At 72.7% G+C, this 445000-nt stretch carries 400 protein-coding genes, 8 tRNA genes, 3 rRNA genes, 2 pseudogenes and 1 riboswitch (2 of these 414 only partly in view); of the genes and pseudogenes, 286 read left to right on the forward strand and 127 right to left on the reverse strand.

Annotation, left to right across the window (positions count from 1 at the left end; all coding sequences use genetic code 11):
• From ACQZOG_RS09765 to ACQZOG_RS09775, 3 genes are all read left to right on the forward strand, one after another.
• A 23S ribosomal RNA gene (locus ACQZOG_RS09765) occupies window positions 1-1830 on the forward strand; it begins 1297 nt to the left of the window's first position.
• A gap of 104 nt (window positions 1831-1934) precedes the next feature.
• A 5S ribosomal RNA gene (rrf, locus tag ACQZOG_RS09770) occupies window positions 1935-2051 on the forward strand.
• Window positions 2052-3110: 1059 nt separating this feature from the next.
• Window positions 3111-3878 carry a tetratricopeptide repeat protein gene (locus ACQZOG_RS09775; RefSeq protein ID WP_033276824.1) on the forward strand — a complete coding sequence of 256 codons (768 nt, stop codon included), beginning with the start codon at window positions 3111-3113 and terminating at the stop codon, window positions 3876-3878.
• Window positions 3879-3975: 97 nt separating this feature from the next.
• Here ACQZOG_RS09775 and ACQZOG_RS09780 read toward each other — a convergent pair whose 3' ends face one another.
• Window positions 3976-5268: a DUF1015 domain-containing protein gene (locus ACQZOG_RS09780; RefSeq protein WP_033276811.1), complete on the reverse strand. Its 1293-nt coding sequence runs from the start codon at window positions 5266-5268 to the stop codon at window positions 3976-3978.
• 72 nt (window positions 5269-5340) lie between these two features.
• Here ACQZOG_RS09780 and ACQZOG_RS09785 point away from each other — a divergent pair, with 72 nt between their 5' ends.
• The 4 genes from ACQZOG_RS09785 to ACQZOG_RS09800 are packed head-to-tail and all read left to right on the forward strand — an operon-like array spanning window position 5341 to window position 9350.
• Entirely contained in the window at window positions 5341-6369 is a 1029-nt protein-coding gene (locus ACQZOG_RS09785; RefSeq protein ID WP_033276810.1) for an HAD hydrolase-like protein, read from the forward strand.
• Window positions 6370-6424: 55 nt separating this feature from the next.
• Complete coding sequence (locus ACQZOG_RS09790) at window positions 6425-7468, forward strand: FecCD family ABC transporter permease (protein WP_033276809.1); 1044 nt, start codon at window positions 6425-6427, stop codon at window positions 7466-7468.
• Window positions 7465-8502, forward strand: coding sequence for a FecCD family ABC transporter permease (locus ACQZOG_RS09795; RefSeq protein WP_033276808.1), 1038 nt, complete (start codon window positions 7465-7467; stop codon window positions 8500-8502). The genes ACQZOG_RS09790 and ACQZOG_RS09795 overlap by 4 nt, the downstream gene beginning before the upstream one ends.
• The gene (locus ACQZOG_RS09800; protein WP_078492774.1) at window positions 8499-9350 is read left to right on the forward strand and encodes an ABC transporter ATP-binding protein; all 852 of its coding nucleotides are present in this window, start codon (window positions 8499-8501) and stop codon (window positions 9348-9350) included. The genes ACQZOG_RS09795 and ACQZOG_RS09800 overlap by 4 nt, the downstream gene beginning before the upstream one ends.
• Before the next feature lie 4 nt (window positions 9351-9354).
• On the opposite strand, the gene ACQZOG_RS09805 is transcribed toward ACQZOG_RS09800, so the two are convergent.
• The gene (locus ACQZOG_RS09805) at window positions 9355-9702 is read right to left on the reverse strand and encodes a sterol-binding protein (RefSeq protein WP_033276806.1); all 348 of its coding nucleotides are present in this window, start codon (window positions 9700-9702) and stop codon (window positions 9355-9357) included.
• Window positions 9703-9744: 42 nt separating this feature from the next.
• Between ACQZOG_RS09805 and ACQZOG_RS09810 the strand changes: the two genes are divergently transcribed.
• From ACQZOG_RS09810 to ACQZOG_RS09835, 6 genes and pseudogenes are all read left to right on the forward strand, one after another.
• The gene (locus ACQZOG_RS09810) at window positions 9745-10101 is read left to right on the forward strand and encodes a hypothetical protein (protein ID WP_033276805.1); all 357 of its coding nucleotides are present in this window, start codon (window positions 9745-9747) and stop codon (window positions 10099-10101) included.
• Window positions 10102-10108: 7 nt separating this feature from the next.
• The gene (locus ACQZOG_RS09815) at window positions 10109-10924 is read left to right on the forward strand and encodes a TlyA family RNA methyltransferase (RefSeq protein WP_261674835.1); all 816 of its coding nucleotides are present in this window, start codon (window positions 10109-10111) and stop codon (window positions 10922-10924) included.
• On the forward strand, window positions 10921-11826 hold the full coding sequence (locus ACQZOG_RS09820) for an NAD kinase (protein WP_033276803.1): 906 nt from the start codon (window positions 10921-10923) through the stop codon (window positions 11824-11826). Before ACQZOG_RS09815 ends, ACQZOG_RS09820 begins: the two co-directional genes overlap by 4 nt.
• A 142-nt stretch (window positions 11827-11968) precedes the next feature.
• Window positions 11969-13711, forward strand: a complete 1743-nt coding sequence (recN, locus tag ACQZOG_RS09825) for a DNA repair protein RecN (protein WP_037638852.1) — start codon at window positions 11969-11971, stop codon at window positions 13709-13711.
• Window positions 13712-13918: 207 nt separating this feature from the next.
• Window positions 13919-15058, forward strand: coding sequence for a glycosyltransferase family 4 protein (locus tag ACQZOG_RS09830; RefSeq protein WP_037638850.1), 1140 nt, complete (start codon window positions 13919-13921; stop codon window positions 15056-15058).
• A gap of 75 nt (window positions 15059-15133) precedes the next feature.
• Window positions 15134-15253 (forward strand): annotated as a pseudogene (locus ACQZOG_RS09835) (glycosyltransferase family 1 protein); the annotation flags it as partial.
• A 112-nt stretch (window positions 15254-15365) separates the two neighbouring features.
• On the opposite strand, the gene ACQZOG_RS09840 reads toward ACQZOG_RS09835, so the two are convergent.
• Together ACQZOG_RS09840 and ACQZOG_RS09845 are read right to left on the reverse strand one after the other, a co-directional pair.
• Entirely contained in the window at window positions 15366-16997 is a 1632-nt protein-coding gene (locus ACQZOG_RS09840) for a PucR family transcriptional regulator (protein ID WP_430741443.1), read from the reverse strand.
• A gap of 109 nt (window positions 16998-17106) precedes the next feature.
• Complete coding sequence (locus ACQZOG_RS09845; protein WP_033276823.1) at window positions 17107-18909, reverse strand: glycoside hydrolase family 15 protein; 1803 nt, start codon at window positions 18907-18909, stop codon at window positions 17107-17109.
• 462 nt (window positions 18910-19371) lie between these two features.
• On the opposite strand from ACQZOG_RS09845, the gene ACQZOG_RS09850 reads away from it, so the two are divergent.
• From ACQZOG_RS09850 to ACQZOG_RS09900, 11 genes are all read left to right on the forward strand, one after another.
• A complete protein-coding gene (locus ACQZOG_RS09850; RefSeq protein ID WP_033276799.1) occupies window positions 19372-21021 on the forward strand; it encodes a CTP synthase in 1650 nt (549 codons plus the stop codon).
• 107 nt (window positions 21022-21128) lie between these two features.
• Window positions 21129-21755 carry an NUDIX domain-containing protein gene (locus tag ACQZOG_RS09855; protein WP_033276798.1) on the forward strand — a complete coding sequence of 209 codons (627 nt, stop codon included), beginning with the start codon at window positions 21129-21131 and terminating at the stop codon, window positions 21753-21755.
• A 214-nt stretch (window positions 21756-21969) separates the two neighbouring features.
• A complete protein-coding gene (locus ACQZOG_RS09860; RefSeq protein ID WP_193456500.1) occupies window positions 21970-24027 on the forward strand; it encodes a tetratricopeptide repeat protein in 2058 nt (685 codons plus the stop codon).
• A gap of 136 nt (window positions 24028-24163) precedes the next feature.
• Window positions 24164-25288 carry an alanine dehydrogenase gene (gene ald, locus ACQZOG_RS09865; protein ID WP_033276797.1) on the forward strand — a complete coding sequence of 375 codons (1125 nt, stop codon included), beginning with the start codon at window positions 24164-24166 and terminating at the stop codon, window positions 25286-25288.
• 413 nt (window positions 25289-25701) lie between these two features.
• The gene (locus ACQZOG_RS09870; RefSeq protein WP_078492773.1) at window positions 25702-26838 is read left to right on the forward strand and encodes a ParA family protein; all 1137 of its coding nucleotides are present in this window, start codon (window positions 25702-25704) and stop codon (window positions 26836-26838) included.
• A gap of 41 nt (window positions 26839-26879) precedes the next feature.
• Entirely contained in the window at window positions 26880-27383 is a 504-nt protein-coding gene (locus ACQZOG_RS09875) for a hypothetical protein (RefSeq protein ID WP_203551086.1), read from the forward strand.
• A gap of 699 nt (window positions 27384-28082) precedes the next feature.
• Complete coding sequence (locus ACQZOG_RS09880; protein ID WP_430741869.1) at window positions 28083-29180, forward strand: segregation and condensation protein A; 1098 nt, start codon at window positions 28083-28085, stop codon at window positions 29178-29180.
• A 59-nt stretch (window positions 29181-29239) separates the two neighbouring features.
• Complete coding sequence (scpB, locus tag ACQZOG_RS09885) at window positions 29240-29809, forward strand: SMC-Scp complex subunit ScpB (protein WP_230229846.1); 570 nt, start codon at window positions 29240-29242, stop codon at window positions 29807-29809.
• On the forward strand, window positions 29809-30924 hold the full coding sequence (locus tag ACQZOG_RS09890; RefSeq protein WP_033276794.1) for a pseudouridine synthase: 1116 nt from the start codon (window positions 29809-29811) through the stop codon (window positions 30922-30924). Before scpB ends, ACQZOG_RS09890 begins: the two co-directional genes overlap by 1 nt.
• A 57-nt stretch (window positions 30925-30981) precedes the next feature.
• Window positions 30982-31713, forward strand: coding sequence for an NUDIX hydrolase (locus ACQZOG_RS09895; protein ID WP_430741444.1), 732 nt, complete (start codon window positions 30982-30984; stop codon window positions 31711-31713).
• On the forward strand, window positions 31710-32738 hold the full coding sequence (locus ACQZOG_RS09900) for an ADP-ribosylglycohydrolase family protein (protein ID WP_430741445.1): 1029 nt from the start codon (window positions 31710-31712) through the stop codon (window positions 32736-32738). The genes ACQZOG_RS09895 and ACQZOG_RS09900 overlap by 4 nt, the downstream gene beginning before the upstream one ends.
• Window positions 32739-32742: 4 nt before the next feature.
• On the opposite strand, the gene ACQZOG_RS09905 is transcribed toward ACQZOG_RS09900, so the two are convergent.
• Together ACQZOG_RS09905 and ACQZOG_RS09910 are read right to left on the reverse strand one after the other, a co-directional pair.
• Window positions 32743-33432 (reverse strand): nucleotidyltransferase domain-containing protein, encoded by a 690-nt coding sequence (locus ACQZOG_RS09905; protein ID WP_033276791.1) that lies wholly within the window; start codon window positions 33430-33432, stop codon window positions 32743-32745.
• A 22-nt stretch (window positions 33433-33454) separates the two neighbouring features.
• A complete protein-coding gene (locus ACQZOG_RS09910) occupies window positions 33455-33871 on the reverse strand; it encodes a Rieske (2Fe-2S) protein (protein WP_430741446.1) in 417 nt (138 codons plus the stop codon).
• A gap of 192 nt (window positions 33872-34063) precedes the next feature.
• On the opposite strand from ACQZOG_RS09910, the gene aroH reads away from it, so the two are divergent.
• The 5 genes from aroH (at window position 34064) to der (ending at window position 38543) form a co-directional block, all read left to right on the forward strand.
• On the forward strand, window positions 34064-34426 hold the full coding sequence (gene aroH / locus ACQZOG_RS09915) for a chorismate mutase (RefSeq protein ID WP_033276789.1): 363 nt from the start codon (window positions 34064-34066) through the stop codon (window positions 34424-34426).
• A complete protein-coding gene (locus ACQZOG_RS09920; protein WP_033276788.1) occupies window positions 34423-35508 on the forward strand; it encodes a prephenate dehydrogenase in 1086 nt (361 codons plus the stop codon). The genes aroH and ACQZOG_RS09920 overlap by 4 nt, the downstream gene beginning before the upstream one ends.
• Before the next feature lie 138 nt (window positions 35509-35646).
• A complete protein-coding gene (cmk, locus tag ACQZOG_RS09925; protein ID WP_033276787.1) occupies window positions 35647-36333 on the forward strand; it encodes a (d)CMP kinase in 687 nt (228 codons plus the stop codon).
• Entirely contained in the window at window positions 36330-36977 is a 648-nt protein-coding gene (locus ACQZOG_RS09930; RefSeq protein ID WP_033276786.1) for a lysophospholipid acyltransferase family protein, read from the forward strand. Before cmk ends, ACQZOG_RS09930 begins: the two co-directional genes overlap by 4 nt.
• 75 nt (window positions 36978-37052) lie before the next feature.
• A complete protein-coding gene (gene der, locus ACQZOG_RS09935) occupies window positions 37053-38543 on the forward strand; it encodes a ribosome biogenesis GTPase Der (protein ID WP_058915835.1) in 1491 nt (496 codons plus the stop codon).
• Window positions 38544-38598: 55 nt separating this feature from the next.
• On the opposite strand, the gene ACQZOG_RS09940 is transcribed toward der, so the two are convergent.
• The gene (locus tag ACQZOG_RS09940) at window positions 38599-38973 is read right to left on the reverse strand and encodes a hypothetical protein (RefSeq protein WP_033276784.1); all 375 of its coding nucleotides are present in this window, start codon (window positions 38971-38973) and stop codon (window positions 38599-38601) included.
• A 201-nt stretch (window positions 38974-39174) separates the two neighbouring features.
• The gene (locus tag ACQZOG_RS09945) at window positions 39175-40014 is read right to left on the reverse strand and encodes a hypothetical protein (RefSeq protein ID WP_058915834.1); all 840 of its coding nucleotides are present in this window, start codon (window positions 40012-40014) and stop codon (window positions 39175-39177) included.
• Window positions 40015-40558: 544 nt separating this feature from the next.
• Here ACQZOG_RS09945 and ACQZOG_RS09950 point away from each other — a divergent pair.
• Both ACQZOG_RS09950 and ACQZOG_RS09955 read left to right on the forward strand, forming a co-directional pair.
• Window positions 40559-41206: a transglycosylase family protein gene (locus ACQZOG_RS09950; RefSeq protein WP_365165811.1), complete on the forward strand. Its 648-nt coding sequence runs from the start codon at window positions 40559-40561 to the stop codon at window positions 41204-41206.
• Window positions 41207-41612: 406 nt separating this feature from the next.
• On the forward strand, window positions 41613-41828 hold the full coding sequence (locus ACQZOG_RS09955) for an I78 family peptidase inhibitor (RefSeq protein WP_006131512.1): 216 nt from the start codon (window positions 41613-41615) through the stop codon (window positions 41826-41828).
• Between the two features lie 63 nt (window positions 41829-41891).
• On the opposite strand, the gene ACQZOG_RS09960 is transcribed toward ACQZOG_RS09955, so the two are convergent.
• Window positions 41892-42896 (reverse strand): phosphatase PAP2 family protein, encoded by a 1005-nt coding sequence (locus ACQZOG_RS09960; RefSeq protein WP_058915829.1) that lies wholly within the window; start codon window positions 42894-42896, stop codon window positions 41892-41894.
• Window positions 42897-43130: 234 nt separating this feature from the next.
• A complete protein-coding gene (locus ACQZOG_RS09965; protein ID WP_359493547.1) occupies window positions 43131-44411 on the reverse strand; it encodes a mannosyltransferase family protein in 1281 nt (426 codons plus the stop codon).
• Window positions 44412-44686: 275 nt separating this feature from the next.
• Here ACQZOG_RS09965 and ACQZOG_RS09970 point away from each other — a divergent pair, with 275 nt between their 5' ends.
• Together ACQZOG_RS09970 and ACQZOG_RS09975 are read left to right on the forward strand one after the other, a co-directional pair.
• Window positions 44687-46438, forward strand: coding sequence for an MFS transporter (locus tag ACQZOG_RS09970; RefSeq protein WP_033276779.1), 1752 nt, complete (start codon window positions 44687-44689; stop codon window positions 46436-46438).
• Between the two features lie 230 nt (window positions 46439-46668).
• Complete coding sequence (locus ACQZOG_RS09975; RefSeq protein WP_033276778.1) at window positions 46669-47859, forward strand: acyl-CoA dehydrogenase family protein; 1191 nt, start codon at window positions 46669-46671, stop codon at window positions 47857-47859.
• Between the two features lie 39 nt (window positions 47860-47898).
• Here the strand turns inward: ACQZOG_RS09975 and ACQZOG_RS09980 are convergent, their stop codons facing one another.
• Entirely contained in the window at window positions 47899-48336 is a 438-nt protein-coding gene (locus ACQZOG_RS09980) for a cell division protein SepF (protein ID WP_033276777.1), read from the reverse strand.
• 291 nt (window positions 48337-48627) lie between these two features.
• Here ACQZOG_RS09980 and ACQZOG_RS09985 point away from each other — a divergent pair, with 291 nt between their 5' ends.
• From ACQZOG_RS09985 to ACQZOG_RS09995, 3 genes are all read left to right on the forward strand, one after another.
• Window positions 48628-49797 (forward strand): DUF5685 family protein, encoded by a 1170-nt coding sequence (locus tag ACQZOG_RS09985; RefSeq protein ID WP_033276776.1) that lies wholly within the window; start codon window positions 48628-48630, stop codon window positions 49795-49797.
• Window positions 49798-50126: 329 nt separating this feature from the next.
• The gene (locus ACQZOG_RS09990; protein WP_033276775.1) at window positions 50127-51032 is read left to right on the forward strand and encodes a S1 family peptidase; all 906 of its coding nucleotides are present in this window, start codon (window positions 50127-50129) and stop codon (window positions 51030-51032) included.
• A 508-nt stretch (window positions 51033-51540) separates the two neighbouring features.
• Window positions 51541-52587, forward strand: coding sequence for a S1 family peptidase (locus ACQZOG_RS09995; protein WP_033276774.1), 1047 nt, complete (start codon window positions 51541-51543; stop codon window positions 52585-52587).
• 60 nt (window positions 52588-52647) lie between these two features.
• On the opposite strand, the gene ACQZOG_RS10000 is transcribed toward ACQZOG_RS09995, so the two are convergent.
• Complete coding sequence (locus tag ACQZOG_RS10000) at window positions 52648-53715, reverse strand: hypothetical protein (protein ID WP_058915825.1); 1068 nt, start codon at window positions 53713-53715, stop codon at window positions 52648-52650.
• 154 nt (window positions 53716-53869) lie between these two features.
• Here ACQZOG_RS10000 and ACQZOG_RS10005 point away from each other — a divergent pair, with 154 nt between their 5' ends.
• Window positions 53870-57433 carry a DNA polymerase III subunit alpha gene (locus tag ACQZOG_RS10005; RefSeq protein ID WP_193456492.1) on the forward strand — a complete coding sequence of 1188 codons (3564 nt, stop codon included), beginning with the start codon at window positions 53870-53872 and terminating at the stop codon, window positions 57431-57433.
• On the forward strand, window positions 57430-58398 hold the full coding sequence (locus tag ACQZOG_RS10010; protein WP_033276772.1) for a DNA polymerase Y family protein: 969 nt from the start codon (window positions 57430-57432) through the stop codon (window positions 58396-58398). The genes ACQZOG_RS10005 and ACQZOG_RS10010 overlap by 4 nt, the downstream gene beginning before the upstream one ends.
• A gap of 10 nt (window positions 58399-58408) precedes the next feature.
• Here ACQZOG_RS10010 and ACQZOG_RS10015 read toward each other — a convergent pair whose 3' ends face one another.
• On the reverse strand, window positions 58409-58783 hold the full coding sequence (locus ACQZOG_RS10015; protein WP_033276771.1) for a cupin domain-containing protein: 375 nt from the start codon (window positions 58781-58783) through the stop codon (window positions 58409-58411).
• A gap of 68 nt (window positions 58784-58851) precedes the next feature.
• Between ACQZOG_RS10015 and ACQZOG_RS10020 the strand changes: the two genes are divergently transcribed.
• Window positions 58852-59298: a MarR family winged helix-turn-helix transcriptional regulator gene (locus tag ACQZOG_RS10020; protein ID WP_033276770.1), complete on the forward strand. Its 447-nt coding sequence runs from the start codon at window positions 58852-58854 to the stop codon at window positions 59296-59298.
• Between the two features lie 174 nt (window positions 59299-59472).
• Window positions 59473-60336 carry a lipase family alpha/beta hydrolase gene (locus tag ACQZOG_RS10025; RefSeq protein ID WP_033276769.1) on the forward strand — a complete coding sequence of 288 codons (864 nt, stop codon included), beginning with the start codon at window positions 59473-59475 and terminating at the stop codon, window positions 60334-60336.
• A gap of 74 nt (window positions 60337-60410) precedes the next feature.
• Here ACQZOG_RS10025 and ACQZOG_RS10030 read toward each other — a convergent pair whose 3' ends face one another.
• Window positions 60411-61448: a lytic polysaccharide monooxygenase auxiliary activity family 9 protein gene (locus ACQZOG_RS10030; protein ID WP_430741447.1), complete on the reverse strand. Its 1038-nt coding sequence runs from the start codon at window positions 61446-61448 to the stop codon at window positions 60411-60413.
• Window positions 61449-61630: 182 nt separating this feature from the next.
• Between ACQZOG_RS10030 and ACQZOG_RS10035 the strand changes: the two genes are divergently transcribed.
• Complete coding sequence (locus ACQZOG_RS10035) at window positions 61631-62101, forward strand: GNAT family N-acetyltransferase (RefSeq protein ID WP_430741448.1); 471 nt, start codon at window positions 61631-61633, stop codon at window positions 62099-62101.
• A gap of 13 nt (window positions 62102-62114) precedes the next feature.
• Here ACQZOG_RS10035 and ACQZOG_RS10040 read toward each other — a convergent pair whose 3' ends face one another.
• Window positions 62115-62249: a hypothetical protein gene (locus ACQZOG_RS10040; RefSeq protein WP_106963396.1), complete on the reverse strand. Its 135-nt coding sequence runs from the start codon at window positions 62247-62249 to the stop codon at window positions 62115-62117.
• Between the two features lie 138 nt (window positions 62250-62387).
• Here ACQZOG_RS10040 and ACQZOG_RS10045 point away from each other — a divergent pair, with 138 nt between their 5' ends.
• On the forward strand, window positions 62388-63008 hold the full coding sequence (locus ACQZOG_RS10045; protein ID WP_033276766.1) for a class I SAM-dependent methyltransferase: 621 nt from the start codon (window positions 62388-62390) through the stop codon (window positions 63006-63008).
• A gap of 21 nt (window positions 63009-63029) precedes the next feature.
• Here the strand turns inward: ACQZOG_RS10045 and ACQZOG_RS10050 are convergent, their stop codons facing one another.
• Together ACQZOG_RS10050 and ACQZOG_RS10055 are read right to left on the reverse strand one after the other, a co-directional pair.
• Window positions 63030-63530: a DUF402 domain-containing protein gene (locus tag ACQZOG_RS10050; RefSeq protein WP_193468929.1), complete on the reverse strand. Its 501-nt coding sequence runs from the start codon at window positions 63528-63530 to the stop codon at window positions 63030-63032.
• On the reverse strand, window positions 63511-64443 hold the full coding sequence (locus ACQZOG_RS10055) for an N-acetyltransferase family protein (protein WP_430741449.1): 933 nt from the start codon (window positions 64441-64443) through the stop codon (window positions 63511-63513). Before ACQZOG_RS10055 ends, ACQZOG_RS10050 begins: the two co-directional genes overlap by 20 nt.
• Before the next feature lie 95 nt (window positions 64444-64538).
• Here ACQZOG_RS10055 and ACQZOG_RS10060 point away from each other — a divergent pair, with 95 nt between their 5' ends.
• On the forward strand, window positions 64539-64904 hold the full coding sequence (locus ACQZOG_RS10060; RefSeq protein WP_391607129.1) for a GntR family transcriptional regulator: 366 nt from the start codon (window positions 64539-64541) through the stop codon (window positions 64902-64904).
• 69 nt (window positions 64905-64973) lie between these two features.
• Here ACQZOG_RS10060 and ACQZOG_RS10065 read toward each other — a convergent pair whose 3' ends face one another.
• Complete coding sequence (locus tag ACQZOG_RS10065; protein ID WP_430741450.1) at window positions 64974-65783, reverse strand: DUF72 domain-containing protein; 810 nt, start codon at window positions 65781-65783, stop codon at window positions 64974-64976.
• A gap of 16 nt (window positions 65784-65799) precedes the next feature.
• Window positions 65800-66894 (reverse strand): DUF5925 domain-containing protein, encoded by a 1095-nt coding sequence (locus ACQZOG_RS10070; protein WP_033276761.1) that lies wholly within the window; start codon window positions 66892-66894, stop codon window positions 65800-65802.
• A 169-nt stretch (window positions 66895-67063) separates the two neighbouring features.
• Between ACQZOG_RS10070 and ACQZOG_RS10075 the strand changes: the two genes are divergently transcribed.
• Window positions 67064-67870 carry an SGNH/GDSL hydrolase family protein gene (locus tag ACQZOG_RS10075; protein WP_399608660.1) on the forward strand — a complete coding sequence of 269 codons (807 nt, stop codon included), beginning with the start codon at window positions 67064-67066 and terminating at the stop codon, window positions 67868-67870.
• A gap of 10 nt (window positions 67871-67880) precedes the next feature.
• Here the strand turns inward: ACQZOG_RS10075 and ACQZOG_RS10080 are convergent, their stop codons facing one another.
• From ACQZOG_RS10080 to ACQZOG_RS10090, 3 genes are read right to left on the reverse strand one after another with little or no spacing between them, the layout of a single operon-like run.
• The gene (locus ACQZOG_RS10080) at window positions 67881-69569 is read right to left on the reverse strand and encodes a serine/threonine-protein kinase (protein ID WP_430741451.1); all 1689 of its coding nucleotides are present in this window, start codon (window positions 69567-69569) and stop codon (window positions 67881-67883) included.
• A gap of 9 nt (window positions 69570-69578) precedes the next feature.
• The gene (locus ACQZOG_RS10085) at window positions 69579-71117 is read right to left on the reverse strand and encodes a nickel transporter (protein ID WP_359596457.1); all 1539 of its coding nucleotides are present in this window, start codon (window positions 71115-71117) and stop codon (window positions 69579-69581) included.
• Window positions 71114-72403: a tetratricopeptide repeat protein gene (locus ACQZOG_RS10090; protein ID WP_430741452.1), complete on the reverse strand. Its 1290-nt coding sequence runs from the start codon at window positions 72401-72403 to the stop codon at window positions 71114-71116. The genes ACQZOG_RS10085 and ACQZOG_RS10090 overlap by 4 nt, the downstream gene beginning before the upstream one ends.
• A gap of 193 nt (window positions 72404-72596) precedes the next feature.
• Here ACQZOG_RS10090 and ACQZOG_RS10095 point away from each other — a divergent pair, with 193 nt between their 5' ends.
• Window positions 72597-73133, forward strand: coding sequence for a hypothetical protein (locus ACQZOG_RS10095; protein ID WP_430741453.1), 537 nt, complete (start codon window positions 72597-72599; stop codon window positions 73131-73133).
• On the opposite strand, the gene ACQZOG_RS10100 is transcribed toward ACQZOG_RS10095, so the two are convergent.
• Window positions 73127-74659: a DUF4331 domain-containing protein gene (locus tag ACQZOG_RS10100; protein ID WP_193456485.1), complete on the reverse strand. Its 1533-nt coding sequence runs from the start codon at window positions 74657-74659 to the stop codon at window positions 73127-73129. The two genes, ACQZOG_RS10095 and ACQZOG_RS10100, sit on opposite strands and share 7 nt — an antisense overlap.
• Before the next feature lie 245 nt (window positions 74660-74904).
• On the opposite strand from ACQZOG_RS10100, the gene ACQZOG_RS10105 reads away from it, so the two are divergent.
• The 3 genes from ACQZOG_RS10105 (at window position 74905) to ACQZOG_RS10115 (ending at window position 76661) form a co-directional block, all read left to right on the forward strand.
• On the forward strand, window positions 74905-75447 hold the full coding sequence (locus tag ACQZOG_RS10105; protein WP_359519675.1) for a sigma-70 family RNA polymerase sigma factor: 543 nt from the start codon (window positions 74905-74907) through the stop codon (window positions 75445-75447).
• Window positions 75444-76262, forward strand: a complete 819-nt coding sequence (locus ACQZOG_RS10110) for an anti-sigma factor (RefSeq protein ID WP_033276756.1) — start codon at window positions 75444-75446, stop codon at window positions 76260-76262. The genes ACQZOG_RS10105 and ACQZOG_RS10110 overlap by 4 nt, the downstream gene beginning before the upstream one ends.
• Window positions 76263-76388: 126 nt before the next feature.
• A complete protein-coding gene (locus tag ACQZOG_RS10115) occupies window positions 76389-76661 on the forward strand; it encodes a hypothetical protein (protein WP_031021765.1) in 273 nt (90 codons plus the stop codon).
• A gap of 173 nt (window positions 76662-76834) precedes the next feature.
• On the opposite strand, the gene ACQZOG_RS10120 is transcribed toward ACQZOG_RS10115, so the two are convergent.
• Both ACQZOG_RS10120 and ACQZOG_RS10125 read right to left on the reverse strand, forming a co-directional pair.
• Window positions 76835-77617 carry an ABC transporter permease gene (locus ACQZOG_RS10120; protein WP_037643705.1) on the reverse strand — a complete coding sequence of 261 codons (783 nt, stop codon included), beginning with the start codon at window positions 77615-77617 and terminating at the stop codon, window positions 76835-76837.
• Window positions 77614-78594 carry a daunorubicin resistance protein DrrA family ABC transporter ATP-binding protein gene (locus ACQZOG_RS10125; RefSeq protein ID WP_033276754.1) on the reverse strand — a complete coding sequence of 327 codons (981 nt, stop codon included), beginning with the start codon at window positions 78592-78594 and terminating at the stop codon, window positions 77614-77616. Before ACQZOG_RS10125 ends, ACQZOG_RS10120 begins: the two co-directional genes overlap by 4 nt.
• Window positions 78595-78657: 63 nt before the next feature.
• Between ACQZOG_RS10125 and ACQZOG_RS10130 the strand changes: the two genes are divergently transcribed.
• A complete protein-coding gene (locus ACQZOG_RS10130) occupies window positions 78658-79371 on the forward strand; it encodes a TetR/AcrR family transcriptional regulator (protein ID WP_261674816.1) in 714 nt (237 codons plus the stop codon).
• 734 nt (window positions 79372-80105) lie between these two features.
• On the opposite strand, the gene ACQZOG_RS10135 is transcribed toward ACQZOG_RS10130, so the two are convergent.
• The 3 genes from ACQZOG_RS10135 to hmgA are packed head-to-tail and all read right to left on the reverse strand — an operon-like array spanning window position 80106 to window position 83439.
• The gene (locus tag ACQZOG_RS10135) at window positions 80106-81275 is read right to left on the reverse strand and encodes a type ISP restriction/modification enzyme (RefSeq protein ID WP_193456483.1); all 1170 of its coding nucleotides are present in this window, start codon (window positions 81273-81275) and stop codon (window positions 80106-80108) included.
• A gap of 25 nt (window positions 81276-81300) precedes the next feature.
• Window positions 81301-82050, reverse strand: coding sequence for a GntR family transcriptional regulator (locus ACQZOG_RS10140; RefSeq protein ID WP_037638804.1), 750 nt, complete (start codon window positions 82048-82050; stop codon window positions 81301-81303).
• A gap of 27 nt (window positions 82051-82077) precedes the next feature.
• Complete coding sequence (hmgA, locus tag ACQZOG_RS10145) at window positions 82078-83439, reverse strand: homogentisate 1,2-dioxygenase (protein ID WP_193468957.1); 1362 nt, start codon at window positions 83437-83439, stop codon at window positions 82078-82080.
• Between the two features lie 182 nt (window positions 83440-83621).
• Here hmgA and ACQZOG_RS10150 point away from each other — a divergent pair, with 182 nt between their 5' ends.
• From ACQZOG_RS10150 to ACQZOG_RS10190, 9 genes are all read left to right on the forward strand, one after another.
• Window positions 83622-84194, forward strand: a complete 573-nt coding sequence (locus ACQZOG_RS10150; RefSeq protein ID WP_037638803.1) for a hypothetical protein — start codon at window positions 83622-83624, stop codon at window positions 84192-84194.
• Window positions 84194-84811: a TetR/AcrR family transcriptional regulator gene (locus tag ACQZOG_RS10155; RefSeq protein WP_033276816.1), complete on the forward strand. Its 618-nt coding sequence runs from the start codon at window positions 84194-84196 to the stop codon at window positions 84809-84811. Before ACQZOG_RS10150 ends, ACQZOG_RS10155 begins: the two co-directional genes overlap by 1 nt.
• Window positions 84812-84911: 100 nt before the next feature.
• Window positions 84912-87176: a molybdopterin oxidoreductase family protein gene (locus ACQZOG_RS10160; RefSeq protein WP_193468959.1), complete on the forward strand. Its 2265-nt coding sequence runs from the start codon at window positions 84912-84914 to the stop codon at window positions 87174-87176.
• 135 nt (window positions 87177-87311) lie between these two features.
• The gene (locus tag ACQZOG_RS10165) at window positions 87312-88715 is read left to right on the forward strand and encodes a CitMHS family transporter (protein ID WP_033276748.1); all 1404 of its coding nucleotides are present in this window, start codon (window positions 87312-87314) and stop codon (window positions 88713-88715) included.
• Window positions 88716-88757: 42 nt separating this feature from the next.
• Window positions 88758-90041 (forward strand): MFS transporter, encoded by a 1284-nt coding sequence (locus ACQZOG_RS10170; RefSeq protein WP_430741454.1) that lies wholly within the window; start codon window positions 88758-88760, stop codon window positions 90039-90041.
• 114 nt (window positions 90042-90155) lie between these two features.
• Window positions 90156-90362: a hypothetical protein gene (locus ACQZOG_RS10175; protein WP_193456480.1), complete on the forward strand. Its 207-nt coding sequence runs from the start codon at window positions 90156-90158 to the stop codon at window positions 90360-90362.
• Window positions 90363-90584: 222 nt separating this feature from the next.
• Window positions 90585-91955 carry an ABC transporter ATP-binding protein gene (locus ACQZOG_RS10180; RefSeq protein ID WP_058915813.1) on the forward strand — a complete coding sequence of 457 codons (1371 nt, stop codon included), beginning with the start codon at window positions 90585-90587 and terminating at the stop codon, window positions 91953-91955.
• Between the two features lie 92 nt (window positions 91956-92047).
• The gene (locus ACQZOG_RS10185; RefSeq protein ID WP_230227434.1) at window positions 92048-93436 is read left to right on the forward strand and encodes an aldehyde dehydrogenase family protein; all 1389 of its coding nucleotides are present in this window, start codon (window positions 92048-92050) and stop codon (window positions 93434-93436) included.
• Between the two features lie 16 nt (window positions 93437-93452).
• Window positions 93453-94538, forward strand: coding sequence for a Zn-dependent alcohol dehydrogenase (locus ACQZOG_RS10190; RefSeq protein ID WP_033276745.1), 1086 nt, complete (start codon window positions 93453-93455; stop codon window positions 94536-94538).
• A 476-nt stretch (window positions 94539-95014) separates the two neighbouring features.
• Here the strand turns inward: ACQZOG_RS10190 and ACQZOG_RS10195 are convergent, their stop codons facing one another.
• The gene (locus ACQZOG_RS10195) at window positions 95015-95725 is read right to left on the reverse strand and encodes an ArsR/SmtB family transcription factor (RefSeq protein ID WP_351083957.1); all 711 of its coding nucleotides are present in this window, start codon (window positions 95723-95725) and stop codon (window positions 95015-95017) included.
• 590 nt (window positions 95726-96315) lie between these two features.
• Window positions 96316-96957, reverse strand: a complete 642-nt coding sequence (locus ACQZOG_RS10200; protein ID WP_203551109.1) for a TetR/AcrR family transcriptional regulator — start codon at window positions 96955-96957, stop codon at window positions 96316-96318.
• A gap of 93 nt (window positions 96958-97050) precedes the next feature.
• On the opposite strand from ACQZOG_RS10200, the gene ACQZOG_RS10205 reads away from it, so the two are divergent.
• The 3 genes from ACQZOG_RS10205 (at window position 97051) to ACQZOG_RS10215 (ending at window position 99546) form a co-directional block, all read left to right on the forward strand.
• Complete coding sequence (locus tag ACQZOG_RS10205) at window positions 97051-98202, forward strand: acyl-CoA dehydrogenase family protein (protein WP_033276743.1); 1152 nt, start codon at window positions 97051-97053, stop codon at window positions 98200-98202.
• Between the two features lie 90 nt (window positions 98203-98292).
• Window positions 98293-98580, forward strand: coding sequence for a YiaA/YiaB family inner membrane protein (locus ACQZOG_RS10210; RefSeq protein WP_033276742.1), 288 nt, complete (start codon window positions 98293-98295; stop codon window positions 98578-98580).
• Window positions 98581-98907: 327 nt separating this feature from the next.
• Window positions 98908-99546 carry a TetR/AcrR family transcriptional regulator gene (locus tag ACQZOG_RS10215; protein ID WP_033276741.1) on the forward strand — a complete coding sequence of 213 codons (639 nt, stop codon included), beginning with the start codon at window positions 98908-98910 and terminating at the stop codon, window positions 99544-99546.
• On the opposite strand, the gene ACQZOG_RS10220 is transcribed toward ACQZOG_RS10215, so the two are convergent.
• Entirely contained in the window at window positions 99543-100004 is a 462-nt protein-coding gene (locus ACQZOG_RS10220; RefSeq protein WP_028961860.1) for a MaoC family dehydratase, read from the reverse strand. The genes ACQZOG_RS10215 and ACQZOG_RS10220 overlap by 4 nt on opposite strands.
• Before the next feature lie 131 nt (window positions 100005-100135).
• On the opposite strand from ACQZOG_RS10220, the gene soxR reads away from it, so the two are divergent.
• Window positions 100136-100612, forward strand: a complete 477-nt coding sequence (gene soxR / locus ACQZOG_RS10225; protein WP_033276740.1) for a redox-sensitive transcriptional activator SoxR — start codon at window positions 100136-100138, stop codon at window positions 100610-100612.
• A gap of 34 nt (window positions 100613-100646) precedes the next feature.
• Here soxR and ACQZOG_RS10230 read toward each other — a convergent pair whose 3' ends face one another.
• The 3 genes from ACQZOG_RS10230 to ACQZOG_RS10240 form a co-directional block, all read right to left on the reverse strand.
• Window positions 100647-101714: an RNA ligase (ATP) gene (locus ACQZOG_RS10230; RefSeq protein WP_203551110.1), complete on the reverse strand. Its 1068-nt coding sequence runs from the start codon at window positions 101712-101714 to the stop codon at window positions 100647-100649.
• A gap of 243 nt (window positions 101715-101957) precedes the next feature.
• Complete coding sequence (locus tag ACQZOG_RS10235; protein WP_037638782.1) at window positions 101958-102560, reverse strand: hypothetical protein; 603 nt, start codon at window positions 102558-102560, stop codon at window positions 101958-101960.
• A 461-nt stretch (window positions 102561-103021) separates the two neighbouring features.
• Window positions 103022-104278: an exo-beta-N-acetylmuramidase NamZ family protein gene (locus ACQZOG_RS10240; protein WP_261674811.1), complete on the reverse strand. Its 1257-nt coding sequence runs from the start codon at window positions 104276-104278 to the stop codon at window positions 103022-103024.
• A gap of 169 nt (window positions 104279-104447) precedes the next feature.
• Here ACQZOG_RS10240 and ACQZOG_RS10245 point away from each other — a divergent pair, with 169 nt between their 5' ends.
• Window positions 104448-105221, forward strand: a complete 774-nt coding sequence (locus ACQZOG_RS10245; protein ID WP_033276736.1) for an SDR family oxidoreductase — start codon at window positions 104448-104450, stop codon at window positions 105219-105221.
• A 203-nt stretch (window positions 105222-105424) separates the two neighbouring features.
• Window positions 105425-106018, forward strand: coding sequence for a TetR/AcrR family transcriptional regulator (locus tag ACQZOG_RS10250; protein ID WP_033276735.1), 594 nt, complete (start codon window positions 105425-105427; stop codon window positions 106016-106018).
• A gap of 83 nt (window positions 106019-106101) precedes the next feature.
• On the opposite strand, the gene ACQZOG_RS10255 is transcribed toward ACQZOG_RS10250, so the two are convergent.
• Window positions 106102-107316 (reverse strand): acyl-CoA dehydrogenase family protein, encoded by a 1215-nt coding sequence (locus ACQZOG_RS10255; RefSeq protein ID WP_033276734.1) that lies wholly within the window; start codon window positions 107314-107316, stop codon window positions 106102-106104.
• A gap of 6 nt (window positions 107317-107322) precedes the next feature.
• Complete coding sequence (locus ACQZOG_RS10260; RefSeq protein ID WP_359519701.1) at window positions 107323-108345, reverse strand: phosphotransferase family protein; 1023 nt, start codon at window positions 108343-108345, stop codon at window positions 107323-107325.
• Between the two features lie 198 nt (window positions 108346-108543).
• On the opposite strand from ACQZOG_RS10260, the gene ACQZOG_RS10265 reads away from it, so the two are divergent.
• On the forward strand, window positions 108544-109491 hold the full coding sequence (locus ACQZOG_RS10265; RefSeq protein WP_033276732.1) for an NADP-dependent oxidoreductase: 948 nt from the start codon (window positions 108544-108546) through the stop codon (window positions 109489-109491).
• A gap of 62 nt (window positions 109492-109553) precedes the next feature.
• On the opposite strand, the gene ACQZOG_RS10270 is transcribed toward ACQZOG_RS10265, so the two are convergent.
• From ACQZOG_RS10270 to ACQZOG_RS10280, 3 genes are read right to left on the reverse strand one after another with little or no spacing between them, the layout of a single operon-like run.
• Window positions 109554-109883, reverse strand: a complete 330-nt coding sequence (locus ACQZOG_RS10270) for a DUF202 domain-containing protein (protein ID WP_033276731.1) — start codon at window positions 109881-109883, stop codon at window positions 109554-109556.
• Window positions 109880-110272, reverse strand: a complete 393-nt coding sequence (locus ACQZOG_RS10275) for a YidH family protein (RefSeq protein ID WP_033276730.1) — start codon at window positions 110270-110272, stop codon at window positions 109880-109882. The genes ACQZOG_RS10270 and ACQZOG_RS10275 overlap by 4 nt, the downstream gene beginning before the upstream one ends.
• A 31-nt stretch (window positions 110273-110303) precedes the next feature.
• Window positions 110304-110843: an NUDIX hydrolase gene (locus ACQZOG_RS10280; RefSeq protein ID WP_286159833.1), complete on the reverse strand. Its 540-nt coding sequence runs from the start codon at window positions 110841-110843 to the stop codon at window positions 110304-110306.
• Between the two features lie 258 nt (window positions 110844-111101).
• Here ACQZOG_RS10280 and ACQZOG_RS10285 point away from each other — a divergent pair, with 258 nt between their 5' ends.
• From ACQZOG_RS10285 to ACQZOG_RS10300, 4 genes are all read left to right on the forward strand, one after another.
• A complete protein-coding gene (locus tag ACQZOG_RS10285) occupies window positions 111102-112052 on the forward strand; it encodes a hypothetical protein (protein ID WP_033276728.1) in 951 nt (316 codons plus the stop codon).
• A gap of 52 nt (window positions 112053-112104) precedes the next feature.
• Window positions 112105-113646 (forward strand): APC family permease, encoded by a 1542-nt coding sequence (locus tag ACQZOG_RS10290; RefSeq protein WP_033276727.1) that lies wholly within the window; start codon window positions 112105-112107, stop codon window positions 113644-113646.
• An 82-nt stretch (window positions 113647-113728) separates the two neighbouring features.
• Entirely contained in the window at window positions 113729-114484 is a 756-nt protein-coding gene (locus tag ACQZOG_RS10295) for a molybdopterin-dependent oxidoreductase (RefSeq protein WP_033276726.1), read from the forward strand.
• Entirely contained in the window at window positions 114468-115091 is a 624-nt protein-coding gene (locus tag ACQZOG_RS10300) for a cytochrome b/b6 domain-containing protein (RefSeq protein WP_033276725.1), read from the forward strand. The genes ACQZOG_RS10295 and ACQZOG_RS10300 overlap by 17 nt, the downstream gene beginning before the upstream one ends.
• A gap of 65 nt (window positions 115092-115156) precedes the next feature.
• On the opposite strand, the gene ACQZOG_RS10305 is transcribed toward ACQZOG_RS10300, so the two are convergent.
• The gene (locus ACQZOG_RS10305; protein ID WP_033276724.1) at window positions 115157-116554 is read right to left on the reverse strand and encodes a gluconate:H+ symporter; all 1398 of its coding nucleotides are present in this window, start codon (window positions 116552-116554) and stop codon (window positions 115157-115159) included.
• A 70-nt stretch (window positions 116555-116624) separates the two neighbouring features.
• The gene (locus ACQZOG_RS10310) at window positions 116625-117143 is read right to left on the reverse strand and encodes a gluconokinase (protein WP_033276723.1); all 519 of its coding nucleotides are present in this window, start codon (window positions 117141-117143) and stop codon (window positions 116625-116627) included.
• Window positions 117144-117287: 144 nt separating this feature from the next.
• Between ACQZOG_RS10310 and ACQZOG_RS10315 the strand changes: the two genes are divergently transcribed.
• Window positions 117288-117989 (forward strand): FadR/GntR family transcriptional regulator, encoded by a 702-nt coding sequence (locus tag ACQZOG_RS10315; protein ID WP_033276722.1) that lies wholly within the window; start codon window positions 117288-117290, stop codon window positions 117987-117989.
• 26 nt (window positions 117990-118015) lie between these two features.
• Here the strand turns inward: ACQZOG_RS10315 and ACQZOG_RS10320 are convergent, their stop codons facing one another.
• Window positions 118016-118402 carry a winged helix-turn-helix transcriptional regulator gene (locus tag ACQZOG_RS10320; protein ID WP_033276721.1) on the reverse strand — a complete coding sequence of 129 codons (387 nt, stop codon included), beginning with the start codon at window positions 118400-118402 and terminating at the stop codon, window positions 118016-118018.
• Between the two features lie 105 nt (window positions 118403-118507).
• On the opposite strand from ACQZOG_RS10320, the gene ACQZOG_RS10325 reads away from it, so the two are divergent.
• The gene (locus ACQZOG_RS10325) at window positions 118508-118909 is read left to right on the forward strand and encodes a RidA family protein (protein ID WP_033276720.1); all 402 of its coding nucleotides are present in this window, start codon (window positions 118508-118510) and stop codon (window positions 118907-118909) included.
• Window positions 118910-118930: 21 nt separating this feature from the next.
• Here ACQZOG_RS10325 and ACQZOG_RS10330 read toward each other — a convergent pair whose 3' ends face one another.
• Window positions 118931-119311, reverse strand: coding sequence for a YchJ family protein (locus ACQZOG_RS10330; RefSeq protein ID WP_193456470.1), 381 nt, complete (start codon window positions 119309-119311; stop codon window positions 118931-118933).
• Between the two features lie 64 nt (window positions 119312-119375).
• Window positions 119376-119460: transfer RNA gene (locus ACQZOG_RS10335), tRNA-Leu, on the reverse strand.
• 197 nt (window positions 119461-119657) lie between these two features.
• On the opposite strand from ACQZOG_RS10335, the gene ACQZOG_RS10340 reads away from it, so the two are divergent.
• The 3 genes from ACQZOG_RS10340 (at window position 119658) to ACQZOG_RS10350 (ending at window position 122360) form a co-directional block, all read left to right on the forward strand.
• A complete protein-coding gene (locus ACQZOG_RS10340) occupies window positions 119658-120983 on the forward strand; it encodes a M20/M25/M40 family metallo-hydrolase (RefSeq protein ID WP_033276718.1) in 1326 nt (441 codons plus the stop codon).
• Between the two features lie 156 nt (window positions 120984-121139).
• The gene (gene chpH / locus ACQZOG_RS10345; RefSeq protein ID WP_006135972.1) at window positions 121140-121373 is read left to right on the forward strand and encodes a chaplin ChpH; all 234 of its coding nucleotides are present in this window, start codon (window positions 121140-121142) and stop codon (window positions 121371-121373) included.
• Window positions 121374-121538: 165 nt separating this feature from the next.
• Window positions 121539-122360, forward strand: a complete 822-nt coding sequence (locus ACQZOG_RS10350) for a chaplin (protein ID WP_359672598.1) — start codon at window positions 121539-121541, stop codon at window positions 122358-122360.
• A gap of 77 nt (window positions 122361-122437) precedes the next feature.
• Here the strand turns inward: ACQZOG_RS10350 and ACQZOG_RS10355 are convergent, their stop codons facing one another.
• On the reverse strand, window positions 122438-122626 hold the full coding sequence (locus ACQZOG_RS10355; protein WP_004933366.1) for a DUF5703 family protein: 189 nt from the start codon (window positions 122624-122626) through the stop codon (window positions 122438-122440).
• 47 nt (window positions 122627-122673) lie between these two features.
• Between ACQZOG_RS10355 and ACQZOG_RS10360 the strand changes: the two genes are divergently transcribed.
• Window positions 122674-123360 carry a hypothetical protein gene (locus ACQZOG_RS10360; protein WP_193456468.1) on the forward strand — a complete coding sequence of 229 codons (687 nt, stop codon included), beginning with the start codon at window positions 122674-122676 and terminating at the stop codon, window positions 123358-123360.
• Between the two features lie 873 nt (window positions 123361-124233).
• On the opposite strand, the gene ACQZOG_RS10365 is transcribed toward ACQZOG_RS10360, so the two are convergent.
• Both ACQZOG_RS10365 and ACQZOG_RS10370 read right to left on the reverse strand, forming a co-directional pair.
• Complete coding sequence (locus ACQZOG_RS10365; protein WP_399608708.1) at window positions 124234-126291, reverse strand: helix-hairpin-helix domain-containing protein; 2058 nt, start codon at window positions 126289-126291, stop codon at window positions 124234-124236.
• Window positions 126288-127274: an aldo/keto reductase gene (locus tag ACQZOG_RS10370; RefSeq protein WP_033276714.1), complete on the reverse strand. Its 987-nt coding sequence runs from the start codon at window positions 127272-127274 to the stop codon at window positions 126288-126290. The genes ACQZOG_RS10365 and ACQZOG_RS10370 overlap by 4 nt, the downstream gene beginning before the upstream one ends.
• 188 nt (window positions 127275-127462) lie before the next feature.
• Between ACQZOG_RS10370 and ACQZOG_RS10375 the strand changes: the two genes are divergently transcribed.
• Both ACQZOG_RS10375 and ACQZOG_RS10380 read left to right on the forward strand, forming a co-directional pair.
• On the forward strand, window positions 127463-128518 hold the full coding sequence (locus ACQZOG_RS10375) for an LLM class F420-dependent oxidoreductase (RefSeq protein ID WP_033276713.1): 1056 nt from the start codon (window positions 127463-127465) through the stop codon (window positions 128516-128518).
• Between the two features lie 331 nt (window positions 128519-128849).
• Entirely contained in the window at window positions 128850-129638 is a 789-nt protein-coding gene (locus ACQZOG_RS10380; RefSeq protein ID WP_430741455.1) for a ferritin-like domain-containing protein, read from the forward strand.
• A gap of 18 nt (window positions 129639-129656) precedes the next feature.
• On the opposite strand, the gene corA is transcribed toward ACQZOG_RS10380, so the two are convergent.
• On the reverse strand, window positions 129657-130652 hold the full coding sequence (gene corA, locus ACQZOG_RS10385; protein WP_033276711.1) for a magnesium/cobalt transporter CorA: 996 nt from the start codon (window positions 130650-130652) through the stop codon (window positions 129657-129659).
• Window positions 130653-130759: 107 nt separating this feature from the next.
• Between corA and ACQZOG_RS10390 the strand changes: the two genes are divergently transcribed.
• From ACQZOG_RS10390 to mshC, 4 genes are all read left to right on the forward strand, one after another.
• Window positions 130760-131446 carry a histidine phosphatase family protein gene (locus tag ACQZOG_RS10390; RefSeq protein WP_033276710.1) on the forward strand — a complete coding sequence of 229 codons (687 nt, stop codon included), beginning with the start codon at window positions 130760-130762 and terminating at the stop codon, window positions 131444-131446.
• Window positions 131447-131533: 87 nt separating this feature from the next.
• Window positions 131534-132124, forward strand: a complete 591-nt coding sequence (locus ACQZOG_RS10395; RefSeq protein ID WP_033276709.1) for a DUF3090 domain-containing protein — start codon at window positions 131534-131536, stop codon at window positions 132122-132124.
• Complete coding sequence (locus tag ACQZOG_RS10400) at window positions 132088-132921, forward strand: SCO1664 family protein (RefSeq protein ID WP_359519716.1); 834 nt, start codon at window positions 132088-132090, stop codon at window positions 132919-132921. Before ACQZOG_RS10395 ends, ACQZOG_RS10400 begins: the two co-directional genes overlap by 37 nt.
• Before the next feature lie 112 nt (window positions 132922-133033).
• Complete coding sequence (gene mshC, locus ACQZOG_RS10405; RefSeq protein WP_033276707.1) at window positions 133034-134263, forward strand: cysteine--1-D-myo-inosityl 2-amino-2-deoxy-alpha-D-glucopyranoside ligase; 1230 nt, start codon at window positions 133034-133036, stop codon at window positions 134261-134263.
• A gap of 118 nt (window positions 134264-134381) precedes the next feature.
• Here the strand turns inward: mshC and ACQZOG_RS10410 are convergent, their stop codons facing one another.
• From ACQZOG_RS10410 to ACQZOG_RS10430, 5 genes are all read right to left on the reverse strand, one after another.
• Entirely contained in the window at window positions 134382-135377 is a 996-nt protein-coding gene (locus ACQZOG_RS10410; RefSeq protein ID WP_033276706.1) for a PAC2 family protein, read from the reverse strand.
• A gap of 224 nt (window positions 135378-135601) precedes the next feature.
• A complete protein-coding gene (locus ACQZOG_RS10415; RefSeq protein WP_058915799.1) occupies window positions 135602-137218 on the reverse strand; it encodes a glycerol-3-phosphate dehydrogenase/oxidase in 1617 nt (538 codons plus the stop codon).
• A 7-nt stretch (window positions 137219-137225) separates the two neighbouring features.
• On the reverse strand, window positions 137226-138764 hold the full coding sequence (gene glpK / locus ACQZOG_RS10420) for a glycerol kinase GlpK (RefSeq protein ID WP_033276704.1): 1539 nt from the start codon (window positions 138762-138764) through the stop codon (window positions 137226-137228).
• Window positions 138765-138847: 83 nt separating this feature from the next.
• Window positions 138848-139642 carry an MIP/aquaporin family protein gene (locus ACQZOG_RS10425; protein WP_033276703.1) on the reverse strand — a complete coding sequence of 265 codons (795 nt, stop codon included), beginning with the start codon at window positions 139640-139642 and terminating at the stop codon, window positions 138848-138850.
• A gap of 344 nt (window positions 139643-139986) precedes the next feature.
• Window positions 139987-140751 (reverse strand): IclR family transcriptional regulator, encoded by a 765-nt coding sequence (locus tag ACQZOG_RS10430; RefSeq protein ID WP_163084892.1) that lies wholly within the window; start codon window positions 140749-140751, stop codon window positions 139987-139989.
• Between the two features lie 299 nt (window positions 140752-141050).
• Between ACQZOG_RS10430 and metH the strand changes: the two genes are divergently transcribed.
• From metH to ACQZOG_RS10450, 4 genes are all read left to right on the forward strand, one after another.
• Complete coding sequence (gene metH / locus ACQZOG_RS10435) at window positions 141051-144563, forward strand: methionine synthase (protein ID WP_359519720.1); 3513 nt, start codon at window positions 141051-141053, stop codon at window positions 144561-144563.
• 176 nt (window positions 144564-144739) lie between these two features.
• On the forward strand, window positions 144740-145441 hold the full coding sequence (locus ACQZOG_RS10440; protein WP_033276700.1) for an HAD family hydrolase: 702 nt from the start codon (window positions 144740-144742) through the stop codon (window positions 145439-145441).
• 448 nt (window positions 145442-145889) lie between these two features.
• Window positions 145890-147497 (forward strand): ABC transporter substrate-binding protein, encoded by a 1608-nt coding sequence (locus ACQZOG_RS10445; RefSeq protein ID WP_033276699.1) that lies wholly within the window; start codon window positions 145890-145892, stop codon window positions 147495-147497.
• A 61-nt stretch (window positions 147498-147558) separates the two neighbouring features.
• The gene (locus ACQZOG_RS10450) at window positions 147559-149145 is read left to right on the forward strand and encodes an ABC transporter substrate-binding protein (RefSeq protein WP_033276698.1); all 1587 of its coding nucleotides are present in this window, start codon (window positions 147559-147561) and stop codon (window positions 149143-149145) included.
• 85 nt (window positions 149146-149230) lie between these two features.
• Here ACQZOG_RS10450 and ACQZOG_RS10455 read toward each other — a convergent pair whose 3' ends face one another.
• Both ACQZOG_RS10455 and ACQZOG_RS10460 read right to left on the reverse strand, forming a co-directional pair.
• A complete protein-coding gene (locus tag ACQZOG_RS10455; RefSeq protein WP_024885186.1) occupies window positions 149231-149902 on the reverse strand; it encodes a response regulator in 672 nt (223 codons plus the stop codon).
• A 14-nt stretch (window positions 149903-149916) separates the two neighbouring features.
• Window positions 149917-150861 carry a RecB family exonuclease gene (locus ACQZOG_RS10460; protein WP_203551120.1) on the reverse strand — a complete coding sequence of 315 codons (945 nt, stop codon included), beginning with the start codon at window positions 150859-150861 and terminating at the stop codon, window positions 149917-149919.
• Between the two features lie 221 nt (window positions 150862-151082).
• Between ACQZOG_RS10460 and ACQZOG_RS10465 the strand changes: the two genes are divergently transcribed.
• The 3 genes from ACQZOG_RS10465 to ACQZOG_RS10475 all read left to right on the forward strand — a co-directional run bounded on the left by ACQZOG_RS10465 (window position 151083) and on the right by ACQZOG_RS10475 (window position 154386).
• The gene (locus tag ACQZOG_RS10465) at window positions 151083-152627 is read left to right on the forward strand and encodes a site-2 protease family protein (RefSeq protein ID WP_193469149.1); all 1545 of its coding nucleotides are present in this window, start codon (window positions 151083-151085) and stop codon (window positions 152625-152627) included.
• A 61-nt stretch (window positions 152628-152688) separates the two neighbouring features.
• Window positions 152689-153591, forward strand: coding sequence for a tRNA (adenine-N1)-methyltransferase (locus ACQZOG_RS10470; protein WP_019522703.1), 903 nt, complete (start codon window positions 152689-152691; stop codon window positions 153589-153591).
• A gap of 219 nt (window positions 153592-153810) precedes the next feature.
• The gene (locus ACQZOG_RS10475; RefSeq protein WP_193469146.1) at window positions 153811-154386 is read left to right on the forward strand and encodes a hypothetical protein; all 576 of its coding nucleotides are present in this window, start codon (window positions 153811-153813) and stop codon (window positions 154384-154386) included.
• A gap of 81 nt (window positions 154387-154467) precedes the next feature.
• Here the strand turns inward: ACQZOG_RS10475 and ACQZOG_RS10480 are convergent, their stop codons facing one another.
• Window positions 154468-154767, reverse strand: a complete 300-nt coding sequence (locus tag ACQZOG_RS10480) for a ferredoxin (protein WP_033276694.1) — start codon at window positions 154765-154767, stop codon at window positions 154468-154470.
• 252 nt (window positions 154768-155019) lie between these two features.
• Between ACQZOG_RS10480 and arc the strand changes: the two genes are divergently transcribed.
• The 6 genes and pseudogenes from arc to prcA all read left to right on the forward strand — a co-directional run bounded on the left by arc (window position 155020) and on the right by prcA (window position 160910).
• Complete coding sequence (arc, locus tag ACQZOG_RS10485) at window positions 155020-156786, forward strand: proteasome ATPase (protein ID WP_033276693.1); 1767 nt, start codon at window positions 155020-155022, stop codon at window positions 156784-156786.
• A gap of 232 nt (window positions 156787-157018) precedes the next feature.
• A complete protein-coding gene (gene dop, locus ACQZOG_RS10490; RefSeq protein ID WP_203587680.1) occupies window positions 157019-158530 on the forward strand; it encodes a depupylase/deamidase Dop in 1512 nt (503 codons plus the stop codon).
• Window positions 158531-158729: 199 nt separating this feature from the next.
• Window positions 158730-158948, forward strand: a complete 219-nt coding sequence (locus ACQZOG_RS10495) for a ubiquitin-like protein Pup (RefSeq protein WP_033276691.1) — start codon at window positions 158730-158732, stop codon at window positions 158946-158948.
• A 165-nt stretch (window positions 158949-159113) separates the two neighbouring features.
• Window positions 159114-159305: pseudogene (locus ACQZOG_RS10500) on the forward strand (endonuclease domain-containing protein); the annotation flags it as partial.
• The gene (prcB, locus tag ACQZOG_RS10505; protein WP_033276690.1) at window positions 159257-160102 is read left to right on the forward strand and encodes a proteasome subunit beta; all 846 of its coding nucleotides are present in this window, start codon (window positions 159257-159259) and stop codon (window positions 160100-160102) included. The pseudogene ACQZOG_RS10500 and the gene prcB, both read left to right, overlap by 49 nt.
• A gap of 64 nt (window positions 160103-160166) precedes the next feature.
• Window positions 160167-160910 (forward strand): proteasome subunit alpha, encoded by a 744-nt coding sequence (gene prcA, locus ACQZOG_RS10510; protein WP_026243492.1) that lies wholly within the window; start codon window positions 160167-160169, stop codon window positions 160908-160910.
• 538 nt (window positions 160911-161448) lie between these two features.
• Here prcA and ACQZOG_RS10515 read toward each other — a convergent pair.
• Window positions 161449-162450: a LacI family DNA-binding transcriptional regulator gene (locus ACQZOG_RS10515; protein WP_058915794.1), complete on the reverse strand. Its 1002-nt coding sequence runs from the start codon at window positions 162448-162450 to the stop codon at window positions 161449-161451.
• Window positions 162451-162538: 88 nt separating this feature from the next.
• On the opposite strand from ACQZOG_RS10515, the gene ACQZOG_RS10520 reads away from it, so the two are divergent.
• From ACQZOG_RS10520 to ACQZOG_RS10600, 17 genes are all read left to right on the forward strand, one after another.
• On the forward strand, window positions 162539-163798 hold the full coding sequence (locus ACQZOG_RS10520) for an MFS transporter (RefSeq protein WP_033274969.1): 1260 nt from the start codon (window positions 162539-162541) through the stop codon (window positions 163796-163798).
• A gap of 9 nt (window positions 163799-163807) precedes the next feature.
• The gene (pafA, locus tag ACQZOG_RS10525) at window positions 163808-165169 is read left to right on the forward strand and encodes a Pup--protein ligase (protein ID WP_033274970.1); all 1362 of its coding nucleotides are present in this window, start codon (window positions 163808-163810) and stop codon (window positions 165167-165169) included.
• A gap of 138 nt (window positions 165170-165307) precedes the next feature.
• On the forward strand, window positions 165308-166309 hold the full coding sequence (locus tag ACQZOG_RS10530) for an FKBP-type peptidyl-prolyl cis-trans isomerase (RefSeq protein WP_058915793.1): 1002 nt from the start codon (window positions 165308-165310) through the stop codon (window positions 166307-166309).
• Between the two features lie 63 nt (window positions 166310-166372).
• Window positions 166373-166744: an FKBP-type peptidyl-prolyl cis-trans isomerase gene (locus tag ACQZOG_RS10535; RefSeq protein ID WP_006132299.1), complete on the forward strand. Its 372-nt coding sequence runs from the start codon at window positions 166373-166375 to the stop codon at window positions 166742-166744.
• Between the two features lie 123 nt (window positions 166745-166867).
• On the forward strand, window positions 166868-167821 hold the full coding sequence (locus ACQZOG_RS10540) for a helix-turn-helix transcriptional regulator (RefSeq protein ID WP_193456732.1): 954 nt from the start codon (window positions 166868-166870) through the stop codon (window positions 167819-167821).
• An 18-nt stretch (window positions 167822-167839) separates the two neighbouring features.
• Entirely contained in the window at window positions 167840-168835 is a 996-nt protein-coding gene (locus tag ACQZOG_RS10545; protein WP_106963246.1) for a helix-turn-helix transcriptional regulator, read from the forward strand.
• Window positions 168836-168899: 64 nt separating this feature from the next.
• Complete coding sequence (locus tag ACQZOG_RS10550) at window positions 168900-169160, forward strand: hypothetical protein (protein ID WP_033274974.1); 261 nt, start codon at window positions 168900-168902, stop codon at window positions 169158-169160.
• A 9-nt stretch (window positions 169161-169169) separates the two neighbouring features.
• Window positions 169170-169364, forward strand: coding sequence for a hypothetical protein (locus ACQZOG_RS10555; protein WP_033274975.1), 195 nt, complete (start codon window positions 169170-169172; stop codon window positions 169362-169364).
• Window positions 169365-169620: 256 nt separating this feature from the next.
• The gene (gene tatA / locus ACQZOG_RS10560; RefSeq protein WP_033274976.1) at window positions 169621-169902 is read left to right on the forward strand and encodes a Sec-independent protein translocase subunit TatA; all 282 of its coding nucleotides are present in this window, start codon (window positions 169621-169623) and stop codon (window positions 169900-169902) included.
• Between the two features lie 92 nt (window positions 169903-169994).
• Window positions 169995-170864 (forward strand): twin-arginine translocase subunit TatC, encoded by an 870-nt coding sequence (tatC, locus tag ACQZOG_RS10565; protein ID WP_051724512.1) that lies wholly within the window; start codon window positions 169995-169997, stop codon window positions 170862-170864.
• A gap of 30 nt (window positions 170865-170894) precedes the next feature.
• A complete protein-coding gene (locus ACQZOG_RS10570; protein WP_033274978.1) occupies window positions 170895-171785 on the forward strand; it encodes a diacylglycerol kinase in 891 nt (296 codons plus the stop codon).
• Window positions 171786-171822: 37 nt separating this feature from the next.
• Window positions 171823-174681, forward strand: coding sequence for a DEAD/DEAH box helicase (locus ACQZOG_RS10575; protein WP_033274979.1), 2859 nt, complete (start codon window positions 171823-171825; stop codon window positions 174679-174681).
• Between the two features lie 409 nt (window positions 174682-175090).
• The gene (locus ACQZOG_RS10580) at window positions 175091-176704 is read left to right on the forward strand and encodes a sensor histidine kinase (RefSeq protein WP_193456727.1); all 1614 of its coding nucleotides are present in this window, start codon (window positions 175091-175093) and stop codon (window positions 176702-176704) included.
• Window positions 176701-177108 (forward strand): roadblock/LC7 domain-containing protein, encoded by a 408-nt coding sequence (locus ACQZOG_RS10585; RefSeq protein WP_006132309.1) that lies wholly within the window; start codon window positions 176701-176703, stop codon window positions 177106-177108. Before ACQZOG_RS10580 ends, ACQZOG_RS10585 begins: the two co-directional genes overlap by 4 nt.
• The gene (locus ACQZOG_RS10590; RefSeq protein ID WP_033274980.1) at window positions 177105-177515 is read left to right on the forward strand and encodes a DUF742 domain-containing protein; all 411 of its coding nucleotides are present in this window, start codon (window positions 177105-177107) and stop codon (window positions 177513-177515) included. The genes ACQZOG_RS10585 and ACQZOG_RS10590 overlap by 4 nt, the downstream gene beginning before the upstream one ends.
• Window positions 177496-178116 (forward strand): GTP-binding protein, encoded by a 621-nt coding sequence (locus ACQZOG_RS10595; RefSeq protein ID WP_033274981.1) that lies wholly within the window; start codon window positions 177496-177498, stop codon window positions 178114-178116. Before ACQZOG_RS10590 ends, ACQZOG_RS10595 begins: the two co-directional genes overlap by 20 nt.
• A 63-nt stretch (window positions 178117-178179) precedes the next feature.
• The gene (locus ACQZOG_RS10600; RefSeq protein ID WP_406717466.1) at window positions 178180-179841 is read left to right on the forward strand and encodes a cytochrome P450; all 1662 of its coding nucleotides are present in this window, start codon (window positions 178180-178182) and stop codon (window positions 179839-179841) included.
• On the opposite strand, the gene ACQZOG_RS10605 is transcribed toward ACQZOG_RS10600, so the two are convergent.
• From ACQZOG_RS10605 to ACQZOG_RS10615, 3 genes are all read right to left on the reverse strand, one after another.
• Window positions 179835-180788 carry an RluA family pseudouridine synthase gene (locus ACQZOG_RS10605; protein ID WP_354792765.1) on the reverse strand — a complete coding sequence of 318 codons (954 nt, stop codon included), beginning with the start codon at window positions 180786-180788 and terminating at the stop codon, window positions 179835-179837. The two genes, ACQZOG_RS10600 and ACQZOG_RS10605, sit on opposite strands and share 7 nt — an antisense overlap.
• A gap of 326 nt (window positions 180789-181114) precedes the next feature.
• The gene (locus tag ACQZOG_RS10610) at window positions 181115-181954 is read right to left on the reverse strand and encodes a siderophore-interacting protein (RefSeq protein WP_193456945.1); all 840 of its coding nucleotides are present in this window, start codon (window positions 181952-181954) and stop codon (window positions 181115-181117) included.
• 41 nt (window positions 181955-181995) lie between these two features.
• The gene (locus tag ACQZOG_RS10615; protein WP_230229845.1) at window positions 181996-182925 is read right to left on the reverse strand and encodes a 5'-3' exonuclease; all 930 of its coding nucleotides are present in this window, start codon (window positions 182923-182925) and stop codon (window positions 181996-181998) included.
• Between the two features lie 226 nt (window positions 182926-183151).
• Here ACQZOG_RS10615 and ACQZOG_RS10620 point away from each other — a divergent pair, with 226 nt between their 5' ends.
• The 5 genes from ACQZOG_RS10620 to ACQZOG_RS10640 all read left to right on the forward strand — a co-directional run bounded on the left by ACQZOG_RS10620 (window position 183152) and on the right by ACQZOG_RS10640 (window position 189545).
• Window positions 183152-184237 (forward strand): quaternary amine ABC transporter ATP-binding protein, encoded by a 1086-nt coding sequence (locus tag ACQZOG_RS10620; RefSeq protein ID WP_193469135.1) that lies wholly within the window; start codon window positions 183152-183154, stop codon window positions 184235-184237.
• A complete protein-coding gene (locus ACQZOG_RS10625) occupies window positions 184230-186851 on the forward strand; it encodes an ABC transporter permease/substrate binding protein (RefSeq protein WP_037638727.1) in 2622 nt (873 codons plus the stop codon). The genes ACQZOG_RS10620 and ACQZOG_RS10625 overlap by 8 nt, the downstream gene beginning before the upstream one ends.
• 407 nt (window positions 186852-187258) lie before the next feature.
• Window positions 187259-187831: a helix-turn-helix domain-containing protein gene (locus ACQZOG_RS10630; protein ID WP_033274986.1), complete on the forward strand. Its 573-nt coding sequence runs from the start codon at window positions 187259-187261 to the stop codon at window positions 187829-187831.
• Window positions 187828-188556, forward strand: coding sequence for a helical backbone metal receptor (locus ACQZOG_RS10635; protein ID WP_430741456.1), 729 nt, complete (start codon window positions 187828-187830; stop codon window positions 188554-188556). Before ACQZOG_RS10630 ends, ACQZOG_RS10635 begins: the two co-directional genes overlap by 4 nt.
• A 53-nt stretch (window positions 188557-188609) precedes the next feature.
• On the forward strand, window positions 188610-189545 hold the full coding sequence (locus tag ACQZOG_RS10640; protein ID WP_033274988.1) for a LysR family transcriptional regulator: 936 nt from the start codon (window positions 188610-188612) through the stop codon (window positions 189543-189545).
• Between the two features lie 715 nt (window positions 189546-190260).
• On the opposite strand, the gene ACQZOG_RS10645 is transcribed toward ACQZOG_RS10640, so the two are convergent.
• The 3 genes from ACQZOG_RS10645 to ACQZOG_RS10655 all read right to left on the reverse strand — a co-directional run bounded on the left by ACQZOG_RS10645 (window position 190261) and on the right by ACQZOG_RS10655 (window position 193298).
• Window positions 190261-190941: a gamma-glutamyl-gamma-aminobutyrate hydrolase family protein gene (locus tag ACQZOG_RS10645; RefSeq protein ID WP_193469128.1), complete on the reverse strand. Its 681-nt coding sequence runs from the start codon at window positions 190939-190941 to the stop codon at window positions 190261-190263.
• A gap of 19 nt (window positions 190942-190960) precedes the next feature.
• The gene (eat, locus tag ACQZOG_RS10650; protein WP_401457355.1) at window positions 190961-192478 is read right to left on the reverse strand and encodes an ethanolamine permease; all 1518 of its coding nucleotides are present in this window, start codon (window positions 192476-192478) and stop codon (window positions 190961-190963) included.
• A gap of 85 nt (window positions 192479-192563) precedes the next feature.
• Window positions 192564-193298: a FadR/GntR family transcriptional regulator gene (locus tag ACQZOG_RS10655; RefSeq protein ID WP_037638724.1), complete on the reverse strand. Its 735-nt coding sequence runs from the start codon at window positions 193296-193298 to the stop codon at window positions 192564-192566.
• 85 nt (window positions 193299-193383) lie between these two features.
• On the opposite strand from ACQZOG_RS10655, the gene ACQZOG_RS10660 reads away from it, so the two are divergent.
• From ACQZOG_RS10660 to ACQZOG_RS10675, 4 genes are read left to right on the forward strand one after another with little or no spacing between them, the layout of a single operon-like run.
• Window positions 193384-194754 carry a glutamine synthetase family protein gene (locus tag ACQZOG_RS10660; protein ID WP_430741457.1) on the forward strand — a complete coding sequence of 457 codons (1371 nt, stop codon included), beginning with the start codon at window positions 193384-193386 and terminating at the stop codon, window positions 194752-194754.
• A gap of 8 nt (window positions 194755-194762) precedes the next feature.
• A complete protein-coding gene (locus ACQZOG_RS10665; protein ID WP_430741458.1) occupies window positions 194763-196139 on the forward strand; it encodes an aldehyde dehydrogenase family protein in 1377 nt (458 codons plus the stop codon).
• 6 nt (window positions 196140-196145) lie between these two features.
• On the forward strand, window positions 196146-196928 hold the full coding sequence (locus ACQZOG_RS10670) for a 3-oxoacyl-ACP reductase (RefSeq protein ID WP_033274994.1): 783 nt from the start codon (window positions 196146-196148) through the stop codon (window positions 196926-196928).
• A gap of 48 nt (window positions 196929-196976) precedes the next feature.
• The gene (locus ACQZOG_RS10675; RefSeq protein WP_430741870.1) at window positions 196977-198041 is read left to right on the forward strand and encodes a DUF2510 domain-containing protein; all 1065 of its coding nucleotides are present in this window, start codon (window positions 196977-196979) and stop codon (window positions 198039-198041) included.
• Window positions 198042-198054: 13 nt separating this feature from the next.
• Here ACQZOG_RS10675 and ACQZOG_RS10680 read toward each other — a convergent pair whose 3' ends face one another.
• Window positions 198055-199257 carry an amino acid deaminase/aldolase gene (locus ACQZOG_RS10680; protein WP_203551132.1) on the reverse strand — a complete coding sequence of 401 codons (1203 nt, stop codon included), beginning with the start codon at window positions 199255-199257 and terminating at the stop codon, window positions 198055-198057.
• 272 nt (window positions 199258-199529) lie between these two features.
• Here ACQZOG_RS10680 and ACQZOG_RS10685 point away from each other — a divergent pair, with 272 nt between their 5' ends.
• The 3 genes from ACQZOG_RS10685 to ACQZOG_RS10695 all read left to right on the forward strand — a co-directional run bounded on the left by ACQZOG_RS10685 (window position 199530) and on the right by ACQZOG_RS10695 (window position 204108).
• Window positions 199530-201818: a hypothetical protein gene (locus ACQZOG_RS10685; RefSeq protein WP_430741459.1), complete on the forward strand. Its 2289-nt coding sequence runs from the start codon at window positions 199530-199532 to the stop codon at window positions 201816-201818.
• Window positions 201815-202978, forward strand: a complete 1164-nt coding sequence (gene mycP, locus ACQZOG_RS10690; RefSeq protein ID WP_058915782.1) for a type VII secretion-associated serine protease mycosin — start codon at window positions 201815-201817, stop codon at window positions 202976-202978. The genes ACQZOG_RS10685 and mycP overlap by 4 nt, the downstream gene beginning before the upstream one ends.
• 398 nt (window positions 202979-203376) lie before the next feature.
• On the forward strand, window positions 203377-204108 hold the full coding sequence (locus tag ACQZOG_RS10695) for an SseB family protein (RefSeq protein ID WP_230227395.1): 732 nt from the start codon (window positions 203377-203379) through the stop codon (window positions 204106-204108).
• 13 nt (window positions 204109-204121) lie between these two features.
• On the opposite strand, the gene ACQZOG_RS10700 is transcribed toward ACQZOG_RS10695, so the two are convergent.
• Complete coding sequence (locus tag ACQZOG_RS10700) at window positions 204122-204499, reverse strand: DUF1844 domain-containing protein (RefSeq protein ID WP_019526178.1); 378 nt, start codon at window positions 204497-204499, stop codon at window positions 204122-204124.
• Window positions 204500-204897: 398 nt separating this feature from the next.
• Here ACQZOG_RS10700 and infC point away from each other — a divergent pair, with 398 nt between their 5' ends.
• The 10 genes from infC (at window position 204898) to ACQZOG_RS10750 (ending at window position 216980) form a co-directional block, all read left to right on the forward strand.
• Entirely contained in the window at window positions 204898-205542 is a 645-nt protein-coding gene (gene infC, locus ACQZOG_RS10705; protein WP_078493136.1) for a translation initiation factor IF-3, read from the forward strand.
• A 110-nt stretch (window positions 205543-205652) separates the two neighbouring features.
• Complete coding sequence (gene rpmI / locus ACQZOG_RS10710) at window positions 205653-205847, forward strand: 50S ribosomal protein L35 (RefSeq protein WP_003977225.1); 195 nt, start codon at window positions 205653-205655, stop codon at window positions 205845-205847.
• A gap of 98 nt (window positions 205848-205945) precedes the next feature.
• Window positions 205946-206329: a 50S ribosomal protein L20 gene (gene rplT / locus ACQZOG_RS10715; RefSeq protein ID WP_004933571.1), complete on the forward strand. Its 384-nt coding sequence runs from the start codon at window positions 205946-205948 to the stop codon at window positions 206327-206329.
• A 164-nt stretch (window positions 206330-206493) separates the two neighbouring features.
• Window positions 206494-207354, forward strand: a complete 861-nt coding sequence (locus tag ACQZOG_RS10720; protein WP_193456935.1) for a TrmH family RNA methyltransferase — start codon at window positions 206494-206496, stop codon at window positions 207352-207354.
• 91 nt (window positions 207355-207445) lie between these two features.
• Window positions 207446-208591 (forward strand): sensor histidine kinase, encoded by a 1146-nt coding sequence (locus ACQZOG_RS10725; protein WP_033275001.1) that lies wholly within the window; start codon window positions 207446-207448, stop codon window positions 208589-208591.
• 175 nt (window positions 208592-208766) lie between these two features.
• Complete coding sequence (pheS, locus tag ACQZOG_RS10730; RefSeq protein WP_058915779.1) at window positions 208767-209885, forward strand: phenylalanine--tRNA ligase subunit alpha; 1119 nt, start codon at window positions 208767-208769, stop codon at window positions 209883-209885.
• Complete coding sequence (pheT, locus tag ACQZOG_RS10735) at window positions 209885-212398, forward strand: phenylalanine--tRNA ligase subunit beta (protein ID WP_033275003.1); 2514 nt, start codon at window positions 209885-209887, stop codon at window positions 212396-212398. The genes pheS and pheT overlap by 1 nt, the downstream gene beginning before the upstream one ends.
• 1171 nt (window positions 212399-213569) lie before the next feature.
• A complete protein-coding gene (locus ACQZOG_RS10740) occupies window positions 213570-214634 on the forward strand; it encodes a PP2C family protein-serine/threonine phosphatase (RefSeq protein WP_261674781.1) in 1065 nt (354 codons plus the stop codon).
• A gap of 290 nt (window positions 214635-214924) precedes the next feature.
• Entirely contained in the window at window positions 214925-216265 is a 1341-nt protein-coding gene (locus tag ACQZOG_RS10745) for a hypothetical protein (RefSeq protein WP_058915778.1), read from the forward strand.
• 163 nt (window positions 216266-216428) lie between these two features.
• Window positions 216429-216980 carry an NUDIX hydrolase gene (locus ACQZOG_RS10750; protein ID WP_078492767.1) on the forward strand — a complete coding sequence of 184 codons (552 nt, stop codon included), beginning with the start codon at window positions 216429-216431 and terminating at the stop codon, window positions 216978-216980.
• On the opposite strand, the gene ACQZOG_RS10755 is transcribed toward ACQZOG_RS10750, so the two are convergent.
• Window positions 216977-217342 (reverse strand): YybH family protein, encoded by a 366-nt coding sequence (locus ACQZOG_RS10755; protein WP_037638699.1) that lies wholly within the window; start codon window positions 217340-217342, stop codon window positions 216977-216979. The genes ACQZOG_RS10750 and ACQZOG_RS10755 overlap by 4 nt on opposite strands.
• A 96-nt stretch (window positions 217343-217438) precedes the next feature.
• Here ACQZOG_RS10755 and ACQZOG_RS10760 point away from each other — a divergent pair, with 96 nt between their 5' ends.
• Complete coding sequence (locus ACQZOG_RS10760; RefSeq protein WP_058915777.1) at window positions 217439-218362, forward strand: LysR family transcriptional regulator; 924 nt, start codon at window positions 217439-217441, stop codon at window positions 218360-218362.
• Window positions 218363-218378: 16 nt separating this feature from the next.
• Here the strand turns inward: ACQZOG_RS10760 and ACQZOG_RS10765 are convergent, their stop codons facing one another.
• Window positions 218379-219239 carry a 3-hydroxybutyryl-CoA dehydrogenase gene (locus ACQZOG_RS10765; RefSeq protein WP_033275008.1) on the reverse strand — a complete coding sequence of 287 codons (861 nt, stop codon included), beginning with the start codon at window positions 219237-219239 and terminating at the stop codon, window positions 218379-218381.
• A gap of 200 nt (window positions 219240-219439) precedes the next feature.
• On the opposite strand from ACQZOG_RS10765, the gene ACQZOG_RS10770 reads away from it, so the two are divergent.
• On the forward strand, window positions 219440-220693 hold the full coding sequence (locus tag ACQZOG_RS10770) for a glycoside hydrolase family 10 protein (protein ID WP_430741460.1): 1254 nt from the start codon (window positions 219440-219442) through the stop codon (window positions 220691-220693).
• Here the strand turns inward: ACQZOG_RS10770 and ACQZOG_RS10775 are convergent, their stop codons facing one another.
• Entirely contained in the window at window positions 220694-220894 is a 201-nt protein-coding gene (locus tag ACQZOG_RS10775; RefSeq protein WP_033275010.1) for a DUF1918 domain-containing protein, read from the reverse strand.
• 556 nt (window positions 220895-221450) lie between these two features.
• Window positions 221451-222368 (reverse strand): DMT family transporter, encoded by a 918-nt coding sequence (locus ACQZOG_RS10780; RefSeq protein WP_106963245.1) that lies wholly within the window; start codon window positions 222366-222368, stop codon window positions 221451-221453.
• Here ACQZOG_RS10780 and ACQZOG_RS10785 point away from each other — a divergent pair.
• From ACQZOG_RS10785 to ACQZOG_RS10795, 3 genes are all read left to right on the forward strand, one after another.
• Window positions 222367-223803: a PLP-dependent aminotransferase family protein gene (locus ACQZOG_RS10785; protein ID WP_058915776.1), complete on the forward strand. Its 1437-nt coding sequence runs from the start codon at window positions 222367-222369 to the stop codon at window positions 223801-223803. The genes ACQZOG_RS10780 and ACQZOG_RS10785 overlap by 2 nt on opposite strands.
• A gap of 40 nt (window positions 223804-223843) precedes the next feature.
• Window positions 223844-224287: a GNAT family N-acetyltransferase gene (locus ACQZOG_RS10790; RefSeq protein ID WP_058915775.1), complete on the forward strand. Its 444-nt coding sequence runs from the start codon at window positions 223844-223846 to the stop codon at window positions 224285-224287.
• Window positions 224288-224419: 132 nt separating this feature from the next.
• Window positions 224420-225013, forward strand: coding sequence for a histidine phosphatase family protein (locus ACQZOG_RS10795; protein ID WP_359493414.1), 594 nt, complete (start codon window positions 224420-224422; stop codon window positions 225011-225013).
• 618 nt (window positions 225014-225631) lie between these two features.
• Here the strand turns inward: ACQZOG_RS10795 and ACQZOG_RS10800 are convergent.
• The 4 genes from ACQZOG_RS10800 to ACQZOG_RS10815 all read right to left on the reverse strand — a co-directional run bounded on the left by ACQZOG_RS10800 (window position 225632) and on the right by ACQZOG_RS10815 (window position 230460).
• Window positions 225632-227464 carry a beta-galactosidase gene (locus tag ACQZOG_RS10800; protein WP_430741461.1) on the reverse strand — a complete coding sequence of 611 codons (1833 nt, stop codon included), beginning with the start codon at window positions 227462-227464 and terminating at the stop codon, window positions 225632-225634.
• A complete protein-coding gene (locus ACQZOG_RS10805; protein WP_430741462.1) occupies window positions 227461-228336 on the reverse strand; it encodes a carbohydrate ABC transporter permease in 876 nt (291 codons plus the stop codon). Before ACQZOG_RS10805 ends, ACQZOG_RS10800 begins: the two co-directional genes overlap by 4 nt.
• Window positions 228333-229319 (reverse strand): carbohydrate ABC transporter permease, encoded by a 987-nt coding sequence (locus ACQZOG_RS10810; protein ID WP_261674776.1) that lies wholly within the window; start codon window positions 229317-229319, stop codon window positions 228333-228335. Before ACQZOG_RS10810 ends, ACQZOG_RS10805 begins: the two co-directional genes overlap by 4 nt.
• A gap of 67 nt (window positions 229320-229386) precedes the next feature.
• On the reverse strand, window positions 229387-230460 hold the full coding sequence (locus ACQZOG_RS10815; protein WP_430741463.1) for an extracellular solute-binding protein: 1074 nt from the start codon (window positions 230458-230460) through the stop codon (window positions 229387-229389).
• Here ACQZOG_RS10815 and ACQZOG_RS10820 point away from each other — a divergent pair.
• Entirely contained in the window at window positions 230455-232002 is a 1548-nt protein-coding gene (locus tag ACQZOG_RS10820; RefSeq protein ID WP_058915771.1) for an RICIN domain-containing protein, read from the forward strand. The genes ACQZOG_RS10815 and ACQZOG_RS10820 overlap by 6 nt on opposite strands.
• A 454-nt stretch (window positions 232003-232456) precedes the next feature.
• Here the strand turns inward: ACQZOG_RS10820 and ACQZOG_RS10825 are convergent, their stop codons facing one another.
• Entirely contained in the window at window positions 232457-232906 is a 450-nt protein-coding gene (locus ACQZOG_RS10825) for a DUF6314 family protein (protein WP_037638679.1), read from the reverse strand.
• A 140-nt stretch (window positions 232907-233046) separates the two neighbouring features.
• Here ACQZOG_RS10825 and ACQZOG_RS10830 point away from each other — a divergent pair, with 140 nt between their 5' ends.
• From ACQZOG_RS10830 to ACQZOG_RS10860, 7 genes are all read left to right on the forward strand, one after another.
• Window positions 233047-233271 (forward strand): hypothetical protein, encoded by a 225-nt coding sequence (locus tag ACQZOG_RS10830; RefSeq protein ID WP_193456960.1) that lies wholly within the window; start codon window positions 233047-233049, stop codon window positions 233269-233271.
• 57 nt (window positions 233272-233328) lie between these two features.
• Window positions 233329-233643, forward strand: a complete 315-nt coding sequence (locus tag ACQZOG_RS10835) for a hypothetical protein (protein ID WP_037638674.1) — start codon at window positions 233329-233331, stop codon at window positions 233641-233643.
• Between the two features lie 91 nt (window positions 233644-233734).
• Window positions 233735-234763 carry an N-acetyl-gamma-glutamyl-phosphate reductase gene (gene argC, locus ACQZOG_RS10840; protein ID WP_037638672.1) on the forward strand — a complete coding sequence of 343 codons (1029 nt, stop codon included), beginning with the start codon at window positions 233735-233737 and terminating at the stop codon, window positions 234761-234763.
• Entirely contained in the window at window positions 234760-235911 is a 1152-nt protein-coding gene (gene argJ, locus ACQZOG_RS10845) for a bifunctional glutamate N-acetyltransferase/amino-acid acetyltransferase ArgJ (protein ID WP_430741464.1), read from the forward strand. The genes argC and argJ overlap by 4 nt, the downstream gene beginning before the upstream one ends.
• Window positions 235908-236810, forward strand: coding sequence for an acetylglutamate kinase (argB, locus tag ACQZOG_RS10850; RefSeq protein WP_033275020.1), 903 nt, complete (start codon window positions 235908-235910; stop codon window positions 236808-236810). The genes argJ and argB overlap by 4 nt, the downstream gene beginning before the upstream one ends.
• Window positions 236807-238012, forward strand: a complete 1206-nt coding sequence (locus ACQZOG_RS10855) for an acetylornithine transaminase (RefSeq protein WP_430741465.1) — start codon at window positions 236807-236809, stop codon at window positions 238010-238012. Before argB ends, ACQZOG_RS10855 begins: the two co-directional genes overlap by 4 nt.
• Before the next feature lie 7 nt (window positions 238013-238019).
• Complete coding sequence (locus tag ACQZOG_RS10860) at window positions 238020-238577, forward strand: arginine repressor (RefSeq protein WP_037638667.1); 558 nt, start codon at window positions 238020-238022, stop codon at window positions 238575-238577.
• 437 nt (window positions 238578-239014) lie between these two features.
• On the opposite strand, the gene ACQZOG_RS10865 is transcribed toward ACQZOG_RS10860, so the two are convergent.
• From ACQZOG_RS10865 to ACQZOG_RS10890, 6 genes are all read right to left on the reverse strand, one after another.
• Window positions 239015-239752: an FAD:protein FMN transferase gene (locus ACQZOG_RS10865; RefSeq protein ID WP_397830004.1), complete on the reverse strand. Its 738-nt coding sequence runs from the start codon at window positions 239750-239752 to the stop codon at window positions 239015-239017.
• Between the two features lie 55 nt (window positions 239753-239807).
• On the reverse strand, window positions 239808-240560 hold the full coding sequence (locus ACQZOG_RS10870) for an FMN-binding protein (protein ID WP_261674773.1): 753 nt from the start codon (window positions 240558-240560) through the stop codon (window positions 239808-239810).
• A gap of 53 nt (window positions 240561-240613) precedes the next feature.
• Window positions 240614-241996 carry a ferredoxin reductase family protein gene (locus ACQZOG_RS10875; RefSeq protein WP_430741466.1) on the reverse strand — a complete coding sequence of 461 codons (1383 nt, stop codon included), beginning with the start codon at window positions 241994-241996 and terminating at the stop codon, window positions 240614-240616.
• 88 nt (window positions 241997-242084) lie between these two features.
• A complete protein-coding gene (locus ACQZOG_RS10880) occupies window positions 242085-242789 on the reverse strand; it encodes a L,D-transpeptidase family protein (RefSeq protein WP_191881240.1) in 705 nt (234 codons plus the stop codon).
• A 3-nt stretch (window positions 242790-242792) separates the two neighbouring features.
• Window positions 242793-243380 carry a pyridoxamine 5'-phosphate oxidase family protein gene (locus ACQZOG_RS10885; protein ID WP_193469088.1) on the reverse strand — a complete coding sequence of 196 codons (588 nt, stop codon included), beginning with the start codon at window positions 243378-243380 and terminating at the stop codon, window positions 242793-242795.
• A 120-nt stretch (window positions 243381-243500) separates the two neighbouring features.
• Window positions 243501-244379, reverse strand: coding sequence for a hypothetical protein (locus ACQZOG_RS10890; RefSeq protein WP_430741467.1), 879 nt, complete (start codon window positions 244377-244379; stop codon window positions 243501-243503).
• Between the two features lie 216 nt (window positions 244380-244595).
• Between ACQZOG_RS10890 and ACQZOG_RS10895 the strand changes: the two genes are divergently transcribed.
• The 5 genes from ACQZOG_RS10895 (at window position 244596) to ACQZOG_RS10915 (ending at window position 250877) form a co-directional block, all read left to right on the forward strand.
• Window positions 244596-245789 carry an argininosuccinate synthase gene (locus tag ACQZOG_RS10895; protein ID WP_430741468.1) on the forward strand — a complete coding sequence of 398 codons (1194 nt, stop codon included), beginning with the start codon at window positions 244596-244598 and terminating at the stop codon, window positions 245787-245789.
• 103 nt (window positions 245790-245892) lie between these two features.
• Entirely contained in the window at window positions 245893-247323 is a 1431-nt protein-coding gene (gene argH, locus ACQZOG_RS10900) for an argininosuccinate lyase (protein ID WP_037638654.1), read from the forward strand.
• A 382-nt stretch (window positions 247324-247705) separates the two neighbouring features.
• Window positions 247706-248683 carry an aldo/keto reductase gene (locus ACQZOG_RS10905; protein WP_058915765.1) on the forward strand — a complete coding sequence of 326 codons (978 nt, stop codon included), beginning with the start codon at window positions 247706-247708 and terminating at the stop codon, window positions 248681-248683.
• A gap of 83 nt (window positions 248684-248766) precedes the next feature.
• Window positions 248767-249354: a TetR/AcrR family transcriptional regulator gene (locus ACQZOG_RS10910; protein ID WP_359597302.1), complete on the forward strand. Its 588-nt coding sequence runs from the start codon at window positions 248767-248769 to the stop codon at window positions 249352-249354.
• A complete protein-coding gene (locus ACQZOG_RS10915; protein ID WP_430741469.1) occupies window positions 249351-250877 on the forward strand; it encodes an MFS transporter in 1527 nt (508 codons plus the stop codon). The genes ACQZOG_RS10910 and ACQZOG_RS10915 overlap by 4 nt, the downstream gene beginning before the upstream one ends.
• A gap of 261 nt (window positions 250878-251138) precedes the next feature.
• On the opposite strand, the gene ACQZOG_RS10920 is transcribed toward ACQZOG_RS10915, so the two are convergent.
• A complete protein-coding gene (locus ACQZOG_RS10920; RefSeq protein WP_033275030.1) occupies window positions 251139-251813 on the reverse strand; it encodes a lysophospholipid acyltransferase family protein in 675 nt (224 codons plus the stop codon).
• A gap of 413 nt (window positions 251814-252226) precedes the next feature.
• On the opposite strand from ACQZOG_RS10920, the gene ACQZOG_RS10925 reads away from it, so the two are divergent.
• From ACQZOG_RS10925 to ACQZOG_RS10935, 3 genes are all read left to right on the forward strand, one after another.
• Window positions 252227-253405, forward strand: coding sequence for a glycerophosphodiester phosphodiesterase (locus ACQZOG_RS10925; protein WP_359597072.1), 1179 nt, complete (start codon window positions 252227-252229; stop codon window positions 253403-253405).
• A gap of 75 nt (window positions 253406-253480) precedes the next feature.
• Window positions 253481-253993 (forward strand): sigma-70 family RNA polymerase sigma factor, encoded by a 513-nt coding sequence (locus tag ACQZOG_RS10930; protein ID WP_033275032.1) that lies wholly within the window; start codon window positions 253481-253483, stop codon window positions 253991-253993.
• Between the two features lie 57 nt (window positions 253994-254050).
• On the forward strand, window positions 254051-254548 hold the full coding sequence (locus ACQZOG_RS10935; protein WP_033275033.1) for a GNAT family N-acetyltransferase: 498 nt from the start codon (window positions 254051-254053) through the stop codon (window positions 254546-254548).
• A gap of 48 nt (window positions 254549-254596) precedes the next feature.
• Here ACQZOG_RS10935 and ACQZOG_RS10940 read toward each other — a convergent pair whose 3' ends face one another.
• Both ACQZOG_RS10940 and ACQZOG_RS10945 read right to left on the reverse strand, forming a co-directional pair.
• Window positions 254597-255025, reverse strand: a complete 429-nt coding sequence (locus tag ACQZOG_RS10940; RefSeq protein WP_430741470.1) for a hypothetical protein — start codon at window positions 255023-255025, stop codon at window positions 254597-254599.
• A gap of 1 nt (window position 255026) precedes the next feature.
• On the reverse strand, window positions 255027-255386 hold the full coding sequence (locus tag ACQZOG_RS10945) for a hypothetical protein (protein WP_037638649.1): 360 nt from the start codon (window positions 255384-255386) through the stop codon (window positions 255027-255029).
• Window positions 255387-255480: 94 nt separating this feature from the next.
• On the opposite strand from ACQZOG_RS10945, the gene ACQZOG_RS10950 reads away from it, so the two are divergent.
• The 9 genes from ACQZOG_RS10950 (at window position 255481) to ACQZOG_RS10990 (ending at window position 267670) form a co-directional block, all read left to right on the forward strand.
• On the forward strand, window positions 255481-256131 hold the full coding sequence (locus tag ACQZOG_RS10950; protein ID WP_033275036.1) for an HAD family hydrolase: 651 nt from the start codon (window positions 255481-255483) through the stop codon (window positions 256129-256131).
• A gap of 388 nt (window positions 256132-256519) precedes the next feature.
• Window positions 256520-257557, forward strand: coding sequence for a methionine ABC transporter ATP-binding protein (locus ACQZOG_RS10955; RefSeq protein ID WP_430741471.1), 1038 nt, complete (start codon window positions 256520-256522; stop codon window positions 257555-257557).
• The gene (locus ACQZOG_RS10960) at window positions 257554-258291 is read left to right on the forward strand and encodes a methionine ABC transporter permease (protein ID WP_033275038.1); all 738 of its coding nucleotides are present in this window, start codon (window positions 257554-257556) and stop codon (window positions 258289-258291) included. Before ACQZOG_RS10955 ends, ACQZOG_RS10960 begins: the two co-directional genes overlap by 4 nt.
• Window positions 258292-258377: 86 nt before the next feature.
• Entirely contained in the window at window positions 258378-259205 is an 828-nt protein-coding gene (locus ACQZOG_RS10965; protein ID WP_230227355.1) for a MetQ/NlpA family ABC transporter substrate-binding protein, read from the forward strand.
• A gap of 130 nt (window positions 259206-259335) precedes the next feature.
• A complete protein-coding gene (locus tag ACQZOG_RS10970; protein ID WP_033275040.1) occupies window positions 259336-259974 on the forward strand; it encodes a GNAT family N-acetyltransferase in 639 nt (212 codons plus the stop codon).
• 128 nt (window positions 259975-260102) lie between these two features.
• Window positions 260103-261314 (forward strand): precorrin-6y C5,15-methyltransferase (decarboxylating) subunit CbiE, encoded by a 1212-nt coding sequence (gene cbiE, locus ACQZOG_RS10975; RefSeq protein WP_193456097.1) that lies wholly within the window; start codon window positions 260103-260105, stop codon window positions 261312-261314.
• Window positions 261315-261683: 369 nt separating this feature from the next.
• The gene (gene cobT, locus ACQZOG_RS10980; RefSeq protein WP_430741472.1) at window positions 261684-265397 is read left to right on the forward strand and encodes a nicotinate-nucleotide--dimethylbenzimidazole phosphoribosyltransferase; all 3714 of its coding nucleotides are present in this window, start codon (window positions 261684-261686) and stop codon (window positions 265395-265397) included.
• A gap of 217 nt (window positions 265398-265614) precedes the next feature.
• The gene (cobA, locus tag ACQZOG_RS10985; protein WP_351035226.1) at window positions 265615-266850 is read left to right on the forward strand and encodes a uroporphyrinogen-III C-methyltransferase; all 1236 of its coding nucleotides are present in this window, start codon (window positions 265615-265617) and stop codon (window positions 266848-266850) included.
• Between the two features lies 1 nt (window position 266851).
• Window positions 266852-267670 carry a TrmH family RNA methyltransferase gene (locus ACQZOG_RS10990; RefSeq protein WP_430741473.1) on the forward strand — a complete coding sequence of 273 codons (819 nt, stop codon included), beginning with the start codon at window positions 266852-266854 and terminating at the stop codon, window positions 267668-267670.
• A 124-nt stretch (window positions 267671-267794) separates the two neighbouring features.
• On the opposite strand, the gene ACQZOG_RS10995 is transcribed toward ACQZOG_RS10990, so the two are convergent.
• Window positions 267795-269069, reverse strand: a complete 1275-nt coding sequence (locus tag ACQZOG_RS10995) for a serine/threonine-protein kinase (RefSeq protein ID WP_058915755.1) — start codon at window positions 269067-269069, stop codon at window positions 267795-267797.
• Window positions 269070-269273: 204 nt separating this feature from the next.
• Here ACQZOG_RS10995 and ACQZOG_RS11000 point away from each other — a divergent pair, with 204 nt between their 5' ends.
• From ACQZOG_RS11000 to ACQZOG_RS11015, 4 genes are all read left to right on the forward strand, one after another.
• Window positions 269274-269549 (forward strand): hypothetical protein, encoded by a 276-nt coding sequence (locus ACQZOG_RS11000; RefSeq protein WP_033275046.1) that lies wholly within the window; start codon window positions 269274-269276, stop codon window positions 269547-269549.
• A 198-nt stretch (window positions 269550-269747) separates the two neighbouring features.
• Window positions 269748-269927 (forward strand): hypothetical protein, encoded by a 180-nt coding sequence (locus ACQZOG_RS11005; RefSeq protein ID WP_019527115.1) that lies wholly within the window; start codon window positions 269748-269750, stop codon window positions 269925-269927.
• A 176-nt stretch (window positions 269928-270103) separates the two neighbouring features.
• Entirely contained in the window at window positions 270104-271030 is a 927-nt protein-coding gene (locus ACQZOG_RS11010) for a phosphotransferase family protein (protein ID WP_430741474.1), read from the forward strand.
• Between the two features lie 101 nt (window positions 271031-271131).
• Entirely contained in the window at window positions 271132-271416 is a 285-nt protein-coding gene (locus tag ACQZOG_RS11015; protein ID WP_078492763.1) for a zf-TFIIB domain-containing protein, read from the forward strand.
• Window positions 271417-271466: 50 nt separating this feature from the next.
• Here ACQZOG_RS11015 and ACQZOG_RS11020 read toward each other — a convergent pair.
• From ACQZOG_RS11020 to ACQZOG_RS11040, 5 genes are all read right to left on the reverse strand, one after another.
• Window positions 271467-271538: transfer RNA gene (locus ACQZOG_RS11020), tRNA-Val, on the reverse strand.
• Window positions 271539-271581: 43 nt separating this feature from the next.
• A tRNA-Val gene (locus ACQZOG_RS11025) sits at window positions 271582-271653 on the reverse strand.
• 40 nt (window positions 271654-271693) lie between these two features.
• Window positions 271694-271765, reverse strand: a tRNA-Val gene (locus ACQZOG_RS11030).
• 1 nt (window position 271766) lies between these two features.
• A tRNA-Cys gene (locus ACQZOG_RS11035) sits at window positions 271767-271840 on the reverse strand.
• A 37-nt stretch (window positions 271841-271877) separates the two neighbouring features.
• A tRNA-Gly gene (locus ACQZOG_RS11040) sits at window positions 271878-271950 on the reverse strand.
• Window positions 271951-272103: 153 nt separating this feature from the next.
• On the opposite strand from ACQZOG_RS11040, the gene ACQZOG_RS11045 reads away from it, so the two are divergent.
• From ACQZOG_RS11045 to ACQZOG_RS11055, 3 genes are read left to right on the forward strand one after another with little or no spacing between them, the layout of a single operon-like run.
• On the forward strand, window positions 272104-273156 hold the full coding sequence (locus ACQZOG_RS11045) for a chorismate-binding protein (RefSeq protein ID WP_163089441.1): 1053 nt from the start codon (window positions 272104-272106) through the stop codon (window positions 273154-273156).
• A complete protein-coding gene (locus ACQZOG_RS11050; RefSeq protein WP_163089440.1) occupies window positions 273153-273974 on the forward strand; it encodes an aminotransferase class IV in 822 nt (273 codons plus the stop codon). Before ACQZOG_RS11045 ends, ACQZOG_RS11050 begins: the two co-directional genes overlap by 4 nt.
• A 52-nt stretch (window positions 273975-274026) precedes the next feature.
• Window positions 274027-274851, forward strand: coding sequence for a GNAT family N-acetyltransferase (locus ACQZOG_RS11055; RefSeq protein ID WP_430741475.1), 825 nt, complete (start codon window positions 274027-274029; stop codon window positions 274849-274851).
• 31 nt (window positions 274852-274882) lie between these two features.
• Here the strand turns inward: ACQZOG_RS11055 and ACQZOG_RS11060 are convergent, their stop codons facing one another.
• Complete coding sequence (locus ACQZOG_RS11060; protein ID WP_193468249.1) at window positions 274883-275407, reverse strand: DsbA family protein; 525 nt, start codon at window positions 275405-275407, stop codon at window positions 274883-274885.
• A gap of 227 nt (window positions 275408-275634) precedes the next feature.
• Between ACQZOG_RS11060 and ACQZOG_RS11065 the strand changes: the two genes are divergently transcribed.
• Entirely contained in the window at window positions 275635-276087 is a 453-nt protein-coding gene (locus tag ACQZOG_RS11065) for a hypothetical protein (protein ID WP_033275054.1), read from the forward strand.
• A 149-nt stretch (window positions 276088-276236) separates the two neighbouring features.
• Window positions 276237-276389, forward strand: a complete 153-nt coding sequence (locus ACQZOG_RS11070) for a hypothetical protein (protein WP_019523797.1) — start codon at window positions 276237-276239, stop codon at window positions 276387-276389.
• Between the two features lie 82 nt (window positions 276390-276471).
• Here ACQZOG_RS11070 and ACQZOG_RS11075 read toward each other — a convergent pair whose 3' ends face one another.
• Both ACQZOG_RS11075 and ACQZOG_RS11080 read right to left on the reverse strand, forming a co-directional pair.
• Window positions 276472-277032: a CGNR zinc finger domain-containing protein gene (locus tag ACQZOG_RS11075; protein ID WP_037638633.1), complete on the reverse strand. Its 561-nt coding sequence runs from the start codon at window positions 277030-277032 to the stop codon at window positions 276472-276474.
• 910 nt (window positions 277033-277942) lie between these two features.
• Window positions 277943-278356: an SsgA family sporulation/cell division regulator gene (locus ACQZOG_RS11080; protein WP_004002642.1), complete on the reverse strand. Its 414-nt coding sequence runs from the start codon at window positions 278354-278356 to the stop codon at window positions 277943-277945.
• Window positions 278357-278547: 191 nt separating this feature from the next.
• On the opposite strand from ACQZOG_RS11080, the gene ACQZOG_RS11085 reads away from it, so the two are divergent.
• The 9 genes from ACQZOG_RS11085 to ACQZOG_RS11125 all read left to right on the forward strand — a co-directional run bounded on the left by ACQZOG_RS11085 (window position 278548) and on the right by ACQZOG_RS11125 (window position 286766).
• On the forward strand, window positions 278548-279006 hold the full coding sequence (locus tag ACQZOG_RS11085) for a TIGR02611 family protein (protein WP_033275056.1): 459 nt from the start codon (window positions 278548-278550) through the stop codon (window positions 279004-279006).
• Window positions 279007-279127: 121 nt separating this feature from the next.
• Window positions 279128-279199, forward strand: a tRNA-Val gene (locus tag ACQZOG_RS11090).
• A 367-nt stretch (window positions 279200-279566) separates the two neighbouring features.
• Window positions 279567-280856 carry an ABC transporter substrate-binding protein gene (locus ACQZOG_RS11095; protein ID WP_359519780.1) on the forward strand — a complete coding sequence of 430 codons (1290 nt, stop codon included), beginning with the start codon at window positions 279567-279569 and terminating at the stop codon, window positions 280854-280856.
• Window positions 280856-281857, forward strand: coding sequence for a carbohydrate ABC transporter permease (locus ACQZOG_RS11100; RefSeq protein WP_430741476.1), 1002 nt, complete (start codon window positions 280856-280858; stop codon window positions 281855-281857). Before ACQZOG_RS11095 ends, ACQZOG_RS11100 begins: the two co-directional genes overlap by 1 nt.
• Window positions 281854-282744 (forward strand): carbohydrate ABC transporter permease, encoded by an 891-nt coding sequence (locus tag ACQZOG_RS11105; RefSeq protein WP_230227342.1) that lies wholly within the window; start codon window positions 281854-281856, stop codon window positions 282742-282744. Before ACQZOG_RS11100 ends, ACQZOG_RS11105 begins: the two co-directional genes overlap by 4 nt.
• A gap of 11 nt (window positions 282745-282755) precedes the next feature.
• Window positions 282756-283334: a hypothetical protein gene (locus ACQZOG_RS11110; protein WP_354792745.1), complete on the forward strand. Its 579-nt coding sequence runs from the start codon at window positions 282756-282758 to the stop codon at window positions 283332-283334.
• Between the two features lie 100 nt (window positions 283335-283434).
• Window positions 283435-286170 (forward strand): Tat pathway signal sequence domain protein, encoded by a 2736-nt coding sequence (locus ACQZOG_RS11115; protein WP_359519786.1) that lies wholly within the window; start codon window positions 283435-283437, stop codon window positions 286168-286170.
• Between the two features lie 35 nt (window positions 286171-286205).
• Window positions 286206-286655: an SRPBCC family protein gene (locus ACQZOG_RS11120; protein ID WP_033275188.1), complete on the forward strand. Its 450-nt coding sequence runs from the start codon at window positions 286206-286208 to the stop codon at window positions 286653-286655.
• A 39-nt stretch (window positions 286656-286694) separates the two neighbouring features.
• Window positions 286695-286766: transfer RNA gene (locus ACQZOG_RS11125), tRNA-Val, on the forward strand.
• Window positions 286767-286854: 88 nt separating this feature from the next.
• On the opposite strand, the gene ACQZOG_RS11130 is transcribed toward ACQZOG_RS11125, so the two are convergent.
• The gene (locus ACQZOG_RS11130; RefSeq protein ID WP_359519876.1) at window positions 286855-287580 is read right to left on the reverse strand and encodes a 3'-5' exonuclease; all 726 of its coding nucleotides are present in this window, start codon (window positions 287578-287580) and stop codon (window positions 286855-286857) included.
• A 168-nt stretch (window positions 287581-287748) separates the two neighbouring features.
• Between ACQZOG_RS11130 and ACQZOG_RS11135 the strand changes: the two genes are divergently transcribed.
• The 4 genes from ACQZOG_RS11135 (at window position 287749) to ACQZOG_RS11150 (ending at window position 292233) form a co-directional block, all read left to right on the forward strand.
• Entirely contained in the window at window positions 287749-288315 is a 567-nt protein-coding gene (locus tag ACQZOG_RS11135; RefSeq protein WP_037638619.1) for a DUF4365 domain-containing protein, read from the forward strand.
• Window positions 288312-289535 carry a hypothetical protein gene (locus ACQZOG_RS11140; RefSeq protein ID WP_430741477.1) on the forward strand — a complete coding sequence of 408 codons (1224 nt, stop codon included), beginning with the start codon at window positions 288312-288314 and terminating at the stop codon, window positions 289533-289535. Before ACQZOG_RS11135 ends, ACQZOG_RS11140 begins: the two co-directional genes overlap by 4 nt.
• Window positions 289536-289628: 93 nt before the next feature.
• Complete coding sequence (gene thrS / locus ACQZOG_RS11145) at window positions 289629-291605, forward strand: threonine--tRNA ligase (RefSeq protein ID WP_163091102.1); 1977 nt, start codon at window positions 289629-289631, stop codon at window positions 291603-291605.
• Between the two features lie 79 nt (window positions 291606-291684).
• The gene (locus ACQZOG_RS11150) at window positions 291685-292233 is read left to right on the forward strand and encodes an HIT family protein (protein ID WP_163091103.1); all 549 of its coding nucleotides are present in this window, start codon (window positions 291685-291687) and stop codon (window positions 292231-292233) included.
• A gap of 47 nt (window positions 292234-292280) precedes the next feature.
• Here ACQZOG_RS11150 and ACQZOG_RS11155 read toward each other — a convergent pair whose 3' ends face one another.
• Together ACQZOG_RS11155 and ACQZOG_RS11160 are read right to left on the reverse strand one after the other, a co-directional pair.
• A complete protein-coding gene (locus tag ACQZOG_RS11155; RefSeq protein ID WP_033275067.1) occupies window positions 292281-293936 on the reverse strand; it encodes a hypothetical protein in 1656 nt (551 codons plus the stop codon).
• Window positions 293937-294153: 217 nt separating this feature from the next.
• Window positions 294154-296352: an elongation factor G-like protein EF-G2 gene (locus ACQZOG_RS11160; protein ID WP_430741478.1), complete on the reverse strand. Its 2199-nt coding sequence runs from the start codon at window positions 296350-296352 to the stop codon at window positions 294154-294156.
• Window positions 296353-296607: 255 nt separating this feature from the next.
• On the opposite strand from ACQZOG_RS11160, the gene pgsA reads away from it, so the two are divergent.
• The 15 genes from pgsA (at window position 296608) to relA (ending at window position 312510) form a co-directional block, all read left to right on the forward strand.
• A complete protein-coding gene (gene pgsA, locus ACQZOG_RS11165; RefSeq protein ID WP_033275189.1) occupies window positions 296608-297333 on the forward strand; it encodes a phosphatidylinositol phosphate synthase in 726 nt (241 codons plus the stop codon).
• Window positions 297330-298259: a phosphatidylinositol mannoside acyltransferase gene (locus ACQZOG_RS11170; RefSeq protein ID WP_351034640.1), complete on the forward strand. Its 930-nt coding sequence runs from the start codon at window positions 297330-297332 to the stop codon at window positions 298257-298259. Before pgsA ends, ACQZOG_RS11170 begins: the two co-directional genes overlap by 4 nt.
• On the forward strand, window positions 298256-299419 hold the full coding sequence (locus ACQZOG_RS11175) for a glycosyltransferase family 4 protein (RefSeq protein WP_191882543.1): 1164 nt from the start codon (window positions 298256-298258) through the stop codon (window positions 299417-299419). Before ACQZOG_RS11170 ends, ACQZOG_RS11175 begins: the two co-directional genes overlap by 4 nt.
• A gap of 713 nt (window positions 299420-300132) precedes the next feature.
• Window positions 300133-300675 carry a membrane protein gene (locus tag ACQZOG_RS11180; RefSeq protein WP_037638604.1) on the forward strand — a complete coding sequence of 181 codons (543 nt, stop codon included), beginning with the start codon at window positions 300133-300135 and terminating at the stop codon, window positions 300673-300675.
• Between the two features lie 136 nt (window positions 300676-300811).
• Entirely contained in the window at window positions 300812-301723 is a 912-nt protein-coding gene (gene pdxS / locus ACQZOG_RS11185; protein WP_033275072.1) for a pyridoxal 5'-phosphate synthase lyase subunit PdxS, read from the forward strand.
• Complete coding sequence (gene pdxT / locus ACQZOG_RS11190) at window positions 301723-302328, forward strand: pyridoxal 5'-phosphate synthase glutaminase subunit PdxT (RefSeq protein WP_230227330.1); 606 nt, start codon at window positions 301723-301725, stop codon at window positions 302326-302328. The genes pdxS and pdxT overlap by 1 nt, the downstream gene beginning before the upstream one ends.
• Window positions 302329-302376: 48 nt before the next feature.
• Window positions 302377-303129: a YebC/PmpR family DNA-binding transcriptional regulator gene (locus ACQZOG_RS11195; protein WP_033275074.1), complete on the forward strand. Its 753-nt coding sequence runs from the start codon at window positions 302377-302379 to the stop codon at window positions 303127-303129.
• Between the two features lie 108 nt (window positions 303130-303237).
• Complete coding sequence (gene ruvC, locus ACQZOG_RS11200) at window positions 303238-303816, forward strand: crossover junction endodeoxyribonuclease RuvC (RefSeq protein WP_391605494.1); 579 nt, start codon at window positions 303238-303240, stop codon at window positions 303814-303816.
• A complete protein-coding gene (gene ruvA, locus ACQZOG_RS11205) occupies window positions 303813-304418 on the forward strand; it encodes a Holliday junction branch migration protein RuvA (protein WP_033275075.1) in 606 nt (201 codons plus the stop codon). The genes ruvC and ruvA overlap by 4 nt, the downstream gene beginning before the upstream one ends.
• Window positions 304419-304491: 73 nt before the next feature.
• Window positions 304492-305562: a Holliday junction branch migration DNA helicase RuvB gene (ruvB, locus tag ACQZOG_RS11210; RefSeq protein ID WP_033275076.1), complete on the forward strand. Its 1071-nt coding sequence runs from the start codon at window positions 304492-304494 to the stop codon at window positions 305560-305562.
• A 165-nt stretch (window positions 305563-305727) separates the two neighbouring features.
• Window positions 305728-306222 carry a preprotein translocase subunit YajC gene (yajC, locus tag ACQZOG_RS11215; RefSeq protein WP_033275077.1) on the forward strand — a complete coding sequence of 165 codons (495 nt, stop codon included), beginning with the start codon at window positions 305728-305730 and terminating at the stop codon, window positions 306220-306222.
• Window positions 306223-306355: 133 nt separating this feature from the next.
• Window positions 306356-308128 carry a protein translocase subunit SecD gene (gene secD / locus ACQZOG_RS11220; protein WP_033275078.1) on the forward strand — a complete coding sequence of 591 codons (1773 nt, stop codon included), beginning with the start codon at window positions 306356-306358 and terminating at the stop codon, window positions 308126-308128.
• Window positions 308129-308131: 3 nt separating this feature from the next.
• Window positions 308132-309247, forward strand: a complete 1116-nt coding sequence (gene secF, locus ACQZOG_RS11225; protein ID WP_033275079.1) for a protein translocase subunit SecF — start codon at window positions 308132-308134, stop codon at window positions 309245-309247.
• Window positions 309244-309792 (forward strand): adenine phosphoribosyltransferase, encoded by a 549-nt coding sequence (locus ACQZOG_RS11230; protein WP_033275080.1) that lies wholly within the window; start codon window positions 309244-309246, stop codon window positions 309790-309792. Before secF ends, ACQZOG_RS11230 begins: the two co-directional genes overlap by 4 nt.
• Window positions 309793-309984: 192 nt before the next feature.
• Entirely contained in the window at window positions 309985-312510 is a 2526-nt protein-coding gene (gene relA / locus ACQZOG_RS11235; RefSeq protein WP_033275081.1) for a GTP pyrophosphokinase, read from the forward strand.
• A 78-nt stretch (window positions 312511-312588) separates the two neighbouring features.
• On the opposite strand, the gene ACQZOG_RS11240 is transcribed toward relA, so the two are convergent.
• On the reverse strand, window positions 312589-313818 hold the full coding sequence (locus ACQZOG_RS11240) for a DUF349 domain-containing protein (protein WP_033275082.1): 1230 nt from the start codon (window positions 313816-313818) through the stop codon (window positions 312589-312591).
• A 137-nt stretch (window positions 313819-313955) separates the two neighbouring features.
• The gene (locus ACQZOG_RS11245) at window positions 313956-314777 is read right to left on the reverse strand and encodes a peptidylprolyl isomerase (RefSeq protein ID WP_033275083.1); all 822 of its coding nucleotides are present in this window, start codon (window positions 314775-314777) and stop codon (window positions 313956-313958) included.
• A gap of 183 nt (window positions 314778-314960) precedes the next feature.
• On the opposite strand from ACQZOG_RS11245, the gene ACQZOG_RS11250 reads away from it, so the two are divergent.
• The 19 genes from ACQZOG_RS11250 (at window position 314961) to nusB (ending at window position 333683) form a co-directional block, all read left to right on the forward strand.
• Window positions 314961-315671, forward strand: a complete 711-nt coding sequence (locus tag ACQZOG_RS11250; RefSeq protein WP_086698850.1) for an MBL fold metallo-hydrolase — start codon at window positions 314961-314963, stop codon at window positions 315669-315671.
• A gap of 11 nt (window positions 315672-315682) precedes the next feature.
• Window positions 315683-316945 (forward strand): histidine--tRNA ligase, encoded by a 1263-nt coding sequence (gene hisS / locus ACQZOG_RS11255; protein WP_037638591.1) that lies wholly within the window; start codon window positions 315683-315685, stop codon window positions 316943-316945.
• Between the two features lie 263 nt (window positions 316946-317208).
• Window positions 317209-317877: a vitamin K epoxide reductase family protein gene (locus tag ACQZOG_RS11260; RefSeq protein ID WP_430741479.1), complete on the forward strand. Its 669-nt coding sequence runs from the start codon at window positions 317209-317211 to the stop codon at window positions 317875-317877.
• A gap of 43 nt (window positions 317878-317920) precedes the next feature.
• Window positions 317921-319276: a replication-associated recombination protein A gene (locus ACQZOG_RS11265; protein WP_351034625.1), complete on the forward strand. Its 1356-nt coding sequence runs from the start codon at window positions 317921-317923 to the stop codon at window positions 319274-319276.
• Window positions 319277-319576: 300 nt separating this feature from the next.
• A complete protein-coding gene (gene rpsD / locus ACQZOG_RS11270) occupies window positions 319577-320191 on the forward strand; it encodes a 30S ribosomal protein S4 (RefSeq protein WP_019523761.1) in 615 nt (204 codons plus the stop codon).
• A gap of 209 nt (window positions 320192-320400) precedes the next feature.
• On the forward strand, window positions 320401-320850 hold the full coding sequence (locus ACQZOG_RS11275; RefSeq protein WP_106963240.1) for a DUF948 domain-containing protein: 450 nt from the start codon (window positions 320401-320403) through the stop codon (window positions 320848-320850).
• 7 nt (window positions 320851-320857) lie between these two features.
• Window positions 320858-321226, forward strand: a complete 369-nt coding sequence (locus ACQZOG_RS11280) for a hypothetical protein (RefSeq protein WP_006136175.1) — start codon at window positions 320858-320860, stop codon at window positions 321224-321226.
• On the forward strand, window positions 321226-323898 hold the full coding sequence (gene alaS, locus ACQZOG_RS11285; protein ID WP_037638582.1) for an alanine--tRNA ligase: 2673 nt from the start codon (window positions 321226-321228) through the stop codon (window positions 323896-323898). Before ACQZOG_RS11280 ends, alaS begins: the two co-directional genes overlap by 1 nt.
• Window positions 323899-323909: 11 nt before the next feature.
• Window positions 323910-324401, forward strand: coding sequence for a Holliday junction resolvase RuvX (gene ruvX, locus ACQZOG_RS11290; RefSeq protein ID WP_351034619.1), 492 nt, complete (start codon window positions 323910-323912; stop codon window positions 324399-324401).
• A gap of 126 nt (window positions 324402-324527) precedes the next feature.
• Entirely contained in the window at window positions 324528-326243 is a 1716-nt protein-coding gene (gene mltG, locus ACQZOG_RS11295; RefSeq protein WP_203551165.1) for an endolytic transglycosylase MltG, read from the forward strand.
• Window positions 326243-327070: a shikimate dehydrogenase gene (locus ACQZOG_RS11300; protein ID WP_430741480.1), complete on the forward strand. Its 828-nt coding sequence runs from the start codon at window positions 326243-326245 to the stop codon at window positions 327068-327070. The genes mltG and ACQZOG_RS11300 overlap by 1 nt, the downstream gene beginning before the upstream one ends.
• Window positions 327071-327122: 52 nt before the next feature.
• Window positions 327123-327458, forward strand: a complete 336-nt coding sequence (locus ACQZOG_RS11305) for a hypothetical protein (RefSeq protein WP_430741481.1) — start codon at window positions 327123-327125, stop codon at window positions 327456-327458.
• A 181-nt stretch (window positions 327459-327639) separates the two neighbouring features.
• Window positions 327640-328824, forward strand: coding sequence for a chorismate synthase (gene aroC, locus ACQZOG_RS11310; RefSeq protein WP_033275094.1), 1185 nt, complete (start codon window positions 327640-327642; stop codon window positions 328822-328824).
• Window positions 328821-329333 (forward strand): shikimate kinase, encoded by a 513-nt coding sequence (locus ACQZOG_RS11315; protein WP_351034611.1) that lies wholly within the window; start codon window positions 328821-328823, stop codon window positions 329331-329333. Before aroC ends, ACQZOG_RS11315 begins: the two co-directional genes overlap by 4 nt.
• The gene (gene aroB, locus ACQZOG_RS11320) at window positions 329330-330424 is read left to right on the forward strand and encodes a 3-dehydroquinate synthase (protein WP_033275096.1); all 1095 of its coding nucleotides are present in this window, start codon (window positions 329330-329332) and stop codon (window positions 330422-330424) included. The genes ACQZOG_RS11315 and aroB overlap by 4 nt, the downstream gene beginning before the upstream one ends.
• A gap of 131 nt (window positions 330425-330555) precedes the next feature.
• Window positions 330556-331401, forward strand: coding sequence for a Pro-rich N-terminal domain-containing protein (locus tag ACQZOG_RS11325; RefSeq protein WP_033275097.1), 846 nt, complete (start codon window positions 330556-330558; stop codon window positions 331399-331401).
• A 104-nt stretch (window positions 331402-331505) separates the two neighbouring features.
• The gene (locus ACQZOG_RS11330; protein WP_163090777.1) at window positions 331506-332612 is read left to right on the forward strand and encodes an aminopeptidase P family protein; all 1107 of its coding nucleotides are present in this window, start codon (window positions 331506-331508) and stop codon (window positions 332610-332612) included.
• A gap of 70 nt (window positions 332613-332682) precedes the next feature.
• Window positions 332683-333249, forward strand: a complete 567-nt coding sequence (gene efp / locus ACQZOG_RS11335) for an elongation factor P (protein WP_006131211.1) — start codon at window positions 332683-332685, stop codon at window positions 333247-333249.
• Between the two features lie 2 nt (window positions 333250-333251).
• Window positions 333252-333683, forward strand: a complete 432-nt coding sequence (nusB, locus tag ACQZOG_RS11340; protein ID WP_033275099.1) for a transcription antitermination factor NusB — start codon at window positions 333252-333254, stop codon at window positions 333681-333683.
• A 168-nt stretch (window positions 333684-333851) separates the two neighbouring features.
• Here the strand turns inward: nusB and ACQZOG_RS11345 are convergent, their stop codons facing one another.
• Complete coding sequence (locus ACQZOG_RS11345; RefSeq protein WP_006131213.1) at window positions 333852-334355, reverse strand: transcriptional regulator BldD; 504 nt, start codon at window positions 334353-334355, stop codon at window positions 333852-333854.
• 262 nt (window positions 334356-334617) lie between these two features.
• On the opposite strand from ACQZOG_RS11345, the gene pyrR reads away from it, so the two are divergent.
• The 14 genes from pyrR to ACQZOG_RS11415 all read left to right on the forward strand — a co-directional run bounded on the left by pyrR (window position 334618) and on the right by ACQZOG_RS11415 (window position 351386).
• Window positions 334618-335202 carry a bifunctional pyr operon transcriptional regulator/uracil phosphoribosyltransferase PyrR gene (gene pyrR, locus ACQZOG_RS11350; protein ID WP_203551166.1) on the forward strand — a complete coding sequence of 195 codons (585 nt, stop codon included), beginning with the start codon at window positions 334618-334620 and terminating at the stop codon, window positions 335200-335202.
• A gap of 106 nt (window positions 335203-335308) precedes the next feature.
• Complete coding sequence (locus ACQZOG_RS11355; protein WP_033275101.1) at window positions 335309-336304, forward strand: aspartate carbamoyltransferase catalytic subunit; 996 nt, start codon at window positions 335309-335311, stop codon at window positions 336302-336304.
• Window positions 336305-336309: 5 nt separating this feature from the next.
• A complete protein-coding gene (locus ACQZOG_RS11360; RefSeq protein ID WP_033275102.1) occupies window positions 336310-337596 on the forward strand; it encodes a dihydroorotase in 1287 nt (428 codons plus the stop codon).
• Complete coding sequence (locus tag ACQZOG_RS11365; RefSeq protein ID WP_033275103.1) at window positions 337593-338153, forward strand: hypothetical protein; 561 nt, start codon at window positions 337593-337595, stop codon at window positions 338151-338153. The genes ACQZOG_RS11360 and ACQZOG_RS11365 overlap by 4 nt, the downstream gene beginning before the upstream one ends.
• The gene (carA, locus tag ACQZOG_RS11370; protein ID WP_058915735.1) at window positions 338150-339292 is read left to right on the forward strand and encodes a glutamine-hydrolyzing carbamoyl-phosphate synthase small subunit; all 1143 of its coding nucleotides are present in this window, start codon (window positions 338150-338152) and stop codon (window positions 339290-339292) included. The genes ACQZOG_RS11365 and carA overlap by 4 nt, the downstream gene beginning before the upstream one ends.
• The gene (gene carB / locus ACQZOG_RS11375; RefSeq protein WP_033275105.1) at window positions 339285-342599 is read left to right on the forward strand and encodes a carbamoyl-phosphate synthase large subunit; all 3315 of its coding nucleotides are present in this window, start codon (window positions 339285-339287) and stop codon (window positions 342597-342599) included. Before carA ends, carB begins: the two co-directional genes overlap by 8 nt.
• Before the next feature lie 48 nt (window positions 342600-342647).
• Window positions 342648-343754 carry a quinone-dependent dihydroorotate dehydrogenase gene (locus ACQZOG_RS11380; RefSeq protein ID WP_033275106.1) on the forward strand — a complete coding sequence of 369 codons (1107 nt, stop codon included), beginning with the start codon at window positions 342648-342650 and terminating at the stop codon, window positions 343752-343754.
• Window positions 343751-344596 (forward strand): orotidine-5'-phosphate decarboxylase, encoded by an 846-nt coding sequence (gene pyrF / locus ACQZOG_RS11385; protein WP_033275107.1) that lies wholly within the window; start codon window positions 343751-343753, stop codon window positions 344594-344596. The genes ACQZOG_RS11380 and pyrF overlap by 4 nt, the downstream gene beginning before the upstream one ends.
• A 255-nt stretch (window positions 344597-344851) precedes the next feature.
• Window positions 344852-345175, forward strand: coding sequence for an integration host factor (locus tag ACQZOG_RS11390; RefSeq protein WP_003977346.1), 324 nt, complete (start codon window positions 344852-344854; stop codon window positions 345173-345175).
• A gap of 60 nt (window positions 345176-345235) precedes the next feature.
• Window positions 345236-345829 carry a guanylate kinase gene (gene gmk, locus ACQZOG_RS11395; protein WP_051724516.1) on the forward strand — a complete coding sequence of 198 codons (594 nt, stop codon included), beginning with the start codon at window positions 345236-345238 and terminating at the stop codon, window positions 345827-345829.
• Between the two features lie 62 nt (window positions 345830-345891).
• A complete protein-coding gene (gene rpoZ / locus ACQZOG_RS11400) occupies window positions 345892-346164 on the forward strand; it encodes a DNA-directed RNA polymerase subunit omega (RefSeq protein WP_006131222.1) in 273 nt (90 codons plus the stop codon).
• A 122-nt stretch (window positions 346165-346286) separates the two neighbouring features.
• Complete coding sequence (gene coaBC / locus ACQZOG_RS11405) at window positions 346287-347489, forward strand: bifunctional phosphopantothenoylcysteine decarboxylase/phosphopantothenate--cysteine ligase CoaBC (RefSeq protein ID WP_033275191.1); 1203 nt, start codon at window positions 346287-346289, stop codon at window positions 347487-347489.
• 237 nt (window positions 347490-347726) lie between these two features.
• A complete protein-coding gene (gene metK / locus ACQZOG_RS11410; protein WP_033275109.1) occupies window positions 347727-348935 on the forward strand; it encodes a methionine adenosyltransferase in 1209 nt (402 codons plus the stop codon).
• Between the two features lie 303 nt (window positions 348936-349238).
• Entirely contained in the window at window positions 349239-351386 is a 2148-nt protein-coding gene (locus ACQZOG_RS11415) for a primosomal protein N' (protein WP_230227312.1), read from the forward strand.
• 249 nt (window positions 351387-351635) lie between these two features.
• Here ACQZOG_RS11415 and ACQZOG_RS11420 read toward each other — a convergent pair whose 3' ends face one another.
• A complete protein-coding gene (locus tag ACQZOG_RS11420) occupies window positions 351636-352187 on the reverse strand; it encodes a hypothetical protein (RefSeq protein ID WP_033275111.1) in 552 nt (183 codons plus the stop codon).
• A gap of 293 nt (window positions 352188-352480) precedes the next feature.
• Between ACQZOG_RS11420 and fmt the strand changes: the two genes are divergently transcribed.
• The 12 genes from fmt (at window position 352481) to ACQZOG_RS11480 (ending at window position 366011) form a co-directional block, all read left to right on the forward strand.
• Complete coding sequence (fmt, locus tag ACQZOG_RS11425; RefSeq protein ID WP_033275112.1) at window positions 352481-353413, forward strand: methionyl-tRNA formyltransferase; 933 nt, start codon at window positions 352481-352483, stop codon at window positions 353411-353413.
• Between the two features lie 73 nt (window positions 353414-353486).
• The gene (locus tag ACQZOG_RS11430; protein WP_033275113.1) at window positions 353487-354914 is read left to right on the forward strand and encodes an RsmB/NOP family class I SAM-dependent RNA methyltransferase; all 1428 of its coding nucleotides are present in this window, start codon (window positions 353487-353489) and stop codon (window positions 354912-354914) included.
• Between the two features lie 464 nt (window positions 354915-355378).
• Complete coding sequence (gene rpe / locus ACQZOG_RS11435; RefSeq protein WP_033275114.1) at window positions 355379-356065, forward strand: ribulose-phosphate 3-epimerase; 687 nt, start codon at window positions 355379-355381, stop codon at window positions 356063-356065.
• Window positions 356066-356143: 78 nt separating this feature from the next.
• A complete protein-coding gene (locus ACQZOG_RS11440; RefSeq protein ID WP_031022355.1) occupies window positions 356144-357187 on the forward strand; it encodes a sugar-binding transcriptional regulator in 1044 nt (347 codons plus the stop codon).
• A 40-nt stretch (window positions 357188-357227) separates the two neighbouring features.
• The gene (locus ACQZOG_RS11445) at window positions 357228-357629 is read left to right on the forward strand and encodes a ribonuclease domain-containing protein (RefSeq protein WP_033275115.1); all 402 of its coding nucleotides are present in this window, start codon (window positions 357228-357230) and stop codon (window positions 357627-357629) included.
• Entirely contained in the window at window positions 357626-357994 is a 369-nt protein-coding gene (locus tag ACQZOG_RS11450; RefSeq protein ID WP_058915731.1) for a barstar family protein, read from the forward strand. Before ACQZOG_RS11445 ends, ACQZOG_RS11450 begins: the two co-directional genes overlap by 4 nt.
• Window positions 357995-358086: 92 nt before the next feature.
• On the forward strand, window positions 358087-359529 hold the full coding sequence (locus ACQZOG_RS11455; RefSeq protein WP_430741871.1) for a GuaB1 family IMP dehydrogenase-related protein: 1443 nt from the start codon (window positions 358087-358089) through the stop codon (window positions 359527-359529).
• Window positions 359530-359774: 245 nt separating this feature from the next.
• Entirely contained in the window at window positions 359775-361253 is a 1479-nt protein-coding gene (locus ACQZOG_RS11460; protein WP_033275117.1) for an amino acid permease, read from the forward strand.
• Between the two features lie 10 nt (window positions 361254-361263).
• The gene (locus tag ACQZOG_RS11465) at window positions 361264-361716 is read left to right on the forward strand and encodes an Lrp/AsnC family transcriptional regulator (RefSeq protein WP_033275118.1); all 453 of its coding nucleotides are present in this window, start codon (window positions 361264-361266) and stop codon (window positions 361714-361716) included.
• A gap of 113 nt (window positions 361717-361829) precedes the next feature.
• On the forward strand, window positions 361830-362522 hold the full coding sequence (locus ACQZOG_RS11470) for a hypothetical protein (protein WP_033275119.1): 693 nt from the start codon (window positions 361830-361832) through the stop codon (window positions 362520-362522).
• On the forward strand, window positions 362522-364702 hold the full coding sequence (locus tag ACQZOG_RS11475; protein ID WP_401457301.1) for a bifunctional polysaccharide deacetylase/glycosyltransferase family 2 protein: 2181 nt from the start codon (window positions 362522-362524) through the stop codon (window positions 364700-364702). The genes ACQZOG_RS11470 and ACQZOG_RS11475 overlap by 1 nt, the downstream gene beginning before the upstream one ends.
• A 100-nt stretch (window positions 364703-364802) precedes the next feature.
• On the forward strand, window positions 364803-366011 hold the full coding sequence (locus ACQZOG_RS11480; RefSeq protein WP_033275120.1) for an MFS transporter: 1209 nt from the start codon (window positions 364803-364805) through the stop codon (window positions 366009-366011).
• Between the two features lie 100 nt (window positions 366012-366111).
• Here the strand turns inward: ACQZOG_RS11480 and ACQZOG_RS11485 are convergent, their stop codons facing one another.
• Window positions 366112-366477: a winged helix-turn-helix transcriptional regulator gene (locus ACQZOG_RS11485; protein ID WP_033275121.1), complete on the reverse strand. Its 366-nt coding sequence runs from the start codon at window positions 366475-366477 to the stop codon at window positions 366112-366114.
• Between the two features lie 84 nt (window positions 366478-366561).
• Between ACQZOG_RS11485 and ACQZOG_RS11490 the strand changes: the two genes are divergently transcribed.
• The 3 genes from ACQZOG_RS11490 to ACQZOG_RS11500 all read left to right on the forward strand — a co-directional run bounded on the left by ACQZOG_RS11490 (window position 366562) and on the right by ACQZOG_RS11500 (window position 370133).
• On the forward strand, window positions 366562-367464 hold the full coding sequence (locus tag ACQZOG_RS11490) for an NAD(P)-dependent oxidoreductase (RefSeq protein ID WP_033275122.1): 903 nt from the start codon (window positions 366562-366564) through the stop codon (window positions 367462-367464).
• Window positions 367465-367608: 144 nt separating this feature from the next.
• Complete coding sequence (locus ACQZOG_RS11495; RefSeq protein ID WP_033275123.1) at window positions 367609-368397, forward strand: carbon-nitrogen hydrolase family protein; 789 nt, start codon at window positions 367609-367611, stop codon at window positions 368395-368397.
• Window positions 368398-368435: 38 nt separating this feature from the next.
• Window positions 368436-370133, forward strand: coding sequence for a flavin monoamine oxidase family protein (locus ACQZOG_RS11500; RefSeq protein ID WP_033275124.1), 1698 nt, complete (start codon window positions 368436-368438; stop codon window positions 370131-370133).
• Between the two features lie 2 nt (window positions 370134-370135).
• On the opposite strand, the gene ACQZOG_RS11505 is transcribed toward ACQZOG_RS11500, so the two are convergent.
• Window positions 370136-370822, reverse strand: a complete 687-nt coding sequence (locus tag ACQZOG_RS11505; RefSeq protein WP_033275125.1) for a DUF5995 family protein — start codon at window positions 370820-370822, stop codon at window positions 370136-370138.
• 173 nt (window positions 370823-370995) lie between these two features.
• On the opposite strand from ACQZOG_RS11505, the gene ACQZOG_RS11510 reads away from it, so the two are divergent.
• Window positions 370996-372102: a glycoside hydrolase family 6 protein gene (locus ACQZOG_RS11510; protein WP_033275126.1), complete on the forward strand. Its 1107-nt coding sequence runs from the start codon at window positions 370996-370998 to the stop codon at window positions 372100-372102.
• Here the strand turns inward: ACQZOG_RS11510 and ACQZOG_RS11515 are convergent.
• The gene (locus ACQZOG_RS11515) at window positions 372084-373487 is read right to left on the reverse strand and encodes a uracil-xanthine permease family protein (protein WP_033275127.1); all 1404 of its coding nucleotides are present in this window, start codon (window positions 373485-373487) and stop codon (window positions 372084-372086) included. The two genes, ACQZOG_RS11510 and ACQZOG_RS11515, sit on opposite strands and share 19 nt — an antisense overlap.
• A gap of 175 nt (window positions 373488-373662) precedes the next feature.
• Here ACQZOG_RS11515 and ACQZOG_RS11520 point away from each other — a divergent pair, with 175 nt between their 5' ends.
• Window positions 373663-374121, forward strand: coding sequence for an acyl-CoA thioesterase (locus tag ACQZOG_RS11520; RefSeq protein ID WP_033275128.1), 459 nt, complete (start codon window positions 373663-373665; stop codon window positions 374119-374121).
• Here the strand turns inward: ACQZOG_RS11520 and ACQZOG_RS11525 are convergent.
• Entirely contained in the window at window positions 374081-375286 is a 1206-nt protein-coding gene (locus ACQZOG_RS11525; RefSeq protein ID WP_033275129.1) for an MFS transporter, read from the reverse strand. The two genes, ACQZOG_RS11520 and ACQZOG_RS11525, sit on opposite strands and share 41 nt — an antisense overlap.
• Window positions 375287-375439: 153 nt before the next feature.
• Between ACQZOG_RS11525 and ACQZOG_RS11530 the strand changes: the two genes are divergently transcribed.
• Window positions 375440-376627, forward strand: a complete 1188-nt coding sequence (locus ACQZOG_RS11530) for an ROK family transcriptional regulator (protein WP_037638548.1) — start codon at window positions 375440-375442, stop codon at window positions 376625-376627.
• A 216-nt stretch (window positions 376628-376843) separates the two neighbouring features.
• Here ACQZOG_RS11530 and ACQZOG_RS11535 read toward each other — a convergent pair whose 3' ends face one another.
• On the reverse strand, window positions 376844-377602 hold the full coding sequence (locus ACQZOG_RS11535; protein WP_037638546.1) for an SDR family oxidoreductase: 759 nt from the start codon (window positions 377600-377602) through the stop codon (window positions 376844-376846).
• A 413-nt stretch (window positions 377603-378015) separates the two neighbouring features.
• Window positions 378016-378146, forward strand: a riboswitch (FMN riboswitch).
• Between the two features lie 144 nt (window positions 378147-378290).
• On the opposite strand from ACQZOG_RS11535, the gene ACQZOG_RS11540 reads away from it, so the two are divergent.
• From ACQZOG_RS11540 to ACQZOG_RS11580, 9 genes are all read left to right on the forward strand, one after another.
• Window positions 378291-378905 carry a riboflavin synthase gene (locus tag ACQZOG_RS11540; RefSeq protein WP_033275132.1) on the forward strand — a complete coding sequence of 205 codons (615 nt, stop codon included), beginning with the start codon at window positions 378291-378293 and terminating at the stop codon, window positions 378903-378905.
• A complete protein-coding gene (locus ACQZOG_RS11545; protein ID WP_033275133.1) occupies window positions 378902-379543 on the forward strand; it encodes a nicotinamide mononucleotide transporter family protein in 642 nt (213 codons plus the stop codon). The genes ACQZOG_RS11540 and ACQZOG_RS11545 overlap by 4 nt, the downstream gene beginning before the upstream one ends.
• Complete coding sequence (locus ACQZOG_RS11550; RefSeq protein WP_033275134.1) at window positions 379540-380826, forward strand: bifunctional 3,4-dihydroxy-2-butanone-4-phosphate synthase/GTP cyclohydrolase II; 1287 nt, start codon at window positions 379540-379542, stop codon at window positions 380824-380826. The genes ACQZOG_RS11545 and ACQZOG_RS11550 overlap by 4 nt, the downstream gene beginning before the upstream one ends.
• A 20-nt stretch (window positions 380827-380846) precedes the next feature.
• The gene (gene ribH, locus ACQZOG_RS11555; protein ID WP_033275135.1) at window positions 380847-381332 is read left to right on the forward strand and encodes a 6,7-dimethyl-8-ribityllumazine synthase; all 486 of its coding nucleotides are present in this window, start codon (window positions 380847-380849) and stop codon (window positions 381330-381332) included.
• A gap of 34 nt (window positions 381333-381366) precedes the next feature.
• Window positions 381367-381639: a phosphoribosyl-ATP diphosphatase gene (locus tag ACQZOG_RS11560; RefSeq protein WP_033275136.1), complete on the forward strand. Its 273-nt coding sequence runs from the start codon at window positions 381367-381369 to the stop codon at window positions 381637-381639.
• A 47-nt stretch (window positions 381640-381686) separates the two neighbouring features.
• Window positions 381687-382535, forward strand: coding sequence for an ATP phosphoribosyltransferase (hisG, locus tag ACQZOG_RS11565; RefSeq protein WP_033275137.1), 849 nt, complete (start codon window positions 381687-381689; stop codon window positions 382533-382535).
• 19 nt (window positions 382536-382554) lie between these two features.
• A complete protein-coding gene (locus ACQZOG_RS11570) occupies window positions 382555-383016 on the forward strand; it encodes a PH domain-containing protein (RefSeq protein WP_058915719.1) in 462 nt (153 codons plus the stop codon).
• A 255-nt stretch (window positions 383017-383271) separates the two neighbouring features.
• Window positions 383272-384603 carry a hemolysin family protein gene (locus ACQZOG_RS11575; protein ID WP_193468307.1) on the forward strand — a complete coding sequence of 444 codons (1332 nt, stop codon included), beginning with the start codon at window positions 383272-383274 and terminating at the stop codon, window positions 384601-384603.
• Window positions 384600-385676, forward strand: a complete 1077-nt coding sequence (locus ACQZOG_RS11580) for a hemolysin family protein (protein WP_033275140.1) — start codon at window positions 384600-384602, stop codon at window positions 385674-385676. The genes ACQZOG_RS11575 and ACQZOG_RS11580 overlap by 4 nt, the downstream gene beginning before the upstream one ends.
• A gap of 37 nt (window positions 385677-385713) precedes the next feature.
• Here the strand turns inward: ACQZOG_RS11580 and ACQZOG_RS11585 are convergent, their stop codons facing one another.
• Both ACQZOG_RS11585 and ACQZOG_RS11590 read right to left on the reverse strand, forming a co-directional pair.
• On the reverse strand, window positions 385714-387576 hold the full coding sequence (locus tag ACQZOG_RS11585) for an AAA family ATPase (RefSeq protein WP_359672110.1): 1863 nt from the start codon (window positions 387574-387576) through the stop codon (window positions 385714-385716).
• Window positions 387577-388027: 451 nt separating this feature from the next.
• Window positions 388028-388585 carry a uridine kinase family protein gene (locus ACQZOG_RS11590; RefSeq protein WP_033275142.1) on the reverse strand — a complete coding sequence of 186 codons (558 nt, stop codon included), beginning with the start codon at window positions 388583-388585 and terminating at the stop codon, window positions 388028-388030.
• Window positions 388586-388880: 295 nt separating this feature from the next.
• Between ACQZOG_RS11590 and ACQZOG_RS11595 the strand changes: the two genes are divergently transcribed.
• The 3 genes from ACQZOG_RS11595 (at window position 388881) to ACQZOG_RS11605 (ending at window position 391285) form a co-directional block, all read left to right on the forward strand.
• Window positions 388881-390254: a peptidase C39 family protein gene (locus ACQZOG_RS11595; RefSeq protein WP_033275143.1), complete on the forward strand. Its 1374-nt coding sequence runs from the start codon at window positions 388881-388883 to the stop codon at window positions 390252-390254.
• A gap of 142 nt (window positions 390255-390396) precedes the next feature.
• Complete coding sequence (locus tag ACQZOG_RS11600) at window positions 390397-390537, forward strand: SCO1431 family membrane protein (protein WP_107115315.1); 141 nt, start codon at window positions 390397-390399, stop codon at window positions 390535-390537.
• Window positions 390538-390628: 91 nt separating this feature from the next.
• Window positions 390629-391285, forward strand: coding sequence for a TetR/AcrR family transcriptional regulator (locus ACQZOG_RS11605; RefSeq protein ID WP_033275144.1), 657 nt, complete (start codon window positions 390629-390631; stop codon window positions 391283-391285).
• Between the two features lie 97 nt (window positions 391286-391382).
• On the opposite strand, the gene ACQZOG_RS11610 is transcribed toward ACQZOG_RS11605, so the two are convergent.
• On the reverse strand, window positions 391383-392621 hold the full coding sequence (locus ACQZOG_RS11610; protein ID WP_430741482.1) for a glycoside hydrolase family 18 protein: 1239 nt from the start codon (window positions 392619-392621) through the stop codon (window positions 391383-391385).
• A 337-nt stretch (window positions 392622-392958) separates the two neighbouring features.
• Here ACQZOG_RS11610 and ACQZOG_RS11615 point away from each other — a divergent pair, with 337 nt between their 5' ends.
• Complete coding sequence (locus tag ACQZOG_RS11615; RefSeq protein WP_037638538.1) at window positions 392959-394131, forward strand: acyl-CoA dehydrogenase family protein; 1173 nt, start codon at window positions 392959-392961, stop codon at window positions 394129-394131.
• Here ACQZOG_RS11615 and ACQZOG_RS11620 read toward each other — a convergent pair.
• Together ACQZOG_RS11620 and ACQZOG_RS11625 are read right to left on the reverse strand one after the other, a co-directional pair.
• The gene (locus ACQZOG_RS11620; RefSeq protein ID WP_037638537.1) at window positions 394094-394348 is read right to left on the reverse strand and encodes a hypothetical protein; all 255 of its coding nucleotides are present in this window, start codon (window positions 394346-394348) and stop codon (window positions 394094-394096) included. The genes ACQZOG_RS11615 and ACQZOG_RS11620 overlap by 38 nt on opposite strands.
• 164 nt (window positions 394349-394512) lie before the next feature.
• Window positions 394513-394947, reverse strand: coding sequence for a hypothetical protein (locus ACQZOG_RS11625; RefSeq protein WP_033275147.1), 435 nt, complete (start codon window positions 394945-394947; stop codon window positions 394513-394515).
• A 214-nt stretch (window positions 394948-395161) separates the two neighbouring features.
• Between ACQZOG_RS11625 and ACQZOG_RS11630 the strand changes: the two genes are divergently transcribed.
• The 4 genes from ACQZOG_RS11630 (at window position 395162) to fxsA (ending at window position 399983) form a co-directional block, all read left to right on the forward strand.
• Window positions 395162-395602, forward strand: a complete 441-nt coding sequence (locus ACQZOG_RS11630) for an Lrp/AsnC family transcriptional regulator (RefSeq protein ID WP_004002750.1) — start codon at window positions 395162-395164, stop codon at window positions 395600-395602.
• 696 nt (window positions 395603-396298) lie between these two features.
• Window positions 396299-397912: an amidohydrolase gene (locus ACQZOG_RS11635; RefSeq protein WP_033275148.1), complete on the forward strand. Its 1614-nt coding sequence runs from the start codon at window positions 396299-396301 to the stop codon at window positions 397910-397912.
• A gap of 539 nt (window positions 397913-398451) precedes the next feature.
• Window positions 398452-399333: a polyprenol monophosphomannose synthase gene (locus ACQZOG_RS11640; RefSeq protein ID WP_033275149.1), complete on the forward strand. Its 882-nt coding sequence runs from the start codon at window positions 398452-398454 to the stop codon at window positions 399331-399333.
• Between the two features lie 68 nt (window positions 399334-399401).
• Window positions 399402-399983 (forward strand): FxsA family membrane protein, encoded by a 582-nt coding sequence (gene fxsA / locus ACQZOG_RS11645; RefSeq protein ID WP_033275150.1) that lies wholly within the window; start codon window positions 399402-399404, stop codon window positions 399981-399983.
• A 105-nt stretch (window positions 399984-400088) separates the two neighbouring features.
• Here fxsA and ACQZOG_RS11650 read toward each other — a convergent pair whose 3' ends face one another.
• From ACQZOG_RS11650 to ACQZOG_RS11665, 4 genes are all read right to left on the reverse strand, one after another.
• On the reverse strand, window positions 400089-400463 hold the full coding sequence (locus ACQZOG_RS11650) for an RNA polymerase-binding protein RbpA (protein WP_003977404.1): 375 nt from the start codon (window positions 400461-400463) through the stop codon (window positions 400089-400091).
• A 281-nt stretch (window positions 400464-400744) separates the two neighbouring features.
• Window positions 400745-402091 carry an MFS transporter gene (locus ACQZOG_RS11655; protein ID WP_033275151.1) on the reverse strand — a complete coding sequence of 449 codons (1347 nt, stop codon included), beginning with the start codon at window positions 402089-402091 and terminating at the stop codon, window positions 400745-400747.
• Between the two features lie 53 nt (window positions 402092-402144).
• Window positions 402145-402912, reverse strand: a complete 768-nt coding sequence (locus ACQZOG_RS11660) for a glycerophosphodiester phosphodiesterase (RefSeq protein ID WP_033275152.1) — start codon at window positions 402910-402912, stop codon at window positions 402145-402147.
• Entirely contained in the window at window positions 402909-403574 is a 666-nt protein-coding gene (locus tag ACQZOG_RS11665; protein ID WP_033275153.1) for a YczE/YyaS/YitT family protein, read from the reverse strand. Before ACQZOG_RS11665 ends, ACQZOG_RS11660 begins: the two co-directional genes overlap by 4 nt.
• A 99-nt stretch (window positions 403575-403673) precedes the next feature.
• Here ACQZOG_RS11665 and ACQZOG_RS11670 point away from each other — a divergent pair, with 99 nt between their 5' ends.
• On the forward strand, window positions 403674-405173 hold the full coding sequence (locus ACQZOG_RS11670) for a PLP-dependent aminotransferase family protein (protein WP_037638534.1): 1500 nt from the start codon (window positions 403674-403676) through the stop codon (window positions 405171-405173).
• A gap of 321 nt (window positions 405174-405494) precedes the next feature.
• Here the strand turns inward: ACQZOG_RS11670 and ACQZOG_RS11675 are convergent, their stop codons facing one another.
• The gene (locus ACQZOG_RS11675; protein ID WP_033275155.1) at window positions 405495-407171 is read right to left on the reverse strand and encodes a membrane protein; all 1677 of its coding nucleotides are present in this window, start codon (window positions 407169-407171) and stop codon (window positions 405495-405497) included.
• A 49-nt stretch (window positions 407172-407220) separates the two neighbouring features.
• Complete coding sequence (locus ACQZOG_RS11680; protein ID WP_024887312.1) at window positions 407221-407415, reverse strand: hypothetical protein; 195 nt, start codon at window positions 407413-407415, stop codon at window positions 407221-407223.
• Window positions 407416-407673: 258 nt separating this feature from the next.
• Here ACQZOG_RS11680 and ACQZOG_RS11685 point away from each other — a divergent pair, with 258 nt between their 5' ends.
• Together ACQZOG_RS11685 and ACQZOG_RS11690 are read left to right on the forward strand one after the other, a co-directional pair.
• Window positions 407674-408066 carry an ankyrin repeat domain-containing protein gene (locus tag ACQZOG_RS11685; protein WP_033275156.1) on the forward strand — a complete coding sequence of 131 codons (393 nt, stop codon included), beginning with the start codon at window positions 407674-407676 and terminating at the stop codon, window positions 408064-408066.
• A 302-nt stretch (window positions 408067-408368) separates the two neighbouring features.
• Complete coding sequence (locus tag ACQZOG_RS11690) at window positions 408369-409787, forward strand: HEAT repeat domain-containing protein (protein WP_033275157.1); 1419 nt, start codon at window positions 408369-408371, stop codon at window positions 409785-409787.
• 156 nt (window positions 409788-409943) lie between these two features.
• Here the strand turns inward: ACQZOG_RS11690 and ACQZOG_RS11695 are convergent, their stop codons facing one another.
• From ACQZOG_RS11695 to ACQZOG_RS11715, 5 genes are read right to left on the reverse strand one after another with little or no spacing between them, the layout of a single operon-like run.
• Window positions 409944-410822: a biotin-dependent carboxyltransferase family protein gene (locus ACQZOG_RS11695; protein WP_033275158.1), complete on the reverse strand. Its 879-nt coding sequence runs from the start codon at window positions 410820-410822 to the stop codon at window positions 409944-409946.
• A complete protein-coding gene (gene pxpB, locus ACQZOG_RS11700) occupies window positions 410819-411448 on the reverse strand; it encodes a 5-oxoprolinase subunit PxpB (RefSeq protein ID WP_193456118.1) in 630 nt (209 codons plus the stop codon). The genes ACQZOG_RS11695 and pxpB overlap by 4 nt, the downstream gene beginning before the upstream one ends.
• Window positions 411445-412203: a LamB/YcsF family protein gene (locus ACQZOG_RS11705; RefSeq protein WP_193456119.1), complete on the reverse strand. Its 759-nt coding sequence runs from the start codon at window positions 412201-412203 to the stop codon at window positions 411445-411447. The genes pxpB and ACQZOG_RS11705 overlap by 4 nt, the downstream gene beginning before the upstream one ends.
• A 36-nt stretch (window positions 412204-412239) precedes the next feature.
• Window positions 412240-413088 carry a putative hydro-lyase gene (locus tag ACQZOG_RS11710; protein ID WP_430741483.1) on the reverse strand — a complete coding sequence of 283 codons (849 nt, stop codon included), beginning with the start codon at window positions 413086-413088 and terminating at the stop codon, window positions 412240-412242.
• Window positions 413085-414407 (reverse strand): MFS transporter, encoded by a 1323-nt coding sequence (locus tag ACQZOG_RS11715; protein ID WP_033275161.1) that lies wholly within the window; start codon window positions 414405-414407, stop codon window positions 413085-413087. Before ACQZOG_RS11715 ends, ACQZOG_RS11710 begins: the two co-directional genes overlap by 4 nt.
• A 136-nt stretch (window positions 414408-414543) precedes the next feature.
• On the opposite strand from ACQZOG_RS11715, the gene ACQZOG_RS11720 reads away from it, so the two are divergent.
• The 5 genes from ACQZOG_RS11720 (at window position 414544) to ACQZOG_RS11740 (ending at window position 422568) form a co-directional block, all read left to right on the forward strand.
• Complete coding sequence (locus ACQZOG_RS11720; RefSeq protein WP_365163898.1) at window positions 414544-415239, forward strand: GntR family transcriptional regulator; 696 nt, start codon at window positions 414544-414546, stop codon at window positions 415237-415239.
• A 104-nt stretch (window positions 415240-415343) separates the two neighbouring features.
• Entirely contained in the window at window positions 415344-416870 is a 1527-nt protein-coding gene (locus tag ACQZOG_RS11725; RefSeq protein ID WP_261674734.1) for a hypothetical protein, read from the forward strand.
• Window positions 416867-417031 carry a hypothetical protein gene (locus ACQZOG_RS11730; protein ID WP_158698195.1) on the forward strand — a complete coding sequence of 55 codons (165 nt, stop codon included), beginning with the start codon at window positions 416867-416869 and terminating at the stop codon, window positions 417029-417031. The genes ACQZOG_RS11725 and ACQZOG_RS11730 overlap by 4 nt, the downstream gene beginning before the upstream one ends.
• Complete coding sequence (locus ACQZOG_RS11735) at window positions 417028-417909, forward strand: hypothetical protein (RefSeq protein ID WP_261674733.1); 882 nt, start codon at window positions 417028-417030, stop codon at window positions 417907-417909. Before ACQZOG_RS11730 ends, ACQZOG_RS11735 begins: the two co-directional genes overlap by 4 nt.
• Window positions 417910-417942: 33 nt before the next feature.
• On the forward strand, window positions 417943-422568 hold the full coding sequence (locus ACQZOG_RS11740) for a hypothetical protein (RefSeq protein ID WP_430741484.1): 4626 nt from the start codon (window positions 417943-417945) through the stop codon (window positions 422566-422568).
• A gap of 93 nt (window positions 422569-422661) precedes the next feature.
• Here ACQZOG_RS11740 and ACQZOG_RS11745 read toward each other — a convergent pair whose 3' ends face one another.
• Together ACQZOG_RS11745 and ACQZOG_RS11750 are read right to left on the reverse strand one after the other, a co-directional pair.
• Window positions 422662-423456, reverse strand: a complete 795-nt coding sequence (locus ACQZOG_RS11745; RefSeq protein ID WP_193456123.1) for an IclR family transcriptional regulator — start codon at window positions 423454-423456, stop codon at window positions 422662-422664.
• A gap of 87 nt (window positions 423457-423543) precedes the next feature.
• On the reverse strand, window positions 423544-424089 hold the full coding sequence (locus tag ACQZOG_RS11750; RefSeq protein WP_033275167.1) for a hypothetical protein: 546 nt from the start codon (window positions 424087-424089) through the stop codon (window positions 423544-423546).
• Window positions 424090-424508: 419 nt separating this feature from the next.
• Between ACQZOG_RS11750 and ACQZOG_RS11755 the strand changes: the two genes are divergently transcribed.
• Genes ACQZOG_RS11755 through ACQZOG_RS11775 form a run of 5 tightly spaced genes read left to right on the forward strand, consistent with a single transcriptional unit; the run spans window position 424509 to window position 432512 of the window.
• Window positions 424509-427424, forward strand: coding sequence for a nitrate- and nitrite sensing domain-containing protein (locus ACQZOG_RS11755; protein WP_382005993.1), 2916 nt, complete (start codon window positions 424509-424511; stop codon window positions 427422-427424).
• Window positions 427421-427852 carry a roadblock/LC7 domain-containing protein gene (locus tag ACQZOG_RS11760; RefSeq protein ID WP_033275168.1) on the forward strand — a complete coding sequence of 144 codons (432 nt, stop codon included), beginning with the start codon at window positions 427421-427423 and terminating at the stop codon, window positions 427850-427852. The genes ACQZOG_RS11755 and ACQZOG_RS11760 overlap by 4 nt, the downstream gene beginning before the upstream one ends.
• Before the next feature lie 9 nt (window positions 427853-427861).
• Complete coding sequence (locus ACQZOG_RS11765; protein ID WP_033275169.1) at window positions 427862-428257, forward strand: DUF742 domain-containing protein; 396 nt, start codon at window positions 427862-427864, stop codon at window positions 428255-428257.
• Between the two features lie 24 nt (window positions 428258-428281).
• Complete coding sequence (locus ACQZOG_RS11770; protein WP_430741485.1) at window positions 428282-431926, forward strand: hydantoinase B/oxoprolinase family protein; 3645 nt, start codon at window positions 428282-428284, stop codon at window positions 431924-431926.
• Window positions 431907-432512 carry a GTP-binding protein gene (locus tag ACQZOG_RS11775; RefSeq protein ID WP_033275171.1) on the forward strand — a complete coding sequence of 202 codons (606 nt, stop codon included), beginning with the start codon at window positions 431907-431909 and terminating at the stop codon, window positions 432510-432512. The genes ACQZOG_RS11770 and ACQZOG_RS11775 overlap by 20 nt, the downstream gene beginning before the upstream one ends.
• An 84-nt stretch (window positions 432513-432596) precedes the next feature.
• Here ACQZOG_RS11775 and glpK (ACQZOG_RS11780) read toward each other — a convergent pair whose 3' ends face one another.
• Window positions 432597-434108, reverse strand: coding sequence for a glycerol kinase GlpK (gene glpK / locus ACQZOG_RS11780; protein ID WP_033275172.1), 1512 nt, complete (start codon window positions 434106-434108; stop codon window positions 432597-432599).
• A 27-nt stretch (window positions 434109-434135) separates the two neighbouring features.
• The gene (locus tag ACQZOG_RS11785) at window positions 434136-434861 is read right to left on the reverse strand and encodes an MIP/aquaporin family protein (protein WP_430741486.1); all 726 of its coding nucleotides are present in this window, start codon (window positions 434859-434861) and stop codon (window positions 434136-434138) included.
• 328 nt (window positions 434862-435189) lie between these two features.
• Between ACQZOG_RS11785 and ACQZOG_RS11790 the strand changes: the two genes are divergently transcribed.
• Window positions 435190-435999: a M15 family metallopeptidase gene (locus ACQZOG_RS11790; RefSeq protein WP_359671965.1), complete on the forward strand. Its 810-nt coding sequence runs from the start codon at window positions 435190-435192 to the stop codon at window positions 435997-435999.
• Between the two features lie 48 nt (window positions 436000-436047).
• A complete protein-coding gene (locus ACQZOG_RS11795; protein WP_037638510.1) occupies window positions 436048-436578 on the forward strand; it encodes an NUDIX domain-containing protein in 531 nt (176 codons plus the stop codon).
• On the opposite strand, the gene ACQZOG_RS11800 is transcribed toward ACQZOG_RS11795, so the two are convergent.
• Complete coding sequence (locus ACQZOG_RS11800; protein ID WP_430741487.1) at window positions 436569-438749, reverse strand: glycoside hydrolase family 31 protein; 2181 nt, start codon at window positions 438747-438749, stop codon at window positions 436569-436571. The genes ACQZOG_RS11795 and ACQZOG_RS11800 overlap by 10 nt on opposite strands.
• A gap of 213 nt (window positions 438750-438962) precedes the next feature.
• Between ACQZOG_RS11800 and ACQZOG_RS11805 the strand changes: the two genes are divergently transcribed.
• Window positions 438963-440930, forward strand: a complete 1968-nt coding sequence (locus ACQZOG_RS11805) for an acetoacetate--CoA ligase (protein WP_430741488.1) — start codon at window positions 438963-438965, stop codon at window positions 440928-440930.
• Between the two features lie 89 nt (window positions 440931-441019).
• Window positions 441020-441910, forward strand: a complete 891-nt coding sequence (locus ACQZOG_RS11810; protein WP_037638506.1) for a hypothetical protein — start codon at window positions 441020-441022, stop codon at window positions 441908-441910.
• Window positions 441911-441999: 89 nt separating this feature from the next.
• Here the strand turns inward: ACQZOG_RS11810 and ptsP are convergent, their stop codons facing one another.
• Window positions 442000-443670: a phosphoenolpyruvate--protein phosphotransferase gene (gene ptsP / locus ACQZOG_RS11815; RefSeq protein WP_163085899.1), complete on the reverse strand. Its 1671-nt coding sequence runs from the start codon at window positions 443668-443670 to the stop codon at window positions 442000-442002.
• A 98-nt stretch (window positions 443671-443768) separates the two neighbouring features.
• Window positions 443769-444218 (reverse strand): PTS sugar transporter subunit IIA, encoded by a 450-nt coding sequence (locus ACQZOG_RS11820; protein ID WP_203551188.1) that lies wholly within the window; start codon window positions 444216-444218, stop codon window positions 443769-443771.
• 570 nt (window positions 444219-444788) lie between these two features.
• Here ACQZOG_RS11820 and ACQZOG_RS11825 point away from each other — a divergent pair.
• A 16S ribosomal RNA gene (locus ACQZOG_RS11825) occupies window positions 444789-445000 on the forward strand (it continues 1314 nt past the right edge of the window).

Raw genomic sequence — 445000 nt, forward strand, 5'->3', positions numbered from 1 at the left:
TGGGATGGGTAGGGGAGCGTCGTCTGCCGGGTGAAGCAGCCGCGGAAGCGAGTTGTGGACGGTTGACGAGTGAGAATGCAGGCATGAGTAGCGATTCACACGTGAGAAACGTGTGCGCCGATTGACTAAGGGTTCCTGGGTCAAGCTGATCTGCCCAGGGTAAGTCGGGACCTAAGGCGAGGCCGACAGGCGTAGTCGATGGATAACCGGTTGATATTCCGGTACCCGCTGTGAAGCGTCAAACATCGAATCCAGTGATGCTAAGCCCGTGAAGCCGCCGGCTGAGTCTTCGGACGAGGTCGGAGTGGTGGAGCCGGTGACCCGAGCTGGTAGTAGGTGAGTGATGGGGTGACGCAGGAAGGTAGTCCATCCCGGGCGGTGGTTGTCCCGGGGTAAGGGTGTAGGCCGGACGGTAGGCAAATCCGCCGTTCATTAAGGCTGAGACCTGATGCCGAGCCGATTGTGGTGAAGTGGATGATCCTATGCTGTCGAGAAAAGCCTCTAGCGAGTTTCATGGCGGCCCGTACCCTAAACCGACTCAGGTGGTCAGGTAGAGAATACCGAGGCGTTCGGGTGAACTATGGTTAAGGAACTCGGCAAAATGCCCCCGTAACTTCGGGAGAAGGGGGGCCACAACCGGTGATCGGATTTACTCCGTGAGCTGGGGGTGGCCGCAGAGACCAGCGAGAAGCGACTGTTTACTAAAAACACAGGTCCGTGCGAAGCCGTAAGGCGATGTATACGGACTGACGCCTGCCCGGTGCTGGAACGTTAAGGGGACCGGTTAGCTCACTTTCGGGTGGGCGAAGCTGAGAACTTAAGCGCCAGTAAACGGCGGTGGTAACTATAACCATCCTAAGGTAGCGAAATTCCTTGTCGGGTAAGTTCCGACCTGCACGAATGGCGTAACGACTTCTCGACTGTCTCAACCATAGGCCCGGTGAAATTGCACTACGAGTAAAGATGCTCGTTTCGCGCAGCAGGACGGAAAGACCCCGGGACCTTTACTACAGTTTGATATTGGTGTTCGGTTCGGCTTGTGTAGGATAGCTGGGAGACTGTGAACTCTGGACGCCAGTTCAGGGGGAGTCGTCGTTGAAATACCAGTCTGGTCGTGCTGGATGTCTAACCTGGGTCCGTGATCCGGATCAGGGACAGTGTCTGATGGGTAGTTTAACTGGGGCGGTTGCCTCCTAAAGAGTAACGGAGGCGCCCAAAGGTTCCCTCAGCCTGGTTGGCAATCAGGTGTTGAGTGTAAGTGCACAAGGGAGCTTGACTGTGAGACCGACGGGTCGAGCAGGGACGAAAGTCGGGACTAGTGATCCGGCGGTGGCTTGTGGAAGCGCCGTCGCTCAACGGATAAAAGGTACCCCGGGGATAACAGGCTGATCTTCCCCAAGAGTCCATATCGACGGGATGGTTTGGCACCTCGATGTCGGCTCGTCGCATCCTGGGGCTGGAGTCGGTCCCAAGGGTTGGGCTGTTCGCCCATTAAAGCGGTACGCGAGCTGGGTTTAGAACGTCGTGAGACAGTTCGGTCCCTATCCGCTGTGCGCGTAGGAGTCTTGAGAAGGGCTGTCCCTAGTACGAGAGGACCGGGACGGACGAACCTCTGGTGTGCCAGTTGTTCTGCCAAGGGCATGGCTGGTTGGCTACGTTCGGGAGGGATAACCGCTGAAAGCATCTAAGCGGGAAGCCTGCTTCGAGATGAGGACTCCCACCTCCTAGAGAGGGTAAGGCTCCCAGTAGACGACTGGGTTGATAGGCCGGATATGGAAGCACGGTAACGTGTGGAGTTGACCGGTACTAATAGGCCGAGGGCTTGTCCTCAGTTGCTCGCGTCCACTGTGTTAGTTCTGAGACAACGACCGTTGTCGGCTTTGAGCAGAACGCATAACAGAAGAGTGTGCTTGTTCGCTCGAAACCATTAGGGTTTCGGTGGTCATAGCGTAGGGGAAACGCCCGGTTACATTCCGAACCCGGAAGCTAAGCCTTACAGCGCCGATGGTACTGCAGGGGGGACCCTGTGGGAGAGTAGGACGCCGCCGAACAATCTTTGGAAGGACCCCTGGTCACCAGCGTTCAGCTGGGGCCAGGGGTCCTTTTTGTATTTATGCTTGCAGTACCCGAGACAGGAGTCACCGATGTCCACCAACTCTCCCGACGACCGACCGGAGCGCGACCAGCGCCGACGGGACAGTGGTGACCGCTCGGACCGCGGGGACCGTGGCGGTCAGCGCGGCGGCCCCCGTCGCGGCAACGACCGCGACCGCGGCTTCCGCAGGGACGGCGACCGTCCGCCCTTCGGTCGCGACGACCGTGACCGTGACCGCAGCGGCGACCGTGACCGCAGCGGCGGCCGGCCCGAGCGGGGCGGCTTCCGTGGACGCGACGACAACCGCGACAACCGCGGCGGCGATCGCGGCGGGTACCGCGGCCGTGACGACCGCAGGGACGACCGGCGCGACGACCGCCGTGACGATCGGGACCGTGGTGGCTACCGCGGCCGTTCCGACGACCGCGGCGAGCGTGGCGGTTTCCGTCGCGACGACAACCGCGGTGACCGCGGTGGCTTCCGCCGTGACGACAACCGTGGCGAGCGTGGTGGTTTCCGTCGTGATGACAACCGCGGTGACCGTGGTGGTTTCCGTCGTGATGACAACCGCGGTGACCGTGGCGGCTTCCGTCGTGACGACGACCGTGGGTACGGCCGGCGCGACGACCGCAGGGACGACCGGCGTGATGACCGCCGTGATGACCGCCGTGACGATCGGGACCGTGGCGGCTACCGCGGCCGATCCGACGACCGTGGTGACCGCGGTGGCTTCCGCCGCGACGACCGTGACCGCGGTGGATTCCGGCGCGGTGGCGACAGCCGTACGGACACCCGTGGTGGCGACCGCGACTCCCGCGGTGGCACCTTCCGGCGTGACGACCGTGACCGCGGCGACCGTGGCGGCTTCCGTGGCCGTGACGACCGCGACCGTGGGCGCGGCCCGCGTCGGGACGACCGGGGCGGCCGGCCTGGTGGATACCGTGGGCGTGACGACCGCCAGGGCGGCGGCCGGTTCCGTGACGAGCGGGACCGTGACCGCGAGCCCATCAAGCGGCTGCCGATCCCCGAGGACGTCACCGGCGAGGAGATCGACAAGGACGTCCGGCAGGAGCTGCAGAGCCTGCCCAAGACGCTCGCCGAGGACGTCGCCAAGAACCTGGTGATGGTCGCCCGGCTCATCGACGAGGACCCCGAGCGCGCCTACGCGTACTCCCGTATCGCACTGCGGCTCGCCTCGCGTGTGGCCGCCGTGCGGGAGGCCGCAGGGTTCGCCGCGTACGCGACGCAGAAGTACGGTGAGGCCCTCGCCGAGTTCCGTGCCGCGCGGCGGATGACCGGGACTGTGGAGCTGTGGCCGCTGATGGCGGACTGCGAGCGCGGTCTCGGCCGGCCGGAGAAGGCACTGGACATGGCCGGCGCCCCCGAGGTGCAGAAGCTGGACAAGGCCGGACAGGTCGAGATGCGGCTCGTCGCGGCCGGCGCCCGGCGTGACATGGGCCAGCTGGACGCGGCCATCGTCACCCTCCAGAGCTCCGAGCTGGCGTCGAACTCCGTGCAGCCGTGGACCGCGCGCCTGCGGTACGCGTACGCCGACGCGCTGCTCGCCGCCGGCCGTGAGGGCGAGGCGCGTGAGTGGTTCGCCAAGGCCGTCGAGGCCGACCGGGACGGCAGCACCGACGCCTCCGACCGGCTGGCCGAGCTGGACGGCGTCGAGTTCACGGACGCCTTCGTCGAGGACGAGGAGCAGGACCAGGTCCAGGACCCGGCTCAGGACGGCGTCGACCGTGACGAGCAGGGTGCGCAGGACGAGGACAAGGACTGAGGTCCTCACGTCACCGCGCACCCAAGGAAGAACCTAGGGAAAGGGGCGGGCCCCGGCATTCAGCCGGAGCCCGCCCCTTTCCGTATGTCCGGACGCCTCAGAGGTCCAGCGCGCGCAGCACCAGGCCCGATGCCGGTTTCGGGCCGAACGACGTCGACTTGCGGGGCATCGTCACCCCCTGTTGGGCGAGCTCCCGCACCACGTCCTCGTGCACGGGGTGCATCAGTACCGCCGTACCGCCGTCGCGGCGGGCCTTGTCCACCGTGGCCGCCGTGTCGTGGATGTACGCGATGTGGGCGGGGTCGTCGGGGACGCGCCAGACGTGGTCGAGGAGCGTGGCGTGCAGGACCGTCGCGTCCAGGGTGCGCCAGGCCTCCGGGCGGTCCGCGGGCACCGTGCGGTCCAGCAGCGCCGGGTCCGGCCGGTCGACGAGGTGGAAGACGCCGTCGTCGCCGGTGAGGAGGAACGCGTTGCTCTCCTGCGCCGCCTCGGCCAGCGCGTCCATCGCCTGCGGCAGTGGCAGGTCGAGGCGGCGCACGCGGAAGATGCCGCCCAGCGCCTTCAGGGCCTCGGCGACCGGCAGGCCGTGCAGCAGGCGGTGGATGGCGCGGACCCGCAGCGGATAGCGGGCCGTGTCGACCAGGAGCACCAGGCCGTGGTCCCACGGGCTGGGGGAGGGGTGTTCCGCGCGCAGCCTGCGGTAGGTCGCCCAGCGGTGGTGGCCGTCGGCGATCAGTGCCTGGTGGGCGGACAGTTCCTGGCGGATCACCGCCAGGTCGGCCGGGTCGGTGACCGGCCACAGGCGGTGGTGGACGCCGTCCTCCGTCGTGGTCGCCAGGAGCGGCCGCCGCCCGGCCGTGCGCTCGATCAGGCCGGCCGTGCTCGCCGCGGTGTCGTCGCCCCGGTAGGTGAGGAGCAGCGGTTCCAGGTTGGCGCTGGTGGCGCGCATCAGGTCGGCGCGGTCCGCGACGATGTGCGGCATGACGTCCTCGTGCGGCAGCACCAGCCGCTCGTCCGGTTCGGAGACGCGCAGGGCGCCGATCACGCCGCGCTGCACCAGGCCGTCGCCGTCGCGCTGCTCGTAGACGTACAGGCCGGGCTCCGGGTCGGGGGTGAGGACGCCTTCGGCGCGCCAGCGGCGGAGCGTCTCGGCGGCCTGGGCGTTGCGCTCCTCGGGTGTGGCGGCCTCGGGCAGGATCAGCCGGACGATGTTGTGCGGATCGGCGGACTGGAGGTGGTGCAGGCCGTCGGGGCGGACCACGACGTCGTAGGGCGGGGATGTCACGGCGGCCAGGCTGCCGACCCGGTCGGGGTCGTAACGAAGGCCTCGGAACGGGGTGAGTTCCAGGCCTCGGGGCGCCGTTGCCTTCGAGTGACCTGCAGTGTTCATCCCGGCATCGTACGGGTGCCGGTGCGATGGGGGATGATCGGGGGAAAGCCGTCGAACGAGGAGCGATGCGGAATGAGCCGGAGCGTCAGGACGAGGCCCGAGGGCAGTGGCCAGGCCCTGAGCGAGGCGTACGACACGGCGCTGCTCGACCTCGACGGAGTGGTGTACGCGGGCGGCAACGCCATCGAGCACGCGGTGCCGTCCCTCGCCGCGGCGCGTGACGGCGGCATGCGTCTCGCCTACGTCACCAACAACGCGCTGCGCACGCCCGACGCCGTCGCGGCGCACCTGACCGAGCTGGGTATCCCGGCCGAGGCCGGAGACGTCATCACCTCCGCGCAGGCGGTGGCGCGGCTCATCGCCGATCAGGTGCCGCAGGGCTCCCGGGTGCTGGTGGTCGGCGGTGAGGGCCTGCGGGTGGCGCTGCGTGAGCGTGGTCTCGAGCCGGTGGAGTCGGCGGACGACGAGCCGGTGGCGGTCGTGCAGGGGTACGGCGGTCCGGAGCTGGCGTGGGGGCGTTTCGCCGAGGCGAGCTACGCCGTCGCGCGCGGGCTGCCGTGGTTCGCGTCCAACACCGACCTGACGATCCCCAGCGGCCGGGGCATCGCCCCCGGCAACGGCGCGGCGGTGGAGGTCGTACGGATCGCCACGGGCGCGGAGCCGCAGGTGGCGGGCAAGCCGCTGCCGCCGATGCACCGGGAGACGATCCTGCGTACCGGTGCCGAGCGGCCGCTGGTGGTGGGGGACCGTCTGGACACGGACATCGAGGGCGCGTTCAACGGCGGGGTGGACTCGCTGCTGGTGCTCACCGGGGTGACGGACGGCGCGCAGCTCCTGGCGGCGCCGCCGCAGCACCGGCCGACGTACGTGGACGCCGACCTGCGGGGGTTGCTGACCGGGCAGCCCGAGGTCGTCGGGGACGGCGGCGCCTTCCGGTGCGGCGGATGGACGGCGGCGGCCGGCGCCGGGCGGCTTGAGCTGGACGGGGACGGCGCCGTGGTGGACGGACTGCGGGCGCTGTGCGCGGCGGCCTGGACGGCGGCGGGCGAGGAGGCGTGCGGCCTGGACGCGGGGAAGGCGCTGGCGCGGCTGGGGCTCTGACGGTCCGCCGGTCACCGGATCGTGATCCAATTGGAGGATAGGCTAACCTAACCGGGTGTTGGTCGAGAGTCCCCCCGAACAGCGCGCGGAGACCGCCTCCGCGCCCACCGGCCGCCGGGCGATACGCGCGGCCGGTCTGCTCGTGTCCCTCGCGGTCCTGGTGCTCGTCGCGCTGGCGAGCATCGCGGTCGGCGCGAAGGAGCTGTCCCTGGGGCAGGTGTGGCACGGGCTGTTCCACGCGTCGGGCACCTACGCCGACACCGTGGTGTCCGACCGGCTCTCCCGCACCCTGCTGGGCCTGCTCGCCGGGGCCGCCCTCGGCCTCGCCGGGGCCGTGCTGCAGGCGCTGACCCGTAACCCGCTGGCCGACCCGGGACTCCTCGGCCTGAACGCGGGCGCCTCCGCCGCGGTCGTCACCGCCATCACCTTCTTCGGCGTCACCTCGCTGTCCGGGTATGTGTGGTTCGCGTTCTGCGGGGCGGCCGCCGTCGGCGCGATCGTGTGGTTCCTCGGCGGACGCCGGGGCGCCACCCCCGTGCGGCTGGTGCTCGCCGGCACCGCCATCAGCGCCGCGCTCTACGGCTATCTCCAGGCCGTGATGATCCTCGACGACGCGGCCCTCGGCCGGATGCGCTTCTGGACGGTCGGCTCGCTCGGCTCCGGCAGCGACGAGGCCGTCATGCAGGTCGTGCCGTTCCTGGTCGTCGGCAGTGGGCTGGCGCTGCTGCTCGCCCGGCCGCTGAACGCCATGGCCATGGGCGACGACACCGCCAAGGCGCTCGGCGCCGACCTCAACCGCACCCGCGCGCTGTCCATGCTCGTCGCGACGATGCTGAGCGGCGCCGCCACCGCCGCGTGCGGTCCGATCGTCTTCGTCGGCCTGATGGTGCCGCACGTGGTGCGTTCCTTCACCGGGCCCGACCAGCGCTGGATCCTGCCGTACGCGGCGGTCCTGTCGCCGGTGCTGCTGCTCGGCGCGGACGTGCTCGGCCGGATCGTGGCCCGGCCCGCCGAACTCCAGGTGGGCATCGTCACCGCGATCATCGGCGGCCCGGTGTTCATTCTTCTCGTACGACGACGGAGGACGGCCCAGCTGTGAAGACCAACCGTGCGGTGCGCGTCCCCGGCGGCCTCTCGGTCCGGCTGGACGCGCGTGCCCTCACCGTCGTCGTCCTGCTGATGCTGCTGGCGCTCGGCGCGAGCGTGCTGCTCATCGGCACCGGCGACTTCCCGATGACCGCCTCCGACGTGCTGACCACGCTCGTCGGCCAGGGCAACGAGGGGCAGGAGTTCATCGTCACCGAGCTGCGGCTGCCGCGGGTGCTGGTGGGGCTGCTGGTCGGCGCCTCCCTCGGCATCGGCGGCGCCCTGTTCCAGACCATCTCCCGCAACCCGCTGGGCAGCCCCGACATCCTCGGCCTCGGCCAGGGCGCCACGGCCGGCGCGCTCACCGTCATCGTGCTGTTCTCCGGCACCGCCAACCAGGTGGCCCTCGGCGCGCTCGCCGGCGGCCTGATCACCGGCACCGCCATCTACGTCCTCGCCTGGAAGCGGGGCGTGCACGGTTACCGGCTGGTGCTGGTCGGCATCGGCGTCTCCGCCGTCGTCACCGCCGTCAACGGCTATCTGCTCACCAAGTCCGACATCGTCGACGCCGCCCGCGCGGTCGTCTGGATGACCGGGTCCCTCGACGGACGCGACTGGGACCAGGTGTGGCCGCTGCTCGCGCTGTGCGCCGTCCTCGTCCCGGTCGTCCTCGCCAACTCCCGCGCCCTGCGCATGACGGAAATGGGCGACGACGTCTCGAACGCCCTCGGTGTGCGCGTCGAGCGGCTGCGGCTGGTGCTGATGCTGTCCGCCGTGCTGCTCACCGCGTCCGCCACCGCCGCCGCGGGACCCGTCAGCTTCGTCGCGCTCACCGCGCCGCAGCTCGCCCGGCGCCTCACCCGGTCGCCCGGACCGAACCTGATCGCCTCGATGTGGATGGGGGCCGCCCTGCTGGTCCTCGCCGACTTCGTCTCGCAGCGGGCGTTCGGCGCCGAACAGCTGCCCGTCGGCGTGGTCACCGGCGTCCTCGGCGGCGTCTACCTGCTGTGGCTGCTGGTCACCGAGCGCAAGGCCGGCCGGATATGAGCGGGGCCGAGAAGAAGCACACCCGAAGGAGCACCGTGAACCGTCTCTCCGCCGAGAACGTCACCCTGGCCTACGACCAGCGGGTCATCGCCGAGCAGCTGTCGGTGGAGATCCCGGACCACTCCTTCACCGTCGTCGTCGGCCCGAACGCCTGCGGGAAGTCCACCCTGCTGCGCGCCCTGTCGCGCATGCTGAAGCCCGCCGAGGGCCGGGTGCTGCTCGACGGGCAGGCCATCCACTCCCTGCCCGCCAAGAAGGTCGCCCGCACCCTCGGCCTGCTGCCCCAGTCGTCCATCGCGCCCGACGGCATCACCGTCGGCGACCTCGTCGCGCGCGGCCGCTACCCGCACCAGAGCCTGCTGCGCCAGTGGTCCTCCGAGGACGAGCGGGTCGTCGGGGAGTCGATGGCCCGCACCGGCGTCGCCGACCTCGCCGAGCGGTACGTCGACGAGCTGAGCGGAGGGCAGCGGCAGCGCGTCTGGATCGCCATGGCCCTGGCCCAGGAGACCCCGCTGCTGCTGCTCGACGAGCCGACCACCTACCTGGACATCCAGCACCAGATCGACGTCCTGGACCTCTGCGCCGACCTGCACGAGGAGCAGGGCCGCACCCTCGTCGCCGTGCTGCACGACCTCAACCACGCCGCCCGCTACGCCACCCACCTGATCGCCCTGCGCGAGGGCCGGGTCATCGCCCAGGGCGCGCCGAAGGACATCGTCACCGCCGAGCTGGTGGAGGAGGTGTTCGGGCTGCGCTGCCAGGTCATCGACGACCCCGAGACGGGCACCCCGCTGGTCGTGCCGGCGGCACGGGCGTCCCGCGCCAGGCGTGAGACCGCGAAGGTCTGAGGGGCTAGAGGAGCTTCCGCAGCTGGAACAGGTCCCGCAGACCCGCCTCCAGCCGCACCCGCCCCGAGGCCCACGCCCGAGCGAAGTGCAGCTCCCCGTCGACCAGGGCCAGCAGGTCGTCGCCCGTCATGGCGAGCCGTATCTGCGCCCTTTCGCGCGGCGGGCCGGGGTGCGTCTCGCGCACCTCGATCCGGCCTCCGGTGAGGCGGCCCGCGAAGGTCACGTCCAGGTCCGTGACGTGGCAGCTGACCGACCGCTCCATCGACGCCGCCGCGCGGACGTCGCCCTCGGCCCTGCCCATGCTGTCCGAAAGCTTGCCGAGTGCCGCACGGCACTCCTCGATCGTGGCCATCGCGCTCGACGGTACCCCAGCCGTTCGCGGTAGCGTCGGGGCATGAACGACGCAGTGCCGCAGGCGGCGGACACGGAGCCGGACACCGCGGCCCCGCAGGACGGGCCGCCGGAGCAGGGCGCGCCGCGGCCGCCGTACGACGACGGGCCCGCCGGACCCGCACCGCTGGGCGTGCCGCGCACCCCGACCGGGAACGCCGAGGTCGACGCCCAGGTGGAGCGGCTGGCCGACGCCGACCACCTCACCACCGACGGCCACCTCGAGGTGTACGAGGATGTACACCGGGGGCTGCGCGACGCGCTCACCGCGCTCGACGCCCGCCCGGGTCCCTCGCCCGCCGCCCCGCACCGGGGTCCGTCGGGGCACTCGTCCCAGCCGTCACATGGACACAGGAGCTGAACCGAACGTGGCAGGAGTCGCACGCCGCCGTCTCGACGCGGAGCTGGTCCGCCGCAAGCTGGCGCGCTCGCGCGAGCACGCCAGCCAGCTGATCGCCGCCGGGCGGGTCAGCGTGGGCAGGACGGTGGCGACCAAGCCCGCCACCCAGGTGGAGACCGCGGCCGCGATCGTGGTCGCGGAGGACGTCGGCGACCCCGACTACGTCTCGCGCGGGGGTCACAAACTGGCCGGGGCGCTGGACGCCTTCGTGCCGCGGGGGCTCGTCGTGAAGGGCCGCCGGGCGCTCGACGCGGGGGCCTCCACCGGCGGGTTCACCGACGTGCTGCTGCGGGCGGGCGCCGCGCACGTGGTCGCGGTGGACGTCGGATACGGCCAACTCGCGTGGGCGCTGCGACAGGATGAACGCGTGACCGTCAAGGACCGTACGAACGTACGGGAGTTGACGCTCGAGGTCATCGATGGGGAGCCAGTGGATCTTGTCGTGGGGGATCTGTCGTTCATCCCGCTCGGACTGGTGCTGCCCGCTCTGAAGCGGTGCGTGACACCGGACGCCGATCTGGTGATGATGGTCAAACCGCAGTTCGAGGTGGGCAAGGAGCGGCTGGGCAGCGGCGGTGTCGTGCGCAGCCCGGAGCTGCGCGCCGAGGCCGTCCGGGGGGTGGCCGCCAAGGCCTGGGAGCTGGGGCTCGGGGCGAAGGGCGTGACGGCCAGTCCGCTGCCCGGACCCTCCGGGAACGTCGAATACTTCCTGTGGCTGCGGGCCGGGGCACCGGAACTGGACCCGGCCGATGTTGACCGTGCTGTGGCGGAGGGGCCGCGTTGACACAGAACCGTGCTCGTACTGTTTTCCTGCTGGCCCACACCGGGCGCGCCGCGGCCATCCGCAGCGCCGAGCTCGTGGTCAAGGGTCTGCTGCGCTCCGGGCTCGGGGTGCGGGTGCTGGAGGAGGAGGCCCGCGACCTGCCGCTCCCGGACGACGTGGAGACGGTCAAGGAGGCGACCCCGCAGTGCCTGGACGACTGCGAGCTGCTGATCGTCCTCGGCGGTGACGGCACGCTGCTGCGCGGCGCCGAGTTCGCCCGCGCCTCCGGGGTGCCGATGCTCGGCGTCAACCTCGGCAGCGTCGGCTTCCTCGCCGAGGCCGAGCGGGACGACCTGGAGAAGGTCGTCGACCGGGTGGTGAGCCGCGCGTACGAGGTCGAGGAGCGGATGACCGTCGACGTCGTGGTGCACCGCAACGGCGACATCGTGCACACCGACTGGGCGCTGAACGAGGCGGCCGTGCAGAAGGTGTCCGCGGAGCGGATGCTGGAGGTCGTCCTGGAGATCGACGGGCGGCCGGTCACCGGGTTCGGCTGTGACGGCATCGTGTGCGCGACTCCGACCGGGTCCACCGCGTACGCGTTCTCCGCCGGCGGGCCCGTGGTGTGGCCGGAGGTCGAGGCGCTGCTGATGGTGCCGATCAGCGCGCACGCGCTGTTCGCCAAGCCGTTGGTGACGTCGCCGAACTCGGTGCTGGCGGTGGAGGTGCTGCCGCACGTGCCGCCGGGGGTGCTGTGGTGTGACGGGCGGCGGACCGTCGAGCTGCCCCCGGGGGCGCGGGTGGAGGTGCGGAGGGGGGCGGTGCCGGTCAGGCTGGCTCGCCTGCATCACGCTTCGTTCACGGACCGGCTGGTCGCGAAGTTCGCCTTGCCCGTGTCGGGGTGGCGGGGGGCGCCGCAGTAGCCGTCACCGAAGGGGTGGTTTCCCGACGTGGGCGGCTGCGGGCGGATCGTGGCTTGTCGCGCAGTTCCCCGCGCCCCTGAAGGGGGTGCACTCACGTGGGTGACACGGGTGGGGCGGTCGCACTTCGCCGTGTCGACCTCGTATGGTCGTGTCCGTGCTAGAGGAGATGCGGATACGGTCGCTCGGTGTCATCGACGACGCTGTGGTGGAGCTGTCGCCCGGCTTCACCGCCGTCACCGGTGAGACGGGTGCGGGCAAGACCATGGTGGTCACCAGCCTGGGCCTGCTGCTGGGCGGACGGGCGGATGCGGCCCTGGTGCGGATCGGCGCGCGCAACGCCGTGGTCGAGGGGCGGATCGCCGTGCCCGAGGGCTCGCCGGCCGTCGTACGCGCGGAGGAGGCCGGGGCCGAGCTCGACGAGGGGGCGCTGCTGGTCAGCCGTACCGTGTCGGCCGAGGGCCGGTCGCGGGCGCACCTGGGCGGGCGCGGCGTGCCCGTGGGGCTGCTCGCGGAGCTCGCCGACGACCTGGTGGCCGTGCACGGGCAGAGCGACCAGCAGGGCCTGCTGAAGCTGTCCCGGCAGCGCCAGGCGCTCGACCGGTACGCCGGGTACGCGGTCGCCGTGCCGCTCGGCAAGTACGCGGAGGCGTACAAGCGGCTGCGGGCGGTCACCGTGGAGCTGGAGGAGATCACCACCCGGGCGCGGGAGCGGGCCCAGGAAGCCGACCTGCTGCGCTTCGGGCTGGAGGAGATCGCCGCCGTCGAGCCGCGCGCCGGGGAGGACACGGAGCTGGCCGAGGAGGCCGAGCGGCTCGGGCACGCCGAGGCGCTCGCGTCGGCCGCCGCCGTCGCGCACGCCGCGCTGGCGGGCAACCCGGAGGACCCGGAGGGCGTGGACGCCGGGACGCTCGTCGCGGGCGCCCAGCGGGCGCTGGAGGCCGTACGGGCGCACGACCCGGCGCTGGCCGCGCTGACCGACCGGATCGGCGAGATCGGCATCCTGCTGCGTGACGTCGCGGGCGAGCTGGCCGGTTACGCCGACGACCTGGACGCGGACCCGCTGCGGCTCGCGGCGGTCGAGGAGCGCAGGGCCGCGCTGACGGCGCTGACCCGCAAGTACGGGGAGGACGTCGCCGAGGTGCTGGCCTGGGCGGAGAGCAGCGCCGCGCGCCTCACCGAACTGGAGGGCGACGACGAGCGGATCGGAGAGCTGACCGCCGAGCGTGACGCGCTCCGCTCCGAACTGGGCGCGCTCGCCAGGGAGCTGTCGGAGGCGCGGACGGAGGCGGCGGAGCGGTTCGCGGCGGCCGTGACGGAGGAGCTGGCGTCGCTCGCCATGCCGCACGCGCGTGTGTCGTTCGACATCCGGCAGACCGAGGACCCCGACGGCGTCGAGGTGAACGGGCGCACGGTGGCGTACGGGCCCTCGGGCGTGGACGAGGTCGAGCTGCTGCTCGCGCCGCACCCCGGGGCGCCGCCCAGGCCGATCGCCAAGGGCGCCTCGGGTGGTGAGCTGTCGCGCGTGATGCTCGCCGTGGAGGTCGTCTTCGCCGGGACCGACCCGGTGCCGACGTACCTCTTCGACGAGGTGGACGCCGGCGTCGGCGGCAAGGCGGCGGTGGAGATCGGCCGGCGTCTCGCGCGGCTGGCGAAGAAGGCGCAGGTCGTCGTCGTCACGCACCTCCCGCAGGTGGCCGCGTTCGCCGACCGGCAGCTCCTGGTGGAGAAGACGAACGACGGCTCGGTCACCCGGTCCGGCGTGAAGGTGCTCGAAGGCGAGGACCGCGTGCGGGAGTTGTCGCGGATGCTGGCCGGCCAGGAGGACTCCGAGACGGCGCGGGCGCACGCGGAGGAGTTGCTGGCGGCGGCGCGGGCGGACGCCTGACCCTGCCGGACGGTGACCTTCCGTCATCCTTACGGGTGATGTGCCGTCCGGTGTGGACCCCGGCGTACGCCCGCGCGTTTCACGCAACCGCCGTGCGTGCTGGCATGCTTGACGGTGTACGCGGAGGACGCCGCGCGGACCACCCCTCCGCGGGATCCTTCGGTACGTTCGTCGCGACCGTCCGACCCGAACCAGGAGCCCGGCCACGTGACCCCCGTGAGCAGCCACGCACCGCACGGCCAGTCGCCGCTGCGCACCGTGCAGGTGCTGGGCGGCGGCAACGCCGCCAGCGGCGCGCACGTCCGCTCGCTGGCCGCCGGGCTCGTGGCACGGGGCGTGCGGGTCACGGTGTGCGCCCCCGAAGAGGCGGAGCGCGCCTACGGCTTCACCACCGTCGGCGCGGAGCACGTCCATGTGCCCCGCAGCAGCGACCCGGCGTCGGTGGCCGCACTGCGCGCCGCCTGCTCGGGCGCCGGCCTGGTGCACGCGCACGGTCTGCACGCCTCGTTCCGCACCTCCCTGGCGCTCGGCGGACGCGGCACGCCCTTCGTCGTCACCTGGCACGACCGCGCGTACGCCGAAGGCCCCCGCGCCCACTTCCTGCGCGTGCTGGAGCGGCGGGTCGTCCGCGCGGCCGGCGTGGTGCTGGGCACGACCTCCGCGCTGGTGGACCGGGCCCGCCGCAGCGGGGCGCGGGACGCCCGGCTCGCCGCGGTCTCCCTCCCCGGGCCCCGCAGCGCGCCGGCGTCCGAGGAGTCCGAGCGGCGCACCCCCAAGGTGCGGGCCGAACTCGGCGCCGTGGACCGTCCGTTGATCGTCGCCGTCGGCTCCTTGGAGCGGCATCGCGGCCTCGACGTCCTGGTGGACGCCGCGCACGCCTGGCAGCGCCTCGACCCGGTACCGCTCGTGGTGATCGCGGGGGAGGGGCCGCTCCACGGCGAACTGCGGCGCGCCGCCGAGGCGAGGGACCTGCCGGTACGGCTGCTGGGCCGCCGGGAGGACGCCTCCGACCTGATCGCCGCGGCCGACGTGGCCGTCCTGCCCAGCCGCAGGGAGGAGGCGCGGTCGACGTTCGCGCAGGAAGCGCTGCACGCGCGCGTGCCGCTCGTCGCGACCCGGGTGGGCTCCGTCCCCGAACTCGTCGGCGACGCGGCCGAACTCGTGCCGCAGGGCAACGCGCGGGCGCTCGCCGACGCCGTGACCCGGCTCCTGGCGGACCCGGAGCACCGGGAGCGGCTCGTGCGGCGGGGTGTGCGGCAGGCGGGGACGTGGCCGACCGAGGACCAGACGGTCGCCCAGGTGCTCAGCGTCTACGACGAGCTGACCCAGCCCCGCCCGCTGGCCTGACCCCTCCTGGTCGCGGGCGCTGTCCGCGGGTGTTCCGCACGGACGCGCGGACGGCAGCCTGCAGGGCGCGGGTGCCGGGAGTCGCTCGTGCGGCGGGGTGTGCGGCAGGCGGGGACGTGGCCGACCGAGGACCAGACGGTCGCCCAGGTGCTCAGCGTCTACGACGAGCTGACCCAGCCCCGGCCGCTGGCCTGACCCCTCCTGGTCGCAGGCGCTGTCCGCGGGTGTTCCGCACGGGCGCGCGGGCGGCAGCCCGGGGTGCTGAGGACCAGACGCCCGCCGGCCTGACCCCTGTCCGCGGGCGCGCTCAGGGCACGTGCCGCCGCGCCCGCAGCGCCAGGCTCAACGTCAGCACCGTCTGCGGGTCGTCGAGGTCGACGCCCAGCAGTTCCCCGATGCGGGCGAGCCGGTTGTACAGCGTCTGCCGGTTCAGATGCAGCTCCCGCGCGGTCTCCGCCTTGCGTCCGGCGTGCGCCAGATACGTCTCCAGGGTCGGCAGCAGCGCGGGCCGCGAGCGCCGGTCGTGGTCCAGCACCGGGCCGATCGCCCGCCGCACGAAGTCCGCCAGGTCCGGATGGTCACGCAGCCGCCACAGCAGCAGGTCGATGTCCAGCCGCCGGGCGTCGTACCAGGGCCGCTCCGGGAGCCCCTGCGCCGCCGTCGCCGTCTCCACCGCGTGCCGCAGCCCCGTCGGCACCGCCGCCCAGTCGCCGGCCGGCCCGACCACCACCACGGGCGGCCGCCCGCCGGGACGCAGCATGCCCGCGCGCTCCACCCCGGCGCGCAGCGCGGCCGCCACCCGGTCGGCGACGGACGGCCGCTCCGACTCCGCGCGCAGCGCGAGCAGCAGCGGCACCCGCCCCTCGACCGGCCGCACCCCCAGCAGCACCGGCACCCCGAGCGACGACAGCTCCTCGCCCACCGCCCGGGCCAGCACCGCCCAGCCGCCGCCCTGCGGCGACAGCGTGTCGCCGAGCCGCATGACCACCGGCAGCAGCGGCCCCCGGCCCGGCTTGAAGCCCAGCACGCGGGCCTGCGCGGGCGCGTCGTCGGCGCCGGTCCGGCCCTCGGCGAGGTCCGTGAGGAAGTCGCCGCGCCCGCGCGCCGCCAGCTCCTCCTCCTGGCGGGCCTGCATCAGCACCAGGGCGAGGATGCCCGCCGCCCGCTCGGCCGCCATCCTGTGCACCGGCTCCGGCGCGCTGCGCACCGGCAGCAGCACCAGCCGCGCCCGGACACCGCCGCTGCCGGGGCCCCCGCCGGGCACGTCCACGAGGACCGTGCCGGCCGGCGGGTCGTCGCGCTGCCGGTCCCGCAGCCCCTCCCACACCTGGAGCGGGTCCGCGCGCTCGGGGCCCTCACCGGCCGCGTACAGCAACTGGCCGTCGGTGGTCTCCAGGAACACGGGGTTGCCGGTGAACCCGGCGAGGATCTCCAGCACCTGCGGCACGCCCCCGCCGCCGAGCAGCGCCTCGGTGCAGCGCCGGTGCACCTCCTCCGCGCGCTGGAGCAGCGCGTAGTGCCCGTTGACGATCTCCGTGTGGATCTCCTCGGTGACCGTGACGAACGGCACCTCACGGTGCAGCTGCACCAGCGGCAGCCCGGCGGAGCGGGCGGCGTCCACCAGGGCGGCGGGCAGTCGGCTGAAGCGCGGGCCGAGCTCGACCACCAGGGCCGCGATGCCCCGGTCGGCCAGCGTGCGCACGAACGCCCGCTGGTCGGCCGGGCGCGTACCCAGCCCGTAGCCGGTGGTCAGCAGCAGTTCGCCGCCCTTGAGCAGGGAGGCGATGTTGGGCACCTCACCCGCGTGCACCCAGCGCACCGTGCGCCCCAGCCGGTCGGCGCAGGCGACGACCTCGGGGAGGCCGCCGCGCAGCCCGGGCAGCTCCAGGGCGCGCTGCACGGTGATGCCTGTGGGCGGGGGAGTGCCGGCGGTGCTCATGCAGCGGACGGTACCCGGGGCCGTGGCCCCGTCACACGTCCGGCCTGCGTGAACACGCCCACGCCCCGCCTCCCCGGGCCGGCCGGGAAGGCGGGGCGCGACGGTCGCGTCAGCCCCCGTACGCCCCCGACGCCGTCAGGCGCAGGGCCGTGTCGATGAGCGGCACGTGGCTGAACGCCTGCGGGAAGTTGCCCACCTGGCGCTGGTTCAGCGGGTCCCACTCCTCCGCCAGCAGGCCGAGGTCGTTGCGCAGCGACAGCAGCTTCTCGAACAGCTTCCGCGCCTCGTCCACGCGGCCGATCATGGCCAGGTCGTCGGCCATCCAGAACGAGCACGCGAGGAACGCGCCCTCGTCGCCGGGCAGGCCGTCGACGCCCTCGTCCACGCCCTCGGTCGGGTAGCGCAGGATGAACCCGTCGGAGGTGGACAGCTCGCGCTGGATCGCCTCGACGGTGCCGATCACCCGCTTGTCGTCCGGCGGCAGGAAGCCCACCTGGGGGATCAGCAGCAGGGCCGCGTCCAGCTCCTTGGAGCCGTAGGACTGGGTGAAGGTGTTGCGCTCCTTGTCGTAGCCCTTCTCGCACACGTCGCGGTGGATGTCGTCGCGGAGCTGCTTCCACTCCTCGAGCGGGCCGTCGGCGTCGCCGGACTCGATCAGCTTGATCGTGCGGTCCACGGCCACCCACGCCATCACCTTGGAGTGCACGAAGTGGCGGCGCGGCCCGCGCACCTCCCAGATGCCCTCGTCCGGCTCCTGCCAGTGCTTCTCCAGGTAGCGGATCAGCTTCAGCTGGAGCAGCGAGGCGTAGTCGTTGCGGGCGAGGCCGGTCATGTGGGCCAGGTGCAGGGCCTCGGTGACCTCGCCGTACACGTCGAGCTGGAGCTGGTGCGCGGCGCCGTTGCCGACCCGCACCGGGGCGGAGTTCTCGTAGCCGGGCAGCCAGTCCAGCTCCGCCTCGCCGAGCTCGCGCTCGCCGGCGATGCCGTACATGATCTGGAGGTTCTCCGGGTCGCCGGCGACCGCGCGCAGCAGCCACTCGCGCCAGGCGCGGGCCTCCTCGCGGTAACCGGTGCGCAGCAGCGAGGACAGGGTGATCGCCGCGTCACGGAGCCACGTGTACCGGTAGTCCCAGTTGCGGACGCCGCCGATGTCCTCCGGCAGGGAGGTGGTCGGCGCGGCGACGATGCCGCCGGTCGGGGCGTACGTGAGGGCCTTCAGCGTGATCAGGGAGCGGATCACGGCCTCGCGGTACGGACCGTGGTACGTACAGTGCTCGACCCACTCGCGCCAGAAGTCCTCGGTGGCCTCCAGGGACTGCTCGGGCTCGGGCAGCGCCGGGGGCTGCTTGTGCGAGGGCTCCCAGGAGATGGTGAACGCCACCCGCTCGCCGGGCGCCACGGTGAAGTCCGAGTAGGTGGTCAGTTCCTCGCCGTAGGTGTCGGCGGTCGTGTCGAACCACACGGAGTCCGGTCCCGCCACGGCGACGGTACGGCCCTCGTGCCGGTGCACCCACGGCACCACCCGGCCGTAGGAGAAGCGCATGCGCAGCGTCGAGCGCATGGGGACCCGGCCCGACACGCCCTCCACGATGCGGATCAGCTGGGGGGCGCCGTCGCGCGGGGGCATGAAATCCGTCACGCGGACCGTGCCGCGGTTGGTGTCCCACTCGGATTCCAGGATCAGCGAGTCGCCCCGGTAGCGCCGCCGGGTCGCCGCGGGCGGCTCCGCGTCCTCGGCGTGCGCGGGACCCAGCCGCCAGAAGCCGTGTTCCTCGGTTCCCAGCAGCCCGGCGAAGATGGAGTGCGAGTCGAAGCGCGGCAGGCACAGCCAGTCGACCGTGCCGTCCCGGCAGACCAGCGCTGCGGTCTGCATGTCTCCGATGAGTGCGTAGTCTTCGATGCGCCCGGCCACGTGCATCTCCAGTCGAACGGCCACGTCACCCCGCGAGGGGCTGTCGCTAGTGCGGTCAAGGGGGGTATTGCAATGCGTCGTTGAGCTGTGAAGCAAAGCAGTCGCTCGGCCCTACGTGCAAAACGCCAATCTTTGCTCAACGAACTGACGAGCTCACGTTGTTCCGGAACTTACGGGCGGGGGTGGTGCCGTTCGGCCGGCCGGGCTCGGCAGCGAGTGTCCGAGCAGGATACGTCGCACGTAGATGATCTGTGTGCCGCTCGCGGCAACCCGGCTCCGCCGAACGAGTGAGCCCCGGGTGAGGGTCCCGTGTGTGCTACATGCTCCGTGGTCCCGCGTGAGCGGAGCGTGGCCGTCAGCCGTTCCCCCGCGGCGCTGATACGCTGGTAGCCCGTGGACCGGTGGGCGAGAAACCCCGGAACCGCACCCACAGACCGCGACCACGGGAGCCCCCTCTTGGCCATGCCGCCCAAATCAACGACGACCAAGCACATCTTCGTCACCGGGGGTGTCGCCTCCTCTCTCGGCAAGGGCCTGACCGCCTCCAGCCTCGGCATGCTGCTCAAGGCCCGCGGTCTGCGCGTCGTGATGCAGAAGCTCGACCCGTACCTCAACGTCGACCCGGGCACGATGAACCCCTTCCAGCACGGTGAGGTGTTCGTCACCAACGACGGCGCCGAGACCGACCTGGACATCGGCCACTACGAGCGATTCCTCGACCGCGACCTCGACGGCTCCGCGAACGTCACCACGGGCCAGGTCTACTCCACGGTGATCGCCAAGGAGCGGCGCGGCGAGTACCTGGGCGACACCGTCCAGGTCATCCCGCACATCACCAACGAGATCAAGCACCGCATCCGGCGCATGGCGACCGACGAGGTCGACGTCGTGATCACGGAGGTCGGCGGCACGGTCGGCGACATCGAGTCGCTGCCGTTCCTGGAGACCGTCCGCCAGGTGCGGCACGAGGTCGGCCGCGACAACGTGTTCGTGGTCCACATCTCCCTTCTTCCCTACATCGGCCCCTCCGGTGAGCTGAAGACCAAGCCGACCCAGCACTCCGTGGCGGCGCTGCGCAACATCGGCATCCAGCCCGACGCGATCGTGCTGCGCTGCGACCGCGAGGTCCCCACCGCCATCAAGCGGAAGATCTCGCTGATGTGCGACGTGGACGAGGCCGCCGTGGTGGCCTGCCCCGACGCCCGCTCGATCTACGACATCCCGAAGACCGTGCACGGCGAGGGCCTGGACGCCTACGTGGTCCGCAAGCTGGACCTGCCGTTCCGCGACGTCGACTGGACCACCTGGGACGACCTGCTGGACCGGGTGCACAACCCCGACCACGAGATCACCCTGGCCCTGGTCGGCAAGTACATCGACCTGCCGGACGCCTACCTCTCGGTGACCGAGGCGCTGCGCGCCGGCGGCTTCGCCAACAAGGCCCGCGTCAAGATCAAGTGGGTCACCTCCGACGACTGCAAGACCCCGGCGGGCGCCCAGGCGCAGCTCGGCGACGTCGACGGCATCTGCATCCCCGGCGGCTTCGGCGACCGCGGTGTGCTCGGCAAGGTCGGCGCGATCAAGTACGCCCGCGAGAACAGGATCCCGCTGCTGGGCCTCTGCCTCGGCCTGCAGTGCATCGTGATCGAGGCCGCGCGGAACCTGGCGGACATCTCCGACGCCAACTCCACCGAGTTCGACCCGGCCACCTCCCACCCGGTGATCTCCACCATGGCGGAGCAGCTCGACATCGTCGCCGGCGAGGGCGACATGGGCGGCACCATGCGGCTCGGCATGTACCCGGCCAAGCTGGCCGAGGGCTCCATCGTCCGCGAGGTCTACGACGGCAAGGAGTACGTCGAGGAGCGCCACCGGCACCGCTACGAGGTGAACAACACCTACCGCGCGGAGCTGGAGAAGAAGGCCGGCCTGGTGTTCTCCGGCACCTCGCCCGACGGCAAGCTCGTCGAGTACGTCGAGTACCCGCGCGACGTGCACCCCTACCTGGTCGCCACCCAGGCGCACCCGGAGCTCCGGTCGCGTCCGACCCGCCCGCACCCGCTCTTCGCCGGGCTGGTGAAGGCCTCGGTCGAGCGGAAGATCTCGCAGTAGCACACCCAGTTGTACGGTTGCCGGGGTGCGAACCTTCAACGGTTCGCACCCCGGCCGCCTTTTCGCAGGCGGGCCGGGTACCACCGCTTCGGTTCGGAAGGACAGGCATGACGATCAAGGACACCCCGGAGGAGTGGGAGATCCGCGGGACGCAGACCCCCTTCGTCGGCAAGAAGACCTCCATGCGCACCGACGAGGTCGTCATGCCCGGGGGCGCCGTGGTCCACCGCGACTACCAGGTCCACCCGGGCTCCGTGGCCGTCCTCGCCCTCGACGACGCGGACCGGGTCGTGGTGCTGCGCCAGTACCGGCACCCGGTGCGCCAGAAGCTGTGGGAGATCCCGGCCGGCCTGCTCGACGTGCCCGGCGAGAACCCGCTGCACGCCGCCCGGCGCGAGCTGTACGAGGAGGCGCACGTCAAGGCGGAGGACTGGCGGGTGCTGGCCGACGTCTACACCACGCCCGGCGGCTGCGACGAGGCCGTGCGGATCTTCCTGGCCCGGGGTCTGTCCGAGGCCGAGGGCGACCGGTTCGCGGTGGAGGACGAGGAGGCCGACATGGAGCTGGCCCGGGTCCCCGTCGACGAGCTGGTGCGCGGCGTGCTCGCCGGTGACCTGCACAACAACTGCCTGGTGGTGGGCGTGCTCTCGCTGGTCGCCGCCCGCTCGGGCGACGGCCTGGACGCGCTGCGCCCGGCGGAGGCGCCGTGGCCGGCCCGCCCGTTCGAGGCGTGAGGCCCTCCGCCCGCTGACGCCGGCACGTGGGACTCTCCGTCCTCCGACGCCGGCATCGGGGCGGGAATCCTACGATCTGTTGATCCGATCGAGGGAGTCTCGCCCACCGCGCCGCGCTCCTCACAGAACGTCGCAGAGCGTGAACTAGGCTCTGGAAAACGCCCGTACGGAGACCCGGCGGGCTTGCGCGTGCGGTGGGACGGGAGTGTGGCCCGTGACGGATCAGGCGGTGGACCCGAACGGTGTGCGGCTCCCCCAAGGGGCTCACCCGGAAGGTCGATTCCTGGGCCGTACCAGGGAGTTGAAGGAACTGCGCGCCGACATCGAGCGCGCCGGACTCGACACCCTCTCCGGCCGCAAGGCCCCCCGCGCCCGCGTCCTGCTCATCGCGGGACGGCCCGGATCCGGCCGCTCCGCGCTCGCCGAGGAACTCGTCCGCCAGGTCGCCGCCGACTACCCCGACGGCGTCCTGCGCACCCGGCTGAGCGAGCCCGGCGGCACTCCCGTGCCCGTCGGGCGCGCCGCCCGGGACCTGCTCGACGCGCTCGGCGAGCCGGCCCCCGCCGGCGCCCCCGAGGACCAGCTCGGCGAGGCGCTGCGCACCGCCCTCGCCGAGCGCCGCGCGGTGCTCCTGCTCGACGACGCCGCCGATGCCGGGCAGGTCGACGCCCTGCTCCCGGACAACCCCGACTGCCTGGCCGTCGCCGTCTCCTCCGGCCCGCTCACCGGCATCGCCGACGTCCGCCCCTGCACCCTCGGCGGCCTCGACACCAAGTCCGGCGTGGAACTGCTGTCCCGGTTCACCGGCTCCGTGCGCATCACCGTCGACCCCCGGGCCGCCGAACGCCTCGCCGAGCAGTGCCAGGGCCAGCCCGCCGCGCTGGTGCTGGCCGGCGGCTGGCTCGCCGCGCGCCCCAAGGCCGCCGTCGCCGACCTGGCCAAACAGCTCCACACGGACCCCGGCGCCGAACCCGTGACCGCCCGGCTGCTGCGGCTGGTGCACGACGCGCTGCCGCAGACCGCCGCCCGCACCCTGCGCCTGCTCGCCCTCGCGCCCGCGGGCCTCGTCGACCCGCACACCGCCGCCGCGCTCACCGGCTGCTCGGTGGAGGCCGCGCACACCACCCTCGACGACTTCGCCGCCCACGGCCTGCTGCACTCGGTCGGCTCCTCCGTGCCCCAGTACCGGGTGCCCGGCTGCCTCCACCGCGAGCTGCTCCGGCTCGCCGACGACCACGAGCGGCCCGCCGAGCTCCAGCTCGCCCGCGCCCGCATGCTGGAGCGCACCGTACGGCTGCTCCAGTCCTGCCGCGCCATCACCGAGACGGACAGCCCCGAGGCCCGTCAGAAGGTCCTCGCCCTGCCGCGCCCCCTGCGCTTCCCCACCCCCCGCGCCGCCGCCGACTGGCTGCGCCTGCGCCGCCCCGCCCTGCTGGCCGCCGCCCGGCTCGCGGTCGCCGACGGGGAGCTGGACACCCTGGCCCGGCGGCTGATGTCCCAGCTGGTGCGGGCGATGGTCGCCCACTTCGGCACCCGCGCCGCCGCGAGCGACCTCTACGACATCCACAACCTCGTCCTCGACGTCGCCGAGCGCCGCGAGCTGCCCCGCGAGCGGGCCGCCGCCCTGCTCAACCTCGGCGACCTCGACGCCCGTACCGGCCGCACCACGGAGGCGCTGGCCCGCTACCGGGCCGCGCTGGACGCCGGACGCGAGGCGAACGACCCCTACGCCACCGGGCGCGCGATGGAATCCGTAGGCGCCGCGCACCTGGAGCTGGGGGACTACGACCGGGCGGCGGACTGGTTCGGCCGCGCCCTAGCCGAGCGCCTCGCCCGCGACGAGCGCCCCGAGGCCGCCCGGCTCTACGGCCGCATCGGCGCCGCCCACACCTACGCGGGCCGCTACGGCGAGGCGATGCGCAACTGGCGGGCGGCCGTCGCCGGGCACCGCAGGGACGGGGACGTGGCCGCGCAGGCGCGGGCGCTGAGCGAACTGGGCCGGGTGCAGGAGTACGCGGGGCGGCTGGAGGAGTCGCTGCGCACCTGCCGTGAGGCCGTGGAGTGGGCGCGGCGGGCCGAGGACACCCGGCTGCAGGCCGCGCTGCACCTGCGGCTGGCCGACTCGTACGAGCGTCTGGGCGACCCCGCGTCGGCCGCGCTGCACCGGAGCACGGCCGGGCGCATGCTGGCCGAGGAGGCCCCCGAGGGCGACTCCGAGCCGGAACATGGAGCTAACGCCTGCGAAATCCGTACCGCTTCCGCTGAAGATTGATGCAATGGAAGGCTAGACAGCGGGAACACCTTCATTAGACTGGCTCTGCCGCACCATCTCCTGCGGTCTCTCCCGGTGTGCCCGTGCGTGCCCGGGTATGTGTAGTGATATCCCCGTACCGTCTGAGCCAAGGACCGTGATCGACGTGAAGGTCGGCATCCCCCGCGAGGTCAAGAACAACGAGTTCCGGGTGGCCATCACCCCCGCCGGCGTGCACGAGCTGGTGCGCCACGGCCACCAGGTCGTCATCGAGCGCGGCGCCGGTGTCGGCTCCTCGATCCCGGACGGCGAGTACATCGCCGCGGGCGGTCAGATCCTGGACACCGCCGACGAGGTCTGGGCCGCCGCCGACCTGCTGCTCAAGGTCAAGGAGCCGGTCGCGGAGGAGTACCACCGCCTGCGCAAGGACCAGACGCTCTTCACCTACCTGCACCTGGCCGCGTCCAAGGAGTGCACGGACGCGCTGCTGGAGTCCGGCACCACCGCCATCGCCTACGAGACCGTCGAGCTGCCCAGCCGCGCGCTGCCGCTGCTCGCCCCCATGTCCGAGGTCGCCGGCCGGCTCTCCACCCAGGTCGGCGCCTACCACCTGATGCGCGCCCACGGCGGCCGCGGCGTGCTGCCTGGCGGCGTCCCCGGCGTGCTGGCCGGCCGCGCGGTCGTCATCGGCGCCGGCGTCTCCGGCTGGAACGCCGCGCAGATCGCCATCGGCATGGGCTTCCACGTGACCCTGCTCGACAAGGACATCAACAAGCTCAAGGAGGCCGACAAGGTCTTCGGCACCCGCATCCAGACCGTCGTCTCCAACGCCTTCGAGCTGGAGAAGGCCTGCCTGGAGGCCGACCTCGTGATCGGCGCCGTGCTGGTCCCCGGCGCCAAGGCGCCGAAGCTGGTCACCAACGAACTGGTCTCCCGGATGAAGGCCGGAAGTGTCCTTGTCGACATCGCGATCGACCAGGGCGGCTGCTTCGAGGACTCCCGTCCGACCACGCACGCCGAGCCGACCTTCAAGGTCCACGAGTCGGTCTTCTACTGCGTCGCCAACATGCCCGGTGCGGTGCCCAACACCTCGACCTACGCGCTGACCAACGCGACGCTGCCGTACATCGTCGAACTCGCCAACCGCGGCTGGGTGGAGGCGCTGCGCCGCGACCCGGCGCTCGCCAAGGGTCTCAACACCCATGACGGCAAGGTCGTTTACCGCGAGGTCGCCGAGGCGCACGGTCTCGAGCACGTGGAGCTCGCCTCGCTGCTCGGCTGACCCGCGCACGGCGTTAAGTCGACCAAGTCACGGACCCGCAAAGGCGATACGTCAACACCGGACGTCAACGCCTCGCACCAGGCCGGACCTTGCGTGCCAAGGTCCGGCCGGATGTGTGTATGGTCACGTCCTGGTTCGGGGACAACTCGCCTCGAACGTAACCGTTCTACCGATTCGTACACCCGTGAATCCTGCCGTGCGACGGCTGTACGCCCTTGACAGCGGGGTGTTTCATTACCGACACATCGTGCCGGGTCCGGCGGATTGTGTTGCTGCGGACGGCCGACACGCCATAGAGTCGCCAACCGTCGGCATGGTGCCACGCTGACCTGTCTAGAAGTTTCCTGGTCACCAAGGAGGTAAGACGACTTGTGAATGAGTCGACATTTACTCCCGGGGGTGGTCAACCAGGAATGCCTGCGCCGGGCCAGGGGTCCGCGGGATTCGCTGCTGTCGGCTCCGTCGCTGTGCGCACCTTCGCAGCCCACCAGAGTCACGCAACTCCAGGAGTGACTCACCCAGCACACCAGAGCATGGATGGCCATCACGTGAACGCCATGGCCGGCGACGGAAGTGGCGCGCCCCACAACCATTTCGCCGACTACGACGAACTGCCCGAGGGGCACTTCTACGACCCCGACGCCGAGTACGAGCCCGATCCGGAGTACGCGGCCACGCTCGCGCCCGACGCGGCACGCCAGCGCCGTGAGCGCATCGGCCCGACCGGGCGCCCGCTGCCGTACTTCCCGATCCCGGGCCCGCTGACCGACCACGGACCCGCGAAGATCATCGCGATGTGCAACCAGAAGGGCGGCGTCGGCAAGACCACGTCGACCATCAACCTGGGTGCCGCGCTCGCGGAGTACGGACGCCGGGTGCTGCTCGTCGACTTCGACCCGCAGGGCGCGCTGTCGGTCGGACTTGGCGTCAACCCGATGGAGCTCGACCTCACCGTCTACAACCTGCTCATGGAGCGGGGCATGGCGGCCGACGAGGTCCTCCTGAAGACCGCGGTCCCCAACATGGACCTGCTGCCCAGCAACATCGACCTGTCGGCGGCCGAGGTCCAGCTGGTGAGCGAGGTCGCGCGCGAGTCGACGCTGCAGCGGGCGCTGAAGCCGCTGATGGACGACTACGACTACATCGTGATCGACTGTCAGCCCTCGCTCGGCCTGCTCACGGTCAACGCGCTCACCGCGGCGCACAAGGTGATCGTGCCGCTGGAGTGCGAGTTCTTCGCGCTGCGCGGTGTCGCCCTGCTGACCGAGACCATCGAGAAGGTCCAGGAGCGGCTCAACCCGGAGCTGGAGCTCGACGGGATCCTCGCCACCATGTACGACTCGCGCACGGTGCACAGCCGTGAGGTGCTCGCGCGGGTGGTCGAGGCGTTCGACGACCACGTCTACCACACGGTCATCGGACGCACGGTCCGCTTCCCGGAGACCACGGTCGCCGGTGAGCCGATCACCACGTACGCGTCCAACTCCGTCGGTGCCGCCGCCTATCGCCAGCTCGCCAGGGAGGTGCTCGCCCGGTGTCACGCCGAGTGAGTCTGCCGGGGGCCGACGAACTCTTCCGTACGACAGGGGGGATGGCGCTCCAGGCGTCCACCCCCAGGCGTGGCGGCGACGCCCGGGTCCCCGCTCCCGCGGGGGAGGGCGACGCGGCCGCCGCCACGAACGAGGACGCGCCGCAGTCGGTGCCCGTGCAGGGCGGCGACGGCGAGGGCGCGGAGCACGCCGCGGCGGACGTGGAGCCCGCCGAGACCGGCGAGTCCCGCATCCGGGGCGCCGCGGGCGCCGGACGGCGCACGGCGGCGGCAGGCGACGGCACGGCCGCCGCGGCACCGCGCAAGCGGGGACGGCCCGCGGCACGGCGGCCCAGCGGCCGCGAGCGGCACGACGAGAAGATCACCGTGTACGTCTCCGCCGAGGAGCTGATGGACCTCGAGCACGCGCGTCTGGTCCTGCGCGGTGAGCACGGCCTCGCCGTCGACCGCGGGCGCATCGTCCGCGAGGCGGTCGCCGTGGTCCTCGCGGACCTGGAGAGCCGGGGGGACGCCAGCATCCTCGTACGACGCCTGCGGGGACGGTAGCGGTAGCCTGCGGGGGCCATGACCTCGAACGACCCGGCCGCCCCCGCACCGCGCCGCCGCCCCCTGGGCCGCGGCCCGGCCACCTCTGCGGACGCGGCACCCGTCGCCGTGGAGAGGGCCGCGTCCGCGGACGCGTCGCCGACGGTCCCGCCGACGGACGACCGGCGGCGGACGCCGGGCGAGCCGGCTGAACACGCCGAGGACGCGCCCGCGCCTGCCGACGGGGCTGTGCGTGTCTCGCCTGCGGCCGCTGACGCGCTTTCCGCGGGCGAGGGTGCCTCGAACCCGACCGGGGTGGCTGAGCGCCCTGAGGGTGGGGCTGTGTCTGCCGGCGGGGCTGCGTCGGACCAGCCTGCGGGCGCTGGCGGGCCTTCCGGCGGTGACGGTGCCGCGAGCGGAGAGGCTGAGCGTCGCGGTGGCGTATCTGGCGACGGGGGTGCGTCGCGCTCGCCGGCGGCTGCCGTCGTCCCTCCTGTCGGCGAGGGGCCCCGGAGCGGGGTGGCTGAGCGTCCCGCAGGCGTGACTGTGTCTGTCGGCGAGGGGGCGCCGCACCCGCCTGCGGGCGCTGACGGGCCTTCCGTCGGCCAGGGTGTCCCTGGCGGAGCGGAAGGCGTGGCCACGGCGTCGGCGGCATCGTCCGGTGTGCTGCGGGAGTCCGCCGAGGGCACCGGCACGGCGGGTGTGCCCGTCGGTGAGGGCGTGGGAACGCGGCCCGAGGGTGCCGGCCCGCACGGCGCTTCCGCGCACGGGCGGAAGGCGCTTCAGGACGCCGGGCCGACATCCGGACCGGCCTCACTTCCCGGCGTGCCCGCAGGGCCCCGCCCGCTGTCGCTGCCGGAAGCGGCGGCCACCGCCCAGTCGGCAGTCGTGCCGCCCGAGCCGGCCGGCGGGCGGCGGGCGGCCGGTGAGACGGAGGCTCCGGTCGGCGTCGTGCCGGTGTCGGCGGGCGCCTCGGGCGGGGCGGCCGGTCCCGAGGGTGAGGCAGACGACGGGCGGTTCAAGGTTCGGCTGGCCAACTTCGAGGGGCCGTTCGATCTGCTCCTCCAGTTGATCGCCAAGCACAAGCTCGACGTCACCGAGGTCGCCCTGTCCAAGGTGACCGACGAGTTCATGGCGTACATCCGGGCGCTGGGGCCCGACTGGGACCTGGACGAGACGACCGAGTTCCTCGTGGTCGCCGCCACCCTGCTCGACCTCAAGGCGGCCCGGCTGCTGCCCGCCGCCGAGGTGGAGGACGAGGCCGACCTCGCCCTGCTGGAGGCGCGCGACCTGCTGTTCGCGCGGCTGCTGCAGTACCGCGCGTACAAGCAGATCGCCGACATCTTCAGCCGCAGGCTGGACGACGAGGCGCGCCGGTTCCCCCGTACCGTCGGTCTCGAGCCGCACCACGCCGAGCTGCTGCCGGACGTGGTCATCAGCATCGGGCCCGAGGGGTTCGCCAGGCTCGCGGTCAAGGCGATGCAGCCCAGGCCCAAGCCGCAGGTGTACGTCGACCACATCCACGCGCCGCTGGTCAGCGTGCAGGAGCAGGCCGGGATCGTCGTCGCGCGGCTCAAGGAGCTGGGCGTGGCCGGCTTCCGTGCGCTGGTCGAGGACACCGACGACACCCTGACCGTCGTGGCCCGCTTCCTCGCCCTGCTGGAGCTGTACCGGGAGAAGGCGGTCGCCCTCGACCAGGAGACCGCGCTGGGCGAGCTGACCGTGCGCTGGACGGGCGGCGACGAGGACATGGCGGCGGCGGTGACGGACGAGTTCGACCGGCCGCCCGAGCTGCCCCAGGAGGAGAAGACACCGTGAGCGAGGACACCGGCGGAGTCGCGGAGCTCGACCTGAAGCCGGCCCTGGAGGCCGTGCTGATGGTCGTGGACGAGCCCGCGACCGAGGAGCACCTGGCGAAAATACTGGAACGGCCGAAGCGGCAGGTCGCCGACGCCCTGCGGGAGCTGGCCGATGAGTACACCGTGCAGGGCCGCGGCTTCGAGCTGCGCCGGGTCGCCGGCGGCTGGCGTTTCTACACCCGCCCCGAGTACGCCGCGGCGGTCGAGGGCTTCGTGCTGGACGGTCAGCAGGCCCGCCTCACCCAGGCCGCCCTGGAGACCCTCGCGGTCGTCGCCTACCGGCAGCCGGTCAGCCGCAGCAGGGTCTCCGCGGTGCGCGGGGTCAACTGCGACGGCGTGATGCGCACCCTCCTCCAGCGGGGTCTGATCGAGGAGGCGGGCACGGAACCCGAAACAGGTGCGATCCTGTACACGACGACGAACTACTTCCTGGAGCGGATGGGCCTGCGCGGCCTGGACGAGCTCCCGGAGCTCGCGCCCTTCCTCCCGGAGGCGGAGGCGATCGAGGCCGAGACACTGGAAGGGGTCCCGTCGTTCGATCCGGACGCCCCGGATTCCGAGGACGCAGACGACAAGACGGACTTTTGATGCGAAGCAGCAGCGGCAGGAACAGCAGCGGAAACAACGGCGGGAGCCGTGGTGGCAACAGCGGCGGCCGCGGCGGGAGCGGCGGTGGCCGCGGTAACCACCGCGGCGCCGGCAACAACCGTGACGACCGGCAGGGCGGCCGTCCGAAGAAGCCGCGCCCGGAGGAGCGGCGCTACGACGTGGGCCCCGGCGCCTCCCAGGAGGGACCCAAGTCGGGCCGTGGCCCGGGGGCGCGCGGCGGCGCCAAGGGCGGGCCGAAGAAGCCCCTGCAGCGGGGCCGCTCGGTCCCGGCGACGTCCCGCGAGTACGAGGCGCGGGCCGAGGAGCGCAACCGGGAGCGGTACGCGGGCAGGAAGGACGTGAAGCTGCCCAAGACCTTCCCCGGCGCCGAGCAGGAGGGCGAGCGGCTCCAGAAGGTGCTCGCCCGGGCCGGCTACGGCTCCCGGCGGGCCTGCGAGGAGCTGATCGAGCAGGCGCGCGTCGAGGTCAACGGCGAGATCGTGCTGGAGCAGGGCAAGCGGGTCGACCCGGAGAAGGACGAGGTCAAGGTCGACGGCCTGACCGTGGCGACGCAGTCGTACCAGTTCTTCTCGCTGAACAAGCCCGCCGGTGTCGTCTCCACGATGGAGGACCCGGACGGCCGCCAGTGCCTCGGTGACTACGTCACCAACCGGGAGACCCGGCTCTTCCACGTCGGCCGGCTCGACACCGAGACCGAGGGCGTCATCCTGCTCACCAACCACGGTGAGCTGGCGCACCGCCTGACCCACCCGCGGTACGGCGTGAAGAAGACCTACCTCGCGCACATCGTCGGGCCCATCCCGCGCGACCTGGGCAAGCGGCTCAAGGACGGCATCCAGCTCGAGGACGGGTACGCCCGCGCCGACCACTTCCGGGTGGTGGAGCAGACCGGCAAGAACTACCTCGTCGAGGTGACCCTGCACGAGGGCCGCAAGCACATCGTGCGCCGCATGCTCGCGGAGGCCGGCTTCCCGGTCGACAAGCTGGTGCGCACCGCCTTCGGTCCGATCACCCTGGGCGACCAGAAGTCGGGCTGGCTGCGGCGGCTGTCGAACACCGAGGTCGGGATGCTGATGCAGGAGGTCGACCTCTAGGGGCTTGTGCTCCCGTACGCCCACCCCCTTTAATAGTCGCACTGACTATTAAAGGGGGTGGGCGTCGTGCAGGCCGGCTACGACAAGCACGCCTTCGAGCCCTTCGCCGTGACCGTCGACCTCGCCGTGTTCACGATCCGCGAGGCCGCGCTGCACGTCCTGCTCGTCGAACGCGGCCAGGAGCCGTACGCGGGCCGCTGGGCGCTGCCCGGGGGCTTCCTGCGGCCCGAGGAGTCCGCGGAGCGCGCCGCCCGGCGCGAACTGGGCGAGGAGACCGGCCTGACCGACGTCACCGGCCTGCACCTCGAGCAGCTGCGCACCTACAGCGAGCCCGACCGGGACCCGCGCATGCGCGTGGTGTCCGTCGCCTTCGCCGCGCTGCTGCCCGACGCCCCCGAGGCGCACGGCGGCGGCGATGCGGCCCAGGCCCGCTGGACCCCGTACGAGGCGGCGCGGGACCTCGCCTTCGACCACGACCGGATCCTCGCCGACGCGCGGGACCGGATCGGCGCCAAGCTCGAGTACACCGGCCTCGCCACCGCCTTCTGCCCGCCGGAGTTCACCCTCGGCGAGCTCCAGCAGGTCTACGAGACCGTCTGGGGCACGACCCTGGACCGCCCCAACTTCCGGCGCAAGGTCCTCGCCACCCCCGGCTTCGTCGAAGCCGTCCCCGGCGCCGCGCGCCTCACCGGCGGCCGGGGCAAGCCCGCCGCGCTGTACCGCGCGGGCACCGCCGCCGCCCTCCACCCGCCGCTGCTCCGGCCCACCCCGGAAGGACGTCCCGCATGACCACGACCGCCGTCACCAAGCGCGCCGCGACCGGAGCGCTCACCGGACTCGCCCTCGGGGACGCCCTCGGCTTCCCCACCGAGTTCAAGGACGTCCCCTCGATCCTCGCCACCCACGGCGACTGGCGGCACCTGGAGCTGCCGAAGCCGGCGATCGTCACCGACGACACGCAGATGACCCTCGCCCTCGGGCGCGGCCTGCGCACCGCCATGGACCGCGGGACGCTCGGCCCGAAGCGCCTGGAGCGGCCCCTGCGCGAGGAGTTCGTGGAGTGGTGGCGGTCCCCGGAGAACAACCGCGCCCCCGGCAACACCTGCCTGAAAGCCTGCCACCTGCTGTCCCGCGACGAACGGCCCTGGCAGGACGCCAGCCAGATCCACTCCAAGGGCTGCGGCGCCAACATGCGCGTCGCCCCCCTCGGCCTGGCCCCCGGCCTCACCGACGAACAGCGCGCCGGCGCCGCCCAGTTCCAGTCCGCCCTCACCCACGGACACCCCACCGCGCTGGCCGCCTCCGACCTCACCGCACACGCCGTGCGGCTGCTCGCCGAGGGCGCCGAACCGACGGGCCTGATCGGCCTGCTGCGCTCCTACGCCTACGAGAACCGCACCCGCTACCACGCGTTCTGGCTCGGCGACCTGTGGACCCGCGCCGGGGACGCCTCCCCGGAGCAGTTCATCGCGCGCGGCTGGGACGAGTGCCTGGACGTCCTGGGCCGCCTCCAGGAGGCCGTGCGGACCGCCTCCCCGGAGACCGACCCGTGCAGGGCCACCGGCGAGGGCTGGATCGCCGAGGAAGCCCTGGCGACCGGCCTGCTCTGCTTCCTCCTCTTCGTCGACGAGCCGGTGACGGCCCTGCGCCGCGCCGCCTGCACCTCCGGCGACTCCGACTCCATCGCCTGCCTCGCGGGGGCCTTCGCGGGCGCCCACCTGGGCGCGGACGCCTGGCCCGCCGACTGGGCGGACCGCATCGAGTACCGCGACGAACTGCTGGCCCTCGGCACGCTCTGGGACACCCGCGCCTGATCGGTCACGCCGCCCGGAGGGCCGAGGCGCGGCGGGTGCGGACGAGGAAGTCCTCCACCCGCCGCCGGTCCGGCTCCTCGGGGAGCGGGCTGTGCGCCGCCGCCTCCTCGGCCTCGGCGGTCAGGCGGTTCATGCGGGTCTCCACCTCGGTCCACGGCACCTCGCCGCGCTTCACCTCCAGCAGCTGCTCGCGGCGGTCGCCCACGTCGATCGTGAGGACACCCGTGCGCAGCAGGTCGCGGGCGCTCGTCAGCAGACGGAGCAGGTGCATGGCGTGCTTCCAGCGCGGGGCGCCGTGGGTGCGGACGTCGGCGTCCAGCTTCCGGCGCTGCCCGTGGGCGTACCTGACGAAGGTCACGTGGACCTTGCGGGAGAGGAACGCGTCGCGCAGCGCCAGCAGCTCGCGGCCGGTGGCGTCGGCGTACTCGACCAGCGGGGAGTGCAGGCACTCCAGGATGTTCGGGTTCCCGCGCAGCGCCAGCTCGCAGAAGCGCTCCAGCTCCCAGCTGAACTGCTCCTCCGCCGGCCCCTCCACATGCGTCGGCGGCTTCTCGAAACGCCAGAACAGGGGAGTGGGCGCCAGGAACACGCCCCGGCGGTCGGTGTCGCTGCCCTCCGTGGCCAGGCCGAAGGCGCGCGAGCCCATGACACAGGCGTAGACGGTGTGGTCCGTCACCAGGCTCTCGGGGCGCATGCCCGGGAGCGTACGCGGCGGATCACGCCCGGCGAACCGTATTTCCGTCCACCGTGATCCGCTCCTCGGGCAGTGGCCGGGTCGCCGGACCCCGCTCCACCGAGCCGTCGGCGATACGGAAGCGGCTGCCGTGGCAGGGACAGTTGATCGTGCCGTCCGCGACCTCGGAGACCAGGCACCTCTGATGCGTGCAGATCGCCGAGAACGCCTTGAACTCGCCCTGCTCGGGCTGGGTGACCACGATCTCCTCCGCCCCGAGGATCCTGCCCCCGCCCACCGGCACGTCCGCGACCGACAGCAGCTCCTGCCCGGGCGACCCGGCCCCTTCCGCGGTGTCCGAGGGCGTGCCGGTCCCGCCGTCCTCCCCGCCGCAGCCCACGGTCAGCGCCACCGCTCCCGACACGAACAGGACCGTGCGTCGCGTCGCCCCTGTGGTCATCTCGTCACTCCCTGGATCGCCGTCGCCGCATCCTGACACCGATAACGGCACAGAGGAAGCAATACCGACGAAACGTCACCCTGGGCGCATAGCGGCCGTCTCAGCGGGCGGGCGCCCCGCACCGGTCCGGTCCGCGGCTGACTACGCTGGACGACCGAACAGCCTTTACGCACGTGAGCGAGGAGCATCGTCGTGGCGGTACGCGCGGTCCGGGGGGCCGTCCAGTTGGAGCGGGACGAGGCCGGACACATGGAGGAGCAGGTGGGAGCCCTGCTCACCGCGGTGCTGGAGCGCAACGACCTGCACACCGACGACCTGATCAGCATCTGGTTCACGGCCACGCCCGACCTGCACTGCGACTTCCCGGCCGCCGCCGCCCGCAAGCTGGGCATCGTCGACGTGCCCCTCATCTGCGCGCAGGAACTCGACATCGAGGGCGCCATGCCCCGCGTCGTCCGCCTCCTCGCCCACATCGAGTCCGACCGGCCCCGCGCCGACATCAATCACGTCTACCTCGGCGCCGCGGCCGCCCTCCGCAAGGACATCGCCCAGTGAGAACCGCCCTCGTCATCGGCACCGGACTGATCGGCACGTCCGCCGCCCTCGCCCTGTCCCGGCGGGGCGTCGCCGTCCACCTCGCCGACCACGACCCCGAGCAGGCCCGCACCGCCGCCGCCCTCGGCGCCGGCACCGACGAGGCACCGGACGGGCCGGTGGACCTGGCGATCGTCGCCGCCCCGCCCGCGCACGTCGCCGACGTGCTCGCCGACGCGATGCGGCGCGGCGTCGCCCGCGGCTACATCGACGTCGCCAGCGTCAAGGGCGGCCCCCGCCGCGAGCTCCAGGCGCGCGGACTCGACCTCACCCCCTACATCGGCACCCACCCCATGTCCGGGCGGGAGAAGTCCGGCCCGCTGGCCGCCACCGGCGACCTCTTCGAGGGCCGCCCCTGGGTGCTCACCCCCACCCGCGACACCGACACCGAGGTCCTCAACCTCGCCCTGGAGCTCGTGTCGCACTGCCGCGCCGTACCGGTCGTCATGGACGCCGACGCCCACGACCGCGCCGTGGCCCTCGTCTCCCACATGCCGCATCTGGTGTCCAGCATGGTCGCCGCCCGTCTGGAGAACGCCGACGAGGCCGCCGTACGGCTGTGCGGGCAGGGCATCCGCGACGTGACCCGGATCGCCGCCTCCGACCCGAGGATGTGGATCGACATCCTCTCCGCGAACCCCGGACCCGTCGCCGACCTGCTCACCGACGTCGCCGCCGACCTGGAGGAGACCGTCCGCGCCCTGCGCGCCCTGGAGTCCTCCGACGAGCACAAGCGCCGCGAGGGCGTCACCGGCATCGAGGACGTGCTGCGCCGCGGCAACGCCGGCCAGGTCCGCGTCCCCGGCAAGCACGGCTCCGCCCCGCGCGTCTACGACACCGTCGCCGTGCTCATCGACGACCAGCCGGGCCAGCTCGCCCGCATCTTCGCCGACGCCGAGCGCGCCGGGGTCAACATCGAGGACGTCCGCATCGAGCACGCCACCGGACAGCAGGCCGGCCTCATCCAGCTCATGGTCGAGCCCAAGGCCGCACCCGTCCTCACGGCCGCGCTGCGGGACCGGGGCTGGGCGATCCGGCAGTGAGCCCCGTCTCCCCGCCCGCCTCCCGCGGGCGGGGAGGGCGTCCGCATGTCGGAGGGGTTCCCGGGAGCCAGTAATCTGGTGCGGGGCGTGTCCACGTCCCGCACACCCCACCCCAGCGCACCAGGAAGGTGTTCCTCCGTGGAAAACGGCGCCGCCAAGCCCGTGATCGTCGCCATCGACGGTCCCTCCGGCACGGGCAAGTCGAGCACGTCGAAGGCCGTGGCGGCGCAGCTCGGCCTGAGCTACCTGGACACCGGCGCCCAGTACCGGGCGATCACCTGGTGGATGGTGACCAACAGCATCGACATAGCGGACCCGTCCGCGATCGCCGCGGCGGCCGCCAAGCCCGAGATCCTCTCCGGCACCGACCCCACGGGGCCGACGATCACCGTCGACGGCGTGGACGTCTCCGGCCCGATCCGCGAGCAGGACGTCACCTCCAAGGTCAGCGCGGTCAGCGCGGTGCCCGAGGTGCGCGCCCGGATCACGGAGCTGCAGCGCGCCATCGCCGCCTCCGCCGTCACCGGCATCGTCGTCGAGGGCCGCGACATCGGCACCACGGTGCTGCCCGACGCCGACCTCAAGATCTTCCTCACCGCCTCCCCGGAGGCCCGCGCCGCCCGCCGCAGCGGCGAGCTCAAGGGCGCCGACCTGCACACCACCCGCGAGGCCCTGATCAAGCGGGACGCGGCCGACTCCAGCCGCAAGACCTCCCCGCTGGCCAAGGCCGACGACGCGGTCGAGGTGGACACCACCGACCTGACCCTTCAGCAGGTCATCGAGTGCGTGGTCACCCTCGTCGAGGAGAAGCGGGCGGGGAAGTGACCGACGTTCCCTCGATGCGGGGCGCCGAGGTCGGACGGCGCATCGGCGTCGGCCTGATGTACGGGCTGTGGAAGCCGCGGGTGCTGGGCTCCTGGCGGGTCCCCGCGTCCGGCCCGGTGATCCTCGCGGTGAACCACTCGCACAACATAGACGGCCCGATGGTCATGGGCGTGGCGCCCCGGCCGACGCACTTCCTGATCAAGAAGGAGGCGTTCGTCGGCCCCCTCGACCCGTTCCTGACCGGCATCGGCCAGGTGAAGGTCGACCGGCACTCCACCGACCGCACGGCGATCGCGCGGGCGCTGGGCGTGCTGGAACAGGGCGGCGTCCTCGGCATCTTCCCCGAGGGCACCCGCGGCGAGGGCGACTTCGCCTCGATCCGCGCCGGGCTCGCGTACTTCGCGGTGCGCAGCGGTGCGCCGATCGTGCCGGTCGCCGTCCTGGGAAGTTCCGGCCGACCCGGCCGGTTGATAAAGGCACTGCCCCCGCTGCGCTCCCGCGTCGACGTCGTCTTCGGCGACCCGTTCGACGCGGGCGACGGCAGCGGGAGACGTACGCGCAAGGCGCTCGACGAGGCCACGGCACGCATCCAGAAGCAGCTCACCGCGCACCTGGAGAACGCCAGGCGTCTCACCGGCCGCTGAGCGACACTTGAGTAGTGGATCTCCGCCCCGCGGGGCTCCACCGATCACCACGATGAACGACGAGGTACGGACTTCATGAACGACCACATCGAGCCCGGCGGCTCGGACGCGCACGACGCTGCGCACGAGCACGATCACGGGGCGCTGGGTGATGCCGAGTTCGCGGAGTTCATGGAGCTCGCCGCGGAGGAGGGCTTCGACCTCGAGGACGTCGAGGGCGCCATCGAGGAGGCGGGCCACGGCCCGCTCCCGGTGCTCGCCGTCGTCGGCCGCCCCAATGTCGGCAAGTCGACCCTGGTGAACCGGATCATCGGCCGCCGTGAGGCGGTCGTCGAGGACAAGCCGGGCGTCACCCGTGACCGCGTCACCTACGAGGCCGAGTGGGCGGGCCGCCGCTTCAAGGTCGTCGACACCGGCGGCTGGGAGCAGGACGTCCTCGGCATCGACGCCTCCGTCGCCGCCCAGGCCGAGTACGCCATCGAGGCGGCCGACGCGGTCGTCTTCGTGGTGGACGCCAAGGTCGGCGCCACCGACACCGACGAGGCCGTCGTCCGTCTGCTGCGCAAGGCGGGCAAGCCGGTCGTGCTGTGCGCCAACAAGGTGGACGGCCCGAGCGGCGAGGCCGACGCGTCCTACCTGTGGTCCCTGGGCCTCGGCGAGCCGCACCCCGTGTCCGCCCTGCACGGCCGCGGCACCGGCGACATGCTGGACAAGGTCCTGGAGGCGCTGCCGGAGGCCCCGGCGCAGAGGTTCGGCACCGCCCTCGGCGGTCCGCGCCGGATCGCCCTGATCGGCCGGCCCAACGTCGGCAAGTCCTCCCTGCTCAACAAGGTCGCGGGCGAGGAGCGGGTCGTCGTCAACGAACTCGCCGGCACCACCCGTGACCCGGTCGACGAGATCATCGAACTCGGCGGCAAGACCTGGAAGTTCGTCGACACGGCGGGCATCCGCAAGCGGGTCCACCTCCAGCAGGGCGCCGACTACTACGCCTCGCTGCGCACCGCCGCGGCCGTCGAGAAGGCCGAGGTGGCGGTCGTCCTGATCGACGGCTCCGAACCCATCTCGGTGCAGGACCAGCGCATCGTCACCATGGCCGTCGAGGCGGGCCGCGCGCTCGTCCTGGCGTACAACAAGTGGGACACCCTGGACGAGGAGCGCCGCTACTACCTGGAGCGGGAGATCGAGACCGAGCTCGGCCAGGTCGCCTGGGCGCCCCGGGTGAACGTCTCGGCCCTCACCGGCCGCCACATGGAGAAGCTCGTCCCGGCGATCGAGACGGCGCTGGCGGGCTGGGAGACCCGGGTCCCGACGGGCCGCCTGAACGCCTTCCTGGGCGAGCTGGTCGCCGCCCACCCGCACCCGGTGCGGGGCGGCAAGCAGCCGCGCATCCTGTTCGGCACCCAGGCGGGCACCAAGCCGCCGCGGTTCGTGCTGTTCGCCTCCGGCTTCATCGAGGCGGGGTACCGGCGCTTCATCGAGCGCCGGCTGCGTGAGGAGTTCGGCTTCGAGGGCACGCCGATCCACATCTCGGTGCGGGTGCGGGAGAAGCGCGGGCGCAAGAAGTAGTCGCGCATGACGAAGGGGCGGTCCCGATCGCGGGACCGCCCCTTCGCCGTGTCCGTCAGACGCCGCTGCGGGGGGCCGGGGGCAGTCCGGCCGGCACATGGTGCATCTCGTTGGTCCCGCGTCCCACCGGGCCCACGCGCTGCCACTGCGGCGGCTCCACGGCGGGCCGGACGAGGGACGCGCCGAACGACCCGGGACCGTGGTCACGGTACGCGCCCGTACTGTGCGGGATGTTCCCGAAGGCGGTGAAGCCCCAGTCCTCCTCGCCGCTGCGGTCGCCCGGCAGCGTACGGAAGGACTTGACGTACTCGGCGTAGAGAGCGTCGTAGATCGGCGTGGCCGAGTGGCCGCTCCGGGAGTCCTGCGCCGGGCGCACGGGTGCGGGGACCGAGGCGAGGGACTGGCGGCGGGGAGCGTCATATGCGTGCACGTATCTCCAAACGACCCCGTGCCACAAGGGATGCGGCCCACCTCGAGTTTTCGCGCGCCGGCACCCCCTCAGGGGCGCGGGGAACTGCGCGCCGAGCCGATAGCGCCCCTCAGGGGCGCGGGGAACTGCGCGACCAGCCCCCACGCACCGTCAGCCGACGCCCGACGCCCGACGCCCGACGCCCGACGCCCGACGCCCGCGTCAGATCCCGGCGAGCGGCAACGCCGCAGACACCAGCTTCCCGTTGGCCGCGGCCTTGTCCAGCGCGTCCCGCATCAGATCCTCCCGGGGCTGACGCCCCACGGACCCCACCGGCGCGGCGAACATCAGCACCTGCTGGTGCTTGTTCGCCGCCGCCCGCCACCCGTCGGTGACCTGCAGCGGCTGGTGCGCCTGCCACCAGGCCACCGGACGGCCGCCGTTCGGGTTCGGCTGGAGCACGGCGTGCAGCTGCCCCGCCGCCAGCAGCACCGACCACCCGTGCAGCACGGGCGGCACGGCGGCCAGTTCGGTCATCGGCATGAAGCCCTGCTCGATCAGCAGCGGCAGGAAGTCGTCGCCGGACCCGAGGGTGCCGGGCCGGGCGACGGGGGCGGTCGGCTCGACCACGAGCGCCGGGTGCAGCTCGTTCTGGATCAGCACCAGCCCGCTGGTCACCCCCAGCACGGCCTGCTCGGGCACGAGGTTCGGAGGCTGCTGCGCCTGCTGCTGGGGCTGGTACGGCTGCGGGACGGGCTGCTGAACCTGCTGCGGGGGCTCCCCGCCCACGGCGCCGATCGACCGCACGGCGCCCTGGAGCTGTTCCTCGGTGACCTGGACGACCTGCGAGGGCAGGCAGGTGGCGTGGGCGAAGGCGAGCACGGCGGTCTCGTCCCCGATGAACAGGACGGTGCTGGTGCGCTCCTGCTCCGAGTCGCCCGGGGTCCGGCAGGAGGTGCAGTCGTAACTGCCCGGGGCGGACTCTCCGGCGAGCAGGCGGGCTGCTTCTTCGTCGCCGATCTCGGCGCGTACCTCGTCGCTGACGTCGAGCATGCGCGGCACGGGTGGCTCCCTCGGGATGCGGTGCGTGGCGAGGCCGGGTGGCTCCCGGCCCGTGGTCCGGGTGGGTCCCCGGCTCATGAAGAAGACAACGGGCGATCTGTGGCGGGAGTCACGCCTTACGGCGAACGGAATCGAACCATCCAGCGCGCAGGGTCACAGCAGGTGCGGAATCCGGCACTCAACGTCAACTCGCCCCTGGGGCAAGGGGTTTGATGGGGTGAGGTGCCTCACAGCTCACTCCGCTCTCTGGTCGACAAATCCGGAAATCGCGCAATGAAATGGGTGGCCGAAAATCGCCGATACCCCGGGTAAGTCCCAACTGGCCAGGCACGTCGGGCCGTTGGTTGATCCGGGCAAGGGCGGCTCCTTACATTCCTCCGCCGTGTGCAACGAGCACCGCTCGGGCACGTCCGCCGACCGCACCACCGACGCACCATCCTCGTACGACCCCGACGGCGGACGGGGCGGCCGCGGCCCGCGCGTCCCGTGACGCGCCGGGCGGCGTCCCGCCTGGGGAGGCCCGGGTCCTCGGGGAAGGACGTCCATGTCCGCATGTGCCGAGAACACCCGTCGTCACGCCCGCAGGGCGCGTCCCGCGGCCTTCCTGGCCGGTGCGGCCCTGCTCGCACCGCTCGGACTGCTCGCCGCCGCAGGCGGCGCGGCGGCCGCGGACGACGGGGTGTGGGACCGCATCGCCCGGTGCGAGAGCGGCGGCGACTGGCACATCAACACCGGCAACGGCTACTACGGCGGGCTCCAGTTCTCCGCCTCCACCTGGCGCGCCTTCGGCGGCACCGCGTACGCCCCGACGGCCGACCGCGCGAGCAAGGTCCAGCAGATCGAGATCGCCGCCAAGGTCCAGCGCGCCCAGGGCTGGAACGCCTGGCCCGTCTGCGGCGCCCGCGCCGGGGCGTCGGGGCCCGCCCCGGCCGCGGACGCGGCACCCGCGCAAGGGGCCGGGCAGAAGTCGGCCGCGACGGAGCGGAAGACGGGGGAGGCGGCCCCTGGGCGCACCGCCGACCGCCCGGACCGGGGTGCGTCCCACCGCGACTGCATCGTGCGTCCCGGTGACACGCTGAGCGGGATCGCCGCCCGGCACGGGACGGACTGGCAGCGGCTGTACGCGGCCAACCGGGACGTCATCGGCGACGATCCCGACGTGATCGTGCCCGGGCAGCGGCTCGACATCTGAGGCGCCCCCTCCACCCGGGCACCAGGGTCCCTCCGGCCGTCCGGAGGGGCCCTCGCCCGTCGCGCTCGTCCCGTCCGCCTGGGCATGCCGACCCATGTGACGAAAATGCGCACTTCTTGTGCACATCCCTTTCACGGGTCGACCGGGCCCGCCCGGATATGCGCTGCGGAGGCCTTCCCGAATACCTCACGCGACGCAATTCTTTCGAGGTTTGTCGGGGCCACGGCGAGGTACTCGAGGCCTTTTTCGAATGCCGCCGGGCGAAGCGCGGAACCGCTCTTTCGGGTGACCGCCGCCCGTACGCCCCCGTCGTGATCCTGTGACACAAGTGTGACCACGGACGGGCCGGCGCACCGGCTTCCGGCGCGGACTTCCCCGTTTCCGGGCGAGGGCATAGCGTGGCCGCATGGCACCCATTCCGACACCCCCCACGGAACCCAGCGACAGTCCGGACGCCTATGTCGGCCTCGCCGCCGACCGGGCCGAGCACCTCGCGCGCGAGCGCGGCTGGTCCTCGGTACGGGCCCTGGCGCCGGGGACGATCGTCACCATGGAGTACCGCGTGGGCCGGCTGAACTTCGAAGTGAGGGACGGCCGGGTGGCGCGGGCCTGGAAGGGCTGAGACACCCCGACGGCCCCGGTCCTCCACTCGAGGACCGGGGCCGTCGGGGTGTGTGGCAGTCCCTCAGGGGCGCGGCGCCGGTGTCGTCCCGCGCGGGTGGCGGTCGGTGTGCTGCGGGCGCCGGCTGCCCGCGGGCGTCACCGGGGAGCGCTCGGCGCGGCTGGTGTGCGGGCCGGGCGCGAGATAGACCGGCGACCGTGCCGCGCGCCCGGCGGCAACCGGCTCGTGCACCGCGCCGACGGGGCGCTCGGTGAGCGGACGGACCACGACGGGCCGGCCCGCCGGGGCGGGCACCGGCGCCTTGGACCCGCGGCGGTCGCGCAGCCGGTCCCGCACGGCGAGGATCCGCGCCTCGGCCCGCGCGATCAGCGGCTCGAACCAGGGCAGCGCGAGCAGGATGAGCAGGCCCGCGGCCCAGCCCAGCAGGACGTCGCTGAGCCAGTGGGTGCCGATGTAGACGGTGGACAGCCCGACGCCCAGGGACGTCACGGCCGACAGTGCTGAAAGCCAGCGGCGGGCCCGCGGGGTGGAGGCCAGATAGGCCAGGATTCCCCAGGTCACCACGGCGTTCGCGGTGTGACCGCTCGGAAATATATCGCCGCCGAGCCACATCTCGTTCGAGCCGATCTCGGTCGCGTAGTGCGGTCCGAGCCGCCCCATGCCGTACTTCGCGGCGCCCACCGTGATGTTGAGCAGCAGCAGGGAGACGCCGAGGGCGAGCAGCGGACGCAGGGTGTGCTGCCGCCAGGAGCGCCAGCCGAGCCAGGCGGCGACCATCACTGCGGTGGGGCCGCGCTGGCCCAGCACCACGTAGTAGTCGACGAAGGCGTGCAGCTCCGGCCACTGCTGGTAGGGGCGGAAGAACATGACCTGCCAGTCCAGGCGGACCAGCCAGGAGGTGACCACCACGGCCCACACGATCGCCGCGTAGAAGGCCAGGGTCGCGCCGAGGAGCACGATCCGGTGCCGGCTCATTCGCGGCATGCCGACGTGGGCCGGTCGCTCCGGCTCACGGTCCAGCCTCGCGAACACCCGGTCCAGACGGGTGTGACTCCGTTCGGTACGCACCCAATCGACGTTACAGCGAGTGAGTGTGCCGACCCGACGATTCAGCGTCTTTGTGATGACGATGTGATGTGGCATTCCTCTCAGACGGCGCCTTTATTTCCGGCGAATCCGAGCCCCCGCCCGCAATTGTTTTGGGCATGCCGAGCGCTTCCGGTTTATGGGCTGTCGGAATTGGTTCACCTGTTGACGGCGTGGAATTCCCCTGCCGCTCACCGGCCGGCCGGGCCGGCGGGATCAGGGCGGTCCCGACCCGTTCAGCCAGAAGGCGCCGTACGCCGCCGAGGCCGCAGCGACCGTCCCCAGCCACGCCGCGAGCAGGTGTGTCCGCGCCCGGGCCAGGGCCACGGCGAGCGGCAGGAGCAGCGGGAAGGCCGGCATCAGCAGCCGCGGTTTCGACCCGAAGTAGCTCGACGCGCACAGGGCGAGCGCGGTGACCGTGCCGGCGTAGACCAGCAGTGGCAGCGGCTGCCCCCGGCGTACGCACAGGACGTAGAGCCACACCACCAGAGCCACGCCGACGACCAGGGCGGCCCCGGCGAGGGCCGACGGGAAGGACGTGAACCGTCCGGCGACGAACCGGGCGAAGGCGTAGCCGCCGTCGAAGCCGTTGCGCCAGCCGGCCTGCACGTCGAGGTAGCCCAGCGGGCCGCCCCCGGTGCGGTCGCCGACCCACAGGACGTACCCGGCGGCCCCCAGGGGCGCGAGCAGCATCCCGGCCACCCGGCGCAGGCGCACACCGGGGGCGTGCGACGACGGTGGAGCGCCGTCCGGTGCGCTCGTACGCGGGGCGCCGGACGGGGGACCGGCGTGGCCGTCGCCGCGCGCGCCGCCCGCCGGTACCGCACTGCCGTCCCCCACGAAGGAGGAGCCGGAGCGCTCCCGCAGGAAGGCCGCCACCCCGGCCGCCCACACCGCCGCGACCACCGCGAGCCCCACCGGCCGGGTCAGCCCCGCCAGCCCCGCCAGCAGGCCCGCCGTCACCCAGCGCCCCGTGAGCACCGCGTACAGCGCCCAGGCCGCCAGCGCCGTGAACAGCGACTCGCTGTACGCCATCGACTGCACGATCCCGACCGGCAGCACCGCCCACAGCAGCACCGCGCACACCCCGGCCCGCCGCCCGTGGAGATGGTCGGCCACCGCGAAGATCCCCCAGGCCGCGGCGAGCGAGGCGAGCAGGCTCACCACGAACCCGCCGTCCGCGTACGACAGCGGGGACACCGCCGCGGCCAGCCGCTCCAGCCACGGCAGCAGAGGGAAGAACGCCAGGTTGGAGTGCACGTCCCCGTTCGGGAGCCGCACCTCGTAGCCGTACCCCAGCTCGGCGACCCTTGTGTACCAGAGGGAGTCCCAGCGGGCGGTCAGCAAGGTGTACGCGCCCTTGCCGCGCGCCTCGCTCCACAGGGCCAGGACGACCAGGCCCAGGGCACGCACGGCGGCGTACCCGAGGAGCGCCGGGGCGGCCCGGCGAAGAGCTCCGGGGCGGGCCACGGCGGCACGCGTCTCGAGATCGTTCACGCGCCGATTATCGACCGGGCCCGGAACCGGCCCGCCCGCGTCGGCGGGGAAGCGGTACGGAGGGGCGGGCCGGAGAGTGGTGTACGCCACACGGATCAGCCGCGAGGTTGAGAGGCCCGCCACTCGACCTCGGCGTTCCCTCGCGTACTCTGACGTGTCACTCGCCGTTCGCCGCGCGGGCCGGGGGAGACCGCTCCTCTCCGGCCGAGGCACGGGGGAGTCCCCCACCCCGTGAGCCCGCGGCATCCGCGAGGGAACTTCTGGGAGGTACGTACATGTCCGGGACGACCACGGCCGCCGCGCTGCGCCGTCGGGCGGCCGGGGCCGGTGCCAACCGGTGGGTGGTGCTCGTCGTCCTCTGCGTCAGCCTGCTGCTGGTCGCCGTCGACGCCACCGTGCTGCACGTGGCCGTCCCCGCCGTCACCGAGGACCTCAAGCCCGGCGCGGTGGAACTGCTCTGGATCGTCGACGCCTATCCGCTGGTCTGCGCCTCGCTGCTGATCCTGTTCGGCACGCTCGGCGACCGCGTCGGCCGCAGACGCGTCCTCCTCCTCGGCTACACCCTGTTCGGCGTCGCCTCGGCCATGGCGGCCTTCGCTGACGACGCGCACCTGCTGATCGTGGCGCGGGCGCTGCTCGGCGTCGGCGGCGCGATGATCATGCCGGCCACGCTGTCGATCCTGCGCCAGGTCTTCCCCGACCGCCGTGAGCGGGCGCTCGCCATCGGCGTCTGGAGCGCCGTCGCCGCCGTGGGCGCCGCGGTCGGACCGCTGCTCGGCGGGTTCCTGCTGGAGCACTTCTGGTGGGGCTCGGTCTTCCTGGTCAACATCCCGCTGATGCTGGTCAGCCTGCCCGTCGGGCGGATTCTGCTGCCCGAGTCGAAGGGCGACGGCGAGGGCCCCTGGGACGTCGTCGGCGCGCTCACGGCCGCCGCCGGGCTGTTCGCGGTGGTCCTCGGGGTGAAGCGGCTCGGCGCGGGCGAGCTCGGCGCGGCCACGCTGCTGCCGCTGGCCGCGGGGGTCGTCCTGCTGGTGCTGTTCGTCCGCCGGCAGCGCAGGCGGACGCATCCGCTGCTCGACCTGCGGATGTTCTCCCGGCCCGCGTTCAGCACCTCGGTCGGCTGCATCGTGCTGGCCATGCTCGCCCTGGTGGGCCTCGAGCTGATCGCCGCGCAGTACCTCCAGCTGGTGCTGGGACTGTCCCCGCTGGAGACCGGGCTGCGGCTGGTGCCGCTCACCTTCGCGGCGATGGCCGCGGGCCTGGCGGGCGCCCGGATGCTGCGCCGGTTCGGCCCGCGCCGCATGGTCTCCCTCGGCTTCTGCCTCACGGCCGGGGCGGTGGTGCTGCTGACCGCCATGGGCGGCGAGGACAACGCCCCGCTGCTGCTCGGCGGGTTCGTGCTGCTCGGCTTCGGCCTCGAGACCACTCTCTTCGGCGCGTACGAGTCGATGCTCAGCGAGGCCCCGCAGGACCAGGCCGGCGGGGCGGCGGCCATCGGCGAGACGTCCTACCAGCTCGGCGCGGGCATCGGCATCGCGCTGCTCGGCAGCGTCATGAACGCGGCCTACGCGCCCGGCCTCTCCCAGGTCCCCGGGGTGCCGGCCTCCGCGTCCGCCGCGGCGGCGCACTCGCTGGGCGAGGCGTACGAGGTCGCGGCCCGCCTCGGCGGTCCCGCGGGCGAGGCGCTGCGCCTGGCCGCCCGCCACTCCTTCGTCCACGGCCTGCACGTCACGCTCCTGGTCAGCGCGGGCCTGCTGCTCGCCGGCGCGGCGATGGCCCTGCGCCTGCCGCGCCTGATGCACTGCGACCCGGAGGAGACACCCTCCGGACCCGCGTCCGGTGCGTCTCCGGCCCGGGCCGGCTCAACAGCACTCTCCGGGCCCGAGTCCGCGACATCTCCGGGCCAGGCCCCCTCCGCCCCCGCTTCCGGGACCACCGCCGAGGCGTCTCCCGCCCCGGATCTCGGCGACATCCCCAACCGGATGCCCGCGCAGCGGGAGTCGCGCGGCTCGGGCGTGAAGGTCTGACCCGGCAGACCGGAGGAGACGGGACGGTCCGGCACCGGCCTCACGAGAACTGTCGGTGGCGCTGCGGATCCCCGCGCGGCGGGGAATCACACGGGTCAGGGATCAAGGTGTGACGCGTCCGGCGTGGGCCGGGGTGGACGGGGCGAGGGCCGCGTCGTAACGTCGGGCCGAGCCTCTGACTAGCAGTGCTAGTCGACGTACCGGATGACCAGCCCCCGGAGGGTGCACCCATGGCCGCGTCCGCGAAGCCGCCCGCCTTCGACCCCGCCGACCCCCTCGGCCTCGACGACCTGCTGGAGCCGGAGGACCTGGCGATCCGGGACACCGTGCGCGGCTGGGCGGCGGACCGCGTGCTGCCGTACGTCGCGGACTGGTACGAGAAGGGCGAGCTGCCCGACGTCCGCGGGCTGGCCCGGGAGCTCGGCGGGATCGGCGCGCTCGGCATGTCCCTCGACGGGTACGGCTGCGCGGGCGCGAGCGCCGTGCAGTACGGGCTGGCCTGCCTGGAACTGGAGGCGGCCGACTCCGGCATCCGCTCCCTGGTCTCCGTGCAGGGCTCCCTCGCCATGTACGCGATCCACCGCTTCGGCAGCGAGGAGCAGAAGCAGCAGTGGCTGCCCCGGATGGCGGCCGGCGAGGTCATCGGCTGCTTCGGGCTGACCGAGCCCGACCACGGCTCCGACCCCGGCTCCATGCGCACCTACGCCAAGCGCGACGGCTCCGACTGGGTGCTCAACGGCCGCAAGATGTGGATCACCAACGGGTCCGTGGCCGGGGTCGCGGTCGTCTGGGCGCAGACCGACGACGGCATCCGCGGCTTCGCCGTCCCCACCGACGCGCCCGGCTTCTCGGCCCCGGAGATCAAGCACAAGTGGTCCCTGCGCGCCTCCGTCACCAGCGAGCTGGTCATGGACGACGTACGGCTGCCCGCCGACGCGGTGCTGCCGGAGGTGACCGGGCTGAAGGGTCCGCTGAGCTGTCTGTCGCACGCCCGGTACGGGATCGTGTGGGGCTCGATGGGCGCCGCGCGCGCCTGCTTCGAGGCGGCCGTCGACTACGCCAGGTCACGGGAGCAGTTCGGGCGGCCCATCGGCGGCTTCCAGCTCACCCAGGCCAAACTCGCCGACATGGCGGTGGAACTGCACAAGGGCATCCTGCTCGCCCACCATCTGGGGCGGCGGATGGACGCCGGCCGCCTGCGTCCCGAGCAGGTCAGCTTCGGCAAACTCAACAACGTGCGCGAGGCGATCGAGATCTGCCGCACGGCCCGGACGATCCTCGGGGCCAACGGGATCTCGCTGGAGTACCCGGTGATGCGGCACGCGACGAACCTGGAGTCGGTGCTCACCTACGAGGGCACCGTGGAGATGCACCAGCTCGTGCTGGGCAAGGCGCTCACCGGAATCGACGCCTTCCGGTAGGCCTGCCTGCGGGGGCGGGGCCGGCTCGGCGGCCCCGCCTCAGCTCTGGTTGAAGAAACCGTCGGTGCGGTGCGCGGCCGGCTCGCCGCTGACCACCTCGGTGTCGGCGGGGCTGAGCAGGAACACGCGGTTGGACACCCGCTCGATGGAGCCGCGCAGACCGAAGATCAGGCCCGCCGCGAAGTCGACGACGCGCTTGGCGTCGGCGGCGTCCATGGCCGTGAGGTTCATGATGACCGGCACGCCCTCGCGGAACAGCTCACCGATGGCGCGGGCGTCCCGGAAGCTGTCCGGGGTGACCGTGCCGATCCGGCGGCCCCGCTCCTCGGCGGCGTCCGCGGCCACCTTGACCCGAGGGTCGGTGACCCAGGCCTCGCCGGGCTCGGTCCCGTCGGAGTAGTCGTCGTCGTAGTAACGCTCGTCTTCGTTGTCGTCGACGAGGCCAAGCCAGGCACTCGCCTTGCGTACCGATCCCATGGACGCCTCCTCTCACAGCGGTCTTTCGTGCTTTCCGCATCCCTATGGTCGTCCATGATGCGGAGGGTGCGCCAAGTGGATAGACGCCGCGCGGGGGGTTTGTGACGGTACTGGTGCACAGCGAATCCGTCGAGAGTCCTGGTTTCCCAAGGGCCGTGACACAAACGGATGCTGACTGAGAGTGAAATATGATTCTACGCGGCGTACGGGTGAAGAGGGGTGCGTCCGGGTGAACGCGGCGACCGGTACGATGCCGCAGCCGAACGTCGTACACATGCACGGGGGGACGTCGTGTTCGGGATCGTCAGGCCCTGCCGTCACCGGCTGGGCGAGAAGCTTACCGCCCAGTGGACGGCCCATCTCTGCGGGCTCTGCCTGGCCCTGCGCGGCGACCACGGGCAGCTCGCGCGCATCGTCACCAACTACGACGGGCTGCTCATCTCCGTCCTGACGGAGGCTCAGGCGGACCCGGCCGGTCCCAGGGGACGCCGGACCGCGGGACCCTGCCCGCTGCGCGGGATGCGCACCGCGTCCGTCGCCCACGGCGAGGGCGCGCGGCTGGCGGCGGCCGTCTCCCTCGTCCTCGCCTCGGCCAAGGTGCGCGACCATGTCGCCGACGGCGACGGCCTGCTGGCCCGCCGTCCGGTGGCGCTCGCCGCGCGCAGGGTGGCGGCGGGCTGGGACCGGGCGGGCGCCCGGACCGGCTCCGACGTCGGGTTCGACACGGCGGTCCTGGTCGACGCGGTGGACCGGCAGACCGGCATCGAGGCCCTGGCCGGACCCGGCACCCCCATCCTCACCGTCACCGAGCCGACCGAGACGGCGACCGCCGCCGCCTTCGCGCACACCGCGGTGCTCGCAGGGCGGCCCGGCAACGCCGCACCTCTCGCGGAGGCCGGGCGCCTCTTCGGGCGGCTCGCGCATCTGCTGGACGCGGTGGAGGACCGGGAGGCGGACGCCGCCTCCGGCGCCTGGAACCCGCTCACCGCCACCGGCACCTCGCTCGACGAGGCCCGCCGGCTCGCGGACGACGCCGTGCACGGCATCCGGCTGGCGCTGCGCGAGGCCGAGTTCACGGACGGCGGTCTCGCCCACCGGCTTCTGGTGCATGAGCTCCCCAACTCGGTCCGACGCGCCTTCGGTACGCCCTCCTGTGCCCACGGTTCGCATCCGTACGCCCCTCCGGGTGCTCCCGGTGCGCCGGGTGGGCCCACCCCGCCCGAACCGCCGCGCCGGGACCGGCGCGGGCTGCTGGCGGGATGCGCGGTGTGGCTGGGACTCGCCTGTACGTGCCAGATGTGCTGCGGGGAGTACGAGGACCCGTGGACGCGTGAGCGCAAGGAAGGCTGTCTCCACAACTGCGACTGCGACTGCTGCGAATGCTGTGAGTGCTGCAACTGTTGCAGTTGTGGCGGCGAGGACGGCTGTTGCAGCGGGTGCGACTGCGGCTGCGACTGCTGAGGCGGCCTCGGACGTGACAGAAGCGCCGGCGGTTCCCTCCGGGGGCTGACCGGGGGCGAGATCCGGCCACCCCGACCCTTGTTCGACCGGTCGTCACCCCGGTGTGACGACCGGTAACGCCGGGTCGGGAGGGGAGCAAGTCGACCAGTCGTGCCTAATCCTCAGGCCAAAAGGCACCCTTGCGCCGAACGGTCGGTCGGCCGAATACTCGCCGCAGCGCTTGTCAGGGGCACGACGGGTCCGGAATCCGGTCCGCCGTCCGCTGACTGCGCCTCACCGGGCCCACAACCCCACGAGGGCCCCCAACTTCCTTTGTGGAGGAACGAAACGTGAGGATCAAGCGCACCACCCCCCAGAGCGGCATCTCGAGACGGACTCGGCTGATCGCCGTCTCCACCGGCCTCGTGGCCGCCGCCGCGATCGCGATCCCCAGCGCGACCGCGGCCGAAACCCCCACCACCTTCAGCGCCTCCGCGCTCAAGAGCGCGAGCAGCTCGGTGCTGAAGGCCGACGTCCCGGGCACCGCCTGGGCCGTCGACAGCAAGACCAACCGGGTCGTCGTGACCGTCGACAGCACCGTCTCCCAGGCCGAGATCAACAAGATCAAGCAGCAGGCCGGCGAGAACGCCGAGGCGATCACCGTCAAGCGCACCCCGGGCAAGTTCACCAAGCTCATCCAGGGCGGCGACGCCATCTACGCGAGCAGCTGGCGCTGCTCCCTCGGCTTCAACGTCCGCAGCAGCAGCGGTGTCGAGTACTTCCTGACCGCCGGTCACTGCACCGACGGCGCGGGCACCTGGTACTCCAACTCCGCGCGCACCACGGCCATCGGCACGACGGCCGGATCCAGCTTCCCGGGCAACGACTACGGCATCGTCCGTTACACCGGCTCCGTCAGCCGGCCCGGCACCGCGAACGGCGTGGACATCACCCGCGCGGCCACCCCGAGCGTGGGCACCACCGTCATCCGTGACGGCTCCACCACCGGTACGCACAGCGGCCGGGTCACCGCGCTCAACGCGACCGTCAACTACGGCGGCGGCGACATCGTCTCCGGTCTGATCCAGACCAACGTGTGCGCCGAGCCCGGCGACTCCGGTGGCTCGCTCTACGGCAGCAACGGCACCGCGTACGGTCTGACCTCCGGCGGCAGCGGCAACTGCTCCTCCGGCGGCACGACCTTCTTCCAGCCGGTGACCGAGGCCCTGAGCGCCTACGGGGTCAGCGTCTACTAGGGCGCCCCGCCGGCCCGGCCGGTTCTGTACGGCTCCCGAGGAGCCGACAGCCCTCACGAGCCCCCGCACGCGACCCGCGTGCGGGGGCTCGTCCCTGTTCCGGACCGGGTCCCGCGGCGGTGCGATCGCAACTCCCGCGCGTCGCGCACCGGACGGATCCTGCCGCGGAGGGGCGATTTTCAGCCACCGACCGAACAGGCGGTACGTGCCCCCGGTAACCCCCGCGTGACGTTTGCAGTGTGAACCGTCCCGCGTCTCCATGAACTGTCAGGACATAGGGGGCGCACGGATGTTGCCGTACGCGCGTCCGGAAGTCGACCTTGTGTGCTCCCTGTGACGTTCGGAAGAGTAGGCGGCGTTCAACCGGCGCGGGCGTGGCTTTTGCTGTGCTCCACCCCCGTGGCCGTACGCCTTCCGGTCCGGCGAGGTCCCCACAACCCCTCCGGGCCGTCCCCCCACAGGAGGACGTGAGTTGAAGCACCGACGCATATCCAGGCGCCGTACCCTCATGGCGGGTGCGGGCGTCGCCGCACTGGCCGCGGGCGCGGTCACCTTCCAGACTGCGAACGCCAGCGAGGTCCCGGCCGACGCCGCGCCCCGCACCCTCTCGGTCCAGGCGGCCGGAAACCTCGCCTCGACGCTGCTCCAGGACCTGGGCACCGACGCGGCGGGAACGTACTACGACGCGAAGAGCAAGAGCCTCGTGGTGAACGTGCTCGACGAGACCGCGGCCGAAGCCGTCGAGTCGGCCGGCGCGAAGGCCAGAGTCGTGGCGAACTCGCTCGCCGAGCTGAAGAGCGCGCGCACCACGCTCCAGCAGGACGCCACCATCCCGGGCACGTCCTGGGTGACCGACCCGGTCTCCAACAAGGTCGTCGTCACGGCGGACCGCACGGTCTCCAAGGCCGAGTGGGCCAAGCTGACCGAGGTCGCCGAGGGCCTCGGCACCACGGTGGAGCTCAAGCGGACCCAGAGCGAGTTCAAGCCCTTCATCGCCGGCGGCGACGCCATCACCGGCAACGGCGGGCGCTGCTCGCTGGGCTTCAACGTGACCAAGGGCGGCGAGCCGCACTTCCTCACCGCGGGCCACTGCACCGAGGGCATCTCGACCTGGTCGGACTCCTCGGGCAACGTCATCGGCGAGAACGCCGCGTCCAGCTTCCCGGGCGACGACTACGGTCTGGTCAAGTACACGGCCGACGTGGCGCACCCGAGCGAGGTGAACCTGTACAACGGCTCCTCGCAGTCGATCTCCGGCGCCGCCGAGGCGACCGTCGGCATGCAGGTGACCCGCAGCGGCTCCACCACCCAGGTCCACTCCGGCACGGTCACCGGCCTGGACGCCACCGTGAACTACGGCAACGGCGACATCGTCAACGGTCTCATCCAGACCGACGTGTGCGCCGAGCCCGGCGACAGCGGCGGCTCGCTCTTCTCGGGCAGCAGCGCGGTCGGCCTCACCTCCGGCGGCAGCGGCGACTGCACCTCGGGCGGCACGACCTTCTTCCAGCCCGTCACCGAGGCCCTGTCGGCCACCGGTACGCAGATCGGCTGAGCCCGCTCGGGCCGTACGGCGTCCCGTCCCTCCCGCGCGGAGGGGCGGGACGTCCGCGTTTCAGGCACCGGACCCCCGTGCCGTGCGCGCCGGTTCCGGCTCGGGCCGCCGGCGCAGCGCCGACATCAGCACGGTGACGACGGTCCCCGCCACGGCCCAGGCGGACAGCACCAGCAGCGGGCCGGTCACGTCGTTGCCCCGGAAGTACACGATCGAGCGGGCCGCCCAGGTGCCCGCGCCCGGCGGCAGCGCCGGTCCGATCGCCGCCCAGAACGGCGGCAGCAGCGGTGTCGGCAGCGCCCCGCCCGAGCTGGGGTTGCCCAGGATCACCACGATGAGGATCGCCGCGCCGATCCCGAGGACCCCGAGGACGGCCTGGAGCGCGAGGGTGGCGGCGCCCACCGCGAAGATGATCAGCGCGCCCAGCCCCCACAGCCCCGCGAACCCGTCCGGCAGCGCGTCCAGGGCCGGTCCGGCGATCAGCGCGCCCCCGAGTCCCCCGAGCACCGCGACCACGGCCATGGCGCCGAGCCGGATCGCCGCGCGGCGCGGGGTGGACGCGCGGGCGCCCGAGCTGATCGCCAGGATCGACGCGCACAGATAGCCGCCCACGCACCAGCCGACCACCAGGTAGAACGACGACAGCCCGTTGGCGTCCTGGGCGGAGGCCGGGGCGACGTCCTCGACCCGCAGGGAGCGTCGCTCGTCCCGCTCCACCTCGGTGAACAGCCGCTCCAGGGCGGTGGCCAGCGCGGTGCCGCCACCGGTGGCGACCAGCAGGGTGTCGGTGGTCCCCTCGGGGTCGACCACCAGGGCCCCGTCGATGTCCCGGTCCTCGATCTGCCGGCGGGCGGTCGCCTCGTCCGCCACCGCCCGGGGGTCCAGCGGCGAGCCCGGCAGCTCCTTCAGCCGGGTCACGGTCTCCTTCGCCACGGGCGGGGGCGCGACGACCCCGACGGACGCGTCCCGCAGGGTCGGGTGGTGCAGGGCGCCCACGTACGAGGTGACGAACAGCAGCATGAGCGCGATCACGCCGAGCACCAGCAGGGTGGCCCGCGGGGTCACGGCGTCGCGCACCTCGCCGAGGAACGAGCGGGGGCGGGCCCCGGGGGCGGTGCTCTGTGTCATGTCCCCACGGTCCGGGGGAACGGGCGTTTGCGCAGGTGGGACAGGGCCGAACGGATGTCGCACACTCATTCGAAAATTGGTCTATGGTGGGGGTGAGGTGACTGGGAACAGTTGTTCGATAGACGGTCGGGACTCACGAGTGCGGGAGGTGCGTGTGCCGGGTTTCACGCATCTGCACACCGTCTCCGGGTTCTCCCTGCGCTACGGCGCATCCCACCCGGAACGGCTGGCCGAGCGCGCCTCCGAGCGCGGCATGGACGCCCTCGCCCTCACCGACCGCGACACCCTCGCCGGGTCCGTCCGCTTCGCCAAGGCCTGCGCCAAGGCCGGGGTCCGTCCGCTGTTCGGCGCGGAACTGGCGGTGGCGCCCCCGGCCGCCGCCCCCGCCCCCGGCGACAGCTCCGTACGGCGGGAACGCCTCCGCACCCCGGTGCGCGGCGGTGCCTTCATCGACGAGTCGACACCACGCGTGACCTTCCTCGCCCGGGACGGCGCCCGCGGCTGGGCCGACCTGTGCCGGCTGGTCTCCGCCGCCCACACCGCCGACGGCCTGCCCCGGCTGGCCTGGGAGGACAACCGCGCCGGCGGACTGACCGTCCTGCTCGGCCCCGACTCCGACGTCGGCCGCGCCCTCGCCGCGGGACGCCCCGACCGCGCCGCCCGGCTGCTCGCCCCCTGGCGCGAGGTGTACGGCGACGCGCTGCGCCTGGAGACCGTCTGGCACGGCCGTACCGGTACCGGACCCGGCTCGCTGCGGCTGGCCGCCCGCACCCTGGGCTTCGCCGCCGAGCAGCGCGTACGGCCCGTGCTCAGCAACGCCGTCCGGTACGCCGACCCCGGTCTCGGCCCGGTCGCCGACGTGCTGGACGCCGCCCGCCGGCTGGTCCCGGTCGACCCGGCCAAAGGGCTGGACTCCGGCGAAGCCTGGCTGAAGGACCGGGGCGCCATGCTGGAGACGGCCGAGCGGATCGTGGAGGCCGCCGGCTTCCGCCGCGACACCGCCCTGCGGCTGCTCGACCAGACGCAGGCCACGGCCGCCGAGTGCCTGGTCGACCCCGAGGACGACCTCGGCATGGGCAGCGTCCACTTCCCCGAGCCGCACCTCGTCGGCGCCGGCCGCCGCACCGCCCAGCGGGCGCTGGCCTCCCGCGCGACGGCGGGCATGGTGCTGCGCGGCTACGACCGCCGCCGGGACTACTGGGAGCGGATGCACCGCGAGCTGGACATCATCGCCCACCACGGCTTCGCCTCCTACTTCCTCACCGTCGCCCAGGTGGTCGACGACGTGCGGGACATGGGCATCCGGGTCGCCGCGCGGGGCTCCGGCGCCGGCTCCCTGGTCAACCACCTGCTGGGCATCGCGCACGCCGACCCGGTCGAGCACGGGCTGCTGATGGAGCGCTTCCTGTCCAAGGAGCGGGTGGTGCTGCCGGACATCGACGTCGACGTGGAGTCCGCCCGCCGGCTCGAGGTCTACCGTGCGATCATCGGCCGGTTCGGCGCCGAGCGGGTCGCCACGGTCGCCATGCCGGAGACCTACCGGGTGCGCCACGCCATCCGGGACGTCGGCGCCGCGCTGTCCATGGACCCGGCCGAGATCGACAGGGTCGCCAAGTCCTTCCCGCACATCCGCGCCCGCGACGCCCGCGCGGCGCTCGAGGAGCTGCCCGAACTGCGGCAACTGGCCGGGGAGAAGGAGAAGTACGGCAGGCTGTGGGAGCTGGTCGAGGCCCTCGACGCGCTGCCGCGAGGTGTCGCCATGCACCCCTGCGGGGTGCTGCTGTCCGACGCCTCCCTGCTGAACCGGACGCCGGTCATGCCGACCAGCGGCGAGGGCTTCCCGATGGCGCAGTTCGACAAGGACGACGTGGAGGACCTGGGGCTGCTCAAGCTGGACGTGCTGGGCGTGCGGATGCAGTCGGCGATGGCGCACGCGGTCGGCGAGGTGGAGCGGGCGACGGGGGAGCGGATCGACCTGGACGCGGTCCCGGACGGTGACCCGGCGACGTACGGGCTGATCCGGTCGACCGAGACGCTCGGCTGCTTCCAGATCGAGTCGCCCGGCCAGCGGGACCTGGTGGGGCGGCTCCAGCCGTCGACCTTCCACGACCTGGTCGTGGACATCTCGCTGTTCCGGCCGGGACCGGTAGCCGCCGACATGGTGCGGCCGTTCATCGAGGCCCGGCACGGGCGGGCGCCGGTGCGCTACCCGCACCCGGACCTGGAGGAGGCGCTGAAGGGGACGTACGGCGTCGTGGTCTTCCACGAGCAGGTCATCGACATCGTCTCGGTGCTGACCGGCTGCGGGCGCGGCGAGGCGGACCGGGTGCGGCGCGGGCTGTCCGACCCGGAGTCGCAGGGGCGGATCAAGGTGTGGTTCGCCCAGCACGCGGCGGCACGGGGCTACGACGCGGAAACGATTCAGCGGACCTGGGAGATCGTGGAGGCCTTCGGCTCCTACGGATTCTGCAAGGCGCACGCGGTCGCCTTCGCCGTGCCGACGTACCAGTCGGCGTGGCTGAAAGCGCACCATCCGGCCGCCTTCTACGCCGGGCTGCTCACCCACGACCCCGGGATGTACCCCAAGCGGCTGCTGCTGGCGGACGCCCGGCGGCGGGGGGTGCCGGTGCTGCCGTTGGACGTGAACAAGTCAGGGGTCGCACACAGGATCGAACTGGTGTCTGAATCAGGAGATGTGAAGGGGGTTCCGAAGGACGCCCCGAAGGACGGGAAGCCGGTGTGGGGCCTGCGCCTGGCGCTGTCCGACGTGCACGGCATCAGCGAGGCCGAGGCGGAGCGGATCGCCGAGGGCCAGCCGTACGCCTCGCTGCTCGACTTCTGGGAGCGGGCCCGGCCCAGCCGTCCGCTCGCCGGGCGGCTCGCCCAGGTCGGCGCGCTGGACGCGTTCGGCGCCAACCGCCGTGACCTCCAGCTGCACCTGACCGAGCTGCACCGCGGCGCCCGCGGCGGACGCGGCGACCAGCTCCCGCTGTCCGGCGGCCGGCGGACCGCCTCCGCCGGGCTGCCCGACCTCACCGAGCCGGAGAAGCTCAGCGCCGAACTCGGCGTGCTGTCCATGGACGCCTCCCGCCATCTGATGGACGACCACGGCACCTTCCTCGAGGAGCTGGGCGTGGTCTCCGCACGGCGGCTGCGCGAGGTGCGGCACGGGGAGACGGTGCTGGTCGCGGGCGCCAAGGCGGCCACCCAGACCCCGCCGATCCGCTCCGGGCGGCGGGTCATCTTCTCCACCCTGGACGACGGCACCGGCCTGGTCGACCTCGCGTTCTTCGACGACTCGCACGACACCTGCGCCCACACCGTCTTCCACTCCTGGCTGCTGCTGGTGCGCGGGGTGGTGCAGCGGCGCGGCCCGCGCAGCTTCAGCGTGGTCGGCTCCGCCGCCTGGAACCTCGCCGACCTGCTGGAGATCCGCCGGGAGGAGGGGCTGGAAGGGGTCGCCGCGCGGCTCGCCGCCCCGGCCGGCAACGGCTCCGGGGCCGCCGACGACGGCGACGCGGCGGCCCGCAGGCGGCTGGCCGGCTCGGACGGGCTGCCCGCGCCGGCCGGTTCGGCCGCCCGGGACCCGATGGAGGAGCGGACGATCCGCATGCCCACGGGGTACGAGATGCACCCCTGGGCCGATCTGCGCCCCGCGGGCGAAGGGCCCGCGGTGGGAAGGAAGTTGTGGCACCAGAGTCCGGGGAGTGCGGGATGACCATTCTCTGCGTACGTTTCCAGCTGCCGCCGATGTACGAGGCGGCCCTGCCGGGGCTGCTCGGCCTGCTGGAGGAGTTCACCCCCGTCGTGCAGGCCCTGCCGCCGGACGGCGCGCTGGCCGATCTGCGCGGCGCCGAACGGTACTTCGGGCGCACCGCGCTGGAACTGGCCTCGGTGATCCGGGTGCGCGCCCTCGCCCTGCACGGCGTCGACTGCGTGATCGGCGCGGGGCCCGGGCCGATGACGGCCCGTATGGCGCTGCGGGAGGCCCGGCCGGGGCTGACCCGCGCGGTGGACGGGGACGAGGTGCGGGAGTTCCTCGCCGGACAGCCCGTCGTCGCGCTGCCCGGCGTGGGCGCCAAGACCGCCCGCACCCTGTGCGAGTACGGTCTGGACACCCTCGGCCGGGTCGCCGCCGCCCCGCTGTCCACGCTCCAGCGGCTGGTGGGCGCCCGCGCCGGGCGCGAGCTGCACGAGAAGGCGAACGGCGTCGACCGGGGCCGGGTCGTCCCCAACGGCGTCTCGCGCTCCCTGGCCGCCGAACGCCCCTTCGCCCGCGACGAACTGGACCCCGGCCGGCACCGGCGCGCCCTGCTCTCGGCCGCCGAGGAGCTGGGCGCCCGGCTGCGCGCCCTGGACAAGGTCTGCCGCGGCCTCACCCTCACCGTCCGCTACGCCGACCGGTCGGCCACCACCCGCACCCGTACGCTCCCCGAGCCGACCGCGCACTCGCCCGCGCTCACCAGGGCGGCGTACGGGCTGTACGAGGCGCTCGGTCTGCAGCGCGCCCGGGTGCGTGCGGTGGTGCTGCGCGCGGAGGGCCTCGACCCCGCCGAACAGGCCGCCCACCAGCTCACCTTCGACCCGGTGGACGAGAAGGTGCGCCGCATCGAGGAGGTCGCGGACCGCGTACGGGCCAAGTTCGGTCCGCACGCGCTGATGCCGGGGACGCTGGCGGCGTAGGCCCGCGAGATCAGTTGGCCCACGGCGGCGCGATGCGCGTGCCGTCGGCGAGCGTCGCCTCCAGGCCCTGGGAGGTGGTCACCCACGAGACGGCGGGCTCGGCGGCAGGGTTCTCCACGGCGAGCGTCGCGCCGGCGTTGACGATCACGGTGTCGCCGGCGGTGATCCGGTGCGGGGCGCCGTCGAGGGTGATCAGCAGTTCGCCGGCGAGCAGGTGGAAGATCTCCTCACGGCTGACGGTGTGCGCGGGCGCCCGGGTGCCGGCGGGGATCTCGCCCCGCCAGGCGCACAGCTCCCTGCTGCCGGTCGCGGGGGTGGCGTACGAGACGAAACGGGCGCCGTGCATCTCGTGGACGACGGCGTCGGACGGGCGGACGACGGGCATGGCGGACCTCCGTGTCGGGGGTTTGGTCAAGCTGCTTGACTATTCGGGTCAAGTGCTTCAATGGCCGCGTGGAGAACTCCGAGGCCATGGCCCTGTCCGCCGCCGTGCTCGCCGTCGCCGGCGAGCTGACCCGGCGGATCCACGAGGGCGTCGTCGCCCGGGGGTTCGAGGGGCTGCGGCCCGCGCACGGCTTCGCCTTCACCCGGCTCGCCCCGGACGGCGCGACCGTCACCGACCTCGCGACTCACCTCGGGGTGACCAAGCAGGCCGCGAGCCAGCTCGTCGACGAGCTCGTGCGCAAGGGGTTCGCCGAGCGCCGCCCGCACCCCGTGGACGCGCGGGCGCGGCTGGTCGTGCTCACCGAGGCGGGGTGGGCCTGCACCCGGGCGGCCGAGGAGGCGGCGGCGGAGGCCGTGCGCGTCTGGAGCGAGACGCTCGGGGAGTCCGAAGTGCGGGCGCTGGGAGCGCAGTTGCTGCGCATCGCGCCCGACGGGGCGATTCGTCCCGCTTGGTGAGGCCTTATCAGGTCCCGGCGGGTGATCGCGGGCCGTTGACGGGATTTTTTACCGACCCGTAACTTCCCGGCTTTCCCTACTCGCCCGTAACTTGATGGGTGAACAGCATCCCGTGATCCGGATCACAGGGCGTAGGACCCCACCCTTCCCCTTGAGCCGCAAGGAGATCACACGATGCTGCCCTGGAAGCGGGTGATCAGACCGCTGGCCGCGTTCCTGCTGGCCGCGGTCGCCGTCACCGCCCCCGCCGCCTCGGGCGCGCAGGCCGCCGCCGCACCCAGCTCCGGCTGGAACGACTTCACCTGCAAGCCCTCCGCCGCCCACCCCCGCCCCGTCGTCCTGGTCCACGGCACCCTCGGCAACTCCGTCGACAACTGGCTGGGCCTCGCGCCCTACTTGAAGAACCGCGGCTACTGCGTCTTCTCCCTGGACTACGGCCGGCTCCCCGGCGTCCCCTTCTTCCACGGCCTCGGCCCCGTCGAGAAGTCCGCCGAGCAGCTCGACGCCTACATCGACCGGGTGCGCGCCGCGACCGGCGCCGCGAAGGTCGACATCGTCGGCCACTCCCAGGGCGGCATGATGCCCCGCTACTACCTCAAGTTCCTCGGCGGCGCCGCCGAGGTGAACGCCCTCGTCGGCATCGCCCCCAGCAACCACGGCACGACGCTCAGCGGTCTCACCGCGCTGCTGCCCTACTTCCCCGGTGCCGAGGACCTCCTCAGCAGCGCCACCCCCGCCCTCGCCGACCAGATCGCCGGCTCCGCCTTCCTCACCAAGCTCAACGCGGGCGGCGACACCGTCCCCGGCGTCCGCTACACCGTCATCGCCACCAAGTACGACCAGGTCGTCACCCCGTACCGCAGTGCCTTCCTGACCGGGCCGAACGTCCGCAACGTCCTCCTCCAGGACCTCTGCGCGGTCGACCTGTCCGAGCACCTGGCCATCGGGCTGCTCGACCGGATCGCCTTCCACGAGGTGGCCAACGCCCTCGACCCGGACCGCGCGAAACGCACCACCTGCGCCTCCGTGTTCAGCTGACACGAGTCACCGCGAGGTGAGAAACAGCGGGTCCCTGTCCGGCCTGAGCCGCCGGACAGGGACCCGCCGCCGGTTCAGCGGCCGTGGCGTCCGGCCGCCGTGCGCCGCCGCGCGGAGGCGAACAGCGCGGCCGAGCCGAGTGCCAGCGCCGCGGCGCCGCCGACCATCAGGTACGGCGTGTTCGCGTCGCCGCCGGTCTCCGCCAGGTCCTGCCCGCCGCCGGCCGCCTTCAGCTGGTTGCCGGTGTCCGCGGCGACCGGGTCGGCCGTGGTGGCGGGGTCGTCGTCACCGTGCCCGTGGTTCTCGACCGTCGACTTCCCGGCGCCGGCCTCGATCTGCTCCTGGGACGGGGTGGAGGCGGACGGCGCCGGGGCGGGCGCCTCCTTCGGGGCGTCGCCACCCGCGGCGTCCTCGTCCTGCTCCGCCTCGCCGCCCTGGTCCGCCGTCCCGCCGCCGGCCGCGCCGCCGCCCGCCTGGGCGCCGCCGAAGGTGACGTCCGAGCAGGAGTAGAACGCCTCCGGGCTGTCCGACCGCTGCCAGACCGCGTACAGCAGGTGCTGCCCGGAGCGCTCCGGAAGGGTGCCGGAGAAGGTGTAGAAGCCGTCGACCGCGGCCGGGTCGGTGGACGTCGCCACCGGGTTGGCCAGATCCAGGTCGTTCCAGGCCAGCGGCTGGGCCGGGTCGTAGCCGGGCTTGGTGATGTACACCGTGAAGGTGCCCTTGTGCGGGGCCGTCACCCGGTACTTGAAGGTGTGGTCGCCGCCGGACACGCTCGTCGCCGGCCAGTCGGCGCGCGCCAGGTCGAGGCCCTTGAACGCCTCGTTGCCGGCGCTGCACAGCTTGCCGTCCGGGATCAACTCCTGGTGACGTCCGCCCGCGTCACCGATGCGGACGCCGTTCCAGTCGTACAGCGCCTGGGTGCCGCCGGCCGCGACGGCCGCCTTGCACGCCTCCGACGTCGGGCTCTCCGGCCCCTCGCCGAAGCACTGGAAGACCCGGCTGACCGGGTCGCCCATCGAACCGTGGGCGGCGGCCGGCGCGGCGGCCAGTCCGGTGAGGGCGAGCGGGGCGAGACCAATGACGGCGGCAGCGGCCTTGCGGCGTGCGGACATGGGGCAGCAACTCCTCGGCGAACAGCGGATCTCAGGGGGAGACCCCGGGGGGATCCCGTGGGGGTGGCTCAGAAACTAGCCCCGGGAAACCCGGAAATCGCCCGGTGAGGGCGGTACGGGGAGATCCTTATGGTCGCTTTAAGGGAGCGTTCGGACTGGGATCAGGTAGGGAGCGTGCGCGCATGACGAACGCACGGATCAGGCCGGCCGTCGCCGCCGACGTACCGGAGGTGAGGGCGGTGGTCGACGCGGCCTTCCGGCCCTACGTCGCCCGCATCGGCGTGGTGCCGGCGCCCATGGAGGCGGACCACGCGGCGAACGTGGCCGCGGGCCGGGTGTTCGTCGCGGAACTCCCGGACAACGGCGGGACCGCGCGCGTGGCCGGCCTCGTCGTGCTGGAGCCCCGCGCGGACCACCTGTACCTGGACACCGTCGCCGTCCTCCCCGACGCGCAGGGCGCCGGACTCGGACGGCTGCTGCTGGAGTTCGCGGAAGTCCGGGCGCGGGCGCTCGGACTGCCCGAGATCCGGCTCTTCACGAACGCCATGATGTGGGAGAACCAGAAGATCTACCCGCGGCTCGGCTACGAGACCGTGGAGCGCCGTACGACCGGCCCGTACGACCGGATCCACTACCGCAAGCAGCTGGGCTGACCCCGAGGGGCGTTCAGCCGTCGGGCCACCAGGTGCGGGCGACGTCCTTGCGGACCTCGGGGCGCTCCGCGGGACGCTCGTCGGCCTCCTCACGGACCCGGCGGGCGTCCGTCCTCCTCGAGGGCTTCGGCACGGTGACGCGGCGCATGGCTGCCTCCTCGAAGGCCCACCGGGTCACCCGTTCCCACGGCGGTGAACCTTTCGGGGGAGAGTTCCTCATCCGTCCCGTCGTGTCTGTGGCCCCGGTCACCAATCGGCTGTCAGTGGCAGGTGTCACCCTGATCCCATGACCACGGATCACGGTGACGGGACGGATGCCGGCGGCACCGACTGGGACGCGCGGGCTGCCACCTTCGACGAGGAGCCGGACCACGGCCTGCGCGACCCCGAGGTGCGCGCCGCCTGGGCCGCGCGGCTGAAGGAGTGGCTGCCAGGACGGCCCGGCGACGTCCTCGACCTCGGCTGCGGCACCGGTAGCCTCTCCCTCCTCGCCGCCGAGCAGGGCCACCGGGTCACCGGAGTGGACAGCTCCCCGGCCATGGTGGAGCTGGCCCGGCAGAAGCTCGCCGGGCGGCACGCGGTGTTCCTCACCGGGGACGCCGCCCGCCCGCCCGTCGACGGCGAGCGGTACGACGCCGTCCTCGTGCGGCACGTGCTGTGGACGCTGCCCGAGCCGGACAAGGTCCTGCGGCGCTGGCGCGACCTGCTGCGTCCTGGCGGCCGGCTGGTGCTGGTCGAGGGCGTGTGGGGGACGGTGAGCCCGGCCGGCATACCCGCGGACCGGCTCTCCGCCCTCCTCGCCCCGCTCACCGCCCGGGTGCGCGTGGAGCGGCTGTCCGGGGACCCGGCGCTGTGGGGGCGGGAGGTCGACGACGAGCGGTACGCGGTGGTGGCCCTGCGGGACTGACCCCCGGGCCCGTAGGGTCCCTCAGACGAGCAGGGTGCCCAGACCCGCCCCCCGGGCCAGGGCGTCCAGTTCGTCGAGGGCGGCCACCGCGGCCGCCGCCGCGCCCGGGTCCCGGGCGGCCAGGCCGCTCTCCGCGAACTCGTCCTCGTCCAGCCGCCGTACGTCCGTGCCGTCGGCGGAGACCCACAGGTCCAGGTCGAGGTCCTCCACGACCAGGCGGCCCCCGGACAGCTCGGCCGGGCGGGTGACGTCGCAGTAGTGGCCCTTGAGCGCGCCCCCGGCGGCGCGCACCTCCTTCACGGAGTACCAGCGGTCCCGCCAGTAGTGCTCCGTGAAGACGTCCCCGGGCTCGAACCGCACGAAGCCGAAGTCGCGCACGCCCTCACCCGCCCACGGGGCGCGCACGCTCACCCGGGTGCCGTCGTCGGCGAGCAGCTCCGCCGGGTAACTGATCTTCGTGCGGCCCGCCTTGACCAGTACCACCTCGACCGTCACCGGTCCGTCAGCCGAGTTCGCGGACATACCGCACCTCCGTCCCGCACAGCTCGTAGCCGAACCACTTGTTGATCGCGATCATCGGCTCGTTCCCCGTGTCGTTGCCCGTGAAGGCCTCCGTGTACCCGGCCGCGCGGGCCCGGTGCAGCGAGTCGTTCTTCGCGAGCTTCGCCAGACCCCGCCCGCGGTGGGCGCGGGCCGTGCCGGTCATGCCCGTGGCGTACCGGGTGCCGCCGTCGGTGCGGGCCGCCGTGAACGCGGCGGGCCGGCCGTCGACCATGGCCACCGTGGTCAGCTCCGCGTCGAACAGCGGATGCCGCCAGGTCTCCCTGAGCCACGCCTCGTAGTCGGTGAACTCCATGTCCACGTCGCTCGGCTCGTCCGCCGTGGTCTCCGCGTCCAGCTCGAACAGCGGGCGCGGGTCGTCGGCGTAGGCGGACCCCGGCCGCAGCTCCACCCCGGGCGGCGGGTCCTGGAGCGGGGGCAGTTCGCGCTGCGCCAGGTCCAGGCGCAGGAAGTGCGCGGCGCGGCTCGCCCGGTAGCCGTGCAGCTCGGCGAAGGCGCGGTTGCCGGGCTCGTCCAGCACCCAGGCCAGCAGCCGGGTCGCCCCGTGCGCGGTCAGATGCGCCTCGGCGGCGCGCAGCAGCAGCGTCCCGGCGCCCCGGCGCGTGTGCCGGGGATGCACGTAGATGTTGACGTTGCCCTGGCCGGGCACGGTGCTGTCGTGCACCAGGTGCACCTGGGCCGTGCCGATCACCTCACCGTCGTCGTCCACCGCCACGAGCGGGCGGTAGTGGGCGCCGGGGTCCATGCGGGTGAGGTCGTGGGCCAGGGATGCGGGGGTGACCAGGATGAACGGCAGCGCCGCGTGGCGTACGCGGGCGAAGCCCTCCAGGTCGGCGCGGGCGTCGGGGCGCAGATCGCGGACGGTCACTGTCATGTGAGGGCACGCTACGAGGTGGTGCGGCGGGGTGCCTCCCATTTTCCGCGGCCGGCGATGCGGCCTCCGGGGCGGGGGTGCGCGAGAATCACGGCGTGACTGTACGGATCCACATCCAGGACGGAACACCGCCTTACGAGCAGGTGCGGGCACAGATCGCCGAGCAGGCGCGGTCGGGGGAACTGCCGGTGGGGTACCGGCTGCCCACCGTGCGGGGGCTGGCCGAGACGCTCGGCCTCGCGGCGAACACGGTCGCCAAGGCGTACCGGGCGCTGGAGGCGGACGGGGTGATCGAGACGCGGGGGCGGAACGGAACGGTGGTCGCTGCCGCTGGGGCGGCGGCGGAGAGGGAGGTCGCCGCGGCGGCGGCGGTTTTCGCTGAGCGGGCTCGGAGGCTGGGGGTGGGGGAGGAGGCGGCGGTGGCCGCGGTGCGGGATGCCCTGCGGGCCGCTTTTCAGTGACGTCCAGTGTCCACTGCGGGTGGGTGGGGGCTGGTCGCGCAGTTCCCCGCGCCCCTGGGGGGTGGGCGCTCAGTGTTTACTGCGGGTCCGTTCGGGTTGATCGCGCAGTTCCCCGCGCCCCTGGGGGTGTGAGGGTTTGGGTTGGTCGCGCAGTTTCCCGTGCCCCAGGCGGGTCAGTGTTCTGGCGTTGTGGACCGCTGCCGCGTTGGGGTCGTTGTTGAAGTAGGCGTAGACGTCTGCTTCCTGGGGCCATGTCGTGGTGATGCGGTGCAGCCAGGTGCGGAGGGACCGGCGGCCGTAGTGCGGCCAGGGGTGGGCCCGGCCCTGGTGGAAGCGGACGTAGCCCCAGTCGGTGGTGCGCCACAGCGGGGTGACCGGGCGGGAGAGGACGTCCGCCCAGCAGAGGGCCGCGCCGCGTGACTCCAGGACCGCGCGGACGTCCGGTGTCCACCAGGACGGGTGGCGTGGTTCGACGGCCACCCGGGTGGACTCCGGGAAGCAGCGCAGGCAGGCGTCCAAAAGCGCGGGATCGGCCTGGAGGGTCGGCGGGAGCTGGAGGAGGACCGGGCCCAGGCGGTCGCCGAGGGCGGTGGCGCGGCTCATCAGGCGCTCCACCGGCTCCCCGGGGTCCCGCAGCCGCTTGACGTGCGTCAGGTAGCGGCTCGCCTTGACCGCGACGACGAAGCCCGGCGGGGTGCGCTCCCGCCAGGACGCGAAGGTCTCCCGGGAAGGGAGCCGGTAGAACGCGTTGTTCACCTCGACGGTGGGGAAGGCGGCCGCGTACTCCTCCAGCCACAGCCGTACCGGCAGCCCGGGCGGGTACAGCACGCCGCGCCAGTCCTTGTACTGCCATCCCGAGGTCCCGACCAGCAGCGGCATGCGGCCCTCCCGGCCCCTACAGGTACAGGCCCGCGTCCGCGTCCCCGCGCGGCTCCGGCAGGGAGGTCGGGGACGTACCCCGGCGCAGGGCGTACAGCTCGGCCAGGGTCGCGCCCTCGCGTCCGACGCCCTCCTCGCGGCCCAGCCAGTTCACCGACTCGGTGCGGGTCAGCGGACCGACCTCGATGCGGGCCAGGCAGCGGCCCGGACGCACCACGGCGGGATGCAGCCGCTCCAGGTCCTCGTTGGTGGTGACGCCCACCAGGACGTTGCGCCCCTGGCCGAGCAGGCCGTCCGTGAGGTTCAGCAGCCGGGACAGCGCCTGGCCCGCCGTGTGCTTGGCCTCGCCGCGGATCAGCTCGTCGCAGTCCTCCAGGAGAAGCAGCCGCCAGCGGTTCTTGCCCGAGGCGTCCTCCTCGCCGATCGCGATGTCCATCAGGTAGCCGACGTCGGAGAAGAGCCGCTCGGGGTCCAGGACGCAGTCCACCTGGCACCAGTCGCGCCAGGAGCGGGCGAGCGTGCGCAGCGCGGACGTCTTGCCGGTGCCCGGCGGGCCGTGCAGCAGGAGCAGCCGCCCCGAGATGTCCTCGGGGGTGGTCTTCATCAGACGGTCCATCGCATCCGCCACCGCGGCGGTGTAGTTGGGCCGGATCTCCTCCCAGGTACCGGCCGTGATCTGCCGCGTGGTGCGGTGCGGGCCGCGCCGCGGGGAGACGTACCAGAACCCCATCGTGACGTTCTCCGGCTGCGGTTCGGGTTCGTCGGCCGCTCCGTCGGTGGCCTCCTCCACGATCCGCTCGGCCAGGTCGGCGCTGGTCGCGGTCACCGTGACGTCGGCGCCCCGGCTCCAGCGGGAGATCAGCAGCGTCCAGCCGTCCCCCTCGGCCAGGGTGGCGCTGCGGTCGTCGTCCTTGGCGAGCCGCAGCACCCGCGCCTGCGCGGGCAGGAGCGTCGCGCCGGACCGGACGCGTTCGATGTTGACGGCGTGCGAGTAGGGCTGCTCGCCCGTCGCGAAGCGGCCGAGGAACAGCGCGTCGACGACGTCGGCCGGGGAGTCGTTGTCGTCGACGTTGAGCCGGATCGGCAGGGCGTCGTATGGGTGCGCGGACATGCCGCCATGATCGGTCACGAGCGCCCCCTGTGCACCCGATTTGCCTCGTGCGCCGGTGCGCGCGTGTTTGTCCGGTACTCAACGGTAATACTTTTGACATGAACACTTCCGCTCAACACGCGTAGTTGGTACGACGGTTGAGGCAGAGATCCTGCTAAAGGGAGGTTCCATGAGACGTTCCCGACTTGTCCTCTTCCTGACCACCCTCTTCCTCACCGTCACCGCCGCCCTCACCGGGGCGACCGCGGCGCACGCGTCCGCACAGGCAGCCCCCGGCCCGTACGTGGCCCTCGGCGACTCCTACTCCTCGGGTGTCGGCGCCGGCAGCTACATCTCCTCCAGCGGCGACTGCAAGCGCAGCACGAAGGCCCACCCCTACCTCTGGGCGGCCGCCAACTCCCCCTCGTCCTTCTCCTTCACGGCCTGCTCGGGCGCCCGTACGGGTGATGTCCTCTCCGGGCAGCTCAGCCCGCTCTCCGCGAGCACCGCCCTGGTCTCCATCAGCATCGGCGGCAACGACGCGGGATTCGCCGACGTCATGACGACCTGTGTGCTCCAGTCCGACAGCTCCTGCCTCTCCCGCATCGCCACCGCCCGGGCCTTCGTCGACTCGACGCTGCCCGGCAGGCTCGACGGCGTCTACTCGGCGATCCGCGACCGGGCGCCCAACGCCCATGTCGTGGTGCTCGGCTACCCCCGCTTCTACCGGCTCGGCGCGACCTGCATCGGCCTCTCCGAGACCAAGCGGAAGGCCATCAACGACGCCTCCGACCACCTGAACAGCGCCATCGCCGCACGCGCCCGCGCGTACGGCTACACGTTCGGCGACGTCCGCACCACGTTCAGCGGCCACGAGATCTGCTCCGGCGACTCCTGGCTGCACAGCGTGGACTGGCTGAACATCGGCAACTCGTACCACCCGAAGGCCGCCGGACAGTCGGGCGGCTACCTCCCGGTGCTCACCTCGGCGGCCTGACCCCCACGGTTCAGTAGCCGTCGTCGTCCCCACCGGACGCCGAAGCGGAGGCCCCGCCCGACGGGGTCTCCGTGGCGCACACCACCGAGAACGGCACGGTCCCGGACGTCGCGCGCACCGGTTCCCGCACCTCCACACCGATCCGGCCGTGGAGCTCCCCGCTCTCCGAGTACGTCGTCACCACCACCGTGTCCCGCTTGGTCCGGCCGCCGTCCGCGGGGAACGACAGGGTGCGCCAGCCCCGGTCCGCCGCCGAACCGTCCTCGGTCGCCCAGCGGTAGCGCACCTCGGCCGGCAGCCGGTTCACCGTGAACGTCGCCGTGAACGACGGCGCCTCCTCGTGCGGGGGCGGGCAGGCTCCGTGGTACTCCGTACGCGTGCCGGTCACCGCGACCGACACCGTGACGGCCGGGGTCTCCTCCTCGTGCCCGCCGTCGTCGCCCTCGTCCTCGCTCGCGTCGTCCGTCGCGGAGGAGGAAGGCGACGGGCCGTCCCGCGTCTCCGTCGCTCCGGCGCCCTTGCCGCCGGTCGTGGCAGGGGAACTCGCCCCGCCCTTCCCGGCCTCCGGCTCCCCGTCGTCCTGGTCCAGCAACGCGTACGTCAGCCCGGCCAGTGCGAGCACCAGCAGCACCAGCCCCGCGATCAGCCGCGCGCCGCTTCTCCGCCCGCGTGCGGGCGGGGCCGCCGCCGTGGCGGCCGTGGGCGCTCCGCTCGACGGCTGACGGGAGGTCACGAGCGGCTGGTACGGGTCGGTCGGCGGCGGCGCGGGAAGCGCGGCCACCGTGGGCGCGTACGAGGAGGCCGTACGCGCCGGGTCCGCGCCCGGGGTGCCCCCGGCGGCGACCACGCGCAGGTCCTCGGCCGCCCGGTCCGCGGGGAGGCGTTCGGCCGGGTCCTTGCGCAGCAGCCCTGCGACGACCGGCGCGAGCGGACCCGCCCGGCGCGGCGGCGGCAGCTCCTCGTCCACGATCGCCCGCAGCGTGGACAGCGGGGTGTCCTGCCGGAACGGGGAGTGGCCCTCGACCGCCGCGTACAGCAGCACGCCCAGCGACCACAGGTCGGACTCCGGACCGGGGGTGCGCCCCAACGCCCGCTCCGGCGCCAGGAACTCGGGCGAGCCGACGACCTCCCCGGTCATCGTCAGGGCCGAGCTGCCCTCGACCATGGCGATCCCGAAGTCGGTGAGCACCACCCGGCCGTCGTTCGCGATCAGCACGTTGGCGGGCTTCACGTCCCGGTGCAGCACCCCGGCCGCGTGGGCGGCGCGCAGCGCGGCCAGCACCTCGGCGCCGATGCGCGCCGCCCGCCGCGGGGTCACCGGACCCTCCGCCTCCAGCACCTCAGCCAGCGACAGACCGCGCACCAGCTCCATCACGATCCACGAACGTCCGTCCTCCGTGGCCACGTCGTACACCGTCACCACGTTGCGGTCGGCGACGCGGGCCGCCGCCCACGCCTCCCGCTCGAGGCGCGCGTACATCCGCTCCACGTCGGACGCCGGCAGGCCCGCCGGGGCGCGGACCTCCTTCACCGCGACCTCGCGGTGCAGCACCTCGTCCCGCGCCCGCCACACGGTGCCCATGCCGCCCTCGCCCAGCGGCGACAGCAGCCGGTAGCGTCCCGCGATCACCCGCTCACTGCCCGGTTCCTCGGACACGGCGCCCCCTGTCGCGTCCGGGCGAATTCGCCCTTTCCTCATGAAAGTAGCTCAGCCGAGTGCGGATGCGGCCCCCCTGAACACCAATCCGGCGCCCAGGACCAGCACCACGCACGCCGAACCGAGGGGCGCGCTCCGGCGCACCAGCGCCGCCCACGGCGCGCTCGTCCAGCGCGGGCGCCGGGCCAGCAGCCGTGACACACCCCCGCCCGCCCGCACCACCGCGTACCCGGCGGCGGTGAGGGTGAGCGCCAGTCCGACGCCGTACGCGACGACGAGCAGCAGCCCGAACCAGGCGTGGCCCAGGGCGGCGGCGCCGACCAGCACCACGACGGCGGACGGACTGGGGACGAGACCGCCCGCGAACCCGAGCAGGATCGTGCCGCGCAGGGTGGGCGCGGCGGGGTGGGTGTGCCTACGCCCGCCGTGGGTGTGGGTGACGGCGGTGCGAGGGTGCTCGTGAGGGTCCGGGCGATCGTGAGGGTGCTCGTGAGGGTCCGGGCGATCGTGGTCGTGCGGGTGGTCGTGCTCGTGGGGGTGCGGATGCGTGTGATGGCCGCGCTGGGACAGCGCGCGGCGTACGAGCTGGGCGCCGGCAACGGTGACCAGGACGCCGCTCGCGATTCCCAGCCAGGCGACGACGGTGGGCGCGGCGGCGGAACCGGCCGTGACCAGCAGGCCCAGGGCGACCACGCCGAGGGTGTGGGTGACCGTGACGGAGGCGGCCATCGGCAGCACGTCCCGCATCCGCGCCCGCCCGCCGCGCGCCGCCGCGGTCGCGGCCATCAGGGTCTTGCCGTGCCCCGGCGCGAGCGCGTGCATCGCGCCCAGGACCACCGCCAGCAGCAGGGCGAGCGCGGCGAACCCGACGGTCAGGTCACGCCGGGCGACGAGGTCGTCCAGGGCCCGCGTCCAGCGGTCGGCGCCCCGGGGCAGGATCGCGGAGGCGGGCGCGTCCGCCTCGCCCACCGCCAGCGCCGGGCCGCCGGGGCGGACCCGCAGGGACGCGGTCCGGGTGTCGGGCGGGGACGCGAGCCGGTCCTCCGGGTAGCGGGTCAGCCGGGCGGAGACGGACTCCTCGGGCACGTCCGAGGCGGCGAGCGTCGTACGGTCTCCCCGCGCCGTGACCTCACGCCAGCCGGGGCCCGGGTCACCCCCCGCCGCGCGGAAGCCGACGGCGACCGTACGGCCGCGGGGGAGGGGCGCGGTCAGTCGGCACTCCACGCGCAGGGTGTCCAGTCCCGCCTGGCCGGGCAGCACCCGGACGTGGGCGGCGCGCACGGTGAGCGGCGCCGGACGCCCGTCGGCCCGGACCTCGCCGTCGCGGGCGGCCGCCGCGCACCGCTCACGGGCCCAGGCGTCGCGGCCCAGGCGGGCGAGGCCGGGTGCGGCCTGGGTGGCGGGGATCTCGGCGAGGTCCTCGACGTGGTGCACGCGCAGTTCGCCGGGCGCGGCCACCAGGCCGTCGTACCGGTTCACGGTGAAGTTGCCGAGCGGGTGCGCGCTCGCCTCCGCGGCCGGGATCAGGGCGAGGGTGGTGGCGGCGGCGAGGAGCGCGGCGCCGGCCGCGACGGGACGGAGGAGGTTCAACGCGCCGCCTCCAGGTCCTTCAGGGCGGCCCGTGCCGCGCGGGCGCCGAGCGGGGAGAAGCCCGGGTTCAGCTCCAGGGCGGCGGTGAGGGAGGCACGGGCGGCGCGGAGGTGCCCGGTGGCCTTCTCGATCATGCCCCGGTGGTGGAGGAAGGCGGCGTCGCGGTAGCCGGTGGCCGTGGCCCGGCGGGCGTACGGCAGGGCCTCCGCGGAGCGGCCCTCCCGGTGCAGTGCCCAGGCGAGGGCGTCCGCCGTGTGCACCGTCCGCCGGCGGTCCCACTCGGCGCGGGCCGCGCGGAGCGCCTCGGCGGTGTCCCCGTGGTCGGCCGCGGCCAGCGCGGTGTCGAGGTCCACGTCCACGCCGCCGGCCCGGGCCAGCGCGGTCCAGGCGTCGACGAGAGCGTACTGCTCCCGGGCCTTCGCGCGGTCGCCCCGGTCCTCGTACAGCTCACCGAGGGCGACCAGCGGGCCGGGCAGCGGGGAGCGGGCGACGACCTGCTCCAGCGTCGTGATCGCGCCCGCGCGGTCGCCGGCCGCGGCCTGGGCGCGCGCCCGGCCCTCCAGGGCGGGGAGGTGGGCGTCGTCCGCGGCGAGCGCGCGGGCGTAGTGGCGCAGGGCGACGCCGTACCGGCCCCGGCCGCGTTCCAGGTTGCCCAGCGCGGTCGCCACGTACGCCACGTCGGCGGGGCCGGACGCGCCGGCGAGGGCCTGGTGCAGCACCCGTCGGGCGGTGCGGACGTCACCGCGCAACTCGCGCACGTACGCGTACCGGGTGAAGACCGGAACGCCCGGACGCCTGCGGTCGGCGACGGTGGCCGCCCTCGCGGCCTCCTCGTACCGGCCGAGCTCCACCAGGGCGTCGATCCCGGAGCAGAGGGCGCGTTCGCCGTACGGGTTCCGCTCCAGGGCGCGGTCGGCGTGGTCCAGGGCGGCGGTGAAGTCGTGGCGCGCGGCGGCGAGGGCGGCCTGCCCGGCGAGCGCCCGGTCGTTGCCGGGACGCAGGGCGAGGGACCGCGCGAGGGCGCGTTCGGCACGGGCGTAGCGGGAGGGGGCCCCGTCGGTCCGCGCGCGCTCCACCTGCGCGAGCCCGAGCGTCGCCCAGGCACCGAAGTCCCGCGGCTGCTGCCGCACATGGGCCTGCAACGAACGGATCGCCGTGTCCAGGTCCCCCCGGAGCAGCACCTCCGCGTCCACCGCCCGGGACACTCCGGGCAGGGCGCGAGCCGCGTCCTGCCCGTCACCCCCCACGGCGACGGCCCCGGCGGTCATCGCCACGGCCAGCAGCACGGCGCACGACGTGAGATGCGCTCCGCGCCCACGGCGCGCTGCGACGGCGAACCGCCGCAGCGCGCCGAGGCGTTCGGGGGCGGGTGCCGCCGACGGGACCGCTGCGGCTGCCGGTGCCGCTGTGGCCGCAGGCGCCTCCGCGGCAGTCGGCAGCTTCGCGGAGGCCGGTGTTTGGGTGGGCTGCGCTGTCTCCGTGCCCGCCGCTTCGGCAGGGGGCGTCGACTTCGTGCCCGGCGGTGCTTCGGTGGCGGCCGGCATCTTCGAGGCGGCCGGCATCTTCGAGGCGGCCGGCATCTTCGAGGCGGCCGGCAGCTTGGCGGAGGCCGGTGTTTCGGTGGGCTGCGCTGTCTCCGCGCCTGCCGCTTCGGCAGAGGGCGTCGCCTTCGTGCCCGCCGGTGTCTCTGAGGCAGCGGGCCCCGTCGAGGGGGCCGGTGTTTCGGTGGGCTGCGCTGTCTCCGTGCCCGCCGCTTCGGCAGAGGGCGCCGCCTCCGTGCCCGCCGGTGCCTCGGTGGCCGTCGGCATCTCCGAGGTGGCCGGCACCTTCGCGGAGGCCCGCGTTTCGGCGGGCCGTGTCGCCTCCTGGCCGCTCCCGCGGGTGCTGGCGTTCGTGCGCGGGGACATGGGACTCCTTCGTCGGTGGGGGCGCGGCCCTGCCGTGGGGGAAGGGAGGGGAGGGCCGCGCCGGTCGGTGGGGCGGCCGGGCGCGCTCGGCCGCCGGGTGGGTCAGTAGGCGCGGCGGCGCATGCGGCGCCACCACATGAGCGCCACGCCGATCAGCAGCAGTCCGCCCGCTCCCGCGCCCGCGGACGCCGCGATGAGGGTGGTGTCGTCCGCGCCGTCCACCCCGGCGGGCCGCAGCGCGTCACCGAGCTGGCTGCGGACGTCGTTGCCGCTGTCGACGCCCTTGGCGAGCGGGCCGCGCGAGCCCTCCGTTGGGTTCGCCAGGTACGGGAAGGAGTCACCGAACTTCTTGTCGTTCTCGTCGACCGCGTCGCCCAGGTCGTTCTCCGCCCCGACCAGCTCGCCCTCGACCACCTGGAGCGCGGCGTCCACCACGTCGTCCGTCAGCCGGCGTCCGTTGGGGAAACCGGCGGTGTCGCCGTCCAGCACACCCAGCCGCTTCGGCTTCGCGGCCGGCGCGACCGAGGTGTTGAGGCGCAGCATCTCCGAAGGGCGCACGTGTGGCGGCTGGTTGAGGCCCTCCACGCCCTTGAGGAACACGTCGACCAGGTCGTCGCGCGGTTCGTCGGGCGCCGGGATCTTGTAGATCGCCTCGATCAGCTTCGGCAGCTCCGGCTCCGTGACGTTCTTCAGGAACTGGGCGTCGTCCCACGGCGCGGACGCGTTGAACGTGTCCTTGTCGCCGACCGGGTTGACGACCTCGTTCACCAGCGGGTTGCCCAGCCGTGACACCTGCACGAAGTGTCCCTCGGCGTTCTTGCGCTGCGTGGTGGACCAGATGCCGACGACCGGCTGGTCCGCGGCCTCCGTGATCAGGTGCGTCGGCACCTGGAGCGCCACGGAGTTGACGTTGTAGCCCTTGAGCGTGTCGTTGCCGACCTCCGAGAGGTTCCCGCCGTACAGCAGGTCGAAGACCCGCAGGTCGAGGAAGAACGGGTCGTCGGCCTGGCCGGCGAACGTGGTCGTGCCGCCCGCCAGTTCGTGGACGGCCTGCTTGCGCAGGGTGTCGTAGTCCGGCATGGACGCCTTGCCGACGTTCGACGGCGCCACCGGCACGTCGTCCGCGATCTTCGTACGGGACACCGCGTGCTGGTCCTTCAGCTTCAGCATCTCGATGTCGTAGGTCTGCGTGATGTTGAGGTCCGGGTCGTCCAGGCTCGTGACCGGGCCGGTGTTGTAGAGGAACGTCTTCTCGTTCTTGACGTGCGTCGTGAAGGTGTAGCGGAACAGCAGCTCGCCCTGGGCGTCGCCGTTGTTGTCGATGTGGATGTCGTACTGCGCGTCCTCGGCGAACGTGAAGAAGTTCGGTCCGCCGGCGGGCTCCTCGAACGGGATCCAGTTCGCGATGATCGTCGTCGTGTGCGGCTTGTCGGGGCTGACGAACGCGTACAGGTCCGTGTTGTCGAACTGCGGGGTGCCCGAGATCAGCGGGGCCTCCCGGTGGGAGGAGGCCGAGGCCGCCTCGGGTTCCAGCGCGGACGCGCCCGCGGCCGCGAGGCCCCCGGCGGCCAGCGCACCGCAGATCAGGGTCGCGAGGCCCCTGCGCCCCGAACCGGTCCTGGAGTCAGTTGTCATGCCGTCCGTCCTCAGTGCCGACTTGCCTTGACGCACGGGGATTCGGAGCCTCGGCGGGACCGGATTGGTCGAAGCGCGGACGACTTTTCCGGCCCCCTGTCCAACGGCCGTGTCGCGCTGAGCATTTCTCCGCGCCGACCCGCGTTTTCGGCCCCGTGATCCGTACTTCCCGTCCGGAGGCGCGCTCGCTGCGAATGCCTTGTGCGACCGGACGGTCCGGCAGGGCCGGGAGAGGGGGACGAGCGTTGGAGGCGGACCAGTTGCTGATCCGCGTGGCCGGAGGCGATCAGAAGGCCTTCGAGGACCTGTACGCACTGGTGTCCGGGCCGGTCTACGGACTGGTGCGGCGCGTGGTGCGCGACCCGGCCCAGTCCGAGGAGGTCGCCCAGGAGGTGTTGCTCGAACTGTGGCGCTCCGCCGCCCGGTTCGACCCCGGACGGGGCAGCGCCCTGTCCTGGGTGCTCACCCTCGCCCACCGCAGGGCCGTCGACCGGGTGCGCAGCGTCCGCGCGGCCGGGGAGCGGGAGCAGCGGGAGGCGCGGCGCGGCCACGGCCCCGCCTTCGACCAGGTGGCGGAGGAGGTCGAGGCGGGCCTCGAACGTGAATGGGTGCGCCGCTGCCTGGACCGCCTCACCGCGCTCCAGCGCCAGTCGGTCACCCTCGCCTACTACGACGGCTACACCTACCGCGAGGTGGCCGAGCGGCTCAGTCTGCCGCTGGGAACCGTGAAGACCCGTATGCGGGACGGGCTCACCCGCCTGCGCGACTGTCTGGGAGGCGCGGCATGAGCGTGTTCCGCCGGCTGTTCTCCCGCGACGACCCGCACTCGCTGGCCGCCCCCTACGCCCTCGACGCGCTGGATCCCGCCGAGCGGGTCCGCTTCGAGAGGCATCTGAGGTCCTGCTACCGGTGCGCCGCCGAGGTGCGCGACCTCGCCGAGGACGCCGTCCGGCTGGCCTGGTCCACCGCCGCGCCCGCCCCGCCCGCCCTGCGCGACCGGGTCCTGGCCGCCGTGCGCACCACCGCCCAGGAACCCGCCCCGCAGGAAGGGGCGCGCGCCCGCGAACCGCAGTTGCCGCCCCACGTCTGGGGAGCCGCGCCCCCGCCGCGCGCCCGGGGGCGCCGCCGGGCGGTGCTGCTCGTGCCGTTCGCCACGGCCACCGCCGCCGCGGCGCTCGTCGTCGCCTCGCTGTTCGCCGTCCAGGCCGGCCGCACGCAGGACGAACTCGCCGCCGAGCGCGACCGGGCACGTGAGATCGCCCACGTTCTGGCCGCGCCGGACGCCCGCGCGAGCAGCGGCCGGGACGCCCGCGGACGCACGATCGGAGTGATCGCTTCCGTATCGGTCCGCGGAGCGGTCGTCACTCTGGGCGGATACGACGACCCTCCGGAGGGCCGGGTGCGTCAGCTCTGGCTCATGGACCGGGAGGGCCGGCCCCGCTCCCTCGGGCTCTTCGAGGGCGACACGCCCTTGGTGGCGTCCGGTCTCGACCCCGCGTCGACGTCACTCGCCGTAACCGTCGAACCGGACGGCGGCTCTCCACAACCCACCGGCCAGCCCGTCGTCCAACTCGCCCTGAAAACGGTCGGATTCGGAGAGTAATCGTCGAGTGTTCGTCAACACCCTTACGGGGAAGGTGAATCCTGTGACCTCGATACACGGGTGCCCGTACGGGGCGATAGGGTTACCCTGCCCGGGCCGGGTGGAGTCGTACGGGTGGGGAGTGACATGGAACAGATAACAGTGCGCAGCAGGGCCAGGGTCCCTGCGATCACCTGCGGCAGCAGCGCGAGCAGTTCGCGCCTCGACCGCCACCTCTCGGTCCTCGCGGGACCCGCCGTCCCGCAGCGGGAGACGGCCGAGGCCACGTCGCTCATGCGTGAGCTGACCGCGCGTGACAGCGCGCACCACGGCACCAGGGGCGCACGGGCCCGCGCGAGCCGCGTCTCGCTCTTCGCCCCGCTGCGCCGACTGCGCCGCTCCCTGTTCGGAAGCCGGTAGCGCCCGCGCCGGACGGTCCCACCCGTCCCGGCGCGGCGCCCGCCCGCCCGTCGTCCCCACGGCACACGGCCCTGCCCCGCCGGCCCGCGACACCGGCCCTCACCCTGCCGACCCGATCCACCCGGCGTCCCCGCAGGGGCACCTTCCACCGCACGGCCCGATGCCGCGACCGCCTACCGCTCACCCTTCGCGTACTGCCGTACGGCCAGCGGCACGAACACCGCCAGGAGCACCGCGCACCAGGCCAGTGACCCCGCCACCGGGTGCGCCATCGGCCAGGCCGCGCCCTCCGGCACCGGCGCGTTGCCGAACAGGTCCCGCAGTGCCGTCGCCACCGCGCTGATCGGATTCCACTCCGCCGCCGTGCGCACCCCGTCCGGCAGCCCCGCCGTCGGGATGTACGCGCTCGACAGCAGCGGCAGCAGGAAGGTCGCCCCGCCCAGCTGGCCGGCCGCCTCCTCGTTCCGCGTGAGCAGCCCCAGGTAGATCCCGGCCCACACGCACGCGAACCGGAACAGCAGCAGCAGGGCGAACGCGCCCGCCGCGGCGAGCGCGCCGCCCTCCACCCGCCAGCCGACCGCGAGCCCGACCAGCAGGAAGGGCACCGCCCCGGCCGCCGTCACCAGCACGTCCGCGACCGCCTGCCCCGCCGGCACGGCCGCCCGGCTCATCGGCAGCGTGCGGAACCGGTCCGTCACCCCGCGGTGCACGTCCTGCGCCGACTGGAACATCCCGGTCATCACCCCGCCCGCCGCCGTGGCCACCAGCAGCCCCGGCACCAGGAACGAGCGGTACTCGGACCCCGGCACGGCGAGCGCGCTGCCGAAGACGTAGCCGAAGAACAGCAGCATGCTCACCGGCATCGACTGGGTGAGGATGAGCAGCCCGGGGTTGTTCCGCGCCCGCCGCAGCTGCCGGCCCAGCATCGCCGTGCCGTCGTACGCCAACGTGCTCATGCGGCACGCTCCTTGTCGTCGTCGTGGGAAAGGGCCGCCGGGTCCGCGGGCGGCTCGGTCAGCCGCAGGAACACGTCGTCGAGCGTCGGCGGTCTGAGGCTCGCGTCGACGAGCGGCACACCCGCCGCGTCGAGCGTGCGCACCAGGTGCGGGAGGGTCAGGGTCGGGTCCCGGGTGACCGCGCCGACCGCGAGCCGCTCCCGGTCGAGGGAGGGCCGCGACCCGGTCAGCCGGTCCAGCACCCCGGCCGCCGCCGTCAGCGTGGCTCCGTCCGCCACCACCACCTCCGCGTGCGCGCCGACCAGGGCCTTCAGTTCGGCCGGCGAGCCGGTGTGCGCGACCCGGCCCCGGTCGACCAGCGCGATGTCGTCGGCCAGCTGGTCGGCCTCCTCCAGGTACTGGGTGGTGAGCAGCACCGTCGTGCCCTCGCCGGTCAGCTCCCGGACCACCTCCCAGATCAGGCCGCGGCCCGCCGGGTCGAGACCGGTCGTCGGCTCGTCCAGGAACAGCACCTCCGGCCTGCGGACCAGGCTCACCGCCAGGTCGAGCCGGCGCCGCATGCCGCCCGACCAGGTGGACGCGGGGCGGTCGGCCGCCTCCGCCAGCCCGAACCGGTCCAGCAGCTCGTCGGCGCGCGCCGCGATGTCCCGCGCGCGGTGCAGCCGGGCGAACAGCCGCAGGTTCTCGCGGCCGGTGAGGTCCCCGTCGATCGAGGTGTCCTGTCCCGTGACACCGATCCGCCGGCGCACGGCGGCCGCGTCGCGCACCAGGTCGAGCCCCGCGACCCGCGCCGACCCGGCGTCGGGCCGCAGCAGCGTCGTCAACAGCCGCACCGCCGTCGTCTTGCCCGCCCCGTTGGGCCCGAGCAGCCCGCACACGGTGCCCCGCGCCACCGCCAAATCCAGTCCGCGCAGGGCGTGCACGGCGCCGAAGCGCTTCTCCAGACCCTCACTAAGTACAGCGTACGTAGTAGTCATGGTGTGACCATACCGCACTACGTACGGTGTACGTAACTACGATGGTGGGCGAGGTGATGACCGATGGCGGGCCGAGCGGCCGAACCCCATGTGATCTGGGCGCGCCCCGAGCGCAGCGGCCGAGGGCCCAGGCCCGCGTACAGCCGTGCCGACATCGCGGCGGCGGCGGTGCGGATCGCGGACGCGGAGGGACTGGACGCGGTCTCCATGCGCCGCGTCGCGGCCGAGCTGGGCTGCGGCACCATGTCGCTCTACAACTACGTCCCCCGCAAGGAGGACCTGCACGAGCTGATGGCGGACGCGGTCGCCGGCGAGCACGAGCTGTGGGAGCCCAGCGGGGACTGGCGCGCCGACATGCTCCGGGTGGCCCACCAGACGCGGGACCTGATGCACCGGCACCCGTGGCTGCCGCGGCTGATGTCACCGGTCTACGGCTTCAGCCCCAACGCCCTGCGCTACCTGGAGCACTGCCTGGCCTGCCTCGACCCGCTGCCAGGGCCGCAGGGCGCCAAGATGGAGCTCATCGCGATGCTCAACGGCATCGTGACGACCTACGTCAGCAACGAACTGGCCACCGCCGAACGCACCCGCTCGCTGCCCTGGTCCCAGGACCAGGAGAACGCCGTCCGCATCGCGTACCTCCAGTCCCGCATCGCGACGGGGGAGTACCCGAGGATGGCGAGGGCGTTCATGGAGGACGCGGGCCCGATCGACCTGGAGGCGGTCTTCGAACGGGCCCTCACCCGGGTACTGGACGGGTTCGACCCGGACAGGTGAGCGCTGCGCGGGCGGGCGTCTCGGGGCGTCGGCCCCGTGGGCCCACGGTCTCGGGGCGGTGTGCCTCGCGGGCGAGGGGTCGGCTTCCGCAGGGGGGCGGCGCCTCGCCGGGTGGCTGCGTTCTCCGGGTGCACGTTGCGGGGTCGCCCGTGGTTTCGGGGCGGTGTGACTCGTGGGTGCGGGTCGGCTTGCGCACGGGGGGGCCCCGCGGGGAGGCTTCGTCAGGTGAACGTCCAGGGCCGCCCGCGGTTCGGGGTGGCGTGATTCGAGGGCGCGGGGTCGGTATCCACGGGGGTGGCGCCCCCGCGGGGACGGTGGGTTGTCCGGGCGAACGCCCTGAGGTCGCCCGCGGTCTGGGGGCGGTGTGACTCGTGGGTGCGGGCCCGGCTTCCGCACGGGGGCGGCGTCCCGCCGGGAGGCTGGGTTCTCCGGGCGCACGTCCCAGGGCCTGTCCGACGGATCAAGGCAGGGGAACGCACGGTGCGATGCCGCCCAAGTGAGCGGCGTCCGGTGCGTCCAACTGCTTGGCGGAGGCGGGAGTCGACGCGATGGGGTCCTCCCGCGCGAGTGAAGCCGAGCGAGGGGAAGTCGACGACCGACGACAACGCCGCCGGCTCAGGGCAGCGGGGGCGTGCCAGGCCCGGGTCCCGGCTTGATCCGCCGGACAGGCCCTGCGCGCGGCGCCCGAGCCGGCCGCGCCGTGTCACACCCCGCGCCGGGCAGAGCCCCTGCCCTCAGATCAGCGCGAGCTGCCCCTCCGGGCCCTCCTCGTGGGCGTCCAGTACCGAGGCCGGGCGGCGGGACCAGGACGGGACCGGGAGGACGCCCGCCGCGCGCAGGTCGGCCGGGGTGACCGGCGACGGGACGTCCGCCGCCAACTCCTCGCGGTGGGACCGCGCTTCGGCGAGGAGGGTGAGGACCGTGACCAGTTCCAGCAGTTCCGACGTCCAGGGCTGTGGCCAGGCGGCCGGACGGATCGCCTCCAGGGTGCCCGGCTCGGCCGGGTCCGTGCGGGACGCGAACCACGCCTCGAGCACCCGCACGCCGCCCGCCTCGAACTCCCACGCCTCCACCGGCACCGGGGAGATCCGGCCCTCGCCCAGCAGCAGCGCCTCCTCGTCGCGGTCGTAGGACAGGGCCGGAGGACGGGACGGCAGCGGCGCGCGGACGTAGGGGCGGCGGCCGCCGGGCAGTCTGGGGCGTTCGCCGTCCCGGCGCATCAGCCACAGCATGTGGCGGCCCAGCGCGACACCCCGCTGCCAGGCGTCCGGGTCGCCGGTGAGCGGCACGGTGAGCCCCTCCGGCGCGGGACGCGCCACGGCCGTCGCCCAGGCGAGGACGTCGACGGGGGAGACCTCGAGCCCCAGCCGGGCGGCTAGGTGGTCGGACAGGCCGGGGGCCAGATTGGGTTCGGCGGCGTCCGGGCGGCGGTACAGCGGGCGGATCCGGCCCGTGCGCAGGACGGGGAAGAGGGAGGTCGCCAGCAGCGGCGGCCCTTCGCCGGCCGTCTCGACGGCGAAGACCTGGCGGTCGTCCGCCACCCGCCACAACTCCGGCCGGGGCGCGTCGATCAGCCGCTGGTCGGGGATCAGCCACTGCACGTCGAACGGCCCGGACAGCACCCTGACCGGCTCGGGGCACGGCCCCGAGGCGCGGGCCAGCCGCTCCGTGCCGCCGTCCTGCCCGGGCAGTTGGCCGACCGCCGTGTGCGGGGTGCGGGACCGCGTCGGCCGGAACAGCGCCTCGCGGTCCGGGCCCTCGGCCTTCACCAGTGCGTCCCAACGGGCCTTCAGGGACGCCGCGTCGGGGGCCGCCGGCCACCCCCGGCCGAGCCGCGGCGGTGCGACGGACCACGGCATGAGGTCCGCCAGCAGCGGAGCGTCGTCGTGCGTCACGCTGGGCATCGTACGACCTGACGGCGGGCGCGGATCAGGTGGCGTCCAGGGTCACCGTGAAGGAGAAACGGTCCCCCCGGTAGTGGATGACGGCCACGTCCAGCGCCTTTCCCGCGGAGTCGTAGGTGACGCCCGTGTAGTGCAGGATCGGGCTGAGCAGCGGGACCCGGAGCAGCCGCGCCGTCTCCGGATCCGCGAGCCGCGCCTCCACGGTGTCCGTGATGCGGCTGATGTCCGCGCCGACGACGTCCCGCAGCACCTTCGTCATCGGCCACCGCACGAGATCCTGCGGATCGATCCGCCCGGCCAGTTCCGGACGGACGTAGTTGCGGGCGTGGTTGGTCGGCTCGCCGGTCTTCTCGTCGCTGCGCAGCCGGTGGTAGGCGGCGGTCTCCGCCAGGTCCGGGAAGTGCTCGGCGAGTTCGGACGGCACCGGCGCGGGCCCGTGCTCCAGCAGCTCCGTCGTCATGCCGGACTGCTGGGCAACGATCGCGTCGACCGAGCCCAGCAGCCGCACCGGCGCGCCCCGCCTGGCGTCCGGCTCGATGAACGTGCCCCGCCGCCGGTGCCGGGTGATCAGCCCCTCGTCCTCCAGCTCCTTCAGCGCCTGCCGCATGGTCAGCACGCTCACCCCGTAGTGCCCGGCCAGCTGCTCCTCGGTGGGCAGGCGCAGCGGGTCGTGGGGCGAGCGGCCGAGGATCGAGGCGCGCAGCGACTGCGACACCTGATACCAGAGCGGCAACTTGCGGTTGAGGACGATCGAGTCCGGGGCGAAGGAGGTCACGCGCTATCCGTACCGGTCGGGGAACGGTCAGTGCAATGGCCGGAAGTGACGCTCGAGGCCCTGCCACACGTCGTCGTACCCCTGCTGGAGGTGGTCCGCGCGTGCCGCCTGGGGGGTGAGGGACACCGGCCAGCGGGTCTCGAACATGAAGGCAAGCCCGTCGTCGATCTTCTGCGGCCTCAGCTCCGCCGCGCTCGCCCGGTCGAACGTCTCCCGGTCCGGGCCGTGCGCGGACATCATGTTGTGCAGCGAGCCGCCGCCCGGCACGAAGCCCCCCTCCCCGGCCGTCTTCGCGTCGTACGCGCCCTCGATCAGGCCCATGTACTCGCTCATCACGTTCCGGTGGAAGTACGGCGGCCGGAACGTGTCCTCGCCGACCAGCCAGCGCGGCGCGAACACCACGAAGTCCACGCCCGCGAGACCCGGCGTGTCGCTCGGGGAGGTCAGCACGGTGAAGATCGACGGGTCGGGGTGGTCGTACGAGATGGTGCCCATCACGTTGAACCGGCGGAGGTCGTAGGCGTACGGGACGTGGTTGCCGTGCCAGGCGACGACGTCGAGCGGGGAGTGGTCGTAGGTGGCCGCCCACAGGTTGCCGCAGAACTTGTTCACCACCTCCACCGGGCCCTCGACGTCCTCGTAGGCGGCGACGGGGGCGCGGAAGTCCCGCGCGTTCGCCAGCCCGTTGGCGCCGATCGGGCCGAGGTCGGGCAGCCGGAACGGCGCACCGTAGTTCTCGCACACATAACCGCGGGCGGTCTCGTCCAGCAGCTCCACACGGAACCGCACCCCACGCGGGATCAGCGCGATGTGTCCCGGCTCCACATGCAGCAGGCCGAACTCCGTGCGCAGCAGCAGCCCGCCGCGCTCCGGCACGATCAGCAGCTCACCGTCCGCGTCGCTGAACACCCGCCGCATGGAGGCGTCGGCGTGGTAGAGGTGCACCGCCATGCCGCTGCGCTGGGTCACGTCGCCGTTGCCGCCCAGGGTCCACAGGCCGGCCAGGAAGTCCGTGCCCTCGGCCGGCTCCGGCAGCGGGTTCCAGCGCAGCCGGTTGGGGTCGGGCACGGTCTGGGTGAAGGGCGCCGAGCGCAGCGCGCCGTTGCCCGTGCGGGTGAACGCCGGGTGCGCGGCGGACGGGCGGATCCGGTAGAGCCACGAGCGGCGGTTCTCGGCCCGCGGCTCGGTGAAGGCCGACCCGCTGAGCTGCTCCGCGTACAGCCCGAGCGGCGCGCGCTGCGGGGAGTTGCGGCCCACGGGCAGAGCCCCCGGCACCGCCTCCGAGGTGTGCTCGTTGCCGAAGCCGGAGAGGTGCTCCAGACCCTCGGCGATCTTGCGCGCCTCCTCGCGTTCCGTCGCGCTCCCGCGGGCGGTGGCCCCGTCGCTCATGTCCGCTGCTCCCTTGCACCGAGCCGATTCCTATGGGACACCGTAGGATTGCGGTTACCCGCGCGCAAGGGTGCCGCGCGGACTCGTTCGGGGCCGGACCTCCGCCCTCCTCTTCACGGAGGACCAGGAACCAGACTCCAGGGGGATTCGCGCGTTCGGACCGCTGTTCTACGCTCCCCGGCATGACGTGGAGGCGGAGGACGGTCATGCCCGCGCTCGCGGTCTGTGTCGTCGTGCTGGCCGGATCCGCGGGCTGCGACACCTCGGAAGGCGGAGGGCCGGGCGAGGTGTCGTCCTCACCCGTGGGCCGGCTCCTCGACGAGCGCGCCGAGGACGGCAGCCCCTACCGCGAGGTGGACGAGGAGGGGGCACCCCAGGTCACCGTGGAGGTCGCCCCCGACGCCGAGGGCGGCTGGGACGTACGGCTGCGGGTGCGTAACTTCCGCTTCTCGCCCGACGGCACGGGCCGCCACGCCGAGCCCGGCCGGGGCCTGGCCCACCTGGAGGTGAACGGCCGCCGCGTCGCCGTGCTGCGCACCCCCGAGTACCACCTCGCCCCCGGCGCCTTCCCGCGCGGCACCCACCAGGTCACCGCGCGGCTGTACGCCGACGACGGGTCCGTGTGGGCCGTCGACGGCGAACCCGTGGAGAGCACCGCCGACATCACCGTCTCCGGGCTGGAGCCGACCCCGGAGTCGAGCGTGGAACCCATCCCCGAGGGGCCCGGTTCACCGGAAGGCCCCGGGCAGGCATGATGAGGGCCGTGTCCCACACGCCATCGCTCCGCCGGGCGCCGGTGCAGCGGCGCAGCGCCGAACGGCTGGCCAGGATCCTCGACGCCTGCGCCGGCCTCCTCGACGAGGTCGGCTACGACGACCTGTCCACCCGCGCGGTCGCCGAGCGTGCCGGGGTGCCCATCGGCTCCGTCTACCGCTTCTTCTCCAACAAGCGTCAGATGGCCGACGCGCTCGCCCAGCGCAACCTGGAGCGGTTCACCGACCGCGTCACCGAACGGCTGTCCGTCACAGGCGACCGCGGCTGGCGGTACGCCATGGACGTCGTCCTCGACACGTACCTGGACATGAAGCGCACCGCCCCCGGCTTCTCCCTCGTCGACTTCGGCAACCAGATTCCCGTCGGGGCGCGCCGTGCCGAGCCCAACCACCGTGTCGCCGACCGGCTCACCGCGCTCCTGGCCGGCCATCTCGGCCGCCCGGCCGACGACGACCTGCGCCGCACCTTCCTGGTGGCCGTGGAGACCGCCGACGCCCTGGTCGACCTGGCGTTCCGGGTGGCCCCGGAGGGGGACGAGAAGGTCGTCGCCGAACTGCGCGCGCTGCTCCGGGCCTATCTGGCCCGCGTCCTCGACTGACCCCCGTCCCGCCCGGTTTCCCGCACGCCCTCCCCTCCATGCCTACCGGTCGGTATGCTCGGCCCGTCCGCGCGTCACCGCCGCCGTACCGGGAGGACCCGTGTCCCGCACCGCCCTGCGTATCTGCCCCCTGTGCGAGGCCACCTGCGGCCTGGTCCTCACCGTCGACGACGGCCAGGTCACCGGCGCCCGCGGCGACCGCGACGACGTGTTCAGCAAGGGCTTCGTCTGCCCCAAGGGCGCCGCCTTCCCGGAGGTGGACTCCGACCCCGACCGGCTGCGCACCCCGCTCGTCCGCGTCGACGGGGAACTGCGCGAGGCCACCTGGGAGGAGGCCTTCGACGCCGTCGCCGCCGGACTGCGCGGCGCCGTCGACCGGTACGGCCCCCACGCCGTCGGCGTCGTCCTCGGCAACCCCAACGTCCACACCATGGCCGGCGCCCTCTACCCGCCCCTGCTCATCGGCGGCCTCGGCACCCACAGCGTGTTCACCGCCTCCACCGTCGACCAGATGCCCAAGCACGTCTCCAGCGGGCTCCTCTTCGGCGACGCCAACCGCATCCCCGTACCCGACCTGGACCGCACCGACCATTTGCTGCTCATCGGCGCCAACCCGCTCGAGTCCAACGGCAGCCTCTGCACCGCGCCCGACTTCCCCGGCCGGCTCAAGGCGCTCAAGGCGCGCGGCGGCACCCTCACCGTCGTCGACCCGCGCCGCACCCGCACCGCCCGCCTCGCCGACCGGCACCTCGCCGTCCGCCCCGGCACCGACGCGCTGCTGCTCGCCGCGATCGCCCGCACCCTCTTCGACGAGGACCTCGTCGACCTCGGAGCCACCGCCCCGCACCTCCAGGGCGTCGCCGAACTCTCCGACGCCCTCGCGGACTTCACCCCCGAGGCGGTCGCCGGCGCCTGCGACGTCGACGCCGCCACCATCCGCGTCCTCGCCCGCGAACTCGCCGCCGCTCCCACCGCCGCCGTCTACGCCCGCATCGGCAGCTGCACCGTCCCGCACGGCACCCTCGCCAGCTGGCTCGTCGACGTCCTCAACGCCCTCACCGGCAACCTGGACCGGCCCGGCGGCGCGCTCTTCCCTCAGGCCGCCACCGACAGGACCCCGCGCCCCGCCGGACCCGGCCACGGCTTCGCCCTCGGCCGCTGGCACTCCCGCGTGAGCCGCCACCCCGAGGCCAAGGGTGAACTGCCGCTGTCCTCCCTCGCCGAGGAGATCGACACCCCCACCGAGGACGGGACGCCCGTCCGCGCCGTCGTCACCGTCGGCGCCAACCCGGTGCTGTCCGCCCCCGACGGCGACCGGCTGGACCGGGCGCTCGCCTCCCTCGACTTCATGGTGAGCGTCGACCCGTACCTCAACGAGACCTCCCGGCACGCCCATGTCGTCCTGCCGCCGCCCCCGCCGGCTCAGAGCCCCCACCACGACTTCGCGTTCAACACCCTCGCCGTGCGCAACCAGGTGCGCTACACCCGCCCCGCCGTGCCCCTCGAACCCGGCCGCATGGCCGAGACCGAGATCCTCGCCCGGATCGTCCTCGCCGCCACGGGCATGCACGGCGCCGACCCGTCCGCCGTGGACGACCTGGTGATCCGGCAGACGCTCGGCAAGGCCGTCCGCGAGGAGCACTCCCCGGTGCACGGCCGCGACCCGAAGGAACTCGCCGGCCTGCTCACCGGCGACAACGGCCCCGAACGGCGCCTCGACCTGATGCTCCGCCTCGGCCCCTACGGCGACGGCTTTGGCGCCGACCCCGACGGGCTCACCCTGGAGAAGCTGCTCGCCCACCCGCACGGCATCGACCTCGGACCCCTGCGCCCGCGCCTGCCCCAGCCGCTGAAGACCCGCAGCGGCAAGGTGGAGCTGCTGCCCGGCCCGATCGCCGCCGACCTGCCCCGGCTGCGGGCCGCCCTGCGCGCACGCCCCGACGGACTCGTCCTGGTCGGCCGCCGCCATCTGCGCTCCAACAACAGCTGGCTGCACAATGTGCCCGCCCTCACCGGCGGCTCCAACCGCTGCACCCTCCACCTCCACCCCGACGACGCCGACCGCCTCGGCGTACGCGACGGGCAGCCCGTGCGGGTCAAGGGCGCCGGGGGAGAGGTGACCGTCCCCGCCGAGGTCACCGACGCCGTGCGCCGCGGAGTGGTGAGCCTCCCGCACGGCTGGGGCCACGACCGGCCCGGCACCCGGACTCGGCACGCCTCCGCGAACCCCGGGGTCAACGTCAACCAGCTCCTCGACGGCAGCCTCCTCGACCCGCTGTCGGGCAACGCGGTGCTCAACGGCTTCCCCGTCGAGGTGGCCCCCGTCCGGGCCGAGGAGCCGGAATCGGTCACCGCGCTGACCTGAGTAAACGCCTGACCTGGGGTTTCGCGCTTATTGCTCACGGCCTCACGTCTTGTTGACGCCGCTCCCACGTACCTAACGTCGTCACACCACCGGCCCCCGCCGGAAGTTCAAGGGCGAACGTTAGGTGTCCCATTCATGCTGACCATCCTCGGCTTCGCCATGATCGCGACCTTCCTGGTCCTGATCATGACGAAGAAGATGTCGCCGATCGCGGCGCTCGTGCTGATCCCCGCGCTGTTCTGTGTGGCCGTCGGCAAGGGCGCCCACCTCGGCGACTACGTCATCGACGGAGTGTCCGGCCTCGCCCCGACGGCGGCGATGCTGATGTTCGCGATCGTCTACTTCGGCGTCATGATCGACGTCGGACTCTTCGACCCGGTCGTGCGCGGGATCCTCCGCTTCTGCAAGGCCGACCCGATGCGGGTCGTCGTCGGCACCGCCGTGCTCGCCGCCGTCGTGTCGCTGGACGGCGACGGCTCCACCACCTTCATGATCACCGTCTCGGCGATGTACCCGCTGTACAAGCGGCTGGGGATGAGCCTGGTCGTGATGACCGGCGTCGCCGCCATGGCCAACGGCGTCATGAACACCGTCCCCTGGGGCGGCCCCACGGCCCGCGCGGCCACCGCCCTGAAGCTCGACGCCGCCGACATCTTCGTCCCGATGATCCCCGCGCTGCTGGTCGGCCTGCTGGGCGTCCTCGGCCTCGCTTACGTGCTGGGGCTGCGGGAGCGGCGGCGGATCGGCGCGCTGCGTCTTCCGGACGAGGAGTCCGTCGAGACGAAGGAAGCGGTGCTGGTGGGTGCGGGTGCCGACGGCGGGCGTCCGGAGAAGCGGCCCGTCGGGGGTGCCGGAGGCGTGGACGGCGCGGACGGTGCGGACGACGACGAGGACCTGCTCAAGGGGCTCGACCCGGACCGGCCCACCCTGCGGCCGCGCCTGTACTGGTTCAACGCGCTGCTCACCGGCACCCTGATCACCGCGATGATCCTGGAGCTGCTGCCCATCCCGGTGCTGTTCCTGCTGGGCGCCGCGCTCGCCCTGTCCGTCAACTACCCGCGTCTGCCCGACCAGAAGGCCCGCATCGCGGCCCACGCCGACAACGTCCTCAACGTCTCCGGTATGGTCTTCGCCGCCGCCGTCTTCACCGGCGTCCTCCAGGGCACCGGCATGGTCGACAGCATGGCGGGATGGCTGGTCGACACCGTCCCCGACGGACTGGGCCCGCACATGGCCCTCGTCACCGGCGTGCTGAGTCTGCCGCTCACCTACTTCATGTCCAACGACGGCTTCTACTTCGGCGTCCTGCCCGTGCTCGCCGAGGCCGGGGCGGCCCACGGCGTCACCCCGCTGGAGATGGCCCGCGCCTCCCTCGTCGGCCAGCCGCTGCACATGTCGAGCCCGCTCGTCCCCGCGGTGTACGTCCTCGTCGGCATGGCACGCGTCGAGTTCGGCGACCACACACGGTTCGTGGTCAAGTGGGCGGCGCTGACCTGCCTGTTGATCCTCGCGGCCGGGATCCTCTTCGGCACGATCTGACCACGCGCCGCCCCAACCCCTCGTCCCGGAGAGGACTTCGTCATGACGCCCGGCGGGAACCGCGGCTGGCTGCTCCGCCTCGTCATCGCCTTCGGCTTCGCACAGGGGGCCGTGTCGATGGCCCGGCCCGCCGTCTCCTACCGGGCGCTGGCGCTCGGCGCGGACGAGCGGGCGGTCGGCGTCGTCGCGGGTGTCTACGCGCTGCTGCCGCTGTTCGCCGCCGTCCCGCTCGGCCGGCGCACCGACCAGGGCCGGTGCGCCCCGCTGCTGCCTGCGGGCGTGGTGCTGATCTCCGCGGGCTGCGCGCTCAGCGGTGTCGCCGGATCGCTGGGGGCCATGGCGCTGTGGAGCGGGGTGATGGGCCTCGGGCACCTGTGCTTCGTCATCGGCGCGCAGTCGCTCGTCGCCCGCCAGTCGGCGCCCCACGAACAGGACCGCAACTTCGGACACTTCACCATCGGCGCCTCCCTGGGGCAGCTCGCCGGGCCCGTCGCGGCGGGCGCGCTGATCGGCGCGGACATGGCCCGCACCAGTGCGGTCGCCCTCCTCGCGGCGGGGGCGGGCGCCGCCGCCGCGCTCACGTCGCTGTGGCGCATCGAGAAACCGGCGGCGGCGAAAGCCCGTGCGCCGCGGGGCGACCGGGTGCCGGTGCGGGGCATCCTGCGGGCGCGGGGCGTGCCGGCGGGCATGCTGATCAGCGTGGCGGTGCTGTCGGCGACCGACATCCTCACGGCGTATCTCCCCGTGGTCGGCGAGCACCGGGGGATCGACCCGGCGGTGGTCGGCCTGCTGCTCAGCCTGCGCGCGGCGGCGACGATCGCCTGCCGGCTGGTCCTCACCCCGCTGCTGCGACTGCTCGGCCGTCGGGCCCTGCTCACGGTGACGTGCCTGCTGGCGGCACTGCTGTGCGCGGCGGTGGCGCTGCCGCTGCCGGTGCCTCTGCTGGCGGTCGTCCTCACCGCCCTCGGCTTCTGCCTGGGCGTGGGCCAGCCGCTCTCCATGACCACGGTCGTCCAGGCCGCCCCCGCCGCGGCCCGCTCCACCGCCCTGGCCCTCCGCCTGACAGGCAACCGCCTCGGCCAGGTCGCGGCCCCCGCGACGGCGGGCCTGATCGCCGGAGCGGCGGGCGTCGCGGCCCCGTTCGTGATGCTGGGCGCGCTGCTGCTGGCGTCGGCGGGGGTCGCGGTCCGCACGCTGGCGGGTCCGGCGCCGGACGGCCGGGCGGCCGGCACGGCACCCGCCGGCTCCCAGCCCGAGGCACGCGACACGGCCCCCGGTCGCGCTGCGCGATCCGGCGCCGATCGGACGGCGGGGGGCGGTGGGTGATCGGCCGGGTGGTGGCCTGTGCACCGTCCGCCGGGAGCTGTGCCGCGCCTCCCCTGGCAGGATGGCCCCGCAGCAGGCGGGTCCGTACGGGCCCGCGCCTACGAGGGGGCCCGCGTGATCCTGATCGTCCTGACCGCCGTCCTGATTCTCACCGCCGGCGGCTGCGCCTGCGTCTTCTGGGCCGCGCGCGGCGGCCCCCGCTGGACCCACGCCGTCGCGAGGGCGACCCTGACCGCGGGCCACGTGACGACCGCCCTCCTCCGCCCCGGCCGCTCCGGCAGCCGAACCGGCTCGACCTCCGACGACGGCGGGCCGGACTGATCGGACGGGGGGCGCGGGCGCTCCGAACCCCCGCACGAGCCACCGTCTCGAACGCTTCCCTCCGGTTTCTCACCAGGCGGACGGAACGCCCCGATCTCGTCCGCTGTCTTCCCCGGCCGCCTACTTTCCGTTAGCTTCCGTGACTCACGCGCCCCGTACGACCCGCACGAGGCGTCCGACCGCGGAGCAGCAGCGCCCTGATGAGCCCCCGGGGGCACTTTCATGACACGCGCCATCACCCTGCACGACGTGAGCAAGTCCTACACGCGAGGTGCTCGCGTGGTCGACCGGTTGTCGCTCGCCATCGCCCCCGGCGAGTTCCTCGTCCTGCTCGGCCCGTCCGGCTGCGGCAAGTCCACCGTGCTGCGCATGATCGCGGGCCTGGAGGAGATCGACGAGGGCAGCCTCTTCCTCGACGGCGAGTACGCCAACGAACTCCCCCCGTCCGAGCGGGACATGGCGATGGTGTTCCAGAACTTCGCGCTCTACCCCAGCATGACCAGCCGGGACAACATCGGCTTCCCCCTCCGCATCGAGGCCCCCGGCGACGACCCGTCGCCCAAGGTGGACGCCACCGCCCGCATGCTGGGCATCGAGGAGATCCTCGACCGTTTCCCCGCCCAGCTCAGCGGCGGAGAACGCCAGCGCGTGGCGATGGGCCGGGCCATCGCCCGCCGCCCCTCCGCATTCCTCATGGACGAGCCGCTGTCCAACCTGGACGCCAAGCTCCGCAACCACGTCCGCGCGGAGATCTCGCAGCTCACCCGGCAGTTGGGCGTCACCACCGTCTACGTCACCCACGACCAGTCGGAGGCGATGTCGCTCGGCGACCGGGTCGCCGTGCTGCGCGGCGGCGTCCTCCAGCAGGTCGGCACGCCCCGCGCGGTGTACTCGCTCCCCGAGAACGTCTTCGTGGCCGCGTTCATCGGCACCCCGCGCATCAACCTGCTGCGGGGCCTGGTCCGCGCACCGCTGGACGGCGCGATGACCGTCAGCCTCGGCAAGCAGTTCCTGCGGCTGCCCGAACCGCTGTCCCTGGACCACCAGTTGCTCCGGGTGCAGCAGGGCCGCGAGGTCATCGTCGGCCTGCGCTCCGAGGCCGTACGGATCGCCAAGCCGTCCGCCGCGCGCCCCGGGGAGGTGCCCCTCACCGGTCTGGTGGAGCACCTGGAGTTCCAGGGCCACGAGGTGCTGGTGCACTTCAACACCGGCTCCCGCCCCGCCGTCGTCCCCGAGCTGGAGGCCCCGCGCCAGGCTTCGGACCGCCAGGGCGTCCGGCGCCGCCGCCGCGAGGGCGGCACCGTGCTGGAGCGCCTGCGGGAGCGGGCCGGCGCCCTCCGTGCGGGCGCCGACCGGGAGAGCGGCGACCGTACCGGCGCCGTGGCCACCCTGGACGGCCCCGGCCGCCCGGACCCCGCCTCCGCCGAACCCCGCGTCGCCGGCGACCTCATCGTCCGCACCACGCCCGACATCCGTCTCCGGCACGGCATGCAGGTGCCGCTCCTGGTCGACCTCGCCCACCTCTTCGTCTTCGACCAGCACGGCCGGCGGATCTGCCCCCGCCCGGACCGCCTCCCCGACCTGGAGGAGTGAGCGGCGGCACGCGGACGCCCCCCTGGCGCGGGAAAACTAACATCGCTAGTTTAGGTGTCCGCACAGGACGCCCCCGCCCCGGAGGAACCGCGATGAAGGCATACGACGGCATGTACATCGACGGCGCCTGGCGCCCCGCCGCAGGCCCCGACGTGATCGAGGTCGTCGGCCCGGCGGACGAGCAGGTGATCGCCACCGTCCCCGCGGGCACCGTGGAGGACGTCGACGCCGCCGTGCGCGCCGCCCGCGCGGCCCTCCCGGCCTGGGCCGCCACGCCGCCCGCCGAGCGGGCGGCCCGTCTCGCCGCGCTGCGGGACCAGCTGCACGCCCGCAGGGACGAGATCGCCGCGACGGTCACCGCCGAACTCGGCGCGCCCGAGAAGCTCTCCCAGACCGTCCACGCCGGTGTGCCGGTAGCGGTCGCCGGCTCGTACGCCGAGCTGGCGGCGACGTACTCCTTCGAGGAGAAGATCGGCAACTCGACCGTGTACCACGAACCGGTCGGCGTGGTCGCCGCGATCACCCCGTGGAACTATCCGCTGCACCAGATCGTCGCGAAGGCGGCCCCCGCCCTCGCCGCCGGCTGCACGATCGTGGTGAAGCCCGCCGAGAACACCCCGCTGGTCGCCCGGATCTTCGCCGAGTGCGTGCACGAGGCCGGCGTACCGGCGGGCGTGTTCAACCTGGTCACCGGCCTCGGCGCGGTGGCCGGACAGGCGCTCGCCGAGCACCCGGACGTCGACCTGCTGTCCTTCACCGGCTCCACCGCCGTCGGCCGCCGGATCGGGGCGATCGCCGCCGGCATGGTGAAGCGGGTCGCGCTGGAGCTCGGCGGCAAGTCCGCCAACGTCATCCTGCCCAGCGCCGATCTCGCCCGCGCCGTCAATGTCGGCGTCGCCAACGTGATGTCCAACTCCGGCCAGACGTGCAGCGCCTGGACCCGCATGCTGGTCCACCGCGACCGGTACGACGAGGCCGTGGAGCTGGCCGCGGCCGCCGCCGCCAAGTACGGCGACCGCATCGGCCCGCTCGTCAGCGCCCGCCAGCGGGACCGCGTGCGCGGCTACATCGAGAAGGGCGTCGCCGAGGGGGCCCGCCTCGTCGCGGGCGGCCCCGAGGCCCCGCGTCCGCAGGGCTGGTACGTCAGCCCCACCGTCCTCGCCGACGTCACCCCGGACATGACCGTCGCGCAGGAGGAGATCTTCGGCCCCGTGCTGTGCGTACTGCCCTACGAGGACGAGGAGGACGCCCTCCGCATCGCCAACGGCACCGTCTACGGCCTGGCCGGCGCCGTCTGGGCCGGTGACGAGGCGGAGGCCGCCGCCTTCGCCCGCCGCATGGACACCGGCCAGGTCGACATCAACGGCGGCCGCTTCAACCCGCTGGCGCCGTTCGGCGGTTACAAGCAGTCCGGCGTGGGCCGCGAACTCGGCGTCCACGGACTGACCGAGTACCTCCAGACCAAGTCCCTCCAGTTCTAGGGGAGTCGAAACCCTCATGGCCGTACGAGCCGCCGTCCTGCCCGCCGTGGGCGCCCCGCTGGAGATCACCGGGGTCGACCTGCCCGAGCCCGGCCCCGGCGAGGTGCGCGTCCGCCTCGCCGCCGCCGGGGTGTGCCACTCCGACCTGTCCCTGTCCGACGGCACCATGCGCGTGCCCGTCCCGGCGGTCCTCGGCCACGAGGGCGCCGGCACCGTCGTCGCCGTCGGCGAGGACGTCACCCATGTCGCGCCCGGCGACGGCGTCGTCCTCAACTGGGCGCCCTCCTGCGGCGCCTGCCCCGCGTGCGGGCGCGGCGAGGTGTGGCTGTGCGCCCACGCCCTCGACGGCGCCGCCCGCGTGCACGCCCGCCGCGCCGACGACGGCACCGATCTGCACCCGGGCCTGAACGTGGCCGCGTTCGCCGAGGAGACCGTGGTGCCCGGCGCCTGCGTGCTGCCCGCCCCGGACGGCGTCCCCCTCGCCGACGCCGCCCTGCTGGGCTGCGCCGTCCTCACCGGCTACGGTGCCGTCCACCACTCCGCCCGCGTGCGTGAGGGCGAGACCGTCGCGGTGTTCGGCGTCGGGGGAGTGGGCCTCGCCGCGCTCCAGTCGGCCCGGATCGCGGGCGCCGCCACGATCGTCGCCGTGGACGTGTCCCCGGAGAAGGAGGAGCTGGCCCGCGCGGCCGGCGCCACCGAGTACGTCGTCGCCTCCGACACCACCGCCCGGCAGATCCGCGCCCTCACCGGCAAGCAGGGCGTGGACGTCGCGGTGGAGTGCGTCGGGCGGGCGAGCACCATCCGCACCGCCTGGGAGTCCACCCGGCGCGGCGGACGCACCACGGTCGTCGGCATCGGCGGCAAGGAGGAGAAGGTCTCCTTCAACGCCCTGGAGATCTTCCACTGGGGCCGCACCCTCTCCGGCTGCGTCTACGGCAACTCCGACCCCGCCCGCGACCTGCCGGTCCTCGCCGGCCACATCCGCTCCGGCGCCTTCGACCTGGGCGCCCTGGTCACCGAGCGGATCACCCTGGACGGCATCCCGGCCGCCTTCGACACCATGCTCGCAGGCAAGGGAGGCCGAGCGCTGGTGACCTTCTGACCCCGCCGCGTCCCCGCGCCCGGCTTTTACGACGCCGCACGCGCGAGGGGTCGTCACCCCACGGCCGGCGGCCGAAGCCCCACCCCTGCGGACACCCACCCAGGGGCGCGGGGAACCGCGCGACCAGCCCCCACAGCGCCGCACCCGCCCCCGCACGGGGGGTCGTCACCCCGGTCGGTAAGCGGCACCTGCGGTGAAGGGACGGCCGCGCCCTGGTCGTCTTCCGGTCCTCAGCGCTTCCGGCGCCGGTGCGGAGGTGCCCCCAGGGGCGCGGGGAACTGCGCGACCAGCCCCCGCGGCGCCGCACCTGCCCCCGCACGGGGGGGCGTCACCCCGGTCGGCGGCGGGATAGTCGGTGTACCGGCGCGATGGCGCGATGGCGCAGGCGCGCGCTGGGCGGCACGTCGAGCCGGAGCCGTCCGACAAATTCCCTCGCACCCGCCGCACGCCCCGGACTGATCGGCGTGCCGGGTGCCTCAGCGCAGCGCGGCCGCGTCGACGCTCAGCAGCCCGGTGAGGGCGCGTACGCCGTCCTCGGTCACCTTCACGGCCCGCCCGGAGCCGATCCGCACGCACCAGCCCTGGTCCAGGACGTGTCGGCACAGGGCCGCGCCCGCGGCGCCTGCGAGGTGGGGGCGCCGCTCCGTCCAGTCAAGGCAGGCGCGGGCGAGCGGGCGCCTGCCCCGCGCGTCGAGCTCGACGCCCAGCGCGCCGAACCAGTCCAGCCCCGCGTCCGTGAGCGCGAACCCCGTGTCCTGACGCAGGAGTCCGCGCGCGGTGAGGCCGTCCGTGACGGCGATCCCGAGCCGGCCGGCGAGATGGTCGTAGCAGGTGCGGCCGCGTGCCATCGCGGAGTCCGCGCCCGACTGCCGCAGCCCGCGCGGCGGTTCGGCGGCGTCCGGGGCGATGTGCGCGGTGAGGTCCTCCACGAGCTGGGCGACGCGGGCGTCCGCCAGCCGCACGTACCGGTGCCTGCCCTGCCGCTCCTCGGCCAGCAGCCCGCCGCCGACCAGCTTGCCCAGGTGCTCGCTGAGCGTGGACGCGGCGACCCCGCAGTGCCGCGCCAGCTCACCCGCGGTCCAGGCCCGCCCGTCCAGCAGCGCGAGCAGGCACGCCGCTCGCGTCTCATCAGCGACGAGCGCGGCGAGCCGCGCCAGCGCACCGGCCCTGGGATCCTTGGAGGTCATGCCCTCCAGCATGCGACAGGAACGGTTCGGCGAACGCCGAACGGTGCGCCCTCAGGGGCGCGGGGAACGGCGCGGGCAGCCCCACCGGCCCGCACGGTCGGGGTGCGTGCAGTTCCGGTGCCGGTCCGGCGTGCGGGGCGTCGAAGTCGCCCCTCAGGGGCGCGGGGAACGGCGCGAGGACCCCCACCGGCCCGCACGTGGTCGGAAGCACGGTTCCACGGTGGCGGTCATGCCCTGCATGGCATGGAGGGGGTGCGGGCGACACCCTCAGGGGCGCGGGAAACGGCGCGGGCAAGGCCCACCGGCCCGCACGGTCGTGGTGCGTGCAGTTCCGGTGCCGGTCCGGCGTGCGGGGCGTCGAAGTCGCCCCTCAGGGGCGCGGGGAACGGCGCGAGGACCCCCACCGGCCCGCACGTGGTCGGAAGCACGGTTCCACGGTGGCGGTCATGCCCTGCATGGCATGGAGGGGGTGCGGGCGACACCCCCAGGGGCGCGGGGAACTGCGCGACCAGCCCCCACCGGCCCGCACGGGCCACGGTGCCGGACCGCCCCGACGCCACGCCCGCCGCTCAAGGCCCCTCCAGGCACCCTCAGACTTCCCGCCGCACCCGCTCGTACTGCAGCGCAAGCCCGTCCAACAGCGCCGTCAACCCCGCCTCGAAGGCCCGTTCGTCGATCTTCTCCTGCTGCTCCGCAAGGAGATGCGCCTGCCCCAGGTGCGGATAGTCCGCCGGATCGTACGCGCTCGCGTCGTCCACGAAGCCCCCCGCGAACGAACCGAGCGCCGAGCCCATGATGAAGTACCGCATCAGCGCGCCGATCGACGTGGCCTGCGCGGGCGGCCAGCCCGCCTCGACCATCGCCCCGTAGGCCGCGTCGGCCAGCCGCAGCGCCGCCGGGCGGCGGCCGGGGCCCCGGGCCAGGACCGGGACGATGTTCGGGTGGTCGCGCAACGCGTTGCGGTACGACACCGCCCAGTCGTGCAGCGCCGTCCGCCAGTCCCGGCCGTCCTCGAACATCGACAGGTCGACCTGCGCGCTCACCGAGTCCGCCACCGCCTCCAGGATCTCGTCCTTGGTGCGGAAGTGGTTGTAGAGCGACGGCCCGCTCACCCCCAGCTCGGCGGCGAGCCGGCGGGTGGAGACCGCTGCCAGCCCCTCCGCGTCCACCAGCGCACGCGCCGTCTCCACGATCCGGTCGGTGCTGAGCAAGGGCTTGCGCGGTCGGGCCATGGCGCACATAGTAGGGCTGCGCTTCTAAACTAGCAGTGCTAATTTACCGGTACACGATGACGCGCGTCTCACATTCACATGGGGTGACTCGGGATGAACCTGGAGCTGACTGACGAGCAGGAGGCGGTTCGCCGGCTCGCCCGGGACTTCGTACGGCGCGAGGTCACGCCGTACGCCGCCGCCTGGGACCGCGCGGAGGAGGTCGACCGGGGCATCGTGAAGAAGCTCGGCGAGGTCGGCTTCCTCGGGCTCACGATCGACGAGGAGTACGGCGGGTCCGGCGGCGACCACCTCGCGTACTGCCTGGTCACCGAAGAACTGGGGCGCGGGGACTCCTCCGTGCGCGGCATCGTCTCCGTCTCCCTCGGGCTGGTCGCCAAGACGATCGCCGCGTGGGGGACCGAGGAGCAGAAGCGGACCTGGCTGCCGGGGCTGACCTCCGGCGCGTACGTCGGCTGCTTCGGGCTGACCGAGCCGGGCACCGGCTCCGACGCGGGGAACCTCGCCACGCGGGCGGTGCGGGACGGTGACGAGTACGTCATCGACGGCTCGAAGATGTTCATCACGAACGGGACGTGGGCGGACGTGGTGCTGCTGTTCGCGCGCTCCACGGACGCGCCCGGGCACAAGGGGGTCTCGGCCTTCCTGGTCCCGACCGACACGGCGGGGCTGACCCGCCGCGCCGTGCACGGCAAGCTGGGGCTGCGGGGGCAGGCCACGGCGGAGTTGGTGTTCGACGGGGTGCGGGTGCCCGCGTCCGCGATGCTCGGCGAGGAGGGGAAGGGGTTCTCCGTCGCCATGTCCGCCCTGGCGAAGGGGCGGATGTCGGTCGCGGCGGGCTGCGTCGGGATCGCCCAGGCGGCGCTGGACGCGGCGGTGGCCTACGCGGGGGAGCGGGAGCAGTTCGGCAAGCCGATCGCGGGGCACCAGCTGGTGCAGGAGCTGATCAGCGACATCGCCGTCGACGTGGACGCGGCGCGGCTGCTCACGTGGCGGGTCGCCGATCTGATCGACCGGGGGAAGCCGTTCGCCGTGGAGTCGTCCAAGGCGAAGCTGTTCGCGTCGGAGGCGGCCGTGCGCGCCGCGAACAACGCGCTTCAGGTGTTCGGCGGGTACGGCTACATCGACGAGTACCCGGCGGGGAAGCTGTTGCGCGACGCGCGCGTCATGACGCTGTACGAAGGCACCAGCCAGATACAGAAGCTGGTCATCGGCCGGGCGTTGACGGGGATTTCGGCGTTCTGAGGACCGGGCCGGGGCCGGGTCGGTGAACTGAGTACGGTATGAGTATCTCGGCGGATGTGGTCGCGGCCACATCCGCCGATTCTGTTCCGCATGAGCGAGACACCGGTCAAGCAGCAGAGCACGGCGGCCTTCTACGGTCAGGCCGTGGCGTCCTTCGGAGTGGCCCTGGGGGCCACCGCGGTCGGCATCTTCAACCTGGAGACCGACGCCTGGGTCCGCGCCTTCCTGGGCATCGCGGTCCTGTACCTGGTCACGTCCGCGTTCACCCTGGCCAAGGTCATCCGCGACCGCCAGGAGGCGGGCACGATCGTGAACCGGGTCGACCAGGCACGTCTGGAGAAGATGCTGGCCGAGTACGACCCGCTGCAGAAGCTGTGAGGCTGCGGCTGCGCCCACGGCTGGGGGTGGGGGGGTGTCGGGGCAGGGGTGGACGTCCTCGGTCTGGCGCGGCGGCACCCTGCTGGCGCCAGGTGCGCCGGCACCCCTGGCCCACACCGACACTGGTGCCTGCTGTCGCCGCGATGCGCACACACCCCACCCGCGCCCATGCGGAGCACCCCGCCCGCGCCGGTGTGCGCAACGCCCCCAGCCCAGCACCCCCGCAGGGTGCCGCCCACGCGCCCCCGGAAACGCCCGGCAGGCACGCTAAGCGCCCGCTCACCCTTGCCGGTAGGATGACGACCCTGCCAGCGAATGGGGTGAGTGATGAGTACGGCGGAGGAGACGGCCGGCGGTGACACGCAGCCGTGGGGTGAGGTCACGCCCGACGCGGCCCGGCGACTGCTGCTCGCCGCCGTGGAGGCCTTCGCGGAGCGCGGCTACCACGCCACGACGACCCGCGACATCGCGGGCCGCGCCGGCATGAGCCCGGCCGCGCTCTACATCCACTACAAGACCAAGGAAGAGCTGCTCCACCGCATCAGCCGCATCGGACACGAGAAGGCGCTGGACATCCTGCGCACCGCGTCCGGCGGCGACGGCACCGCGACCGAGCGGCTCGCCGACGCGGTCAGCTCCTTCGTCCGCTGGCACGCGCGGGGCCGCACGACCGCCAGGGTCGTGCAGTACGAACTCGACTCGCTCGGCCCGGACGCCCGCGCGGAGATCGTCGGCCTGCGCCGCCAGGTCGACGCCGAGGTGCGCGGGATCATCGAGGACGGTGTCCGCTCCGGCGAGTTCGACGTCCCGGACGTGCCGGGCACCACGCTCGCCGTGCTGTCCCTGTGCATCGACGTGGCCCGCTGGTTCAACGTCGACGGGCCCCGCACCCCGGAGGAGGTCGGCGCGCTCTACGCCGACCTCGTGCTCCGCATGGTGGGGGCCGGTAACGCCGGGACTTCCTAGAGGTAGTACCGGGCCACCGACTCCGCCACGCACACCGGCTTGTCGCCGCCCTCGCGCTCCACGGTGAAGGCGGTGGCGACCTGGACGCCGCCCGGGACCTCGTCGACGGCGCTGATCCGCGCCGTGGCGCGCAGGCGCGAGCCGACCGGCACGGGGGCCGGGAAGCGGACCTTGTTCGTGCCGTAGTTGACGCCCATCTTCACGCCCTCGACGGACAGCAGCTGCGGGCCGAACAGCGGCAGCAGCGACAGCGTCAGATAGCCGTGCGCGATGGTCGTGCCGAACGGGCCCGCCGCGGCCTTCTCCGGGTCCACGTGGATCCACTGGTGGTCACCGGTGGCCTCGGCGAACAGGTCGATCCGCTTCTGGTCGATCTCCAGCCAGTCGGTGTACCCCAGCTGCTCGCCCACCGCCGCCTTCAGGTCGTCGACGGACGTGAAGATCCTCGGCTCTGCCATGTCCCGGCCTCTCGCGTCACGTAGTCGCAGGCGCATCCTCGTGCGCATGCCTAAGCAACTGCTTAGCATGGTCGGCCGCAGGGCGGCTGTCAACGGACGGGCCGCCGTACGGGGTCGGTAGGCTTCGAGGAGTGCACCGGATACCAGAGAAGATCCACGAGCTCACCGTCGGCCAGCTTTCCGCCCGCAGCGGGGCCGCCGTGTCGGCCCTGCACTTCTACGAGGCCAAAGGGCTGATCCGCAGCCGGCGCACCTCCGGCAACCAGCGCCGTTACACCCGTGACACCCTGCGCCGCGTCGCCTTCATCCGCGCCGCCCAGCGCGTCGGCATCCCGCTCGCCACGATCCGCGAGGCGCTCGCCGAGCTGCCCGAGGAGCGCACGCCCACGCGCGACGACTGGGCGCGGCTCTCCGAGGCGTGGCGCTCCGAACTGGACGAGCGCATCCGGCAGCTGAACCGGCTGCGCGACCACCTGACCGACTGCATCGGCTGCGGCTGTCTCTCGCTGGAGGGATGTGTGCTGTCCAACCCGGACGACGTCTTCGGCGAGCGCCTCACCGGCTCCCGGCTCATGGCGGAGAGCGGCAGGAAGAACTCCGGCGAGTGAGGGAGGCGGGCGGCTCCTCGCCGCCCGCCCTCGTTCACTCGTACTCCGTGCCGCCCTTACGGGTCAGGTACGCCGGGCTCACCGCCTTAGCGACGGCCCGGCCGCCCGTCACCGGGCTGTGCCGCTCGGTCACCGGCCGGATCACCACGCCCTCCCGGATGTGCAGCTCCCTGCCTGACACCGTCTCCCGGCCGCCGGCCAGCTCCATCACCCGCCCGCTGTCGTACGGGCCGGTCCAGAGGCGGGGCACCAGCGGCAGGCGGCCCTCGAGGAGCTCCGCCGCGTCGAGCCAGCGCACCTGCCCGTCGATCTCCGCGGAGACGTCGAACACGGCGTACCCGAGGGTGTCGCGCCGCCCGTCCGCGCCGTACGAGAGGTCCTGCACGCCCGCGCCGTACACCTCGCCGAAGACGCCGACCCGCCGCGCGCCCAGCCGGGCCGCCAGCTCGGCGGCCGCCTCGGCGACGCCGTGGCCGCGCACCGCGCGCCAGTACAGGTTGCGCGGGTCCTCCTTCAGGGCGAGGGACTTCGCACCGAAGCCCTTGGAGGAGACGTACACGCGGTCCTCGTCCGCGGCGTAGGTCAGCAGGCAGGCCGTGCCGTGCAGCTTCTCCGTGACCACGACGGGTTCGCCCGGGGAGAAGATGCCGGGGTGGCGCTGGAGGTTCTCGATGTCGACCCAGGGCAGCAGGGCGGGCGCCGACTCGACCTCGCCGCTCATGGTCGGCGGGACCGGCGGCACCCACTTGGTGACGCCGAGCCGCTCCGCGAAGTCGGTGCCGTCGGCGGCGGCCCGTACCAGGTCGACGTCCGCGAGCGCCGTCGGCCGGCAGACGATGCCCTGCGACAGCTCGCCGCGCAGCCGGACCGCCTTGACCCGGTCGTGGTTCCCGCCCGCCAGCCGGCCGGTCAGGCCCAGCTCGTCGATCAGGGCGGGCGGCAGCACGGACTGCTCGGGGATGTACAGGGCGGCGTCGCCCGTGCGGTAGGCGCCCTTGGCGACGACGGCCCGGTACAGGCCGACCTGGGCCAGCTCCAGGGCGTCGGCGTTCGGATGCGGGTGGACGGTCAGTATCTCGGCGGTGACGCGCAGCGTCGACATCGGGAGGGCTCCCAGGGTTCTCAGGTGGGTCTCATCGGCCCCAACTGTCCTGAGAACAAAGCCGTGGAACGACCGGTTTACCGCCTGCTACCGTCCCGGGGCGGCGCGGGGGGTGCGGCATCCCTGGCGCGCACCCCCGTGCCCCCGTTGCTCCGGTCGCTCGTCACCGTTGCCTGCTGTCGCTCGTCGCGCTCGTCGTGCTGGTCGCTCTCGTCGGTCGTGTCGTCCCTGGCGTCCGCCGGGTCAGGCGGAGACCAGCAGCCTCGTGCGGCGGGACTCCGCGAGGGCCGCCGGGGTCAGCACGGGACGGGGGACCAGGATGCCGCAGTCCGTGCACACCGGGCCCGACGAGGGTTCGTGGTCCAGGTCGTGGCGCCAGACGAGCCGCGCTCCCTGGCACACGGGGCAGGACGAGCCAGGCTCACGCTCCAGCGCGGCGATCAGCCGCCGCAGCACCTCCGCCAAGGGCTCCGTCGGGTGCACCCGCGGATCGTCGCACCAGGCGACCCCGAAACCTCCCCAGGTCATCCGGTGCCAGTCGTCCACCGTGCCCGGCCTGCGCAGACCGTCGTGCTTCTCCTTCCTGCGGCGCTCGGCGAACTCCACCTCGTACGCCAGCCAGACCGCCCGGGCCTCCTCCAGCTCGTCCAGTGCGGCCACGAGCCGCGCCGGGTCGACGGAGCGGTCCTCGGGGTCGAACCCGGCCCGCGAGCACAAGTGGTCCCAGGTCGCGCGGTGCCCGTACGGGGCGAACCGCTCCAGGCACTTGCGCAGCGAGTAGCGCCGCAGCGCCAGATCGCACCGGGGATCTCGGACCTGTCTCGCCAGACTCCGGAAACCGGCCATCGTCCTGCACCTCCGTCACACCTGCACCTGTAATCCGGTCACTTCGGCGTCGTCGAAAGGACGTCGCCGAATAGACGTGTCGGCACGCGATTCGGCTCCATCCTTTTTCCGATGGCCCCCTCAGCCGGCCGCGGGGAACGCCGGGCCAACTCCCATGGCCCGCACTTCAGTTGTCGTCGGCGCGGGGATACCGGCGGTAACGGGCTCCCTGTCCCTTCCCGCGGAGGGGCGGCCCTTTCCCGACGCTCTGAGAACTCCCCGCGGCTTCCACGGGTTCCTGAACACCCCGCCGATATGCACACCGATCACCGGTCCGTCGGCCGATAAACCCCGCATCACCCGGAGTGGAGCACGGAAAGCGCAGGTCACGGCGGCGGACGGGGTGGAAAAGGGGGCGCGAACACGACGGCGGCGGATCGCCGTCCCGCGATCCGCCGCCGCCCACGTGCCCCGGCCGGGGCCTACCGGTAGAGCAGGTGCTCGCGCCGCTTCCGGCGGAACGCCGCCAGCTCGCCCTGCCAGCCCGCCACCACCTCGTCCGTGTCCGCGCCCGCGTCGATCATCGTGCGGACCTGCGTGGAGCCGGTGAGCTTGTCGATCCAGTTGTCCTCGCGCCAGGCGAAGCCGTCCCACGACCGCTTCGCCGTGACGAGCAGGCCGATGCCGGTCCGCACCGGGTCGAACCGCTCGCGGTCGTGCACATGCAGCTGCACGCCGCCGACCGTCTTCCCCGCGAACTTGGAGAACGTCGGCGCGAAGTACGCCTCACGGAACCGCACGCCCGGCAGGTCCAGCTCGTTCGCCGCGGCCGCCCAGCGCCCGTCGACGCCCTCCGCGCCCAGCAGCTCGAACGGCCGGGTCGTGCCGCGCCCCTCCGACAGGTTCGTGCCCTCGAACAGACACGTCCCCGAGTACACCAGCGCCGTCTCCGGCGTCGGCATGTTCGGGCTCGGCGGCACCCACGGCAGCCCGGAGGCGTCGTAGAAGTCCGACCGCTTCCAGCCCGACATCTTCACGGTCTCCAGGGCGACGGGCGCCGGAAGGAACTCCGCGTTGAAGAGCAGCGCCAGCTCCGCCACCGTCATCCCGTGCGCCTGCGAGATCGGCTCCCGCCCGACGAAGGTCGCGAACTCCTTGTGCAGCACCGGCCCCAGCGCCGCCCGTCCGCTCACCGGGTTCGGCCGGTCGAGGACCACGAACGACAGGCCCGCGAGCTGCGCCGCCTCCATGCAGTCGAAGAGCGTCCAGATGTACGTGTAGAAGCGGGCGCCGGCGTCCTGGATGTCGAAGACCACCGTGTCCACGCCGGACGCCGTGAAGATGTCGGCGAGGTCCTGGCCGCTCTTCAGGTAGGTGTCGTAGACGGGCAGCCCGGTCGCCGGATCGTCGTAACGGCCCTCCGAGCCTCCCGCCTGCGCGGTGCCTCTGAAGCCGTGCTCCGGCCCGAAGACCGCGGTCAGGTCCACTCGGTCGTCGGCGTGCATCACGTCGACGATGTGCCGCACGTCGCGGGTGATGCCGGTGGGGTTGGTGACCACGCCCACGCGGCGGCCGTCGAGCAGGGCGTAGCCGTCCGCCGCGAGCCGTTCGAAACCGGTGCGCAGCGTACGCCCCCCGCCGTGCCCAGGCCCCCGTCCCGGCGCGGCGGCGGCCGGCGCGGCGGAGGCCGCGACCGCGGCCGTGGTGGTGGCGAGCAGGCTCCGTCGGGACAGCCTCATGCGGTGACCTCCGTGATCGCGGTACATGTCATGGCCACGCACGCTAGCGTGCGGGGCCGCCCCGGGGAACGAGCACGACCGATGCCACGCGGAACGCCCCTTCCTCACGGCATACCGACCGGTTAGTCTGACGCGGTCAGGCGTTCGCGAGCCGCGTCGGAGGAGACCGATGGTGCAAGCCGTGCAGGGTGCGAAGGTGGTCGTCACGGGAGCCGGGGGCGGCATCGGAGCGGCACTCGCCCGCCGATTCACCGCCCAGGGCGCTCAGGTCGTGGTCAACGACCTGGACGCCGCCCGCGCCAAGGCCGTCGCCGAGGAGATCGGCGGCCAGGCGGTGGCGGGCGACGCCTCCTCGGTCGTCGACGAGGCCCGCGACGCCCTCGGCGGGACGGTCGACGTCTGGTGCGCCAACGCCGGGGTCGGCCGCGACGGCGGGGAGCCCGGCGAACCGCTGCGCGAGGAGGACTGGGCGCTGTCCTGGGACGTCAACGTGATGGCGCACGTCCGCGCGGCACACGCGCTGCTCCCCGAGTGGCTGGAGCGCGGCAGCGGCCGTTTCGTCTCCACCGTCTCCGCCGCCGGACTGCTCACCATGATCGGCACCGCCCCCTACAGCGTCACCAAGCACGGCGCCTACGCCTTCGCCGAGTGGCTGTCGCTCACCTACCGGCACCGCGGGGTGAAGGTGCACGCGATCTGCCCGCAGGGCGTGCGCACCGACATGCTCGACGCCAGCGGCAGTGCCGGGGACCTGGTGCTGAAGCCCACCGCGATCGAGCCGGAGGACGTGGCCGACGCCCTGTTCGACGGCATCGAGCAGGACCGCTTCCTCATCCTGCCGCACCCCGAGGTCGCCGAGTACTACCGGGCCCGCGCGGCCGACCCCGAGCGCTGGCTCGGCGGCATGAACCGCGTCCAGCGGCAGTGGGAGACCACCCGCTGACACCCGCACCGGCACCCGCCCGACCCCCACCGGGCGGGTGCCGGCGCGGACCCGCCCGCACTCCTCCTCGCTCCGGGGGAGAAACTGGGCGGGGAGGCGGTGCCCGAAGCGGCGATTCCGTGGAGTGGGAAGATCTTCCGGCGGGGACGGCGTTCCCTGGACGCACGACGACCGACAGCAACACGGAAAGGCGGGTGGCGGCAGTGCCCAGAACGACGGACGGTGACGGGACCCCCGTGCCGCAGCGGCTGCTGGCCGCCGCCACCCGGCTCTTCGCCGAGCAGGGCTACGACCGCACCTCGGTGCAGGAGATCGTCGAGGCGGCCGGCGTCACCAAGGGGGCGCTGTACCACTACTTCGGCTCCAAGGACGACCTGCTGCACGAGGTCTACGCGCGCGTGCTGCGCCTCCAGCAGGAGCGCCTGGACCAGTTCGCCGACGCCGACGAGCCCATCGAGAAACGGCTGCGCGGCGCGGCCGCCGACGTCGTCGTCACCACCATCGAGAACCTCGACGACGCGTCGATCTTCTTCCGCTCCATGCACCACCTGAGCCCGGAGAAGAACAAGCAGGTACGCGCCGAGCGCCGCCGCTACCACGAGCGGTTCCGCGCGCTGATCGAGGAGGGCCAGCGCGAGGGCGTCTTCTCCACGGCGACCCCGGCCGACCTCGTCGTCGACTACCACTTCGGCTCGGTGCACCACCTGTCGACCTGGTACCGCCCCGACGGCCCGCTCGGCCCCCAGGAGGTCGCCGACCACCTCGCCGACCTCCTGCTGCGCGCACTGCGCGCGTAAGCAGCCCCCGGACGCGGCCCCGGCACCCGCGTCACCGGCCCGCCGGACGCCCCACGGCACCCGACGAGCCGGTTCCACGCCCGCTACAGGTACTTCTTGATCTCGCGGCGGGCCAGCGACCGCTGGTGCACCTCGTCCGGGCCGTCCGCGAGCATCAGCGTGCGCGCGCCCGCGTACAGCTCGGCCAGCGGGAAGTCCTGGCTCACGCCGCCCGCGCCGTGCAGCTGGATCGCGCGGTCGAGGATGCCGACGACCGTGCGCGGGGTGGCGATCTTGATGGCCTGGATCTCGGTGTGCGCGCCCCGGTTGCCGACGGTGTCCATCATCCAGGCCGTCTTCAGCACCAGCAGCCGCAGCTGCTCGACCGCGACCCGCGCGTCCGCGATCCAGTTCTGCACCACGCCCTGCTGGGCGAGCGCCTTGCCGAAGGCCTCCCGGGACACCGCCCGCCGGCACATCAGCTCGATCGCCCGCTCGGCCATGCCGATCAGCCGCATGCAGTGGTGGATCCGGCCAGGACCGAGCCGCGCCTGGGCGATGGCGAACCCGCCGCCCTCCTCGCCGATCAGGTTCGACACCGGCACCCGCGCCTCGTCGAAGACCACCTCGGCGTGGCCGCCGTGGTAGTGGTCCTCGTAGCCGAAGACCTGCATGGCCCGCTTCACGGTGACGCCCGGGGTGTCGCGCGGGACCAGGACCATGGACTGCTGGCGGCGGATGTCCGGCCCGTCCGGGTCGGTCTTGCCCATCACGATGAAGATCGTGCAGTCCGGGTGCATGGCCCCGGAGATGTACCACTTGCGGCCGGTGATGACGTACTCGTCGCCCTCCCGCCGGATGTGCGTGGTGATGTTGGTGGCGTCCGAGGAGGCCACGTCCGGCTCGGTCATCGCGAACGCCGAACGGATCTCGCCCGCGAGCAGCGGCTCCAGCCACTGCTTCTTCTGCCGCTCGTCGCCGAACTGCGCCAGCACCTCCATGTTCCCGGTGTCGGGCGCGGCGCAGTTGGTGGCGGTCGGCGCGAGCTGCGGGGACCGGCCGGTGATCTCGGCGAGCGGCGCGTACTGGAGGTTGGTGAGTCCGGCGCCGTACTCGGCGTCGGGCAGGAACAGGTTCCACAGGCCCTGCCGGCGCGCCTCCTCCTTCAGTTCCTCCACCACCGGCGGGTTCTCCCACGGCGAGGACAGCCGCGCCCGCTGCTCGTGCGCGACCTGCTCGGCGGGGTACACGTGCTCGTCCATGAAGGCGAGGAGCCGGGCGCGCAGCTCCTCGGTGCGCGCGTCGAACGCGAAGTCCATGTCTCGTCAGCCTTCCTGAAGGGTGGTCAGACCGTGCTCGATGAAGACCGGGACCAGATCGCCGATGCGGTCGAACCCGGCCCCGACCGTCTGCCCCAGCGTGTACCGGTAGTGGATGCCCTCCAGGATCACGGCGAGCTTGAACCAGGCGAACGCCGTGTACCAGGAGACGGATGACACGTCCCGCCCCGACCGCGCGGCGTACCGCTCGATCAGTTCGGCCGGTGTCGGGTGGCCCGGGGCCTCGGCGGTCGTGGAGACGGGGGAGTCCGGCATGCCCAGCGGGCTGCTGTACATCACCAGCAGACCGAGGTCCGTCAGCGGGTCGCCCAGCGTGGACATCTCCCAGTCCAGGACGGCGCGGACCGACTCGTCGTCGCTGATCAGCGCGTTGTCGAGGCGGTAGTCGCCGTGCACGACGGCGGGCGCGGGGGAGACGGGCAGTGCACGGCCGAGGGTGGCGTGCAGCTCGTCGATGCCGGCCAGCTCACGGTTGCGGGAGGCGTCGAGCTGCTTGCCCCAGCGCCGCAGCTGCCGGTCCAGGAAGCCCTCGGGACGCCCGAAGTCGTCCAGCCCGACCTCGGCGGGGTCGACGGCGTGCAGGTCGACCAGCGTGTCCACCAGGTTCAGCACGGCCGCGCGCGTCCGCCCGGGACCCAGCGGGGCGAGCTGCTCGGCGGTGCGGTACGGGGTGCCCTCGACGTACTCCATGACGTAGAAGGGCGCGCCGAGCACCTCCTCGTCCTCGCACAGCAGTACCGGACGCGGCACCGGCACGCGGGTCGGATGCAGGGCGCTGATCACCCGGTGCTCGCGCTTCATGTCGTGCGCGGTGGCGAGGACGTGGCCGAGCGGCGGACGGCGCACGACCCAGGTCCCCGCGCCGTCGGTGACCGTGTAGGTGAGGTTGGACCTGCCGCCCTCGATCAGCCGGCCGGAGAGGGGGCCGCCGAGCAGACCGGGCCGCTCGCGTTCGAGCAGCTCGCGCAGCCGGTCGAGATCCAGTCCGGGCGGGTGGTCGGGGCTCATCGTCGCTCCTGTGGGCAGGCGGACAGTACCCGACCATGATGCCGACCGGTCGGTATGCCGTCCAGACCGGGAGCGGAACGTGATCGGGTCCACGATAGGGGGAGAATGCCGTCCGCACTCGGCCCGTCCGGTGACGCGAACGGCGTACATCGGGTCATTCGGCTTGCACGCCGTGGGCCGACCCCGGAGGGTCGACGCATGAAGGCGATCAGCTACGCACGGTACGGCGGTCCCGACGTCCTCGAGTACGGCGAGGCCGACGACCCCAAGCTGGGCCCCGACGACGTGCTCGTCGAGGTCCGGGCGGTGTCCGTCAACCCGGTCGACTGGAAGGCCCGCCAGGGCCACCTCGACGCGGTCCTCCCGGCCGTCTTCCCGGTGATCCCCGGCTGGGACCTGGCGGGCGTCGTCGTCCGCCCCGGACCCGCGGTCCCCGAGTTCGCCGAGGGTGACGAGGTGATCGGCTACGTCCGCGAGGACGTCCTGTCCGCCGGTACCTGCGCGGAGCTGGTGGCCGCCCCGGTCCGCACCCTCGCGCCCAAGCCGCGGCGTCTGTCCTTCGAGGAGGCGGCCGGCATCCCCCTCGCGGGGCTCACGGCGTACCAGGTGCTGCACCGGGCCCTCGGCGTGCGCCGGGGCGAGACCGTGCTGGTGCACGCGGCGGCCGGAGGGGTGGGCTCCGTCGCCGTCCAGCTGGCCGCGCACCTCGGCGCGCGGGTCATCGGCACGGCGAGCGAACGCAACCACGACTTCGTGCGGGGGCTGGGGGCGGAGCCGGTCGGCTACGGCGAGGGCATGGCTGAACGCGTCCGGGGGCTCGCCCCCGAGGGGGTGGACGCGGTCTTCGACACGGTGGGCGGCGACGCCCTCAAGGGCTCCGCGAACCTGGTGGTGCCGGAGGGGCGGCTGGCGTCGATCGTCGACGCGGGGGTGACCGGCTACGGCGGCGCCTACTGGTTCGTCCGCCCGGACCCCGCGGACCTCCGCAAGCTGTCCGAACTGGCGGACCAGGGGGTCCTGAAGATCCACGTCGAGGAGACGTTCCCCCTGGAACGGACGGCCGACGCCCACCGCCGCAGCGAGGAGGGCCACGTACGCGGCAAGATCGTGGTCACGGTGCCGACGAGTAGCCCCTCCGGCGTTTGAGGAGCGGGGTCCGGGGCGGAGCCCCGGGTCGGGAAGGGTAAGGGTGGCGGGGGCGAGAACCCCTACCGCAGCACCACCCCCACCCCACCCCCCACCGTCACCAGCACGCACACCACGACCCCCACCGCGAACCGCAGCGAGAGCCGCTCGGGCTCACCCACCCCCGCCAGCCCCCGAATCCGCCGATGGGCGACCACCAACACCCCCGCCCACCCCGCACAGCACACGACCCCCGCAGCCAGCACACCCCCCGACGCCCCGCCCGCCAGCCCCGCCTTCCCCGCCAGCACGGCCACCACCGTGGCCGCCAGCGTCGTCCGCCGCCAGGCGAGCCGAGTCCGCTCGGGCTGCAGACCCGGATCCCTGCCCCCGGCCGCGGCCGGCGTCGTCACGCCTCCCACCCCACCAGCACCACCACGACCATCACCACGGCCACCCCCGCCACCACCACCCCCAGCAGCGCCGGGAACCGCGACACCGGCAGGTCCTCGCCCCGCCGCATCGCCCGCTCGCACCGCACCCAGTGGTTGACCGCACGCAGCGCGCACAGCGCCCCCGACGCCAGCAGCGCGAGGGCCAGTCCGACCCGCCAGCCCCACCGCAGATCGGGCAGGAACTGGTCCACCGCGAACCCGCCGCCGATCAGCGCGAGCGCGGTCCGCAGCCAGGCGAGGAACGTCCGCTCGTTCGCCAGCGAGAAGCGGTAGTCGGGCGTCTCCCCGTCGTCCCGCACCTCGGCGGGGGAGAACCACAACCGGACGTTCCGTACAAAGTCGATCACGGGGGCGACCCTACCGGTCACGCCCGGTCCCTCAGCCCGCCCGATACGCCCGGAGCCGCTCGTACGCCGCGAGCCCGTCCGGTACCCACTCCCAGTCGCCGAGCCGCCGCCGCACCTCCTCCTCGGGCAGGAAGGCGTGCCAGGCCACCTCCTCGGCCTGCGGACGCACCTCCAGCTCGCACCGCACCTCGTACACCGCCGACCACCAGGTCCGCGTGGAGCCGTCGTCGTACAGGAAGGTGAACAGGTGCGAGGGCGTGGGCAGTCCGCTCACGCCCAGTTCCTCCTCGGCCTCCCGCAGGGCCGCCTCGTCGTACGACTCGCCCGCGCCGACCACCCCGCCGACGAACATGTCGTACAGCGACGGGAAGACCAGCTTCGTCGGAGTGCGGCGGTGGACGAACACCCTGTCCTCCGCGTCCCGCGCGAGGACGAAGACGCAGCGGTGGCGCAGCCCCCGTGCGTACACCTCGCCGCGCGGGGCCTGTCCGACCACCCGGTCGTGCTCGTCGACGATGTCGAGGATCTCGTCGGCGTTCATTCCGCTCTCGCTGCTGACGCTGTCGCTCATACCGTCATCAAAGCAGCGCCGTCGCCGTCCCGGGCGCTGCCGGCCTCCGTCGCGGAGGCCGCGAGGTCGTTCACCGGCGACACAAGTTGCCCGTTCGTGACCGCAGTTGACGCGTGTAACGGCCCCGGTGCCCTTGACGTGATCCGTTCGCTGACGGTTTGCTGTCCGTGATCAGCTCGTGGCGATCGGCAGCCGACCACTGCCACCGACCACCCGCCGCGAGCCGTATGACAAGAGAAGCGCGTGAGGAAGTTCGCGGTGCCCCCACCCCCGCCTCCCCTCGGCCGCGCCCGCAAACGGGCGGCACAGGCCTACGACGAGGCCCTCGACGACGCCGAACTCGTCGCCGCGCGGGCCGCACTGGCACAGGGGCGCTGGCAGAGCACCCGCTCGCTGCTGGTCGGGACGGGGGACGACTGGGACCGCCGCGGACACCGGATCACGGTGCTCGCGAAGGAGTCGTACTGCGCCGCGTGGGCCCGCGAGTGGCTGCTCGCCGAGCCCGACTCCGGCGACGCGACCGTGCTGCTGGCCCTGGCCCAGGTGCGGCGCGCCCTGCGTGGCAAGGAGAAGCCCGCCCGGGTCCGCGAGGCCTGCCACAAGGCCGCCCGGCAGCTGCCGCACGACCCGACGCCCTGGCTCGGGCTGCTGATGCTGGAGTGCTCCCTGGGCGCGGAGGGCGACGTCGTCCGGATCTTCGAGCAGGTCCGCACCCGCTACGCCGACCACCACCACGCCCACCACCTGGTCGTCGGCTGGCTCGCGGAACGCCGCGTGGAGGCGGGCCCCGACCCGCTGCACGAGGTGTACGACTTCGCCAACTGGGCCGCCGAACAGGCCCCCGCCGACTCACCGCTGGCCATCCTGCCGGTCATCGCGCACGCCGAGCGCTACCGCTCCCTCGCCGCCGCCGGGCACGAGCCCGCCGACCCGGCCGCCTCCGGCCACTGGGTCGGACGCCGCGCCCGGCAGGTGATGAAGGCGGCCTTCGACTGGTGGCTGGAGTGGGAGCACGAGGGCCACCCGCGCCGGCTGGTCGACCTCAACTTCCTCGCCCACGCCAAGGTCTGCGAGGGCCGGGGGGCCGAGGCCGCCGCACTGTTCCACCGCATCGGCGACCACGCCACCCCCGCCCCCTGGTCCTATCCCGACCGGGACGGCCTCACCGCCTTCCGGACCGCACGCGCCGCCGCCCTGGGCACGGCCTGACCCCACCCCGATCGCCCCCCGCACCCACCACCGACCCAAGGACGGTCTCGAGATGACGACGGACAGTTCGAGCACCAACAGAGCCCCGGCCGAGGGGATCAGCACCTTCAAGGGGCAGGACCGCGCCCTGCGGGCCGACCGCCTCGGCACGGGGGGCCTGCTGCTCTCCGTGCTGGCCGCGACCGCCCCGCTCATGGTCGTCGCGGGTGTCATGCCCACCACATTCGCGGTGATGGGCATCGTCGGCCAGCCCCTGCTCTTCGTGGTCCTGGGCGCGGTGCTGGTCCTGTTCAGCCTCGGCTACGCCGAGATGAGCCGGCACGTCCACAACGCGGGCGCCTTCTACGCGTACATCTCCCGCGGACTCGGCGGCACCGCCGGCGCGGGCGCCGCCCTGGTCGCCCTCGTCGCCTACAACTCCCTCCAGGTCGGCATCTACGGCATCTTCGGCTTCGAGGTCTCCGGCCTCTTCGCCACCTACGCCGACCTCGAGGTCGCCTGGTGGATACCGGCGCTCGCCGCCGCGCTCGCCGTGGGCGCGCTCGGCTGGCTGAAGATCGACGTCAACGCGAAGGTCCTCGGCGTCCTGCTGGTCATCGAGGTGCTGCTGGTCGTCGTCTTCGACGTCGCCGCCGTCGCCGACCCCGGCACGGAGGGCCTGTCGCTGCACGCCTTCAACCCGGACACCCTCACCGGCGCCGGCGTCGGCACCGCCCTGTGCTTCTGCATCGCCGCCTTCCTCGGCTTCGAGCAGGCGCCCGTCTACGCGGAGGAGACCAGCAGGCCGCACGTCCTGGTGCCGCGCGTGATGTTCCTCGCCGTCACCGGCGTCGCCGTCTTCTTCGCCATCAGCAGCTGGGCCCTCACCGTGGCCACCGGCCCCGCCTCGATCGTCTCCACCTCCCAGGAGCAGAGCGCGGGCCTGCTGTTCTTCCTCACCGAGGACCGGTTCGGCTCCACCTTCACCGACGTGCTGCACGTGCTGTTCGTGACCGGCATGTTCGCCGCCATGCTCAGCTTCCACAACGTCGTCGCCCGGTACGCCTTCGCCATGGGCCGCGAGGGCCTGCTGCCCGCCGCCTTCGGCCGCACCACGGGCTCCAGCGGCGCCCCCGGCACCGGCTCCCTGCTGCAGACCGGCATCGCCGTCGTGCTGGTGCTCATCTTCGCGCTCACCGACGACAAGCCCACCGGCGACCCCACCGCGCCTGTGCTGCACCTGTTCACCTGGGGCGGCAACATCGGCGCGCTCGGCGTCATCGTCCTCATGGCGATCGCCTCGCTGTCCGTCGTCGTCTTCTTCGTACGGCGCGGCGCCGCCCGCGCCCAGGCCTGGCGGCTGGCCACCTCGGCGCTGGCCGGCATCGCCCTCGTGGCGATCGCGGTCTACACGGTCAAGGACTTCGACGTCCTCGTCGGCGCCGGACCCGACTCCGCACTGCGCTGGATCCTGCCCGGCGTCATCGGCCTCGCCCTCGTGATCGGACTCGTCCAGGGCGCGATCCTGCGCAGCCGCGCCCCCGAGACGCACGCCCGGATCGGCCTGGGCAACGAGGCGTTCCAGCTGGAGAAGGAGGCCGGGGGCACCCCGTAGCGCCGCTTCCGCGCCTTACCGAAGTCTGACGAGCACCCGCGTTCCCTGGCCCGCCCCGGGGCGCGGGTGCTCGAATGAGGGGGTGAAACCCGAACATCCCTCGCACGGCCGGGACGTCCCGGGCGACCCGGACGCGCGCGGCGCGCCCGTCGGCCGCCGCGTCCTGCTCGGCACCCTCGGTCTCGGCGCGCTCGGCCTGGCCGCCGCGCCCTCCCTCCAGCGCGGCTTGGAGTCCCTCCTCGCCGGCGCCGCCGACCGCGACCCCACGGGCCTGACCGGACTCCTCCCGAACGGCGGCGGCTTCCGCTACTACTCGGTCGCCGCGTCCGTCCCGCGCAAGGACGCCGGCTCCTACCGGCTCACCGTCGACGGCCTCGTCGACCGCCCCGCCTCCTACACCCTCGCCGACCTCAAGGCCCTGCCGCAGACCCGCCTGGTGCGGGACGTGCAGTGCGTGACCGGCTGGCGGGTACCCGGGACGCCGTTCGAGGGCGTGCGGCTGTCCAGGCTGCTGGACGCGGCCGGGGTGCGCCCCACCGCCCGCGCGGTGCGCTTCACCTGCTTCGACGGGACGTACTCCGAGAGCCTCACCCTCGACCAGGCGCGCCGCGCGGACGTCCTGGTCGCCCTGAGGATGCGGGACGAGGACATCGGCCACGGCCACGGCGGCCCGGCGCGGCTCTACGTGGCCCCCATGTACTTCTACAAGTCGGCCAAGTGGCTCTCCGGCATCACCGTCACCGACGAGGTCGAACCGGGCTACTGGGAGCTGCGCGGCTACGACGTCGACGCCTGGGTCGGCCGCTCGAACGGACGCGACGATGCCCCCACGAGCTGACGCCCCGCCCGCCGCCACGACCGTACGGCGCTTCACCCCCGCCCAGCGGTGGGCGCACCGCGCGGTCGCCCTGCTCATGGGCGTCTGCGTGACCACCGCCGCGTGCCTCTACGTCCCGCAGCTCGCCCAGCTGGCCGGCCGCCGCGCCCTGGTCGTCACCCTCCACCAGTGGTCGGGGCTGCTCCTGCCCGTCCCCGTGCTCACCGCCCTCGTCTCCCGCGCGTTCCGCGCCGACCTGGGCCGGCTCAACCGCTTCGGCCCGCACGACCGGGTCTGGCTGCGGGCCGCCCTGCGCCGCGACCGCCGTCCCGCGTCCCGCCCGGCGGGGAAGTTCAACGCCGGCCAGAAGCTGTACGCGGCCTGGATCGCCGGGGCCGCCCTGGTGATGCTCGGCACCGGGCTGCTGATGTGGTTCACCCACCTCACCCCGCTGGTGTGGCGGACCGCCGCGACCTTCGTCCACGACTGGCTGGCGCTGACCGTCGGCATCGTCCTCGCCGGGCACGTCGGCATGGCCCTCGCCGACCCCGAGGCCCGCCGGGGCCTGCGCACCGGCGCGGTCCGCCGTGAGTGGGCCGAGCGCGAGCACCCCCTGTGGCGGCCCTGAACACGACGGCGGCCCGTCCGCCCCTCCTGCGAGGGGCGGACGGGCCGCCGTGAGCCGGAACCCGGCTAGATGATCAAAGACAGCAGGAGCACCAACGCCCCCGCGACCACGGAGATGATCGTCTCCATGATCGACCACGTCTTGATCGTCTGGCCGACGTTCAGACCGAAGTACTCCTTCACCAGCCAGAAGCCGGCGTCGTTGACATGGCTGAAGAACAGCGAACCGGCGCCGATGGCCAGCACCAGCAGCGCGGCGTGCGTCGTCGACATGTCGGCCGCGAGCGGCGCGACCAGACCCGCCGCCGAGACGGTCGCCACGGTCGCCGAGCCCGTAGCCAGCCGGATCGCCACCGCGATCAGCCAGGCCAGCAGCAGCGCCGGGATCGACCAGTCCTCGGAGATGTCCAGGATCATCTGGCCCACACCGGTGTCGATCAGCGTCTGCTTGAAGCCGCCGCCCGCGCCGACGATCAGCAGGATGCCGGCGATCGGGGCCAGGCCCTTCTCCACCAGGGAGGAGATCCGCTCCTTGCTGAAGCCGGCGGGCATGCCCAGGGTGAAGATGCCGACCAGCACGGCGGCGAGCAGCGCGATCAGCGGGGAGCCGATCACGTCGAAGACGCGCTGCACGGTGTGCTCGGGGTCGTCGATCACGATGTCGACGAGCGCCTTGGCCAGCATCAGCACGACCGGCAGCAGGATCGTGGCCAGCGTCGCGCCGAAGCCGGGGCGCCGCTCCAGGTCCTCGGAGGGACGCTGCGGGACCATCCGCTCGGGCGCCGGGACATCCACCCAGCGGGCGGCGTACTTGGAGAACACCGGACCGGCGATCACCACGGTCGGGACGGCGACGAGCACGCCGAGCGCCAGCGTCACGCCCAGGTTGGCGCCGACCGCGTCGATGGCGACCAGCGGACCGGGGTGCGGCGGAACCAGGCCGTGCATCACGGACAGACCCGCGAGGGCCGGGATGCCGATGCGCATGAGCGAGTAGTTGCCGCGCTTGGCGACCATCAGCACCACCGGGATCAGCAGCACCACGCCGACCTCGAAGAACAGCGGCAGACCGATCACCGAGGCGATCAGCACCATCGCCCACGGCATGGAGCGGCCGCTTGCCTTCGCGAGGATGGTGTCGACGATCTGGTCGGCGCCGCCCGAGTCGGCGAGCATCTTGCCGAGGATCGCGCCCAGGGCGATCAGCACGCCCACACCGGCGACGGTGGAGCCGAGCCCGGCGCTGAAGCTGGTGATGACCTTGTCCAGCGGCGCGCCGGCGAAGGCGCCGAGCGCCAGTGACCCGATGGTCAGCGACAGGAAGGCGTGCAGCTTGAACTTGGTGATGAGCAGGACGATGACGGCTATGCCCGCCAGGACGGCGATGCCCAGCTGAGCGTGGCCGGCCGAGGTGATCGGCTCGGGTACGTCCGCTGCCAGCATCTCGACGCTGAGTCTGGTCACGGTGGATCCCTAGGAAGTGCGGGTTGGGGGGAGGGGCGGCCCCCGGGGGAGGGGCCAAGGGGGTGAGGTCCTACGGGGTCGGCTCGGAGAGCGACGTCAGGGCGGTGGCCGCCCGTGCGGTGATCTCCTCGGGGCTGCCCGTCACGTTCACGGCGACCCCGGCCTCGTCCGGCTCCAGCGGCTGGAGCGTGGCGAACTGGGAGTCGAGCAGTGCCGTGGGCATGAAGTGCCCCTGCCGGTGCGACATCCGGTCCTCGATGAGGGCGCGGTCGCCGGTGAGGTGCACGAAGACCACGCCGGGCGCGGCGGCCCGCAGCCGGTCGCGGTACGACCGCTTCAGCGCCGAGCAGCTGACCACGCCTCCCAGTCCCGCGCGCCCCTGCGCCCAGTCGCCGATGGCGTCGAGCCACGGCCACCGGTCGTCGTCGGTGAGCGGGGTGCCCGCCGACATCTTGGCGATGTTGCTCTGCGGGTGGAAGTCGTCGCCCTCGGCGTACGGCACGCCGAGGCGGGCCGCGAGCAGGGGACCGATGGTGGTCTTGCCCGTTCCGGCGACGCCCATGACCACGACGACGTGGGGGGTGTTCATCGCTGCCTCACTGTCTGCTGTCCTCGTCGACACCTTGCCGATGATGCCGACCGCAACTGAAACTTATAAGTACGACAACTTCAAGAGCCTGTGACGAATAAGTCTGACTTTTTATCGGTGTGATCCGCCCCGTACGCTGAGTGCATGAGCACCACGGGCCGGGGGCTGCACGGCCGCGTACTGGACACCCTCGGCCCCGAGATCACCGCAGGCGAGTACCCGCCCGGCAGTGTGCTGCGCACCGACGAACTCGCCCAGCGTTTCGACGTGTCGCGTTCCGTGATGCGCGAGGTGGTCCGCGTCCTGGAGTCCATGCATCTGGTGGAGTCCCGCCGCCGCGTCGGCGTCACGGTCCTCCCGGCCTGCGAGTGGAACGTCTACGACCCGCAGGTCATCCGCTGGCGCCTGGCCGGCGCCGACCGCCCCCGCCAGCTGCGCTCCCTCACCGTGCTGCGCTCCGCGATCGAACCCGTCGCGGCCGGCCTCGCCGCGCGCAACGCCACGGCCGAGCAGTGCGCCGAACTCACCGAGTGCGCCCTGGGGATGGTGGCGAACTCACGCGGCCACAAGCTGGAGGGCTACCTCTTCCACGACGTGGCGTTCCACCGCGTCATCCTGACCGCCTCCGGCAACGAGATGTTCGCCCGCCTCGGCGACGTGGTCGCGGAGGTGCTGGCCGGACGCACGCACCACGACGTGATGTTCGAGGACCCCGACCCGGCCGCCGTCACCCTCCACGTCCAGCTCGCCGAGGCCGTCCGCGCCCGCGACGCCGCCCGCGCGGAGGAACTCACCCGCGAGATCACCGAGGGCGCCCTCCAGGAACTCGACATCCTGGCGCCCTGACCCGCCGGTCCGACCGCCGGTCGCGGTCACCGGTCGCCGAAGCGTTCCCGCGCCCGCTCGATGTGCCCCAGGTGCTCGTGCGTCCACCCACAGATCGCGTCCACGGCGGTGCGCAGCGCGCGGCCCGGTCCGGTGAGGGTGTACTCGACCCGCGGCGGCACGGTGGGGTGCACCGTCCGCTCGACCAGACCGTTGCGCTCCAGCATGCGCAGATTCTGCGTGAGCATCTTGTGGCTGACGCCCTCGACCTCGTCCCGCAGTTCGCCGAACCGCAAGGTTCCCTCACCGAGCGCCTCGATGATCAGCAGCGCCCACTTGTTGGCGACGTCCGAGAAGATCTCCCGCGCCAGGGAGTCCGCGCGCCGCAGATCGGCGTCCTCCGGCAGTCCCGCCAGCACACGCTTGGTCACCATCAGGTTCCCCAGTCACCGAAAAGTGCGTTCTTCCAGGTCGGCGCTCACTCTCCTACAGTTCCTGAGTAACCACAAGTGACCGACAGGACAAGGGCGGGCCCACCCATGACCACCAGTGACGTCTTCTCCTACGGAATCCCGGCCGAAAGCGACTTCGGCTACGCGCAGGCGATCCGCTCCGGCGACCTCGTCCACGTCTCGGGACAGCTCGCCTTCGACGAGGCGGGCGGATTCCCGAACCCCGGCGACTTCGCCGCCCAGGTGCGGCGCACGCACACCAACATGGACCGCGTCCTCGCCCACTACGGGGCCACCCGGAACCAGATCGCCACACAGACCCTCTACGTGGTGGACCTCGCGCGCCACGCCGCGGCCACGGCGGAGGCCAATTTCGCCTACTTCGGCGGCCACCGCCCGGCGAGCACGGTCCTCGGCGTCACCGAACTGACCCTGCCCGGCCAGCTCGTGGAGATCGCCTTCGTCGTCGACACCCGGCTGCCGGCCTGAGCCGGCTCCGCCCCCGAACCCTCAGCTCAGGAAGTCCCCGTCGACGTACACCCAGGCCCCGTCGACCCGTTCGAAGCGGCTGCGCTCGTGCAGGGAGCCGCCCCGGTAGGAGGCGCGGAAGGTCACCGTGCCGGTGGTGTGGAAGGCGGAGCCGTCCTCCGCGGCGAGGATCTCCAGCCCGGTCCACCGCATCGCCGGGTCGAGGTCGAGCCGGGCGGGCCGGGTCCGCGGGTGCCAGGTCCGCAGCAGGTACGCCCCGTCCCGCCGTACGAACGCCGCGTACCGCGACCGCATCAGGCGCTCCGCCGTCGGCGCCGAGGCCGTACCGGCGTGGAAGCGGCCGCAGCACTCCTCGTAGGTTTCGGGGAGACCGCAGGGGCAGGGCGTGCGAGACGACGTCATGGGGCACCTTCCGTACAACGCCCGAGGGCCCCGACCGTCCGGTCGAGGCCCTCGATGAAGCAAGTGTCCGAGGGGGGACTTGAACCCCCACGCCCGATAAAGGGCACTAGCACCTCAAGCTAGCGCGTCTGCCATTCCGCCACCCGGACAAGGTGTCTGTCGCGCGGGTTTCCCCCCGCGGCGACGACATAAACATTACCAGGTGTTCCGGGGTGGCCGATCACCCCCGCCGCGCCGACGCGTGAACGCCGTGTGACGGGCCGGGGCGGGTCTTGGGGCCGGCCGCCGTGAGGGGGAGGATGGGGAGGGACCGACCAGCGGGAACACCAGCAGCGGGAGGAAGCACGTGAGCGAGACGGACCCGGCCAAGGGCGTCACCGGTGAGGACGAGGTCGTGGACCTCTGCCGCGAGCTGATCCGGATCGACACCAGCAACTACGGCGACCACTCGGGCCCCGGCGAGCGCAAGGCGGCCGAGTACGTCGCCGAGAAGCTCGCCGAAGTCGGCCTGGAACCCCAGATCTTCGAGTCCCACCCGGGACGCGCTTCCACGATCGCCCGGATCGAGGGCGAGGACCCGTCGCGGCCCGCCCTGCTCATCCACGGCCACACCGACGTCGTGCCCGCCAACGCGGACGACTGGACCCACCACCCCTTCTCCGGCGAGATCGCCGACGGATGCGTGTGGGGGCGCGGGGCCGTCGACATGAAGGACATGGACGCGATGACCCTCGCGGTCGTCCGCGAGCGCATGCGCAGCGGCCGCAAGCCCCCGCGGGACGTCGTCCTCGCCTTCCTCGCCGACGAGGAGGCCGGCGGCACCTACGGCGCCAAGCACCTGGTGCGCAAGCACCCCGAGCTGTTCGACGGCGTGAGCGAGGCGATCGGCGAGGTCGGCGGCTTCTCCTTCACCGTCAACGAGAAGCTGCGCCTGTACCTCGTCGAGACCGCCGAGAAGGGCATGCACTGGATGCGGCTCACCGTCGACGGCACCGCGGGCCACGGCTCGATGACCAACGACGACAACGCCATCACCGAGCTGTGCGAGGCCGTCGCCCGCCTCGGCCGGCACAAGTGGCCGGTCAGGGTCACCAAGACCGTCCGCGCCTTCCTGGACGAGCTCTCCGACGCGCTCGGCACCGAGCTCGACCCGGAGAACATGGACGAGACCCTCGCCAAGCTCGGTGGCATCGCCCGCATGATCGGCACCACCCTGCGCAACTCCGCCGCGCCCACCCAGCTCGGCGCCGGCTACAAGGTCAACGTCATCCCGGGCCAGGCCACCGCGCACGTCGACGGCCGCTTCCTGCCCGGCTACGAGGAGGAGTTCCTCGCCGACCTCGACCGCATCCTCGGCCCGCGCGTGCGGCGCGAGGACGTGCACTCCGACAAGGCACTGGAGACGGACTTCGACGGCCGGCTCGTCGACGCCATGCAGACCGCGCTGAGCGCCGAGGACCCCATCGCGCGGGCCGTGCCCTACATGCTGTCCGGCGGCACCGACGCCAAGTCCTTCGACGACCTCGGCATCCGCTGCTTCGGCTTCGCGCCGCTGAAGCTGCCCCCGGAGCTGGACTTCGCGGGCATGTTCCACGGCGTCGACGAGCGGGTGCCGGTGGACGGCCTCAAGTTCGGCGTCCGCGTGCTCGACCGGTTCCTGGACGCGTCCTGAGGAGGCGGCTTCCGGGGATTCCCCATAATCGGGCAGACGTACGGAGTTGACCGGGAAGAGTGAATGCGACCATAAGCTCGTAGCCTCATTACTTCCTCCTCGTTACCCGTGATGTGATCCGCGACTTTGGATCACATTGCCAACTAGGAGGAATACATGCTGAAGAAGGTCGTCGCCGTCGCGGCCGCCACCGGTGGTCTGGTTCTCGCGGGCGCGGGCATGGCCGCCGCCGACTCGGGCGCGCAGGGTGCCGCCGTGCACTCCCCGGGCGTCCTGTCCGGCAACGTCGTGCAGGTGCCGGTTCACGTTCCCGTGAACGTCTGCGGCAACACGATCTCCGTGATCGGGCTGCTGAACCCCGCCTTCGGCAACACCTGCGTCAACGCGTGACGTCGTGTCTCGCCCTCTAGGCATCGCCCGCTGAGGGTTCGAGCCCGTCGGCCCCGGAGCGCGCGCCATGCGCTCCGGGGCCGACCGGTTCCTCATTCGTCGAGAATTCCGGGACACGGCACGCTCCGCGTCCCGGCAGCAGGTCCGAGGACAGGGAATTCAGCAATGCGACAGGTCACCCGCAAGGGCTTGATGACCATGGCCGCCGCCACCGGTGTGCTCGCCGCCGCGGGCGGCGCCGCCGCCCACGCCGACTCCGGCGCGACGGGCGCGGCCAAGGGCTCGCCGGGCGTGCTCTCCGGCAACGTCGTGCAGGCGCCGGTGCACGTGCCGGTGAACGTCTGCGGCAACACGGTCAACGTCGTCGGGATCCTCAACCCGGCGGTCGGCAACGCCTGCGCCAACAAGGGCGGCTCCGGCCACCACGGTGGCTCGCACGCCCACGGCAAGGCGAGCGACTCGCCCGGCGTGGCCTCCGGCAACGTCGTCCAGGTGCCGGTCCACGTGCCGGTGAACGTCTGCGGCAACAGTGTCGACGTCATCGGCGTCGGCAACGGGGCGGCCGGCAACGACTGCGCCAACACGGGGCACGGCGGGGGGCACCCGGGCGAGCCTGGAGAGCCCGGCAATCCGGGGGAGCCCGGTGAGCCCGGTGAGCCTGGCAATCCGGGGGAGCCCGGTGAGCCCGGGAACCCGGGTGAACCCGGTAACCCTGGCGAGCCGGGTAACCCCGGTGAGCCTGGCAACCCGGGTGAGCCCGGTGAGCCTGGCAACCCCGGTGAGCCGGGGAACCCGGGTGAGCCCGGTACGCCTGGCACGCCCGGCGCCCCGGACACCCCCTCCACCGGCAACCAGCCGGGCCCGCGGGGCGACGGGCAGCTCGCCGAGACCGGCAGCGAGCTGCCGCTCGGTCTCGCGCTGCCGGCCGGCGCGGGTGCGCTGCTCGTCGGCGGCATCCTGTACCGCAGGGCGCGCACCGCGGCGTGATCTCGGACACACGGAGCGGACCCCGCGACCGACGCGGGGTCCGCTCCGCCCGTTGACTCCGGTCGGGCGCGCCCAGCTCACCAGGTGGCGCGCACCTGGCGGATGATCCGCCGCCGCAGCCGCACCCTGCGGCTGCCGTCACGCATCAGCGTCAGGCGGTACAACTCCCAGTGACCGTACTCGGCATGGTCCGTCAGCAGACGCGCCGTCTCCTTGCGGGAGACCCCGCGTGGCACGTACACGTCGACAAATTCGTATTCCGGCATCGCATCTATTGTGCGGGCCGGGCCCCGGTACGGATAGCGTCTGCACTATGTCTGATGCTGCGCAGCCCACCGCTGCCGAGGTACGCGCCGCCGCCGAGGCGGTGAAGACCGCGCTCGACCGCCACCTGGCCGCGGTCGAGAGCCGGTCGGGTGACGACGACCCGGCCGTCTACGAGGCCTTCAACCAGCTGGCCGCGGCCGCGGAGACGTACGACGAACTGCTCTACGACCGCTACGACGAGGTCACGCCCTTCGAGATCCCCGGTGCCGAGGAGGCCCTGCCCCCGTACGGCGGCCCCGAGGAACCCAACGCCCTCAGCGTGCTGATCCGCCGCGACTACGCCGTCGTCGAGCCGCAGCGGCTGCTGGCGCACGCCCAGCGGATCGAGGAGGCGGACGACGAGAGTCCGGAGGCCTCCAACACCGTCCACGGCGCCCTCGGCCTGCTGTTCGGGGAGTATGAACCGGACGAGATCGCCTCCCGGCACAAGGAGTTCGGCCTGGAGGAGGGCGACTCCACGCTCTGGGTGACGGCATCGGACGAGATCCCGGACCCCGGCGAGTGGCTCGAGGCGCCGTTCGAGCAGGTGGATCCCGAGGCGGTGGTGTGCCGCTTCGACGTCAGCGCGGTCTTCGACGACGACGCGGACGACGAAGAGGACGACGACGACCTGGAGTCGGCCCTGTCCCCGGACGCGGACGAGGACCTGGAACCCCTGGACGCGGACCGCTGATCGGACACGCGCGGGCGGCGGCACCCTGAGGGGGGTGCCGCCGCCGACGCGTATGCGGCACCGGTGCCGCCGAGCCCACTGGGCGTCGGCGGGGGTGCCGTCCCGCTGCGGCGGGCCCGCTCAGCCGGTCGTGTGGGTGGCCGGGGCGCGTGCTCCGGTACCGATGCCCTGGGGCCGCCCGTGGCCCTCAGTGCGGTGCTGTCCGGCTGCGGCGGGGCCGGTCAGTTGGTCGTGTGGGTGGCCGGGCCGCGTGCTCCGGTACCGATCTGCCCTGGGTTCGCCTGTGGCCCTCAGTGCGGTGCTGTCCGGCCGCGGCGGGTCCGCTCGGCCGGTCGTGTGGGTGGCCGGGCCGCGTGGTCCGGTACCGATCTGCCCTGGGTTCGCCTGTGGCCCTCAGTGCGGTGCTGTGCGACTGCGGCGGGTCCGCTCGGCCGGTCGTGTGGGTGGCCGGGCCGCGTGGTCCGGTACCGATCTGCCCTGGGTTCGCCTGTGGCCCTCAGTGCGGTGCTGTGCGACTGCGGCGGGTCCGCTCGGCCGGTTGTGTGGGCAGCCGGGCCGCGTGGTCCGGTACCGATCTGCCCTGGGTTCGCCCGCGGCCCTCAGTGCGGTGCTGTGCGACTGCGGCGGGTCCGCTCGGCCGGTCGTGTGGGCAGCCGGGCCGCGTGCTCCGGTACCGATCTGCCCTGGGTTCGCCTGTGGCCCTCAGTGCGGTGCTGTCCGGCCGCGGCGGGCCCGCTCAGCCGGTCGTGCCGGCGGCCGAGCCGCGTGCTCCGGTAGCGACCAGCCCCGGACCGCCCGCAGCTTCCTCGCCAGCCGGGCGCGGCGAAGCTCACCGCGCACCGGTCAGGCACACGGCGGCCGGTCAGGGGCGCCCTAGTCCGCCGCCCCCGGCAGCTGCGGCGCCAGCAGTACCGGCAGACGCGTCGTGCGCGGCTTCGCCGGGACTTCGGCGACCGCTCGCTGGAGGGCCTGGTCGACGCCGTGGACCACGGACAGGTGACGGTCGGCCCGGCTGAAGGCCGTGTAGATCCAGGGTCGGCTCAGGGCGGGGACCGCGTCGCCGGGGAGGACCACGACCGCCGCGGGCCAGCGGGAGCCCACCGCCTGGTGGGCGGTCAGCGCCCACCCGTGGCGGACCGTCTGCTCCACGCGGTCCCGTGGCACGACGACCGTCTCGCCCGCGCAGTCCAGGCGCAGGCCCTCGGCGTCCGCCCCGACCACGCGGCCCGGAAGGGTGCGGCCGGGGGCGGGGGACCAGGCCACCCGGTCGCCGGGGTCGAAGCCGGCGAAACGGCCCGGGCCCGGGTTCAGCCGCTCCTTCAGCGCCGCGTTCAGCACACGCGTGCCGACCGCGCCCCCGTGGCCCGGGGTGATCACCTGCGTCTCCTCGGCCGGCACGCCGAGGGCACGCGGCACCGAGTCCGCCACCAGCTGCACGGTCCGGTGCACCGCCTCGCCCGCGTCCCGGACGGGCACGATGACGACCTCCTTCTCGGGCGCCTCCACCTGGAGCAGCTCGCCGACGCCGATGCCCGAGACCAGCTCGCCCAGCGGACCCGGGTCCGGGCGCCGGGAGGCGACCTGCGGACAGGCCCGCGCCGCCAGGAGGTCCGCGAACACCCGCCCGGGACCGACCGACCACAGCACCGCCGGATCGCCGGACAGCACCAGCCGCGCCCCGTCCGGCAAGGACTCCGTGAGCAGCGCGGCGGTCTCCACGTCGAGCTGCGGCGCGTCCAGCACCACCAGCAGGTCCACGTCCAGCGCGCCTTCCGCGTCCCGCCCGGGCCCCTCCGCGCCGGACAGCAGCCCGGCGACCGTGGCCACACCCGGGCCCTCCACGCGGGCCGCGAACCGCTCCCGCCCGACCGGGGTGTGCGCGGCGGCCCAGGCGCGCAGACCCATGCCGTGCGCCGCGTCGAGGAGCGCCGCCGGCTCGGCCAGCGCGGCCTCACCGCCGGTGTGCAGCACCAGCCCGTGCCCGGAGACCGCGCGGATCAGGTCGGCCGCGGAGCCCTCCGCGGCGGCGGCGGCCCGCTCCCACTCCTCGGCCGCACCGTCCTGCTTGGGCGCCGAGTTGACCAGCCGGGCCAGACCGTCGGCGAGGCTCTCCTCGGCGAGGGCGCAGCGCTCCAGACCGACCAACACCCGGACGGGCTGCTCCTCGTCCTCCCCGACCGGTTCACCGACGGCGTCCTGGAACACGAGGACGTCCCCCTCGGTGATGGCGTCCCGCACCGCGTCCTCCGGGGCGGGCACGCCTTGCCGGCCGAGCGCCTCGGTGAGCGCGGCCATCTCCAGCGCCGTGTGCCCGGCGGGCGCGGCCTGCTCCAGCAGCCAGACGGTCAGCGCGCGGCCCCGCCGCTCGTCACCGGGCCCTGCCTCCCCGCCGAGCAGCGCGCGGGCGAACCCGTCCGCCTGCTCGGGCCGGACGCCCGGAACCCGCAGCAGCTGCCAGGGGTCCTCGCGCAGCAGCTGGGCGGCGCCCTCGCCCAGGGCCGCGGCGGCCGGCGCGGCGAGCGCGGCGGGAGCACCGCCCCGCGTCAGCACCTCCCGCACCTCGCCCACGGTGCCCTCGGCGGGCGCGGCCGGTCCCTCGGGAACGACCGCCGAGGCCCGCCGCACCGGCTCCGGCGCGGGGCGCCTCGGAGCTGGCCGGGCCTCCTCGAACACGGTGGCCGGCGGCTTCTCGCCGCTCTCCACGGCCCGTACGGCGGCGAGCAGTTCGGCCGCCGTGCCGCTCAGCTTGGTGCCGGCCTCGACCGGGCCCCGCCGCTCCGCCTTGCGCCGCTCGATCCGCTCCCGCTCCAGACGCTGCGCGGCCAGCTCGGCCTCGGCCTCGGACACCTGCGCGCCCTCGGCGGGCGTGCCGTCGGCGGGCGTGCCGTCGTCCGCGCTCCTCGGCTCCTCAGGGGTCTCCGGCGTGCTCACAGCGTGCTCCAGTCGTGATCGGGATAGCGGTGCACCGGAGCCGACACGTCGTCGAGCGCCCGGCAGATCTCGTCAGGAAGACTAAGCGCCTCCACTGACAACGCCGCCGTGAGCTGCTGCGCCGTGCGCGCGCCCACGATGGGGGCGGTCACCCCGGGCCGGTCGCGGACCCAGGCGAGCGCGACCTGGAGCGCGGTCACCGCGAGACCGTCCGCCGCGGTCGTCACCGCGTCCACGATCCGGCTCGCCGTGTCGTCCAGGTACGGCGCGACGAACGGCGCGAGATGCTCCGAGGCGCCGCGCGAGTCGGCCGGGGTGGCGTCCCCGCGGTACTTGCCGGTGAGCACGCCCCGGCCGAGCGGGGAGGACGGCAGCATGCCGATGCCGAGGTCGAGCGCGGCGGGCAGGACCTCCCGCTCCACCCCGCGCTGGAGCAGCGAGTACTCCATCTGGGTGCTCGCCAGGCGGGTGCGCGCGCCCGGCGCGGCGAGCTGCCAGGTCGCGGCCTTGGCGAGCTGCCAGCCGCAGAAGTTGGACACGCCCGCGTACCGCACGCGCCCGCTGGCGACGGCGATGTCCAGCGCCTGGAGCGTCTCCTCCAGCGGGGTGGCCGGATCGTAGGCGTGGACGTGCCACACGTCGACGTATTCCGTGCCGAGGCGGGCGAGCGAGGCGTCGAGCGCGGACAGCAGATGACCGCGCGAGCAGTCGAACCGGCGGTCCGGGTCGGGCACGCTGCCGGCCTTCGTTGAGATCACCAGGTCGCGGCGTGGCACCAGGCCGTCCATCAGCCGTCCGAGCAGGTACTCGGCCTCCCCGTCGCCGTACACGTCCGCCGTGTCGACCAGCGTCCCGCCCGCGTCCCAGAACGTCTTCAGCAGGTCCGCCGCGTCGTGCTCGTCGGTGTCACGGCCCCAGGTGAGGGTCCCGAGCCCGATCCGGGACACACGCAGGCCGGTACGGCCGAGATGCCTCTGCTCCATGAACGCCGAGATTACTGGCCAGAGCTGTGCGTGTGGGGGCCTGTGGACAACCGTTTCCCGGGCGTCCCGCGGCCTCGCGGGACCTTGGCCGGACCCGCGCGGCCGCACCTCCCGCGCCCCTGCCCCGCGGGCGTGGGAGGTATAAGGTCTGCGCAAGTCACGTTACTGATCGGTAAGGGGAGACGGCCATGCAGCTAGGGATCAACCTCGGCTACTGGGGCGCCGGAATGGACGCGGACAACCTCGCCGTGGCCCAGGAGGCGGACCGCCTCGGCTACGCGGTCTGCTGGGCCGCCGAGGCCTACGGCTCCGACGCCGCCACCGTCCTCGCGTTCGTCGCCGCCCGCACCGAGCGCATCGACGTCGGCTCGGCCATCTTCCAGATCCCGGCCCGCCAGCCGGCCATGACCGCGATGACCGCGGCCACCCTGGACTCGCTCTCAGGAGGCCGCTTCCGCCTCGGCCTCGGCGTCTCCGGACCCCAGGTCTCCGAGGGCTGGTACGGCGTCAAGTTCGACAAGCCGCTCGCCCGCACCCGCGAGTACGTCGAGATCATCCGCAAGGCGATGACCCGCGAGCGCCTCTCCTTCGAGGGCGAGCACTGGACGCTGCCCCTCCCCGGCGGCCCGGGCAAGCCCCTCAAGCTCACCGTGCACCCGCAGCGCGAGCACATCCCGCTGTACATCGCCGCGATCGGCCCGAAGAACCTCGAGCAGACCGGTGAGATCGCCGACGGCGCCCTGCTGATCTTCCCGTCCGCCGACCACCTGGAGGACACCGCCGTCAAGCACATCCGCGCGGGCCGCGAGAAGGCAGGCAAGACCCTCGACGGCTTCGACATCTGCCCGACCGTCCCGCTCGCCGTGGGCGACGACAAGGACGTGGCCGCCCTCGCCGACACCTTCCGCCCCTACACGGCGCTGTACGTCGGCGGCATGGGCAGCCGCAAGCAGAACTTCTACAACCAGCTCGCCCAGCGCATGGGGTACGAGCGGGAGGCCGCCGAGATCCAGGACAAGTACCTGTCCGGCGACAAGCAGGGAGCGGCCGCCGCCGTCCCGCACGACCTGATCGACGGCACCACCCTGCTCGGCTCGGTCGACCGCATCGCCGACCGCATGAAGGCCTACGCGGCCGCCGGGGCCACCACCCTCACCCTCGCCCCGGCCGGCTTCACCCTCGACGAGCGGCTGGCCTCGCTGCGCGCCGGCGTCGAGGCCCTGGAGCGCGCGGGCCTGGCCTGACCCGTCCGGCCGCCGCCGCGTCCCCCGCGGCGGCGGCCAGGTCACGCGGCCGTGGTGGGGGCTCGGGGGTCGACCCCGCCACGGCCGTCACCCACAACAACGCCCTCGCCCCGAGCGGGTTACGCGCCCCGCGCGCCCCACATCTCAGGCACACGCGCGCCCCCGCACGCGCGCGTACGGGTCCCCGACCGCCGCCCGGCGCGTACGCCGATTGGCGGACTTGTCCGCCGCACCTGTTGCCGCATCACCCCAGCCGCATTTGACTCCTTCTTTGCGACAACTGTGGACATGCGGACCGCGCGACCGCGGACGCCGCGGAGAGGTGGGCCCCATGCTGTCGGCGAAGAGCCTGTTCCAGGAGATCCTCGACCACGACGAGTCCTTCGCGCTGTTCTGCTCGATCGCGGCCAGCGGCGAGTCCCAGGGCGGCTGGGAGAACGCCCGCATCGCGGCGCTCGTACCCGAGTCGCAGCGCGATCTCGCCCCCAAGATCACCCGGCACGGCGCCGACGAGGACAAGCACGGCCGGATCTTCAACGCCCTGCTGAAGAAGCGCGGTCTGGAGCCCGTCCCGGTGCCTCCGGACACCGACTACACGATGCTCCTGGAGCGGAACGGCATCGGCCTGGCCCACGACAAGCTCGAGCGCGACGAGCCGCTCACCGTCCAGGACATCGTCACCTACCTCGCCCACAGCCGGGTCACCGAGCAGCGCGCCTCCGAGCAGATGGAGCTGCTGCGCAAGCACTTCGCCGACCACCCCGACCTCGGCCGAGCGGTGCGGATGATCTCCAACGACGAGGACAACCACCTCGCCTACTGCCACGAGGAGCTGCTCCGCTTCGCCTACGCCGGACACGGCCGCGCCATCCGGCGCACCCTGCGCGAGTGCGCGCTCGCCGAGATCCGGATCTACCGCGACGTCAGCCTCGCCGTGATGGCCCACATGGGCCGGATCCTCGGCTGGCCGAAGCCCAAGGCGGCGCTGCTCGCCGCCGGCATCCACGCCGTGTACCTGTACGAACGCCTCGGCGGCCGGCGCCGGATGGTCTCGCTGCGGATGCCCGAGCGGCGCAACGCGCTGGGCGGCCCCGCCACTCCGGAGCCGGAGGCGGCCTGACCGCCCCGCGGCCGTCCGCTACAGCCACCCCCGGCGTTTGAAGGTGCGGAACAGCACCACCTCCAGCGCGGCCATCAACGCGATCACCACCGGGTACGACCACGTCCAGTGCAGCTCGGGCATGTGCTCGAAGTTCATGCCGTAGATCCCCGCGATCATCGTGGGCACCACGGCCATCGCCGCCCACGCGGAGATCTTGCGCATGTCGTCGTTCTGCTGGACGCCGACCTGCGCCAGATGCGCCGACAGCACGTCCGACACCAGCCGGTCCAGGCCCTCCACCGACTCGTTGACGCGGGTGAGGTGGTCGTGGACGTCACGGAAGTACGGCCGCGCGCCCTCCTCCACGAACGGCGCCCGCGACCCCGACCCGCCGGCCCCCGCCAGCCGGGCCATGGGCGCCGTCAGCGGCACCGTCGCCCGGCGGAACTCCAGGATCTGCCGCTTGAAGCCGTAGATCCGGGACGCCGTGTGCCGCGAGCCGCCCGCGTCGGGGGTGAAGACCTCCGTCTCCAGCTCCTCCAGGTCGGTCTGCAGCTCGGTCGCCACCTCCAGGTAGTGGTCGACCACGGCGTCGGCGACCCCGTACAGCACCGCCGTCGCCCCCTCCCGATGGAGCTCGGGCTCCCGCTCCAGCCGCTCCCGTACCGCGTCCAGCGGGGCGCCCCGACCGTGCCGCACGCTCACCGCGAACGAGTCGCCGAGAAAGATCATGATCTCGCCGGAGGACACCGTGTCGCTGTCCGGCTCGTACACCACCGGCTTCAGGACCACGAAGACCGAGTCGTCGTAGACCTCCAGCTTGGGCCGCTGATGCGCCTTGAGGGCGTCCTCCACGGCCAGCGGATGCAGCCCGAACTCCCGCGCGACCAGGTCGAACTCCTCGGCCGTCGGCTCGTGCAGCCCGATCCAGACGAAACCTCCCGCCGACCGTGCCTGCTCCAGTGCGTCGGAGAAGTCCTGGGACCCCTCCGACCTGTGCCCCTCCCGGTAGACGCCACAGTCGACGATCACGAAGCATGTCCTCCCGTCCCGGCAGTCGGTCTGCCGTCCCGTATCCGTCCCGCTGTCGTCCTCATGCCCCGGTTCCCGCACACGCCCGTACGCCTACCCTGGGCGGCATGCCCACGTTGCTCCTGGTCCGGCACGGACGATCCACCGCCAACACCGAGGGACTGCTCGCCGGCTGGACGCCCGGCGTGCACCTCGACGACCGCGGCACCGCGCAGGCCGCCGCACTGCCCGGACGGCTCGCCCCGCTGCCGCTGGCCGAGGTCGTCACCAGCCCGCTCGACCGCTGCCGGGAGACCGTCGCCCCGCTGCTCCAGGCCCGCCCCGGCCTCGCCCACCACACCGACGAACGCATCGGCGAGTGCCACTACGGCGACTGGACCGGACGCAAGCTCGCCGAGCTCAAGGACGAGCCGCTCATGGAGGTCGTGCAGGCGCACCCGTCCGCCGCGGCCTTCCCCGGCGGGGAGTCCATGCGCGCCATGCAGACGCGCGCCGCCGAAGCGGTGCGCGAGTGGAACGCGCGCGTGGAGCGCGACCACGGACCCGACGCCGTGTACCTGATGTGCTCGCACGGCGACATCATCAAGTCCCTGGTGGCGGACGCCCTCGGACTTCATCTCGACCTCTTCCAGCGGATCTCCGTCGAACCGTGTTCCATCACCGCGATCCGTTACACCCGGCTGCGCCCCTTTCTCCTCCGGCTCGGCGACACCGGCGACTTCGCGTCCCTGGCGCCGCGCGAGGAGCCGCCGGCCGGCGACGCCACCGTGGGGGGCGACGCGGGCGCACCGTGATCGTTCCCCGCAGTAGGGTGAAGCGACCGCAGAGTTGCGCTGCGATCCACCCACCGCCCGTTCCCCGACTCTCAATGGAGACAGGACGTGTCCCGTCAGGTGTTCCTCTACGACCAACCGGAACGTTTCGTGGCCGGCACGGTCGGACTGCCAGGGCGCCGTACGTTCTTCCTCCAGGCCACCGCCGGCTCCCGGGTGACCAGCGTGGCCCTGGAGAAGACCCAGGTCGCGGCGCTCGCCGAGCGGATGGACGAGCTGCTCGACGAGGTGGTGCGCCGCAGCGGCGGCAGCGCGGCGGTGCCCGCCATGGCGCCGACCGAGATCACCGACACCGCGCCGCTGGACACCCCCGTGGAGGAGGAGTTCCGCGTCGGCACCATGGCGCTCGCCTGGGACGGCGAGGAGCAGCGCATGATCGTGGAGGCGCAGGCGCTCGTCGAACTGGACGCCGACTCCGACGAGGACCTCGCCGAGGCGGAGGAGCGGCTGCTCCAGGACGAGGAGAACGGCCCGCCGATGCTCCGCGTCATGCTCACCGGCGCACAGGCACGGGCCTTCGCCAAGCGCGCCCTGGACGTCGTCAACGCGGGGCGGCCGCCGTGCCCGCTGTGCAGCCTCCCGCTCGACCCGGAAGGACACGTATGTCCGCGCCAGAACGGATACCGCCGCGGAGCGTGACCGCCACCGACCCGGCCGCGGCCGAGCTGCTCGCCCGCGGCGAGCTCACCGTGCGCGGACGCATCCGTGAGGCGTCGAACGCCGCGCTGTACTGCACCGTCACCCACGAGGACCGCGAAGCGGCCTGCGTCTACAAACCCGTCGCGGGGGAGCGGCCCCTGTGGGACTTCCCCGACGGCACCCTGGCCGGGCGCGAGGCCGCCGCGTACGAGGTGTCCCGGGCGACCGGCTGGGACCTGGTGCCGCCCACCGTGCTGCGCGACGGCCCGTACGGCGAGGGCATGTGCCAGCTGTGGATCGAGACCGCGCCCGGCGCCGAACTGCTCGCCCTGGTGGACGGCGACGAGCCGGAGCCGGGCTGGAAGGCGATCGGCCTCGCCGAGGCCGGCGAGGGCCGCACCGCGCTGCTGGTGCACGCCGACGACGACCGGCTGCGCCGCCTCTCCGTGCTCGACGCGGTGATCAACAACGCCGACCGCAAGGGCGGACACCTGCTGCCCACGGCCGACGGCCGCCTCTACGGCATCGACCACGGGGTCACCTTCAACACCGAGAACAAGCTGCGCACGCTCCTGTGGGGCTGGGCGGGGGAGCCGTTGCCCGAGGAGGCCCTGGACGTCCTCAAGGGCCTCAGGGACGCCCTCACGCCCTCCGGGCCGCTCACCACGGCCCTGACCCCGCTGATCACCCCCGCCGAGATCGACGCCACCCGCGCCCGCGTGGACGCCCTGCTCACCTCGGGCACCCACCCGGAACCGGGCACCGACTGGCCCGCCATCCCCTGGCCGCCGGTCTGACCGTGACGGAGGCCGGTGAGGCACACGGCGCGGCGACGCGCAAGAACGCCTCCCCGGCCATACGGCCCGTTCCGGTTCGTATCCGGAACCGCGGTCCGGTTAGGCTCGTGACATGCATGCCTGGCCCGCTTCCGAAGTCCCCGCCCTGCCCGGTCAGGGCCGCGACCTGAGGATCCACGACACCGCGACCGACGGTCCTGTCACCCTCGACCCCGGCCCCGTCGCCCGTCTCTACGTCTGCGGCATCACGCCCTACGACGCCACCCACATCGGACACGCGGCGACCTACAACGCGTTCGACCTGGTGCAGCGCGTGTGGCTCGACAACAAGCGGCAGGTTCACTACGTCCAGAACGTCACCGACGTCGACGACCCGCTGCTGGAGCGGGCCGAGCGCGACGGCGTCGACTGGACCGCGCTCGCCGAGCAGGAGACCGCCCTGTTCCGCGAGGACATGACGGCCCTGCGGATGCTGCCGCCCCGGCACTACATAGGCGCGGTCGAGGCCATACCCGGCATCGTCCCGATCGTCGAGCGGCTCCGTGAGCTCGGCGCCACCTACGAGATCGACGGCGACATCTACTTCTCCGTCGAGTCCGACCGGCACTTCGGCCAGGTCTCCCGCCTGGACGCGGCCGCCATGCGGATGCTGTCCGCCGAACGCGGCGGCGACCCGGACCGCCCGGGCAAGAAGAACCCCGTCGACCCGATGCTCTGGATGGCCGCCCGCGAGGGCGAGCCGAGCTGGGACGGCGGCTCGCTCGGCCGCGGCCGGCCCGGCTGGCACATCGAGTGCGTGGCCATCGCCCTCGATCACCTGGGCATGACCTTCGACATCCAGGGCGGCGGCTCCGACCTCGTCTTCCCGCACCACGAGATGGGCGCCTCGCACGCCCAGGTGCTCACCGGCGAGTACCCGATGGCCAAGGCGTACGTGCACGCCGGCATGGTCGCCCTGCACGGCGAGAAGATGTCCAAGTCCAAGGGCAACCTGGTCTTCGTCTCCCAGCTGCGGCGGGAGGGCGTCGACCCGGCGGCGATCCGCCTGGCGCTCCTCGCCCATCACTACCGCTCCGACTGGGAGTGGACCGACCAGGTCCTCCAGGACGCCGTGACCCGCCTCGACCACTGGCGCGCCGCGGTCTCCCGCCCCGACGGCCCGCCCGCCGAGGCGCTCGTCGAGGAGATCCGCGACGCCCTCGCGGACGACCTGAACGCCCCGGCCGCGCTCGCCGCGGTGGACCGCTGGACGGTCCTCCAGGAACAGCAGGGCGGCACCGACCCCGGCGCCCCGGGCATCGTCTCCCGAGCCGTGGACGCATTGCTGGGAGTCGCCCTCTAGGGAAACGCCCTGAAGGGGCGCGGGGAACTGCGCGACCAGCCACAACGGCGCCGCACCCGACGAAGAACAGTGAAAAGGGGCCCCGTTTCCCAGAAACGGGGCCCCTCTTCACGTCACGTCACTCCTCGGACGACTCGTCGCCGTCCTGATCCGCCTCCCGGCGAGGCGGCTTGGACGGCCGGGACCGTCCCGGCCCGTCCCGCCGGTACGACGGCCCGCCGTCGCCCCCCTCGGCGGTGGCATGACCGCCCGGCGGCCCGGGCGGACCCGACGCCCCGTCACGCCGCCGCAGATACCGCTCGAACTCCCGGGCGATCGCCTCACCGGACGCCTCCGGCAGCTCGGCGGTGTCCCGCGCCTCCTCCAGCGTCTGCACGTACTCGGCGACCTCGCTGTCCTCCGCGGCCAGCTGGTCCACGCCCACCTGCCAGGCGCGCGCGTCCTCGGGCAGCTCGCCCAGCGGGATGCGCACGTCGATCAGGTCCTCGAGCCGGTTCAGCAGCGCCAGCGTCGCCTTCGGGTTGGGCGGCTGCGACACGTAGTGCGGGACGGCCGCCCACAGCGACACCGCGGGCACGCCCGCGTGCGTGCACGCCTCCTGGAGGATGCCGACGATGCCCGTGGGACCCTCGTACTTGGTCTCCTCGAGATCCATGCGGCGGGCCAGGTCCGGGTCGGACGTGGTCCCGCTGATCGGGACCGGACGGGTGTGCGGGGTGTCACCGAGCAGCGCGCCCAGCACCACCACCAGCTCCACGCCCAGCTCGTGGGCGAAGCCGAGGATCTCGTTGCAGAACGAGCGCCAGCGCATGGACGGTTCGATGCCGCGCACCAGCACCAGGTCGCGCGGTTTCTCGCCGCCCACCCTGACCACCGACAGCCGCGTCGTCGGCCAGGTGATCTTCCGCACGCCGTTCTCCAGGAACACCGTGGGGCGGTTGACCTGGAAGTCGTAGTAGTCCTCGGCGTCGAGCGCCGCGAACACCTCGCCCTTCCACTCCCTGTCCAGATGCGCGACCGCGGTGGAAGCGGCGTCACCGGCGTCGTTCCAGCCCTCGAACGCGGCCACCATGACCGGGTCGATCAGCTCGGGAACCCCCTCGAGCTCGATCACCCAGCGCCTCCTTCCGACGTGCCCTCGCGTACGCACCAACCTTACGGCGTGTCCGCGGGGGCTCCCGCAGCTCCCCGCACAAGGGGAGTGCCCCATCACTGCCCCGCACGGCGGCGGGAAACACCCCGCGCGGCGGACCGCGGAACGCGGTGAGGGGCGGCCCGTCGGCGCGGGCCGCCCCTCACCGCGCCGGCTCCCGTGCGGGGGAGCCGGCGCGGGCGCCGTCACTTCTTGCCGAGCAGCTCCTGCACGTCCGCCCGGACCTCGTCCGTGGCCAGGCCGCGGATGGTCAGGGTGGTGCGGCGGCGCAGCACGTCGTCGGCCGTCTCGGCCCACTCGTGGTCCCGGGCCCACACGACCTGGGCCCAGATCTCCGGCGCGTCCGGGTGGACACGGCGGGCCAGCGCCGGGTCCTCGTTCGCTAGCCGGGCGATGTCGAACGCCAGCGACCCGTAGTGGGTGGCCAGGTGCCGGGCGGTGTCCGCGGCCATGCGCGGGCCGGGCGCCGGGCCGTCCACCAGCAGGCGGTGGGCGACGGCACGCGGGTTGGCCACACCCGGCAGCGGCAGCTTCTTCGGCAGCGCGCCGATCGGCTCGAAGTCCTCGCCCAGCGGGTGGCCGGGCAGCTCCTGGAGCTTGCGCATCACCGTGCGGCCGATGTGGCGGAACGTGGTCCACTTGCCGCCCGCGACGGACAGCATCCCGCCGCGGCCCTCGGTGACCACCGTCTCCCGCTTGGCCTTGGCCGTGTCGCCGGGACCGCCCGGCAGCACCCGCAGACCGGCGAAGGAGTACGTGATCAGGTCACGGTCGAGCTGCTGGTCGCGGATGGAGAACGCGGCCTCGTCGAGTATCTGCGCGATGTCCTTCTCGTTCACCGCGACGTCCGCCGGGTCGCCCTCGTACTCCTCGTCGGTGGTGCCGAGCAGCAGCATGTCCTCCCAGGGGAGGGCGAAGGTGATCCGGTACTTGTCGATCGGCGTGGCCAGCGCGGCCTTCCACGGGGCGGTGCGCTTCAGGACCAGGTGCGCGCCCTTCGACAGCCGGATGGACGGAGCGGCGTCCGGGTCCTCCATGCGCCGCAGGTGGTCCACCCACGGGCCGGTGGCGTTCAGCACCAGGCGGGCGTTGACGCCGAACTCGTCGCCGGAGAGACGGTCGCGCAGCTCGGCGCCGGTGACCCGGCCCTTGGTGAAGCGCAGGCCCGTCACCTCGGCGTGGTTGAGGACGACCGCGCCCGAGTCGGCGGCCGCGCGGACCGTCATCAGCGCCATGCGCGCGTCGTTCATCTGGTCGTCGCCGTACACGGCCACGGCCTTGAGGTTGTCGGTGCGCAGCTCCGGCACGTCCTGCGCGGCCTTCGCCGGCGACAGCAGGTGGCCCACACCGTCACCGAAGGCCGACAGCGCCGAGTAGGCGAAGACGCCGGCCCCGAGCTTCGCCGCGCCGTGCGGCCCGCCCTTGTACACGGGGAGGTAGAACGTGAGCGGGTTCGCCAGGTGGGGGGCCACCTGGCGGGAGACCGCACGGCGCTCGAAGTGGTTCTCCGCCACCAGCTTCACCGCGCCGGTCTGCAGGTAGCGCAGACCGCCGTGGAGCAGCTTGGAGGAGGCGGAGGAGGTGGCTCCGGCGAAGTCACCGGCGTCCACCAGAGCCACCCTGAGACCGGACTGCGCGGCGTGCCAGGCCGTGGAGATGCCCAGGATGCCGCCGCCGATGACGAGGAGGTCGTACGACGCCTTGGAGAGCTGCTCCCGGGTCTCGGCACGGCTCGGGTTCGGGCCGGACGCCGGGTGCGTCCCCAGGGCAGGTACGGACTGCAGGGTGGCTTGGGTGGTCATGGCGGTTCTACTCCTCGTCCTCGAGCCAGCCCATGGTCCGCTCGACGGCCTTGAGCCAGCTCTTGTACTCACGGTCGCGGGTGTCCGCGTCCATGCGGGGGGTCCACTCGGCGGCCCTGCGCCAGTTGGCGCGCAGGTCGTCGGTGCTGTTCCAGAAGCCGACGGCCAGGCCGGCGGCGTAGGCGGCGCCGAGGCAGGTGGTCTCGGCGACCATCGGGCGCACCACGGGGGCGTCCACGAAGTCGGCGAGGGTCTGCATCAGCAGGTTGTTGGAGGTCATGCCGCCGTCGACCTTGAGGGCGGCGAGCTCCACGCCGGAGTCCTTCGTCATGGCGTCGGCGATCTCCCGCGTCTGCCAGGCGGTGGCCTCCAGGACGGCGCGCGCGAGGTGCGCCTTGGTGACGTACCGGGTGAGGCCGGCGATCACACCGCGGGCGTCGGAGCGCCAGTACGGGGCGAACAGGCCGGAGAAGGCCGGCACGAAGTAGGCGCCGCCGTTGTCCTCGACGGACAGCGCCAGGGTCTCGATCTCGGCGGCGGTGGAGATCAGGCCCATCTGGTCGCGCATCCACTGCACCAGCGAACCGGTGACGGCGATCGAGCCCTCCAGGGCGTAGACCGTGTCCTGGTCGCCGATCTTGTAGCCGACCGTGGTCAGCAGACCGCTGTAGGAGTTGATGATCTTGTCGCCGGTGTTCATCACCATGAAGGTGCCGGTGCCGTAGGTCGACTTGGTCTCGCCCTCGGCGAAGCAGGTCTGGCCGAACAGCGCCGCCTGCTGGTCGCCGAGCGCCGAGGCGACCGGGATGCCGCCGAGCAGGTCGCCCAGCTTGCCGCCCTTGATCTCGCCGTAGACCTCGGCGGAGGACCGGATCTCCGGCAGCATCGGCGTCGGGACGCCGATCGACTCGGCGATCTTCGCGTCCCACTGCATCGTGTGCAGGTTCATCAGCATGGTGCGGGAGGCGTTGGTGACGTCGGTGACGTGCCGGCCGCCGTCCGTTCCGCCCGTAAGGTTCCAGATGACCCATGTGTCCATGGTGCCGAAAAGAATGTCGCCCGCCTCCGCACGCTCCTTCAGACCCTCGACGTTGTCGAGCAGCCAGCGCGCCTTGGGACCGGCGAAATAGGAGGCCAGGGGCAGGCCGGTCTCGCGGCGGAAGCGGTCCTGGCCGACGTTGCGGCCCAGCTCACGGCAGAGGGCGTCGGTGCGGGTGTCCTGCCAGACGATCGCGTTGTGGACCGGCTCACCGGTGTTCTTGTCCCACAGCACGGTGGTCTCGCGCTGGTTGGTGATGCCGATGGCCTTGATGTCGTCCCGGGTGATGCCGGCCTTGGCGACGGCGCCGGCGACCACCTCCTGGACGTTCGCCCAGATCTCGGTGGCGTCGTGCTCCACCCAGCCGGGCTTGGGGAAGATCTGCTCGTGCTCCTTCTGGTCGACGGAGACGATGCGCCCGTCGCGGTCGAAGACGATGCAGCGGGACGAGGTGGTGCCCTGGTCGATCGCGGCGATGAACGGGCCGGCGGTGTGGGCGTCGGTCACGGTGTGCTCCTGAACGTTCCTTGGTTACGGGGCAGTGGGTACGGCGCTTCTACAACGATCGCGGTGCGAGGCGATGCGGTCATCTATGCGAAGGCGACGTTGTAGACGCCGGCCGCGATGGCGCCGCCGATCAGCGGACCGGCCACCGGGACCCAGGCGTACGACCAGTCGGAGCCGCCCTTGTTGGGCAGCGGCAGCAGGGCGTGGACGATGCGCGGGCCGAGGTCACGGGCGGGGTTGATGGCGTAACCGGTCGGGCCGCCGAGCGACAGACCGATCGAGACGACCACGAGCGCCGTGATCAGACCGCCCAGTGCGCCGAGGCCGTTGCCCGCGTCGTTCAGGCCCTGCGTCAGGATGGCGAGCAGCAGCACGAAGGTGCCGATGATCTCCGTGGCGAGGTTCTGCACCGTGTGCCGGATCTCCGGACCCGTGGAGAAGACGCCGAGCACCGGGCCCGCGCCCTTCTCCTGCGCCTCGACGGCCTTGGCGGACGTCGTCTGGGCGCCCGGACCGCCGACGATCTCCTTGTCGGTCAGGTGGGCCTGGAACTGGCCGTAGTACGCCAGCCACACCAGCGTGGCGCCGATCATCGCGCCGAGGATCTGCGCGGCGAAGTAGGTCGGAACGTTGGCCCACCCGCCGTCCTTGATGGCGAGCGCGAGGGTCACGGCCGGGTTCAGATGGGCGCCGGAGATCGGCCCGGCTATGTAGGCGCCCGTCAGGACGGCGAAGCCCCAGCCGAAGGCGATGGCGAGCCAGCCGGCGTTACGGGCCTTGGAGGCCTTGAGCGTCACGGCGGCACACACACCGCCGCCGAGCAGGATGAGTATGGCGGTACCGATGGTCTCGCCGATGAAGATGTCGGAGCTGGACACCCGCGACTCCTTTGTCCTTCGTCCAGGGAAGCCGACCCCCGGGTCCCTCCGGGGATTGGCGCCCTCAGGGGTGAGAGCGTTGCCGGCCCTTGGCGTTGTCCCACTCTAGCGCGTATTGCCGGTAGGTGTTCGACAATGCCGACCGATGGACGGGAGTCTTGTCCGGCCCCGGAGATGCGTCAAGAGTCTCGGTTGTCGAAAAGTGCGATCGTTACTGATCGCCAGGCCTGCCGGATCGGACCGATCACTGCCCGTCTTCGTACGGGTACATGCCTGGACCCCGGCCCGCCCTCAGGCGTCCGGGTGCTGTGCCGTCCGGTGCCCGGCGTGCGGCCGGAGCCCGCTCAGAAGCGTGCGGCGCCCAGGTCCCGGGACACCGCGCGGGCGCAGTCCCGCACCGCCGCGATCAGCTCGGGCCGCAGCTCGCCGTCCTTGCGCAGCCGCTCCACCGCGCCCGTGATGCCGACCGCCCCGACCGGCATGCGCCGCCGGTCGTGGATGGGCGCGGCGAGCGAGGCCACGCCCTCCCAGGTCTCCTCCACGTCCGCCGCGTAGCCCCGCGCGCGGGTGAGGTCGAGGATCCCCTCGAAGGCCTCGACGTCGCACACCGTGCGGTCGGTGAACGCCTTGCGGTCGGCCTCCACGGCCTCGCTGTGCGCGACCGGGTCGTAGGCCGCCAGCACCTTGCCCAGGGCCGTGGAGTGCAGCGGCTGCATGGCGCCGATCTCCAGCACCTGCCGGCTGTCGTCGGGCCGGAACACGTGGTGCACGATCAGCACGCCCTGCTGGTGCAGCACCCCGAGGTGGACGCTCTCCCCGCTGGAGCGGGCCAGGTCGTCCGTCCACACCAGGGCGCGGGCCCGCAGCTCGTGCACGTCCAGGTAGGTGGTGCCCAGGCGCAGCAGCTCGGCGCCCAGCTGGTAGCGGCCGGAGGCCTCGTCCTGCTCCACGAACCCCTCCTGCTGGAGCGTGCGCAGGATGCCGTGGGCGGTGCCCTTGGCGAGGCCCAGCGAGGAGGCGATGTCCGAGAGGCCGAGCCGTCGCTCACCGCCCGCGAGCAGGCGCAGCATCGCTGCCGCCCGTTCGAGCGACTGGATGTTCCGTGCCATCGCCGTACTGCCTCCGTCCCCTTCGAGCGCCGACTCGCGACGTCGCTGCCGCTGTTCGGCAATGCCGAACACTACCGGTCGATGCCGACCCTCCGCTAATGGTCGGTGATGATCGGTCGCGTCTCCCCGCCCCCGACCGTCGCCCGTCGGCCATCTTCGTCCGGCCCGTGGACGCCCCCGACGCCAGGGGGCGGTCCCGGATACCCTGACGGCGTGCGCCCTGCCGGGGAAGCTCGAACAGGTGGTTTTTCCGGGCAGCCGCAAAGCCGACAGCCGTCGCACCTGAGGGAGCCCCTTTCATGGCCTCGTTGCCGCTGACCCCTTCCGCCGACAGCCGGACCCGTGTGTCCGCGCTCCGAGAGGCCCTGGCCACCCGTGTGGTGGTCGCCGACGGAGCGATGGGCACGATGCTCCAGGCCCAGGACCCCACCCTCGAGGACTTCCAGAACCTCGAGGGCTGCAACGAGATCCTGAACCTGACCCGACCGGACATCGTCCGTTCGGTCCATGCGGAGTACTTCGCCGCGGGCGTCGACTGCGTCGAGACGAACACGTTCGGCGCCAACCTCACCGCATTGGGCGAATACGACATCCCCGAGCGCGTGCTCGAACTGTCCGAGGCGGGCGCCCGCATCGCCCGCGAGACGGCCGACGAGTTCACCGGCCGCGACGGCCGGCCGCGCTGGGTGCTGGGCTCCATGGGCCCGGGCACCAAGCTGCCGACTCTCGGCCACACCACGTTCGGCGCCATCCGCGACGCCTACCAGCAGAACGCGGAGGGCCTGATCGCCGGCGGCGCCGACGCGCTGCTCGTGGAGACGACGCAGGACCTGCTGCAGACCAAGGCGTCCGTCATCGCCGCCCGCCGCGCCATGGAGGCCGTCGGCCTCGAGGTGCCGCTGATCGTGTCGGTGACGGTGGAGACCACCGGCACCATGCTGCTCGGCTCGGAGATCGGCGCGGCGCTGACCGCGCTGGAGCCGCTGGGCATCGACATGGTCGGCCTGAACTGTGCGACCGGTCCCGCCGAGATGAGTGAGCACCTGCGCTACCTGGCGCGCCACTCCCGCGTCCCCCTGTCGTGCATGCCGAACGCGGGCCTGCCCGAGCTGACCAAGGACGGCGCCCGCTACCCGCTGACCGCGCCGGAGCTGGCGGACGCGCAGGAGACGTTCGTCCAGGAGTACGGGCTGTCGCTGGTGGGTGGCTGCTGCGGCACCACGCCGGAGCATCTGCGGCAGCTGGTGGAGCGGGTGCGGGAGCTGGCCCCCGCGGAGCGTGATCCGCGTCCGGAGCCGGGTGCGGCGTCGCTCTACCAGAGTGTGCCGTTCCGGCAGGACACCTCGTACCTGGCGATCGGTGAGCGGACGAACGCGAACGGGTCGAAGAAGTTCCGTGAGGCCATGCTGGAGGGCCGCTGGGACGACTGTGTGGAGATGGCACGGGACCAGATCCGCGAGGGCGCGCACATGCTGGACCTGTGCGTGGACTACGTGGGCCGGGACGGTGTGGCGGACATGCGGGAGCTGGCGGGCCGGTTCGCGACCGCCTCGACGCTGCCGATCGTGCTGGACTCCACCGAGGTGGACGTGATCCGGGCCGGGCTGGAGAAGCTCGGCGGCCGCGCCGTGATCAACTCGGTGAACTACGAGGACGGCGACGGTCCCGAGTCCCGCTTCGCCCGGGTGACGGCGCTGGCGCGGGAGCACGGTGCGGCGCTGATCGCGCTGACCATCGACGAGGAGGGCCAGGCGCGGACGGCGGAGAAGAAGGTCGAGATCGCCGAACGCCTGATCGCGGACCTGACCGGGAACTGGGGCATCCACGAGTCCGACATCCTCGTGGACTGTCTGACCTTCACGATCTGCACCGGCCAGGAGGAGTCCCGGGGCGACGGCGTCGCCACGATCGAGGGCATTCGTGAGCTGAAGCGACGCCACCCGGACGTGCAGACCACCCTGGGGTTGTCGAACATCTCCTTCGGCCTGAACCCGGCCGCCCGCATCCTGCTCAACAGCGTGTTCCTGGACGAGTGCGTCAAGGCGGGCCTGGACTCGGCGATCGTGCACGCCTCGAAGATCCTCCCCATCGCCCGCTTCAGCGAGGAAGAGGTCCAAACCGCCCTCGACCTGATCTACGACCGGCGCTCGGAGGGCTACGACCCGCTGCAGAAGCTGATGCAGCTGTTCGAGGGGGCGACGGCCAAGTCGCTGAAGGCGGGCAAGGCCGAGGAGCTCGCGGCGCTGCCGCTGGACGAGCGGCTCAAGCGCCGCATCATCGACGGCGAGCGCAACGGCCTCGAGGCCGACCTGGACGAGGCGCTTCAGACGCGTCGGGCGCTGGACATCGTCAACGACACCCTGCTGGACGGCATGAAGGTGGTCGGTGAGCTGTTCGGGTCGGGGCAGATGCAGCTGCCGTTCGTGCTGCAGTCGGCCGAGGTGATGAAGACGGCGGTGGCTCATCTGGAGCCGCACATGGAGAAGACCGACGAGGCCGGCAAGGGCACGATCGTGCTGGCCACGGTGCGCGGCGACGTCCACGACATCGGCAAGAACCTCGTCGACATCATCCTGTCGAACAACGGCTACAACGTGGTCAACCTCGGCATCAAGCAGCCGGTCTCGGCGATCCTGGAGGCCGCGGACGAGCACAAGGCCGATGTGATCGGCATGTCGGGTCTGCTGGTGAAGTCCACGGTGATCATGAAGGAGAACCTGGAGGAGCTCAACCAGCGCGGCCTGGCCGCCGACTACCCGGTCATCCTGGGCGGCGCCGCCCTCACCCGCGCCTACGTCGAGCAGGACCTGCACGAGATCTACCAGGGCGAGGTCCGCTACGCCCGCGACGCGTTCGAGGGCCTGCGCCTGATGGACGCGCTGATCGGCATCAAGCGCGGCGTTCCGGGCGTGACACTGCCGGAGCTGAAGCAGCGGCGGGTGCGCGCGGCGACCGTGGAGGTCGAGGAGCGTCCCGAGGAGGGCAGCGTCCGCTCCGACGTCGCCACCGACAACCCCGTCCCCACCCCGCCGTTCCGCGGCACCCGCGTCGTCAAGGGCATCCAGCTCAAGGAGTACGCCTCCTGGCTCGACGAGGGCGCGCTGTTCAAGGGCCAGTGGGGTCTGAAGCAGGCCCGCACGGGCGACGGCCCCACCTACGAGGAACTGGTGGAGACCGAGGGCCGGCCGCGGCTGCGCGGCCTGCTGGACCGGCTCCAGACGGAGAACCTGCTGGAGGCGGCCGTGGTCTACGGCTACTTCCCCTGCGTCTCCAAGGACGACGACCTGATCGTCCTGGACGAGGAGGGCAACGAGCGCACCCGCTTCACCTTCCCGCGCCAGCGCCGCGGCCGCCGTCTGTGCCTGGCCGACTTCTTCCGCCCGGAGGAGTCCGGCGAGACCGACGTCGTCGGGTTCCAGGTCGTCACCGTGGGCTCCCGGATCGGCGAGGAGACCGCCCGGCTGTTCGAGGCCAACGCCTACCGCGAGTACCTCGAGCTGCACGGCCTGTCCGTCCAGCTCGCCGAGGCCCTCGCCGAGTACTGGCACGCCCGCGTCCGCTCCGAGCTCGGCTTCGCGGGCGAGGACCCCGACGCCATGGAGGACATGTTCGCCCTGAAGTACCGGGGCGCCCGCTTCTCCCTCGGCTACGGCGCCTGCCCCGACCTGGAGGACCGCGCCAAGATCGCGGACCTGCTGCAGCCGGAACGCATCGGCGTGCAGCTCTCCGAGGAGTTCCAGCTCCATCCCGAGCAGTCCACGGACGCCATCGTGATCCACCACCCGGAGGCGAAGTACTTCAACGCCCGCTGAGCCGGGCTGGCGACGCCCGCCGAGCCGGTCCGGCGAAGCCCGCCGGGCCCCGCGCGGCCGCCGCCCCGGAGGCCGCACCAGGCACTTCCGGCGCGCACGACGTACACTGGTCGGTCCACCGCAGGCCGGTTCCCTTCGTGGGAACCGGCCTGATCGTCCCTTCAGGAGGTATGTGGATGACCAGTACGGTCCCCGCGCTCGGAACCCTTACGGCCGAAGGCTCGGCCCTCCAGGCCGTGCTCCTCGACATGGACGGCACCCTGGTGGACACCGAGGGCTTCTGGTGGGACGTCGAGACCGAGGTCTTCGCGTCCCTCGGGCACACCCTCGACGACGCCTGGCGCCACATCGTGGTCGGCGGCCCCATGACCCGCAGCGCGGGCTTCCTGATCGAGGCGACCGGGGCCGACATCGGCCTCGACGAGCTCACGGTCCGGCTCAACGACGCCTTCGAGAGCCGCATCGACCACGCCCTGCCGCTGATGCCGGGCGCCGCGCGGCTGCTCGCCGAGCTGGCCGAGCACGAGATCCCGACGGCGCTCGTCTCCGCCTCGCACCGGCGCATCATCGACCGGGTGCTGCCCGTCCTGGGCGCCGAGTACTTCGCCCTGTCCGTCGCAGGCGACGAGGTGCCGCGCACCAAGCCGCACCCCGACCCCTACCTCGCGGCGGCCGCCGGGCTCGGCGCCGACCCGGTGCGCTGCGCGGTCGTCGAGGACACGGTCACCGGCGTCACCGCCGCCGAGGCCGCAGGCTGCCAGGTCGTCGCGGTGCCCTCCGTGGGGCCCATCACCCCGGCCGCCCGGCGCACGGTCGTCCCGTCGCTGGACGTCGTGGACCTGCCGTTCCTGCGCGGTCTGATGACAGACCTGCGCTGACCGCTCACGCGGTGTGCACCGCCGCCGGAACCGGCATGCGCGGCGCTCCGTCCAGGGGCCGTTCCGTCCGAGCCGTCCGCATGCGTTTCCGGCCGCCGGTGGCCGAATCCGCGGGGTCACCGAGCCACTTTTCACACGTGACGTTCACCACATTCACACGCATCGACAACGATGTCCGGGTGTGCATCCCGCCCGATTGGGGAGATCACCGGCGCGCCCATGTGTCCTGATTGGTGGGAAGCTGCACCAATCCTTCCCCGGTCATCCCTGTCGGTCCGTTCACACCTGGTTCCACTGCGTGATGAGGTCCCAACTCCGGGGGCTGCGAACCCTCCTGCGGACGCGGACTAATGTCGTCGCGAGAACCACACCCCTCCCTGTTCGCCGCCGTGCCGACCCCTGCACGCGCGGACGGCGCGGAGACGACGACGTCCTGGAGAAATCGAGCATGAACCGCAAGACTTTGGTGCTGGCGGCCGCGATGGGCCTGCTCGCGCCGGTGCTCGCCGCCTGTGGCGACGCCGAGAGCGGCAGCGGCAGCGGCGACGCGATCGTCGTGGGCACCACGGACCGGTTCACCGCCTCGGAGGAAGAAGGGCTCGCCCCCCTCGACCCCGCCTGGGCCTACGACGTCGGCACCTGGAACATCCTGCGCCAGACCGTCCAGACCCTGATGGTCCAGCCGCGCGGCGACGGCGAACCCGTGCCCGAGGCGGCGGAGTCCTGCGGCTTCACCGACGCCGGCAACGAGCGCTACAGCTGCACCCTGCGCGACGGCCTCCAGTTCTCCAACGGAGACCCGATCACCGCGCAGGACGTGAAGTACTCCATCGACCGCGCCCTCTCCCTCGAAGGCGACAGCGGTGTCTTCGCCCTGCTGTCCACCATCGACACCGTCGAGACCCAGGGCGACCGCGAGGTGATCTTCCACCTCAAGGCGGCCGACGCGACCTTCCCGTACAAGCTGTCCACGCCCGTCGCGGGCATCGTCAACAAGGACGACTACGCCCAGGACAAGCTGCGCGAGGGCTTCGACGTCGACGGCTCCGGCCCGTACACGATGGAGTCCGAGGTCAAGGACGGCGCCCTGGTCCGCGCCACCTTCACCAAGAACCCCTCGTACAAGGGCGTGCTGCAGACCAACAACGACAAGGTCGAGATGGTCGCCTACGACAGCGCCGAGTCCATGGGCGACGCGCTGGAGGACGGCAAGATCGACGTCATGACCCGCAGCATGTCGCCGGACCAGATCCAGAAGCTGGCCAACGCCACCGACGGCGAGATCGAGCTGGTGGAGTCCCCGGGTCTGGAGATCCGCTACCTGGCCTTCAACACCAAGGCCGCGTCGGTGAAGGACAAGGCCGTCCGCCAGGCGATGGCCCAGGTGATCAACCGCGACGAGCTCGTCGCCAAGGTCTACGGCAGCCAGGCCGAGCCGCTGTTCTCGCTGGTGCCCGCCGGCGTCACCGGCCACTCCAACGCCTTCTTCAACAAGTACGGCGACCCGAACGTGGCCAAGGCGCGCGAGGAGCTCGAGGAGGCCGGCGTCGACACGCCGGTGAAGCTCACGCTGCACTACACCACCGACCACTACGGTCCCGCGACCAAGGCCGAGTTCGAGCAGCTGAGCAAGCAGCTCAACGACAGCGGCCTGTTCGAGACGGACACCGAGGGCACTTCCTGGGACAAGTTCCGCCCGGCCGGCCAGAAGGGCAAGTACGACGTCTACGGCATGGGCTGGTTCCCGGACTACCCGGACGCCGACGCCTTCGTCGCGCCCTTCCTGGACGAGGACAACTTCCTCAACTCGCCCTACGTCAACACCGACGTCCGCAAGGACCTGATTCCCCAGTCGCGCCGCCAGGCCGACCGGCTGAACGCCTCGAAGACGTTCGAGAAGATCCAGGACATCGTGGCCGACGACGTGCCCGTGCTGCCGCTGTGGCAGGGCAAGCAGTACCTCGCCGCCCGTGACGACATCACCGGCACCGCCTACGCGCTGAACTCCTCCTCCACGCTCCAGCTGTGGGAGCTCGGACGGGGCGTCAGCGGCTGACGAACCAGTACGCCGGGATCCGGTGTCGGTCCGGACCCACGGAAACGACAAGGCATCGCACGTGAACCTGCGCACCCAGTGGCCGGCACTGCCCGTCGTGGCGGTGCTGGCCTCCGGCCTCCTGACCGGCTGCGGCTCCGAGGACGGGGACGCGGCGTCGAAGGGCTCCAAGATCGTCGTCGGCATGTCCGACGACGTCCTGGCCACCGACCCCGCGTCCGGGTACGACCCCGGTTCCTGGCTGCTGTTCAACAACGTGTTCCAGTCCCTGCTCGGGTTCCCCAAGGGAGGCACCGAGCCGCAGCCGGACGCCGCCAAGAGCTGCGAGTTCTCCGACCCGGCCACCCGGGTGTACACCTGCACGCTGCGGGACGGGCTGAAGTTCAGCAACGGTGACCCGCTCACCTCGGAGGACGTGAAGTTCTCCTTCGACCGCATGCTCAAGATCGACGATCCCGACGGTCCCGCGGTCATGTTCCCGACCCTGGAGCAGGTGGACACGCCGGACGAGAAGACGGTCGTCTTCCGGCTGAACACGGCCGACGCCACCTTCCCCAGCAAGATCGCCTCCGGCGCCGGCGCCATCGTCAACCACCGTGAGTACGACGCGAACGGACTGCGCGAGGACGGCAAGGCGGTCGGCTCCGGCCCGTACAAGCTGGACTCCTTCGACGACGGCAAGGCCGTCTTCTCCGTCAACGAGCACTACAGCGGCTCGGCCGAACCTGAGAACTCCGGCGTGACGCTCCAGTTCTTCCACGGCGACCAGGAAGGTCTGAAGAAGGCCCTGGAGAAGGGCGAGGTCGACATCGCCTACCGCGGTCTCACCGCCCAGGCCATCACCGAGATCGAGGAGGCCGACACCGGAGACGGCGGCATCGAGGTCGTCGAGGGCAGCAGCGCCGAGGTGCAGCACCTGGTCTTCAACATGAAGGACCCGGTCGCCGGCCGGCTCGGCGTCCGCAAGGCCATGGCGTACCTGATCGACCGCGACGCCCTCATGCACGACGTGTACGAGGGCACCGCCACCCCGCTGTACTCGATCATCCCGGCCGGTGTCGCCGGCCACAACACGGCCTTCTTCGACACCTACGGCGCCCGCCCCTCCAAGGCCAAGGCCAAGGCCGCACTGGAGAAGGAGGGCATCACCGAGAAGGTGGAGCTGACCCTCTGGTCCACCCCGGCCCGATACGGTCCGGCCACCGACCAGGAGCTCGAGGCGATCGCCAAGCAGCTCAACGCCAGCGGCCTGTTCGACGCCGACGTGAAGTCGGTCGAGTTCGCCCAGTACGAGAAGGACGTCGCCGCCGGCAAGTACGGCGTCTACGTGAAGGGCTGGGTGCCGGACTACCCGGACGCCGACAACTTCACCGCCCCGTTCTTCGGCGAGGGCAACGTCCTCTCCAACCACTACGAGCCGGGCGAGATCACCAAGACGCTCCTCCCGCGCACGGCCGCCGAGAGCGACCGCGGCGCCACCGACAAGGAGTTCGGCGAGATCCAGGACCAGGTCGCCGAGGACATCCCGCTGCTGCCCATCTGGCAGGGCAAGCAGTACGCGGTCGTCCAGGACGGCGTCTACGGGCTCGAGTACTGCCTCGACGCGTCCACCGTGTTCCGGTTCTGGGAGCTGAGCAAGAGCAGCTGACCCGTCGCACACACGAACGTGGGGGCGCCCTCCCGGCCGGGAGGGCGCCCCCACGGTTCGTGCCTTGCGGGGGGCGGCGTGCGCGCTACTGCGCGCCGGGGCGCACCAGCCCGCTCTCGTACGCGTACACCGCGGCCTGCACACGGTCGCGCAGGCCCAGCTTGGTCAGCACATGGCCCACGTGCGTCTTCACCGTGGTCTCGCTGACGAACAGGTCGGCGGCGATCTCCGCGTTGGACAGCCCGCGCGCCACCAGCTTCAGCACCTCTACCTCGCGGTCGGTCAGCGTGTGCAGGGTGTCCGGCACCGGCTCCTCGCCGGAGGGCAGATGTGTGGCGTACTTGTCCAGCAGACGGCGCGTGATGCTCGGCGCGAGCATCGCCTCACCGGCGGCCACCACCCGGATCGCCTGCACCAGTTCGTTGGCCGGGGCGTCCTTCAGCAGGAAGCCGCTGGCGCCCGCCTTCAACGCCTCCACCACGTACTCGTCGAGATCGAACGTCGTGAGCACCAGCACCTTCGCCGGGCCGTTCCGCTCCGGGCCGGTGATCTGGCGGGTGGCCTCCACCCCGTCCATCCGCGGCATGCGGATGTCCATGAGCACCACGTCGGGCTGCAGCGCCCGCACCTGGTCCAGGGCCTGGAGCCCGTCCCCGGCCTCGCCGACGACCGCGAGGTCCTGTTCGGCCTCCAGGATCATCCGGAATCCGGTGCGCAGCAGCGGCTGGTCGTCGACCAGTAGGACGCGGATGGCCACGTAAGTCTCCTTCGCTAGTCCGGCCCCATTCTGCCCTGCTCGCCCCCGCCGGACTCAGGCGCCCTCAAGGGCAGCGGGTAGGGCGGGGGAGTGCCGCCGAACTCCGGGCAGTGCGCCTGGTGGTCGCACCAGCCGCACAGCTTCGTCGGCCGGGGCCGCCAGTCGCCCGTCTCGGTGGCCCGCCGGATCGCCTGCCACAGCGCGAGCAGCTTGCGCTCCACCCGCTCAAGATCCGCGAGCACCGGGTCGTACGTCAGTACGTCGCCGCTGCCCAGGTACACCAGCTGGAGCCGGCGCGGGACGACCTTCTTCAGGCGCCACACCACGAGGGCGTAGAACTTCATCTGGAACAGCGCGCCCTCCGCGTACTCCGGGCGGGGCGCCTTGCCCGTCTTGTAGTCGACGATCCGCACCTCGCCCGTGGGCGCCACGTCCACCCGGTCGATGATGCCGCGCAGCCGCAGTCCGGAGTCCAGCTCCGCCTCCACGAACAGCTCCCGCTCGGCGGGCTCCAGCCGGCTCGGGTCCTCCAGCGAGAACCACCGCTCGACCAGCGCCTCCGCCTCCGTCAGCCAGCGCGCGAGGCGCTCGCCCTCCGGGTCGTCCGCGAACAGCTCCGCGACCTCCGGCCTGCTCTCACGCAGCCGGTCCCACTGGCCGGGGATCAGGGACTTGGCGCGCGGCACCGTGCGGTCGCCGGCCGGGGCGTCGAACAGCCGCTCCAGCACCGCGTGCACCAGCGTGCCCCGGGTCGCCGCCTCGCTGGGCTTCTCCGGCAGCCGGTCGATCACCCGGAACCGGTACAGCAGCGGGCACTGCATGAAGTCACTCGCACGGGACGGCGACAGCGAGGCGGGCGGTGCGGCGGGGGGACCGGCCACCACGACCGTGTCCGCTGCCTCGCCGGGCCCGGCCGGGCTGATGTCGGGCCGCGTCGCGCCCTCGGTGCTCGTCTCCATGACCACAGACCTTACGGCCCGCCGCCGACATCGCGGCGACCCTGTGGACAACCCCCGGGGCACGAGGGCGGGGAGTGCGCCACGGGGAGCGTGGGGAGGAAGGGGAACGAGGGGGTAGAGACAGGGGTGCGGGGCGGAAGAGGCGGCGGACGCCGCATACCATCGACCCAGGACCCTCCCGTCCGGCAGGCGCGGGAGACGCAGCGAGCGAGGGGACACCGGTGGACGTAAGCGGCGGGCGCGGACAGCCGCGGCCCGGCAACGACGAGTCGGCCGACCACACCGGGCCCGAGGCCCAGGCCCCCGGCGGCACCGGCGACGCCCCCACGACCCCCTCCGCCCCGACGCCCGCCGACGACACGGACGGCCGGCCCGAGGGCCCCACGCCCGGCCCCGGCGCCCCGGCCCCCGAGGGCGGGACGCCGCAGGACAGCGGCGCCGCCCCGGACCACGACGCGCACGGGCCCGGCCGCGACCGGCACCGCACCCCGGCGCACACGGAACCCCCGGTGGACCACCCCTCCCACGCGCCCGCCGGACGGCCCGAGCACCCCGACCACCCGTTCGCCCACTCCGGCAGCGGCAAGGGACAGCCCCCGGAACGCCCCGAGGAGCGCAAGCGCGGCGGACTGCTGATGGGCCGCCCGTTCGGCGTGCCCGTGTACGTCGCGCCCAGCTGGTTCCTCGTCGCCATCCTCATCACGTGGGTGTTCGGCGGCCAGATCGACCGCGTCCTGCCCGAGCTGGGCGCGGCCAGCTACCTGGTCTCCCTGTTCTTCGCCGTGGCCTTCTACGCCTCCGTGCTGGTGCACGAGCTGGCGCACACCCTCGCCGCCCTCCGCTTCAAGCTGCCGGTGCGCCGCATCCAGCTCCAGTTCTTCGGCGGCGTCTCCGAGATCGAGAAGGAGGCCGAGACACCCGGCAGGGAGTTCGTGCTGGCGTTCGTCGGCCCGCTGCTCTCCCTGGTGCTCGCCGGGCTGTTCTACCTCGGTCTGCTCGCCGTCGAGCCGAGCAGCGTCCCCGGGGTGCTGCTGGCCGGACTGATGGTGTCCAACCTCATCGTGGCCGTCTTCAACCTGCTGCCCGGCCTGCCGCTGGACGGCGGCCGGATGCTCCGCGCGGTCGTCTGGGCGATCACCGGAAAGCCCATGACCGGCACCGTCGCCGCCGCCTGGGTGGGCCGCGCCCTCGCCGTCTGCGTGCTGATCGGACTGCCGCTGCTCACCCAGTCCGGGGCGCTCGGCTCCGACGCCGTGGACAACGTCGGCATGGACACCGTCCTGGACGCCCTGCTCGCCGCCATCCTCGCCGCGATCATCTGGACCGGCGCCGGGAACAGCCTGCGCATGGCCCGGCTGCGCGAGCACCTGCCCGAGCTGCGCGCCCGCACCCTCACCCGCCGCGCGGTCCCCGTGGAGAACGACACCCCGCTCTCCGAGGCGCTGCGCCGGGCCAACGCGGCCGGCGCCCGCGCGCTGGTCGTCGTCGACGCCGAGGGCAGGCCGTTCTCCCTGGTCCGCGAGGCCGCGATCGTCGGCGTGCCCGAGCACCGGCGCCCCTGGGTGCCGGTCGGCACCCTCGCCCAGGACATCACCGAGGGCATGCGCGTCTCCGCGGAACTGGCCGGGGAGGAGCTGCTGGACGCGCTGCGCTCGGCGCCCGCCACCGAGTACCTGGTGGTCGAGGAGACCGGGGAGATCTACGGCGTGCTGTCCGCCGCCGACGTGGAGCGGGCCTTCGTGAAGGCCATGGCGCGCCCCTCCTGACCCGCCGCCCCCGCCGCCGTCCGTGGTCGGCGGGCCCTCCGGGGACCGGTAGGCTGGTCACATGTCCGAACCGACCGGTGCCGCCCGCAGGCGCGGGCCCTTCAAGGTCGGGGACCAGGTTCAGCTGACCGACCCCAAGGGCCGCCACTACACGTTCACGCTCGAGGCCGGGAAGAACTTCCACACCCACAAGGGTTCCTTCCCCCACGACGAACTGATCGGCGCTCCCGAGGGCAGCGTTGTCCGCACCACCGGGAACGTCGCCTATCTCGCGCTGCGCCCCCTGCTCCCCGACTACGTCCTGTCCATGCCCCGAGGGGCAGCCGTCGTCTACCCGAAGGACGCGGGGCAGATCCTCGCCTTCGCCGACATCTTCCCCGGCGCGCGCGTCGTCGAGGCCGGCGTGGGCTCCGGCTCGCTCAGCAGCTTCCTGCTGCGCGCCATCGGCGACCAGGGCATGCTGCACTCCTACGAGCGCCGCGAGGACTTCGCCGACATCGCCCGGCAGAACGTCGAGCGCTACTTCGGCGGCCCGCACCCCGCCTGGCAGCTCACCGTGGGCGACCTCCAGGACAACCTGTCCGACACGGACGTCGACCGCGTCATCCTCGACATGCTCGCCCCCTGGGAGTGCCTTGAGGCCGTCTCCAAGGCGCTCGTCCCCGGCGGCATCCTCTGCTGCTACGTGGCCACCACCACCCAGCTCGCCCGGACCGTCGAGTCCATCCGGGAGATCGGCTGCTTCAACGAGCCGACCGCCTGGGAGACGATGATCCGCAACTGGCACATCGAGGGCCTGGCCGTCCGCCCCGACCACCGCATGATCGGCCACACCGGCTTCCTGCTCACCGCCCGCAGGCTCGCCGACGGCGTGGAGCCGCCCATGCGCCGGCGCCGCCCGGCCAAGGGCGCCTACGGCGAGGACTACTCCGGCCCCAACGCCGACGGAGGCACCGGCCGCTGACGCGGACCGCACTCCCGCAACGCTCCGGCGCCGTGGCGCAGTTCCCCCCTCCCGACGGGAACTGCGCCACGGCGCCGACGCATTGACGCCCGGCCCCGTACCGGGCCCCCACGGCTCCTCCGCGCGACGACTGCGGACCCCGCCGTTCCCTCCGTCCTGTGACGTGTGGCACGATGCTGGCCACCCCCACCGGCACAGCCCTCACAGGAGACACTCCTCGTGCAGCCTTCCGCCGTTCCGGAGCTCGCCCACACGCACGCCCGGCCCATCCACTGGGTCGCCACCGCCACGGCCGTCGCCGGTGTCGTGGCGCTCTCCTCCGTCCTGCAGCCCGACCACGCGACCGCCGCGGCGCCGGGCGCCCCGCACACGAAGAACGCGCCGGCGCAGGCGCTGCCGCCGGACCCGGCCGACGTGGAGTTCCCGCTCGACTGCGGTCCCGTGAAGCTGGTGGTGAAGAAGCACGTGTCCGGCGACCTCGACGGTGACGGCCGCCCCGAGACGGTCGCCGCGGTCCACTGCGACGCCCCGATGGGCACCCCGCCCGACGGCGTCTACGTGCTCACGCAGGCCGCCGGCGCGGAGCCGCGCGTGGTGGCCACGCTCGTCGCCCCCGAGGACGGCAACAACGTCGAGGACTTCTCCGTGCGCGGCGGGGACGTCGTGGCCACGCTGCTCGGCTACTCGTCCACCGACGTGCCCCGTTGCTGCCCCGACGTGCGGGAGACGGTGAAGTGGCGCTGGGAGAACGGCGCGTTCGTCCGGTCCGCGCCGTCCGACGCGCGGAGCGTGTGACCCGCAGCGGGGCGCGCGGCTACCACGCGCGCCCGGGCGTGTGAGGAATTCAGACAGACGTGACCCGCCGTGCGCCGGCGGTCACCCCGCTTCGGGCCCGTACACCTCGACGCTGTCCGAAACGCGCCGCACGTGGATGCACTCGCCGGGGCACTCCTTCGCGGAGTCGACGACGTCGGTGAGGAGCGGCAGCGGGACGGGCGTTGCCGCGCCCTTGTCCTGGAGCAGCTCGTCCTGCGCGTTCTTCACGTACGCCAGACCGTCGATGTCCAGCTCGAACACCTCGGGCGCGTACTGGGCGCAGATGCCGTCGCCGGTACACAGATCCTGGTCGATCCAGACCTCCAGGGCCTCGGCGCCGGTTGCGGCCTGCTGCTGCACGATCGTCTCTCCTGCCGTCGGGTTCCGCCGAGCCGGGCGGGAATCCGGCCAGCTCTGACGGGTGTTGAACACGTCGACCCTAACGCCGACTGGGTTCCGATCATTCTCGATGGGTATTCCCCTGGCGTGAGGGAGAGCGCAAGGGTGAAGATCGGACACACCCCGACCGTCTTTGTGATCTAGGGGTTTCAATCGACACCCGCCCAGGTAGGGTCTGGAAGCGTCCAGCTCCCCTTGGAGGAGGTGAGGACCGTGGCAGCCCACGACGACGACATGAACCGCGGCATCCGCCCGGGACGCGGGTCCGACGACCCGGCCGGGCAGATCGCCTACCTTGAGCAGGAGATCGCCGTCCTGCGACGCAAGCTCGCCGACTCTCCGCGGCACACGAGAATTCTCGAAGAGCGGATCGTCGAGCTGCAGACCAACCTGGCCGGCGTGTCCGCCCAGAACGAACGGCTGGCGAGCACCCTCCGTGAGGCCCGCGACCAGATCGTGGCCCTCAAGGAGGAGGTCGACCGGCTCGCGCAGCCCCCGGCCGGCTTCGGTGTCTTCCTCACGGCGAACGAGGACGGCACGGCCGACATCTTCACCGGCGGCCGCAAGCTCCGGGTGAACGTCAGCCCGAACGTCGAGCTGGAGGAGCTCCGGCGCGGCCAGGAAGTGATGCTCAACGAAGCGCTCAACGTGGTCGAGGCCATGGAGTTCGAGCGCGTGGGCGAGATCGTCACCCTCAAGGAGATCCTCGAGGACGGCGAGCGCGCCCTGGTCCTGGGCCACACCGACGAGGAACGGGTGGTGCGGCTCGCCGAGCCGCTGCTGGACGTCACCATCCGTCCCGGCGACGCCCTGCTGCTGGAGCCCCGCTCCGGCTACGTCTACGAGGTGGTCCCGAAGAGCGAGGTCGAGGAACTCGTCCTCGAGGAAGTCCCCGACATCGGTTACGAGCAGATCGGCGGCCTCGGCGGCCAGATCGAGGCCATCCGCGACGCGGTCGAGCTGCCGTACCTCTACCCGGACCTGTTCAAGGAGCACGAGCTGCGGCCGCCGAAGGGCGTGCTGCTGTACGGACCCCCCGGCTGCGGAAAGACGCTCATCGCCAAGGCCGTGGCGAACTCGCTGGCCAAGAAGGTCGCCGAGGTCACCGGTGTCGCCGCGGGCAAGAGCTTCTTCCTGAACATCAAGGGCCCCGAGCTGCTGAACAAGTACGTCGGCGAGACCGAGCGGCAGATCCGCCTGGTCTTCCAGCGTGCGCGTGAGAAGGCCAGCGAGGGCACGCCCGTCATCGTCTTCTTCGACGAGATGGAGTCCCTCTTCCGCACCCGTGGCTCCGGTGTCAGCTCGGACGTGGAGAACACCATCGTCCCGCAGCTGCTCGCCGAGATCGACGGTGTGGAGGGCCTGCAGAACGTGGTCGTGATCGGCGCCTCCAACCGTGAGGACATGATCGACCCCGCCATCCTGCGTCCCGGCCGGCTGGACGTGAAGATCAAGATCGAGCGTCCGGACGCCGAGGCGGCCAAGGACATCTTCGGCAAGTACCTCACCGAACGCCTCCCGCTGCACGGCGACGACCTCGCCGAGCACGGCGGCGACAAGTCCATGACGGTCCAGAGCATGATCCAGACCGCCGTGGAACAGATGTACGCGGAATCGGAGGAGAACCGCTTCCTGGAAGTCACCTACGCCAACGGCGACAAGGAAGTTCTTTACTTCAAGGACTTCAATTCCGGTGCCATGATCGAGAACATCGTGGGCCGCGCCAAGAAGATGGCGATCAAGGACTTCCTGGAGAAGAACCAGAAGGGTCTCCGCGTCTCCCACCTCCTCCAGGCCTGCGTGGACGAGTTCAAGGAGAACGAGGACCTGCCCAACACCACCAACCCGGACGACTGGGCCCGGATCTCCGGAAAGAAGGGCGAGCGGATTGTTTACATCCGCACCCTCATCACCGGAAAGCAGGGCGCGGACACCGGACGCTCCATCGACACGGTGGCGAACACCGGTCAGTACCTGTAAAAGCGAGGGCGGCTGCGGGTGCCCACCACGGGTACCCGCAGCCGACTGCTTTTCGGTGCCACGGCTGGAGCACAGCAATGACGCAAATGATCTCCCCACCAGGGCGAAGGCGTTCTAGGCTCGTCCGTACCGCCGAGTCGCGCAGTGCGGGGACGGGCACCGCACACGCACCGGAGCGCCAGCGGTACTGCGGCGCCCCCGACCGGGGACGCCGCCGGGCAAGGAGGGCCGCATGACCGTACGGCGAGTAATGGGCATCGAGACGGAGTACGGGATCTCCGTCCCCGGCCACCCCAACGCCAATGCCATGCTCACCTCGTCCCAGATCGTGAACGCCTACGCGGCGGCGATGCACCGGGCCCGCCGGGCCCGCTGGGACTTCGAGGAGGAGAATCCGCTGCGCGACGCGCGAGGCTTCGACCTCGCCCGGGAGACGGCCGACGCCAGCCAGCTCACCGACGAGGACATCGGCCTGGCCAACGTCATCCTGACCAACGGCGCGCGGCTCTACGTCGACCACGCCCATCCGGAGTACAGCGCCCCCGAGGTCACCAACCCGCGGGACGCCGTGCTGTGGGACAAGGCCGGCGAGCGGATCATGGCGGAGGCGGCGGAGCGGGCCGCGCAGCTTCCGGGCGCCCAGCCGATCCACCTGTACAAGAACAACACCGACAACAAGGGCGCGTCCTACGGCACGCACGAGAACTACCTGATGAAGCGGGAGACCCCCTTCTCGGACATCGTGCGCCATCTGACGCCGTTCTTCGTCTCCCGCCAGGTCTTCACCGGGGCCGGCCGCGTCGGCATCGGCCAGGACGGTCACGAGCACGGCTTCCAGATCAGCCAGCGTGCGGACTACTTCGAGGTCGAGGTCGGCCTCGAGACCACGCTGAAGCGCCCCATCATCAACACGCGCGACGAGCCGCACGCGGACGCGGAGAAGTACCGGCGGCTGCACGTCATCATCGGTGACGCGAACCTCTCCGAGATCTCGACCTATCTCAAGCTCGGCACGACGGCGCTGGTGCTGTCCATGATCGAGGACGGGTTCATCGCGGTGGACCTGGCCGTCGACCAGCCGGTGCGGACCCTGCACCAGGTGTCGCACGACCCCTCCCTGAAGCATCTCGTCACGCTCCGCAGCGGCCGGACGCTGACCGCCGTGCAGCTCCAGATGGAGTACTACGAGCTCGGCCGCAAGTACGTCGAGGAGCGCTTCGGGGCCGACGCCGACGAACAGACCAAGGACGTCCTCGCCCGCTGGGAGGACACGCTCACGCGGCTGGAGAACGACCCGATGAGCCTCGCCGGCGAGCTGGACTGGGTCGCCAAGCGGGAGCTCATGGAGGGCTACCGGCGCCGTGACGGCCTCGACTGGGACGCGGCCCGGCTGCACCTGGTCGACCTGCAGTACGCCGACGTACGCCCCGACAAGGGCCTCTACAACCGTCTGGTGGCCCGCGGACGGATGAAGCGGCTGCTCGACGAGGCCGAGGTCGAGCGCGCGCGTACGCAGCCTCCGGAGGACACCCGCGCCTATTTCCGCGGGCGGTGCCTGGAGCAGTACGCGGACGACGTCGCGGCGGCCTCCTGGGACTCGGTGATCTTCGATCTGCCGGGCCGGGACTCGCTCCAACGGGTCCCAACCCTGGAACCGCTTCGCGGAACGCGTAATCACGTCAAGGCGCTCCTGGACCGCTGCCGGACGGCGGAAGACCTGGTCAGGGTGCTTTCCGGCGGCTGAGCGGGTGAGGCGCGCCCGTACCGGGTACCTGCGAGTACCCGGTACGGACCGGCCGGACAGGGTGGAAGTCCGCCCGTCCGGGAATCATCGAGGTGGTCCCCGTACGTTGGAGCAACTGCGGGGGCATTGTCGGACCCGGCTTGTAGGGTCTGATCTTGACCGAGCAACTGTGTCGGGCGAACCGAGCGGGGTGAGGGTGATGGCGACCAAGGACACCGGCGGCGGACAGCAGAAGGCCACGCGGTCCACCGAGGAGGTCGAGGAGCAGGCGGCGGAGACGCAGGCTTCGGAGGACCTCAAGGAGCGTCACGAGAAGCTCAACGACGACGTGGACGACGTCCTGGACGAGATCGACGACGTGCTCGAGGCCAATGCCGAGGACTTCGTGCGGTCCTTCGTGCAGAAGGGCGGAGAGTAGCCTCACCGGCTTCGCCGGTTCGGCGGTCACCGCGGCAGGCGGTCAGTCACCGCGGCAGGCGGTGAGGAGAGGGCGCTGTCCGTGGCCGGTCCTGTGGCCGGTCGCGGGCGGCGTCCGCTCGGCTCCGGGCGGTGGCTCCGGGTGGTGGCGCCGACTCTTCCAGAAGCTGTTGTCGTAAATGTGGATCATTGCTGTGGGGCGGGTAGGGTCCGTGGCGTAATGTGCTTCAACTGCAATTCGGCCATCGGCAAGTTGGGAGATGATCCCGACGCTGTTCGTCGGGCAGCTGCCTACCTGGAAGGAACTTCGTGGAAGCCAAAACTTCTGGCACCGGGCGTCTGCCGGCTGCCTTCCTGACGCCGGGCTCCTCCTCCTTCATGGACTTCCTCTCCGAGCACCAGCCGGAGCTGCTGCCGGGCAGGAGGACGTTGCCGCCCGTGCAGGGCGTGATCGAGGCCCCGCACGGCACGACCATCGTGGCCGTCACCTTCCCCGGCGGTGTGGTCCTCGCCGGTGACCGGCGGGCCACCATGGGGAACGTGATCGCGCAGCGGGACATCGAAAAGGTGTTCCCGGCCGACGAGTACTCGGCGGTCGGCATCGCCGGCACGGCGGGCCTCGCCGTGGAGATGGTCAAGCTGTTCCAGCTCGAGCTCGAGCACTTCGAGAAGGTCGAGGGCGCGCAGCTGTCGCTGGAGGGCAAGGCCAACCGGCTGTCGACGATGATCCGCTCGAACCTGGGCATGGCCATGCAGGGCCTGGCCGTGGTCCCCCTGTTCGCCGGGTACGACGTGGACCGGGAGAAGGGCCGGATCTTTTCCTACGACGTCACCGGCGGACGGTCCGAGGAGCACGGGTTCGCCGCGACCGGATCCGGGTCGATCTTCGCGCGCGGTGCGATGAAGAAGCTGTTCCGTGACGACCTGAGCGAGGCCGAGGCCACCACGCTGGTGGTGCAGGCGCTGTACGACGCGGCGGACGACGACTCGGCGACCGGTGGTCCCGATGTCGCGCGCCGGATCTATCCGATCGTCACTGTGATCACCGAGGACGGCTACCGCCGGCTCTCCGAGGACGAGTCGTCCGACATCGCCCGGTCCGTGCTGGAGCGCAGGCTGGAGCAGCCGGACGGTCCTCGGGCCTCGTTGCTCTGACAACAGGGTTCTGGTGGTGGGTTCAGGTGGTCCAGTGACTTCGACAGAAAGGGACGGGTAACCGGTGTCGACGCCGTTCTATGTCTCACCTCAGCAGGCGATGGCGGACCGGGCGGAGTACGCCCGCAAGGGCATCGCCCGAGGCCGCAGCCTGGTCGTGCTGCAGTACGCCGACGGGATCGTGTTCGTCGGTGAGAACCCGTCCCGTGCGCTGCACAAGTTCAGCGAGATCTACGACCGGATCGGGTTCGCCGCGGCCGGCAAGTACAACGAGTACGAGAATCTCCGGATCGGTGGCGTGCGGTATGCCGATCTGCGGGGTTACACCTACGACCGCGGTGACGTCACCGCGCGCGGCCTGGCGAACGTGTACGCGCAGACGCTCGGCACGATCTTCTCCAGCGTGGGGGAGAAGCCGTACGAGGTGGAACTGGTGGTGGCCGAGGTCGGGGAGACCCCGGAGCACGACCAGATCTACCGGCTGCCGCACGACGGGTCGATCGTGGACGAGCACGGTTCGGTGGCGGTGGGGGGCAACGCCGAACAGATCAGCGGGTACCTCGACCAGCGGCACCGGGACGGGATGACGCTGGCGGAGGCGCTGAAGCTGGCGGTCCAGGCGTTGTCGCGGGACACGAACGGCAGCGAGCGGGAGATTCCCGCGGAGCGGCTGGAGGTGGCTGTGCTGGACCGGACGCGGCCGCAGAAGCGGAAGTTCAAGCGGATTGAGGGGCGGCGGTTGGTTCGCCTCCTGGAGGCGGCTGGCGGGTCCTCGGAGGAGACGCTGTCGGGCGGGGACGTGGAGTAGGTCGCTGTCCGGGGGCTGCTGAGGCCTGACGCCCTGCGGGGTGGGTTCCTGTCCGGTGGGGGTGCGGTCTGATGCCCTGTGGCGCGGGTTCCTGTTCGGTGGGGGTTGTGGTCTGACGCCTGCGGCGCGGGTTTCCGTCCGGTAGGGGTTGCGGTCTGACGCCTGCGGCGCAGGGTTGCGGTCCGTGGGGGCTGACGTAGCGCCCAGGGTGGGGTGGTGGTGCGGGGCCGCGGTGGGGGTGGTCGTCCTCGGTCTGGCGCGATAGTGCGTGCTTGCACGTGAAGGGCGCGGACGCGCCAGCCGCTGCGGGCGCCCACCCCCACCCCGTCCCCTCCCCGCCGTGGGCGACTACACCGCCACCGGTGGCGGGCACACGCCGCGCAAACTGCGGGCATTCGTGCCGCTGGGGCGGCACGGGTGGGCGCGGCGGCACCCCGTAAGCGCCGGGTTGCGCGAACACCCCCCGGCCCGCATCAACGCGGGTGCCTTTCGGGGCCGGGTGCGCCGATAACCGCCCGCCCGCACCCAAACCCCGTGCTCACGGAACCCGCGTCGTGGAACCCCGTACCTCCAGGTGGACGGGGATGTCCGTGTCGGAGGGCTGTTCGCCGTTCAGGACGGCGAGCAGCGCCTGCATGCCCCGTTCGCCGAAGAGTTCCGCGTCCAGCCGGACAGTGGTCAGCTCCGGATCGATCGCCGTGGCGAGCGCCAGGTCGTCCATCCCGGTGACGGAAAGGTCCGCGGGGACGCGCAGCCCCAGGCGGCGGGCCGCCTTGTAGACGCCCGCCGCCAGCTGGTCGTCGTCGCAGACGACCGCCGTCACCCCGTTCCCCGAGGCGAGCGCGGTCTCCGCCGCCGCCTCCGCCACCTTGATGGAGATCGGCGAGCGCGCCGTGCGCAGGGACGTGCCCGGCACGCGGCGGAGCCGCGCCTCCAGCTCCCGTGCGCGGACCTCGAAGGTCCAGGACGGCACGTCCGCGCCGAGGTGCAGGAAGTGGCGGTGGCCCAGCCCGAGAAGGTGCTCGGCCACTTGGCGGACCCCGTCCGCGATGTCGAGGTTCACCGTGATCCCGGCGGCGGCAGGATCGCTGTCCAGCATCACGAGGGGAAGCTGGTCGCCCCGGATGGCGGTGAGCGCCTCCGCCGCCATCGAGGACGCGATGACGCCGTCCAGCGCGGCCTGGGCGGACGCGAACGGGTCGCGGGCCGGGCCGATGCCCTCGGGGGAGGGGTAGAGCACCACGCCGAAGCCGTGGCGGGAGGCCACGCGGGCCGCGCCCGTGTAGACGCCCGCGAAGAACTCCGTGGTCAGGGCCGGCACGACCAGCAGGACCGTACGCGTGCGGCCCAGCCGCAGGTTGCGGGCGGCCAGGTTGGGGCGGTAGCCCAGCGTGCGGGCGGCCTCGCGGACGCGTTCCGCCGTGGCCTCGGAGACCCGGCCCCGCCACTTGTCGCCCAGCACCAGCGACACCGCGGCCTGGGAGACGCCTGCTTCCCGGGCGACGTCCCGGCTCGTCGGGCGGGTGCTGGCTCTGGGCACCGGCGCTCCTTCATCTGGACTGGTGAACAGCGGTCATGGTACGTATGGAGGGCTTAGTTATACGTAACACTTCAGTGAGAGGGCCGGTATGGCGACGGGTTACCTGGACATCCTCCGGGCGCGGCACGCCACCCGGCTGCTCGTGGGCACGCTGGTGGGACGGCTGCCCAACGCGACCGCGCCGATCGCGATCGTGCTGTTCGTACGGGCGGAAGGCGGGTCGTACAGCCTCGCGGGGGTGCTCGCCGCGGTGTACGGCGTGGCCAACGCCGTGGGGCAGCCGGTGCTGGGGCGGCTCGTCGATCTGAAGGGGCAGCCCCGGGTCCAGCTGCCGGCGGCGCTGCTGTCGGCGCTGGCGATGGCCGTGTTCGCCTTCACGGGGACCGGGTCGCTGGTCGTCGCGTACGCCGCCGTCGCCCTGGCGGGGCTGTTCACGCCGCCGCTGGAGGGTGGGCTGCGGGCGCTGTGGTCCTCGGTGCTGCCCAAGGAGGAGCACGTGCACCGGGCGTACGCCCTCGACGCCGTGGCCCAGGAGGTGATGTTCGCCGTCGGGCCGCTGCTCGTGACGGTGTGCGTCTCCCTGTGGTCGGCGCAGGCGGCGCTGCTCGTGCTCAACGTCATCGGGGTGCTGGGCGCCCTGTCCGTCGTCGTCTCGCCGCCCTCGCGGGCCTGGCGGTCGGCCCCGCGCGAGGCGCACTGGCTGGGGGCGCTGCGCTCACCCGGGCTCATCGCGCTGCTCGCGGCCTTCCTGGCCGTCGGCATGGCGCTGGGGTCCATCACGGTGGCGGCGGTGACGTACTCCGACGACCACGGCGGCGACGCCGTGTACGGCTGGATGATGGCCGGGATCGGGCTCGGCGCCCTGGTCGGCGGCATCGCCTACGGGGCGCGGCAGTGGGCCGGGCAGCCCGCGCGGCGGCTCCAGGTGATCGTGGCGCTGCTGGCGGTGTTCTACCTGCCGCTCATGCTGATGCCGGGGCCGGTGGCGATGACGCTGCTCATGGTGCTCGCGGGGGTGTTCCTGGCCCCGGCGATCGCGTGCGCGTTCGTGCTGGTCGACCGGCACGCGCCCCGCGGGACGGTCACCGAGGCGTTCTCCTGGCTGGTGACCACCTTCACCGTCGGCGCGTCGTTCGGCACCGGTGTGACCGGTCCCGTGGTCGAGGCCGGCGGAGCGCTCTGGGGATTCGCCGTACCGGGTGCGGCGGGCGGCGTGTCGCTGCTGGTTTTGATCGCCACCGGAAGGGTATTGGCGGTTCCGGCCAGGACGGCGGTTGTCGCGGCCGGTTCGGAAAATGATCCGAACCGTGCCGTCGAACCCCGTTTCAGCTCGAAGGATCGGGCGTAATGTTCCCTCATGGACCGCCGCATTTTCGGGCTGGAGAACGAGTACGGCGTCACGTGCACGTTCAGGGGACAGCGCCGCCTGTCGCCTGACGAGGTGGCGCGGTACCTCTTCCGCCGTGTCGTGTCATGGGGCCGAAGCAGCAATGTCTTTCTGCGGAACGGCGCCCGCCTCTATCTCGACGTGGGGTCACATCCGGAATACGCAACGCCGGAATGTGACAACGTGACCGAACTGGTCACCCACGACAAGGCCGGCGAGCGCATTCTCGAAGGACTCCTGGTGGACGCCGAACGACGCCTGCACGAGGAGGGAATCGCGGGCGACGTCTACCTCTTCAAGAACAACACCGACTCGGCCGGCAACTCCTACGGGTGCCACGAGAACTATCTCGTCGCCCGGCACGGGGAGTTCTCCCGGCTCGCGGACATCCTCATCCCGTTCCTGGTGACGAGGCAGCTGCTGTGCGGGGCCGGCAAGGTGCTGCAGACGCCGCGCGGCGCCGTCTACTGCGTCAGCCAGCGGGCCGAGCACATCTGGGAGGGCGTCTCCTCGGCGACGACCCGCTCCCGGCCGATCATCAACACCCGGGACGAGCCGCACGCCGACGCCGAGCGCTACCGCCGGCTGCACGTCATCGTCGGCGACTCGAACATGTCCGAGACGACCATGCTGCTCAAGGTCGGCGCCACCGACCTGGTGCTGCGCATGATCGAGGCGGGCACCGTCATGCGCGACCTCACCCTGGAGAACCCGATCCGGGCGATCCGCGAGGTCAGCCACGACATCACGGGCCGGCGCAAGGTGCGCCTGGCCAGCGGCCGGGAGGCGTCCGCGCTGGAGGTGCAGCGCGAGTACTACGAGAAGGCGGTGGACTTCTGCGAGCGCCGCGGGATCCGCACCGGCACCGTCGACCAGGTGCTCGAGCTGTGGGGCCGCACGCTGGACGCGATCGAGTCCGAGGACCTCGACCGCATCGGCACCGAGATCGACTGGGTCATGAAGTACAAGCTGCTCGAGCGCTACCGCGCCAAGCACAACATGACCATGTCCCACCCGCGGGTCGCGCAGATAGACCTCGCCTACCACGACATCCACCGCCGTCGTGGCCTGTACTACCTGCTCGAGAAGAAGGGACAAGCCGCCCGGATCTGCAACGACCTGAAGATCTTCGAGGGCAAGTCCGTGCCGCCGCAGACCACTCGGGCCCGGCTGCGCGGCGACTTCATCCGGCGCGCCCAGGAGCAGCGCCGTGACTTCACGGTCGACTGGGTGCACCTCAAGCTCAACGACCAGGCCCAGCGCACCGTGTTGTGCAAGGACCCGTTCCGTTCGGTGGACGAGCGGGTGGAGAAGCTGATCGCCGGCATGTGAGAGGCCGTGTCCCCCGGGAGTTGACGAAACACCCGGAACGTCACACGGGCGCCGTACGTTACACCGTGCGGCGCCCTTCTCACGCCGTAGAGTTGCGCGGACGCCATCCACAAGATCGATGATTACGAGGCCCCCACCGTGCGCCGACGCTCACTTCTCATTGCCGTTCCCGCTGGACTGGCCACCCTCGCCGCGTGCGGCGACGACAAGTCCGACTCGGGCAAGGCCAGCGAAACGGCCGCGCCTTCCGAGTCCGAGGCGTCGGCGGCGCCGTCGCCGAAGATCGTCGAGGGTCCGCTGCCGGCGATCACGGCCGGGACCCAGTTCGGCGAGAAGCCGACCGTGGCGAAGGGCAGCGGCGACCCCTCCAAGGACCTCGCGGTCAAGACGGTCATCGCGGGCGGCGGGCGCACGATCGCCGAGAACGACTTCGTCGTCGCCCACTACCTGGGCCAGGTGTGGAGCACCGCCAAGGTGTTCGACAACTCCTACGACCGCAAGGAGCCCCTGGCCATCCAGCTCGCGCAGGGCCAGATCATCGACGGCTGGCGCTACGGGCTCGTGGGGAAGAAGGCCGGCAGCCGCGTCCAGATGGCGATCCCGCCCACCTGGGGCTACGGCGAGCAGGGCAACGCGCAGGCGGGCATCAAGGGCACCGACACGCTGGTGTTCGTGGTCGACGTGCAGGACACGTTCAACGCCAAGAGCTCCGCCAAGGGCACCGACGTCGCCCAGGACAACATCGACCTGCCGAAGGTCGGCACCAACACCGACGGCAAGGCTCCCTCCATCGAGGTGCCGGACTCCGACGCGCCGAAGAAGCTCGTGGCGAACTACGTCATCGAGGGCGACGGCGAGAAGGTCGGCGCCGAGGACAGCGTCCTGGTCCAGTACAAGGGCGTGCTGTGGGACGGGGGCAAGGAGTTCGACTCCACCTACGGCCGCGGCCAGCTGACGTCCTTCTCGCTCCAGCAGGTCGTCAAGGGCTGGGCGCAGGGCCTCACCGGCAAGAAGGTCGGCAGCCGCGTCCTCATCGTCATCCCGCCGGAGCTGGGCTACGGCGACAACCCGCCGCAGGGCAGCGGCATCCAGAAGGACTCCACGCTGGTCTTCTCCGTGGACATCCTCGCGAAGCTGTGACGCCCGCCGGGATGCAAGACTGTGCGTGTTCGCCTTTCCGCAGACAAGCAGGAGCATGAAGACGTGAGCATCGACAAGCCCGAGATCGACTTCCCGGGCGGCGAGCCCCCGGCGGACCTCGAGATCAAGGACATCTGGGAGGGCGACGGCGAGGTGGCGAAGGCCGGCCAGACCGTCACCGTCCACTACGTGGGCGTCGCCTTCAGCACCGGCGAGGAGTTCGACGCCAGCTGGAACCGCGGCACCCCCTTCCGCTTCCCGCTGGGCGGCGGCCGGGTCATCAAGGGCTGGGACCAGGGCGTGCAGGGCATGAAGGTCGGCGGCCGCCGCCAGCTGACCATCCCGGCCCACCTCGCCTACGGCAACCAGAGCCCCACCCCGGCGATCAAGCCCGGTGAGACCCTGATCTTCGTGGTCGACCTGCTCGGGGTCTGATCCGACCGGAGTCGATCGCCGAGGGTCCGTGCCTGTCCGGGCGCGGGCCCTCGGCTTTCACCACGCCACCCCGGGGCGGTACGGTCATCGGTCGTAAGCACCATAGGGAGGCGAAGCGCGTCGATGGCCATTGCCAAGGCCGAGCGGCTGATGAACCTGGCGCTGTGTCTGCTCGGGACGCGGCGGCCGCTCACCAAGCGCGAACTGCGTGAGTCCGTCGAGGCGTACCTCGAGGCGGGCTCCGACGACTCCTTCAACCGCATGTTCGAGCGCGACAAGGACGACCTGCGCGAACTCGGACTGGTCATCGAGACCGTCGAGAACCTCGAGGGCGAGACGGGCTACCTCGCCCGCCGTGACAGCAACCGGCTGCCGGCCATCACCCTGGACGCCGAGGAGGCCGCCGCCCTCGGGCTCGCCGCCAAGGTGTGGCAGCAGGCCCGGCTGGCCGGCGCGGCCTCCGGCGCCCTGCAGAAGCTGCGGGCGGCCGGGCTCCCCGAGGACGTCGACCCGTACGGCGCGCACGGCGCGCTGGAGCCGCGCATCCCGGTGCACGAGGCCGCGTTCGAGCCGCTGATGCTCGCCTGCCGCGACCGCCGGCCGGTCGTCTTCGACTACCGCAAGGCCAACGCCGCCACGCCCGAGCAGCGGCACGTCGAGCCGTGGGCGCTGGAGTGCTGGCGCGGCCACTGGTACCTGGCCGGCTGGGACCGCGACCGCGGCGCCGAGCGGGTCTTCCGGCTCTCCCGGATCACCGGCAAGGTGCGCTCGCGCGCCGGCCGGTTCACCGTGCCGGTGCCGGACGTCGTCACCGTACGGGAGACCGTGGCGAGCTGGGCCGGGGAGACCGCCGACCGCTCCGCGCGCATCCGGCTGCGCTCCGACGCCGGCTTCCCGCTCCGGGCCAAGGCCACCTCGGTCCGGGAACTCGGCGGCGGCTGGGACGAGTTGGAGATCCCGTACGGGCACGGACTGGACGCCTGGCTGGTGGAGTTCGGACCCGACGTGGTGGTGCTGGAGCCCGAGGAACTGCGGGCCGACGTGGTGGACCGGCTGCGTGCCGTGGCCAAGGGCTGAGGGGGAGCGGACGACAACGTGGCAGGCAAACCGGTCAGGCCCGTGAACGCCATCGACCAGACCCGGCGGATGCTGTCCCTGGTGACGTATCTGCGCGAGCGTCCCGGCGCCCGCATCGAGGACGTGGCGCGCGCCTTCGGCATCACCGAGGACGAACTGGTCTCCGACCTCGACGTGCTGCCCATGTGCGGCACCAGCTTCCGCGGCGGCGACCTGCTGGACATCGACACCGACGGCGAGCGCATCTGGTGGCACAACCCGGCCGCCCTCGGCGCCGACGCGGCCGAGCCGCTGCGCCTGGCCGCCGACGAGGCGACCGCGCTGCTCGTCGCCGCCCGCGCCGTGGCCACGCTGCCGGGGCTGCGCGAGAGCGACCGTCAGGCGCTGCTGCGGGCCACCGCCAAGGTGGAGACCGCGGCAGGCGAGGCGGCCGGCGCCAGCTCCCGGCTCTCGGTGACCTTCGAGTCCGAGGGCGGCGTCTTCGCGGACGTCGACCGGGCCATCGCCGAGCGCCGCCGGCTGTGGATCCGCTACTACTCGCCCGCCCGCGACGAGGTCACCGAGCGGGAGATCGACCCCATCCGCCTGGTCAGCGTCGGGCACACGTACGTCGAGGCGTGGTGCCGCCGTTCCGAGGCGCGCCGCACCTTCCGGCTCGACCGGGTCGCCGAGATCAAGATCCTCGACGAGCCGTCCGCGCCGCCCGAGGTGGAGCTGCGCGACCTGTCCGAGGGGCTGGTGCAGCCCGCGGCCGAGGACCCGGAGGTGATCGTCGAGGTCGGTCCCGGCGGGCGCTGGGTCGCCGAGTACTACCCGCACGACAGCGCCGATGAGCTTCCCGACGGCGGTCTCCGTATCACCCTGCGCACCCCCGACCCCGCGTCGCTCAAGCGGCTGGCGCTGCGGCTCGGCCGCGACGGACGCATCGTGGAGCCGCGGGAGCTGGCCGAGAGCGCCCGCCGGGCGGCGCGCGAGGCGCTGGAGGCGTACGACGGGGCCGGGGCGGCGGGATGACCGGGCGGGACGATAGTCAGGAGCGAGGGCTTTGAGCGAGTCGGCGACCACAGGGGCACGGGGCATGACGGCGGCGTCCGCGTTCGCCGGGATGAGGAACGTGGCCCCGGTGATGTTCCGGGCGGGCTGCCCGGACTGCCGGGAGCGCTTCGAGCTCTCCGCGAGCGCGCTGCGGCTGGCCATCGGCGCCAGCAGCCGCACCACGTTCTACTCCTTCACCTGCCCCGAGTGCGGCGCCGCCGTCCGCAAGCCGGCGGGGGAGCGGATCGTCGAGCTGCTCACCGGCGGCGGGGTGCGTACGCTCCGGCTGCACTCGACCGTCTAGGCTCGACCCATGTTCTGGCCGATGTTCGCCGTGGCCCTGGGATTCCTCGGGCTGCTGGTGCTCGCAGTGCTCGCCGTCCGGGTGTTCGTGGAGGCGGAGCGCCTCGGCAGGCAGGTCGCGGACTCCGCCCGGCGCATCGGCCGCGCCGCCGACGACCTGGAGCGCGCGGCGACGAGCACGGCCCGCTCGGCGGAAGCCCTGTGACCCGTGGCCGGCGCCGCCCGGGTCGCCGCCGTCAGGACGGCCGTCGTCGCCGCCCTGTCACCGGCCCGGGCCCGGCAGGTACGCTGCTGATCGCGGCCCGGGGAACGAGGCACGGGCCGCGGACGGGAGTACGCACAGGGATTGCCGGACGTTTACCTCTGGGCGTTACGATCGCTGTCTGCACCGTCCTTCGGACGCATGTCCGACCGGTCGGACAGCCCCCCACCCACCCGCCTCGGTGAGAAGGTAAAGACTTATGGGACGGCTCGGACCTACCGAGATCATTCTGATCCTCGTCGTCATCATCCTGCTGTTCGGTGCGAAGAAGCTTCCCGACATGGCGCGGTCGCTCGGCAAGTCCGCCCGCATCCTGAAGAGCGAGGCGAAGGCGATGAAGGAGGACAACAAGTCCTCCGCTCCGGCCGACCCGCCGGCGACCGACGAGCAGCCCCCGGCGCAGCGCACCATCCAGGCCGCCCCCGGCGACGTGACCAGCTCCCGCCCGGTCACCGAGCCGACGGACACGACCAAGCGCTGACGCAGGGCCGGTGACCTCCGGCCCGCCGCACGAGATGGGAACGTGGGTTGCTCAAGTCTGCCCGCACACAGCAGAGGGATCCCGAGGGGCGCATGCCTCTCGTGGAACACCTGCGTGAGCTGCGGAACCGCCTGGCCAAGGCCGTGCTCGCGATCGTCGTGGTGTCGATCGTCGGGGCCTACTACAGCGAACAGCTCATGCAGTTCCTGGCCGAGCCGGTGCCCAAGTGCGACGACCTCACGAACAGCGACGGCGGCAACTGCGCCATCGTGTCGTTCAACACGCTGACGTCGCCGTTCACCACGACGATCAAGGTGAGCCTCATGGCGGGCCTGGTCGTCTCCAGCCCGGTCTGGCTCTACCAGCTGTGGGCCTTCGTCGCCCCCGGTCTGCACCGGCACGAGAAGAAGTACACCTACGTCTTCACCGCGGCCGCGGTGCCGCTGTTCGCCGGCGGCGCCCTCCTCTCGTACGTCATCCTCCCGGTCAGCATCAAGGTGCTGCTCAGTCTCACGCCCGGGGGGTCGGCGAACATCCTGTCGCTCGACGAGGTCCTCGACTTCACCATCCGCATGGTGCTGATCTTCGGCCTGGCCTTCGAGCTCCCGCTCCTGCTGGTGATGCTGAACATGGTCGGCATCGTCACCGGCCGCCGGATGCTCGGCTGGTGGCGCGGTGTCGTCATGGGCGTCTTCGTCTTCGGCGCCGTCGCGACTCCCACCACGGACCCGGTGGGCATGCTCGCGCTGTCCGTGCCGATCATCGTCCTGTTCTTCTTCGCCGTGGGCTTCTCGCTGATGAACGACAGACGGCGCGCCCGCAAGGAGTCCGAGGGCCCCTCCGACGACGAGGCCTCCGAACTCGACCACACCCCGGAAGCGGTCGAACCGGCCGAACCGGTCACCGCGCTGCCCGAGCAGACCTCCCGGGACCGCGTCAACGGTTATGACGACGTGACCTGAGGACGGTCCCGCACCTCGTAGGGTCGCTCCGTGACCAGCGAGATCACCCTCTTCGTGAACCCCACCGCGGGCGGCGGCCGGGGCGCCCGCGCGGCGCGGACGGCCGCCGCCGCGCTGCGTGACGCCGGCTTCCACGTCGGCACCGTGACGGGCGACGGCCCCGAGGACGCGCTGTCCCGGGCGCGCACCGCCGTCGAGGAGGGCACCGGGGCCCTGATCGCCGTCGGCGGCGACGGCATGGCGAACCTCGCCCTGCAGGCCGTCGTCGGCACCGGCACCCCCTTCGGTCTGGTGGCCGCGGGTACCGGCAACGACTTCGCCCGGGCGCTCGGCATGCCGCTGCGCGAACCCGCCACGGCCGGCCGGATGATCGCCGACGCCCTCAAGAGCGGGCGCTCCCGTGACGTCGACCTCGGCCGGATCGGCGACCGCTGGTTCGGGGCCGTGCTCGCCACCGGCTTCGACTCCCGGGTCAACGACCGGGGCAACCGGATGCGCGCCCCTCTCGGCCGCTTCAAGTACGACGTGGCGATGGTCGCCGAGCTGGCCGCCCTCCGGCCGCTGCCGTACCGGATCACCCTGGACGGCGGCGAGGTCCTCGAGGTCGAGGCGACGCTGGTGGCCGTGGGGAACGGGCCGTCCTACGGCGGGGGCATGCGGATATGTCCGGGCGCCGACCTCACCGACGGGCTGTTCGACATCACCGTGGTCGGTGAGTGCAGCCGGGCCACGCTGCTGCGGGTGTTCCCGCGGGTCTACAAGGGCACGCACGTCGACCACCCCGTGGTGTCCGTGATGCGGGCGGCGAGCGTGGAGCTGGCCGCCGAGGACGTCACCGGCTACGCGGACGGCGAGTACGTCGGACCGCTGCCGCTGACCGCCACCTGCGTACCGGGAGCGGTCCGGGTCGTCGGCCCCTGAGCGGGCGTCGCCGCACCTCACGTGGCCGATCCGGATAATGATCGTCACGTTGTCGGTGCGGCCCGGTACGCTCGAAAGCACGATGACAGAGGACCTCTCACCGGCCGAGCGGTACGCGGCAGCACGCAGGCGCGCTGCCGAGCAGGCCACCTCGCTCGCCTCCTTCCGCGAGATGTACGACTTCGGCCTCGACCCCTTCCAGGTGGAGGCCTGCCGGGCCCTGGAGGCCGGGAAGGGCGTGCTGGTCGCCGCCCCCACCGGATCCGGCAAGACGATCGTCGGCGAGTTCGCCGTCCACCTCGCCCTCCAGGAGGGCAGGAAGTGCTTCTACACGACACCCATCAAGGCGCTGTCGAACCAGAAGTACGCCGACCTGTGCCGCCGCTACGGCACGGACAAGGTGGGCCTGCTCACCGGTGACAACAGCGTCAACTCCGAGGCGCCCGTGGTCGTGATGACCACCGAGGTCCTGCGGAACATGCTGTACGCCGGCTCGCAGACCCTCCTCGGCCTCGGCTACGTGGTGATGGACGAGGTGCACTACCTCTCCGACCGCTTCCGGGGCGCCGTCTGGGAGGAAGTGATCATCCACCTCCCGGAGTCGGTGACGCTGGTCTCCCTGTCGGCGACCGTGTCCAACGCCGAGGAGTTCGGCGACTGGCTGGACACCGTCCGCGGCGACACCGAGGTGATCGTCTCCGAGCACCGGCCCGTGCCGCTGTTCCAGCACGTGCTGGCCGGCCGCCGGATGTACGACCTGTTCGAGGAGGGGGAGGGCCAGAAGAAGGCCGTCAACCCCGACCTGACGCGCATGGCCCGGCTGGAGGCGAGCCGCCCGTCCTGGGGCGACCGCCGCCGGGGCCGCAACGGCATGCGGGAGGCGGACCGCGAGCGGGAGCGCAGACAGCGCTCGCGCGTGTGGACGCCGGGCCGGCCGGAGGTCATCGAGCGGCTCGACGCCGAGGGCCTGCTGCCCGCCATCACGTTCATCTTCAGCCGGGCCGCCTGCGAGGCCGCGGTGCAGCAGTGCCTGTACGCGGGCCTGCGGCTCAACGACGAGGAGGCGCGGGCACAGGTCCGCGACCTGGTCGAGGAGCGGACCGCCTCCATCCCGCCGGAGGACCTGCACGTCCTCGGCTACTACGAGTGGCTCGAGGGTCTCGAGCGGGGCATAGCAGCGCACCACGCGGGCATGCTGCCGACCTTCAAGGAGGTCGTCGAGGAGCTGTTCGTGCGCGGTCTGGTGAAGGCCGTGTTCGCGACCGAGACCCTGGCCCTGGGCATCAACATGCCCGCGCGCTCGGTGGTGCTGGAGAAGCTCGTCAAGTGGAACGGCGAGCAGCACGCCGACATCACCCCCGGCGAGTACACCCAGCTGACCGGCCGGGCGGGCCGCCGGGGCATCGACGTCGAGGGCCACGCCGTGGTGCTGTGGCAGCGCGGGATGAACCCCGAGCACCTCGCGGGACTGGCCGGCACGCGCACGTATCCGCTGCGCTCCAGCTTCAGGCCGTCGTACAACATGGCGGTCAACCTGGTCGAGCAGTTCGGGCGGCACCGCTCGCGGGAGCTGCTGGAGACGTCGTTCGCGCAGTTCCAGGCGGACAAGTCGGTCGTCGGCATCTCGCGCCAGGTGCAGCGCAACGAGGAGGGTCTGGAGGGCTACAAGGCCTCGATGACCTGCCACCTCGGCGACTTCGAGGAGTACGCGCGGCTGCGCCGTGAGCTGAAGGACCGGGAGAACGAGCTGGCCCGGCAGGGCACCGCGCAGCGGCGCGCGGAGGCGGCCGTCGCGCTGGAGAAGCTCAAGCCCGGTGACGTCATCCACGTGCCCACCGGCAAGTACGCGGGGCTGGCGCTGGTGCTCGACCCGGGGCTGCCCGCGGGCCGGACCAACGGCCACCGGGGCGTGGAGTACCACGACGGTCCGCGCCCGCTGGTGCTGACCGCCGAGCGGCAGGTGAAGCGGCTCGCGTCGATCGACTTCCCGGTGCCCGTGGAGGCGCTGGAGCGGATGCGGATCCCGAAGTCCTTCAACCCGCGCTCCCCGCAGTCCCGCCGGGACCTCGCCTCGGCGCTGCGCACCAAGGCAGGCCACATCGTGCCGGACCGGCACCGCAAGAACCGCGCCCCCGCCGCCGACGACCGGGAGATCGCGCGGCTGCGCAAGGCGCTGCGGGCGCACCCGTGCCACGGCTGCCAGGACCGGGAGGACCACGCCCGCTGGGCGGAGCGCTACCACCGGCTGCTGCGCGACACCTCGCAGCTGGAGCGGCGCATCGAGGGCCGGACGAACACCATCGCCCGCACCTTCGACCGGATCGTGGCGCTGCTGACGGAGATGGACTACCTGCGCGGCGACGAGGTCACCGAGCACGGCAAGCGGCTGGCGCGGCTGTACGGCGAACTCGACCTGCTGGCCAGCGAGTGCCTGCGCGAGCGGGTCTGGGAGGGCCTCGGCCCCGCCGAGCTCGCCGCGTGCGTCTCGGCGCTGGTGTACGAGTCGCGGGTGGCCGACGACGCGACGGCGCCCAAGCTGCCCTCGGGCAAGGCGAAGGCGGCGCTCGGCGAGATGGTCCGCATCTGGGGCCGGCTGGACGCGCTGGAGGAGGACTTCCGGATCAGCCAGACCGAGGGTGTGGGCCAGCGTGAGCCCGACCTCGGCTTCGCCTGGGCCGCCTACATGTGGGCCTCGGGCAAGGGTCTGGACGAGGTGCTGCGCGAGGCGGAGATGCCGGCCGGCGACTTCGTGCGCTGGTGCAAGCAGGTCATCGACGTGCTGGGGCAGATCTCCGCGGCGGCCCCGGTCGCCGAGGGTTCCACGGTCGCGAAGAACGCCCGTAAGGCCGTGGACGGTCTGCTGCGCGGGGTGGTGGCCTACTCGTCCGTGGGCTGACCCCGCTCGACCCTCTCTCCGGAAGCCCGGTGCGCCCCCCGCGCGCCGGGCTTCTGCACTGTGCGCGCTCTCGTGCGGCCGCATCACCCGCCGCGTACGCGGGAAGAGATGGGAAGTCTCCGGGAGACCGTGGGCCGCCGCTCCGAGGGTCCGGTTCACCCGTGACGGTGAGTGGCCGCCGCACGCCTGTGCGCCGTGACACACCGTGTTCGAATTGTTCCGGACCGTGCAAATGGCCCCGAGCGTACTCCTGCCCCGGGGGCCGTTTCCGGCAGATGCTGAATATGACATGGCGATGATCCCGTCGGACTAAGCTCGCCCGCAGCGCACCGAGTTGAGATGAATTCGTGCGCCTGTTCCCTTATGTGTACGTTCCCGACCGTCAGTCGATACGCTTCAGAGGGCTCACATGGCGAGTGTCCAACTTCCTTACGCACGCGTGCTGTTGCTGCCGGCCATAGTGATGGCCGCGGCGACCGGAGCCGCCGTCGCCCTGGTGACGGAGCCCGCCCGGATCGCCGTCGGCGTGTGCGGTGCCGTAGCGACCCTGCTGGTGGCCGCCGCCGCGACCGAGGCGGTGCGCCGCGGCCGTCTACTGCGGGAGGCGCGCGCCGAGCACGAGCGTCACCGTGCGTATCTGGAGGCGCGGATCGCCGCCCACGACACGGAGACCGAGTACTTCATCCAGCAGGTCTTCCCCGTCTGCCTGAACCATCTGCACGCCGGCAACGAACCGGACGAGGTGATGCGCGCCCTGCCGCGGCTCAACCCGTCCTGGCGGGACCTCCCCAAGTACCAGCAGGTGCTGCTGCGCACGGTCCTCAAGATCATCGACGACGAGGAGAACCTGCGTGACTCCTCGCAGCGTTCCTTCGTCTCCATCGCCCGCCGCGTCCAGGCCATCGTCCACCAGCAGGCCAAGGAACTGAGGGAGATGGAGGAGGACCACGGCCGCAACCCCGAGGTCTTCGACGACCTCCTGCGCATCGACCACGGCACCGCGCTGATCGGCCGCCTCGCCGACTCCATCTCCGTCCTCGGCGGCGGCCGCCCGGGACGCCAGTGGCCCAAGCCGGTCGCGCTCTACAGCGTGCTGCGCGGCGCCATGTCCCGCATCCTCGAGTACCGCCGCATCGACCTGAAGTCGATCGCGAAGATCAACATCAAGGGCATCTACGTCGAGCCGGTCATCCACGCCGCCGCCGAACTCCTCGACAACGCCACCCGCTACTCGCCGCCCACCAGCAAGGTCAGCGTCACCGCCACCGAGGTGCAGACCGGCGTCGCCATCGAGATCGAGGACGCCGGCGTCAGCCTCGACGAGCAGGCCCGCGCCCGCATCGAGGGCATCCTCGACCGCGCCCAGCGCGGCGTCGACCTCCAGGAGATCGGCGGCAACCCGCGCCTCGGCCTCGCCGTCGTCGGCCGCCTGTGCACCCAGTTCAACATGCAGGTGTCGTTGCGCGCCTCCGCCTACGGCGGCGTCCGCGCCGTCCTGGTCGTCCCCAGCGAGATGATCACCGACCAGCCCGGCGTCGGCCTCGCCCACGGCATCGGCGCCACCGCCGTGCCCCGCCCCGTCGACGCCCTCCCCGGCCCCCAGCGCGCCCCCAAGACCCGCCGCCCCACCAGCCCCCGCATCCCCGAGTCGGCCGCCGTGGAGGACGACGTCCCCGAGGTCACCGAGTGGACCGCGGGCGGTCTCCCGCAGCGCCGCAGCCGCGTCAGGACGCCGCTCGCCCAGCGCTACGCCGAGCAGGCCGCCGCCGAGCGCGCCGAGCGCGAGGCCAAGGAGCGCGGCGAGGAGTACCACGACATCTGGGCCGCGGCCGCGCCCGAGAAGAAGAAGCAGCAGAACGACCGCGAACCCGGGCTGTGGGTCGACGCCTTCTGGGAGGGACTGAAGAAGGACCTCGACCCCGACGTCCACCCCACCGACTTCACCCGGAACCCGACCGCCTACCTGCATCTCATCAACGAACCGGCCCGCACCGAGGCCGAGGACGAGGGGGACCTCAAGTGATTCAGCAACGAGCCAACTTCGACTGGATGCTCAAGGAGCTCGCCGACGGCGTACCCGGCGTCGAGATGATCGTGGTGCTCTCCGCCGACGGCCTGCGCATCGCCCGCTACGGCGGAGAGCCGGACGCGGCCGACCGGGTCGCCGCCGCCTGCGCCGGCGTGCAGAGCCTCGCCGCCGCCGTCGCGCAGGAACTCCCCCACGGAGACGGCGAGATGAAGATGGTGCTCATCGAGATCGACGAGGGCTACTTCTACCTGATGGCGGCCGGCGCCAACGCCTACCTCGCGGTGCTCTCCGACATGACCTGCGAACCCGGCCGCATGGGCGGCATGATGCGCGACCTCGTCGTCCGCATCGGCGCCCATCTGACCAGTCCGCCCCGACGGAACGGGCAGACCGTATGACTCCTCCCCAACGCCAGAGGCGCACTCCCGGGCAGGGCACTCCCGCACAGCCGGCCGCCCCGGCCCGGAAGGAGGGCGAGGGCGGCAACCCGGAGCGGCTGTACGTCGTCGCGGGGCCGGACGGCAAGCGCGCCGACATCGACCTCGTCACGCTGATCGTGGCGCGTTCCCCCGACCCCCCGCCCTCCGCCACCCCCGAGCAGGCGGCGCTGCTCCGGCTCTGCGTCGCCCCCCTGTCCGTGGCCGAGCTGTCGGCCTATCTCAGTCTGCCGTTCAGCGTGGTGACCGTGCTGATCACCGAACTGCTGACGGCGGAACTGGTCCAGGCGCGTTCCCCGATCGTCCGCAAGGCGCTCCCGGACCGTTCCCTTCTCGAAGCGGTGATGCATGGACTTCAACGGCTCTGACACCATCCCGGGCCCACGCGCCGAGGACCAGCTGCCCCACACGGCGCAGTCCGCGGTGAAGATCGTGATCGTCGGCGGGTTCGGGGTCGGCAAGACCACCATGGTCGGCTCGGTCAGCGAGATCAAGCCGCTGACCACCGAGGAGACCATGACGCAGGCCGGCATCGGGGTCGACGACAACTACGGCTCCGCGTCCAAGACGGCCACCACCGTCGCCATGGACTTCGGCCGCATCAAGATCACCGACGAGCTGGTGCTGTACCTGTTCGGCACGCCGGGCCAGGAACGCTTCTGGTTCCTGTGGAACGGCCTGTTCGAAGGCGCGCTCGGCGCGGTCGTGCTGGTCGACACGCGTCGCCTCGAGGTCAGCTTCGACGTCATGGGCCGCCTGGAGGAACGCGGCGTGCCGTTCGTCGTCGCCGTCAACTCCTTCCCGGACGCTCCCCGTTACCCGATCGCCGACCTGCGGGCCGCGCTCGACCTGTCCGAGATGATCCCGATCGTGGACTGTGACGTGCGGCGCCGCGCCTCCAGCCGCGACGTGCTGATGACGCTGATGCGCTTCCTGCACTCGCTCGCGATGACGGGCTCCCTCACCTGACGGGCGAGCCCTCCCCGCACTCAACGGACCTTTTAGGCTTTCCCCCTTTCCGGAGCGACCACAGTGACGCCTGAATCCCACTCCCAGACGCCGGACCTCCCGGCCGGTGACGACGCCCGGCCCGGACCGCCCCCCGGATGCCCCGCGCACGGCCTGGGCCCCGGCGGACTCGCCCGGCTCCACGAGTCGGACGACCTCAAGAGGCTCTACGAGCAGCTGCGCGAGGAGCATGGCCCGGTGGCGCCCGTGCTCATCCACGACGACGTACCGCTGTGGGTGGTGCTCGGCCATGCCGAGAGCCAGCAACTCGTGCGCAGTCCGGCTCAGTTCACCAAGGACAGCCGCATCTGGTCCGCCCTCCGCGACGGCCTGGTCAAGCCCGACCACCCGCTGATGCCGCACATCGCCTGGCAGCCGATGTGCGCCCACACCGAGGGCGAGCAGCACCGGCGCTGGCGCGGCGCCATCGACACCGCCGTCTCCGCCACCGACTTCCGCAGCCTGCGCCGCTACGTCAACCGCAGCGTCCAGCGGGTCGTCAACCGGTTCTGCGAGGCCGGCGAGGCGGATCTGGTCAGCGACTACGCCGAGCACCTCCCGATGGCGGTGATGTGCCACGTCCTCGGCATGCCCGACGAGTACGACGACCGCATGGTGCAGGCGGCCCGCGACATGATCCGCGGCACCGAGACCGCCATCGCGAGCAACGCCTACGTCATGGAGGCGCTGAACCGCCTCACCGCCCGCCGCCGGAAGGAACCCCAGGACGACTTCACCGGCCACCTCGTCGGCCACCCGGCCGGGCTGTCCGACGAGGAGGTCAGCCAGCACCTGCGGGTGGTGCTGATCGCCGCCTACGAGGCCACGGCGAACCTGCTCGCCAACGTGCTGCGCCAGGTGCTCATCGACCCGCGCTTCCGGTCGCAGCTCAACGGCGGCCAGATGACCGTGCCCCAGGCGGTGGAGCAACTCCTCTGGGACGAACCGCCGTTCAGCACCATCTTCGCCTACTACGCCAAGCAGGACACCGAGCTGGGCGGGCAGCGCATCCGCAAGGGCGACGGGCTGCTGTTCGCGCCCGCCCCGGCCAACGTCGACCCGAGGGTCCGCCCCGACCCGACCGCCGACATGCAGGGCAACCGCTCCCACCTCGCGTTCGGCGGCGGCACCCACGAGTGCCCCGGCCAGGACATCGGCCGTGTCATCGCCGAGATCGGCGTCGACGCCCTGCTGATGCGGCTGCCGGACGTGGAGCTGAGCTGCGACGAGGAGGAGCTGGCCTTCACCGAGTCGATCGCCTCGCGCCACCTGGTGTCCCTGCCGGTGCACTTCACGCCGCGGCCCCAGCAGGAGATCACGCAGGCGCCGAGCCACGAGGTCGGCGCGGGGGTGCCCGCGGCGTACGACTGGCAGATCGGCGGGGTTCCCCGGCAGGCGGAGACGCCCGCGCCCGCACGGGCTTCCGTGGGTGGCTCCGCGGGGGGTGCGGACGCGGGTGCGCGGCGTGCGGACGTGGGCGCGCCGGGTACGGAGGCGGGGCTGACGGGTGCGGACGCGGGTGTGACGGGTGCGGGTGTGGGTGCTGGTGCGCCGGGTGCGGGCGTCGGCGGAAGCCCGGAAGCCGGGCCCGTCCCGGCCGCCGTGCCCGTGCCGCCTCCGCTCGCGCCGCCCGAGCCGCCCAAGGGGGCCTGGCAGCGGTTCCTGCGGTGGTGGCGCGGCTACTGATCCGCCGCCCAGGTGCCGTACGAGGTCCACGCCTCGAGCGCCCGGCCGCTGGTGAACCGGCGTTCCGCACCCGTCACCGGGTCCGTGAACGCCAGTTCCCGCGCCAGCAGTTGCAGCGGGCGCCGGAAGTCGCCGGCCGGGACCGGGGCGGTCACCTCGGGGTAGAGGGGGTCGCCCAGGATTGGTACGCCCAGGGCGTTCATGTGCACCCGCAGCTGGTGGGTCTGGCCGGTGCCGGGCACCAGCCGGTACCGGGCCAGGCCGTCCTCCCGGTGCGCGAGCAGCGCCACCCGGGTCTCCGCGTTCGGTTCGCCCTCGACCTCGCGTGCGGTCAGCTCCCCGCGTTCCTTGACGATCCGGCTGCGGACGGTGCGGGGGAGGTCCAGGGCCGGGTCGTAGGGGGCGACGGCCTCGTACTCCTTGTGGACCCGGCGGTCGCGGAACAGCGTCTGGTACGCGCCGCGCTCCTCGGGGCGCACGGTGAACAGCACCAGTCCCGCCGTGAGGCGGTCCAGGCGGTGCGCGGCCGTCAGGTGCGGGAGGCCGAGTTCGTGGCGGAGGCGGGCGAGGGTGGTCTGGCGTACGTGGCTGCCGCGGGGGGTGGTGGCCAGGAAGTGGGGTTTGTCCGCGACGACGAGGTGGTCGTCCTGGTGCACCACGTGCAGGGGGAAGGGGACGGGGGGTTCCTCCGGCATGTCGCGGTGGAACCACACGGTGAGGCCGGGGGCGTAGGGGGTGTCCGGGGGGACGGGGCGGCCGTCGGCGCCGACGATCTCGCCTGCGGTGAACATGGCGTCGAGCTGGGCGGGGGGTGCGGAGAGGCGTCGGACCAGGTGCTCGCGGACTGTCGCGCCGGGGCCGCCTGCGGGGAGACGTACCCGGACCGGGTCCACGCCGTCGCGTTGCGGCAGGGGTGGGGGAGGGGTGGGGGTGCGTCTGCGTCTCACGTGGGGCAAGGGTACGGGGGGTGTCGGGGTGGTTGCGCAGTTCCCCGCGCCCCTGGAGGTGCCTTCGGTCGGCCTGTGGGTGCGGGTCGGTGGGGGCTTGGCGCGCAGTTCCCCGCGCCCCTGGAGGTGGCTTGGGGCGGCCTGTGGGTGCGGGCCGGCGGGGGCTTGGCGCGCCGTTCCCCGCGCCCCTGGAGGTGGCTTGGGGCGGTCTGCGGGTGCGGGCGGGTGGGGGCTTGGCGCGCAGTTCCCCGCGCCCCTGAGGGGTGGTGCTGTGCGGGGGCATGGTTCGGGCCCGGTGGGGGCTTGGCGCGCCGTTCCCCCCGCCCCTATGGGGCGGTGTTCTCCTGTTCCGCCTCGATGCGGGCGTTCCATTCCTTCTTCGAGGCCTGCCAGCCGTCCTCGTTGTGGCCCAGGCGCCAGTAGCCGGAGATGGAGAGGTCCTCGCGGGGGATCGCGCGGTCCACGCGGAGGAGACGGCGGAGTTCCTTGACGAAGTGGGCCTCGCCGTGGACGAAGGCGTGGACGCGGCCCTCCGGCCGGTCGAGGGCGCGGACGGCCTCCACCAGGGCCTCGCCGACCCTGCGGCCGCCGCGGTGCAGCCAGCGGATCTCCACGTCGGAGTCGATCTTCTGCTCCTCCTCCGGGCCCGCGATCTCCAGCAGAGCGACCGCGCGGGCGCCCTGCGGGAGCGACTCCAGGGCGCGGGCGATCGCGGGCAGCGCGCTCTCGTCGCCGGCCAGGAGGTGCCAGTCGGCGGTCGGGTCGGGGGCGTAGGCGCCGCCGGGGCCGAGGAAACGGACGACGTCGCCGGGGCGGGCGTTGATCGCCCAGGGCCCGGCCAGACCCTCGTCGCCGTGGATCACGAAGTCGAGGGTCAGCTCACGGTGTTCGGGGTCCCAGTGACGGATCGTGTACGTCCGGGTCACCGGCCACTGCTCGCGCGGGAACTCCGCGCGGATCCGCTCCAGGTCGAAGGGCTCCGGGTAGACCGCGCCCGGCGCCGGGAACAGCAGCTTGACGTAGTGGTCGGTGCAGGTGTCCGCCGAGACGCGGGCGAGGCCCTCGCCGCCCAGCACCACGCGCTGCATGTGCGGGGTCAGCCGCTCGGTGCGGACGACCACGCCGGTGTGCGGGGTGCGCGGCGCGCGTGCCGGTCGCTCTGCCATGAGGGCCTCCCAATCGCGGTTAGGTATGCCTAAGTTAACACCTACCGCTCCGCGAGAGTCGCCAACAGGCGTGTCACCGAACCGCCCAGGCCCCAGCGCGCGGCCAGGGACTCCACGGCGGCCGGGTCGCGCGGGGCGCGCGGCAGGGCCGTGTCGACGTCCGGGACGGGGACGTCGTCCGCGACCCGGACGACCTTCGGCGCCACAGCGAGATACGGCCGCGCCTCGTCCAGACGCCTGCGCTGCGTCGGTGTGAGCTTCGACCGCGGGTCGTCCACGGCCGCCAGGATCCCGGCCAGGTCCGTGAACTCGGCCAGCAGCTTGGCCGCCGTCTTCTCCCCGATGCCGGGCACGCCCGGCAGACCGTCGCTCGGGTCGCCGCGCAGCAGCGCCAGATCCGCGTACCCCTTGCCGTCCACCCCATACTTCGCGCGCAGCGCCGCCTCGTCCGTGACCTGCAGGGTGCCGACGCCCTTCACCGGGTACAGCACGCGCACCCCGCGCGCGTCGTCCACCAGCTGGTACAGGTCGCGGTCGCCGGTGACGATGTCGACCGGGCCGTCCGCCCGCGCGGTGAAGGTACCGATCACGTCGTCCGCCTCGTACCCGGCGACGCCCACCCGGGCGATGCCCAGCGCGTCGAGCACCTCCTCGATCACCGGCACCTGCGGCGACAGCGTGTCCGGCACCTCCTCCACGTCCGGCCCCGTCTCCAGCTCCTCGGCGACGCGGTGCGCCTTGTACGAGGGGATGAGGTCCACCCGCCACTGCGGCCGCCAGTCGGCGTCCATGCAGGCCACCAGCCGCTCCGGCCGGTGGTCCTTGACCAGGCGGTCGATGAAGTCGAGCAGCCCGCGCACGGCGTTCACCGGCGTGCCGTCCGGCGCCTTGACGGACTCCGGGACGCCGAAATAGGCGCGGAAGTAGAGGGAGGCGGTGTCGAGAAGCATCAGTCCGGTCACGTCCCGCATCATGCCGCACCCCACCGACAGCACCGGCGCGGCGGCGCGCCCTGTGGCCCTTCGCGCGACGTGTTGCGCTCTGCGCCACATCTGTGAGGCGGCACACGAAAAGTTTGCGCCGTTCGATTCCGGGGAGGCGCGGCGGCGGAACGATGCCGGTTGCTGTTTCAACCTGTCGTGGGCCTCCGGGCCCGCCGCATCGCTCCGGCATCTGTCGCCGAGACGAGAGGTACGTGTGTCATCAAGGCTTGAGGCCGAGCATCTGTTCAAGGTGTTCGGCAGACGACCGGACCAGGCAGTCGAAAGACTGCGCACCAACACGGCCGACCGCGAGGAGCTGCGGTCCGACGGCGTCACCGCCGCCGTCATCGACGCGTCCTTCTCCGTGGAGCCGGGCGAGATCTTCGTCGTCATGGGCCTCTCGGGCTCCGGCAAGTCGACCCTGCTGCGGATGCTGAACGGTCTGCTGGAACCGACCGCCGGACATGTCCGCTTCGACGGGCAGGACCTCACCGGCCTGTCCGACCGCGAGCTGCGGGACGTCAGGTCCCGGAAGATCAGCATGGTCTTCCAGCACTTCGCGCTCTTCCCGCACCGCAGCGTCCGCGACAACGCTGCCTACGGTCTTGAAGTGCAGGGCGTGCCCCGCGCCGAGCGCGAACGCCGCGCCGACGAGGCGCTCGCCCTGTGCGGCCTGGCCGGCTGGGAGGACTCGTGGCCCGACGAGCTGTCCGGCGGCATGCAGCAGCGCGTCGGCCTCGCCCGCGCGCTCGCCACCGACGCCGACCTGCTGCTGATGGACGAGTCCTTCAGCGCCCTCGACCCGCTGATCCGCCGCGACATGCAGGACCAGCTGATCGAGCTGCAGAAGAAGCTGAAGAAGACCATCGTCTTCATCACCCACGACCTCAACGAGGCCATGCGCCTCGGTGACCGCATCGCCGTCATGCGGGACGGTCGTATCGTCCAGATCGGCACCGCGCAGGACATCCTGATCCGGCCGGCCAACGACTACGTGGCGTCCTTCACCCAGGACGTCGACCGCTCCCGCGTGCTCACCGCCCAGGCCGTGATGGACTCCGAGGTACACGGCGACGAGGCCGACTGCGCCTGCGAGACCGCCACGCCCGGCACGTCCTTCACCGACCTGTGCGCCATCAGCGCGCGCGTGCCGCACCCGGTGGCCGTGGTGGACGACGGCGACGTCGTCGGCGTCGTGCCCCGGCAGCGCCTGGTCGGCTTCCTCGGCGACGAGGAGGCGGCCCCCGGCGTCTGCGACAGCCCCCGCGACAAGGGCGGGAAGGTGATGGCCCGTGCCTAGGATCCCGCTCGGCGACTGGGTCAACACCTCGGTGGACTGGCTGCTCGACAACCTCACCTGGCTGTTCGACTTCTTCAAGGCCGTCTTCACCGGCGCCTACGACGGTGTCAACGCCGTTCTCCAGGCCCCGGAGCCGCTGATCCTCTGCGGCATCTTCGCGGTCATCGCCTTCTGGCTGCGGGGCACCCTCGCCGGTGTCCTCACCTTCGTCGGCTTCGCCTTCCTCGACTCCATGGAGTTGTGGGAGGACTCGATGGTGACGCTGTCCCTGGTGCTCGTCGCCACCGTGATCGCCCTGGTGATCTCGGTGCCGGTGGGAATCTGGGCGGCCCGGTCGGACCGGGTCAGCGCCTTCGTGCGGCCGATCCTCGACTTCATGCAGACGCTGCCCGCGATGATCTACCTCATCCCGGCGATCCTGTTCTTCGGGACGGGTTCCGCCCCCGGCATCGTCGCCACCCTGATCTTCGCGCTCGCCCCCGGTGTCCGCATGACCGAGCTGGGCATCCGGCAGGTCGACAAGGAACTCGTCGAGGCGGCCGAGGCGTTCGGCACCACGCCCCGCAACACCCTGCTGCGCGTCCAGCTCCCGCTGGCGCTCCCGACGGTGATGGCGGGCGTCAACCAGGTCATCATGCTGGGCCTGTCCATGGCCGCGATCGCCGGCATGGTCGGCACCGGTGGGCTCGGCGGCGCCGTCATCGAGGCCATCGGGCAGCTGAACATCGGCCTCGGCGCCGAGTCCGGCCTGGCCATCGTCATCCTGGCGATCTACCTGGACCGCATGACCAGCGCCCTCGGCACCCAGGTGTCGCCGCTGGGCCGCCGCGCGGCCGCCAAGGCGCGCGCCGCGCAGGGGCTCAAGATCTGGTCCTACCGTCCCCGGCCGCAGGTCGCCGTGGTCGGCATCGTCGTCCTGGCCCTGGTGGCCGGTGGCATGGGTCTGTTCGGCGGTACCGCCGGGTCCGGCGACACCACGGCGAACGACAAGAACGTCGGCGACGGCAAGAAGGTCAGCATCGGCTACATCCCCTGGGACGAGGGGGTGGCCTCCACGTACCTGTGGAAGGAGATCCTCGAGCAGCGCGGCTTCGAGGTCGAGGCCAAGCAGCTGGACGCCGGGCCGCTGTACACCGCGCTGGCGCAGGGCGACGTCGACTTCCAGACCGACGCCTGGCTGCCCACCACGCACGCGGAGTACTGGAAGAAGTACGGCGACCGGCTCGAGGACCTCGGCACCTGGTACGAGGAGACGACCCTGGAGCTGTCCGTCCCCGCGTACATGAAGGACGTCAACTCCCTCGAGGACCTGAAGGGCAAGGCCGCCACCTTCGGCGGGAAGATCACCGGCATCGAGTCCAGTGCCGGCATGATGGGCCTGCTCAAGAGCAAGGTGCTGCCCGACTACGGCCTCGACAAGGAGTACAAGGTCGTCGACAGCTCCACCCCGGCGATGCTGGCCGAACTCAAGCGCGCCTACAGCAAGCAGGAACCGGTCGTCGTCACGCTCTGGTCGCCGCACTGGGCCTACAGCGACTACGACCTGAAGAAGCTGAAGGACCCCAAGGGCTCCTGGGGCGAGGGCGACGCGGTGCACCTGGTGTCCCGCAAGGGCTTCGCCGGTGAGAACCCGGTCGTCGGGCAGTGGCTGAAGGACTTCTCGATGAGCGAGGAAGAACTCACCAGCCTGGAGGCCGAGATCAACAAGGCCGGCAAGGGCCGTCAGCAGGACGCCGTGCGCGCCTGGCTGAAGGACAACCCGGACGTCGTCGACAAGCTGGCCCCCGTGAAGTCCGGTCCGGGCGGCGACACCCCCGCCGAGGCGAAGCGCGCCCTGGACGTGGCGTGGTTCCCGTGGGAGGAGGACGTGGCCGTCACCTACCTGTGGAAGAACGTCCTGGAGCGGCGCGGCTACAAGCTGAACCTCAAGCAGATGGAGGTCGGCCCGGTCTACACCGGCCTCGCGTCCGGGGACATCGACCTCAACTTCGACGCGTGGCTGCCACACTCGCAGAAGAACTTCTACGAGCCGAACAAGGACAAACTCACCGACCTCGGTACGTGGTACGAACCGGTGTCGCTCGAGATCTCCGTCCCGTCCTATGTCAAGGACGTCAAGTCCCTGGCGGACCTCAAGGGCAAGGCCGACCTGTTCGGCGGGCGGATCGTCGGCATCGAGGCCGGGACCGGCCAGATGGACATCCTGAAGAACAAGGTGCTGCCCGCCTACGGCCTGGACAAGGAGTACAAGGTCGTCGACGGCTCCTCGCCGGCGATGCTGGCCGAGCTCAAGCGCTCCTACGCCAAGAAGAAGCCGGTCGCGGTCACGCTCTGGTCGCCGCACTGGGCGTACAACGACTACGAGCTGACCAAGCTCGCGGACCCGAAGCGCGCCTGGGGCGAGAGCAACACCATCCACACCATCGCGAGCAAGAAGTTCCCCGAGCAGTACCCCCAGCTCACCGAGTGGATCAAGAACTTCCACATGAGTGAGGACGAGCTCGGTTCCCTGGAGGCGGAGATCAAGAACCGCGGCCAGGGGCACGAGGAGGAGGCCGTCGCCGCCTGGCTCGACGAGCACCCGGACATGGTGGAGCGGATGACGCCGCAGTAACCGCCGTCCTGCCGGTCACGTCCTGCGAGGGGCGGGTCCCGGAGCGTCCCCCAGGGGCGCCCGGACCCGCCCCTCGCGCCGTCCGGAGCCGCCCCCCGCCACCGTAGGAATCCGGACAACCGCAGAGCGTGAACCATTCCCCGAACCTCTCCGCACCTCCCCGTGACCTTCCGGCGAACACGGTGAACAATGGCGGGAACACCCCTTTTCGCATGCGAGGTGTACCGAGGGGCCCGGCGGGCGGCTGGCGTGAACTGTGAGGTCCGTACCGGCCGCACAGGGAGGCGTCGTGACAGGCGCCTGAACGGTTTGCCGAACATGCGTAGGGTGCAGACAACTCAGCAGAGGAAGAACGCCGGAACCTCGGCGGTCGGGTGCGACGAGCGGCGGAGGAGGGAGCCGGAGCGATGGGCGACCACAAGGAACAGCCCTTGCGCGTGGGCGCGGCCGTGCGGCGGCGACGCCGCACGCTGGACCTCACCCTCGCCGTCGTGGCCGAGCGCAGCGGTCTGTCGGTCCCGTTCCTCAGCCAGATCGAGAACGAGCGCGCGCGTCCCAGCCAGACCTCCCTGGAGAAGCTCGCCGACGCCCTGCGCACCACCGCGGTCGAACTGCTCGCCGCCGCCGACCCGGCGTGCAGCGTGGACGTCGTGCGCGCCGAGGGCACCGAGGAGTGGGCGGAGCCGCGGGTGCGGTCCCTGGTCCGCGGGCACCACCAGATGCACGCCCAGGAGTTCACCGGTGACCACGACGCCGGACGGGAACTGCAGTTCCGCAACGACCAGTTGATGTACGTCGCCGAAGGCGCCGTGGAGATCGAGGCCGAGGGGCGCGCCTACCGCCTCGGCCGCGGCGACACCCTCTACCTCACCGGCGGGGTACGGCACCGCTGGCGGGCCACGGTGCCGGAGACCCGGCTGCTGGTCGTCGCCGTCGCCGAGCACATCGAGGCGCTGCGGGACACCAAGCCGCGCCGATGAGCACCCCACGCGTGGTGTCCCTCGTCCCCTCGCTCACCGAGGCCGTGGCGGTGTCGGCGCCCGGTGCCCTGATCGCGGCCACCGACTGGTGCACCCACCCCGCCGGGCTCGACGTGGCCCGCGTCGGCGGCACCAAGAACCCGGCGGTGGACCGGATCGCCGAGCTTGCCCCCGACCTCGTGATCGCCAACGAGGAGGAGAACCGGCAGCCCGACCTCGACGCCCTGCGCGCGGCGGGCCTCGACGTCCTGGTCACGCACGTACGCACCCTGCCGCGGGCCTTCGCCGAGCTGGACCGCGTCCTGACCGCGTGCGGGGTGCGGAGCCAGCCCGGCTGGCTGGACGCGGCGGAGGCGGCGTGGGAGGCGCCACCGCGGTTCCCGGAGCCGCGCACGGCCGTCGTGCCGATCTGGCGCCGTCCCTGGATGGTGCTCGGCCGCGACACGTTCGCGGGTGACCTGCTGGCCCGGCTCGGCGTACGCAATTCGTACGCGGACCACTCCGAACGGTATCCGCGCGTCCCGCTCGACGAGTTGCGCGCGGCACGGCCGGAACTGGTCGTCCTCCCCGACGAGCCGTACCGCTTCACCGCCGACGACGGCCCGGAAGCCTTCCCCGGCCTCCCCTGCGCCCTGGTCGGCGGACGCCATCTCACCTGGTACGGCCCGTCGTTGGCGGAAGCCCCAAGGGTGCTGGGGCGGGCGTTGCGGGAGGTCCGCGTCTGACGGCGGGGTGCTCGCGCGGCGGGCGTGTGCCGCGCGTTGCATAAGCTGGGCTTATGAGCAGGACGGAAGACCACGGCGGCGAACGGCCCGGGAACGGCGGCTCGCTCGCGCACCGGGTGCCCGACCTCGGCGCGCTCGAGCTGCTGCTCGCCGTGGCACGGGTGGGGAGCCTGGGCCGGGCCGCGCGGGAGCTGGGCATCACCCAGCCCGCCGCGAGCAGCCGGATCCGCTCGATGGAGCGGCAGCTCGGCGTCGCTCTCGTCGACCGCTCGCCCCGCGGTTCCCGGCTCACCGACGCGGGCGCCCTGGTCACCGACTGGGCCCGGCGGATCGTCGAGGCCGCCGAGGCGTTCGACGCGGGTGCGCAGGCGCTGCGGGACCGCAGGGACTCACGTCTGCGGGTCGCGGCGAGCATGACGATCGCCGAGTACCTGCTGCCGGGGTGGCTCGTCGCGCTGCGCGCGCAGCGGCCCGACACGGCGGTGTCCCTGCTCGCCGGCAACTCGACGGCGGTCGCGGAGCGGCTGCTGGCGGGGGAGGCGGACCTCGGCTTCGTGGAGGGGCTGACGGTGCCGGGCGGACTCGACTCCGCGGTGATCGCCCACGACCGGCTGGTCGTCGTCACCGCCCCCTCGCACCCGTGGGCCCGTCGGAGACGCCCCCTCGCGGCGGAGGAACTGGCGGCCACGCCGCTGGTCCTGCGGGAGGAAGGCTCGGGGACCCGGCAGGTGCTGGACGCGGCGCTCGGCGGACTGGCCCGCCCGCTGATCGAGCTGTCCTCGACGACGGCGGTGAAGGCGGCGGCGGTCGGCGGCGCGGGACCGGCGGTGCTGAGCGAACTGGCGGTGGGGGAGGAGCTGGGGATGCGGCGCCTGGTCCGGATTCCGGTCCAGTCGGTCGCCCTGGCCCGCGACCTGCGGGCGGTCTGGCCCACGGGCCACCGCCCCGCCGGCCCGGCGCGGGATCTTCTGTCCCTGACGCGAGGCTGAGGCGCCCCCCAGGGACGCGGGGAACGGCGCGCCCGGCCACGGTGATGCCTGCACCCGGCGTACGACTGTCCCCGGCACCCCGGTGGCCGTGGGGGCGGGCTGCGCGGCCCGGCGCTTGCGGGTTGCCGCCTGCGCCCACCCGTGCCGCCCTGCGGCACGACTGCCCGCAGGGGGTGGCGCGCCCGAAGGGGCGCGGGGAACGGCGCGCCCGGCCACGGTGTTGCCCGCACCCGGCGTACGGACAGTCCCGGGCACCCCGGTGGCCGTGGGGGCGGCTTGCATGGCCCGGCGCTTGCGGGTTGCTGCCTGCGCCCACCCGTGCCGCCCTGCGGCACGACTGCCCGCAGGTGGCGGCGCGCCCGAAGGGGCGCGGGGAACGGCGCGACCGGCCACGGTGTTGCCCGCGCCCGGCGTACGACAGTCCCGGGCACCCCGGTGGCCGTGGGGGCGGGCTGCGCGGCCCGGCGCTTGCGGGTTGCCGCCTGCGCCCACCCGTGCCGCCCTGCGGCACGACTGCCCGCAGGGGGTGGCGCGCCCAAAAGGGGCGCGGGGAACGGCGCGACCGGCCACGGTGTTGCCCGCACCCGGCGTACGACAGTCCCGGGCACCCCGGTGGCCGTGGGGGCGGCTTGCACAGCCCGGCGCTTAGGGGGCGGCGCGCCCAAAGGGGCGCGGGGAACTGCGCGGCTGGGCAGGGGCCGCCCGTACGCCGAAGTCACGCCGCGTTGATCAGCGCCCGCATGACCCGCAGGTCGTCCCCCATCTCCGGATGCCACTGGACGCCCAGAACCCACGCAGGCGCCGGAAGTTCCACCGCCTCCACCGTGCCGTCCTCCGCGTACGCCGACGGGATCAGCCCCCTGCCGAGCCGGTCCACCGCCTGGTGGTGGTAGGTGGGGACCGACGCCTCCTCGGGAACCGCGTCGGCGTACCGCGTGCCGGGCACCGGCTTCACCGGGTGACGCCCGAAGACCCCCGGCACCTCGGCGTGGCCGTCGACGTGCTGGATCAGCGTGCCGCCCAGGGCGACGTTCAGCAGCTGCATGCCCCGGCAGATGCCGAGCAACGGCACCCCCCGCTCCAGCGCGGCCGCGATCAGCGCCAGCTCCCACGCGTCCCGCCCTCGCGCCGGAGGCCCCGTACGCGGGTCGGGCTCCGCGCCGTAGCGGACGGGCTCCACATCGGGGCCGCCCGCGATCACCAGGCCGTCGAGGCGGGCCACGACGGCCTCCGCGTGCTCCGGAGCGTCCGGCGGCAGCATCGCCGCCAGTCCGCCCGCCCGCTGCACCAGCCGCGGATAGCCGGCCGGCAGCAGCGCGGCGTCCAACTGCCACACGCCCCACCGCACGCCCGACTCCGCGTACGTACTGATGCCGATCAGTGGCCTGCCCGACACCCGGACACCTCCCTCTTCCTCAGTCCCGCGCCAGTTCCGCCTCGGCCGCCGCCAGCGCCGCGAACTCCTCCTCCGGCGCCTTCGCCACCAGATGCCTGCGGCTGTACAGCCCGAAGTAGGCCAGCGCCACGATGTACACCGCCAGCGCGATGAATGCCGCCGTCACGTCCACCAGGAACGTCGCCACCAGCGCCGCGCAGGCCAGCACCAGCGCCACCGACGAGGTCAGCACCCCGCCGGGCGTCCGGTACGGCCGCGGCAGCTCCGGCTCCCGGCGGCGCAGCACGATGTGGGACAGCGACATCAGCGCGTAGGAGATCGTCGCACCGAAGACCGCGATGTTCAGCATGCGCGCCCCGTTGCCCGTGCTCGCGGCGAGCGCGAACCCGATCGCGCCCGGGACCACCAGACCGAGGTACGGGGCCCGGCGGCTGCTGGTCAGCGACAGGAACCGGGGCAGGTAACCAGCCCGGGACAGCGCGAACAACTGCCGCGACCCGGCGTAGATCAGCGAGAAGAACGAGGCGACGAGCCCCGCGAGTCCCGCGTAGTTCACGATCCTGCTCCACGCCGTCGCCTCGCCGTCCGGCTGGAGCGCCTCGACCAGCGGGTTGCCCGCGTCCTGGATGGCGGACGAGCCGCGCGCCCCGGCCGCCGTGAAGAAGGTCATCAGGGCCAGCACCACCAGGATGCCCATCGACCAGCGGATCGCGCGCGGCAGCGTGCGGGCCGGCTCCCGGGTCTCCTCGGCGGCCAGCGGCACGCCCTCCACGCCAAGGAAGAACCACATGCCGAACGGGAACGCGGCCCAGATCCCGAGCAGCCCCATCGGCAGCCAGGAACTCGCGCCCAGCGCCTCGGAGTCCACCGGGATGTCGTCCAGGGAGGACGCGTCGAACTCGGGCAGCGCCGCCAGCGCGAACACCACCAGCGCGGCCACCGCGATGCCGGTGACGACGAAGCTGAAGCGGAGGGCCTCGCCCACGCCCCACAGGTGGATGCCGATGAAGATGACGAAGCACGCCAGGTAGACCGGCCAGCCCGACTCCAGGCCGAACAGGCCGAGCGACTCGACGTAGTCGCCGATGAAGATGGAGATCGCGGCGGGCGCGAGGACGTACTCGATGAGGATCGCCGTGCCGGTGAGGAAGCCGCCCCACGGCCCGAGCGCCCGGCGGGCGAAGCCGTAGCCGCCGCCCGCGGTGGGCAGGATCGACGACAGCTCGGCGAGCGCGAACACCATGCAGGTGTACATGGCGCCCATCAGGACCATGGCGATCGCCAGGCCGCCGAAGCCGCCTTCGGCCAGGCCGAAGTTCCAGCCGGAGTAGTCGCCGGAGACGACGTAGGCGACGCCGAGGCCGGTCAGCAGCAGCCAGCCGGCGCTGCCCCGGCGCAGTCTCCGGCGCTCCAGGTAGTCGTCGGGCTCACCGGCGGGTTCACGGGATGCGGATGGATGGCTCACGGCACGGCTCCCCAGGAGGCGGTGTGGCGCGGAAGACGGTAATGGAACAGTTCCAGACCTTTGTGGGCCCATACCTTCGTGGCGCACCCGACGCGAGCGCAACCCCCGTGCGTTAAGCCGCGGTAAACCCTGCCCGGACCCGCCGCGCGCCACACCGTCAGGCGAGGAACCCCCGCAACAGCGCCGCCGTCCCCGCACAGTGCTCCCGCATCACCTCGCGCCCTCCGTCCGCGTCCCCCTCGAGAACCGCCTCCACCAGCGCCGCGTGCTGCCGCTGCGAGTGCTCCAGGTTGCGCACCAGTAGCGGGATGCAGTCCAGCAGGTCGTTCACCGTCGCCCGGACGGCCGCGTACTGCGCGGTCAGCGTGGGCGAGCCGGACAGCTCCGCGAGGGTGAGGTGGAACAGGGTGTCCGCCCTCCGGTAGTCGCCCAGCGGCGCCTCCTGCGTACCCGCCAGCGCCTCCCGCAGGCGCCCCGCCCGCTCGTCCGTCAGCCCGTGCGCCGCGCACAGCCCGGCCGCGCCCACCTCCAGCACCTCCCGGAAGCGCAGCACGTCCTCGATGTCCACCTCGGCGATCCGCCGCCGCAGCTCCTCCTCGCCGGCGTCCGTCGGACGGGGCAGCACGAACGTCCCGCCGTACCGGCCGCGCCGCGACTCCACCAGACCCTGGTCCTGGAGGACCTTCAGCACCTCGCGCAGCGTCACCCGGCTGATCCCCAGCCGCTCCGCCAGCTCCCGCTCGGCCGGCAGCCGCTCCCCGCCCGCCACCAGGCCCAGCCGCACCACCTGGAGGATCTGCTCCAGCGCCTCCTCGAAGCCGTTGCCCGCACGGACCTGCCGCAGCACCGGCGCCAGCCGGTCCCCGACCGCGCCGACCGCATCCTTGGGCATCTGGTCGCGCCCCCTTCCCAAGCAATGGTTCCCGGCAATACCTTATGGCTCCCGGCTGACCGAAGAAGCCCCAGGAGGCCCTCCCGTGGCAGACCGCACACCCCCGCTTCCCGTCGAGGAGCTGCACGCCCTCGTCGCGGCCGGCGAGATCGACACTGTCGTCCTGGCCTTCCCCGACATGCAAGGCCGCCTCCAGGGCAAGCGGTTCGCCGCCCGCTTCTTCCTCGACGAGGTCCTCCACCACGGCACCGAGGGCTGCAACTACCTGCTCGCCGTCGACGCCGACATGAACACCGTCGACGGCTACGCCATGTCCTCCTGGGAGACCGGCTACGGCGACTTCGCCATGTACCCGGACCTGGACACCCTGCGCCGCGTCCCCTGGAACGAGGGCACCGCGATGGTCACCGCCGACCTCGCCTGGGCCGACGGCTCACCGGTGGCTGCCGCGCCCCGCCAGATACTGCGCCGGCAGCTCGACCGGCTCGCCGCCCTCGGCTACACCGCCCAGGTCGGCACGGAGCTGGAGTTCATCGTCTTCAAGGACACCTACGAGCAGGCCTGGGACGCCGGCTACCGCGGCCTCACCCCGGCGAACCAGTACAACGTCGACTACTCGGTGCTCGGCACCGGACGCGTCGAGCCGCTGCTGCGCCGCATCCGCAACGACATGGCTGGCGCCGGCCTCACCGTCGAGTCCGCCAAGGGCGAGTGCAACCCCGGCCAGCACGAGATCGCCTTCCGCTACGACGAGGCCCTCGTCACCTGCGACCAGCACGCGATCTACAAGACCGGCGCCAAGGAGATCGCCGCCCAGGAGGGCGTCTCCCTCACCTTCATGGCCAAGTACAACGAACGCGAGGGCAACTCCTGCCACATCCATCTCTCGCTCGCCGACCTCGGCGGCGACAGCGCCATGCCGGACTCCCCGGAGGACCCGGACAGCATGTCCGAGGTGATGCGCCACTTCCTCGCCGGACAGCTCGCCGCGCTCCGCGAGTTCTCCCTGCTCTACGCCCCCCACATCAACAGCTACAAGCGCTTCCAGCCGGGCTCCTTCGCCCCGACCGCCGTCGCCTGGGGCCACGACAACCGCACCTGCGCGCTGCGCGTCGTCGGCCACGGCCGCTCCCTGCGCTTCGAGAACCGCCTGCCCGGCGGCGACGTCAACCCCTACCTCGCCGTCGCCGGCATGGTCGCCGCCGGCCTGCACGGCGTCGAGCAGCGCCTCGACCTGCCCGAGCCCTGCGCGGGCAACGCCTACACCGCCGGTTTCGACCACGTCCCCACCACGCTCCGCGAGGCCGCCGAGCTGTGGGAGCACAGCGAGATCGCCAAGGCGGCCTTCGGCGAGGAGGTCGTCGCCCACTACCGCAACATGGCGCGCGTCGAGATCGACGCCTTCGACGCCGCGGTCACCGACTGGGAGCTGCGCCGCTCCTTCGAACGCATGTGAGGCCCCGAGTGTCCGACCAGCCCGCCGAGCTCCAGGTGCGCAACCCCGCCACCGAGGAGGTCATCGCCACCGTCCCGGCCGCGAGCCCCGCCGACGTGGACGCCGCCGTCACCCGCGCGGCCCGCGCGCAGACCGCCTGGGCCGCCCTCGCGCCCGGCGACCGCGCACGATCGCTGCGCAGGTTCGCCGCCGCCGTCGACGACCACGTCGAGGAACTCGCCCTCCTGGAGGTCCGCGAGGCCGGGCACACCCTCGGCAACGCCCGCTGGGAGGCGGGCAACGTCCGCGACCTGCTCGACTACGCGGCCGGGGGAGTGGAACGCCTCACCGGCCGCCAGATCCCCGTCCCGGGCGGCGTCGACGTCACCTTCCTCGAACCCCTCGGCGTCATCGGCGTCATCGCCCCCTGGAACTTCCCCATGCCGATCGCGGCCTGGGGCACCGCCCCCGCCCTCGCCGCCGGCAACGCGGTCCTCCTCAAACCCGCCGAGACCACCCCCCTCACCGCCCTGCGCCTCGCGGAACTCGCCCTGGAGGCCGGGCTCCCCGAGGGCCTGTTTCAGGTCCTGCCCGGACACGGCGCGGTCGCCGGTAACGCCCTCGTCGAGCACCCCGGCGTCGCCAAGATCGTGTTCACCGGGTCCACGGCCGTCGGCAAGCAGGTGTGGGCCAAGGGCGCCGCGCACCTCAAGCGGGTCACCCTCGAACTCGGCGGCAAGAGCCCCAACATCGTCTTCGCCGACGCCGACCTGGAGGCCGCCGCGGTCGCCGCACCCCTGTCCTTCCTCGACAACGCCGGACAGGACTGCTGCGCCCGCACCCGCATCCTCGTCGAACGCACCGTGCACGACCGTTTCCTGGAGCTGCTCGCGCCCGCGATCGAGGCCGTCCGCGTCGGCGACCCGGGCCGCGACGAGGACGTCGACATGGGCCCGCTGATCTCCCGCACCCAGCTCGACCGCGTCCGCTCCTACGTCCCCGACACCCTCGACGGCATCCGCGGCAAGGCGCCCGAGGGCCCCGGCTACTGGTTCGCGCCCACCGTCCTCACCGGCGTCCGCCCCGGCGACCGGGTCGCCGTCGAGGAGGTCTTCGGACCCGTCGCCGTCGTCCTCCCCTTCGACGACGAGGCCGACGCCGTCCGCCTCGCCAACGCCACCGACTACGGCCTCGCCGGTTCCCTGTGGACCCATGACGTCGGCCGCGCCCTGCGCGTCTCCCGCGCCGTGCGCGCCGGGAACCTCTCCGTCAACTCCCATGCGAGCGTGCGCTACTGGACCCCCTTCGGCGGCTACAAGCAGTCCGGCGTGGGCCGTGAACTGGGGCCGGACGCCCTGACCGCCTTCACCGAAACCAAGAACGTCTTCATCAGCACGGAGGCCTGACCGCACATGAGCGAGGACATCATCTGCCGCCGCCTGACCGGCCGCACCGCCGTCGTCACCGGAGCCGGCAGCGGCATCGGGCTCGCCACCGCGCGCCGCCTCGCCTCCGAGGGGGCGAACGTGGTCTGCGCGGACGTCGACGAGGTCCGCGGCAAGGCCGCCGCCGAGGAGACCGGCGGGATCTTCGTGAACACCGACGTCACCGACCCCGAGCAGGTCGAGGCGCTGTTCCGCACCGCGTACGAGACGTACGGCAGCGTCGACGTCGCCTTCAACAACGCGGGCATCTCACCGCCCGACGACGACTCCATCCTGGAGACCGGCCTGGAGGCCTGGAAGCGGGTCCAGGAGGTCAACCTGACCTCCGTCTACCTGTGCTGCAAGGCCGCCATCCCCTACATGCGCGAGCAGGGCCGGGGCTCCATCATCAACACCGCGTCCTTCGTGGCCCGGATGGGTGCGGCGACCTCGCAGATCTCGTACACCGCCTCCAAGGGCGGCGTGCTCGCCATGTCCCGTGAGCTCGGCGTGCAGTTCGCCCGGGAGGGCATCCGGGTCAACGCGCTGTGCCCCGGACCGGTCAACACCCCGCTGCTCCAGGAACTGTTCGCCAAGGATCCGGAGCGGGCCGCGCGCCGGCTGGTGCACATCCCGCTCGGCCGGTTCGCCGAGGCCGAGGAGATCGCCGCCGCCGTCGCCTTCCTCGCCAGCGACGACTCCTCCTTCGTCAACGCCACCGACTTCCTCGTCGACGGCGGTATCTCGGGGGCGTACGTCACACCGCTGTAGCGGGCGGCACGCGGTGACGGCGCCCGTCGTTACAGTGCCGGAATGAGCATGACGCCCCCGCCCGGCTGGTACCCCGACCCGCACGCCCCGCACCTGGAGCGCTGGTGGGACGGCACGGCGTGGAGCGAGCACCGGCGGACGCCGGCGGGCGGCTTCGGTGCGCCGGGCGCTCCGGGCGCTCCGGGCGCCCCGGGCGTCCCGAGCTCCCCGGGCGGCGCGCCGGGTCCGTACGGGGCTCCGGGGGGCTTCGGTCCTCCGGCAGCCGCGCCTGGCAGTGGCGGTACCGGCGGCTCGGACGGGTCCGGCGGCTCGGGCGGGTCCGGCGGCTCGGGTGGTTCCGGCGGGTCCGGTGGTTCCCGCGGGGCCAAGGCCGTCGCGCTGACCGCCGCCGGGGCCGTGCTGGTCGCCGCCGTCGTCGCCGGGGCCGTGGCACTCACCCGTGACGACGAAAACCCCGAGGTCCGCACCGGGCCCAGCCCGACCGCCGCCGCGCCGACGGCACGGTCCGCGCAGCCGTCCGCCTCCGAGCCCGCCCCTGAGGACGAGGGCGTGGTCGTGGACGAGCTGAACGGCGTCACCTTCCCGCTCCTCGACGGCTGGGTGCGCCCGCAGCACGTGGTGGAGAAGGATGCCGTCATGACCACCGACGGCACCCACGACTGCCCCGGCGAGGGCTCCCTGTGCCGCGGCGGCATGGTCGTCTCCCGAACGGTGACCGCCACCGACGAGTCCTCGCCCCGCGCTCTCGCCGAGGCGGACATCTCCAAGGCCGCCGAGGAGACCTTCGACGAGGACAGCCTCGGCAGCCGGCCCTACGGCGGCATGACGTCCCACCAGGTCGTCAAGGCGGGCCCCGTCGCGGTGGCGGGCCGCGCCGGATATCTGGTGCGCTGGCGGGTCACCACCGCCAAGGGCCCCGGCGGCTACGCGCAGTCCCTCGTCTTCCCGTCCAGCGTCGGCACCGAGTCCCCGGTCCTCGTCCGCTTCCTCTTCGAGGCGGGCCCGGACGGACCGCCCGTGGCCGACATGGACCGCATCACCAAGGGCATCCGCTCCACCGCCGACCAGGCGTCCGGCGGCGGGGTCGGCAGCAGTATCGGCCCGACCGGCTGAGCGGTCGTGGGAGCTACAGGAAGGTCTGCCCCTCGCCCCGGTACGTCGGCACGGTCGCCGTGATCGCGTCCCCCTCCACCAGGTGCAGCGTGTCGAACCGCTCGCACAGCTCGCCCGCCTTGGCGTGCCGGAACCACACCTTGTCGCCGATCAGCAAATCGTCCGCGACCGGCCCCAGCAGCGGCGTCTGCACCTCGCCGGCGCCCTCCTGCGGGTCGTAGCGCAGCCCCTCCGGCAGATACGGCACCGGCAGCCGGTCCGCGCCGGGCGCGCCGGACGCCGGGTAGCCGCCGCCCAGCACCGTCACCACGCCGACCCCGGGCCGCCGTACCACCGGCAGGGCGAACAGCGCGGCCGGACGCCCCGTGAACGACGTGTAGTTGTCGAACAGCCGCGGTACGTACAGACCCGAACCGGCCGCGATCTCGGTCACCGCGTCCTCGGCCGCCGTGTGCTGCACACTGCCCGTGCCGCCGCCGTTGACGAACTCCAGGTCCGGCACGACCTCCCGCACCGCCCGCACCACCGCGGCCCGCCGTTCGGCGAGTTCACGGCGCGCGGCCGCCTGCATCAGCCGCACCGCGCGGGACCGCAGCGGCCGCCCGGCCACCGCGTCCCCGACCCCGGCGACATGCCCCTCGTACGCCATGATCCCGACGACCTCGAACCCCGGCCGGCGGGCCACCGCGCGGGCCACCTCGGCGACCTGGGCGGGGGAGTGCAGCGGGGAGCGGCGGGCGCCGATCCGCACCCGCCCGCCGAGGAGCTTCAGCGCGGTGTCCAACTCCAGGCACACGCGCACCACTTCACCGCCGCCGGCCCGTGCCGCGTCGATCAGGTCCAGCTGCGCCGGGTCGTCGATCATCACGGTGACGGCGGCGGCGAGCTTGGGATCGGCGGCGAGTTCGGCGTACCCGGCGCGGTCGGCGGACGGGTAGGCGAGGAGGACGTCGTCGAAACCGGAGCGGGCCAGCCACAGCGACTCGGCGAGGGTGAACGACATGATCCCCGCGAAACCCTCGCGGGCCAGGACGCGTTCGAGCAGCGCCCGGCAGCGGACGGACTTGCTGGCGACCCGGATCGGCTTGCCGCCGGCGCGGCGGACCAGATCGTCCGCGTTGGCGTCGAAGGCGTCCAGATCCACGATCGCGACGGGGGCGTCGAGCTTTGCGGTGGCCCGGTCGTAACGGGCCCGGTCGGCGGCGCGCGCAGTCATGACCGCAGCCTGCCAGACCGGATTACCGCAGGGTAGGGGGACGTTCCGGGCAGATGCCGCGGGCCTGCGGACTGGTTCCCGTTCGACGCGCCGCACGCCGTAGAGTGACGCGCACGCACGGCGGTACGGGGCCGGCCCGGTCGTCCGGGCGGGATGACGCGCCGGTCGTGCGGGTATCTGTGCCCGGGACGCGTCCGCGCCGGGCCACCTGGCAGCGACACACCGGCCGCGGACGACGAGGACCGGCCCGGGCACGAGGAAACGGGGGGTGCATGAGCACGGAAGCGCGCCGCGCCTCCCTCCCCCCGCGCCCGCCCCACGCCCCCCGCACCGCAGGCAACCCGGGTCCGTTCGACCCCCGGACCCCACTGGACGACACGCCTCCGCCGCGGACGGACCGGCCCGCCTCCGACGACACGGACACGGGGCGGCCGCCGGACGCGTCCGGCGACCGAGCGGCGCCCGGCCCATGGGGCGGCGCCGGTACGGCGAGCGGTGACGACACCTCCGGCCGCGGCCCGGCGACGCCCCGCGCGTCCGCCGACCCGCACGGCGCGGGCACGGCCCGCACCGAGAAGCGGCCCGGCACCGACGACGGCACGACCACCGTCGGCCCCCAGCGCCCCGCGCCCGACGCCCGGCGCGACGGCGCCCCGCGTGGCGCGTCCGACGCGCGCGGTACGGAGACGGCGGAGCGGCCGTACCGCGCGACCGGTGGTGGCGAGGCCCCCGCCCGCCCGGCCACCTCTCCCGCGTCCGACGCGCACGGCACGGGTGCGGCTCCCGCCGCGCCTGCGCATCGCCCGGTCGGCGGGGTCCCGGACGGCCCGGCCGCCCCCGCCGTGTCCGACGCGCGCCGCACGGGTGCGGCACCCGCCGCGCCCGCGCATCGCCCGGTCGGCGGCGGGGTCCCGGGCGGCCCGGCCACGCCCGCCGTGTCCGACGCGCGCCGCACGGCTGCGGCTCCTGCCGAACCCACGTACCGCCCCGCCACGGTTGCCGCTCCGGGCAGCGCGGGCGCCTCCGAGCGGCCGTACCGCCCGGAGGGCGACGCGCCCGCGGGCCGCCCGGCCACCCCCGCCGTGTCCGACGCGCACGGCACCGGCGCGAGTCCCGCCGCACCCGCGCATCGCCCGGTCGGCGGCGGGGTCCCGGGCGGCCCGGCCACGCCCGCCGTGTCCGAGGCACGCCGCACGGCTGCGGCTCCTGCCGAACCCACGTACCGCCCCGCCACGGTTGCCGCTCCGGGCAGCGCGGGCGCCTCCGAGCGGCTGCACCGCCCGGAGGGCGACAGGCCCACGGGCGGCCCGGCCACACGTCCCGCGTCCGACGCGCACCCCACCGGCGCGGCCCCCGCCGAACCCACGTACCGCCCCGCCGGTGACGGAACCCCCGGCCGCCCGGCCGCGCCCCCCGCCTCCGGGGGGCGCCCCCGCTTCCCCCGGATCGGGGGCGACGCCACCGACCGCTCCGCGCCCCCGCCGCCGCAGGCCTCCGCGCGGTTCCCGGACGCGCCGCCCACCGTCGGGCGGGGCGTGTCCGTGACGCCCGACGTCGCGCCGCCGCCCGCGAACCGGCCCCGCACCGAGGCGGCCGTGGCGCCCGACGTCGTACCGCCGCCGCCCGCGCACCGGCCCCGTACGGAGACGCCCTCCGAGACGACCACCCGGCTGCGTCCCGTCCCGGCCGAGCCGGACCCCGCGTTGTCCTGGAGCGCGCCCATGTCCCCGGGCGGCGTCCCGGGTGCGGGGCGTCCCGCCTCCGTGTCCTTCGGGGAACCCGGGAGCCGGCCCCGCCCGTTCGCCCGCCGCACCCGTGGCCAGGTCGTCGCCGCGGCCGTCTGCCTCGTGCTCGGCACAGGGCTGATCGGCGGCGCCGTGACCGGCGCCTGGCTCGCCGACGGGCCCGAGGGCCCGGGCACCCGGCACGCCTTCGCGGTCGCGGGCGACCTGTGGCACGAGGTGCCCGTCGACCAGCTGTTCCCGCCCACCGTGCAGGGCCGGGGCGCGGGCCCCGGGGAGGCCGACCGCGTCTGGACGCGCATCGCCGTCGCCCCCGACAGCGGCTGCAAGGGCGCCTTCGACGCCCTGCTCACCCGCGTCCTCGCCCCCGTCGGCTGCGAGCGCCTGCTCCGCGCCACCTACACCGACGCCACGCAGAGCCATGTCACCACCGTCGGCCTGCTGTTCACCGAGGCCGACGCGGCCGGCATGGAGGGCCTCGCCCGCCGCTTCGAGCGTGAACGCCTGGACCGCCGCAGCGACCTGATGCCGCTGCCCTACGCGGCGAAGGATACGGCGGCCGAGGGCTTCGGCCCCGAGCAGCGGGCCTCCTGGGCGATCTCCGTCCTCACCGACGCCCCCGTCGTGGTCTACGCCGTCTCCGGCTGGGCCGACGGCCGGACCGTCGACGAGCCGCAGCCCGCCGAGGACGCCATGCGGCCCGGAGCCGGCACCGCCCCCGCCCAGGCGGGCCTGGGCCACGAGGCACGCGGTCTCGCCGACCGCTTCGAACGCGCCCTGCGCCAGCGGGCCGGCACCCCCACGGAGCGTCCGTCATGAGGAAGCGCCCCGCCGCCCTCGGCGGCCTGCTCGCCGCGGCCCTCGTCCTGGTTCCCGCGACCACCGCGCACGCCGACACCATCCGCGACCGGCAGTGGGCCCTGGACGCCCTGCACACCGACCAGGTGTGGCCCACCACGCGCGGCGCGGGCGTCACCGTGGCCGTCCTGGACACCGGCGTCGAGGCCGACCACCCCGACCTCGACGGCAACGTCCTCCAGGGCAAGGACCTCGTCGGCTTCGGCGCGCGCGAGGGCGACGAGGCCTGGGCCCGCCACGGCACCGCCATGGCCGGCATCATCGCCGGTCACGGGCACGGCCCGGGCAACGGCGACGGCGTCCTGGGCGTCGCCCCGGAGGCGAAGATCCTCCCCGTCCGCGTCATCCTCGAGGACAAGGACCCGGCCCGCGCCAAGGCCCGCAGCACCCGCGGCAACGCCCTCGCCGAAGGCATCCGCTGGGCTGCCGACCACGGCGCCGACGTCATCAACCTCTCCCTCGGCGACGACTCCGCCTCCGCGCACCCGGAGGAGGGCGAGGACGAGGCGATCCAGTACGCGCTGCGCAAGGGCGTGGTCGTCGTCGCCTCCGCGGGAAACGGCGGCGAGAAGGGCGACCGGATCTCCTACCCGGCGGCCTACCCGGGCGTCATCGCCGCCACCGCCGTCGACCGCTACGGCACGCGCGCCCCCTTCTCCACCCGTCGCTGGTACGCCACGGTCAGCGCGCCCGGCGTCGACGTGATCATCGCCGACCCTGACCACAAGTACTACGAGGGCTGGGGCACCAGTGCCGCCGCCGCGTTCGTCTCGGGCGCCGTCGCCCTGGTGAAGGCCACTCACCCGGACCTGACCCCGGCGCAGATCAAGCGCCTTCTGGAGGACACCGCCCGCAACGCGCCCGCCGCAGGCCGCGACGACTCGCGCGGCTTCGGGTTCATCGACCCGGCCGCCGCGATCGAGGCCGCGGGGCGTCTGAAGCGGGAGGGGTTGAAGGCGGCGGCGTACGGCGAGGAGTACTTCGGCCCGGGGCCGGCCGCCGATGCCTCCGGCGACGACACCGCGGACTGGGCGGCCCCGCTGGCCGGCGGCGCCGGGGGCGTCCTTCTGGTCGCGGCGGTCGTTCTGTGGCGGGGGCGGCGGGAGGGCGGCACGTTCTGAGCGCGCCGGTGGCATCCGTGTAACGCCAGGTGCGGGTCGTCCGTGGCTAGTCGCGCAGTTCCCCGCGCCCCTGAAGGGTGCGCCTAGCCGCGGGCAGTCGTGCCGCTGGGGCGATGGGGGTACCTCCCATTCGAGCGAAGCCGAGAGTGGGGGAGGGTGGCCGCAGCGGCACCCCGCCAACGCCGGGTGCGGGTCGTCCGTGGCTGGTCGCGCAGTTCCCCGCGCCCCTGGGGTGCCTGAGTTCGTCGCGCATGTGCCGCGCCGCGAGGGCTGGTCGCGCAGTTCCCCGCGCCCCTGGGGGTGCTCACGGGCACCGGGACGAAGACTCCCTCGCCCGCGACGTGCGTCTCCCCGCCCGCGTCCGGGCGTCCCGGCCACGGCCGCTAAGGTCGGTGACCGTGGCGAACAAGAACATTCCCGACTCCCCCTTCCGCGACGACGACGGAACCGCCGACCCCCGGCTGAGCGCCGCGCTCGCCGCCTGGGCCGAGGACGGCAACGCCGTCGGCCCGGTCCTGGAAGCCCTCAAGGACGCCCGCCTGCTCGTCCCGGTGGTGGCCCTGCTCGGCGAGGTGGAGGAGGACGAGAACGGGCTGCGCCGCGAGAAGACCAGCGACATGGCCGTACCCACGCTGAAGGCAGGCGGGCGCACCGCGCTGCCCGCCTTCACCTCCACCGACTCCCTGACCCGCTGGGACCCGGCGGCCCGCCCCGTCGCCGTACCGCTGCACCAGGCGCTCCAGGCCGCCGCGCACGAGAAGGCGGACACGGTCGTCCTCGACCTGGCGGGCCCGGTGCCGTTCGAACTGACCGGACCCACGCTGCTCGCCCTCGCCGAGGGCCGCACCAGCACCGATCCGCTGAAGGACCCCGCCGTCGTCGAGGCCGTACGGAACGCCGTCGCCGCCGAGCCCGCCGTGCTGCGCGCCCACCTCGGGCCGGGGCAGGCCGACGGCACCCTCGCCCTCGTCCTCGACCCGGCCGCGCCGGTCGCCGAGGCCGCCCGCGCCGTGGCGCAGCGGCTCGCCGCCGACGAGACACTGAGGGCCCGCCTGGTGCGCGGCCTCGACCTGGCAGTCCTGCCGGCCGAGGCCACACCTCCCGGCGAGCCCTTGTACGTACGTCGGTGACGAGGACGAGCCGTCAGCCGTAGACCGCGCCCGTGTACTTCTCGCCCGGCCCCTTGCCCGGCTCGTCCGGGACCAGGGAGGCCTCGCGGAAGGCCAGCTGCAGCGACTTCAGGCCGTCCCGCAGCGGCGCCGCGTGGAACGAGCTGATCTCGGTCGCCGAGGCGTCCAGCAGACCGGCCAGCGCGTGCACCAGCTTGCGGGCCTCGTCCAGGTCCTTGTGCTGGTCGCCCTCCTCGGTCAGACCGAGCTTCACGGCGGCGGCGCTCATCAGGTTGACGGCGACCGTCACGATCACCTCGACCGCCGGGACCTCCGCGATGTCGCGGGCCATGGCGTCGAAGTCGGGGTTGCCGGGGGTCTCGGGGGTGTCCGAGGGGGAGGTCTCACTCATGCCCCACACGATAGGCGCAGCCCGGCGCGCTCCCGACGCCAGGAGCCGGGCGGACGGCCGGTTGGTGCCCGTCTCCGGGAGCTGCTAACCTTGTGTAACGACCGGTCGGACCCGTATGTCTCACGGCACGCGAGCCCGGCCCACAAGTGGAGGCTTTCGAACTCCCACCTGGCCGCCCTCAGGGCGGCGGGTCACCGGTCAGGCAGATCCCGTCCCCGAGTCGGCGATCGGCCCGAAAGCGCGCCCCGCGATCCCCGCGGCGGTGCTCCGGTAGTTCGAGGAGCCCCGCCCGTGATCGTCCGGGGCATTTTTGTTGTCTCGGCGCGGTTAGGTCTAACGAACACAGACGTAACGCGGCTGTCCGCCAGACCGTCGCGTGGTGCTACCGAGGAGGATCCATCAGCGCCGAGCCCCGCATCAACGACCGGATTCGCGTTCCCGAGGTGCGACTTGTCGGTCCCAGCGGCGAGCAGGTCGGGATTGTCCCGCTTGCCAAGGCCCTGGAGCTTGCGCAGGAGTACGACCTCGACCTCGTGGAGGTCGCGGCGAACGCCCGTCCGCCCGTGTGCAAGCTCATGGACTACGGGAAGTTCAAGTACGAGTCGGCCATGAAGGCCCGTGAGGCGCGCAAGAACCAGGCGCACACGGTCATCAAGGAGATGAAGCTCCGGCCGAAGATCGACCCGCACGACTACGACACCAAGAAGGGTCACGTCGTCCGGTTCCTCAAGCAGGGCGACAAGGTCAAGATCACGATCATGTTCCGTGGTCGCGAGCAGTCCCGGCCGGAGCTCGGTTACCGGCTCCTGCAGCGGCTCGCGGAGGACGTGGCCGACCTCGGGTTCGTGGAGTCGAACCCGAAGCAGGACGGCCGCAACATGATCATGGTTCTCGGTCCGCACAAGAAGAAGACCGAGGCGATGGCCGAGGCCCGCCAGGCGCAGGAAGCCCGCAAGGCGGACGCGAAGGCCAACCCCGGCAAGTCGCAGAACGCCGCTGAGGCGGACAGCGCCGAGGTGGCCGAGGAGCCTGCCGAGGCGTGACTCCCCGGGGCGCGAGCCCCAGGAAGCAACCCGACACAAGTACGACGCTCCACAGTGCCCGGTTTCACGACCGGGCACAGGAGCGCCACCGACGAGGAGAGAACGGCGCTATGCCGAAGAACAAGTCGCACAGCGGTGCCAGCAAGCGCTTCAAGATCACCGGCTCCGGCAAGGTGCTCCGCGAGCGTGCCGGCAAGCGCCACCTGCTCGAGCACAAGTCGTCCCGTGTGACGCGTCGCCTCACCGGCAACGCCGAGATGGCCCCGGGCGACGCCGCGAAGATCAAGAAGCTTCTCGGCAAGTGACGCCCCGGCGCGTGAGCGCCGTACGTACGTCAGACCGGGACCCATTCGATACCGGGCCGTGTGAGCACCACCACGGCCCCGCTACAAGGAGTTAACAAGTGGCACGCGTCAAGCGGGCAGTCAACGCCCACAAGAAGCGCCGGGCGATCCTCGAGCAGGCCTCCGGCTACCGCGGTCAGCGCTCGCGCCTGTACCGCAAGGCCAAGGAGCAGGTCACCCACTCGCTGGTCTACAACTACAACGACCGCAAGAAGCGCAAGGGCGACTTCCGTCAGCTGTGGATCCAGCGCATCAACGCCGCTGCCCGCGCCAACGGCATCACGTACAACCGCTTCATCCAGGGTCTGAAGGCCGCCAACGTCGAGGTGGACCGCAAGATCCTGGCCGAGCTGGCTGTCAACGACGCCACCGCCTTCGCCGCGCTCGTCGAGGTCGCGCAGAAGGCGCTGCCGGCGGACGTGAACGCGCCCAAGGCTGCGTGAGGTCGTCGGCCTCGGCCGACGTTCTGATCTTCGGGACCCGCGGGCTTCGGCCTGCGGGTCCCGTGCTGTGTCGTTGTCCGTCGGACGGTTCGCGGCTGCGGGTCCGTCGTGGCCGGTCGCGCAGTTCCCCGCGCCCCTGGCCGACTCTGCTGAAGGTGACTTGAATGGTGTCCGTCGGTCCTGAGCTGATTTCTCCTCGGTCCGCCCGGGTGAGTGCCGCGCGGCGGCTCGCCAAGCGGAACTTCCGGGGGAAGGAGCGGCTGTTCCTCGCCGAGGGACCGCAGGCCGTCCGTGAGGCCGCCGCGCACCGAGCCCAGGACACCGCCACCCTCGTCGAGCTGTTCACCACCCCCGAGGCCGCCGAGCGGTACGCCGACATCGTCGGGGCCGCCCGGGACGCCGGCGCCCGTGTCCACCTCGCGTCCGACGAGGTCGTCGCCGACATCTCCACCACCGTCACCCCGCAGGGCCTCGTGGGCGTCTGCCGGTTCCTGGACACGCCCTTCGAGGAGATCCTCGCCGCCCGCCCCCGCCTCGTCGCCGTCCTCGCCCACGTCCGCGACCCCGGGAACGCCGGCACCGTGCTGCGCTGCGCCGACGCCGCCGGGGCCGACGCCGTCGTCCTCACCGACGCCTCCGTCGACCTGTACAACCCCAAGGCCGTCCGCGCCTCCGTGGGCTCCCACTTCCACCTGCCCGTCGCCGTGGGCGTGCCCGTCGAACGCGCCGTCACCGGACTGCGCGACGCCGGCGTACGGCTGCTCGCCGCCGACGGCGCGGGCGACCGCGACCTCGACGAGGAACTCGACAAGGGCGCCATGGGCGGACCCACCGCCTGGATCTTCGGCAACGAGGCCTGGGGCCTGCCCGAGGAGACCCGCGCCCTCGCCGACGCCGTCGTCCGCGTCCCCATCCACGGAAAGGCGGAGAGCCTGAACCTCGCCACCGCCGCCGCCGTATGTCTCTACGCGTCGGCACGTGCACAGCGCGCCGCCGGAGGGTCCCGCTCCGTCACCAGGAGCTAGTAGGCTGACCAGCTCGGGGACCTCCCCAAGCTCTCGGCCGGGGCCCGGGAACGGGGCGCCCCGAGGACGTTCCGAGAGGTGGGGTACGGGGATGAGCGTCGGCACGAGCAGCGCACCGGGAGCAGAGCGCACGGCGCGCCCGCCCGCGCCCCGGCCCGGTGACGTCGCCGACCTCGGCCTCGACCCCGACCAGCTCCCCGACGGACTCGTCGTCGCCGACGAGCACGGCCGGGTGATCTGCTTCAACGCCGCCGCCGTGCGCATCACCGCCGTCCCCGCCGAGCAGGCCCTCGGCAGGTCCCTGGAGACCGCGCTGCCGTTAGAGGACCTGGAAGGGCGCCGCTGGTGGCAGCTCACCGACCCCTACGGCGGCCTCGCCATCCGGGTCGGCCAGCCCGAGCGCAACCTCCTCCTGCCCGGCGGCCGCGAGGTCCTCGTCTCCGCCCGCTACGTCCGCACCCGCCCCACCGGGCCCGTCCGCCGTGTCGTCGTCACCCTCCGCGACACCGAGGCGCGGCGCCGCACCGAGCGCAGCCACGCCGAGCTGATCGCGACCGTCGCGCACGAACTGCGCTCCCCGCTCACCTCGGTCAAGGGCTTCACCGCCACCCTGCTCGCCAAGTGGGAACGCTTCACCGACGACCAGAAGCGGCTCATGCTGGAGACCGTCGACGCCGACGCCGACCGCGTCACCCGGCTCATCGCCGAACTGCTCGACATATCCCGCATCGACTCCGGGCGCCTCGAGGTGCGCCGCCAGCCCGTCGACATCGGGGCCGCCGTGGGCCGGCACATTCAGGCGCACGTCGCCGCGGGCCAGTCCCCCGACCGGTTCCTGCTGCGGGTGCAGCACCCGCTGCCCGCGCTGTGGGCCGACCCCGACAAGATCGACCAGGTGCTGAGCAACCTGCTGGAAAATGCCGTGCGTCACGGCGAGGGAACCGTCACCATCGACATCACACCCTCGGCGTCGCCCCGCGACCGCGAGCACGCCGAACCCGCAGCCACGTCGGTCACCGTCAGCGACGAGGGACCCGGCATCCCGGAGGAGTCCATGAACCGCGTCTTCACCCGCTTCTGGCGGGGCAGCAAGCGCGGCGGCACGGGCCTCGGGCTGTACATCGTCAAGGGCATCGTCGAGGCCCACGGCGGCACCATCACGGTCGGACGCGCCCCCGGCGGCGGCGCCGAGTTCCGATTTACGTTGCCCGTGGCGGCCCCCGCGTATCTCACCTGAGACGCCTGCGGCCCCCACGGGCGCCTTCGCGCATCCCCACCCCGTTAGACTCGGCCTTTGGCACCTTTGCGTCCCGAGGACGAAAGCCGCGACCCGCTGCGGGCGCGCGACGGACCGTTCGTCCACGAGTCGATGACGGGGACCATCAGCCAGCCAATCGGAAGCACGGGAAGAGATGTCGGCACCGAATAAGTCGTACGACCCTGTCGAGGTCGAGGCGTTGAAACCGGAAGAGATCGAGCGCATGCGGGACGAGGCGCTCGCCGCCTTCGCCGCCGCGGACTCCCTCGACGCGCTCCAGGAGGCGAAGGTCGCCCACACCGGCGGCACGTCCCCGCTGGCCCTGGCCAACCGCGAGATCGGCGCGCTGCCCCCGCACGCCAAGGCCGACGCCGGCAAGCGCGTCGGCCAGGCCCGCGGCGCCGTGAACAAGGCGTTCGCCGCCCGCCAGGCCGAGCTGGAGGCCGAGCGCGACGCGCGCGTGCTGGTCGAGGAGGCCGTGGACGTCACGCTGCCCCACGACCGCGTCCCGGCCGGCGCCCGCCACCCCCTCACCACGCTCTCCGAGCGCATCGAGGACATCTTCGTGGCCATGGGCTACGAGGTCGCCGAGGGCCCCGAGGTCGAGGCCGAGTGGTTCAACTTCGACGCGCTCAACATCGGCCCGGACCACCCGGCGCGTGGCGAGGCCGACACGTTCTTCGTGCAGGGCCCCGAGGGCGCCGACGCCGGCGTCGTGCTGCGCACCCACACCTCGCCCGTGCAGATCCGCTCCCTGCTCGACCGCGAGCTGCCGGTCTACGTGATCTGCCCCGGCCGTGTGTACCGCACGGACGAGCTGGACGCCACGCACACCCCCGTCTTCCACCAGGTCGAGCTGCTCGCCGTCGACGAGGGCCTGACCATGGCGGACCTCAAGGGCACCCTGGACCACATGGTCCAGTCGCTGTTCGGCGCGGAGATGAAGACCCGGCTGCGGCCGAACTTCTTCCCCTTCACCGAGCCGTCCGCCGAGATGGACATGCTCTGCTACGTCTGCAAGGGCGCGTCCGTCGGCAACCCCGACCGGCCCTGCCGCACCTGCTCCAGCGAGGGCTGGATCGAGCTCGGCGGCTGCGGCATGGTCAACCCGCGGGTGCTCACCGCCTGCGGCGTCGACCCGGAGAAGTACAGCGGCTTCGCCTTCGGGTTCGGCATCGAGCGGATGCTGATGTTCCGCCACAACGTCGAGGACATGCGAGACATGGTCGAGGGTGACGTCCGGTTCACCCGGCCGTTCGGGATGGAGATCTGATGCGGGTCCCGCTTTCTTGGCTGCGGGAGTACGTCGACCTGCCGGCCACCGAGACCGGCCGCGACGTGCAGGCCAAGCTGATTTCGGCCGGGCTGGAGGTCGAGACCGTCGAGCACCTGGGTGCCGACCTCAAGGGCCCGCTGGTCGTCGGCCAGGTGCTGACCATCGAGGAGCTGGAGGGCTTCAAGAAGCCGATCCGCTTCTGCACGGTCGACGTCGGCCAGGCCAACGGCACCGGTGAGCCGCAGGAGATCGTCTGCGGCGCCCGCAACTTCTCCGTCGGCGACAAGGTCGTCGTGGTCCTGCCCGGCGCCACCCTCCCCGGCGGCTTCTCGATCAGCGCCCGCAAGACCTACGGCAAGGTCTCCCACGGCATGATCTGCTCCAGCGACGAGCTGGGCATGGGCGACGACGGCACCCACGGCATCATCGTGCTGCCGCCGGAGACCGAGGTCGGCAAGGACGCCATCGAGCTGCTCGAGCTGGTCGACGAGGTGCTGGACATCGCCGTCACCGCCAACCGCGGCGACTGCCTGTCCATCCGCGGCGTCGCCCGCGAGGCCGCCATCGCCTACGGTCTGCCGCTGCGCGACCCGGCGCTGCTCGACGTGCCCGGGCCCAACGCCTTCGGCTACCCGGTGAAGGTGTCCGACCCGGCCGGCTGCGACCGCTTCACCGCCCGCACGGTGACCGGCCTCAGCCCCGAGGCACGCTCCCCGATCTGGCTCCGGCGCCGGCTCCAGAAGGTCGGCATGCGCCCGATCTCGCTCGCCGTCGACGTCACCAACTACGTGATGATGGAGCTCGGCCAGCCGCTGCACGCCTACGACCGCGGCCAGGTCCAGGGCACCATCGGCGTCCGCCGCGCGCAGGAGGGCGAGAAGATCGTCACCCTCGACGGCGTCGAGCGGAAGCTGCACGCCGAGGACCTCGTCATCACCGACGACCGCGGTCCCATCGGCCTGGCCGGCGTCATGGGCGGCGCCGACACGGAGATCGCCGACCACGACGACACCGAGAACGCCACGACTGACGTGGTCATCGAGGCCGCCCACTTCGACCAGGTGTCCATCGCGCGCACCGCCCGCCGCCACAAGCTGTCCTCGGAGGCGTCCCGGCGCTTCGAGCGCGGTGTGGACCCGCAGGCGGCCTCGGCCGCCGCGCAGCGCACGGTCGACCTGCTGGTGCTGCTCGCCGGAGGCACCGCCGAGGCCGGCGTCACCGAGGTCATCGCCCCGAGCGCGCCGCACACCGTCACCGTGGCCGCCGACCACCCGGACAAGGTCGCCGGTGTGACCTACGGCCGGGAGACCGTCGTACGCCGCCTCCAGGAGGTCGGCTGCGACGTCTACGGCCAGGACGAGCTCATCGTGACCGTCCCGTCGTGGCGGCCCGACCTTACCGACCCGAACGACCTCGCCGAGGAGGTCATCCGGCTGGAGGGCTACGAGAACCTGCCCTCCACGCTGCCCAGGCCGCCCGCCGGCCGGGGCCTGACCGGCCGGCAGCGGCTGCACCGCCGCATCGGCCGGGCACTCGCCGGGGCCGGGTACGTGGAGGCGCTGAACTACCCGTTCGTCAGCGAGCAGGTCTTCGACCAGTTCGGCCTGGAGGCGGACGACCCGGCCCGCCGCGTCGTCAAGCTGGTCAACCCGCTCAGCGACGAGGAGCCCGCGCTGCGGACCTCCCTGCTGCCCGGGCTGCTCGCCACCCTGCGCCGGAACGACGGCCGCGGCTCGCACGACCTGGCGCTGTTCGAGACCGGTCTCGTCTTCCAGCCGCGCGACGCCGCGAAGGTCGCCGCGAACCTGCCCGTCGACCGGCGTCCGAGCCCCGACGACGTCGCCGCGCTGAACGCCGCGCTGCCCGACCAGCCCCGGCACGTCGCCGTGGTGCTGGCCGGCGCCCGCGAGCAGGCCGGCTGGTGGGGCAAGGGCCGCCCGGCCGACTGGGCCGACGCGGTCGAGGCCGCCCGGACCGTCGCCCGCGAGGCCGGTGCCGAACTGGGCATCCGCAAGGGGCAGTACGGCCCCTGGCACCCGGGCCGCTGCGCCGAGCTGACCGTCACCGTCGACGGCGCCGAGCGTGTCGTCGGCCACGCCGGTGAGCTGCACCCGCGCGTCCTGAAGACGCTGGGCCTGCCCGCGCGCGCCTGCGCGATGGAGCTGGACCTGGACGTCCTCGAGCGGGTCGGCGACACGGTCCCGCAGGCGCCGTCCATCTCCACCTTCCCGGTGGCCACGCAGGACGTCGCCCTGGTCGTCGACGCCTACGTGCCCGCCTCGGACGTGGAGGCGGCGCTGCGCGAGGGCGCGGGCGAACTCTTGGAGTCCATCCGCCTGTTCGACGTGTACGAGAACGCCGAGCAGCTGGGCGAGGGCCGCAAGTCCCTGGCCTACGCGCTGCGTTTCCGCGCGGACGACCGCACGCTGACCGTCGACGAGGCGTCGGCGGCCCGCGAAGCGGCTGTCGCCCTGGCGGCGGACCGTACGGGAGCGGTACTCCGCGGCTGACGCCGCACGCTGTCGGACGCACGGGCCGGTATCGAGGCGGGAAGCCTTAGTACCGGCCCGTGGTGTGTCGGGGGTGGGGTTCGTCGACGAGGTGTGGGCGGTTTGGGAAGCGGCTGTTGCCTTGGCGGTGGAGCGTGCGGGAGGGGTACTCCGCGGTTGACGCCGCGCGCTGTCGGACGCACGGGCCGGTATCAGGGCGGGATGCCTTAGTACCGGCCCGTGGTGTGTCGGGGGTGGGGTTCGTCGACGAGGTGTTGGCGGCCTGGGAAGCGGCTGTTGCCTTGGTGGCGGAGCGTGCGGGAGGTACTCCGCGGCTGACGCCGCACGCTGTCCGACGAACGGGCCGGTATCAGGGCGGGATGCCTTGGGGCCGGCCCGTGGTGTGTCGGGGGTGGGGTTCGTCGACGAGGTGTTGGCGGCCTGGGAAGCGGTTGTCGCCTTGGCGGCGGAGCGTGCGGGAGGGGTATTCCCGGTTGACGCCGCGCGCTGTCCGACGCACGGGCCGGTATCGAGACGGGATGCCTTAGTACCGGCCCGTGGTGTGTCGGAGGCGGGGCCGGCTCAAGAGGCGCGTGGTGTGGGTTGGCGCCGGTGACGGGCGGTGGGCGACGCCCCGACGGATGCGGCCCGAGGCGCGTTGCCCGGATACCGGGTCCGGATTCCGCGCACGCGGTCGGGTCTCCGGGGCGCCGGGGTTCGGCGCGGCCGGCCGCGCATCGCCTGACGCGCTGCGCTGCGCGGCATGCGCCCAGCGGCACGGCTCCTGCGGCGTCGGGGGCGTTCGCGGCAGATGGGCGAGGCCCGAGGGAGGCGGCCCGAGGCGCGTCCGGGGAGTGCCGGCCCGTCGCCGATTCCGTCGGAGGAGCGGCAGGGCGGGCGCCCGCACGCGCCACCTCGCGGTCCCGGTGGGGCCGTACCTCAGCCCACGGAGCCGTGGGACGGAGGCGCCCCCGCGGGGCGGAGGGTGGATTCCGGTTCGGGCATATGCGGGGGTGGGCGCGGGCATGTCAGGGCTGGTCAGTGAGCGGAACTGCGGCGTCCTACCGGTTACTCACTCGTTCGGGTGACTGAGCCGGGTGATGCGTCCGGAACGGCCGTCGCGGTCGACAGAATCGGACCGGCCTCTCGAGGCCGGTCTGCGCTGTCCGGGCCTATTTGGGGGGCCATCGGCATGATCCGCTTCAACCCTGGGGCTCCCCGCGGGGCGCCACCCCGGTTCCTGTCACGGCTGCGCTCCCTCGCGGTGCCGACGGCGTGGGGCGCCGTCGCGGTGGCCTACCGGCTGACCTGCCCGCTCGCCCGGGACGACGCCCTCGGCGCGCGCCTGGTCAGCAGCGCCGTGCTGTGCGCCGTGGGAACCGGGATCGTCCTGCACTTCCGGCGCCGCATGCTCCGCGAGGTCCGGCACGCCCGCCGGATCGCCGAGGCCGCCCAGAGCGTGCTGCTGCGGCCCCCGCCGCCACGGGTCGAGGGTCTGGCCGTCGCCGCCGTCCACCTCTCCGCGGACCGGGGCGCCCGCATCGGCGGCGACCTGTACGAGGTGACGGCCACCGAGCACGGCGTACGGGCCGTCATCGGCGACGTCCGCGGCCACGGTCTCGGCGCCGTCCGGGCCGGCGCCGCCGTCCTCGGCAGCTTCCGGGAGGCCGCCCACGACGAGAAGACCCTCGACGGGGTGCTGCGCCGCCTGGAGCGCGCCATGGACCGGCACCTGCGCGAGCGGGCGCACGGCGACCACCTCGCCCCGGACGGCGCACCCGCCGCCGAGGAGTTCGTCACCGTCCTGCTGCTGGAGATCCTCCCGGACGGCGAGGTGCACGCCCTCAACTGCGGCCACCCCTGGCCCTACCGGCTGACCGGCGCGGGCGCCGAGCCGCTGGCCGAGGCCGAGCCTCTCCCGCCGCTCGGCCTGTTCCCGCTGTCGGGCGAGCTGCCCGCCACCGCGTGCGGCCGTCTGCTCCCCGGTGACATCCTCGTCCTGCATACGGATGGCGCGGAGGAGGCCCGCGACGCCGGCGGCCGCTTCTTCCCGCTCGGCGACGTCCTCGCCGAGGCGGCCCGCGACCGCCCGCAGACGCCCCAGGCCGTCCTGCGGACGGTCCTCACCGCCCTGCTCGACCACAGCGTCGGCCCGCCGAAGGACGACGTGGCCCTGCTGATCCTCAGGAACGAGCGCTGCTCCCCGCCCACGCGGCAGACCCGCGGTGTCTCCCGCTCGGCCACGGCGGACCGGTAGCGGCACGCGTCGCCCGGCCCATGCCGACCCGGGGGCGCCGCGCGAGGCCGGCGGCCGTCCGCCCCGCCACGGAGTGTCGGGCAGGCGGCCGGGCGGACGGCGAACATACGGGCCGCCGCTGTACGAGGGGGAGCCGGCGGCCCGGCCGGCCTCTTTCGAGGCAATTCAGTCAACCGGCCGGGCACACTCCGCGACAGTGCGTGCACACTGCGGATGCGGGCACTCCGTTCACACCCCGTGTGAACGCGCGGCCACTACCCTGTCCGCACCGAGCCACCGGGGGGCCCGACATGCAGCCCAACACTCTGCTGGACGCGATTCTCGACGAGGCAGGCATCTCCCACGCGGGGCTGGCCGCACACGTCAACCAGGCGGGGCGGGCACGCGGTCTGACGCTGCGCTACGAACACACCGCCGTGGCCCGGTGGCTGAAAGGACAGCGCCCCCGGGGCCAGGTGCCCGACCTGATCTGCGAGGTGCTCGCCGCCCGGCTGCGCCGCCCCGTCACCCTCGACGACATCGGCCTGGGCGTCCCCGGTGACCCGGCCGTCCCGCACACCGGTTCGCTCTCCGGCTTCGTCGAGCGGGCCACCGCCCTGTGGCGCTCCGACCAGCAGGGCCGCCCGCACCTCCTCGACGCCCCCGCCGTCACCGGCACCCCGGCCGTGATGCCCGTCTGGGAGTGGGAGAACCCGCCCGAGGACGTCGACGTCTCACGCGGCGGCCCGCACCGGGTCACCCCCGGCGACCTGGAGATGCTGCGCGCGGCCCGCGCCCACTACGAGCAGATGTACCGCAAGGCCGGAGGCATGGCGACCCGCGCCCGCATCGTCGGCTTCCTCAACGCCGAGGCGGCCCCGCTGCTGCGCGGCAGCTACACCGACGCCACCGGCCGCCAACTCCACCGCGCCACGGGCGGGCTGGTCGCCATCGCGGGCATCTGCGCCTACGACTCCGACGCCCACGGCCTCGCCCAGCGCTACTTCCACCAGGCGCTGCGGCTCGCCAAGGCCAGCGGCGACCGGGGCCTCGGCGCGTACGTCATCGCCCTGCTCGTCAACCAGTCCCTGCACATGCGGGAGTTCCGGCAGGCCGTCGCCTTCGCGGAGGCCGCGCTGCGCGCCGCCGGTCACCGCATCACGCCCGCGCTCGCCTCGGACCTGTACGCGATGCAGGCGAAGGCCTACGCCCATCTCGGAGACGCGGCAGGCGCGTTGTCCCGCATCCGGCGGGCCGAGGAGTCCGCCGAGCGCATTCACCGCGGCCACGAGCCCGACGAGACCGGCTATGTCCAGCCGGGCCTGGTCAACGTGCAGGTGGCGGAGGCGCTGTTGAGCCTCGGCGAGCTGGCGGCGGCGGGGGAGCACGCGGCGGCGGCCGTGGACACCCCGGCGCACGACCGCGGCAGGGTGCACCGGCTGGCCATGCTCTGCACGGTCGAACTGCGCCAGGGCAACGCCGACCGGGCGGTGGCCGTCGCCGTGCAGATGGCCGAACAGGCGCGCGGCATGGAGTCGCGGCGGCTGCGCGACCGGCTGCGCGAGGTGCGCGAGCATCTGATCCGCAGTGGGTGCGCGGGCACCGCGGAGGCCGCCGAACTCATCGACGGAGCGCTGCGGGTGCCGCTGTAGACGGCTCGGGCCCCCGGCGTACGAGGGGCGGCCGTGGCCGGGCCGCGCCCGGCGCGTGCCCCGCCGCGCCGCCCCATGTGTCCCGGGCGGCCCTCCGTGCGCCCTGCTGTACGGCCGCCGCTGCTGCGATATTGCCCCTTACCCATCGGAAGGCGGCAGAACCATGCAGTGGACGAAACAGAACGAACAGCATGTGTACTCAAACCGCTGGTTCAGCGTCAATCTCGCGGACGTCGAACTCCCCGACGGCCGGCACCTCGACCACTTCCTCATACGGCTGAGGCCCGTCGCCGTGGCCACGGTCGTCAACGACGCCAACGAGGTCCTGCTGCTGTGGCGGCACCGCTTCATCACCGACAGCTGGGGCTGGGAACTCGCCGCGGGCGTGGTGGAGGACGGCGAGGACGTCGCCGGGGCGGCGGCCCGGGAACTGGAGGAGGAGACCGGCTGGCGCCCGGGCCCCCTGCACCATCTGATGAGCGTGGAGCCGTCCAACGGCCTCACCGACGCCCGCCACCACATCTTCTGGTCCGACGAGGGCGAGTACGTCGGCGACCCCGTCGACGCCTTCGAGTCGGACCGCCGGGAATGGGTCCCCCTGAAGGTGGTCCCGGATCTCGTCACCCGCGGCGAGGTCCCGGCGGCCAACATGGCGGCCGCCCTGCTCCTCCTGCACCACCTGCGCCTCCCGGAAGCGGGAGGACCGCGCCTCTAGGAAGCCGGACGGACGAACTCCGGCTGGTCCAGCACCCGCAGCCAGCTCCCGTCGGGCTGCCGCCGGACCACCTGGGCCCGGGCGCCGGCCCCGTCCCTCGGCGGCGTCGAGGTCAGCGCGACATCACCGCTGACCAGGGTCGGCAGCGGCGGCTCCGGTTCGAACCGGGGGGCGTTCGCCAGCACCTTCTCCCACAGCGCACGGATCGCCTCCCGCCCGACCGTCACCTCGCCGGGCGGATACGCCATCACCGCGTCCTCCTCGTAGAGCGCGGCGACCCCGGCGGCGTCACCGGCGTTGGACCGCTCCACGAACAGCCGGGTGAGGTCCTCGGGCCGCATGGCCTTCTCGTACTCCGACACGGTTCCTCCTGATGTCTCGCTCGGACACCTCCAGCGTCAGCGCCGCCGTGTCAGAAGTCCAACAGATGGTTCTTCTGCACATTAGAATCGATAGTCATGGAGCTGAGGCAGCTGGAGTACTTCGTCGCCGTCGCCGAGGAGCGGAACTTCACGCGGGCCGCCGAGCGCGTGCACATCAGCCAGTCCGGGGTCAGCGCCCAGATCCGGCAGCTCGAACGGGAGCTGGGCGCCGAGCTGTTCGACCGCTCCGCGCGCACCGTCACGCTCACCCCCGCGGGGAAGGCCGCGCTGGACCACGCCCGGGACGCGCTCGCGGCGGCGGGGGCGGTGGGCCAGGCCGTCGACGAGGTCACCGACCTGATCCGCGGCCGCGTCACCGTCGGCATGGTCACCGGCTGCACGATCACCCCGTTGTTCGAGGCGCTGGCCGCCTTCCACACCGCTCACCCGGGCGTGGAGATCGCCCTGCTGGAGGAGGCCTCCGACCGCCTCGCCGACGGGGTCCGCACCGGCGCCCTCGACCTGGCGCTCCTCGGGGCGGCGGCCCGGACACCGGAGGGCCTGGACGCGCACACCGTCATCAGCGAGCGCCTGGTCGCGGCCGTACCTGCCGGTCATCCGCTGGAGAAGCGGCGCCGGGTCACCCTGCGCGACCTGGCCGCGTACCCGGTCGTGTGCATGCCGCCGGGCTCGGGTCTGCGCGCGGTGCTGGACCAGGCGTGCGCCGCACAGGGCGTCGAACCGGCCGTCGCGCTGGAGGCGAGCGCCGCCGACGCCATCGCCGGCCTCGCCGCTCGCGGCCTGGGCGTCGCCGTCCTCAGTGAATCGATGGCGGACGCCTACCGCGACCGCCTCACCGCCCACGTCATCACCGACGCGCACGTCCCGGCCCTGCTCGCGCTGGTCTGGCGCCCCGCCCGCAACCCCGCGCTGCGCGCCCTGCTCACGCACTGCCGGCGGGCGTTCGGCGGAAGCACCGCGGGCCCCGGGCCGGACGACCGGCCAGGGACCCGCGGATGAGCCAAGGCTCGTACGGTCACTCGTACGAGTAGAAACCCGACCCCGTCTTGCGGCCCAGTCGGCCCGCGTCGACCATGCGCTGGAGCAGCGGGGGAGCCGCGTACAGGGGCTCCTTGTACTCCTCGTACATCGAGTACGCCACCGAGGCGACCGTGTCCAGGCCGATCAGGTCGGAGAGCTTGAGCGGGCCCATCGGGTGGGCGCAGCCCATCTCCATGCCGTTGTCGATGTCCTCACGGCTGGCGATGCCCGACTCGAACATCCGGATCGCGGAGAGCAGGTACGGGATCAGCAGCGCGTTGACCACGAAGCCGGAGCGGTCCTGGGCGCGGATCGCGTGCTTGCCCAGCACCTTCTCGGTGAAGACCTGCGCGCGGCTCAGCGTGCCCTCGGAGGTGGTGAGCGCCGGAATCAGCTCGACCAGCTTCTGCACCGGGGCCGGGTTGAAGAAGTGGATGCCGATGACGTGGTCCGGGCGGGACGTGGCCACGGCCAGCTTCACCAGCGGGATGGAGGAGGTGTTCGACGCCAGGATCGCGTCGGGGCGGGTCACCACCTGGTCGAGCACCTGGAAGATCTCCGTCTTCACCTGCTCGTTCTCGACGACCGCCTCGATCACCAGGTCACGGTCGGCGAACTCGCCGAGGTCCGTGGTGAAGGTCAGCCGGGCCTGCGTGGCCTCCAGCTCCTCCTCGCTGATCTTGCCGCGCTCCGCCGCCTTCGACAGGGAGTTGAACAGCCGGGTACGGCCGATCTCCAGGGCTTCGCCGGTGGTCTCGGCGACCTTGACGTCCAGCCCGGAACGGGCGCACACCTCGGCGATACCCGCGCCCATCTGACCGCAGCCCACCACTCCGACGCGTTCGATGTCGGTCACATCGTCCCTTTCGCTACTGCTTACGGCTGTGGCAGGGTGCCGGGTCCCGGCGCCTGCTCCGTTCGTGCACGTTACTCCGAAGTATCGATGATCGATCGCGGGGGTGGGGCATCCTGGCCGGGGAAACCGCCCTGACCAGGCGGTTCCGGGACGATCGTGACAGATGTCGCCACGGCGGAGGCAGGGGGGCGAGGGTGCGGGTGTCACGCAGGCGGTTCGCGGCGGCGGCGCTGGCCGCGCTCGCGACGACGGCGCAGGGGTCCGCCGCACCGAGGCGGACACCGGACACGGGCACGGCGGGCGGGCCCGGACGGGGAGGCGCGGCGGGCGGTGAGATGCGGGGCATGTGGGTGGCCACCGTCACCAACCGGGACTGGCCGTCACGGCCCGGCCTGAGCGCCGACAGGCAGCGCGCCGAACTGCTCGCCCACCTCGACGCGGCCGTCCGCGCCCGCCTCAACACGGTGATGCTCCAGGTCCGGCCCACGGCCGACGCGCTGTGGCAGTCGCCGCACGAGCCGTGGTCGCAGTACCTCACCGGCACGCAGGGCGCCGACCCCGGCTGGGACCCGCTCGGCACGGCGGTCGCGGAGGCGCACGCGCGGGGGCTGCACCTGCACGCCTGGTTCAACCCGTACCGCGTCGCCCTGCACGCCGACCCCGCCCGGCTCGCCGCCTCCCACCCGGCGCGCCGCAACCCCGGCTGGGTCGTCCCGTACGGCGGGAAGCTCTATTACGACCCGGGGCTCCCCGAGGTCCGGGCGTTCGTGCGGGAGGCGATGCTGGACGCGGTGCGCCGGTACCCGGTCGACGGGGTCCACTTCGACGACTACTTCTACCCGTACCCGGTGGCCGGGCAGACCTTCGACGACGACGCCGCCTACGACCGGTACGGCGCCGCCTTCCCGGACCGGGCGGCCTGGCGGCGCGACAACGTCGACCGGCTGGTCCACGAGACGGCCGACGCGATCCGGACGATCCGCCCCGGCACCCGCTTCGGAATCAGCCCCTTCGGGGTGTGGCGCAACGCCGACGTCGACCCGCGCGGCTCCGCCACCCGCGCGGGCGTCCAGTCGTACGACGACCTGCACGCGGACACGCGGAAGTGGGCGCGGGAGAACTGGATCGACTACATCTGCCCGCAGCTGTACTGGTGTGTCGGATTCGCCGCCGCCGACTACGCGAAGCTGCTGCCCTGGTGGGCCGACGTCGTACGCGGCTCGGGCACGCGGCTGTACGCGGGGGAGGCGCTGTACAAGGCGGGGGACCCGGCGCAGCCCGCTGCCTGGCAGGACCCCGCCGAACTGTCCCGTCACCTCACACTGGCGAAGACGTACCCCGAGGTGCGGGGGCACGTGTTCTTCGCGGCACGCGAGGTGACGGAAGACCCGGTCGGGGCGATGGCACGGGTGGTGGCCGACCACTACGGCCGGCCCGCCGGGCCCCCGTCCTGATCAGTGCCGGGTCACGACCTCCCGGTGCCGGATCTCGGTGTCGGGGCCGGGGGAGCAGATGCCCTCGTGCCCGTCCTCGAACCGGACCCGGTACGGCGGGTCGCCGTCCCGGCCGAGTACTTCGACGATCTCGCCGGCCTTGTCGTGCTGGCCGACCACCCTGCCGTGCTGGACAAGCCGGTCACCCACGGTTGCGCGCATCGTCGCCTCCTCACCTCACGGGAGCAGCGGTCCATGCTCCTCCGAGTCTACGGCGGGGACTCCGCGACGGCAGCGGTCCGGCCGCGATGCCAGGGGCACGCGGCCGGGCTTGATCCGCCCAGGCGGGAGCACGCCTGGCTGGGTGCCGCGTCCCGGCCGCTTGCGCACGGAGTGGGTCACACGGCTCGGGGCCGCGTGCCGGGGCGGGTGTGCGCCCGACGGCGGGTCCTCAGGGATACGCGCCCCGGACGCCAGGCGTCGCTGGGGGGTCACCCCGGCGGCCACGCGGGTCCGCGGTGCCTGTACCGCCGGGTGGCCGTCGGGCGTGGGAGGCCGGGCCAGTTGCTGCGGCTGACATGACCGCGCGAGGTGTTCACGACCTGTGTCGCGGTGCGTCCGCGCGCTCGCCTGGCGAGGCTCTGCCCGCCCGGCGGCGGATGAGCCGCGTGCGCGCACAACCACTGCCCGGCCCCTCGCCCCGCCGTCCGCACGGCGCAGGGCCATGCGTCCGCGCCCCCGCCGTGCCGCGCCCGATGCGGTCGGCCGCGTCCGCGGCCTATCCCCGCGTCCGCTGCGTCACCGCGATGCACACCAGGACCGCGGCCGCCGTGACCGGGGCGGCCCACGGGAGGTGTTCGCCCAGGAGGAAGACCGACCAGAACAAGGTCAGCAGCGGCTGGGCCAGTTGCAGCTGGCTGGCCTTCGGGATGCCGATGGAGGCCATGCCCCGGTACCAGACGATCAGGCCGAGGAACTGGGAGCCCGCCGCCACCCACAGCAGGCCGGTCACGCTGTGCGCGGTCAGGTGGACCGGCTCGACGGTCAGCGCGACCGCCGCCACCGGCACCGTGAGCGGCAGACACAGCACGAGCGCCCAGCCGATGACCTGCCAGCCCGGCATGGTCCCGGCCAGCCGGCCGCCCTCGGTGTAGCCGGCCGCGCAGATCAGCAGGGCGCCGAAGAGGTACAGGTCCGCCGTCGTCAGCGCGCCCCCGCTCTGCTGCACGGTGAACGCCACCACCGCCGCCGCGCCGGCCAGGGCCGCCGCCCAGAAGGTGCGGGAGGGCCGTGTGCCCGTCCGCAGGGACGAGAAGAGGGCCGTGGTGAGCGGCAGCAGCCCGACGACGACCGCGGCGTGCGCCGTCGTGGACGTCTGCAGCGCCAGCGTGGTCAGCATCGGGAAACCGAGCACCACCCCCGCCGCGACCACGGCGAGCCCCGCCCAGTGACGGCGGGCGGGGAGCGGAACGCGCAGGACCAGCAGACAACCCCCGGCGATCACCGCCGCGAGCGCGCTGCGCACCGCCACCAACGACCACGGGCCGAAACCCTCCAGGCCCCAGGCGGTGGCGGGGAAGGTCAGGGAGAAGGCGACCACCCCGAGGGCGGCCTGGAGGGTGCCGAAGCCACGGCCGCGCGAGGGAGCGGGAACTGCTATCGGGAGCGCGGCAGTAGCGCTACTCTGTGCTCTCATGCACGACAGTAGCAGCGTGGGTGAGCTGGCGGAACAGCTCCGACAGGAGCTGGACCGCTACTCTCCCGGCGAGAAGCTCCCGTCCAGCCGCGCCCTCGTCGAGCGGTTCCGGGTCAGCCCCGTGACCGTCTCCCGGGCCCTGGCACGGCTCGCCGCCGAGGGGCTGGTCGTCACCCGCCCCGGAGCCGGCGCCTTCCGCTCCGTGCCCCGCACACCGGCCGCCCCCACCGGCGACACCTCCTGGCAGGAGGTCGCCCTCAGCGCCGACGGCGCCGCCGACCTCGTCCCCCGCTCGGTCGACGCGTCCGGCGTCCTAGTCTCGCTCGCCGCCCCCGCCCCCGGGGTGATCGAGTTCAACGGCGGCTATCTGCACCCCTCGCTCCAGCCGGAGCGCGCCATGGCCGCCGCGCTGGCCCGCGCCGGACGCAGGCCGGGGGCGTGGGGGAGGCCGCCCATGGAAGGCCTGCCCGAGCTGCGCGAATGGTTCGCGCGCGCCGTCGGCGGACCCGTCACGGCGGCCGGCGTGCTGATCACCGCCGGCGGACAGTCCGCCCTCACCACCGCCCTGCGCGCCCTCGCCCCGCCCGGCGCGCCCGTCCTCGTCGAATCGCCCACCTACCCCGGCATGCTCGCCATCGCCCGCGCCGCCGGACTCCGCCCGGTGCCCGTCCCGGTCGACGCCGACGGCGTACGCCCGTCCCTGCTCGCCGACGCCTTCCGCGCGACCGGCGCCCGCGTCTTCGTCTGCCAGCCCCTCTTCCAGAACCCCACCGGCGCCGTCCTCGCCCCCGACCGGCGCGCCGAGGTGCTGCGCATCGCACGGCAGGCCGGCGCGTTCGTCGTCGAGGACGACTTCGTCCGGAGGCTCGTGCACGAGGACGCGGGCCCGCTGCCGCGCCCGCTCGCCGCCGACGACCCCGACGGCGTGGTGGTGCACGTCAGCTCGCTGACCAAGGCCACCTCGCCCAGCTTCCGGGTGAGCGCCCTCGCCGCGCACGGCCCGGTGCTGGAACGGCTGCGGGCCATCCAGATCGTCGACACCTTCTTCGTGCCGCGCCCGCTCCAGGAGGCCACCCTGGAACTGGTCGGCTCCGCCGCATGGCCCCGCCACCTGCGCTCCATCGCCGCCGCCCTGCGCACCCGCCGCGACGCCATGACCGCCGCGCTCCGCCTCCAACTGCCCGGCCTCGCCCTGCCGCACGTCCCCTCCGGCGGCTACCACCTGTGGCTGCGCCTGCCCGACGGCGCGTCCGAGTCCGCACTGACCGCGGCCGCCCTGCGCGCGGGGGTCGCCGTCACCCCCGGACGCCCCTACTTCAGCGCCGAACCGCCCGCCGGACACCTGCGGCTGAGCTTCGCCGCCGTGGCCGGCACGGGTGAGATCACGGAGGGGGTGCACCGGCTGCGGGCGGCCTGGTCCCAGGTGGTGGGATAAGGGGTCGACGCCCGCCGCCACCGGCTGCCAGCATCGGCGCATGACTGCCGACCCGCGCCTGCCCGAGGGCTACGAGATCTCCACCGACCCCGCCCGGATCGACGCCGGCACGGTGCACCGGTGGCTGTCCACCGACGCGTACTGGGCCCTCGGCCGCCCCCGCGAGACACAGGACAAGGCGATCGGCGGCTCGCTCAACTTCGGCGTGTACGACACGGTCACCGGCGCGCAGATGGCGTACGCCCGCGTCATCACCGACCGGGCCACCTTCGCCTGGCTGTGCGACGTGTACGTGGACCCCGCCGTCCGCGGCAAGGGCCTCGGCACGGCGCTCGTCACGGCCGTACGGGACGAGGTACGCGAGTACGGCGTACGGCGCGTCCTGCTCGCCACGCACGACGCGCACGAGGTGTACGCGCCCCTCGGGTTCCGGCCACTGGAGCGGCCGGACCAGTGGATGGCGCTCGTCTTCGAGCAGTCCTGACGCCGGCCCCGGTGGGCGCATAGGGCCGGGTTGTGCCGTATGCCCCCGGCGGAGGGTGAGGGTGGCGCCACCGAGCGTCATGGCCGGTCGGCACCTCTTGACCGGCCGACCCCTGCGGCTGACCATCGCCGCATGGCACTTCGGGTCACGTTCGTCGCAGCGGCGGGGAGCTCCACGGTGCTGTCCGAGCGCTTCGAGGACCCCCGGCCGCTGGACCAGGCCGGATGGAGCGAGGTGCAACGCGCCGCGCACGAACTGCTGCCCCTGGCCGCGGCCGACCTGCGCTACTGCTCCCCGGCCCCGCGCAGCCGCGCGACCGGGGAGGGGCTCGGCTACGCGCCGCTCGTCCAGCTCGCCCTGCGCGACTGCGACATGGGGCGCTGGCGCGGACTGACCCTCGGCGAGGCGATGGCCCGTGAGCCGGAGGCGGTGGACGCCTGGCTGGCCGACCCGCGGTCCACGCCCCACGGCGGGGAGTCCCTGCTGGACTTCATCGGACGCGTCGGCAACTGGCTCGACACCCGGCCCGCCGAGGACGGCTGCCGGGTGGTCGCGGTGGCCGAGCCGTCGGTGATCCGCGCGGCGCTCGTCTACGCGCTGAAGGCCCCGCCTGCCACCTACTGGAGCATCGACGTCCGCTCGCTGTCGACGATCGGCGTGGCCGGACGGCCGGGGCGATGGAGCCTGCGGCTGGAGAGCGTGTGCGGCCAGCCCACCCGCGCGTAGGCCCGACGGACCGGGCCCCGGCCCACCCGCCCGTACCGGTCGACGGGGTCCGGTCGCCGGCCGGTCCGCGCACCAGCGGCCCGCGTCGCCGACGGTGAGCCGCCCCGGTGCGGGCCGCCCGAGCGGGGCGGCCGAGCGGGGCGGCCGACGGCACCGGCGGTTGCCGAGTCCGGGCAGGGCAACGGGCGGCCGGCCGCCTGCGCGGACGCCGCTGTCCCACGGCGCCGGGGCCGCCCCTGGGCTGGGGTGTGCCGTGCCCCGGGGGTGCCTCCTGCCTGGGGTGTTCCCCCGGTGTCGGCTCCTGCCTGCGGTGTTCCCCTGGCGCCGGGGCCGCCGCTTGCCTGGGTCTCGCGGCGACGGGGCCGCCCCTTGCCTGGGGTGTGCCGTGCCCCGGGGGTGCCTCCTGCCCGGGGTGTTCCCTCCTGGCACCCGGGTCCTCCCTTGCCCAGGGTGTCCCGCCCCGGCACCGGCACCCTCCCTTGCCCGAGGCGGGACCGCCGTCCGGAACCGGGGCGGTCCCGTGGGTTCCCGTGACGACGAGCGCGGCGCACCGCGACGCCCGTGACCGCGGTGCGTGCGCGCCGCCGCTCCGCGGCGACGCCGTGGCCACCGTCGCCGTCAGTCGAACGTCTCGACGTACTCCTCCGGCGGGCCGAGCTCGGGGCGGTCGCACAGGACGATCCGTTCGCCGAAGCGCTCCGTCTCCAGCACCGTCAGGGTGTTCTCACCGGCGCGCAGCAGCGGCCGCGGGAGGTAGAGCGTCCGCTGCGGGCCGGTCTCCCAGTAGCGGCCCAGGAGGGTTCCGTTGATCCAGAGGAATCCCTTGCCGAAGCCGGGGAGGGCGACGAAGGCGTCCGCGGGCTCGGCGACCTCCAGCCATGCCTCGGCGAAGCCCGCCCGCCCGTGGGGGGCCGCGGCTGAGGCAGCCCGGGCGATGTCCCCGGGTGCCCACTCGTCCAGCGGCAGCCGGTGCATGCTCCAGTTGTGCACCTGCCGGCGGTCCACGAGCACACCGCCGAGGATGCCCTTCCCCTGGCCGAGCAGCGGGCCGTAGTTGATCCTGCCCTGGTTCTCCACCAGCAGCTCCAGCCGGACGCGTCGTCCGGCGCCACGCACGGTGACCGAGGCGGAGTCGCCGTCCAGCACGCCCACGGGTTCCCCGTCGACGAACACCTGCGCACGGTCGTGCAGCTGCCGCACGGACACGGTCACGTGCTCCGGCGGGAGGAGCGGTTCCGCCGTGTACAGCACCAGCCCGGCGGCCTGCCCCAGTTCGCCGAAGCTCAGCGGCACGGGTGCGCGTACCGGCTCGGCCGCGGCGCGCAGCCCTTCCAGCAGGGGCGCACGCCGGGTCAGCTCCAGTGTGCGCGGCTCCAGCAGGGGCGGGTCCGCGGGCACGGGCCGGTCCGCCACGGTGGGATCGACGGCGGCCAGCCGCTCCCGCAGGGCGAAGAACTTCGGGGTGAGGCCCCCGTGTTCGGCGACCGGCGCGTCCGAGTCGTAGCTGGTGACGGTCGGCTGGAGCCGCTCGCCGTCGTGATTGGCGCCCGCCCAGAGGCCGAAGTTGGTGCCGCCGTGCGCCATGTACAGACTCACCGAACCGCCCTCGGCGAGGATGCCGTCCAGGGCGTCCGCCGCGCTGTCGGCCGAACGCACGTGGTGGTGCTCCCCCCAGTGGTCGAACCAGCCGTTCCAGAACTCCGCGCAGAAGAAGGGCTCGCCCCGCCGTCGTGCCCGCAGCAGGGCCGCTGCCTGAGCGGGTCGGGAACCGAACGTGGCGGCCGCCAGTTCCCCGGCCAGGGAGCCGCCGTCCTGCATCAGCGTCGTCGGGCCGTCGGCCGTGTAGAGGAGTTCCGTGATCCCCCGCCCGGCCAGCGCGTCCCGCACCCAGCGGACGTAGGAGTGGTCGTCGCCGTAGCTGCCGTACTCGTTCTCGATCTGCACGGCCACCACCGGACCGCCCCGGCCGGCCTGGAGGGCGGCGATCCGGGGGATCAGCTCGTCGAACCAGCGGCCCACCGCCTCCAGGAAGGGCGGATGGGAGGTCCGCAGCCGCATGCCGGGAGTGTCCGTGAGCCAGGCGGGCAGCCCGCCGTTGTCCCATTCCGCGCAGATGTAGGGGCCAGGCCGCACGATGGCGTCCAGTCCCTCCTCCTGGGCGAGCCGCACGAAGCGTTCCAGGTCGCGCGGGCCCGCGAAGTCGACGTCACCCCGGCCGCGCTCGTGGAAGTTCCAGGGCACGTAGGTGTCCACGGTGTTGAGTCCGAGGGCGGACAGCCTCCGGAGCCGGTCGGCCCACTGGTCGGGATGGACACGGAAGTAGTGCAGGGAGCCCGCCAGGACGCGGTGCGGGCGCCCCTCGCGCAGCAGCACCCCGTCCGTGAAGGTGAGGGCGGGCGGTTCGCCGGCAAGGGATCCGTGTCCCACGGCGCCGCGCTCGGAGACGGTCATTTCAAGGCTCCCGCGGTCATGCCCGCGCGCCAGAACCGCTGCAGTGAGAGGAAGGCGAGCAGGAGGGGGACGATGGACACGAGCGAGCCCACGACCACGAGCGCGGGCGGTACGGCGACATGGCTGGCGTTCCAGCCGACCAGGCCCACCGTGACGGGCTGGAGCCGGTCGTCGCCGAGGACCATCGCGGGCAGCAGGTAGTTGTTCCAGATCTCCACGAACTGGAACAGCAGGATGGTCACCAGGGCGGGCAGCATCATCCGCACCGAGACGGAGCGGAAGATGCGGAACTCGCTCGCGCCGTCGATCCGGCAGGCTTCCAGTACCTCGTCCGGGACGCTCTGCGCGGCGAACACCCGGCAGAGGTAGACACCGAACGGACTGACCACGCTGGGCAGCAGCACGGCCAGCGGGTTGTCGATCAGCCCCACGCCGGAGAACATCAGGTACAGCGGGAGGGTGAACAGCACCTTCGGGATGAGCACCGCCGCCAGCACCACGCCGAACAGCAGCCCTCGCCCGGGAAAGCGGTACTTGGCCAGGACGTAGCCGGCCAGGGCCGAGAACACCGTGCCCACCAGTGCTCCGACGCCGCAGTAGAGCACACTGTTGAGCATCCAGCGCCAGAAGATGCCGCCGTCCTGGCTGCCGAGCCGCGCGATGTTGTCGAAGAGCCCGAAACCGTCGAACCAGAGGCCGGTGCCGGAGAACTGCTCGCCGAACGGCTTCGTGGCGGACACCAGCAGCCACCACAGGGGCAGCAGGAAGTAGAAGGCCGACAGGCCCAGCAGGGCGGTGACCACGACCCGGCTCGGCAGACTCGTGTCACGCCGGGGGCGGATCACGGACGGTCTCGTGGTGGTCGTGCTCATTCCTGCTCTCCCCGGGTGGTGAACTTGAAGAAGACGAACGACACGACACCCACCAGTACGGCGAGGAGAACGGACTGGGCCGCCGCGTACGGATAGTTGCCCGCCGCGATCGCGCTCTGCGCGGACATGATCGGGGTGAACGTCGAGGAGACCGCGCCGTCGGAGACGGGCTGGAGCACCACCGGCTCGTTGTAGAGCTGGGCCGAGCCGATGATCGAGAAGACGGCGGTGAGCACCAGCGCGCCGCGTACCGCCGGCACCTTGATGCTCCAGGCGATGCGCACGGCCGACGCGCCGTCCATCCGGGCGGCCTCCAGCACCTCCGCGGGGATGGACTGCAGTGCCGCGTAGATGATGATCATGTTGTAGCCGGTCCAGCTCCAGGTGACGATGTTCGCCACCGACCACAGCACCAGGTCGCTGTCGAAGAACGGGACGGTGAACCCCAGCGGCTCCAGCATCCGGTTGACCGGGCTCGACTGCGGTGAGTACATGAACGACCAGACGAGGGCGGCGCTCACCCCGGGGATCGCGTAGGGCAGGAAGCCGGAGAGGCGGAAGAAGCCCTTGCCGCGCGCGGACCGGGAGTCGATCAGAAGGGCGAGGACGAGGGCCACGCCCAGCATCACGGGGACCTGGACCACGCCGAACAGGGCGATCCGGCCGAGGGAGGAGAGGAACGCGCCGTCGTCGAGGGCCCGCCCGTAGTTGCCGAACGGGTCGAACTCCTCGGTCGGGGGCGTCAGTCCGAGCCCCGACCGCCGGACGGTGTACAGGCTCTTCACCGCGGCGTAGACGATCGGCGCGACGTACATGCCGAGGAAGAGGACGACGAACGGGGCGCAGAACAGCAAGGGGCTCCGCGAGCCCCGCCGGCGCTGACGCGGACCTGCGGGAGCGCGGCGGGAACCGGCGGGCGGCGGTCCGCCGGTGGCCCCTTCGCTGCTGCTTCGGGTGTCCGCCGGGGCGGCGGCGTCGGTCACGGAGCTGATCCTCACTGTGAGTGGCTGTACCGCGTGGGCTCGTGGTCGCGTCGGGGTGGCCGGCCGGTCACTCGGCCACCTCCAGGCCCTGCTTCCTCATCTCGTTCACCGTCGCCCGCTGCGTGGCCTCCAACGCGCCGGCGAGCGTGCCCTTGCCCGCCCACGCCTTGCCGAGACCGTCGTTGAGGTCGGCCGCGGTCCTGGTCATCAGCGGGCCCCAGGTCCAGGAGGAGTTGACGTGCGGGGACGCCTGGGCGACGACGTCGTAGATCTTCTGCCCGCCGAAGTACGGGTCCCCGGCCTTCAGTTGGGGGAGGTCGAGCAGGTCCTTCGCGGCCGGGTAGAGCCCCGCCTCGTCGACGAGCGCGCCGAACGCCTTCCGGTCGGTGCTGAGCCAGTGCGCGAACTCCCAGGCGGCCTCCGGCGCGTCACAACCGTCGAGGACGGCGGTGGCGGACCCTCCGGCGTTGCCGACCTGGTCGCCTCCCTCGGTCCACTGCGGCATCGGAGCCACCGCCCACTTGCCCGACCCCTTGGCCGCGCCGCCCTTGATGACGCCGGCCTGCCACACCGCGCCCACGACGGTGGCGATGTCACCGTTGCCCAGACCGGTGTACCAGGCCTGGTCGTACATCGGGGCGCCGCTGACCAGCCCCTCGTCCACCAGACCCTGCCAGCAGTCGGCGACCTTCCGGTTGGCCTGCGAGCCGATGGTCACCTGCCAGGCGTCGTCCTTGACGCCGAACCAGCCGGCGTCCGCCTGCCAGGCGAGGCCCGCGTAGTCGTAGTCCAGGTAGGGCGACGAGATGTACCGGCGAGGGCCGGAGGCGTGGATCTTCCTGGCCGCCTTCTCGTACTCCGCCCAGGTCGCGGGGGGCGCGAGGTCGAGCGAGTCGAAGACCTCCTTGTTGTAGAACATCACCATCGGGCCGGTGTCCACGGGCGCGCCGTAGACCTGGTCGCCGAGGGTCACCGAGGTCCAGGCCGCTTCCTGGAAGTCGTCCTTCGCGGGGGAGGCGTACTCGGCGACGTCCTGCAGCGCCCCCTGGGCGGCGAAGCTGGGCAGCGTCAGTACTGGGAGATACGCAACCTCGACATCTCCAACAAGGGCGACACCGCCGCGACCCGGCGCGGTGTGCACATCACCCGTACCGACTCGGGGACCGGCACGTACTACCGCGTCAGCGGACTCGACATCCACGACATCAACGGCAACCAGACGAAGAAGGACGACGACGCCAGCGCGGGAATCTTCTTCGAGGTCCTCGGCAACACCAGGGCCACCAAGTTCGACGACGTCGTCGTCGAGGGCAACACGGTCAGGACGGTGGACCGCTACGGCATCCACTTCTGGACCCGCTGGATGCAGCGCCCGGAGCTGAACAATCCCAACTGCGGCTCCACGTGCGGGACCTGGACGCCGCAGACCCGCGTCGTCATCCGCGGCAACACCGTCTCGGACATCGGGGGCGACGCCATCGTGCCCCACCACACCGAGGGCGCCCTCGTCGAGTACAACAGGGTCGACGGCTTCCGCGAGCGTGAACCGGCCCACTGCGCGGCCGGCGTGTGGGGCTGGAACACCAACCGCGCCCTGTACCAGTACAACGAGGTCAGCGGCGGCAAGAGCGAGTGCGACGGCCAGGGCCTGGACATCGACGAGGCCAACATCGGCACCGTCTACCAGTACAACTACAGCCACGACAACGAGGGTGGCTTCATCCTCCTGTGCAACGGCTCGGGCTCGACCACCGCCGACAACGTCGTGCGCTACAACATCAGTCAGAACGACGGCGGACAGCTCTTCGACATGGTCTGCGCCAGGACGACGAACACGCAGATCTACAACAACACCTTCTACCTGTCCAGGCCGGTCGACGTCATCAACAACGCCAACGGCTCCACCGGCGACAACGCCGCCTTCCGCAACAACGTCTTCCACGTCGCCACGACCCAGGCCGCCTACCTCAACGCGGGCACCCTCACCTTCGACGCGAACGTCTTCCACGGCAACCACCCCGCCGGGGAGCCGGCGGACGCCCGCAAGGTGACCGCCGACCCTCTGCTCACCGCGCCCGGCACGGCCACCTCCCGGACCGACGTGGACGGCTACCGACTCCGGACGGGCTCGCCCGCGCTGGCCAACGGCGTGGTCATGACCTCATCCGCGACGCGTGACTACTTCGGCAACCCGGTGCCGGCCGGCTGCGCCCCCGACCGGGGCGCCCACCAGCTGTCCACCACGTGTACTCCCGCACAGGGTCCCGTGAACGGCGTCCACCGCATCTCGGCGGGCACCCAGGCCATCGACGTCCCGGCCAACTCCACCACGCAGGGGACCCAACTCACGGTCTGGCCCTGGCACGGCGGCCAGAACCAGAAGTGGACGGTGACCGCCCACTCGGACGGCACGTACGAACTGAGGAACGTCAACTCGGGGCTGTGCGCGGACATCCGTGACAACTCCAGGTCGTCCGGGGCCGCCGTCATCCAGTGGCCGTGCAGCGGCGCGTCCAACCAGCGCTGGATCGCCACCGCCAAGGACGGCGGCGGATACACCCTCGCCGCCCAGTCCAGCGGCCTGCTCCTGACCGCCGCGTCCACCGCCGACGGCGCACCGCTCACCCAGCGTCCCGCCACGTCCGGAGCCGTGCAGACCTGGACGTTCACCAAGGTCTCCTGACCGGCGCCGCTCGCGACGGCCGCCCCACCGCGGTCATGGTTGTCCCGGTGCGGTCACGTCTGTCCGGAGTGGCACGGCCGTCCCGTCGGCGCCGCCGGCCGTCACGGTCTGCGGCCCGTGCCCGTGCCGCAGGCCGGGGGCCGGCGTGACGGCAGGCCGCGTCGCCGGGACCGACAGCACTCAGGCGTCCGCGCGGCCGCCGCAGGGGCGCGGCGTCCCGTCGGCACAGGGCTGTCGGCATGCCGGCCCCGTTCACCTCTCCGTACGAGGGCGCGCTCCCGCCGGCGGGAGCACGCCCTGCGCATACGGTCCGCCTCGCGCCCTACGTGTCCGCAGGGCGCCGCCCGCCCCTCCGTGAACACCGACGGGCGGTCGCCGCCGACGATCCGGCGTCGCCGGGCCGCCCGGCTGCCGGAGCCCGCGTCGGGGCTGTGCCAGGCGGGCGCATGCGGGCCTATGCCCCGTCGGCGCGGGTGTGGTCGGTGACGAGTTCCAGGTCCTTCGCCGGGCCGCGCACCCGCCACACGACGCGCCAGTGGTCCTCGTCGCGGACGGTGAACTCGCCCTGGTAGAGGTCGGCCGAGCAGGGGTGGTCGGCGACGTGCCGGCCGGACCTGAGGTCCAGGCCGTGGAAGAAGCGTCCGTCCGCGAACCGCACGTCCGCCGTGCCCTCCTGGTCCCGTAGAAAGCGGAGCGTGCGCTCGGCGGGACGGGTGACGCCCCGCCAGGTGAAGTCACCGGACTCCCGCTGGAGCAGGCCCTCGCCGTCCTCGAGCGGCCCGAACTCCACCGTGCCCAAGAACCGTCCCTCGTCGCCGCTCGCCAGGTTCCGCACGACGCGCTCGGCCCGCCAGGCGCCGCTCAGGTACGCCAGTACGTCGGGTACCGGCCAGAACTCGCCCATGGTGCCCCGTTCTCCCTGCTCTCCGGTGTCGCACGACCCATTGACGTGCTCCTGCCCCCTCCTATCTTGCCGTTCGAAGTGCTGCACAGTCTCCGATATTTCGAACGACCTCCCATCTCCTCCAGAGCCGCGGAGTACCCATGTCACGCACCGCCCTCCTCGCGGGCACGGCCCTGCTGACCGCCACCGTCCTCTTGCCGGCCCCCTCCCACGCGGAGGCCGTCACCGGCTACACGATCACCGTCGACACCGGCACCCGGGGCCCGGCGATCGACGACACGATGTACGGCGAACTCGGCTATTACGAGTACTTCCGCTTCGCTGAGGACATCGGCGCGAGTACACGTTCCCGCCGCACTCGGTGACGTTCATGAGGATCGACCGGTGGTGACACCGGCCCCTCGCGTTAGGCTCTGGTCCCTATGAACGGCATAGCGGTCTGGAAGCGGGTGCGGTGGTCCGACAGGGCCGTCGCCCCCTTCGCCGGCGCGGTGAGCGTCCTGGTCGGCGTGGTGCTGCTGTGGCTGGCGATCGGCGGCATCGGCAACCCCACCACGCGTGAGGAGGAGAACGCGGCGGAGGAACTGGCGCTGCGGCTCTTCGGGTGCTGGCTGCTGGGCGGAGCGGCGCTGTACGCGGTGCTCGGCATGTTCCGCGCCCTGCTCGGCCACCTGGCCGCCCTCCTGGTCGCACCCCTCGCGGTGATCGTCGCCCTCCTGGTCCTGGCCGCGTCCTAGAAACGACCCGTGTCCGAGGCCTTATGCATGACCGCGTTGCATAAACGTGCATGGATACGTATAGTCATGCCATCCAGGAGGAGGGTTTTCCATGGCGGTACGTGCGGCGGTGGCCGGAGCGAGCGGGTACGCGGGCGGTGAGCTGCTGCGTCTGCTCCTGACGCACCCCGAGGTCGAGATCGGCGCCCTGACCGGCAACTCCAACGCCGGACAGCGTCTGGGCGCGCTCCAGCCGCACCTGCTGCCGCTGGCCGACCGGGTGCTGGAGCCCACCACCCCCGAGGCGCTCGCCGGGCACGACGTCGTGTTCCTCGCGCTGCCGCACGGCCAGTCCGCCGCCGTCGCCGAGCAGCTCGGCGACGAGGTGCTCGTGATCGACATGGGCGCCGACTTCCGCCTGAAGGACGCCGCCGACTGGGAGGCCTTCTACGGCTCCCCGCACGCCGGCACCTGGCCCTACGGCCTGCCCGAACTGCCGGGTGGCCGCGCCGCGCTGGAGGGGTCCAAGCGTGTCGCGGTGCCCGGTTGCTACCCCACCGCCGTCTCCCTCGCCCTGTTCCCGGCCTACGCCGCGGGACTCGCCGAGGCCGAGGCCGTGGTCGTCGCCGCGTCCGGCACCTCCGGCGCGGGCAAGTCGCCCAAGCCGCACCTGCTGGGCAGCGAGGTCATGGGCTCCATGTCGCCGTACGGCGTGGGCGGCGGGCACCGGCACACCCCCGAGATGATCCAGAACCTCAGCGCGGCGGCCGGCGAGCGCGTCACCGTCTCCTTCACGCCGACCCTGGCGCCGATGCCCCGCGGCATCCTCGCCACCTGCTCCGCGAAGGCGAAGCCCGGCGTCACCGCCGAATCCGTGCGCGCCGCCTACGAGAAGGCGTACGCCGACGAACCGTTCGTGCGCCTGCTCCCCGAGGGACAGTGGCCCGCCACCGCCTCCGTGTACGGCTCCAACGCCGTCCAGGTGCAGGTCGCCCACGACACGGCCGCCGGCCGGATCGTCGTGATCAGCGCCATCGACAACCTCACCAAGGGCACCGCGGGCGGTGCCGTCCAGAGCATGAACATCGCCCTGGGTCTCGACGAGACCACCGGGCTTTCGACGATCGGAGTTGCGCCGTGAGTGTGACGGCAGCAAAGGGATTCACGGCGGCGGGCATCGCCGCCGGGATCAAGGAGAACGGCAACCCCGACCTGGCCCTCGTGGTCAACAACGGCCCCCGACGCGCCGCCGCCGGCGTCTTCACCGCCAACCGCGTGAAGGCCGCCCCCGTGCTCTGGTCCGAGCAGGTCCTCAAGAGCGGGCAGCTCGCCGCCGTCGTCCTCAACTCCGGCGGCGCCAACGCCTGCACCGGCCCCAAGGGCTTCCAGGACACCCACGCCACCGCCGAGAAGGCCGCCGAGGTGCTCGGCGTCGGCGCCGGCGAGGTCGCCGTCTGCTCCACCGGCCTCATCGGCGTCCTCCTCCCCATGGACAAGCTGCTCCCCGGCGTCGAGACCGCCGCCGGGCAGCTCTCCGAGCACGGCGGCGAGAAGGCCGCCATCGCCATCAAGACCACCGACACCGTCCACAAGACGTCCGTGGCCGGCAAGGACGGCTGGACCGTCGGCGGCATGGCCAAGGGCGCGGGCATGCTCGCCCCCGGCCTCGCCACCATGCTCGTCGTCCTCACCACCGACGCCGACGTCGACGGCGAGACCCTGGGCAAGGCGCTCCGCGACGCCACCAAGGTCACCTTCGACCGCGTCGACTCCGACGGCTGCATGTCCACCAACGACACCGTGCTGCTCCTCGCCTCCGGCGCCTCCGGCGTCACCCCGGCCTACGACGACTTCGCCGAGGCCGTACGGCAGGTGTGCGACGACCTGGGCCAGCAGCTCATCCGCGACGCCGAGGGCGCCAGCAAGGACATCAAGGTCGAGGTGATCAACGCCGCGACCGAGGACGACGCCGTCGAGGTGGGCCGCTCCATCGCCCGCAACAACCTCCTCAAGTGCGCCGTCCACGGCGAGGACCCCAACTGGGGCCGTGTCCTCTCCGCCATCGGCACCACGAAGGCCGCCTTCGAGCCCGACCGGCTCAACGTCGCCATCAACGGCGTCTGGGTGTGCAAGAACGGCGGCGTCGGCGAGGACCGGGACAAGGTCGACATGCGCTACCGCGAGGTGCACATCGTCGCCGACCTGTCCGCCGGTGACGCCACCGCCACCATCTGGACCAACGACCTCACCGCCGACTACGTCCACGAGAACAGCGCCTACTCCTCATGACCGTCACCCGTAAACACACCGCGCTGCCCAAGGCGCAGATCCTCGTCGAGGCGCTGCCCTGGCTCACCCGGCACCACGGAAAGACCGTCGTCATCAAGTTCGGCGGCAACGCCATGGTCGACGAGGACCTGAAGGCCGCCTTCGCCCAGGACGTCGTCTTCCTGCGGCACGCCGGACTCAAGCCCGTCGTCGTGCACGGCGGCGGCCCGCAGATCAGCCGCGCGCTGGAGACCCACGGCATCGTCAGCGAGTTCAAGGCCGGCCTGCGCGTCACCACCGAGGACGCCATGGACGTCGTACGGATGGTGCTCGCCGGGCAGGTCCAGCGCGAGCTGGTCGGCCTCCTCAACCGGCACGGACCGCTCGCCGTCGGCCTCACCGGCGAGGACGCGCACACCCTCACCGCCGTCAAGCACCAGCCCGAGATCGACGGGGAACTGGTCGACATCGGGCGGGTCGGTGAGATCACCGAGATCGACACGGGCGCCATCGAGGCCCTGCTCGCCGACGGCCGCATCCCGGTCGTCTCGTCGATCGCCCGCTCCCAGGACGACCACCATGTCTACAACGTCAATGCTGATACGGCGGCTGCGGCACTCGCTGCTGCTCTGGGCGCCGAAACCCTCATGGTCCTCACGGACGTCGAGGGCCTCTACGAGGACTGGCCGAACAGCGACGAGGTGATCAGCCGTCTCACCGCGTCCCAGCTCGAGAAGCTCCTGCCGGAGCTGTCCTCCGGCATGGTGCCCAAGATGGAGGGCTGTCTGCACGCCGTACGCAACGGCGTGAACACCGCCCGCGTCATCGACGGCCGGGTCCAGCACTCGATCCTGCTGGAGATCTTCACGGACGAGGGCATCGGCACCATGGTCGTGCCCGACGAACAGGGGGAGTCGTGAGCAACGCGGAACTGACCGCCCGGTGGCAGGGCGCGCTGATGAACAACTACGGCACGCCCCGCATCCCCCTCGTGCGCGGCGAGGGCCAGCGACTCTGGGACGCCGACGGCACGGAGTACCTGGACTTCGTCGGCGGCATCGCCACCAACGCCCTCGGCCACGGCCACCCGGCGATCGTCGAGGCCGTCACCCGGCAGATCTCCTCCCTCGGCCACATCTCCAACCTCTTCCTCGCCGAACCGACCGTCGCCCTCGCCGAACGGCTGCTCCAGCTTTTCGGCCGGGACGGCAGGGTCTTCTTCTGCAACTCCGGCGCGGAGGCCAACGAGGCCGCCTTCAAGATCGGCCGGCTCACCGGACGCACCCACGTGGTCGCCACCGAGGGCGCCTTCCACGGCCGCACCATGGGCGCCCTCGCGCTCACCGGGCAGGCCGGCAAGCGGGAACCGTTCCTGCCGCTGCCCGGAGACGTCACCCACGTGCCGTTCGGCGACGCCCAGGCGCTGGACGCGGCCGTCACCGAGGACACGGCCCTCGTCATCCTCGAACCCATCCAGGGCGAGCTCGGCGTCGTCGTCCCGCCCTCCGGCTACCTCAAGGCCGCCCGCGCCATCACGGCCGCCAAGGGCGCGCTGCTCGTGCTGGACGAGGTGCAGACCGGCGTCGGGCGGACCGGCGTCTGGTTCGCCTATCAGGCCCACGAGGGCGTCCTGCCGGACGTCGTCACCCTCGCCAAGCAGCTCGGCGGCGGACTGCCGCTCGGCGCCACCGTCGCCTTCGGCCGCGCCGCCCAGCTGCTGCAGCCCGGCCACCACGGCACGACCTTCGGCGGCAACCCGGTCGCCTGCGCCGCAGGACTCGCGGTGCTCGACACCATCGCCGGCGACGGACTGCTGGAGAACGCCAAGCGGCAGGGCGAGAAGCTGCGCGAGGGGATCGAGGGCCTCGGGCACGCCTTGATCGACCACGTCCGGGGAGCGGGCCTGCTCCTGGGTATCGTGCTCACCGAGCCGCTCGCGCCCCAGGCGCAACAGGCGGCTCAGGACGCCGGGTTCCTCGTGAACGCCGCCGCCCCCGACGTCGTACGGCTCATGCCGCCGCTGAACCTCGGGGACGACGCGGTGGCCGCGCTCCTCGGGGCGCTGCCCGGCATCCTGGACGCCGCCGGTCGCGCGGGTGGGGAAGGACGATCCGGAGAATGAGACGACGATGAGCCAGGAGCAGGACCAGGGGCGTACGGCGGATCAGGGCGGGCAGGCCGGTCCCGCCGTGCCGCAGACGCGCACCGCGCGGCACCGCCGGATCGTGGACATCCTCAACCGGCAGCCGGTGCGGTCGCAGAGCCAGCTCGCGAAGCTGCTCGCCGACGACGGGCTGAGCGTCACCCAGGCGACGCTCTCCCGGGACCTCGACGAGCTGAACGCGGTGAAGATCCGCAACAACGACGGCGATCTGATCTACGCCGTGCCGAGCGAGGGCGGGTTCCGTACGCCGCGGGCGCCGCTGGGGGAGTCGGCGAAGGAGGAGCGGATGCGGCGGCTCTCGCAGGAGCTGCTGATCTCCGCGGAAGCCTCCGCGAATCTCGTCGTGCTGCGGACGCCTCCGGGGGCGGCACAGTTCTTGGCGTCCGCCATCGATCAGGCCGAGTTGCACGACATTCTCGGCACCATCGCCGGGGATGACACGTTGTTGCTGATCAGCCGGGAGCCTACGGGTGGGCAGGCTCTCGCCGATCACCTGCTGCGGTTGGCCCAGAACGGGGGCTGAGGGGCTGGCCGCGTGCCCGGAGGACGCCGCCGACTGCGGGCAGTCGTGCCGCTCGGGGCGGCACGGGTGGGTGCAGGCGGCATCCTCCAGCGGGCCTGTGCCGCATCCGCGTGCGGCCACCGGGGTTCTGGGACCTGTTGCACGCCGGGTGCGGCCCGGTGCGTGGCTGGGCGCGCAGTTCCCCGCGCCCCTTGGGGGGTGCAGGTGGCACCCCCGTGCGGCCACCGGGGTGCCAGTGTCTGTTGTGTGCCGGGTGCGGTCACGTCGTGGCTGGGCGCGCAGTTCCCCGCGCCCCTTACGGGGCGCAGGCGGCACCCTCCAGCGGGCCTGCACCGCATCCCCGTACGGCCACCGGGGTGCCAGTGTCTGTTGCGTGCCGGGTGCGGCCCGGTGCGTGGCCGGGCGCGCAGTTCCCCGCGCCCCTTGGGGGGTGCTCGTCAGCCCAGCCACCGGGCGAGGTGTGCTGTGCAACGGACCTCGTCGCCCGCCGTGATCAGGAGGGCCTCCGTGTCGGGGAGGGCCTCCAGCCAGCTCAGGCCCTCCCGGGAGCCCATCGCGAAGGCCGCCGTGGCCCAGCAGTCCGCCCAGGTCAGGCTGGGGGCGACGACCGTCACCGCGACCAGGTCGGTCACCGCCGAGCGGCCCGTGCGCGGGTCGACGATGTGGTCGCCGCGTTCCGCCGTGCCGGACGTGGCAACCGCCAGCTCCCTCGCTCCGGCGGCGGAGACCACCGCGGCGAGGCCTCCCGGGCGCAGCGGGTCCGACACGCCGACCCGCCAGGGGCGCCCCGTGCCCGGCGAGCCGAGCAGCTGGACGTCGCCGCCCCCGTTGACGCTCACGCCGGACGCCCCGGCCGCGAGAAGCCGGCGGGCCGCGCGCTCCGTGGCCCAGCCCTTGACGATGCCGGTCGGGTCGAGCCGGCCCCGGTACCGCGTGCTGAACCAGCCGTCGCTGACCCGCTCCGCCTCCGCGGCCAGCTCCAGCACCTCGGCGACCTCGGGGTCGCACTGCCCGACGTCCAGCTCACCGCGCGCCAGCCGGGAGATCTGGGTGTCCTCGCGGTAGGTGCTGAACACCTCGTCCACCCGGCGCAGTCCGGCGGCGGCCTCCTCCAGCGCCGCGCGCACCGCGCCGGGTTCCCCGCCGCGGACGTCGAGGGAGAAGACGGTCCCCATCGTCTCCACCACACGACGCTCCGCGGCGGGCGCCTCAACGGGTTCCGCCACCGTGTCAGCCACCGGCCTTGTCCAGGGCCGACTGGAGGGACTCCTGGTAGCCGGCGCTGGTGTAGGTGGCGCCCGACACGGCGTCGATGTCCGCCGTACCGGCCCGCACCGCCGCCTGGTTGAGCTTGGGGACGGCGTTGGAGGTGACCTGGTCGCTCTGGCCGCCCTTGGGTGCCTGGACGGCCTCGGCCTTGGTGATCTTCCCGCCGCTGACGGTGATCCGTACCTGGACCGGGCCGTACTGGGTCTGCGCGACGTCACCGGTGACGGTCTTCGCCTGGGCCGCGTCGCCGCCTCCGGTGTCGGCGGGGGCCGAGGCCCGCGCCTTGTCCAGGGCCGACTGGAGGGACTCCTTGTAGCCCGCGCTGGTGTAGGTCGCGCCGGACACCGCGTCGATGTCCGCGCTCTGCGCCCGCACGGCCGCCTGGTTGAGCCTGGGGACGGCGTTGGAGGTGACCTGGTCGCTCTGGCCGCCCTTGGGCGCCTGGACGGCCTCGGCCTTGGTGATCTTCCCGCCGCTGACGGTCAGCCGTACCTGCACCGCCCCGTACTGGGTCTGCGCCGCGTCGCCGGTGACCGTGCCGTCCCCGATGGGTCGGGCGCCGCCCTGGACGGACTCCGCCGCGGGCGGGGCGTCGCCCGCCGCCTGGGCCGACCCCGGGTCGGACGCGGGTTTGAGCGACAGCAGCAGCACGATCCCGGAGACGGTGGCGGCGGTCGCCAGAACGGCGCGCCGGACGGGGTGACTCTTCCTCATCGCTTCTCAAGCTCCTGATGGGTAACGGGCGACCGGGGCCGACGGCCCGCCGCTCACATCTCGAACGACTCGTGGTGGATCCGGCGCGCGGGCACCCCGGCGTCCCGCAGTGCCGCGTACACCTGCTGGGCGAATCCGGGCGGACCGCACATGAAGACGTCGTGGCGGTCGACGTCGGGGATCTTGCGGCGCAGACTCTCCGCCGAGATGTCGGGGCGCTCCCCGTCGGGGCTGTTCACCGCGTACATCAGCCGGGCCCCGCGCTCGTCGGCGATCTTCGCCAGCTCGCCCCACAGCGCCAGGTCCTGGGTGCTGTTGGCCCGGTACAGCAGAGTGATGTCGCCGGAGGCGCCGGGCAGCGTCTCGAACAGGGCGCGCATCGGGGTGATGCCGACACCGCCCGCGACCAGCAGCACCTTGCCGCGGCTGCGGCGCTGCGCGGTCAGCGCCCCGTAGGGGCCCTCCGCCCACACCCGGGTGCCGGGCTCCAGCTCCCGCAGCCGTGAGCTGTGGTCGCCGATCGCCTTGACGGTGATCCGCAGCATGTCCGGGCGGGGCGCCGCGGACAGCGAGTACGGGTGGGAGCTGAACCGCATCCCGGGCGCCAGGAACCGCCAGCGGAAGAACTGCCCCGCCTCGGCGCCCATCCGGTGCAGCCGGCGTCCGCCGATCAGCACCGACACGACGCCCGGCGTCTCCTCGATGACCGCCTGGACCCGCATCCGGTGGCGCAGGTTCAGCCGGATCGGGGTGAGGATCCGGTACCACAGGACCAGCGCGGTCACGGCGCCGTAGAGGCCGTACCAGAAGGTCTTCGCGGACGGGGTGACGGCGAACTCGTTGCCCGTGGTGATCTGGTGCCAGAACGTCAGGAACACCGCCGCGTACGTCAGCAGGTGCACGTGGTACCAGCCGTCGTACGGCAGCTTGCGGCGGACCGGGCCGATGGACAGGAGCGCGATCACGAACAGCAGGCCGGTGCCGATGGCGGCCTTGCCCATGTCCGGCAGCGTGTTGACGGAGGTGATCGTCTGGGACGCGACGTCGGCGAGGGTCCTGCCGGCCTGCCGGGCGTAGCCCCACATGATCAGGAAGACGTGGGCGATCACCAGGCTGACGGTGTAACGGCCGCTCATCGCGTGCCAGCGGGCGACCCGGTCCGAGCCCACCCGCCGCTCCAGCGCGGGCACCCGCGCCATCTGGAGCACGACAAGAGCCATCAGATAGCCGGCGAGCAGACCGGTGATCCGGCCCGCGGCGATGATCTTCCCGGTGGTGTCCGCGATGGACGGCGTGCTCGTCCACCAGAGCCACAGCACGGCCACCGCGCCCGCGCCCACGGCGAGCAGCAGCGGCACGGCGGGGGAGCGGCGCGGACGGATGCGGCGCATCGTCTGGCGGCGGGCGGCACGGCCGCCGGCGAGCGTGGTGGTCACGGTTCCTCCGTGGGACTTGGCCCTTGGCCCTCACATACGTGCCGCCACGCGGAGGTGTTCAGCGGAAACCGTGGATTCGTCGCCCGTTTCAGTAGCGGGTGATCGCGGTGCGCCCCCCGGTCGTGCCGATCGCGAGGTGCGGGGCCCGCGCGGGGTTCGCCCAGCGCAGGATCTTCCGCATCGCGCTCTTCGGCACGGACACGCAACCCGCCGTCGCGCCCCGGCCGTTGACGTGCAGGAAGATGCCCGCGCCCCGGCCGCGCACCGGACGGTGGTAGTTGAAGTCCACGACCAGGGCGTGCGCGTACTGCGTGCGGTAGGTGACGAGGTGCTCGGCCTGGCTCGCCCGGCAGTCGGCCGCGCGGGGTTCGGTCCAGCGGTTGTAGACGCGGGAGTCGTTGTCCTGGCACCACCAGGAGTTCTGCCGCACCCGGCGGTAGGGGGAGCGGGTGCCGGAGGGAGCCGCCTCGATGCCGAAGGCGTAGGGCAGGCCGTACAGCCCGGTGGGGGTGGTGTTCGTGCCCTGCTTGCGGGTCGTGCCCTCGGTGAGTCCGTTCGCGCCGAAGCGGGCCTTGGCGGACCCGGCCGCCACCCAGCGTCCGCCCTTGCGGTCCCACCAGGTGACCGTGCCGGTGGTCGACCCGGTCCGCGCCGCGACCGCCGTGACGAGCTGGGTGCCGCCCCCGGTGTCCGCCATCCGCTCCGGCAGCGGCGACGCGGGGCGCTGCGCGGTGCCGAGCGAGAGCAGGGACAGGGACACGAGGACGGCGACGGTGACACGGCGTGGGCGCATGGCTCACATGCTGGACGGGGGCAGCGGCAACGGCAGCCCGGGAAGCCCGTCCAGGCTCGTCGCGACGTGCTCCTTCTTGGTGAAGTACGCGTCCAGGGAGGCGTCGTCCTCCCTGGCGAAACGCCTCTCGTGCAGGTCTCGCTCCCCCTCGTACGCCATGTAGGGCACGGCGTAGCCGCAGGTGTCCCGGATCAGCTCGGCACGGACGACCACGACCGCGCGCAGGCCGTGGTTCCACGGGTCGATGCCGGGGAAGTGGGCGAGCAGCTCCTTGAAGCTGGGGTCGTCGCGGAACACGGGCTCTCCGCGCCCGTGCACGCGCACGATGTTCGGCGGGCCCTGGAAGGCGCACCACATCAGGGTGATCCGGCCGTTCTCCCGGAGGTGGGCGACCGTCTCGGCGTTCGAGCCGGCGAAGTCCAGGTAGGCGACGGTGAGGTCGTCCAGGACCGCGAAGGATCCCTTGAGTCCCTTGGGGGAGAGGTTGACCGTGCCGTCGGCGGACAGGGGAGCGGTGGCGGTGAAGAAGACCGGCTGCTCCTCGATGAAGGTGCGGAGCCGCCCGTCGATGCGCTCATACGTTTTTCCCATGTCCACGGATTATCCGGGCAGATCTTTCGCCTGTCTAAGCATTTGACGGCCCCGCCTCCGAGGAATGACCGTGGCCGCCCCGGCCGGCGCTTGAACGGGGCGGCCACAGCGCCTGTCACGTCACTTGGTGAGCGTGCAGGCGGCGAGGGAGTCGAGGCCGGCGGGGCGGTCGGCGGTGCGGCCGATGGCGGTGGCGATGCGGTTGACGGTGGCGGTCCGCTTGTCCTCGAGGGGGCCGAGGATGGCGTTCTGGACGAAGTTGGGTCCGCCCTGGCCGACGGTGTCGACGAGTCGTTTGTTCGCCTCGGCGACCTGCTGGTCGAGCTGGGCCAGGTTGCGGGTGACCTCGTCCTGGGCGGAGGCAGGGATCGCGGGAAGCCGCGAGGCGACGTCCGGGCAGGAGATGGCGCCGACGCCGGAGGCGTCCCCGCCCTGACCCGCGCCCGCGTTCCCGCCTTGACCCGCGCCCGCGTCACCGCCCGCGTCCTCGGCCGGCGGCGCGGAGGGCTCCGCGCCGCCGGTCTCCTCCTGGCCCGGAGCGGCCGGGTCGCCCTGGGTGTCGAGGGAGCACGTGGCGAGGGAGTCGAGGCCGGCGGGGCGGTCGGCGGTGCGGCCGATGGCGGTGGCGATGCGGTTGACGGTGGCGGTCCGCTTGTCCTCGAGGGGGCCGAGGATGGCGTTCTGGACGAAGTTGGGTCCGCCCTGGCCGACGGTGTCGACGAGTCGTTTGTTCGCCTCGGCGACCTGCTGGTCGAGCTGGGCCAGGTTGCGGGTGACCTCGTCCTGGGCGGAGGCAGGGATCGCGGGAAGCCGCGAGGCGACGTCCGGGCAGGAGATCGTGCCCGGTCCGGCCAGGGTCCTGGCGTCCGCGCCACCGCCCTCGGACGACTCGCCCGCGAGCGCGGTGCCCGCGATCACGGCGCCGGTCAGTGCCACCGCGGCGGCGCCGCCGGCCAGGCCGACACGGCGCTTGTTGTACTTCGGAAGAGCCCTGGACATGCGGATGCCTCACTCGGGGTCGGGGGTGTCTCGGGTGGAGCGACGCGGCGCCTGCGTCCGGCGAGTCATACGCGCAAGCGGTTTCCCGCGTTCACCTTCCGTGCCACATCGCTTCGTCGCGGTCCCGGCAGGCACCCCGCGACCTGGGGAATTGACGAATCATGCGGAGTCCTGCATACTCATGCATGTCAGCGAATGCACTGTGAGGAGAAACCCGTGACCGAGCGCGTCGTACTCGCCTACTCAGGCGGTCTGGACACCTCCGTCGCCATCGGCTGGATCGCCGAGGAGACGGGCGCCGAGGTCATCGCCGTTGCGGTCGACGTCGGCCAGGGCGGCGAGGACCTGGACGTCATCCGCAAGCGCGCGCTCGCCTGCGGTGCCGTCGAGGCCGAGGTCGCGGACGCGAAGGACGAGTTCGCCGAGGAGTACTGCCTCCCGGCGATCAAGGCCAACGCCCTCTACATGGACCGCTACCCGCTGGTCTCCGCGCTGTCCCGGCCGACGATCGTCAAGCACCTCGTCGCCGCCGCGCAGAAGCACGGCGCCACCACCGTCGCCCACGGCTGCACCGGCAAAGGCAACGACCAGGTCCGCTTCGAGGCCGGCATCGTCGCTCTCGCCCCCGACCTGAAGTGCATCGCCCCGGTCCGGGACTACGCGATGACCCGTGACAAGGCCATCGCCTTCTGCGAGGCCAAGGGCCTGCCGATCGCCACCACCAAGAAGTCCCCGTACTCCATCGACCAGAATGTCTTCGGCCGCGCCGTCGAGACCGGCTTCCTCGAGGACATCTGGAACGCGCCCATCGAGGACGTGTACGAGTACACCCAGAACCCGGCCGTGGCCCGCGAGCCCGACGAGGTCGTCATCGCCTTCAAGGAGGGCGTCCCGGTCGCCATCGACGGCAAGCCCGTCACCGTCCTCCAGGCGATCCAGCAGCTCAACGAGCGCGCCGGCGCCCAGGGCATCGGCCGGATCGACATGGTCGAGGACCGTCTCGTCGGCATCAAGTCCCGCGAGGTCTACGAGGCTCCCGGCGCGATCGCCCTGATCACCGCCCACCAGGAGCTGGAGAACGTCACGGTCGAGCGCGAGCTGGCCCGCTACAAGCGGCAGGTCGAGCAGCGCTGGGGCGAGCTGGTCTACGACGGCCAGTGGTTCTCCCCGCTGAAGCGCGCCCTCGACGGCTTCATCGCCGAGGCCAACCAGCACGTCAACGGCGACATCCGGATGACCCTGCACGGCGGCCGCGCCGTCGTCACCGGCCGGCGCTCGGAGTCGTCCCTGTACGACTTCAACCTGGCCACCTACGACACGGGCGACACCTTCGACCAGGCCGCGGCCAAGGGCTTCATCGACATCTACAGCCTGTCGTCGAAGATCGCGGCCAAGCGCGACCTCGCCTGAGCCGTAACGCCTGACGACCCCTCACACGCACTAGCCTGACAGCCGCCTCTCCACACGTCCGTGGGGAGGCGGCGGCACATCCGGAACCCTCGAGGAGCACGCAGTGAGCAGCAACAGCGGTGACGTCCGGCTCTGGGGCGGCCGTTTCGCCGACGGTCCCGCCGAGGCCCTGGAGAAGCTGTCCGCGTCCGTCCACTTCGACTGGCGGCTGGCCCCCTACGACATCGCCGGCTCCCGCGCCCACGCGCGCGTGCTCCACCAGGCGGGCCTGCTCACCGAGGACGAGCTGACCCGCATGCTCGAAGGACTCGGCCAGCTCGAGGCCGACGTCGCCTCCGGCGCCTTCACCGGCACCATCGCCGACGAGGACGTCCACACCGCCCTGGAGCGCGGCCTGCTGGAGCGGCTCGGCCCCGACCTCGGCGGCAAGCTGCGCGCCGGACGGTCCCGGAACGACCAGGTCGCCACCCTCTTCCGGATGTACCTGCGCGACCACGCCCGCGTCATCGGCGGTCTGATCGCCGACCTCCAGGACGCGCTGATCGGGCTCGCCGAGGCCCACCCGGACGTCGCGATGCCGGGACGCACCCACCTCCAGCACGCCCAGCCGGTGCTCTTCGCCCACCACGTCCTCGCCCACGTGCAGTCCCTCTCCCGGGACGCGGAGCGGCTGCGCCAGTGGGACGAGCGGACCGCCGTCTCCCCGTACGGCTCCGGCGCCCTCGCGGGCTCCTCCCTCGGCCTGGACCCGGAGGCGGTCGCCAAGGACCTCGGCTTCGAGCACGGCAGCGCCGGCAACTCCATCGACGGCACGGCCTCCCGCGACTTCGTCGCCGAGTTCGCCTTCATCACCGCGATGATCGGTGTGAACGTCTCCCGGATCGCCGAGGAGATCATCATCTGGAACACGAAGGAGTTCTCCTTCGTCACCCTCCACGACGCCTTCTCCACGGGCTCGTCGATCATGCCGCAGAAGAAGAACCCGGACATCGCCGAGCTGGCGCGCGGCAAGTCCGGCCGCCTGATCGGCAACCTCACCGGCCTGATGGCCACCCTCAAGGCCCTCCCGCTCGCGTACAACCGCGACCTCCAGGAGGACAAGGAACCGGTCTTCGACTCCATCGACCAGCTGGAGATCCTGCTCCCCGCCTTCACCGGCATGATGGCCACCCTCACGGTCCACCGGGAGCGCATGGAGGAACTGGCCCCGGCCGGCTTCTCCCTCGCCACGGACATCGCCGAGTGGCTGGTCCGCCAGGGCGTGCCCTTCCGTGTCGCCCACGAGGTGGCCGGCGAGTGTGTGAAGGTCGCCGAGTCGGAGGGCAAGGAGCTGGACGACCTCACGGACGAGCAGTTCGCGAAGATCTCCGCCCACCTCACGCCCGAGGTCCGCACGGTCCTCAACGTCCCCGGAGCCCTCGCCTCCCGCAACGGCAGGGGCGGCACGGCCCCCACGGCGGTCGCCACGCAGCTGGCAGAACTGAAGGAAAACGTGTCCCTCCAGCACAAGTGGTCAACCGCCAAGAACCAGTAACAAAGACGCCCCAAAGGGGCGCGGGGAACGGCACGCTCAACCCCGACGACGCCGCACCCACCGCGCCCCGGAAACCACCCACCCCCCAGGGGCGCGGGGAACGGCGCGAACAACCCCCACGAACCCGCACCCACCGCGCCCCGGAAACCACCCACCCCCCAGGGGCGCGGGGAACGGCGCGCTCAACCCCGACGACGCCGCACCCACCGCGCCCCGGAAACCACCCACCCCCCCAGGAGCGCGGGGAACTGCGCGAACAACCCCCACGAACCCGCACCCGCCCCCGCCCCGCCCCGGCAAGTCCCACCCCCATACACAAGGCCGCACCCACACCGCGGGTTACGTTGGCACAGCCGTACCGGAGCCAACCGACGGAGCCGACATGCCCTTCTCCCGCCTGGCCACCGCCACCACCCCCACCGCCCACCTGGGCCTGGGCCTCGCCGCGGTGGGCCGCCCGGCCTACATCACCCTCGACCGAGCCGCCGACCTCGGAGAGGGCGACGACCGCACGGTCGAGAACCTCCGCACGCGCACCCACGAACTCCTCGACGCCGCCTACGCCCAAGGCGTCCGCTACATCGACGCGGCCCGGTCCTACGGCCGCAGCGAGGAGTTCCTCGGGGACTGGCTGAACAGCCGCCCCGACGTCACCGACGTGGTCGTCGGCAGCAAGTGGGGCTACACCTACACCGCCGGCTGGACCACCGACGCGGAGCGTCACGAGGTCAAGGACCACTCCCTCGCCGCGTACGAACGCCAGCGCGCAGAGACGGCCGCGATCCTCGGCGACCACCTGGACCTCTACCAGATCCACTCGGTCACCCCGGACAGCCCGGCCCTCACCGACAAGGACCTGCACGCCCGCCTCGCCGAGGCGTCGGCGCAGGGAGTCACCGTCGGCTTCTCCACCAGTGGTCCCCGCCAGGCGGACGCGATCCGCGCGGCCCTCGCGGTCACCGTCGACGGCGAACCCCTGTTCCGCACCGTGCAGTCCACCTTCAACGTCCTGGAGACCTCCGCGGGTCCCGCACTGGCCGAGGCGCACGACGCCGGACTCACGGTGATCGTGAAGGAGGGCATGGCCAACGGCCGCCTGGCCGCACCGCATGCCCCCGAACCGCTGCGCGCGGTCGCCGAGGAAACCGGGCTGGGCTGCGACGCGGTCGCCCTCGCCGTCATCCTGCGCGAGCCGTGGGTCGGCGTCGTCCTGTCAGGCGCGGCGACGGTCGTCCAGCTGACCTCGAACCTGCACGCGGCGGCCGTCGACCTCACCGACGACCAGCTCGCCCGTCTGGTCCCGCTGACCGAGACCCCCGAGGCGTACTGGCAGCACCGCAGCACGCTGCCCTGGCACTGACAGGCCCCACCACCCCGACCCACCCGTGAGACGCGCACGCCCCTAGTGAGACATAAATGTCTCACATGTGGTACCGTCGTCTCATGGCTGTCGACCGAGAGCACGTGCTGCGCAGCGCCGCGGCCCTGCTGACCCGCAAATCCACCGCGACCATGGACGAGGTCGCCAAGGCCGCGGGGATCAGCCGCGCCACCCTGCACCGGCAGTTCGCCGGCCGGGACGCGCTGGTCCGCGCGCTCGAGGCGCTGGGCATCGCCGAGTGCGAGGCCGCCCTGGCCGCCGCCCGCACCGACGAGGGCCCCGCCACCGACGCCGTACGGCGCCTGGTCGCCGAGATCGAACCGCACGCCGGCCTGCTCGCCTTCCTCTACACCGAGAACCAGCTGTTCGAGGGCGAGGGGCAGAACGAGGGCTGGACCAGGATCGACGAGAGCGTGTCCGCGCTCTTCCGGCGAGGCCAGTCGAGCGGCGAGTTCCGCATCGACCTCACCCCGGCGTGGCTCACCGAGGCCCTCTTCGGTCTGCTCGCGTCCGCCGCCTGGGCGGTCGCCGAGGGCCGGGTCGCCCCCAAGGACTTCACCCACATGACCGTCGAACTGCTGATCGGCGGCGTACGACGCCCGGAGGAACCGGCTCTGCCGGGAGCCCCGGCGGCAAGGCAGGAATCATGACCAGCGCCGTACGGCCGGAGACCTCGACCGAGGAGAGGGCGGCGCCCCGCCCCGGCCGCTGGCTCGCCCTCTCGGTCCTCGTGCTCGCCGTCCTGCTGGTGGCCGTCGACGCGACCGTCCTCGGCCTCGCCACCCCGTACATCAGCGAGGACCTCGCCCCCACCGGCTCCCAGCTGCTGTGGATCGGCGACGTGTACTCCTTCGTGCTCGCCGGACTGCTCGTGTCGATGGGCAGCCTCGGCGACCGCGTCGGCCGCAAACGGATCCTGCTGTACGGTGCGGCCGCGTTCGGCCTGATCTCCGTGCTCAACGCCTACGCGCACACGCCCGAGGTGATGATCGCGGCGCGCGCCCTGCTCGGCGTCGCCGGCGCCACGCTGATGCCGGCCACCCTCGCGCTGATCCGCAACCTCTTCCACGACCCGCGCGAGCGGAGCCTCGCCATCGGCATCTGGGGCGCGACGGCCTCCGCGGGCACGGCGGTCGGACCGATCCTCGGCGGACTGCTCCTCGAACACTTCTGGTGGGGCTCGGTCTTCCTCATCAACCTGCCGGTCATGGCGGTCCTGGTGGTCGTCGGCGCCAAGCTCCTCCCGGAGTCGCGCACCCCGGAGCCGGGCCCGTGGGACCTGCCCAGCGTCGCCCTGTCCCTCGCCGGCATGATCGGCGTGGTCTACGCGGTGAAGGAGACGGCGAGCCACGGTGCCGGCCTTCCCGCTCTCGCGGCGGGTCTGCTGGGCGCGGCGGCCCTGTACCTGTTCGTCCGCCGTCAGCTGACGCTTCCGAAGCCGCTGCTGGACATGCGGCTGTTCCGCAGCCGGGGGTTCAGCGGAGCGGTGCTCGCCGACCTGTTGACCGTGCTGGGCCTGTCCGGCCTGGTCTTCTTCCTCTCCCAGTACCTGCAACTGGTCCAGGGGCGACGTCCGTTCGAGGCGGGCCTCGCGGAACTGCCCGCCGCGATCGGCGCGGTGGTGGCCGGCCTGATCGCGGGCCGTGCCGCCCGCCGCTTCTCGGTGCGCTCGGTCGTCGCCGGGGGACTGGCGGCCATCGGCCTGGCCCTGGCCGCCCTCACCGTCATCGGCCAGTCCACCGGCTACCCCTTGCTGGGAGCCGCTCTCCTGGTGGTCGGCGCGGGCGCGGGCTTCTCCTTCACGGTGACGGCGGACGTGATCCTCTCCAGCGTCCCGAAGGAACAGGCAGGCGCGGCCTCCGCCGTCTCGGAGACGGCCTACGAACTGGGCGCGGCCCTGGGCATCGCGATCCTGGGCTCGATCGTCACAGGCGTCTACCGAGACTTCCCCGCCCCACCCGGCACCCCGCCGGCCGCCCACGAGTCCCTCGGCAGCGCGGTGGAAGCAGCGACCCACCTTCCCGCGGCCACCGCGGCCCCCATGCTCGACGCAGCCCGCGAATCCTTCGTCGACGGCCTCACCCTGGCAGCAGGCACAGGAGCAACAGTCCTCCTGGCAGCCTCAGCAGCAGCATGGTTCATGCTGAAAAACCAACGGCTGGAAAACACGTAAAGGGCCACGGGGACCTGCGCGCCGACGGCAGCGCACCGAAGGGGCGCGGGGAACTGCGCGCTCAACCCCCACCGACCCGCAGGGATCTCACAACCCGACGGGACGACACCCCAGGGGCGCGGGGAACTGCGCGACAAGCCCCCACCCACCCGCAGTTGCCCCGAAACGCCGACGGGCGCCGACGGAGGAACGAACCTCCACCGACGCCCGTCGCCCGACGCCCGTCACCCGGCACCCGCCGAAAAAACGGCCGCGGCCGACTTAAGCCGCTTCCTTCGCCTTACTGGCATACATGTCCACGTACTCCTGCCCCGACAACCGCATGACCTCAGCCATCACCGAGTCGGTGACCGCCCGCAGCACGTACCGGTCGCGGTCCATCCCCTCGTACCGAGAGAACTCCATCGCCTCACCGAACCGCACGGTGACCCGCCCGGGCCGGGGCACACCCGCCCCGCCCGGCTGCAGCTTGTCCGTGCCGATCATCGCGAACGGCACCACCGGCGCGCCGGTCATCAGCGTCAGCCGGGCGATGCCGGTGCGCCCGCGGTACAGCCGGCCGTCGGGGGAGCGCGTGCCCTCCGGGTAGATGCCGAAGACGTTGCCCTCCTCCAGCACCCGGCGCCCGGTCATCAGCGCGGCCACGCCGCCCCGCCCGCCGTCGCGGTCGACGGGGATCATGCCGACGCCGGTGAAGAACCAGGCCATCAGGCGGCCCTTGAAACCCTTGCCGGTGACGTACTCGTCCTTGCCGATGAAGAACACCTGTCGGTCGCAGACCAGCGGAAGGATCATCGAGTCGATGAACGTCAGATGGTTGCCGGCCAGGATCACCGGGCCGTCGCCGGGGATGTGCTCCGCACCCTCCACCCGTGGGCGGAACATCAGGCGCATGATCGGACCGAGCACTGCCTTGATGAGCGCGAAGCGGGACAACGGGCCCTCCGGTGGGAAGCGGACGTCGACGAATGCCGTATGAGTCTGTGCAGGTGAGGACATTACTCGCGGTCCGGGGAGTCGCGCACATCGGGCTCGGGGCAGTTAACCGAGGTCTTACGGACTCTTGACCCGGGTTCACCTGCGCGGCCTCGCCCGAGGGCGGCGCGCAACACGGCCGTCACGCTGTGACGCAGCTCGCCCGGACTTGCGCCCCGCCCGGGTACCCGCGCCCGCCTTCACGAACCGGACGTGCCGTCACATCCGCACCGGAATACGGCAGACGTACGTCATCCGCAGGAGGGGGCGTACGTCATGCGACACCACCCGAGTGTTCGGCCGGGGGTCTCCCGTGCGTCAACCACCCGCACCTACGATCGGCCCGCACCGCATCAGCCACACAGGAGGCGTTCATGGCGACACCGGAGTCGAACGAACAGGCGAGCGGGACCGGCCGGCGGGCCGTGCTCGGGGCGGCGGTCCTCGGCGCGGGCGGCACCGTCCTCGGGCTCGCCGGCACGGCCCGCGCGGCCGGGGACCCCGGACGGGGACGCGGACGCGGCCGGGGCCTCGACAGCCTGCCCGTGCCGACGATCATCGGTCACCGCGGCGCCAGCGGGTACCGGCCCGAGCACACCTTCGGCTCGTACCAGCTCGCCCTCGACATGGGCGCGGACATCGTCGAGGCGGGCGACCTCGTCCCCACCAAGGACGGCCACCTCGTCTGCCGCCACGAACCGGAGATCGGCGGCACCACCGACGTCGCCGACCACCCCGAGTTCGGCGGCCGCCGCACCACCAAGACGCTGGACGGCGTCGAGGTCACCGGCTGGTTCACCGAGGACTTCACGCTCGCCGAGCTCAAGCGGCTGCGTGCCGTGGAGCGCATCCCCGCCAACCGCCCGCACAACACCCTCTACAACGGACGCTGGGAGATCCCCACCTTCGAGGAGGTGCTGCGCTGGCAGGACGAGCAGACCCGCGGGCGCGGCAAGCAGGTGTGGATCTACCCCGAGCTGAAGCACCCCACCTACTTCCGCAAACTGGGCCTCGGCCTGGAGGAGCGGGTGGCGAAGATCCTCCGCCGGCACGGCAAGGACCGCAGGAACTCGCCCGTCATCCTGCAGTCGTTCGAGCCGACGGCCGTCGAGCGCATGAGCCGGCTGGTCGGCAACCCGCTGGTCGTCCTGCTCGACGCGGCGGGCACCCGCCCCTGGGACTTCACCGAGACCGGCGACCCGCGCACCGTCGACGACCTGATCACGCCCAAGGGCCTCAAGGAGATCGCCTCCTACGCGCAGGGCATCGGCCCCACCCTGAACCTGATCATCCCGCGCGACTCCGCGGACCGGCTCACCGAGCCCACCACCCTGGTCCGGGACGCGCACCGCGCGGGCCTGATCCTGCACCCCTACACGATGCGCAACGAGAACCCGTTCCTGCCCGCCGAGTTCCGCAAGGGGTCCGACCCCGACGCCTACGGCGACGTCTTCGGCGCGTACCGCGCCTACTTCGCCACCGGCATCGACGGCGTCTTCACCGACCAGCCGGACACCGGGCTGCTGGCCCGTGAGGACTTCGTCAACCGCTGACCCGCCCCGCCCCGGAAGGGGTGAGGCACGCGCGCCCCGGGCAACCCCGCCCGGGGCGCGCGGGTCGTTGCGTACGTGAGAACCCACGCGCGTCCCGCCGACGACCTGATCGCCCTGCTCGGTCCCCTCCTCGCCGCGGAGGCCGCCGCCGAGACCTCCGGCAGCGGCGCGGAAGCGGGCGACCTGGAACAGGCGGTCTGGCTCCGGCTCCTCGAGCGGCTCCGCCGTGCCGGACCGCCCGCCGACCCGCCGCTCTGGCTGCGCCGCGCGATCCGCGCGGAGGCCCGCCGCATCCGCCGCACCGCGCGCCGCGAGACGGCGCTGACCCGCGAACCCGCCGACGCCGGCCGGCACGACCCGGAGCGGCTCGCGCTCGTCGCCGCCCACCGCCGCGCCCTGCGTGACGCGGTCCGCCGGCTCCCCGGCCGCTGCCCCGGTCTGCTCACCGCGCTGCTGTCCCCGCGCGATCCGACATACCGGGACATCGCAAGGGAGTTGGGTATCTCACAGGGCAGTCTCGGCCCGGAACGCTCCAGATGCCTGGGATGTCTGCGTCGTTTACTCGCGGCGGAGGTTGCGGCGGGCTGAGGACGGGGATAGGAGTGGGGGACGACAGGTGATCAGGTGAGCGGGAGGCGTGCGCACATGGGCATGAGCGTGACCATCTCTGCGGCGGCCGAGCAGGACGCGGAGCAGATCTTCAGGTTGCAGTACCTGTGCTTCCAGAGCGAAGCGGCCCTCTACGGCAACTACCGCATCGATCCCCTGGTCCAGACCCTCGACTCGGTCCGCGACGAGGTCGCCCGCGACTGTGTGTTCGTCGCGCGCCTCGGCGACGAGATCGTCGGCTCGGTGCACGGCAGGATCACCGAGGACGGCGCCGCCGCGATCGGCAAGCTCTGCGTCCACCCCCGCCTCCAGGGCCACGGCATCGGCGCCCGGCTCCTCAAGGCCGCCGAGGCCGCCCTCGCCGGCGAGCGCGGAGCCCGCACGTTCCGGCTGCACGCCGGTCACCGCAGCGAGAGCAACCTCAGCCTCTACAGCAAGGTCGGCTACCAGCGCGTGGGCACGTCCCGCGGCGCCGACGGCGTACCGATGATCGTGCTGGAGAAGAAGGCGGAGACGTACGCGACGACCGCCTGACCGTGACGGCGTGACAGGGGGCGGCCGCCCGGGAGGGCGGCCCGCCCGTCAGGCGACCGGCTCCTGGGCGCGCGACCGGCGCAGCCAGTACACGGCGGTCAGCGGCAGCAGCACCGGGATGAAGAGGTAGCCCATCCCGTAGTCGGACCACACGGTGGCGTCGGGGAAGGCGGACGGCTCCACCAGCGTCCAGGTGCCGACGGTCAGCACGCCCACCAGCTCGGCGGCGCAGCACGCCAGCGCCGCCCTGCGGGCCTTCTCCCCGCCGCGCACCAGCGTGTACGTGATGAAGCCGTAGACCACGCCGGCCAGCGCGGACAGCGTGTAGGCGAGCGGCGCCCGGTCGAACTCGGTGGCGATCTGGTAGGCCGAGCGCGACACGGCGCCCACGACCATCACCCCGTACAGCCAGACCAGCAGCAGTCCGGGCCCGCTCGCCAGCCGCGTCCGGTTCGGCCTCTCCTGCGTCGCGGTCATCTCAGCCTCCCCAGATGTCGAACAGCCGCACCTCGAGCACGGCCAGCACCACACCGCTCGCCGCGACGGTCACCGAACCCCAGCGCGTGCGCTCGCCCAGCGACAGGAAGCCCGCCGCCGGGACGCAGGCGGCCGAGCCCAGCAGATACGCCACGAAGATCGTCGTGCCCTGCTCCGGCTTCTCGCCCCGGGCCAGCTGCACGATCCCGACCGCCAGCTGCACCAGCGCCAGCAGCGTGACCACCGCCATGCCGATGAAATGCCAGTCCTTCGTCGGCTGGTCACGGTAGGCGGCCCAGCCGCACCAGGCGGCGAGCAGCAGCGCGGCGACAGCGGTCACCACGGTCAGGACATCCAGCATGGCAGGGAGCCTATTACGCCGGAAAAGCCGCGCTCACCCCGGCCCCGGGGCCGTCGTTCCCGGCCGGGGCCGACGGCCCCGTAGGGTCGATGGCATGACCATTCATGCGCGTGCCCTGCTGTTCGACAACGACGGGACCCTCGTGTCCTCCCTGGCCTCCGTCAACCGCTGCTGGACGCGGTGGGCCGTGGAGTACGGGCTGACGGCCGAGGACTTCGCGCGCATCGAGCTGCACGGGCGGCCGGCCGCCGAGATAGCCGCCGACCTGCTGCCCGCCCACGTCGTGCCGCAGGCCGTCGCGCGCATCGAGGACCTGGAGGTGGAGGACGTCGCCGACGGCGGGGTCACCCTGCTGCCCGGGACCGAGGAGTTCCTCACCGGACTGCCCGCCGAGCGCTGGGCCGTGGTCACCTCCGCCACCCGGCGGCTGGCCGAGGCCCGGCTGGGCGCGGCAGGCATCCGGCCCAAGACGCTGGTCGCCGCCGACGACATCACCCGCGGCAAGCCCGACCCCGAGCCCTACCTGCTCGCCGCGCGCATGCTCGGCGTCGACCCCGCCGACTGCGTCGTCTTCGAGGACGCCCCCGCCGGACTCCAGGCAGGCCGCGCCGCCGGCATGACGACCGTGGCCTTGGCCACAACCCACCGCGCCGAGGAACTGACCGCCGACCTGGTCGTGAGGGACCTGTCGGCCCTGTCCGCACTGGTCACGGATGCCGGGATCGAGATCGCCGTACGCCCCTGACGTGCGCGCACGGGTGTCCACGGCTGTCCACCATGCGGACAGCCGGGTCCGTCCAGATATGAACGTCTGCTTTACTGGCCGCATGACCACGACGAGCGACCGCATCCCTGCGACCGAGGCGACGATGACGCCCGGTGCTCGTTGTATGTGTCTCCTCCGAATGCGCGCCTTCTAGAGGGCCCCCGCACCGCCTGAGCCTCGCGCCCCGAAGCGAGAGCCGGCTCACGTCCGCTTCCGTGCCCCGCACGCGCGGCCGAGCCACGCCCCGCGCACGTCTCTCCCCGGACCCCTCCATGTCCGCGAGACGTGCCGCCCTGCCGCCATTCCCTGCATGCCCCGTGCCCGGCGCCCACGACGCGCCGCGCACTCGACAGTGACGGAAACCCACGTGATCACCACCTCGGGCCTCACCAAGGTCTACCGCTCACGCGGCCGCGAGGTCACCGCCCTGGACGGCGTCGACCTGCACGTCCGCGAAGGCGAGGTCTACGGCGTCATCGGCCAGTCCGGCGCCGGCAAGTCCTCCCTCATCCGCTGCGTCAACCTGCTGGAGCGCCCCACCTCGGGCACCGTGACCGTGGCCGGCCAGGACCTCACCGCGCTCGCCGGCCGCGGCCCCCGCGCCGGCCGGGAGCTCCGCCAGGCGCGCAGCCGCATCGGCATGGTGTTCCAGCACTTCAACCTGCTGTCCTCGCGCACCGTCCAGGACAACGTCGAACTTCCGCTGGAGATCCTCGGCAAGAGCGGGAAGGAACGTTCCCGCAAGGCACTGGAACTGCTCGACCTCGTCGGCCTCGCCGACAAGGCCAAGTCCTACCCGGCCCAGCTCTCCGGCGGCCAGAAGCAGCGCGTCGGCATCGCCCGCGCCCTCGCCGGCGACCCCAAGGTGCTGCTCTCCGACGAGGCCACCAGCGCCCTGGACCCGGAGACCACCCGGTCGATCCTCCAGCTGCTGCGCGACCTCAACCGCCAGCTCGGCCTCACCGTCCTGCTCATCACGCACGAGATGGACGTCGTGAAGTCGATCTGCGACTCGGCCGCCCTCATGGAGAGGGGCCGCGTCGTCGAGTCCGGCACGGTCACCGACCTGCTCGCCACCCCCGGCTCGGAACTCGCCGCCGCGCTGTTCCCCGTCGGCGGCGAGGCGAGCGGCGACGACCGCACCGTCGTCGACGTGACCTTCCAGGGCGAGAGCGCCACCCAGCCGGTCATCTCCCAGCTCTCCCGCACCTACAACATCGACATATCGATCCTCGGCGCCGCCATCGACACCGTCGGCGGGCTCCAGGTCGGCCGCATGCGCATCGAACTGCCCGGCCGCTACGAGGACAACGTCGTGCCCATCGGCTTCCTGCGCGAGCAGGGCCTGCAGATCGACGTCGTCGACCACGACGAGCCCACGCTGGTGAAGGAGGGCGCCAAGTGACCTGGTCCGAGATGCAGCCGCTGCTGGAACAGGCCTGTACCGAGACGCTGGTCATGGTCGGCTGGTCGACCCTGATCGCCGTCGTCGGCGGCCTGCCGCTCGGCATCCTGCTCGTCCTCACCGACAAGGGCGGACTGCTGCAGAACACCCTGGTGAACAAGGTCATCGGGCAGATCGTGAACGTCGGGCGCTCGCTGCCGTTCATCATCCTCATGGTCGCCCTGATGAACTTCACCCGCTGGGTCACCGGCACCACCATCGGCAGCGAGGCGGCGATCGTGCCGCTCGCCATCGGCGGCATCCCCTTCTTCGCGCGGCTCGTCGAGACCGCCGTGCGCGAGGTGGACCACGGGCTCGTGGAGGCCGTGCAGGCGATGGGCGGCAACACCTGGACCATCGTCCGCAAGGTCCTCGTCCCCGAGGCGCTGCCCTCGCTGATCGCGTCCACCACCACCACGGTCATCGCGCTCATCGGCTACTCCGCCATGGCCGGCACCGTCGGCGGCGGCGGACTCGGCGACCTCGCCGTCCGCTACGGCTACCAGCGCTTCGAGACCGGCCTGATGTGGATCACCGTGGCGATCCTCGCCGTGGTCATCTCGCTGATCCAGTTCGCCGGCGACTTCGCCGCGCGCGCCCTGCACCGCCGCGGCGCCCGCTCAGGACCCGGTCCGAAGCTGCGGCTGCTGAAGGGCGAGGAGCCCGCCACCGCCGAGGTCGGCAAGGTCGCCTGACCCGGCCGCAAGGCCGCACGGCCCCGGCCCCCCAGACTCCCCGTGCACCAAGACGGGGTCGCACCATCCAAGGAAAGGCACTTTTCGTGCGTAACACCGCCAAGATCACCACCGCCGTCCTCGCCGCCGGAGCCCTCACCCTCGGGCTCTCCGCCTGCGGCTCGGACAAGGACGCCGCCTCCGACACCTCCGGCCCGCTGGTCGTCGCCGCGAGCCCCGTGCCCCACGCCGAGATCCTGAACTTCGTCAAGGACAACCTCGCGGAGAAGGCCGGCCTCGACCTCGAGGTCAAGGAGTTCACCGACTACGTCACCCCGAACACCGCGACGGAGGACGGCTCGGTCGGCGCCAACTACTTCCAGACCCAGCCGTACCTCGACGACTTCAACAAGAAGAACGGCACGCACATCGTGTCCGTCGTCGACGTGCACCTGGAGCCGCTCGGCCTCTACTCGCACAAGGTGAAGAAGGCCGACGCGCTGAAGAGCGGCGCGACGATCGCGATCCCCAACGACACCGTCAACGAGGGCCGGGCGCTGCAGCTGCTCGCCGCCAACGGCCTGCTCACCCTCAAGGACGGCGTCGGCACCTCGGCGACCCCCGCGGACATCACCGACAACCCCAAGAAGCTGAAGTTCAAGGAGCTCGAGGCCGCCCAGACCCCGCGCTCCCTGGACGACGTCGACGCCGCCGTCGTCAACGGCAACTACGCCATCGAGGCCGACCTGAAGCCCGCCGAGGACGCCCTGGTCCTCGAAGAGGCGCAGGACAACCCGAACAGCAACCTCCTCGCGGTCAAGGAGGGCCAGGAGAACGACCCGCGCGTCAAGAAGCTCGCGAAGCTCCTCACCTCGCCCGAGGTGAAGAAGTTCATCGAGGACACGTACGCCGGCTCGGTGCTCGCCTCCTTCTGATCCGGCCTCGCGCCGACCACGGGGTCCACTCCGCCGCAAGGGGTGGACCCCGTGGTGCGTTCCGGTGCTTTCATGCTGCATGCTGGGCAGTTCAGCAGCACCCGACGGTCTCTCAGTTACGGAGCGGCGCATGACGAGCACCTTCCCCGACATCTCCCTCAGCACGGAGCGGTTGGTGCTGCGTCCCCTCGACGCGGACGACGTCCCCGCCCTCGCCGCGATGATGAGCGACGAGCAGGTGGGCGCCTGGACCGGAGCTCCGCAGCCGTTCACCGAGGACACCGCCCGCACCTGGATCACCGAGTACGCCCCCGCCGAACGCGCCGCGGGGCACGGCCTGGATCTCGCCGTCGCCGAGTTCCTCACCCAGCGCCTGGTCGGCCTCGTCCGGCTCACCCGCACCAACTGGCACGTGCGGTCCACCGAGCTGTCGTACATCGTCGCCCCCTGGGCGCGCGGCGAGGGCTACGCCTCCGAGGCCGCGCTCGCCACCGCCCAGTGGCTGTTCCGCGACCAGAAGCTCCAGCGTGTCGAACTGCGCACCGCCGCTGACAACACCGCCGCCCAGCAGGTCGCCCAGAAGATCGGCTGCATCAGCGAGGGCGTGCTGCGCAACGCCTGCATAGCCAGGGTCCGCGGCGAGGACGGCGGGTGGAGCGAGGTCCGCACCGACTACATCGTGTGGAGCCTGCTGCCCGAGGACATCGAGGGCGCGGACGGACAACTGGCCGACAGCGGCGGCTACCCCGGCTACACCGACTGGAACTGATGCCCGAGGGGCGTACGGCGGCCCGCACCGGCGCGGCGGCCCGTGACCGCACCAGGTAATCTCGACAGACCGCCTCCGTGCGGAACAGCCGGACGACGACCTGCGCAAACCTCGGGAGACTGACGACGATGGCCGACCGGGTCACGGTGATCGGCTGGGACGGCTCGCCGCTGACCGACGCGGCACGCGCCGCGCTCGGCGCCGCCACGCTGGTCGCCGGCGCCGCACACCACCTCGCGCTCCCCGAGGTGCCCGCCGCGGCCGAGCGGATCCGCCTCGGCTCCGTCTCCCTCGCCGCCCGCCGCATCGCCGCCCACCGCGGCACCGCGGTCGTGCTCGCCGACGGCGACCCCGGCTTCTTCGGTGTCGTACGCACCCTGCGCGCCCCGGAGTTCGGCCTGGAGGTCGAGGTCGTCCCCGCGGTCTCCTCGGTCGCCGCCGCCTTCGCCCGGGCCGGGATGCCCTGGGACGACGCGGAGGTGGTCGTCGCCCACCCGCGCACCCTCCGCCGCGCGGTGAACGTGTGCCGGGCCCACACCAAAGTGGCGGTTCTCACCTCGCCCGGCGCCGGACCCGCCGAACTCGGCCTGCTGATGGAGGGAGTCCACCGCTCCTTCGTCATCTGCGAGGAACTCGGCACCGCGCGCGAACAGGTCACCGTCGTCACCTCCGACAAGGCCGCCGACCACACCTGGCGCGACCCCAACGTGGTCATCGTCATCGGCGGCCCGGTGGCCTCCGGCGACTCCGCCGGCTGGATCGCCGGACGCGACCCCTCCGCCGGGCCGCGCGGCTGGACCCTGCCCGCCGGGGAGTACGGCGCGGACCTCGGCGAGGGTGAGCGGGAACCCGTGCGCATCGGTCAACTCGCCCGCCTGGGGCCGGGCCTGGGCGACCTCGTCTGGGACATCGGCTGCGGCTCCGGCGCGTTCGCCACCGACGCGGCACGGGCCGGGGCCGCCGTCATCGCCGTCGACCACGACCGCCACGCCTGCGCCCGCACCGACGCCGCCGCGCGCCGCCACGGCGTCCAGATGCAGATCGTCCACGGCGCCGCGCCGCAGATCCTGGAGAACCTCCCCGAACCGGATGTGGTCCGGGTCGGCGGCGGGGGAGCGGCCGTGGTCTCCGCCGTGGCCGACCGCCGTCCGCAGCGCATCGTCACGCACGCGGCCACCCGCGACGACGCCGAACTGATCGGCCGGAACCTGACGGAGCACGGCTACCGCGTCGAGTGCGCCCTCCTCCAGTCCGTCGAACTCGACACCAGGGCCTGGACGGAGAAGGAACGGAGCGTCGCGTTCCTGCTCAGCGGGGTGCTGCCCGCCCGCGGCCGTTGAGCCCCATAGCCGTCCCCGTGATCGGTTTGTCGTACTGCGCGCGGTAGGCTGGCCGATCGTTGTACCGCACTGGTCACCCGACGCTTCGTCGGCCAATGTCCAAAAAGCGCGCCCGTTTTGGGGTGGGTCGTGGTACGGCAGGAACCGGAGGACGCGCAACGTGGCGCAGTCCACAGCGGAACCGTCGCCGATCAAGCTGACGCGACGGCGGTACGCCCGCGACAATGCCAGTGAATGGCTTTGTCGCCTTTTTCGGGCGGGCCGTTCGTGCCGCTGGGGACGCACGCTCGTTCTTCAGTGTGGGGCGGTCGGCGCGCCGTTCCGGGTGAGCTGGTCGTAGGAGCACTAACCGATGGGCGAGGGGTACGCATGACCGACACCGGCCAGGTCCCGGGCGAGGGACTGCCGGAGAACGCAGGCAGGGTGGAGCAGCCGGGCGTCGCCACGCCGGACGCGTACACCTACCTCTCCGACAGTCCCGCCGAGGACGAAGACCTGCTGCTGCCGGGCGCCCAGGGCGCCTGGGGCAACGAGATCGCGCCGCCCGCGCCCGCGCCGGTCGTCGAGACGGTCCACCAGCCGGGCCCGCACGAGACGGACGGACGCGACAGCGGCTCCGTCGACCTCGGCGGCGTCCGCCCGCCCGAGCCGCAGCGGCAGGCTCCCGCGCCCTCACCGGCCCCGGCCGCGCCGCGCCGTCCGCTGCACCTCGGCCCGCCGCTGCCCGACCTGTCCGCGAGCCCGGTCCGCTCCCTCGCCGACCGCGGCCCCGCCGACCTGCCGGCCCGCCAGCCGGGCCCGCCGACCCTCGGCCCCGAGTACCTCGACGTCCCGCACGCCCGGGAGGCCGCCGCACCGCAGGCCGCGCCCTGGGTCGCCCAAGGCGCGGACGCGGCCCAGGCGGCCGTCGCCCGGGTCGCCACGCAGGCGGTCGGTACGACGGTCGCCGCCGAGGGCGAGCAGACGCCCACGGCGGCGTACGGCGAGCAGGGAACGCCGGTCGTGCCGGCACCGGGTGCGCCTGGGGACGCGACGACCGGTGGTGACCCGGGTGCGCCGACGGACGCGGCTCCCGCTGAGGTGACCGAGGCCGCCCCTCAGCAGGCCGGTGTCCCCGTGGCCCCGGAGGCCGTCGCGGACGGAACCGTGACGCCGGAGGCCGGCCAGGCGCCGGGCGCCGCCGCGACCGGCCCGGGCGAGCCGCAGGACGAGCTTGCCGCGGAGGCGGCGGACCCCGGCGCGCCCGCGCCGTCGCCGGAGAGCGCGGAGGCGGTCCAGGAGCCGCAGGCCCAGCAGGCCGAGGCGTCGGTCACCCCGGAGGTGGCGCAGGACACCGGCGAGACGGTGGTCGTGCCCGAGCAGGCCCAGGCCCCGCAGCCGGTGGCCGGTCAGGACGACGCGCCCCAGGCGGCTGCCGCAGGGACGCTCGCACCGGACACGACGGAGCCGCAGTCGACCGACGCACAGGTGGCCGCCGACGAGACCGCCGGTGCGCCGGACGCCGAGGCACAGGAAGCTCCCGCCGCCACGTCGGAGACCGCCGTGCCCGAGGCCGTCCCGGCCCCCGAGTCGCCCGAGGCGGCGCCGGTGCCGGACGCCGCCGCGGCGCAGGACGCGCAGACGCCCGAGACCCCGGTGACGGACACGCCCGAGACTGTCGTACCGGCCGCGGAGACTCCGGTGACCCCCGCGTCCCTGGAGCCCGCGCCGGATGCGGAGGCCGTGGTGGCGGAGCACGCCGCCGAGGCGGCCCCCGCTCCCGAGGCGCCGGTGGCTTCCGAGCCCGCACCGGCCGCTGCGGAAGCCGTGGCCGCGCCTGAGCCCAAGTCCGCGCCTGAGCCCCAGGCCGTTCCCGAGCCGCAGGCCGTTGCCGGGCCCGAGTCCGCGCCTGAGCCGCAGGCCGTTGCCGGGCCGCAGTCCGCGCCTGAGCCCCAGGCCGCCGGAGAGTCCGTGCCCGTCTCCGAGCCCGTGCAGGGCCCCCAGCAGACGCCTGCCCACGCGACCCCGCTCCCCGGCACCCTGCCGCTCGAGCCCGAGGCGGACCAGCCGCTGGGCCAGTTCGTCCCCGTGGACGGCACCGTGCCCTCCGCGCCGCACCTCGCCCCGACCCCGCCCCAGGGCGTGGCGGTCCCCGAGGAAGCGGCCCCCGAGGGCGCGCCCGCCGAGGCCCCCGCCGTGGAAGCCACCGCACCGGAGGACCTCGGGGCCGCGACCGAGGAGAACCCCGCCGCCGTCGTGCCGCCGGCCCCCGCCGCCGACGCCGAGGCCGAGGTCCCGCAGAACGCCGACGACCTGGACACCCAGGGCGCCGGCGTCGAGCCCGAGCCCGCCCCGCGGCCGGAGCCGTCCGGACCGGCCGCCCCCGGGTACGCGGACGCCGAGCGCGAGGCCGTCCTCAAGGTGATGCGCGAGCGCCGGGACATCCGCAACGGCTTCCGCAGCGACCCCATCCCGCACGAGGTGCTGCTGCGCGTCCTGGAGGCCGCCCACACCGCGCCCTCCGTCGGGCACTCGCAGCCCTGGGACTTCGTCGTCATCCGCTCCGAGGAGACCCGGCGCCGGATGCACGAACTGGCGATGCGCCAGCGCGAGGCCTACGCCAAGACGCTCCCCAAGGGCCGGGCCAAGCAGTTCAAGGAACTGAAGATCGAGGCCATCCTCGACACCCCGGTGAACATCGTGGTCACCGCCGACCCCACGCGCGGCGGACGCCACACCCTCGGCCGGCACACCCAGCCGCAGATGGCGCCGTACTCCTCCGCGCTCGCCGTGGAGAACCTCTGGCTCGCCGCCCGCGCCGAGGGCCTGGGCGTCGGCTGGGTCAGCTTCTTCGACGAGCGCGAGATGGTCCGCGCCCTGGACCTGCCCGACCATCTGGAGGTCGTCGCCTACCTGTGCGTCGGCTACGTCGACGAGTTCCCGGACGAGCCCGAGCTGATGCAGGCCGGCTGGTCCAAGCGCCGCCCCCTGTCGTGGGTGGTGCACGAGGAGACGTACGGCCGCCGCGCCCTGCCCGGAGAGGACCCCCACGACCTGCTTGCCGAGACCGTCGCGCAGATCCGCCCGCTGGACGCCAAGGCGCTCGGCGAGGCGTGGGAGCGCCAGAAGCGCATGACCAAGCCGGCCGGAGCGCTCGGCATGCTGGAGATCATCTCCGCCCAGCTGTCGGGGCTGTCCCGGCAGTGCCCGCCGCCGATCCCGGAGCCCGCGGCCGTCGCGATCTTCGCCGGCGACCACGGGGTCCACGCCCAGGGCGTCACCCCCTGGCCGCAGGAGGTCACCGCCCAGATGGTGGCCAACTTCCTCGGCGGGGGAGCGGTGTGCAACGCCTTCGCCGCCCAGGTCGGCGCCGAGGTCTGCGTCGTCGACGTGGGCGTCTCCTCCGACCTGCCGGCCACGCCCGGACTCCTGCCGCGCAAGATCCGCGCCGGTACGTCCGACATGACCGCCGGGCCCGCGATGACCCGCGAGGAGGCCAAGCAGGCCATCGAGGTCGGCATCGAGACGGCCCGCGACCTGGTCGCGGCCGGCAACAAGGCCCTGCTCACCGGCGAGATGGGCATCGCCAACACCACGGCGTCCGCGGCCCTCATCTCCGTCTACACCGGCGCCGACCCCGCCGAGGTCACCGGCCGCGGCACCGGCATCAACGACGAGACGCTCGCCCGCAAGACCGACGTCGTGCGCCGCGCCCTCGACCTGCACCAGCCGGACCCGTCCGACCCGCTCGGCGTGCTGGCCGCGGTCGGCGGCTTCGAGCACGCCGCGATGGTCGGCCTGCTGCTCGGCGGCGCGTCCCTGCGCACGCCGGTCATCCTGGACGGCGTCAGCGCCGGCGCCGCCGCGCTCGTCGCCCGCGCCATCGCGCCGGAGGTCCTCGCGGCCTGCATCGCCGGCCACCGCAGCGCCGAGCCCGGCCATGTGGCCGCGCTCAACAAGCTGGGGCTGCGCCCGCTGGTCGACCTCGACCTGCGGCTCGGCGAGGGCACGGGCGCGCTGCTCGCGCTCCCGCTGGTCCAGAGCACGGCCCGCGCCATGCACGAGGTCGCCACGTTCGACTCGGCGGGCGTGACGGAGAAGTAGGAGACGGACGTCCCCGCCCGCCCCCGTCGACGACGGGAGGGCGGGGACGTCCGTGCGTGGCGCCCCGCAGGCCCGCGCACCGAGGACGGTGAGACCCGTCCCACTCCCCGGACCCTCCCCACCCCCGCCACCCGCGCGCATAAAATGCCACGTCAGGCCCGCTCCGACGCCGCAGCGTGCCCGCTGACCCATCGCTTCGTCCGAGGAGCCCCAGCTGATGGCCGAACACCCGCCCTACCCCGTAGGCCTCCGCCTCACCGGACGCCGGGTCGTCGTCCTCGGCGGCGGCCAGGTCGCCCAGCGGCGTCTTCCCGCCCTGATCAAGGCGGGCGCCGACGTCCACCTCGTGTCGCCGGAGGCCACCCCCTCCGTGGAGGCGATGGCGGACGCCGGTGAGATCACCTGGCACCGCCGCCCCTACGCCGAGGGCGACCTCGCCGACGCCTGGTACGCGCTGATCGCCACCAGCGACCCCGACGCCAACACCACCGCCTCCGCCGAGGCGGAGGCGCACCGTGTCTGGTGCGTCCGCTCCGACGACGCCGACCGGGCCACCGCCTGGACCCCGGCGACCGGCCACAGCGAGGGCGTCACCGTCGCCGTGCTCACCACCGATGCCCGCGGCCGCGACCCCCGGCACACCGCGGCCGTGCGCGACGCCGTGGTCGAGGGGCTGCGCGACGGCACCCTCGTCGCCCCGCACTTCCGCACCCGCACCGCGGGCGTCGCCCTCGTCGGCGGCGGCCCCGGCGACCCGGACCTCATCACCGTGCGCGGGCGCCGTCTGCTCGCCGAGGCCGACGTCGTCATCGCCGACCGCCTCGGCCCGCGCGACCTCCTCGCCGAACTGCCGCCGCACGTCGAGGTGATCGACGCGGCGAAGATCCCGTACGGCCGGTACATGGCCCAGGAGGCCATCAACAACGCGCTGATCGAGCACGCCAAGCAGGGCAAATCGGTGGTCCGCCTCAAGGGCGGCGACCCGTACGTCTTCGGACGCGGCATGGAGGAACTGCACGCCCTCACCGAGGCCGGCGTCCCCTGCACCGTCGTCCCCGGCATCTCCAGCTCCATCTCCGTGCCGGGCGCGGCCGGCATCCCCGTCACCCACCGGGGCGTGGCGCACGAGTTCACCGTGGTCAGCGGGCATGTCGCCCCCGACGACGAGCGCTCCCTGGTCGACTGGCCGTCGCTGGCGAAGCTGACCGGCACCCTGGTGATCCTCATGGGCGTCGACAAGATCGGCCGGATCGCCGAGACCCTCGTGGCGCACGGCAAGTCCCCGGACACCCCGGTCGCGCTGGTCCAGGAGGGCACGACCTCCTCCCAGCGGCGCGTGGACGCCACCCTCGCCACGGTCGCGGAGACCGTCGTCGCCCAGGACGTGAAGCCTCCGGCGGTCATCGTCGTCGGCGACGTCGTGGCCGTCGGTCCGGACGGGACGGCCGCCTGACATGGGCGAGATCATCACCGTCGACGACCCGGCCGACCCGCGCCTGCACGACTACACCGACCTCACGGACGTCGAGCTGCGCCGCCGCCGCGAACCCGCCGAGGGTCTGTTCATCGCCGAGGGCGAGAAGGTCGTCCGGCGTGCCGGGGACGCGGGGTACGGCATGCGGTCCATGCTGCTGTCCCGGAAGTGGGTCGACGTCATGCGGGACGTCATCGACCGCTCCGACGCCCCGGTGTACGTCGTGGAGCCCGCCCTCGCCGAACAGGTCACCGGCTACCACGTGCACCGCGGCGCGCTCGCCTCCATGCAGCGCCGGCCGCTGCCCGACCCCGCCGACGTGCTGCGCACGGCCCGCCGTGTCGTCGTCCTGGAGTCGGTCAACGACCACACCAACATCGGCGCGATCTTCCGCTCGGCCGCCGCCCTCGGCATGGACGCCGTGCTGCTCTCCCCGGACTGCGCCGACCCGCTGTACCGCCGCAGCGTCAAGGTCTCCATGGGCGCCGTCTTCTCCGTCCCCTACGCCCGTCTGGAGACCTGGCCCAGGGACCTGACGACGGTCCAGGACCTGGGCTTCACCGTCCTCGCCCTCACCCCGGACGAACGCGCCCACACCCTCGACGAGACGGCCCCGCACCGCATGGACCGGGTGGCCCTGATGCTGGGCGCCGAAGGCACGGGCCTCTCACCCCGCGCCCTGTCCGCCGCCGACACCTGGGTCCGCATCCCGATGTCCCACGGCGTGGACTCCCTGAACGTGGGCGCGGCAGCGGCGGTCGCCTTCTACGCGGTCACGGCGGGACGCCCGCAGGAGTAGCGAAGAGGAACGGGGGAGTGGTGACCGTGAACGGGCAGGGTGACGAGTCGTTCGGCTGACGAGGCGACGCGCCGCTCGTCGACGGGCGGGCGAACGGCGCGTCGCCCCGCCCGAACGGCGTCCGTCAGGACGGCCCCTGGCACCCCTGAACCAGCGCGATCCCGAACGCCACCACCAGCGTCACCACCACGAACACGAACAGCCGCTGCCTCAGCAGCCGTGGGTTCGCAGGGCGCAGGCCCGAGCCCGTGCGGGAGGCCGGGCGGCGGGCGCCCGTGCCCGGGCGGGTGCCGCCTCGGGACGGGGTGCCGGTGCGCGGCCGGGGGCGGGCCGGTGTGCCCTGGCGGGGCGCCCCGTTGCGGCCGGAGCCGCCGCCCCGGGACGCGGGCACGCCGCGACCGCCCCGTGAGGACGAGGGGCCGCCGCTGCGCGAGACGGAGCCGCCGCGCGGGGGAGTGGCGCGGCCACCCTGACGCCGCGCGTCCCGGTCGGGGTAGGTGTCGGCGAGCCGGCCGCTCGCACGCTCGGACTCGGGGGTGCGGGGCGCCGGCGGACGCACGTCTGCGAGCCCCTGCGCCTCCCGTGCGGCGATCTCCTTGAGCCGCAGCGACAGTTGCAGGGTGCTCGGCCGCTCCTCGGGGTCCTTCGCCAGACAGGCCCGCACCAGCGGGGCCAGCGCGTCGGGGACGCCCTGCAGCTGGGCCTCCTCGTGCACCACCCGGTACAGCATCACCTCGGAACTGCCGTGCCCGAAGGGCGAGTCGCCCATCGACGCGTACGCGAGCGTGGCGCCCAGCGAGAACACGTCCGTGGCGGGTGTGACGGCCGCACCGCGCACCTGCTCGGGCGCGAGGAAGCCGGGCGAGCCGACGGCCGTGCCCACGTGCGTGAGCGTTGACGCGCCGGTGGCCCAGGCGATGCCGAAGTCGATGATCCGCGGGCCCTTCGGGGACAGCAGGATGTTGGACGGCTTGAGGTCCCGGTGCACCACACCCGCCTCGTGCACCGCGACCAGACCCTCCGAGAGCGCCGCGCCCACGGCGGCCACCTCGGCGGCGCCGAGCGGACCCTCGTCGGCGACCTTGTCGTGCAGCGACGGGCCGGGCACGTACTGGGTGGCGAACCAGGGGCGGTCGGCCTCCAGGTCGGCGGCGACCAGCCGGGCCGTGCAGCCGCCGCGGATGCGCCGGGCCGCCGAGACCTCGCGGGCGAACCGTGAGCGGAACTCCTGGTCCTCCGCGAGATCGGGGCGGATGACCTTCAGCGCGACCCGCTGCCCCTTCTTGTCGGAGCCCAGATAGACCACGCCCATCCCGCCCGCGCCGAGCCGTCGGTGAAGCCTGAAAGAGCCGACGACGCGCGGGTCCTCGCGCCTCAGGCGCATCATCGCCATGTTCATCCCCGCTGCCCGGTCCTGTGACGTGCCACAGCTTACGTTTCCACAGCCGTCCGTGCGCAGAGGCCGCGCCCTCTCCGTCCGACGGATTGTCAGTGGCCGGTGGGAGACTTGAAGAGTGGTCAGGGAGAGCGTGAGCAGGCCGGGTTCGCGCGAGGGCGGACCTGACCGGTCCCAACCACGCGACGCCGAAGGGGGATTGATCGCGTGAAGGGTGACAGGGTCGAGATCGTCGTGGACGCGGGGGACACGACGCGTACGTACGAGGTGGTGGCCTCGCGGGCGGGCCGCAGGGTTGAGACGGCGGTACGACGAGGGGTGGTCGAAGTGAGCGAAGTCACCCGAACCGGGGCTGTGGTGCGGACCGCGCGTTTCATGGCGAACCGGGTGCTCGCCCTGGTGGAGCAGCCCGTCCCGCGCCAGGACACCTCGGAGGGAGCGGGCCGCGGCGGCCGTCCCCTCGGGGATGTCCCCGAGTCGTAGGACGCCGTCTCCACCCAGGGGAGTACGGCGCGGCGCCCCGCTCATCCTCGGGGAGGCCCACGGATCGGTACGAGGGCATGACGTGCGGTGAGCGGGATACCCCTAGATTCGATGTCGAGCGGCGGGTGCAGCACTCGTCCCCCGAGGTCGGACGCCCGCCGCTGCCAAGGACAACAGAAACGGTCAGGAGAAGGGGCCATGGCGTACACGGCACCGCGGACACTGCTCCGCACGCGGGATCGCGGCGAGGGCCGTCGGCACCCGCTGGTGGCGACGCTCATGGCCCTGCCCCTGGCGGTCCTGCTCCTCCTCGTCTTCGACGGGTGGGAGCTGGTGACCACACAGGCGTCGTCCGTGGGCGAGATGCTGGGGCGCTGACTTCAGCGACCTCCAGGCCCGGAAGAGCGGTCCGGGCGGGGACATCCACCCATGAAACCCCGTGGGGACGGGGGTGCGGCGGACGGCAAGATGCCGGCGCAGCTGGGGAGCTGCGCCGGCATTGCTTTTCCCCGGCGTCGGCGAGGACGCCCGTGCGGCCCGCGTAACCTCACCCCGTGACCGAGGACCTCCTCCCCGCCCTGACCGCCCGCGCCGCGGAGGTGGCCCACACCCGCGACCCCGCCTGCCCCTGCACCACGGCGACCCTCGCCCTCCGCGAGGACACCACCGTGGTCCGGCACGCCGCCACCGTGGCCAAGGCGCACGCCCCGGACACCGACACCGCCGCGCTGGCCGTGCGGACCGCCGTGGCCGCCCGCCTCCCCGGCATCCTGCTGCCGCCGCTCGCCCCGGCCCCGGCCGAACTGCACGGCCGCCCGGTCACGCACTGGCCGTACGGCACGCCCGTGGACCCGGACGACCCGGACGCCGCCCCCTGGGAGGAGGCCGGTGTCCTCCTCGCCCGCCTGCACCGGACCCCGCTGCCCGAGGCCGTCCCTCCCATGCGCGGGCCGGAGAAGGCCGCCCGAGCCGTGGCGCTCCTCCGGGACCTCGCCGACCCCCACCCGGCGGTCGCCCCCGTGCTGGACGCCTGGGCGGACCTCCCCGCGTGGGCCCGAGGCGAGGCGCCCGCGCCGGGACCCGTACGCCTCTGCCACGGCGACTTCCACCTCGGCCAGCTGATACGCGACCCGGCGCCCGGCAGCCCGTGGCTGCTGATCGACGTGGACGACCTCGGCGCGGGCCCGCCGGCCTGGGACCTGGCCCGCCCCGCCGCCTGGTACGCCGTGGGGATGCTCCACGCCGACGCCTGGCACCGCTTCCTGACCGCCTACCGCGCCGCCGGCGGCCCCGCGGTACCACCCGACGGCGACCCGTGGCCCGCGCTCGACGTACCGGCCCGCGCCCTCACCGCACAGACCGCCGCCCGCGCCGTCACCAAGGCGGCCGCGGCGGGCCGGCCGCTGGACGAGGTGGAGGAGTGGCTGGTCGACGCCTGCGCGCGGATGCGGTCCGAGCCGGCCGCCGCCCCGGCGGACTGAGACGAATTTCCCCGACGTAAGGTGCAACCGGCCCGCGGCCGGACAGAGTCTGTCCAGCTGATACGCGAAGCAGGTACGACCGGCGAGGAGTTGACCAGAAGATGCAGTGTCCGAAGTGCCGTGCCCCCATGCACACGTACAACCGCAACGGTGTCCAGATCGAGCAGTGCAGCGGGTGCCGGGGAATCTTCCTCGACTACGGCGAGCTGGAGGCGCTGACCCGGCTCGAGTCGCAGTGGTCGCAGCCCGCCCCGCCCCCGCCGGCCGCCCCCCAGGCGTACCCGGCCGCGGCGCCGCAGGCGCCGGCGTGGGGAGCGCCGCACGGCGGCCACTACGGCGGTCACCGCCGTCACAAGAGCTTCGGCCACATGCTCTTCTCCAGCTGACGGGCACACGAAGAAGCCCCCGGTCGCAGGACCGGGGGCTTCGAGCCGTGTGGACGATACTGGGATTGAACCAGTGACCTCTTCCGTGTCAGGGAAGCGCTCTCCCGCTGAGCTAATCGTCCTCGGGACCACGACCACTGCGCGGAGCGGATCATGGGCACTGCGTGCGCGATACTGGGATTGAACCAGTGACCTCTTCCGTGTCAGGGAAGCGCTCTCCCGCTGAGCTAATCGCGCGGGGTTCGGATCTTCGCAGATCCAGGATCCGAAGATCCAGTGGACGATACTGGGATTGAACCAGTGACCTCTTCCGTGTCAGGGAAGCGCTCTCCCGCTGAGCTAATCGTCCTTGGAGGTGGAGACGGGATTTGAACCCGTGTAGACGGCTTTGCAGGCCGTTGCCTCGCCTCTCGGCCACTCCACCAGGAGTGTAGGGGACCGGGAAGCCCCCTCTTCCTTCGAGCGGACGACGAGGCTCGAACTCGCGACCTCAACCTTGGCAAGGTTGCGCTCTACCAACTGAGCTACGTCCGCCTGTCGTTTCGGTCCGCTTCCGCGTCCCGGCGACGAACTGAACTCTAGCGGATTCCGGGGCCAGTACAAAAACCCGTTTGCGCAGCGTGCTGCGCTGCGCCTGCTCACGGGCGTGGTCACGTCACCCTGGCGCCCCCGCCATAGACTCGAGGCGTGCTCGACCTGCCACCTCTCGCGCGCTTCGGTGACCGCGTCGCCACCGGCCTCGCCGACGTCACCGACGACCCCGCCGCCCTGGACTCCTCGGGCTTCTGGGCCGTCGCCGCCGACTTCGAGGGGCGCCTGACCTGCGCCCGGTTCCGGGACGTCCGCACCGAACCCGTGCCGCTGCCCGCCCCGGGCGCCTGGCGGGGGCCGGCGGCCGGCGACTGGACGTCCTCCCTCGACCGCGCCGCGTACACGGCCGGCGTGCGCCGCATCCGCGAGCACATAGCGGCGGGCGAGGTCTACCAGGCGAACCTCTGCCGCGTCCTGTCCGCGCCGGTGGACCCGGACGCCGACGTGGACGCGCTCACCGCCCTGCTGGCCCGAGGCAACCCGGCACCCTACGCAGGAACGATTCGGCTGCCGCGGCACGGCGTGGAGATCGCCACCGCCTCGCCCGAGCTGTTCCTCCGCCGGGACGGCCGGGCCGTCGAGTCGGGCCCGATCAAGGGCACCGGCCGCACCGAGGCGGACCTGCTGGAGAAGGACTACGCCGAGAACGTCATGATCGTCGACCTGGTCCGCAACGACGTCGGACAGGTCTGCGCCACCGGCACCGTCACCGTCCCCGACCTCTGCGCCGTCGAGAAGCACCCGGGCCTCGTCCACCTCGTCTCCACGGTCCGCGGCGAGCTGCGTGACGGCGAGGGCTGGCCGGGGCTGCTGCGCGCCGCCTTCCCGCCCGGCTCCGTCACCGGGGCCCCCAAGTCCAGCGCGCTGCGGATCATCGACGCCCTGGAGACCGCCCCGCGCGGTCCCTACTGCGGCGGGATCGGCTGGGTCGACGCCGACCGCCGCACCGGCGTGCTCGCCGTCGGCATCCGGACCTTCTGGATCGACCGGGACTCCGGCGGGGCGGCCGTGCTGCGGTTCGGCACCGGCGCCGGCATCACCTGGGGCTCCGACCCCGAGGGGGAGTGGCGGGAGACCGAACTGAAGGCTTCCCGGCTGCTCGCGGTAGCGTCGGGGACGTACCAGGTGAGCGAAAGGATCCAGCCGTGAAGATCTGGCTCGACGGCGCGCTGCGGGACTCCGAGTCCGCCCGCGTCTCCGTCTTCGACCACGGACTGACCGTGGGCGACGGCATCTTCGAGACCGTGAAGGCCGTGGACGGCCGGCCGTTCGCCCTCACCCGCCATCTCGACCGGCTGACCCTCTCGGCCCGGGGTCTCGGCCTGCCCGACCCCGACCTCGACGAGGTCCGCCGCGCCTGTGCCGCCGTCCTCGAGGCCAACCCCGTGCCGCTCGGCCGGCTCCGCCTCACCTACACCGGCGGACACGGCCCGCTCGGCTCCGACCGGGGCGACAAGGGCCCGACCCTCGTCGTCGCCCTCGGCGGGACCACCCGCCGCCCGGACACCACGGCCGTCGTCACCGTGCCCTGGACCCGCAACGAGCGCGGCGCCCTCACCGGCCTGAAGACCACCTCGTACGCCGAGAACGTCGTCGCGCTCGCCCGCGCCCACGAACACGGCGCCACCGAGGCGCTGTTCGGCAACACCGTCGGACAGCTCTGCGAGGGCACGGGGTCGAACGTCTTCGTCGTCCTCGACGGCGAGATCCACACCCCGCCGCTCCACTCCGGCTGCCTCGCGGGCATCACCCGCCACCTGGTCGCCGAGTGGACCGGGGCCAAGGAGACCGACCTGCCGCTGGACGTGCTGCGCGACGCCGACGAGATCTTCCTCACCTCCACCCTGCGCGACGTGCAGGCCGTCCACCGCGTCGACGAGCGTGAACTGTCCGCCGCGCCCGGCCCGGTGACGGCCAAGGCCATGCGGATCTTCGACGAGCGGTCCGCGGCGGACATCGACCCGTGAGGGGCCGGAAAACCGGCTGAGGCCGGGGCCGCGGCGGGGTAGAACTCCGGTGATGACCACCACCCTGCGGCCGACCGAGCCGCTCCAGCGGAACCCCGACGGGACGCGTTCGCGTCACTTCCACGTCTGCGTGAACAGCCGTCCCGTGGGGGAGGTGCGCCTCGGCACGGACCCCGTCTTCGGCGACGCCGTGGCCCGGATCGTCAGCCTGCGCATCGACGAACCCGACCGCCGGCGCGGCCGGGGCACGGTGGCCGCCCTCGCGGCGGAGGAGGTCGCCCGCGGCTGGGGCTGCCGCCGCATCGAGGTCACGGTCCCCGCCGACCCCGGCACCCCCCTCTCCCTCGCCACGGCGCTCGGCTACGCCGTGCGCAACCGGAACATGGAGAAGCCCCTGGGCGACAGCCCGCCCGCCCTGCCGGACGGCACCCGCGCACGGCCCATGACCGAGGACGAGTACGTCACCTGGCAGGCCGAGAGCTCCGCGGACTACGCGCGCGAGTGGGCGCGGCGCGGGGTGCCCGAGGCGGAGGCGCGCGCCAAGGCCGCCACGGACCAGGCGGCGCTGCTGCCCGACGGCCTCGCCACGGAGGACATGGTCCTCAGCGTCCTCGAACACGAGGGCGCCGCGGTCGGCACGCTCTGGCTCGCGGTGCGCGGGGAGCGCGCGTACGTCTTCGACGTGGAGACCCGCCCCGCACACCGTGGCCGGGGGCACGGCCGCAGCCTCATGCTGCTCGCCGAGGCCCAGGCCGCCGCCGCGGGCAACCGCACCATCGGCCTCAACGTGTTCGCGGGCAACACCCCGGCCGAGCGGCTCTACGACTCGCTCGGCTACACCACGACCCGCTACTCGCTGTACAAGCCGCTGGTGTAGCCGCCGGGGGAGGACGGGCGGACGGGCGGGGTCAGGCGTCCTGCCCGGCCAGCAGCCGGTCCGTGATCTCCTCGATCCGCTCGCGCAGGCCCTCCTGGCTCTTGCCGCCGTCGAGCCGCTCCCCGCCGATGACGTACGTCGGCGTCCCGGTCACCCCGATCGCCTTGCCCTCGGCCTGGTCGGCGTCGACCACCAGGATGTGCCGCCCGTCGATCAGGGCGGTGTCGACCTCCTCGGCGTCGAGACCCAGCTCGCGGGCGACGTCGACCAGGACCGCCTCGCCCCGGCGCTCCAGCTCCTCGACCCGGCCCAGCACGGCCTCCGCGTACTCCCAGCCCCGGCCCTGCTCCCACGCCTCCTCGGCGGCCTGGGCCGCGGCGAAGGCCTGCTTGTGCTTCTCCAGCGGGAAGTGCCGCAGCCGGATGTCCAGCCGGTCGCCGTACCGGGCCCGCAGGGCGCGGAGGTCGTCCAGGGCGGTCCGGCAGTCGGAACACTGCAGCTCGCACCACACGTCGAGGACGGGGGCGGCGGGACGGGCGGGGGAGGAGTCACTCATGGCCGACAGTCTTCCAGCCACGCCCCGGCACCACCCAATCCGGGCCCTGACCGGAGTCCTCCCTCCCATCAGGTGCACGCCCACCGGCACCTGCGGAGGAGCCCGGACCCGGAGATGTCCCTGATGTCCGCCCCGGGCATGGCCGCTCGGGGCCCGGCGGGTGCAGGATGGAAGGGACGGAGTCGCACCCCGTCGTGACCGCACGCACGCTGCCCTGGAGGACCGGGATGATTGCCGAGACCGTCTGCTCCGCCGTCGCCGCGGCAGGCCTGGGCATCGCGGTGGTCACGGCCTACCGCAAGCGCTACCTGACGGCGACCCGCATCGCCGCGTACGCGCTGGTGCCGCTCGGCCTGGTGATGGCCGGCGTCGTCGAGTGGCTCGCGGACACCGCGTTCAGCCCGGTCGCCTGGGCGGGCTTCGGCGTACTGGGCCTGTCCTGGCTGATGTTCGCCACGACCCGCACGGTGGAGCGCCGGCGCGGCGGCACCCGCAAGGAACGCAGGGCGGCGGCACGGGAGGCGTCCGCCCCCGCCGCCACGTCACCCGGCGCCTCCGCGCCCGCCCTCGGACAGACGTCCACCGGCGGGCAGAGCCCCGCGCCCCGGCAGAAGCCCGCCGCACAGGGGGACGACGACTTCAGCGACATCGAGGCCATTCTCAAGAAGCACGGCATCTGACCACCCGGGACCACATGCGTCACAGGGCGTCCCGGACCGCGCGGAAGTGATCACGCCCTGACCGGTAGACCGCGCTTTCGGTGTGCGCGGATGCTTTCCACGAGTGTTGATCGCGTCCGGCCCGTCCGATGCGTCATCATCGCGGCGAGATGCTGGACACGACACAGAGCGATGCCGCGCCGCAGCAGGACGAGCCGCGCGGATGCCTCTTCGCCCTATCCCAGCCACCGCTGATGATCTTCCTTGCGGTGATCGGGTGTCTGCTGCTCACGGCCGCCCTGCACGACCTGCTGTGGCTGTGATCCGTACCCGCGGTTCCCGGCGTCACCCGTCGGGACCGCGTCGGCGGCATCTCCCGTCACTCCCCGTGGCGGACGGGCCGGATCAGCCCGCCGCCTCCTTGCGGCGCGCCCGGTAGGCGGCGACGTGCAGCCGGTTGCCGCAGGTGCGGCTGTCGCAGTAGCGGCGCGAGCGGTTGCGGGACAGGTCCACGAAGGCGTGCCGGCAGTCCGGGGCCTCGCAGCGGCGCAGACGCTCCTGCTCGCCGGCGACCACGAAGAACGCCAGCGCCATCCCGCAGTCGGCGGCCAGGTGGTCGGCCACGGAGGCGCCGGGGGCGAAGTAGTGCACGTGCCAGTCGTAGCCGTCGTGGTCGGTGAGCCGGGGCGTGGTGCCGGCGGCCGCGATCAGCTCGTTGATCATCGTGGCGGCGCTGCGGGCGTCGGGAGCGGCGAACACCGCGGCGAACCGGGCGCGGATCTTGCGCACCGCGGCCAGGTCGAACTCGGTGAGCACCCCGACCTCGCTGACCTCGTGGTCCCGTACGAACGCCTCGAGGGCGGGGACGTCCGCCAGTCCGTCCGGAGTCGTGTCGTCCTCCGGTGCGGTGTTCACCAGATCCACCACGGTGTCCAGCGCGCACCGGGTGTCATGGGTGATCAGCACGATTCGCTCCCTGGCCTGGGGGTCGGGCGGGCGCCCGCCGATGCTGGCCGATGGTAGTGGCTCCGCGCCACCCAGCACCTCCCCGCTCCGCACACGGCTTCGATTCCAACGCGGAAGGCACACCAGGGGTTCCCACCCCCAGGAACGACGCCGAAAGGGGCAGAAAGCTGCGCGACCGGCCCCCGACGACGCTCAAGGGGCGCGGGGAACTGCGCGCCCAGCCCCCGACAACCCGCACTCGCGGCCGAACCCCGACCCCCGGCCGCCAGGCGCCTTCGCCCGCACGCACACCCAAAGGGGCGCGGGGAACTGCGCGCCCAGCCCCCGACAACCCGCACTCGCGGCCGAACCCCGACCCCCGGCCGCCAGGCGCCTACGCTCGCGCTCACCCCCCCAAGGGGCGCGGGGAACTGCGCGCCCAGCCCCCGACAACCCGCACTCGCGGCCGAACCCCGACCCCCGGCCGCCAGGCGCCTACGCCCGCACGCACACCCAAAGGGGCGCGGGGAACTGCGCGCCCAGCCCTCGACAACCCGCACTGGCGGCCCAACCCCGTCTCCCCGCCGCCAGGCGCCTACGCCCGCACGCACACCCAAAGGGGCGCGGGGAACTGCGCGCCCAGCCCCCGACAACCCGCACTCGCGGCCCAACCCCGACCCCCGGCCGCCAGGCGCCTACGCCCGCACGCACACCCAAAGGGGCGCGGGGAACTGCGCAACCAGCCCCTACGAACCGCACCCGCCGACGAATCCAAGCCGCCCACCCCCTGGACGCACCCGCCCGACACCCCACGCACACCGGCGCCGACCCACGGCAAAAACCCCGTGGCGTCGACGCCGATGCATTCAACTGGTCCAGGCCCGCGCCGTCACCCCGAGTCGACGGCGCCGGGCGGCTTCGAGGCGGCGCGCTAGCTCTCCGCCAGAATGTGCGAGAGCTCCTGATCGAGATCGAAGTGCCGGTGCTCCGTGCCGGGCGGCACGGCGGCGTCTGTGCGCTTCAGGAAGGACTCCAGAGCCCGCGCCGGGGCCTCGAGCAGGGCCTCGCCCTCCGGAGAGCTCAGGGCGATGCACACGACGCCCTGACCATGACTGCGCGACGGCCAGACGCGGACGTCGCCGGTGCCCGTGGGGCGGTGAAGTCCCTCGGCGAGGAGGTCGCGGGCGAACACCCACTCGACGGTTTCCTCGGCTCCGGTGTGGAAGGTGGCGTGCACGGCGTAGGGGTCGGCCGTGTCGTACCGCAGGCCTGCGGGGACAGGCAGGGAGGACTCGCTCGACACAACGAGGCGCAGGTGCAGCTCGCAGCTGACCGTGGTGTTCATAAGCGCCAGGGCCTTTCGCTCAGTGTGCGCTCGGGGATTCGCACGTCGGCGAAATCGACATGCCACCTACGGTGCCGTTGTAAACCCCTCTGAGTGTTTTGCGTGGGATTACGTAACTCTTCCGGCCGAGAGATCGTTCGCGCCCTGCGTCCATTCCGGTGATGTGTTTCGCTCCGGTAGTGTTGGGGTGCATGAACACGGGGAGTAACGAGTCCGGCGAGGTCGTGACCGCGGCCCACGGGGTGACGGTGGAAGAGGGCGAACGTCGGGACGAGCGGGCGCTCGGGTCGAGGGCGCCCGAGTTCGTCAAGGCGCGGCGGGCGCTGCATCTGAGCTGGCAGGTGGGGGTCTTCGTCGTCGGGCTGGCCGTGGTGGTGGCCGGCGTGATCATGCTGCCGCTGCCCGGCCCGGGATGGGTCGTGATCTTCGGCGGCATGGCGATCTGGGCGACCGAGTTCGTCTGGGCCCAACTGGTGCTGCGCTGGACCAAGCGCAAGGTCACCGAGGCGGCCCAGCGGGCGCTGGACCCGAAGGTGCGCCGCCGCAACATCATCCTGACCTCGGTCGGCCTGGTGATCGTGGCCGCGCTGGCCGGCTTCTACCTGTGGAAGTTCGGTCTGCAGATGCCCTGGAAGATCAAGGACCAGTGATCAAGGATCAGTGACCCGGGCCGGAGGGCGCGCGAGCTCCACGAGCTCCCGCCCTCCGGCGGTCACGGGGTCCGGTGGTCATGGGCACCCCCTGACATGGGGTAATGTTCTTCCTGCGCCCGGGCGATTAGCTCAGTGGGAGAGCGCTTCGTTCACACCGAAGAGGTCACTGGTTCGAACCCAGTATCGCCCACCGGGATCAAGCGGCCCGGCTCACCAACAGTGAGCCGGGCCGCTTCGTCGTTCCCGGGACGGCCGGCCCCCGCCGCTCCCGGCCCCGTTCCGCTTCGCCCGCGCGTCACCCAACCGTGACCTGCCCCGCGCCCCGCCACGGCCGCCCCCGTTCCGTTCGGCCGGTCGGCCGCGGGGCTGGGGACCTGCCGCTTTCCCTCCCGCCCCGGACGCATCCCGGACGCGCCCGCCGTCCGGTGCCCGCGAGGCCTCGCCATCAATTCCTGTCCGAATCATTGACGCGCCCTTGGGCCCTCCGTACCTTGTGCCAGCAAGCGCTTACTTGAAACGATTCATGAAGCGGCCGGGACCGTCGCGGGGAGGCTTGTATGCAGCAGGGCAAGGGTGTGGAGAGGCGGACGGTCCTCAAAGCGGCGGGGGCCTCGCTCGCTGTCACGGGTCTCGGCGCGACGGCGACCGCATGCGGCGGCGGTAGCGGTTCCGGGGACGGAACGGTGACGATCCGTTATGCGTGGTGGGGCGCCGAGGACCGGGCGCAGCGCATCAACAAGACCATCGATCTCTTCGAGAAGAAGCACCCGAAGATCAAGGTCAAGACCGACTTCCAGCCGTACACGGATTTCTGGAAGAAGTTCAACACGCAGGCCTCCGGCGGGAATCCGCCGGACGTCTTCCAGAATGCCGTCGGATTCCTCCGCAAATACGATGCGAAGAATGTTCTTCTGGACCTTCACGGGCAGGTGAAGGCCGGCAACCTGCGCATGGAGGGATTCCGGGCGGGCCTGGAGAAGTTCGGCGAGATCGACGGCAAACTCCTCGGCGTGCCCGTGGGGTCCAACTCGATGGCGCTCGTCATCGACAAGCCCGTCTACGCCCGCGCCGGTATCACCCCCGAAATGGGCTGGACCTGGGACGACTTCGACGAGGCGATGGCCCGGGTGCGCGACCGTACGGGGCGCGCGGGCGACAGCGGCATGTACGGCGTCATGTACCTCTACGACCTGTACCTGCGTCAGAACGGCAAGGCGTTCTTCACCGAGGACGGTCTCGGTTTCACCGAGGCGGACCTGACCCGGTGGTGGACGAAGGCCGAGAAGGGCGTGAGGTCCGGCCTGTTCGCCGACCCCAAGAAGGTCGCCCAGATCAAACCCAAGTCGGCGCTCTCCGCCGAACTCGCCGGCTCCGAGTTCACCTGGGACAACTTCACCGTCCGCTACACCTCCGAGGGCAAGAGCGAGTACGGTCTCGCGCCCATCCCCACCACCGACGGCAAGCGCACCGGCCAGTACCTCGGCTCGCTCATGCTCAGCGCCTCCAGGCGCACCCAGCACCCGGTGGAGGTCGCGCAGTTCATCGACTTCATGGTGCACAACCCCGCGGTCGCCACGATCATGGGGTACGACCGGGGCGTCCCCGCCACCACCGCGCAGTACGAGGCGTACCGGCCCACCGACCCGGTGAACAAGGCGATCGCCGCCTACGAGGAGACCCTCGTGACGGCGGGCGTGCTGGAGCCCATCACCCCGCACCCGAACGGCGCCGACATCTGCGAGGCCGCGTTCCTGCGCATCGGCGAGGAGCTGGGGCTGGGCAAGCGGTCGGTGTCCGACGCCGTCGAGCAGTTCTTCAACGAGTCGAAGACCGCCCTCAGCAGCTGATGGGAACCGCCGTGACACACGCCCCCGCGACGGAGGCCCGGGCGAAGGACCCCGGGCCGCGGCACGGACCGGACACACCCCCGCGCCCCGCCGGCCCGCAGCGGCGGGGCCGCCGTGAGAACCTGGCCGGCTATCTCTTCATGTCCCCGTGGATCGCCGGGTTCCTGCTGCTGACGGCGGGCCCGATGGCCGCCTCGCTCTACTTCGCGTTCACCGACTACAACCTGTTCGACGCCCCGCGCTGGATCGGACTGGACAACTTCTCCGAGATGTTCGGCGACCCGCGCTGGCGCCACTCGGTGCGGGTCACCCTCTGGTACGTCGTCGTCGGCACGCCCATCAAGCTGCTCGTGGCGCTCGGCGTCGCCCTGCTGCTCGCGCAGAAGCGGCGCGGGCAGGCCTTCTACCGGGCCGCCTTCTACGCGCCGTCGCTGATCGGGGCGAGCGTCTCCGTCGCCATCGTCTGGAAGGCCATCTTCTCGGACGACGCGATCGTCGACCGGACGCAGAAGGTCTTCGGCATCGACGCCGGCGGCTGGACCGGCGACCCGGACCTCATCATCTACAGCCTGGTCGCCCTGACCGTCTGGCAGTTCGGCGCGCCCATGGTCATCTTCCTGGCCGGGCTGAAGCAGGTGCCGCGGGAGCTGTACGAGGCGGCCGACGTCGACGGGGCCGGCAAGCTGCGGCAGTTCTGGAACATCACCCTGCCGATGATCTCGCCGGTGCTGTTCTTCAACGTCCTGCTGGAGACGATCCACTCGTTCCAGATCTTCAGCTCCGCCTACATCGTCGGCGGCGGCGCGGGCGGCAACGCCTGCGGTCCGGGGGACGGCTCCATGGTCTACACCTGCTACCTGTACGTGCAGGGCTTCGAGAACAGCCGGATGGGCCTCGCCTCCGCCATGGCGTGGATGCTGCTGGTCGCGGTGGCCCTGGTCACGGCGGTGCTGTTCTGGTCCCAGAAGCGCTGGGTGCACTACGAGGAGGGCGGCCGATGACCGCACAGGCCGGCGACATCACCCGCACCCCGTCGGCGAAGGGCGCTTCGCGGCGCCGCCTGCCCGGCTCGCTCGCCTGGCACGTCGGGGCGCTGGCGCTGCTCGCGGTGATCCTCTACCCGGTGGTGTGGGTCGTCGGCGGGTCGCTCAAGGCGAGCGAGGACATCGTCGGCAGCCTGGACCTCTTCCCGGCCGACCCGATCGTGTCGAACTACACCAGCCTCGCCGACGGCATCGCCGACATCTCCGTTTCCACGTTCTTCCTCAATTCGCTGTTCCTAGCGGTGGGTTCGGTGATCGGCATCCTGATCTCCTGCTCGCTCACCGCGTACGCCTTCGCCAAGATCCGGTTCGCGGGCCGCAACGTGCTCTTCACGCTGATGATCGGCACGCTGCTGCTGCCGTACCACGTGCTGCTGATCCCGCAGTACGTGCTGTTCCGCAACCTGGAGATGATCAACACCTACACCCCGCTGCTGCTGGGGAAGTACCTGGCCACGGAGGCGTTCTTCGTCTTCCTGATGGTGCAGTTCATGCGGAACCTGCCCAGGGAACTGGACGAGGCGGCCCGGCTCGACGGGTGCGGGCATCTGCGCATCTACTGGTCGATCGTGCTGCCGCTGTGCCGGCCCGCGCTGATCACCAGTGCCATCTTCACCTTCATCAACGCCTGGAACGACTTCATGGGCCCGCTGATCTACCTCAACGAGCCGGGCAAGTACACGGTGTCCCTCGGGCTGAAGATGTTCGTCGACCAGGAGGGACTCGCCAACTACGGCGGCATGATCGCCATGTCGCTGGTCGCGCTGCTGCCCGTGCTGGCCTTCTTCCTCGCCTTCCAGCGCTACCTCATCGACGGCATGGCGACCTCCGGACTGAAGGGCTGAGTGAGCTGACGATGTCCCTGGCACGTACCGGGTCGAGGGCCTGGGGGAGGTTCGCGCTCTTCGCCGAGTGCCTGCTGACCGGCGTGTGGATCGCGCTGGCCGCGCTCCCGCTGGTCACCTACCCCGCCGCGCTGGCGGCGGGGACCCGGCACCTGCGCCGTCATCTGGCTCACGAGCCGGGCGGATGGCGGGAGTTCACGGCCGACTTCCGGAGCGCGGTGCGCGGCGGCTGGCTCGTCGGGCTCGCCGGATGGGCGGCCGTGGCCGTGGTGTGGACCGACCTGCGTGCCGTACGGGCCGGGCTGCCGGGCGGTCCGCCGGTCGGGGCCGTCGGGGTGCTGGCGCTCATCGGTGCCGCGGCCGCGCTGCTGCGGGCGGCGGCGCTGTGGCGGCCCGGCGTGTCCTGGTGGCCGCTGGTGGCACGGGCCGGGCGGCACACCGTACGCGACCCCGCCGGGTCCTTCCTGCTCATCGGCGGACTGGCCGTCACGGTCTGCTCCGCCTGGTTCAGCACACCCCTCGTGGTCCCCGTGCTGGGGGCCGTCGCGGCGGCCGCCGTCGCCGTGGAGGAGCGTCACCGGCACCGCTGACGGGCGGTGCCCCCGACGGGGTGGGCGCCTAGGCACCGCACCTCTGTCTGTCATGCCCCTGACATAAGCCGTGCACCCCGCAGCCAGGAAAGGACGGGCCATGCCCCCCATCCCCCGCAGAACCCTCATCAAGGCGGCCGCCGTCGCCGGAGCCGCCACCCAGGCCGGCTGGACCCTCGGCGGGAGGGAAGCCGCCGCGGCGCCCGCCTCCGCGCCCACCGGCTCCGACCCGGTGACCCTCGGCTGGCTGGAGGAGGGCGGCCTGGGCGCCGCCCCCGGCTCCACCGTCGGCGTCCCCTGGCCCCGAGGCGCCCACCCGGAGGACCGGACCTTCGCCGTCACCGACGCCGACGGCAACGACGTCCCCGTGCAGACCTGGCCGCTCGCGTACTGGCCCGACGGCTCCCTCAAGTGGACCGCGCACGCCGTCAGTTCCGGCACCGGCCGGCTCACCCTGAGGACCGGCACGCCCGCCGCGCCCGGCAAGAAGGTCACCGTCACCCGGCGCGGCGCCACCGTCACCGTCTCCACCGGCGTCATCACCGCCCGGATCGGCACCGGCGGCGACACCCTGGTCCGCTCGGTCACCCGCGGCTCCACCGAGATCGCCCGCGACGGACGCCTCGTCGTGCTGCGTCAGCCCGAGATCGAGGACGGCGACCGCACCACCGTCCGCACCGAGCGGTTCGACGGCACCGTCTCCGGCGTCACCGTCGAGCAGGACGGCCCCGTCCGCGCGGTCGTCCGCGTCGACGGCACCCACCGCAAGGGCCGCGACACCCTGCTGCCCTTCTCCGTGCGCCTCTACTTCTACGCCGGCGCCGAGTCCTTCCGCATGGTGCACACCATCACCTACGACGGAAAGCAGGAACCCGGCCGTGCCAAGGGCGACTTCGTGCGCGGCATCGGCGTCCGCTTCTCCGTCCCGCTGCGCGACGCGACGTACGACCGGCACATCCGGCTCGGCGGCGAGGGGGAGGGGATGCTCCGGGAAGCGGTCAAGGGCATCACCGGACTGCGCCGCGACCCCGGCATCGCCGTGCAGGAGGCCCAGCTCGAGGGCCGCAAACTGCCCGACCCGACCACCTGGGACCAGCGCGTCACCAGCCGCCTGCAGTACATCCCCGAATGGGGCGACCACACCCTCTCCCAGCTTTCCGCCGACGGCTTCACCGTCCGCAAGCGCACCAAGAGGGGCCACGGCTGGATCGGCGCCGGCGGCGGGCGGCGCGCCTCCGGCTTCGGCTACGTCGGCGGCGTCAGCGGCGGCCTCTCCTTCGGGCTGCGCGACTTCTGGGAGAAGCACCCCGCCCAGCTCGACGTCCGCGACGCCCACACCGACACCGCCGAGGTCACCCTCTGGCTCTGGTCGCCCGAGGCCCAGCCCATGGACCTGCGCTTCTACCACGACGGCATGGGCCAGGACACCTTCCCCGAACAGCTCGAGGGCCTCAACATCACCTACGAGGACTACGAGCCCGGCTTCGGCACCCCCTACGGCATCGCCCGCACCTCCGAGCTGCTGTTCTGGGCCGAAGCCGCCACCCCGGACGCCGGACAGCTCGCCGCCCGCGCCCGCGCCGTACGCGTGCTGCCGCAGCTCGCCGCGCCGCCCGCGCAGCTGATCACCGCCGGCGTCTTCGGCAAGGGCCTGTTCGCCGAGCCCGACCGCTCCACCCCCGCCAAGGCGAAGATCGAGGACCACCTCGACTTCCTCTTCACCTACTACAAGGACCAGGTGGAGCAGCGCCGCTGGTACGGCTTCTGGGACTACGGCGACATCATGCACACCTACGACACCGTCCGGCACCAGTGGCGCTACGACATCGGCGGCTACGCCTGGGACAACAGCGAACTCTCACCCGACCTGTGGCTCTGGTACGCCTACCTGCGCTCCGGGCGCGCCGACATCTTCCGCTTCGCCGAGGCCATGACCCGCCACACCGGCGAGGTCGACGTCTACCACCTCGGCGAATGGGCCGGACTCGGCACCCGCCACGGCGTCCAGCACTACGCCGACAGCGCCAAACAGCAGCGCATCGCCAACACCACCTACCGGCGCTTCTACTACTTCCTCACCGCCGACGAACGCACCGGCGACCTCATGCACGCCAACGTCGACTCCGACGAGACCTTCCTCGCCCTCGACCCGCTGCGCAAGATCCGCACCGAGCCGTACACCCCCGACCCGGGCGCCCTGTCCATCGGCTTCGGCACCGACTGGAGCGGCCTGGTCTCCGCCTGGCTCACCGAGTGGGAACGCAAGGGCCCCAAGTGGCGGAAGGCCCGGGCACGCGTCCTGTCCACCATGGAGACCATCGCCGCCCAGCCCAACGGCTTCGTCCAGGGCAGCGGCCTGTACGACCTCGACACCGGACGGTTCGCCGTCGCCGGCACACCGAAGGTGGAGGTCTCCCACCTGTCCGCGGTCTTCGGCCTGAACGAGCTGTGCGCCGAACTCATCGACCTCGTCGACATGCCCGCGTTCGAGGAGGCCTACTACGACTACTGCCGCTACTTCAACGCCACCAAGGCCGAACAGACCGCCCGCTACGGCTCCGACTTCGGCAGCCTCATCCTCTTCCAGGGCCACTCCCGCCTCGACGCCTACGCCGCCGTGCGCACCGGCGACGAGAAGCTGGCCGAGCGGGCCTGGGCGAAGTTCTACGACTCCGACGGCTACAAGGAGTCCGCGCCCTGGAAGACCGAGAGGGTGAGCGGCCCCACCGCCCTGGTCGCCGGCAGCGAAGCCCCCTGGGTCTCCACCAACGACACCGCCCTCTACGGTCTTGCCGCCATCGAGAACCTCGCACTCCTCGGGGACCGCATGCCGTGACGCACGAGGAGGGCGCGGACGGGCACACTCCGTACATGGACCGGAACCATTACCGCTTCCGCACCGTGTGGACGCTGTCCGCGCCCGCCGCCACCGTGTACGGCGTGCTGGAGCGGATCGAGGACTACCCCCGGTGGTGGCCGCAGGTGCGGGAGGTCGCCCGCCTCGACGACACCACCGGCATCGTCACGATCCGCTCCGTCCTTCCGTACGACCTCACCTTCACCCTGCGGGAGGGGCGGCGGGACCGGGAGAACGGCGTGCTGGAGGCCGGGCTGTCCGGCGACATCGACGGCTGGGCGCGGTGGACCGTCACCGACCTCGGCGCCCACGGCTGCGCCGCCCACTACGAGCAGGAGGTCGACGTCCGGGCGCGGCTGCTGCGGGTGCTCGCCGTCCCCGGACGGCCGCTCTTCCGCGCCAACCACGCGCTGATGCTGCGGGCCGGGCGGCGCGGACTGGCGGCGCACCTGCAAGCGGTTTGAACGAAGCGTCCCGACCCCTGTATTGTTCGGTGCGTTCCCGGGCGATTAGCTCAGTGGGAGAGCGCTTCGTTCACACCGAAGAGGTCACTGGTTCGAACCCAGTATCGCCCACGCTCGGGAGAGCGACGTGTGTCCGCCGACAACGCGGACCGCGTCGCTCTCTTCTTTTTCCCGTGCTGTCACGCCTTTTCCCGTGCTGTCACGCCGCCGCCGGCAGGTCCGGGCGCAGGGGCCAGGCCGGGTCGACGATCTCCTCCGTGCCCGTGCGCGCGAACCACGCCTGGAGGCCCCGCGCCTGTGCCGCGTGCCAGACCGCCTGCAACGTGTGCAGCTCACCGGGGGACAGCCGCTCCAGCCGGGACGCGAACCGGCGGCCCACCGCCCGCGTCACCTCCAGCGCGGCCACCGCGTCCGCCGCCGCGTCGTGCGCCTCCTCCAGCTCCACCTCGTACTGTGCGCACAGGTCGGCCAGTGTCCGGCGGCCCTTGCGGTAGCGGTCCAGGTGCTTGTCCAGCACCCGCGGGTCCAGCACCAGCAGCGGCGACCGCTCGAACCAGCGGTTCAGCGAGGACGCCCGGTGCCGGCGCAACTCGCGGTCCAGCAGCGTCAGATCGAACGGCGCGTTCATCACCACCACCGGCCGGCCCACCGCCGCCTGCTCCGACAGCGCCTGCGCCACCTCGTACATCACCGGCGCCGGCCAGCGGCCGTTGCGCTGCAGATGCTCCTCCGTCAGCCCGTGCACCTCGGTCGCCGCGGCCGGCACCGGCACGCCCGGATTCACCAGCCAGCGGGTCACCCGCGGCCGGGTGCCCGGCGCGTCCTGGACGACGAGAGCGGCCGACACGATCCGGTCGGTCTCGACGTCCACACCCGTGGTCTCCGTGTCGAAGGCGGCCAGCGGCCCCTCGTACCAGCACGTCATACCCACCAACCCCTCGCTCACCACGAGCAGTTGACGTGCCGTCCACTGCTCGCAGCGGTGATACCCGCCCCGTTTGCGCACTACGCCGGGAGGAGACAACAGGAGTACGGGTCTTTGCAGTTCAGCGACCCGAGCATGGGAATCGACTTTTCTGGAAGGCTGTTGGTCATGGCCATCGCGCAGCCCGAACGGGGCGGGCTGCTGCCGGAGCGCACACCGGCCGCTCGCGGCACCCTCGCCACCACCGCCTGCATGGAGACCTTGCAGGTCGGCTACCTCCACGCCGTCGCCGCGGCGGCGGGCTGCTCGCTGTCCCAGCCCTTCCCGGACAACGGCATCGACTGGCACGTCAGCCACAGCGCGCCCGGACACCTCGTCGACGACGAGGTCACCATCAAGGTGCAGCTCAAGGCCACGTCCCAGATCGCCCCCCACCCCCGGGGACGCTCCTTCTCCTTCACCCTGGACAACGCCCACCTGGAGAAGCTCGCCCGCACCCCGGTCTCCGTGCACAAGATCCTGGTCGTGATGCTCCTGCCGCGCTCCCAGGACGACTGGCTGCGCGCCGGACACGACCGGCTCGACCTGCGCCACTGCTGTTACTGGGTCAACCTCGCCGGACACCCCGTCACCGGCCGCCGCCGCACCACCGTACGGATCCCCACCTCACGCATCTTCGACGACCGGGCGCTGTGCGAGATCATGACGCGGGTCGGCAGGGGAGGCAGACCGTGACCCACCGCCCCACCGGCGAACCCGCCCGGCCCGTACGCCCGCACCCCGCCGACCCCTTCCCCGGCACGCGGCCTCCCGAGGCCGCCGGCGCCGACCCCGCCGTCCTCACCGCCCTGCTGCGCCGGCACGGCTGGCAGCGGCGCGGCGGCGCCCCCGGCCGTTACGGCCGCTGGGCCCCGCCAGGGCCTGGCACCGGCACCAGCCTGCTCGTCCCGGCCGGCCGCGCCTTCCCCGACAGCGAGGACCTGCTCGCCGAGGCCCTGGACGCGCTTTCCCGCAGCGGCACGCCCTCCGCCCGCGAGATCCTGCTCGCCCTCGCCGTGCCCAGCGACGAGATCCGCTGGTCACGCGACCTTCCGCCCGGTCCGGGCGACGCCGTCGCCTGGACCGCGGAGGAACAGCTGCGGACGGCCGCCCGCCGCACCCTGCTGGCCGCCGCGCTCGCCACCCGCGCCCGTGCCGGGTATCACGGCGCCCGCCACCGGCGTCCGGCCGCCGCCGCACTGGACGGCGTGCTGGTGGGCCCCGCGCCGGACGGCCGCGGCCTCACCGCCTTCGTACCCGTCGCCACCGGCCGCCCGCTCGCCGTGTGCCTGTTCCACGCCCTGTACGCCGCCCGCGAGGCCGTCGACCACAGTCGGGCCACCGGCTCCCTGGAGGCCTTCGCCACCGCCGTCGGCGCGGGCGTCAGCCACGAGCTCACCGAGGCCCTCGCCGCCCTGGTGCGGGGGACCCGGGGCGCCCGCGTCGGCGTGGACTGGGCGCCGGCGGCCGGGGTGCCCGACGGGTGCGCGGCGGCCGGGCCCGTGGAGTTCTCGCCCGGCGACCTGCCGGTGCTCCTCGAGGCCGGCCGCCTCTACCGGCGCGCCGAGCCCTCCGTCACCGTCACCGTCACCGGGGTGGTCGTGCGGATGTACCGGGCACAGGCCGGCGGCGACGGCCTGGTACGGCTGCGGGTGCTCGCGGGTGCCGAGGTCGGGCACCTCCGGGTCACTCTCGGCGAGGAGGACTACCGGATCGCCGGCCACGCCCACCTCATGGGGCTGCCGGTGCGGATGCGCGGGCGGCTGGCCGGACGCAGCGGGTTCCGGCGTCTCACCGAGGTCCGCGGGGTCGCGCCGGTCCAGGCCGACGAGGCCGAACGCGACCGGCTGCTCAAGGTGCTCCAGGAGAGCGCGGACGACTTCGGCGAGGCCTTCGGCCCGGCCCACGACGGCTGATTTCGCCTGCACGGGTCCCGGGTCGGTACGATCGCACCCATGCGTGCGCTCCGGTATGGCGCCGCGACCACAGCCTTCAGTCAGGAGAGACCGGTGTCAGACGTCCGTGTGATCATCCAACGCGATTCCGAGCGGGAAGAACGCGTGGTGACGACGGGCACTACGGCCGCCGAGCTCTTCGCCGGCGAGCGCTCGATCATCGCGGCGCGGGTGGCCGACGAGCTCAAGGACCTGTCGTACCAGGTCCAGGACGGCGAGACCGTCGAGGGCGTCGAGATCTCCTCCGAGGACGGCCTCAACATCCTGCGCCACTCCACCGCGCACGTGATGGCCCAGGCCGTGCAGGAGCTGTTCCCCGAGGCCAAGCTGGGCATCGGCCCGCCGGTCCGGGACGGCTTCTACTACGACTTCGACGTGGAGAAGCCCTTCACCCCAGAGGATCTCAAGGCCATCGAGAAGAAGATGCAGGAGATCCAGAAGCGCGGCCAGCGCTTCTCCCGCCGCGTGGTGACCGACGAGGCCGCCCGCGAGGAGCTCGCCGGCGAGCCGTACAAGCTGGAACTGATCGGCCTCAAGGGCTCCGCCTCGCACGACGACGGCGCGGACGTCGAGGTCGGCGCCGGTGAGCTGACGATCTACGACAACATCGACGCCAAGACCGGCGACCTGTGCTGGAAGGACCTCTGCCGGGGTCCCCACCTGCCCACCACCCGGAACATCCCGGCGTTCAAGCTGATGCGCAACGCGGCCGCCTACTGGCGCGGCAGCGAGAAGAACCCGATGCTCCAGCGCATCTACGGCACCGCCTGGCCCTCCAAGGAGGAGCTGAAGGCGCACCTGGAGTTCCTCGCCGAGGCCGAGAAGCGCGACCACCGCAAGCTCGGCAGCGAGCTCGACCTGTTCTCCATCCCGGAGCAGATCGGCTCCGGCCTCGCCGTCTTCCACCCCAAGGGCGGCATCATCCGCCGGGTCATGGAGGACTACTCGCGCCGCCGGCACGAGGAGGAGGGCTACGAGTTCGTCTACACCCCGCACGCGACGAAGGGGAAGCTCTTCGAGACCTCGGGCCACCTGGACTGGTACGCCGACGGCATGTACCCGCCCATGCAGCTCGACGAGGGCGTGGACTACTACCTCAAGCCCATGAACTGCCCGATGCACAACCTGATCTTCGACGCGCGCGGCCGGTCCTACCGCGAACTGCCGCTGCGCCTCTTCGAGTTCGGGACCGTGTACCGGTACGAGAAGTCGGGCGTCGTGCACGGCCTGACCCGGGCCCGCGGCTTCACCCAGGACGACGCGCACATCTACTGCACCCGCGAGCAGATGTCCGAGGAGCTCGACAAGACCCTCACCTTCGTCCTGAACCTGCTCCGCGACTACGGCCTCACCGACTTCTACCTGGAGCTGTCCACCAAGGACCCGGAGAAGTTCGTCGGCTCGGACGAGGCCTGGGAGGAGGCGACCGAGACGCTGCGCCAGGTCGCCGAGAAGCAGGGCCTGCCGCTGGTCCCGGACCCGGGCGGCGCCGCCTTCTACGGGCCGAAGATCTCCGTCCAGGCGAAGGACGCCATCGGCCGCACCTGGCAGATGTCGACCATCCAGCTCGACTTCAACCTGCCCGAGCGCTTCGACCTGGAGTACACGGCCGCGGACGGCACCAAGACCCGCCCGGTCATGATCCACCGCGCGCTGTTCGGCTCCATCGAGCGGTTCTTCGCGGTGCTCCTGGAGCACTACGCGGGTGCCTTCCCCGCCTGGCTCGCCCCGGTCCAGGCGATCGGCATCCCGATCGGCGACGCCCACGTCGAATACCTGGAGAAGTTCGCGGACGCGGCCCGCAAGCAGGGTCTGCGCGTCGAGGTCGACTCCTCCTCCGACCGGATGCAGAAGAAGATCCGCAACGCCCAGAAGCAGAAGGTTCCCTTCATGGTCATCGCGGGCGACGAGGACATGGCGAACGGCGCGGTGTCCTTCCGCTACCGCGACGGCTCGCAGGAGAACGGCATCCCCGTCGACGAGGCCATCGCCAAGATCGCGAAGGTCGTCGAGGAGCGGGCGCAGGTCTGACCCGTGCACGCGGAAGCCCCCGGGAGCGATCCCGGGGGCTTTTTGCCGCGGTCCCGCGGTCACGCCATATGCTGCACGCATGACGAGTGAGCCGGAGCAGCAGTTGGGAGTGGGGACGCAGGACGCGTTCCAGCGTCTGTGGACGCCCCACCGGATGGCCTACATCCAGGGCGAGAACAAGCCGAGCGGCCCCGGCGCCGGCGACGGCTGCCCCTTCTGTTCCCTCCCGGACCGGTCCGACGAGGACGGGCTGATCCTGCGCCGCGGGAAGCTGGTGTACGCGGTGCTCAACCTGTACCCCTACACCGGCGGCCATCTGATGACCGTGCCCTACCGGCATGTGGCCGACTACACCGAGCTCACGGTCGAGGAGACGGCGGAGCTCGCCGCGCTCACCCAGCAGGCGATGGCGGCGCTGCGCACGGCGTCGGGCGCGCACGGCTTCAACATCGGCATGAACCAGGGCACGGTCGCGGGCGCGGGCATCGCCGCCCACCTGCACCAGCACGTCGTCCCGCGCTGGGGCGGCGACACCAACTTCATGCCGGTCATCGGCCACACCAAGGTGCTGCCGCAGCTGCTGGCCGACACCCGCAAGATGCTCGCGGAGGCCTGGCCGGCGGCCTGACGCCCTCCGGGGAGGCGGGGTCCGCGGTCGCGCACCCCGCCCGTCGGCTACGCGTCGTACAGGTCGGCCTTGCTCGGTGTCGCCTCCTGCACCGCCGTGGACAGGGACGACGAGCGGGAGCCGAACTTGGTGGTGTCCACGCCGTTCTCCTCCAGCACCTTGATCGCCGCGGAGTGGACGACGCGCAGCACCGGCGTCGCCGCCCGCAGCGCGTCGTCCGCCATGAACCGGTGCCGCCAGGGCTTGTCCGCCCAGGCGTGCCGCAGCCCGAACGGCTCGGGCAGGGTCAGCTTGCCGCCGAGCCAGTACAGCAGCGGCGGGTACTTGGTCAGCGGTGCGCGGGCGGCCAGCCGTACCACCTCGTCCGAGTCGACCAGCGGGAGCTTGATCTTCCGGGTCTCCCAGAACTTGATCGACTTCTGGACCTCCTTCTCCTTCGCCGCCGGCTTGGTGGTGAAGAGGGAGTGCACCGGACCCAGGGCGTGCCCGGTGACCTCGATGCGCAGCGTCTCGTGCAGCACGGTCACGGTGATCAGCATCGTGATCACCAGCTGGCCGTCCCACAGGGTCCACTGCACGCCCAGGTAGTGCCGGTCGCCCGCGCCGAACTGCTGCTTGTTGCAGATCTCCTGCACGGCGTGCTGCTTCACCTGGTACGCCTCGACGTCCGTGCCGTCGGGCCGGGTGACCGCCGTGGCGTTCTCCCCGATGGGGGTGACGATCCAGTGGCGGATCGACGGCTTGGGGAAGCCGCCCGTGTTCAGCGGGCCGCGCTCCAGCATGCGCAGCCGGTCGTGGATCGCCTTGATGACGTCCCAGCTGCGGAACGGGTGGATCTCGCGGTCGGCGTCGGCCGGCGCCAGGTCCTCGGCGAGCTGCCAGCTGCCCCAGCGGGTGCCCATCCCGAGGATGCCCTTGGGGCCGGCGTAGAAGACGGAGTTGGACTGCTGCTCGGCGCTGAGGCGGGCCAGTGACTGGCGCAGCTGCTCGGCCGCCGTCTCGCCGGGGCTGCTCGGCACCGCCTCGGGCACCTTGGCGCCGATGCTGCTGCCCGACAGCAGACTGTCCCAGCGTTCCCGCAGGTCACGGGCGGTGCGCTCGCAGATCTGCTTGGCCCAGAACCAACCCAGCACCGGGGCCACGACCGACGCGCGCGCGTACCAGGCCCAGAACCCGGTGAACGGCATGCGCAGCAGGAACAGCACGGCCAGGGCGCCGACGCCGACCAGCAGGGCGGTGGCCAGCGCGCCGGCCCGCTTGTCGTCTCGCTTGGTCATCGTCGTGCGGATCTGGAACACCAGCAGCCACACGAGCAGGCCGGGCAGGAACAGCAGCCCGCACAGCACCATCACGGCGGTCAGCCAGTTGTCCCGCTCGCGGCGGATGCGGTGGGCCGCCAGCGCGTGCTCCACCACGACCTGGGGCTGGGTGCCGAAGGACTGGATGAGCGGGGCGCGGCCGGAGCCCAGCATCCGGTCGATGATCGCCCGGGAGAACGCCTCGCCCAGATTGGGCCGGAACAGCTTGATCCGCGGCTTGCCGACCTCCGACTTGTGCCACTCGCTGTTGGCCTTGAGTATCTCGTCGGCCTCGTTGTCCCGGTAGGCCGCCGAGGCCAGCGCGAACGTGGGTGTCTGGCCCTCGTCGCCCGTGCGCGGCACCTGCGGACCGAAGAAATCCGCGTAACCGCTCTCAACGGTCATTCCCGCCCCCGATCGCCGCGACTGTCGTCTTGCGGCCTTCCCGACTTCCGTGCTGCGCACACCTGTTGATCAGGTCTTCAGCGTATAGGCAGCCACCGCCGTCCGCCGGGGGTCGTTCCAAGCCGTTCTCCGGCACGGGGGAGATGCCGTGGGGTGAAGCGGAAGCGCGACCGCGCACACGGGCGCCCGCCGGAGTGAGCGGCGGGCGCCCGGCGCGTCAGGAGGCCGCGTGCGCCTCCCCCTTGACCCGTTCCGCGACCTGCGGCGGCATCGGTTCGTGACGGACGTAGCGGCGGCTGAAGCGCGCGGTGCCGTGCGACAGCGACCGCAGGTCGACGGCGTACCGGCCGATCTCGATCTCCGGCACCTCCGCCCGGATCAGCGTGCGTCCGCCGGGCGACTGCTCGGTGCCCAGGACCCGGCCACGGCGCCCGGACAGGTCGCTCATCACGGCGCCCACGTAGTCGTCGCCGACCAGCACGGACACCTCGGCCACCGGCTCCAGCAGATGGATCCTCGCGTCCGCGGCCGCCTCCCGCAGCGCCAGCGCGCCCGCCGTCTGGAACGCGGCGTCGGAGGAGTCCACCGAGTGCGCCTTGCCGTCCAGCAGCGTCACCCGCACGTCGACGAGCGGATGCCCCGCCGCAACTCCCTTCTGTGCCTGGGCCCTTACGCCCTTCTCCACCGACGGGACGAACTGCCGCGGCACGGCCCCGCCGACGACCTTGTCCACGAACTCGATGCCGGAGCCGTTCGGCAGCGGCTCCACCTCGATCTCACAGATCGCGAACTGCCCGTGCCCTCCGGACTGTTTGACGTGCCGGCCGCGTCCCGACGCCCTGCCGCCGAACGTCTCCCGCAGCGACACCCGGTGCGGCACCACGTCGACCTGTACGCCGTAACGGCTGCGCAGCCGCTCCAGCGCCACGTCCGCGTGGGCCTCGCCCAGACACCACAGCACCACCTGGTGGGTGTCCTGGTTCTGCTCCAGCCGCATCGTCGGGTCCTCGGCCACCAGCCGCGAGAGCCCCTGGGACAGCTTGTCCTCGTCGGCCTTGCTGTGCGCCTCGATGGCCAGCGGCAGCAGCGGGTCGGGCATCTCCCACGGCTCCATGACGAGCGGGTCGTCCTTCGAGGACAGGGTGTCGCCGGTCTCCGCGCGGGACAGTTTCGCCACGCACGCCAGGTCGCCCGCGATGACGTGCGACACGGGCCGCTGCACCTTGCCGAACGGCGTGGACAGCGCGCCGACCCGCTCGTCGACGTCGTGGTCCTCGTGGCCCCGGTCGGTCAGCCCGTGTCCGGAGACGTGCACGGTCTGGTCGGCGCGCAGCGTCCCGGAGAAGACCCGGACCAGCGACAGCCGTCCCACGTAGGGGTCGGACGACGTCTTGACGACCTCCGCGACCAGCGGCGCGTCCGGGTCGCACGGCTTCAGCTCGCGCGGCCTGCCGTCCAGCGTGGTCACCGCCGGGGTGCCGTGCTCCAGCGAGGTCGGGAACCCGCCCGTGATCAGGTCGAGCAGCTCCACCGTGCCCAGTCCCTGGCGGGCGCCGGGGGCGGCGGGCGCCGCGGCCAGGACGGGGAAGAAGACGCCCCGAGCCACGGCGCGTTCCGCGTCGTCGATCAGCGTCTTGACGTCGACGTCCTCACCGCCGAGGTAGCGGTCCATGAGGGTCTCGTCCTCGCTCTCGGAGATGATCCCCTCGATCAGCCGGCCGCGGGCCTCCTCGATCAGCGGCACCTGGTCGCCGACCGGCTCGTTCGCCACGCGCTCGCCGCCGGAGTAGTCGAACAGCTTGCGGGTCAGCAGCCCGATCAGCCCGGTCACCGGCGCGTGCCCGTCCGGACCCTCGGGACCGCGCAACGGCAGGTACAGCGGCAGCACCGCGTCCGGGTCGTCCCCGCCGAAGGTCTCCGCGCAGATCCGGGTCATCTCCTCGAAGTCGGCGCGGGCCGCCTCCAGGTGCGTGACGACGATGGCGCGCGGCATGCCGACCGCCGCGCACTCGTCCCACACCATGCGGGTCGAGCCGTCCACGCCGTCCGCGGCCGAGACGACGAAAAGGGCCGCGTCCGCCGCGCGCAGACCGGCCCTGAGCTCCCCGACGAAGTCGGCGTAGCCGGGGGTGTCCAGAAGGTTGACCTTGATGCCGTTCCACTCCACCGGCACCAGGGAGAGCTGCACCGAACGCTGTTGCCGGTGCTCGATCTCGTCGTGGTCGGAGACGGTGCCGCCGTCCTCCACGCGGCCCGCCCGGTTCACCGCCCCCGCGGTCAGCGCGAGGGCCTCCACCAGCGTCGTCTTGCCCGATCCGGAGTGGCCGACCAGCACCACGTTCCGTACGGACGTGGGACGGTCGGCCGCCTGTGCCCTGCCGGCGGCCCCGGGGTGTGTGTGCGCCTTGTCGCCCATGATCCTGCCTCCCGTGCACGGTGAGGTCACTGTGGGCGCGGACCCGTGGAAGCCTTCCCCGGACCCCGTCCGGGGGCATCGCCTGCGGTGCGGCTCCGGCGGCGCCCGCGGTCCTTCGAGCTTTCCACTCCCGTCACGGCGCGTCCATACGAAGGACGTGATCCCCGCCGCCGCCCTGCTCCCGCCGATGCTCGGCGGCGCCCGGTGCGCGGCGGTCCGGGTGCACCGCAGCCACGCCCGCGCGCGGTGACTACGATGGGCCCGCCGGTGGCCAGCAGGGGCCATACGGCCACACCGACCGTCGGGAAGGCCATGCTGAACAAGTACGCGCGTGCATTTTTCACGCGTGTCCTCACACCGTTCGCCGCGTTTCTCATCCGGCGGGGGGTCAGCCCCGACACGGTCACGCTCATCGGCACCGCGGGCGTGGTGGCCGGCGCGCTGGTGTTCTACCCGCGCGGCGAGTTCTTCTGGGGCACGGTCGTCATCACGCTGTTCGTGTTCTCCGACCTGGTCGACGGCAACATGGCGCGCCAGCTGGGCCGTTCCAGCCGCTGGGGCGCCTTCCTCGACTCCACCCTGGACCGGGTCGCCGACGGCGCGGTCTTCGGCGGCTTCGCCCTCTGGTACGCGGGCTCCGGCGACGACAACGTGCTGTGCGCGGTGTCGATCTTCTGCCTCGCCAGCGGCCAGGTGGTGTCGTACACCAAGGCGCGCGGCGAGTCGATCGGCCTGCCGGTCGCCGTCAACGGGCTGGTGGAGCGGGCCGAGCGGCTGGTGATCTCCCTCGTGGCCGCCGGGCTCGCGGGCCTGCACGCGTTCGGGGTGCCCGGCATCCAGTACCTGCTGCCGATCGCCCTGTGGGCGGTCGCCGTCGGCAGCCTCGTCACGCTGGTCCAGCGCGTGGTCACCGTGCGCCGCGAATCCGCGGAGGCGGAGGCCGCCGAGCAGCAGGCGCAGGGGAGCGAGGCCGCCCAGTGAGCGCCCGGGAGCGGCTCACCGACGCCCTGTACGGCGCGGGCTGGGGCACCGTGAAGAAGCTGCCCGAGCCGGTCGCGGTGCGCCTCGGGCGGACCATCGCCGACGTCGTCTGGAAGCAGCGCGGCAAGGGCGTGCTGCGGCTGGAGAGCAACTACGCGCGCGTGGTGCCCGACGCGGGCCCCGAGCGGCTCGCCGAGCTGTCCCGCGCGGGGATGCGGTCGTACCTGCGGTACTGGATGGAGTCCTTCCGGCTGCCCGCCTGGAGCCCGGAGCGCATCGCCGACTCCTTCACCGCGAAGGACCTGCACCACCTCACCGAGGGCATGGCGGCCGGCAAGGGCGTGATCCTCGCGCTGCCGCACCTCGCCAACTGGGACCTCGCCGGCGCCTGGGTCACCACCAAGCTCGGCATACCGTTCACCACCGTCGCCGAGCGCCTCAAGCCGGAGACGCTGTACGACCGGTTCGTCGCCTACCGCGAGGGCCTCGGCATGGAGGTCCTCCCGCACAGCGGCGGCTCCGCCTTCGGCACACTCGCCCGGCGGCTGCGCGACGGCGGCCTGGTCTGCCTGGTCGCCGACCGTGACCTGTCCGCGTCCGGCGTCGAGGTGAGCTTCTTCGGCCACGCCGCCCGCATGCCCGCGGGGCCCGCCCTGCTGGCCCAGCACACCGGCGCGCGGCTGCTGCCCGTGACCCTCTGGTACGACGGGTCGCCCGTGATGCGGGGCCGCGTGCATCCCCCGGTCGAGGTTCCCGCGTCAGGTACGCGCGCCGAGAAGACGTCTGTGATGACACAGGCGCTGGCCGACGCCTTCGCCACGGGAATCGCCGAGCATCCGGAGGACTGGCACATGCTTCAGCGCTTGTGGACCGAGGACCTCGACCCCGCGCACGCCCCCGAGCGCGACCGGGAGGGCACGGCGTGAGGATCGGCATCGTCTGCCCGTACTCCTGGGACGTGCCGGGCGGCGTCCAGTTCCACATCCGTGACCTGGCCGAGTACTTCATCCGCCAGGGACACGAGGTGTCCGTCCTCGCCCCGGCCGACGACGACACCCCGCTGCCCCCGTACGTCGTCTCCGCGGGCCGGGCGGTGCCCGTGCCGTACAACGGCTCGGTGGCCCGGCTGAACTTCGGGTTCCTGTCGGCCGCGCGGGTACGGCGCTGGCTGCACGACGGCTCCTTCGACGTGGTGCACATCCACGAGCCGTCCTCGCCGTCGCTGGGTCTGCTGACCTGCTGGGCGGCGCAGGGCCCGCTGGTGGCGACCTTCCACACCTCCAACCCGCGCTCCAAGGCGATGATCGCCGCGTACGCCATCCTCCAGGCGGCCCTGGAGAAGATCAGCGCGCGGATCGCGGTGAGCGAGTACGCCCGGCGCACGTTGGTGGAGCACCTGGGCGGGGACGCCGTCGTCATCCCCAACGGCGTCGACGTCGACTTCTTCGCCAAGGCCGAGCCGAGACCCGAGTGGCAGGGCGGCACCATCGGTTTCATCGGCCGCATCGACGAGCCCCGCAAGGGCCTGCCGGTGCTGATGCGGGCGCTGCCGAAGATCCTCGCGGCCCGGCCGCGGACGCGGCTGCTGGTCGCAGGCCGGGGCGACGAGAAGGAGGCCGTGGAGGACCTGCCGAGGGAACTCCGCTCGCGGGTCGAGTTCCTCGGCATGATCAGTGACGAGGACAAGGCGCGGCTGCTGCGCAGCGTGGACCTGTACGTGGCGCCCAACACGGGCGGCGAGAGCTTCGGCATCATCCTGGTCGAGGCGATGTCGGCGGGGGCGCCGGTGCTGGCCTCCGACCTCGACGCCTTCGCCCAGGTCCTCGACCAGGGCGCGGCGGGTGAGCTGTTCGCCAACGAGGACGCGGACGCGCTCGCGGACGCGGCGGTGCGGCTGCTGGGCGATCCCGAGCGCCGGGAGGAACTCCGCGCGCGGGGGAGTGCGCATGTGCGCCGCTTCGACTGGTCGACGGTCGGGGCGGACATCCTCTCCGTCTACGAGACGGTCACGGCGGGCGCGGCGGCGGTGGCGACGGACGACAGGGCGACGGGCCTGAGGGCCCGCCTGGGCCTGGCCCGGGACTGAACGCCCCCCAGGGGCGCGGGGAACTGCGCGCTCAGCCCCTGATCGGCTGCACTCGGCGTGCGACGTTGCGAGGCACTTTCTCAGCCGCGGGTACGGCGCTGGACGCGAGGCCCGCCGGGAGGGTGCCGCCTGCGCCCACCCGTGCCGCCCCAAGCGGCACGACTGCCCGCAGTCAGGCGCCCTCAAGGGGCGCGGGGAACTGCGCGATCAGCCCCTGATCGGCTGCACTCGGCGTGCGACGTTGCGAGGCACTCTCTCAGCCGCGGGTACGGCGCTGGACGCGAGGCCCGCCGGGAGGGTGCCGCCTGCGCCCACCCGTGCCGCCCCAAGCGGCACGACTGCCCGCAGTCAGGCGCCCTCAAGGGGCGCGGGGAACTGCGCGCTCAGCCCCCGACAGGCTGCACTCGGCGTGCGACGTTGCGCGGCACCCCGTGCGCCGCGGGTACGGCGCCTTCGGTGAGGCCCGCCGGGAGGGTGCCGCCTGCGCCCACCCGTGCCGCCCCAAGCGGCACGACTGCCCGCAGCCGGCGGCGCCCCGAGGGGCGCGGGGAACTGCGCGATCAGCCCGCGACGGGCCGCACCCGGCGGCGTACAAAAGGGGCGCGGGGAACTGCGCGAGCGGCCACCGACGGTCCGCACCCGGTGTCGCGGGGCCGCCCCGGGGCGCAGCCCCGCGACAGGACCCGGCGCCGCCGGTACTAGCCTTGCCGCCCGTGACCCCAACCCTCATCTGGATCGTCGTCGGACTCGTCGCCGTCGGCCTGTACCTCAGCTGGACGGCCGGGCGCCTGGACCGCCTGCACGCCCGGATCGACGCCGCCCGCGCCGCGCTCGACGCGCAACTCCTGCGCCGCGCCTCCGTGGCGCAGGAACTGGCCACCTCCGGCGTGCTCGACCCCGCCGCCTCGATCGTGCTGTACGAGGCGGCCCACGCGGCCCGGCAGGCCGTGGAGGAGCAGCGGGAGGTCGCCGAGAGCGAGCTCACCCAGGCGCTGCGCGCGGTGTTCGCCGACGCCCAGCAGGTGGACGCGGTCAGGGAGGCGCCCGGGGGAGAGGAGGCCGCCCTCGAACTCGCCGAGGCCGTCCGCAGGGTCCCGATGGCCCGCCGCTTCCACAACGACGCCGTCCGCGCCGCCCGCGCCCTGCGGCTGCACCGCAAGGTGCGCTGGTTCCGGCTGGCCGGGCACGCCCCGTTCCCGATGGCGTTCGAGATGGACGACGAGCCGCCCGCGGCGCTGATCGAGCGGGCCGCCTGACAGCGGTTTCCGGCCACCCGGCCCGTCGCCCCCGACCGAAAACGAGCCACCGGCTCATCATTGGCCCTTGCTGTGGCCTGCTCCGGTCACGTTTCCTCAGTGCTGCAGAATCCCCCTCACCTCAGCGAGGTCATTCGTGTCCAGCACGCTCTCCGAAAACCAGGGTCCCGAGACCGGCACCGCGCGCGTGAAGCGCGGCATGGCCGAGCAGCTCAAGGGCGGCGTGATCATGGACGTCGTCACGCCCGAGCAGGCGAAGATCGCCGAGGACGCGGGCGCCGTCGCCGTCATGGCCCTGGAGCGCGTCCCCGCCGACATCCGCAAGGACGGCGGTGTGGCCCGCATGTCCGACCCGGACATGATCGAGGGCATCATCGACGCCGTGTCCATCCCGGTGATGGCGAAGTCCCGCATCGGCCACTTCGTCGAGGCCCAGGTGCTCCAGTCCCTCGGCGTCGACTACATCGACGAGTCCGAGGTGCTCACCCCGGCCGACGAGGTCAACCACTCGGACAAGTGGGCGTTCACCACCCCCTTCGTCTGCGGCGCCACCAACCTGGGCGAGGCCCTGCGCCGCATCGCCGAGGGCGCCGCGATGATCCGCTCCAAGGGCGAGGCCGGCACCGGCAACGTCGTCGAGGCCGTCCGCCACCTGCGCCAGATCAAGAACGAGATCGCCCGCCTGCGCGGCTACGACAACAACGAGCTGTACGCCGCGGCCAAGGAGCTGCGCGCCCCGTACGAGCTGGTCAAGGAGGTCGCCGAGCTGGGCAAGCTGCCCGTCGTGCTGTTCTCCGCCGGCGGTGTGGCCACCCCGGCCGACGCCGCGCTGATGCGCCAGCTCGGCGCCGAGGGCGTCTTCGTCGGCTCCGGCATCTTCAAGTCCGGCGACCCCGCCAAGCGCGCCGCGGCCATCGTCAAGGCGACCACCTTCTACGACGACCCGAAGATCGTCGCGGACGCGTCCCGCAACCTGGGCGAGGCCATGGTCGGCATCAACTGCGACACCCTGCCCGAGACCGAGCGCTACGCCAACCGGGGCTGGTGATGACCGCTCCCGTGATCGGAGTGCTCGCACTCCAGGGCGACGTACGGGAGCACCTGACGGCCCTGGCCGCGGCGGAGGCCGAGGCCGGGTCCGTCCGCCGCCCCGAGGAACTCGCCGAGGTCGACGGCCTGGTGATCCCGGGCGGGGAGTCCACCACGATCTCCAAACTGGCCGTGCTCTTCGGCCTGATGGAGCCCCTGCGCGCCCGCGTCCGCGCCGGGATGCCCGTCTACGGCACCTGCGCCGGCATGATCATGCTCGCCGACAAGATCCTCGACCCGCGCTCCGGGCAGGAGACCGTCGGCGGCATCGACATGATCGTGCGCCGCAACGCCTTCGGACGGCAGAACGAGTCCTTCGAGGCCGCCGTCGAGGTCAAGGGCGTTCCCGGGGAACCCGTCGAGGGGGTCTTCATCCGCGCCCCCTGGGTGGAGTCCGTCGGCGCGTCCGCCGAGGTGCTCGCCGAGCACGGCGGACACATCGTCGCGGTCCGCCAGGGCAACGCGCTGGCGACGTCCTTCCACCCCGAGCTGACCGGGGACCACCGGGTGCACCGCCTCTTCACCGACATGGTGCGGGCGTACCGGCGGGGCGAGTCCTTGTAGGATTCCTGCGTTCGTTGCAGAGATGGGTTACGCGAAGGAGACAGGCAGATGTCCGGCCACTCTAAATGGGCCACGACGAAGCACAAGAAGGCCGTGATCGACGCCAAGCGCGGCAAGCTCTTCGCGAAGCTCATCAAGAACATCGAGGTCGCGGCCCGGATGGGCGGAGCCGACCCCGAAGGCAACCCGACGCTGTACGACGCCATCCAGAAGGCGAAGAAGCAGTCGGTGCCCAACAAGAACATCGACTCCGCGGTCAAGCGCGGCGCGGGCCTCGAGGCCGGCGGCGCCGACTACGAGACGATCATGTACGAGGGCTACGGCCCCAACGGCGTCGCGGTGCTCATCGAGTGCCTCACCGACAACCGCAACCGCGCCGCCTCGGACGTGCGCGTCGCGATGACCCGCAACGGCGGCTCCATGGCCGACCCGGGTTCGGTGTCGTACCTGTTCAACCGCAAGGGCGTGGTGATCGTCCCCAAGGGCGAGCTGAGCGAGGACGACGTCCTCGCCGCCGTGCTCGACGCGGGCGCCGAGGAGGTCAACGACCTCGGTGAGTCCTTCGAGGTGCTCAGCGAGGCCACCGACCTGGTCGCCGTGCGCACCGCGCTGCAGGACGCCGGCATCGACTACGAGTCGGCCGACGCCAACTTCGTCCCGACGATGCAGGTCGAGCTGGACGAGGAGGGCGCCAAGAAGATCTTCAAGCTCATCGACGCGCTGGAGGACAGCGACGACGTGCAGAACGTCTTCGCCAACTTCGACGTGAGCGACGAGATCATGGAGAAGGTCGACGCCTGACGCGTATCGGGGCGGCGGGCCGACGGGACACACACCCCATCGGCCCGCCGCTTTGTCGGTGGCACCCGATAGCCTGCACAAACAGGTGATCGAGCAAGGGGGCGACGCGTGCGCGTGCTGGGGGTGGACCCGGGACTGACCCGGTGCGGTGTCGGCGTCGTCGAAGGGGTCGCGGGACGCCCGCTGACCATGCTCGGCGTGGGCGTCGTCCGCACGCCCGCCGACGCCGACCTCGGACACCGCCTGGTCGCCGTCGAGCAGGGCCTGGAGCAGTGGCTCGACGAGCATCGCCCGGAGTTCGTCGCCGTGGAGCGCGTCTTCAGTCAGCACAACGTGCGCACGGTGATGGGCACCGCCCAGGCCAGCGCCGTCGCCATCCTCTGCGCCTCCCGCCGCGGCATCCCCGTCGCGCTGCACACACCCAGCGAGGTCAAGGCCGCCGTCACCGGCTCGGGCCGCGCCGACAAGGCCCAGGTCGGGGCCATGGTGACCCGCCTGCTGCGGCTCGACGCACCGCCCAAGCCGGCCGACGCCGCCGACGCCCTCGCGCTCGCCATCTGCCACATCTGGCGCGCCCCCGCCCAGAACCGCCTCCAGCAGGCCGTCGCCGCCCACGCGGCGCGGACCCCGCCGACCACCCCCCGGGCCCCCGCGGCCCGCCACACATCGAAAGGCCGTACGGCATGATCGCCTTCGTCAGCGGCACGGTCGCCGCCCTCAGCCCCGACACCGCGGTGGTCGAGGTCGGCGGCGTCGGCATGGCCGTCCGGTGCACGCCGGACACGCTGTCCACCCTGCGCGTCGGACAGCCGGCGAAGCTCGCGACCTCCCTCGTCGTCCGCGAGGACTCGCTCACGCTGTACGGCTTCGCCGACGAGGACGGCCGCCAGGTCTTCGAGCTGCTCCAGACCGCCAGCGGCGTCGGCCCCCGGCTCGCCCAGGCCATGCTCGCCGTGCACAGCCCCGACGCCCTGCGCCGCGCCGTGGCCACCGGTGACGAGAAGGCGCTGACCGCCGTCCCCGGCATCGGCAAGAAGGGCGCCCAGAAGCTCCTCCTCGAACTGAAGGACCGGCTCGGCGAGCCCACCGGCGCCCCCGCGGTCGGCGCGCCCGTCACCTCCGGCTGGCGCGACCAGCTGCACGCCGCCCTCATCGGACTGGGGTACGCGACCCGTGAGGCCGACGAAGCCGTGGCCGCGGTGACCCCCCAGGCGGAGGCCGCCGAGGGCGCCGTACCGGTGGGGCAGCTGCTCAAGGCGGCCCTCCAGACGCTGAACCGCGCCCGATGACCGCGGACCGCGACCGCCGCCCGAGGGCCCACGACCGCGCCCGAGTCCGCACGGAGAGCTGAGGCACACGCACATGAACTGGGACGACACGAACGACACCGCCGCCTCCGAGCGGCTGGTGGAATCGGTCGCCGACCGCGAGGACCAGGCCGTCGAGGCCGCGCTGCGCCCCAAGGACCTGGGCGAGTTCATCGGCCAGGAGAAGGTCCGCGAGCAGCTCGACCTGGTGCTGCGCGCCGCCCGCGCCCGCGGCGCCACCGCCGACCACGTGCTGCTCTCCGGCGCCCCCGGCCTCGGCAAGACCACCCTCTCCATGATCATCGCGGCCGAGATGGAAGCCCCCATCCGCATCACCTCGGGCCCCGCCATCCAGCACGCGGGCGACCTCGCGGCGATCCTGTCCTCCCTCCAGGAGGGCGAGGTCCTCTTCCTCGACGAGATCCACCGCATGTCGCGGCCCGCCGAGGAGATGCTGTACATGGCGATGGAGGACTTCCGCGTCGACGTGATCGTCGGCAAGGGCCCGGGCGCCACCGCCATCCCGCTGGAGCTGCCGCCCTTCACCCTGGTCGGCGCCACCACCCGGGCCGGCCTGCTGCCGCCCCCGCTGCGCGACCGCTTCGGCTTCACCGCGCACATGGAGTTCTACGAGCCGGGCGAGCTGGAGCGGGTCGTCCACCGCTCGGCGGCCCTGCTCGACGTGGAGATCGACGCGGCGGGCGCCGCCGAGATCGCCGGACGCTCCCGCGGCACGCCCCGCATCGCCAACCGCCTGCTGCGCCGGGTCCGGGACTACGCGCAGGTCAAGGCGGACGGCCGGATCACCCAGGACGTCGCCGCCGCGGCCCTCGCGGTGTACGAGGTGGACGCCCGGGGCCTGGACCGGCTGGACCGGGCGGTGCTGGAGGCGCTGCTGAAGCTGTTCGGCGGCGGCCCGGTCGGCCTGTCCACGCTCGCCGTCGCGGTGGGGGAGGAGCGTGAGACCGTGGAGGAGGTGGCCGAGCCCTTCCTGGTGCGGGAGGGCCTGCTCGCCCGTACCCCGCGGGGACGGGTGGCGACGCCCGCGGCGTGGTCGCATCTCGGCCTCACGCCGCCGCGCTCCCAGGCCGCCGGAAACGGACAAGGGGACCTGTTCGGGGCGTGACGGCGAGCACGCTGGCCCGGGCAGGAACCCCGGTGCCATGCTGAGCGTTGTTCCGGTGGTGCGGACTCGCTTAGACTCCGCCGATGCCGCCCTTGTCGGCGGCGCCACATACCCCCAACCATCAGGCCGTTCACCATCGCGGTCGTGTGAAGGAAGTTCCGACCCGTGAGTCTCCTGACCCTCCTCCCGTTCATTGTGCTCATCGGGGCCATGTTCCTGATGACCCGGTCGGCCAAGAAGAAGCAGCAGCAGGCCATCGAGATGCGGAACCAGATGCAGCCCGGTTCCGGCGTCCGCACGATCGGGGGCATGTACGCCACGGTCAAGGAGGTCAGCGAGGACACCGTCCTCCTCGACGCCGGGCCGGGTGTGGAGCTGCTGTTCGCCAAGAACTCGATCGGTGCCGTCCTGACCGACGAGGAGTACAACCGCATCGTGCACGGCATCGAGCACGACCTGCAGTCCGACGCCGACGTCGTCCCCGACGACGCCTCCTCCCTCACCGAGACCGACGACTCCTCCGACGCTGCCGCCGCCTCCGACGACACGCCTGTCGACCTCGGCAAGAAGGACGCGGCCGACGAGCCGGCGGACGAGCCCGCCGACGCCACGGCGGACGCGCGGTCGAAGAAGTCCGACGGCGAGACCGACGCGAAGTAGCCGTGTTCCCGGGGCGCGCGGGTGAGGCCCGCGCGCCCCGGGACATGCCCGGCTCGCACGGGATCCCGACACCATGTCATGGCCACCCGCCCCCTGACCGGGGACGAGGCGGCCCGAGAGGGAGTACGAGAAGGTGGCAGCACTCAAAAAGGGACGGAACGCGAGCGCCACAAGCAAGCCGTGGCGCTCGCTGGCTCTGATCCTGATCGCCATCGTGGCGCTCACCGGAGGGATGTTCGCCTCCGGGCACACCACTCCGCGTCTCGGCATCGACCTGGCCGGCGGAACGAGCATCACGCTGGCTGCGGTCCCCGAGGCGGGCCAGGAGTCCGCGATCAACAAGACCAACATGGACACCGCGGTCTCCATCATGGAGCGGCGTGTCAACGGTCTGGGCGTCTCCGAGGCCGAGGTCCAGACGCAGGGCGACCGCAACATCATCGTCAACATTCCCAAGGGCACGAATTCCAAGCAGGCCCGGGAACAGGTCGGCACCACCGCCAAGCTCTACTTCCGTCCCGTGATCGCCACCGAGCTGGCCGAGGGCGGCGCCGCCCCCCAGCCCAGCGCGACCGGCGAGCCCTCCGCCGACCCCTCCGGCGACACGTCCGGCGACAAGGCGACGGACGGCGCGAGCCAGGAGGCCACCGACGGCTCCTCGGCGTCCGCCGACCCCTCGGCGAGCGCCACCACCCAGGGCCGCGCGGTCACCGACGCCCTGAAGGCCGACGAGAGCCCGGCCGCCACGGACAAGGCCAGCCCCTCCCCGTCCGCGACGGGCGGCGCCGCCGACCCCGACGCGAAGCTCCAGGAGGCGTACGCCAAGCTCGACTGCACCAAGGAGGACGTCCGCGCCACCGCCGGTGACGGCGCCAAGGCCACCGAGTCCACGGTCGCCTGCGGCCAGAACTCCCAGGGTCAGTGGCAGAAGTACATCCTCGGCCCGGCCGCCGTCGACGGCACCGACGTCGACGAGGCCGACGCCGTCCTGAACACCACCTCCGGCGCCGGCTGGACCGTGACCATGAAGTTCACGGGCGAGGGCTCCAAGAAGTTCGCCGACATCACCGGCCAGCTCGCGCAGAAGCAGTCCCCGCAGAACCAGTTCGCGATCGTCCTGGACGGCGAGGTCGTCTCCGACCCGTACGTCCGGCAGGCCCTGACCGGCGGCAACGCCGAGATCTCCGGCAACTTCAACCAGCAGTCGGCGCAGGACCTCGCCAACATGCTGTCCTACGGCGCCCTGCCCCTGACCTTCCGCGAGGACAGCGTCACCACCGTCACCGCCGCCCTCGGCGGCGAGCAGCTCGAGGCCGGTCTGATCGCCGGCGCCATCGGCCTCGCGCTGGTGATCCTGTACCTGCTCTTCTACTACCGGGGTCTGTCGTTCATCGCCATCGCGTCGCTGGGGGTCTCCGCGGCCCTCACCTACGTGATCATGGCGCTGCTCGGCCCGACCATCGGCTTCGCGCTGAACCTGCCGGCCGTCTGCGGCGCCATCGTTGCCATCGGCATCACGGCGGACTCGTTCATCGTCTACTTCGAACGGGTCCGGGACGAGATCCGCGAGGGCCGCTCCCTGCGCCCCTCCGTGGAGCGGGCCTGGCCGCGCGCCCGGCGCACCATCCTGGTCTCCGACTTCGTGTCCTTCCTCGCCGCCGCGGTGCTCTTCGTGGTCACCGTCGGCAAGGTGCAGGGCTTCGCGTTCACCCTGGGCCTGACCACCGTCCTCGACGTCGTGGTGGTGTTCCTCTTCACCAAGCCGCTGCTGACGCTGATGGCCCGCCGCAAGTTCTTCGCGAGCGGCCACAAGTGGTCCGGTCTCGACCCGAAGGCGCTGGGCGCGAAACCGCCGCTGCGCCGCACCCGTCGTCCCTCCGCCCCTGCCCAGACGAAGGAGGCGTGAGAGATGTCGAAGCTCGGCACCCTCGGCGCCCGACTCCACCACGGTGAGATCGGCTACGACTTCGTCAAGAACCGCAAGATCTGGTACGGCATCTCGATCCTCATCACCATCACGGCCATCGTCGGCCTGGCGGTGCGCGGCCTGCACATGGGCATCGAGTTCCAGGGCGGCGCGGTCTTCACCACCCCGAAGAACATGAGCGTCTCGGTGTCCACCGCCGAGGGCTACGCGGAGGACGCCTCCGGCCACGACGCCATCGTCCAGAAGCTCGGCGACGGCAGCATGCGCATCCAGGTCGCGGGCATCGACACCAAGACCTCGGACACCATCAAGGACCGGCTCGCCGAGGACCTCAAGGTCGACGCCGAGAAGATCAACGCCGAACTGGTCGGTCCCAGCTGGGGCGAGCAGATCGCCAACAAGGCCTGGCAGGGCCTGGGGATCTTCCTGATCCTGGTGGTGATCTATCTGGCCATCGCCTTCGAGTGGCGGATGGCCGTCGCCGCGTTCGTCGCGCTGATCCACGACATCACCATCACGGTCGGGATCTACGCCCTCGTCGGCTTCGAGGTCACCCCCGGCACGGTGATCGGTCTGCTCACCATCCTCGGCTACTCGCTGTACGACACGGTGGTCGTCTTCGACAGCCTCAAGGAACAGACCAGGGACATCACCAAGCAGAACCGCTGGACCTACAGCGAGATCGCCAACCGGTCGATCAACAGCACCCTGGTGCGGTCGGTCAACACCACGGTGGTCGCCCTGCTCCCGGTGGCGGGGCTGCTGTTCATCGGCGGCGGCGTCCTCGGCGCCGGCATGCTGAACGACATCTCCCTGTCGCTGTTCGTCGGTCTTGCCGCAGGCGCCTACTCCTCGATCTTCATCGCCACCCCGCTCGTCGCCGACCTCAAGGAGCGCGAGCCGGCCATGAAGAGCCTGAAGAAGCGCGTCCTGGCCAAGCGCGCCCACGGCGGCGACCCGGACGAGGGCCAGGACGCCCCGGTGACCGACGACGAGTACGACGAGCCCGGCGACGTCGCGGCGGCGGTCGTCGGGCCCCGCAACCAGCCCGCGTCCCGTGCCCGTGGCCGCGGCCGACCCTCGGGGAAGCGCCGATGACCGACCACGCCGACCTGTCCGACCTGCTGCTGAGCCGCATCCGGGACGTGGCGGACTACCCGGAGCCGGGCGTGATGTTCAAGGACATCACCCCGCTCCTGGCCGACCCCAAGGCGTTCGACGCGCTCACCGGCGCCCTCGCCGACGTCGCCACCCGGGCCGGCGCCACCAAGGTCGTCGGCCTGGAGGCCCGCGGGTTCATCCTGGGCGCCCCGGTGGCTCTCCGCGCCGGCCTGGGCTTCATCCCCGTCCGCAAGGCGGGCAAGCTCCCCGGCGCCACCCTCAGCCAGTCGTACGACCTGGAGTACGGCTCGGCCGAGATCGAGGTCCACGCGGAGGACCTCGGCGCCGAGGACCGCGTCCTGGTCGTCGACGACGTCCTGGCCACCGGCGGCACCGCCGAGGCATCCGTGCAGCTCATCCGCAGGGCGGGCGCCGAGGTGGCGGGCCTCGCCGTGCTGATGGAGCTCGGCTTCCTCGGCGGCCGGGCCCGCCTCGAGCCCGCCCTCGCGGGCGCCCCGCTGGAGGCGCTGCTCACGGTCTGAGGCCCCCGGGCGCCGGAGACGGCCCCTTGGGAACACCACGCAGGCGGACCCGGAGGAATCCGGCGTCCGCCTCGTGCGTTTCTCCTGTTGACCGTCCTCACACCGCTCCGGAGGCGATCGGCGGGCCCGGGCTCGCTACCATGGGGTCTCCGGAGCCTGACCGGGGACCCGGATCGCGCACGAGGAGCCCTCTTGCCAGACGAGGCCCAGCACCTGACCGCCGCCAAGCCCGAGCCCGCCTCGGCCCCGGCGGACAAGCCCGCGCCGGACACGCCCCAGGCGAAGAACGACACCCGCGGGCCGGTCCAGCGCGCCCAGGCGGCTCCCGTGGACAAGCCCGAGCAGCCGCGCCCCAAGCCGTCCCCTCCCGAGCGCTCCGCGTCCCTGGCCCGCCCCAACACCGGCCAGCCCCGCTCCGGCTCCTCCAACCGCGTCCGCGCCCGCCTGGCCCGGCTCGGCGTGCAGCGGGCGAACCCGTACAACCCGGTCCTTGAGCCGCTGCTGCGGATCGTGCGCGGCAACGACCCCAAGATCGAGAACGCGACGCTCCGCCAGATCGAGAAGGCGTACCAGGTCGCCGAGCGCTGGCACCGCGGCCAGAAGCGCAAGAGCGGCGACCCGTACATCACGCACCCGCTCGCGGTGACCACCATCCTCGCCGAGCTCGGCATGGACCCGGCCACGCTGATGGCCGGACTGCTGCACGACACGGTCGAGGACACCGAGTACGGCCTGGAGGACCTGCGCCGCGACTTCGGCGACGTGGTCGCGCTGCTCGTCGACGGCGTCACCAAGCTGGACAAGGTCAAGTTCGGCGAGGCCGCCCAGGCCGAGACCGTGCGCAAGATGGTCGTCGCCATGGCCAAGGACCCCCGCGTCCTGGTCATCAAGCTCGCCGACCGCCTGCACAACATGCGCACCATGCGCTACCTCAAGCGCGAGAAGCAGGAGAAGAAGGCGCGCGAGACCCTCGAGATCTACGCGCCGCTCGCCCACCGCCTGGGCATGAACACCATCAAGTGGGAACTGGAGGACCTCGCCTTCGCGATCCTCTACCCCAAGATGTACGACGAGATCGTCCGCCTGGTCGCCGAGCGCGCCCCCAAGCGCGACGAGTACCTCGCCATCGTCACCGACGAGGTGCAGCAGGACCTGCGGGCCGCCCGCATCAAGGCGACCGTCACCGGCCGCCCCAAGCACTACTACAGCGTCTACCAGAAGATGATCGTCCGCGGCCGTGACTTCGCGGAGATCTACGATCTGGTGGGCATCCGCGTCCTCGTGGACACCGTCCGCGACTGCTACGCGGCCCTCGGCACGGTGCACGCGCGATGGAACCCGGTCCCCGGCCGGTTCAAGGACTACATCGCGATGCCCAAGTTCAACATGTACCAGTCGCTGCACACGACGGTCATCGGCCCCGGCGGCAAGCCCGTCGAGCTGCAGATCCGCACGTTCGACATGCACCGCCGCGCCGAGTACGGCATCGCCGCGCACTGGAAGTACAAGCAGGAGGCCGTCGCCGGCGCCTCCAAGATCCGCACCGACGCCCCCAAGTCGTCCGGCAAGAGCAAGGACGACCACCTCAACGACATGGCGTGGCTGCGCCAGCTCCTCGACTGGCAGAAGGAGACCGAGGACCCGGGCGAGTTCCTGGAGTCGCTGCGCTTCGACCTCTCGCGCAACGAGGTCTTCGTCTTCACGCCCAAGGGCGACGTCATAGCGCTGCCCGCCGGCGCCACCCCCGTGGACTTCGCGTACGCGGTGCACACCGAGGTCGGCCACCGCACCATAGGCGCCCGGGTCAACGGACGTCTGGTGCCGCTGGAGTCGACCCTCGACAACGGCGACCTGGTGGAGGTCTTCACCTCCAAGGCGGCCGGCGCGGGCCCCTCCCGCGACTGGCTCGGCTTCGTGAAGTCGCCCCGCGCCCGCAACAAGATCCGCGCCTGGTTCTCCAAGGAGCGCCGCGACGAGGCGATCGAGCAGGGCAAGGACTCCATCGTCCGCGCCATGCGCAAGCAGAACCTGCCGATCCAGCGGATCCTCACCGGCGACTCGCTCGTCACCCTGGCGCACGAGATGCGCTACTCGGACATCTCCGCGCTGTACGCGGCGATCGGCGAGGGCCATGTCTCCGCGCAGAACATCGTGCAGAAGCTGGTGCAGGCCCTCGGCGGCGAGGAGGCGGCCACCGAGGAGATCGACGAGTCGGTCCCGCCGACCCGCAGCCGCCGCAAGCGTCGCTCCAGCGCCGACCCGGGCGTCGTCGTCAAGGGCGTCGAGGACGTGTGGGTCAAGCTGGCCCGCTGCTGCACCCCGGTGCCCGGCGACCCGATCATCGGCTTCGTCACCCGCGGCAGCGGCGTCTCGGTCCACCGCAGCGACTGCGTGAACGTCGACTCGCTGTCCCGCGAGCCGGAGCGGATCCTCGAGGTCGAGTGGGCGCCCACCCAGTCCTCGGTGTTCCTCGTCGCCATCCAGGTCGAGGCGCTGGACCGCTCCCGGCTCCTCTCGGACGTCACGCGCGTGCTGTCCGACCAGCACGTCAACATCCTGTCCGCGGCCGTCCAGACCTCCCGCGACCGGGTCGCCACCTCCCGCTTCACCTTCGAGATGGGCGACCCCAAGCACCTGGGCCACGTCCTGAAGGCCGTACGCGGCGTGGAGGGCGTCTACGACGTCTACCGCGTCACCTCGGCCCGCAACCGCGGGTAGGCGGCGCGCCGGACGCACGGAAGGGGCCGCCGTACCTCGTCGGTACGGCGGCCCCTTCGTCGTGCGTGCGGCCCGCCCTCAGCCGCCGAACTCCTGCAGACCCTTCAGGGCCTGGTCCAGCAGGGCCTGGCGGCCCTCCAGCTCGCGCTCCAGCTTCTCCGCCTTCGCGGTGTTGCCCTGCGCGCGGGCCTGCTCGATCTGGCCCTTCAGCTTGTCCACGGCGGCCTGCAGCTGACCGGTCAGACCCGCGGCCCGGGCACGGGCTTCCGGGTTGGTCCGGCGCCACTCGGCCTCCTCGGCCTCCTGGATCGCGCGCTCCACGGCGTGCATCCGGCCCTCGACCTTCGGGCGGGCGTCCCTCGGCACATGGCCGATGGCCTCCCAGCGCTCGTTGATCTGACGGAACGCGGCCCTGGCGGCCTTCAGATCCGTGACCGGCAGGAGCTTCTCCGCCTCGCCGGCCAGCTCCTCCTTGAGCTTCAGGTTCTCCGCCTGCTCCGCGTCACGCTCCGCGAACACCGAGGAACGGGCCGCGAAGAAGACGTCCTGGGCACCGCGGAAGCGGTTCCACAGCTCTTCCTCGTGCTCGCGCTGGGCCCGTCCCGCGGCCTTCCACTGCGCCATCAGGTCGCGGTACCGGGCCGCCGTCGGGCCCCAGTCCGTCGACCCCGACAGCGCCTCGGCCTCGCCGACCAGCTGCTCCTTGATCCGGCGGGCCTCCTCGCGCTGCGCGTCCAGCTGCGCGAAGTGCTGCTTGCGCCGCTTGGAGAACGCCGACCGCGCGTGCGAGAACCGGTGCCACAGCTCGTCGTCGGACTTGCGGTCCAGCCGCGGCAGACCCTTCCAGGTGTCCACCAGGGCACGCAGCCGCTCGCCGGCCGACCGCCACTGGTCGGACTGCGCCAGCTCCTCGGCCTCGACGACCAGCGCCTCCTTGGCCTGCCGAGCCTCCTCGGACTGCCGGGCCCGCTGCGCCTTGCGCTCCTCGCGGCGCTTGTCGACCAGCTCCACGAGCTTGTCCAGCCGGCCCCTGAGGGCGTCCAGGTCGCCGACCGCGTGATGGGCGTCGACCTGCTCGCGCAGGTGGCCGATCGCGGCCATGGCGTCCTTGGACGACAGGTCGGTGGTCCTCACCCGCTTCTCGAGGAGGCCGATCTCGACAACCAGGCCCTCGTACTTGCGCTCGAAGTAGGCCAGCGCCTCGTCAGGGGAGCCGGCCTGCCAGGAACCGACGACCTTCTCGCCGTCGGCCGTACGCACGTACACGGTCCCCGTCTCGTCGACGCGGCCCCACGGGTCGCTGCTCACAGCGCCTCCTCCACATGATGCCGTCGAGGGGCCTGTGGGCTCCCCCGGGCATCGTCCACAGTTTCGTCACGGCCAACATAGGCGACCGACGGGATGCCTGTCCGCATCCCGCGCGACCGAAATTACGCAGTTGGGGCTCAGGATGCGGTGACGGTCGCCTTGTCGATCACGACCGTCGCGTTGGGCGCCCCGTCACCGGCTCCGGTGCTCTCCCCGGCGTCGGCGATCTTCTTCAGGACCTTCAGGCCCGCGTCCGAGACGGTGCCGAACGGTGTGTAGTTGGGCGGAAGCTGACTGTCCTCGTAGACCAGGAAGAACTGGCTGCCGCCACTGTTCTTCTGCCCGGTGTTGGCCATCGCGACCGTGCCCGCCGGGTAGGTGTTGTTCTTCAGGCTCGCGTCCTTCAGGTTCTCGTCCGGGATCGTGTAGCCGGGACCGCCTGTGCCGGTGCCCGTCGGGTCACCGCACTGCAGGACGTAGATGCCGTTGGTGGTGAGCCGGTGGCACTTGGTGTGGTCGAAGTAGCCCTTGCCCGCCAGGAAGTTGAACGAGTTGACCGTGTGCGGGGCCGCCGACGCGTTCAGCGCCACGTCGATCGTTCCGCAGGTCGTCTCGAGCTTCATCGTGTACGTGGCCGACTTGTCGATCGACAGCGCCGGCTCCTTCTTCCACGTCTGCTTCCCGGCCTCGCCCGCGGCCGGCTTCTCGCAGGGGTCCGGGGCCTTGCTCGGCTGCTCGGCCTCCGGCGTGACCTCCGCGGCCGCGTTGGTCTTGTCGTCGTCCTGCTTGAGCACCCCCGTCGTGTACAGCGCGAGGCTGCCGATCAGGGTCACACCGAGCACCGACGCGATGACCGCGTTGCGGACCCGCGACTTGCGCCGCGCCTCGGTACGCCGCTGCTGCTGCCGCAAGAACTTCTCCCGGGCGAGCTGACGCCGCCGCTGCTCCTGGCTGACCACCGGGTTCTCTCCTCATGCGTCTCGTGTGCCGGCCGGTACGCGTGCGTGCGTGCGGTGAGCCGACCGCCTGCGTGTGCCCCGTACCGTATATGGGTTCGCTGAGGAATCGGCAGCGCCGGTAGGCTCTGACCACGGGCGCAGCCCGTCGCAAGCCTCCCGTACCGACACAAACGAAGGACGATCGTGCTCATTGCCGGGTTCCCCGCCGGAGCATGGGGGACGAACTGTTATCTCGTCGCCCCCGCCGCCGGTGAGGAGTGCGTGATCATCGACCCGGGCCACCAGGCCGCCGACGGTGTGGCGGAGGCGGTCCGCAAGCACCGGCTCAAGCCCGTCGCCGTCGTCCTCACCCACGGCCACATCGACCACGTCGCCTCGGTGGTCCCGGTCTGCGGCGCGCACGACGTGCCCGCCTGGATCCACCCCGACGACCGGTACATGATGAGCGACCCCGAGAAAGGCATAGGCCGGGCCATCGGCATGCCGCTCATGGGCGAGCTGACGGTGGGGGAGCCGGACGACGTCAAGGAACTCACCGACGGCGCCGCGCTGAAGCTGGCGGGTCTGGAGTTCTCCGTCGCGCACGCCCCGGGCCATACCAAGGGGTCGGTGACCTTCAACCTGCCCGAGTCGGCCGACATCCCGCCGGTCATGTTCTCGGGCGACCTGTTGTTCGCCGGCTCCGTCGGACGCACCGACCTGCCCGGCGGTGACATGGCCGAGATGCTCGACTCGCTGGCCCGCGTGTGCCTGCCGCTCGACGACTCGACCGTGGTGCTGTCCGGACACGGCCCCCAGACCACCATCGGCCAGGAGCGCGCCACCAACCCGTATCTGCGGCAGGTGGCCGCCGGCCCGGGAGCCCCGACCGAGGCTCCCCGACGAGGAATGTGACGAGTACTTCCGTGAGCACCTTCAAGGCCCCCAAGGGCACCTACGACCTGCTGCCGCCCGACTCCGCCACGTACCTCGCCGTGCGCGAGGCGATCGCCGCCCCGCTGCGCGGCTCCGGCTACGGCTACATCGAGACGCCCGGCTTCGAGAGCGTCGAGCTGTTCGCGCGCGGTGTCGGCGAGTCCACCGACATCGTCACCAAGGAGATGTACGCCTTCGAGACCAAGGGCGGCGACCGGCTCGCCCTGCGCCCCGAGGGCACGGCCTCCGTGCTGCGCGCCGCCCTGGAGGCCAACCTGCACAAGGCGGGCAACCTCCCGGTCAAGCTCTGGTACTCCGGCTCCTACTACCGCTACGAGCGCCCCCAGAAGGGCCGTTACCGCCACTTCTCCCAGGTCGGTGCCGAGGCGATCGGCGCGGAGGACCCGGCGCTCGACGCCGAGCTGATCATCCTGGCCGACCAGGCGTACCGCTCCCTGGGACTGCGGAACTTCCGCATCCTGCTGAACAGCCTGGGCGACAAGGAGTGCCGTCCCGTCTACCGGGAGGCCCTGCAGACCTTCCTGCGCGGCCTCGACCTGGACGAGGACACCCTGCGCCGCGCGGAGATCAACCCGCTGCGCGTCCTGGACGACAAGCGCGAGTCGGTGCAGAAGCAGCTCGGCGACGCCCCGCTGCTGCGCGACTACCTGTGCGACGCCTGCAAGGCGTACCACGAGGAGGTGCGTGAACTGGTCACGGCGGCGGGCGTGGTCTTCGAGGACGATCCCAAGCTGGTGCGCGGGCTGGACTACTACACCCGCACCACCTTCGAGTTCGTCCACGACGGCCTCGGCTCCCAGTCCGCGGTGGGCGGCGGCGGCCGCTACGACGGCCTGTCCGAGATGATCGGCGGCCCCGCGCTGCCGTCCGTCGGCTGGGCGCTCGGCGTCGACCGTACGGTGCTGGCTCTGGAGGCGGAGGGCGTCGAACTCGAACTGCCCGCCACCACCAGCGTGTTCGCCGTGCCGCTCGGCGACGAGGCCCGCCGGGTGCTGTTCGCGAAGGTCACCGAGATGCGCAAGAACGGCGTGGCGGCGGACTTCGCCTACGGCGGCAAGGGCCTCAAGGCCGCGATGAAGGCGGCCAACCGCTCGGGCGCGCGGTACGCGCTGATCCTCGGCGAGCGCGACATCGAGCAGGGCGTGGTCCAGCTCAAGGACCTGGAGTCCGGCGAGCAGACCGCGGTCGGCATGAACGAGATCGTCGCGGAGCTCGAGTCCCGCCTCGGCTGAGACGTCCCGCCCCGGACGCCGGGTCCCCTTCCCCCGGGGGCCCGGCGCCCGCGTCGTCAACGGCACGGATTCCGGTCCCACCCCGGCGGGGGACCCCGGGCCGGACGCGTGTGCGGGACCCTGCGCGGACCGGCCGAAACCGTACGCCCTTGGTCGAACGCCCGTCCGTCCTTATGCAGGACCAACGGCGCGTTCATGGGGCCGTACGGCACAATGACCCCTGCCCGAAGCAGGTCCAGACTCACCAGTGACGGAATCGGCGTATGAGCAGGACGACAGTCAGGGACGTCGACATGGAGCCAGAGCCCTCCGCCTCGCAGCAGCGAGCCGCGGCCGCACCGCGCACCGAGGGCGCGAGCCGTGCCCTCGCGCTGCTCCTGGTGATCACCGGCGCGGCCGGCGTGCTCGCCGCCTGGGTGATCACGCTCGACAAGTTCAAGCTGCTCGAGGCCAAGGTCAAGGGCGAGACGTTCGTTCCCGGCTGCAGCCTCAACCCCGTCGTCTCGTGCGGCAGCGTCATGGAGAGCGACCAGGCCTCCGTCTTCGGCTTCCCCAACCCGATGCTCGGCCTGGTGACCTACGGCATCGTGGTCTGCGTCGGCATGAGCCTGCTCGCCCAGGCCCGCTTCCCCCGCTGGTACTGGCTCACCTTCAACGCGGGCACCCTCTTCGGCGTCGGCTTCTGCGCCTGGCTGATGTTCCAGTCCCTGTACCGGATCAACGCCCTGTGCCTGTGGTGCTGCCTCGCCTGGGTCGCCACGATCGTCATGTTCTGGTACGTGACGTCCTTCAACATCCGCAAGGGCTTCCTGCCCGCGCCCTCCTGGCTCAAGAGCTTCTTCGGCGAGTTCACCTGGGTCCTGCCGGTGCTGCACATCGGGATCATCGGCATGCTGATCCTGACCCGCTGGTGGGACTTCTGGACCAGCTGACCGCCCACGCCGGGCTGTCGGCGCGGTGCTTTAGGGTTTCAGCGTGGAGCCCGACCTTTTCACCGCCGCAGCGGAAGAACGCCAGGAGAAGGACCCCGCCGGGAGCCCGCTGGCGGTCCGGATGCGCCCGCGCACCCTCGACGAGGTGGTGGGCCAGCAGCACCTGCTGAAGCCGGGCTCCCCCCTGCGCAGACTGGTCGGCGAAGGCTCCTCGGGCCCCGCGGGCCCCTCCTCGGTGATCCTCTGGGGCCCGCCCGGCACGGGCAAGACCACCCTCGCCTACGTGGTCTCCAAGGCCACCAACAAGCGCTTCGTGGAGCTGTCCGCGATCACCGCGGGCGTCAAGGAGGTCCGCGCGGTCATCGACGGCGCCCGCCGCGCCTCCGGCGGGTACGGCCAGGAGACCGTCCTCTTCCTCGACGAGATCCACCGCTTCAGCAAGGCCCAGCAGGACTCCCTGCTCCCCGCCGTGGAGAACCGCTGGGTCACGCTCATCGCCGCGACCACCGAGAACCCCTACTTCTCGGTCATCTCCCCGCTGCTGTCGCGCTCCCTGCTGCTCACTCTGGAACCGCTCACCGACGACGACGTCCGCGGCCTGCTGCGGCGCGCCCTCACCGACGAGCGGGGCCTCAAGGGCTCCGTCACCCTCCCCGACGACACCGCCGAGCACCTGCTGCGCATCGCCGGCGGCGACGCCCGGCGCGCGCTCACCGCCCTCGAGGCCGCCGCGGGCGCCGCGCTGGACAAGGGCGAGGCCGAGGTGAGCCTGGCGACCCTGGAGGAGACCGTCGACCGGGCCGCGGTGAAGTACGACCGCGACGGCGACCAGCACTACGACGTCGCCAGCGCCCTGATCAAGTCGATCCGCGGCTCCGACGTGGACGCGGCCCTGCACTACCTGGCCCGCATGATCGAGGCCGGCGAGGACCCCCGCTTCATCGCCCGCCGGCTGATGATCTCCGCCAGTGAGGACATCGGCCTCGCCGACCCGAACGCCCTGCAGATCGCGGTCGCCGCCGCCCAGGCCGTCGCCATGATCGGCTTCCCCGAGGCCGCCCTCACCCTCAGCCACGCCACCATCGCCCTGGCGCTCGCCCCCAAGTCCAACGCGGCCACCACCGCGATCGGCGCCGCCCTGGAGGACGTCCGCAAGGGACTGGCAGGACCCGTGCCCTCCCATCTGCGCGACAGCCACTACAAGGGCGCCGGCAAGCTCGGCCACGGCAAGGGCTACACCTACCCGCACGACCTTCCGGAAGGCATCGCCGAGCAGCAGTACGCCCCGGACGCCCTGAAGGACCGCGAGTACTACGAGCCCACCCGGCACGGAGCCGAGGCGCGGTACGCGGACGCGGTGGAGTGGACCAGGACGCACCTCGGTCGCAAGCGGTCCTGAGCACCCTGTAGACTCACGCGAAGTGCTGTGTCCCGTGTCCGGCTCCGGTCGGCGCCTCAGGCGGGACGATCAGCCGGATCCTTCGATCCAGGAGCGTCGCGCACCGTCGTAGGTGTCGCGGGCAGCCCACCACCACCCGTAAGTCCAGGGACCGGTCGGTGGGCCGTTCGTGTGCTGCACGTATGTGCCCAGACCAGGGGAGCGGCTGCCCGGCAGTCCCATGTGGACCTGCTGGGAATCCCCGGCTGCGGATGCGACCTCCCGTAACCCTGAGGCAGCCGAAAAGGAAAAGGAAAAGAAGTGGCGAACCAGTCCCGCCCCAAGGTCAAGAAGTCGCGTGCCCTCGGTATCGCGCTGACCCCGAAGGCCGTCAAGTACTTCGAGGCCCGCCCGTACCCCCCGGGTGAGCACGGCCGTGGCCGCAAGCAGAACTCGGACTACAAGGTCCGTCTGCTGGAGAAGCAGCGTCTGCGCGCGCAGTACGACCTCTCCGAGCGCCAGCTCGTCCGTGCCTACGAGCGCGCCTCCAAGACCTCGATGAAGACCGGCGAGGCCCTCGTCATCGAGCTCGAGCGCCGTCTCGACGCGCTGGTCCTGCGTTCGGGCATCGCCCGCACGATCTACCAGGCCCGCCAGATGGTCACCCACGGCCACATCCAGGTGAACGGCAAGAAGGTCGACAAGCCCTCCTTCCGTGTCCGCCCGGACGACGTCGTGGAGGTCCGCGAGCGCAGCAAGGAGAAGACCCTCTTCACGATCGCTCGTGAGGGTGGCTTCGCCCCCGACGGTGAGATCCCGCGCTACCTCCAGGTGAACCTCAAGGCCCTGGCGTTCCGCCTGGACCGTGAGCCGAACCGCAAGGAGATCCCGGTGATCTGCGACGAGCAGCTCGTCGTCGAGTACTACGCCCGCTGATCCCAGCAGGCACGCGGTATCCGAGCCCGTCGTCCCCCCGCCCTCCGGGGCGGGGAGGCGGCGGGCTCGTCCTCGCCCGGACCCCTTCCACCGCCTTCCGTCCGGACCGGCGCCGTGGCGGACGGTAATCCGGTACGGAGACCCGTCACCGGCGCGATAGGCTCGGTCACACGACTTTCTCGATGTTCAGGCGCGTTTCAAGGGAGCGGGTGCACACAGTGTCCGGTGGCGAGGTGGCCGGAATCCTGGTGGCCGTCTTCTGGGCGATCCTGGTCTCCTTCCTCGCCGTGGCACTGGCGAGGCTGGCCCAGACGCTCCGGGCGACCACCAAGCTGGTGGCGGACGTGACCGACCAGGCCGTCCCGCTGCTGGCGGACGCCTCCACGGCGGTCCGGTCCGCGCAGACCCAGATCGAACGGGTCGACGCGATCGCCTCCGACGTCCAGGAGGTCACCTCCAACGCCTCCGCGCTGTCCACCACCGTGGCCTCCACCTTCGGCGGCCCCCTGGTCAAGGTCGCCGCCTTCGGCTACGGCGTGCGCCGGGCCCTCGGCGGCCGCAAGGAGGACGCGCCGGAGCGGACGCGGCGCAACGTGATCGTGGGCCGCACCGTCCCGGGAGCGCGGCGCGACAAGCGGACCCGGGGAAAGAAGGACTGACCGGACGATGTTCCGCCGAACGTTCTGGTTCACCACCGGCGTCGCCGCCGGCGTGTGGGCCACCACCAAGGTCAACCGCAAGATCAAGCAGCTCACCCCCGAGCACCTCGCCGTCGCCGCGGCCAACAAGGCGATCGAGGCCGGCGGCCGGCTCAAGGACCGCGCGGTGGACTTCGCCCTCGAGGTCCGCGACAACATGGCGCAGCGCGAGGCCGAACTCGGCGACGCGCTCGGGCTCAACGCCCCCGTCGACCGCGAACTGCCCGCACCCCGCGGCTACGCCGTGATCGAGAACCGCAACAGCCCCCCGTACGTCGAGGGCCCCAAGAAGTCGACGTACCCGACGTACCCGTACAACCGGAATGAGGACCACTGATGGAGTCGGCCGAGATCCGCCGCCGCTGGCTGAGCTTCTTCGAGGAGCGCGGGCACACCGTCGTCCCGTCGGCGTCGCTCATCGCGGACGACCCGACTCTGCTCCTCGTCCCGGCCGGCATGGTGCCCTTCAAGCCCTACTTCCTCGGCGAGGTCAAGCCGCCCTTCGCCCGCGCCACCAGCGTGCAGAAATGCGTGCGCACCCCCGACATCGAAGAGGTCGGCAAGACCACCCGCCACGGCACGTTCTTCCAGATGTGCGGCAACTTCTCCTTCGGCGACTACTTCAAGGAAGGCGCCATCAAGCTCGCCTGGGAGCTGCTCACCAGCCCTCAGGACAAGGGCGGTTACGGGCTGGAGCCCGAGAAGCTCTGGATCACCGTCTACCAGGACGACGACGAGGCCGAGCAGATCTGGCACGAGGTCGTGGGCGTGCCCAAGGAGCGCATCCAGCGCCTGGGCAAGAAGGACAATTTCTGGTCCATGGGCGTCCCCGGCCCCTGCGGCCCCTGCTCCGAGATCAACTACGACCGCGGCCCCGAGTTCGGCGCCGAGGGCGGCCCCGCCGTCAACGACGAGCGGTACGTGGAGATCTGGAACCTCGTCTTCATGCAGTACGAGCGGGGCGAGGGCACCGGCAAGGACGACTTCGAGATCCTCGGCGACCTGCCCAGCAAGAACATCGACACCGGCCTCGGCCTCGAGCGGCTCGCCATGATTCTGCAGGGCGTGCAGAACATGTACGAGATCGACACCTCCATGGCCGTCATCGAGAAGGCCACCGAGCTGACCGGCGTCCGCTACGGCGACGCCCAGAGCTCCGACGTCTCCCTGCGCGTGGTCACCGACCACATGCGCACCGCCACCATGCTCATCGGTGACGGCGTCACCCCCGGCAACGAGGGCCGCGGCTACGTGCTGCGCCGCATCATGCGCCGCGCCATCCGCAACATGCGCCTCCTCGGCGCCACCGGCCCGGTCGTCAAGGACCTCATCGACGTCGTCATCGGCATGATGGGGCAGCAGTACCCGGAGCTGGTCACCGACCGCGAGCGCATCGAGAAGGTCGCCCTCGCCGAGGAGAACGCCTTCCTCAAGACGCTGAAGGCCGGCACCAACATCCTCGACACCGCCGTGTCCGAGACCAAGGCCGCCGGCTCCGACGTGCTCCCCGGCGACAAGGCCTTCCTGCTCCACGACACCTGGGGCTTCCCCATCGACCTCACCCTGGAGATGGCCGCAGAGCAGGGCCTCTCCGTGGACGAGGACGGCTTCCGCCGCCTGATGAAGGAGCAGCGGGAGCGCGCCAAGGCCGACGCCCGGTCCAAGAAGACCGGCCACGCCGACCTCGGCGCCTACCGCGAGATCGCCGACCGTGCCGGCGCCACCGACTTCATCGGCTACACGGACACCGAGGGCGAGTCCACCGTCGTCGGCATCCTCGTCGACGGCGTTCCCTCACCCGCCGCCACCGAGGGCGACGAGGTCGAGATCGTCCTGGACCGCACCCCCTTCTACGCCGAGGGCGGCGGCCAGATCGGCGACACCGGCCGGATCCGCACCGACGCCGGCGCCGTCATCGAGGTCCGCGACTGCCAGAAGCCGGTGCCCGGCGTCTACGTGCACAAGGGCGTCGTCCAGGTCGGCGAGGTCACCGTCGGCGCCCGCGCCCACGCCGCCATCGACGACCGCCGGCGCAAGGCCATCGCCCGCGCCCACTCGGCCACCCACCTCACCCACCAGGCCCTGCGCGACGCCCTCGGCCCGACGGCCGCCCAGGCCGGCTCCGAGAACCAGCCCGGCCGGTTCCGTTTCGACTTCGGCTCCCCGGCCGCCGTCCCGCAGACGGTCATGCTGGACGTCGAGCAGAAGATCAACGAGGTCCTCGCCCGCGACCTCGACGTCCGCGCCGACGTCATGGGCATCGACGAGGCCAAGAAGCAGGGCGCCATCGCCGAGTTCGGCGAGAAGTACGGCGACCGGGTCCGCGTGGTGACCATCGGAGACTTCTCCAAGGAGCTGTGCGGCGGCACCCACGTGCACAACACCGCCCAGCTGGGTCTGGTGAAGCTGCTCGGCGAGTCCTCCATCGGCTCCGGTGTGCGCCGCATCGAGGCCCTGGTCGGCGTGGACGCCTACAACTTCCTGGCCCGCGAGCACACGGTCGTCAACCAGCTCACCGAACTGCTCAAGGGCCGCTCCGAGGAGCTGCCCGAGAAGGTGTCCGCCATGCTCGGCCGGCTCAAGGACGCCGAGAAGGAGATCGAGAAGTTCCGCGCCGAGAAGGTGCTCCAGGCCGCCGCCGGCCTCGCCGAGTCCGCCAAGGACATCAAGGGCGTCGCCGTCGTCACCGGCCAGGTCCCGGACGGCACCACCGCCGACGACCTGCGCAAGCTGGTGCTCGACGTGCGCGGCCGCATCCAGGGCGGGCGGGCCGCCGTGGTGGCCCTGTTCAGCGTGGTCAACGGCAAGCCCCTCACCGTCATCGCCACCAACGAGGCCGCCCGCGAGCGCGGTCTCAAGGCCGGTGAGCTGGTGCGCACCGCCGCCAAGACCCTCGGCGGCGGCGGTGGCGGCAAGCCGGACGTGGCCCAGGGCGGCGGCCAGAACCCGGCCGCCGTCGGCGAGGCCGTCGAGGCCGTCGAGCGTCTCGTGGCGGACACCGCCAAGTGAACGACGGTCCCATGCACCAGCAGGCGGACGGCCCGGCCCTGCGCCGCGGCCGCCGCCTCGCGGTCGACGTCGGGGACGCCCGGATCGGGGTCGCCTCCTGCGACCCCGACGGGATCCTCGCCACCCCGGTCGAGACCGTCCCCGGCCGGGACGTCCCGGCCGCGCACCGCAGACTGAGGCAGCTCGTCGAGGAGTACGAGCCCATCGAGGTCGTCGTCGGTCTCCCTCGCTCCCTCAAGGGGGGCGAGGGTCCCGCCGCCGCCAAGGTCCGCGCCTTCACGCAGGAACTGGCACGTATGATCGCCCCGGTTCCGGTGCGGCTCGTGGACGAGCGGATGACCACGGTGACGGCCAGTCAGGGACTGCGCGCCTCGGGCGTGAAGTCCAAGAAGGGCCGCGCCGTCATCGACCAGGCCGCCGCTGTGATCATCCTCCAGCAGGCACTGGAATCCGAACGGGTGTCAGGCAGACCACCCGGCGAGGGCGTCGAAGTGGTCATCTGATCGCGATACGGTAACGTTCCGCGCGATGCGGGCGGTGTTCGAACAGCCCCGCACTAAGAGAGGCGGAACGGGAGCCGCGGTCTTCAGGTGGCCGGGCTGCCGCCGCCTCGCGGCTCTAGGGGATCGATGACTGAGTATGGCCGGGGCCAAGGCTCCGAACCGTGGCATCCGGACGACCCGTTGTACGGGGACGGCGGATGGGGAGGACAGCAGGCCGCCCAGCAGGCCCAGCAGTCCTACGGCGGCCAGCAGCAGCACTACCCGCAGCAGCCGCAGCAGCAGTACGGCGAGTGGGGCACGGGTGAGCAGCACGGGTACGGCGATCAGTCGTACCCGCAGTACGACCAGTACGGTCAGCCGTACGCGCCCCAGCAGCAGCCGCAGCACCAGCAGCCTCAGCACCAGCAGCCGCAGTACGACCAGAACGGCTGGCCCACCGGCTCCTACCCCCAGGACCCGTACGCCGGCGGCCCCCAGGACCCGTACGCGCAGCAGCCCGCGCCCTACGGCGGGGAGCAGTCCGACTACTACGGCACCGCCGAGGCCTACCCTCCGCCCGAGCCGCCCGGCCGTCGGCGGCCCGAGCCCGAGCGGGAGCCCGAGCCGCAGACCGACTGGGACCCCGGTCCCGACCAGGGTGAACACGCGTTCTTCGCGGGCGGCGACGACGAGGACGGCCGCGACGGCGGCGAGTCCGACGACCGGCGCGGACGCGGCGAGCGCCGGGGCGGCGGGGACCGCAGGGGCGGCGGCAAGGAGAAGAAGCGGCGCAGCGGACTGGCCTGCCTCGTGGTCGTCGCCGTCTTCGGCGGCGGACTGGCCGGGGTGAGCTACTTCGGCTACCAGTTCTACCAGGATCGTTTCGGCAGCGCCCCGGACTTCGCGGGTTCCGGCAACGGCCAGCAGGTCACCGTCACCATCCCCAAGGGTTCCGGCGGCTACGCCATCGGCCAGGTGCTCAAGAAGATGGGCGTGGTCAAGAGCGTCGACGCGTTCGTCGCGGCCCAGGCGGCCAACCCGGACGGCAAGAACATCCAGGACGGCGTCTACACGCTCCAGAAGGAGATGTCGGCCGCGAGCGCGGTCGAACTGATGCTCAGCCCGAAGAGCCGCGACAACCTGATCATCGCCGAGGGCCGGCGCAACGCCGCCGTCTACGAGCTGATCGACGCGCGGCTCGAGGTCAAGAAGGGCACCACGGCCAAGGTCGCCGAGACCAAGTGGAAGACCCTCGGACTGCCCGACTGGGCCGTGAACCACGCCGACGTGAAGGACCCGCTCGAAGGGTTCCTCTTCCCCTCCAGCTACGCCGTCGCGAAGGGGCAGACGCCGGAGGACGTGCTCAAGCAGATGGTGGCTCGTGCCACCGAGAAGTACGAGTCCCTGGACTTCGAGACCAAGGCGAAGAGCCTCGGCCTCGAGGGCCCGTGGGAACTGGTGACGGTCGCCAGCCTCGTGCAGGCGGAGGGCAAGACGCACGACGACTTCCGCAAGATGTCGGAGGTCGTCTACAACCGGCTGAAGCCGACGAACACGGAGACGAACCAGAAGCTCCAGTTCGACTCGTCCTTCAACTACCTCAAGGGTCAGAGCGAGATCGACATCTCCGAGTCGGAGATCAACAGCAACACCGACCCGTACAACACGTACACCAACAAGGGACTGCCGCCCGGTCCGATCGGCAACCCTGGTGACGACGCCATCAAGGCGGCGCTCAACCCCACCTCGGACGGCTGGATCTACTTCGTGGCCACGGACGGCATGGACAAGACCGAGTTCGCCAGGAACATCGAGGAGCACCAGAAGCTCGTCGACAAGTTCAACGCGTCGAGGAAGAACTGATGCCGGGGCCCCGCCGTGCCGCCGTGCTCGGCTCCCCGATCGCCCACTCCCTCTCGCCCGTGCTGCACCGCGCCGCCTACGCCGAACTGGGCTTGGAGGGCTGGACCTACGACCGGTTCGAGGTCGACGAGGCGGCGCTGCCCGGCTTCTTCGAGACGCTCGGCCCGGAGTGGGCGGGACTGTCGCTGACCATGCCGCTGAAGCGGGCCGTGATCCCGCTGCTCGACGGGATCAGCGAGACGGCGGCGTCCGTCGACGCGGTCAACACCGTGGTCCTCACCGAGGACGGCCGCCGCACGGGCGACAACACCGACATCCCCGGCATGGTCGCCGCCCTGCGCGAGCACGGCATCGACAAGGTCGACACCGCCGCGATCCTCGGCGCGGGCGCCACCGCCTCCTCCGCGCTCGCCGCGCTGTCCCGCGTCTGCACCGGGGAGATCGTCGTCCACGTGCGCAGCGAGGCCCGCGCCGACGAGATGCGGCAGTGGGCGGAACGTCTCGACGTCACCGTGCGGATCGTCGCCTGGGACGACGCAGAGCAGGCCCTGCACGCCCCGCTGGTCGTCAGCACCACCCCGGCCGGCGTCACCGACGCCCTCGCCCACACCGTGCCCGAGCGCCCGGCGGCCCTGTTCGACGTGTTGTACGACCCGTGGCCCACCGCCCTCGCCGCCCGCTGGTCCGCGTACGGCGGGGCTGTCGTGAGCGGCCTCGACCTGCTGGTGCACCAGGCGGTGCTCCAGGTGGAACAGATGACCGGCCGCTCCCCGGCTCCGCTGGAGGCCATGCGCCGTGCCGGCGAGGAGGCCCTCGCAGCCCGGTAATATCCCTCCTCGTTCCGCAGGGGGCGGAACCTTGGGGGAGGGGACCCTTTTCATGTCCGCAGGCGTGCCGCTGGCGTCCTGGAAGACGCAGGTGTTCGAGTCGCTGCTGGGCTTTCTGCCCGACTGGGTGCAGATCACCGTCCTGGCGCTGGTGGTGCTCGCGCTCCTGACGGCCTGGGCGCTGAAGCTCAAGCGACGGATCGCCGCCCGCCGCGCCGTGCGGACGGCCGCGCCCGTCCCCGCACAGGCGAGCGGCGCCGCTTTCCTCGGCCCGTACGCTCCGCGCAACCAAGGCGCCACAGCCGGCCGTTCGGGCACCCGCGAGCCCGGTGGCGCCGACTTCCTCGGCGCCTACGCCCCGCGCCGAGAGGACGGCGGACAGGGCTGATCCCCGTGCCCGGCTGGTGATCCGCGCCGTCCGTCAGGTGGACCGGCGGCCGGACGACGCGCCCGACGTGGGAGGATCGAAGGACGGCGGACCGGGACCCGCGCACCCCGTCCCGCCGCGCGCGTACGCGAGCAGGAGCGTGCGCTGGGCAGCACCGGGGCGCGAACACGGAGGAGCACCGTTGAGCAGGTTGCGCTGGCTGACCGCGGGGGAGTCCCACGGTCCCGCACTCGTCGCGACGCTGGAGGGCCTTCCCGCCGGCGTGCCGATCACCACGGACATGGTGGCGGACCACCTGGCGAGGCGGCGGCTCGGCTACGGTCGCGGTGCCCGGATGAAGTTCGAGCGGGACGAGGTCACGTTCCTGGGCGGTGTCCGGCACGGACTGACCCTGGGGTCCCCGGTCGCGATCATGGTGGGCAACACCGAGTGGCCCAAGTGGGAGCAGGTCATGGCGGCCGACCCGGTCGACCCGGAGGTGCTGGCCGGCCTCGCGCGCAACGCGCCGCTGACCCGCCCGCGGCCCGGCCACGCCGACCTGGCCGGCATGCAGAAGTACGGCTTCGACGAGGCCCGCCCGATCCTCGAGCGCGCCTCCGCCCGTGAGACCGCCGCCCGCGTGGCGCTGGGCGCGGTGGCGCGGTCGTACCTGAAGGAGACGGCCGGGATCGAGATCGTCTCCCACGTCGTCGAACTGTGCTCGGTGAAGGCGCCGCAGGGCGTCCTCCCCACGCCGGCCGACGTGGAGAAGCTCGACGCCGACCCGCTGCGCTGCCTGGACGCGGACACGTCGAAGGCGATGGTCGCCGAGGTCGACCAGGCGCACAAGGACGGCGACACCCTCGGCGGCGTCGTCGAGGTGCTGGCCTACGGCGTCCCCGTGGGCCTCGGGTCGCACGTGCACTGGGACCGCAAGCTGGACGCCCGGCTGGCCGGGGCCCTCATGGGCATCCAGGCCATCAAGGGCGTCGAGATCGGCGACGGCTTCGAGCTGGCCCGCGTGCCCGGATCCAAGGCGCACGACGAGATCGTCAACACGCCCGAGGGCATCAAGCGGGTCTCCGGCCGGGCCGGCGGCACCGAGGGCGGCCTGTCCACCGGCGAGCTGCTGCGCGTGCGCGCCGCGATGAAGCCGATCGCCACCGTGCCGCGCGCCCTGAAGACCGTGGACGTCACCACGGGCGAGGCCACGCAGGCCCACCACCAGCGCTCCGACGTCTCCGCCGTCCCGGCGGCCGGCATCGTCGCCGAGGCCATGGTCGCCCTGGTGCTGGCGGACGCGGTGGCGGAGAAGTTCGGCGGCGACAGCGTCACCGAGACCCGCCGCAACGTCACCTCGTACCTCGACAACCTGGCGATCCGGTGAGCCCGCGACTCGTCCTGACCGGTCCGATGGGCGTCGGCAAGTCCACCGTCGGCCGGCTCCTCGCCGAGCGTCTCGGCGTCGGGTACCGGGACACCGACGACGACATCGTCGCCGCCCAGGGCCGCGCCGTCTCCGACATCTTCGTCGAGGACGGCGAGCCCGCCTTCCGCGCCCTGGAGAAGGAGGCCGTGCGGCAGGCGCTCGCCTCCCACGACGGCGTCCTCGCCCTGGGCGGGGGCGCGGTCCTCGACCCGGACACCCGCGCGCTGCTCGCCGGGGAGCGGGTCGTCTACCTGTCGATGGACGTCGAGGAGGCGGTCCGCCGCACCGGCCTCGGCGCCGCCCGCCCACTCCTCGCGGTCAACCCGCGCAAGCAGTGGCGCGAGCTGATGGAGGCCCGCCGCCACCTGTACGAGGAGACCGCCACGGCCGTCGTGCCGACCGACGGCCGCACGCCCGACGAGGTCGCCGACGCGGTCCTCGACGCACTGGAGCTGAAGGAAGCATGAGCAACGAGGCAGTGACCCGCATCCACGTCGCGGGCACGGCGGGCACCGAGCCCTACGACGTCCTGGTCGGACGGCAGCTGCTCGGCGAGCTCCCCGGGCTGATCGGCGACAAGGCCCAGCGGGTGGCGGTCATCCACCCCGAGGCCCTCGCCGAGACCGGCGACGCGCTCCGCGCGGACCTCGCGGGCCAGGGCTACGAGGCCGTCGCCATCCAGGTGCCGAACGCCGAGGAGGCCAAGACCGCCGAGGTCGCCGCCTACTGCTGGAAGGCGCTCGGCCAGTCGAACTTCACGCGCACCGACGTCGTCGTGGGTGTCGGCGGCGGGGCCACCACGGACCTCGCCGGGTTCGTCGCCGCGACCTGGCTGCGGGGCGTGCGCTGGATCGCCGTGCCGACCACCGTGCTGGCCATGGTCGACGCGGCCGTGGGCGGCAAGACGGGCATCAACACCGCCGAGGGCAAGAACCTCGTCGGCGCCTTCCACCCGCCCGCCGGCGTCCTCTGCGACCTCGCCGCCCTCGACTCCCTCCCGGTCCACGACTACGTCTCCGGGCTCGCCGAGGTCGTCAAGGCCGGCTTCATCGCCGACCCGGTCATCCTCGACCTGATCGAGTCCGACCCCGAGGCCGCCCGCACCCCGGCCGGACCGCACACCGCCGAGCTGATCGAACGCTCGATCCGGGTGAAGGCCGACGTGGTCTCCAGCGACCTCAAGGAGTCCGGCCTCCGCGAGATCCTCAACTACGGCCACACCCTCGGCCACGCCATCGAGAAGAACGAGCGGTACAAGTGGCGCCACGGCGCCGCCGTCGCCGTGGGCATGCACTTCGCCGCCGAACTGGGCCGCCTCGCCGGCCGCCTCGACGACGCCACCGCCGACCGCCACCGCACGGTCCTCGAGGCCCTCGGGCTCCCGCTGCGCTACCGCTACGACCAGTGGCCCAAGCTGGTGGAGAACATGAAGGTCGACAAGAAGTCCCGCGGCAACCTGCTGCGCTTCGTCGTCCTCGACGGGCTCGCCAAGCCCACCGTGCTGGAGGGCCCCGACCCGGCCGTCCTCCTCGCCGCCTACGGCGAGGTGGGCGAGTAGCCGCCTGACGGGCACTCATCACCGCCCCCGGCCGTTCACACAACGACGGCAGGGGGCGGTACCGTTCGGTAACGCGGGGACGGCCCCCGCTGTCAGTGACCCATTGCCTGTACGAGACGGAGTGGCACCGGATGCAGCACGCAGTGGGTTCTCCGCTGCCGCCGCCCCACCAGCCGGGGCACGGACCGGCCGCCGGCTGGTCACCGGCCGCGCACCACCCAGGTCAGCATCAGCAGCAGGGCCCCTCGGCGCCGCCGCACGCCCAGCCGCCCGGCTACCCGGCGCCCCCGCCCCCGGCGGGCCCCCAGCACGCCTCCATGCCTCCGCCGCCGGACACCACCGGCCATGTCACGCTGCCGCCCGGCGGCCCGGTGGGCATACCGAGCGCGCCGCAGGCCCCGGCGGTCCCCGACCCGACCGCGACGACCCTCGCCGTGCTGCTCATCGGCCCCGCGGGCGCCGGCAAGACCAGCGTCGCCAAGTACTGGGCGGACCACCGCCGTGTGCCCACGGCGCACATCAGCCTCGACGACGTCCGTGAATGGGTCCGCTCCGGCTTCGCCGACCCGCAGACCGGCTGGAACGACAACTCCGAGGCGCAGTACCGGCTGGCCCGCCGCACCTGCGGCTTCGCCGCCCGCAACTTCCTGGCGAACGGCATCTCCTGCATCCTCGACGACGCGGTCTTCCCCGACCGCCCGGTCGTCGGCCTCGGCGGCTGGAAGCGGCACGTCGGCCCCGGCCTGCTGCCCGTCGTCCTCCTGCCCGGCCTGGACGTGGTCCTGGAGCGCAACGCGGAGCGCAGCGGCAACCGCCGCCTCGGCGACGAGGAAGTGGCCCGCATCCACGGCCGCATGGCCGGCTGGTACGGCTCGGGCCTGCCGATCATCGACAACTCCCAGCTGGACGTACCGGAGACGGCCCGGGTCCTCGACGACGTCCTCACCCGGGCGATCGCCAGCCCGCCGAAGTGGTGAGCCGAGTCCCCTAGGGGCGCGGGCCCCGGTGCGGAGCGGCCGCGCTGTCCCCGGTCGGCCCCGCTCGACCGGCGACATCCCGCCGCCGCTCCTACGCTCGAACCATGTCTGAGGTCTACGCGGTCCGCCGGACGCGGCTCCGGGAACGCTGCAACGCGAGCGGCAGCACCGCCGCGCTGGTGTCCCGGCCCGCCAACGTCCGCTACCTGTCCGGCGCCGCCCCCGAGAACGCCGTGCTGCTGCTCGGCAGGACCGAGGACGTCCTCGTGTGCGCGGAGCCGCCGGACGACCGCATCCCGCACAACCGCCCCGACGAGGCGCTGCGCCTGCACGTCATGACCGGCATCGGCGGCGACCCCGCCGTGGAGGCCGCCGCCCTCGCGGTCGCCCAGGGCGTCGACGCCCTCGCCGTGGAGGAGCACCACCTCACCGTCACCCGGCACCGCGCGATCCGCGACGCCGCCCCGCCCCTGCGTCTCACCGGCGTCGCCGGTGCGGTCGAACAGCTGCGTGTGGTCAAGGACGAGGAGGAGATCTCCTGTCTCCGCATCGGCGCGGAGATCGCCGACCAGGCCCTGGGCGAACTCCTGGAGTCCATCCTGGTCGGCCGCACCGAACGCCATCTCGCCCTGGAACTGGAGCGCCGCCTGGTCGACCACGGCGCCGACGGCCCGGCCTTCCCCACCTCCGTCGCCACCGGACCGAACGCCGGACGCCCCGGCCACCGGCCCACCGACCGCCGGGTGGAGGAGGGCGACTTCCTCTCCGTCTGCCTCGGCGCGACCTACCGCGGCTACCGCTGCGAGATCGGCCGCACCTTCGTCATCGGCACGGCCCCGGCCGACTGGCAGATCGAGCTGTACGACCTCGTGTTCTCCGCCCAGCGCGCGGGACGCGAGTCCCTGGCACCCGGCGCCGCATGCCGTGACGTGGACCGTGCGGCCCGCCAGGTGCTCGACTCCGCCGGGTACGCGGAGGCACTGCCCGTCCTCACCGGTCACGGCGTCGGACTGGAAATCGACGAGGACCCTCAATTGACCCCGGCGGCCATGGGTAAACTGGACGCTTGCGTGCCGGTCACCGTCGAGCCGGGGGTGCACCTCCCCGGCCGGGGCGGCGTCCGGATCGATGACACGCTCGTCGTGCGCCCCGAGGCGGACGGCGGACCCGAGCTACTCACCATCACGACCAAGGAGCTGCTCGCGCTCTAGCCTCGCGCAGTGCGCCTGCCCCCGCCCCGGCCGTCGTCCACGTCAGTCCAGTCCAGGAGATTCCGCAACCGTGGCTTCCACGAACGACCTCAAGAACGGCATGGTGCTCAAGCTCGAAGGCGGCCAGCTCTGGTCCGTCGTCGAGTTCCAGCACGTCAAGCCCGGCAAGGGCCCGGCCTTCGTGCGCACCAAGCTCAAGAACGTGCTCTCCGGCAAGGTCGTCGACAAGACCTTCAACGCCGGCGTCAAGGTCGAAACGGCCACCGTCGACAAGCGCGACATGCAGTTCTCCTACATGGACGGCGACTACTTCGTCTTCATGGACATGGAGACCTACGACCAGCTCATGGTCGACCGCAAGGCCGTCGGCGACGCCGCCAACTTCCTCGTCGAGGGCTTCACCGCCACCGTCGCCCAGCACGAGGGCGAGGTGCTCTTCGTGGAGCTCCCGGCCGCCGTCGAGCTGACGATCCAGGAGACCGAGCCGGGCGTCCAGGGCGACCGCTCCACGGGCGGCACCAAGCCCGCCACGCTGGAGACCGGCCACCAGATCCAGGTGCCGCTCTTCATCACCACCGGTGAGAAGATCAAGGTCGACACCCGCACGAGCGACTACCTCGGCCGGGTGAACAGCTAACCGTGGCTGCCCGCAACACGGCCCGCAAGCGCGCCTTCCAGATCATCTTCGAGGGCGACCAGCGCGGCACCGAGGTCCTCACGGTCCTCGCCGACTGGATCCGGCACTCCCGGTCCGACACCCGGCAGCCGCCGGTGAGCGAGTACACGATGCAGCTCGTCGAGGGCTACGCGGAGCACGCGAAGCGGATCGACGAGCTGATCGGCCAGTACTCGGTCGGCTGGACGCTCGACCGGATGCCCGTCGTGGACCGCTCCATCCTGCGGCTCGGCGCGTACGAGCTGATCTGGGTCGACGAGACCCCGGACGCGGTCGTGCTGGACGAGATGGTGCAGCTGGCGAAGGAGTTCTCCACGGACGAGTCCCCCTCGTTCGTCAACGGCCTCCTCGGCCGCCTGAAGGAACTCAAGCCTTCCCTGCGCCGCGACCAGTAGGCCGCCCGTCAGGAAGCGCCCCGTCAGGGGCGCGGGGAACTGCGCGCTCAGCCCCACCCGGCCCGCGGCCGAACAGGAACCGCAGCCGGCAGACGAAAAACCGCCGGGGTGCCGGAACCAGAAGGTTCCGGCACCCCGGCGGCACGTTTCTGCGCCCCCGCGGAGCGCCTACGCGTCCTCGTGGGACGCCACCGCGCGGCGCGCGTCCGCGTCCAGCACGCCCCAGCTGATCAGCTGCTCGGTGAGGACCGAGGGCGACTGGTCGTAGATCACGGCGAGCGTGCGCAGGTCGTCCTGGCGGATCGACAGCACCTTGCCGTTGTAGTCACCGCGCTGCGACTGGATCGTCGCCGCGTAGCGCTGGAGCGGGCCCGCCTTCTCGGCCGGCACCGTGGCCAGCCGCTCGAGGTCCAGGACCAGCTTCGGCGGCGGCTCGGCGGCCCCGCCCGGGGTCGTGCCCGGCAGCAGCTCCTGCACCGGGACGCCGTAGAAGTCCGCCAGCTCCGCGAGGCGCTGCACGGTCACGGCGCGGTCGCCGCGCTCGTACGAACCGACCACGACCGCCTTCCAGCGGCCCTGGGACTTCTCCTCGACACCGTGGAGGGAAAGGCCCTGCTGGGTGCGGATCGCCCGGAGCTTGGCCCCGAGCTGTTTGGCGTATTCGCTGGACATATAGCTCCCCGGCACTGTGTCGACGCGGATGGCTGGATTCCATACCGCGCGGCTGGTAACTCACTGTGAGGTTACGCAGCGTTACTCTCGTGCGTCAAGCCGAATGGTCCACACCGACTCTTCCGTGGTAGCGAAGATCGGTTGCTCCATCCGGGTGAAAGGGGGTGTCGCTGCGGGCGCGAGACCACCTGCTAGCCTGAGGGGCGCAATCCGACGTCCTTTAAGGTCCGTCCCGTGAGGCGGAGAAGGAGGTCCGTTTCGTATGGACACGCACGACCCCGTGTCGCCGCCCGCATCCCAGGCGGACGCACGGCCCGTTCTCGAGGCCCCCGACATCGCCCGGGTCATGACCCGCATCGCCCACGAGATCGTCGAACGCGCCAAGGGCGCCGACGACGTGGTGCTCCTCGGCATCCCGACCCGGGGCGTCTTCCTCGCCCGGCGGCTCGCCGACAGGCTCGAGCAGATCACCGAGCGCAAGGTCCCGGTCGGCTCGCTCGACATCACCATGTACCGCGACGACCTGCGCCTGCAGCCGCCGCGAGCGCTGGCCCGCACCGAGATCCCCGGTGACGGCATCGACGGCAAGCTGGTCGTCCTCGTCGACGACGTGCTCTTCTCCGGCCGCACCATCCGCGCCGCCCTCGACGCGCTGAACGACATCGGCCGCCCCCGCGCGGTGCAGCTGGCCGTGCTCGTCGACCGCGGCCACCGCGAACTGCCCATCCGCGCCGACTACGTCGGCAAGAACCTCCCCACGTCGCTGCGGGAGACGGTCAAGGTCCTGCTCGCCGAGGAGGACGGCCGCGACACCGTGCTGCTCGGCGCCAAGCAGACCTCCCAGTAGCACCGCGAAGCGCGCGCCCGACAGGTGTGCGCCGGCGCGGCACGCCCACGCGCGTACCCGTCTGCCCGATTTCGCCTCATTGAACTGCCTTTACGGAGCCTGACAGATGCAGCGTCATCTCATCTCGGCCGCCGACCTCACCCGCGACGACGCCGTCCTCATCCTCGACACCGCCGAGGAGATGGCCCGGGTGGCCGACCGGCCGATCAAGAAACTCCCCACCCTGCGCGGCCGAACCGTCGTCAACCTCTTCTTCGAGGACTCCACCCGCACCCGGATCTCCTTCGAGGCCGCCGAGAAGCGGCTCTCCGCGGACGTCATCAACTTCACCGCCAAGGGCTCCAGCGTCTCCAAGGGCGAGTCCCTCAAGGACACCGCCCAGACCCTGGAGGCCATGGGCGTCGACGCGGTCGTCATCCGGCACGGCGCTTCGGGCGCCCCCTACCGGCTCGCCACCTCCGGCTGGATCGACGCCCACGTCATCAACGCCGGCGACGGCACCCACCAGCACCCCACCCAGGCGCTGCTCGACGCCTTCACCATGCGCCGCCGCCTCGTCGGCCGGGACGCCGGGCTCGGCCAGGACCTGAACGGCCGCCGCATCACCCTCGTCGGTGACGTCCTGCACAGCCGGGTCGCCCGTTCCAACGTCGACCTGCTGCACACGCTCGGCGCCGAGGTCACCCTCGTCGCCCCGCCCACCCTGCTTCCGGTCGGCGTCGAGACCTGGCCCTGCGAGGTGTCGTACGACCTGGACTCCACGCTGCCCAAGTCCGACGCGGTGATGATGCTGCGCGTCCAGCGCGAGCGGATGAACGCCGCGTTCTTCCCCACCGAGCGGGAGTACTCGCGCCGCTACGGCCTCGACGGCGAGCGCATGGCGCGGATGCCCGAGCACGCGATCGTGATGCACCCCGGTCCGATGGTCCGCGGCATGGAGATCACCGCCGAGGTCGCCGACTCCGACCGCTGCACGGTCGTCGAGCAGGTCGCCAACGGCGTCTCCATCCGCATGGCCGTCCTGTACCTGCTGCTCGGCGGAGCCGAGTTCCAGGCCCCGAGCACGTCCGCCGCCCCCGCCCGTACCGCCGAGGAGAACTGACAACGATGAGCAAGACCCTGATCCGTGGTGCGAAGGTGCTCGGCGGCGAGCCCCAGGACGTCCTGATCGACGGCGAAACGATCACTCAGGTCGGCGCCGGCCTGTCCGCCGAGGGAGCGGAGGTCGTCGAGGCCGGCGGCAAGGTGCTGCTGCCGGGCCTGGTCGACCTGCACACCCACCTGCGCGAGCCCGGCCGCGAGGACTCCGAGACCGTCCTGACCGGCACCCGCGCGGCGGCGAGCGGCGGCTACACCAACGTCTTCGCCATGGCCAACACCTTCCCGGTGGCCGACACCGCCGGCGTCGTCGAGCAGGTCTGGCGGCTCGGCCAGGAGTCCGGCTACTGCGACGTGCAGCCGATCGGCGCCGTCACCGTCGGCCTGGAGGGACAGAAGCTCGCCGAGCTGGGCGCCATGCACGAGTCCGCGGCCGGCGTCACCGTCTTCTCCGACGACGGCAAGTGCGTCCACGACGCCGTGATCATGCGCCGCGCCCTGGAGTACGTGAAGGCCTTCGACGGCGTCGTCGCCCAGCACGCCCAGGAGCCCCGCCTCACCGAGGGCGCCCAGATGAACGAGGGCGTCGTCTCCGCCGAACTCGGCCTCGGCGGCTGGCCGGCCGTCGCGGAGGAGTCGGTCATCGCCCGCGACGTGCTGCTCGCCGACCACGTCGGCTCCCGCGTCCACATCTGCCACCTGTCGACCGCCGGCTCCGTGGAGATCGTCCGCTGGGCCAAGTCCCGCGGCATCCGCGTCACCGCCGAGGTCACCCCGCACCACCTGCTCCTCACGGACGAGCTGGTGCGCTCCTACAACCCGGTCTACAAGGTCAACCCGCCGCTGCGCACCGAGCGTGACGTGCTCGCCCTGCGCGAGGCGCTCGCCGACGGCACCATCGACATCGTCGCCACCGACCACGCCCCGCACCCGCACGAGGACAAGGACTGCGAGTGGGCCGCCGCCGCCATGGGCATGGTCGGCCTGGAGACCGCCCTGTCGGTGGTCCAGGAGACGATGGTCGACACCGGCCTGCTGGACTGGGCCGGCGTCGCCGACCGCATGTCCTTCACCCCCGCGCGCATCGGCCGCGCCGAGGGCCACGGCCGCCCCGTCTCGGCAGGTGAGCCCGCCAACCTCACCCTCGTCGACACGGCATACCGTGGACCGGTGGACCCCGCGGGCTTCGCCTCGCGCAGCCGCAACACGCCCTACGAGGGCCGCGAGCTGCCGGGCCGTGTCACCCACACCTGGCTCCGGGGCAAGGCCACGCTCGTCGACGGGAAGCTCACGTGACATCTCTCATCCTGCTGGCCGCCGAGAAGGAATCGGCGGAAGTGACCGACTGGGCCGCCCGGATCGGCTGGGTCGTCGGTCTCGCCCTCTTCGTCGCGCTCGTCTACTGGCTGATGCGCGAGGGCTGGAAGTGGCGAGGGACGCTCCAGAGCGACCTGCCGGAGCTGCACAGCGCGCCGGACGACCCCGGCCCGGCGACACTGACCATGAGCGGCCGCTACCACGGCTCGACCACCGCGGGCCAGTGGCTCGACCGCATCGTGGCGCACGGCCTGGGCACCCGCAGCCGTGCCGAGCTGACGCTCGGCGACGCCGGTCTGGACGTCGTGCGCCCCGGGGCGGAGGACTTCTTCATCCCCGCGGACGCACTGCGCGAGGCCCGGCTCGACAAGGGCATCGCCGGCAAGGTCCTCACCGAGGGCGGCCTGCTGGTGATCACCTGGCAGCACGGCGACCGGCTCATCGACTCCGGTTTCCGCTCCGACCACGCGGCGGAGCACACCGAGTGGGTCGACGCCCTCACGAACATGATCAACAAGACGGAAGGCGCACGATGACAACCTCCACCAGGGGAGCCGACAAGGTTCCCGCCGTACTCGTCCTGGAGGACGGCCGGATCTTCCGCGGCCGTGCCTACGGGGCGGTGGGGGAAACCTTCGGCGAAGCGGTGTTCTCCACCGGCATGACCGGCTACCAGGAGACCCTCACCGACCCGTCGTACCACCGCCAGGTCGTGGTGATGACCGCCCCGCACGTCGGCAACACCGGCGTCAACGACGAGGACGCCGAGTCCAAGCGGATCTGGGTCTCCGGCTACGTCGTGCGCGACCCCGCGCGCGTGCCGTCCAACTGGCGCTCGCGCCGCACCCTCGACGAGGAGCTGGCCGCCCAGGGCGTCGTCGGCATCAGCGGTGTCGACACCCGCGCCCTCACCCGCCACCTGCGGGAACGCGGCGCCATGCGCGTCGGCATCTTCTCCGGCAACGCCCTGCCCGACGAGGGCACCATGCTCGCCGAGGTCCGCCGGGCCCCCGAGATGCAGGGCGCCGACCTCTCCGCCGAGGTGGCGACCAAGGAGGCGTACGTCGTCCCCGCGCAGGGCGAGAAGAAGTTCACCGTCGCCGCCGTCGACCTCGGTATCAAGGGCATGACCCCCTACCGGATGGCCGAGCGCGGCATCGAGGTGCACGTGCTGCCCGCCACCGCGACCGTCGACGACGTCTACGCGGTCAACCCGGACGGCGTGTTCTTCTCCAACGGCCCCGGCGACCCCGCCACCGCCGACCACCCCGTCTCCGTGATGCGGGGCGTGCTGGAGCGCGGCACCCCGCTGTTCGGCATCTGCTTCGGCAACCAGATCCTCGGCCGCGCCCTCGGCTTCGGCACCTTCAAGCTGAAGTACGGCCACCGCGGCATCAACCAGCCGGTGCAGGACCGCACGACCGGCAAGGTCGAGGTGACCGCGCACAACCACGGCTTCGCCGTGGACGCCCCGCTCGACAAGGTCTCCGACACCCCGTTCGGCCGCGCCGAGGTGTCCCACGTCTGCCTGAACGACAACGTGGTGGAGGGCCTCCAGCTGCTCGACAAGCCGGCCTTCAGCGTCCAGTACCACCCCGAAGCGGCAGCGGGCCCGCACGACGCCGCCTACCTGTTCGACCGCTTCGTGAAGCTCATGGAGGGCCAGCGTGCCTAAGCGCACCGATATCCAGTCCGTCCTGGTCATCGGCTCCGGCCCGATCGTCATCGGCCAGGCCGCGGAGTTCGACTACTCCGGCACCCAGGCCTGCCGCGTCCTCAAGGCCGAGGGCCTGCGCGTCATCCTGGTCAACTCCAACCCGGCGACGATCATGACCGACCCGGAGATCGCCGACGCCACGTACGTCGAGCCGATCACGCCCGAGTTCGTCGAGAAGATCATCGCCAAGGAGCGGCCGGACGCCCTGCTGCCCACCCTGGGCGGCCAGACGGCCCTGAACACCGCGATCTCCCTGCACGGCAACGGCGTCCTGGAGAAGTACGGCGTCGAGCTGATCGGCGCCAACGTCGAGGCCATCAACAAGGGCGAGGACCGCGACCTGTTCAAGGAGGTCGTGGAGGAGGTCCGCCGCAAGATCGGTCACGGCGAGTCCGCCCGCTCCTACATCTGCCACTCCATGGACGACGTCCTCAAGGGCGTCGAGGAGCTCGGCGGCTACCCCGTCGTCGTGCGCCCGTCCTTCACCATGGGCGGCGCCGGATCCGGCTTCGCGCACGACGAGGAGGAGCTGCGCCGCATCGCCGGGCAGGGGCTCACCCTCTCGCCGACCACCGAGGTGCTCCTGGAGGAGTCCATCCTCGGCTGGAAGGAGTACGAGCTGGAGCTGATGCGCGACAAGAACGACAACGTCGTGGTCGTCTGCTCCATCGAGAACTTCGACCCCATGGGCGTGCACACCGGCGACTCGATCACCGTGGCCCCGGCGATGACGCTGACCGACCGCGAGTACCAGGTGCTGCGCGACGTCGGCATCGCGATCATCCGCGAGGTCGGCGTCGACACCGGCGGCTGCAACATCCAGTTCGCGGTCAACCCCGAGGACGGCCGGGTCATCGTCATCGAGATGAACCCGCGCGTCTCCCGGTCCTCGGCGCTCGCCTCCAAGGCGACCGGCTTCCCCATCGCCAAGATCGCGGCCAAGCTCGCCGTCGGCTACACCCTCGACGAGATCCCGAACGACATCACGCAGGAGACCCCGGCCTCCTTCGAGCCGACCCTCGACTACGTCGTCGTGAAGGCCCCGCGGTTCGCCTTCGAGAAGTTCCCGAGCGCCGACTCCACCCTCACGACCACCATGAAGTCGGTCGGCGAGGCCATGGCCATCGGCCGCAACTTCACCGAGGCGTTCCAGAAGGCGCTGCGCTCGCTGGAGAAGAAGGGCAGCCAGTTCACCTTCGTCGGCGAGCCCGGCGACAAGGCCGAGCTGCTGCGCGAGGCGGTCCGCCCCACCGACGGCCGGATCAACGCCGTCATGCAGGCCATCCGCGCGGGCGCCACGCCCGAGGAGGTCTTCGAGGCCACGAAGATCGACCCGTGGTTCGTCGACCAGCTCTTCCTCATCAAGGAGACCGCCGACGAGCTGGCCGCCGCCCCCGAGCTGACCCCGGACCTGCTCGCCGAGGCCAAGCGGCACGGCTTCTCCGACCACCAGATCGGCGAGATCCGCGGCCTGCGCGAGGACGTCGTCCGCGAGGTCCGCCACGCCCTCGGCATCCGCCCCGTCTACAAGACGGTCGACACCTGCGCCGCCGAGTTCGCCGCGAAGACGCCGTACTTCTACTCCTCCTACGACGAGGAGACCGAGGTCGCGCCACGCGAGAAGCCCGCGGTGATCATCCTGGGCTCCGGCCCGAACCGCATCGGCCAGGGCATCGAGTTCGACTACTCCTGCGTCCACGCCTCCTTCGCCCTGAGCGACGCCGGCTACGAGACCGTGATGGTCAACTGCAACCCGGAGACCGTCTCCACCGACTACGACACCTCCGACCGGCTCTACTTCGAGCCGCTCACCCTGGAGGACGTCCTGGAGATCGTCCACGCCGAGCAGCAGGCCGGACCGGTCGCGGGTGTGATCGTCCAGCTCGGCGGCCAGACCCCGCTCGGCCTCTCCCAGGCGCTCAAGGACAACGGCGTGCCCGTCGTCGGCACCTCCCCTGAGGCCATCCATGCCGCCGAGGACCGCGGCGCCTTCGGCCAGGTCCTCAAGGAGGCCGGCCTGCCCGCCCCCAAGCACGGCACCGCCACCACCTTCGCCGAGGCCAAGGCCATCGCCGACGAGATCGGCTACCCGGTCCTCGTCCGCCCGTCCTACGTGCTCGGCGGACGCGGCATGGAGATCGTCTACGACGAGAACCGGCTGGAGGCGTACATCGCCGAGTCGACCGAGATCAGCCCCTCCCGGCCGGTCCTGGTCGACCGCTTCCTCGACGACGCCATCGAGATCGACGTCGACGCCCTCTACGACGGCACCGAGCTGTACCTCGGCGGCGTCATGGAGCACATCGAGGAGGCCGGCATCCACTCCGGCGACTCGGCGTGCGCCCTGCCCCCGATCACGCTGGGCGGCTTCGACATCAAGCGGCTGCGCGCCTCCACCGAGGCCATCGCGCGCGGCGTGGGCGTACGCGGACTGATCAACATCCAGTTCGCCCTGGCCGGGGACATCCTCTACGTCCTCGAGGCCAACCCGCGCGCCTCCCGCACGGTCCCCTTCACCTCGAAGGCGACCGCGGTGCCGCTCGCCAAGGCCGCCGCCCGCATCTCGCTGGGCGCCACCGTCGCCGAACTGCGCGCCGAGGGCCTGCTCCCGGCCACCGGCGACGGCGGCGAGCTCCCGCTGGACGCGCCGATCTCCGTCAAGGAGGCCGTGATGCCGTGGTCCCGCTTCCGGGACATCCACGGCCGCGGCGTCGACACGGTCCTCGGCCCGGAGATGCGCTCCACCGGCGAGGTCATGGGCATCGACAGCGTCTTCGGCACGGCCTACGCCAAGTCGCAGGCGGGCGCCTACGGGCCGCTGCCCACCAAGGGCCGCGCCTTCATCTCGGTCGCCAACCGGGACAAGCGCTCGATGATCTTCCCGGCGCGCGAGCTGGTCGCGCACGGCTTCGAGCTGCTCGCCACCTCCGGCACCGCCGAGGTCCTCAAGCGCAACGGCATCAAGGCCACCGTCGTGCGCAAGCAGTTCGAGGGCACCGGACCCAACGGCGAGAAGACCATCGTCCAGCTCATCCACGACGGCGAGGTCGACCTCATCGTCAACACCCCGTACGGCACGGGCGGCCGGCTCGACGGCTACGAGATCCGCACCGCGGCCGTGGCCCGCTCGGTGCCCTGCCTCACCACGGTCCAGGCGCTCGCCGCCGCCGTCCAGGGCATCGACGCGCTCAACCGGGGCGACGTGGGAGTCCGCTCGCTCCAGGAACACGCGGAACAGCTGACCGCGGCCCGCGAGGACCAGTAGCCCGAAGGGGGACACCGGAAACGGTGTCCCCCTCTCCATGAGGACACCATGTACAGAATTCTCTTCACCCTGCTCTTCTCACGGATGGACCCGGAGGACGCCCACCACCTGGCCTTCCGCTGGATCCGCCGCGTCGCCCGCGTCCCGGTGCTGCGCACGTTCGTCGCCGCGGTGCTCGCCCCGCGGTACGAGGAACTCCGCACCGAGGCCCTCGGCCTGCGCCTGCACAGCCCCTTCGGGCTGGCCGCCGGCTTCGACAAGAACGCCGTCGGCATCGACGGCCTGGCGATGCTCGGCTTCGACCACGTCGAGATCGGCACCGTGACCGGCGAACCGCAGCCCGGCAACCCCAGGAAGCGGCTGTTCCGCCTGGTCCCCGACCGCGCCCTGATCAACCGCATGGGCTTCAACAACGACGGCTCGCTCGCCGTCGCCGCCCGTCTGGCCTCCCGCAGGCCCGTGTTCCGCACGGTCGTGGGCGTCAACATCGGCAAGACCAAGGTCGTCCCCGAGTCCGAGGCCGCCGCCGACTACGTGAAGTCCGCCGAACGGCTCGCGCCCCACGCCGACTACCTGGTCGTCAACGTCTCCAGCCCGAACACCCCGGGCCTGCGCAGCCTCCAGGCCGTGGACCAGCTCCGCCCGCTGCTCACCTCCGTCCGCGAGGCCGCCGACCGCGCGGTCCCGGCCCGCCGGGTGCCGCTGCTGGTGAAGATCGCCCCCGACCTGGCCGACGAGGACATCGACGCCGTCGCCGACCTCGCCGTGGAGCTCGGCCTCGACGGCATCATCGCCACCAACACCACCATCGCCCGCGAGGACCTCGGCCTGGCCTCCGGCCCCGACCTGGTCCAGGAGACCGGCGGACTGTCCGGCGCGCCCCTCAAGGCCCGCTCGCTCGAGGTGCTGCGCCGCCTCTACGCGCGCGTCGGCGACCGGATCACCCTGGTCGGCGTCGGCGGCATCGAGAACGCCGAGGACGCCTGGCAGCGCGTCCTGGCGGGCGCCACGCTGGTCCAGGGGTACAGCGCGTTCATCTACCAAGGCCCCTTCTGGGCCCGTTCCATCCACAAGGGGCTCGCCGCGCGGCTGCGCACCAGCCCCTACGCCACGCTCGCCGACGCGGTGGGCGCCGACGTGAGGACTTCCGCATGACCGTACTCGAACCCTTCGGCGCACGGCTGCGCCGCGCGATGGACGAGCGTGGCCCCCTGTGCGTGGGCATCGACCCGCACGCCTCCCTGCTGGCCGAGTGGGGCCTGGGCGACAACGTCGACGGCCTGGAGCGGTTCAGCCGCACCGTCGTCGAGGCGGTCGCCGACCGGGTCGCCGTGCTCAAGCCGCAGAGCGCCTTCTTCGAGCGGTTCGGCTCGCGCGGCGTCGCCGTGCTGGAGACCACCGTGCGGGAGGCCCGGGAGGCCGGAGCCCTGGTCGTCATGGACGCCAAGCGCGGCGACATCGGCTCCACCATGGCCGCCTACGCGGAGACCTTCCTGCACAAGGACGCGCCGCTCTTCTCCGACGCGCTCACCGTCTCACCGTACCTGGGCTACGGCTCGCTGAGCCCCGCCGTCGCGATGGCGCGGGAGTCCGGCGCCGGACTGTTCGTGCTGGCGCTGACCTCCAACCCGGAGGGCGGCGAGGTGCAGCACGCGGTGCGCGCCGACGGGCGGACGGTCGGGGCGACCGTCCTCGGCCACCTCGCGCTGGAGAACGCGGGGGAGGAGCCGCTCGGCTCCTTCGGCGCGGTCGTCGGCGCCACCCTCGGCGACCTGTCGTCCTACGACCTCGACATGGGCGGGCCCGTCCTGGCGCCGGGCATCGGGGCACAGGGGGCGACGCCGGCGGACCTCCCGGCGGTGTTCGGGCGCGCCGTGCGCAACGTGGTGCCGAACGTCAGCCGCGGGGTGTTGCGCCACGGTCCCGACACGGTCGCTCTGCGTGACGCCTCGGAGCGGTTCGCGGACGAGATCCGCGCCGCGCTGACGTCCGCCTGAGGACGCCCACCAGGGGACTCCGTGGTCGTCGCACTCTGGATACACCCTCAAATCCGACGAATTATGTCCGGAATGTCCGGCCTGACGGAGGCTGACCAGGACTTTTCCGCTGTTCTCGCTGACTCGGGCCGCCATGGACGCTAGTCTCCGACGAAGAGTGAACGGGCACGCGTTGCTCGTGACTCCCCAGGTGTGGGGCGACTAGGTTCCTCACCGGTCCGTATCCGACAGTTCGACATCCGAGGTGACGTAGGCGTGGCTCTTCCGCCCCTTACCCCTGAACAGCGCGCAGCCGCGCTCGAAAAGGCCGCCGCGGCTCGCCGGGAGCGGGCCGAGGTCAAGAATCGACTCAAGCACTCCGGCGCCTCCCTGCACGAGGTCATCAAGCAGGGCCAGGAGAACGACGTCATCGGCAAGATGAAGGTCTCCGCCCTGCTCGAGTCCCTGCCGGGCGTGGGCAAGGTCCGCGCCAAGCAGATCATGGAGCGTCTGGGGATCTCCGAGAGCCGCCGCGTGCGGGGTCTCGGTTCGAACCAGATCGCCTCCCTGGAGCGCGAGTTCGGCAGCACCGGCTCCTGACTCACGGGCCGTCCGGGACCGGCGTCCCGGACACCCCGCGATTGCTGGAATAATCGCCGCATGGCTGCAACACCCCGGGGGGCGACCCCCGTACCCCCGGACGAACGTCCGCGACTGACCGTGCTCTCCGGCCCCTCCGGGGTCGGCAAGAGCACGGTCGTCGCGCATATGCGCAAGGAACACCCCGAGGTCTGGCTCTCGGTGTCGGCGACGACCCGCAAGCCGCGCCCCGGTGAGCAGCACGGCGTCCACTACTTCTTCGTCACCGACGAGGAGATGGACAAGCTGATCGCCAACGGCGAGCTGCTGGAGTGGGCCGAGTTCGCGGGGAACCGCTACGGCACGCCCCGCGCGGCGGTGGCGGAGCACCTGGAGGCCGGGGTCCCCGTGCTCCTGGAGATCGACCTCCAGGGCGCGCGGCAGGTCCGCGAGTCCCTGGCCGACGCCCAGCTGGTGTTCCTGGCCCCTCCCTCGTGGGAGGAGCTGGTCCGCAGGCTCACCGGCCGGGGCACCGAGTCGCCCGAGGTCATCGAGCGCCGGCTGGAGGCCGCGAGGACCGAGCTCGCCGCCGAACCGGAGTTCGACACGACCCTGGTCAACACCTCCGTCGAGGAGGTAGCTCGCGAGCTGCTAGCCTTGATGAACGTCGTGTGATCGTGGACGACCGTCCGCCGGTCGAAACGACTGAATCTTTCCCATCCATCGGAAGGTAGAGCGTGTCCTCTTCCATCTCCGCGCCCGAGGGCATCATCAACCCGCCGATCGACGAGCTCCTCGAGGCCACGGACTCGAAGTACAGCCTCGTGATCTACGCGGCCAAGCGGGCCCGCCAGATCAACGCGTACTACTCGCAGCTCGGCGAAGGCCTGCTCGAGTACGTCGGTCCTCTCGTCGACACCCACGTCCACGAGAAGCCGCTGTCGATCGCGCTGCGCGAGATCAACGCGGGACTGCTGACCTCCGAGGCCGTCGACGGCCCCAACCAGTGATCGGTCAGTACGTCGTACCATCAGCTCGCAGCTGACTTTTCCACAGGCCCGGCAGACGTCTGCCGGGCCTGTGGTGTTCTCATGGGTGAGGGAAGCAGGATTCCGAGGTGCGGGGAGAGACGGTGGACAAGCCGAAGGTCGTTCTGGGGGTCAGCGGCGGCATCGCCGCCTACAAGGCCTGTGAGCTGCTGAGGCGGCTCACCGAGTCGGGACACGACGTACGCGTCGTCCCCACCGCCTCCGCGCTGCACTTCGTCGGCGCCGCCACCTGGTCCGCCCTGTCCGGCAACCCGGTCTCCACCGAGGTCTGGGACGACGTCCACGAGGTGCCGCACGTCCGCATCGGACAGCACGCCGACCTGGTCGTCGTCGCGCCCGCCACGGCCGACATGCTCGCCAAGGCCGCCCACGGCCTCGCCGACGACCTCCTCACCAACACCCTCCTCACCGCGCGCTGCCCGGTGGTCTTCGCCCCCGCCATGCACACGGAGATGTGGGAGCACCCGGCCACCCAGGAGAACGTGGCCACGCTGCGCGCCCGCGGCGCCGTCGTCGTCGAGCCGGCCGTCGGCCGCCTCACCGGCGTCGACACCGGCAAGGGCCGACTCCCCGACCCCGCCGAGATCTTCGAGGTCTGCCGCCGCGTCCTGGCCCGCGGCGCCACCGCCCCCGACCTCGCCGGACGGCACGTCGTCGTCAGCGCCGGAGGCACCCGCGAGCCCCTCGACCCGGTTCGCTTCCTCGGCAACCGCTCCTCCGGCAAGCAGGGCTACGCCCTCGCCCGCACAGCCGCGGCCCGCGGAGCCCGCGTCACCCTGGTCGCCGCCAACACCGCGCTGCCCGACCCGGCCGGCGTCGACATCGTCCGCGTCGGGACGGCCGTGGAACTGCGCGAAGCCGTCCTCGCCGCCGCCCGCGACGCCGACGCGGTCGTCATGGCCGCCGCCGTCGCCGACTTCCGCCCCTCCGTCTACGCGGCCGGGAAGATCAAGAAGAAGGACGACAAGGAGCCGGAGCCCATCACCCTGGTACGGAATCCGGACATTCTCGCGGAGGTCTCCGGCGACCGGGTGAGGTCCGGACAGGTGATCGTCGGCTTCGCCGCGGAGACCGACGACGTCCTCGCCAACGGCCGCGCCAAGCTGAAGCGCAAGGGGTGCGACCTCCTCGTGGTGAACGAGGTGGGCGAGGCGAAGACCTTCGGCTCCGAGACCAACGAGGCCGTGGTGCTGGGCGCCGACGGCAGCGAGACGCCCGTGCCGCACGGGCCGAAAGAGGCCCTCGCCGACACCGTCTGGGACCTCGTCGCCGAGCGCCTCGCATGAATGGCTCATCCGTTCCCCGGCCACCCGGAACGCCTCCATCCGGGGTGTGGCGCCTCTGGCGAACCGCGCCCCGCCCGGAGAGAATGCCCGTGCCGCAGGTCACAGCGCTCTCGCGAGGCGAGACGGGGGGACCCGCGGCGACGCACGACCGATAAACTGTTCCACGGACGGCGTCGGGTGCAGCCCCCGCCGTTCGCCCATGATCAGCCAGCAGCCGCTGCAACCCCAGGGAGCATTGTGTCCCGTCGTCTCTTCACCTCGGAGTCCGTGACCGAGGGTCACCCCGACAAGATCGCTGACCAGATCAGCGACACCATTCTCGACGCGCTGCTCCGCGAGGACCCGACCTCCCGGGTCGCCGTCGAGACCCTGATCACCACCGGCCTCGTGCACGTGGCCGGCGAGGTCACCACCAAGACGTACGCGGACATCGCGACGCTGGTGCGCAACAAGATCCTGGAGATCGGTTACGACTCCTCGAAGAAGGGCTTCGACGGCGCCTCCTGCGGCGTCTCCGTGTCGATCGGCGCGCAGTCCCCGGACATCGCCCAGGGCGTCGACACGGCGTACGAGACCCGGGTCGAGGGCGACGACGACGAGCTGGACCGCCAGGGCGCGGGCGACCAGGGCCTGATGTTCGGCTACGCGACGGACGAGACGCCGACGCTGATGCCGCTCCCGGTCTTCCTGGCGCACCGCCTGTCCAAGCGCCTGTCCGACGTCCGCAAGAACGGGACCATCCCCTACCTGCGCCCGGACGGCAAGACCCAGGTCACCATCGAGTACGACGGCGACAAGGCGGTCCGCCTGGACACCGTCGTCGTCTCCTCGCAGCACGCCTCCGACATCGACCTGGAGTCGCTGCTCGCCCCCGACATCCGCGAGTTCGTCGTCGAGCCGGAGCTGAAGGCGCTGCTCGAGGACGGCATCAAGCTCGACACCGAGAACTACCGTCTGCTGGTGAACCCGACCGGGCGGTTCGAGATCGGCGGCCCGATGGGTGACGCCGGCCTCACCGGCCGGAAGATCATCATCGACACCTACGGCGGCATGGCGCGCCACGGCGGTGGCGCCTTCTCCGGCAAGGACCCGTCCAAGGTGGACCGCTCGGCCGCGTACGCGATGCGCTGGGTCGCGAAGAACGTGGTCGCGGCCGGCCTGGCCGCCCGCTGCGAGGTGCAGGTCGCGTACGCGATCGGCAAGGCGGAGCCGGTGGGCCTGTTCGTGGAGACCTTCGGCACGGCCAAGGTCGACGTCGACAAGATCGAGCGGGCGATCGACGAGGTCTTCGACCTCCGTCCTGCCGCGATCATCCGCGACCTGGACCTGCTGCGTCCGATCTACGCCCAGACCGCGGCGTACGGTCACTTCGGCCGTGAGCTGCCGGACTTCACGTGGGAGCGGACGGACCGCGTGGCGGAACTGCGGAAGGCCGCGGGGCTGTAGCCCACGGGCTTGCTCTTTCGCCGGGGCCCGGTGCGCTTCCCCTTCGGGGGAGGGGTGCCGGGTCTTGGTGCGTTTTGCCGGCCGGCAGGGTGCGGGTGGTGCGTGGCTGAGCGCGCAGTTCCCCGCGCCCCTGGGGCGTCCTAGCTGCGGGCAGTCGTGCCGCTGGGGCGGCACGGGTGGGCGCAGCGGCACCTCGCAGCGCCGGGTGCGGGACCTCCGTGGCTGAGCGCGCAGTTCCCCGCGCCCCTGAGGGGTGTTGCTGAGGGCGCCGGCGTTGTCAGTCACGTTTGGAACAATGCAGGGGTGAGCAGCGAGGACGGACAGGCGGACGGGGTTGCGCAGGGCGCGCCCCCGGAGCAGCTCGCGCTCATCCGCGAGACCGTCCGCCGGACGAGAACCCCCCGCGCGAAACCCCGCACCTGGCGCGGCGCCGCCCTCGCCAAGGAGCTGCCCGTCGCCCGCGTCCTCGTCGACAAGGGCGTCCTCCACCTCGACCGCTACTTCGACTACGCCGTCCCCGAGGAGCTGGACGCCGACGCCCAGCCGGGAGTGCGGGTGCGGGTGCGCTTCGGCGCCGGCCGGCACCGCGTGCGGGACGGACGGCGCGAGGGCGGAGGCCTGATCGACGGGTTCCTTATCGAGCGACGGGCCGAGTCCGACTACTCGGGCCCGCTGGCCGCGCTCGCCCAGGTCGTCTCACCCGAGCGAGTGCTGGACGAGGAGCTGCTCGGCCTCGCCCGCGCGGTCGCCGACCGGTACGCGGGCAGCCTCGCCGACGTCCTCCAGCTCGCGGTGCCGCCGCGCAATGCCCGCGCCGAGCAGCGACGCTCGCCGGACCCGCTGCCCCCGCCCCCGGCTCCGGCCGCGGGCTCCTGGGAGCGGTACGAGCAGGGGCCGTCCTTCCTGGAGTCCCTGGCCTCGGGCGGCAGCCCGCGCGCGGTGTGGAACGCCCTGCCCGGTCCGCTGTGGTGCGAGGAGATCGCCCGCACGGTCGCGGCGACCCTGTCCTCGGGGCGCGGCGCGCTGGTCGTCCTGCCGGACGGTCGTGCCGTGGCCCGGCTCGACGCCGCGCTCACCGAGCTGCTGGGGGAGGGGCGGCACGCGGTGCTCACCGCCGACGCCGGGCCGGAGAAGCGGTACGCCCAGTGGCTCGCCGTACGGCGCGGGTCGGTGCGGGCGGTGATCGGCACGCGGGCGGCGATGTTCGCCCCGGTGCGCGACCTAGGTCTGGTCGCGGTGTGGGACGACGGCGACGACAACCACAGCGAGCAGCACGCGCCGCAGCCGCACGCCCGGGAGGTGCTGCTGCTGCGGGCCGCGCAGGACCGGTGCGGCTTCCTGCTGGGTGGCTGGAGCTGCACGGTGGAGGCGGCGCAGCTCGTGGACACGGGCTGGGCGCGGCCGTTGCAGGCCACGCGGGAGGGGGTGCGGGCGTCCGCGCCGCTGGTGCGGACGGTCGGGGACCACGATCTGGCGCGGGACGAGGCCGCGCGCGCCGCCCGGCTGCCCACGCTCGCCTGGCAGGCCGTCAGGGAGGGCCTGCGGCACGGGCCGGTGCTGGTCCAGGTGCCCCGGCGCGGGTACGTCCCGCGCATGGCGTGCGCGACCTGCCGGGCGCCGGCGCGGTGCCGCCACTGCTCGGGCCCGCTGGAGGCGCACGGCTCGGACGACCTGCGCTGCGGGTGGTGCGGGCGCACGGAGGGCGGCTGGCACTGTCCCGAGTGCGGTGGTTTCCGGCTGCGGGCGCAGGTGGTGGGGGCGCGGCGGACCGCCGAGGAGCTGGGGCGGGCGTTCCCCGCGGTGCCGGTGCGTACGTCGGGGCGGGAGCACGTGCTGGACACGGTGCCGGGGGCGCCGGCGGTGGTGGTGAGCACACCGGGCGCGGAACCGGTCGCCGAGGGCGGGTACGCGGCGGCGCTGCTGCTGGACGGCTGGGCCATGCTGAGCCGCCCCGACCTGCGGGCCGGGGAGGACGCGCTGCGCCGGTGGATGGGCGCGGCGGCGCTGGTCCGGCCGCAGACGGCGGGCGGGACGGTGGTGGTGGTCGCCGAGCCGACGCTGCGGCCGGTGCAGGCGTTGGTGCGGTGGGACCCCGCGGGATTCGCGGTTCGGGAACTGGCGGAGCGGGGGGAACTGGGCTTCCCGCCCGTGTCTCGGATGGCGGCGGTGGCCGGGCCCGGGGAGGCGGTGGCCGAGTTCCTCGGCGCGGTGGAGTTGCCGCCCAGTGCGGAGGTGCTGGGGCCGGTGCCGATGCCGGTCACTCCGGCGGGGCGTCCCCGTCGGCCGGGGGCGCCTCCGCCGGGGGAGCAGTGGGATCGGGCGTTGATCCGCGTTCCCCCGGGGCACGGGGCTGCGCTGGCGAGCGCGCTGAAGGCTGCGCAGGCGGCGCGGATGGCGCGCGGCGGGAGCACACCCGTGTGGGTGCGGATCGATCCGCCGGACATCGGGTGACGCGTGTGCGGTCGGCTGGGGCGCTGTTCTGCCGCTCGCCGCGGGGGGTGCCGTTGCGCCCACCCGTGCCGCCCCAGCGGCACGACTGCCCGCAACGGCCGGGGGCGCTTCAAACAGCTCCCGCAGCAACGCCCTCGGGGGCGCGGGGAACTGCGCGACCAGCCACGGATGACCCGCACCCGGCGCTGCGACTGCACACATCATGGGGCGTGCCCTCCCGGGACGGCGGCGGGAGGGCGGGCGCGCGGGTCAGCCGTTGCGGGGGGTCGGGAAGGCCGTGGGGCGAGGGTCCTCGCGGAGGGACGGGCTCCCCGCGGTCGGCTGCGTCGGCATGGCCCGAGCCGCCGGCACCGTCGGCACCGTCGTCACGCCGGACCCGACGTTCACCGTCCGGGCGCCCGAGGACTCCGGAGCCCGCTCGGTCTCGGCGGAGGCCGCCGCCTGCGCCGCGGCGGCGCGCCGCGCTCCGTACCGGCGGTGCACGGCCTGCTTGGTGACCCCGAGCGCGGAGCCCACCGCGTCCCACGAGAAGCCCAGGGAACGGTCGAAGTCCACGGCGGCCGTGACCAGCGTCTCGACGCTGTCGCGCAGTTCCTGGGCGAGACGGACGGTCGGGGCGGGGGCTCGTCCGTAGACGACGAAGCCCGTGGAGGGACCGGAGCGGCGGGGGCGGTAGACGTTGCCGAGCTGGGCGGTGAGCGTGCGCAGTGCGTCCACCTGCCGGCGGACCCGCTCGATGTCCCGCACCAGCAAGTGCAGGCTGGCCCGAGCCTGGGCGTCGTGGGTTGCGTGGTCGGCCATGAACAAGCCTCTCGAACCGGCGTTGAAAGGAACGGACCCCCTCGGGGCCCTTGGTCAACTCTTCCTTGACCAACGCCGTTCCGGTCCCCGGGTCACGGGCTGGGGCGCGGCGGCATATGCGTACGCCCCTGAGGAAACCGGCGTGCACGGGAACGCCCGCAGCTCGGAACGTTCCTGCATCGCGAGGGCCCTGGCCCGGACGCGGACCCCGTCCCTGCGTCCCGGGGTGAAGGCCGCCCCATAGACTGGTGCGTCGCCCGAACCGTTCCCGCCCGAGAGGCCCTGCGCACCCCATGAAGCTCGTCTTCGCCGGTACCCCCGAGGTCGCCGTTCCCGCTCTGGACGCTCTTCTCGCCTCCGGGCGGCACGAGGTCGCGGCCGTCGTCACGCGGCCCGACGCGCCTGCCGGACGCGGCCGCCGGCTGGTCGCCTCGCCGATCGCCGAGCGGGCGGAGGAGGCCGGCATCGAGGTGCTGAAGCCGGTCAGGCCGAAGGACCCCGACTTCCTGGAGCGGCTCCGGGAGATCGCCCCCGACTGCTGCCCCGTCGTCGCCTACGGCGCGCTGCTGCCGCGCGTCGCCCTCGACATCCCCGCCCACGGCTGGGTCAACCTGCACTTCTCGCTGCTGCCCGCCTGGCGCGGCGCCGCGCCCGTGCAGCACGCGATCATGGCCGGCGACGAGATCACCGGCGCCAGCACCTTCCTCATCGAGGAGGGGCTGGACTCCGGGCCCGTCTACGGCACCGTCACCGAGGAGATCCGCCCCACGGACACCAGCGGCGACCTGCTCACCCGGCTCGCCTTCGCCGGCGCGGGACTGCTCGCCGCGACGATGGACGGCATCGAGGACGGGACGCTGAAGGCCGTGCCGCAGCCCGCGGAGGGCGTCAGCCTGGCGCCCAAGGTCAACGTCGAGGACGCCCGCGTCGACTGGGGGACCCCGGCGCTGCGCGTGGACCGGGTGGTGCGCGGCTGCACGCCCGCGCCCGGCGCCTGGACCACCTTCCGCGGCGAGCGGCTGAAGATCGTGCAGGCGAGGCCCGTACCGGAGCGGACGGACCTGACGCCCGGGCAACTGTCCGCCGGGAAGAACAACGTGCACGTCGGGACCGGTTCGTACGCCGTGGAACTGCTGTGGGTGCAGCCGCAAGGGAAGAAGCCGATGCGCGGCGCGGACTGGGCGCGGGGAGTGCGGATCGCGGCCGGCGAGACCCTCGGCGACTGACGGACCCCGGCCTCCCCGGCGTACGCCGTAGGCTGGGGCGCGCACGTCCACCCACATCCGGAGCACCTTTTTCGTGAGCGACCAGCCCCGTCGGCCCCGCAGGCCCGCCAAGCCCTACCGCCGACCCAAGAAGGACCCGGTCCGCATCCTCGCCTTCGAGGCGCTGCGGGCCGTGGACGAGCGTGACGCGTACGCCAACCTCGTCCTGCCCCCACTGCTGCGCAAGGCGCGGGAGAACGAGGGCCCCGAGAAGTTCGACGCGCGGGACGCGGCGCTGGCCACCGAGCTGGTGTACGGCACCCTGCGCAGGCAGGGCACCTACGACGCCGTCATCGCGGCCTGCGTCGACCGCCCGCTGCGCGAGGTCGACCCGCCGGTGCTGGACGTGCTGAGCCTCGGCGCGCACCAGCTCCTCGGCACGCGGATCCCGACGCACGCCGCCGTGTCCGCCACGGTCGAGCTGGCCCGGGTGGTGCTCGGCGACGGGCGCGCCAAGTTCGTCAACGCCGTGCTGCGGAAGATCGCCCAGGACGACCTGGACGGCTGGCTGGAGCGGGTCGCGCCGCCGTACGACGAGGACCCGGAGGACCACCTCGCCGTCGTCCACTCGCACCCGCGCTGGGTGGTCTCCGCGCTGTGGGACTCCCTCGGCGGCGGACGCGCCGGTGTGGAAGAACTGCTGCGCGCCGACAACGAGCGGCCCGAGGTGACGCTGGTCGCCCGTCCCGGGCGGGCCACCGCCGACGAGCTGCTCGCCGAGGAGGCCGCCGTCCCCGGCCGCTGGTCGCCGTACGCGGTCCGGCTCACCGAGGGAGGGGAACCCGGCGCGGTCCCGGCGGTCGCCGAGGGGCGGGCCGGGGTCCAGGACGAGGGCAGCCAGCTGGTGGCGCTCGCGCTCGCGGCGGCGCCGGTGGAAGGGCCGGACCGGCGGTGGCTGGACGCGTGCGCGGGTCCCGGCGGCAAGGCCGCGCTGCTCGGCGCGCTCGCTGCCGAACGCGGGGCCGTGCTGCTCGCCTCCGAGAAGCAGCCGCACCGGGCGGGGCTGGTCGCCAAGGCGCTGGCCGGGAACCCCGGCCCGTACCAGGTGGTCGCCGCCGACGGGACGCGGCCGCCGTGGCGGCCCGGCAGCTTCGACCGCGTCCTGGTCGACGTGCCGTGCACCGGTCTCGGCGCGCTGCGCCGCAGGCCCGAGGCACGATGGCGGCGTCGCCCGGAGGACCTGGACGGTTTCGCGCCGCTCCAGCGCGGGCTGCTGCGCACGGCCCTGGAGTCCGTACGCGTCGGCGGTGTCGTCGGCTACGCCACCTGCTCGCCGCACCTCGCGGAGACCCGGGCGGTGGTGGCGGACCTGCTCAAGCAGTTCCCGGACGCCGAACTGATCGACGCCCGCCCGCTCCTCCCGGACGTCCCGGACCTGGGCGAGGGCCCGGACATCCAGCTCTGGCCCCACCTTCACGGCACGGACGCGATGTATCTGGCGCTGTTGCGCCGTACCGCCTGATCCGGGGGCGCAGGAGCCCCGCCGCCCTCGACGGAAGCCGCCGTGCCGTCGCGCTTGCCGGGCCACGGCCCGCGGCAGCACCTCCCGCGCGGTGCCCGGCCCGCTCGTCCGCGACCGGTGGCCCGGGCCGGACGGGCAGCCGGGGGGATCGAGCGCCCGCGACCGAGCCCGGCGGGAACCTGTCCACCGCCCGCCGGGGCGGAACACCACGGACGGAGGGGACGCTCGGCATCGGTCAACAAGCCCCGGGTGCGCCGCCACGGGCAACGGCGGGGCTCATCGGCGAGCTTGTGACTGCCGCGGGCACAGAACCGGATTCCGCCGGCGGACACGGCGGCGTGGCTCGCGCCGGCAGCATGCCGACCACAGGACGGCGTCGGCGCGGATCTCCGTGCCGCCGCCCGCCGTTGACCAGTCCCCGGACCGTCCGCACCGCCGCGCGGCGCAGCGCATACGCTTGGGGCATGGCCCCGCAGATCAGTCCCAGCATCCTGTCCGCCGACTTCGCCCGGCTCGCCGAGGAGGCGAAGGCCGTCGAGGGAGCCGACTGGCTCCACGTCGACGTGATGGACAACCACTTCGTGCCGAACCTGACGCTCGGCGTGCCCGTCGTGGAGTCGCTCGCCAAGGCCACGGACACGCCGCTGGACTGCCATCTGATGATCGAGGCGCCCGACCGCTGGGCGCCGCAGTACGTGGAGGCGGGGGCCGGCTCGGTCACCTTCCACGTCGAGGCGGCCACCGCGCCCGTCCGGCTCGCCCGGGAGATCCGCGCCAAGGGCGCCCGCGCCTCCATGGCACTGCGGCCCGCGACGCCGATCGAGCCGTACGAGGACCTGCTGCCCGAGCTGGACATGCTGCTGATCATGACGGTTGAACCGGGCTTCGGCGGGCAGGCGTTCCTCGACATCATGCTGCCGAAGATCCGCCGCACGCGTGAGCTGATCAGCAAGCACGGGCTGGAGCTGTGGCTCCAGGTCGACGGCGGCGTGTCGGCCTCGACCATCGAGCGGTGCGCCGACGCCGGCGCGGACGTCTTCGTGGCGGGATCCGCCGTGTACGGGGCGTCGGACCCGGCCGAGGCGGTGCGTGCCCTGCGCAAGCAGGCGGAGGCGGCGACGTCGAAGGCGTCGTGGTTGCACGACCACTGAGCGTCATATACGTGAACGGCGGTCAGCAGGGCTGATCGACAGCGCCGGATCTGCAAGGATGAACGGCGAGTCCAGAGTGTGAACAGCAGTGAGGAGATCGCCGTGTCGGGTATGTCGGCGGGCCGGTCAGCCATGCGGATGGGACCCGCTGAGCTGGTGCAGGCGGCGGCCATGGCCCGCCGCTTCTACCTCGAGGGGAAGTCCAAGATCCAGATCGCCGAGGAGTTCGGCGTCAGCCGCTTCAAGGTGGCCCGGGTGCTTGAGACCGCCCTCGAGCGGGATCTGGTACGCATCGAGATCCGCGTGCCCGCCGAGCTGGACGCCGAGCGCTCGGACGCGCTCCGCGCCCGCTACGGCCTGCGGCACGCGGTCGTGGTCGAGTCCCCGGCCGAGGCCGAGGAGACGCCCGACCCGGAGAATTTGGGAGAGGTGGCCGCCGACCTGCTCGGCGAGCTGGTCAACGAGGGGGACGTGCTGGGCCTCGCCTGGGGACGCTCCACCATCCACATGGCGGCGGCCCTGGACCGGCTCCCGCCCTGCACGGTCGTCCAGCTGACCGGCGTGTACGACGCGGGCACGGCGGAGCGCGGCTCGGTCGAGGCCGTGCGCCGCGCCGCGCAGGTGTCGGGCGGCGACGCCCACCCCATCTACGCGCCGATGCTGCTGCCCGACGCCGCCACCGCGGAGGCGCTGCGCCACCAGACCGGTATCGCGCGGGCCTTCGAGTACTTCGACAAGGTCACCGTCGCCTGTGTGTCCATCGGCTCCTGGGAGCCGGGCATCTCCACGGTGCACGACATGCTCAGCGACGAGGAGCGCGCCCACTACGCCTCCCTCGGCGTCGCCGCCGAGATGTCCGCGCACCTCTTCGACGCCGAGGGGCGCCGGGTGGGCCGCGACCTGGGCGAGCGGTGCATCACCGTCAAGACCGACCAGCTGCGCAAGGTGCCCGAGGTCGTCGCCATCGCCGGCGGCCAGCGCAAGGGCCCGGCCATCGACGCGGTGCTGCGTTCCGGCCTCGTCACCAGCCTGGTGACCGACACCTCGGCCGCCGACTACCTGATGACCGCGGGACCCGCACCGCGCTCCGCCCTGAACCGCGCGGACCCGGACGGCCCCTGACGACGGGTGGGACAGGGAGGGGGCTGGCAGCATCGGCCGCATGATGCCGCTACGGGCCCTCCTCCCACGTCTCGTGGCCTGCCTGCTCCTCGCCCTGCTGGCCGGCTGCTCGTCCGGCGGTGACGACGGAGGCGGCCGCACCGGAACCCCGGCCTGGGCCGAGGGAATGCCCGTCACCGAGGTGTCCGAGCTGCCCGCCGAGGCCCGCCGCACCCTTCAACTCATCGACGAGGGCGGCCCGTTCCCCTACGAACGGGACGGCTCCGTGTTCGGCAACTTCGAAGGGCTGCTGCCCCGGCACGAACGCGGCTACTACCGTGAGTACACGGTGCCCACGCCCGGATCCGACGACCGGGGCGCCCGGCGCGTCGTCACCGGCCGGAACGGCGAGACGTACTACACCGACGACCACTACGCATCGTTCACGGCGGTACCGAGATGACCCACGACCTCACCGGCCGGCTCGTCGTCCCCCTCGACCTGGACGGGGTGACCGACAAGGCGGGCCTGATGGACCGCTGCGCCCGCGCGCTCGCGCTGCCCGACTGGTTCGGCCGCAACTGGGACGCCCTCGTCGACTCCCTCTCCGACCGCACCGTGTGGCCCGAGGGCGCGGACGGACGCGGCCTGCTGCTCGTCGTCCGCGGCTGGCGGGCCTACGCCGAGGCCCGCCCCCAGGAGTGGGCGACCGCCCAGGAGGTGTTCGCCGAGGCGGTCGGACGCGACCCCGCGCTCACCGTGGCGCTCGCCGTTGGAGGATCCGCCGAGCACCTTCCCGACCAGGCTGGACGATCCGACCGGGACTGACATTCCGGTCGCCGTGGGAGAATGAAGTACGTGCTCTTCCCCCTGGCTGACCTGTCCGGGGGCCACCTCTGATCGACTGGGATGTGCAGCACGTGCGTTTCCTCAACGACATCCAGCCCCCGTACGACCTGACGTACGACGACGTCTTCATGGTGCCGAGCCGCTCCGCGGTCGGCTCGCGGCAGGGTGTGGACCTCAGCTCGCCCGACGGCACGGGCACCACGATCCCGCTCGTCGTCGCCAACATGACCGCGATCGCCGGCCGCCGCATGGCCGAGACGGTCGCCCGGCGCGGCGGACTGGTGGTCATACCGCAGGACATCCCGATCGAGGTCGTCGCCGAGGTCGTCTCCTGGGTGAAGTCCCGCCACCTGGTGCTGGACACGCCGATCGTGCTGGCCCCGCACCAGACCGTCGCCGACGCGCTGTCCCTGATGCCCAAGCGGGCACACAACGCGGGCGTGGTCGTCGACGAGGAGCGCCGTCCGGTCGGCGTGGTCACCGACGCCGACCTGACCGGCGTGGACCGTTTCACCCAGCTCGACGAGGTCATGTCCAAGGACCTGCTCCTCCTCGACGCCGGCATGGACCCGCGCGAGGCCTTCAACACGCTCGACGGCGCCAACCGCCGCTACGCGCCCGCCGTGGACGCCGAGGGCCGCCTGGCCGGCATCCTGACCCGCAAGGGCGCCCTGCGCGCCACCCTGTACACGCCCGCGACGGACGCGCAGGGACGCCTGCGCATCGCCGCCGCCGTCGGCATCAACGGCGACGTGGCCGGCAAGGCCAAGCAGCTCCTCGAGGCGGGCGTCGACACCCTCGTGATCGACACCGCGCACGGCCACCAGGAGTCGATGATCAACGCCGTCCGGCTGGTGCGCGGGCTCGACCCGCAGGTGCCGGTGGTGGCCGGCAACATCGTCTCCGCAGAGGGCGTCCGCGACCTGATCGAGGCCGGCGCGGACATCGTCAAGGTCGGAGTCGGCCCCGGCGCCATGTGCACCACCCGCATGATGACCGGCGTCGGCCGGCCGCAGTTCTCCGCCGTGCTGGAGTGCGCCGCCGAGGCGAAGAAGTACGGCAAGCACGTGTGGGCCGACGGCGGCGTCCGTCACCCGCGCGACGTGGCCATGGCCCTCGCGGCCGGCGCGTCCAACGTGATGATCGGCTCGTGGTTCGCCGGCACCTACGAGTCCCCGGGCGACCTCCAGCACGACGCGAACGGCCGCCCCTACAAGGAGTCCTTCGGCATGGCCTCCGCCCGCGCCGTGCGCAACCGCACCTCCGAGGAGTCCGCCTACGACCGCGCCCGCAAGGCGCTGTTCGAGGAGGGCATCTCCACCTCCCGCATGTTCCTCGACCCGGAGCGCCCGGGCGTCGAGGACCTGATCGACTCGGTCATCGCGGGCGTCCGCTCCTCCTGCACCTACGCGGGCGCCGCCTCGCTGGAGGAGTTCGCCGAGAAGGCCGTCGTCGGCGTCCAGAGCGCGGCCGGCTTCGCCGAGGGCAAGCCGCTGCACGCCAGCTGGAGCTGATCCACCCGGTGAGGCGGGTGTGGAACGGCCCACACGGCCGGCGCAACGAACACCCGCCTCACCTCGGGGAACGCAATGATCTTGCGGTGGTGCGCAAGGTTGCTGCATTTCAGCAGCAACGAAGAACTTCGTAGTGTTACCCGCTGTACGTGTGTGGCGGGGACCCCGCTCGACGGGTCCCGGCTGTCGCGGGGCGCCGTCCGGTCCCGGCCGCGGAAGACCGGCAGCGATCAAGGAGTCCCCGCGTGCTCGACCATGGCGCACCCCCGCACAACGGCGGTCCCTCCGCCCCGCACTCCCGGGGCGCGGTCATGCGCCTGATGCGCCGCAAGCCGGTGGAACGCCTGGTCGCCGAGGGTGGCCAGGGCGAGGGCGGCACCCTGCGCCGCTCCCTCGGGCTGTGGCAGCTGACCATGATCAGCATCGGCGCCACGCTCGGCACCGGCATCTTCGTCGTCCTCGGCGAGGCCGTCCCCAAGGCCGGTCCCGCGGTCACGCTGTCCTTCGTCATCGCCGGTCTGACGGCCCTCTTCTCCGCCCTGTCCTACGCGGAACTGGCCGGCACGATCCCCGTCTCCGGCTCCTCCTACTCGTATGCGTACGCAACGATGGGCGAACTGATCGCCTGGGTCTGCGGCTGGTGCCTGATGCTGGAGTACGGCGTCTCGGTCGCCGCCGTCGCCGTCGGCTGGGGCGAGTACCTCAACGAACTCCTCGACGGCACCATCGGCGTCACCCTGCCCGCCGCACTGTCCGCCCCGCCCGGCGACGGCGGCGTCTTCAACGCCCCGGCACTGATCGTCGTCATGCTGGCCATGGCGTTCCTGCTCGGCGGCGCCCGCGAGTCCGCCCGCGCCAACACCGTCATGGTCCTCGTCAAGATCGGCGCACTGGTGCTGTTCTGTGCCATCGGCGTCCAGGGCTTCCGCTCCGGCAACTACGAGAACTTCATGCCGCTCGGCATGGCCGGCGTCAGCGCCGCCGGAGCCACCCTGTTCTTCTCGTACATCGGCTTCGACGCCGCCTCCACCGCCGGTGAGGAGGCCAAGAACGCCCAGCGCGACCTGCCCCGCGCGATCCTGCTGTCCCTCGCCATCATCACCGCGCTGTACGTCCTCGTCGCCGCCGTCGCCGTGGGCGCCAAGCCGTGGCGGCAGTTCACCGACTCGGAGGCCACCCTCGCCCAGATCATGCGCGAGGTCACCGGCCAGAGCTTCTGGGGCACCCTGCTGGCGTTCTGCGCGGTCATCGCCATCGCGAGCGTCGTCCTCACCGTCCTCTACGGCCAGACCCGCATCCTGTTCGCCATGTCCCGCGACGGCCTGGTGCCCAAGGTGTTCGCCCGGGTCAGCCCGCGCACCGGCACGCCCCGCGCCAACACCGTGATCGTCTCACTGTTCTGCGGAGTCCTCGCCGCCGCCGTCCCGCTCGGCCAGCTCGCCGACGCCACCAGCATCGGCACCCTCTTCGCCTTCGCCCTGGTCAACGTCGCCGTCGTCGTGCTGCGCCGCAGCCGCCCCGACATGCCGCGCACCTTCCGCGTGCCGCTGTCCCCGCTGCTGCCCGCCGTCGGCTTCGGCTTCTGCCTGTGGATGATGGGCAGCCTGTCCACCGTCACCTGGGTCGTCTTCGGTGTCTGGATGGCCGTCGGGCTCGTGTTCTACTTCCTCTACGGCTACCGCCGCTCCCGGCTCGCCGCCCCCGCCCCGTCAGAAGCGAAGTGAACCACCCGCAGTGCTGAACGATCTCGACGAACGCATCGTGCACGCCCTCGCCGAGGACGCCCGCCGCTCCTACGCGGACATCGGCCAGCTCGTCGGCCTCTCCGCGCCCGCCGTCAAACGGCGCGTGGACCGGCTGCGCGCCACCGGGGCCATCACCGGCTTCACCGTGCGGGTGGACCCTGCCGCCCTCGGCTGGGAGACGGAGGGGTTCGTCGAGATCTACTGCCGCAGCAACACCTCCCCGGAGACCATCCAGCGGGGCCTGGAGCGGTACCAGGAGGTCGTCGCCGCCTCCACCGTCACCGGGGACGCGGACGCGGTCGCCCAGGTCTTCGCCTCCGACATGCGCCACTTCGAACGGGTGCTGGAGCGGATCGCCGGCGAGCCCTTCGTCGAGCGCACCAAGTCCGTGCTGGTGCTGTCCCCGCTGCTGCGGCGGTTCTCGTCCGGCTCGCCGACCTAGGTCGTGACGCCGGTTCCTCCACGCGGACGGCCCACCTTTTCCGGCGGGCCGTCCCCGCGTGAGGCCGGGCCGTCCCCGCGTGAGGGTCACCGAACCGGCGTAATCTGGGGCATATGCGGCAGCCCTCCGATTCCGGTGCGGTGACCGGTGAGCCCGAGGGGCCGGACCCGGTTTTCGTCGACGCCTCCGGCCGGCGGGCCCGGCTGCTGCGACGGGCCGGATACGGGGCCGCGGGACTGGCGGCCGGCTATCTGGGCGTCCTCGCGCTGAGCCTGATGGGGGCGACCCCGTTCGCCCCGGAGGCCCTGCTGCCGCCCCTGCCCGGCGAGTCCTCACCGACCGCCCCGCAGCGCCAGGACGCCGAGGGGGACGCCCGGCCGTCCGAGGAGGGCGGGGCCAGGGTGGGGCCGGGTACGCCCCTCATCCCGCTCGTCGTCGGCGCGGACCCGGCGGGTTCCCTGCTGCAGCCGCCCGGCGCCGAGCCCGGCAGTGTCGCCGGGGTGCCGGTGGAGCCGCCCGACGCGGGGGGCGTCGAGGTCACGGACGGCTCGACGCCCCCCGAGGAGCCCGGCACCGAGGAGCCCGGTGCGCCCGAGGAACCGCAGGAGCCGGGTGCCGGTGAGCCGTCCGCGCCCGGAGACGGCGGTGACTCCGAGGCGCCGCCGCCCGGCACCGACGAGCCGTCCGGGCCCGGTACGGACGCCCCGCCCGAACCGCCCGGGACACCTCAGCCCACGCCCGAGGCGCCGTCCGAGAACCCCGGCGCCTCCCCGCCCGACGACCCGCCGGCCGCCGGGACCCCCTGATGCGGGGGCGACCGCGCCGCCCGGCCCCTCCGCCGCCCGCGACGCCGGCGCCGCGGCGGCGCTGGTTCCGCGTCGTGGTCCCGCTGGTCCTGCTTGCCTTCGTCGTGTCCGTCCTCGCCGTCGAGGGATACACCTCCCGCGGCTTCGCCGGGGACCAGGAGGGCCGCGGGGAGCGGGCCGGAGGGAGCGGAGCGGGCGTGCCCCCGGAGGTCGCGGGCGGAGGCCCGGTCGTCGACGCGGGCCACGATCCTCCGCGCACCTACCGCGCCCCGCCCAGGACGGTCGTCCTGACCTTCGACGACGGACCCGACCCCGTGTGGACGCCCCGGATCCGCGAGGTCCTCGACCGCAACGACGTGCCCGGCACCTTCTTCGTCACCGGACGGCAGACCGCCCGCCACCCCGACCTCGTCCGGGACCTGATCCGCTCGGGACACGAGATCGGGGTGCACACCTTCTCCCACCCCGACCTGGCCACGCAGTCCGAGGACACGGTCGACCGGGAGCTGGCGTTCACCCAGCTCGCCCTTGCCGGGGCCGCCGGCGTCCACAGCTCGCTCCTGCGGATGCCGTACTCCTCGACCACCGGCGCCCTGGACGGCCCCTCCTGGACCGTCGCACGGCACCTCGGCGGGAAGGGGTATGTCCTGGCCTTCGTCGACCAGGACACCCGCGACTGGAGCCGGCCCGGCGCCCGTGCCATCGCCGACGCGGCCGTCCCCGAGGCGCCCGGCCGGGGCACGATCGTGCTGCTCCACGACTCCGGAGGCGACCGCTCGCAGACCGTGCGGGCGCTGGAGACGCTGGTACCGCGGCTCAAGGCCGACGGCTACCGCTTCTCCACGGTCGCCGAGCTGGTGGGCGTCGAACGCCTCACGGGCGGAGTCGACACCGCCGAGCGGTGGCGGGGGTGGGTGTTCGTGACCGCCGTGACCGTGTCGGGCACGACGGTGTCCGTGCTGGGCGCGCTGCTGCTGGTCGTCGGGGGGCTGGTGCTCGCGCGGTGCGTGCTGATGCTCGGGCTGGCCCACCGTCACGCGCGGCTCGCACGCCGGCGTCCGCGGGCCGGTCCCGGACCGCCCGTCACCGGGCCGGTCAGCGTGGTCGTGCCCGCGTACAACGAGGTCGTGTGCATCGGCAAGACGCTGCGGTCGCTGGTCGCGAGCGACCAGCCGGTGGAGATCGTCGTCGTGGACGACGGCTCCGACGACGGGACCGCCGACGCCGCCGAGGCACTGGGGCTGCCCGGGGTGACCGTGGTGCGCACGCCCAACCGGGGCAAGGCCGCCGCGCTGAACACCGGGGTGCTGCGCGCCTCGCACGAGATCGTGGTGATGCTCGACGCGGACACCGTCTTCGAGCCCTCGACCGTCCGCCGCCTCGTCGAGCCGTTCGCCGACCCCTCCGTCGGCGCCACCGCGGGCAACGCCAAGGTCGGCAACCGGCACGGCATGCTCGGCCGCTGGCAGCACATCGAGTACGTCATGGGCTTCAACCTCGACCGGCGCATGTACGACCTGCTGCGCTGCATGCCGACCGTGCCAGGGGCCGTCGGCGCCTTCCGCGTCACCGCCCTGCGCAGGGCCGGGATGATGAGCGGGGACACCCTCGCCGAGGACACCGACATCACCATGGCCCTGCACCGGGCCGGGTGGGACGTCCGGTACGCCGAGCACGCCGTCGCCTGGACCGAGGCCCCGGGGTCGCTGCGGCAACTGTGGCGCCAGCGGTACCGGTGGAGCTACGGCACCATGCAGGCCGCGTGGAAGCACCGGCACGCGCTCGTCGAGCGGGGCCACGCCGGACGGTTCGGGCGGGTCGGGCTGCCGCTGCTGGCGGTGTTCCAAATCCTCACGCCGCTGCTCGCCCCGCTGATCGACCTGCTGACCCTGTACGGGCTGGTGTTCGGCGACCCGCTCCTCACCGCGCTGGCCTGGCTGGGGGTGCTGGCCGTGCAGGGCGTGTGCGCCGCGTACGCCTTCCGGCTCGACGGGGAGCCGTTGCGGCCGCTGTGGGCGCTGCCGGTGCAGCAGGTCGTGTACCGGCAGGTGATGTACCTGGTGCTGGTGCAGGCCTGTCTCACCGCGCTCAGCGGGTATCGGCTGCCGTGGCAGCGGATGAAGCGGAAGGGGAATGTGGTGGTGCCGCCGAGGGGCGGAGGACTACCCTCGGGAGTATGACCTGGCGACATTGATGCAGCCGTAGTGCCTCCCGAGGGCCGCCTCGGGCGCCGTTCGACCTCAGCGTCCGGTGTCCGAACCGCCCTTACGGGAAGGCCTCATGACTCTCACGCCCACGCGTGCCGTCGACGTGCGCGTGCGTCGGCTCACGACCACGCTGTACGGCTACTCGTTCCTCGAAGAATTCGTCCTGCTGTACCCGGTGTACGCGCTGCTGTTCAGCGACGCCGGGCTGTCCGTGTGGCAGATCTCGTCCCTGTTCGCCCTGTGGTCGGTGACGGCCGTGGTGCTGGAGGTTCCGTCCGGGGCGTGGGCCGACGCGGTGTCGCGTCGGCTGCTGCTGGTCATCGGCCCCCTGCTGACGGGCGCCGGGTTCGCGCTGTGGGTGCTCGTGCCGTCGTACGCCGCGTTCGCGGCGGGGTTCGTGCTGTGGGGGACCGGCGGGGCGCTGTGCTCCGGTGCGCTGGAGGCCCTCGTCTACGACGAACTGGAGCGCGGCGGGGCCTCGGGCCGGTACGCGCGCGTGCTGGGGCGGGCGCGGGCGGCGGGGCTCGTTGCCGTGATGGCGGCGATGGGGCTGGCCGGGCCCGTGCTGGCGTGGGGCGGGCATGCGGCCGTGGGGGCGGCGAGTGTGCTGGTGTGCCTGCTGACCTCGGTGACCGCGCTGAGGTTCCCCGAGCACGAGGTGGCGCCGGCCGAGGAGCGTCAGGGCTGGGGCGTCGCGCTGCGGGCCGGTCTGGGTGAGGCCCGTCGGGACCGGTCCGTGCGGGGTGCGCTGCTGCTGGTGCCTGGGGTCGCGGCGGTGTGGGGGGCGCTGGACGAGTACACGCCGCTGCTGGTGCGGGAGGCGGGGGCCGCGGATGTGGCCGTGCCGTGGGTGCTGCTGGTGATCTGGGGCGGGGCCACGGCGGGGAGCCTGCTGGCGGGGGAGGGGGAGCGGTTCGGTACGGGCGGGCTCGCTCTGCTGCTGGGCGGGGGCGGCGTCGCTCTGGCGGTGGGCGCCGTCACCGGGACGGTGGCGGGACTTCTGCTGGTCGCCGTGGCGTTCGGTGCCTTCCAGGCGGCGACGGTGCTGGCGGAGGCGCGTCTCCAGCACCGGATCGAGTCGACGGGGCGGGCGACGTTGACGTCGGTGGCGGGGCTGGGCACGGAGGTCGTGACGCTGACGGTGTTCGCGGGGTACGCGGTGGTCGCGTCGGGACACGGGCACGGTGCGGCGTTCGCGGTGTCGGCGGTGCCGTACGTGGTGCTGGCGGTGGGGGTGGGCGTGGTGCGGCTGAGGGGGCGGCGGGTGGGGGCTGAGGTGTGACGCCTGCGGCGTCGGGTTCCGCGCGGACGCGCCGGCCGCTGTGGGCGACCACCCCCGCCCCGCCCCCTCCCCGCCGCGGGCGGCCGACGGGCGGCGGTTGTCACCCGTGCGGGGACACGGGGACCGTTTCGATGCCCTCGCTTCGTATCCGCTCGGTGCCCCAGGCGCCGAGTGGGGCCAGGGCCTTGTTCAGGGCGCGTCCGGACTCCGTCAGGGAGTACTCCACCCGTGGTGGCACCTCGGCGTACACCTCCCGGTGCACCAGGCCGTCCTCCTCCATCTCCCGCAGGTGCTGCGTCAGCATCTTCTCGCTCACCCCGGGCAGACCGCGGCGGAGCTCGGCGAAGCGGCGTACCCGGTGGGTGTCGAGCTCCCAGAGGATCAGGCCCTTCCATTTGCCGCTCACCACGTCGAGCGCGGCGTCGATGCCGCAGATGTACGGCCCCGTTCTGGGTGCCTTCGCCATCACCGGTCCCCCTTACGAAAAGGTAAGTACCGCAGTAAAAAGTCGGTACTTCCGAGCCTAGTGACGGCGTCGAAGGATGGAGGGGTGAACGAACGAGAGAACAGCAGCCACGAGCGCTCCGTCACCGTGATCGGGCTCGGTCCGATGGGGAAGGCCATGACCCGTACGCTTCTCGCCGCCGGCCATCCGGTCACCGTGTGGAACCGCACCGCAGCCAGGGCCGAAGCCGTTGTCGCCGGCGGAGCGGCGCTCGCGTCGACGCCCGGGGAGGCGGTGGAGGCGAGTGACCTTGTGATCCTCAGCCTCACCGACTACCGGGCGATGTACGACATCCTCGGCGGAGCCGTCGGTCCGCTCGCCGGCCGGACCCTGGTGAATCTGAGCTCCGACACGCCTGACCGCTCGCGTGAGGCGGCCGTCTGGGCGGAGGACCACGGCGCCGCCTTCCTGACCGGAGGGGTCATGGTCCCCGCGCCGATGGTCGGCACGGAGGCGGCCTTCGTCTACTACAGCGGCCGTGAACGCGTGATGGAGAGCCACCGGGCCGCGCTGGCGCTGCTGGGGACGCCGAAGTACCTGGGCGACGACCCGGGTCTCGCCCAGATGATGTACCAGGCCCAGCTCGCGGTGTTCCTCACCACCCTGTCCGGGCTGATGCACGCCACCGCGATGCTGGGCTCCGCGGGGATGAAGGCCCGGGAGGCGCTGCCGGAGCTGCTCTCCTCCGCCGATTCGACCGGCGACATCCTGCGGGCCGGCGAGGAGAATCCGGGCAGCGCGCTCGACGCCGGTGAGCATCCCGGTGATCTCAGCACCGTGACGATGATGGGCGCGACGTCCGACCACATCGTCGAGACCAGCAGGTCGCTCGGTCTGGACCTCGCGCTCCCGCTGGCCGTGCAGGGGCACTACCGGCGCGCGATCGAGGACGGGCACGGCGGCGACAACTGGAGCCGCATCATCGACAGCATCCGGGGCGCCCGCTGATCCCGTGCAACGAATCGCCGTGATCGGCCCTCCATGCGCAACGATCGGCGCACCGGTGCGCAACGGCTTCTCCTTGTCCGGCGCGGGCGGGCGACCGTACCTTCATGGGTGACCCCAACCCCCGCCTTCCGGTGAGGATCACCCATGCGCACCGCCCTGCTCCAGAGCTCCGGCCGTCCCGGCCACGTCGTCGAGAACCTCAAGGTTCTCGACGAGGCCGCCGGACGTGCGGCCGCCGCGGGGGCGGGTCTGCTGGTGACGTCGGAGCTGTTCCTCACCGGGTACGCCATCGGCGACGACCTCGGCCGTCTTGCCGAGCCCGCCGACGGTGACGCCGCGGACGCGATCGCCGAGACCGCGGTCCGGCACGGCCTCGCCGTCGCCTACGGCTACCCCGAGCGGGACGGAGACACGGTGTACAACTCCGTCCAGCTCGTCGCCCCCGACGGCGCCCGTCTCGCGAACTACCGCAAGACCCACCTCTACGGCGGCTTCGAGCGGGACCACTTCACCCCGGGGGACGCCACGGTCGTGCAGGCCGAGCTGGACGGCCTCACCGTCGGCCTGATGATCTGCTACGACGTGGAGTTCCCGGAGAACGTCCGGGCCCACGCCCTCGCCGGCACCGACCTGCTGCTGGTGCCCACGGCACTGCTGCACCCGTACCAGTTCGTCGCCGAGTCCGTGGTGCCCGTGCGGGCCTTCGAGAGCCAGCTGTACATCGCGTACGCCAACCGGGTCGGCCCCGAGGGCGAGTTCGAGTTCGTGGGGCTGTCCACGCTGGCCGGACCCGACGGGGTCGCCCGCGCCCGCGCCGGGCGCGGTGAGGAACTGCTCCTCGCCGACGCCGACCCGGTGCTGCTGGCCGCGTCGCGCGAGGCCAACCCGTATCTGCGGGACCGCCGGCCGCCCCTCTACGGGTCCCTCGTCTGATCCTCCCCGGTTCCACCACTGCAAGGAGTCCCCACCCCATGACGTCCACGGTGCCCAACGCCGTCGAGCACGCCGACGAGCAGCAGCCGCCGATCACCATGTTCGGCCCTGACTTCCCGTACGCGTACGACGACTTCCTGGCCCACCCCGCCGGGATCGGGCAGGTGCCGGCCACCGAGCACGGCACCGAGGTCGCCGTGATCGGCGGTGGGCTGTCCGGGATCGTCGCCGCCTACGAGCTGATGAAGATGGGGCTCAAGCCGGTCGTGTACGAGGCCGACCAGATCGGCGGGCGGCTGCGGACCGTCGGGTTCGACGGGTGCGACCCGTCGCTCACGGCGGAGATGGGCGCCATGCGGTTCCCGCCGTCGTCCACGGCGCTCCAGCACTACATCGACCTGGTGGGACTGGAGACCCGGCCCTTCCCCAACCCGCTGGCCGAGGCGACCCCCTCGACCGTCGTCGACCTCAAGGGCGAGTCGCACTACGCGGAGACCATGGCCGATCTGCCGCAGGTCTACCGTGACGTGGCCGACGCCTGGGCGCGGTGCCTGGAGGAGGGCGCCGACTTCTCCGACATGAACCGTGCCCTGCGCGAGCGGGACGTGCCGCGGATCCGGGAGATCTGGTCGCGGCTGGTCGAGAAGCTCGACAACCAGACCTTCTACGGGTTCCTGTGCGAGTCGGAGGCCTTCAGGTCCTTCCGGCACCGGGAGATCTTCGGGCAGGTCGGGTTCGGCACCGGGGGATGGGACACCGACTTCCCGAACTCCATCCTGGAGATCCTGCGGGTCGTCTACACCGAGGCCGACGACCACCACCGCGGGATCGTCGGAGGGTCGCAGCAGTTGCCGCTCCGGCTGTGGGAGCGGGAGCCCGAGAAGATCGTCCACTGGCCGTACGGCACCTCGCTGAAGGCGCTGCACGTGGACGGTGAGCCGCGGCCGGCCGTCACGCGGCTCGGGCGGACCGCCGGCAACGGGATCACCGTGACGGACGCGCGGGGTGACATCCGTACCTACCGTGCGGCCGTCTTCACCGCGCAGTCCTGGATGCTGCTGTCGAAGATCGACTGCGACGACTCGCTCTTCCCGATCGACCACTGGACCGCCATCGAGCGCACCCATTACATGGAGAGCTCCAAGCTCTTCGTACCCGTGGACCGTCCGTTCTGGCTGGACAAGGACGAGGAGACCGGGCGGGACGTCATGTCGATGACGCTCACCGACCGCATGACCCGCGGCACCTACCTGCTGGACAACGGCCCGGACAGGCCCGCCGTGATCTGCCTGTCCTACACCTGGTGCGACGACAGTCTGAAGTGGCTGCCGCTGTCCGCCAACGAGCGGATGGAGGTCATGCTGAAGTCGCTCGGCGAGATCTACCCGAAGGTCGACATCCGGAAGCACGTCATCGGCAACCCGGTGACCGTCTCCTGGGAGAACGAGCCGTACTTCATGGGCGCGTTCAAGGCCAACCTGCCGGGCCACTACCGCTACCAGCGGCGGCTGTTCACCCACTTCATGCAGGACCGGCTGCCGGAGGACAAGCGGGGCATCTTCCTCGCCGGCGACGACATCTCGTGGACGGCGGGCTGGGCCGAGGGCGCCGTGCAGACCGCGCTCAACGCGGTGTGGGGCGTGATGCACCAGCTCGGGGGCGCCACCGACCCGACCAACCCGGGCCCGGGCGACCTGTACGACGAGATCGCGCCCGTCGAACTCCCGGAGGACTGACGTCAGTCGGGCAGCGGGGTGAGCAGCATGCGGCCCGCGAACCCCACCGCGGTGTCCAGCCGTTCGGTGAACTCCGCCGCCACGTCGGGCAGCCGGCGCAGCGCCCACAGGGCGCGCGCCGCCGTCCAGGCCGCGTCCCGGGCCCGGTCCAGACTCCACGCGCCGAGCAGATGGGTCAGCGGGTCGGCGATCCTCAGTGACTCCGGGCCGGGCACCAGCTCGTCGCGGATGCGCTCCTCCAGCGACAGGAGGAGTTCGCCCACCGCCTCGAACTCGTCCTCCAGATCGGCGGGTTCGCAGCCGAGCGTACGGCAGGTGTCCACCACGGCCAGTGCGAGGTCGTGCCCGATGTGCGCGTTGATGCCCGCCAGCGCGAACTGCACCGGACGTACGCCGGGATGGCGGCGGAGCTGGAACAGCGGACGCCAGCAGGCGGGAGGACGCCGGCCGTCCGCCGCCGCGTCGACGGCCGCGAGGTAGTACTCCGCGAAGCGGACGTCCAGGGTGATCACCGCACGGGCGTCCGGGAACAGTCCGGCGTCGATGCGCCGGTCCACGGCCCGGGTCACGGCGAGGTAGACACGGTTGAAGACCGCGACCCCGTCCCGCGCGGGCAGGGCCGCGTCGAGGGCGCTCAGACGGGCGACGACCCCGTCGACCGGGGTGAGGACTTGTTCGCATTGCGCCATGAGCGCAGGGTGACACCTTTAGTCTGACTCCAGTGGCGGCGGGCCCGGCGCTTCCCCGGAACGGGGGAACGCGCCCGTCGCGGGGGAGGGGGAAGCACAAGGTGGCAGGCTCGCGTGCCCGCAGACTCTCGGCGCGCCGTGCGGACCGCCGGCGCGCCGCACGGAGGGCCACGATGGTCGCGGCGGCCTCGGTCGTGGTCGCGGCAGGCACCGTGTCCGGGGTGATCTCGGCGTCGGGGCCGGACGTGCCGGAGGCCCGGCCGGTGTCGTCCGCGTCGCCCCGTCTCGTGCCGCTGCCCGCCGTACCGTCGGCGTCGCCCTCGCCCTCGGCCACCGTGTCCGCGTCGCCGTCCGTCAGGCCGAAGCGGCCGAGCGCGCCGGCTCCCCGGTCGTCGTCGCAGGCGAAGAAGACCACGGCTTCCGCATGGCTCTACCGCCACCCCGCCTCCCGCGTGCTCGACTGGGTGCGGGCGCATCCCGACGACCCGCGCCGCCCGGTCATCGAGTCACGCATCGCCGACCAGCCGGCGGCCGTGTGGTTCGCGGACTGGTCGCCGGACACCGTCACCGCGCGGGTGAGGGCGGTGACGTCCGGCGGGGCCGCCGAGGGACGGGTGCCCGTCGTCGTGCCGTACGCGATTCCCGGGCGGGACTGCGGCGGTCACTCCGAGGGCGGTGCGCCGGACCTCGACGCCTACGACGAGTGGATCGACCGGTTCGCCGCGGGACTGGGCGGCGGGGAGGTCGTGGTGATCCTGGAGCCGGACTCGGTCGCGCAGGCCGACTGCCTGTCCGCCGGGGAGCGGGCCGAGCGGTTCGCCTCGCTGGCCCGCGCCGGACGCGTGTTCAAGGAGGCCAACCCCCGCGCCCGCGTCTACTACGACGCCGGGCACTCCGGCTGGCACGCGCCGGCCAAGCAGGCGGACCTGCTCCGCCGGGCGGGAGCAGCCTCGTCCGCGTCGTCGGACGGCGTCTTCAGCAACGTGTCCAACTTCCACGGCACGGCGGACGAGATCGCCTACGACCGTGCCGTGCTCGACGCCCTCGGAGGGACGGGCCTCGGCGCGGTGATCGACACCAGCCGCAACGGCAACGGCGCCCCCGCAGACGGCGAATGGTGCGACCCCGCGGGCCGCACCCTGGGCCGGGCCCCGACGCTCAGCACCGGCGAGGCCCGGATCGACGCCTACCTGTGGGTGAAGCTCCCCGGCGAGTCCGACGGCTGCATGGGCGCGCCGGGGACGTTCAGCCCGTCGTACGCCTACGACTTGGCGCGCTGATCCTCCCCGGGGCCGCCCGGGTCGTAGGAGGAGGTGCCCTCGTCGAGCAGCGGCTTCTGCGTCTTGAGGTGGGCGGGGGCGAAGGCGCGCAGCGCGTGGTAGCCGGTGATGACGACGACCGTGCCGAGGGCGATGCCGCTGAGCGAGAAGGTGTCGGTGAACTCCATGGACACGTTGCCGACGCCGATGATGATGCCCGCCGCGGCCGGCACCAGGTTCAGCGGATTGCGCAGGTCCACCTTGGCGTTGAGCCAGATCTGCGCGCCCAGCAGGCCGATCATGCCGTAGAGGATGACGGTGATGCCGCCCAGCACACCGCCGGGAATGGCCGCCACGACCGCGCCGAACTTCGGGCACAGGCCGAACAGCAGGGCGAAGCAGGCGGCGGCCCAGTAGGCGGCCGTGGAGTAGACGCGGGTCGCGGCCATCACGCCGATGTTCTCGGAGTAGGTGGTGTTGGGCGGGCCGCCGACCGCGGTGGACAGCATGGAGCCGACGCCGTCGGCGGAGATGGCCGTGCCGAGCTTGTCGTCCAGGTTGTCGCCGGTCATCTCGCCGACCGCCTTCACATGGCCCGCGTTCTCGGCGATCAGGGCGATGACCACGGGCAGCGCGACGAGGATCGCCGACCACTCGAAGGACGGCCCGTGGAAGTCGGGCAGGCCGATCCAGTCCGCCCGGCCCACGCCGGACAGGTCGAGACGCCAGTGGTCGGTCACCTTGCCGCTCGCGTCCGCCGAGTGGATCTGCCCGAAGATCCGGTCCTGCGCCCAGGACAGCACGTAGCCGAAGATCAGGCCGAGGAAGATCGCGATGCGGGACCAGAAGCCGCGCAGGCAGACCACGGCCAGTCCGGTGAACAGCATCACGAACAGCGCGGTCCACTGGTCCTGGGGCCAGTACGTCGAGGCGGTCACCGGCGCCAGGTTGAAGCCGATCAGCATGACCACCGCGCCGGTCACCACGGGCGGCATCGCCGCGTGGATGATCCGCGCGCCGAACTTCCGCACCGCGAGGCCCACGAGGAACAGCGCCCCGCCCACCACGAACACCGCGCCCGTCACGGTGGCGCTGGAACCGCCGTCGGCCCGGATCACCGCGGCGACGCCCACGAACGAGAGCGAGCAGCCCAGGTAGCTCGGCACCCGGCCGCGGGTGGCCAGCAGGAAGACCATGGTGGCGACGCCCGACATCATGATCGCCAGGTTGGGGTCCAGGCCCATGAGAACGGGCGCCACGAAGGACGCGCCGAACATGGCGACCACGTGCTGGGCGCCCAGGCCCGCCGTGCGGGGCCAGGAAAGGCGCTCGTCGGGACGGACGACCGCCCCGGGTGCCGGAGTGCGTCCGTCCCCGTGCAGTTTCCAGCGGACGCCGAGATCCATGGGTTGTCGCTTTCGTTCGTGCGGCCAGCGTGTCCGCACCATTGTGCGGCCCGGAGGGGAGTGGTTCGCACAGGTGGGCGGGCACCCGGGCGTCTCTGAGCGTCCGCTTAGGATGAGGTCACGCCGTCGATCGATGCACACGGCACCGATCCCGTACGTCCCAGGAGCACCGCCCGTGACCGCCGAAGCCCCGCCCGCACCCGCCCTCTCCTACGGCCGGCTGATCCCCGTGACCGTCCACTTCGACGACCTCGACGCGCTGGGGCTGCTGCACAACGCCCGCTACCCGCTGCTCGTCGAGCGCGCCTGGGCCGAGCTGTGGCAGGCCAACGGCATCACCTTCGACGGCGACTGGGTGGCCGCGGGCGACGCGTGCAACGCGGTCAAGGAACTGCGCCTCACCTACGAGGCCCCGGTGACCCGGCCCGGTCCCTACGCCGTCCACCTGTGGCTGGACCGGCTCGGCACCACCGGGCTCACCTACGGCTTCCGGTTCTGCTCGCCGGACGGCGCCGTGACCTACGCCCGGGGCAGCCGGGTGCTGGTGCGGCTGGACGCCACGACCCTTCGCCCGGCGCCGTGGAGCGAGGGGTTCAGGGGCGCCGCTCGGGAACTGCTGCGTCCGGACGCGTGACCTTCACCCGGTCGCCCGCGCGCAGCACCCCGGCGAAGCCCGCGATGCCGCACGTCAACACCGTCACCAGCACGAACGACACCATCAGGCTGGTCGCCTGGGCCAGCATGCCGATCGCGCTCGGGGCGATCAGCCCCGACGTGTAGGTGATCGTCGCCACGCCGGCGATGGCCAGGCTCGGGTTGGAGCCGCTGCGGCCGGCTGCGGCGAAGCAGAGCGGGACGACCACCGCGATGCCCAGCCCCATCAGCGCGAACCCGGCCATCGCGACGGCCGGGTGGCCGGCGGACACGATGAGCACGCCGCCGAGGAGGGCGACCACGCCGCTCGCGCGGACCGTCCGCACCGCGCCGTAGCGGTCCACCACCCGGTCGCCCGCGATCCGGGCGACCGCCATGGTGAGCGTGAAGCCGGTGGTGCAGGCGGCCGCGAGACCGGCGGAGGTCTCCAGCTGGTCGCGCAGATAGACCGCCGACCAGTCCAGGCTCGCCCCCTCGGCGAAGACCGCGCAGAAGCCGATCGCGCCGATCAGCAGCGCCGACCGGGGCGGCAGCGCGAACCGGGGCGGCGGCTCCTCGTCCTCGGCCGGCTGCAGGTCGAGCACCCACGCGCAGGCCACGAAGCCCACGACCGTCAGCACGGCGGCCGCCAGCGCGTGGTGCAGCCGGGCGTCCGAGCCGAGATGCGCGGCGAGCGTGCCGGCCGCCGAGCCGACGACCGCGCCGACGCTCCACATGCCGTGCAGACCCGACATGATCGACCGGTCGAGCCGGTTCTCCACCTCGACGCCCAGGGCGTTCATCGCCACGTCCGACATGCCCGCCGTGGCGCCGTAGACGAACAGCGCCAGACACAGGGTCAGCAGGTTCGGGGCGAGGGACGGCAGGATCAGCGCGAGCGTCCACAGGGCGAGCAGGCCGCGCAGCGCGTTGCGGGCGCCGAAGCGGTGCGAGATGCCGCCCGCGAGCGGCATCGCGAGGGACGCGCCCAGCGCGGGGAACGCGAGCGCCAGACCCAGCTGGCCCGCGCTGACCCCCGCGTGGTCCTGGATCCAGGGGACCCGGGTCGCGAACGAGCCGGTGACCGCGCCGTGCACGGCGAACACGGCGGCCACGGCGTACCGCGCCCGCTTCACCTCGTGTGGTGCGTGAACCACTGCGCTCATCGACCCGCCCCTCCCAGATCCACCGCTGTCGTGTGCGCGTTCCCCCGGCGTGCCGCGCCGCCGTAAACTATCAGGAACCCTGCCTGAAAGAAACGGGGTATCCCGAGACCCGGCACCCGCCGACCGGGCCCCCGATCTGGGAGGATCCCCGGCATGGCCGCATCCCCGAGCACCGCCCGAGCCATCAACGACCGGCTCGCCCTGCGCCTGCTCCAGCAGGAAGGCCCGCTGACCGCCGGGCAGTTGAAGGAACGCACCGGACTCTCCCGGCCCACCGTCGCCGACCTGGTCGAACGCCTCACCGCCGCCGGCATGGTCGAGGTCGCCGGCGAGGCCCGGGCCCAGCGCAGGGGCCCCAACGCCAAGCTCTACGGCCTCGTCGCCGGCCGCGCGCACCTCGCCGCCCTGGACGTGCGCACCGAGGGCGTCGCCCTGGTCGTGTCCGACCTCGTCGGCGGGGTGCTGGCCGAGGCGTCCCTTCCCATCGCCGACGACACCGGCACCGGCCCCGCGGTCGAGCAGGCCGTGACCCTGGTCGAGCGGACGGCCAAGGAGGCGGGCGCCGACCGGCTCCACACGGTGGGCATCGGCGCGCCCGGCCTCATCGACCCCGCGACCGGCGAACTCCGCGACTCGACGAGCCTTCCCGAGTGGCACCGGCGCCTGGTGGCCGCCCTGCAGGAGCGGCTGCCCGAGGCCCGGGTCAGCGTGGAGAACGAGACCAACCTCGCCGCGCTCGCCGAGCAGCGCGACGGGTCCGCGCGTGACCGGGACACCTTCGTGCTGCTGTGGCTGGGCCACGGCACGGGCGCCGCCGTGATCCTCGACGGCACGTTGCGCCGGGGCGCCTCCGGCGGTACCGGCGAGATCGGCTTCCTCCCCGTCCCGGGCACCCGTGGCCTGCCCTCCGCGACCGACTGCGCGGGCGGCTTCCACTCCCTGGCCGGCGCGGCGGCGGTCGCGGCGCTCGCGAAGGAGCGCGGGGTCGTACCGGAGCCCGGGTCCGACCCGGAGGCGGCGGGCGCGGTACGGGCGGCCGTCTCCCGGCCCGGGAGCGCGACGCACACGCGCTTCCTCGACACCCTGGCCGACCGGGTCGCCGTGGGCGTGGCCTCCGTGGTCGCGCTGCTGGACCCCGGCTGCGTGGTCCTGGGCGGCGAGATCGGCCAGGCGGGCGGCGAGGCACTGGCGTCCCGCGTCCACGACCGCCTGACCGTGATGTCCCCGCTCCCCGTCGAGGTCCGCCCCAGCACCCTGGGCGGCGGGGCGGTGCTGAGGGGCGCGCTGCTCACGGCCCGGGATCACGCCCAGGACGAACTGTTCGGGGTGCCGGGGCACTGACGGCGGGTCCCGGCGGGCCGGGCTGTTCTGCCGGGGTCTGCGGGTGGCCGCTTGGCGGCAGGCGGGGCAGCCTTGCCTGGTGTCTGCGCGGGGCGGGCTGCTGCCCGGTGCTCCGGGTGGCCGACCGGCGGCGAGCGGGGTCCGGCGGGCTGTCCCGCCTCCGGTCTCTCGCCTGGCGGCGGGCAGGGTCGGGCCGCGCCCGGCGCCTTCAGGCGCCTATCGCGGACCCCCCGTCACCGCGAACCGTTCCGTGAGGTAGTCCTCGAACGTGCGGGTGCCCACCGCCCGGTCCGGGGCGAGATGGCCTCCCGCGCGGAACGCCTCGTACGCCGATCCGCGGAGCGGGACCTTCACCAGGGCGCGGCGGCGGCCCGCCGCGTCCAGGTAGCCGCGCGCCAGCGAGTGGAGCGTGCGGATCTCGGGGCCGCCCATGTCGTCCGCGCGGCCGACCGGGGCGCCCTGCGCCAGCTCGGCCAGGCGCTGCGCGACCTCCCTGACCTCCACCGGCTGGTCCTTCACCCGGGCGGGCAGCGGCATCACCGGTGACTTGGACAGGCCCTGGAACAGCCGGTACAGCAGGTCGTGGAACTGGGTGGCGCGCAGCACCGTCCAGCCGGTCCCGCAGTCCTCGAACTGCCGCTCCACCGCCAGCTTGGTGCGGTAGTAGGGGAACGGCACCCGGTCCACGCCGACGATCGAGATGTAGACCAGATGCGCCACCCCGGCCCGCCGCGCCGCCGTGATCAGGTTCCGCGCGGCCTGTTCGTCGCCGCCGCGCGCGGAGGTGGCGCAGTGCACGACCGTGTGCGTGCCGTCCAGGGCGCTGTCCAGCCCGGTGTCGCCCTCGCGCAGGTCGACGGCGTAGGGCGCGGTGTGTCGGCTGAGCACGCGCACCTCGTGGCCGTCCGCTCGCAGTCGCGTGACGACATGCCGGCCGAGGGTTCCGGTACCGCCGGTCACCAGGATCGTGGTCATGCTGCTCAAGTCCCTCCGGACACGGGCGCCCTGGGGTGTCGTGCGCGTGGCGCCGTACGGCATCCAGCTTCGCCGGGCCGGGCGCCGGGCGCATCCGCACGGGTGGTGAGGCCCGGCGGCGGGCAAGGGCCGTCGTCACCGCCGCCGGGCCGGCCTGAAGGGGAGCGCGGCGGACCCCAGGTCCGGCCGGCGCTCCGCGGAGGTGGCTCGGACCCTAAGAGGACTAGACCACTCGGGTCAATGGGTATGGACCACCCGCCGGAGGCGGAGGGGGCGCCAAGGGGGCGCACGCCCGCGCCAGTTGTGCGTCGTGCGACCCTCGGTTGCCTCTACGTAGCCCGCTGTGAGCCACTCCACACACCTCACCCGCGTGGCCGAGTCGCGCCCGTGGCAGACTGGGGCTGTACCAGTAGCAGCGCACTCCGGGGTCGGTGAAAGTCCGAACCGGCGGTTACAGTCCGCGACCCGGTCGCCTCCAGCGACCGGTTGACCAGGTGAAATTCCTGGACCGACGGTTAAAGTCCGGATGGGAGGCAGTGCGCGGCGGGCGGGCATCCATGCGCGCCGCCGTACCGGTTCGCCCTTCGGGCGATCCCTGTCCGGCGTCGTCCCCGGTGTCCTCACCCGTGAACCTGTCGTCATCGACAGCCCCGGAGTCCGTGCCCGAAGAGGCAGGAGGACCCGGGAAGTGTTCACCGGAATCGTCGAAGAGCTGGGCGAAGTCATCGCCGTCGAGACCCTCGACGACGCCTGTCGCTTCCGCCTGCGCGGCCCCGTGGTCACCCAAGGCGCGAAACACGGCGACTCCATCGCCGTCAACGGCGTGTGCCTCACCGTCGTCGACCACGAGGGCGACGAGTTCACCGCCGACGTCATGGCGGAGACCCTGAAGCGCTCCAGCCTCGGCGCCCTCGCCGTCGGCTCCCGCGTCAACCTCGAACGGCCCACCGCCGTCGGCGACCGCCTCGGCGGCCACATCGTGCAGGGCCACGTCGACGGCACCGGCGAGATCCTCGACCGCACCCCGTCCGAGCACTGGGAGATCGTCAGGATCTCCCTCCCCGCGGAGCTCAGCCGCTACGTCGTGGAGAAGGGCTCCGTCACCGTCGACGGCATCAGCCTCACCGTCGTCGACGCCGGGCGCGACCACTTCACCGTCAGCCTCATCCCCACCACCCTCGCCCTGACCACCCTCGGCATCAAGAAGCCCGGGGACCCGGTCAACCTCGAGGTGGACGTCATCGCCAAGTACGTCGAGCGCATGCTCGGCGACCGCGTCGCGGGCGAGGAGGTCACCCGGTGAACTGGCTCAACTCCGAGGCCTTCACCCTCTTCGGCCAGCACATCAAGTGGGCCGACATGATCGGCAACGTGATCGGGCTGATCGGCCTCGCCCTCGGCTGGCGCCGCTCCCTGTGGACCTGGCCCGCCCAGTTCGTCTCCGGGCTCATCCTCTTCACGGCCTTCGCCACCGCCCACCTCTCCGGCAGCGCCGGCAAGCAGGTCGTCGTCATGCTCGTCGCCGTCTGGGGCTTCCGGCAGTGGAACCGCGGCCGGCAACAGGCCCAGGACGGCTCCGTCGCCGTACGGTTCGCCACCTGGCGCGAGCGGGGCGTGCTGCTCGCCGGGGCCGCCCTCGGCACCCTCGCCGTCGGGGGCCTGTTCACCGCCTACCCGTCCCTGTCCTGGGACCCCTGGCCGGACGCCTACATCTTCGTCGGCACGGTCGTCGCGATGTACGCCCAGGCGCGCGGCATGGTCGAGTTCTGGTTCGCCTGGCTGCTCGTCGACCTCGTCGGCGTCCCGCTGAACTTCGCCAACGGCTTCGCCTTCTCCGGCTTCGTCTACGTCATCTACGGCGCACTCGTCCTGTGGGGCATGCGCGACTGGTGGCTGCGCTCCCGCGACGCGCGGCCCGCACTGGAAGGAGCGCCCGCATGAGTGCGGCACCCATGCTCTACGACACCGAGGACCTCGACCTCCGGCTCGACCCCGTCGAGCAGGCGATCGCCGACATCGCCGCCGGCCGCCCCGTGGTGGTCGTCGACGACGAGAACCGGGAGAACGAGGGCGACCTGATCGTCGCCGCCGAGAAGGTGACCGAGGAGATCGTCGCCTTCATGATGACCGAGTGCCGCGGCATGATCTGCGCGCCCATGACGGGGGAGGAGCTCGACCGGCTCCGGATCCCGCAGATGGTCGAGCAGAACTCCGAGTCCATGCGGACCGCGTTCACCGTCACCGTCGACGGCTCCGCCGCCCACGGCGTCACCACCGGCATCTCCGCCTCCGACCGCGCCACCACCCTCCGGCTGCTGGCCTCCGGCACGTCCGCGCCCGACGACCTCGTCCGGCCCGGCCACATCTTCCCGCTGCGCGCCCGCCCCGGCGGCGTGCTCGAGCGCGACGGCCACACCGAGGCCGCCGTCGACCTGGCCCGCCTCGCCGGACTGCGCCCGGCCGGCGCCATCGTGGAGATCGCCGGCGAGGACGGCCGCATGCTGCGCCTGCCCGAGCTCGTCCCGTTCGCCCGCAAGCACGGCCTGTCGATCATCTCCATCGAGGACCTGATCGCCTACCGGCGCGGCAGCGAGCCCACCGTCCGCCGCGAGGCCGAGGTCAGGCTGCCCACCGCCCACGGCACCTTCACCGCGTACGGGTTCCGCTCCACCGTGGACGGCGTCGAGCACGTCGCCCTGGTGCACGGCGACCTCGGCGACGGCGCGGACGTCCTCGTCCGCATGCACTCCGAGTGCCTCACCGGCGACGTCTTCGGCTCCCAGCGCTGCGACTGCGGCCCCCAGCTCGACGCCTCCCTGGACCGCATCCAGGAGGAGGGCCGGGGCGTCGTCGTCTACCTGCGCGGCCACGAGGGACGCGGCATCGGCCTGATGTCCAAGCTCCGCGCCTACGAACTCCAGGAGCGCGGCCGCGACACCCTCGACGCCAACCTGGAACTCGGCCTGCCCGCCGACGCCCGGGACTACGCGGCCGGCGCCCAGATCCTCGCCGACCTCGGCGTCCGCAGCGTCCGGCTGATGACCAACAACCCCGACAAGTCCGACGCGCTCGCCCGCCACGGCATCGACGTCGTCCGGCGCGAGCCGATGCCCGTCACCGCGAGCGAGCACAACCTCCGCTACCTGCGCACCAAGCGGGACCGGATGGGCCACGACCTGCCCTGGCTGGACACGCCGACCGTGCCCGCCTGCGGCAACCAGTAACGAGAACCACGAGGAGAGACGTGAGCGGCAAGGGTGCACCGGAGCTGACCGTACGCAACGTGGGTGACCTGCGGGTCGCCGTCGTCGCGGCACAGTGGCACGAGAAGGTGATGGACGGACTGGTGGACGGCGCCCTGCGCGCCCTGCACGACCTCGGCATCGACGAGCCGACCCTGCTGAGGGTCCCCGGCAGCTGGGAACTGCCCGTCGTCGCCAAGGTCCTGGCCGGCCGTGGCTACGACGCGATCGTCGCCCTCGGCGTCGTCATCCGCGGCGGCACGCCCCACTTCGAGTACGTGTGCCAGGGCGTTACCCAGGGGCTCACCCAGGTGTCCGTCGACACCGGTGTCCCCGTCGGCTTCGGCCTCCTCACGTGCGACGACGAACAGCAGGCCCTCGACCGCGCCGGACTGCCCGGCTCCCGCGAGGACAAGGGGCACGAGGCGGTCACCGCGGCCGTCGCCACCGCCGCCTGCCTGCGCTCGGTGTCCGAACCCTGGCGGTGAGCAGTCCCCGTCACCGCGTAGGGTAAGGACCACCATGTCCAAGAAGACGTTCGAGGAGCTCTTCACCGAGCTCCAGCACAAGGCCGCCCACGGGGACCCCACCACCTCCCGCACCGCCGAGCTGGTGGACAAGGGCGTCCATGCCATCGGCAAGAAGGTCGTCGAAGAGGCCGCCGAGGTCTGGATGGCCGCCGAGTACGAGGGCAAGGAGGCGGCCGCCGAGGAGATCTCGCAGCTGCTGTACCACGTCCAGGTGATGATGGTCGCCCGCGGCATCTCCCTCGACGACGTCTACGCCCACCTGTAAGCAACCACCGCACCACCCCACCCCTCCACGCAAAGGAAGCCGACCTCATGCTGCGCATCGCCGTCCCCAACAAGGGTTCCCTGTCAGGACCTGCGGCGGAGATGCTGCATGAGGCCGGCTACCAGCAGCGCAGGGAGTCCAAGGAGCTGCGGATCGTCGACCCGGTCAACGAGGTCGAGTTCTTCTACCTCCGCCCCCGCGACATCGCGATCTACGTCGCCTCCGGTCAGCTGGACATCGGCATCACCGGCCGTGACCTGCTGATCGACTCCGGCGCCGACGCCGAGGAGATCCTTCCGCTCGGCTTCGCCCGCTCCACCTTCCGGTACGCCGCCAAGCCGGGCACCGTCACCGGCCCCGCCGACCTCACCGGCAAGACCGTCGCCACCTCCTACGAGGGCATCGTCGCCGCGCACCTCGCGGAGCACGGCATCGACGCCTCCGTCGTCCACCTCGACGGCGCGGTCGAGACCGCCATCCAGCTCGGCGTCGCCCAGGTCATCGCGGACGTCGTCGAGACCGGCACCTCCCTGCGCAACGCCGGCCTGGAGGTCGTCGGCGAGCCGATCATGCAGTCCGAGGCCGTCGTCATCCGCCGTACCGGCACGGACGCCGAGGAACCCAAGGTGCAGCAGTTCCTGCGCCGCCTCCAGGGCGTCCTGGTCGCCCGCACGTACGTGATGATGGACTACGACTGCCGGGTCGAGCAGCTGGAGAAGGCCGTCGCGCTGACCCCCGGCCTCGAGTCCCCGACCGTCTCCCCGCTGCACAACGAGGGCTGGGTCGCCGTCCGCGCGATGGTCCCCTCCAAGGAGGCGCAGCGCATCATGGACGACCTGTACGACATCGGGGCGCGCGCCATCCTCACCACGGCGATCCACGCCTGCCGTCTCTGACGGGGCGGGGAGAGCCACCATGTCCGGCACCGAGCTTCCCGCGCTGCCCGTCACGTTCCGGCCCGGCCGCACCCGCGCCGTGCTGCTCACCGCGGGCGTCGCGCTGTTCGTCGTGGTCAGCCTGATCGGGCTGCTCCTGAACGGGCTGGGCCCGGGGGAGCGGATCAGCTTCGTCCTCACGGCCGCCCTGCTCGCGGGTGTGCTGTTCCTGCTGGCGCGGCCGAAGATCGTCGCCGACGAGGCGGGCGTCACCGTCGTCAACATCGTGACGCGGCGCCGTCTGGAGTGGGCGGAGATCCTTCAGGTGAACCTCCGCTCGGGTGATCCCTGGGTCTTCCTCGACCTCAGCGACGGCACCAGCCTGCCCGCGCTCGGCATCCAGCCCGGCATCGCCCGGCAACGCGCGGTCGCCGACGCCCGCGCCCTGCGGGCCCTCGCCGAGGCGCACTCCGCACCCGAGGCAGAGGCGCCCCGCGACTGACCCGGACATGTCCGGCGCCGTCCCGCGGGGAAAAACGGACCTGCCGCAGTCGGCCCTGTCTTGATTAATCTGTTGGGCGGAGGCGCGCCGACAGCGCCTCCGCCCCTGCCGCCCCGCCCGGTGCGCCGAGGGGCCCCAGCTATCCGAGGAGTGACCCTCTCCGGCGATGGACGGATCGTCCTGCAGTACCTGCGCCGCCCCCTGCCGACATAGCGCTCACCGCCCGGTGGGCGCCCATGCGGAGGCGGCGGCATCATGAGCACCCCCCTGCTGCTTCTCGCAGCCGCCTTCCTGCTGATCCTCGCCAACGGCTTCTTCGTGGCCGCCGAGTTCGGCCTGGTCACCGTCGAACGGGCCGACGCCGAGGAGGCCGCCGCGGCCGGCGACCGGCGCGCCCGCCGGGTCGTCGCGTCCCTGCGCGAACTGTCCTTCCAGCTCTCCGGCACCCAGCTCGGCATCACCATCACCTCCCTGGTGGTGGGCATGCTCGCCGAACCGGCCCTCGCCCAGCTGCTGGACGGCCCGCTCACCGGCGCCGGCATACCCGCGGGCGCGGTCTCCGGCGTGTCCGTGGTGATCGGCATGCTGCTCGCGTCCGCCGTACAGATGGTGATCGGCGAACTCGTGCCGAAGAACTGGGCGGTGTCCCGGCCGATGCAGGTCGCGCGCTTCGTCGCCGGCCCGCAGCACGCCTTCGCCCGCCTGTTCCGCCCGGTCATCGCCGGACTGAACGCCGTGGCCAACCGGCTGGTGCGCGCCATGGGCATCGAGCCCGCCGAGGAGCTCGCCTCCGCCCGGACCCCCGGCGAACTGGTCTCCCTGGCCCGGCACTCGGCCCAGGCCGGCGCCCTGGAACAGGACACCGCGGACCTCTTCGTCCGCACCCTGTCGCTCGGCGAGCTGACCGCCCAGCACGTCATGACCCCGCGCGTGCGGGTCAGCGCCCTCCAGGCGTCCGCGACCGCTGAGGACGTGGTCAACCTGACCCGCGCCACCGGCCTGTCCCGCTTCCCGGTGTACCGGGAGCGGATCGACGAGATCGCCGGCATGGTCCACCTCAAGGACGCCCTGGCCGTCCCCGCGCACCAACGGCTGCGCACCCCGGTCGCCCGCATCGCCCGCCCGGCGCTGCTGGTGCCCGAGACCCTGCCGGTGCGCCCGCTGCTCACCCGGCTGCGCAGCGAGCAGCCCATCGCGGTCGTCGTCGACGAGTACGGCGGCACCGCGGGGGTCGTCACCCTCGAGGACATCGTCGAGGAGATCGTCGGCGAGGTGCGCGACGAGCACGACGGGCAGGACGTCCCCGAACTCGCCCCCGCCCCGCCGGAGGACGGCAACCCGGCCTGGGACGTCGACGGCGGCGCCCGGGTCGACCTCCTGCGCCGCATAGGCCTCGAGGTCCCCGAGGGCCCCTACGAGACGGTGGCCGGCCTGGTCGCCGATCTGCTCGGCCGCATCCCGGCCGTGGGGGACCGCACGGAACTTCCGGGCTGGCGGCTGTCGGTGCGCCGCGTCGGCCACTACCGGGCGGAGCGCGTCCGCCTGGTCCGCACGGCCCGGATCCCTCTCGCGGAGGCCGCCGGATGAGCGTCCTGCAACTGCTGTTCGCCGCACTGCTCGTGCTCGCCAACGGCTTCTTCGTCGGCGCCGAGTTCGCCCTGGTGTCGGTCCGCCGCAGCCAGATCGAACCGCTCGGCACCGCCCGCGCCCGCCAGGTGCTGTACGGCCTGGAGCATCTGCCGCAGATGATGGCGGCCGCCCAGTTCGGCATCACCGTCTGCTCCCTCACCCTGGGCGCGGTCGCCGAACCGACCGTCGCCCGGCTGCTGGAGCCGGTGTTCGCGTGGATGCACCTGCCGCACGGGGTGATCCACCCGCTCGGCTACGTCATCGCGCTCGCCGCCGTGGTCTTCTTCCACCTCGTCATCGGCGAGATGGTCCCGAAGAACCTGGCGATGGCCGCACCCGGGAAGGCGGCCCTGTGGCTCAGCCCCGGCCTGGTGTGGTTCGCCCGCCTGTGCAGGCCGGTCACCGCCGCCCTCGGCGCCTGCGCCCAGGGCGTCCTGCGGCTGTTCCGCGTGGAGCCCAAGGACGAGGTGGAGGCCGTCTTCACCAGCGAGCAGCTCAACCGGCTGGTGGAGGACGCCGGCCAGGCCGGGCTGCTCGACCCGGAGGAGGCGGAACGCCTGGAGGACGCCCTGGAGCTGGGCTCGCGCCCGGTGACGGACGTCCTGCTGCCCCGCGAGTCCCTGGTGACGGTCACCCCGGCGGTCACCCCGGGGCAGATCGTGGAGCTGACCGCCCGCACCGGCTACTCCCGCTTCCCGGTGGCGGCCGAGGGCGGCGCCTTCATGGGCTATCTGCACGTCAAGGACGTCCTGGACCTGGAGGACGCCGACCGGGCCGTCCCGCAGCACCTGTGGCGTCCGATGACCGTCCTGAGGCCCGAACTCCCGCTGGACGACGCCCTCACGGTGATGCGCCGGGCGGCCACCCATCTGGCGCAGGTGGCCGACGCGTCCGGCAAGGCACTGGGGCTGGTCGCCCTGGAGGACGTGCTCGAGATGCTGGTCGGCGAGGTGCGGGACCCCGCCCACCGGGAGGTCACGCTCACCCCGCAGCGGGCGAGCGGGGCACCGGAGGAAGCGATGGCCACCTGACCTCGGGCGGCCGTACGCCGACACGCCCGGCGGGGTCCTAGGGCCCCGCCGGGTCCGACGGGCCCCGCCCCGACAGCACCTCCCCGTACGCCTGCATCAGGTCCGGCAGGCGCAGGGTCGCCAGGTCCTCCCGGGACAGCGGACCCGGGTACACCGACAGCCGCAGGTCGCGGTAGGCGCAGCTCTTCTCGTACAGGGTGCGCAGGAACCGGCCGTTGCCCAGCTCGTCGATCCACCCCTGGTCCACCACGTGCCCGGCGATGGACCGCAGCTCGTCCAGGGCCTCCTCGTCCCACGCGTCGCCGTTCTCCGCCGCCAGCACCTCGCCGATCTTCGTCAGCTCCAGCGGCCGGTACGACGGGAAGTCCACGCGGGTGGTGAAACGGGACGACAGCCCGGGGTTCGCCGCCAGCAGGCGGTCCATTCCCTCCGGGTAGCCGGCGAGGATCACCACCAGGTGGTCGCGGTTGTCCTCCGCCCGCTTCAGCAGCACCTGCAGCGCCTCGTCGCCGTACGCGTCGCCCTTGCCGTACCCCGAGTTCGACAGGGAGTACGCCTCGTCGACGAAGAGCACCCCGCCGAGCGCGGAGTCGATCAGCTCGTTGGCCTTCACCGCGGTCTGTCCGAGGTACTCGCCCACGAGGTCCGCCCGCTGCGCTTCCACGAGGTGGTCGCCGCCGAGCAGCCCGAGGGCGTAGAAGACCCGGCCCAGGATCCGGGCGACCGTGGTCTTGCCCGTGCCGGAAGGGCCGGAGAAGACGAAGTGCCGTTTGGGCGGCTGCACCGGAAGCCCCTGCCCGGCCCGCAGCCGCGCCATGTTCAACTGCGCGGACAGCGCCTTGACCTGTCGCTTCACCGGCTCCAGACCCACCATGCGCTCCAGCTCCGCGAGCGCCTCCTCCAGCAGTGCCGGGTCGGTGGGGCCCGGGGGCAGCACCGGGCCGGAGCCGCCGGAGCGCTCGCGCACCCCGGATCCGCCGAACGAGGACATCGGAGGAGGGGTGGGATCGGGGTCGGTCAGCCGCAGGTCGCGGCCCTCCGTCCCGAAGAGCGGATCCAGCGTGTCGGGTCCGTCGACGCTGTCCTGCCCGGCGCCGGCCAGGGTGATCGCGGCGAGGCCCGCGGAGTCGTCGTAGCCGTCGCCCTCGGCGATCGCCACGAGTCGCGCGGAGGTGTCCATGAAGGCCGGGTCGACCCGGTGCACGGCCCGGTACAGGGGGAGCGCGGCGGCGCTGCGGCCCGTGCCCTCGCGGGCGCGCGCCAGCCAGTACCGCAGCTCCTTGCGCTGCGGCTGTTCGCTGCGGCACCGCATCAGCGCCGCCGCCAGCAGGGGCTCCGCCTGCCCGTACATCTCGAGCCGCACCCGGGCCATGCCGCCGAACAGGCCCGCCTCGATGCCCAGCAGCGGGTCGTCGACGAGCGGGTCGGTGTGCCGGACCAGCTGCTCCCAGTCTTTGACGAGGTAGGCGCGGCAGGCGTGCAGGAAGCGCACCTGCGGGTCGGCGTCCACCGGAGGGAGTCCGGCGAGCGCGCGGTCCAGCTCGGGGACGTGCCGGCCGTCCAGCCAGTGCGAGGCGTGGGCGAGCAGCAGGTCGCGCGGGGTCTCCAGCACGGGCTGCACCCACCAGCCCAGCCAGTACCAGGAGTTGAGGGTGCGGCGGTGCCGGGTGCGCTGTTCGCCGAAGCGGTCGCGGTGGCGGAACATCCGCAGCAGCGCGGTCGTCGTGTCGATGCGCAACGCGTGCAGTCCGAGCCAGCCGTCCGCCATCCCCGGGTCGATCCGTACGGCGGTCCGGAACTCCTCCTCCGCCTGCGGATAGGCGCCCATCGTGTAGGCGTCCACGCCTCGCAGCCAGGCGAGGTCGGCCGGGGCCTGCGGGCCCTGCGTGCCGAAGTCCATCACGTCCCCCACAAACCGTGCCCCCGTCGGTGTGCCGGCCGGCCCCTCGGCCGCCGGCGCCCTGTGGCCGAACCGCTGTGCCGCGGACCGGAGTTGCAAGGTGCGCGAAGCTTCGTCGTCGGTCGCACCGAGGGCATCGTACCTGCGGGGGCGCGGTGTCCGCAGGGTGCCGAGGAGGCGAAACGGAGAGGGAAAGGGGGCGCGTGGGAGGGGCGCGGAAGGTGATCCTCACCGAGGGTGATCGTCATATGCCGCTGTGCGCCCGGAAAACGTGAAAAGGGCAGAACGAAGCCCCCGATCACGGGGGAACAACCGGGGGCTTCGTGTCTGTCGGCGGCTCCCGAAGGGCCGCACATTGAGAACGTAAGACCTGTACGGGCCCTCGGTCAAGCCGAGTTGGGCGACTGCGGCAACTTGTCCTGGACCGCTCTTCACAGGATCACCACATTGCCTACGACTCGTCACTGAACGTGATGGAAAGTGGTGTCTCAGCCGTCCCGGCAGGCCCGGGAACCACCTCGTATCCCTGCTCTCGCTGCCGTACCAGCAGGTGCGCGAAGGGGCGCGAGGGGTCGGTGGCGAAGTGCGCGCGCTCCGCCCGCTCCCAACCGTCCCAGAACGCCCGCTGCTCCTCGCCGTCCCGTGCCCGCCCCCGCGCCCAGGACTCCTCGCGGGGCACGTCCATCCAGAGCAGCAGCGCCAGATGCGGCCGCAGCGCGGCGCGTCCGGCGCCGACGCCCTCGACCAGCACCACCGGCGCGGCGGGGAGCGGACGCGGCGGTCCGGGGCGGCGGGCGCGCCAGTCGTAGGGGCGGTAGTGCGCGCTCGCGCCGCGGGAGAGCGGGCCGATCACCTCCTCGTGCAGCCGTGCCGTCCAGTCGAACAGCTCGTCGTGACGGGCGATGTCGTCGAGGTGCAGCACCGGGGCGTCACCGAGCCGGCCGGCCAGCAGCCCGGCGAACGTCGACTTCCCGGACCCGGCGTGACCGTCGACGGCGACGAGCCGCACCGGGCCGCACGAGGGAGGGAGCCGGCGGATGCGGGAGGTGAGCGGGTGAATGGCTGGTTCCCGGGGCTGTGGGGGAGTTCGGACGGGAGCACTCTAGGCCCCGTCGCCCACCTGCGGCGCTTCCGCCATTGGTCCACTCCCATGTTGGTCGACACCGCACGGCCCGGATGCTGGCAGGACCCGCCCGGCTGCGTTCATAGTGGGGCGCACACCCGCTCCATCCGGCGGACGCACAGCGTCCGGCGGCCGTGCACCGGTCCCGTCCCGACTCCGAAACCCTGGGGGTCCCCCACCCATGAGCAGAGCCGAACTGCCGTCCCGCAGAACCCTTCTGGCCGCGGCGGTCGTCGCCACCGTCGCCGGAAGCGCGGCGACGGCGTCCGCGGCCGTCCCGACCGCCGGCGCCACCCGGCCCGCGGCGCCCGGGCGGGCCGCCGCCCGCACCGTCGACAACCGCGCCTGGACCACGTACCCCGACTGGCGTTCCGGCACCGGCGCCGGCACCCGCGCCGTCGCAGGTCTGCGCCCCGGCCTGGAGATCGCCAAGGCGGCCGGCACCACGGACTACACCGACCCGCACACCGGCCGCACGGCGGCCTGGGAGTACGCGACCTGGACCTCGCCCGCCCACCGGCTCGCGGTCCCCTCCACCGAGGCGATCGCCTCCTGGAACGCGCACACCCCCGAGGGCACCTGGATCCAGGTCGAACTGAAGGGCACGTACTCCGACGGCACGGACACCCCCTGGTACGTGATGGGCCGCTGGGCCGCCGGCGACGGCGACATCCGGCGCACCTCCGTGGACGACCAGGAGGACGGGAAGAGCAGTGTGTGGACGGACACGCTGGCCGTCGACGACGCGGCCTCGGGGCTGCGCATCGCCTCCGTCCGGCTGCGCCTCACCCTGTACCGCCGCCCCGGCACCCGCCTCACCCCGACCGTGTGGCGCCTCGGCGTGATGGGCTCCGACGTCCCCGACCGGTTCACCGTCCCCGCCTCGACGCCCGGCCTCGCCAGGGAACTCCTCGTCCCGCGCTACTCGCAGGAGATCCACAAGGGCCAGTACCCGGAGTACGACAACGGCGGCGAGGCGTGGTGCAGCCCCACCTCCTCGCAGATGATCATCGAGTACTGGGGCGGCCGGCTCACCCAGGAACAGCTCTCCTGGGTCGACCCGGCGTTCGCCGACCCGCAGGTCTGCCACGCGGCCCGTCACACCTACGACCACCAGTACGCCGGGTGCGGCAACTGGCCGTTCAACGCGGCCTACGCGGCCACCTTCCCCGGCCTCCAGGGCGTGGTCACCCGGCTTCGGTCGCTGACCGACCTGGAGACGCTGATCGCGGCGGGCATCCCCGCCATCACCTCGCAGTCGTTCCTGAAGGAGGAGCTGACGGGGGCGGGCTACGGCACCTCCGGGCACCTGATGACGGTGATCGGCTTCACCGCCGACGGCGACGTGATCGCCAACGACCCCGCCTCGGACGACAACGAGGCCGTGCGCCGGATCTACAAGCGGCGCGAGTGGGAGAACATCTGGCTCCGCACCAAGCGGTACAACGCCTCCGGGAAGGTCGTCTCCGGCACCGGCGGCGTCTGCTACCTGTACTTCCCGGCCCGTCCGACCTCCCGCCAGCGCAAGGCGCTCGCGGCGGTGGGCGTGCGCTGAGCCGACGCGCGCGGCGGGCCCCGGCCGCCACCGGGGCCCGCCGCGTGTGAGCAACCTCTCGGCGGCGGCCGCCGTTTCCGGTGGCAAGGTGGACGACATCGTTCGGGGGGATCCACGCACCACCGGAGACCAGGTAGAAGTCATGAGCGTCAACGCAGCCACCGTCACCCGTGCCCGTACCGGCGGACCCCGTGAGGACGGTCCGAAGATCCTCGAGCACGTCCTGGGCTGGACCCTCGTCGTGGTCCTCGCGATGCTGGTGACGCAGCTGGGACTCCTGTAGTCCCGGGGACGAGCGGCCCTGCCGCGGCGCGGGCCGACCTGCCATACTCCTGCGGGACCGTCCCGCCCCCCGCAGGAGACCTGGGCCGCCATTGAACATCAGCCAGCAGTCCGCCGTGCCTCCCTCGACCCGCGGCACCCGGAGAGCGTCGGCCCGTCGCGCCGAACTCATCGCCATCGGACGCCGCCTGTTCGCCGACCGGTCCTACGACGCGCTGTCGATGGACGACATCGCACGCCAGGCGCGGGTCGCCAAGGGACTGATCTACTACTACTTCCAGTCCAAGCGCGGCTACTACCTGGCCATCATCGAGGACTCGGTGACCGGTCTGGTCACGATGGCCGCGAGCGGCGACGAACTGCCGCCCGTGGAGCGGGTGCAGCGCACCATCGACAGCTATCTGCGGTACGCGGAGCACAACCAGGCCGCCTACCGCGCGATCGTGAGCGGCGGTGTCGGCTTCGACGCCGAGGTGCACGCCATCCGTGACGGGGTGCGCGAGGCGATCGTCGCGACCATCGCCGAGGGCGCCTACGGCCGCTCCGACATCGCCCCGGTGGCCCGGATGGGATTGCTGGCCTGGGTGTGCAGCGTGGAGGGCGCGGTACTGGCCTGGATCGACCGCCCGGACCTGTCCCGCGAGACCATGTGCGAGCTGCTGGTGAAGACGCTCGGCGGGGCGATGCGCGCCGTCGAGGAACTGGACCCCGCCTACCCGGCCCCGGAGCCCGCGCGCCGCGGCGGCTGACGCGACGGACGACGCGGGGGCGGGCCGCCGGGGGACACGCGTGGGGCGGGAGTCCCCCCGTGGAACCCCCGCCCCGCCCGCCTCCGGCGTCCGTCGGCTACCGGATGGCCTTGATCAGCTCACCGTTCGCGGTGTCGCCGCTGAGCTCCCAGAAGAACGTGCCGCCGAGGCCCTGCTGGTTCTTCCACTCCGTCTTGGAGGCGACGGTCTCCGGGGTGTCGTAGCTCCACCACTGGTCGCCGCACCGGGCGTAGGCGGTGCCGCCGACCGTGCCGGTCGCGGGGCACCTGTCCTTGAGGACCTTGTAGTCGTCGATCCCCGCCTCGTACGTGCCCGGCGCGGGGCCGGTCGCGGTGCCGCCCGGCTCCGCCTGGGTGACGCCGGTCCAGCCGCGGCCGTAGAAGCCGATGCCGAGCAGCAGCTTGTCCGCGGGGACGCCGAGACCGGTCAGCTTCGCGATGGTGGCGGCGCTGTTGTACTCCGCCTTCGGGATGCCGTCGTAGGAGGTCAGCGGCGAGTGCGGGGCGATCGGCCCGGCGGTGTCCCAGGCGCCGAAGTAGTCGTACGTCATCGGGTTGTACCAGTCGACGTACGGGGCGGCGCCGGCGTAGTCGGCCGCGTCGATCTTGCCGCCGTCGGTGGCGTCGGCCGGGATCGCGGCGGTGACCAGGCGGTCGGGGCCGAACGTGGAGCGCAGCGCCGCCATCAGTTCGCGGTAGGCGTCACGGCCGCTGGTGTCGCAGGTGGCGCCGCAGGCGTTCGGGTACTCCCAGTCGATGTCGATACCGTCGAAGACGCCGGCCCAGCGCGGGTCCTCCACCAGGTCCAGGCAGGACTGCGCGAAGGCGGCCGGGTTCTTCGCGGCCTCGCCGAAGCCGCCGGACCAGGTCCAGCCGCCGAAGGACCAGATCACCTTGAGGCCGGGGTGCTTCTCCTTCAGCTTCCGCAGCTGGTTGAAGGTGCCGCGCAGCGGCTGGTCCCAGGTGTCCGCGACTCCGTCGACGGACTCCTCGGCGGTGTAGGCGCGGTCGGTGGCCGCGTAGGCGTCGCCGATGGCGCACTTGCCGCCGGTGACGTTGCCGAAGGCGTAGTTGATGTGGGTGAGCCGGTCCGCGGACCCGGACGTCTCGATGTTCCTGACGTAGTACTGCCGGTCGTAGGTGCCCCATTCGGTGAAGTAGCCGACGACCTTCGAACCGGCGGCGGCCTCCTGAGCCGAGGTCGCCGCGGTGGCGGTCGAGGCGCCCGTGCCGGCGAGCAGTCCGGCGCCGAGCACGGCGGTACAGGCGGCGGACACGAGCGCCCGCAGCGTGCGGGAGCGGTGGGGGGATGGCATCCGGTGTCTCCTCGTGGGGGAGGGGAGAGCCGCGTTGTTTGGCATGAACGCGGTGACTCGGGGGTTGGAGCGAAACCCTAGAAGGACTAGACCAGTTGGTCAATGGTGCGGACCAATGTGATCGCGGGCGGGGCGCGGCGCAAGGTGTCGTGAAGTAAGCGGTCGTTAACTGGTGACGCGGTGCCTCCGATCGGGCATACTCACAGCGCACAGCCGCTGGTCAGCAGCTTCCGAGACCCGGGAGTGCGAGCATCGGCCCGGCACCGAAACGACCCCGGCGAAGCCGCCTCCACCCAAGGCGCACGCCGTGTGCCCCAACAGGGAGGAGAGCGACGTCATGCCCGACCGCGCCCCGCAGCCGGTGGACCGGCTACTGCCCACGGACGAGGCCCGGGACCTGCTCACGCTCGTCCGCGACATCGCGCAGCGCGAGGTCGCCCCCAGGGCCGCCGAGGAGGAGGAAGCAGGCCGCTTCCCGCGCGAGCTGTTCACCCTGTTGTCCGAGTCCGGCCTGCTCGGCCTGCCCTACGACTCCGAGTACGGCGGCGGCGACCAGCCCTACGAGGCGTACCTCCAGGTCCTGGAGGAGCTGGCCCGCGCCCGCCTCACCGTCGCCCTCGGCGTCAGCGTGCACACCCTCGCGACGTACCCGCTCGCCGCCTTCGGCACCAAGGAGCAGCACGCCGAGCACCTGCCCGCCATGCTCGGCGGCGGACTGCTCGGCGGCTACTGCCTCTCCGAGCCCTCCTCCGGCTCCGACGCCGCCTCCCTGCGCACCCGCGCGGTCCGTGACGGCGACGACTGGGTCATCGACGGCACCAAGGCGTGGATCACCCACGGCGGCGTCGCCGACTTCTACACGGTCATGGCGCGCACCGGCGGCGAGGGGGCGCGCGGCATCAGCGCGTTCCTGGTGCCCGGGGACGCCGCCGGGATCAGTGCCGCCGCCCCCGAGAAGAAGATGGGCATGAAGGGCTCGCCCACCGCCCAGGTCCACTTCGACGGCGTCCGGGTGCCCGACGCGCGTCGCATCGGCGAGGAGGGGCAGGGGTTCGCCATCGCCCTGTCCGCGCTCGACGGCGGCAGGCTCGGCATCGCCGCGTGCGCCATCGGCGTGGCCCAGGCCGCGCTCGACGAGGCAGTCGGCTACGCCACCGAGCGGCGCCAGTTCGGCAGGCCGATCGCCGACTTCCAGGGGCTGCGCTTCATGCTCGCCGACATGGCCACCCAGATCGAGGCGGGACGCGCGCTGTACCTGGCGGCCGCCCGGCTGCGCGACGCGGGCAGGCCGTTCGGCCGGCAGGCCGCCATGGCGAAGCTGCACTGCACCGACACCGCGATGCGGGTCACCACCGACGCCGTGCAGGTCCTCGGCGGCTACGGCTACACCGCCGACTTCCCCGCCGAGCGCTACATGCGCGAGGCGAAGGTGCTGCAGATCGTCGAGGGCACCAACCAGATCCAGCGCATGGTCATCGCCCGCCACCTCGCGGGGCCGGAGACGCGCTGAACCGGCCGAAACCCCGCCAGGGCGCGGCGAGCCGGGCCCACTCCGGGTCGTGCCGCCCCGGCACCGTGCGGCCCCGGTCCGTCCACGTCCGCATCATCTCGCGGTAGATCGGCGGGTCCGGGAGCTGCGGCGGCGGGACGGTCACGGCCGCCTCGACGGGCGGCGGCACGAACACGTGGCGCTGACGCCCGGTCGTCGAGTACGTGGGGGTCGTCATGCCCGGCCAACGCGCGAGCGGGCGGCCGGGTCACCGCCGTGCCGAATAGAGCGTGCGTTCAGCGGTGCCCCGTGCGGCGGACACCGGCGGGGCGAGGCGGTGAAGGGGCGGGGCGGCGAACGGCGAGGGCGGCGGTGCTCCGCCACCCTCGGGCCGGTCCGCGCTCAGGCGGCGTCGCGCCGCATCACCGGGAAGCGGATCGGGCGCGATCCCGGCCCGCCGACGTGCGAGAAGGGCTGGGTCCGCCAGTCGAGGCCCTGAGGGAGCGTCAGCAGCAGCGCCGTGTCCTGCTCCTGGGGCGTGACGGTCTCGTCCGCGGGCCGGGCCTCGGACGCCCGGCGGCCCGTGCCGGGGCAGACCGTGAGCCCGAACGGGTTCCACGGCGAGGCGCACAGGGCGTGCTCCGGCAGGATCTCCTCGTCCGCCAGGAGGGCGATGGGCTGCGAGCAGTCCGGGCACACGACCCGGAACATCTCGAAGGTGTCGTACGCGTCGACGTCGTCGTCCGGGGTTCCGGGTTCGACGTACTCCGGCTCGGGCGCGACGACGGGCTGCTGCCGCTTGGACGTGGTACGACCAGGGCGCTTAAGACTCTGCATTGGGTTCTCCCCCTCGGGCTGGGCCGTTCAGGCACTGCGGCCTCGACCACAGCAAGCACTTCCCGCCACCCCAGGTGGGTAATCACGAGAACATCACGGAGACGGCGCAAGGCGTGTGGTCTTCGTCACATGCCGCTCGCAGGTGCCGTCCGCGGCCGTCGCGCACGGCCGTTCCGGTATCCGAGGCGATCAAGCGCCCTGTAGGTTCAGCGCCATGGAGGAGCTGGACCGACAGATCGTGCAGCTGCTCGTCAAGGACGGGCGGATGAGCTACACGGACCTGGGCAAGGCCACGGGCCTGTCCACGTCGGCCGTGCACCAGCGGGTGCGACGGCTGGAGCAGCGCGGCGTCATCCGTGGCTACGCGGCGGTGGTCGACCCGGAGGCGGTCGGCCTGCCCATGACCGCGTTCATCTCGGTCAAACCGTTCGACCCCAGCGCCCCCGACGACATCGCGGACCGCCTGGCGGGCGTCCCCGAGATCGAGGCGTGCCACAGCGTCGCGGGCGACGAGAACTACATCCTCAAGGTCCGCGTGGCGACCCCGCACGAACTGGAGGAACTCCTCGCGCGACTGCGCTCCTTGGCGGGGGTCTCCACCCGCACGACGGTGGTCCTGTCGACACCGTACGAGGCGCGGCCGCCGCGGATCTGAGCCCTGCGGGCTCGGTCGCCTTCGTTGCGCGCGGCGAGCCTGGTGCCGACGGGAGCGGGCCGGGCGAGGCCGGTCTCCATCCGTCCGGCGACCGGGCTCGCCGCGCGCAACGACGACGCGACGGGGCTTGCCGGGGGACGCCGGAAGAGTTCCCACTCCCGTGGGGGCCTGGCTCCGGTGACGGTGGTGCCTGCCGGACCCGCGCTCGGCGGGCGGGCCGAGCCGGACGGGCCGGGTGGCCCGGCGGCGGGCCGGTGGCCGTGCCGGGCCGGGGCGTCGCGCGGTGCGGCCGGGCTCGGGCCGTGCCGGGTGGCTCGGCGCAGCATCGCCTCCGGGCCGTAGGTGTCCCGCGTCCGAGGCGCAGTCGACGGAAACCGTCCGTCCCGGCTCCGTCAGGACAGGCGCCCCGCCCGCCGCCGCCGACGTCCCGCTCGGGCACCGTCCACGGGCGGTTCCGAGGGCCGGCTCCGGGAGGCGGCTCCGCGCCGCCCGCGGTCCGACCCACGGCCGCCGGTCGCCAGGCACGACGACCGTCGCAGTCTGCGCCGGTGGTGGGCGTCTCGCGGGTACGTCCGAGGCGCGTTCGCACCCCGGCGTGCGCCGGGAGACGCGGGGTGGGGGCGCCGCCCCCCGGCCTCCGCGCCCCGAGCGGGACCTGCGTGCCGGACCGTGTGCGGGGCGCGCGAGACTAAGGGCATGAGTGAACGTACCGCCCCGCCGCCCACCGTCCTGCTCCGCCGTGGAGAGGTGCACAGCCCCGCCGACCCCTTCGCCACCGCGATGGTCGTCGAGCGCGGCCAGGTCGCCTGGGTGGGGTCCGAGGGCGCGGCCGACGCCTTCGCGGACGGTGTCGACGAGGTGGTCGACCTCGACGGGGCGCTGGTCACCCCGGCGTTCACCGACGCGCACGTCCACACCACCGCCACCGGCCTCGCCCTCACCGGCCTGGACCTGTCCACCGCCGCCTCCCTCGAGGACGCCCTCGCCCGGGTGCGGGAGTTCGCCGCCGCCCGCCCCGACGACCGGGTGCTCCTCGGACACGGCTGGGACGCCGCCCGCTGGCCCGGCGGCCGGCCCCCGACGCGCGCGGAGCTCGACGAGGCCACCGCGGGCCGCCCGCTCTACCTGAGCCGCATCGACGTGCACTCCGCCGTCGTCTCCACCGCGCTGCTCGACCTCGTCGCCGGCGGCGCGACCCGCGTGACCCGCGAGGACCGCCCTCTCACCGGCGACGACCACCACGCGGTGCGCGCCGCGGCGCTGGGCGCCGTCACCCCCGCCCAGCGCACCGCCGCCCAGCGCGCCGCCCTCGCCCACGCGGCGTCCCTCGGCATCGGCACCGTGCACGAGTGCGGCGGACCCGAGATCTCCTCCGAGGACGACTTCACCGGCCTGCTGCGCCTCGCCCGCGAGGAGCCCGGCCCCCGTGTCGTCGGCTACTGGGCCGAGCAGGACGTCGCCAAGGCCCGCGAGCTGGGCGCGCTCGGTGCGGCGGGCGACCTCTTCGCCGACGGCGCCCTCGGCTCGCACACCGCCTGCCTGCACGCTCCGTACGCCGACGCCGCCCACACCGGCACCGCGCACCTCGACGCGGAGGCGGTGGCCGCCCATGTCGTCGCCTGCACCGAGGCGGGCCTCCAGGCGGGCTTCCACGCCATCGGCGACGCCGCCGTGAGCACCGTGGTCGACGGCGTCCGCGCGGCGGCGGAGAAGCTCGGCCTCGCTCGCGTGCGCGCCGCCCGGCACCGCGTCGAGCACGCGGAGATGGTCACCCCGGAGACGATCGCCGCCTTCGCCGAGCTCGGCCTCACCGCCTCCGTCCAGCCCGCCTTCGACGCGCTGTGGGGCGGCGAGGACGGCATGTACGCCCAGCGCCTCGGCGCGGAGCGCGCCCGCACGCTGAACCCGTTCGCCGCGCTGCTGAAGGCCGGCGTCCCGCTCGCCTTCGGCTCCGACAGCCCGGTCACCCCGCTCGACCCCTGGGGCACCGTCCGGGCGGCGGCCTTCCACCGCACCCCCGAGCACCGCGTCTCCGTCCGCGCCGCCTTCACCGCCCACACCCGCGGCGGCTGGCGGGCGACCGGACGGGACGACGCGGGCGTCCTGGTGCCCGGCGCCCCCGCCGACTACGCCGTCTGGCGCACCGGCGAGCTCGTCGTCCAGGCGCCCGACGACCGGGTGGCCCGCTGGTCCACCGACCCGAGGTCCGGCACCCCCGGCCTGCCCGACCTCACCCCCGGCCGTGACCTGCCCGTCTGCCTCCGCACGGTGGTCGGCGGCCGCACGGTCTTCGTACGGCCGGGCGAGTGATCTGCGCGGGCGGCGCGGTGGTCGATCATGCACCGCGCCCCCGTCGCGCGACCTGCGCATCCTCGCCTCTGGCCAGGCACTTGAACCACACTGCGCAGGTCGGACGACTGTTGACAGGCGGCCGCGGAGGGCCGGTAGGTTCGGCCGGGTCCACCACCGGACGCCCGACCGGAGACCGTCCGGCCACTCGGGCCGGCGCCGCTGGGTCAGGGACGGTGTGCCGCACCGGGGCACCGTCGCTGGGAGCCAGGCTCAGCGCGGCGCGGGGCCGAGGGACGTGTCCGCCGGCCGGGGAGGTGCGACCCCGGGTGGGGCCCGGGCGCTCAGTAGACAACGGCTCCAGGTGATCCGCAGCCGGCGGGTCCCGGGCCGGCCCGAAGGGCGCCGGGCCCCCACCCGCCGTCCGCGCGCACCCGGTGGAAGAAGATGTGCCTACCCGATGATCGGGAAACGACACCACCATATGTACGTCCTGTCACCTCACGGCAGGCCGTGCCCACTAAGGTGGGATCCTGCGCACAGGACATGAAGGGGCAGCAGTGAACGACGGCGGCGGGACCCTCGCGGCAGGATCCCAGGGGCGGAAATCCGGCCCGCTCGGTACGGCTTTGGTGATCATCCCCACGTACAACGAGGCGGAGAACATCAAGGCGATCGTCGGACGCGTGCGCAAGGCCGTCCCCGAGGCGCACGTCCTCGTGGCCGACGACAACAGCCCCGACGGCACCGGCAAGCTCGCCGACGAACTGGCCGCCGCGGACGACCACGTCCAGGTGCTGCACCGCAAGGGCAAGGAAGGCCTCGGCGCCGCCTATCTGGCGGGCTTCCGCTGGGGCATGGAGCACGGCTACGGCGTGCTGGTCGAGATGGACGCCGACGGCTCCCACCAGCCCGAGGAGCTGCCCCGGCTGCTCACCGCCCTCAAGGGCGCCGACCTGGTGCTCGGCTCGCGCTGGGTGCCCGGCGGCCGGGTGGTCAACTGGCCGAAGTCCCGCGAGTTCATCTCCCGAGGCGGCAGCCTCTACTCCCGCATGGCGCTCGACCTGCCGCTGCGCGACATCACCGGCGGCTTCCGCGCGTTCCGCCGCGAGACGCTGGAGGGCCTCGGCCTCGAAGAGGTCGCCTCCCAGGGCTACTGCTTCCAGGTCGACCTCGCCCGCCGCGCGGTGAAGGCCGGCTACCACGTCGTCGAGGTGCCCATCACCTTCGTGGAGCGCGAGCTCGGCGACTCCAAGATGAGCAAGGACATCCTCGTCGAGGCGCTGTGGCGGGTCACCGCCTGGGGCGTGGGGGAGAGGGTCGGCAAGGTCCTCGGCCGCGCCGACGACAACAAGCCCGGTCGGCCCCGCGCCGGGAAGGGCGTTCCGGCCGAGGAGCCGGTCAGGGAGACGACGGCGGACGCCGGGCGCTCCGAGCCGTAACCCCCGGGCCCTGGGGGACGACCGGCCCGCTTATCCCGTGCTGAGCCGCACCCAGGCACACTGGGGGTATGACGACTGGTGCTCAGAGCCCGTACCCCGCCCGGCCCCGGCGCTCCCGGCTGCGCACGCTGCTGCCGCTCGGCGTCGCCGCATGGCTCGTACTGGAGATCTGGCTGCTGACTCTCGTCGCCGGCGCGTCCAGCGGCCTGGTGGTCTTCCTGATCCTGCTGGCCGGCATCGTCCTCGGCTCGTACGTGATCAAGCGGGCGGGCCGCCGCGCCTTCAGGAACCTCACCGAGACCGTGCAACAGCAGCAGGGCGGCGGACCGGTGACCCCGGGCGCCCGGACCAACAGCGAGGGCAACGGGCTGACGATGCTGGGCGGTCTGCTGATCGTCCTGCCGGGTCTGATCTCCGACGCGCTGGGCCTGCTCCTGCTGGTGCCGCCGGTCCAGAAGGCCGTCAGCCGGTACGCGGAGCGCACCTTCGAGCGCAAGCTCCGCGAGGCCGCCGCGCAGAGCCCGCTGGGGGACGCCTTCACACAGGCCCGTATGCACCACCCGGACGGCAAGGTGGTCCAGGGCGAGGTCGTCCGGGACGAGCCCGGAAGCGGCAGCCCCGAGGGACCGCGGCCCCCGTTGACCAAGTAGGGCGGGCCCCGGACGCGTCCGGGCACGCAGACAGGACCGAGGGCGCCGTACACGTACGGCGCCCTCGGTCCTGTCTCTGTGCCTCCGGGCGGGCTCCCGCCGGGATCAGGCCGACTTGCGGCTGTCCCGCGGATGCACCGCGATGTTCATCGCACCGGAACGCAGAACGGCGAGACGCTCCTCGAGGACCTCTTCGAGCTCCTCACGGGTGCGCCGCTCCATCAGCATGTCCCAGTGCGTACGCGCAGGCTTGGCCTTCTTCTCCTCCGGACCGTCTCCGTCCACCAGGAGTGCCTGGGCACCGCAGACCTTGCACTCCCACTCCGGCGGGATCTCCGCCTCGACCGAGAAGGGCATCTCGAAGCGGTGCCCCTTCTCGCATGCGTACTCCACGGCCTGGCGCGGGGCCAGGTCGATGCCGCGGTCCGTCTCGTAGCTGGTCACCACGAGGCGCGTGCCGCGAAGAGCTCGCTCACTCATGAATCGTGCCTCCCGGGCTTGTCGCCCACAGGACAGGTGTGTCGCTGTCGTCGTCATCCGGTCAACGTCCGGTCGGCGGTAAAGATTCCCGATCGGAGATCCGTTCCGGGTCATGTGTCGCCGTCGTGGCCGCAGCCTTTGTCAACCAGTGCAGTACCCACCGACGCCCGGTTTGTCACATCTGGTCACAGATGTCACACAGCGGTTCGGCATCTTTGACGCGCAGTAACGGTACGCCTGGCAGGCCAAACGCGTACACTACCGCCCTTTCGCGTCGAACGCTAAATCCGCCGGGGCACCGGGTTGCCCGCGTCGGCGATCGCCCTGCGTACGGGTACCCGCGCGAGCAGGACGAATCCCAGGACGAAGAAGCCCACCAGGGAGAGGATCGCGTCCCGGTAGCTGCCGGTCAGCTGGTACGTCAGACCGAACAGCAGCGGCCCGAGCCAGCTCAGCCCCCGGTCGCTGATCTCGTACGCCGAGAAGTACTCGGCCTCCTTGCCGGGCGGGACCAGGTGGGAGAAGAGGGAGCGGGACAGGGCCTGGCTGCCGCCGAGGACCAGGCCGATCCCGGCGGCCAGCACGAAGAACCACGCCGGCGCGCCGGCGGGCAGGAAGTAGCCGGCGGCCAGCGTCAGCGTCCAGGCGACCAGCGAGCCGAGGATCGTGCGCTTGGCGCCGTACCGCCGGGCGAGCCGCCCCAGCAGCAGCGCGCCCGCCACGGCCAGCACCTGGACCAGCAGCACGGCCACGATCAGCGTCGACTGTCCGAGCCCCAGCTCCTTCGAGCCGTACACGGAGGCCTGGGAGATCACCGTCTGGATGCCGTCGTTGTAGACCAGATAGGCCAGCAGGAACGCGAGGGTCAGCGGGTGCCGGCGCATGTCGCGGACCGTCGCCGCCAGCTGACGGAACCCCGGCAGGGCCGCCTCGCGGGCGGGTGCACGGCGGTCCCGCAGCCGACGCAGGGGTATCAGTGCGAACGCGCCCCACCACAGTCCGGCCGACGCCAGGCAGATGCGCACCGCCATGCTCTCGGACACGCCGAAGCTGTCGTGCCCCGTGTAGAGGACGAGGTTCGCCACCAGCACCAGTGCGCCCGCCGCGTAGCCGAAGGCCCAGCCGCGCGAGGAGACGGCGTCGCGCTCCTCCGGCGGCGCGATCTGCGGCAGGTAGGAGTTGTAGAGCATCATCGCGACCGACTGCGCGGCGTTCGCCACCACCAGCAGCAGACCGCCCAGCAGATAGCGGTCGCCGTCGAGGAAGAACATCCCCGCGGTGGCGGCGGCGCCGGTGTACGCGGCCGCCGCGAGCAGCGGCTTCTTGCGCCCGGTGCGGTCGGCGGCGGCCCCCACCAGCGGCATCACCAGCACCGCCACGACCACCGACAGGGACACGGCGTACGCGAAGAAGGAACCCGCGCGCACCGGTACGCCCAGCGGGTGCACGAACCCGTCCGCGTCCGCCGCGGCCTCCGCGACCGTGGTCAGGTAGGGGCCGAGGAACACGGTGACGACGGTCGTGGAGTAGACCGAGCAGGCCCAGTCGTAGAAGTACCAGCCGCGCTGTTCGCGCCGCCGTCCGGCGCTGTCGTCCGCCGCCGGTGACCGCACGGTGTCGGTGTCCACCCGTGCCCTCGCTTCCCCGTGAGCGCGCCGAGGCGACGGGGGCTGCGGGGGTCTCAGACCCAGGTGCCGCGGTCCTCCATGACCTTGCGCAGTGTGTCGATGTGATCGGTCATGATGCCATCCACTCCCAGGTCGAGGAGCCGGTGCATGCGTTGCGGTTCGTTCACGGTCCACACGTGCACCTGGAGCCCGCGCGCGTGGGCCGTCCGCACGAACCGCTCGTCGACCACGCGGACCCCCGACTGCTCCTCGGGCACCTGGGCGGCGACGGCCGACCGGCGCAGCGGCGCCGGCAACCCCCAGGACCGCAGCCGCAGACCGAGCACGCCCCGGGTGCCGAACGACGTGGCGAGCCGGGGCCCGGCCAGCCGCTGGGCGCGCACCACGCGCGCCTCCGAGAACGACCCGACGCAGATCCGGTCCCAGGCGCCGGTGCGCTCGACCAGGTCCAACAGGGGAAGCAGCGCCGGTTCGGCCTTCACGTCCACGTTCCAGCGGACCTCGGGGAAGGTCTCCAGCAGCTCCTCGAACAGCGGGACCGGCTCCTGGCCGGCCACCCGGGCCCGTGCCACCTCCGCCCACGGCAGGTCGGCGATCCGGCCCGCTCCGTCCGTCACCCGGTCCAGGGTGGAGTCGTGGAAGGCGACGAGCCGGCCGTCGCGCGTGGCGTGGACGTCGGTCTCGATGTACCGGTAGCCCGCCTCGACGGCGCTCCGGAACTGCCGGACGGTGTTCTCCAGACCGTCCGCGGCCCCGCCCCGGTGGGCGAAGGCGAGCGGTGCGGGATGGTCGAGGTAGGGGTGGCGTATCGGAGGGGTCACGACCGCAGTATCGCCCGCCGGGGTGTGCGCCCCGCAACGACCGTGCTGCTCCCGCCCGGTTCGGGGACGGCGAAGACGCGGAGGAACAGTTGGGCGAGCGGGCCGATGGTCACCGCGTACAGCAGGGTTCCGACGCCGACCGTGCCGCCCAGTACGAAGCCGGTGACCACCACGGTGATCTCGATGGCCGTGCGGACCAGACGCACCGACACCCCCGTGCGCCGGTTCAGGCCCGTCATCAGGCCGTCGCGCGGGCCCGGACCGAACCGGGCCGCGATGTAGAGCCCGGTCGCCGCGCCGTTCAGCACGATTCCCGACGCCATCACCGCCACCCGTAGGGCCATGCCGTGCGCGTCCGGCACCACGGCCAGCGTCGCGTCCATCGCCACGCCGATCACCAGCACGTTGGAGACCGTGCCGAGTCCCGGCCGCTGCCGCAGCGGGATCCACAGCAGCAGGATCAGCGCGCCCAGCGCGGTCAGCACCACGCCCATGGACAGGCCGGTGCGCTCGGACAGGCCCTGGTGCAGGACGTTCCACGGTTCGAGTCCCAGCCCGGACCGCACCAGCAGCGCCGAACTCGCCCCGTACAGGGCCAGGCCCGCGTAGAGCTGGAACAGCCGCCGCACGAGACGGCGCTCGCCGAGCGCGTTTCTGGCCAAGAGGTGCCCCCTGTGGTGGAAGTGGACCGATGCATGCCACCCTGGAGCCAGAGTGGTCATGTCATCCATGGCCAATCCGGGGAAGGTGGACTGAATCTTATGGCGCAGTGGACTTCCGCAGTGGGCGCCGGCCAGCTGGCCCGGCTGCTCGGATCCCAGCAGGACCGCCCGGCGGGGCCCGGCACCCGGCGGCCGCCCGCCTACCGTGCCCTCGCCGACGGCATCCGGCTGCTCGTGCTCGAAGGGCGCGTGCCGGTCGCCGCGCGGCTGCCCGCCGAGCGGGAACTCGCCCTCGCCCTGTCCGTGAGCCGCACCACCGTCGCCGCGGCCTACGAGGCGCTGCGCGGCGAGGGGTTCCTCGAGTCACGGCGCGGCGCCGGGAGCTGGACCGCCGTCCCGGCCGGCAACCCCGTGCCGGCGCGAGGACTGGAACCGCTGCCACCCGAAGCGCTCGGCTCGATGATCGACCTGGGCTGCGCCGCCCTGCCCGCCCCCGAGCCGTGGCTCACGCGCGCCGTCCAGGGCGCGCTGGAGGAACTCCCGCCGTACGCGCACACCCACGGCGACTACCCGGCGGGACTCCCCGCCCTGCGCGCGATGATCGCCGACCGCTACACGCAGCGGGGCATCGCCACCATGCCCGAGCAGATCATGGTCACCACCGGGGCGATGGGCGCCATCGACGCGATCTGCCATCTCTTCGGCGGACGCGGCGAACGCATCGCCGTCGAATCGCCCTCCTACGCCAACATCCTCCAGCTGATGCGGGAGGCCGGCGCGCGTCTCGTCCCCGTCGCCATGGCCGAGGGCCTGACGGGCTGGGACCTCGACCGCTGGCGCCAGGTGCTGCGCGAGGCGGCGCCGAGGATCGCCTACGTCGTCGCCGACTTCCACAACCCGACCGGGGCGCTCGCCGACGACGACCAGCGGCGCCGGCTCGTCGACGCCGCGCGATCGGCGGGGACGGTGCTCGTCGCCGACGAGACGATGAGCGAGCTGTGGCTCGACGAGGACGTGGAGATGCCGCGTCCGGTGTGCGCGTTCGACCCCGCCGGGTCGACGGTGATCACGGTCGGCTCGGCGAGCAAGGCGTTCTGGGCCGGGATGCGGATCGGGTGGGTGCGGGCCGCGCCGGACGTGATCCGCAGCCTGGTCGCCGCGCGGGCGTACGCCGATCTGGGGACGCCGGTGCTGGAGCAGTTGGCCGTCAACTGGCTGTTCGGCACGGGCGGCTGGGAGGAGGCGGTGGAGCTGCGCCGCGTGCAGGCCCGGCAGAACCGGGACGAACTGGTGAGCGCGGTGCGCCGCGAACTCCCCGCCTGGGAGTTCGAGGTCCCCCGCGGCGGCCTCACCCTGTGGGTCCGCACGGGCGGCCTCTCCGGGTCCCGGCTCGCGGAGGCGGGGGAGCGCGTCGGGGTACGCGTCCCGTCCGGACCCCGCTTCGGGGTGGACGGCGCCTTCGAGGGCTACGTCCGGCTGCCGTTCACGGTGGGGGGCGCGGTCGCGGAGGAAGCGGCGGTACGCCTGGCGGCGGCGGCCCGGATCGTGGAAACGGGCGGCACGACGGGCGCGGAGTCCCCGCGCACATTCGTCGCGTAGGGGCAACGCCCCTCAGGGGCGCGGGGAACTGCGCGATCAGCCCCGGACGGGCTGCACTCGGCGTGCGACGTTGCGCGGCACCCCGTGACCCGCGGGTACGGCGCCTTCGGTGAGGCCCGCCGGGAGGGTGCCGCCTGCGCCCACCCGTGCCGCCCCATGCGGCACGACTGCCCGCAGGCGGCGGCGCCCTCAAGGGGCGCGGGGAACTGCGCGATCAGCCCCGAACGGGCCGCAGTCGGCGGACGAGGATGCGCGGCACCCCGTGAGCCGCGGGTACGGCGCCTTCGCCGGGGCCCGCCGGGAGGCGTCGCGCCCCCGCTCTCAGGAAGACGACTCCGCCACCGCCGCGCCCTCCGGAGCCGCCGGCTCCGAGACCTCCGCCTCCGGCGCCAGCCCAGCCGCCGCAGCGACCTTCTCCGTCGCCGCCTTGTCCAGCCGCACAGCCTCCGGCACCGGCCCCGGCTCCTCGTCCGCCGGCGTCGTGCGGGGCGGGAGGAGGTCGAGGACCGCCTGCCGGTGCGCCTCGCTGGTCGCGTCGTCGTACGGGTCCGGCGTCGCCGGCACCTGGAGCCGGTGCACAGGCCCGGTGCCCAGCCGCGCGTACCCACGCCCGGGCGGCATCTGGTCCACCGGCGTGGTGTGCGGCGGCGCGCCCAGCACCGCCTCCAGCTGCTCCGCCGTGGCGGGACCGAGAACGACCCGCGCGCGCGTGTGCTGCCGCACCGGTGCCGCCAGGGCGTCGAGCCCGTCGAACTGCTCCGCGACCACCACGGTCACGTTCGCCGCACGCCCGTGCCGCAACGGGGCCACCAGAAGCGCCTGCGGATCCGTGCCGCCGTCGTCCGCCGCCGCCAGGTGGGTGAAGACGCTCGGCCGGTCGAGCAGCAGCCACAGCGGCCGCCTGGTGTCCTCGGGCGGCGGGTCGCCCGCCTGGTGCGCCTTGCTCGCCGCGGCCAGCCGCCGCTCGGTCTCGGCGGCCGCCCACTCCAGACTGGTCACCGCCCCCGACAGGGCGCACTCGACGGCGAGCACGCCGTCCCGGCCGGTGAGGCAGGCGTACTCACCGGTCCCGCCGCCGTCGACGATCACCACGTCGCCGTGGTGCAGCGCCTGGAGGGCGATCGACCGCAGCAGCGTCGAGGTACCGCTGCCCGGCTGGCCGACGGCGAGCAGATGCGGCTCGGTGGAGCGGACGCCGGTGCGCCAGACGACCGGCGGGACGTCGGTCCGCTCCTCGCCGTGCGCGCCGTGGGTGAGCGGCAGCGTCCGCTGCACGCGCGTGGGGTCGGTGAAGCCGAGCACCGTCTCGCCGGGAGCCGTGACGAACGGCTGGGCGGCGATGTCGGTGGGCAGCGGGGCGAGGACGCGGACGGTGAGCTGGTTGGCCTCCTCGTCCCACGAGAAGTGGTACTCCCGGCCCCGTCCGCACTTGGCGCCGAGCAGGTGCTCGATCCGCGCCCGGGACGCGGGCTCGGCGTCGGTGAAGTAGGCCGGGTAGGAGATCAGCAGGTGCGCGAGACGGCCGTCGCCGTCGAACTCGTACTCGGAGAAGACCTTCCCCCAGTCGCCGCCACGGGCGTACAGCGGCTCGGGGTCGTCGCTCGCGGCGAAGTACGGCACCAGCGCCTCGTACAGCGACTTCAGGCGCTGCAGCTGGCCGGGGGCGGGTCCGGCGGGGACCGCGGGTGTGCGGTCCCGGCCGTGCCAGGCCGCCGCCGCCATCAGGGCGACGACGGCGAGCAGTGGGCCGTACGGCGCGAGCGCCACGGCCAGCAGCACCGCCGCCACACCGAAGAGCAGCGCGCCGCGCCGGTCCTTGGGTGTGTCGACCCACCTGCGCCGTCCGGCCGAGGCCAGCCGGCGCAGCCCGCGCGTGATGGTGATCAGCGGGTGGAGGACGTCCGTGGCGCTGTCGGCCGCCGTCCTGGCCAGCTCCCGGCTCCGGGCGAGCTGGGCGCTGCCGTTGCTGAGGATGCGGGGAAGGGGACGCCGGGCCACTACTGTCTCCAGAGGGTGCGTACGGGCGGGCGGGGCGTGGTCGGCCGGGTCAGAACTTGAACCCGCCCAGGAGGCCGGCGAGGCTCTCGCCGCCCGCCTTGATGCTCGGCGCGATGGCCGTGCTGGCCAGATAGAAGCCGAACAGCATCGCCACCAGTGCGTGCGACAGCTTCAGTCCGTCCTTGCGGAAGAAGACGAAGACGACGATGCCGAGCAGCACCACGCATGAGATCGAGATGATCATGTGAGTTCTCCTGGTTCACGGGGGCAGTCACCATGAGTACTTCCCTGATCACAGAATGTATCTATACGAAAAAAGGTGCAACTGGGTGGATATCCGCCCTGAATGCCGCGCGGTGTCTCAGGTGATCATTACCTCGGCCGTGTCGGCTCATGTGCCGCCCGAGCCAGTACCCTGGCGATTCACCCGTACGGCTGCCCACGTGCAGACGTACGCCCTGTTCCCGATGCGTGCACCCGTGCAGTGAGAGGCGGTCCGGCCATGAGTGAAGCCCCCGACCCCGAGGTCGTGGAGCTCGCGACCAAGATCTTCGACCTGGCCCGGCGCGGCCGCACCGAGGAACTCGTGGCCTACGTCGACGCGGGCGTCCCCGCCGACCTCACCAACGACCGCGGCGACTCCCTCGTGATGCTCGCCGCCTACCACGGCCACGCCGAGGCGGTACGCGCCCTGCTCGCCCGCGGCGCCGAGGCCGACCGCGTCAACGACCGCGGCCAGACGCCACTCGCGGGAGCGGTCTTCAAGGGCGAGACCGACGTCGTCAAGGCACTCATCGAGGGAGGCGCCGACCCCTCCGCGGGCACCCCGTCGGCCGTCGACACGGCCAGGATGTTCGCCCGCACGGAGCTGCTCGAGCTGTTCGGCGACAGCTGAGCGGACTCCGCTCCGACCAGCGACGACACGGAAAACGGGGGAGGCGGTACAGGGCCGCCGAAATACGGTCGCGGTAGATGTGACCGCCGGGTCATCATGACGACGTGATTCACGGACGCGATGGCTGGGCAGGTGTTGCCGCACCGCGCGGGCCGTGAACCCGGTCCGCATGGGCCACCGACGAGAGGCAGAGAGAGATGGTCTACAACAAGCAGGAAACGGCGGGCGCCCCGACGTGTTGTCACGCGGCCAGGTAATCCACACTCCCGGTTGCGTCGACGCTTGATGTGAGGCTGTTTCCCATGTTCGATCCGGTCATAGCGCCCAGCGGTACGCTGCTCGGCCTGCTCCAGAGGGGCCGCGGCGACGGCACACTGCACGCGCTCACCGCCCCGCGCTCGGAGGCGCTCGCGGCGCTGAACCACTGTGTGCTGCGCGACCCGCGCCACGACTGGCAGGTGGAGAACCGCTCCCTGTACTACGCCCGACTCCACCTCGACCTGGACGGCGGACTCGAGGCGATCGAGGCGCACCTCTTCGACCCCGAGGACGTGCTCGACACCGACGAGTCACGCACCGGGCTCGCCCTCGCCGTCCTGGGGCACCTCGCGTCCTACGGCAGGCAGGACGCCCTGCACCTGTTGCGCAGGTACGCCGCCCAGGGCAGCAACTGGGCCTGGGCCCTCGACGAACTCGCCCTGCGCGACGACGACGCCGGCCTGCGCTCCCTCGCCGCCCCGGTGCTCGCGCGCTTCTCGGCCGACGCCGAGGGCGAGGCCGAACTGGCCGCGACCGTGCGGGACGCCTTCGAACCCCGTCCCTGGCGGCTGTGGGCCGACGATCCGCGGCCAGCCGTCGCCACGCGCGTACGGGCCGCCCAGGAGGCCGGCTCCTTCGACCGCTGGCAACGGCAGATGCGGCCCACCGGGCCACGCCCCGGCTGGAGCGTCCAGGCCGTGTTCGACTGGGCCCAGCAGGGCATGGACCGGGGCGCCGCCCTCCACGTGCCGGCCGCCCGCTGTCTCTCCGCCGTGGCGGGGCCCGAGGACCGCCCGGAGATCGTCCGCGCCGCCCGGGACGGCTCCGACGGAGCCCGCTGCACGGCTCTGCGCTATCTCGCCGACACCGCGGACCCCGACGCTCTCGACCTGGTCGAGGCCGCCGCGGCCGACGGCTCGACGGCCGTCGTGGACGCCGCCGTCGACGCCTTCGAACGCATGCGCAGTGTGGCCGCCGTCGACCGGGCGCGGGGCTGGGCCCGCCGGCCCGACGCGCTCGGCGAGGCCGCCGCCCGCGTCCTCGCCTGCCGGGGCGGCACACGCGACCGTGACCTGGTCCTCGGAGCCCTCCGTGAGGCCGTACGAGGTGAAGGCCCCGACGCGACGACTCTGTGGACCCTCGTCGACGGCGCCGGACGCCTCGGCATCGTCTGTGCCGCGCCCGTCCTGCGGCACATCTACCGCGAGACCGCCTCCTCGCACCTCCGCGGCCGCGCCGCCCGCGCCCTCGCCGCGACCGACCCGTCCTTCCCCGCGGGCTTCGCCGTCGAATGCCTCTGGGACTGCGAGGAGACCACCCGCGAGCTCGCGGCCCGCCATGCCGAGACGGGCGACACGCGCGTGGTGGACCGCCTCCGCCGCCTGGCCGCCGACCCGGCGGAGGAGGCGGAAGTACAGACGGCCGTCCGCAGCAGGATCGGCCCCGAAGGCACGGCTGTGTAACCCCCGGGGCCCCGTCCCGAACCCCGCTCCTCGAACGCCGGAGGGGCTACGAACAGCCCGTCCGGCGTTCGAGGACGAGGTCGGCAGGGCCGAAAGGGGGTCTGGGGCACAGCCCCAGGGCCGGGAAGGGAAGGGGCGGCGGGGGCGAGGAAAACCTCAACAACCCCCACGCCCCCGCACCGCCACGAACCGCACCGCCGTCCCCGGCCGGGCCTGCGCCGCCGCAGGCAGATCCTCCGCGCGCACCACCCCGATCACCGGATACCCCCCGGTCGTCGGATGATCGGCAAGGAAGATCACCGGAGTCCCCGCCGGAGGCACCTGCACAGCCCCCAGCACCATCCCCTCACTCGGCAGCTCCTCCCCCCGCGCCCGCTCCAGCACCGGCCCGGTCGTCCGCACCCCGATCCGATTGCTCGCCGGCGACACACGGAACACGCCGGACAGGAACAGACGCACCGCCTCCGTCGTGAACCAGTCGTCCCGCGGCCCGAGGGAGACCCGCAGCACCAGTTCGGACGGCGGCCCCGCCTGCGGAGCCACGTCCACGCGCGCGTGCACCCCCGTCGGCGCCCCGAGCGGCACCACCGCCCCGTCCGTCAGCGGCGCCGGCCCCAGCCCGGACAGCAGGTCCGTGGACCGGCTCCCGAGCACCGGCTCGACGGCCACCCCGCCGGACACGGCGACGTAGGCCCGTACCCCGAGCACCGCGGGCCCGACGTCCAGCACGGACCCCGCCCGCACCCGCACCGGCGCGCCCCACGCCGCGGGGCGGCCGTCCACCGTCACCCGGCACGGCGCCCCCGTCACCGCCACCGTCACGGCCGACCGAGGGCGCAGGGAGCAGCCGTCCAGGGTGGTCTCCAGGACGGCCGCCTCCGGTCCGTTGCCCACCAGACGGTTGGCGAGCGCGGCGGCGGGACCGTCCAGCGCGCCGGAGCGGGGGACGCCCAGGTGGGCGTGACCGGGCCGGCCACGGTCCTGAACGGTCGTCAGGGCCCCCGCCCGGACGACGGAGAGCGCGCGGTCCGTCATGTCACCGGTCCCGTCGGGGCCACGGGGACGAACCGCACGCGCGTGCCGGGCGAGAGCAGAGCCGCGGGCTCCCGGGTGTGGTCCCAGAGCACGACGTCCGTGGTGCCGATGAGCTGCCACCCGCCGGGGGAGGAGCGGGGGTAGACGCCCGTGTACGGCCCGGCGAGGGCGACGGAGCCCGCGGGGACGGACGTACGCGGGGTCGAGCGCCGGGGGACTTCGTAGCGGGCGGGGAGGCCCGTGAGGTAGCCGAAGCCGGGGGCGAAGCCGCAGAAGGCCACGCGGAACTCGGCGTCCGCGTGGATCCGCGCCACCTCCGCCTCACCGACACCCCAGTGGGCCGCCACGTCGGCCAGGTCGGGGCCGTCGTACCGCACGGGGATCTCGACCGTCCCGTCCGCGCGGGGCGGCAGGGGCGGCACCGGACGTGAGGTCAGTTCGGCGGCCAGGCGGGCGGGGTCGGGCAGGCCGTCGAGCAGCACCGTGCGCGCGGCCGGGACGATCTCACGGGCCGTCAGGGAGCCCTCCGCGCGGCGGCGCAGCAGGTCCGCGTGGAGCGCCTGCGCCTCCTCGCCGGAGGCGACCTCGACGAGCAGGGCCTCCGGGCCGACGGGCAGCGTCCTCATGCGAACGCCTCCACGCGGACCCCGGAGGCCTCCAGCGCGGCCCGCACCCGCCGCGCCAGGTCCACGGCGCCCGGGGTGTCGCCGTGCAGACACAGGGAGCGGGCCCTCATCCCGATGCGGCGCCCCGAGAGCGCCACGACCTCGCCGCTGCGGGCCAGGTCCACCGAGCGTTCCAGGACGGCCCCCGGGTCGGTGACCAGGGCGCCCTCCTGACCGCGCGCCACCAGCGTGCCCTCGTCGGTGTACGCGCGGTCCGCGAACGCCTCCTCGACCGCCGGGAGCCCCGCCTTCGCCGCATGCTCCAGCAGCCGTGAGCCGGGCAGCCCGAGCACGGGCAGCGTGGGGTCGGCGAGGACCACCCCGTCGACCACCGCGCGCGCCTGCTCCTCGTCGCGCACCACCCGGTTGTAGAGCGCGCCGTGCGGCTTGACGTACGCGACGCGGGTCCCCGCAGCACGGGCGAACACCTCGAGGGCGCCGATCTGGTACGCCACCTCGGCCGTCAGCTCGGCGGGCGGCACGTCCATCGCCCGACGGCCGAACCCGGCCAGGTCCCGGTAGGAGACCTGGGCGCCGATCCGCACCCCGCGCGCGGCGGCGAGTTCGCACACCCGGCGCATGGTGGGGGCGTCGCCCGCGTGGAAGCCGCAGGCGACGTTGGCGCTGGTCACCACCGACAGCAGCCGCTCGTCGTCGGTGAGCGTCCAGTGGCCGAAGCCTTCGCCGAGGTCGGCGTTCAGATCGATCGAGGTCATGGATCCTTCGTTTCTCCGTGCGGGTGAGGGCGCCGGTCAGAGCACCCGGAACTGCTCGTCCCGGGCGTCGCCGACGAACATCCGGCCCGGCGCGTGGGTGAGCGCGAACGGCGGCCGGGACGCCATGACCGCGGCCTGCGGGGTGACCCCGCAGGCCCAGAACACCGGGATGTCGTCCGGCGCGAGTTCCACCCGGTCACCGAAGTCGGGGCGGTCGAGGTCTTCGACGCCGAGCGCGGACGGGTCGCCGCAGTGCACCGGGGCGCCGTGCACGGCCGGCATCAGCCCGCTCTCCCGGATGGCGGCGTCGAGGTGCTCCGGCGGCACCGGGCGCATCGACACCACCATCGGGCCGCTCAGCCGTCCCGCCGGACGGCACTGCCACGTCGTCCGGTACATCGGGACGTTCCGGCCCTGCTCGACGTGGCGCAGTGGCACCCCCGCGGCCGCCAGCGCCCACTCGAAGGTGAAGCTGCAGCCGATGAGGAACGACACCAGGTCGTCCCGCCAGTACGCCCGTACGTCCGTCGGCTCGTCCACCAGCTCGCCGTCCTCCCACACCCGGTAGCGCGGCAGATCGGTGCGCAGGTCGGCGTCGGACGCGAGCACGGTGGACGTCGAACCGGCGTCGGTGACGTCGAGGAGGGGGCACGCGCGCGGGTTGCGCTGGCAGAACAGCAGCATGTCGTACGCCCAGTCGGCGGGCACGGAGACCAGGTTGGCCTGGGCGTACCCGGCGGCCACGCCGGTCGTGGGGACCGCGAGGCCCTCACGGAAGCGGGCGCGGGCCGTTCGCGGGCTCCACGCGCGCGTGGTGTCGTCGGCGAGGACCACGGGGCGGTCGTCCACGGCGGTGCGGGCGCCGTCGCCGGAGGGGGCGGTCACTCGAGCTCCTTCCCGCGCGTCTCCGGCAGCCCGAGCAGCGCCAGCGCGGCCAGGCCGTAGCCGATCGCGCCGAAGACCAGGGCGCCGCCGACGCCCCAGCTGTCGGCGAGGAAACCGACGGTGGTCGGGAAGACGGCGCCGACGGCACGGCCGGTGTTGTAGGTGAAGCCCTGCCCGGTGCCGCGCACGGCCGTCGGGTACAGCTCGCTCAGGTAGGAGCCGAAGCCGCTGAAGATGGCCGACATGCAGAACCCGAGGGGGAAGCCGAGCACCAGGACCAGGGTGTTCGCGCCGCTGGGGATGTTCGTGTACGCGACGATGCACACCGCCGAGAGCAGGGCGAACAGCCAGATGTTGCGGCGGCGGCCCAACAGGTCGGTGAGGTAACCGCCCGTCAGGTAGCCGAGGAACGCGCCCGAGATGAGGAAGGTCAGATAGCCGCCGGTGCCCACGACCGACAGGTCGCGCTCGGACTTGAGGTAGGTCGGCACCCAGGTGGCGAGGGTGTAGTAGCCGCCCTGGACGCCGGTGGAGAGCAGCACGGCGAACAGGGTGGTGCGCAGCAGCCCGGGGGAGCCCGCACGGGACGGCCGGAAGATCGCCGCGAACGATCCCTTGCTCGCGCTCTCCTCGCGTGCGGCGGCCGCCTCCGGCGCGTCCTGCACGCTGCGCCGCACCCAGACGACGAGCAGCGCGGGCAGCGCGCCGGTCCAGAACATGACGCGCCAGGCCAGGTCGCCGTCGACCAGCGAGAAGACGGCCGTGTAGACGATCACGGCCAGGGCCCAGCCCACGGCCCAGGCGCTCTGGACCGCACCGAGCGTGCGGCCCCGGTGCTTGGCGCCGGCGTACTCGGCGACCAGGATCGCGCCGACCGCCCACTCGCCGCCGAAGCCGAGGCCCTGGAGGGCGCGGAAGACCAGCAGCGTCTCGTAGTTGGGGGCGAAGCCGCAGGCCACGGTGAACACCGCGTAGGTGATCACGGTCAGCAGCAGCGCCTTGACCCGGCCGACGCGGTCCGCGAGGACGCCCGCGAGGGCGCCGCCGACCGCCGAGACGATCAGGGTCACGGTGGTCAGCAGCCCGGTCTGGCCGCTGTTCAGGCCGAAGTACGCGGACAGCGCCACCATCGTCAGCGGCAGCGTGAAGTAGTCGTACGAATCCAGGGCATAGCCGCCGAAAGCGCCGCCGAAGGCGCGTCGGCCGCGCGGGCCGAGCGCGCGCAGCCAGCCGAACGCCCCGTCCTCGGAAGGGGGTTCGGGCTTGACGGGGCGTGGGGTTCCGGTCAGGGCGCTCGGCGGCGGAGGGGTCGTGCTCATGGGCACCTCGCAGAGGGGGGACGGGGGTGCAAGGGAGGAGTGAGCCGTGCCAGTGCCTCAGCAAGGTAGAGGATCGTTGAACGATCCTTCAATACCCATGTTGTCTCGTCCTTCCGGGTGCGCTTGAATTCCGGGCATGGCAGAGCAGATGAGCGGACTGGCCGGCGACCGTGCCCTGCTGGGGCGGACCAGCACCGCCGAGCGCGTCGCGGACATCCTCAGAAGCCGCATCGCCGAGGGGTTCTTCCCGCCCGGCACCCGGCTCTCGGAGGACAGCATCGGCGGCGCCCTCGGTGTCTCCCGCAACACGCTCCGCGAGGCGTTCCGGCTGCTCACGCACGAACGGCTGCTCGTCCACGAGCTCAACCGGGGTGTGTTCGTACGGGTGCTGACCGTCGAGGACGTCGAGGACATCTACCGCACCCGCCGACTCGTCGAGTGCGCCGTCGTACGGGGCCTCGGCGAGCCGCCCTACGCCCTCGGCGGCCTCGCTGAGGCGGTGGAGGAGGGGCAACGGGCGGCCCGCGAAGGTGACTGGAAAGCGGTGGGTACGGCCAACATCCACTTCCACCAGGAACTCGTCGCCCTCGCCTCCGGCGAGCGCACCGCCGAACTCATGCGCAGCGTCTTCGCCGAACTCCGGCTCGCCTTCCACGTGGTGGACGAGCCGCAGCGGCTGCACGAACCGTACATCGCCCGAAATATGGAGATTCTCCAGGCCCTTGAGGCGGGTGACCGGGACGCCGCCGAACGCCTCCTCGCCGCCTACCTCGACGTGTCGCTGGAACGGGTGGTGGAGGTCTACCGGCGCCGGGTGGGCGACGGGGACTAGACGCGTACGGCAACCGGTCCCCGCGGGCGTTCCGCAGGTCACGGCGCCGGGGCGCAACTGCCTCGTTTGGGCCGTTGTCGGACCGAGGACCTAGTCTGTGCACCGTGACTTCGCCTGCATCGACGGACAGCGTTCCGCCCCAGCTCAGCGCGGGGCCGCGCCCCGCTCCGGGCCCGGCCGCCGACGAAGGGCTGGCGCGGCGGCTGCGCGCGCTCGCGTGCACCGCGCCGCTGCACGACCTGGACACCCGCAAGGCCAATCTCGCGGGCGAGTACTCGGTGTACGGCATGGCGGAGATCGCGCTCGCCGCCATCGACCTGGTCACGCTCAACATGGACTTCGACACCGGCGCCGACCACGAACAGATCGTCGCCCGGCTCCTCCCGCGCGTCGCCGCCCAGGCCCCCACGCGCCCCGCCGCCGAGCACGAGCGGGTGGCCCGCTGGGTCCTGGAGAACCTGATCAACGTCGGCAGCGTCGACCGCGGCTTCCGCGCGGTGTACGGCGTCTTCGGCCCGGACGGCACCTATGTCCGCCGCGACTACGACTTCAAGCTGATCGAGGAGGTCCCCGGCCCCGGCGGCACGGTGTACCTGCGCACCACCGACGAGGCGGTCAACGTCCTGGTCGGCGCCCTCGACACCGACGTCACCAGCGCCCAGATCGCCGCCGAGGTCAAGCTCGAGGTGCTGATCAGCCGGGGCAGGCTCGCCGACGCCCAGCTCGCCGCCGAACAGGCCCGCTACCGCACCGTGCAGTACTCCGAGACCCTGCGCCGCGCCCTGGAGGCCACCCGGCGCAACGTCCGCGCGGTGGACTGGCTCAGCGCCGTGCCCGACATGATCGCCGAGGCCCTCGACCACGTGGCCGACCGCTACCGCCACGAGAACGCGATCCTCACCAACATCCGCAAGGCCCGCGACGAGTCCGAGGACCTCGAGCACAAGCGCCGCGCCGCCGAGCTGGTGGACATCGTCAAGGACTGCATCCGGCGCCACACCCAGCTCCAGTCCCGGCTCCTGGAGGCCGGCCCGCTGTTCCGCGCCGAACAGGACCGGCAGGCCTTCGCCACGCCCGCCGCGGCCGCGGGCACCGACCTCTACGGCCAGCTCCTCGCGCCCCTGCTGCCGCTCCCCGTGGAGCGGGCGACCCGGGTCACCGACGCGTTCTTCGCCCACGGCACCGGGCTGCGCACGCCCGTCTCCGTGCGGGTCGCCGACCTCGTCGAGATCCTGCTGACCCCGCCCGTCGAACGGGAGCACCTCGGCGCCGAGATGCCCGAGCCCGACCTCATCGCCACGCCCGACGACAGCCGCTTCAGCGAGGAGCAGCTCGCGGCCGCCACCGACCTGCTCGACCTGCCGGCCGACGCGCCCCGCCGGCTGTCCGGGCTGCTCGCCGAGGCCCGCCGCAAGGACCCCGAACTGCCCTACCTGGTCGCCCTGCTGGCCGTCCACGCCGCCAGCCCGCCCGTCGGCACGGCCTACCGCCAGGGCGAGCGGAAGCTGCTGTTCGCCGTGGACGACGGCACCGAGCTCGACGACCCCGAGTTCGGCGGCGCCGATCTCATCGTGGGCACGGCCCTGCTGGACGCGGCGGGCATGGCCGCGGACCGCACGGAGGCGGCATGACCGCGACACCGGCGGCCGGCGACCGCGCCTCCCGCCCGAGCGGCCCCCGCACCCGTGCCTCCCGCCGCCGAGACCCCCGCGGTCGCACCCCCCGCACCGACTTCGCCCGCACCGACTACGCCCGTACCGACTTCGCCCGCACCGAGGAGCCCCGACCGTGACCGAGCACGCCGACTGGAGCGAGCCGGAGCCCGCGGCGACGCCGGCCAGCACCGCCGTCACGCCCGCCGACGCCGCCGACGCGGCCCGGCTCGTCGCCTTCGGCCTCCAGCCCAAGCTCCAGCCCGCCAGGGACCAGGAGTACGCCGACCTGCTGCGCCGCTACCGCGAGGACCCGCCGTTCGCGCGGCTCGCCGACGCCGTCGCCACCGGTCTCGGGCTGATCGTGCTGGAGGTCTCCCCGCGCGCCGGCATGGCCGTCACCGCCGCCGAGGACTCCGTCTTCGCCGTCCGCATGGGCGACTACGCCCGCCGCGCCTCCGCCGACGGCGGCGACCGCTTCCTGCACGGCCTCGCCCACCTCGCCGTCGCCGCCATGGCCTTCCCCCGCCCCGAGGACCTCGCCGACGACGGCTACATCGGACGCGTCACGGTCAACGGCGTCGACGCCTTCGTCCGCCAGGCCTGCCACCGCCTGGAGGAGCGGGCCGCCGAACAGGGCGAGAACACCGACCCGGCCACCGACACCCCCGGACTCGAGGCAGCCTGGCGGATCTGGTCCCGGCGCAGCGCCACCGGCGCCACCAAGGACGCCCGCCGCCTGGCCGGATCCACCACCGGCATCGTCGCCAAGGCAGTCTCCTTCCTCACCGACTCCGGCTTCCTCCAGCGCACCGGGGACGACAACGGCGGCACCTACCGCACCACCGCCCGCTACCAGCTCCAGGTCCGCGACATGGCGGGCAGCGCCGCCATGGCCGAACTGCTCGACCTCGGTGTCGTCCCCGTCACCGACGGCACCCCCACCCTGCTGCCCCCCGAGGACGGCGACGACCTCGACCTGGTCGCCGACGCCGGCCTGCCCTTCCACTCCGCCTGACCCCCACCCCACGAAGCCTCACGAGAGTCCGCCATGTACGAGCTGTCCCGGGTCCGCCTCTACTCCATCGGACCGGCCGGCGCACGCTACGCCGACACCGTGCTCGACCTGCGCGGCGTCGGAGCCACCGTGCCGAACCCGGCGCCGACGCAGGCGGAGTTCTTCGCGGACGAGCCCGTCGGCCCGCCCCGCCGCCCCGCGCCCGCCGGCGTGCTCTTCCTGGAGAACGGCGGCGGCAAGTCCGTCCTGCTGAAGCTGATCTTCTCCGTGATGCTGCCGGGCCACCGCAACACCCTCGGCGGCGCCAGCTCCGGCGTGCTGCGCAAGTTCCTCCTCGCCGACGACTGCGGACACGTCGCCCTCGAATGGCAGCACGTGCAGACCGGCGAGTGCGTCGTCGTCGGCAAGGTCAGCGAGTGGCGCGGCCGTCAGGTCTCCAACGACCCGCGGAAGTTCGCCGAGGCCTGGTACTCCTTCCGCCCCGGCCCCGGACTCAGCCTCGACAACCTCCCGGTCGCCGAGGCCACCACCGTGCGCCCGCCCGTCGAGGGCCAGTCCGGCGCGCGCGGCCGGCGGCGCACGATGAAGGGCTTCCGTGACGCCCTCACCGAGGCGGGCAAGACCTACCCGCACCTGGAGGTGCACTGGGAGGAGATCCACGAGCGCTGGACCGAGCACCTCGGCGACCTCGGGCTCGACCCCGAACTCTTCCGCTACCAGCGGGAGATGAACGCCGACGAGGGCGAGGCGGCCGGTCTCTTCGCGGTGAAGAAGGACTCCGACTTCACCGACCTGCTGCTGCGCGCCGTCACCGACACCCGTGACACCGACGGCCTCGCCGACCTGGTCAGCGGCTTCGGCAACAAGCTCGGCCGGCGCGCCGAACTCATCGCCGAACGCGACTTCACCGCCGGCTCGGTGGACCTGCTCGGCCGGATCGTCGAGGCCGCCGACACCCGAAGCCGCGCCCGGGAGATCCACGCCTCCGCCGAACGCCGCACCCGCACCCTCGCCCGCAGGCTCTCCGCGCGCGGCGCCCAGGAGCGCGAGCGCGCGGCCGACCTCGCCCACCGCGTGACCTCCGCCGCCCACGCCGTCACGCAGGCCGAGTCCGCCCGCGCGCACAGCGCCTCCGTCGCCGCCGAACTCGCCTACCGGCACGCCTCGCTGGCGCTCGCCGCCGCCGAGAAGTCCGCCGCCGCCCAGAAGCGGGAACTGGCCGACGCACGCACCCTGTACGCCGCCTGGCAGGCCGCCGAGTCCGTGCTGCGGCACCGCGCCGCCGCCGACCGGGTGGCCAGGGTGTCCGCCGCGATCCAGGAGGCCGAGCGGGACGCCGCCCCGGCCCTCGCCGCCCGGGCCAAGGCCGCCGTCGACCTGGTCCGCGCCCTGCACGCCGCCGCGCGCGACGCCGAGGGCCTCGCCGACGAGGAGGAGGAGCGCTCCGCCGCCCTCCAGGAGGTCAGCGACGGCGCCTACCGCGACTCCACCGCCGCCGCCACCGAGGCGCAGCGCGCCCGCAGCGAGATCGGCCACCTGCGCCAGCGGCTCACCGAGGTCGAGCAGGAGACCGCCGAGGCCGTCCGGGCCGGCTGGCTCGACGACAGCGCTCCCGACGCCGACCCGGCCCGCGCCGCCCTCGCGGCCAGCGACGCCGAGAAGACCACCGTCGCCGCCTGGGACACCGCCCGCGAGACCGCCCGCCGGGCCACCGAACACGCCCGCGAGACGGCCGCCGCCGAGAGCCGCGCCGAACTCACCGCCGCCCGCGCCGCCGACGCGGCCACCGCCGCCGATCGCGCCCACGAGGGCGAACGCCGCACCGCCGAGGGCCTCGCCGCCGAACAGCGGCTCGAGGAACTGCTCAGCCTGCCCGGCGGCTACGGCAAGCGCCGGACCGCCGTACCCGGCCAGCGCACGGACTCCGAAGGCCCGGCCGACGGCCCCCGCGAGGGCGGACTCACCGCGGAGGAACTCGACCGGTTCGCGGACGAGTTGCGCGAGCTGCTCGACGACGCCGTGTCCTCCGCCGAGCGTCAGCTGTTCGAGCTGCGCACCGCCGCCGCGGACGACGCCCGCATCCTCGGCGCCCTCGGCGACGGCGGACTGCTGCCGCCCGGCCCGGACGTGCTGGCCACCGTCGAGTTCCTCGGCGAGCACGGCATCCCCGCCCTCCCCGGGTGGCGCTACCTCGCCCAGGCCGTCGACCCCGCCGACCACGCGCGCGTGCTGGCCGCCCGCCCCGAGCTGGTCGACGGCGTCGTCATCACCGACCCCGACTCCCACGTCCGCGCCCGTGAGGCGCTGAGCGACGCCGCCCTGCTGCCCCGGTCCGCCGTCGCGGTCGGCACCGCCGCCGCCCTGCTCGCGCCCACGCCCGCGTCCGACGCCGACGACGTGTTCCTCGTACCGCCGAACCCGGCCATGCACGACGAGCACGCCGCCGACGAGGAGCGGCAGGCGCTGCGCGCCCGTGCGGCGGAGCGGGACGAGGAGATCCGCGCCCTCGCCGCCCGGCTGGGCAAGGACCGTGAACTCGCCGCGCGGCTCGCCTCCTGGCGCACCGGCTGCCCGGCCGGCCGCCTCGCCGAGCTGGCCGCGACGGCCGAGCAGGCACGGGCGTTCGCCGAGGAGACCGAGGCGGAGCTGGCCGAGGCGCGCAGCCTGCGCGCGGAGGCCGAGGAAGCGGCCGCCGAGGCGGTCCGGGTCCGCGACGAACGGCAGGAGGCCGCCCAGAAGGCCCGGCGCGCCGCCGACGCGCTCGCCGGACTCGCCTTCCGGCTGCGGGAACGCGCCGGCTGGCAGGCCAAATTGCGTGAACTGGCCGACGACGCCGCCGAGGCGGAGGCCCGCGCCCAGTCCTGCCTGGAGCGCGCCCGTGCCGCCGACGAGGACCGGCGCGCCGCCCAGCGTGCCGCCGACGACGCCCGGCGCACCGCGCGCACCCTGCGCGCCGAACGCTCCGAGATCGCCGGAGCCCCCGACGACCTGCCCGAGGACGGCGACGGCGCCCCGCAGGCGTCCCTGCCCGCCCTGCGCGAGGCCTACCGGGCCGCGTCCCAGGTGTACGAGAAGGTCGGCGTCGGCGCCGACCTGCGTGCCGAGCAGGCCCGGGCGGAGAGCGACGAGAGCGCCGCCCGCGCCGAGCTGGACCGGCTCAGCAACAAGGTCCGCACCCGCGCCGAGCAGCTGCTCCAGTCGCCCGACGGCTCCGACGGGCCCAGCAGGCAGGCGGCCGCCGCCCGAGCCGAGGAGCTGGTGCAGCTCCTGGAGACGCGGATGTCCGGCGCGAGCGAGCAGCTCGGCCGGCTCCGCGGCGAGGCCGAGCGTCTCGCCCCCGCCGACGGCGAGGCGCACACGGAGCTCCCCGAGGAGCTGATCCCGCGCGACGCCGAGCACGCCCAGGCTCTCCTGCGCACGGCCACCGGTGAACTCGCCACCCGGGAGGGGGAGCTGAGTCAGGCCCGCGAGGCGCACGCCGAGCTGCTCGCCGCCCACCGGGCCGCCGAGGACGCGGCCGGCGGCTTCGACGAGATCGCCGCCATGCTCCGCGACCTGCTGCGTGAACACACCGCCGAGGAGGAACAGGAGCAGCCCGAGCCGTACCCCGGCGACCTGGACGACGCCCGGCGGTCCGCCGCCGAGGCGCGCCGCTCGCTGCGCGGCTGCGCCGCCGACCTGTCCGCGGCCGAGGCCGCCGTGCGCGAGGCGAGCGACGTCCTGGTGCGGCACGCCAACTCCACCCGCTACGAGCAGGTCCGCACACCCGCCCGCCAGCAGATCCGCGAACTCCCCGCCTCCGCACTGCCGGAGCACGCCAAGAAGTGGGCCGACGCCTTCGCCCCCCGGCTGCGGGTCCTCACCGACGAGCTGGAACAGCTGGAGCGCAACCGCGACTCGATCGTGGACCGGCTGCGCGGCCTGGTCGAGTCCGCCCTCGCCACCCTGCGCTCCGCCCAGCGGCTGTCCCGGCTCCCCGAAGGGCTGGGGGAGTGGTCGGGCCAGGAGTTCCTGCGCATCCGCTTCGAGGAGCCCGACCAGGCCACGCTCACCGAGCGGCTCGGCGAGGTCGTCGACGAGGCCACCCGCGCGGCCGTCAAGAAGAACTCCGACCTGCGGCGCGACGGGATGTCCCTGCTGCTGCGGGGCGTCGCCGCCGCCCTGCGGCCGAAGGGCGTGGCCGTCGAGATCCTCAAGCCGGACGCGGTGCTGCGCGCCGAGCGGGTGCCGGTCGGGCAGATGGGCGACGTGTTCTCCGGCGGGCAGCTGCTCACCGCGGCCATCGCCCTGTACTGCACGATGGCCGCGCTGCGCTCCAACGACCGGGGACGGGACAAGCACCGGCACGCCGGCACGCTGTTCCTCGACAACCCCATCGGCCGGGCCAACGCGACCTATCTGCTGGAGCTCCAGCGGGCGGTCGCCGACGCGCTCGGCGTCCAGCTGCTGTACACCACGGGCCTGTTCGACACCACGGCCCTCGCGGAGTTCCCGCTGGTCATCCGCCTCCGCAACGACGCCGACCTGCGGGCGGGCCTGAAGTACATCAGCGTGGAGGAGCACCTCCGCCCGGGCCTGCCCCAGCCGGACCCCGGCGAGGAGACCCACAGCGAGATCACGGCGACACGCATGTTCAAGCGCCCGGCGACGACGAGCTGAGGGGCGGGCGCGGACCTCGTCCGCGCCGTGACGCGAGGCCGCGGGGACAGAGGGCTGGTGGCCGCACCGCCGAAGGTCCCGCCGGCCGCGCCGTCAGAACCCGTACCCCATCCGCCGCGACAGTTCCTCCGCCGCCGCGGCCGTCCTGGCGCCCAGCGTGGGGACCCGGTCCGGGGTCATCCGGAAGACCGGGCCCGAGACGCTGATCGCGGCGATCACCGCGCCGTCGTGCGCGCGGACCGGGGCCGCGACGGCGACGAGGCCCAGTTCCAGCTCCTCGCGCGTCGCGGCGTACCCCTGCTCGGGCACCCGCTCCAGCTCGGGGCGCAGCACGGACGCGTCCGTGAGGGTGTGTTCGGTGAACCGGCGCAGCGGGCGGGCCAGTTGCTCCTCGCGGCGCCCCGGCGTCATGTGGGCGAGGAACACCTTGCCGCTGGACGTCGCGTGCAGCGCCGTGCGCCGGCCCAGCCAGTCCTGCGCCGTCACCGCGGCCGTGCCGCGTGCCTGCATGATGTTGACGGCCGCGTCCTCGTCCAGCACCGCGGCGTTGACCGTCTCGCCCAGCTCGTCGGCGAGGTCCCGGCAGACGGGGACGGCCTCCTGGGAGACGTCCAGCCGCACGGCCGCCGCTCCCGCGAGGCGCAGCACACCGGCGCCGAGGTGGTACTTGCCGCGGTCACCGGCCTGCCCGACCAGGCCCCGGTTCTCCAGGACGCCCAGCAGCCGGAAGGCGGTGGAGCGGTGCACGCCCATCGCGTCTGCGATCTCCGTGACACCCGCCTCGCCGCGCCGGGCGAGGATCTCCAGCACCGTCACCGCCCGGTCCACGGACTGCACGGCGCCGCTCGTGCTCCTCCCCTGCTCCACGGGGCGTCCCGCACGGGTCATGGCCGGCCCTCACTCATCCGTACACCCGGTGCACCGCGCCCGCCGGGCCGTGCGTCGTACGGGACGCCACCCTACCGACGGCGGGTGTTACGGGTGGGACAGCTGCCCGGCGCCGCCCCGCCGGCGTATGCGGGCCCGCTCGCGCTCGGCGGCGCGCTGCGACCGGCGGGCCTGGCGACGCTCGCGGCGCAGCGCACGGGCCGTGCTGCTGGGCGTGGACACCACGCCGTGCCGCTGGTTCCACACCTGGCGGGTCACCCACACGTCCAGCACCGCCCAGGTGGCCGCGATGGTGCTGACGACGCTGCTGATGACCATCGGGAAGGCGAGCCAGGATCCGGCCAGTGTGCACAGCAGGGCCACCATGGCCTGGATCAGCGTCACCGAGATGATCAGCACCGCCCGCACCGCGGCCGTCCGCACCGGATCGGGCAGCCTGCGCCGCTTGGCCGGCTCCTCCACCCACAGCGGCCGGTACGCCGCCCGGACCTCGGCCGCCTCCCGGGCGGGTCCGTCGTCCGCCCGCCGCCCGGCCGCGTCCCGCGTACGCGGGGCCGGCGCGGCCTGCTGCCGCGTCGCCTCCCGCGCCGCCGTGCCGTCGCCGGACGTCTCACGCCGCTCCGCCGTGCCCATCACCCGTGTCACTCCCCACCGCCGCCAGCCCGCTGCTGCTGTCCGAAGACCCGGCTCCCCATTGGCTGCCCGGGTTGCGCCGTTTTACGCCGCCCAGGTGCGGGACACGGCTCCTGTGGCCGATTCCGCCCCCATGTCCCGCAGGTAAGGACGCGCGGGGACTCGTGAAGATTCCCGGTCCGGAAAGATTTAGGCCAACCACCCTGTGAAACCTGGAAGGAAGGGCCGGGGAACCCGCCCCGGATTCCGGGAGGCAATCTCCCGCAATGGCCGGACAACTCCTCCCGAACCGGCCGCGTGCCGGAATCGAACCCTCCGGACGGGTCTTCGAGTTGGCCCCGGGGCGGTAGTAGGCTCGCGCCGTTTGTTGACGCACATGTGTGCCCTCGGTCACCCGGGGGACCGAGCTGGGGGAGGCCATGCGCTTTCGCGGGAAGTCCATCCGCCGGAAGATCGTGGCGCTGCTCCTCGTGCCGCTGCTGTCCCTCACCACGCTCTGGGCCTTCACCACCGTGCTCACGAGCCGTGAGGCGAGCCACCTGTTCGACGTGTCGTCGGTGATGGAGAAGGTCGGCTACCCCGTCGAGGACACCGTCCGCGTCCTCCAGCAGGAACGGCGCCAGACCCTCGTCCATCTCGCCGACCCCCGCGCCTCCGACGGCCTCACGGCTCTCAAGGCGAGCCGCGCGGCCACGGACAGGGCCGTGGCCGCCGTCCGCAGGAGCGCGTCCGGCGACGGCGTGCGCGAGGCCATGCACGGCAGTTCCGACAAACTCGACGCCGCCCTCGACTCGTTCGAGGGCATCGAGTCCCTCCGCCGCAGCGTCGACGACGGCACCGTCGACCGCCGCCAGGCGCTCGACCTCTACAACCGCCTCGTCGACCCCTGCTACGTGCTGTTGTCCGACCTGCACGTCGTCGAGGACGTCGGCCTCGACAAGCAGTACCGCGCCCTGGTGAACCTCTCCCGCGCCCGCGAACTGCTCTCCCGCGAGGACGCCCTGCTCGGCTCCGCCCTGATCGTCGGCAAGCTGGCCCCGACCGAGGTGCGGGACGTCTCCGACCTCATGGCCCAGCGCACCCTGCTGTACGAGACCGCCCTGCCGCAGCTCCCCGCCGACGAACGCGACCGCTACGACACCTTCTGGGGCAACGCCACGACCGCCCCGCTGCGGGTCGGCGAGCAGGCCGCCGTCTTCGCCGAGGACGGCGAGCCCCGCGGCGTCACCGCCAAGAGCTGGGACACCGCCGCCGGAGAGGTGCTCGACGAACTCGGCGCCCTCAACGACCAGGCGACCGACCGCTACCAGGAACGCGTCCGGCCCGTCGCCATGGGCGTCATCGCCAAGGCCGTCGCCGCCGGTGTGCTCGGTCTCGCCGCCCTGCTGTTCTCCCTGTACCTCTCCGTGCGCGTCGGCCGGAAACTCATCCGCGACCTCAGGCAGCTGCGCCTGGAGGCCCACGAGGCCTCCGGGGTGCGGCTGCCCAGCGTGATGCGCCGTCTCTCGGCCGGCGAGCAGGTCGACGTCGAGACCGAGGTCCCGCGCCTCGAGTACGACAAGAACGAGATCGGCGAGGTCGGCCAGGCCCTCAACACCCTCCAGCGCGCCGCCGTCGAGGCCGCCGTCAAACAGGCCGAACTGCGGTCCGGCGTCTCCGAGGTGTTCGTCAACCTCGCCCGCCGCAGCCAGGTGCTGCTGCACAAGCAGCTCACCCTGCTCGACGCGATGGAGCGCCGTACCGACGACACCGAGGAACTCGCCGACCTGTTCCGGCTGGACCACCTGACCACCCGTATGCGCCGCCACGCCGAGGGCCTGGTCATCCTCTCCGGCGCAGCCCCCTCCCGGCAGTGGCGCAAGCCCGTCCAGCTCATGGACGTCGTACGGGCCTCCGTCGCCGAGGTCGAGGACTACGAGCGCATCGAGGTCCGCCGGCTCCCCAGGGTCGCCGTCACCGGTCCCGCCGTCGCCGACCTCACGCACCTGGTGGCCGAACTGCTGGAGAACGCCACCGTGTTCTCCCCGCCGCACACCGCCGTCCAGGTCGTCGGCGAACGCGTCGGCAACGGCTTCACCCTGGAGATCCACGACCGGGGCCTCGGCATGGCCGCCGACGCACTGCTCGACGCCAACCTGCGGCTCGCGGAGACACCGGAGTTCGAGCTCTCCGACACCGACCGGCTGGGCCTGTTCGTCGTCAGCCGGCTCGCCCAGCGGCAGAACGTCCGTGTCTCCCTCCAGCCGTCCCCGTACGGCGGCACCACGGCCGTCGTCTTCATCCCGGACGCACTGCTCACCGACGACGTGCCCGACACCAACGGCGTCGGATTCCGCCTCGACCGCCCGCACCGCACGGAGAAGGAACCGGCGGACAGCCGCCGCGCCGCGCTCTCCCAGGTGCCCGTCGCCCTGCCCGGTCTGCCCGCCTCCGTGCTGGACGGACCGGTCGAACTCGAGGCGCCCGTCGACCTGGACGCCCTCGACGGCTTCCCCGCCCTGGACGACGAGGACGGCGAGCACGGCGGCCTGTTCCGGCCCCGCCGCTCCCACCCGGACGACGAACGGCCCGGCCGCTACACCGCACGGCACGAGACCGCCGACGACGAGCGGGACTCGGCCGGCGAGCGGGGGAGCGGACCCGTGCCGCTCACCCGTCGGGCGACCCCCAAGCTGGTCAGCTCCCACGGCCGCCCGGTCCGCGACCAGCGGGCCCGCGGCGGACGGACCGACGACGACGCCGCCGCCCCGCACACCCGCCCCGACGCGGACGAGCCGCCTCCGCTGCCGTCCCGGCGGCGCGGCGACACCGGCCGCCGGGCCATCGGCCGTGCCGGCGCCGAACCCGTGTCGGAACTCCCCGGACGCGACAAGGAGCAGCCGGGCGCGGAGACACCGCCGCCCCTGCCCAGCCGCCGCCGCGGCACCGGACCCGTCCGCCCGGCCGAGGGCCCCGCGGAAGGGGACGCCACTCAGGCGCCCGGTCCCGCGGACCCGGCGTCCGGCGCCCCCGCCCGCCGCCCCGCGACCACGCACGGCGGCCCCGACGACTCCTCCCCGGTCACCGGCGACACGGACACCGGCTCACCGCAGCCCGACGGCGCGGCACTGCCCCGGCGCGTGCGGCAGGCCAGCCTGGCCCCGCAGCTCAAGCGCGACGCCGCGGCCCGGAAGACCGACCGGGCCCGGCCCGCCGAACGGGACGCGGACGAAGTACGCAGCCGCATGGCCTCGCTCCAGCGCGGCTGGCAGCGCGGCCGGGAGGAGAACGCCGCGGGCGACGACGCCGGCAGCGGCACAGCACCACGACGAAGGACTAAGGGGGACGGTCGATGACCGAACCGAGCGCCACCGGCCACACGAACGACAAGGGCGAGCTGAACTGGCTCCTCGACGACCTGGTGGACCGCGTCGCCAGCATCCGCAAGGCGATCGTGCTCTCCGGCGACGGTCTGCCCACGGGGGCGTCCCAGGACCTCACCCGGGAGGACAGCGAGCACCTGGCCGCCGTCGCCTCCGGCTTCCACAGCCTCGCCAAGGGCGTGGGGCGCCACTTCGAGGCCGGCGAGGTCCGCCAGACCGTCGTCGAGCTCGACGAGGCGTTCCTGTTCGTCACCGCGGCCGGGGACGGCAGCTGCCTCGCGGTCCTCGCGGACGCCGACTCCGACGTGGGCCAGGTGGCCTACGAGATGACCCTCCTGGTGAAGCGGGTCGGCGTGCACCTGGGCGCCGCGCCACGCACCGATCTGCCCTCGGGTGGGTAGTGGACCGACATGAGCGATCACGGTCAGGGTAGGAGCCACTGGTTCGACGACGAGGCCGGACCGGTCGTCCGTCCGTACGCCATGACGCGGGGCCGCACCACCAGTGCGGCCCAGCACCGCCTCGACCTGATCGCCGTGGTCGTCGCGGAGCCGCACGCGGACGACGCGGAGGACGACCCCTCCCTCTCCCCGGAGCACGTCGACATCGTCGGGCTGTGCCGCGACACGCCCCAGTCGGTCGCCGAACTCGCCGCCGGCCTCGACCTGCCGGTCGGCGTGGTCCGGGTCCTCGTGGGAGATCTCGTGGACGCGGAATTCGTCCACGTGAACCGGCCGGTACCCCCGGCGGAGCTGCCGGACGAGAGTATTCTGCGCGACGTGATCAACGGCCTCCGGGCGCTGTGACCGGCGCGGAAGCGGGGTAGTGACGTGACAGGCTGGCAGTTCTGGGTCGACCGAGGCGGCACCTTCACCGACATCGTCGCGCGTCGCCCCGACGGCCGGCTGCTCACCCGCAAGGTCCTCTCCGACCACCCCGGCCCGGACCGCTCCGGCCCGCCCGGCGCCGACGCGGCCGTCACCGGCGTCCGCGCGCTGCTGGACGGCTCCGACGACCCCGTCGACGTCGTCCGCATGGGCACCACCGTCGCCACCAACGCCCTCCTCGAACGCAAGGGCGAGCGCACCCTGCTGGTCGTCACCCGGGGCTTCCGCGACGCCCTGCGGATCGCCTACCAGAACCGCCCGTACATCTTCGCGCGCCGCATCGACCTGCCCTTACCACTGCACGAGCGGGTCGTCGAGGTGGACGAACGCGTCGCCGCCGACGGCACCGTGCTGCGCGCCCCCGACCTCGACGCCCTCGAAGGCCCGCTGCGGCAGGCGTACGACGACGGGATCCGGGCCGTCGCCGTGGTCTGCCTGCACAGCGACCGCCACCCCGCCCACGAACAGGCCGTCGGGGAACTCGCCGCCCGTACCGGCTTCCCGCAGATCTCCCTCTCCAGCGAGACCAGTCCGCTGATGAAGCTGGTGCCGCGCGGGGACACCGCCGTCGTCGACGCCTATCTCTCACCCGTGCTGCGCCGCTACGTGCGCCAGGTCGCCGACGCGCTCGAAGGCGTGCGGCTGATGTTCATGCAGTCCAACGGCGGGCTGACCGAGGCCCGGCAGTTCCGCGGCAAGGACGCCGTCCTGTCCGGACCGGCCGGCGGGATCGTCGGCATGGCCCGCATGTCGCAGCTCGCCGGCTTCGACCGGGTCATCGGGTTCGACATGGGCGGCACCTCCACCGACGTCTCCCACTTCGCCGGCGAGTACGAGCGCGTCTTCACCACGCAGATCGCCGGGGTGCGGCTGCGCGCCCCGATGCTCGACATCCACACCGTCGCCGCCGGAGGCGGCTCGGTCCTCCACTTCGACGGCTCCCGCTACCGCGTCGGACCCGACTCGGCGGGCGCCGACCCCGGCCCCGCCTGCTACCGGCGCGGCGGCCCGCTCGCCGTCACCGACGCCAACGTCATGCTGGGCCGCATCCAGCCCGCCCACTTCCCGGCCGTGTTCGGCCCGGGCGGCGACCAGCCGCTCGACGCGGACCTGGTCCGCGCGCGCTTCACCGCGCTCGCCCGCGAGATCCACGAGAGCACCGGCGACAACCGCACCCCCGAACAGGTCGCCGAGGGCTATCTCCAGATCGCCGTCGCGAACATCGCGGCCGCGGTCAAGCGCATCTCCGTGCAGAAGGGCCACGACATCACGCGGTACGCCCTCACCACCTTCGGCGGGGCGGGCGGCCAGCACGCGTGCATGGTCGCGGACTCCCTCGGCATCCGCACCGTCCTCGTACCGCCCATGGCGGGCGTGCTGTCCGCCCTCGGCATCGGCCTCGCCGACACCACCGCCATGCGCGAACGCTCCGTCGAGGCACCGCTGGAGGCCGCCGCCATGCCCCGAGTCCAGGCGATCGCCGACGAGCTGGAGGAGACCGCCCGCGCCGAACTCCTCGCCGAGGACGTCCCGGAGGAGCGCATCGCCGTCACCCACCGGGCGCAGCTGCGCTACGACGGCACCGACACCACCCTCACCGTCGGGCTCACCGACCCGGACACGATGCGGCGCGCCTTCGAGGACCGGCACCGCGCCACCTACTCCTTCACCCTCGACCGCCCGGTCGTCGTCGAGGCCCTGTCCGTCGAGGCCACCGGCACCACCGAACCTCCCGACCTCTCCGCCCTCGCCACCTGGTCCGGACGGCCCGCCGCACCTGTCACCGTCCGCCTGCACACCGGGGGCGCCTGGCGGGACGTCCCCCTCCACCGCCGCGAGGACCTTCCTCCCGGGGAGACCGTCACCGGCCCCGCGATCATCGCCGAGGACGGCTCCACGACCGTCGTCGACGACGGCTGGCGGGCCGCCACCACCGACGACGGACACCTCGTCATGGAGCGCGTGACCGTCCCGCAGGGGTCCGAGGTGGACACGGAGGTCGACCCCGTCCTGCTGGAGATCTTCAACAACCTCTTCATGTCCATCGCCGAACAGATGGGCGCGCGCCTGGAGTCCACCGCCCAGTCCGTCAACATCAAGGAACGGCTGGACTTCTCCTGCGCCCTCTTCGACCCGGACGGGAACCTGGTGGCCAACGCCCCGCACATCCCCGTCCACCTCGGCTCGATGGGCACCAGCGTCAAGGAGGTCATCCGGCGGCGCGGCGCCTCCATGCGCCCCGGCGACACCTACGCCGTCAACGACCCGTACCACGGCGGCACCCACCTGCCCGACGTCACCGTCATCACCCCCGTCTTCGGCACGCCCGAGGACGGCACGGAACCCGAGGTCCTCTTCCACGTCGCCTCCCGCGGACACCACGCCGAGATCGGCGGCATCGCGCCCGGCTCCATGCCCGCGAACAGCCGCACCATCGAGGAGGAGGGCGTCCTCTTCGACAACTGGCTGCTCACCGAGAACGGCCGGTTCCGCGAGGAGGAGACCCTCCGCCTGCTCACCGGGGCGGCCCACCCCTCCCGCAACCCGGCCACCAACCTCGCCGACCTGCGCGCCCAGATCGCCGCCAACCACAAGGGCGTCGAAGAGGTCGGCCGCATGATCGACACCTACGGCCTCGACGTCGTCCAGGCCTACATGCGGCACGTCCAGGACAACGCGGAGGAAGCGGTGCGCCGCGTCGTCGACGCCCTCGACGACGGCGCGTACGCCTACGAGACCGACTCCGGCGCCGTCATCCGCGTCAAGGTGCGCGTGGACCGCGCCGCACGCTCCGCGACGATCGACTTCACCGGCACCTCGCCGCAGCTCGCCACCAATTTCAACGCGCCCTTCTCCGTCGTCAACGCGGCCGTCCTGTACGTCTTCCGCACCCTGGTCGACGACGACATCCCGCTCAACGACGGCTGCCTGCGCCCGCTGCGCATCGTCGTCCCGCCCGGCTCCCTGCTCGCGCCCGAACCCCCGGCCGCCGTCGTCGCGGGCAACGTGGAGACCTCACAGGCCGTCACCGGCGCCCTCTACGCGGCGCTCGGCGTCCAGGCCGAGGGGTCCGGCACCATGAACAACGTGACCTTCGGCAACGCCCGCCACCAGTACTACGAGACGGTGGCGTCGGGTTCCGGCGCCGGGGAGGGCCACGACGGCGCACCCGTCGTCCAGACCCACATGACCAACTCCCGGCTCACCGACCCGGAGATCCTGGAGTGGCGGCTGCCGGTCCGGCTCGACGAGTTCGCCGTGCGCCGGGGCAGCGGCGGCGCCGGACGGTGGCGCGGCGGCGACGGAGCCGTGCGCCGCATCCGCTTCCTGGAGCCCATGACCGTCTCCACGCTGTCCCAGCACCGCAGGGTGCCGCCCTACGGCATGGCGGGCGGACACCCCGGAGCGACGGGCGCCAACCGGATCGAGCGGGCCGACGGCACCGTCACCCCGCTCGCCGGCAGCGACTCGGCGGACGTCGGCCCCGGCGACGTCCTCGTCATCGAAACCCCCGGCGGCGGGGGATACGGCCCGCCGCCCGACCACGATCGAGCAGGAGAAGAGACCGATGATCTTCGGGCGTTCTGAGCGCGGCAAGCCCCCGGTCGAGCCGGTCACGCTCAAGATCCTGGTGGCCGGCGGCTTCGGCGTGGGCAAGACCACGCTCGTCGGCGCGGTCAGCGAGATCAGGCCGCTGCGCACCGAGGAACTCCTCACGGAGGCCGGGCGGCCCGTCGACGACACCAGCGGCGTCGAGGCGAAGAGCACCACCACCGTCGCCATGGACTTCGGGCGCATCACCCTGCGCGAGGACCTGGTGCTGTACCTGTTCGGCACGCCCGGGCAGGAGCGTTTCTGGTTCATGTGGGACGAGCTGTCCGAGGGCGCGCTCGGCGCGGTGGTCCTCGCCGACACCCGGCGCCTGGAGGACTGCTTCGCCGCCGTCGACTACTTCGAGCGGCGCGCCATACCCTTCGTGGTCGGCGTCAACTGCTTCGAGGGGTCGGCCCGTTACCCGGAGGACGCGGTACGCAGGGCCCTCGACCTCGACGACGACGTACCGCTGGTGCTGACCGACGCGCGCGACCGCGAGTCGGTCAAGGAGGTCCTGGTCGGCGTCGTCCAGCACGCCATGACCCAGGCGGCGCGACGGCGCAGCGCGGTCACCACCTGACCCGGCCGCGCGGACGCGGCCCGTGCTCCCGCCGACAGGAGCACGAGCCGCCGCACGACGGACGGGTCACCCCGCGCGCACGGCTCAGTCCTCGCCCTCCTCGACCCAGCCGAGGCTCTTCTCCACCGCCTTGCGCCAGTTGCGGTACTCACGGTCCCGCACGGACGACGACATGCCGGGCGTCCACTCGGCGTCCTTCCGCCAGTGCGACTTCAGCTCGTCCAGGCCGTTCCACACGCCCGTGGCCAGTCCCGCCGCGTAGGCGGCGCCCAGGCAGGTCGTCTCCGACACCCTGGGCCTGATCACCGGCACGTCGAGCACGTCCGCCTGGTGCTGCATCAGCAGGCCGTTCTTCGTCATGCCGCCGTCGACCTTCAGCGTGGTGATGCGCACCCCGGAATCCTGGTACATGGCGTCGACGACCTCACGCGTCTGCCAGCTCGTCGCCTCCAGCACCGCCCGCGCCAGGTGCGCCTTGGTGACGTAACGGGTCAGGCCCGTGACGACACCGCGCGCGTCGGAGCGCCAGTACGGGGCGAAGAGGCCGGAGAACGCGGGCACGATGTACGCCCCGCCGTTGTCCTCCACGCTCGCGGCGAGCGGCTCTATCTCGTCCGCGGTGCGGATGATGCCGAGCTGGTCGCGGAACCACTGCACCAGCGCGCCCGTGAGGGCGATCGACCCCTCCAGGCAGTAGACGGGCGCCTCGTCGCCGATCTTGTAGCCCATGGTGGTGAGCAGCCCGTGCTTCGACGGGACCGGCCGGTCACCGGTGTTGAGCAGCAGGAAACTCCCGGTGCCATAGGTGTTCTTGGCGGTGCCGACGTCGTAGCAGGCCTGTCCGAAGACCGCCGCCTGCTGGTCGCCCAGCGCGGAGGCGACGGGGACCCCGGAGAGCTGGCCCACGGCGGTGCCGTAGACCTCGGCGGAGGACCTGATCTCCGGGAGCACCGCCTCGGGGACATTCATCGCGGCGAGGACGGTCGGGTCCCACTGGAGGGTCTCCAGGTTCATCAGCATCGTCCGTCCGGCGTTGGTCACGTCGGTGACGTGCCGTCCGCCGTCGGTGCCGCCGGTGAGGTTCCAGATCAGCCAGGAGTCGATGGTGCCGAACGCGATCTCGCCGTTCTCCGCGCGGGCCCGCAGCCCGGGTACGTTGTCCAGCAGCCAGGCCGCCTTGGGTCCGGAGAAGTAGCTGGCCAGCGGCAGGCCCGTGCGGTCGCGGAACCGGTCCTGTCCGTCGGAGCCGCCGAGCTGTGCGCACAGGCCCGCGGTGCGGGTGTCCTGCCACACGACGGCGTTGTGCACGGGCTTGCCCGTGGACCGGTCCCACAGGACCGTCGTCTCACGCTGGTTGGTGATGCCCAGCGCGCTGAGCTGGTCGGCGCGCAGGCCCGCCTTGGCGAGCGCGCCGGCCACCACCGCCTGCACCTTCGACCAGATCTCGGTCGCGTCGTGCTCCACCCAGCCCGGCTTCGGGAAGATCTGGCGGTGCTCGCGCTGGTCGACGGCGACGACCGCGCCGTGCTGGTCGAAGACGATGCAACGGCTGGAGGTGGTGCCCTGGTCGATCGCGGCGACGAACTTGTCCGTCATGACGTCCCCTTCGTCGGTGGTGCGGAGTCAGAACGCGGCGTTGAACACGAGCCCGGACAGCGCCCCGCCGATGAGCGGTCCCACGACGGGCACCCACGCGTAGCCCCAGTCGGAGGTGCCCTTGCGGGGGATCGGGAGCAGCGTGTGCACGATGCGCGGGCCGAGGTCGCGGGCCGGGTTGATGGCGTATCCGGTGGGGCCGCCCAGCGACAGGCCGATGCCGACGACCAGGAACGACACGATGAGGATCGCGGTGCCCGACTCGCCGAGCCCTTCGGTGAGCCCGAACGCCAGGATCGGCAGGACCAGGCCCATGGTCGCGATGATCTCGGTGACGAGGTTGGCGACCGGGCGGCGGATCGCCGGGGTGGTGGAGAAGATGCCGAGCGTCGGCTGGGAGATGTCCTCCTCGGCGTTGGCCTCGAACTGCGCGTAGTACACCAGCCAGCACAGCAGGGCGCCCAGCATCGCGCCGACCATCTGCCCGGCCACGTAGATGTCGACCGTGTCCCACTCGCCGGTGTCGACGGCGATCCCGAGGGTGACCGCCGGGTTGAGGTGCCCGCCGGACAGCGGTGCCGCGGTGTACGCCCCGGCCATCACGCCGAAGCCCCAGCCGAAGGCGATGACCACCCAGCCGGCGTCCTTGGCCTTCGAGTAGTTGAGGACGACGGCGGCGACCACGCCGGCGCCGAAGAGGATGAGGATGGCGGTGCCGATGACCTCGCCGACGAATATGTCTCCGTTGCTCATGGCGGCTCCTGGGCCGGGGCCCAGGACGGTCGGCCCCGGACCTCACGTGCAGGGTGCGTTTCCCGTGGCGACGTCAGCCGAAGGCAGGGAGGATCCGCGCCCCGCCCGGCGTCCGTGACGAGCGTGCCGTCGCAGCCGCATCGCCCGTGGGGGAGTCCTGGCGTCGGTGAACGCCTGCCGTGGCGCGCCGAAATGCGCCGAGATGTACGGCGATGTCGACTGACACCGGAAGTGTTCACCTGTGGTCAGGAAGCGTCAAGGTCGGCGACAGAACGGGCCGGGGCGCCTGCTTCCGTGCCGCGGCCCTCGTCTGATAGATGCAGGGGACATGACACGTTCTTCCCGCGCGGTACGCGCCCTGGTCACCACTCTCGCCGCCCTGCTCACCGCGACGGCGGCGGCCGCACCCGCCCGGGCGACCCCCGAACCCAAGGCGCCCCGCGACTTCGTGGCCCTCCACAGCGTCGACCCGACGATCCTCCACGAGATCCGCTACGTCACCCCGCACAACTTCGTCGGCGAGCGCATCGACGGCTACCGGCAGCCCCTCTGCATCCTCACCCGCCCCGCCGCCGAAGCCCTCCGCACCGCCCAGCGCCGCCTGCTGCCGCAGGGCTACTCCCTGAAGGTGTACGACTGCTACCGCCCGCAGCGCGCCGTGGACCACTTCGTCCGCTGGGCCGAGGACCTCGACGACCAGACCATGAAGGCCGAGTTCTACCCGAACGTCGACAAGACCCGCCTGTTCGCCGACGGGTACATCGCGGAGAAGTCCGGCCACAGCCGCGGCTCCACGGTCGACCTCACCCTCGTGAAACTCCCCGCCCACCCCACACGCCCCTACCAGCCCGGCGAACCCCTCACCCCCTGCTTCGCCCCGAAGGACGAGCGGTTCCCCGACAACTCCCTGGACATGGGCACCGGTTACGACTGCTTCGACACCCTCAGCCACACCCTCGACCCGCGCATCACGGGCGAGCAGCGCGCCAACCGGACGCTGCTCAAGAGCACCCTGGAGGACCTCGGCTTCGTGAACCTCGCCGAGGAATGGTGGCACTACACCTTCAAGCCCGAGGCCTACCCGGACACCTACTTCGACTTCCCCGTGTCCCACCGGTCCGTCGCCGGCCACCGCTAGACCGCCCTCACGGAGACGCCCCTTCCGCCATCGGATACAGTCCCGCGCGTGTCCGATAACCACGTTCCCAACTCCGCGGCGGGCAGCCACTGTTCGTCCTGCGGCGCGCCCTACGGAGAGGGCGTCTCCGGCTGGCCGCGCACCTGCCCCTCCTGCGGCGCCGTCGCCTACCGCAACCCGCTCCCCGTCGCCGTGGCCCTCCAGCCCGTGTACGACACCCAGGGCACCGCCCTGCTCGTCGTCACCCGTGCGATCCCGCCCGCCAAGGGCGGCACCGCCCTGCCCGGCGGCTACATCGACCACGGCGAGGACTGGCGCCACGCCGTCGTCCGCGAACTCGAGGAGGAGACCGGCCTCAACGCGGAGAGCCGCGACGTCCGGCTCGTCGACGCCATGAGCGCCCCCGACGGCCACCTGCTGCTGTTCGGCCTGCTCCCCGAACGCCCGGCGGCCGACCTGCCCCCCTCCACGCCCACCGACGAGACCGAGGGCACGCACCTGCTGCGCCGCCCCGAGGAACTCGGCTTCCCCCTGCACACCGTGGCGGTGCGCGCCTTCTTCGAGGGCCGCTACATCTGACCGCCCGCCCCGTCGAGCCCGCGGACCCGTACCGGCCGGGACGGCTCCCGAGCGCCGTCCTCCGTCTCCCGCCGTACGACGACCCGCGGGCCCGAGCGGGTCACCAAGTACCGCTCGGCCTCCGGCTCCTCGCCGCCGTCCCCGCCGTCCGGCACCACCAGCCCGCCCCCGCTCCGGCCCGGGGCGGGCGCCCACACCTCCAGCTCGGTCCCCCCGTCCTCCCCGCGCACCGGCAGCACCGCACCCGCCCGCGCGAACACCGGTATCCGCTCCAACGGGGCGTCGACCAGCACCTTCGCCGGCCCCTCGTACGCCCGCCCCGTCGCCGTGTCGTACCACCGCCCGCGCGGCAGCCGCACCTCCCGCCGGACCGCACCCGGCTCCAGCACCGGCGCCACCAGCAGCGCGTCACCCAGCAGGAACACGTCCTCACAGTCCCGCAGCTCCCGCTCCTCCGGTGCCGGCCACCACACCGGCCGCACCATCGGCGCCCCGGTCCGCCGCGCGAGGTGCGCCAGCGTCACGAAGTACGGCAGCAGACGCCGCCGTTCGCCCAGCGCCACGCGCGCGTGCCCCAGCACCACCGCGCCGTACTCCCACGGCCCGCCGCCCGCCGGACCCACGGCGCCCGTGCGCAGCAGCGGCAGATACGCAGTCAACTGAAGCCGCCGCACGTACAGTTCGGACGCCCCGCCCTCCCCGCCGCCCGCCACGTCCGAACCCGAGAACGGCACACCGCACAGCCCGAGCCCCACCACCTGCGCGAGGGATGCCCGCAGCCCGGGCCACCCCGCGGCACCCTCTCCCGACCACACCCCGCCGTACCGCTGCGACCCCGCCCATCCGGACGGTGACAGCACCAAGGGCCGCTCGTCGGCAGCCACTTCGTCCCGGAGGCCTTCGTGCGCGGCCCGGGCCAGGCACAGAGCATTCACGCGCCCGAACCGGTCGGATCCGTCGACCGTGTGCCACACCCCCGCGAAGCCCCGCGCCGCCTGCCCCGCGCACCGCACGCGCGCGTCGGCGGGATCCGGACACGTCCCCTCGCCGCGCCGGTCCTCCGCACGCACCGCCGCGGGCACCGCCGACACCAGCCGTATCCCCACCCGCCGCAGCTCGTCAGCCAGCACCGGCAGCTTCGGGAAGCGGTCCTCATCGACCGTGAACGCCCGACCGCCCTCCAGGTGCCCGGCGCCCAGATGCACCGCGTCCAGCGGCAGCCCCCGCTCGAGATGACCGGCGACCACCCGCCGCACCTCGTCCTCACCGCCGACGCCCTCCCGCACGAGGTGATGGCCGAACGCCCACGCGGGCGGCAGCACAGGCGCCCCGGTCAGTGACGCCCACGTCAGCAGCACCCGCGCCGGCGTGCCCGCCATCACCCAGCCGCGCACCGGACCGCCCTCCATGCGCAGCTCGCCCGTGCCCACCCGGTCGTGCCCCGAACCGGCGCCCTCCACGCCCTCCCGCAGCGTCAGCGTGCCGTCCCACGGGTTGTCGACGAACAGCAGATGCGTACCCGCGTCGGCCACCACCAGCTGCACGGGCACCGACACCGGAACCGCGCTCCCCGTTCCCGTGACGCCGTTCCCCGGCCGGCGGGCGCCGTCCTGCGGCCGTGGCCCCGCCACCCGGCCGCCAGGACCGAAGAAGCGGGCGTCCGCCGGCACCTCCGACCGCTGCATCCACCGCGCCGGGCCGCCGTCCTCCACCTCCCACCAGCGCGGCGGCAGATCACGCCGCAACATCACACCCCCGGGCGTCAGCACCTCCAGCGCACCGAGCCGCGACACCGCGACCGTCACCCGCTCGGCCACCACGCGCCAGCCGCCGTCCGTGTCCGGCTCCAGCTCCGCCCGCGGATCCGGCTCGGGACACGCCCCGGCCAACGCGAACGACGGCTCAGGACCGGCCCCGTCCCACCCCCAGAACACGGCGCCGTTCACCGCGACGAGGATCCGCAGCTCCGAGCGGGCGAACCGGATCACACCCCCACCGGGACCCGGCTCCACCTCCCGCACCGCCCCCGGCACCCGCGCCCGCACCCGCGGCCCCGGCCCGGTGGCGTCCCCACCCCGCCTGCGCCACGCTGCTCGTACGGTACGCAAACCCCGTGCCGCTCCCGCCACACCGACCGACCACCACGAAGGCACCAGGTCACGACCGTTCATGTTGCTCACCCTGCCATCGACCGCGCCCCGCAAGCGTGGCGTTCAACTCCCGTTAACCCGTGATCGGACCACATCTTCACGACAGGGACTATGTGGGGGGCACCCTGGTGCAGAAGTCGATCACGTGGCATCGTCCCTGTCAGCCGCGTCACGCGCACACCCCAGCCCGTGCGCGGAGGACGCACACGACGCGCACAGTCCGGGAGCCGCCCCATGTCGACCGTGAACCCCCAGCCGCTCTGGCAGCCGACAGCGGAACGTATCGCCGAGGCCCGCATCACCCGGTTCCAGGCCTGGGCCGCCGAACACCACGGAGCCCCCGCCGACGGCGGTTACGCGGCACTCCACCGGTGGTCCGTCGAAGAGCTGGAGACCTTCTGGAAAGCGGTCACCGAGTGGTTCGACGTCCGCTTCACCACGCCGTACAAGCGCGTCCTCGGCGACCGCTCCATGCCCGGCGCCCAGTGGTTCCCCGGAGCGACCCTCAACTACGCCGAGCACGCCCTGCGGGCCGCCGACTCCCGCGCCGACGAGCCGGCCCTGCTCCACGTCGACGAGACCCACGACCCCCGCCCCGTCACCTGGGCCGACCTGCGCCGCCAGGTCGGCTCCCTCGCCGCCGAACTGCGCGCCCTCGGCGTACGCCCCGGCGACCGCGTCAGCGGCTACCTGCCGAACATCCCCGAGGCCGTCGTCGCCCTCCTCGCCACCGCGGCCGTCGGCGGCGTGTGGACCTCCTGCGCCCCCGACTTCGGCGCCCGCAGCGTCCTCGACCGCTTCCAGCAGGTCGAACCGGTCGTCCTCTTCACCGTCGACGGCTACCGCTACGGCGGCAAGGAACACGACCGCCGCGAGATCGTCGCCGAACTCCGCCGCGAACTGCCCACCCTTCGCGCCGTCGTGCACATCCCGCTGCTCGGCACCGACGCCCCCGACGGCGCCCTCGAGTGGTCCGCCCTCACCGCGGCCGACACCGCACCGGTCTTCGAGCAGGTGCCCTTCGACCACCCCCTGTGGGTGCTCTACTCCTCCGGCACCACCGGACTGCCCAAGGCCATCGTCCAGTCCCAGGGCGGCATCCTCGTCGAGCACCTCAAACAGCTCGGCCTGCACTGCGACCTCGGCCCCGAGGACCGCTTCTTCTGGTACACCTCCACCGGCTGGATGATGTGGAACTTCCTCGTCTCCGGCCTCCTCACCGGCACCACCGTCGTCCTCTACGACGGCAGCCCCGGACACCCCGACACCGGCGCCCAGTGGCGCATCGCCGAACGCACCGGAGCCACCCTCTACGGCACCTCCGCCGCGTACGTCATGGCCTGCCGCAAGGCCGGCGTCCACCCCTCACGCGACCACGACCTGTCCGCCGTGAAGTGCGTGGCCACCACCGGGTCCCCGCTGCCGCCCGACGGCTTCCGCTGGCTGCACGACGAGGTCCGCCACGACCTGTGGATCGCCTCCGTCAGCGGCGGCACCGACGTCTGCTCCTGCTTCGCCGGAGCCGTCCCCACCCTCCCCGTCCACATCGGCGAACTCCAGGCCCCCTGCCTCGGCACCGACCTGCAGTCCTGGGACCCCAGCGGCAAGCCCCTCACCGACGAGGTCGGCGAACTCGTGGTCACCAACCCCATGCCGTCCATGCCGATCCACTTCTGGAACGACCCCGACGGCAGCCGCTACCACGACAGCTACTTCGACACCTACCCCGGCGTCTGGCGCCACGGCGACTGGATCACCCTCACCTCGCGCGGCTCCGTCGTCATCCACGGCCGCTCCGACTCCACCCTCAACCGCCAGGGCGTCCGCATGGGCTCCGCCGACATCTACGAGGCCGTCGAACGCCTCCCCGAGATCAAGGAGTCCCTGGTCGTCGGCATCGAACAGCCCGACGGCGGCTACTGGATGCCGCTCTTCGTCCACCTGGCGCCCGGCGCCACCCTCGACGACGACCTGACCGACCGCATCAGGAAGACCATCCGCACCCAGCTCTCGCCCCGGCACGTCCCCGACGAGATCATCGAGGTGCCCGGCATCCCGCACACCCTCACCGGCAAGCGCATCGAGGTCCCGGTCAAGCGACTCCTCCAGGGCACCCCCCTGGAGAAGGCCGTCAACCCCGGCTCCATCGACAACCTCGACCTGCTCGCCCACTACCAGGAGCTGGCCCGCACCCGCCCCTGACGGTCACGCCCCGTCTCCTCCTCCGCACCCGTTGTCAGTGCCGCCGATTACGGTGAGTGAGCATTGATCGACCGTGCAGAGGGGGAGACATGGCGAACACCGACCACCGGACCCTGCGACGCGTCCTGCGCCGCGAGATCGTGGGCACCATCGGCGTGCTCACCGACGAACACGACTTCCGCGCCATGCGGCGCTACGACACCTTCGTCTTCGACGACCACACCACCTACCTGAAACACGTCGAAGCCGTGCTGCGCACCCGCGCCCTCCAGGGCAGCCACACCACGGTGGCCCTCTTCGACCCCGAGGAGTACGCCGACTGGTGCGCCCGGCACGGCCACGACCCCGACAGCCACCTCAGCCGCACCCGCTTCACCGCCGAGCACGCCGTCACCGGACCCGCCGTCCCCTACGACGGCCGGCCCCTGTCCGACCTCATGACCACCCTCGTCGACGAGGCCGTCCGCCGCGCCACCTGGGAGTACGCCACGATGCTCCTCGCCCGGCTCGGCCCCTGCGCCTCCTGCGGCGAGGACCTGGGACACGCGGCCTTCACCCGCGCCTCCCGCCTCGTCTCCCGCATCCTCGACAGCGCGCCACCGGGCGACCGCCACCTCGTCTGCAGCGTCTCCGGACCACCCGAATCCCTGGTCGCCGTCCTGCACGCCGACGACACCGACGACGGCGTCCGCATCGACGACACCGAAGCCCTGGAGTTCACCACCGTCCTGGCCGTCGCCCTCGCCACCGCCGGCCCCGGCGGCCTCGTGATGCGCACCAGTACCCCGGGCGCCCCCGACCGCATCCACGGCTGGCGCATCCGCAGCCACGGACTCGTCCCCCTCACCGCCGGAGAGGTCTTCGACGCCTACTGCACCGACACCGAGACCGGCGAGATCATCCCGCCCGAGTCCAACGTCGACTACTGCGCGTCACCCGACCTCACGGACGCCGATCCCGGCCCGGAACACCGCCACTGACCCCGGACGGCCGGAGCGGACAGCACGAGGGGCGCCCCACCGAAGTGGAGCGCCCCTCGGGACACGGCCTCACGCGGCCCGGGCAGAAACTACTCGCCCGACAGCACCGCCTGGGCCGCGCTCCGCGCCTCGTCCGCGCTGTCCGCGGCCCGGGCGGCAGCGGCCGCCCGCTCGCACTGCGCCAGAGTGAACTTCGCCAACTGCGCCCGCACATAAGGAATGGACGCCGCACCCATCGAGAGGGAGGTGACACCCAGACCCGTCAGCACACACGCCAGCAGCGGATCCGACGCGGCCTCACCGCACACACCGCAGCTCTTGCCCTCGGCCCGCGCCGCCTCGGCGGACAGCGCCACCAGGTCGAGCAGCGCCGGCTGCCACGGATCCTGCAGCCGGGACACCGCACCCACCTGACGGTCCGCGGCGAACGTGTACTGCGCGAGGTCGTTCGTGCCCAGCGACAGGAACTCCACCTCCCGCAGCACCGAACGCGCCCGCAGCGCCGCCGACGGGATCTCCACCATCGCGCCGTACTTCGCCTGCAGCCCCGCCTCGCGGCACGCGTCCGCGAACGCCTTCGCGTCGGCCCGGTCCGCCACCATCGGGGCCATCACCTCGAGGTGGACCGGCAGCCCCTCCGCGGCCTTGGCCAGCGCCGTCAGCTGGGTGCGCAGCACCTCCGGGTGGTCGAGCAGGGTCCGCAGACCCCGCACGCCCAGCGCCGGGTTCGGCTCGTCGCCCGGGGTGAGGAACTCCAGCGGCTTGTCCGCACCCGCGTCCAGCACGCGCACCACGACACGCCCCTCGGGGAACGCCTCCAGCACCTGCCGGTACGCCTCGACCTGCTTCTCCTCGGACGGAGCGTTCTTGCTGTCGTCCAGGAACAGGAACTCGGTACGGAACAGACCGACGCCCTCGGCGCCCGCCTCGACCGCCGCCGGGACGTCGGCCGGTCCGCCGACGTTCGCCAGCAGCGGCACCTTGTGCCCGTCGGCCGTCGCACCGGGACCGGTCGCCGCCGCCAGAGCGGCCTTCCGCTCGGCCGCAGCGGCCTCCAGAGCGGCCCGGCGCTCCTCGGTCGGGTTCACGAAGATCTCCCCCGAGCTGCCGTCGACCGCTATCAGCGTGCCCTCGGCGATCTCACCGGCCCCCGGCAGGGCCACGACCGCCGGCACGCCCAGGGCACGCGCCAGGATCGCGCTGTGACTGGTCGGCCCGCCCTCCTCGGTCACGAATCCGAGCACCAGCGTGGGGTCCAGCAGCGCGGTGTCCGCCGGCGCGAGGTCCCGCGCCACCAGCACGTACGGCTCGTCGCTGTCCGGCACACCCGGCATCGGCACGCCCAGCAGCCGCGCCACGATGCGGTTGCGCACGTCGTCCAGGTCGGCCACCCTGCCCGCCAGGTACTCGCCGGCGTTCGCCAGCAGCTCGCGGTACGCGGCGAACGCGTCGTAGACAGCGCGCTCGGCGGAGCTGCCCACGGCGACACGCCGGTCCACGTCGGCCATCAGCTCCGGGTCCTGTGCCATCAGGGCCTGAGCCTCGAGCACCGCCTGTGCCTCGCCGCCGGCGAGGTTCCCGCGCGCGGTCAGATCGGCCGCGACCGCCTCCACGGCCTGACGGGCGCGCTGCTGCTCCCGCTCCGCCTCCTCCGCCGGGATCTGCTTGGCCGGCGGCTCCAGCACCGCCGTGCCCATGTGCCGTACCTCGCCGATCGCCACCCCGTGGCTCACGCCGACGCCTCGCAGCGTTGTCTCCATCTCACCCGTCTCCAGTGAAGCGGCGGGTCGCGCCGCAGCGTCCGATGTCCTGTGCCGTCGCACGATGCCGTCACGGCCGTCGTGGGGACGGCGTCACGTCACTTCCAGAGGAAGAGCGCGTCGCCCGCCTTCACGTCGCCCTCTTCACGGAGCTCGGAGAGGGCGTCCGCCGTGGCCTCCAGCGCCACGATCGGGCACACGGGGGACTTGCCGGCGGCCTCGACGGCGGCCGGGTTCCAGCGCACGATGCCCTGCCCGCGCGTGACGGTGTCCCCCTTGTTGACGAGCAGCTCGAAGCCCTCGCCGTTGAGCTGGACGGTGTCGATGCCGAGGTGGGTGAGCACGCCGTGCCCGTTCTCGTCGACGACGACGAACGCGTGCGGGTGCAGGGAGACGATCACGCCGTCGACGGGGGAGACGGCCTCGGAGGGCTCCCGCACCGGGTCGATCGCGGCGCCCGGGCCGACCATGGCCCCGGAGAAGACCGGATCGGGCACGGACGCCAGTCCGATGGCGCGTCCTGCGAGCGGGGACGTCACGGTGGTCATGGGAGTCCTCCCAAGAGATGGAGATCTGTACGAGCGCCGTCACTGGCTGTCGCCGGCGTGCTGTTCAGCAGGGTATGTCATGAGACGTACCGGTTCCGGGGGACAGGTCCAGCTCCGTGGTCCAGACAAGAGGTCTAGACCACCCACCTTAATCGATTTGCACGCGGTCTGCGACCCCGTGTACAGTCTTAAACCTGCCTGGGGCTGAGGGATGCAGTCACGCATCCAGGACCCGGCAGCAATCCAACTCGTCAGATCCTCACTTCGGATCACTTTCCGCATGCCTGCGGGACGGTGGTCAGGGGGCCGGAAAAACACTGATAGAGTTTGGAAACACCGAAGGGAAGCGCCCGGAGGAAAGCCCGAGAGGGTGAGTACAAAGGAAGCGTCCGTTCCTTGAGAACTCAACAGCGTGCCAAAAGTCAACGCCAGATATGTTGATACCCCGTCCATCCCGTTCCGGATGGTCGAGGTTCCTTTGAAAAAACACAGCGAGGACGCTGTGAACGTCGGGACTATTCCTCCCGATGTTCCGCTCTCGTGATGTGTGCACCGGATCACCGGTAAACATTCACGGAGAGTTTGATCCTGGCTCAGGACGAACGCTGGCGGCGTGCTTAACACATGCAAGTCGAACGATGAACCACTTCGGTGGGGATTAGTGGCGAACGGGTGAGTAACACGTGGGCAATCTGCCCTGCACTCTGGGACAAGCCCTGGAAACGGGGTCTAATACCGGATACTGACCCGCTTGGGCATCCAAGCGGTTCGAAAGCTCCGGC

It is taken from the genome of Streptomyces sp. P13-3-3, assembly GCF_050571355.1.
Lineage (GTDB): Bacteria > Actinomycetota > Actinomycetes > Streptomycetales > Streptomycetaceae > Streptomyces > Streptomyces althioticus.

Coding starts and splice junctions, on each gene's coding strand:
- ACQZOG_RS09780 (WP_033276811.1), bottom strand. CDS start 5,268: ATGAACACTGCAGGTCACTCGAAGGCAACGGCGCCCCGAGGCCTGGAA.
- ACQZOG_RS09785 (WP_033276810.1), top strand. CDS start 5,341: ATGAGCCGGAGCGTCAGGACGAGGCCCGAGGGCAGTGGCCAGGCCCTG.
- ACQZOG_RS09800 (WP_078492774.1), top strand. CDS start 8,499: ATGAGCGGGGCCGAGAAGAAGCACACCCGAAGGAGCACCGTGAACCGT.
- ACQZOG_RS09805 (WP_033276806.1), bottom strand. CDS start 9,702: ATGGCCACGATCGAGGAGTGCCGTGCGGCACTCGGCAAGCTTTCGGAC.
- ACQZOG_RS09810 (WP_033276805.1), top strand. CDS start 9,745: ATGAACGACGCAGTGCCGCAGGCGGCGGACACGGAGCCGGACACCGCG.
- recN (WP_037638852.1), top strand. CDS start 11,969: ATGGTCGTGTCCGTGCTAGAGGAGATGCGGATACGGTCGCTCGGTGTC.
- ACQZOG_RS09840 (WP_430741443.1), bottom strand. CDS start 16,997: ATGAGCACCGCCGGCACTCCCCCGCCCACAGGCATCACCGTGCAGCGC.
- ACQZOG_RS09850 (WP_033276799.1), top strand. CDS start 19,372: ATGCCGCCCAAATCAACGACGACCAAGCACATCTTCGTCACCGGGGGT.
- ACQZOG_RS09855 (WP_033276798.1), top strand. CDS start 21,129: ATGACGATCAAGGACACCCCGGAGGAGTGGGAGATCCGCGGGACGCAG.
- ACQZOG_RS09870 (WP_078492773.1), top strand. CDS start 25,702: ATGCCTGCGCCGGGCCAGGGGTCCGCGGGATTCGCTGCTGTCGGCTCC.
- ACQZOG_RS09875 (WP_203551086.1), top strand. CDS start 26,880: ATGGCGCTCCAGGCGTCCACCCCCAGGCGTGGCGGCGACGCCCGGGTC.
- scpB (WP_230229846.1), top strand. CDS start 29,240: ATGGTCGTGGACGAGCCCGCGACCGAGGAGCACCTGGCGAAAATACTG.
- ACQZOG_RS09890 (WP_033276794.1), top strand. CDS start 29,809: ATGCGAAGCAGCAGCGGCAGGAACAGCAGCGGAAACAACGGCGGGAGC.
- ACQZOG_RS09900 (WP_430741445.1), top strand. CDS start 31,710: ATGACCACGACCGCCGTCACCAAGCGCGCCGCGACCGGAGCGCTCACC.
- ACQZOG_RS09905 (WP_033276791.1), bottom strand. CDS start 33,432: ATGCGCCCCGAGAGCCTGGTGACGGACCACACCGTCTACGCCTGTGTC.
- ACQZOG_RS09910 (WP_430741446.1), bottom strand. CDS start 33,871: ATGACCACAGGGGCGACGCGACGCACGGTCCTGTTCGTGTCGGGAGCG.
- der (WP_058915835.1), top strand. CDS start 37,053: ATGAACGACCACATCGAGCCCGGCGGCTCGGACGCGCACGACGCTGCG.
- ACQZOG_RS09950 (WP_365165811.1), top strand. CDS start 40,559: ATGTCCGCATGTGCCGAGAACACCCGTCGTCACGCCCGCAGGGCGCGT.
- ACQZOG_RS09955 (WP_006131512.1), top strand. CDS start 41,613: ATGGCACCCATTCCGACACCCCCCACGGAACCCAGCGACAGTCCGGAC.
- ACQZOG_RS09970 (WP_033276779.1), top strand. CDS start 44,687: ATGTCCGGGACGACCACGGCCGCCGCGCTGCGCCGTCGGGCGGCCGGG.
- ACQZOG_RS09975 (WP_033276778.1), top strand. CDS start 46,669: ATGGCCGCGTCCGCGAAGCCGCCCGCCTTCGACCCCGCCGACCCCCTC.
- ACQZOG_RS09980 (WP_033276777.1), bottom strand. CDS start 48,336: ATGGGATCGGTACGCAAGGCGAGTGCCTGGCTTGGCCTCGTCGACGAC.
- ACQZOG_RS09995 (WP_033276774.1), top strand. CDS start 51,541: ATGGCGGGTGCGGGCGTCGCCGCACTGGCCGCGGGCGCGGTCACCTTC.
- ACQZOG_RS10000 (WP_058915825.1), bottom strand. CDS start 53,715: ATGACACAGAGCACCGCCCCCGGGGCCCGCCCCCGCTCGTTCCTCGGC.
- ACQZOG_RS10010 (WP_033276772.1), top strand. CDS start 57,430: ATGACCATTCTCTGCGTACGTTTCCAGCTGCCGCCGATGTACGAGGCG.
- ACQZOG_RS10015 (WP_033276771.1), bottom strand. CDS start 58,783: ATGCCCGTCGTCCGCCCGTCCGACGCCGTCGTCCACGAGATGCACGGC.
- ACQZOG_RS10025 (WP_033276769.1), top strand. CDS start 59,473: ATGCTGCCCTGGAAGCGGGTGATCAGACCGCTGGCCGCGTTCCTGCTG.
- ACQZOG_RS10030 (WP_430741447.1), bottom strand. CDS start 61,448: ATGTCCGCACGCCGCAAGGCCGCTGCCGCCGTCATTGGTCTCGCCCCG.
- ACQZOG_RS10035 (WP_430741448.1), top strand. CDS start 61,631: ATGACGAACGCACGGATCAGGCCGGCCGTCGCCGCCGACGTACCGGAG.
- ACQZOG_RS10040 (WP_106963396.1), bottom strand. CDS start 62,249: ATGCGCCGCGTCACCGTGCCGAAGCCCTCGAGGAGGACGGACGCCCGC.
- ACQZOG_RS10045 (WP_033276766.1), top strand. CDS start 62,388: ATGACCACGGATCACGGTGACGGGACGGATGCCGGCGGCACCGACTGG.
- ACQZOG_RS10050 (WP_193468929.1), bottom strand. CDS start 63,530: ATGTCCGCGAACTCGGCTGACGGACCGGTGACGGTCGAGGTGGTACTG.
- ACQZOG_RS10055 (WP_430741449.1), bottom strand. CDS start 64,443: ATGACAGTGACCGTCCGCGATCTGCGCCCCGACGCCCGCGCCGACCTG.
- ACQZOG_RS10065 (WP_430741450.1), bottom strand. CDS start 65,783: ATGCCGCTGCTGGTCGGGACCTCGGGATGGCAGTACAAGGACTGGCGC.
- ACQZOG_RS10070 (WP_033276761.1), bottom strand. CDS start 66,894: ATGTCCGCGCACCCATACGACGCCCTGCCGATCCGGCTCAACGTCGAC.
- ACQZOG_RS10075 (WP_399608660.1), top strand. CDS start 67,064: ATGAGACGTTCCCGACTTGTCCTCTTCCTGACCACCCTCTTCCTCACC.
- ACQZOG_RS10080 (WP_430741451.1), bottom strand. CDS start 69,569: ATGAGGAAAGGGCGAATTCGCCCGGACGCGACAGGGGGCGCCGTGTCC.
- ACQZOG_RS10100 (WP_193456485.1), bottom strand. CDS start 74,659: ATGACAACTGACTCCAGGACCGGTTCGGGGCGCAGGGGCCTCGCGACC.
- ACQZOG_RS10110 (WP_033276756.1), top strand. CDS start 75,444: ATGAGCGTGTTCCGCCGGCTGTTCTCCCGCGACGACCCGCACTCGCTG.
- ACQZOG_RS10115 (WP_031021765.1), top strand. CDS start 76,389: ATGGAACAGATAACAGTGCGCAGCAGGGCCAGGGTCCCTGCGATCACC.
- ACQZOG_RS10120 (WP_037643705.1), bottom strand. CDS start 77,617: ATGAGCACGTTGGCGTACGACGGCACGGCGATGCTGGGCCGGCAGCTG.
- ACQZOG_RS10125 (WP_033276754.1), bottom strand. CDS start 78,594: ATGACTACTACGTACGCTGTACTTAGTGAGGGTCTGGAGAAGCGCTTC.
- ACQZOG_RS10130 (WP_261674816.1), top strand. CDS start 78,658: ATGGCGGGCCGAGCGGCCGAACCCCATGTGATCTGGGCGCGCCCCGAG.
- ACQZOG_RS10135 (WP_193456483.1), bottom strand. CDS start 81,275: ATGCCCAGCGTGACGCACGACGACGCTCCGCTGCTGGCGGACCTCATG.
- hmgA (WP_193468957.1), bottom strand. CDS start 83,439: ATGAGCGACGGGGCCACCGCCCGCGGGAGCGCGACGGAACGCGAGGAG.
- ACQZOG_RS10150 (WP_037638803.1), top strand. CDS start 83,622: ATGACGTGGAGGCGGAGGACGGTCATGCCCGCGCTCGCGGTCTGTGTC.
- ACQZOG_RS10155 (WP_033276816.1), top strand. CDS start 84,194: ATGAGGGCCGTGTCCCACACGCCATCGCTCCGCCGGGCGCCGGTGCAG.
- ACQZOG_RS10165 (WP_033276748.1), top strand. CDS start 87,312: ATGCTGACCATCCTCGGCTTCGCCATGATCGCGACCTTCCTGGTCCTG.
- ACQZOG_RS10170 (WP_430741454.1), top strand. CDS start 88,758: ATGACGCCCGGCGGGAACCGCGGCTGGCTGCTCCGCCTCGTCATCGCC.
- ACQZOG_RS10180 (WP_058915813.1), top strand. CDS start 90,585: ATGACACGCGCCATCACCCTGCACGACGTGAGCAAGTCCTACACGCGA.
- ACQZOG_RS10185 (WP_230227434.1), top strand. CDS start 92,048: ATGAAGGCATACGACGGCATGTACATCGACGGCGCCTGGCGCCCCGCC.
- ACQZOG_RS10190 (WP_033276745.1), top strand. CDS start 93,453: ATGGCCGTACGAGCCGCCGTCCTGCCCGCCGTGGGCGCCCCGCTGGAG.
- ACQZOG_RS10195 (WP_351083957.1), bottom strand. CDS start 95,725: ATGACCTCCAAGGATCCCAGGGCCGGTGCGCTGGCGCGGCTCGCCGCG.
- ACQZOG_RS10200 (WP_203551109.1), bottom strand. CDS start 96,957: ATGGCCCGACCGCGCAAGCCCTTGCTCAGCACCGACCGGATCGTGGAG.
- ACQZOG_RS10205 (WP_033276743.1), top strand. CDS start 97,051: ATGAACCTGGAGCTGACTGACGAGCAGGAGGCGGTTCGCCGGCTCGCC.
- ACQZOG_RS10210 (WP_033276742.1), top strand. CDS start 98,293: ATGAGCGAGACACCGGTCAAGCAGCAGAGCACGGCGGCCTTCTACGGT.
- ACQZOG_RS10215 (WP_033276741.1), top strand. CDS start 98,908: ATGAGTACGGCGGAGGAGACGGCCGGCGGTGACACGCAGCCGTGGGGT.
- ACQZOG_RS10220 (WP_028961860.1), bottom strand. CDS start 100,004: ATGGCAGAGCCGAGGATCTTCACGTCCGTCGACGACCTGAAGGCGGCG.
- ACQZOG_RS10230 (WP_203551110.1), bottom strand. CDS start 101,714: ATGTCGACGCTGCGCGTCACCGCCGAGATACTGACCGTCCACCCGCAT.
- ACQZOG_RS10235 (WP_037638782.1), bottom strand. CDS start 102,560: ATGGCCGGTTTCCGGAGTCTGGCGAGACAGGTCCGAGATCCCCGGTGC.
- ACQZOG_RS10240 (WP_261674811.1), bottom strand. CDS start 104,278: ATGAGGCTGTCCCGACGGAGCCTGCTCGCCACCACCACGGCCGCGGTC.
- ACQZOG_RS10245 (WP_033276736.1), top strand. CDS start 104,448: ATGGTGCAAGCCGTGCAGGGTGCGAAGGTGGTCGTCACGGGAGCCGGG.
- ACQZOG_RS10255 (WP_033276734.1), bottom strand. CDS start 107,316: ATGGACTTCGCGTTCGACGCGCGCACCGAGGAGCTGCGCGCCCGGCTC.
- ACQZOG_RS10260 (WP_359519701.1), bottom strand. CDS start 108,345: ATGAGCCCCGACCACCCGCCCGGACTGGATCTCGACCGGCTGCGCGAG.
- ACQZOG_RS10265 (WP_033276732.1), top strand. CDS start 108,544: ATGAAGGCGATCAGCTACGCACGGTACGGCGGTCCCGACGTCCTCGAG.
- ACQZOG_RS10280 (WP_286159833.1), bottom strand. CDS start 110,843: ATGAGCGACAGCGTCAGCAGCGAGAGCGGAATGAACGCCGACGAGATC.
- ACQZOG_RS10290 (WP_033276727.1), top strand. CDS start 112,105: ATGACGACGGACAGTTCGAGCACCAACAGAGCCCCGGCCGAGGGGATC.
- ACQZOG_RS10300 (WP_033276725.1), top strand. CDS start 114,468: ATGCCCCCACGAGCTGACGCCCCGCCCGCCGCCACGACCGTACGGCGC.
- ACQZOG_RS10310 (WP_033276723.1), bottom strand. CDS start 117,143: ATGAACACCCCCCACGTCGTCGTGGTCATGGGCGTCGCCGGAACGGGC.
- ACQZOG_RS10315 (WP_033276722.1), top strand. CDS start 117,288: ATGAGCACCACGGGCCGGGGGCTGCACGGCCGCGTACTGGACACCCTC.
- ACQZOG_RS10320 (WP_033276721.1), bottom strand. CDS start 118,402: ATGGTGACCAAGCGTGTGCTGGCGGGACTGCCGGAGGACGCCGATCTG.
- ACQZOG_RS10325 (WP_033276720.1), top strand. CDS start 118,508: ATGACCACCAGTGACGTCTTCTCCTACGGAATCCCGGCCGAAAGCGAC.
- ACQZOG_RS10330 (WP_193456470.1), bottom strand. CDS start 119,311: ATGACGTCGTCTCGCACGCCCTGCCCCTGCGGTCTCCCCGAAACCTAC.
- chpH (WP_006135972.1), top strand. CDS start 121,140: ATGCTGAAGAAGGTCGTCGCCGTCGCGGCCGCCACCGGTGGTCTGGTT.
- ACQZOG_RS10350 (WP_359672598.1), top strand. CDS start 121,539: ATGCGACAGGTCACCCGCAAGGGCTTGATGACCATGGCCGCCGCCACC.
- ACQZOG_RS10355 (WP_004933366.1), bottom strand. CDS start 122,626: ATGCCGGAATACGAATTTGTCGACGTGTACGTGCCACGCGGGGTCTCC.
- ACQZOG_RS10360 (WP_193456468.1), top strand. CDS start 122,674: ATGTCTGATGCTGCGCAGCCCACCGCTGCCGAGGTACGCGCCGCCGCC.
- ACQZOG_RS10370 (WP_033276714.1), bottom strand. CDS start 127,274: ATGGAGCAGAGGCATCTCGGCCGTACCGGCCTGCGTGTGTCCCGGATC.
- ACQZOG_RS10375 (WP_033276713.1), top strand. CDS start 127,463: ATGCAGCTAGGGATCAACCTCGGCTACTGGGGCGCCGGAATGGACGCG.
- ACQZOG_RS10380 (WP_430741455.1), top strand. CDS start 128,850: ATGCTGTCGGCGAAGAGCCTGTTCCAGGAGATCCTCGACCACGACGAG.
- ACQZOG_RS10390 (WP_033276710.1), top strand. CDS start 130,760: ATGCCCACGTTGCTCCTGGTCCGGCACGGACGATCCACCGCCAACACC.
- ACQZOG_RS10400 (WP_359519716.1), top strand. CDS start 132,088: ATGTCCGCGCCAGAACGGATACCGCCGCGGAGCGTGACCGCCACCGAC.
- mshC (WP_033276707.1), top strand. CDS start 133,034: ATGCATGCCTGGCCCGCTTCCGAAGTCCCCGCCCTGCCCGGTCAGGGC.
- ACQZOG_RS10415 (WP_058915799.1), bottom strand. CDS start 137,218: ATGACCACCCAAGCCACCCTGCAGTCCGTACCTGCCCTGGGGACGCAC.
- ACQZOG_RS10430 (WP_163084892.1), bottom strand. CDS start 140,751: ATGGCACGGAACATCCAGTCGCTCGAACGGGCGGCAGCGATGCTGCGC.
- metH (WP_359519720.1), top strand. CDS start 141,051: ATGGCCTCGTTGCCGCTGACCCCTTCCGCCGACAGCCGGACCCGTGTG.
- ACQZOG_RS10440 (WP_033276700.1), top strand. CDS start 144,740: ATGACCAGTACGGTCCCCGCGCTCGGAACCCTTACGGCCGAAGGCTCG.
- ACQZOG_RS10445 (WP_033276699.1), top strand. CDS start 145,890: ATGAACCGCAAGACTTTGGTGCTGGCGGCCGCGATGGGCCTGCTCGCG.
- ACQZOG_RS10460 (WP_203551120.1), bottom strand. CDS start 150,861: ATGGAGACGAGCACCGAGGGCGCGACGCGGCCCGACATCAGCCCGGCC.
- ACQZOG_RS10470 (WP_019522703.1), top strand. CDS start 152,689: ATGTCCGAACCGACCGGTGCCGCCCGCAGGCGCGGGCCCTTCAAGGTC.
- dop (WP_203587680.1), top strand. CDS start 157,019: ATGACCGTACGGCGAGTAATGGGCATCGAGACGGAGTACGGGATCTCC.
- ACQZOG_RS10495 (WP_033276691.1), top strand. CDS start 158,730: ATGGCGACCAAGGACACCGGCGGCGGACAGCAGAAGGCCACGCGGTCC.
- ACQZOG_RS10520 (WP_033274969.1), top strand. CDS start 162,539: ATGGCGACGGGTTACCTGGACATCCTCCGGGCGCGGCACGCCACCCGG.
- pafA (WP_033274970.1), top strand. CDS start 163,808: ATGGACCGCCGCATTTTCGGGCTGGAGAACGAGTACGGCGTCACGTGC.
- ACQZOG_RS10540 (WP_193456732.1), top strand. CDS start 166,868: ATGGCCATTGCCAAGGCCGAGCGGCTGATGAACCTGGCGCTGTGTCTG.
- ACQZOG_RS10550 (WP_033274974.1), top strand. CDS start 168,900: ATGACGGCGGCGTCCGCGTTCGCCGGGATGAGGAACGTGGCCCCGGTG.
- ACQZOG_RS10555 (WP_033274975.1), top strand. CDS start 169,170: ATGTTCTGGCCGATGTTCGCCGTGGCCCTGGGATTCCTCGGGCTGCTG.
- tatA (WP_033274976.1), top strand. CDS start 169,621: ATGGGACGGCTCGGACCTACCGAGATCATTCTGATCCTCGTCGTCATC.
- tatC (WP_051724512.1), top strand. CDS start 169,995: ATGCCTCTCGTGGAACACCTGCGTGAGCTGCGGAACCGCCTGGCCAAG.
- ACQZOG_RS10575 (WP_033274979.1), top strand. CDS start 171,823: ATGATCGTCACGTTGTCGGTGCGGCCCGGTACGCTCGAAAGCACGATG.
- ACQZOG_RS10580 (WP_193456727.1), top strand. CDS start 175,091: ATGGCGAGTGTCCAACTTCCTTACGCACGCGTGCTGTTGCTGCCGGCC.
- ACQZOG_RS10590 (WP_033274980.1), top strand. CDS start 177,105: ATGACTCCTCCCCAACGCCAGAGGCGCACTCCCGGGCAGGGCACTCCC.
- ACQZOG_RS10595 (WP_033274981.1), top strand. CDS start 177,496: ATGGACTTCAACGGCTCTGACACCATCCCGGGCCCACGCGCCGAGGAC.
- ACQZOG_RS10610 (WP_193456945.1), bottom strand. CDS start 181,954: ATGGCAGAGCGACCGGCACGCGCGCCGCGCACCCCGCACACCGGCGTG.
- ACQZOG_RS10615 (WP_230229845.1), bottom strand. CDS start 182,925: ATGCGGGACGTGACCGGACTGATGCTTCTCGACACCGCCTCCCTCTAC.
- ACQZOG_RS10630 (WP_033274986.1), top strand. CDS start 187,259: ATGGGCGACCACAAGGAACAGCCCTTGCGCGTGGGCGCGGCCGTGCGG.
- ACQZOG_RS10635 (WP_430741456.1), top strand. CDS start 187,828: ATGAGCACCCCACGCGTGGTGTCCCTCGTCCCCTCGCTCACCGAGGCC.
- ACQZOG_RS10640 (WP_033274988.1), top strand. CDS start 188,610: ATGAGCAGGACGGAAGACCACGGCGGCGAACGGCCCGGGAACGGCGGC.
- eat (WP_401457355.1), bottom strand. CDS start 192,478: ATGGGCCCACAAAGGTCTGGAACTGTTCCATTACCGTCTTCCGCGCCA.
- ACQZOG_RS10655 (WP_037638724.1), bottom strand. CDS start 193,298: ATGCCCAAGGATGCGGTCGGCGCGGTCGGGGACCGGCTGGCGCCGGTG.
- ACQZOG_RS10670 (WP_033274994.1), top strand. CDS start 196,146: ATGAGCGAGGACATCATCTGCCGCCGCCTGACCGGCCGCACCGCCGTC.
- ACQZOG_RS10675 (WP_430741870.1), top strand. CDS start 196,977: ATGACGCCCCCGCCCGGCTGGTACCCCGACCCGCACGCCCCGCACCTG.
- ACQZOG_RS10680 (WP_203551132.1), bottom strand. CDS start 199,257: ATGACTGCGCGCGCCGCCGACCGGGCCCGTTACGACCGGGCCACCGCA.
- ACQZOG_RS10685 (WP_430741459.1), top strand. CDS start 199,530: ATGAGCACGGAAGCGCGCCGCGCCTCCCTCCCCCCGCGCCCGCCCCAC.
- mycP (WP_058915782.1), top strand. CDS start 201,815: ATGAGGAAGCGCCCCGCCGCCCTCGGCGGCCTGCTCGCCGCGGCCCTC.
- ACQZOG_RS10700 (WP_019526178.1), bottom strand. CDS start 204,499: ATGAGTGAGACCTCCCCCTCGGACACCCCCGAGACCCCCGGCAACCCC.
- rpmI (WP_003977225.1), top strand. CDS start 205,653: ATGCCGAAGAACAAGTCGCACAGCGGTGCCAGCAAGCGCTTCAAGATC.
- ACQZOG_RS10720 (WP_193456935.1), top strand. CDS start 206,494: ATGGTGTCCGTCGGTCCTGAGCTGATTTCTCCTCGGTCCGCCCGGGTG.
- ACQZOG_RS10725 (WP_033275001.1), top strand. CDS start 207,446: ATGAGCGTCGGCACGAGCAGCGCACCGGGAGCAGAGCGCACGGCGCGC.
- pheS (WP_058915779.1), top strand. CDS start 208,767: ATGTCGGCACCGAATAAGTCGTACGACCCTGTCGAGGTCGAGGCGTTG.
- pheT (WP_033275003.1), top strand. CDS start 209,885: ATGCGGGTCCCGCTTTCTTGGCTGCGGGAGTACGTCGACCTGCCGGCC.
- ACQZOG_RS10740 (WP_261674781.1), top strand. CDS start 213,570: ATGATCCGCTTCAACCCTGGGGCTCCCCGCGGGGCGCCACCCCGGTTC.
- ACQZOG_RS10745 (WP_058915778.1), top strand. CDS start 214,925: ATGCAGCCCAACACTCTGCTGGACGCGATTCTCGACGAGGCAGGCATC.
- ACQZOG_RS10750 (WP_078492767.1), top strand. CDS start 216,429: ATGCAGTGGACGAAACAGAACGAACAGCATGTGTACTCAAACCGCTGG.
- ACQZOG_RS10760 (WP_058915777.1), top strand. CDS start 217,439: ATGGAGCTGAGGCAGCTGGAGTACTTCGTCGCCGTCGCCGAGGAGCGG.
- ACQZOG_RS10775 (WP_033275010.1), bottom strand. CDS start 220,894: ATGCGCGCAACCGTGGGTGACCGGCTTGTCCAGCACGGCAGGGTGGTC.
- ACQZOG_RS10785 (WP_058915776.1), top strand. CDS start 222,367: ATGCACGACAGTAGCAGCGTGGGTGAGCTGGCGGAACAGCTCCGACAG.
- ACQZOG_RS10780 (WP_106963245.1), bottom strand. CDS start 222,368: ATGAGAGCACAGAGTAGCGCTACTGCCGCGCTCCCGATAGCAGTTCCC.
- ACQZOG_RS10790 (WP_058915775.1), top strand. CDS start 223,844: ATGACTGCCGACCCGCGCCTGCCCGAGGGCTACGAGATCTCCACCGAC.
- ACQZOG_RS10795 (WP_359493414.1), top strand. CDS start 224,420: ATGGCACTTCGGGTCACGTTCGTCGCAGCGGCGGGGAGCTCCACGGTG.
- ACQZOG_RS10800 (WP_430741461.1), bottom strand. CDS start 227,464: ATGACCGTCTCCGAGCGCGGCGCCGTGGGACACGGATCCCTTGCCGGC.
- ACQZOG_RS10805 (WP_430741462.1), bottom strand. CDS start 228,336: ATGAGCACGACCACCACGAGACCGTCCGTGATCCGCCCCCGGCGTGAC.
- ACQZOG_RS10825 (WP_037638679.1), bottom strand. CDS start 232,906: ATGGGCGAGTTCTGGCCGGTACCCGACGTACTGGCGTACCTGAGCGGC.
- ACQZOG_RS10830 (WP_193456960.1), top strand. CDS start 233,047: ATGTCACGCACCGCCCTCCTCGCGGGCACGGCCCTGCTGACCGCCACC.
- ACQZOG_RS10835 (WP_037638674.1), top strand. CDS start 233,329: ATGAACGGCATAGCGGTCTGGAAGCGGGTGCGGTGGTCCGACAGGGCC.
- argC (WP_037638672.1), top strand. CDS start 233,735: ATGGCGGTACGTGCGGCGGTGGCCGGAGCGAGCGGGTACGCGGGCGGT.
- argB (WP_033275020.1), top strand. CDS start 235,908: ATGACCGTCACCCGTAAACACACCGCGCTGCCCAAGGCGCAGATCCTC.
- ACQZOG_RS10860 (WP_037638667.1), top strand. CDS start 238,020: ATGAGCCAGGAGCAGGACCAGGGGCGTACGGCGGATCAGGGCGGGCAG.
- ACQZOG_RS10865 (WP_397830004.1), bottom strand. CDS start 239,752: ATGGGGACCGTCTTCTCCCTCGACGTCCGCGGCGGGGAACCCGGCGCG.
- ACQZOG_RS10870 (WP_261674773.1), bottom strand. CDS start 240,560: ATGAGGAAGAGTCACCCCGTCCGGCGCGCCGTTCTGGCGACCGCCGCC.
- ACQZOG_RS10880 (WP_191881240.1), bottom strand. CDS start 242,789: ATGCGCCCACGCCGTGTCACCGTCGCCGTCCTCGTGTCCCTGTCCCTG.
- ACQZOG_RS10885 (WP_193469088.1), bottom strand. CDS start 243,380: ATGGGAAAAACGTATGAGCGCATCGACGGGCGGCTCCGCACCTTCATC.
- ACQZOG_RS10890 (WP_430741467.1), bottom strand. CDS start 244,379: ATGTCCAGGGCTCTTCCGAAGTACAACAAGCGCCGTGTCGGCCTGGCC.
- ACQZOG_RS10905 (WP_058915765.1), top strand. CDS start 247,706: ATGCCCTTCTCCCGCCTGGCCACCGCCACCACCCCCACCGCCCACCTG.
- ACQZOG_RS10910 (WP_359597302.1), top strand. CDS start 248,767: ATGGCTGTCGACCGAGAGCACGTGCTGCGCAGCGCCGCGGCCCTGCTG.
- ACQZOG_RS10915 (WP_430741469.1), top strand. CDS start 249,351: ATGACCAGCGCCGTACGGCCGGAGACCTCGACCGAGGAGAGGGCGGCG.
- ACQZOG_RS10925 (WP_359597072.1), top strand. CDS start 252,227: ATGGCGACACCGGAGTCGAACGAACAGGCGAGCGGGACCGGCCGGCGG.
- ACQZOG_RS10935 (WP_033275033.1), top strand. CDS start 254,051: ATGGGCATGAGCGTGACCATCTCTGCGGCGGCCGAGCAGGACGCGGAG.
- ACQZOG_RS10940 (WP_430741470.1), bottom strand. CDS start 255,025: ATGACCGCGACGCAGGAGAGGCCGAACCGGACGCGGCTGGCGAGCGGG.
- ACQZOG_RS10945 (WP_037638649.1), bottom strand. CDS start 255,386: ATGCTGGATGTCCTGACCGTGGTGACCGCTGTCGCCGCGCTGCTGCTC.
- ACQZOG_RS10950 (WP_033275036.1), top strand. CDS start 255,481: ATGACCATTCATGCGCGTGCCCTGCTGTTCGACAACGACGGGACCCTC.
- ACQZOG_RS10970 (WP_033275040.1), top strand. CDS start 259,336: ATGACGAGCACCTTCCCCGACATCTCCCTCAGCACGGAGCGGTTGGTG.
- cbiE (WP_193456097.1), top strand. CDS start 260,103: ATGGCCGACCGGGTCACGGTGATCGGCTGGGACGGCTCGCCGCTGACC.
- cobT (WP_430741472.1), top strand. CDS start 261,684: ATGACCGACACCGGCCAGGTCCCGGGCGAGGGACTGCCGGAGAACGCA.
- cobA (WP_351035226.1), top strand. CDS start 265,615: ATGGCCGAACACCCGCCCTACCCCGTAGGCCTCCGCCTCACCGGACGC.
- ACQZOG_RS10990 (WP_430741473.1), top strand. CDS start 266,852: ATGGGCGAGATCATCACCGTCGACGACCCGGCCGACCCGCGCCTGCAC.
- ACQZOG_RS10995 (WP_058915755.1), bottom strand. CDS start 269,069: ATGAACATGGCGATGATGCGCCTGAGGCGCGAGGACCCGCGCGTCGTC.
- ACQZOG_RS11005 (WP_019527115.1), top strand. CDS start 269,748: ATGGCGTACACGGCACCGCGGACACTGCTCCGCACGCGGGATCGCGGC.
- ACQZOG_RS11015 (WP_078492763.1), top strand. CDS start 271,132: ATGCAGTGTCCGAAGTGCCGTGCCCCCATGCACACGTACAACCGCAAC.
- ACQZOG_RS11055 (WP_430741475.1), top strand. CDS start 274,027: ATGACCACCACCCTGCGGCCGACCGAGCCGCTCCAGCGGAACCCCGAC.
- ACQZOG_RS11060 (WP_193468249.1), bottom strand. CDS start 275,407: ATGAGTGACTCCTCCCCCGCCCGTCCCGCCGCCCCCGTCCTCGACGTG.
- ACQZOG_RS11065 (WP_033275054.1), top strand. CDS start 275,635: ATGATTGCCGAGACCGTCTGCTCCGCCGTCGCCGCGGCAGGCCTGGGC.
- ACQZOG_RS11070 (WP_019523797.1), top strand. CDS start 276,237: ATGCTGGACACGACACAGAGCGATGCCGCGCCGCAGCAGGACGAGCCG.
- ACQZOG_RS11080 (WP_004002642.1), bottom strand. CDS start 278,356: ATGAACACCACGGTCAGCTGCGAGCTGCACCTGCGCCTCGTTGTGTCG.
- ACQZOG_RS11085 (WP_033275056.1), top strand. CDS start 278,548: ATGAACACGGGGAGTAACGAGTCCGGCGAGGTCGTGACCGCGGCCCAC.
- ACQZOG_RS11095 (WP_359519780.1), top strand. CDS start 279,567: ATGCAGCAGGGCAAGGGTGTGGAGAGGCGGACGGTCCTCAAAGCGGCG.
- ACQZOG_RS11100 (WP_430741476.1), top strand. CDS start 280,856: ATGGGAACCGCCGTGACACACGCCCCCGCGACGGAGGCCCGGGCGAAG.
- ACQZOG_RS11105 (WP_230227342.1), top strand. CDS start 281,854: ATGACCGCACAGGCCGGCGACATCACCCGCACCCCGTCGGCGAAGGGC.
- ACQZOG_RS11110 (WP_354792745.1), top strand. CDS start 282,756: ATGTCCCTGGCACGTACCGGGTCGAGGGCCTGGGGGAGGTTCGCGCTC.
- ACQZOG_RS11115 (WP_359519786.1), top strand. CDS start 283,435: ATGCCCCCCATCCCCCGCAGAACCCTCATCAAGGCGGCCGCCGTCGCC.
- ACQZOG_RS11120 (WP_033275188.1), top strand. CDS start 286,206: ATGGACCGGAACCATTACCGCTTCCGCACCGTGTGGACGCTGTCCGCG.
- ACQZOG_RS11130 (WP_359519876.1), bottom strand. CDS start 287,580: ATGACGTGCTGGTACGAGGGGCCGCTGGCCGCCTTCGACACGGAGACC.
- ACQZOG_RS11135 (WP_037638619.1), top strand. CDS start 287,749: ATGGCCATCGCGCAGCCCGAACGGGGCGGGCTGCTGCCGGAGCGCACA.
- ACQZOG_RS11150 (WP_163091103.1), top strand. CDS start 291,685: ATGACGAGTGAGCCGGAGCAGCAGTTGGGAGTGGGGACGCAGGACGCG.
- ACQZOG_RS11155 (WP_033275067.1), bottom strand. CDS start 293,936: ATGACCGTTGAGAGCGGTTACGCGGATTTCTTCGGTCCGCAGGTGCCG.
- ACQZOG_RS11160 (WP_430741478.1), bottom strand. CDS start 296,352: ATGGGCGACAAGGCGCACACACACCCCGGGGCCGCCGGCAGGGCACAG.
- pgsA (WP_033275189.1), top strand. CDS start 296,608: ATGGGCCCGCCGGTGGCCAGCAGGGGCCATACGGCCACACCGACCGTC.
- pdxT (WP_230227330.1), top strand. CDS start 301,723: ATGACCGCTCCCGTGATCGGAGTGCTCGCACTCCAGGGCGACGTACGG.
- ACQZOG_RS11195 (WP_033275074.1), top strand. CDS start 302,377: ATGTCCGGCCACTCTAAATGGGCCACGACGAAGCACAAGAAGGCCGTG.
- ruvA (WP_033275075.1), top strand. CDS start 303,813: ATGATCGCCTTCGTCAGCGGCACGGTCGCCGCCCTCAGCCCCGACACC.
- ruvB (WP_033275076.1), top strand. CDS start 304,492: ATGAACTGGGACGACACGAACGACACCGCCGCCTCCGAGCGGCTGGTG.
- secF (WP_033275079.1), top strand. CDS start 308,132: ATGTCGAAGCTCGGCACCCTCGGCGCCCGACTCCACCACGGTGAGATC.
- ACQZOG_RS11230 (WP_033275080.1), top strand. CDS start 309,244: ATGACCGACCACGCCGACCTGTCCGACCTGCTGCTGAGCCGCATCCGG.
- ACQZOG_RS11260 (WP_430741479.1), top strand. CDS start 317,209: ATGAGCAGGACGACAGTCAGGGACGTCGACATGGAGCCAGAGCCCTCC.
- ACQZOG_RS11280 (WP_006136175.1), top strand. CDS start 320,858: ATGTTCCGCCGAACGTTCTGGTTCACCACCGGCGTCGCCGCCGGCGTG.
- alaS (WP_037638582.1), top strand. CDS start 321,226: ATGGAGTCGGCCGAGATCCGCCGCCGCTGGCTGAGCTTCTTCGAGGAG.
- ruvX (WP_351034619.1), top strand. CDS start 323,910: ATGCACCAGCAGGCGGACGGCCCGGCCCTGCGCCGCGGCCGCCGCCTC.
- mltG (WP_203551165.1), top strand. CDS start 324,528: ATGACTGAGTATGGCCGGGGCCAAGGCTCCGAACCGTGGCATCCGGAC.
- ACQZOG_RS11300 (WP_430741480.1), top strand. CDS start 326,243: ATGCCGGGGCCCCGCCGTGCCGCCGTGCTCGGCTCCCCGATCGCCCAC.
- ACQZOG_RS11305 (WP_430741481.1), top strand. CDS start 327,123: ATGTCCGCAGGCGTGCCGCTGGCGTCCTGGAAGACGCAGGTGTTCGAG.
- aroB (WP_033275096.1), top strand. CDS start 329,330: ATGAGCAACGAGGCAGTGACCCGCATCCACGTCGCGGGCACGGCGGGC.
- ACQZOG_RS11325 (WP_033275097.1), top strand. CDS start 330,556: ATGCAGCACGCAGTGGGTTCTCCGCTGCCGCCGCCCCACCAGCCGGGG.
- ACQZOG_RS11330 (WP_163090777.1), top strand. CDS start 331,506: ATGTCTGAGGTCTACGCGGTCCGCCGGACGCGGCTCCGGGAACGCTGC.
- ACQZOG_RS11345 (WP_006131213.1), bottom strand. CDS start 334,355: ATGTCCAGCGAATACGCCAAACAGCTCGGGGCCAAGCTCCGGGCGATC.
- pyrR (WP_203551166.1), top strand. CDS start 334,618: ATGGACACGCACGACCCCGTGTCGCCGCCCGCATCCCAGGCGGACGCA.
- ACQZOG_RS11355 (WP_033275101.1), top strand. CDS start 335,309: ATGCAGCGTCATCTCATCTCGGCCGCCGACCTCACCCGCGACGACGCC.
- ACQZOG_RS11360 (WP_033275102.1), top strand. CDS start 336,310: ATGAGCAAGACCCTGATCCGTGGTGCGAAGGTGCTCGGCGGCGAGCCC.
- carA (WP_058915735.1), top strand. CDS start 338,150: ATGACAACCTCCACCAGGGGAGCCGACAAGGTTCCCGCCGTACTCGTC.
- ACQZOG_RS11380 (WP_033275106.1), top strand. CDS start 342,648: ATGTACAGAATTCTCTTCACCCTGCTCTTCTCACGGATGGACCCGGAG.
- pyrF (WP_033275107.1), top strand. CDS start 343,751: ATGACCGTACTCGAACCCTTCGGCGCACGGCTGCGCCGCGCGATGGAC.
- gmk (WP_051724516.1), top strand. CDS start 345,236: ATGGCTGCAACACCCCGGGGGGCGACCCCCGTACCCCCGGACGAACGT.
- ACQZOG_RS11420 (WP_033275111.1), bottom strand. CDS start 352,187: ATGGCCGACCACGCAACCCACGACGCCCAGGCTCGGGCCAGCCTGCAC.
- fmt (WP_033275112.1), top strand. CDS start 352,481: ATGAAGCTCGTCTTCGCCGGTACCCCCGAGGTCGCCGTTCCCGCTCTG.
- rpe (WP_033275114.1), top strand. CDS start 355,379: ATGGCCCCGCAGATCAGTCCCAGCATCCTGTCCGCCGACTTCGCCCGG.
- ACQZOG_RS11445 (WP_033275115.1), top strand. CDS start 357,228: ATGATGCCGCTACGGGCCCTCCTCCCACGTCTCGTGGCCTGCCTGCTC.
- ACQZOG_RS11450 (WP_058915731.1), top strand. CDS start 357,626: ATGACCCACGACCTCACCGGCCGGCTCGTCGTCCCCCTCGACCTGGAC.
- ACQZOG_RS11470 (WP_033275119.1), top strand. CDS start 361,830: ATGCGGCAGCCCTCCGATTCCGGTGCGGTGACCGGTGAGCCCGAGGGG.
- ACQZOG_RS11475 (WP_401457301.1), top strand. CDS start 362,522: ATGCGGGGGCGACCGCGCCGCCCGGCCCCTCCGCCGCCCGCGACGCCG.
- ACQZOG_RS11480 (WP_033275120.1), top strand. CDS start 364,803: ATGACTCTCACGCCCACGCGTGCCGTCGACGTGCGCGTGCGTCGGCTC.
- ACQZOG_RS11485 (WP_033275121.1), bottom strand. CDS start 366,477: ATGGCGAAGGCACCCAGAACGGGGCCGTACATCTGCGGCATCGACGCC.
- ACQZOG_RS11495 (WP_033275123.1), top strand. CDS start 367,609: ATGCGCACCGCCCTGCTCCAGAGCTCCGGCCGTCCCGGCCACGTCGTC.
- ACQZOG_RS11500 (WP_033275124.1), top strand. CDS start 368,436: ATGACGTCCACGGTGCCCAACGCCGTCGAGCACGCCGACGAGCAGCAG.
- ACQZOG_RS11505 (WP_033275125.1), bottom strand. CDS start 370,822: ATGGCGCAATGCGAACAAGTCCTCACCCCGGTCGACGGGGTCGTCGCC.
- ACQZOG_RS11510 (WP_033275126.1), top strand. CDS start 370,996: ATGGTCGCGGCGGCCTCGGTCGTGGTCGCGGCAGGCACCGTGTCCGGG.
- ACQZOG_RS11515 (WP_033275127.1), bottom strand. CDS start 373,487: ATGGATCTCGGCGTCCGCTGGAAACTGCACGGGGACGGACGCACTCCG.
- ACQZOG_RS11525 (WP_033275129.1), bottom strand. CDS start 375,286: ATGAGCGCAGTGGTTCACGCACCACACGAGGTGAAGCGGGCGCGGTAC.
- ACQZOG_RS11530 (WP_037638548.1), top strand. CDS start 375,440: ATGGCCGCATCCCCGAGCACCGCCCGAGCCATCAACGACCGGCTCGCC.
- ACQZOG_RS11535 (WP_037638546.1), bottom strand. CDS start 377,602: ATGACCACGATCCTGGTGACCGGCGGTACCGGAACCCTCGGCCGGCAT.
- ACQZOG_RS11550 (WP_033275134.1), top strand. CDS start 379,540: ATGAGTGCGGCACCCATGCTCTACGACACCGAGGACCTCGACCTCCGG.
- ACQZOG_RS11560 (WP_033275136.1), top strand. CDS start 381,367: ATGTCCAAGAAGACGTTCGAGGAGCTCTTCACCGAGCTCCAGCACAAG.
- hisG (WP_033275137.1), top strand. CDS start 381,687: ATGCTGCGCATCGCCGTCCCCAACAAGGGTTCCCTGTCAGGACCTGCG.
- ACQZOG_RS11570 (WP_058915719.1), top strand. CDS start 382,555: ATGTCCGGCACCGAGCTTCCCGCGCTGCCCGTCACGTTCCGGCCCGGC.
- ACQZOG_RS11575 (WP_193468307.1), top strand. CDS start 383,272: ATGAGCACCCCCCTGCTGCTTCTCGCAGCCGCCTTCCTGCTGATCCTC.
- ACQZOG_RS11580 (WP_033275140.1), top strand. CDS start 384,600: ATGAGCGTCCTGCAACTGCTGTTCGCCGCACTGCTCGTGCTCGCCAAC.
- ACQZOG_RS11585 (WP_359672110.1), bottom strand. CDS start 387,576: ATGGACTTCGGCACGCAGGGCCCGCAGGCCCCGGCCGACCTCGCCTGG.
- ACQZOG_RS11595 (WP_033275143.1), top strand. CDS start 388,881: ATGAGCAGAGCCGAACTGCCGTCCCGCAGAACCCTTCTGGCCGCGGCG.
- ACQZOG_RS11600 (WP_107115315.1), top strand. CDS start 390,397: ATGAGCGTCAACGCAGCCACCGTCACCCGTGCCCGTACCGGCGGACCC.
- ACQZOG_RS11610 (WP_430741482.1), bottom strand. CDS start 392,621: ATGCCATCCCCCCACCGCTCCCGCACGCTGCGGGCGCTCGTGTCCGCC.
- ACQZOG_RS11615 (WP_037638538.1), top strand. CDS start 392,959: ATGCCCGACCGCGCCCCGCAGCCGGTGGACCGGCTACTGCCCACGGAC.
- ACQZOG_RS11620 (WP_037638537.1), bottom strand. CDS start 394,348: ATGACGACCCCCACGTACTCGACGACCGGGCGTCAGCGCCACGTGTTC.
- ACQZOG_RS11625 (WP_033275147.1), bottom strand. CDS start 394,947: ATGCAGAGTCTTAAGCGCCCTGGTCGTACCACGTCCAAGCGGCAGCAG.
- ACQZOG_RS11630 (WP_004002750.1), top strand. CDS start 395,162: ATGGAGGAGCTGGACCGACAGATCGTGCAGCTGCTCGTCAAGGACGGG.
- ACQZOG_RS11635 (WP_033275148.1), top strand. CDS start 396,299: ATGAGTGAACGTACCGCCCCGCCGCCCACCGTCCTGCTCCGCCGTGGA.
- fxsA (WP_033275150.1), top strand. CDS start 399,402: ATGACGACTGGTGCTCAGAGCCCGTACCCCGCCCGGCCCCGGCGCTCC.
- ACQZOG_RS11650 (WP_003977404.1), bottom strand. CDS start 400,463: ATGAGTGAGCGAGCTCTTCGCGGCACGCGCCTCGTGGTGACCAGCTAC.
- ACQZOG_RS11670 (WP_037638534.1), top strand. CDS start 403,674: ATGGCGCAGTGGACTTCCGCAGTGGGCGCCGGCCAGCTGGCCCGGCTG.
- ACQZOG_RS11680 (WP_024887312.1), bottom strand. CDS start 407,415: ATGATCATCTCGATCTCATGCGTGGTGCTGCTCGGCATCGTCGTCTTC.
- ACQZOG_RS11685 (WP_033275156.1), top strand. CDS start 407,674: ATGAGTGAAGCCCCCGACCCCGAGGTCGTGGAGCTCGCGACCAAGATC.
- ACQZOG_RS11690 (WP_033275157.1), top strand. CDS start 408,369: ATGTTCGATCCGGTCATAGCGCCCAGCGGTACGCTGCTCGGCCTGCTC.
- ACQZOG_RS11695 (WP_033275158.1), bottom strand. CDS start 410,822: ATGACGGACCGCGCGCTCTCCGTCGTCCGGGCGGGGGCCCTGACGACC.
- pxpB (WP_193456118.1), bottom strand. CDS start 411,448: ATGAGGACGCTGCCCGTCGGCCCGGAGGCCCTGCTCGTCGAGGTCGCC.
- ACQZOG_RS11705 (WP_193456119.1), bottom strand. CDS start 412,203: ATGACCTCGATCGATCTGAACGCCGACCTCGGCGAAGGCTTCGGCCAC.
- ACQZOG_RS11715 (WP_033275161.1), bottom strand. CDS start 414,407: ATGAGCACGACCCCTCCGCCGCCGAGCGCCCTGACCGGAACCCCACGC.
- ACQZOG_RS11720 (WP_365163898.1), top strand. CDS start 414,544: ATGGCAGAGCAGATGAGCGGACTGGCCGGCGACCGTGCCCTGCTGGGG.
- ACQZOG_RS11730 (WP_158698195.1), top strand. CDS start 416,867: ATGACCGCGACACCGGCGGCCGGCGACCGCGCCTCCCGCCCGAGCGGC.
- ACQZOG_RS11740 (WP_430741484.1), top strand. CDS start 417,943: ATGTACGAGCTGTCCCGGGTCCGCCTCTACTCCATCGGACCGGCCGGC.
- ACQZOG_RS11745 (WP_193456123.1), bottom strand. CDS start 423,456: ATGACCCGTGCGGGACGCCCCGTGGAGCAGGGGAGGAGCACGAGCGGC.
- ACQZOG_RS11750 (WP_033275167.1), bottom strand. CDS start 424,089: ATGGGCACGGCGGAGCGGCGTGAGACGTCCGGCGACGGCACGGCGGCG.
- ACQZOG_RS11755 (WP_382005993.1), top strand. CDS start 424,509: ATGCGCTTTCGCGGGAAGTCCATCCGCCGGAAGATCGTGGCGCTGCTC.
- ACQZOG_RS11760 (WP_033275168.1), top strand. CDS start 427,421: ATGACCGAACCGAGCGCCACCGGCCACACGAACGACAAGGGCGAGCTG.
- ACQZOG_RS11765 (WP_033275169.1), top strand. CDS start 427,862: ATGAGCGATCACGGTCAGGGTAGGAGCCACTGGTTCGACGACGAGGCC.
- ACQZOG_RS11775 (WP_033275171.1), top strand. CDS start 431,907: ATGATCTTCGGGCGTTCTGAGCGCGGCAAGCCCCCGGTCGAGCCGGTC.
- glpK (WP_033275172.1), bottom strand. CDS start 434,108: ATGACGGACAAGTTCGTCGCCGCGATCGACCAGGGCACCACCTCCAGC.
- ACQZOG_RS11785 (WP_430741486.1), bottom strand. CDS start 434,861: ATGAGCAACGGAGACATATTCGTCGGCGAGGTCATCGGCACCGCCATC.
- ACQZOG_RS11790 (WP_359671965.1), top strand. CDS start 435,190: ATGACACGTTCTTCCCGCGCGGTACGCGCCCTGGTCACCACTCTCGCC.
- ACQZOG_RS11800 (WP_430741487.1), bottom strand. CDS start 438,749: ATGAACGGTCGTGACCTGGTGCCTTCGTGGTGGTCGGTCGGTGTGGCG.
- ACQZOG_RS11805 (WP_430741488.1), top strand. CDS start 438,963: ATGTCGACCGTGAACCCCCAGCCGCTCTGGCAGCCGACAGCGGAACGT.
- ACQZOG_RS11810 (WP_037638506.1), top strand. CDS start 441,020: ATGGCGAACACCGACCACCGGACCCTGCGACGCGTCCTGCGCCGCGAG.
- ptsP (WP_163085899.1), bottom strand. CDS start 443,670: ATGGAGACAACGCTGCGAGGCGTCGGCGTGAGCCACGGGGTGGCGATC.
- ACQZOG_RS11820 (WP_203551188.1), bottom strand. CDS start 444,218: ATGACCACCGTGACGTCCCCGCTCGCAGGACGCGCCATCGGACTGGCG.